This window comes from Pseudoalteromonas sp. HL-AS1 (assembly GCF_031198785.1).
Classification (GTDB): domain Bacteria; phylum Pseudomonadota; class Gammaproteobacteria; order Enterobacterales; family Alteromonadaceae; genus Pseudoalteromonas; species Pseudoalteromonas distincta.
Genome location: NZ_CP133569.1, coordinates 1,787,815 through 2,249,187, shown reverse-complemented (window position 1 = coordinate 2,249,187; position 461,373 = coordinate 1,787,815). Strand labels below are relative to the sequence as shown.

The 461,373-nt window shown below is 39.0% G+C and carries 378 protein-coding genes, 14 tRNA genes, 20 pseudogenes and 1 riboswitch (2 of these 413 cut by a window edge); of the genes and pseudogenes, 248 read left to right on the top strand and 164 right to left on the bottom strand.

Features of this window, described 5'->3' with window-relative positions; all coding sequences use genetic code 11:
- A protein-coding gene (gene adk, locus RB214_RS10415) for an adenylate kinase (RefSeq protein WP_002962321.1) crosses the window boundary here: on the top strand, positions 1 to 540 show its 3' portion. Its footprint begins 105 nt before the window's first position; 540 of the gene's 645 nt are visible here — the last part of the coding sequence; its start codon lies off the left edge, out of view; it ends in the stop codon at positions 538 to 540.
- Positions 541 to 627: 87 nt separating this feature from the next.
- Here adk and tpx read toward each other — a convergent pair whose 3' ends face one another.
- Positions 628 to 1,209: a thiol peroxidase gene (gene tpx, locus RB214_RS10410; RefSeq protein ID WP_309166670.1), complete on the bottom strand. Its 582-nt coding sequence runs from the start codon at positions 1,207 to 1,209 to the stop codon at positions 628 to 630.
- Between the two features lie 233 nt (positions 1,210 to 1,442).
- On the opposite strand from tpx, the gene RB214_RS10405 reads away from it, so the two are divergent.
- Both RB214_RS10405 and RB214_RS10400 read left to right on the top strand, forming a co-directional pair.
- Positions 1,443 to 2,447 (top strand): response regulator, encoded by a 1,005-nt coding sequence (locus RB214_RS10405; RefSeq protein WP_010553397.1) that lies wholly within the window; start codon positions 1,443 to 1,445, stop codon positions 2,445 to 2,447.
- A gap of 3 nt (positions 2,448 to 2,450) precedes the next feature.
- Positions 2,451 to 3,422, top strand: a complete 972-nt coding sequence (locus tag RB214_RS10400; protein WP_309166669.1) for a diguanylate cyclase — start codon at positions 2,451 to 2,453, stop codon at positions 3,420 to 3,422.
- Between the two features lie 98 nt (positions 3,423 to 3,520).
- Here the strand turns inward: RB214_RS10400 and RB214_RS10395 are convergent, their stop codons facing one another.
- Genes RB214_RS10395 through RB214_RS10385 form a run of 3 tightly spaced genes read right to left on the bottom strand, consistent with a single transcriptional unit; the run spans position 3,521 to position 8,292 of the window.
- The gene (locus RB214_RS10395; RefSeq protein ID WP_309166668.1) at positions 3,521 to 5,035 is read right to left on the bottom strand and encodes a SpoVR family protein; all 1,515 of its coding nucleotides are present in this window, start codon (positions 5,033 to 5,035) and stop codon (positions 3,521 to 3,523) included.
- A gap of 19 nt (positions 5,036 to 5,054) precedes the next feature.
- Positions 5,055 to 6,338: a YeaH/YhbH family protein gene (locus RB214_RS10390; protein WP_007375849.1), complete on the bottom strand. Its 1,284-nt coding sequence runs from the start codon at positions 6,336 to 6,338 to the stop codon at positions 5,055 to 5,057.
- 31 nt (positions 6,339 to 6,369) lie between these two features.
- Positions 6,370 to 8,292 carry a PrkA family serine protein kinase gene (locus RB214_RS10385; protein WP_165742776.1) on the bottom strand — a complete coding sequence of 641 codons (1,923 nt, stop codon included), beginning with the start codon at positions 8,290 to 8,292 and terminating at the stop codon, positions 6,370 to 6,372.
- Between the two features lie 272 nt (positions 8,293 to 8,564).
- On the opposite strand from RB214_RS10385, the gene RB214_RS10380 reads away from it, so the two are divergent.
- On the top strand, positions 8,565 to 9,893 hold the full coding sequence (locus tag RB214_RS10380; RefSeq protein ID WP_375144322.1) for an IS4 family transposase: 1,329 nt from the start codon (positions 8,565 to 8,567) through the stop codon (positions 9,891 to 9,893).
- A 47-nt stretch (positions 9,894 to 9,940) separates the two neighbouring features.
- On the opposite strand, the gene RB214_RS10375 is transcribed toward RB214_RS10380, so the two are convergent.
- Positions 9,941 to 10,522 (bottom strand): superoxide dismutase, encoded by a 582-nt coding sequence (locus RB214_RS10375; RefSeq protein ID WP_002960323.1) that lies wholly within the window; start codon positions 10,520 to 10,522, stop codon positions 9,941 to 9,943.
- Positions 10,523 to 10,788: 266 nt separating this feature from the next.
- Between RB214_RS10375 and RB214_RS10370 the strand changes: the two genes are divergently transcribed.
- On the top strand, positions 10,789 to 11,127 hold the full coding sequence (locus tag RB214_RS10370; RefSeq protein ID WP_165742777.1) for a Grx4 family monothiol glutaredoxin: 339 nt from the start codon (positions 10,789 to 10,791) through the stop codon (positions 11,125 to 11,127).
- Between the two features lie 200 nt (positions 11,128 to 11,327).
- Here the strand turns inward: RB214_RS10370 and RB214_RS10365 are convergent, their stop codons facing one another.
- On the bottom strand, positions 11,328 to 12,614 hold the full coding sequence (locus RB214_RS10365; RefSeq protein ID WP_309166655.1) for an ATP-binding protein: 1,287 nt from the start codon (positions 12,612 to 12,614) through the stop codon (positions 11,328 to 11,330).
- 699 nt (positions 12,615 to 13,313) lie between these two features.
- Here RB214_RS10365 and gltB point away from each other — a divergent pair.
- A complete protein-coding gene (gltB, locus tag RB214_RS10360; protein WP_004335377.1) occupies positions 13,314 to 17,771 on the top strand; it encodes a glutamate synthase large subunit in 4,458 nt (1,485 codons plus the stop codon).
- Between the two features lie 9 nt (positions 17,772 to 17,780).
- Entirely contained in the window at positions 17,781 to 19,196 is a 1,416-nt protein-coding gene (locus RB214_RS10355) for an FAD-dependent oxidoreductase (protein ID WP_004335378.1), read from the top strand.
- Between the two features lie 59 nt (positions 19,197 to 19,255).
- Here the strand turns inward: RB214_RS10355 and RB214_RS10350 are convergent, their stop codons facing one another.
- From RB214_RS10350 to RB214_RS10340, 3 genes are all read right to left on the bottom strand, one after another.
- On the bottom strand, positions 19,256 to 19,486 hold the full coding sequence (locus RB214_RS10350; RefSeq protein ID WP_309166651.1) for a transposase: 231 nt from the start codon (positions 19,484 to 19,486) through the stop codon (positions 19,256 to 19,258).
- 70 nt (positions 19,487 to 19,556) lie between these two features.
- Positions 19,557 to 19,910 carry an IS66 family insertion sequence element accessory protein TnpB gene (tnpB, locus tag RB214_RS10345; RefSeq protein ID WP_024596033.1) on the bottom strand — a complete coding sequence of 118 codons (354 nt, stop codon included), beginning with the start codon at positions 19,908 to 19,910 and terminating at the stop codon, positions 19,557 to 19,559.
- Positions 19,907 to 20,203: a hypothetical protein gene (locus RB214_RS10340; RefSeq protein ID WP_179808287.1), complete on the bottom strand. Its 297-nt coding sequence runs from the start codon at positions 20,201 to 20,203 to the stop codon at positions 19,907 to 19,909. Before RB214_RS10340 ends, tnpB (RB214_RS10345) begins: the two co-directional genes overlap by 4 nt.
- A 524-nt stretch (positions 20,204 to 20,727) precedes the next feature.
- On the opposite strand from RB214_RS10340, the gene RB214_RS10335 reads away from it, so the two are divergent.
- From RB214_RS10335 to ihfA, 5 genes are all read left to right on the top strand, one after another.
- The gene (locus tag RB214_RS10335; RefSeq protein ID WP_309166650.1) at positions 20,728 to 21,783 is read left to right on the top strand and encodes a DUF2066 domain-containing protein; all 1,056 of its coding nucleotides are present in this window, start codon (positions 20,728 to 20,730) and stop codon (positions 21,781 to 21,783) included.
- On the top strand, positions 21,783 to 22,493 hold the full coding sequence (gene hda / locus RB214_RS10330; RefSeq protein WP_002960693.1) for a DnaA regulatory inactivator Hda: 711 nt from the start codon (positions 21,783 to 21,785) through the stop codon (positions 22,491 to 22,493). Before RB214_RS10335 ends, hda begins: the two co-directional genes overlap by 1 nt.
- A 344-nt stretch (positions 22,494 to 22,837) precedes the next feature.
- The gene (gene pheS, locus RB214_RS10325) at positions 22,838 to 23,818 is read left to right on the top strand and encodes a phenylalanine--tRNA ligase subunit alpha (RefSeq protein ID WP_039486289.1); all 981 of its coding nucleotides are present in this window, start codon (positions 22,838 to 22,840) and stop codon (positions 23,816 to 23,818) included.
- Positions 23,819 to 23,833: 15 nt separating this feature from the next.
- Positions 23,834 to 26,221: a phenylalanine--tRNA ligase subunit beta gene (pheT, locus tag RB214_RS10320; protein ID WP_309166647.1), complete on the top strand. Its 2,388-nt coding sequence runs from the start codon at positions 23,834 to 23,836 to the stop codon at positions 26,219 to 26,221.
- 2 nt (positions 26,222 to 26,223) lie between these two features.
- Positions 26,224 to 26,523, top strand: coding sequence for an integration host factor subunit alpha (gene ihfA, locus RB214_RS10315; protein ID WP_002960690.1), 300 nt, complete (start codon positions 26,224 to 26,226; stop codon positions 26,521 to 26,523).
- 86 nt (positions 26,524 to 26,609) lie between these two features.
- Here ihfA and RB214_RS10310 read toward each other — a convergent pair whose 3' ends face one another.
- On the bottom strand, positions 26,610 to 27,410 hold the full coding sequence (locus RB214_RS10310; RefSeq protein ID WP_024605015.1) for a DUF2989 domain-containing protein: 801 nt from the start codon (positions 27,408 to 27,410) through the stop codon (positions 26,610 to 26,612).
- Between the two features lie 174 nt (positions 27,411 to 27,584).
- On the opposite strand from RB214_RS10310, the gene RB214_RS10305 reads away from it, so the two are divergent.
- The 10 genes from RB214_RS10305 (at position 27,585) to ccoG (ending at position 40,974) form a co-directional block, all read left to right on the top strand.
- Entirely contained in the window at positions 27,585 to 29,027 is a 1,443-nt protein-coding gene (locus RB214_RS10305) for a glyceraldehyde-3-phosphate dehydrogenase (RefSeq protein ID WP_024600455.1), read from the top strand.
- A gap of 183 nt (positions 29,028 to 29,210) precedes the next feature.
- A complete protein-coding gene (locus RB214_RS10300) occupies positions 29,211 to 30,338 on the top strand; it encodes a M14-type cytosolic carboxypeptidase (RefSeq protein ID WP_024600456.1) in 1,128 nt (375 codons plus the stop codon).
- A 379-nt stretch (positions 30,339 to 30,717) separates the two neighbouring features.
- Positions 30,718 to 32,220: a sodium:alanine symporter family protein gene (locus tag RB214_RS10295; protein WP_024600457.1), complete on the top strand. Its 1,503-nt coding sequence runs from the start codon at positions 30,718 to 30,720 to the stop codon at positions 32,218 to 32,220.
- Positions 32,221 to 32,359: 139 nt separating this feature from the next.
- A complete protein-coding gene (locus tag RB214_RS10290; protein WP_007580349.1) occupies positions 32,360 to 32,686 on the top strand; it encodes a hypothetical protein in 327 nt (108 codons plus the stop codon).
- A 1-nt stretch (position 32,687) separates the two neighbouring features.
- Positions 32,688 to 32,969, top strand: coding sequence for a YeaC family protein (locus tag RB214_RS10285; RefSeq protein WP_007378333.1), 282 nt, complete (start codon positions 32,688 to 32,690; stop codon positions 32,967 to 32,969).
- Complete coding sequence (locus RB214_RS10280; RefSeq protein ID WP_309166611.1) at positions 32,959 to 35,640, top strand: DUF349 domain-containing protein; 2,682 nt, start codon at positions 32,959 to 32,961, stop codon at positions 35,638 to 35,640. The genes RB214_RS10285 and RB214_RS10280 overlap by 11 nt, the downstream gene beginning before the upstream one ends.
- A gap of 366 nt (positions 35,641 to 36,006) precedes the next feature.
- On the top strand, positions 36,007 to 36,561 hold the full coding sequence (locus tag RB214_RS10275) for a DUF1439 domain-containing protein (protein WP_002960677.1): 555 nt from the start codon (positions 36,007 to 36,009) through the stop codon (positions 36,559 to 36,561).
- Between the two features lie 68 nt (positions 36,562 to 36,629).
- Positions 36,630 to 37,934 (top strand): AarF/ABC1/UbiB kinase family protein, encoded by a 1,305-nt coding sequence (locus tag RB214_RS10270; RefSeq protein WP_309166601.1) that lies wholly within the window; start codon positions 36,630 to 36,632, stop codon positions 37,932 to 37,934.
- A gap of 93 nt (positions 37,935 to 38,027) precedes the next feature.
- The gene (locus RB214_RS10265) at positions 38,028 to 39,446 is read left to right on the top strand and encodes a sigma-54-dependent Fis family transcriptional regulator (protein ID WP_182195888.1); all 1,419 of its coding nucleotides are present in this window, start codon (positions 38,028 to 38,030) and stop codon (positions 39,444 to 39,446) included.
- A gap of 145 nt (positions 39,447 to 39,591) precedes the next feature.
- Positions 39,592 to 40,974 (top strand): cytochrome c oxidase accessory protein CcoG, encoded by a 1,383-nt coding sequence (gene ccoG / locus RB214_RS10260; RefSeq protein ID WP_309166597.1) that lies wholly within the window; start codon positions 39,592 to 39,594, stop codon positions 40,972 to 40,974.
- Between the two features lie 25 nt (positions 40,975 to 40,999).
- Here ccoG and RB214_RS10255 read toward each other — a convergent pair whose 3' ends face one another.
- The 3 genes from RB214_RS10255 to RB214_RS10245 form a co-directional block, all read right to left on the bottom strand.
- The gene (locus RB214_RS10255) at positions 41,000 to 41,419 is read right to left on the bottom strand and encodes a hypothetical protein (protein ID WP_309166596.1); all 420 of its coding nucleotides are present in this window, start codon (positions 41,417 to 41,419) and stop codon (positions 41,000 to 41,002) included.
- Between the two features lie 145 nt (positions 41,420 to 41,564).
- Positions 41,565 to 42,488: a M14 family metallocarboxypeptidase gene (locus RB214_RS10250; RefSeq protein WP_309166595.1), complete on the bottom strand. Its 924-nt coding sequence runs from the start codon at positions 42,486 to 42,488 to the stop codon at positions 41,565 to 41,567.
- 114 nt (positions 42,489 to 42,602) lie between these two features.
- Positions 42,603 to 43,340: a hypothetical protein gene (locus RB214_RS10245; protein ID WP_309166593.1), complete on the bottom strand. Its 738-nt coding sequence runs from the start codon at positions 43,338 to 43,340 to the stop codon at positions 42,603 to 42,605.
- A gap of 282 nt (positions 43,341 to 43,622) precedes the next feature.
- Here RB214_RS10245 and RB214_RS10240 point away from each other — a divergent pair, with 282 nt between their 5' ends.
- Both RB214_RS10240 and RB214_RS10235 read left to right on the top strand, forming a co-directional pair.
- Positions 43,623 to 46,472 (top strand): UvrD-helicase domain-containing protein, encoded by a 2,850-nt coding sequence (locus tag RB214_RS10240; RefSeq protein WP_309166591.1) that lies wholly within the window; start codon positions 43,623 to 43,625, stop codon positions 46,470 to 46,472.
- Positions 46,473 to 46,598: 126 nt separating this feature from the next.
- Positions 46,599 to 48,869, top strand: a complete 2,271-nt coding sequence (locus tag RB214_RS10235) for an EAL domain-containing protein (protein WP_309166590.1) — start codon at positions 46,599 to 46,601, stop codon at positions 48,867 to 48,869.
- A 23-nt stretch (positions 48,870 to 48,892) separates the two neighbouring features.
- Here the strand turns inward: RB214_RS10235 and RB214_RS10230 are convergent, their stop codons facing one another.
- From RB214_RS10230 to RB214_RS10220, 3 genes are all read right to left on the bottom strand, one after another.
- On the bottom strand, positions 48,893 to 49,291 hold the full coding sequence (locus RB214_RS10230) for a hypothetical protein (protein ID WP_002960664.1): 399 nt from the start codon (positions 49,289 to 49,291) through the stop codon (positions 48,893 to 48,895).
- A 1-nt stretch (position 49,292) separates the two neighbouring features.
- Positions 49,293 to 50,207 (bottom strand): zinc dependent phospholipase C family protein, encoded by a 915-nt coding sequence (locus tag RB214_RS10225; RefSeq protein ID WP_309166586.1) that lies wholly within the window; start codon positions 50,205 to 50,207, stop codon positions 49,293 to 49,295.
- 98 nt (positions 50,208 to 50,305) lie between these two features.
- Positions 50,306 to 50,893: a hypothetical protein gene (locus RB214_RS10220; protein WP_024590532.1), complete on the bottom strand. Its 588-nt coding sequence runs from the start codon at positions 50,891 to 50,893 to the stop codon at positions 50,306 to 50,308.
- A 262-nt stretch (positions 50,894 to 51,155) separates the two neighbouring features.
- Between RB214_RS10220 and RB214_RS10215 the strand changes: the two genes are divergently transcribed.
- Together RB214_RS10215 and RB214_RS10210 are read left to right on the top strand one after the other, a co-directional pair.
- A complete protein-coding gene (locus RB214_RS10215; protein WP_309166583.1) occupies positions 51,156 to 52,793 on the top strand; it encodes a cyanophycinase in 1,638 nt (545 codons plus the stop codon).
- 92 nt (positions 52,794 to 52,885) lie between these two features.
- On the top strand, positions 52,886 to 53,134 hold the full coding sequence (locus RB214_RS10210) for a hypothetical protein (protein ID WP_309166582.1): 249 nt from the start codon (positions 52,886 to 52,888) through the stop codon (positions 53,132 to 53,134).
- Between the two features lie 276 nt (positions 53,135 to 53,410).
- Here RB214_RS10210 and RB214_RS10205 read toward each other — a convergent pair.
- Both RB214_RS10205 and RB214_RS10200 read right to left on the bottom strand, forming a co-directional pair.
- A tRNA-Pro gene (locus tag RB214_RS10205) sits at positions 53,411 to 53,487 on the bottom strand.
- Positions 53,488 to 53,598: 111 nt separating this feature from the next.
- Positions 53,599 to 54,222 carry an arylesterase gene (locus tag RB214_RS10200; RefSeq protein ID WP_039490141.1) on the bottom strand — a complete coding sequence of 208 codons (624 nt, stop codon included), beginning with the start codon at positions 54,220 to 54,222 and terminating at the stop codon, positions 53,599 to 53,601.
- Here RB214_RS10200 and RB214_RS10195 point away from each other — a divergent pair, their 5' ends adjacent.
- From RB214_RS10195 to RB214_RS10095, 21 genes are all read left to right on the top strand, one after another.
- Entirely contained in the window at positions 54,223 to 54,936 is a 714-nt protein-coding gene (locus RB214_RS10195; protein ID WP_008137049.1) for an ABC transporter ATP-binding protein, read from the top strand.
- Positions 54,926 to 57,427: an FtsX-like permease family protein gene (locus RB214_RS10190; RefSeq protein WP_309166581.1), complete on the top strand. Its 2,502-nt coding sequence runs from the start codon at positions 54,926 to 54,928 to the stop codon at positions 57,425 to 57,427. The genes RB214_RS10195 and RB214_RS10190 overlap by 11 nt, the downstream gene beginning before the upstream one ends.
- Before the next feature lie 130 nt (positions 57,428 to 57,557).
- Complete coding sequence (gene ruvC / locus RB214_RS10185; protein ID WP_007378888.1) at positions 57,558 to 58,082, top strand: crossover junction endodeoxyribonuclease RuvC; 525 nt, start codon at positions 57,558 to 57,560, stop codon at positions 58,080 to 58,082.
- Between the two features lie 2 nt (positions 58,083 to 58,084).
- Positions 58,085 to 58,702: a Holliday junction branch migration protein RuvA gene (ruvA, locus tag RB214_RS10180; protein WP_002960647.1), complete on the top strand. Its 618-nt coding sequence runs from the start codon at positions 58,085 to 58,087 to the stop codon at positions 58,700 to 58,702.
- 7 nt (positions 58,703 to 58,709) lie between these two features.
- Entirely contained in the window at positions 58,710 to 59,717 is a 1,008-nt protein-coding gene (gene ruvB / locus RB214_RS10175) for a Holliday junction branch migration DNA helicase RuvB (RefSeq protein WP_002960645.1), read from the top strand.
- A gap of 963 nt (positions 59,718 to 60,680) precedes the next feature.
- The gene (gene tolQ, locus RB214_RS10170) at positions 60,681 to 61,385 is read left to right on the top strand and encodes a protein TolQ (protein ID WP_002960643.1); all 705 of its coding nucleotides are present in this window, start codon (positions 60,681 to 60,683) and stop codon (positions 61,383 to 61,385) included.
- Complete coding sequence (tolR, locus tag RB214_RS10165; protein WP_002960641.1) at positions 61,372 to 61,800, top strand: protein TolR; 429 nt, start codon at positions 61,372 to 61,374, stop codon at positions 61,798 to 61,800. Before tolQ ends, tolR begins: the two co-directional genes overlap by 14 nt.
- A gap of 4 nt (positions 61,801 to 61,804) precedes the next feature.
- On the top strand, positions 61,805 to 62,731 hold the full coding sequence (gene tolA / locus RB214_RS10160; RefSeq protein ID WP_309166574.1) for a cell envelope integrity protein TolA: 927 nt from the start codon (positions 61,805 to 61,807) through the stop codon (positions 62,729 to 62,731).
- A gap of 9 nt (positions 62,732 to 62,740) precedes the next feature.
- Positions 62,741 to 64,099 carry a Tol-Pal system beta propeller repeat protein TolB gene (tolB, locus tag RB214_RS10155; RefSeq protein WP_165743054.1) on the top strand — a complete coding sequence of 453 codons (1,359 nt, stop codon included), beginning with the start codon at positions 62,741 to 62,743 and terminating at the stop codon, positions 64,097 to 64,099.
- Positions 64,100 to 64,133: 34 nt separating this feature from the next.
- A complete protein-coding gene (pal, locus tag RB214_RS10150) occupies positions 64,134 to 64,676 on the top strand; it encodes a peptidoglycan-associated lipoprotein Pal (protein WP_002960636.1) in 543 nt (180 codons plus the stop codon).
- Between the two features lie 13 nt (positions 64,677 to 64,689).
- Positions 64,690 to 65,439, top strand: coding sequence for a tol-pal system protein YbgF (gene ybgF / locus RB214_RS10145; protein WP_193226266.1), 750 nt, complete (start codon positions 64,690 to 64,692; stop codon positions 65,437 to 65,439).
- Positions 65,440 to 65,665: 226 nt separating this feature from the next.
- Positions 65,666 to 65,741: transfer RNA gene (locus tag RB214_RS10140), tRNA-Lys, on the top strand.
- Positions 65,742 to 65,811: 70 nt separating this feature from the next.
- Positions 65,812 to 65,887, top strand: a tRNA-Lys gene (locus RB214_RS10135).
- Positions 65,888 to 65,971: 84 nt separating this feature from the next.
- Positions 65,972 to 66,047: transfer RNA gene (locus tag RB214_RS10130), tRNA-Lys, on the top strand.
- Between the two features lie 85 nt (positions 66,048 to 66,132).
- A tRNA-Lys gene (locus RB214_RS10125) sits at positions 66,133 to 66,208 on the top strand.
- Positions 66,209 to 66,291: 83 nt separating this feature from the next.
- Positions 66,292 to 66,367 (top strand) — tRNA-Lys (locus RB214_RS10120).
- Between the two features lie 24 nt (positions 66,368 to 66,391).
- Positions 66,392 to 66,467, top strand: a tRNA-Lys gene (locus RB214_RS10115).
- An 84-nt stretch (positions 66,468 to 66,551) separates the two neighbouring features.
- A tRNA-Lys gene (locus tag RB214_RS10110) sits at positions 66,552 to 66,627 on the top strand.
- A 63-nt stretch (positions 66,628 to 66,690) separates the two neighbouring features.
- Positions 66,691 to 66,766 (top strand) — tRNA-Lys (locus RB214_RS10105).
- 141 nt (positions 66,767 to 66,907) lie between these two features.
- The gene (nadA, locus tag RB214_RS10100) at positions 66,908 to 67,948 is read left to right on the top strand and encodes a quinolinate synthase NadA (RefSeq protein ID WP_002962419.1); all 1,041 of its coding nucleotides are present in this window, start codon (positions 66,908 to 66,910) and stop codon (positions 67,946 to 67,948) included.
- Positions 67,949 to 68,124: 176 nt separating this feature from the next.
- Positions 68,125 to 68,214 (top strand) — tRNA-Ser (locus RB214_RS10095).
- A 70-nt stretch (positions 68,215 to 68,284) separates the two neighbouring features.
- On the opposite strand, the gene RB214_RS10090 is transcribed toward RB214_RS10095, so the two are convergent.
- Complete coding sequence (locus tag RB214_RS10090; protein WP_309166569.1) at positions 68,285 to 70,963, bottom strand: CHASE domain-containing protein; 2,679 nt, start codon at positions 70,961 to 70,963, stop codon at positions 68,285 to 68,287.
- A 623-nt stretch (positions 70,964 to 71,586) separates the two neighbouring features.
- Here RB214_RS10090 and RB214_RS10085 point away from each other — a divergent pair.
- Positions 71,587 to 72,912 (top strand): annotated as a pseudogene (locus RB214_RS10085) (OprD family outer membrane porin).
- Between the two features lie 106 nt (positions 72,913 to 73,018).
- Complete coding sequence (locus RB214_RS10080) at positions 73,019 to 73,888, top strand: alpha/beta hydrolase (protein WP_309166567.1); 870 nt, start codon at positions 73,019 to 73,021, stop codon at positions 73,886 to 73,888.
- Between the two features lie 66 nt (positions 73,889 to 73,954).
- On the opposite strand, the gene RB214_RS10075 is transcribed toward RB214_RS10080, so the two are convergent.
- A complete protein-coding gene (locus RB214_RS10075) occupies positions 73,955 to 74,344 on the bottom strand; it encodes a DUF2750 domain-containing protein (protein ID WP_002962412.1) in 390 nt (129 codons plus the stop codon).
- A 224-nt stretch (positions 74,345 to 74,568) separates the two neighbouring features.
- Between RB214_RS10075 and RB214_RS10070 the strand changes: the two genes are divergently transcribed.
- The 10 genes and pseudogenes from RB214_RS10070 (at position 74,569) to RB214_RS10025 (ending at position 93,857) form a co-directional block, all read left to right on the top strand.
- Positions 74,569 to 75,612, top strand: a complete 1,044-nt coding sequence (locus RB214_RS10070; RefSeq protein ID WP_309166565.1) for an alkene reductase — start codon at positions 74,569 to 74,571, stop codon at positions 75,610 to 75,612.
- 194 nt (positions 75,613 to 75,806) lie between these two features.
- The gene (locus tag RB214_RS10065; RefSeq protein ID WP_309166562.1) at positions 75,807 to 78,080 is read left to right on the top strand and encodes a TonB-dependent receptor domain-containing protein; all 2,274 of its coding nucleotides are present in this window, start codon (positions 75,807 to 75,809) and stop codon (positions 78,078 to 78,080) included.
- A gap of 123 nt (positions 78,081 to 78,203) precedes the next feature.
- Positions 78,204 to 79,331, top strand: coding sequence for an alkaline phosphatase family protein (locus tag RB214_RS10060; protein ID WP_309166561.1), 1,128 nt, complete (start codon positions 78,204 to 78,206; stop codon positions 79,329 to 79,331).
- Positions 79,328 to 80,352, top strand: a pseudogene (locus RB214_RS10055) (alkaline phosphatase D family protein). The gene RB214_RS10060 and the pseudogene RB214_RS10055 overlap by 4 nt, the downstream one beginning before the upstream one ends.
- A 161-nt stretch (positions 80,353 to 80,513) precedes the next feature.
- Positions 80,514 to 83,813: an exodeoxyribonuclease V subunit gamma gene (gene recC / locus RB214_RS10050; protein WP_309166558.1), complete on the top strand. Its 3,300-nt coding sequence runs from the start codon at positions 80,514 to 80,516 to the stop codon at positions 83,811 to 83,813.
- Positions 83,800 to 87,378 (top strand): exodeoxyribonuclease V subunit beta, encoded by a 3,579-nt coding sequence (recB, locus tag RB214_RS10045; protein WP_309166555.1) that lies wholly within the window; start codon positions 83,800 to 83,802, stop codon positions 87,376 to 87,378. Before recC ends, recB begins: the two co-directional genes overlap by 14 nt.
- Positions 87,375 to 89,423: an exodeoxyribonuclease V subunit alpha gene (recD, locus tag RB214_RS10040; RefSeq protein ID WP_309166553.1), complete on the top strand. Its 2,049-nt coding sequence runs from the start codon at positions 87,375 to 87,377 to the stop codon at positions 89,421 to 89,423. The genes recB and recD overlap by 4 nt, the downstream gene beginning before the upstream one ends.
- 431 nt (positions 89,424 to 89,854) lie before the next feature.
- The gene (locus RB214_RS10035) at positions 89,855 to 91,180 is read left to right on the top strand and encodes a PAS domain-containing methyl-accepting chemotaxis protein (protein ID WP_309166551.1); all 1,326 of its coding nucleotides are present in this window, start codon (positions 89,855 to 89,857) and stop codon (positions 91,178 to 91,180) included.
- A 291-nt stretch (positions 91,181 to 91,471) separates the two neighbouring features.
- Complete coding sequence (locus tag RB214_RS10030; RefSeq protein WP_309166550.1) at positions 91,472 to 92,542, top strand: hypothetical protein; 1,071 nt, start codon at positions 91,472 to 91,474, stop codon at positions 92,540 to 92,542.
- Positions 92,543 to 92,795: 253 nt separating this feature from the next.
- Positions 92,796 to 93,857: a hypothetical protein gene (locus tag RB214_RS10025; protein WP_309166549.1), complete on the top strand. Its 1,062-nt coding sequence runs from the start codon at positions 92,796 to 92,798 to the stop codon at positions 93,855 to 93,857.
- Between the two features lie 82 nt (positions 93,858 to 93,939).
- Here the strand turns inward: RB214_RS10025 and ttcA are convergent, their stop codons facing one another.
- The 11 genes from ttcA to ccoN form a co-directional block, all read right to left on the bottom strand.
- Complete coding sequence (gene ttcA / locus RB214_RS10020) at positions 93,940 to 94,854, bottom strand: tRNA 2-thiocytidine(32) synthetase TtcA (protein ID WP_002963067.1); 915 nt, start codon at positions 94,852 to 94,854, stop codon at positions 93,940 to 93,942.
- Positions 94,855 to 95,007: 153 nt separating this feature from the next.
- Positions 95,008 to 95,940 (bottom strand): universal stress protein UspE, encoded by a 933-nt coding sequence (gene uspE / locus RB214_RS10015; RefSeq protein WP_309166548.1) that lies wholly within the window; start codon positions 95,938 to 95,940, stop codon positions 95,008 to 95,010.
- A gap of 103 nt (positions 95,941 to 96,043) precedes the next feature.
- Entirely contained in the window at positions 96,044 to 96,781 is a 738-nt protein-coding gene (locus tag RB214_RS10010; RefSeq protein ID WP_309166547.1) for an FNR family transcription factor, read from the bottom strand.
- Between the two features lie 70 nt (positions 96,782 to 96,851).
- Positions 96,852 to 97,523 (bottom strand): sulfite exporter TauE/SafE family protein, encoded by a 672-nt coding sequence (locus tag RB214_RS10005; protein WP_039490095.1) that lies wholly within the window; start codon positions 97,521 to 97,523, stop codon positions 96,852 to 96,854.
- Complete coding sequence (gene ccoS / locus RB214_RS10000; RefSeq protein WP_002963071.1) at positions 97,516 to 97,683, bottom strand: cbb3-type cytochrome oxidase assembly protein CcoS; 168 nt, start codon at positions 97,681 to 97,683, stop codon at positions 97,516 to 97,518. The genes RB214_RS10005 and ccoS overlap by 8 nt, the downstream gene beginning before the upstream one ends.
- Positions 97,680 to 100,055 carry a heavy metal translocating P-type ATPase gene (locus tag RB214_RS09995; RefSeq protein WP_309166529.1) on the bottom strand — a complete coding sequence of 792 codons (2,376 nt, stop codon included), beginning with the start codon at positions 100,053 to 100,055 and terminating at the stop codon, positions 97,680 to 97,682. The genes ccoS and RB214_RS09995 overlap by 4 nt, the downstream gene beginning before the upstream one ends.
- 8 nt (positions 100,056 to 100,063) lie before the next feature.
- Positions 100,064 to 100,555, bottom strand: coding sequence for a FixH family protein (locus RB214_RS09990; protein ID WP_002963075.1), 492 nt, complete (start codon positions 100,553 to 100,555; stop codon positions 100,064 to 100,066).
- 149 nt (positions 100,556 to 100,704) lie between these two features.
- Positions 100,705 to 101,739, bottom strand: a complete 1,035-nt coding sequence (locus RB214_RS09985; protein ID WP_309166526.1) for a c-type cytochrome — start codon at positions 101,737 to 101,739, stop codon at positions 100,705 to 100,707.
- Entirely contained in the window at positions 101,736 to 101,921 is a 186-nt protein-coding gene (locus RB214_RS09980; RefSeq protein ID WP_024597380.1) for a CcoQ/FixQ family Cbb3-type cytochrome c oxidase assembly chaperone, read from the bottom strand. The genes RB214_RS09985 and RB214_RS09980 overlap by 4 nt, the downstream gene beginning before the upstream one ends.
- A 5-nt stretch (positions 101,922 to 101,926) precedes the next feature.
- Positions 101,927 to 102,601 carry a cytochrome-c oxidase, cbb3-type subunit II gene (gene ccoO / locus RB214_RS09975; protein ID WP_165743090.1) on the bottom strand — a complete coding sequence of 225 codons (675 nt, stop codon included), beginning with the start codon at positions 102,599 to 102,601 and terminating at the stop codon, positions 101,927 to 101,929.
- Positions 102,602 to 102,613: 12 nt separating this feature from the next.
- Positions 102,614 to 104,047: a cytochrome-c oxidase, cbb3-type subunit I gene (gene ccoN / locus RB214_RS09970; protein WP_165743040.1), complete on the bottom strand. Its 1,434-nt coding sequence runs from the start codon at positions 104,045 to 104,047 to the stop codon at positions 102,614 to 102,616.
- Positions 104,048 to 104,388: 341 nt separating this feature from the next.
- Here ccoN and RB214_RS09965 point away from each other — a divergent pair, with 341 nt between their 5' ends.
- The 3 genes from RB214_RS09965 to RB214_RS09955 all read left to right on the top strand — a co-directional run bounded on the left by RB214_RS09965 (position 104,389) and on the right by RB214_RS09955 (position 109,337).
- Entirely contained in the window at positions 104,389 to 104,814 is a 426-nt protein-coding gene (locus RB214_RS09965) for a hypothetical protein (RefSeq protein WP_309166521.1), read from the top strand.
- Between the two features lie 621 nt (positions 104,815 to 105,435).
- Positions 105,436 to 107,880, top strand: a complete 2,445-nt coding sequence (locus RB214_RS09960; RefSeq protein WP_309166520.1) for a TonB-dependent receptor — start codon at positions 105,436 to 105,438, stop codon at positions 107,878 to 107,880.
- Between the two features lie 104 nt (positions 107,881 to 107,984).
- Positions 107,985 to 109,337, top strand: a complete 1,353-nt coding sequence (locus RB214_RS09955) for a hypothetical protein (protein WP_309166519.1) — start codon at positions 107,985 to 107,987, stop codon at positions 109,335 to 109,337.
- A 54-nt stretch (positions 109,338 to 109,391) separates the two neighbouring features.
- Here RB214_RS09955 and RB214_RS09950 read toward each other — a convergent pair whose 3' ends face one another.
- The 8 genes from RB214_RS09950 to RB214_RS09915 all read right to left on the bottom strand — a co-directional run bounded on the left by RB214_RS09950 (position 109,392) and on the right by RB214_RS09915 (position 118,284).
- Positions 109,392 to 109,646, bottom strand: coding sequence for a hypothetical protein (locus tag RB214_RS09950; RefSeq protein WP_002961511.1), 255 nt, complete (start codon positions 109,644 to 109,646; stop codon positions 109,392 to 109,394).
- Between the two features lie 19 nt (positions 109,647 to 109,665).
- Positions 109,666 to 110,502, bottom strand: a complete 837-nt coding sequence (locus tag RB214_RS09945) for a peptidoglycan binding protein CsiV (protein ID WP_309166517.1) — start codon at positions 110,500 to 110,502, stop codon at positions 109,666 to 109,668.
- On the bottom strand, positions 110,502 to 113,975 hold the full coding sequence (mfd, locus tag RB214_RS09940) for a transcription-repair coupling factor (protein ID WP_309166515.1): 3,474 nt from the start codon (positions 113,973 to 113,975) through the stop codon (positions 110,502 to 110,504). The genes RB214_RS09945 and mfd overlap by 1 nt, the downstream gene beginning before the upstream one ends.
- 59 nt (positions 113,976 to 114,034) lie before the next feature.
- Positions 114,035 to 114,928 (bottom strand): carbon-nitrogen hydrolase, encoded by an 894-nt coding sequence (locus tag RB214_RS09935; RefSeq protein ID WP_309166513.1) that lies wholly within the window; start codon positions 114,926 to 114,928, stop codon positions 114,035 to 114,037.
- Positions 114,925 to 115,980 (bottom strand): agmatine deiminase family protein, encoded by a 1,056-nt coding sequence (locus tag RB214_RS09930; RefSeq protein ID WP_309166511.1) that lies wholly within the window; start codon positions 115,978 to 115,980, stop codon positions 114,925 to 114,927. The genes RB214_RS09935 and RB214_RS09930 overlap by 4 nt, the downstream gene beginning before the upstream one ends.
- Before the next feature lie 57 nt (positions 115,981 to 116,037).
- On the bottom strand, positions 116,038 to 116,646 hold the full coding sequence (locus tag RB214_RS09925) for a PilZ domain-containing protein (protein WP_024597238.1): 609 nt from the start codon (positions 116,644 to 116,646) through the stop codon (positions 116,038 to 116,040).
- Between the two features lie 220 nt (positions 116,647 to 116,866).
- Complete coding sequence (locus RB214_RS09920; protein WP_309166509.1) at positions 116,867 to 117,634, bottom strand: haloacid dehalogenase type II; 768 nt, start codon at positions 117,632 to 117,634, stop codon at positions 116,867 to 116,869.
- The gene (locus RB214_RS09915; protein WP_024597236.1) at positions 117,634 to 118,284 is read right to left on the bottom strand and encodes a peroxiredoxin-like family protein; all 651 of its coding nucleotides are present in this window, start codon (positions 118,282 to 118,284) and stop codon (positions 117,634 to 117,636) included. The genes RB214_RS09920 and RB214_RS09915 overlap by 1 nt, the downstream gene beginning before the upstream one ends.
- 122 nt (positions 118,285 to 118,406) lie before the next feature.
- Between RB214_RS09915 and RB214_RS09910 the strand changes: the two genes are divergently transcribed.
- Positions 118,407 to 119,294: a LysR family transcriptional regulator gene (locus RB214_RS09910; protein ID WP_309166505.1), complete on the top strand. Its 888-nt coding sequence runs from the start codon at positions 118,407 to 118,409 to the stop codon at positions 119,292 to 119,294.
- Here RB214_RS09910 and RB214_RS09905 read toward each other — a convergent pair.
- Complete coding sequence (locus RB214_RS09905; RefSeq protein ID WP_309166504.1) at positions 119,274 to 119,789, bottom strand: DUF2937 family protein; 516 nt, start codon at positions 119,787 to 119,789, stop codon at positions 119,274 to 119,276. The genes RB214_RS09910 and RB214_RS09905 overlap by 21 nt on opposite strands.
- A gap of 375 nt (positions 119,790 to 120,164) precedes the next feature.
- Here RB214_RS09905 and RB214_RS09900 point away from each other — a divergent pair, with 375 nt between their 5' ends.
- The 5 genes and pseudogenes from RB214_RS09900 to RB214_RS09880 all read left to right on the top strand — a co-directional run bounded on the left by RB214_RS09900 (position 120,165) and on the right by RB214_RS09880 (position 127,689).
- On the top strand, positions 120,165 to 120,731 hold the full coding sequence (locus RB214_RS09900; protein WP_002961494.1) for an RNA polymerase sigma factor: 567 nt from the start codon (positions 120,165 to 120,167) through the stop codon (positions 120,729 to 120,731).
- Positions 120,728 to 121,807, top strand: coding sequence for a FecR domain-containing protein (locus RB214_RS09895; protein ID WP_309166499.1), 1,080 nt, complete (start codon positions 120,728 to 120,730; stop codon positions 121,805 to 121,807). Before RB214_RS09900 ends, RB214_RS09895 begins: the two co-directional genes overlap by 4 nt.
- Positions 121,808 to 121,816: 9 nt before the next feature.
- Positions 121,817 to 124,852 (top strand): TonB-dependent receptor, encoded by a 3,036-nt coding sequence (locus RB214_RS09890; protein WP_309166498.1) that lies wholly within the window; start codon positions 121,817 to 121,819, stop codon positions 124,850 to 124,852.
- A 306-nt stretch (positions 124,853 to 125,158) separates the two neighbouring features.
- Positions 125,159 to 126,469: pseudogene (locus RB214_RS09885) on the top strand (IS4 family transposase).
- A gap of 41 nt (positions 126,470 to 126,510) precedes the next feature.
- A complete protein-coding gene (locus RB214_RS09880) occupies positions 126,511 to 127,689 on the top strand; it encodes an IS4 family transposase (protein ID WP_309166496.1) in 1,179 nt (392 codons plus the stop codon).
- A gap of 201 nt (positions 127,690 to 127,890) precedes the next feature.
- Here the strand turns inward: RB214_RS09880 and RB214_RS09875 are convergent, their stop codons facing one another.
- From RB214_RS09875 to RB214_RS09865, 3 genes are read right to left on the bottom strand one after another with little or no spacing between them, the layout of a single operon-like run.
- Positions 127,891 to 130,665: an ATPase gene (locus tag RB214_RS09875; protein WP_309166495.1), complete on the bottom strand. Its 2,775-nt coding sequence runs from the start codon at positions 130,663 to 130,665 to the stop codon at positions 127,891 to 127,893.
- A complete protein-coding gene (locus tag RB214_RS09870) occupies positions 130,662 to 131,210 on the bottom strand; it encodes a hypothetical protein (RefSeq protein WP_024605891.1) in 549 nt (182 codons plus the stop codon). Before RB214_RS09870 ends, RB214_RS09875 begins: the two co-directional genes overlap by 4 nt.
- A 3-nt stretch (positions 131,211 to 131,213) precedes the next feature.
- Positions 131,214 to 132,485 (bottom strand): hypothetical protein, encoded by a 1,272-nt coding sequence (locus RB214_RS09865; RefSeq protein ID WP_309166491.1) that lies wholly within the window; start codon positions 132,483 to 132,485, stop codon positions 131,214 to 131,216.
- A gap of 222 nt (positions 132,486 to 132,707) precedes the next feature.
- Here RB214_RS09865 and nhaD point away from each other — a divergent pair, with 222 nt between their 5' ends.
- Both nhaD and lysC read left to right on the top strand, forming a co-directional pair.
- On the top strand, positions 132,708 to 133,955 hold the full coding sequence (gene nhaD, locus RB214_RS09860; RefSeq protein WP_309166489.1) for a sodium:proton antiporter NhaD: 1,248 nt from the start codon (positions 132,708 to 132,710) through the stop codon (positions 133,953 to 133,955).
- Between the two features lie 101 nt (positions 133,956 to 134,056).
- A riboswitch (Lysine riboswitch) is annotated at positions 134,057 to 134,229 on the top strand.
- 75 nt (positions 134,230 to 134,304) lie between these two features.
- Positions 134,305 to 135,708, top strand: coding sequence for a lysine-sensitive aspartokinase 3 (lysC, locus tag RB214_RS09855; RefSeq protein ID WP_309166487.1), 1,404 nt, complete (start codon positions 134,305 to 134,307; stop codon positions 135,706 to 135,708).
- Positions 135,709 to 135,754: 46 nt separating this feature from the next.
- Here the strand turns inward: lysC and RB214_RS09850 are convergent, their stop codons facing one another.
- Positions 135,755 to 136,513: a 4'-phosphopantetheinyl transferase superfamily protein gene (locus tag RB214_RS09850; RefSeq protein WP_309166486.1), complete on the bottom strand. Its 759-nt coding sequence runs from the start codon at positions 136,511 to 136,513 to the stop codon at positions 135,755 to 135,757.
- A 141-nt stretch (positions 136,514 to 136,654) separates the two neighbouring features.
- On the opposite strand from RB214_RS09850, the gene RB214_RS09845 reads away from it, so the two are divergent.
- Positions 136,655 to 137,977, top strand: coding sequence for a sodium-dependent transporter (locus tag RB214_RS09845; RefSeq protein ID WP_309166485.1), 1,323 nt, complete (start codon positions 136,655 to 136,657; stop codon positions 137,975 to 137,977).
- A 94-nt stretch (positions 137,978 to 138,071) separates the two neighbouring features.
- Here RB214_RS09845 and RB214_RS09840 read toward each other — a convergent pair whose 3' ends face one another.
- Both RB214_RS09840 and RB214_RS09835 read right to left on the bottom strand, forming a co-directional pair.
- Positions 138,072 to 139,052: a 2-hydroxyacid dehydrogenase gene (locus tag RB214_RS09840; protein ID WP_309166483.1), complete on the bottom strand. Its 981-nt coding sequence runs from the start codon at positions 139,050 to 139,052 to the stop codon at positions 138,072 to 138,074.
- Positions 139,053 to 139,150: 98 nt separating this feature from the next.
- Complete coding sequence (locus RB214_RS09835; protein WP_309166481.1) at positions 139,151 to 139,711, bottom strand: glutathione peroxidase; 561 nt, start codon at positions 139,709 to 139,711, stop codon at positions 139,151 to 139,153.
- Between the two features lie 121 nt (positions 139,712 to 139,832).
- On the opposite strand from RB214_RS09835, the gene RB214_RS09830 reads away from it, so the two are divergent.
- Positions 139,833 to 140,714, top strand: coding sequence for an NAD(P)-dependent oxidoreductase (locus RB214_RS09830; protein ID WP_309166479.1), 882 nt, complete (start codon positions 139,833 to 139,835; stop codon positions 140,712 to 140,714).
- Positions 140,715 to 141,225: 511 nt separating this feature from the next.
- Here RB214_RS09830 and sbcB read toward each other — a convergent pair.
- Positions 141,226 to 142,671, bottom strand: a complete 1,446-nt coding sequence (sbcB, locus tag RB214_RS09825) for an exodeoxyribonuclease I (RefSeq protein ID WP_309166477.1) — start codon at positions 142,669 to 142,671, stop codon at positions 141,226 to 141,228.
- A 367-nt stretch (positions 142,672 to 143,038) separates the two neighbouring features.
- On the opposite strand from sbcB, the gene RB214_RS09820 reads away from it, so the two are divergent.
- From RB214_RS09820 to RB214_RS09800, 5 genes and pseudogenes are all read left to right on the top strand, one after another.
- Positions 143,039 to 144,313: an ATP-binding protein gene (locus tag RB214_RS09820; RefSeq protein WP_309166476.1), complete on the top strand. Its 1,275-nt coding sequence runs from the start codon at positions 143,039 to 143,041 to the stop codon at positions 144,311 to 144,313.
- A gap of 3 nt (positions 144,314 to 144,316) precedes the next feature.
- Positions 144,317 to 145,018 carry an RloB family protein gene (locus tag RB214_RS09815; RefSeq protein WP_309166475.1) on the top strand — a complete coding sequence of 234 codons (702 nt, stop codon included), beginning with the start codon at positions 144,317 to 144,319 and terminating at the stop codon, positions 145,016 to 145,018.
- 209 nt (positions 145,019 to 145,227) lie between these two features.
- Positions 145,228 to 145,314 (top strand): annotated as a pseudogene (locus RB214_RS09810) (alpha/beta hydrolase); the annotation flags it as partial.
- 347 nt (positions 145,315 to 145,661) lie between these two features.
- Complete coding sequence (locus tag RB214_RS09805) at positions 145,662 to 146,066, top strand: hypothetical protein (protein ID WP_002963246.1); 405 nt, start codon at positions 145,662 to 145,664, stop codon at positions 146,064 to 146,066.
- Positions 146,067 to 146,357: 291 nt separating this feature from the next.
- A complete protein-coding gene (locus RB214_RS09800; protein WP_024590868.1) occupies positions 146,358 to 147,608 on the top strand; it encodes a sodium:proton antiporter in 1,251 nt (416 codons plus the stop codon).
- A 74-nt stretch (positions 147,609 to 147,682) separates the two neighbouring features.
- Here the strand turns inward: RB214_RS09800 and RB214_RS09795 are convergent, their stop codons facing one another.
- Positions 147,683 to 148,231 carry a hypothetical protein gene (locus RB214_RS09795; protein WP_024595220.1) on the bottom strand — a complete coding sequence of 183 codons (549 nt, stop codon included), beginning with the start codon at positions 148,229 to 148,231 and terminating at the stop codon, positions 147,683 to 147,685.
- Between the two features lie 378 nt (positions 148,232 to 148,609).
- On the opposite strand from RB214_RS09795, the gene RB214_RS09790 reads away from it, so the two are divergent.
- From RB214_RS09790 to RB214_RS09760, 7 genes are all read left to right on the top strand, one after another.
- The gene (locus tag RB214_RS09790; protein WP_309166471.1) at positions 148,610 to 149,017 is read left to right on the top strand and encodes a hypothetical protein; all 408 of its coding nucleotides are present in this window, start codon (positions 148,610 to 148,612) and stop codon (positions 149,015 to 149,017) included.
- A 512-nt stretch (positions 149,018 to 149,529) separates the two neighbouring features.
- Positions 149,530 to 149,940, top strand: coding sequence for a hypothetical protein (locus RB214_RS09785; RefSeq protein WP_004336087.1), 411 nt, complete (start codon positions 149,530 to 149,532; stop codon positions 149,938 to 149,940).
- Positions 149,941 to 150,483: 543 nt separating this feature from the next.
- Positions 150,484 to 151,971 carry a hypothetical protein gene (locus RB214_RS09780; RefSeq protein WP_309166467.1) on the top strand — a complete coding sequence of 496 codons (1,488 nt, stop codon included), beginning with the start codon at positions 150,484 to 150,486 and terminating at the stop codon, positions 151,969 to 151,971.
- Positions 151,972 to 152,207: 236 nt separating this feature from the next.
- The gene (locus RB214_RS09775) at positions 152,208 to 152,546 is read left to right on the top strand and encodes a hypothetical protein (protein WP_008137861.1); all 339 of its coding nucleotides are present in this window, start codon (positions 152,208 to 152,210) and stop codon (positions 152,544 to 152,546) included.
- Positions 152,539 to 153,879, top strand: coding sequence for an SPFH domain-containing protein (locus tag RB214_RS09770; protein WP_309166465.1), 1,341 nt, complete (start codon positions 152,539 to 152,541; stop codon positions 153,877 to 153,879). The genes RB214_RS09775 and RB214_RS09770 overlap by 8 nt, the downstream gene beginning before the upstream one ends.
- 152 nt (positions 153,880 to 154,031) lie before the next feature.
- Complete coding sequence (locus RB214_RS09765; protein WP_002961829.1) at positions 154,032 to 154,298, top strand: YrhK family protein; 267 nt, start codon at positions 154,032 to 154,034, stop codon at positions 154,296 to 154,298.
- A gap of 89 nt (positions 154,299 to 154,387) precedes the next feature.
- Complete coding sequence (locus RB214_RS09760; RefSeq protein ID WP_309166463.1) at positions 154,388 to 154,903, top strand: M23 family metallopeptidase; 516 nt, start codon at positions 154,388 to 154,390, stop codon at positions 154,901 to 154,903.
- A gap of 74 nt (positions 154,904 to 154,977) precedes the next feature.
- Here RB214_RS09760 and RB214_RS09755 read toward each other — a convergent pair whose 3' ends face one another.
- Complete coding sequence (locus RB214_RS09755; protein ID WP_309166462.1) at positions 154,978 to 156,147, bottom strand: MFS transporter; 1,170 nt, start codon at positions 156,145 to 156,147, stop codon at positions 154,978 to 154,980.
- Between the two features lie 243 nt (positions 156,148 to 156,390).
- Between RB214_RS09755 and RB214_RS09750 the strand changes: the two are divergent.
- A pseudogene (locus RB214_RS09750) lies at positions 156,391 to 156,525 on the top strand (LysR family transcriptional regulator); the annotation flags it as partial.
- Positions 156,526 to 156,544: 19 nt separating this feature from the next.
- Here RB214_RS09750 and RB214_RS09745 read toward each other — a convergent pair.
- The 3 genes from RB214_RS09745 to RB214_RS09735 form a co-directional block, all read right to left on the bottom strand.
- A complete protein-coding gene (locus RB214_RS09745; protein WP_007583313.1) occupies positions 156,545 to 157,546 on the bottom strand; it encodes a LacI family DNA-binding transcriptional regulator in 1,002 nt (333 codons plus the stop codon).
- A 76-nt stretch (positions 157,547 to 157,622) separates the two neighbouring features.
- Positions 157,623 to 159,149 carry an MFS transporter gene (locus RB214_RS09740; RefSeq protein WP_007583314.1) on the bottom strand — a complete coding sequence of 509 codons (1,527 nt, stop codon included), beginning with the start codon at positions 159,147 to 159,149 and terminating at the stop codon, positions 157,623 to 157,625.
- 32 nt (positions 159,150 to 159,181) lie between these two features.
- A complete protein-coding gene (locus tag RB214_RS09735) occupies positions 159,182 to 160,510 on the bottom strand; it encodes a GH1 family beta-glucosidase (RefSeq protein ID WP_039488175.1) in 1,329 nt (442 codons plus the stop codon).
- Between the two features lie 239 nt (positions 160,511 to 160,749).
- Here RB214_RS09735 and RB214_RS09730 point away from each other — a divergent pair, with 239 nt between their 5' ends.
- A complete protein-coding gene (locus tag RB214_RS09730) occupies positions 160,750 to 163,326 on the top strand; it encodes a glycoside hydrolase family 3 N-terminal domain-containing protein (RefSeq protein ID WP_309166452.1) in 2,577 nt (858 codons plus the stop codon).
- An 82-nt stretch (positions 163,327 to 163,408) separates the two neighbouring features.
- Here the strand turns inward: RB214_RS09730 and RB214_RS09725 are convergent, their stop codons facing one another.
- The 3 genes from RB214_RS09725 to RB214_RS09715 form a co-directional block, all read right to left on the bottom strand.
- The gene (locus RB214_RS09725) at positions 163,409 to 164,896 is read right to left on the bottom strand and encodes a tryptophan 7-halogenase (protein ID WP_309166449.1); all 1,488 of its coding nucleotides are present in this window, start codon (positions 164,894 to 164,896) and stop codon (positions 163,409 to 163,411) included.
- Complete coding sequence (locus tag RB214_RS09720) at positions 164,889 to 166,439, bottom strand: tryptophan 7-halogenase (protein WP_309166446.1); 1,551 nt, start codon at positions 166,437 to 166,439, stop codon at positions 164,889 to 164,891. The genes RB214_RS09725 and RB214_RS09720 overlap by 8 nt, the downstream gene beginning before the upstream one ends.
- Before the next feature lie 102 nt (positions 166,440 to 166,541).
- Positions 166,542 to 169,508, bottom strand: a complete 2,967-nt coding sequence (locus RB214_RS09715; protein ID WP_309166444.1) for a TonB-dependent receptor — start codon at positions 169,506 to 169,508, stop codon at positions 166,542 to 166,544.
- 484 nt (positions 169,509 to 169,992) lie between these two features.
- Between RB214_RS09715 and RB214_RS09710 the strand changes: the two genes are divergently transcribed.
- From RB214_RS09710 to RB214_RS09680, 7 genes and pseudogenes are all read left to right on the top strand, one after another.
- Positions 169,993 to 170,901, top strand: a complete 909-nt coding sequence (locus tag RB214_RS09710) for an MBL fold metallo-hydrolase (protein WP_309166442.1) — start codon at positions 169,993 to 169,995, stop codon at positions 170,899 to 170,901.
- A 75-nt stretch (positions 170,902 to 170,976) separates the two neighbouring features.
- Positions 170,977 to 171,636, top strand: a complete 660-nt coding sequence (locus RB214_RS09705) for a hypothetical protein (RefSeq protein ID WP_262501180.1) — start codon at positions 170,977 to 170,979, stop codon at positions 171,634 to 171,636.
- 3 nt (positions 171,637 to 171,639) lie between these two features.
- Complete coding sequence (locus RB214_RS09700; protein ID WP_309166438.1) at positions 171,640 to 172,314, top strand: Crp/Fnr family transcriptional regulator; 675 nt, start codon at positions 171,640 to 171,642, stop codon at positions 172,312 to 172,314.
- A 71-nt stretch (positions 172,315 to 172,385) separates the two neighbouring features.
- Positions 172,386 to 172,793: a hypothetical protein gene (locus tag RB214_RS09695; RefSeq protein ID WP_309166436.1), complete on the top strand. Its 408-nt coding sequence runs from the start codon at positions 172,386 to 172,388 to the stop codon at positions 172,791 to 172,793.
- An 84-nt stretch (positions 172,794 to 172,877) separates the two neighbouring features.
- Positions 172,878 to 173,381, top strand: a complete 504-nt coding sequence (locus RB214_RS09690) for a DUF962 domain-containing protein (protein ID WP_188161523.1) — start codon at positions 172,878 to 172,880, stop codon at positions 173,379 to 173,381.
- A 59-nt stretch (positions 173,382 to 173,440) separates the two neighbouring features.
- Positions 173,441 to 174,232 (top strand): SDR family oxidoreductase, encoded by a 792-nt coding sequence (locus RB214_RS09685; RefSeq protein ID WP_309166433.1) that lies wholly within the window; start codon positions 173,441 to 173,443, stop codon positions 174,230 to 174,232.
- A 61-nt stretch (positions 174,233 to 174,293) separates the two neighbouring features.
- Positions 174,294 to 174,584, top strand: a pseudogene (locus tag RB214_RS09680) (DUF2238 domain-containing protein); the annotation flags it as partial.
- Positions 174,585 to 174,604: 20 nt separating this feature from the next.
- On the opposite strand, the pseudogene RB214_RS09675 reads toward RB214_RS09680, so the two are convergent.
- From RB214_RS09675 to RB214_RS09665, 3 genes and pseudogenes are all read right to left on the bottom strand, one after another.
- Positions 174,605 to 176,128: pseudogene (locus RB214_RS09675) on the bottom strand (IS66 family transposase).
- A gap of 70 nt (positions 176,129 to 176,198) precedes the next feature.
- Positions 176,199 to 176,552, bottom strand: coding sequence for an IS66 family insertion sequence element accessory protein TnpB (gene tnpB / locus RB214_RS09670; RefSeq protein WP_024596033.1), 354 nt, complete (start codon positions 176,550 to 176,552; stop codon positions 176,199 to 176,201).
- A complete protein-coding gene (locus tag RB214_RS09665; protein WP_024596032.1) occupies positions 176,549 to 176,845 on the bottom strand; it encodes a hypothetical protein in 297 nt (98 codons plus the stop codon). Before RB214_RS09665 ends, tnpB (RB214_RS09670) begins: the two co-directional genes overlap by 4 nt.
- A 78-nt stretch (positions 176,846 to 176,923) precedes the next feature.
- Between RB214_RS09665 and RB214_RS09660 the strand changes: the two are divergent.
- A pseudogene (locus RB214_RS09660) lies at positions 176,924 to 177,235 on the top strand (DUF2238 domain-containing protein); the annotation flags it as partial.
- A 52-nt stretch (positions 177,236 to 177,287) separates the two neighbouring features.
- Entirely contained in the window at positions 177,288 to 177,728 is a 441-nt protein-coding gene (locus tag RB214_RS09655) for a GNAT family N-acetyltransferase (protein WP_309166426.1), read from the top strand.
- A 49-nt stretch (positions 177,729 to 177,777) separates the two neighbouring features.
- Here RB214_RS09655 and RB214_RS09650 read toward each other — a convergent pair whose 3' ends face one another.
- From RB214_RS09650 to RB214_RS09640, 3 genes are all read right to left on the bottom strand, one after another.
- Positions 177,778 to 178,779, bottom strand: a complete 1,002-nt coding sequence (locus RB214_RS09650; protein WP_309166424.1) for a DUF4917 family protein — start codon at positions 178,777 to 178,779, stop codon at positions 177,778 to 177,780.
- Positions 178,780 to 179,341: 562 nt separating this feature from the next.
- Entirely contained in the window at positions 179,342 to 179,521 is a 180-nt protein-coding gene (locus RB214_RS09645; protein WP_007375469.1) for a DUF6435 family protein, read from the bottom strand.
- 151 nt (positions 179,522 to 179,672) lie between these two features.
- Complete coding sequence (locus RB214_RS09640; protein WP_309166415.1) at positions 179,673 to 180,848, bottom strand: PQQ-dependent sugar dehydrogenase; 1,176 nt, start codon at positions 180,846 to 180,848, stop codon at positions 179,673 to 179,675.
- A 265-nt stretch (positions 180,849 to 181,113) separates the two neighbouring features.
- Between RB214_RS09640 and RB214_RS09635 the strand changes: the two genes are divergently transcribed.
- The 3 genes from RB214_RS09635 (at position 181,114) to RB214_RS09625 (ending at position 184,408) form a co-directional block, all read left to right on the top strand.
- On the top strand, positions 181,114 to 182,157 hold the full coding sequence (locus tag RB214_RS09635; protein WP_309166414.1) for an iron-sulfur cluster-binding domain-containing protein: 1,044 nt from the start codon (positions 181,114 to 181,116) through the stop codon (positions 182,155 to 182,157).
- A complete protein-coding gene (locus RB214_RS09630; protein ID WP_309166412.1) occupies positions 182,154 to 183,206 on the top strand; it encodes an acyl-CoA desaturase in 1,053 nt (350 codons plus the stop codon). The genes RB214_RS09635 and RB214_RS09630 overlap by 4 nt, the downstream gene beginning before the upstream one ends.
- A gap of 206 nt (positions 183,207 to 183,412) precedes the next feature.
- A complete protein-coding gene (locus RB214_RS09625) occupies positions 183,413 to 184,408 on the top strand; it encodes a branched-chain amino acid aminotransferase (RefSeq protein ID WP_002959777.1) in 996 nt (331 codons plus the stop codon).
- 81 nt (positions 184,409 to 184,489) lie between these two features.
- On the opposite strand, the gene RB214_RS09620 is transcribed toward RB214_RS09625, so the two are convergent.
- Together RB214_RS09620 and RB214_RS09615 are read right to left on the bottom strand one after the other, a co-directional pair.
- Positions 184,490 to 187,072, bottom strand: coding sequence for a TonB-dependent receptor (locus RB214_RS09620; protein WP_309166410.1), 2,583 nt, complete (start codon positions 187,070 to 187,072; stop codon positions 184,490 to 184,492).
- Between the two features lie 716 nt (positions 187,073 to 187,788).
- Complete coding sequence (locus RB214_RS09615; protein WP_039488198.1) at positions 187,789 to 188,103, bottom strand: DUF962 domain-containing protein; 315 nt, start codon at positions 188,101 to 188,103, stop codon at positions 187,789 to 187,791.
- 163 nt (positions 188,104 to 188,266) lie between these two features.
- Between RB214_RS09615 and RB214_RS09610 the strand changes: the two genes are divergently transcribed.
- The gene (locus tag RB214_RS09610) at positions 188,267 to 190,423 is read left to right on the top strand and encodes a prolyl oligopeptidase family serine peptidase (RefSeq protein WP_309166406.1); all 2,157 of its coding nucleotides are present in this window, start codon (positions 188,267 to 188,269) and stop codon (positions 190,421 to 190,423) included.
- Positions 190,424 to 190,527: 104 nt separating this feature from the next.
- On the opposite strand, the gene RB214_RS09605 is transcribed toward RB214_RS09610, so the two are convergent.
- Positions 190,528 to 191,820: an anti-phage deoxyguanosine triphosphatase gene (locus tag RB214_RS09605; protein WP_309166404.1), complete on the bottom strand. Its 1,293-nt coding sequence runs from the start codon at positions 191,818 to 191,820 to the stop codon at positions 190,528 to 190,530.
- A 248-nt stretch (positions 191,821 to 192,068) separates the two neighbouring features.
- On the opposite strand from RB214_RS09605, the gene RB214_RS09600 reads away from it, so the two are divergent.
- Together RB214_RS09600 and RB214_RS09595 are read left to right on the top strand one after the other, a co-directional pair.
- Positions 192,069 to 192,875, top strand: a complete 807-nt coding sequence (locus RB214_RS09600) for a glucosaminidase domain-containing protein (RefSeq protein ID WP_309166403.1) — start codon at positions 192,069 to 192,071, stop codon at positions 192,873 to 192,875.
- Positions 192,868 to 193,536, top strand: coding sequence for a DUF2987 domain-containing protein (locus tag RB214_RS09595; protein WP_309166402.1), 669 nt, complete (start codon positions 192,868 to 192,870; stop codon positions 193,534 to 193,536). The genes RB214_RS09600 and RB214_RS09595 overlap by 8 nt, the downstream gene beginning before the upstream one ends.
- 64 nt (positions 193,537 to 193,600) lie before the next feature.
- Here RB214_RS09595 and RB214_RS09590 read toward each other — a convergent pair whose 3' ends face one another.
- The 3 genes from RB214_RS09590 to RB214_RS09580 form a co-directional block, all read right to left on the bottom strand.
- A complete protein-coding gene (locus RB214_RS09590; protein ID WP_182755602.1) occupies positions 193,601 to 194,605 on the bottom strand; it encodes a LacI family DNA-binding transcriptional regulator in 1,005 nt (334 codons plus the stop codon).
- Between the two features lie 62 nt (positions 194,606 to 194,667).
- Positions 194,668 to 195,990: an MFS transporter gene (locus tag RB214_RS09585; RefSeq protein WP_309166398.1), complete on the bottom strand. Its 1,323-nt coding sequence runs from the start codon at positions 195,988 to 195,990 to the stop codon at positions 194,668 to 194,670.
- Between the two features lie 46 nt (positions 195,991 to 196,036).
- Positions 196,037 to 197,365: a GH1 family beta-glucosidase gene (locus RB214_RS09580; protein WP_309166397.1), complete on the bottom strand. Its 1,329-nt coding sequence runs from the start codon at positions 197,363 to 197,365 to the stop codon at positions 196,037 to 196,039.
- Positions 197,366 to 197,633: 268 nt separating this feature from the next.
- Between RB214_RS09580 and RB214_RS09575 the strand changes: the two genes are divergently transcribed.
- Positions 197,634 to 198,908, top strand: a complete 1,275-nt coding sequence (locus RB214_RS09575) for a sugar MFS transporter (protein WP_309166394.1) — start codon at positions 197,634 to 197,636, stop codon at positions 198,906 to 198,908.
- On the top strand, positions 198,908 to 201,460 hold the full coding sequence (locus RB214_RS09570) for a glycoside hydrolase family 3 N-terminal domain-containing protein (RefSeq protein WP_309166391.1): 2,553 nt from the start codon (positions 198,908 to 198,910) through the stop codon (positions 201,458 to 201,460). Before RB214_RS09575 ends, RB214_RS09570 begins: the two co-directional genes overlap by 1 nt.
- A 189-nt stretch (positions 201,461 to 201,649) precedes the next feature.
- Here RB214_RS09570 and RB214_RS09565 read toward each other — a convergent pair whose 3' ends face one another.
- Together RB214_RS09565 and RB214_RS09560 are read right to left on the bottom strand one after the other, a co-directional pair.
- Complete coding sequence (locus RB214_RS09565; RefSeq protein WP_002959792.1) at positions 201,650 to 202,603, bottom strand: GGDEF domain-containing protein; 954 nt, start codon at positions 202,601 to 202,603, stop codon at positions 201,650 to 201,652.
- Between the two features lie 354 nt (positions 202,604 to 202,957).
- Complete coding sequence (locus tag RB214_RS09560; protein ID WP_309166388.1) at positions 202,958 to 203,848, bottom strand: TIGR01777 family oxidoreductase; 891 nt, start codon at positions 203,846 to 203,848, stop codon at positions 202,958 to 202,960.
- Between the two features lie 170 nt (positions 203,849 to 204,018).
- On the opposite strand from RB214_RS09560, the pseudogene RB214_RS09555 reads away from it, so the two are divergent.
- Positions 204,019 to 205,056, top strand: a pseudogene (locus RB214_RS09555) (AI-2E family transporter).
- A 69-nt stretch (positions 205,057 to 205,125) separates the two neighbouring features.
- Here RB214_RS09555 and RB214_RS09550 read toward each other — a convergent pair.
- From RB214_RS09550 to RB214_RS09525, 6 genes are all read right to left on the bottom strand, one after another.
- Positions 205,126 to 206,205, bottom strand: coding sequence for an FAD-dependent oxidoreductase (locus RB214_RS09550; protein WP_309166386.1), 1,080 nt, complete (start codon positions 206,203 to 206,205; stop codon positions 205,126 to 205,128).
- A gap of 285 nt (positions 206,206 to 206,490) precedes the next feature.
- Positions 206,491 to 206,901 carry a hypothetical protein gene (locus RB214_RS09545; protein WP_309166384.1) on the bottom strand — a complete coding sequence of 137 codons (411 nt, stop codon included), beginning with the start codon at positions 206,899 to 206,901 and terminating at the stop codon, positions 206,491 to 206,493.
- Positions 206,888 to 208,225 carry an ATP-binding protein gene (locus RB214_RS09540; protein WP_309166382.1) on the bottom strand — a complete coding sequence of 446 codons (1,338 nt, stop codon included), beginning with the start codon at positions 208,223 to 208,225 and terminating at the stop codon, positions 206,888 to 206,890. The genes RB214_RS09545 and RB214_RS09540 overlap by 14 nt, the downstream gene beginning before the upstream one ends.
- A complete protein-coding gene (locus RB214_RS09535; RefSeq protein WP_002959806.1) occupies positions 208,219 to 208,893 on the bottom strand; it encodes a response regulator transcription factor in 675 nt (224 codons plus the stop codon). Before RB214_RS09535 ends, RB214_RS09540 begins: the two co-directional genes overlap by 7 nt.
- A gap of 3 nt (positions 208,894 to 208,896) precedes the next feature.
- The gene (locus RB214_RS09530; protein WP_165744345.1) at positions 208,897 to 209,154 is read right to left on the bottom strand and encodes a PepSY domain-containing protein; all 258 of its coding nucleotides are present in this window, start codon (positions 209,152 to 209,154) and stop codon (positions 208,897 to 208,899) included.
- Between the two features lie 162 nt (positions 209,155 to 209,316).
- The gene (locus RB214_RS09525; protein WP_309166376.1) at positions 209,317 to 209,619 is read right to left on the bottom strand and encodes a YciI family protein; all 303 of its coding nucleotides are present in this window, start codon (positions 209,617 to 209,619) and stop codon (positions 209,317 to 209,319) included.
- Positions 209,620 to 209,808: 189 nt separating this feature from the next.
- Here RB214_RS09525 and RB214_RS09520 point away from each other — a divergent pair, with 189 nt between their 5' ends.
- Both RB214_RS09520 and RB214_RS09515 read left to right on the top strand, forming a co-directional pair.
- Positions 209,809 to 211,233 carry a sodium-dependent transporter gene (locus RB214_RS09520; RefSeq protein WP_165744344.1) on the top strand — a complete coding sequence of 475 codons (1,425 nt, stop codon included), beginning with the start codon at positions 209,809 to 209,811 and terminating at the stop codon, positions 211,231 to 211,233.
- A 110-nt stretch (positions 211,234 to 211,343) separates the two neighbouring features.
- Positions 211,344 to 211,796: a hypothetical protein gene (locus RB214_RS09515; RefSeq protein ID WP_309166372.1), complete on the top strand. Its 453-nt coding sequence runs from the start codon at positions 211,344 to 211,346 to the stop codon at positions 211,794 to 211,796.
- Positions 211,797 to 211,850: 54 nt separating this feature from the next.
- Here the strand turns inward: RB214_RS09515 and glp are convergent, their stop codons facing one another.
- The gene (glp, locus tag RB214_RS09510; protein WP_182672210.1) at positions 211,851 to 213,068 is read right to left on the bottom strand and encodes a gephyrin-like molybdotransferase Glp; all 1,218 of its coding nucleotides are present in this window, start codon (positions 213,066 to 213,068) and stop codon (positions 211,851 to 211,853) included.
- Positions 213,069 to 213,113: 45 nt separating this feature from the next.
- Between glp and modA the strand changes: the two genes are divergently transcribed.
- From modA to RB214_RS09495, 3 genes are read left to right on the top strand one after another with little or no spacing between them, the layout of a single operon-like run.
- Positions 213,114 to 213,866, top strand: a complete 753-nt coding sequence (gene modA / locus RB214_RS09505; RefSeq protein ID WP_182755621.1) for a molybdate ABC transporter substrate-binding protein — start codon at positions 213,114 to 213,116, stop codon at positions 213,864 to 213,866.
- Positions 213,853 to 214,530 (top strand): molybdate ABC transporter permease subunit, encoded by a 678-nt coding sequence (gene modB, locus RB214_RS09500; protein WP_007375247.1) that lies wholly within the window; start codon positions 213,853 to 213,855, stop codon positions 214,528 to 214,530. The genes modA and modB overlap by 14 nt, the downstream gene beginning before the upstream one ends.
- Before the next feature lies 1 nt (position 214,531).
- Complete coding sequence (locus RB214_RS09495) at positions 214,532 to 215,560, top strand: ATP-binding cassette domain-containing protein (RefSeq protein ID WP_309166362.1); 1,029 nt, start codon at positions 214,532 to 214,534, stop codon at positions 215,558 to 215,560.
- On the opposite strand, the gene moeB is transcribed toward RB214_RS09495, so the two are convergent.
- Entirely contained in the window at positions 215,561 to 216,319 is a 759-nt protein-coding gene (gene moeB / locus RB214_RS09490; RefSeq protein WP_309166361.1) for a molybdopterin-synthase adenylyltransferase MoeB, read from the bottom strand.
- Positions 216,320 to 216,607: 288 nt separating this feature from the next.
- On the opposite strand from moeB, the gene RB214_RS09485 reads away from it, so the two are divergent.
- The 13 genes and pseudogenes from RB214_RS09485 to RB214_RS09425 form a co-directional block, all read left to right on the top strand.
- Positions 216,608 to 218,077, top strand: a complete 1,470-nt coding sequence (locus RB214_RS09485; protein WP_149592127.1) for a NarK family nitrate/nitrite MFS transporter — start codon at positions 216,608 to 216,610, stop codon at positions 218,075 to 218,077.
- 13 nt (positions 218,078 to 218,090) lie between these two features.
- The gene (locus tag RB214_RS09480) at positions 218,091 to 219,848 is read left to right on the top strand and encodes a bifunctional protein-serine/threonine kinase/phosphatase (RefSeq protein ID WP_197111388.1); all 1,758 of its coding nucleotides are present in this window, start codon (positions 218,091 to 218,093) and stop codon (positions 219,846 to 219,848) included.
- A gap of 9 nt (positions 219,849 to 219,857) precedes the next feature.
- Positions 219,858 to 221,051: an alginate export family protein gene (locus RB214_RS09475; RefSeq protein ID WP_309166356.1), complete on the top strand. Its 1,194-nt coding sequence runs from the start codon at positions 219,858 to 219,860 to the stop codon at positions 221,049 to 221,051.
- Between the two features lie 227 nt (positions 221,052 to 221,278).
- Positions 221,279 to 222,802 carry an FAD-dependent oxidoreductase gene (locus RB214_RS09470; RefSeq protein WP_309166354.1) on the top strand — a complete coding sequence of 508 codons (1,524 nt, stop codon included), beginning with the start codon at positions 221,279 to 221,281 and terminating at the stop codon, positions 222,800 to 222,802.
- A gap of 40 nt (positions 222,803 to 222,842) precedes the next feature.
- On the top strand, positions 222,843 to 225,539 hold the full coding sequence (locus RB214_RS09465) for a nitrate reductase (RefSeq protein ID WP_309166352.1): 2,697 nt from the start codon (positions 222,843 to 222,845) through the stop codon (positions 225,537 to 225,539).
- 17 nt (positions 225,540 to 225,556) lie between these two features.
- Complete coding sequence (gene moaA / locus RB214_RS09460) at positions 225,557 to 226,528, top strand: GTP 3',8-cyclase MoaA (RefSeq protein ID WP_309166351.1); 972 nt, start codon at positions 225,557 to 225,559, stop codon at positions 226,526 to 226,528.
- Positions 226,529 to 226,553: 25 nt separating this feature from the next.
- Entirely contained in the window at positions 226,554 to 227,228 is a 675-nt protein-coding gene (locus tag RB214_RS09455; RefSeq protein WP_375144345.1) for a molybdenum cofactor guanylyltransferase, read from the top strand.
- A complete protein-coding gene (gene moaB, locus RB214_RS09450) occupies positions 227,225 to 227,764 on the top strand; it encodes a molybdenum cofactor biosynthesis protein B (protein WP_309166348.1) in 540 nt (179 codons plus the stop codon). The genes RB214_RS09455 and moaB overlap by 4 nt, the downstream gene beginning before the upstream one ends.
- 1 nt (position 227,765) lies before the next feature.
- Entirely contained in the window at positions 227,766 to 228,236 is a 471-nt protein-coding gene (gene moaC / locus RB214_RS09445; protein ID WP_182673542.1) for a cyclic pyranopterin monophosphate synthase MoaC, read from the top strand.
- Positions 228,214 to 228,513 carry a MoaD/ThiS family protein gene (locus RB214_RS09440; RefSeq protein WP_039488090.1) on the top strand — a complete coding sequence of 100 codons (300 nt, stop codon included), beginning with the start codon at positions 228,214 to 228,216 and terminating at the stop codon, positions 228,511 to 228,513. Before moaC ends, RB214_RS09440 begins: the two co-directional genes overlap by 23 nt.
- The gene (gene moaE, locus RB214_RS09435; protein WP_182672198.1) at positions 228,513 to 228,971 is read left to right on the top strand and encodes a molybdopterin synthase catalytic subunit MoaE; all 459 of its coding nucleotides are present in this window, start codon (positions 228,513 to 228,515) and stop codon (positions 228,969 to 228,971) included. Before RB214_RS09440 ends, moaE begins: the two co-directional genes overlap by 1 nt.
- The gene (locus tag RB214_RS09430; RefSeq protein WP_182672197.1) at positions 228,971 to 229,630 is read left to right on the top strand and encodes an MOSC domain-containing protein; all 660 of its coding nucleotides are present in this window, start codon (positions 228,971 to 228,973) and stop codon (positions 229,628 to 229,630) included. The genes moaE and RB214_RS09430 overlap by 1 nt, the downstream gene beginning before the upstream one ends.
- A gap of 129 nt (positions 229,631 to 229,759) precedes the next feature.
- Positions 229,760 to 230,087 (top strand): annotated as a pseudogene (locus RB214_RS09425) (sensor histidine kinase); the annotation flags it as partial.
- A gap of 28 nt (positions 230,088 to 230,115) precedes the next feature.
- On the opposite strand, the gene RB214_RS09420 reads toward RB214_RS09425, so the two are convergent.
- The 5 genes from RB214_RS09420 to nirB all read right to left on the bottom strand — a co-directional run bounded on the left by RB214_RS09420 (position 230,116) and on the right by nirB (position 236,116).
- Positions 230,116 to 230,517: a hypothetical protein gene (locus RB214_RS09420; protein WP_309166339.1), complete on the bottom strand. Its 402-nt coding sequence runs from the start codon at positions 230,515 to 230,517 to the stop codon at positions 230,116 to 230,118.
- Positions 230,518 to 230,792: 275 nt separating this feature from the next.
- Entirely contained in the window at positions 230,793 to 232,055 is a 1,263-nt protein-coding gene (locus tag RB214_RS09415; RefSeq protein WP_309166338.1) for a nitrate- and nitrite sensing domain-containing protein, read from the bottom strand.
- A 274-nt stretch (positions 232,056 to 232,329) separates the two neighbouring features.
- Positions 232,330 to 233,193 carry a uroporphyrinogen-III C-methyltransferase gene (gene cobA / locus RB214_RS09410; RefSeq protein WP_182755643.1) on the bottom strand — a complete coding sequence of 288 codons (864 nt, stop codon included), beginning with the start codon at positions 233,191 to 233,193 and terminating at the stop codon, positions 232,330 to 232,332.
- Positions 233,194 to 233,202: 9 nt separating this feature from the next.
- Entirely contained in the window at positions 233,203 to 233,556 is a 354-nt protein-coding gene (nirD, locus tag RB214_RS09405; RefSeq protein WP_002959861.1) for a nitrite reductase small subunit NirD, read from the bottom strand.
- On the bottom strand, positions 233,543 to 236,116 hold the full coding sequence (gene nirB / locus RB214_RS09400; RefSeq protein ID WP_309166332.1) for a nitrite reductase large subunit NirB: 2,574 nt from the start codon (positions 236,114 to 236,116) through the stop codon (positions 233,543 to 233,545). Before nirB ends, nirD begins: the two co-directional genes overlap by 14 nt.
- Before the next feature lie 398 nt (positions 236,117 to 236,514).
- Here nirB and RB214_RS09395 point away from each other — a divergent pair, with 398 nt between their 5' ends.
- Entirely contained in the window at positions 236,515 to 238,671 is a 2,157-nt protein-coding gene (locus RB214_RS09395) for a pyridoxamine 5'-phosphate oxidase family protein (RefSeq protein WP_309166329.1), read from the top strand.
- Positions 238,672 to 238,793: 122 nt separating this feature from the next.
- Here the strand turns inward: RB214_RS09395 and RB214_RS09390 are convergent, their stop codons facing one another.
- The gene (locus tag RB214_RS09390) at positions 238,794 to 240,866 is read right to left on the bottom strand and encodes a TonB-dependent receptor domain-containing protein (RefSeq protein WP_309166326.1); all 2,073 of its coding nucleotides are present in this window, start codon (positions 240,864 to 240,866) and stop codon (positions 238,794 to 238,796) included.
- A gap of 134 nt (positions 240,867 to 241,000) precedes the next feature.
- On the opposite strand from RB214_RS09390, the gene RB214_RS09385 reads away from it, so the two are divergent.
- The 3 genes from RB214_RS09385 (at position 241,001) to RB214_RS09375 (ending at position 243,526) form a co-directional block, all read left to right on the top strand.
- Positions 241,001 to 241,984 carry a LysR family transcriptional regulator gene (locus RB214_RS09385; protein ID WP_309166323.1) on the top strand — a complete coding sequence of 328 codons (984 nt, stop codon included), beginning with the start codon at positions 241,001 to 241,003 and terminating at the stop codon, positions 241,982 to 241,984.
- Between the two features lie 162 nt (positions 241,985 to 242,146).
- A complete protein-coding gene (locus RB214_RS09380) occupies positions 242,147 to 243,091 on the top strand; it encodes an ABC transporter substrate-binding protein (RefSeq protein ID WP_309166319.1) in 945 nt (314 codons plus the stop codon).
- Between the two features lie 222 nt (positions 243,092 to 243,313).
- Entirely contained in the window at positions 243,314 to 243,526 is a 213-nt protein-coding gene (locus RB214_RS09375) for a 2Fe-2S iron-sulfur cluster binding domain-containing protein (protein WP_165743819.1), read from the top strand.
- A 99-nt stretch (positions 243,527 to 243,625) separates the two neighbouring features.
- Here the strand turns inward: RB214_RS09375 and RB214_RS09370 are convergent, their stop codons facing one another.
- The 4 genes and pseudogenes from RB214_RS09370 to RB214_RS09355 form a co-directional block, all read right to left on the bottom strand.
- On the bottom strand, positions 243,626 to 244,069 hold the full coding sequence (locus tag RB214_RS09370) for a hypothetical protein (protein WP_309166316.1): 444 nt from the start codon (positions 244,067 to 244,069) through the stop codon (positions 243,626 to 243,628).
- Positions 244,066 to 244,552, bottom strand: a pseudogene (locus RB214_RS09365) (IS3 family transposase); the annotation flags it as partial. The pseudogene RB214_RS09365 and the gene RB214_RS09370, both read right to left, overlap by 4 nt.
- Positions 244,553 to 244,632: 80 nt before the next feature.
- Positions 244,633 to 246,156: a group II intron reverse transcriptase/maturase gene (ltrA, locus tag RB214_RS09360; protein ID WP_008109360.1), complete on the bottom strand. Its 1,524-nt coding sequence runs from the start codon at positions 246,154 to 246,156 to the stop codon at positions 244,633 to 244,635.
- A 663-nt stretch (positions 246,157 to 246,819) separates the two neighbouring features.
- Positions 246,820 to 247,486 (bottom strand): annotated as a pseudogene (locus RB214_RS09355) (transposase); the annotation flags it as partial.
- A gap of 79 nt (positions 247,487 to 247,565) precedes the next feature.
- Between RB214_RS09355 and RB214_RS09350 the strand changes: the two are divergent.
- Positions 247,566 to 249,290, top strand: coding sequence for a glycoside hydrolase family 9 protein (locus RB214_RS09350; protein ID WP_309166314.1), 1,725 nt, complete (start codon positions 247,566 to 247,568; stop codon positions 249,288 to 249,290).
- A gap of 439 nt (positions 249,291 to 249,729) precedes the next feature.
- Here RB214_RS09350 and RB214_RS09345 read toward each other — a convergent pair.
- The 4 genes from RB214_RS09345 to RB214_RS09330 all read right to left on the bottom strand — a co-directional run bounded on the left by RB214_RS09345 (position 249,730) and on the right by RB214_RS09330 (position 252,420).
- A tRNA-Val gene (locus RB214_RS09345) sits at positions 249,730 to 249,806 on the bottom strand.
- Positions 249,807 to 249,832: 26 nt separating this feature from the next.
- Positions 249,833 to 249,909: transfer RNA gene (locus RB214_RS09340), tRNA-Val, on the bottom strand.
- Positions 249,910 to 250,022: 113 nt separating this feature from the next.
- Positions 250,023 to 251,069, bottom strand: coding sequence for a DUF3080 family protein (locus RB214_RS09335; RefSeq protein WP_309168989.1), 1,047 nt, complete (start codon positions 251,067 to 251,069; stop codon positions 250,023 to 250,025).
- Positions 251,050 to 252,420, bottom strand: a complete 1,371-nt coding sequence (locus RB214_RS09330; protein ID WP_309166312.1) for an MATE family efflux transporter — start codon at positions 252,418 to 252,420, stop codon at positions 251,050 to 251,052. The genes RB214_RS09335 and RB214_RS09330 overlap by 20 nt, the downstream gene beginning before the upstream one ends.
- Positions 252,421 to 252,548: 128 nt before the next feature.
- Between RB214_RS09330 and RB214_RS09325 the strand changes: the two genes are divergently transcribed.
- On the top strand, positions 252,549 to 253,175 hold the full coding sequence (locus tag RB214_RS09325; RefSeq protein ID WP_007585130.1) for a riboflavin synthase: 627 nt from the start codon (positions 252,549 to 252,551) through the stop codon (positions 253,173 to 253,175).
- 1 nt (position 253,176) lies between these two features.
- Here the strand turns inward: RB214_RS09325 and RB214_RS09320 are convergent, their stop codons facing one another.
- Complete coding sequence (locus tag RB214_RS09320; protein ID WP_309166307.1) at positions 253,177 to 253,380, bottom strand: CPXCG motif-containing cysteine-rich protein; 204 nt, start codon at positions 253,378 to 253,380, stop codon at positions 253,177 to 253,179.
- A 103-nt stretch (positions 253,381 to 253,483) separates the two neighbouring features.
- Positions 253,484 to 254,356 (bottom strand): fructosamine kinase family protein, encoded by an 873-nt coding sequence (locus RB214_RS09315; RefSeq protein WP_309166304.1) that lies wholly within the window; start codon positions 254,354 to 254,356, stop codon positions 253,484 to 253,486.
- Positions 254,357 to 254,481: 125 nt separating this feature from the next.
- On the opposite strand from RB214_RS09315, the gene RB214_RS09310 reads away from it, so the two are divergent.
- The 4 genes from RB214_RS09310 to RB214_RS09295 all read left to right on the top strand — a co-directional run bounded on the left by RB214_RS09310 (position 254,482) and on the right by RB214_RS09295 (position 258,929).
- Complete coding sequence (locus tag RB214_RS09310) at positions 254,482 to 255,174, top strand: DUF445 domain-containing protein (protein WP_309166300.1); 693 nt, start codon at positions 254,482 to 254,484, stop codon at positions 255,172 to 255,174.
- 226 nt (positions 255,175 to 255,400) lie between these two features.
- Positions 255,401 to 256,186: a hypothetical protein gene (locus tag RB214_RS09305; RefSeq protein WP_309166297.1), complete on the top strand. Its 786-nt coding sequence runs from the start codon at positions 255,401 to 255,403 to the stop codon at positions 256,184 to 256,186.
- A gap of 100 nt (positions 256,187 to 256,286) precedes the next feature.
- The gene (locus RB214_RS09300; RefSeq protein WP_165743793.1) at positions 256,287 to 257,669 is read left to right on the top strand and encodes an amidohydrolase; all 1,383 of its coding nucleotides are present in this window, start codon (positions 256,287 to 256,289) and stop codon (positions 257,667 to 257,669) included.
- 12 nt (positions 257,670 to 257,681) lie between these two features.
- A complete protein-coding gene (locus RB214_RS09295; protein ID WP_309166293.1) occupies positions 257,682 to 258,929 on the top strand; it encodes an amidohydrolase family protein in 1,248 nt (415 codons plus the stop codon).
- A gap of 289 nt (positions 258,930 to 259,218) precedes the next feature.
- Here the strand turns inward: RB214_RS09295 and RB214_RS09290 are convergent, their stop codons facing one another.
- The gene (locus tag RB214_RS09290) at positions 259,219 to 261,441 is read right to left on the bottom strand and encodes an NADP-dependent isocitrate dehydrogenase (protein WP_182672153.1); all 2,223 of its coding nucleotides are present in this window, start codon (positions 261,439 to 261,441) and stop codon (positions 259,219 to 259,221) included.
- A 511-nt stretch (positions 261,442 to 261,952) separates the two neighbouring features.
- Positions 261,953 to 262,171, bottom strand: coding sequence for a cold shock domain-containing protein CspD (gene cspD / locus RB214_RS09285; RefSeq protein WP_002962500.1), 219 nt, complete (start codon positions 262,169 to 262,171; stop codon positions 261,953 to 261,955).
- A gap of 208 nt (positions 262,172 to 262,379) precedes the next feature.
- Here cspD and clpS point away from each other — a divergent pair, with 208 nt between their 5' ends.
- Together clpS and clpA are read left to right on the top strand one after the other, a co-directional pair.
- Complete coding sequence (gene clpS, locus RB214_RS09280) at positions 262,380 to 262,688, top strand: ATP-dependent Clp protease adapter ClpS (RefSeq protein ID WP_021032429.1); 309 nt, start codon at positions 262,380 to 262,382, stop codon at positions 262,686 to 262,688.
- 93 nt (positions 262,689 to 262,781) lie between these two features.
- A complete protein-coding gene (gene clpA / locus RB214_RS09275) occupies positions 262,782 to 265,043 on the top strand; it encodes an ATP-dependent Clp protease ATP-binding subunit ClpA (RefSeq protein WP_024595509.1) in 2,262 nt (753 codons plus the stop codon).
- Positions 265,044 to 265,257: 214 nt separating this feature from the next.
- Here clpA and infA read toward each other — a convergent pair whose 3' ends face one another.
- The 4 genes from infA to trxB form a co-directional block, all read right to left on the bottom strand.
- The gene (infA, locus tag RB214_RS09270; RefSeq protein ID WP_002962494.1) at positions 265,258 to 265,476 is read right to left on the bottom strand and encodes a translation initiation factor IF-1; all 219 of its coding nucleotides are present in this window, start codon (positions 265,474 to 265,476) and stop codon (positions 265,258 to 265,260) included.
- A gap of 90 nt (positions 265,477 to 265,566) precedes the next feature.
- Complete coding sequence (locus tag RB214_RS09265) at positions 265,567 to 266,271, bottom strand: arginyltransferase (RefSeq protein WP_024606094.1); 705 nt, start codon at positions 266,269 to 266,271, stop codon at positions 265,567 to 265,569.
- Complete coding sequence (gene aat, locus RB214_RS09260) at positions 266,264 to 266,980, bottom strand: leucyl/phenylalanyl-tRNA--protein transferase (RefSeq protein ID WP_024595507.1); 717 nt, start codon at positions 266,978 to 266,980, stop codon at positions 266,264 to 266,266. The genes RB214_RS09265 and aat overlap by 8 nt, the downstream gene beginning before the upstream one ends.
- 97 nt (positions 266,981 to 267,077) lie before the next feature.
- Entirely contained in the window at positions 267,078 to 268,028 is a 951-nt protein-coding gene (gene trxB, locus RB214_RS09255; protein WP_024595506.1) for a thioredoxin-disulfide reductase, read from the bottom strand.
- A 287-nt stretch (positions 268,029 to 268,315) separates the two neighbouring features.
- Between trxB and pssA the strand changes: the two genes are divergently transcribed.
- Entirely contained in the window at positions 268,316 to 269,641 is a 1,326-nt protein-coding gene (gene pssA / locus RB214_RS09250; RefSeq protein WP_165743789.1) for a CDP-diacylglycerol--serine O-phosphatidyltransferase, read from the top strand.
- A 108-nt stretch (positions 269,642 to 269,749) separates the two neighbouring features.
- On the opposite strand, the gene ald is transcribed toward pssA, so the two are convergent.
- On the bottom strand, positions 269,750 to 270,871 hold the full coding sequence (gene ald / locus RB214_RS09245; RefSeq protein WP_002962982.1) for an alanine dehydrogenase: 1,122 nt from the start codon (positions 270,869 to 270,871) through the stop codon (positions 269,750 to 269,752).
- 142 nt (positions 270,872 to 271,013) lie between these two features.
- Between ald and lrp the strand changes: the two genes are divergently transcribed.
- The 8 genes and pseudogenes from lrp (at position 271,014) to RB214_RS09205 (ending at position 279,966) form a co-directional block, all read left to right on the top strand.
- Positions 271,014 to 271,493, top strand: a complete 480-nt coding sequence (lrp, locus tag RB214_RS09240; RefSeq protein WP_007582985.1) for a leucine-responsive transcriptional regulator Lrp — start codon at positions 271,014 to 271,016, stop codon at positions 271,491 to 271,493.
- Positions 271,494 to 271,644: 151 nt separating this feature from the next.
- On the top strand, positions 271,645 to 274,143 hold the full coding sequence (locus RB214_RS09235; protein WP_309166277.1) for a DNA translocase FtsK 4TM domain-containing protein: 2,499 nt from the start codon (positions 271,645 to 271,647) through the stop codon (positions 274,141 to 274,143).
- Positions 274,140 to 274,766: an outer membrane lipoprotein chaperone LolA gene (lolA, locus tag RB214_RS09230; protein ID WP_309166275.1), complete on the top strand. Its 627-nt coding sequence runs from the start codon at positions 274,140 to 274,142 to the stop codon at positions 274,764 to 274,766. The genes RB214_RS09235 and lolA overlap by 4 nt, the downstream gene beginning before the upstream one ends.
- On the top strand, positions 274,759 to 276,102 hold the full coding sequence (locus RB214_RS09225; RefSeq protein ID WP_309166272.1) for a replication-associated recombination protein A: 1,344 nt from the start codon (positions 274,759 to 274,761) through the stop codon (positions 276,100 to 276,102). The genes lolA and RB214_RS09225 overlap by 8 nt, the downstream gene beginning before the upstream one ends.
- Entirely contained in the window at positions 276,095 to 276,475 is a 381-nt protein-coding gene (gene crcB / locus RB214_RS09220) for a fluoride efflux transporter CrcB (protein ID WP_021032117.1), read from the top strand. Before RB214_RS09225 ends, crcB begins: the two co-directional genes overlap by 8 nt.
- Before the next feature lie 9 nt (positions 276,476 to 276,484).
- The gene (serS, locus tag RB214_RS09215) at positions 276,485 to 277,789 is read left to right on the top strand and encodes a serine--tRNA ligase (protein ID WP_182673391.1); all 1,305 of its coding nucleotides are present in this window, start codon (positions 276,485 to 276,487) and stop codon (positions 277,787 to 277,789) included.
- Positions 277,790 to 278,130: 341 nt separating this feature from the next.
- The gene (locus tag RB214_RS09210) at positions 278,131 to 278,877 is read left to right on the top strand and encodes a hypothetical protein (RefSeq protein WP_309166266.1); all 747 of its coding nucleotides are present in this window, start codon (positions 278,131 to 278,133) and stop codon (positions 278,875 to 278,877) included.
- A 60-nt stretch (positions 278,878 to 278,937) separates the two neighbouring features.
- A pseudogene (locus RB214_RS09205) lies at positions 278,938 to 279,966 on the top strand (IS110 family transposase).
- 590 nt (positions 279,967 to 280,556) lie between these two features.
- On the opposite strand, the gene RB214_RS09200 reads toward RB214_RS09205, so the two are convergent.
- The gene (locus RB214_RS09200; RefSeq protein WP_309166263.1) at positions 280,557 to 281,747 is read right to left on the bottom strand and encodes a PQQ-dependent sugar dehydrogenase; all 1,191 of its coding nucleotides are present in this window, start codon (positions 281,745 to 281,747) and stop codon (positions 280,557 to 280,559) included.
- On the opposite strand from RB214_RS09200, the gene RB214_RS09195 reads away from it, so the two are divergent.
- Positions 281,732 to 282,184 carry a hypothetical protein gene (locus tag RB214_RS09195; protein ID WP_309166260.1) on the top strand — a complete coding sequence of 151 codons (453 nt, stop codon included), beginning with the start codon at positions 281,732 to 281,734 and terminating at the stop codon, positions 282,182 to 282,184. The two genes, RB214_RS09200 and RB214_RS09195, sit on opposite strands and share 16 nt — an antisense overlap.
- Before the next feature lie 99 nt (positions 282,185 to 282,283).
- Here RB214_RS09195 and RB214_RS09190 read toward each other — a convergent pair whose 3' ends face one another.
- The 4 genes from RB214_RS09190 to RB214_RS09175 all read right to left on the bottom strand — a co-directional run bounded on the left by RB214_RS09190 (position 282,284) and on the right by RB214_RS09175 (position 288,141).
- Positions 282,284 to 283,483 carry an Nramp family divalent metal transporter gene (locus RB214_RS09190; RefSeq protein ID WP_149602550.1) on the bottom strand — a complete coding sequence of 400 codons (1,200 nt, stop codon included), beginning with the start codon at positions 283,481 to 283,483 and terminating at the stop codon, positions 282,284 to 282,286.
- Positions 283,484 to 283,777: 294 nt separating this feature from the next.
- Positions 283,778 to 285,040 (bottom strand): valine--pyruvate transaminase, encoded by a 1,263-nt coding sequence (locus RB214_RS09185; protein WP_309166257.1) that lies wholly within the window; start codon positions 285,038 to 285,040, stop codon positions 283,778 to 283,780.
- 136 nt (positions 285,041 to 285,176) lie between these two features.
- Complete coding sequence (locus RB214_RS09180) at positions 285,177 to 285,836, bottom strand: glutathione S-transferase (RefSeq protein ID WP_309166256.1); 660 nt, start codon at positions 285,834 to 285,836, stop codon at positions 285,177 to 285,179.
- 10 nt (positions 285,837 to 285,846) lie between these two features.
- On the bottom strand, positions 285,847 to 288,141 hold the full coding sequence (locus tag RB214_RS09175; RefSeq protein ID WP_309166254.1) for a peptidase U32 family protein: 2,295 nt from the start codon (positions 288,139 to 288,141) through the stop codon (positions 285,847 to 285,849).
- Between the two features lie 296 nt (positions 288,142 to 288,437).
- Here RB214_RS09175 and RB214_RS09170 point away from each other — a divergent pair, with 296 nt between their 5' ends.
- From RB214_RS09170 to RB214_RS09150, 5 genes are all read left to right on the top strand, one after another.
- Entirely contained in the window at positions 288,438 to 289,541 is a 1,104-nt protein-coding gene (locus RB214_RS09170; RefSeq protein WP_309168987.1) for an endonuclease/exonuclease/phosphatase family protein, read from the top strand.
- Between the two features lie 389 nt (positions 289,542 to 289,930).
- Positions 289,931 to 290,536, top strand: coding sequence for a hypothetical protein (locus tag RB214_RS09165; RefSeq protein WP_309166253.1), 606 nt, complete (start codon positions 289,931 to 289,933; stop codon positions 290,534 to 290,536).
- A gap of 143 nt (positions 290,537 to 290,679) precedes the next feature.
- Positions 290,680 to 291,897, top strand: coding sequence for a tetratricopeptide repeat-containing diguanylate cyclase (locus RB214_RS09160; RefSeq protein ID WP_309166250.1), 1,218 nt, complete (start codon positions 290,680 to 290,682; stop codon positions 291,895 to 291,897).
- The gene (locus RB214_RS09155; protein WP_309166247.1) at positions 291,809 to 292,111 is read left to right on the top strand and encodes a diguanylate cyclase domain-containing protein; all 303 of its coding nucleotides are present in this window, start codon (positions 291,809 to 291,811) and stop codon (positions 292,109 to 292,111) included. The genes RB214_RS09160 and RB214_RS09155 overlap by 89 nt, the downstream gene beginning before the upstream one ends.
- 189 nt (positions 292,112 to 292,300) lie before the next feature.
- Complete coding sequence (locus tag RB214_RS09150; RefSeq protein ID WP_169060872.1) at positions 292,301 to 292,720, top strand: MAPEG family protein; 420 nt, start codon at positions 292,301 to 292,303, stop codon at positions 292,718 to 292,720.
- Between the two features lie 131 nt (positions 292,721 to 292,851).
- Here the strand turns inward: RB214_RS09150 and RB214_RS09145 are convergent, their stop codons facing one another.
- The 3 genes and pseudogenes from RB214_RS09145 to RB214_RS09135 form a co-directional block, all read right to left on the bottom strand.
- Positions 292,852 to 294,699: an ABC transporter ATP-binding protein gene (locus RB214_RS09145; RefSeq protein WP_309166245.1), complete on the bottom strand. Its 1,848-nt coding sequence runs from the start codon at positions 294,697 to 294,699 to the stop codon at positions 292,852 to 292,854.
- A gap of 204 nt (positions 294,700 to 294,903) precedes the next feature.
- Positions 294,904 to 295,685, bottom strand: a pseudogene (locus RB214_RS09140) (hypothetical protein).
- Positions 295,686 to 296,102: 417 nt separating this feature from the next.
- A complete protein-coding gene (locus RB214_RS09135) occupies positions 296,103 to 297,281 on the bottom strand; it encodes an IS4 family transposase (protein ID WP_165745053.1) in 1,179 nt (392 codons plus the stop codon).
- A 97-nt stretch (positions 297,282 to 297,378) separates the two neighbouring features.
- On the opposite strand from RB214_RS09135, the gene RB214_RS09130 reads away from it, so the two are divergent.
- Positions 297,379 to 297,846 (top strand): GFA family protein, encoded by a 468-nt coding sequence (locus RB214_RS09130; RefSeq protein ID WP_309166243.1) that lies wholly within the window; start codon positions 297,379 to 297,381, stop codon positions 297,844 to 297,846.
- 6 nt (positions 297,847 to 297,852) lie between these two features.
- On the opposite strand, the gene RB214_RS09125 is transcribed toward RB214_RS09130, so the two are convergent.
- Positions 297,853 to 298,650: a hypothetical protein gene (locus tag RB214_RS09125; RefSeq protein ID WP_309166240.1), complete on the bottom strand. Its 798-nt coding sequence runs from the start codon at positions 298,648 to 298,650 to the stop codon at positions 297,853 to 297,855.
- Between the two features lie 14 nt (positions 298,651 to 298,664).
- On the opposite strand from RB214_RS09125, the gene RB214_RS09120 reads away from it, so the two are divergent.
- The 3 genes from RB214_RS09120 to RB214_RS09110 all read left to right on the top strand — a co-directional run bounded on the left by RB214_RS09120 (position 298,665) and on the right by RB214_RS09110 (position 301,355).
- Positions 298,665 to 299,213: a hypothetical protein gene (locus RB214_RS09120; protein WP_309166238.1), complete on the top strand. Its 549-nt coding sequence runs from the start codon at positions 298,665 to 298,667 to the stop codon at positions 299,211 to 299,213.
- Between the two features lie 174 nt (positions 299,214 to 299,387).
- The gene (locus RB214_RS09115) at positions 299,388 to 300,791 is read left to right on the top strand and encodes a M28 family metallopeptidase (RefSeq protein WP_309166235.1); all 1,404 of its coding nucleotides are present in this window, start codon (positions 299,388 to 299,390) and stop codon (positions 300,789 to 300,791) included.
- Between the two features lie 117 nt (positions 300,792 to 300,908).
- A complete protein-coding gene (locus RB214_RS09110; protein ID WP_197188733.1) occupies positions 300,909 to 301,355 on the top strand; it encodes a DUF4826 family protein in 447 nt (148 codons plus the stop codon).
- 62 nt (positions 301,356 to 301,417) lie between these two features.
- On the opposite strand, the gene RB214_RS09105 is transcribed toward RB214_RS09110, so the two are convergent.
- The 5 genes from RB214_RS09105 to mnmA form a co-directional block, all read right to left on the bottom strand.
- Positions 301,418 to 301,876, bottom strand: coding sequence for a GNAT family N-acetyltransferase (locus tag RB214_RS09105; protein ID WP_165743165.1), 459 nt, complete (start codon positions 301,874 to 301,876; stop codon positions 301,418 to 301,420).
- 154 nt (positions 301,877 to 302,030) lie between these two features.
- The gene (locus RB214_RS09100; protein WP_309166232.1) at positions 302,031 to 303,188 is read right to left on the bottom strand and encodes a cupin domain-containing protein; all 1,158 of its coding nucleotides are present in this window, start codon (positions 303,186 to 303,188) and stop codon (positions 302,031 to 302,033) included.
- An 88-nt stretch (positions 303,189 to 303,276) separates the two neighbouring features.
- Positions 303,277 to 304,647 (bottom strand): adenylosuccinate lyase, encoded by a 1,371-nt coding sequence (purB, locus tag RB214_RS09095; RefSeq protein WP_309166231.1) that lies wholly within the window; start codon positions 304,645 to 304,647, stop codon positions 303,277 to 303,279.
- 31 nt (positions 304,648 to 304,678) lie between these two features.
- The gene (hflD, locus tag RB214_RS09090) at positions 304,679 to 305,281 is read right to left on the bottom strand and encodes a high frequency lysogenization protein HflD (protein WP_033028400.1); all 603 of its coding nucleotides are present in this window, start codon (positions 305,279 to 305,281) and stop codon (positions 304,679 to 304,681) included.
- Positions 305,281 to 306,381, bottom strand: a complete 1,101-nt coding sequence (mnmA, locus tag RB214_RS09085) for a tRNA 2-thiouridine(34) synthase MnmA (RefSeq protein WP_309166230.1) — start codon at positions 306,379 to 306,381, stop codon at positions 305,281 to 305,283. The genes hflD and mnmA overlap by 1 nt, the downstream gene beginning before the upstream one ends.
- A gap of 359 nt (positions 306,382 to 306,740) precedes the next feature.
- Between mnmA and RB214_RS09080 the strand changes: the two genes are divergently transcribed.
- Entirely contained in the window at positions 306,741 to 308,012 is a 1,272-nt protein-coding gene (locus RB214_RS09080) for a sensor domain-containing diguanylate cyclase (RefSeq protein ID WP_309166229.1), read from the top strand.
- A 1-nt stretch (position 308,013) separates the two neighbouring features.
- Here RB214_RS09080 and RB214_RS09075 read toward each other — a convergent pair whose 3' ends face one another.
- Genes RB214_RS09075 through RB214_RS09045 form a run of 7 tightly spaced genes read right to left on the bottom strand, consistent with a single transcriptional unit; the run spans position 308,014 to position 311,152 of the window.
- A complete protein-coding gene (locus RB214_RS09075) occupies positions 308,014 to 308,451 on the bottom strand; it encodes an NUDIX hydrolase (protein WP_033028398.1) in 438 nt (145 codons plus the stop codon).
- Positions 308,444 to 309,130: a pseudouridine synthase gene (locus RB214_RS09070; protein ID WP_309166226.1), complete on the bottom strand. Its 687-nt coding sequence runs from the start codon at positions 309,128 to 309,130 to the stop codon at positions 308,444 to 308,446. Before RB214_RS09070 ends, RB214_RS09075 begins: the two co-directional genes overlap by 8 nt.
- Positions 309,130 to 309,459: a TusE/DsrC/DsvC family sulfur relay protein gene (locus tag RB214_RS09065; protein WP_007375712.1), complete on the bottom strand. Its 330-nt coding sequence runs from the start codon at positions 309,457 to 309,459 to the stop codon at positions 309,130 to 309,132. Before RB214_RS09065 ends, RB214_RS09070 begins: the two co-directional genes overlap by 1 nt.
- A 3-nt stretch (positions 309,460 to 309,462) precedes the next feature.
- Positions 309,463 to 309,729: a DsrH/TusB family sulfur metabolism protein gene (locus RB214_RS09060; protein ID WP_008133664.1), complete on the bottom strand. Its 267-nt coding sequence runs from the start codon at positions 309,727 to 309,729 to the stop codon at positions 309,463 to 309,465.
- The gene (gene tusC, locus RB214_RS09055) at positions 309,726 to 310,082 is read right to left on the bottom strand and encodes a sulfurtransferase complex subunit TusC (RefSeq protein WP_002962696.1); all 357 of its coding nucleotides are present in this window, start codon (positions 310,080 to 310,082) and stop codon (positions 309,726 to 309,728) included. The genes RB214_RS09060 and tusC overlap by 4 nt, the downstream gene beginning before the upstream one ends.
- Entirely contained in the window at positions 310,079 to 310,432 is a 354-nt protein-coding gene (gene tusD / locus RB214_RS09050; RefSeq protein WP_309166222.1) for a sulfurtransferase complex subunit TusD, read from the bottom strand. Before tusD ends, tusC begins: the two co-directional genes overlap by 4 nt.
- Positions 310,433 to 310,486: 54 nt before the next feature.
- The gene (locus tag RB214_RS09045) at positions 310,487 to 311,152 is read right to left on the bottom strand and encodes a Bax inhibitor-1/YccA family protein (protein WP_309166220.1); all 666 of its coding nucleotides are present in this window, start codon (positions 311,150 to 311,152) and stop codon (positions 310,487 to 310,489) included.
- Between the two features lie 251 nt (positions 311,153 to 311,403).
- Here RB214_RS09045 and RB214_RS09040 point away from each other — a divergent pair.
- The 4 genes from RB214_RS09040 to RB214_RS09025 all read left to right on the top strand — a co-directional run bounded on the left by RB214_RS09040 (position 311,404) and on the right by RB214_RS09025 (position 313,891).
- Positions 311,404 to 311,494: transfer RNA gene (locus tag RB214_RS09040), tRNA-Ser, on the top strand.
- Positions 311,495 to 311,577: 83 nt separating this feature from the next.
- A tRNA-Ser gene (locus RB214_RS09035) sits at positions 311,578 to 311,668 on the top strand.
- A gap of 488 nt (positions 311,669 to 312,156) precedes the next feature.
- Entirely contained in the window at positions 312,157 to 312,945 is a 789-nt protein-coding gene (locus RB214_RS09030) for a LytTR family transcriptional regulator DNA-binding domain-containing protein (RefSeq protein ID WP_309166219.1), read from the top strand.
- Positions 312,946 to 313,063: 118 nt separating this feature from the next.
- Entirely contained in the window at positions 313,064 to 313,891 is an 828-nt protein-coding gene (locus RB214_RS09025; RefSeq protein ID WP_309166216.1) for a CPBP family intramembrane glutamic endopeptidase, read from the top strand.
- Here the strand turns inward: RB214_RS09025 and RB214_RS09020 are convergent.
- Positions 313,855 to 315,228 carry an IS4 family transposase gene (locus tag RB214_RS09020; RefSeq protein WP_309166214.1) on the bottom strand — a complete coding sequence of 458 codons (1,374 nt, stop codon included), beginning with the start codon at positions 315,226 to 315,228 and terminating at the stop codon, positions 313,855 to 313,857. The genes RB214_RS09025 and RB214_RS09020 overlap by 37 nt on opposite strands.
- A 157-nt stretch (positions 315,229 to 315,385) precedes the next feature.
- Here RB214_RS09020 and RB214_RS09015 point away from each other — a divergent pair, with 157 nt between their 5' ends.
- The 20 genes from RB214_RS09015 (at position 315,386) to RB214_RS08920 (ending at position 344,414) form a co-directional block, all read left to right on the top strand.
- Positions 315,386 to 315,634, top strand: a complete 249-nt coding sequence (locus RB214_RS09015; protein WP_182719810.1) for a hypothetical protein — start codon at positions 315,386 to 315,388, stop codon at positions 315,632 to 315,634.
- Positions 315,635 to 315,807: 173 nt separating this feature from the next.
- Entirely contained in the window at positions 315,808 to 316,188 is a 381-nt protein-coding gene (locus RB214_RS09010; protein ID WP_309166212.1) for a hypothetical protein, read from the top strand.
- 128 nt (positions 316,189 to 316,316) lie between these two features.
- The gene (locus RB214_RS09005) at positions 316,317 to 316,775 is read left to right on the top strand and encodes a GAF domain-containing protein (RefSeq protein WP_182674352.1); all 459 of its coding nucleotides are present in this window, start codon (positions 316,317 to 316,319) and stop codon (positions 316,773 to 316,775) included.
- Positions 316,775 to 317,053 carry a hypothetical protein gene (locus tag RB214_RS09000; RefSeq protein ID WP_002961910.1) on the top strand — a complete coding sequence of 93 codons (279 nt, stop codon included), beginning with the start codon at positions 316,775 to 316,777 and terminating at the stop codon, positions 317,051 to 317,053. The genes RB214_RS09005 and RB214_RS09000 overlap by 1 nt, the downstream gene beginning before the upstream one ends.
- 15 nt (positions 317,054 to 317,068) lie before the next feature.
- Positions 317,069 to 317,719 carry an RNA chaperone ProQ gene (proQ, locus tag RB214_RS08995; protein ID WP_002961909.1) on the top strand — a complete coding sequence of 217 codons (651 nt, stop codon included), beginning with the start codon at positions 317,069 to 317,071 and terminating at the stop codon, positions 317,717 to 317,719.
- 26 nt (positions 317,720 to 317,745) lie between these two features.
- Positions 317,746 to 319,770: a carboxy terminal-processing peptidase gene (prc, locus tag RB214_RS08990; protein ID WP_309166203.1), complete on the top strand. Its 2,025-nt coding sequence runs from the start codon at positions 317,746 to 317,748 to the stop codon at positions 319,768 to 319,770.
- Positions 319,771 to 319,949: 179 nt separating this feature from the next.
- Positions 319,950 to 321,413 carry a Na+/H+ antiporter NhaC gene (gene nhaC / locus RB214_RS08985; RefSeq protein ID WP_309166200.1) on the top strand — a complete coding sequence of 488 codons (1,464 nt, stop codon included), beginning with the start codon at positions 319,950 to 319,952 and terminating at the stop codon, positions 321,411 to 321,413.
- Between the two features lie 47 nt (positions 321,414 to 321,460).
- Positions 321,461 to 324,055: an aminopeptidase N gene (gene pepN / locus RB214_RS08980; protein ID WP_309166197.1), complete on the top strand. Its 2,595-nt coding sequence runs from the start codon at positions 321,461 to 321,463 to the stop codon at positions 324,053 to 324,055.
- Positions 324,056 to 324,277, top strand: a complete 222-nt coding sequence (locus RB214_RS08975; protein WP_033011738.1) for a DUF2835 family protein — start codon at positions 324,056 to 324,058, stop codon at positions 324,275 to 324,277.
- A gap of 253 nt (positions 324,278 to 324,530) precedes the next feature.
- The gene (locus RB214_RS08970) at positions 324,531 to 326,630 is read left to right on the top strand and encodes a DUF1302 domain-containing protein (protein ID WP_309166194.1); all 2,100 of its coding nucleotides are present in this window, start codon (positions 324,531 to 324,533) and stop codon (positions 326,628 to 326,630) included.
- Positions 326,631 to 326,643: 13 nt separating this feature from the next.
- Positions 326,644 to 328,008: a DUF1329 domain-containing protein gene (locus RB214_RS08965; RefSeq protein WP_165743183.1), complete on the top strand. Its 1,365-nt coding sequence runs from the start codon at positions 326,644 to 326,646 to the stop codon at positions 328,006 to 328,008.
- Positions 328,009 to 328,140: 132 nt separating this feature from the next.
- Positions 328,141 to 329,136: a YCF48-related protein gene (locus RB214_RS08960; protein WP_024604808.1), complete on the top strand. Its 996-nt coding sequence runs from the start codon at positions 328,141 to 328,143 to the stop codon at positions 329,134 to 329,136.
- Positions 329,136 to 331,457 carry an MMPL family transporter gene (locus RB214_RS08955; protein WP_309166188.1) on the top strand — a complete coding sequence of 774 codons (2,322 nt, stop codon included), beginning with the start codon at positions 329,136 to 329,138 and terminating at the stop codon, positions 331,455 to 331,457. The genes RB214_RS08960 and RB214_RS08955 overlap by 1 nt, the downstream gene beginning before the upstream one ends.
- 208 nt (positions 331,458 to 331,665) lie before the next feature.
- Entirely contained in the window at positions 331,666 to 336,507 is a 4,842-nt protein-coding gene (locus RB214_RS08950) for an NAD-glutamate dehydrogenase (protein WP_309166185.1), read from the top strand.
- 120 nt (positions 336,508 to 336,627) lie between these two features.
- Positions 336,628 to 337,638, top strand: a complete 1,011-nt coding sequence (gene pyrD, locus RB214_RS08945; RefSeq protein WP_309166183.1) for a quinone-dependent dihydroorotate dehydrogenase — start codon at positions 336,628 to 336,630, stop codon at positions 337,636 to 337,638.
- 117 nt (positions 337,639 to 337,755) lie between these two features.
- A complete protein-coding gene (locus RB214_RS08940) occupies positions 337,756 to 338,286 on the top strand; it encodes a cell division protein ZapC (protein WP_309166180.1) in 531 nt (176 codons plus the stop codon).
- A 92-nt stretch (positions 338,287 to 338,378) separates the two neighbouring features.
- Positions 338,379 to 340,496 carry a bifunctional 23S rRNA (guanine(2069)-N(7))-methyltransferase RlmK/23S rRNA (guanine(2445)-N(2))-methyltransferase RlmL gene (rlmKL, locus tag RB214_RS08935; RefSeq protein WP_138489126.1) on the top strand — a complete coding sequence of 706 codons (2,118 nt, stop codon included), beginning with the start codon at positions 338,379 to 338,381 and terminating at the stop codon, positions 340,494 to 340,496.
- Complete coding sequence (locus RB214_RS08930; protein WP_002961779.1) at positions 340,489 to 340,728, top strand: glutaredoxin family protein; 240 nt, start codon at positions 340,489 to 340,491, stop codon at positions 340,726 to 340,728. Before rlmKL ends, RB214_RS08930 begins: the two co-directional genes overlap by 8 nt.
- 15 nt (positions 340,729 to 340,743) lie before the next feature.
- The gene (locus RB214_RS08925; RefSeq protein WP_002961781.1) at positions 340,744 to 342,657 is read left to right on the top strand and encodes an ABC transporter ATP-binding protein; all 1,914 of its coding nucleotides are present in this window, start codon (positions 340,744 to 340,746) and stop codon (positions 342,655 to 342,657) included.
- A gap of 11 nt (positions 342,658 to 342,668) precedes the next feature.
- Positions 342,669 to 344,414 (top strand): DUF3466 family protein, encoded by a 1,746-nt coding sequence (locus RB214_RS08920; RefSeq protein WP_309166175.1) that lies wholly within the window; start codon positions 342,669 to 342,671, stop codon positions 344,412 to 344,414.
- Between the two features lie 102 nt (positions 344,415 to 344,516).
- Here RB214_RS08920 and RB214_RS08915 read toward each other — a convergent pair whose 3' ends face one another.
- The gene (locus tag RB214_RS08915; protein ID WP_024595571.1) at positions 344,517 to 345,023 is read right to left on the bottom strand and encodes a DUF2062 domain-containing protein; all 507 of its coding nucleotides are present in this window, start codon (positions 345,021 to 345,023) and stop codon (positions 344,517 to 344,519) included.
- On the opposite strand from RB214_RS08915, the gene RB214_RS08910 reads away from it, so the two are divergent.
- Genes RB214_RS08910 through tcdA form a run of 7 tightly spaced genes read left to right on the top strand, consistent with a single transcriptional unit; the run spans position 345,003 to position 352,464 of the window.
- A complete protein-coding gene (locus tag RB214_RS08910) occupies positions 345,003 to 347,270 on the top strand; it encodes a DNA internalization-related competence protein ComEC/Rec2 (protein ID WP_309166172.1) in 2,268 nt (755 codons plus the stop codon). The genes RB214_RS08915 and RB214_RS08910 overlap by 21 nt on opposite strands.
- Positions 347,271 to 347,330: 60 nt before the next feature.
- Complete coding sequence (gene msbA / locus RB214_RS08905) at positions 347,331 to 349,076, top strand: lipid A export permease/ATP-binding protein MsbA (protein ID WP_149602576.1); 1,746 nt, start codon at positions 347,331 to 347,333, stop codon at positions 349,074 to 349,076.
- Entirely contained in the window at positions 349,073 to 350,053 is a 981-nt protein-coding gene (gene lpxK, locus RB214_RS08900) for a tetraacyldisaccharide 4'-kinase (protein WP_309166169.1), read from the top strand. Before msbA ends, lpxK begins: the two co-directional genes overlap by 4 nt.
- Entirely contained in the window at positions 350,043 to 350,240 is a 198-nt protein-coding gene (locus RB214_RS08895) for a Trm112 family protein (RefSeq protein WP_002961789.1), read from the top strand. The genes lpxK and RB214_RS08895 overlap by 11 nt, the downstream gene beginning before the upstream one ends.
- Entirely contained in the window at positions 350,228 to 350,989 is a 762-nt protein-coding gene (gene kdsB, locus RB214_RS08890; RefSeq protein ID WP_002961791.1) for a 3-deoxy-manno-octulosonate cytidylyltransferase, read from the top strand. Before RB214_RS08895 ends, kdsB begins: the two co-directional genes overlap by 13 nt.
- A complete protein-coding gene (locus tag RB214_RS08885) occupies positions 350,986 to 351,666 on the top strand; it encodes a TIGR01621 family pseudouridine synthase (RefSeq protein ID WP_002961792.1) in 681 nt (226 codons plus the stop codon). The genes kdsB and RB214_RS08885 overlap by 4 nt, the downstream gene beginning before the upstream one ends.
- The gene (tcdA, locus tag RB214_RS08880; protein WP_101163776.1) at positions 351,667 to 352,464 is read left to right on the top strand and encodes a tRNA cyclic N6-threonylcarbamoyladenosine(37) synthase TcdA; all 798 of its coding nucleotides are present in this window, start codon (positions 351,667 to 351,669) and stop codon (positions 352,462 to 352,464) included. It begins immediately after the preceding gene.
- Between the two features lie 66 nt (positions 352,465 to 352,530).
- On the opposite strand, the gene RB214_RS08875 is transcribed toward tcdA, so the two are convergent.
- The 3 genes from RB214_RS08875 to RB214_RS08865 form a co-directional block, all read right to left on the bottom strand.
- Positions 352,531 to 352,947 carry a SufE family protein gene (locus RB214_RS08875; protein WP_309166162.1) on the bottom strand — a complete coding sequence of 139 codons (417 nt, stop codon included), beginning with the start codon at positions 352,945 to 352,947 and terminating at the stop codon, positions 352,531 to 352,533.
- A gap of 33 nt (positions 352,948 to 352,980) precedes the next feature.
- Positions 352,981 to 354,207: a SufS family cysteine desulfurase gene (locus RB214_RS08870; protein ID WP_309166159.1), complete on the bottom strand. Its 1,227-nt coding sequence runs from the start codon at positions 354,205 to 354,207 to the stop codon at positions 352,981 to 352,983.
- A gap of 114 nt (positions 354,208 to 354,321) precedes the next feature.
- Positions 354,322 to 355,608 carry a citrate synthase gene (locus tag RB214_RS08865; protein ID WP_002961796.1) on the bottom strand — a complete coding sequence of 429 codons (1,287 nt, stop codon included), beginning with the start codon at positions 355,606 to 355,608 and terminating at the stop codon, positions 354,322 to 354,324.
- Between the two features lie 420 nt (positions 355,609 to 356,028).
- Between RB214_RS08865 and sdhC the strand changes: the two genes are divergently transcribed.
- The 8 genes from sdhC to sucD all read left to right on the top strand — a co-directional run bounded on the left by sdhC (position 356,029) and on the right by sucD (position 365,892).
- Complete coding sequence (gene sdhC / locus RB214_RS08860) at positions 356,029 to 356,406, top strand: succinate dehydrogenase, cytochrome b556 subunit (protein WP_122975019.1); 378 nt, start codon at positions 356,029 to 356,031, stop codon at positions 356,404 to 356,406.
- Positions 356,397 to 356,744: a succinate dehydrogenase, hydrophobic membrane anchor protein gene (gene sdhD / locus RB214_RS08855; RefSeq protein WP_002961798.1), complete on the top strand. Its 348-nt coding sequence runs from the start codon at positions 356,397 to 356,399 to the stop codon at positions 356,742 to 356,744. The genes sdhC and sdhD overlap by 10 nt, the downstream gene beginning before the upstream one ends.
- The gene (gene sdhA, locus RB214_RS08850) at positions 356,745 to 358,517 is read left to right on the top strand and encodes a succinate dehydrogenase flavoprotein subunit (protein ID WP_309166154.1); all 1,773 of its coding nucleotides are present in this window, start codon (positions 356,745 to 356,747) and stop codon (positions 358,515 to 358,517) included.
- Between the two features lie 10 nt (positions 358,518 to 358,527).
- Positions 358,528 to 359,244, top strand: a complete 717-nt coding sequence (locus tag RB214_RS08845) for a succinate dehydrogenase iron-sulfur subunit (RefSeq protein WP_002961804.1) — start codon at positions 358,528 to 358,530, stop codon at positions 359,242 to 359,244.
- A gap of 91 nt (positions 359,245 to 359,335) precedes the next feature.
- A complete protein-coding gene (gene sucA, locus RB214_RS08840; RefSeq protein ID WP_309166150.1) occupies positions 359,336 to 362,155 on the top strand; it encodes a 2-oxoglutarate dehydrogenase E1 component in 2,820 nt (939 codons plus the stop codon).
- 3 nt (positions 362,156 to 362,158) lie between these two features.
- On the top strand, positions 362,159 to 363,676 hold the full coding sequence (odhB, locus tag RB214_RS08835; protein ID WP_165723478.1) for a 2-oxoglutarate dehydrogenase complex dihydrolipoyllysine-residue succinyltransferase: 1,518 nt from the start codon (positions 362,159 to 362,161) through the stop codon (positions 363,674 to 363,676).
- A 177-nt stretch (positions 363,677 to 363,853) separates the two neighbouring features.
- Positions 363,854 to 365,020, top strand: a complete 1,167-nt coding sequence (gene sucC, locus RB214_RS08830; RefSeq protein ID WP_002961809.1) for an ADP-forming succinate--CoA ligase subunit beta — start codon at positions 363,854 to 363,856, stop codon at positions 365,018 to 365,020.
- The gene (sucD, locus tag RB214_RS08825) at positions 365,020 to 365,892 is read left to right on the top strand and encodes a succinate--CoA ligase subunit alpha (protein ID WP_002961811.1); all 873 of its coding nucleotides are present in this window, start codon (positions 365,020 to 365,022) and stop codon (positions 365,890 to 365,892) included. Before sucC ends, sucD begins: the two co-directional genes overlap by 1 nt.
- Positions 365,893 to 365,950: 58 nt before the next feature.
- On the opposite strand, the gene RB214_RS08820 is transcribed toward sucD, so the two are convergent.
- On the bottom strand, positions 365,951 to 367,021 hold the full coding sequence (locus RB214_RS08820; protein ID WP_039487976.1) for a DUF3083 family protein: 1,071 nt from the start codon (positions 367,019 to 367,021) through the stop codon (positions 365,951 to 365,953).
- A 218-nt stretch (positions 367,022 to 367,239) separates the two neighbouring features.
- Between RB214_RS08820 and glnS the strand changes: the two genes are divergently transcribed.
- Positions 367,240 to 368,898, top strand: coding sequence for a glutamine--tRNA ligase (gene glnS / locus RB214_RS08815; protein WP_309166147.1), 1,659 nt, complete (start codon positions 367,240 to 367,242; stop codon positions 368,896 to 368,898).
- 308 nt (positions 368,899 to 369,206) lie between these two features.
- On the opposite strand, the gene fur is transcribed toward glnS, so the two are convergent.
- The 5 genes from fur to RB214_RS08790 all read right to left on the bottom strand — a co-directional run bounded on the left by fur (position 369,207) and on the right by RB214_RS08790 (position 371,744).
- Positions 369,207 to 369,650, bottom strand: coding sequence for a ferric iron uptake transcriptional regulator (fur, locus tag RB214_RS08810; protein ID WP_002962922.1), 444 nt, complete (start codon positions 369,648 to 369,650; stop codon positions 369,207 to 369,209).
- 186 nt (positions 369,651 to 369,836) lie between these two features.
- Positions 369,837 to 370,364: a flavodoxin FldA gene (gene fldA, locus RB214_RS08805; protein WP_007586856.1), complete on the bottom strand. Its 528-nt coding sequence runs from the start codon at positions 370,362 to 370,364 to the stop codon at positions 369,837 to 369,839.
- 14 nt (positions 370,365 to 370,378) lie between these two features.
- Positions 370,379 to 370,657, bottom strand: a complete 279-nt coding sequence (ybfE, locus tag RB214_RS08800) for a LexA regulated protein (protein ID WP_002962928.1) — start codon at positions 370,655 to 370,657, stop codon at positions 370,379 to 370,381.
- Positions 370,658 to 370,659: 2 nt separating this feature from the next.
- Complete coding sequence (locus RB214_RS08795; RefSeq protein WP_002962930.1) at positions 370,660 to 370,881, bottom strand: DUF2788 domain-containing protein; 222 nt, start codon at positions 370,879 to 370,881, stop codon at positions 370,660 to 370,662.
- 95 nt (positions 370,882 to 370,976) lie between these two features.
- Positions 370,977 to 371,744: an alpha/beta fold hydrolase gene (locus tag RB214_RS08790; protein ID WP_138489112.1), complete on the bottom strand. Its 768-nt coding sequence runs from the start codon at positions 371,742 to 371,744 to the stop codon at positions 370,977 to 370,979.
- A gap of 220 nt (positions 371,745 to 371,964) precedes the next feature.
- Between RB214_RS08790 and seqA the strand changes: the two genes are divergently transcribed.
- From seqA to RB214_RS08755, 7 genes are all read left to right on the top strand, one after another.
- Positions 371,965 to 372,561, top strand: a complete 597-nt coding sequence (gene seqA / locus RB214_RS08785) for a replication initiation negative regulator SeqA (RefSeq protein ID WP_039487971.1) — start codon at positions 371,965 to 371,967, stop codon at positions 372,559 to 372,561.
- A 9-nt stretch (positions 372,562 to 372,570) separates the two neighbouring features.
- Positions 372,571 to 374,208 carry a phosphoglucomutase (alpha-D-glucose-1,6-bisphosphate-dependent) gene (gene pgm, locus RB214_RS08780; RefSeq protein WP_309166133.1) on the top strand — a complete coding sequence of 546 codons (1,638 nt, stop codon included), beginning with the start codon at positions 372,571 to 372,573 and terminating at the stop codon, positions 374,206 to 374,208.
- 120 nt (positions 374,209 to 374,328) lie between these two features.
- Complete coding sequence (astE, locus tag RB214_RS08775; protein WP_149602584.1) at positions 374,329 to 375,381, top strand: succinylglutamate desuccinylase; 1,053 nt, start codon at positions 374,329 to 374,331, stop codon at positions 375,379 to 375,381.
- A 265-nt stretch (positions 375,382 to 375,646) separates the two neighbouring features.
- Positions 375,647 to 376,861 carry a thiamine pyrophosphate-dependent dehydrogenase E1 component subunit alpha gene (locus RB214_RS08770; protein ID WP_309166129.1) on the top strand — a complete coding sequence of 405 codons (1,215 nt, stop codon included), beginning with the start codon at positions 375,647 to 375,649 and terminating at the stop codon, positions 376,859 to 376,861.
- Entirely contained in the window at positions 376,861 to 377,838 is a 978-nt protein-coding gene (locus RB214_RS08765; protein ID WP_002962936.1) for an alpha-ketoacid dehydrogenase subunit beta, read from the top strand. The genes RB214_RS08770 and RB214_RS08765 overlap by 1 nt, the downstream gene beginning before the upstream one ends.
- Positions 377,839 to 377,846: 8 nt before the next feature.
- Positions 377,847 to 379,433 (top strand): dihydrolipoyllysine-residue acetyltransferase, encoded by a 1,587-nt coding sequence (locus RB214_RS08760; protein ID WP_309166126.1) that lies wholly within the window; start codon positions 377,847 to 377,849, stop codon positions 379,431 to 379,433.
- A 414-nt stretch (positions 379,434 to 379,847) separates the two neighbouring features.
- Positions 379,848 to 380,213 carry a DUF805 domain-containing protein gene (locus tag RB214_RS08755; RefSeq protein WP_033022375.1) on the top strand — a complete coding sequence of 122 codons (366 nt, stop codon included), beginning with the start codon at positions 379,848 to 379,850 and terminating at the stop codon, positions 380,211 to 380,213.
- A 58-nt stretch (positions 380,214 to 380,271) separates the two neighbouring features.
- On the opposite strand, the gene RB214_RS08750 is transcribed toward RB214_RS08755, so the two are convergent.
- Together RB214_RS08750 and RB214_RS08745 are read right to left on the bottom strand one after the other, a co-directional pair.
- The gene (locus RB214_RS08750; protein ID WP_138489105.1) at positions 380,272 to 381,441 is read right to left on the bottom strand and encodes a putative manganese transporter; all 1,170 of its coding nucleotides are present in this window, start codon (positions 381,439 to 381,441) and stop codon (positions 380,272 to 380,274) included.
- A 120-nt stretch (positions 381,442 to 381,561) separates the two neighbouring features.
- Entirely contained in the window at positions 381,562 to 383,187 is a 1,626-nt protein-coding gene (locus tag RB214_RS08745) for a M28 family metallopeptidase (RefSeq protein WP_138489104.1), read from the bottom strand.
- A 113-nt stretch (positions 383,188 to 383,300) separates the two neighbouring features.
- On the opposite strand from RB214_RS08745, the gene RB214_RS08740 reads away from it, so the two are divergent.
- From RB214_RS08740 to RB214_RS08725, 4 genes are all read left to right on the top strand, one after another.
- Entirely contained in the window at positions 383,301 to 384,113 is an 813-nt protein-coding gene (locus RB214_RS08740; protein WP_309166123.1) for a DUF3025 domain-containing protein, read from the top strand.
- Positions 384,110 to 384,898 (top strand): ATP-binding cassette domain-containing protein, encoded by a 789-nt coding sequence (locus tag RB214_RS08735; protein ID WP_309166122.1) that lies wholly within the window; start codon positions 384,110 to 384,112, stop codon positions 384,896 to 384,898. Before RB214_RS08740 ends, RB214_RS08735 begins: the two co-directional genes overlap by 4 nt.
- Positions 384,891 to 386,099: an ABC transporter permease gene (locus RB214_RS08730; RefSeq protein WP_309168984.1), complete on the top strand. Its 1,209-nt coding sequence runs from the start codon at positions 384,891 to 384,893 to the stop codon at positions 386,097 to 386,099. The genes RB214_RS08735 and RB214_RS08730 overlap by 8 nt, the downstream gene beginning before the upstream one ends.
- 323 nt (positions 386,100 to 386,422) lie before the next feature.
- On the top strand, positions 386,423 to 389,434 hold the full coding sequence (locus RB214_RS08725) for an ATP-binding protein (protein WP_375144344.1): 3,012 nt from the start codon (positions 386,423 to 386,425) through the stop codon (positions 389,432 to 389,434).
- 19 nt (positions 389,435 to 389,453) lie between these two features.
- On the opposite strand, the gene RB214_RS08720 is transcribed toward RB214_RS08725, so the two are convergent.
- The 6 genes from RB214_RS08720 to RB214_RS08695 all read right to left on the bottom strand — a co-directional run bounded on the left by RB214_RS08720 (position 389,454) and on the right by RB214_RS08695 (position 396,338).
- Entirely contained in the window at positions 389,454 to 390,299 is an 846-nt protein-coding gene (locus RB214_RS08720; RefSeq protein ID WP_309166119.1) for a UDP-2,3-diacylglucosamine diphosphatase, read from the bottom strand.
- Positions 390,300 to 390,533: 234 nt separating this feature from the next.
- The gene (locus RB214_RS08715; protein ID WP_309166116.1) at positions 390,534 to 392,258 is read right to left on the bottom strand and encodes a proline--tRNA ligase; all 1,725 of its coding nucleotides are present in this window, start codon (positions 392,256 to 392,258) and stop codon (positions 390,534 to 390,536) included.
- A gap of 89 nt (positions 392,259 to 392,347) precedes the next feature.
- A complete protein-coding gene (gene tsaA / locus RB214_RS08710; protein ID WP_309166113.1) occupies positions 392,348 to 393,052 on the bottom strand; it encodes a tRNA (N6-threonylcarbamoyladenosine(37)-N6)-methyltransferase TrmO in 705 nt (234 codons plus the stop codon).
- Between the two features lie 213 nt (positions 393,053 to 393,265).
- On the bottom strand, positions 393,266 to 393,835 hold the full coding sequence (locus tag RB214_RS08705; protein ID WP_002961225.1) for an outer membrane beta-barrel protein: 570 nt from the start codon (positions 393,833 to 393,835) through the stop codon (positions 393,266 to 393,268).
- Positions 393,836 to 394,094: 259 nt separating this feature from the next.
- Positions 394,095 to 394,559 carry an acyl-CoA thioesterase gene (locus RB214_RS08700; protein WP_002961226.1) on the bottom strand — a complete coding sequence of 155 codons (465 nt, stop codon included), beginning with the start codon at positions 394,557 to 394,559 and terminating at the stop codon, positions 394,095 to 394,097.
- Positions 394,560 to 394,691: 132 nt separating this feature from the next.
- Complete coding sequence (locus RB214_RS08695) at positions 394,692 to 396,338, bottom strand: electron transfer flavoprotein-ubiquinone oxidoreductase (RefSeq protein ID WP_309166107.1); 1,647 nt, start codon at positions 396,336 to 396,338, stop codon at positions 394,692 to 394,694.
- Between the two features lie 221 nt (positions 396,339 to 396,559).
- Here RB214_RS08695 and RB214_RS08690 point away from each other — a divergent pair, with 221 nt between their 5' ends.
- Both RB214_RS08690 and RB214_RS08685 read left to right on the top strand, forming a co-directional pair.
- On the top strand, positions 396,560 to 397,309 hold the full coding sequence (locus RB214_RS08690) for an electron transfer flavoprotein subunit beta/FixA family protein (protein WP_309166106.1): 750 nt from the start codon (positions 396,560 to 396,562) through the stop codon (positions 397,307 to 397,309).
- Complete coding sequence (locus tag RB214_RS08685) at positions 397,310 to 398,236, top strand: FAD-binding protein (protein WP_309166105.1); 927 nt, start codon at positions 397,310 to 397,312, stop codon at positions 398,234 to 398,236.
- Between the two features lie 139 nt (positions 398,237 to 398,375).
- Here the strand turns inward: RB214_RS08685 and asnS are convergent, their stop codons facing one another.
- A complete protein-coding gene (gene asnS, locus RB214_RS08680; RefSeq protein WP_182695677.1) occupies positions 398,376 to 399,773 on the bottom strand; it encodes an asparagine--tRNA ligase in 1,398 nt (465 codons plus the stop codon).
- A 297-nt stretch (positions 399,774 to 400,070) separates the two neighbouring features.
- Here asnS and RB214_RS08675 point away from each other — a divergent pair, with 297 nt between their 5' ends.
- Positions 400,071 to 400,505: an ATP-binding protein gene (locus tag RB214_RS08675; protein ID WP_002961231.1), complete on the top strand. Its 435-nt coding sequence runs from the start codon at positions 400,071 to 400,073 to the stop codon at positions 400,503 to 400,505.
- 89 nt (positions 400,506 to 400,594) lie between these two features.
- Here the strand turns inward: RB214_RS08675 and RB214_RS08670 are convergent, their stop codons facing one another.
- From RB214_RS08670 to bioA, 5 genes are all read right to left on the bottom strand, one after another.
- Entirely contained in the window at positions 400,595 to 401,611 is a 1,017-nt protein-coding gene (locus RB214_RS08670; protein ID WP_309166100.1) for an ABC transporter ATP-binding protein, read from the bottom strand.
- 14 nt (positions 401,612 to 401,625) lie between these two features.
- Positions 401,626 to 403,125, bottom strand: coding sequence for an iron ABC transporter permease (locus RB214_RS08665; RefSeq protein WP_165744418.1), 1,500 nt, complete (start codon positions 403,123 to 403,125; stop codon positions 401,626 to 401,628).
- On the bottom strand, positions 403,125 to 404,165 hold the full coding sequence (locus RB214_RS08660) for an extracellular solute-binding protein (RefSeq protein WP_096793161.1): 1,041 nt from the start codon (positions 404,163 to 404,165) through the stop codon (positions 403,125 to 403,127). The genes RB214_RS08665 and RB214_RS08660 overlap by 1 nt, the downstream gene beginning before the upstream one ends.
- Entirely contained in the window at positions 404,166 to 404,978 is an 813-nt protein-coding gene (locus RB214_RS08655; RefSeq protein WP_154903076.1) for a hypothetical protein, read from the bottom strand.
- Positions 404,979 to 405,149: 171 nt separating this feature from the next.
- Positions 405,150 to 406,451, bottom strand: a complete 1,302-nt coding sequence (bioA, locus tag RB214_RS08650) for an adenosylmethionine--8-amino-7-oxononanoate transaminase (protein WP_309166094.1) — start codon at positions 406,449 to 406,451, stop codon at positions 405,150 to 405,152.
- A gap of 94 nt (positions 406,452 to 406,545) precedes the next feature.
- Here bioA and bioB point away from each other — a divergent pair, with 94 nt between their 5' ends.
- The 8 genes and pseudogenes from bioB (at position 406,546) to RB214_RS08610 (ending at position 414,341) form a co-directional block, all read left to right on the top strand.
- A complete protein-coding gene (gene bioB, locus RB214_RS08645; protein ID WP_002961242.1) occupies positions 406,546 to 407,586 on the top strand; it encodes a biotin synthase BioB in 1,041 nt (346 codons plus the stop codon).
- Between the two features lie 10 nt (positions 407,587 to 407,596).
- On the top strand, positions 407,597 to 408,748 hold the full coding sequence (locus tag RB214_RS08640; RefSeq protein ID WP_309166087.1) for an 8-amino-7-oxononanoate synthase: 1,152 nt from the start codon (positions 407,597 to 407,599) through the stop codon (positions 408,746 to 408,748).
- Positions 408,745 to 409,644: a methyltransferase domain-containing protein gene (locus RB214_RS08635; protein WP_309166084.1), complete on the top strand. Its 900-nt coding sequence runs from the start codon at positions 408,745 to 408,747 to the stop codon at positions 409,642 to 409,644. The genes RB214_RS08640 and RB214_RS08635 overlap by 4 nt, the downstream gene beginning before the upstream one ends.
- 44 nt (positions 409,645 to 409,688) lie before the next feature.
- Positions 409,689 to 410,372, top strand: a complete 684-nt coding sequence (bioD, locus tag RB214_RS08630) for a dethiobiotin synthase (RefSeq protein ID WP_309168924.1) — start codon at positions 409,689 to 409,691, stop codon at positions 410,370 to 410,372.
- Positions 410,373 to 410,493: 121 nt separating this feature from the next.
- Positions 410,494 to 412,078: pseudogene (locus RB214_RS08625) on the top strand (FAD-dependent oxidoreductase).
- A 212-nt stretch (positions 412,079 to 412,290) separates the two neighbouring features.
- A complete protein-coding gene (gene htpX, locus RB214_RS08620) occupies positions 412,291 to 413,154 on the top strand; it encodes a protease HtpX (protein WP_165744411.1) in 864 nt (287 codons plus the stop codon).
- A gap of 198 nt (positions 413,155 to 413,352) precedes the next feature.
- Positions 413,353 to 413,598, top strand: a complete 246-nt coding sequence (locus RB214_RS08615) for a hypothetical protein (protein ID WP_309168923.1) — start codon at positions 413,353 to 413,355, stop codon at positions 413,596 to 413,598.
- 353 nt (positions 413,599 to 413,951) lie between these two features.
- Positions 413,952 to 414,341: a hypothetical protein gene (locus RB214_RS08610; RefSeq protein ID WP_309168921.1), complete on the top strand. Its 390-nt coding sequence runs from the start codon at positions 413,952 to 413,954 to the stop codon at positions 414,339 to 414,341.
- Here RB214_RS08610 and RB214_RS08605 read toward each other — a convergent pair.
- The 3 genes from RB214_RS08605 to gloA form a co-directional block, all read right to left on the bottom strand.
- Positions 414,338 to 415,378, bottom strand: a complete 1,041-nt coding sequence (locus RB214_RS08605; protein ID WP_309168920.1) for a histidine kinase — start codon at positions 415,376 to 415,378, stop codon at positions 414,338 to 414,340. The two genes, RB214_RS08610 and RB214_RS08605, sit on opposite strands and share 4 nt — an antisense overlap.
- The gene (locus tag RB214_RS08600) at positions 415,359 to 415,898 is read right to left on the bottom strand and encodes a response regulator transcription factor (protein ID WP_309168918.1); all 540 of its coding nucleotides are present in this window, start codon (positions 415,896 to 415,898) and stop codon (positions 415,359 to 415,361) included. The genes RB214_RS08605 and RB214_RS08600 overlap by 20 nt, the downstream gene beginning before the upstream one ends.
- A 168-nt stretch (positions 415,899 to 416,066) precedes the next feature.
- Positions 416,067 to 416,594 (bottom strand): lactoylglutathione lyase, encoded by a 528-nt coding sequence (gene gloA, locus RB214_RS08595; RefSeq protein ID WP_024589304.1) that lies wholly within the window; start codon positions 416,592 to 416,594, stop codon positions 416,067 to 416,069.
- Positions 416,595 to 416,715: 121 nt separating this feature from the next.
- Here gloA and RB214_RS08590 point away from each other — a divergent pair, with 121 nt between their 5' ends.
- Complete coding sequence (locus RB214_RS08590; protein WP_309168917.1) at positions 416,716 to 417,156, top strand: GNAT family N-acetyltransferase; 441 nt, start codon at positions 416,716 to 416,718, stop codon at positions 417,154 to 417,156.
- Between the two features lie 91 nt (positions 417,157 to 417,247).
- Positions 417,248 to 417,757, top strand: a complete 510-nt coding sequence (locus tag RB214_RS08585) for a YetF domain-containing protein (RefSeq protein WP_309168915.1) — start codon at positions 417,248 to 417,250, stop codon at positions 417,755 to 417,757.
- 71 nt (positions 417,758 to 417,828) lie between these two features.
- Here the strand turns inward: RB214_RS08585 and RB214_RS08580 are convergent, their stop codons facing one another.
- The gene (locus RB214_RS08580; protein ID WP_007586765.1) at positions 417,829 to 418,449 is read right to left on the bottom strand and encodes a trimeric intracellular cation channel family protein; all 621 of its coding nucleotides are present in this window, start codon (positions 418,447 to 418,449) and stop codon (positions 417,829 to 417,831) included.
- Positions 418,450 to 418,842: 393 nt separating this feature from the next.
- Here RB214_RS08580 and RB214_RS08575 point away from each other — a divergent pair, with 393 nt between their 5' ends.
- Positions 418,843 to 419,457 (top strand): cold shock domain-containing protein, encoded by a 615-nt coding sequence (locus RB214_RS08575; RefSeq protein WP_309168912.1) that lies wholly within the window; start codon positions 418,843 to 418,845, stop codon positions 419,455 to 419,457.
- 305 nt (positions 419,458 to 419,762) lie between these two features.
- Positions 419,763 to 421,256: a serine/threonine-protein kinase gene (locus RB214_RS08570; protein ID WP_007586761.1), complete on the top strand. Its 1,494-nt coding sequence runs from the start codon at positions 419,763 to 419,765 to the stop codon at positions 421,254 to 421,256.
- A 364-nt stretch (positions 421,257 to 421,620) separates the two neighbouring features.
- Here the strand turns inward: RB214_RS08570 and RB214_RS08565 are convergent, their stop codons facing one another.
- Both RB214_RS08565 and RB214_RS08560 read right to left on the bottom strand, forming a co-directional pair.
- On the bottom strand, positions 421,621 to 422,223 hold the full coding sequence (locus RB214_RS08565) for a thiamine biosynthesis protein ThiC (RefSeq protein WP_309168909.1): 603 nt from the start codon (positions 422,221 to 422,223) through the stop codon (positions 421,621 to 421,623).
- A gap of 340 nt (positions 422,224 to 422,563) precedes the next feature.
- Complete coding sequence (locus RB214_RS08560; protein ID WP_309168908.1) at positions 422,564 to 423,265, bottom strand: metal-dependent hydrolase; 702 nt, start codon at positions 423,263 to 423,265, stop codon at positions 422,564 to 422,566.
- 264 nt (positions 423,266 to 423,529) lie between these two features.
- Between RB214_RS08560 and RB214_RS08555 the strand changes: the two genes are divergently transcribed.
- Positions 423,530 to 423,922, top strand: a complete 393-nt coding sequence (locus RB214_RS08555; protein WP_309168906.1) for a hypothetical protein — start codon at positions 423,530 to 423,532, stop codon at positions 423,920 to 423,922.
- Positions 423,923 to 424,230: 308 nt separating this feature from the next.
- Here RB214_RS08555 and RB214_RS08550 read toward each other — a convergent pair whose 3' ends face one another.
- Both RB214_RS08550 and msrA read right to left on the bottom strand, forming a co-directional pair.
- On the bottom strand, positions 424,231 to 425,145 hold the full coding sequence (locus RB214_RS08550) for a 2OG-Fe(II) oxygenase family protein (RefSeq protein ID WP_309168903.1): 915 nt from the start codon (positions 425,143 to 425,145) through the stop codon (positions 424,231 to 424,233).
- A 225-nt stretch (positions 425,146 to 425,370) separates the two neighbouring features.
- A complete protein-coding gene (gene msrA, locus RB214_RS08545) occupies positions 425,371 to 425,970 on the bottom strand; it encodes a peptide-methionine (S)-S-oxide reductase MsrA (protein WP_309168900.1) in 600 nt (199 codons plus the stop codon).
- A gap of 281 nt (positions 425,971 to 426,251) precedes the next feature.
- Between msrA and RB214_RS08540 the strand changes: the two genes are divergently transcribed.
- Positions 426,252 to 426,446 (top strand): CPXCG motif-containing cysteine-rich protein, encoded by a 195-nt coding sequence (locus RB214_RS08540; protein WP_309168897.1) that lies wholly within the window; start codon positions 426,252 to 426,254, stop codon positions 426,444 to 426,446.
- Between the two features lie 58 nt (positions 426,447 to 426,504).
- On the opposite strand, the gene RB214_RS08535 is transcribed toward RB214_RS08540, so the two are convergent.
- Entirely contained in the window at positions 426,505 to 426,705 is a 201-nt protein-coding gene (locus RB214_RS08535) for a hypothetical protein (RefSeq protein WP_007586727.1), read from the bottom strand.
- A 106-nt stretch (positions 426,706 to 426,811) separates the two neighbouring features.
- Here RB214_RS08535 and RB214_RS08530 point away from each other — a divergent pair, with 106 nt between their 5' ends.
- The 4 genes from RB214_RS08530 (at position 426,812) to RB214_RS08515 (ending at position 429,251) form a co-directional block, all read left to right on the top strand.
- The gene (locus RB214_RS08530) at positions 426,812 to 427,294 is read left to right on the top strand and encodes a GNAT family N-acetyltransferase (RefSeq protein ID WP_166379319.1); all 483 of its coding nucleotides are present in this window, start codon (positions 426,812 to 426,814) and stop codon (positions 427,292 to 427,294) included.
- 167 nt (positions 427,295 to 427,461) lie between these two features.
- Positions 427,462 to 427,992 carry a MarC family protein gene (locus RB214_RS08525; RefSeq protein WP_309168893.1) on the top strand — a complete coding sequence of 177 codons (531 nt, stop codon included), beginning with the start codon at positions 427,462 to 427,464 and terminating at the stop codon, positions 427,990 to 427,992.
- 200 nt (positions 427,993 to 428,192) lie between these two features.
- A complete protein-coding gene (locus RB214_RS08520) occupies positions 428,193 to 428,339 on the top strand; it encodes a MarC family protein (RefSeq protein WP_244958523.1) in 147 nt (48 codons plus the stop codon).
- A 30-nt stretch (positions 428,340 to 428,369) separates the two neighbouring features.
- Positions 428,370 to 429,251, top strand: a complete 882-nt coding sequence (locus RB214_RS08515) for an alpha/beta hydrolase-fold protein (RefSeq protein WP_309168891.1) — start codon at positions 428,370 to 428,372, stop codon at positions 429,249 to 429,251.
- 769 nt (positions 429,252 to 430,020) lie between these two features.
- Here the strand turns inward: RB214_RS08515 and RB214_RS08510 are convergent.
- The gene (locus RB214_RS08510; protein ID WP_309168890.1) at positions 430,021 to 431,229 is read right to left on the bottom strand and encodes a porin; all 1,209 of its coding nucleotides are present in this window, start codon (positions 431,227 to 431,229) and stop codon (positions 430,021 to 430,023) included.
- A 637-nt stretch (positions 431,230 to 431,866) separates the two neighbouring features.
- Between RB214_RS08510 and RB214_RS08505 the strand changes: the two genes are divergently transcribed.
- The 5 genes from RB214_RS08505 (at position 431,867) to RB214_RS08485 (ending at position 439,178) form a co-directional block, all read left to right on the top strand.
- The gene (locus RB214_RS08505) at positions 431,867 to 433,456 is read left to right on the top strand and encodes an ABC-F family ATPase (protein ID WP_076914937.1); all 1,590 of its coding nucleotides are present in this window, start codon (positions 431,867 to 431,869) and stop codon (positions 433,454 to 433,456) included.
- A gap of 151 nt (positions 433,457 to 433,607) precedes the next feature.
- A complete protein-coding gene (gene purE / locus RB214_RS08500; RefSeq protein WP_002962540.1) occupies positions 433,608 to 434,090 on the top strand; it encodes a 5-(carboxyamino)imidazole ribonucleotide mutase in 483 nt (160 codons plus the stop codon).
- 2 nt (positions 434,091 to 434,092) lie between these two features.
- Positions 434,093 to 435,241, top strand: coding sequence for a 5-(carboxyamino)imidazole ribonucleotide synthase (locus RB214_RS08495; RefSeq protein ID WP_309168887.1), 1,149 nt, complete (start codon positions 434,093 to 434,095; stop codon positions 435,239 to 435,241).
- Positions 435,242 to 435,365: 124 nt separating this feature from the next.
- Positions 435,366 to 436,541 (top strand): endonuclease/exonuclease/phosphatase family protein, encoded by a 1,176-nt coding sequence (locus RB214_RS08490; protein ID WP_309168885.1) that lies wholly within the window; start codon positions 435,366 to 435,368, stop codon positions 436,539 to 436,541.
- Between the two features lie 132 nt (positions 436,542 to 436,673).
- Complete coding sequence (locus RB214_RS08485; RefSeq protein ID WP_309168883.1) at positions 436,674 to 439,178, top strand: prolyl oligopeptidase family serine peptidase; 2,505 nt, start codon at positions 436,674 to 436,676, stop codon at positions 439,176 to 439,178.
- A gap of 81 nt (positions 439,179 to 439,259) precedes the next feature.
- On the opposite strand, the gene rrtA is transcribed toward RB214_RS08485, so the two are convergent.
- A complete protein-coding gene (gene rrtA / locus RB214_RS08480; protein ID WP_309168881.1) occupies positions 439,260 to 439,844 on the bottom strand; it encodes a rhombosortase in 585 nt (194 codons plus the stop codon).
- Positions 439,845 to 439,941: 97 nt separating this feature from the next.
- Here rrtA and ggt point away from each other — a divergent pair, with 97 nt between their 5' ends.
- The 3 genes from ggt (at position 439,942) to RB214_RS08465 (ending at position 444,437) form a co-directional block, all read left to right on the top strand.
- Positions 439,942 to 441,720, top strand: coding sequence for a gamma-glutamyltransferase (ggt, locus tag RB214_RS08475; protein ID WP_309168879.1), 1,779 nt, complete (start codon positions 439,942 to 439,944; stop codon positions 441,718 to 441,720).
- Positions 441,721 to 441,862: 142 nt separating this feature from the next.
- The gene (locus RB214_RS08470) at positions 441,863 to 443,557 is read left to right on the top strand and encodes an NAD-dependent malic enzyme (protein ID WP_165743844.1); all 1,695 of its coding nucleotides are present in this window, start codon (positions 441,863 to 441,865) and stop codon (positions 443,555 to 443,557) included.
- A gap of 154 nt (positions 443,558 to 443,711) precedes the next feature.
- Positions 443,712 to 444,437 carry an SIMPL domain-containing protein gene (locus RB214_RS08465; RefSeq protein WP_309168876.1) on the top strand — a complete coding sequence of 242 codons (726 nt, stop codon included), beginning with the start codon at positions 443,712 to 443,714 and terminating at the stop codon, positions 444,435 to 444,437.
- A gap of 134 nt (positions 444,438 to 444,571) precedes the next feature.
- Here RB214_RS08465 and RB214_RS08460 read toward each other — a convergent pair whose 3' ends face one another.
- Positions 444,572 to 445,918 carry a DUF2254 domain-containing protein gene (locus RB214_RS08460; RefSeq protein WP_024596617.1) on the bottom strand — a complete coding sequence of 449 codons (1,347 nt, stop codon included), beginning with the start codon at positions 445,916 to 445,918 and terminating at the stop codon, positions 444,572 to 444,574.
- A gap of 152 nt (positions 445,919 to 446,070) precedes the next feature.
- Between RB214_RS08460 and RB214_RS08455 the strand changes: the two genes are divergently transcribed.
- From RB214_RS08455 to RB214_RS08400, 12 genes and pseudogenes are all read left to right on the top strand, one after another.
- Positions 446,071 to 446,442 (top strand): MAPEG family protein, encoded by a 372-nt coding sequence (locus RB214_RS08455; protein ID WP_002962524.1) that lies wholly within the window; start codon positions 446,071 to 446,073, stop codon positions 446,440 to 446,442.
- Positions 446,443 to 446,456: 14 nt separating this feature from the next.
- Complete coding sequence (locus tag RB214_RS08450) at positions 446,457 to 447,089, top strand: sulfotransferase (protein WP_024596618.1); 633 nt, start codon at positions 446,457 to 446,459, stop codon at positions 447,087 to 447,089.
- A gap of 47 nt (positions 447,090 to 447,136) precedes the next feature.
- A complete protein-coding gene (locus RB214_RS08445; protein ID WP_007586685.1) occupies positions 447,137 to 447,709 on the top strand; it encodes a tRNA-(ms[2]io[6]A)-hydroxylase in 573 nt (190 codons plus the stop codon).
- A 213-nt stretch (positions 447,710 to 447,922) separates the two neighbouring features.
- Positions 447,923 to 448,240 (top strand): pilus assembly protein N-terminal domain-containing protein, encoded by a 318-nt coding sequence (locus RB214_RS08440; protein ID WP_024596619.1) that lies wholly within the window; start codon positions 447,923 to 447,925, stop codon positions 448,238 to 448,240.
- Complete coding sequence (locus RB214_RS08435) at positions 448,224 to 448,496, top strand: hypothetical protein (RefSeq protein ID WP_259365569.1); 273 nt, start codon at positions 448,224 to 448,226, stop codon at positions 448,494 to 448,496. The genes RB214_RS08440 and RB214_RS08435 overlap by 17 nt, the downstream gene beginning before the upstream one ends.
- Entirely contained in the window at positions 448,493 to 449,017 is a 525-nt protein-coding gene (locus RB214_RS08430) for a hypothetical protein (RefSeq protein WP_309168872.1), read from the top strand. Before RB214_RS08435 ends, RB214_RS08430 begins: the two co-directional genes overlap by 4 nt.
- A 5-nt stretch (positions 449,018 to 449,022) precedes the next feature.
- Positions 449,023 to 449,715, top strand: a complete 693-nt coding sequence (locus tag RB214_RS08425; protein ID WP_309168871.1) for a hypothetical protein — start codon at positions 449,023 to 449,025, stop codon at positions 449,713 to 449,715.
- A gap of 57 nt (positions 449,716 to 449,772) precedes the next feature.
- Positions 449,773 to 450,201 (top strand): hypothetical protein, encoded by a 429-nt coding sequence (locus RB214_RS08420; protein ID WP_309168869.1) that lies wholly within the window; start codon positions 449,773 to 449,775, stop codon positions 450,199 to 450,201.
- Entirely contained in the window at positions 450,137 to 450,667 is a 531-nt protein-coding gene (locus tag RB214_RS08415) for a histidine kinase dimerization/phospho-acceptor domain-containing protein (protein WP_309168866.1), read from the top strand. The genes RB214_RS08420 and RB214_RS08415 overlap by 65 nt, the downstream gene beginning before the upstream one ends.
- Before the next feature lie 162 nt (positions 450,668 to 450,829).
- On the top strand, positions 450,830 to 451,363 hold the full coding sequence (locus RB214_RS08410; protein ID WP_309168864.1) for a response regulator: 534 nt from the start codon (positions 450,830 to 450,832) through the stop codon (positions 451,361 to 451,363).
- A 96-nt stretch (positions 451,364 to 451,459) separates the two neighbouring features.
- Positions 451,460 to 451,888 (top strand): response regulator, encoded by a 429-nt coding sequence (locus RB214_RS08405; protein WP_024604388.1) that lies wholly within the window; start codon positions 451,460 to 451,462, stop codon positions 451,886 to 451,888.
- A gap of 283 nt (positions 451,889 to 452,171) precedes the next feature.
- A pseudogene (locus tag RB214_RS08400) lies at positions 452,172 to 452,996 on the top strand (alpha/beta fold hydrolase).
- Between the two features lie 430 nt (positions 452,997 to 453,426).
- Here RB214_RS08400 and RB214_RS08395 read toward each other — a convergent pair.
- The 6 genes and pseudogenes from RB214_RS08395 to RB214_RS08370 all read right to left on the bottom strand — a co-directional run bounded on the left by RB214_RS08395 (position 453,427) and on the right by RB214_RS08370 (position 460,276).
- A complete protein-coding gene (locus RB214_RS08395; protein WP_024599101.1) occupies positions 453,427 to 454,386 on the bottom strand; it encodes a sugar-binding transcriptional regulator in 960 nt (319 codons plus the stop codon).
- Between the two features lie 248 nt (positions 454,387 to 454,634).
- Positions 454,635 to 455,636 (bottom strand): annotated as a pseudogene (locus RB214_RS08390) (ABC transporter ATP-binding protein).
- 10 nt (positions 455,637 to 455,646) lie between these two features.
- Positions 455,647 to 456,476: pseudogene (locus RB214_RS08385) on the bottom strand (carbohydrate ABC transporter permease).
- A 2-nt stretch (positions 456,477 to 456,478) separates the two neighbouring features.
- Positions 456,479 to 457,350, bottom strand: a pseudogene (locus RB214_RS08380) (carbohydrate ABC transporter permease).
- A gap of 146 nt (positions 457,351 to 457,496) precedes the next feature.
- Positions 457,497 to 458,801, bottom strand: coding sequence for a sugar ABC transporter substrate-binding protein (locus tag RB214_RS08375; RefSeq protein ID WP_007377152.1), 1,305 nt, complete (start codon positions 458,799 to 458,801; stop codon positions 457,497 to 457,499).
- A 152-nt stretch (positions 458,802 to 458,953) separates the two neighbouring features.
- Positions 458,954 to 460,276 (bottom strand): annotated as a pseudogene (locus RB214_RS08370) (hypothetical protein).
- A 528-nt stretch (positions 460,277 to 460,804) separates the two neighbouring features.
- On the opposite strand from RB214_RS08370, the gene RB214_RS08365 reads away from it, so the two are divergent.
- Positions 460,805 to 461,188 (top strand): response regulator, encoded by a 384-nt coding sequence (locus tag RB214_RS08365; RefSeq protein ID WP_096793086.1) that lies wholly within the window; start codon positions 460,805 to 460,807, stop codon positions 461,186 to 461,188.
- Positions 461,189 to 461,201: 13 nt separating this feature from the next.
- Positions 461,202 to 461,373, top strand: partial view of a MoxR family ATPase gene (locus RB214_RS08360; RefSeq protein ID WP_309168859.1) — the start only. It continues 734 nt past the right edge of the window; 172 of the gene's 906 nt are visible here — the first part of the coding sequence; the start codon lies at positions 461,202 to 461,204; its stop codon lies beyond the right edge, outside the window.

Below are 461,373 nucleotides of genomic sequence, written 5' to 3'. Positions count from 1 at the left end.
CGTGCGGCAATTAAAGAAGGCACGCCACTGGGTCTAGAAGCAAAAAAAGTAATGGATGCTGGTCAACTAATTTCTGACGATATTATTATTGGTTTAGTTAAAGAGCGTATTACTAAAGCGGATTGTGAGAAAGGTTTTTTACTTGATGGCTTCCCGCGTACAATCCCGCAAGCGGATGCAATGAAAGAAAATGGCGTGGTGGTTGATCACGTTATTGAATTTGACGTGGCTGATGAAGTCATTGTTGAGCGCATGGGCGGACGTCGCGTTCATCCTGGTTCTGGCCGTGTTTACCACGTTGTTTATAATCCACCAAAAGTGGAAGGTAAAGACAACGAAACCGGCGAAGACTTAATTGTTCGCGCTGATGATACTGAAGAGACAGTACGTAAACGCTTAGGTATTTATCACGAGCAAACTATGCCATTAGTTGATTACTACCAAGCAGAAGCGGCTGCTGGTAATACTCAATACCATAAACTAGATGGTACACAAGCTGTTGAAACTGTTAGCCAACAACTTGGTGAACTTTTAGGTTAATTATAAAAGCACACTAAAAAACCGCCAATTGGCGGTTTTTGTTTTAAGGCTATTTAGCATTGCTTAATTAGTGCTACTTAATAGACTTTACAGTGTTTTAAGTTTCTCAATTACGCTGTTGTATTCTGGTTCAGTTGAAAGGCTGCTAACTAACTGTTTATAAATGACGTTATGGCTTTCATCTAAAATAAATACCGTTCGCGTTAGTAAGCCCATATCTTTAATAATCAATCCGTATTTTTGGCCAAAATCACGCCAAACAGAATCTGATAACGTAGTAATTTTATCGATATTTTCAGCTTTGCAAAAACGCTTTTGAGCAAATGGTAAATCAGCACTAATTGTTAGCATAACTACACTTGGGAATTGTGAGGCTACTTTTTCATTAAAGTGCTTAGTTTGCAGGCTACAAATGCCGGTATCTAGGCTGGGTACTACACTTATTAATACAGCTTGGCCTTTATAATCCTCAAGTGTCACTGGAATAAAGTTGTCATCAACAACTTTAAAATTTGGTGCACTATCTCCCACTGAGATACCTTGACCTAATAAAGTGACAGGTTTGCCTTGTGCGGATACTTTTCCTGCATCAAGCGTGTTTTCTGGATAGTCGGCTGCAATAGCCACAGAGCAAAATGCACTCAAAGCAAAGGCAAGTGAACGTAACATAAGGTATTTCCTTTTAAATTAACGCAATGGGCGTCAGTGTATTATACTGCGCTATAGTAACCAAGTGATTAAACCTGCTTAATAGAGTAGGTATAAGCTCTGCGATATAAAAATTGTAACTGGGCTAAACTTTGATTAACATGGAGTTACAAAAGATATCTTTAATAATAAAAATAAAAACCTTTATACAATGATTTTAATGCTCATGACGGGTTTAGAAACAGAGAGATAATATGTCAACATCAGTATTAATATGTGATGACTCAAAATTAGCTAGGCGTCAGTTAGCTCGTTCATTACCTGAAGATTGGGACATTAAAGTTGAATTTGCACTTGACGGCGTTGATTGTATAAAGCAAATAAAGTTAATTGAACCAGAGATACTTTTTCTCGATTTAAACATGCCAGAAATGGACGGTTATGAAGTATTAATCGCTATGAAAGAACAGGGGCTTAATATTCTCACTGTTGTTGTCTCTGGTGATATACAACCAAGTGCACACCAAAGAGTGCTTGAGCTTGGTGCTATCGACTTTATTCAAAAACCATGTTCCCCCGAAAAACTAGCCAGCATAATTGAACACCATGGAATTAAAGACAAAGCCATGCGTGAACGTCTCTCTCATTCATTAGGAGAGCAAGTTGACCCTGATGTTCGGGATATATACCAAGAGCTCACTAACGTTGCTATGGGCCAAGCAGGGGATTTACTTGCACGTCTGCTTAATGTGTTTGTAAAGCTTCCAATTCCGAATGTAAATATTTTAGAAGTTAACGAACTCGATATGGCGCTGCGCTCTATTGATAATAACGCAGCTACATCGGGTGTGTGCCAGGGCTTTATTGGCGGTGGTATTTCGGGCGAGGCGCTATTACTTTTAAATGATTCAAGCTTTAAAGAAATAGCTTCTTTGATGAACTATGACGGCGAGTTAAACGATAAAGTTGAACTTGAGCTGCTTATGGATATTAGTAATATTTTGATAGGCGCTATTTTAACGGGTCTTTCAAAACAGCTCGATATGTCATTTAGTCAAGGGCACCCGATTGTACTTGGCCAACACAGAGATGTATCTGAGTTGGTTAAATCAAACAAGTCACGTTGGCAACGCACCCTTGCAATAGAGATTAGTTACGGTATTGAAAACCATGATATAAATTGCGACCTCATGCTGTTATTTACTGAAGATTCACTTAAAACTTTGAAATACAAAGTTGCTTACCTATTAGAAGATTAAGTTATGGCCGCTGATTTAGAAATGAATGAGATCCATTGGTTAATGGATATGTTTAATACCGTAGATGTAGGCCTTGTGGTACTCGATAGGGATTATAAGGTGTGTGTATGGAATGGTTTTATGGAAAACCATTCAGGGCTTCTACCAAGCGCAGTAAAAGATAAAGATCTATTTGATTTATTTCCTGCAATAGACGAAAAATGGTTTAGAAGTAAATCTGAGTCGGTTTTTGTTTTAAAAAACCGCTCTTTTACGATTTGGGAGCAGCAGCCATACATTTTTAGGTTTAAAAATTATCGGCCTATTACTGGTAAAGCTGATTACATGTATCAAAATGCGACATTCATCCCTCTTACCAATACGATGGGCGAAGTGAGCCACATTTGTATTATTTTGTACGATGTGACCGATGTTGCGGTAAATAAAAAAGAGCTTGAAGAGTTAAATAAAAAATTAGAACAAGTTAGTCAAACAGATAGTTTAACGCAGCTTGCAAATCGTGGGCATTGGGAAGGTACGCTACGCCAAGAGTTTTTGAGGGTTAAGCGAAGTGGTAGCTGTAGTACATTATTAATGTTTGATATTGATCACTTTAAAAAAATAAATGATGAATATGGGCATAGTTGCGGCGATGAAGCGCTCCGTCATCTATCAAACTTATTACGTACAACGCTACGCGAAACAGATATAGCTGGCCGTTACGGTGGTGAAGAGTTTGTAGTAACTTTACTTGATACTGATCAAGAGGGGGCGACTATATTTGCTGAACGTTTAAGAGTACATATAGAGTCAAATCCAGTTAAGTATAAACATTTTGAAATAAAAATGACGGTGAGCATCGGCTTTGCTGGCAATAGTAATGATTTTAAAAATCATGAGCGTTGGATAGAAGCTGCCGATAAAGCGTTATATCACTCAAAAAATACAGGCCGAAACAAGGTGACAGCCTATACAGATATAAAAAATGACACTTAAGCGTCATTTTTTATATCCAGAATTTAGGGTTAAATAATACCGTGTTTTTACAATTTGCTGAGCAAACCCAATCAGTATGAAAATTGTATTGCCCTTTATTATTGTGTTGTGTGTCGAGAGTCATCTATTGGGCATTGACCAATCATTGAAACCTCACCAGAATTTGACTCTTGCTCTAGTTTTACTTTAAAGCCCCATAATCTGTAAAGATGCTTAAGCACTTCCTCGTGCGAGTTTGCTAAAGGAATATTGTTATGAGGTACATAGCGTAGGGTTAATGAACGGTCACCTCTAATATCAACATCATACACTTGAATGTTAGGCTCATGATTACTTAAATTGTACTGCGCTGAGATTGCTTCTCTCACTGCCTTATAGCCGTTGTCGTTATGTATTGCGCCAATCTCTAAATGGGGATTATTAGCATGGTCAATAATAGTAAATAATTTAAAATCACGAATTAACTTAGGCGATAAAAACTGGCTAATAAAACTCTCATCCTTAAAGTTTTCCATTGCAAAATGCAGTGTATCTAGCCAGTTACTACCTGCATATTCAGGAAACCAGCGTTTATCTTCTTCAGTTGGGTGTTCACATATTCTGCGAATATCAACCATCATATTAAAGCCTAAAGCATATGGGTTAATGCCTGAATAATATTTACTGTTATAAGGTGGCTGATAAACTACGTTGGTGTGGCTTTGTAGAAACTCTAACATGAAAGAGTCGGTGAGCTTTCCCTCATCATATAAGTGATTAAGGATGGTGTAATGCCAAAAAGTTGCCCAGCCTTCGTTCATTACTTGAGTTTGTTTTTGTGGGTAAAAGTATTGCGAAATTTTACGTACAATACGTATCACTTCACGTTGCCAAGAATCGAGTAATGGGGCATTTTTTTCAATAAAATACAAAATATTTTCTTGAGGTTCAGAAGGGAAATGGCGGACTTTCTTTTTGGTTTCTTGCTGTTGCTCAGGAATAGTTCGCCATAATTCGTTTACTTGCGATTGAAGGTAGTCTTCGCGCTCTTGTTGGCGTTTTTGCTCTTCAAATAGCGATATTTGTTGTGGACGTTTGTAGCGATCGACCCCGTAGTTCATTAATGCATGACATGAGTCGAGCAGGGCTTCTACTTGTGTAATACCGTGCTTTTCTTCACAGCGGCTTATGTAGTTTTTAGCAAATACCAAGTAATCAATAATTGAACCTGCATCGGTCCAGGTTTTAAATAAGTAATTACCTTTAAAAAATGAGTTATGTCCGTAACACGCATGTGCCATTACAAGCGCTTGCATAGGTAGGGTGTTTTCTTCCATTAAGTACGCAATACAAGGGTCTGAATTTATCACTATTTCGTAAGCGAGACCCATTTGTCCGCGCTTATAATTTTGCTCTGTTTGAATGAACTTTTTACCGTACGACCAATGACTGTAGCCAATAGGCATACCAACACTTGAGTAAGCATCCATCATTTGCTCTGCGGTTATCACTTCAATTTGATTAGGGTAGGTGTCTAACCTATAGTGAGCTGCAACACGAGCAATTTCACCTTGGTACTCATCTAATAAATCAAAGGTCCAATCTGGGCCATCACTCAATCGTTTATCATTCATAATGTTACCTCGCTTTTGGCTATGCAGAGTTTTGCTGTTGACGACCTTTTTTAAATAGCTCCCTAAAAATTGGGTAAATATCTTCAACGCTTTGAATATGCTGTATGGCGAAATTATTATGGCTGTGTGTTATAGATTCATATTCGCGCCATAGGCTTTGATGAGCACGAGTGGTTATTTCAATATAAGCAAAATAACGTACAGCGCTTAAGAGCTTATTACGTAATATTTCACCACACTGCGGGGTGTCGTCCGCCCAGTTATCGCCATCAGAGGCTTGTGCGGCGTATACATTCCACTCATTTGCGTGATAACGCTCTTTTATTATTTCGTTCATTAATTTAAGAGCGCTCGAAACAATAGTGCCGCCAGTTTCTTGGGAGTAAAAAAACTCTTGTTCGTCAACTTCTTTAGCCTGTGTGTGGTGGCGAATATAAACAACTTCTATGTCTTTATAGCTGCGTGTTAAAAATTGATAGAGCAAAATATAAAAACGCTTTGCCATGTCTTTTGTTGGCTGATCCATTGAGCCTGACACATCCATAATACAAAACATCACCGCTTTGCTGGTGGGGTGAGGGCGCTTTTCGTAATTACGAAAACGTAAATCGTAGTTATCAATAAACGGAACCGACTTAATTTGCACTTTTAATGCTGCAATTTCTTTTTGTAATAAAGCAATTGCCGCTTTATCGTTATGTGGACCAGCAAGCAGCAGAGCAAGTTGTTCTTCGAGCTCTTTTAAACGACGTTTTTTACCTGCACTCATTGCCACACGGCGTGCAAGCGAGCCTTGAAGAGAGCGGACAATGTCAATATTACTTGGCATGCCGTCGCTACAAAAACCTGCGCGATGGGTTTTCATTTGCACTAACTTATCAAGCTGGTTCTCTTGTAAGTTAGGAAGTTCTAGATCTTCAAACAGTAAATCAAGGTATTCATCTTTTGATATTGAAAATACAAACTCATCTTGTCCCTCGCCCGAATCGCTGGCGTCACCTTCACCGGCACCACCGCCTTGTCCGCCTTTAGGGCGCTCAATTTTATCACCTGTAGAAAACTGATCGTTACCAGGGTGAATTTGTTCTCTATTCCCGCCTTGCCCTTGATGAAATGTAGGTTCGCTGATATCGCGTTGTGGAATAGAAATACTCTCACCAGAGCTTGAATCGGTAACGCTGCGTTTGTTAATCGCATCTGAAACCGCTTCTTTAATTTGTTTTTTATAGCGCCTAATAAAGCGCTGGCGATTAAGCGTACTTTTATTTTTTCCGTTTAAACGCCTATCTATAAAATGCGCCATATTGACCTCCTATATACTACGACTATGAAGGTTATTGCGATTTTCTAACCCGTAAATACCACTCAGAAAGCAAGCGAACTTGTTTTTGTGTATAGCCTTTTTCGACCATACGGTTCACAAAGTCTTCGTGCTTTTGCTGATCCTCTGCAGACGTTTTAGTATTAAACGAAATAACAGGGAGTAAATCTTCGGTATTAGAGAACATTTTTTTCTCAATCACCGTGCGTAGTTTTTCGTAGCTTGTCCATAGTGGGTTTTTACCGTTGTTGTGTGCGCGGGCACGCAGTACAAAGTTCACTATTTCATTACGAAAATCTTTAGGATTAGAAATACCCGCTGGCTTTTCTATTTTTTCAAGTTCAGCGTTTAGCGCTGCGCGGTCAAATAGTTGTCCTGTATCGGGGTCTCTATATTCTTGGTCTTGTATCCAAAAATCTGCATAAATAACATAACGGTCAAAAATATTTTGTCCATATTCCGAATACGATTCTAAATAAGCGGTTTGCAGTTCTTTACCTATAAACTCGACATATTGTGGAATTAAATAGCCTTTTAAAAAGCTTAAATAACGCTCTTCTATTTCACTTGAAAATTGCTCGCGCTCTATCTGTTGCTCAAGCACATAGAACAAATGCACCGGATTTGCAGCAACCTCAGTGGTATCAAAGTTAAACACTCGGGACAAAATTTTAAACGCAAAGCGCGTAGAGAGCCCCGTCATACCTTCATCAACCCCTGCGTAATCACGATACTCTTGATACGATTTTGCTTTAGGGTCGGTATCTTTTAGGGTCTCGCCATCGTATACCCGCATTTTAGAATAGATACTTGAATTTTCTGGCTCTTTTAAACGTGATAGCGTCGTAAATTGCGCCAATGTTTTAAGTGTACCCGGTGCACATGGCGCGTTGTATAGCTCGCTGTGCTCAAGTAATTTGTCGTAAATTTTAATTTCTTCAGTTACACGTAAGCAATAAGGGACTTTTACAATATAAACACGGTCTAAAAATGCTTCGTTGTTTTTATTGTTTTTAAAGGTTTGCCACTCAGACTCATTAGAGTGAGCGAGGATCATGCCATTAAAGGGCAGGGCACTAATGCCTTCTGTGCCGTTATAGTTACCTTCTTGGGTGGCGGTAAGTAAAGGATGCAGCACTTTAATAGGCGCTTTAAACATTTCTACAAATTCCATCAGCCCTTGGTTAGCTAAACATAAAGAGCCAGAGTAGGCGTATGCATCAGGATCGTTTTGGGCAAAGTGCTCAAGCTGGCGAATATCGACCTTACCAACCAGTGCTGAAATATCTTGGTTGTTTTCATCTCCTGGTTCGGTTTTGGCAATGCCTATTTGGTTTAAAATAGAAGGGTAGCGTTTAACCACTCTAAACTGGCTTATATCACCATTGAACTCTTTTAAGCGTTTGCCAGCCCAAGGCGACATAATGGTTTTTAAGTAGCGCGGTTTAATACCGCATTCTTTGCTGAGTACGTCTGCATCTTCGATAGGATCAAACAAAGAGAGGGGGTGGTCGTTTACAGGAGACCCTTTAATTGAATAAATAGGCACTTGTTGCATTAAATACTTTAGTTTTTCAGCAATGGATGATTTACCCCCACCAACAGGTCCAAGTAAATAAAGCACTTGTTTGCATTCTTCTAGCCCCTGAGCCGCATGTTTTAAATAAGAGACTATTTGCTCAATGGCGTCTTCCATACCATAAAAATCAGCAAATGCAGGGTAGCGCGCAACTACTCTATTTGAAAATAATCGACTTAGTCGTGCATCCGTTGCGGTATCTACCATGTGTGGTTCGCCAATTGCCATGAGTAGGCGTTCTGGTGCGCTGGCGTAGGCAGACTTATCGGTTTTACAAATCTCAAGAAATTCAGCGATACTGTATTCTTCTTCCTGTGCCGCTTCGTATCGTGCTTGGTAATGCTCAAAAATCGTCATAATAACCTCCGAAACCCGCTGTAAAAAGGTGCTTACCTTTTAAAGTCTAGTCACGAATGTGTATTTTTGTGCAATAAAATTAAAAATTTAAGTGAAAAAAGATCATGTTACTAAAAGCGCTTTATCAAATGATGAGGCGCTTAGGTGTGATAAACAACAAACAAAAAAAGACGCCTAAGCGTCTAATGCCGATCAGTTAAGAAAATGACCGGTTGACCGATCCAAACGATCATGCAAAATCCGTAGTTAGGAAACTAACTACGGATTTTTTTGTGAATATAGAACAAGCACTGCAAGCAACACTTGAAGAAAGCAGCCGATACCATACCTTTGAAAAATTATCAGAAATTCTTGACCCTGAAATCATTGAACAAGGTTTTCAACAAGCTGGGATTGCAACCGTTCGTAAGCGAAGGTTACCGCTTGAGGCCGTTTTGTGGTCAGTTATTGGCATGGCATTGTTTCGAAAAGAATCGGTTTGGAATATCGCTAATAAGCTAGATATCATGTTACCTGGCAAGAACCCACTCGTTGCTCCAAGTGCGATGGTACAGGCGAGACAAAGGTTAGGTGATGATTCCGTTAAACACGTTTTCAATAAATCTGCTCAATCAATGTATAAGCAACAGTCATTCGAAACATGGAATGGTTTGAACCTATTAGCTGTTGACGGTGTTGTGTGGCGAACAGCCGACACGCCTGATAACCGTAAAGCCTTCTCTTCTGGTAGCAACCAATACGGTGATACAGCCTTTCCTCAAATACGCATGGTCTGTCATATGGAATTGACCAGCCATCAACTGCTCAGTAGCGAGTTTGATAACTATAAAACCAACGAGATGAAATTAGCTGAGCGTTTAATTGAACGTACACCAGATAATTCACTGACTATGTTTGATAAAGGATATTATTCTTTAGGCCTGTTAAATCGTTGGCACCAAACTGGGAAGATGAGGCACTGGCTGATACCAGCAAGGCCCGACTTACAGTATGAAATCATCTCCAGCGCGGGTAAAAATGACCATATCATTGAATTGAAAACAACAAAGCATGCACAAAAAAACTTTCCCGATGTTCCTGAAACGATTAAAGCGAGATTAATCAGTAAAACAATAAAGGGCAAAAGCTACCGTATATTAACCTCGATGACGGATAGATTGCGTTATCCAGGTAATGAAATTGTTGAATTATATTGTCATCGTTGGGAGATAGAACTTGGGTTTAGAGAAATCAAACAAACTATGCTTGATAGCGCATACCATTTAAGAAGTAAGCGTCCAGACATGGTGCGTCAGGAGCTATGGGCCGTGTTACTCGCCTATAATTTAATACGAAGAATAATGACGATGGCGGCGACAGTCACAGGGATATGGCCTAACCAGCTTAGTTTCTCTAGCAGTTCGATGGCTGTCATTCAGTATTTCTCGTCAGTATCTATAATGAGTCCAGGAAACATTCCAATACACTGGCAGCACTTACTCAATACACTGGTCTTATTTAAGCTTCCAGCTAGACGAGAGGATAGAAGATATCCCCGATGGGTTAAGCCAAAACCATCTAAGTATCCCCATAAAAAGAAAGATGCCAGTCAGCTTAACTGACTGGCATTAGCCTAAGCGTCTTTTTTACATTAGCGTTTAAAGGCTAATTAAGCGAAGTTAGCGTTCGCGAATTCCCAGTTAACAAGCGACCAAAAACCTTTAAGGTAATCTGGACGAACGTTACGGTAATCGATGTAGTAAGCGTGTTCCCATAAATCCACTGTAAGGATTGGAGTAACGCCATCATCAGTTAATGGTGTAGCAGCGTTAGATGTATTAACGATGTCTAGTGAACCATCAGCAAGCTTAACTAACCACGTCCAGCTTGAACCAAAGTTATTTACTGCTTTGTCATTTAATGCATCTTTAAACGCATCAAAAGAACCCCATTTAGCGTTGATTGCATCAGCAACTGCGCCAGTAGGCTCGCCGCCGCCGTTTGGAGATAAGCTGTTCCAGTAAAAAGTATGGTTCCAGATTTGTGCTGCGTTGTTAAATACGCCGCCTTCTGATGAACATACGATCTCTTCTAGAGATTTGTTTTCAAACTCAGTACCAGGGATTAAACCATTAAGCTTAACCACGTAAGTGTTGTGGTGTTTGCCATGGTGAAACTCTAGCGTTTCTTTTGAAATATGTGGCTCAAGTGCGTCGATTGCATATGGTAGTGACGGTAGTTCAAATGCCATTTTTTTATCTCCATCTTCTTTGGTTGATAGTCCATTTGGTAATACGTAATGCCTGTTGAAACAGAGCAGTTACCTATACCAAGCGGTAATATAGTGTTACTATAATTGTTGAGTATTTTACTCAAGTTTAAGCAAACAGCAATGCTATTGCGAAAGACTATTTCAATTGCGGCTTTATTTGCCCATTTTAAGTTATATATTTGTGGTCACGATGAGTTATTTTCAAGACCTAAATATATTTAGCTATCGTTACTTTGAGGTTGTAGATGGAAACCATTGATAAAATTAAACAGCAAATTTCAGAAAATCCAATAATCCTTTTCATGAAAGGGTCACCAAAATTACCAAATTGTGGTTTTTCTTCACAAGCATCGCAAGCGTTAATGTCATGTGGTGAACCATTTGCATACGTTGATATTTTACTTAATCCAGACATTCGTGCTGAGCTTCCAGCATACGCAAATTGGCCAACATTCCCACAACTTTGGGTAGATGGCGAATTAGTTGGTGGTTGTGACATTATTATCGAAATGTTTCAACGCGGTGAATTACAACCACTGATTGCAGAAACAGCTGCAAAGCATAAACCTGCAGACGCTGAATAAGTGTTTAGGCTAAAAAAAGCTGCAATTTGCAGCTTTTTTATGTCTATAAATAATTTACGGTTGTTGCTTATACGCTAAAAGTAAGGAGTGATAAGGCAGCTTTACTAGGCTTTTACTTAGCTTTCAAGGCCACAAACTTCAGAGCGCGATTGAATCGCCCCTAAATTGGATAGGCTTTCAGCCTTAAAGTTAAACAACTCTCAAGGTAAACTTACAAAAGCACTGATCCCGCCGACGTCCCGATTGTGTAGACTAATTTGCCCATGATGAGCTTCAACAATTTCTCGACACAGTGCCAACCCTAATCCACTTCCTGCCACCTTGGTAGAATAAAAAGGGATAAGCGCACTGGCCATAACCGTTTCACTCATACCTTTTCCTTGATCGCTCACATTAATATGAGTGCCGAGGCTATCTTGTGTTATTTTTAAACTAATATGCTCTGCTAACGACTCTGATTCATGTGCGTTTTTCAACAGATTAATGAGTAATTGCTCTATTTGGGTTTGATCGGCTCGTGTGGTGATTTCTTTTTGAAGGTCGCAATTAAATTGCCATTGGCTTTGTAATTGATCGAGTAATGAATGCCAATCAACCGTTGTTATTTTAGGTGGTGGTAGTTTAGCAAACTTACCATAGCCTTGAACGAACTCGTTTAAATGCTTTATCCGCTCTTCAATGGTAGTGAAAACGCGTTGTAAACGAGGTTCATCCACTTTCTGCGTTAACAGCTGTGCACTATGTAACATGGATGGCATAGGACCTAGTGAGTTATTGAGTTCATGGCTAATGATCCGAATAACCTTTTTCCAAACTTCAACTTCTTGGCGGCTCAATTCGCGGGTCAATTGTTTAAATACAAACAACCTGTGGTGCTGGTTGTTAAGCAATAAGCGACCCATTGAAAGATGCCATGTTTGCGGTTCTTGTTCTGCTTTATCGAGAATAAATAAACCATCTACGCCTTTATTAACGGCATTAATTATTTGCTGTGGAGCTTTAGATAATAATAATGAGATTTTTTCGCCTTCAAGGGCTGTACTTGCATTAAAAAAATCCCTCGCACTATGATTACTATAAACAATAAAATCATTATCATTCACCAATAATACAGCTTGAGGGGAATTTTGTAATACCTTATCAAGCATCAACTCTCGTTGGTAAACCCATTGTTTTTCTTGTCTTAATTGCTTTGCAGTTTGGTTATAAAGCTGGCACAAATGACCTAATTCATCATTATGGCTATAGGCCAGTAACGCAGCAACAATTTTACCACTGGCGGCAATATCTCGAATGAGCGCTTTAACATGTACTTTTGCAACCTGTACTTTTGAGCGGCTAATAGAGCTTTTAGCGCTATGACTCGTTAAAAAAATATAAGCAACTGTAGAGACCACAATGAAAACAATCGCAGTGATTATCGCGTATTTTTTATAGTTTATAGGTGCCTTTACTTGTACGTCTTGTGCGCTGGTATCTTTAATCATTTAATTCCACCCTACATTGCTTTTATGTATTTTTCGCACAGCAGTAATAAAGCTGCTGTGCAAATGGCGGCAATAGGAGAAAGCAAAAATAAGCTTAGAGTAAACATGGTAATTCCAATTAGCGATTATACGTAAAGCTATACGATTAATATGCCAACTATTATCGCATTGATATTAAAGTGCTTTTTATTTTTTGTTCTTAAAAATGATGTCCGCGGACAGTTTTTATGTCCGCATCGGACACCGCTTTAAATAAAAATTCACTATTAATGTACAAAAAAGGACATGAACTTTCATAACTATACTAATGAGCAGCAATAATCGGGGATGTTAAGCCATTAAAGTAATGAAATAGCATAAAACTATCTAAATGTTAACTGAATAGCCCTTCACGCGTTGAATACTTATTCACTTTAACTCGTCTTTACGTTTACGTAAGCTGCGACTTTTAACGCTTGTGTTTTTTACAATATGTTAAACTTGACACCAGTGTCATGAAAAAATAGTGGTTAAAATAACGCTAAATGTTAAAAATAATGATAAAAAGAAATCTTGCTATGAAGTGAGAAATATTCAAGAATGTGAATATGTATTCAAAGTGCTATTGACTCTATTTAAGATAGAGGCTAGTTTTGTCCGTCTGTTAGCAAATCGTCGAGCAGTTCATCCACGCTGACAGTGCAGCAAGGGGAGGGGTCTATGTTATACGACTCAAAGTTAGAAAAAGAAAATTGTGGCTTTGGCTTAATAGCCCAAGTTAATGGTCAAGCTAGTCATAGGCTTATTCGTACTGCTATTACGGGGCTTGATCGCATGCAGCACCGTGGCGGTATATCTGCCGATGGTAAAACAGGTGATGGCTGTGGTTTATTATTACAAAAACCAGATAGCTTTTTCCGTGCAATTGCCAGTGAACATAATTGGCACTTAGGCAAAAACTATGCAGTGGGTATGATATTTTTAAATTCAGACCCTGTTTTAGCACAAGCTGCAAAACAAATACTTAGCGAAGAATTAGAAAAAGAAACGCTAAATATTTTAGGTTGGCGTGTTGTACCGACCGACCCATCTATGTTGGGTCCTATTGCTGTACAGCAATTACCTGGTTTTGAACAAATTTTTGTTAGCGCGCCAGAAGGTTGGCGTTCTAAAGACTTAGAGCGTCGCTTATATGTAGCACGCCGCCGCGCTGAAAAGCGCATTGTTGATGATGAAGCTTTCTATATCGCAAGTTTATCTGGTTTGGTAACTATCTATAAAGGCTTAATGATGCCTGCGGATTTACCTAATTTTTACCTAGATTTAGCTGATATTCGTATGACGAGTGCGATTTGTGTTTTCCATCAGCGCTTTTCTACTAATACTCAGCCGCGTTGGCCTTTAGCTCAACCTTTCCGCTATTTAGCACACAATGGTGAAATTAATACTATTGAAGGTAACCGCCAGTGGGCACGCGCACGTTCTTATAAATTTGCGTCACCGCTTATTCCTGATTTACAAAGCGCAGCGCCGTTTGTAAACGAAACCGGTTCTGATTCATCAAGCCTAGATAATATGCTTGAGCTATTTTTAGCTGGCGGCATGGATTTATTCCGCGCTATGCGTATGCTCGTGCCGCCTGCATGGCAGAAAAACCGTGCAATGGACGACGATTTACGTGCATTTTACGACTTTAACTCTATGCATATGGAACCATGGGATGGCCCGGCAGGTATTGTTATGTCGGATGGTCGTTTTGCGGCGTGTAACCTTGACCGTAATGGACTTCGCCCAGCACGTTATGTAATTACACAAGATGGTTTTATTACGCTTGCATCAGAAGTGGGTATTTGGGATTACACTGCCGATGAAGTGGTTGAAAAAGGCCGTGTTGGTCCAGGTGAATTATTAGTTATTGATACTAAACTTGGCAAAATCTGGCACTCGGATGAAATCGATCAAGATTTAAAATCTCGCCATCCTTACAAGTCATGGCTTGAAGAAAACGTTAAACGTTTAGTTCCATTTGAAGAACTTACTGAGCAAGACGCTGGTAATCGCTCATTTGATGACGAAACGCTAGCTAAATATCAAAAAATGTTTGGTTATACCAACGAAGAGCTTGATAGCGTTATTCGTGTAATGGGTGAAAACGGCCAAGAAGCGACAGGCTCAATGGGTGATGACACGCCATTTGCTGTGCTTAGTGAAGGGCATCGTTCACTTTATGATTACTTCCGCCAAAAATTTGCGCAAGTAACAAATCCACCTATCGATCCACTACGTGAAAACCATGTAATGTCGCTTGCAACCTGTATTGGTAGTGAGCAAAACGTATTTAACGAAACAACGGGCCACGCTAAGCGCCTACAGTTTGATACACCAATTTTAATGTACGCAGATATGCAGCAGCTATTAAATGCTGATGAAGCGCACTACAGCTACTGTAAAATTGATATTACCTACACAGTTGAAGAGGGTTTAGAAAACGCGGTTACGCGTATTTGTGACCAAGCACAAGAAAAAGCAGCTGCGGGCTGTATCATGCTTATTTTAACTGACCGTAACTTTGATGAAATAAATTTACCAATTCCAGCAGCTATGGCTGTAGGTGCGGTACAAAAACGCTTAGTTGATAACAACTTGCGCTGTGAATCAAATATTATCATTGAAACTGGCAGCGTGCGAGATGCGCACCAATTTGCTGTGCTATTAGGTTTTGGTGCTACGGCAATTTATCCATACCTTGCGTATGAATCGCTAGTTGCGATGAGCGACAGCAAAATTATTGATAAGTCGTATTGCGAAGTGACCCTTGCTTATCGTAAAGCCATTAATAAAGGCTTATACAAAATTATGTCTAAAATGGGCATAAGTACGGTTGCGTCTTATCGTTGTTCAATGTTGTTTGAAGCGGTGGGATTATCTGATGCGATTATTGAAATGTGCTTTAAAGGCGTTGCAAGTCGTATACAAGGTGCATGCTTTACCGACTTTGATGACGATCAGCAAAGTTTGCACAAACTTGCTTTAAGTAAGCGTAAATTATTAAGCCACGGTGGTTTATTTAAGTACGTTCACGGTGGTGAGTATCATGCTTATAATCCAGATGTTATTCAAACTCTGCAAAAAGCGGTTCGATCAGGTGATTATAAAGACTACAGTGCGTACGCTGATTTAGTTAATAATCGTCCAATAGCGACTTTGCGCGATATGTTAGCGCTTAAATTACCTGAGCAAGGTATAAGCATCGATGAAGTAGAGTCTGCAGAAAACCTATACAAGCGTTTTGACTCAGCAGCAATGAGTATTGGTGCGTTATCACCAGAAGCGCATGAAGCGCTAGCAATTGCAATGAACCGCTTAGGTGGTTGTTCAAACTCTGGTGAAGGCGGTGAAGATAAACTGCGTTATGGTACAGAGAAAAACTCGCGTATTAAGCAAGTCGCTTCAGGTCGATTTGGTGTAACGCCTCATTACTTACGCAGTGCTGACGTTATTCAAATTAAAGTAGCACAAGGTGCAAAACCAGGCGAAGGTGGACAATTACCAGGTGAAAAAGTAACGCCGTATATTGCTAAACTTCGTTATTCGGTACCAGGTGTTACGTTAATTTCGCCACCACCGCATCACGATATTTACTCAATTGAAGATTTAGCACAGCTAATTTTCGATTTAAAACAAGTAAACCCTAAAGCACTTATTTCTGTAAAACTTGTTTCAGAGCCAGGTGTGGGAACCATTGCAACAGGTGTTGCTAAAGCCTATGCCGATTTAATTACTATTTCTGGCTACGACGGCGGTACAGGCGCAAGCCCACTTACTTCTGTTAAATATGCGGGTAGCCCATGGGAGCTTGGACTTGCTGAAACACAGCAAGCACTAGTTGAAAATGGCCTTCGTCATCGCATTCGCCTGCAAACAGATGGTGGCTTAAAAACAGGTTTAGATATTATTAAAGCGGCAATTTTAGGTGCTGAAAGCTTTGGCTTTGGTACTGGTCCAATGGTTGCCCTTGGGTGTAAATACTTACGTATTTGTCACTTAAATAACTGTGCGACCGGTGTTGCAACACAAGACGAAACACTTCGTCAAAAGCATTATCACGGTTTACCAGAAATGGCGATGAACTACTTTAAGTTTATAGCGCAAGAAGCGCGTGAAATTATGGCTAGCCTAGGCGTTGCAAATTTAACTGATTTAATTGGCCGTTTAGATTTATTAGAAGAAATTGAAGGCAAAACTGCAAAGCAGAAGAAAATTGATTTATCGTCTGTTATTGCTCAGCCGAACAACCCAACTGGCGAAACGCTGTATTGTAGTGCGCCTAACAGTTCGCATTACCTAGGTAAGTTAAACGAAAGTTTATTAGCTAAAGCGCAAGAGGCAATTGATACGTCAAGCGGTATCTCGCTTGTGAGTCGTATTTGTAATACTGACCGCTCTGTAGGTGCAATGCTTTCGGGTTATATTGCTGATAAACACGGTAATCAAGGTATGGCGGCAGACCCAGTAGCAATTGAATTACACGGTACGGCGGGTCAATCGTTTGGTGTTTGGAATGCCGGTGGTCTTGAAATGACATTGGTTGGCGATGCTAACGATTACGTAGGTAAAGGCATGGCAGGCGGTAAGTTAGTTATTCGTCCACCACTTGGCTCATCTTTTGAAAGCCATAAAGCAACCATTGCCGGAAACACATGTTTGTACGGCGCTACAGGCGGAAAACTTTTTGCAGCGGGTTGTGCCGGTGAGCGCTTTGCAGTTCGTAACTCAGGTGTGCAAGCGGTTGTTGAAGGTGTAGGTGACAACGGTTGTGAATACATGACCGGTGGCGTTGTGTGTGTACTTGGTAATGTAGGTGTTAACTTTGGCGCGGGTATGACTGGTGGTTTTGCTTATATTTTAGATGAGCGAAATGATTTTGAAAAACGCATTAATCCAGAGCTTGTCGAAATAGTAACACTAGACGAATTAACGTCGCATCAAGAACATTTACGCGGCTTAATTGCTGAGCATTTAGAGCTTACGGGTTCGTGCAGAGCAGAAAGCATTTTAGCTAACTTTGAACTGTACTTACCGATGTTCAAATTAGTAAAACCAAAATCAAGCGACGTAAAAAGTTTACTCGGGCATCGCGCTCGTAGTAGTGCCGAACTACGTGTTCAGGCGCAATAAGGGGGCAGTATGAGCGAAAATGTATATCAATTTATAGACGTGCAGCGTGTAGACCCACGCAAAAAACCAATCTCGTCACGTAAAAAATCTTTCGTAGAAATTTACGAACCCTTTTCAGAGAATCAGGTTAACTCACAAGCTGATCGTTGTTTAGATTGTGGTAACCCGTATTGTGAGTGGAAGTGCCCAGTACATAACTACATTCCACAATGGTTAAAGTTAATACGCACAGGTCGTATTATAGAGGCAGCTGAGCTTTCTCATCGTACAAACAGTTTACCAGAAGTGTGTGGTCGCGTTTGCCCACAAGATCGCTTGTGTGAAGGCTCGTGTACATTAGATGAAGAGTTTGGTGCTGTAACAATTGGTAATATTGAGAAGTATATTACCGATGAGGCATTTAAAATGGGCTGGAAGCCTGATATGTCTTATGTAACATGGACCGACAAAAAAGTGGCTATTATTGGTGCGGGCCCAGCTGGTTTAGGGTGTGCTGATATTTTAGTTCGTAACGGCGTAAAACCAGTAGTGTTTGATCGTCACCCAGAAATTGGCGGACTACTCACGTTTGGTATTCCTTCTTTTAAACTTGAAAAAGAAGTGATGCAAAAGCGCCGTGAAATTTTCACTGAAATGGGCGTGGAGTTTAAGTTAAATGTTGAAGTAGGTGTTGATATTACGCTTGATCAAATTTTAGCTGATTACGACGCCGTATTTTTAGGAGTTGGTACGTATCAAAGTATGCGTGCAGGTCTTGAAAATGAAGATGCACCAGGTGTTCACGATGCACTCCCGTTTTTGATTGGTAACACTAACCGTGTAATGGGCTATGACGAGACTAAGCAGCCGTGTATTGATATGGCTAACCAAAAAGTCGTTGTACTTGGTGGTGGTGATACAGCGATGGACTGTGTGCGTACGTCTATTCGTCAAAATGCTGCAAAAGTAACGTGTGCTTATCGTCGTGATAAAGAAAATATGCCTGGTTCTAAACGTGAAGTTAAAAACGCCAAAGAAGAAGGCGTTATATTTACCTATAACGTTCAGCCTAAAGGCATTGTATTGAACGATAAAGGTAAAGTAACTGGCGTTAGAATGGTTAAAACTAAATTAGGCGAACCTGACGCAAATGGCAGAAGTCGTGCTGAAGAAGTACCTGGTTCAGAGCATGTGATAGAAGCTGACCAAGTTATTATGGCATTTGGTTTCCAGCCTCACAAAATGGATTGGTTAGAAAAATACGATGTAGAAATAAACCACTGGGGCGGCATTAATGCACCAGAACAGGGGGAATTTACACATCAAACAACGAACCCTAAAATATTTGCTGGTGGCGATATTGTGCGTGGTTCAGATTTAGTGGTAACCGCTATTTTTGAAGGACGTAATGCTGCAGAAGGTATTATGGATTACTTAAAAGTTTAGTTGTTCGTATTAATAAAATAAATAAGAAGCAAGCCAACTGGCTTGCTTTTTTTATTGTTTTATTCGAATGTAATGTCAACGTAGTTAGCCACAAACGGTATTATATTAATATCACCTGTAGCGTCAAAGACTTCGGCACTTTTACCAAATTGTTTTTGTTGCGCTAGGCGGAATTGTTCCTCTAGATACCGGTTTCTTGCAGTCGCTTGCGCTAATTTTTCAGCGTGCTCTGCCAGCAGCTTTTTAAGCAACGCCGGATCGTCTGGAAGGCAGTTAACATCAATATTCATCCTTCTATTTTATAATGCTTTTTACCGTAAACTAGCTTAATGCGATGGTTAATATTGATCCCGCGACGATCTAAATAATGCTAGCGTTTTCGATGTTGATTTGTTGATGCCCTATGACATCATACCCAGATAATAACCAGTGTAATTGTTGCTCGGTTAAGTTTAGGGTGTCGGCGCTGAGGTTTTTCGGCCATTTAAATTTGTGCTTATCGAGGCGTTTATACCACAGGGCAAAGCCTGTGTTATCCCAATACAATATCTTCAGCTTATCTCGGCTTTTATTACAAAAAACAAACACGGCACCGGATAGCACTGACAGTTCGAGTTCACTTTCAACAATGGCCGCTAAGCCATTAATGGATTTTCTGAAGTCGACAAACTGATTGCAAAGGTACACGTCGGGCACATCAATAAACATGTTCATGCTTGCAGCGCCTTTATTAAATTAGCCACCCATGTAGGCTCAGATGAGGTTGGTATAGTTAAATGAGTTTCACCATGAGATAACGTGATTGAGGCATTCACTTTATGGGAAATGGCTTTGTTTTGCACTTTCACCAATTTAGGTGCTTTTGCAGCGTCTTGTAACTTAGACCGATATTTATAAAAGTTTGAAGTGGGTAACATGTTTTCTTTACAAAATGCGACAATAGATAAGCCGCTGGTTTGTTGCTGCTCAATCAATTTTTGCCAGTCATTAAGGGTTCTTTTTTGCATAATACCTCCAGTAGAAACTGACGGTATTTTCAATTAATTAAATCCACTCTGCTAGGTGTCGTTGCTCGGACGCTCACGAAATAGTCGGGCTTTTTTACGTCTGCAGAAAAGTGAAATGCGCGCAATTAACACACACTCACATCAACCCCCATCACGTAGGTCGACGAGCGTAGCGGCTCCCGACACAAAGATAGTGTAGCATTTCACTGTGGCTCTCCACAGTTGTGGGCATTACGACATTCTACTGCGTAGCGCGCAGGCTACAAATTGTAGAGAGCCCGAGTAAAAATAGTCGGGCTTTTTTTACGTCTGTAGAAAAATGAAATATGCGCAATTAATGTATACCTACAGCAATGCCCATCTCGTAGGTCGGGCGAGCGCAGTGACTCCGGACGTTAATTTAATCTTTTTTACTTTCTATAAAAGCTAATTACTCTCATTTCCTTAGATAACAAATTTAATTTTGCTTTGTTACTGTCTTTGATTTAGGATCAAATCAGTTTAAAACCAAGAACTAACAGCCTGTGTATAGATTATTAATTAGCGCCATATCCATTTTATTTTGTTTTTCTGCGTCGGCAGTTGAAGTAACTGATCTATATCAAGATATTTTAAAAGTGGATGACAAAACACGAGATACTCGACTAGCTGCGAGTCGTAAAGCTTTGCTTAATGTTTTAGTGAAAGTAAGCGGTGATGAAACTGCGGATCAAAATAAATTAGCACAGCAACGTACTAAAGATATTTCTGATTATATGCTTAAGTTTGAATATGACGAGAGAGCAAATGGACAATTGAAACTCGTTGTTAAATTTGAAGCTCGAAAGATCAACGCGCTAATCAAAGAGTTAAACTTACCTTTATGGGGAGTACAACGTCCATTAGTCGCAATATGGTTAGGTATTGAAGACAATTGGCGCAGAGAATTGGTAACACAAGAAAGTTACCCGCAGTTAGAGCAGTTAATTTATGACAAAGCAGGGCGTCGTGGTTTACCTGTCGTTGTTCCATTACTTGATTTACAAGATCGACGTCTAGTAGGTATTCCTGAGGTGTGGGGTAACTTTTCAGAACCAGTAGAAGAGGCCTCTAGACGCTACAGCGCTGAGCGAAGTATTACAGCTAGAATGTATAAAGAAGCAGATAGCGAAAATTGGATTTTAGATTGGCGTTTTACTAATGATGATCAATTTGATTCAAATCGATTAACTGGTGATAAACAGCAAATAGTGAGCCAGATGATTGACACCTTAGCGCGAGGCCTTGCAAGCGAGTATGCAATTGATCCAAATGCTTATTATGAACAAGCAACTGCTACGCTCACGCTAAAGGGTACACAAAGTTTTGTTGACGTAGAATTAGCGAAACGAAGATTATTGAGCCTGAGTGTTGTTACACAAGTCAAAATTGTTCGTAAAACACCGGAATTTGTTGAATTTAAACTAAACCATACTGGTAACTTGAGTGATCTTAAAAAAGGGTTAGGGCTAGACTCTTCATTTAAAGATTATGAGGATCCACGCGCATTTTATCATGTTGTTGATAAAAATAGCTTAGAGTATCAATGGGTAACACCATAATGCTAATGTCTGAGCCGATGCAAATGGCACTACCGGTTACTTTACCGGATGACGAAACATTTGCATCGTATTTTGGGGGAGAAGACTCTTTGGAGGTTAATCACCTAAAAGATAGCTTTTCCAAATTAGCAAAAACGTTTCAGTATACATACCTATGTGGTTTAGGTGATTCGGGCAAGTCTCACCTTTTATATGCAACCTGCATAAAAGCACAAGAGCGTGGCTTATCTAATATGCTGCTGTCTATGCGCGAAGTAATTGACTTTGGACCTATGGTATTAGACGGTTTAGAAGCGCTTGATGTTCTATGTATTGATGACGTGCATTTAGTTGCTGGGAATGATGCGTGGGAAAAAGCACTATTTAACTTTTTTAACCGATTTAACGAACCCGGTAAAATGTTAGTAGTAACTGCTGATTTACTTCCTAGCATGCTCAATATATCTCTGCCTGATTTAGAGTCTCGTTTAACGTGGGGAACAACCTTTCAAATTCGTTCTATGAGTGATGACGATAAAGCACAAGCACTTGTTAAGCGCGCTCACATGCGCGGCCTTGAATTAAGTGATGAGTGTGCACGCTTTTTATTAACCCGTTTAAGCCGTGATATGCGAGCTTTATTAGATGTACTCGACAAATTAGATCATGCATCTATGGCTGCACAGCGAAAATTAACTATTCCTTTTATAAAATCAACGTTAAAGCTGTAGTAGGTCTAGAATCTAGACCCTGCTTTCAGTTATCATAAGCTATTATCAGAGCGTGTTTACCTTTCCTGATTGGAATTTGTTTAACTTAAGGGTGCTTTAATCGCGTCGTGAGGACATTAGCATAGTTTTTATATGCAATACCCGAACAACAAAGAGAGTAGCCACAAGATAAACACTTCGAACAACATGCGTTTGGTCTTTATTTAGGGTTATTGCATGACTTATGTAGGAAACTACAGCCCAATGCTTAACCTTATTTAATAGCCAACCACACAGTTGAAAAGCAATCTTGAAAGGCCAACACGCTCTTAAGCAATCACCTTCTGTGAAAGATCAGGTATCGAATGAACTTAGAAAACATATTAGCGCAAGCACTTGAGGCGGTAGCCAGTGCCAGTGAAATAGCGCAGTTAGAAGATATCAGGGTTAATTACCTTGGTAAAAAAGGCGAAATCACTAGCTTACTTAAAACGTTAGGTAAAATAGCACCTGAAGAACGTAAAGAAGCAGGCCAAGTTATAAACCAAGCTAAACAAGATGTGCAAGTTGCTATTAACGAAAAGCGTGAATTGCTTGCAAGTAAAGCACTTGAAGAAAAGCTAGCTGCTGAAACTATAGATGTAACTCTACCAGGGCGTGTTATGCCTACCGGCGGTTTACACCCAGTTACGCGCACTATTGAGCGTATAGAAAGCTTTTTTGGTGAGTTAGGTTTTGAAGTTAAATCTGGTCCAGAAATCGAAGACGATTTTCATAACTTTGATGCGCTAAATATCCCTGAGCATCATCCAGCACGTGCTGATCACGATACCTTTTATTTCAATCCTAAATTAGTACTACGCACACAAACCAGTGGCGTGCAAATTCGTACTATGGAAACTGAGCAGCCACCACTGCGCATTATTTCACCTGGACGTGTATACCGTAATGATTACGACCAAACACATACACCAATGTTCCACCAGGTTGAAGGTTTAATGGTTGATACCGATGTTAGCTTTACTGAGTTGAAAGGTATTTTGCATGATTTTTTACGTAACTTCTTTGAAGAAGATATGGAAATTCGTTTCCGTCCTTCATTCTTCCCGTTTACAGAACCTTCAGCTGAAGTAGATGTTATGGGTAAAGACGGTAAGTGGTTAGAAGTACTAGGCTGCGGCATGGTACATCCTAATGTACTTAAGTCTGTGGGCATTGACCCAGAAAAATACACCGGCTTTGCCTTTGGCATGGGTGTAGAGCGTTTAACTATGTTGCGCTATGGCGTAAACGATTTGCGTGCATTTTTCGAAAATGACTTAAAATTCCTGAACCAGTTCCGTTAAGAGTGAAACAATAAAATGAAATTTAGTGAAAAGTGGTTAAGAGAGTGGGTTAATCCTGCTATTGATACGCAAGCTCTTTCGGAACAGCTTTCAATGGCTGGTTTAGAAGTTGATGGTGTTGAGCCTGCTGCTGCCAAATTTAATGGCGTAGTTGTTGGTGAAGTTGTTGAATGTGGTCAACACCCTGATGCAGATAAACTTCGTGTTACCAAAATTAACGTAGGTGGCGATGAGCTACTTGATATCGTGTGTGGTGCACCAAATTGTCGTTTAGGTATTAAAGTTGCTGTTGCAACTGTGGGCGCTGTACTTCCTGGTGACTTTAAAATTAAAAAAGCCAAACTACGCGGCCAACCTTCAAACGGAATGCTATGTGCTTTTGTTGAGCTAGGTATTAGCGAAGAAGGCGACGGCATTATGGAATTGCCAAGCGATGCACCAGTAGGCACTGATTTACGTGACTACCTAGGTCTTGATGATAATATTATTGATGTTGATTTAACACCAAACCGTGGTGACTGCTTAGGTATAAAAGGTCTAGCACGCGAAGTAGGTGTTTTAAATAGCATTGACGTAAATGTATTAGATATCCCAGCGGTTACGCCAACAATTGATGACAAAGTATCAATTGAGCTAGTTAACGAAGATGCATGTCCTCGTTACCTTGGCCGTGTGATAAAGGACATTAACCTTGATGCTGAAACACCACTTTGGATGGTTGAAAAATTACGTCGTAGTGGCGTACGTTCTATCGATCCTGTAGTTGATGTTACTAACTATGTATTACTTGAACTTGGTCACCCAATGCACGCGTTTGATTTAAATGCGATTGAAGGTGGTATTAAAGTTCGTAGTGCAAACGCAGGCGAAGAACTTGTTTTATTAGATGGTAACACCGCTAAATTAAACGACACAACACTTGTGATAGCCGATCATAATAAAGCACTTGCAATTGCGGGTATTTTTGGTGGGGAGCAATCAGGTGTTACAGATAAAACATCTGATATATTACTTGAAAGCGCATTTTTTAATCCTGTAGCAATTGCAGGACAAGCACGTAGCTACGGTTTACACACTGATGCTTCACACCGTTATGAACGCGGTGTTGATTTTGCTCTACAACACGATGCAATGGAACGTGCAACAGCACTTCTTCTTGAAATTGTGGGTGGTCAAGCAGGTCCAGTAGTTGAAGCTGTTGCGGCTGATAAACTACCAAAAGTGACTGAAGTACGTCTTCGTCGTGCACGTTTAAACCGTGTTATTGGTCATCATATTGAAGATGCTAAAGTAACAGATATTCTTACGCGTTTAGGTCTTGATGTTAAAGTAGAAAATGAAAGCTGGAGTGCGGACGTACCAAGCTACCGTTTTGATATTCGCATCGAAGAAGATTTAATTGAAGAAGTAGCACGTGTTTACGGTTACAACAGCATTCCAAATGTTGCACCAACTGCAAAACTTAAAATGACGACACATAACGAAGCAACTATTGCGCTTAGCAAGTTCCGCAATACGTTAGTGACTCGTGGTTACCAAGAAGCAATTACGTACAGCTTTGTAGACCCTAAAGTACAAGCTATTTTACACCCAGAGTGTAAAGCAATGGTATTACCGCATCCTATTTCAATTGAAATGTCAGCAATGCGTGTAAGTTTAATGCCGGGTTTATTAGCGTCTGTAGCGTATAACCAAAATCGCCAACAGCCTCGTATTCGTTTATTCGAACATGGTCTTAAATTTATAAGCGACGAAAGTGCAGAAAATGGTGTTTACCAAGTACCGGTTATTGGCGGTGTTATTACGGGTCTTGTAAATGGTGAACATTGGGTTGAAGAAAAACGCAATGTTGATTTTTACGATTTAAAAGGTGATGTTGAAGCCTTACTTGCAATTACCAATGACATTACTCGCTTTGAAATTAAAGCCGAGCAGTCAGATGGACTTCACCCTGGTCAATCAGCAGTAATATATGTTGATGGTAAAAAGGTTGGTTTTTTTGGTGCTTTACATCCTCAAGCTCAAAAGTCGTTAGATATCAACAACGCAACTTTTGTTTTTGAAATTGAAATGTCAGCAATAGAAAAAAGAAATTTACCGCAAGCCGAAGGGGTGTCTAAATTCCCTTCAAATCGCCGCGACATCGCGATTTTAGTGGCAGACAGCGTTAAATCTGGCGACATTTTAAGCGTGATCGAAAAAGTTGGCGGAAATCAATTGGTTGACCTAAACTTATTCGATGTGTATAAGGGCAAAGGTATTGAGCCAAATTATAAGAGTTTGGCGATTGCTCTAACACTGCAAGCGGTTGATAGAACACTCGAAGAGAAAGATATCAATCTAGTAGTTGATAACGTGGTGGCCGAATTGGCCGAACAGTTTAATGCATCGTTGAGGGACTAGATATGGCGCTTACTAAAGCCGACATAGCTGAACACCTATTTGAAAAGCTCGGGATCAATAAAAAAGATGCCAAAGATTTAGTTGAAGCGTTTTTTGAAGAAATCCGCTCAGCGCTAGAAAAAGGCGAGCAGGTTAAGCTCTCTGGATTTGGTAACTTTGATCTTCGAGACAAAAAAGAAAGACCAGGCCGCAATCCGAAAACAGGCGAAGATATTCCTATTTCGGCACGTCGCGTGGTGACTTTTCGACCAGGTCAAAAGCTTAAAACCCGCGTAGAGGTGGGCACAAGCAAAGCAAAATAAAAAAAGGCAGCGTAAGCTGCCTTTTTTATTGTCTAAAATAACTCCGCTCTAGCGGAGTTATTTAGTTGTACCGTTAGAAAACTTTTTTAAAACTCTCGAGGAGATACAAAATCACCTGCCATTATTTGCTGAAATGTTTGCTCTGCAAGTACATCTAGGCTGTCTAAGCTTTTACCATTCGTTATTAATTGCTGCTCAATTTCAAACACGTCAATATTTTCAATCCCCGACATTTGCGCTACTTTAGAAAATATATATGCATGCTTAAATTTATCATGTTTATAAAAAAGACTAATAAGTGATGTATACACTTCAGGATTCGGTACGTTGTCTTTTTTATTGAGTTCTAAAGTCTTATAAAGCAAATCGATGGTTTTTTCATCATCAAATTTAATATAGTATGATGCTAGAAAAAATTGCATTTCGGCACTTTGCGTTACACTTTTGTCATTTTCTATCGCTAATAATTTAGTCAGTGCACTTTGGTTATTATTTCGTGACCATTGGTAGTAGAGCAAACCTGGATGGTTTGTATTTTGGGTATCTTGATATAAGCGAGTCATTTCTTTAATGCTCGTTAATTGACCGTCAATACGTGACGTTTTTTTAGCTTTTAACTTAATATGTTCAATTTTAGCGGCCACAGTTATACATTGGTTATAGGATTCAAAGTCCTTGAGTAATTGGTATTTATTTTCATCAGTAGGGTCTTTGTATTCTATGTAACGTTTGATAATCACATCAGAACGCTCATCCTTGCAGTGGCTGTCTTTGTTTAAGTCGCTACAAAAGCCAGGTGTTTCTTTGCACACTTGTGCGAGTGTCAACGGTTCTTCACACCCTGTCAACGTTAGCAAACCCAATAGTACACTTGCTTTTTTAAGCATCCCTTAACCCCAAATGAATATCTACCTTGCTATTCTAACGCAATCATTTAACGCCTAACAGTAGAGAATAACTTCAGATTAAATTAGAATAGCCCTGCCTGAAGTGCATTACTCTCAAAATATAGTGCATTTTTAAAGGCTATCCGTTCAAAATGATAAACTTAGGTAAATAAAATGACCTCATCTCACGAGTTAGAATACACAAATAGTTGGCAAGAGCGCCAAGATTACGCAGAAAGCATGCAACCAATCATTGGTAAACTTTACCGTAATCGTGGTATCGAAATCGCTGTATATGGCCGTCCTCTCGTAAATGCCAGTACTATTGATATTATCAAATCTCACAAAACCGTTGCTCAGTTTGAAGGCACTAAATTACGTTTGCGCGAAAGCTTTCCATTTTTAGAAGCTATCAGCAAAATGGAATTAAACTCTGCGCGTATTGATATTGGTAAACTTGCATATAGCTATTTGTTCACAGAAGCAGCTAAAGGCCGCTCAGTAGAAGAATTTGTAAAAGATGAACTTGCAGAAATAGCTGACTTACCAGCGAAAGAACCACGCGATGTTGTATTGTATGGTTTTGGTCGTATTGGTCGTTTACTAGCGCGTTTATTAATTGAAAAATCAGGTCCATATGCAGATTTACGTTTGCGCGCTATTGTTGTGCGTGGCGGTAAAGATGGGGATCTTGAAAAGCGCGCAAGCTTACTGCGTCGTGATTCAATTCACGGTCCTTTCAATGGTTCAATCACTATTGATAAAGAGCGTAATGCAATTAAAGCTAACGGTAGCTACATTCAAGTTATTTACGCTAACTCTCCTAGCGAAATTGATTACACTCAATACGGTATCGACGATGCATTAATTGTTGATAACACCGGTATTTGGAAAGACGAAGCGGGCCTTGGCCAGCATCTAGAGTGTAAGGGCGCTGCAAAAGTATTATTAACAGCTCCTGCAAAAGGTAATATCAAAAACATCGTATATGGTGTTAATAACAAAGATATTTTACCTGAAGATAAAATCGTTTGTGCAGCAAGCTGTACAACTAATGCAATTACACCAACGCTTAAAGCACTAAACGATAAGTTTGGTATTAATAATGGTCATGTTGAAACTGTACACTCGTACACGAACGATCAAAACCTTATTGATAACTACCACAAAGCAGAGCGCCGTGGCCGTGCCGCAGCACTTAACATGGTAATTACTGAAACAGGGGCTGCAAAAGCGGTTTCAAAAGCATTACCAGAGCTTGAAGGCAAATTAACAGGTAACGCAATCCGCGTACCTACACCTAATGTGTCGCTAGCTATTTTAAATCTTAACTTAGCAACAAGCACATCAGTTGAAGAGCTAAACGCATTTTTACGCGATACTGCACTTCATTCAGACTTACGTGACCAAATTGATTACACCGCATCAACGGAAATTGTATCTACCGATTTAGTAGGTAGCCGTTACGCAGGTGTTGTTGATTCACAAGCAACGATTGTTGAAGATAACCGTATCGTTTTGTATGTATGGTACGACAATGAGTTTGGTTACAGCTGCCAAGTAGTTCGTTGTATGCGCGATATGGCCGAAGTGTCATTCCCAAGCTTACCTCGCTAATTTATTTGCAGTGACTTAAAAGCCAGCATGTTGCTGGCTTTTTTGGTCGTGTATTATTTTTAAAGTGTATGCCTTGTGATAGGCTTTAATTAAGAAAATGCACATTCGTTTTACTATTTACAAAATAATGTCAGTTCTGTGAATTAATAAACAGATAAACTTATTCAACCTAAAGGTTTTTCCATGAAAATCAGCAGCAATTTCGACAGTGGTAATATCAAAGTTATTGAAGCCACCGATCCTTTAAATATTCAATTAGAAATTAATAAAGATCACCAGTCTGAATTTTATCAGTGGTTTCACTTTCGTCTTGAAACAACACCTTACCAATTGCATAAGTTAAATATTAATGAGCTTGATAAATCAGCTTACCCAGATGGTTGGGAAGGGTATCAAGCTGTTGCATCATATGACCGTCAAACATGGTTTCGCGTACCATCAAGCTATGAAAATGGCACATTAAGCTTTGAAATTGAACCAGAGTGCGGCAGTGTTTATTTTGCTTACTTTGCACCATACAGTTACGACCGCCATTTAGATTTATTGTCTTGGGCACAAAGCCAAGGTGCTTGCCAATTAATAACGCTTGGTGAAACACTCGATGGCCGCGATATGAGTGTGCTTAAAATTGGTGAGCCAAGTGAAGATAAGAAAAACATCTGGATCACAGCACGTCAACATCCAGGTGAAACAATGGCAGAGTGGTATGTTGAAGGTCTACTGCACAAACTTCTTGATGACGAGGATCCACATGCAGCTGCGCTTCTATCAAAAGCAGTGTTTTACGTTGTGCCAAATATGAATCCAGATGGCAGCGCACGCGGACATCTTCGTACTAATGCTAAAGGCGTTAACTTAAACCGTGAATGGCAAACACCAAGTATGGAAAATAGCCCTGAGGTTTACTTAGTGCTTAATAAAATGCGCGAAGCTGGCTTAGATATGCACTTAGACATACACGGTGATGAAGCTATACCTTATAACTTTGTGGCAGGCAGTGAAGGTATTCCAAGTTACGATGCTCGTCTTAAAGGCCTTGAAGATAGCTTTAAAGCTGCGCTTTTGACTATTACTCCAGAGTTTCAAGATGAGCATGGCTATCCAAAAGATGAGCCAGGTCAAGCTAACCTTACGGTAGGTTCATCAGCTACTGCTGAAGAATTCAAAGCATTAACGTACACAATTGAAATGCCATTTAAAGACAACAACGATTTACCTGATCCAGACTATGGCTGGTCAGACCGTCGTTCTTATCAATTTGGTCAAGATACATTAGCGGCTATTGTTAATGTTGTTGATGATTTAAGATAAAACGCTTATCTAAAAGGGTATCAATAGTTTTGATACCCTTTTTGCTTTTAATAAAACCCTTTGTATAAAAAATAATAATCATATAGCAGCTTTATTCTTAAAACGTTTTCAACGCTTCTTCGCTGCGTATCATCACCGTATCGGTACAAATCAATCTACTTTCATTTAAATACTACAGATGTAGTGCCTTTTGCCAAGTGTGTAATTATATATTTTGAAAATTAAGTGTTAACAACCTTGGGGTACTTAAGTTAATATTAATTAAATCATGAGTCGGGGCGGAAGAGGTGAAATCTTATTTCGTAAAGCTTATGTAGCGTAGTAGCTAAAACAGAGTCTCGTAATTAAAAAATAATAAATATAACTATAGAGGATATCCATGGAAGCTTTTGTAAGCGCTGTTAATGATGTTGTTTGGAGTAATGCACTCATCTATTTATGCCTAGGCGCAGGCTTGTTTTATTCAGTACTAACTAGATTTGCTCAAGTTAGACATTTTAAAGAAATGTGTAAGTTATTATTTAGTCCTAACACGTCTGATAAAGGTATTTCATCTTTTCAAGCCCTTGCAGTATCGTTGTCTGGACGCGTAGGCGTTGGTAATATCGCAGGTGTGGCAGCAGCTATCGGTTTTGGTGGGCCAGGTGCTATTTTTTGGATGTGGGTTGTTGCTTTTCTAGGTGCAAGTACTGCTTACGCAGAATCAACTTTAGGCCAAATTTATAAAACAGAAGAAGACGGGCAATATCGTGGTGGCCCAGCCTATTATTTTGACCGTTGTTTAGGACAAAAATGGTTGGCTGTCTTATTTGCTGTTTCGGCAATTATTGCATGTGGTGTTTTTCTGCCTGGTGTACAAGCGAATGCGGTAGGTAATGCGTTTACCCAAGTATTTGGCGATGGCAATATGGTCTCGACTAGTTTTGGTGATGTAGGTAGCTTTAAGTTAGTCGCTTTGGCAATAATCCTTATTGTTTTAGCGTTTATTATTTTTGGCGGTATAAAACGTATTGCGAACTTTACGCAAATAGTAGTGCCATTTATGGCGCTTGGTTACATAGTACTGGCATTAATCGTGGTATTTTTAAATTTAGATAAAGTAGGCGATATATTCTATTTAATTATTAGTGATGCATTTACTGCGCAGGCCGGTTTTGGTGCCGCTATTGGTTGGGGCGTTAAGCGTGGTATATATTCTAATGAAGCAGGGCAAGGTAGTGGGCCTCATGCAGCCGCAGCAGCAGAGGTTGATCACCCTGCTCAACAGGGTTTAGTGCAAGCTTTCTCTGTTTATGTTGATACCATTTTTGTATGTACTGCAACAGCACTCATGATTTTAATAACGCAGCAATACAATGTTGTGGGTGAGTTACCAGCAGGGCAGTTCATTGTACAAAATGTTGATGCAGCGACTGAGGTCGGTTCAGCAGCCTTTACTCAAATGGCTTTATTTAGTGTATTTGGCAGCTTTGGACAAGCATTTGTCGGTATTGCATTATTCTTCTTTGCCTTTACAACAATACTCGCTTATTACTTTATTGCAGAAACTAATATTGCTTACTTAAATCGTTATTTTAAAGGCAATATCCCACTTGTCCTCGTGAAGTTCGTGATTATGTTTATGGTTGCATACGGTATGGTTAATAATTCAGGTTATATCTGGACTATTGGAGATATTGGCGTTGGTTTAATGGCCTGGATTAACATATTGGGTATCTTAGCTATTTTCTTTGTAGCTAAGCCTGCTTTACTATGTTTGAGCGATTACGAAGATCAGAAGAAAAAAGGTGGAAAAATCACATTTGACCCTGTCAAACTAGGTATTAAAAATGCCACTTTCTGGGAAAAACGTTTAGGGAAACAGTCAAAAGACACTGAGTAACTAAACTTAATGAGTAACTTGTTAGATTATCGTCTCTAAATCAGTTATTGGTTTGAATTCAAAAAAGACAACGAGAAATAAAACAAGTACAATAAAGGCGCCGAAAGGCGCTTTTTTTATGCGTAGTATGGAGAGAAGTATGGCGATCATTCGTTGCCCAAAATGTGCAAAATCAATTTCAGATAAACATAAGCAATGTCCGCATTGCGAAAGCAATATTGCAGAGCTAAACGACGAGCAAGTTTTACAACTTCAGCGCGAACAGCGAATTAAAAAAAAGCAGATGTTTATAAATCACTCCTTTTTAGCGCTTATCTTATTTTTAGGTGGTTTTTTCTGTTTGTACTTTTTACAACCGCAAGAAAAAACGCTTCAGTGGTATGCTTATACTGCGGCTATTGGCGTAGGGTGTATTTGGTATCTTATTAACCGTATTGTTTTAGTGACTCTAAAAAAGAAAAAATGACATGAATATCGACAATCTTGTACAAAATATTACTCCCGAATTATTCGAACGCTTGCAATACGGTGCGTCTACTGGAAAATGGCCAGACGGAACTGTTTTATCAGACGAGCAAAAGCAACAAACAGTGCAGTTGGTTATGTTGTATCAAGCAAAAGTGGCTCAATCAAATGAGCAATTTACGATTGGTGCTAATGGTGAAATGATCCAAAAGACAAAAGCTCAACTACAAAAAGAATTTAAATCAGACAACGAAATAGCTAGGTTTAGTGAACATGATCTTTAAGCACCTTTTTACACCGAAATGGAAACACCCTAAGCAACAAGTACGTCTTGATGCTATCGAAAAATTAAACATTGAACGTGATGCAACCATATTAAACACGTTAGCACTTGAAGATAGTTCAGCTGAAATACGCCGCAAAGCACTACAAAAAGTAAACGAGTTACCACTTTGGTGGAAAGCATATAAACAAGATCAAGCATTAAAAGATATCGCAGAGCTTCAAATATCTAATGCTGTTTTAAATAGCGAGAGTGCACTAACACCGCAAATTAAAAACGAATACATAGAGCGTTTTGCACCCGTTAAAACACTCGAAAAGTTAGCGTTTGCAGAAAAAGAACTGCAAGTACGCGTTAAATTATTAAAACGTTTAGCAAATCCAAAACTAGTAGAAAAAGCATTTAAAGAAGGTAGCGAAGAGCTACAAGCTCAATTAGTTGAACTTGTTATTACTCATCAATTAATTAAGCCATTAGTAAAGCATGCAAAGGGTGGTGCAAAAGCAGCACTTGAAACGCATATTGAAAATGAGCGTTTAGCAATTGAAATGCCACTACAGGTTGAAAGTGCAACACGTGTTATTTTAGCTAAGTTAAATGCCTTACGTGAAAAAACAGATTTTGGTGTTGTAAATCCACAAGCCGGCGAATTAATGGCCCAGTGGCAAGCACTTGAGCTTAAATGGCTAAGTGATGAGCGTGTTAAGCTTCTTGACGAAAAATATATTTCGATTACCACTAAGTTAGATGCACACATTGAACAGCTAAAAGCGGTACACGACAAAGAGCAGCAAAAATTAGCGCTACAACAGCGCCAATTGCTAGCGCTTGCAACTGTTGAAGCGTTAAGTGAAGAAATAGAAAACGCCTTACAGCTAGGCCTTGAAACACCAGAGCAAATTCAGCAAGATTGGCTTGATACAAAAGTAGCGCAAGCTAAGCAAGCTATTAGCGAAACAGAACTTGCTAATAATGCGCAATCTAAACTGGCTGTAAGCAAGTTAGAAAAACTATTTACTCAAGTTGCTAAGTTACCTGAGCTAACAACGGCTATTAAAGAGTACAAACTCGCTTTTGCAGCATTATGCGAAATTAAGCCAGCAGAAGATTTAGCACAATACGATGCAATTCTAACTGAATTTAATAATGGTTTTAAAGCAGCGCGTAGTCATTTGAATATTTTAGATAGCGCACTGCAAAGTACCTTTAAAACACAGTTAAATACGTATAAAAAGCAATTTTTAGCACCAATGAATGAGCTAGTTAAGCCACTTGAAAAAAACCAAAGCCAAGCAAAACGCAAAGCTCGTGATGTTAAACGCCTAATTGAAGAAGGTCGATTTAATGTTGCCTTTGGCGTGTTTAAAGGGTTTGAAGAGTTATTTAATACACTTACTGAGCAATATCAACAGCCGCTTGCAAACATAAAAGCGGAACTTGAAGCGCAACTTGCAGATGCTAAAGATTGGCAAAAATACGCTGCAGCACCAAAGCGTGAAGCTTTATTAGAAGAAGTAAGCGCATTAGTAAGTGAAGAGTGTACTGACCCACAACAACGTGCAGAGCAAGTAAAAGTGCTACGCAAACGTTGGAATGAGTTAGGTCGCTTAGATACAGATGAAGAAAAGCAACAAGGCGTACAGTTTGATGAAAAAATCGAGCTGTTATTTGCACCTTGTCGTAGTTACTTTGCAGAGCAAGAAGTACAACGCGAGGCCTCAAAAGCACAACGCGAAAGTATTATTAGCGACATGCACGCGCTTCATTTACAGCCTACGGCTGAGGATGACTTTGATTGGAAGCAATATGAAAGCCAATACAATCGTTTAAACAAAGCGTGGCGCAGTGTAGGTAAAGTTGATCCTAAAACATACCGTACACTAAACGATCGTTATAAAAGCGAGCAACAACAAGTACTGGCTTTATTAAACGCATTTCATAAAAGTAATGCCGTACTTAAAAATGAATTAGTAGAAAAAGCGCAGCAATTATCACAAAGTGATGATTTAGCCGCTGCGTGCCAAGAGTTGAAGCAAATGCAGCAGCAATGGCAAACAATTGGTTTTGCAGGTTTAAAAGCTGAAAATGCGTTATGGCAAAAGTTTCGTCAGTATAACGATGAAACATTTACTAAACGTAGTAGTGAATTTGAGCAGCAAAAACTTGATCAAAATGAGTCAGATAAACAAGCAGTTGCAGAACTTGCTGAGCTTGAAGCAGCACTTAGCGATGTAAATCAAAGAGCACAGTTGCACGACCTAGAAACAAAAGTGAAAGGGTACACGCAATTTAGATCGTTAGCGCCAAAAGTTACTAAGCTACTAGCAGCTATTGACGATAAACTTGCATTGCTTACAAGCAAATCAGAGCAAGCTAATCTAGATGCGTTAATTACAGCACTTGAAAACAATGAAGCGTTACCAAGTCAGTATCAAGCACCACTTAAAACAGCATTAAATACAGATCAACTTATTACGCGCATGGAAATATTAGCGAACGTAAGTTCAACTGATAAGTCACTTAGAATGGCAGAACAAGTAGCCATGTTAGATGACAAACATCGTGGCGAACATGCTGATTTAAACTATTATTTAAAACAGTTATTAGCGCTCAGTAGCGGTTCAGTTGAACCTGACACACTAACGCGACTTAAAGCGACACTTGCAGCTTAATACACTAGGGCGTGTTGACCTTTCGTGGTTGAATTTGCAGCAGACTGTTTGGTATTTAGGCAAGGCAGAGTCTATGTAGTGTGGTTATTTCCCATAAATAGGCGATAACGCAGCATAAATGCCAAACATGCGCTGCCCTTTGGGTTCTTTCTAGGGACGATTAACTCTTTGTTGCTCGGTTTTGACTTAGCCCGCTAGGTTACAAACCTCACGCCGCGATTAAATCGACCCTAGATTGAACAAATTTCAATCCACAAAGGTCAACACGCCCTAGAACCAGCGTAATATATGCTGGTTACTATTTTAATAAGCCGCTTTAATAGCGGCTTTTTTATGTACCACTAATTTATAAACAAAAGGGTTCTCATGAGAATTTTAGTTATTATTGCAGCGTTATTTTTAACTGCCTGTAATACCACGCAAGGCATATCAGTATATTCATTTACTAACTCTGAGGTTGAGTCTGTACTGGGTAAGCAATTACCAAAGTTAAGTGAAAAAGTAAGCTTAATGGGTTTGCCAGTTCAGTTTGATGTAAATGATTTGAGCGTAAATATTGGGCCTGATAACCGCGACGTTGTTGTTCTTGGTGCTGATTCAAGCGCTGAAATTAATGCATTCGCACTTAAATACCCAGTGCGTTTAAAGCTACAAATTGAAGGTAGCCCATTTTACGACAGTGAGAAAAAAGCGGTGTTTTTACGTAATATTAAATTACTTGATTCGAGTGTTGATGCCGGTGGTTTCAAAGGTAATTTAGGTGCACTTGATAGCCAAGCAATGGATGTGATTAATGCTTTTTTAGCGGTTAACCCTGTTTATACTCTAAATATGGATGACCCTAAAATGATGCTACTTAGTAAGCTTCCACTTGATATGAAAGTGGTTGAAGGTGCAATTAAGCTAGTACCTCGTCTATAAGTAGATCTACCTACTTATAATATACGTATTAATTAGCCTGACTTTCAGGCTAATTAGGTTTTAATATTATGGCGGCTCCTCGTACTGTTCCCACTTCTAGGCTTTCTCGCTTTGCAAAATTAGGCTCACTTGCCACAGGTGTTGCTACCAACATGTTAGTTGATGGCGCTAAGAGCGCGCTAACAGGTAAAGGTTGGGACAATAAAAGCTTACTGCTACAACCTAAAAACATTGAAAAACTAGCTATACAGCTATCTCATTTACGTGGCGCCGCAATGAAGCTCGGGCAATTGCTTTCAATGGATGCCGGTGATTTACTTAGTCCTGAATTGTCTCAGTTACTTGCTTTACTGCGCTCAGACGCGAATCCAATGCCTCATAAGCAGCTTGTTGAAGTGTTAAAAGAGCAATGGGGGGATGAGTGGCTAGCGCGTTTTTCTCATATTGAATTAAGACCTTTTGCAGCGGCTTCTATAGGGCAAGTTCATTTAGCTTACAAGGAGAATGGTGAGCAACTGGCTGTTAAAATTCAATACCCTGGTATTGCAAAAAGTGTAGTAAGTGATGTCGATAACGTTATTTCTTTATTAACGATTTCTCGATTATTGCCAAAAGATCTTAATATTAAACCACTTATTAGTGAGGCTAAAGCGCAGTTATTAGCCGAGGCTGATTATAAGCGGGAGGCTCAGTACTTAATACGTTATAAAAATGCACTAGCAACTAATCCCCACTTTAAAGTGCCTAACGTATATCCAGAGCACAGCACACAACAAGTACTTACTATGGAATATATAAAAGCAGAGCCCATTGAGAGCATTACACAGCTACCTGATAGTCAAAAAAGCTTTGTTGCAGAGCAACTTATTGATTTGTTTTTTAAAGAAATGTTTGAATTTAAATTAATTCAAACCGACCCTAACTTTGCCAATTTTCATTATCAGCTTGATACACAAAAAATTGTTTTATTTGATTTTGGTGCAACCCGAGAAATATCAACAGAGCTTAGTTTAGCGTATTTAGCTTTATTTAAAGCGGGTAGTGAAAACAACAGAGAAGGTGTACTTAAAGCGGCTTCACATATTGGTTATTTTAAAAATGACTTAGTTGATGAGTATAAAAACAACGTCATTGATTTATTCTTAATGGCGTGCGAGCCACTAAGAGCAGAAGGAAAATTTGATTTTAAAAACAGCGAACTCGCGCTCAAAATTAAAAATGCAGGGCTTGCTCTTAGTGCACAATCTCAGCAATGGCACACACCGCCCGTTGATGCCCTATTTATTCACCGAAAACTTGCAGGGCTTTATTTAATAGCCGCAAGGCTAGGTGCAAAAATAGATGTGAAAACGCTATTTCAGCACTATTTATAGCGTTTTAATGGGCACGTGAGTGCATTTTAAGTAATGAGTGCACTTAGTGTGTAAAATTGCCATAATGCTCGCGATATTTCGCGAGGTGTATTTATGATAAAACAATTTTTAAATGATCCTAAATTATTGCTAAACGCAGTAGGTGAGGGCATATACGGTTTTGACCTATCGGGTAATGCGGTGTTTGTTAATCCTGCCGCTGAGCGCATGACCGGCTGGCGGGCTGAGGAGCTATTAGGTAAAAAAATACACCAATATCATCACCATACTCATGCTGATGGCACACCTTATCCCGCAGATGAATGCCAAATTTACTGCACCATGTTTGACGGCAAACGTCGTGAAGTTAAAAATGAAGTTTTTTGGCGTAAAGACGGTAGCTCATTTGCAGTGGAATACACCTCAACACCGGTTTATCAAAATGATGAGTTAATTGGTGCTGTAGCGGTATTTCGCGATATATCACTGCAACAGCAAACACAAAATGCACTGCAAGAGGCACTTGAGCAAGTAAAGCATTTAAGTGAGCAGCTAAAAGATGAAAACAACTACTTAATTGCAGAACTTAACGAAGATTGGCAAGACTCAGGGCTAGTTGGACAAAGTCATATATTTCAAACCATGTTAGATCAAATAAAACTGGTAAGTGAAACCGACAGCACAGTGCTTATACTTGGCGAAAATGGCACGGGTAAAGAATTAGTAGCCCGTAATTTGTATCGACTAAGCAAGCGTAGCGAACAAGCCTTTATAAAAGTAAATTGCGCCGCATTTACCCCAAGTTTGCTAGAATCGGAACTTTTTGGCCATGAAAAAGGCGCATTTACAGGTGCAAATGAACCCCGTAAAGGGCGTTTTGAACTTGCTGATAAAGGCACCTTGTTTTTAGATGAAATAGCAGAGCTTCCACTTGAGGCGCAAAGTAAACTGCTTAGAGTCCTCCAAGAACAAGAGTTTGAACGTGTAGGTGGCAGCAATACGCTAAAAGTAAATATTAGAGTAATTGCAGCGACTAATCGCGACCTGTGGGAAATGGTACAAAAAGGCACGTTTAGAATTGATTTGTATTATCGGCTCAATGTATTTCCTATAAAAGTACCCGCCCTTAAAGATCGAAAAGAGGATATTCCTTATTTATGCGCTAATTTAATTGCGCAGCTAAATAAACGACTGGGTAAACATTTAAAAGGGCTAAGTAAAAAAGCAATTACACAACTGCAAGCCTATGATTGGCCAGGCAACATTAGAGAGCTGCAAAATGTACTGGAACGCGAAGCTATTTTATCTAATCAGGCTGTGCTTCAGCTAAGCCAGCCTTTGCAAGCGGGTGGCGAAGTCGTTATTAATCCTTCACTTACGCTTGATGAAGCGCAAAAACAGCATATAACCTCTGTTCTTGCGTTATCGCACTGGCAAATATCGGGCGATAAAGGGGCGGCAGTTAAGTTGGGCTTACCTGAGAGTACACTACGCTCAAAAATGCGAAAGCTGGGAATCACTAAAAAATCGTGATATATCGCGATATGCGCTTTATATCGCGAGCTCGGTTTTTGTTTTTTAAAATAATTTCTTTAATATCAATGAAGTAATTAAAGTTTCAGCTTGGTCTGAAAGTTGCAAGTACTTGCTTAATACCCGTCATTATGAAGCAAGTACTATGAAGTTTGATATAAAAGAAGAAGACATGATCATTAAGCCCTATAACACCGAAGGGCCAATTTATATCCGCGAGCAAAAAGGATTTTTTCAGCGCATACGCCGTAATTTAGGTTGGCTGTTAATGCTAACTTTTATTGCAATACCGTGGATTCAATATAACGGTCAACAAGCTGTGCTGCTTGATGTGGCAACGCAAACCTTTACTATTTTTGGTTTAACACTCCTTCCTCAAGATTTTATGATTTTAGCGCTGCTATTTATGGTGGGGGCTTTTGCATTATTTTTTATAACTAACTGGCTTGGTCGGGTTTGGTGTGGATATACGTGCCCGCAAACAATATGGATGCTCATGTTTTCGTGGGTAGAGCAACGCATAGAAGGCACTCGAAATCAGCGAATTAAATTAGATAAATCACAGTGGACGCTAAGCACTTGGCGAAAAAAAATAACTAAGCACAGTGCGTGGATTGTTATTTCTATTTTAACTGCCACCTCGTTTATGGCGTATTTTATTCCGGCTAAAAGTTTGTATATGGAAATGCTTACGTTTGAATGGTCAGGTATTACGAGCTTTTGGGTGTTTTTATTCGCTTTTTGTACTTATGGCAATGCAGGGTTTTTACGCGAAAAAATGTGCACAATTGCTTGCCCTTATTCTCGTTTTCAAGCTGTTATGTTTGATAAAGATACGTTGCTTGTTACATATGATAACGAGCGAGGTGAAAGCCGAGGACCACGTAAACGCAAAGCTGACCCCAAAGAGCTTAACTTAGGTGACTGTGTAGACTGTAACTTGTGTGTAGAGGTATGCCCTGCAGGAATAGACATTCGAAATGGGTTGCAATATGAATGTATAAACTGTGGCTTATGTATTGATGCCTGCGACGATACCATGGAAAAATTTGGTTACGAAAAAGGCTTAATTAAATACGCTAGCGAAAAACAAATGGAAGGTAAAAAAACCAATCCATTTAGGTTAAAGCTAGTAGGGTACGGCGCATTAACGGCTTTGTTAATCATTTCGATGTTTGCATGGATGCTGCAACGTACACCAATAGAAGCCTCAGTACTACGCGATAGGAATGCGCTTTATAGAGTTAACTACGAGGGCCTTGTAGAAAACCCTTATACACTTACTATTATTAATAAAACGCAGCAAGCACTGCATTACAGTATTGCCATAGAGGGTTTACCAGGAGCAACGCTCTCAAGTCCGAGATCTACGCTTGTACAACCGGGTGCGATGAAAAGAGTCCCCGTTACTGTAACAGCCGATGGTTACAATATTGAGCGTAAAGTGAGTAAGTTACAATTTATTGTAACAGCGCAAGAAAACGGCAGCATTACGATAACCAAAGATAGTCAGTTTTACAAAAACTAAGATTGATAAAGCAAGGTCAATTATTTTATATCAGTTGGCCTTGCTTACTTTTTAAGTTGTGAGAAACAAACTGTTTAGCGCTATCTAAATCGGTAAATATGCACTCACTAAAATTAACGTTTCTTTTTGCACACTCTAAAATGCGCTTCATTTGATTTATAGCGATAGCTGATGTGAGTACAAACGCGCTACTTAGGCAGTTGTTTGCTTTCATTAAATGGCTAATATCTATCATTTCTTTTTCTGCCTCAGGCGTTGCAGCCAAAACATCAAAAGAATCAATAATATAGGCCCAAGGCTGATTTTTGAGTGACTTTATTTTTTCGCATAGTTCAATTTTAAACGCACGAAGAAGCCCTGAGGTGATGTATCCCGAAAAGTGAGCGATAACAACGTTATTTTCAGTATAGAGGCTTACCTGTCCATATTTGTTTTTAAACCCCAATGTATACTCCTTGAATTTGAGGGAAGGCTAACCTTATACCTTTAAATCCAACAAAACCAGTTCTTTTGGGTTGTCTTTTGTTATCAGGTTGTTTCTTTTTTTTGGCGGGTACTTAATTTAATGAGTACCCGCTCTTGAACAGTGGTTAATCTTTTGTAGAGGTTGTAATGTAATTTAGCGCGCTCGTTATAACGGCTACTTGTGCCAAAATACATTCTTCATCGGTGGCTGTTGGGCTATCTGGGTACACTTCTGTAGTAGTTACATAGGGTGCATCAGTAAAGCCCATACATAAACCTAAATCGCGTGCTGCATAGTTAATCACGCCAAATTGCTCTTGAGGTACGCCTATTAGCTGGTTATTTTCATCGCTCGGGGCAATGTGCGTGACCTTTGCCACATCTTCGATAATTACTTTTTGAAATTCAGGCTCAGGCTTATTGGTATCGGCCACTAAATAAAACCCATCAGGTATGTTCCAATTAGTGTTTGTTGTGCCTTCACGGGCAGCAAGTGCGGGTCTAAATTCACTGTTATCGCTGTCGGTTGTTTCGTGTAAATCAATATGAGCAACTAAGTCTACATCGAGTGATTTTACAAACGCCATAATAGCTGCTGACTCTTGTGCTGGGCTGCCTTCGTAAAATGAGCGGTTAGGATCAATAGCATCAGGGTTCCAGCGATTTATTGTTTCATATCCCCAAGGGCTAATGCAGGGCGCAACAACAATATTAAACTGCTCAGAGTGTTGCATAGCAGATGTTTTAGCAAATCTAAGTGCGCCATGTACGCCACTGGTTTCGTAGCCATGTACACCACCGGTGATTAAAACAGTTGGTTTATTGGCATTAAAGTTAGGCGTTTTTAATATATATAATGGGTAAGTACCAGCGGCGTAATTAAGCTCGCCGTATTGCTCTATATCTAAGGTGCTTTTAAGGTCATTAATTAGCGTTACGACTTCGTTTTGGTAACTGCGTTTAATGTTTTGGCGTGCTAACCACTGGGCTTTATCATTGTTATTCCATTTTTTGCCTGGTGTGCCAATAGGGTATGTGCTGTTAGTCATAATAAACCTTTATATCAACTGTTATTTGTTCTCCTATAAATAAGGAGGGCAATTACAATTGGTAAAATTACTTAATAAAGGCGTAGCTTAACACTGAGTAAATTAACGTGCAAATTAAAACGTTAAAGTCATATTTTTAATAGCGCGTGATTGCTGGGCTTTAATATAACTTTGGTTTGCGAACTCACCCGAAATACTACCTAGTCGTTCACGCTTTACACTAACGGTTAAACTACACGTTTTACTTTGATCTACTTGCGAGCTGCTAAACATATCTAAGCTTTGCAAATCTATTTCAAGGCGCGAAGTGCCAAGCGCAAAAAGCATTGATTGTAAAAGTGTTTCATTATTATTGTTAGTGCAGCTACTGCTAAGTTCTACTTGGCTAGTACTATTAGGATCAGTGCCATCTAGCTGAACTGTAAGGGGACTATTAATATCAAAATTTTGATTGTTACTCGGGGTTAAAATAATAAAATTTAAAGGCAACTCCACGCTCGAATTAGCATTTATGCCATCATCCCGTTTAAATTTTATATCAAACTGTTGGTTATCGTCAGTGGCATTTATATACGCTTGGTAATCAACGTCTAAAAAGTCGGTATCTTTTGTAAGTACAATAGCAGTGCTATTAACAACAGCTTGTAATGAGTCGCTATCGCTTAAAACAATGTTAGAGCCATTAGCATCGCCTGCATTTAGTTCTGCGTTAACACGCGTGCGGTTACCGTCAGAAACTAGTTCAAAACCTGCCCAAATACCTTGTGTTTTTACTAAATCCGACTCTGTTTCTGACGTGCAAGCGCATAATGCTAAAATTAAAGCCGTTGTGGTAATGCATTTTTTAAGCATGTTAGCTCCTTTAAACCACTTAATTAGGCTGTAAATAATTGTTTAATTGGGGATATACCTAACAATTATATGAAGTGTAAGTTTGTATATGTGCATTGTTACACAACAAGCTATCTATAAATGTTTAAATTTGTTAATGGTTGTAAATAAAGTATTAACCACCAGGTTTAAAAACTAACTTACCAATGAAATTGTTTACTAAGTAAGCATCGATTTAGCGCTAAATGTATTACAAAAGAGTATGTTACAATTAAGGTAAAGCATATCTTCATATTGAGTATTATGGCGCAGTATATTGCTACTCCAAGTTGGCTAGGCCGTTTTTTTACCCGTATTAAACACGTAGCTATTGAACAAGAGCGCCTTGTTGTGCATTTTAGAGGTGCTCCCGCATGGACATTTTTAATTAAAGACTTTTATAATTACTCAATATTTAAAAACCGTTTATTTAGCGCCAAAATTAATTTGTGCGACAGTAGTAATACATCAATTAGCTTTTTAAACAAATCACAAGCTAAGTCTTTAAATACCGCCCTTAATACGCAATTTTCAGCCCTGCTTGAGCAAAAGGTAAATAACGCAAAGATTTCGCTCAAGCGCTATGCTTTAGATGAGTTTTTACGTGATAGTTCCATAAAAACACTTAATAATGATGTATTTTTGCTTACCAAGCAGTACGCTAAAAGTACAAGTGTGTGGCAACAGCACTTATCGCCAAGTAGTATTAAATTTTTAAATATACTGAGCACTACACCCAATACTCACGATGCAATTGCACAGTTGCGCCATAAATATGAAAAAAAACAACTAACTCTTAAAAATGACTTTTTTAATCAAGTAGAGTCAAATCCATTAACAACAGAGCAGCGCTTAGCGGTAATACGCGATAACGATAAAAATTTAGTATTAGCGGCAGCAGGCACAGGTAAAACATCTGTGATGGTAGCAAAGTCTTTAGATTTAATAGCATGCAATATTGCCAAGCCTGAGCAAATTTTGGTGCTGGCCTATAATAAAACAGCAGCAAAGGAGCTTAAAGAGCGCTTTATTAAACGCGCCACGCATGCAAACTTGCATACCAAAGTACCCACTATTTTAACGTTTCATGCGCTTGGGCTTAAATTATTACAAAGTGCTAAAAAGCCAATCGAGTTGTCAAAATTTGCAACCGACCCAGTTCAATTAAATAGTTGGTTAACTGGGTGGGTAAGTAAAAAAATACAAACCGAGCCACAGTTTTTAAAAGCATTTGTAGATTTACTCCATGAGCCGATTGATATATTTAGCTTTAAAGATAATGCACAGTACGAGCGATACGTACGCGATAACGAATACCGTAGCCTTGCGGGTCATAAAGTAAAAAGTTATCAGGAAGTGCTTATTTCAAACTGGCTACATTTGAATTGCGTGGCGCACAGTTATGAGGTGAATTATCACTTTAATCAAGGCGCAGAGCTAAGTGGGCAATACCAACCAGACTTTTATATACCTCAATACGATATTTACTTAGAGCACTTTGGCATTGATAGGCAAGGGAATACTCGTGCCGATATAGATAAAAAACACTATAACGAGCAAATTGCATTTAAGCGTAAGTTACATAAAAAAAATGGCACCACTTTACTCGAAACCTTTCATTACAACTGGGTTGAAGGAAAGCTAGAGCAAACTCTCGCAAAGCAATTAAAGCAGCATAATGTTGAATTAACACCTATGAGTAACGACGAAATATTTCATACTTTAAATAACTCAGGGCAGTTACAGCAAGGCATTGATAAGTACATAAAATGCTTACAAGCTATTCGAGTGGAGCAACTAAGTAATAAGCAAATAGCGCAGCGCATCAAGCAAAGTGGTATTAAAAACTATCAACAATATGCAAACTTGTTAGTGCAAATTCATGACGCCTATATAAATGAACTAAGCACGCAAAATGCCATTGATTTTGACGACATGATTATTCAAGCGACAAAGGCGATAGTAAGCGGAGACTTTAATACTCCGTGGAGCCACATTTTAGTTGATGAGTTTCAAGATATATCAAGTGCGCGTATGGGCTTTTTAAATGCGATATTAAAATATGGTAACGGAATACGCTTTACTGCGGTAGGTGATGACTGGCAAGCAATTTATCGGTTCTCGGGTGGTAATTTAGCGCTTACTACACGCTTTAATGAATTAGTGGGCAGCCACTCACTTACTATGTTGCAAAAAACATTTAGATATAACAATAGTATTAGTGATGTAGCGGGGCGCTTTGTAATGCAAAACCCTGAGCAATATAAAAAGCAGATCAGCACACATACGCAAGTAACCACACCACAAGTTATTTTGTTAGACGATTTATACCAAGGCACTAAATCGATAGAAATAAAAGTACAGCAGAGCATAAGCACTATTCAAAAAAACGATGCATCAGCGAGTATTGCCATACTTAGTCGATACCGATACATGTTAAATAGCGTGCAGCAGCATTTAAAAGATAAAAAGCATACAAACCCTCTTTATTTTTGGACATTGCATAGCGCTAAGGGGCTTGAAGCCGATTACTGTATTATTATTGGTTTTGAACAAGGTAAATTAGGGTTTCCTAGCGATAATCAAAATAACGTGCTGGTGGAGTCGTTATTACCAGAGCAAGATAAATTCACTCACTCAGAAGAAAGGCGTTTGCTTTATGTAGGTATTACGCGCGCAAAACATAAAGCGTATTTAATTGCAGACCCTTATGCATGCTCAGCGTTTGTAAAAGAACTAGTAAATGACGATTATCCTATTCAAATCGGCTCCACGTTGTTTAACAAGTCGCAACTAAAGCAAAGAGAGTGTAATACGTGCAGCGACGGATTAATTGTGCCAAAAACGGGTCAGTATGGTGATTATTATAGCTGTACTAATACGCAGATTTGCGAAACTAAACTACGAGTGTGTAAAAGCTGTAGTAGCCCATCGGTTGATAAAAGCACGTATTCACAATGTGTGAATACAGAGTGTAAAACGCAGCATCCAATTTGTGAAAAGTGTGGTCGCGAAATGCGTAAACGAAAATCTAAGCACGGTGAATTTTTAGGATGCAGTGGTTTCGCGCTTAAAGAGGATAACTGTAAAAACACTCGAAAAATGAATATTTAACGGCTAACGAGCAGGTTTACACCTGTCTATTTTATAGAACAATGTAAATAGAAATTATATTCATTTGATTGATTTTAACAAGTTATCAATGTCTAATAGAAGAATGAGCTTTAACTGTTGTTTATTATGCATTTTTTCAATAGGTTCTTTTTATTAAACGATCACTATTCAGCCCCTGATCAGGTTGCTAATTGGCGAGTAAGTGCACTGCGCATTATTCTATCATTAGTAATGGTGTTATGTTTTGCTGTGGTGTGCCACACGTACGCAAGCGCTATTGAGTTTAACTTAATTTATATTGTTGTATTAACAAGCAGTTTTTTTGCGACTGTATGCGGTTTGCTTATAGCAAGTAAGCTTTTTTATCACTTCAGCGCTCATGTACTTTTAATAGCCATTGTAGCTGCTAGCGTGTCAATGAACTTATTTTTAACAGACCTAGAGCTTGCTAAAGTGGGCTCTATGTATATGTATTCCTGCCCAATAATCGCACTTATGCTCCTTGGTTATAGAACAGCCCTTGCTTATGGCGTATTAAATATTGTACCGTTTTATATGATTATCAATAACGTTGATGTATCGGGCTTAACTGGCATTGCTCAACAACTTCCCGATGCCAGCTTATACATTACAGGGCTTATATTCTTATTTTTTAACATTTGTATTCCCCTTGCTGTGGCACGCACAATTGTGGCTGCTAAGCGTTTAAACAAAACAATGATAAGCGCTAATACACACCTTAAAGATAAAAATGAGCTTTATCGAAGCTTGTTCACCGAATCAAATAAAGCCAAAATTATTGTTGACGAAAACCTTGTCATTACTGATTTTAATCAACACGCTATTGATATGTTTGGTATAAAAAAAGAATTAAAAGAAGAATGCGTTAACCTTTCTCATTTATTTCCTACTTTAGTTTTTGACGCCCCTAATGCTCAAAATAAAATTGTGAAGTACAAAAAAAGCTATTTTAAAGCCTGCTACCAGCAAATAACAATGAGTACAAACTACCGTGTATACGACTTTTACGATTGCACGCAAGAGCAGCTCATTAAACAAAACTTATCGATGATGGAACAAGAAAATAAACGTTTACGCTTTAGAGACTCGCAAACAAAACTCCCCAATAGAGAATGGTTTGAGCTGCAATGCAACAGATTAACAAGCAAATACCAAAAAGGTTTTTTTATCGTTGTTACCCAAAGTGCAAATAGTGAATACTTAAATTTAAAGCTCACTAAAGCCGACTCTCAAGCATTACTTATTAACGCGTATAAGCGTTTAAAGGCGATGGCAGATGGGCCGTTGTTGTGTGCCCATATAGGAGAAGGAAAGCTTGCTTTTATAATTGGCGCAAACTCGCAAAACGAGCTTGAAGATAAGCTATTAATGCAAATAAAAAATACATTAGATAAAACTTATAATGTGTTTGGCACTAAGTGTCAGCAATCATTTTTATTTGGTTTTGCAAAGTATCCTGATCACGGAAAAAACAGCACAACAGTACTTAGTAATGCGTGCGAAGCACTTAAAGTTGCAAACTGTAATATGCCTCTAAGTGGTTATAACGAAAAGCAATCACAAGCTTTTATCGAAAAATACGAAATTTCGATGTTATTAGACGAAGCGCTTCAGCAGGGCGATTTGTCGGTACACTATCAACCTAAAGTAGATGCAACGGGTAAATGTATAGGGCTTGAAGCTTTAGCGCGTTGGAACAGTCCTATACTAGGTAATGTGTCGCCAGTGGTATTTATTCCTATTGCTGAAGAATACAGAATGGTCAGTAGGTTAACCGATCTGATTATTCAAAAAGTCTGCGCTCAAATTGCCAATTGGACTAAGGCGGGTTTACCGAGTGTGCCGGTGGCAATAAATATATCTCTAATTGATTTTAGCCAAAACGATTTTATGTCAAAACTGGTTAAATACCTTGCCGACTTCAACGTAAAGCCACCTCAAATAGAGTTAGAACTGACTGAAACCTCTCTTGAGGCAAACCAAGCGCATTCGCTAAAGCTTATGCAAACACTGCAATCGTGGGGTTTTACTATTTCGGTTGATGATTTTGGAGTGGGGTATTCTAATATTGCACGCCTTGCCGATTACCCTATTAACAAACTTAAGTTAGATCGCTCATTAATCAGCCAAGTAACAAGTTCTACGCGTCAAAAAAGTTTAGTTAAAGCGGTGCACGTTATGTGTGAAGAGCTTGATATTAAGTGTGTAGCTGAAGGAGTAGAAACCCAAGAGCAAGTAGCAATAATGGCGCAAATGGGGTGTAAAGAATTTCAGGGCTTTTACTTTGCGAAACCAATGTCAGCCGAAAATTTTGCAGAGCATGTTAGCCGCCATGGCTTAGTGTTTAACCCCAAAGAGATGACGGCTCAACTTTAAATGTATAGCAGGTATTTTATTACCTAGTTACAGAGCTGTTGGGCGTTTATAGTTATTTCGCACTGATGAATAACTCCTGCTCCCCAATGCTGTATATCTGATTGAGCAGTACAGCCTGCATCTTCAATTAAAGCTGTATTGGCATCACATAAAAGTAGCACTGCGTTATCATCTTGTACGTTTACAATAAGCGTGTATTCCCCAAAAGGTGCAAGTTTGCTTAAATCGTTATTAACAGCGGCTTTTAATAACTCATCAGTTGTTGAATAGGATGTTTCACTAAATTTTAGTGTGCCATCAACGGCTGTAGCAATATCTTTTAATTGTGAGGCTAAGTCGGCCATCACTTCTGGATTGTTTTTTTTAGGAGTGTAGCAACCGCTAAGTAATACTATGAGGCTTATATAAAGTAAGTGTTTCATTTTATTTGCTCCATACCGTCATCGTGTTGTGTTCATCGTAGCCTGTATCTAGGTTCCAATTTTTAATTGCACTGTAATCAGTATCTAAAAATACGGCATTGGCAATAATGGTTATGTAGTGCTGAATATTGCTAACAGCAAAGTCAAAAATATCGTTGTAATGCATAGGCTCGTGCGGCGTTTTTAGTTGTTCAATAAAAGTGGGGGCTACTTCGTTTGGGCGAGGATAAAACAAGCCTAAATCAGCAGCAACATGGCGTGCACAGGCAAATAATCGATAGCTTTCTTCAACATTATTTACTACAAGCTGAAAACCGTTATGCCATGAATTAAAGTTAGGAGCGTGTTGTGCTGCGTAGCTTGGGTGAACCGTTAATAAAGCATGTCGCCAAATTTTTGCAATATCGGTATCAAAATTATCGTCTTTGTTAGTACAAGATCCAATATTTTGTTGCACGCGGTCAGCATAACCTAACTCACCTAAGTTTAAACGTTGCCAAATAAACGCGTCTTGATTCATTTCGCAGGTACGGTGCGCCGTTTGGTTTTGCGCGTAAGGGCCTACTTTTAATTCAACAACCGGATGCACTGTTATATCTGCAGCAACATGGGCCATATAACCGCATAACCAGGCAAAACACTTTTCAAATGCTTCACCTTCAAGTGTTTTACAGTATTTAATCATGGCTTTAAGTAAATCGCCTGTGTGCTCATAGTGCATTAGGTCGGCCCACGCATTTTGGCTAGGCTGCGCTACAGCTAAGTAAGGATAATCGGGGGCTACACAGCCTAGTTCAAGGTATGCTTGGCGTTGGCTTAAAATAAGCTTTGCTTTTTTAGGCATATCCATTTTAGCGAGTGACTTTGTTTGCGTTGCAATATTAACAGCAGTGATGTGCGCAAAAGCACCTGGCATTGTCATATCCTTATGATTTATTAATAAGGGTACAGATTAACATTGAGAGGGGGTTAAATAAAGCCAACTAAATGCAAGTATAGCGGGGTAAACACCTATTAAATTAGCTGCTCAACTAATTGGCCATTCTCGTATAATTTAGCATGTTGACGTTTATGCTCTTCAAATAGGTAAGCTCTTAGTTGCTCTTGACCGCTATGAATTTGCGTTATTTTAGCGGCTATACCTTGCGTGCTTTGCCTTACGGGTTCTATTTCCATCGAAATACTTTGTTTGTTAGGCAAAATAAATTCCATGTGCTGCGATTTATTTAAATGGTTACCTTTTCTGAGGGGTTTTAAAAACATCCCCGTGTTTGATATTGATTCAATTTTAAACCCTTGGCTTTTAATATTTAGCTCACTCCAGCGCCAACTGCGCAGTGTGCCTTGTGTGTCTATTACTTCGGGGGCGTTTAAAATAGGTTTGATTATACCGGCGCTATCAATTTTTAAGTCCAACGGAAACCATAACTGATAGTGTGCAACTTCTGCGAGCAGGGTTAAATTAGCGCTACTAAGTAAGTGAGCAATATTGGCTGGTACTGAACTTTGTAACGTTAAAACGTGACTGTTGTGAGCATGTGACTTTTTATTAGGCTTAAATAACTCAGCAAAAAAATTTATCTCTTCATTAGAAAAGTCCATATTTCACCCCAGTTACATAAAATGATTCACCACCGTAATTTAAACAATGAAATTGGTCAATAAATGCTCCGTTTGAATTTGTTTAGATAATATTTACAAAGACAGAGGGGTAAACTAAACAATGTATTTAAATGCAGTGCTCAACCCGAACGTTTTTCAGAGACTTGAATTATTTAACATTTATAAAAATATATTTAGGCGCAAGTGGCTAGCTGTTAAACTACAGCACATTAGTTTTATTATTTATATTAGAGTTTACATTATGATATGTGCATTTTTACGTGATCAAGAGCCGAAGTTACTGGGTATGGTAGTGGCATTGGTCGGTGCAGGATTTTCAATAAATGCAGTGGCTCAAGAGCAAAGCCAAACTTTAATTTTAGTGGGGTCAGAGCTTACTACCTGTACTAGCGCCAAGCTTAATAATTGCCAAAAAGAGGCTGTTATTGATGGTAAGTCACATAATTTATATACACTTAGCAGCTCTCAAATAAAAAACATCGCGCAGCATTGGCCTAATAATAATGTTGAGGCAAAAACGGCTGTATTAAAAACACTTAAAACCATACAAAGTAAATCGTCAAATAGCTTATCAAAAACAGATTTACTCTGGCAGTGGCGCGATATAAATAATCAGCAATTAGAAAGTCTAACTCAGCAAGAGTACAACTTTGTATTTGATATGCTAGAAGTACCGCTACTTAATAAAAACGGTGAGCGTTTAAAAGAGCAAGTAAATACCGATTTTAATAATGAGGTTGCGACTAATAATATTTTACAATTTGTGTCGGGCAGTTTAAAAGTTAATAACGCAAAACCAACCATGCTTGCTATTACGGCTTCGAGCCGCGACCCTTATGAGTCGGCAGATGTAGCGCAAAGTCTTTTGGCACAATCAAATATAAACACTCAATGGTTAGCACTAACGCCAGCGCTTGCTAAAGCGATTACAAGTAACTCGTGCGATGAATTACCTGCGCTTAGAAATACATTAATGAATGTGTATAACCGTGAAGTGATTTATCCAGAGTACACAAAGGCCGAATACGCTTTATGTAAAAATGGCACTAATGCACTTGTATCACTTATTAAAAATAGTACCGGTGTGATGTTTAATAGCGGTAATACAGCATTAACTCACAAGGTATTATTTGATCAAAACAATAACCCATACCCGTGGACGCAAGCATTGCAAACTCGCCCAGTAATTGTAGGTGAAGGAGCCGGTGCTGCAATCCAAAGTAAAGTGACGGGCATGCTTACAAATACGACAAGCCTTGAGGCACTTCGTAAAAGTGAAAATAACACTAATGCTGGTGGGCTGGGCAGTTTTAACTCTGGTGTACTAGATACTCAATTTAGCGAACAAAATCGTACATTTAGGCTTGCAGCAGCGCTAAATAAAAACGAAGTGAAAAATACTAAAACAGAGATTCAACATGGATTTGGTATTGATGAAAATACAGCCTTAGTTGTTATTAAATCGCCAGAAGGTAGTTTAATAACCGTAATAGGCAAAAGTGGTGTAGTGCATTTGGCTAACCAAGGTAAAGCCCAACCTGGGAGTAAGGGCTATAGCTATTCGTACTGGCCTACAAGCAGTGTAATTGAAATTACCAATAATACGTTTACCTTAAGCGCACGCACAATAGATGAAGCGTTACCCGCTATAAAAATACCTCCATTGCCAGTGCAGCGTTTTGGCTCAATTTTAACAAATTCAAAACTGCGTTCACTTACTCAAGCTATGTGTTTAAGCCAAGAGCAAAGTGCGGTAGCCCAACAAGACGAGTTTATAATTAGCCTTACAGCAACGAGTGACACACAGTATCATCGCATCAATGCAAAAGAGTTTGGTTGTGCGCTAAGCAATTTAGAGTTAGCTATAAAGTCGATTTAGTGACTAACCTGAGCCAAGGGTTTAAGTTTTTGGCTCTTCTCTATAAAATAGCCACCATAATGATTTAAAAGCCTTACTAAAAGAGTGTTAAAATGAATAAAGATAATGATGTAATTTCTAGTCTAGCCGAATTAGAAAGCTTTTTATTAAATGTAGAAAACGGCGGTCTTGGCCTTAAGGGTGTTTCGGGCGTTGGTATGGCAACAAACAATAGTGATGGTAGTCGTTTTGTAGCCGTGTTTGACGATAATCAAAAATTACTTTTAGCGCGCGGTATTACAGAAGATGTATTCCAAACCGGGCAAGATATGGTACGTAATGGTGTAGGGCGCAAGCACTAGTACTTTAATAAAAAAGCGCTTAGAGCGCTTTTTTATTTTAATTTCAATAAATTGAAATAAAATGCCTTCATATAGATTCCACAAAGGCCACTTCAAGTTAATAACAATTAAATACAACCCCCCTCAAAAACCACAAAACTAGCCAGCTAAACTCAGTTTTATTAAGTGCGCTTAGATAAATAAGATAGTGCTACGGATAAATTGTAGAATCAAAACAGATGAATTTTGGCTATATTTTGAAGAGAAGTTTAACTTATTGATATAGGTTTAGTTAATTGGTCGGTATGGAGAGATTCGAACTCTCGACCCCTGCCACCCCATGACAGTGCGCTACCAGGCTGCGCTACATACCGACGTTGAGTGCAATAGTACGTGTATTTTTTTAAAAATCAATAAGCGATTGTTTGTTTGGGTATTTATTACGCAAGAGGCCTAAAAAGGCGCCCTTGCGGTGTATTAATTAGCTAGTCTTTATTTAACCACTTTTTGATCGAGTCATACATCTCATCTCGTATTAATGGCTGAGCTTTTTTGTTAGGGTGTAAACTATCGTTTTGCATTAGCTCAGGTTGGCTGGCAATATCGAGCATAAAAAAGTTCATTAAATGCGCATTTGTTTCTTCGCTAACGCGCGAAAAAGTGTCAGTAAACATTTTACTGTAACGCGGGCCGTAATTAGGGGGAATGTAAATCTCCATTAAGGCGGTCATCGCATTAGCTGCTTGGCTTTTTTGAATAAGAGACGTTAAGTTAGTTTGCATTTTTTTGACTGGAAAACCACGTAAACCGTCATTAGCACCTAGCTCAATAAGTACATGAGTGGGTTCGTATTGCTCAAGCAATGCATCTAAACGGCGTAGGGCTCCACCAGATGTTTCGCCACTAATACTGGCGTTGATAAGTTCAATGTCGGCTTGTTCGTCATCGTATTTATCTTGTAACAATTTTACCCAGCCTTCTTCTTGTTGAAGTCCGTAGGCTGCGCTTAAACTGTCACCGAGTATTAAAATCGTGTTGTCGGCTGCTGCGCTCAGCGGTTTGATAACTAAAAATAAAATGAATACTAAACGAAGGATTGAATGAGTCATATGTCAGCGCTTTCTCAATTAAATATAATTCAGGTTAATGGTTTGTCTAAAGTAGTCTCTACCTTTGAAGGTGAGCTGCCCATCCTCAGCGACATCAGCTTTAATGTCAAGCATGGCGAGTCTGTTGCTATAGTTGGCACGTCGGGCTCTGGTAAATCAACGTTACTCAGTTTATTAGCAGGGCTGGATACCGCAAGCAGCGGCGAAATATTTTTAGATGGCGAGCCATTACACAATTTAGATGAAGAAGAGCGTGCTGCACTGCGCGCGGCTAAAATTGGATTTGTGTTTCAATCGTTCATGTTAGTACAAAGCTTAACTGCACTAGAAAACGTTATGCTGCCAGCAGAGCTTGCTGGTGAAAGTGACGCAAAAGAGCAAGCAATTGCATTACTTGAAAAAGTAGGCTTGAGCCATCGAATTGACCATTACCCGTCGCAACTCTCTGGCGGTGAACAACAGCGTGTTGCTATTGCGCGAGCATTTATTGGTACGCCTAAAATATTGTTTGCTGATGAGCCTTCGGCTAATTTAGACAGCAAAAACGGTAAAATGATTGAGTCGTTATTATTTGATTTAAACACGCAACACGGCACTACGCTTATTTTGGTTACTCACGATGAAGGGCTTGCACAAAAATGTGAGCACATTATTCAAATAGAAGCGGGCTTACTGGTAAAAAGCCAAGTAGAGGACGTTGCTAATGTGGGTTAAGTTAGCGCTTAAGTTATTTTCGCGAGAATTTCGCCGTGGTGAGCTAACAGTTATAAGCGCAGCTATCGCCCTTGCTGTTTTAACCGTGCTTACACTGTCTATGGTTACTGAGCGAATAGGGCAAAGTATTGCGCAAAAAAGCAGTGCTTTTATTGCAGCAGACCGTGTACTTGCAAGCGATCATGTTCTCGACACTGCTTTTATTACTAAAGCACAGAGCCAAAATTTAAAAACGGCGCAAATGGTGTACTTCGACACTATGTTGTTTGCCGATGATGAAATGCAGTTTAGCTCAGTAAAAGCGGCATCTAATGCGTACCCGTTAAAAGGGCAGTTAAAAGTTAAGGATACCTTAACAGGTGAAACTAAGGTTGCTAATAGCGGACCAACGCCTGGTAATGTGTGGCTAAGTGAATCAGTATTTTACAGTTTAAATATTGATATAGGCGCGCAAGTAGAGCTTGGCGCTGCATTATTTAATGTTTCAAAAGTTATTGTAGAAGAGCCCGATGCGCCATTTAATGTATTTTCGAGCAGCCGTCGCGTGCTTATTAATATTGACGATGTGGCAAAAACCGAAGTTGTGCAGCCAGGTAGTCGTGTTTATTATCGCCAACTTTATGCAGGTAGTGAGGCTGACATAAATAGCTTTTACGAGTGGCTTAAACCACAAATGAAAGAAAACCAACAATGGTACGGCGTTAAAGACCGTCAATCACCTATTTCAAATAGTTTAAACCGTGCAGAGAGCTTTTTATTACTTGCCGGCCTATTAGGTATTATTTTAGCCGCAGTGGCTATAGCCGTTTCAGCAAAACGTTATTGTGAACGACAATACGACCCAGTAGCGATGATGAAAACGCTAGGCGGTAGCCGTTCAATGATCCGCAAAATATACATGCTCCATTTATTGCTTGTATGTGCAATGGCGGTAAGTATTGGGCTGTTAATTGGTTATGGCTTGCAAGAAATAGCAACAAGTTACTTATCGAAAAGTATGGGCACAGAGCTACCTTTAGGTGGTTTTAAACCTTGGCTGGTGGCTATAAGCACTGGCGTAATTTGTGCTGTTATGTTTTCTATTAAACCGTTATTTGATTTATTTGATATTCCACCGCTTAGAGTGCTGCGCCGTAACTTAGGTGACAAGTTGGCAGTAAGTCGTGTGCATTTAGGCATGAGTGCGCTAACTGTTTTTTTATTAATGTGGTTATTTAGTAACAACATAAAAATAACGCTTATTTTGTTTGCCTCAACGCTTGCGCTAATTGGTGTGTTGTTTTTGATATCTAAATTAATATTTGGTGGCGGTCGAAAATTAGGGCTTAAGCCAGGTAACAGTTGGTCGCTTGCAATTGCATCTATTCAAAAGCGTGCAAATGTGAACGCGGTACAGTTAATTAGTTTTTCGTTAGCGATTAAATTACTGCTGTTTTTAGTGGTACTTAAAAACGACATGATATCTGATTGGCAGTCGCAACTTCCTGCCGATGCGCCTAATGCGTTTTTAGTTAATATTACGCAAAATGAGCTTGAGCCAATTAATGAATATTTAGCTCAAAAAGATATTCAAGTATCAGAGTTTTATCCCACTATTCGTGGGCGCGTAAATGCGGTGAATGGCGAGTTGGTAGCACGTTCAGTATCGCTGCAAGACAACGAGAAAAAAGACGAAGAAGCACGTGCAGGTATTGGCCGCGAGCTAAATCTTACATGGCTTAAAGATGTGCCTGACCAAAATGAAGTAACACAAGGCACGTGGTTTGGTGAAAATGCGATGGCTGAAGCCTCAGTAGAGGAGTCGATGCTTGAGCGTTTAGATGTTGAGATAGGCGATACGCTTACATTTTTAATTGGTTCGCAGTCGTTCGACGCTAAAATCACCAGTGTGCGCAAAGTAAATTGGGCCACGCTTAAACCTAACTTTTTTATTATTTTAAGTCCTGATGTACTTGCAGATTTTCCCGCAACGTATATTTCGTCGGTACGTATAAATCCAGATCAAAAACGTGACTTTAGCCAGTTATTACGTACTTACCCTACTATTACAGCGATTGATATTGATAACTTTGTTAAGCAAATACAAACAACTATTTCGCAAGTATCGCTCGCCATTGGCTTTGTACTTGCAATTGTTGTGCTGTGTGGCGCGCTTGTACTTATATCGCAAGTGCAAGCTAGTTTAGGTGAGCGTATGCAAGAAATTGTAATACTTAGAACGCTTGGCGCTAAAAGCCGATTAATTAAAAACGCGACCCTGTATGAGTTTTTATTACTAGGCGGTTTAGCTGGCTTAGTTGCCGCATTTTTTAGTGATATAGCGCTTTTAATTGTGCAGCAACAAATGTTTGATTTAGCAGGTAAGTTACACCCACATATATGGATTATTGGGCCGGTAGCTGGCGGCGTATTTGTGGCAGGTTTAGGTTATTTAATGATTGCCCGAAAACTTAAACAAAACACCCAAGGATTAGTGCGTGCCCTAGGGTAAGCTTAAACTAACATGCTCCTGTAAATGCCCACCTAGTACGTGGGCATTTTTGTTTTTCTTTGTACTGGTAATTTATACAGTGCTCTGGCATTATTGGCGTAATTTAAAAATAATAACAATGGAGCGCTGTTTGGCCATCATTTTAGGGATCGATCCTGGTTCACGTTTGACCGGATATGGTGTTGTTGCCCATCAAGGTTCTAAATTTACATACTTAGGCAGTGGCTGTATTAAGCTAGCCGATCATCCTTTTCCGATTAGGCTTAAAATGATCTACCAAGGCATTACACAGCTTATTGAGCAGTTTTCGCCAGAAACTTTTGCCATTGAAAAAGTATTTATGGCGCACAACCCCGATTCAGCTTTAAAACTAGGTCAAGCTAGAGGCGCTGCGATTGTTGGCGCTGCGATGGCCGACTTACCCGTATTTGAATACTCAGCTAGGCAAATTAAGCAAGCAGTAGTAGGTAACGGTGGCGCAGATAAAACACAAGTGCAGCACATGGTAAAAAATATTTTAAAACTACCCGGTACGCCACAGGCCGATGCAGCGGATGCACTCGCTATTGCGATTTGCCACGCCCACTCAGAACAAAATTTAATTAAACTAGCGGGCAGCGCAAGCAAAACCGTTAGAGGACGTTTAAGGAAATAATTATGATAGGCCGCTTAAATGGTATTTTAGTCGAAAAACAGCCACCAGAAATATTACTCGAAGTAAGTGGTGTAGGTTACGAAGTACAAATGCCGATGACCTGTTTTTACGATTTACCAAAAATTGGTGAAAATGCGATTGTTTACACTCACTTTGTAGTGCGTGAAGATGCTCAACTATTGTTTGGTTTTAACAATAAAGTTGAACGTGCCTTGTTTAGAGAGCTATTAAAAGCAAATGGCGTAGGGCCAAAACTTGGCTTAGCTATTTTATCGGGCATGTCGGCAAAACAATTTGTAAGTTGTGTAAATAACGAAGACTCAACATCGCTTGTTAAATTACCCGGTGTAGGTAAAAAAACAGCCGAGCGTTTAGTACTCGAAATGAAAGACAGGCTAAAAGATTGGGGTAATGATTTATTTACGCCATTTAGCGACAGCGCAGTAATAGAGCCAATGAGCGATGCGACAATTGCTAATAATGCAGCGGATGATGCCGTATCGGCACTGCTTGCATTAGGTTATAAATTGCCACAAGCTCAAAAAGCAGTAAAATCGATAAGTAAACCCGATATGTCTACTGAGGTTCTTATTAGAGAATCTTTAAAATCTATGTTGTGAGTAACCCATGATTGAAGCGGATCGCTTAATTGATGCGACTGAAAAAACAAATGAAGACTCTATAGATCGTGCAATCAGACCAAAACTTTTAGCCGACTACAGAGGCCAGCCTCATGTTAAGCAGCAAATGGAAATTTTTATTGAAGCTGCCCGAACCCGTGGTGAAGCGCTCGATCATTTATTAATATTTGGCCCACCTGGGCTTGGTAAAACCACGCTTGCAAATATTGTAGCCAATGAATTACACGTAAGTATTAAAACAACATCAGGCCCTGTACTTGAAAAAGCAGGCGATTTAGCTGCTCTACTTACTAATTTAGAAGAGGGCGACGTACTTTTTATCGATGAAATACACAGGCTAAGCCCGCAAGTTGAAGAAATACTGTATCCCGCAATGGAAGACTACCAGCTTGATATAATGATTGGTGAAGGCCCAGCTGCGCGTTCTATTAAATTAGACTTACCTGCATTTACACTCATTGGTGCGACCACACGAGCAGGCTCGCTTACATCGCCACTGCGTGACCGTTTTGGAATTGTGCAGCGATTAGAGTTTTATTCTGTAGAAGATTTATCGCACATAGTAGGGCGTTCAGCACATTATCTTGGTTTAGAAATGTGTGACGATGGCGCTACCGAAATCGCGCAGCGCTCGCGCGGCACACCACGTATTGCAAACCGCTTATTGCGCCGTGTACGCGATTACACTCAAGTAAAATCTGACGGCACAGTAAACGCCGATGTAGCTAAGCAAGCCCTTGATATGATTGACGTAGATAAAAGTGGTTTTGATTATATGGACCGCAAATATTTACTCGCCATAATCGAAAAATTTATGGGCGGACCAGTAGGGCTCGACAATGTAGCGGCTGCTATTGGTGAAGAGCGCGAAACAATAGAAGATGTAATAGAGCCATTTTTAATCCAGCAAGGATTTATTCAGCGTACACCACGTGGGCGCATAGTGTCTGACAGTGCATACCATCACTTTGGTTTACTTCCTAAAAAAGACTAGCCTATATACTTTACTTGCTGTGGTTTATTGCGCAGCAGGTAATTTCCTCAGTATCCCTTTGTTTCAAATTATTATACCCAAAACCTCAACACTCTGTTGCAAATGTTATTTCAAAATACAAATGCGCTTTATAGTTAACTGTTAATTCACAGGGCGTTAAGACTCGCGAAGCTATCCTGCGTACCATTCAAACTAGTAAGCGAATTACTTATTGTAAATTAGGTAGGGCAATTATTAGTTTATAAATAAAATATGTAGCGCACTAAATTGCAGGCAAAAAAAAGCCCGCAAAAAATGCGGGCAAACAACAAGTTGAAGGAAGTAATCCAGGGGAACTACGTTTTACTAAATTTGGTTTTATCCAGAAAGAGTAAAACAATGTAATACGATAAAATATCCTATTACTAAGAACTTGGCTTAATGAAACAATCTCATTCAGTGCGCTAGCTCGGTATGGGAGAATAATACGTAAGTTTACTTTTTTGTTCAAACTAGAAAATTTGTATTTTCAGATTAGAAAAACTAATTTAGTGAATTTTATTGTTGTTTGAATCTTGTGCGTTAATTAATCGTTAAATTTATAAGTTTATGAAATTTATAACTTAAGTAATTTATTTCGTTATAGCTCGGTATTAGTTTTACTATTACGTACAGGTGAGGCTTATAGGTTTTGAGTGTTTATGCTCTTATTTTGAATAAACTGCGCATTTTATGACGTTTCATGTATATATTTACGCATATTTACAGTTAGCGAGTTTGTTTAAAAGTTTAAATAAAATACTGAGGCAAAGGGAAATGCCAACTAAAGCTGTTTTTTAACGTTTTTTGTTGCCTATTCATAGCAATACCGTTGTCAGCTTGAAATGGACTAGATACACTAGATGCAACTTTTGGCCGTGTAAGCGGTCATATTTACACAAATTAACCAATTTGCCGTATTTTGAAATTATTTAGGAGTTTAACGTGGGATCAGGGCTTAATTTTTTAGATCTAATTTTAGAAGCAAGTTTGCTTGTTCAATTAGTAATGTTAGGGCTAGTTGCCATGTCTGTAATGTCGTGGACAATTATATTTCAACGTAAAAAAGCAATATCGGATGCGCTAATAAATGCTAAGAAATTTGAGCAAAAGTTTTGGTCGGGTATTGATTTAAGCAAATTATATAACGAGATATCGTCACGCAGCGGTCAGTCTCAAGGCATTGAAGCTTTGTTTACTTCGGGCTTTAAAGAGTTTGCTCGTCATAAAAAGAATACATTTCAAAGTGCGAGTATTGTTATGGAAGGAACGCACCGCTCTATGCGTGTTGCGCTTTCTCGTGAAATTGAAAAAATGGAATCGAGTCTATCGTTTTTAGCAACAGTAGGTTCTATAAGTCCGTACATCGGTTTGTTTGGTACAGTGTGGGGTATAATGAATGCCTTTATTGCACTAGGTGAAGTTAAGCAAGCTACATTACAAATGGTAGCACCTGGTATTGCAGAGGCACTTATTGCCACTGCTATGGGTTTATTTGCGGCGATCCCTGCTGTTATTGCTTATAACCGTTTTTCAAACAGTGTTGAAAAGCTTGAGTCTCACTATATTAACTTTATGGAAGAGTTTGCTAATATTTTACACCGTCAAGCAGCTACACAAATAGAGGCACAAGCGAATGTATCAGCGTAAAAAGCGCCGTCCGGTCGCAGAGATTAATGTAGTACCTTACATTGATGTAATGTTGGTACTACTTATAATATTTATGGCTACAGCACCGCTTATAACGCATGGTGTAAAAGTTGATTTACCTAAAATGGAAGAGTCTGATTTAGTTGATACTAAAGATACTCCGCCTATTATTGCCTCAATAGATGCACAAGGTAAATATTACGTGAGTGTAGGTACAGATCCAGAAGAGCCTATGGAAGCACTTGATGTAGCTGCGGTTATAAAATTACAGCTAATGAAAAACCCTGACGTGCCGGTAATGATTAAAGGCTCGGGTAAGGTGTCGTATCAAGAAGTATTATTACTAATGGATTTTTTGAAAAATGCAGGCGTACCATCAGTAGGATTAATGACTGAATCCTTTGAGGGGAAGTAGCTGTATGAATAGTTCAGTAGTAAAATCAATAGTACTTCATTTAGGGATTGGTGGGTTTTTGTATGCTTCTGCAAATATTCATCCGCCAACACCTAAAGTAATGGAAGTAACGCTTAATTCGGCTATACCTACGCCAGATAAAGCGGTATCAGCCGTTACAGTTGATCAAAAACAAGTTGAGCAAAAAATTGCTGAACTTCAAAAGAAAGAAAAAGATAAAAAAAGTGCTGAAGATAAACGCATCCGTGATTTAGAACGCAGAGCGGCCAATGCACGCAAACAACGCGAATCAGAAGCACGTAATATTAAAAAGTTAGAGCAACAGCGAAAGGCGAAAGAGAAAGAAAAAGCGCAAGCCGAGGCAGAAGCTAAAAAAGCACGTGCCATTGAGCAAAAAGAGCGTGCGAAAGCTAAGCAAGCCGAAAAGCAAAAGCAAGAAGCTGAAAACGCAGCAAAAGCAGCAGCTGACAAACGCAAAGCTGAAGAAGAAGCGCTTAAAAAAGCTGAGGCTGAGCGCAAAAAGCGTGAAGAGGAAGCAAAAGAGCGTGCTGCTGAGGCCGAACGTAAACGCCAGCAAGCAGTGCAAGAGCAAATGTTACAAGAGCAACTTGCCAAAGAGCAGGCTGCCCGTAGTAAAATACGTCAGCAACAAGTGGTGAGCGAAGTTGATAAGTACCGTGCATTAATTATGGCGCGTATTCAGCAAAACTTACTGATTGATGAAAAAATGAAAAACCAACAGTGCCGAGTTAATATTCGTTTGGGCTTTAATGGTTTAGTAACGCAAGTTAAATCATTAGGTGGCGACAAGTTAGTATGTGAAGCTGCATTAAGAGCAGTGCGCATGGCTGACACATTACCGGTATCTAAAGATAAAGACGTATTCGAAAAACTTAAGAATATTAATTTAACAATCAAGCCAGAATTTTAAAGGAATGATATGTTCAACAAAATAAAAATAGCCTGTTTAGTTTTACTGTTTGGGTTTACGGGTGTTGCCAATGCAGCGCTTGAAATTGTAATAACAGAAGGTGTAGACGGTGCAAGGCCTATAGCCATTGTACCTTTTAAATACCAAGGTGTTGGTCCAATCCCTGAAAAGCTAAGTGGTGTTATTGCTGCCGATTTAATGCGCAGTGGTAAGTTTAAACCTGTTGATGTGGCGCAAATGCCGCAACAGCCAAGTAAAGATGGCGAAATTGATTATGCGTCTTGGGTTAATAAAGGTGTTGAAGCTGTTCTTGTTGGTGAGGTTGAACAACAAACTGATGGGCGTTATTTAGTCCGTTATGAATTAGTTGATGTGATTCGTGGCCAAATTACTGGTGGCAATACGCAAATGATGAGTAACGGTAAGTTAGTTAAAAGCCAAGATCATATTTTAGAAGCGCGTGAAAGTGTTATTGGCGAGAGTGGTTTTCGTCGTTATTCACACCGCATTAGTGATGTAATTTATGAAAAGCTAACGGGTGAAAAGGGCGCGTTTTTAACTAAAATTGCATATGTAATAGTACGTGATAACGATCCTAAACCTTATCAGTTAGTTGTTGCCGATTACGATGGTTTTAACGAACAGGTGTTACTTCGTTCAAAAGAACCATTAATGTCGCCAGCATGGTCACCAAATGGTACTAAATTAGCGTATGTAACGTTTGAAAACCGTCAAAGCCAAATTTACATTCAAGATATATACACAGGTAAGCGTGAAATAATAGCAAGCTACCGTGGTATTAATGGTGCACCGCAGTTTTCGCCAGATGGTAAAAAGCTATTATTAGTGCTTTCTAAGGATAAGACGGGTGCGACAGAAGTTTACATGCTTGACCTTGCTACACGTAAAGAAACACGCTTAACAAATCATCGTAGCATAGATACTGAGCCATCTTGGCACCCTAATGGCCAAGATATTGTGTTTACATCTGAAAGGGGTGGTAATGCTCAGATTTATAAGTTAAATTTAAAAACAGGTAGGTCACAACGACTCACCTTTGATGGTGATATGAACCTTGCTGGTTCTATAACACCAGATGGAAAAGAATTAGTGATGGTTAACCGTACCAACGGGCAGTACCATCTTGCTAAGAAAGAGCTGGCTACAGGCGCGTTTCAAGTATTAACGAGAACACGCCTAGATGAATCACCGAGCATAGCGCCAAATGGTTCGATGATTATATACAGCACGCTCCATAATAATAAACAGGTACTTGCGCTAGTATCGATGGACGGCCGCTTTAAAGCACGGTTACCTGTGCTAGACGGACAAGTAAAGGCGCCAGCTTGGTCGCCATACTTACAGTAATATTACTGGTTTACTCAAAATAGGAATCTACTCAATGCAACTTAACAAAATACTTAAAGGCCTGCTAATCGCTGTGCCAGTAATGACATTAGCAGCTTGTAGCTCATCTTCTGATATTGATGAAGGTGCTGCAAACCAATCAAATCAAGGCGTTGTTGAGCAATCAACTAACACTGATACAGTTGAAGTAGCTACAATCTCTCCTGAGCAACAAGCAGAAGAGCAACTTCGTCAAAAGTACGAAGCGCTTCGTCAAGAGCAAGTAATTTACTTTGACTTTGATAAAGCAACTGTTGAAGGTAAGTACGCAGATTTACTTCGTGCACATGCTGAGTTTTTAGTTCAAAACCCATCAGTTAAAGTACTAATTGAAGGCCACGCAGATGAGCGCGGTACTCCAGAGTACAACATTGCACTAGGTGAGCACCGTGGCCAAGCAGTTGAAAAATACCTATTAAGCTTAGGTGTTTCAGCTAGCCAAATGTCAGTGGTAAGCTACGGTGAAGAGAAGCCAATGGTTAAATCTCGCACTGAATCAGCTTTCGCTAAAAACCGCCGTGCGGTACTAGTTTACTAAGATAAGAGATATTATGAAGCCGAAAATTATTTTGGCAGCCATGATATTGAGCGGGAGCACCCAGTTAATGGCTGCTCCCGCTCCTGTTTCAGAAGCTGCAAATTCACAATCAAGTATTGAGAAGCGATTAGCGTCGCTTGAGAATATGATGCAGTCGCGTAACTTTTTACAAGTAGAGTTACAGCAACAACTTAACTTGTTACAAGACGAAGTAAGTCAAATTCGCGGTGTAACTGAAGAGCAAAGCTACAAACTTGAAAAAGTACTGCAGCGTCAGCGTGAGTTGTATCAAGAGATTGAAAACCGCGTGAGCCAGGCTTATACACAGCCAACAGCAGCTCCAGTAGTCGATCAGGCGCAGCCAAGCGATGCACAGAGCTACAGCAGTGACTTATCTGAAAATGAAGCGTACGAGCGTGCTGTTGCGTTAATAATGAAAGATAAACGTTATGATCAAGCGATTCCTGAATTTCAAACGTTTTTAACTACCTATCCAAACTCTGTATATGCGTCTAACGCGCATTATTGGTTAGGGCAGTTGCTTACTATTAAAAATGATGGCGTAAAAGCGGTAGAGCATTTTAAAGTGGTTGTTAACGAATTTCCAAATTCTAATAAACGTCCAGATGCAATGCTAAAGTTAGGCACACTTTTACAAGATCAAGGTTCAGCGGCGCAAGCACAAAAAATATTGAGCGATCTTATCAATCAATACCCAAGTACTACCGCTGCAAAACTAGCAACTGATCGTTTGGGAAACTAAAGTTCACCAGCGATTAAATTTCTAGTTAAGGCGAGCAAACTACATGGAAACTCTCGAAGAATCTTGGATTTGCATGTAGTTTGAGCACAAACGGTTTAATTTTGTGCATCTAGACATAAAAACTTAAAAAAAGAGACAATTTCGGTTGCACTCATTTTATAAATAAGTATTATAAGCGCCCGCAGCAAACGAATGGTTACCCCACTCGAAATGCGACAAAAAGAGCGGGTTATTAGCTCAGTTGGTAGAGCAGTTGACTTTTAATCAATTGGTCGATGGTTCAAATCCATCATAACCCACCATTATTTGAATGGTCTTTTATCGGCGGATATACGTACAATACTAAGTTGTTATAAAACGCAACGTCAGAGCGGGTCATTAGCTCAGTTGGTAGAGCAGTTGACTTTTAATCAATTGGTCGATGGTTCAAATCCATCATGACCCACCATTCTTTATTCCTTGTGAATACGGTTTGGCATCAATCGGCGGATTTACGTAAGCTTTAACTTAGTAATAAGTTAGCAACTGGAATGGGTTATTAGCTCAGTTGGTAGAGCAGTTGACTTTTAATCAATTGGTCGATGGTTCAAATCCATCATAACCCACCATTCTTTATTCCTTGTGAATAATGACTGGTTCAAATCGGCGGATTTACGCAAAGTAGTAAGTTGCATTTAAACGCAACAATAGAGCGGGTCATTAGCTCAGTTGGTAGAGCAGTTGACTTTTAATCAATTGGTCGATGGTTCAAATCCATCATGACCCACCATTCTTTATTCCTTGTGAATACGGTTTGGAATCAATCGGCGGATTTACGTAAGCTTCATTCATAATTGAATAAGTGCATAGAGCGGGTTATTAGCTCAGTTGGTAGAGCAGTTGACTTTTAATCAATTGGTCGATGGTTCAAATCCATCATAACCCACCATTCTATGAAAAGTTATATAAGAGCGGGTCATTAGCTCAGTTGGTAGAGCAGTTGACTTTTAATCAATTGGTCGATGGTTCAAATCCATCATGACCCACCATTCTTTTATTCCTTGTGAATAGTGTTTGGTATCAATCGGCGGATATACGTAAGCTTCACTCTTAATTGAATAAGCGCATAGATTGGGTTATTAGCTCAGTTGGTAGAGCAGTTGACTTTTAATCAATTGGTCGATGGTTCAAATCCATCATAACCCACCATTCTATGACAGTTTAATCGGCGGATTTACGCAAGCTTTTTACAAAGCAGATTTATATTAGAGCGGGTCATTAGCTCAGTTGGTAGAGCAGTTGACTTTTAATCAATTGGTCGATGGTTCAAATCCATCATGACCCACCACTCTCTAATACTTTCCTTTATATTCTTTTTTAATTTCCCACTTTATTTTTTATAAACAGCCTTACTAGTTTGCTGTTATTTGCTTTCATATTCTCGTATAATTCGCCCTAATTAATGCACTGTAGATAAGTGGTCGAGAACATGAGTCTAGCTCAAACTATTATGCCTGAAGGTTATATTTTTCCCCCTAAGCCAGCACCGTTAACACAAGACGAGCAAGGCGAATATAAAGCGCGTATAAAACAATTACTAAAAGATAAAAATGCAGTACTTGTTGCCCATTATTATACCGATCCTGAAATTCAAGCACTTGCTGAAGAAACCGGCGGCTGCGTTGCCGACTCGCTAGAAATGGCGCGTTTTGGCGCACGTCACGATGCAGATATGATTATTGTTGCGGGCGTAAAATTTATGGGCGAAACAGCCAAAATTTTAACGCCAAATAAAACGGTTGTTATGCCAACGCTTGAAGCAACATGTTCGTTAGACATTGGTTGCCCGATAGACGAGTTCTCTGCGTTTTGCGATCAGCACCCTGATCGTAAAGTAGTTGTATATGCAAACACCTCTACGGCTGTTAAAGCACGTGCAGATTGGATTGTAACTTCATCCTGTGCACTTGAAATAGTAGAGCACCTCGATGAGCAAGGCGAAAAAATCATTTGGGGCCCAGATAAGCACCTTGGTAGTTATATTCAAAAAAATACCGGTGCTGATATGCTTATGTGGAATGGCGCATGTATTGTACATGACGAGTTTAAAACAAAAGCACTTAAAGACATGAAAGCGCTACACCCAGATGCAGGCGTTTTAGTTCATCCTGAGTCACCAGCAGAAATAGTTGCTCTTGCCGATTCGGTTGGATCTACGAGCCAATTAATCAAAGCAGCGCAAACAATGGACAATAAAAAGTTTATTGTAGCAACTGATCGCGGCATCTTTTATAAAATGCAGCAACTATGTCCAGATAAAGAGTTTTTTGCGGCTCCTACGGCAGGTGAGGGCGCTTCATGTAAAAGTTGCGCACATTGCCCTTGGATGGCAATGAATGGCTTAAAAGCGATTGAAGAAGCCCTCATAAGTCCTAAAGGCAAAGAAGTATTCGTTGATATGGATTTACGCGAAGGCGCTCTTAAATCCTTAAATCGCATGCTTGAGTTTACTGCGAGCATGGCTAAGTAACTTTTAAAGTATAAATTAAAAACGGTTAAGTCTTAGATTTAGCCGTTTTTTTGTGCCTATAGGTAAGTGTTGCTTGATTAGTAAGCATTTAAAGGCCCAAATTTAAAAATGCCTTGCACCTTAAGGGTCTATTTCATACTATAGCGCGCTGTTGCATTACACAATTGCAGCACCGTGGAGGGATGGCTGAGTGGCTGAAGGCGCACGCCTGGAAAGTGTGTTTAGGTTTATCCCTAACGAGGGTTCGAATCCCTCTCCCTCCACCATTATTCTTAGAGCCCAGTTATTAATATCGAAAGGTAACAATAACTGGGTTTTTTAATGCCCTCAGAATGACTAATTATTTACTAAGCAAAGTGTCGATAACATGCCGACAAGTTCATGTTTTTCGATTGGTTTTGAAACGTAACCATCAAATAACTGCCTGTATATTTCTTTTTGTTCTGTAAAAACATTAGCAGTTAATGCAATAACAATTTGTTCGCTATTAAGCGCTTTAATTTTTTTACATGCCTGAAGACCATCCATTTTTGGCATTTGAATGTCCATAAAAATAATGTCTGGTTTGTGTAACTCGTATAATGAAATCGCTTCTAAACCATTGTTGGCAATAATAATGGTGGCTTTAGTTGGTTCAAGCATCGCAGCTGCAACAAGCTGATTTATTTTATTATCTTCAGCTAATAAAATAATTTCTCCAGATAGGTCAGGAAACTCAATATTTTTGGTTGTTAATGTACTGTCATCCACCTGTGCTTGTTTTAATGGTAGGTACACATAAAACTGACTCCCTGAACCTAACTGGCTTGTTACTTTAATTTCGCCATTCATAAGGCTTATTAATGATTTAGTGATGGGTAAGCCAAGGCCCGTACCACCATATTCACGCGTGGTTGATTGCTCAGCTTGTTCAAAGCGTTCAAACAATCGATCAATTGCTTGCTCAGAAATTCCAATTCCGGTGTCTGATATACAACAACATATTTTTTTTTCGTCGGTTAGCCTAAACGTTACTGTAACGCCACCTTGAGATGTAAACTTAATCGCGTTAGATATTAAGTTTAAAAATACCTGTCTGAGTCTAACTGGGTCGCCCACCCAATGCTTGTACTCAATATCAATCACAAATTTAAGGTAAATGTTTTTATCTGTTGCTTGCACACCTAAGTCTGACTCTAAGTGATGAATAAGTTCAAAAAAATCAAAAGGCTTATGCTCTAATGAAAGCTTGCCGGCCTCTATTTTAGAAAAATCAAGAATATCGTTAATAATGGTGGTGAGAGCTCGAGTTGAATACAGTGATTTTTTTAAATACTCTTTTGATTTTTCATTAAGCGGTTGTTCTTGTAATAGTTGTAATGTGCCAAGTATACCGTTCATCGGGGTTCGTATTTCGTGGCTCATATTTGCTAAAAACTCAGACTTAGCCTGCGATGCTTGCTCAGCAAGTTCTTTTGAGTGACCAAGGGCTTGCTCGTGGTCAATTTGTTCTGTTAAATCGTAAGCAATACCTAAGTAGCCAACGGTGTCTCCTTCGTTATTTAACAACGAAGTGACACTTAAATTAACTTGTATTTTCTCGCCTGTAGAAGAAATGTATGTCCATTGATTAATATCTGGCTCTGTTGCTGTTGCTTTTAGGATAAATACTTCAAATCCAGGGGGTACAGGTTTATTTAATTCAGCACTAAGTAGTTTAGCTTTTTTTATAATTTCTTCTTTTAAATGAAATATGCCAGGGTTTTTAATGCCAATAACATCTTGCGCTTTGTAGCCTAATAACTTTTCAGAGGCGGGATTAAATAGAGTGATTAAGCCGTTTGTGTCGGTCGCAATAATTGAATAACTAGCACTGTTTAAAATACTTTGTTGGAGCATGTTCATATCGGCTATTTCTTGAGTACGTTGTTTAACTTCGCTTTCTAGTTTTAAATTTGCTTGCTGCAATGCGAGTTTATTTTTTTTAGCCTGAAGTGTTTTTCTCTTAATTCTTTGGTTTCTTCTAAAAATAAACAATTGCATTAAAAAAACTACAAACATACAGCCAATAGTGGCGAAAGAGCCATTAACAATGGCTTGATACCGACTAGGAAGATGAAGGTTATAAATAAAGGCGTCTGAGGCATCAATGGTAATTTTCCACGTTCTACCCATTAATTTTATAATTTTAGTTAATTGATAATCGTTAGTTTTGCTTTTTATGCCATAACTAAAAAAATCAGTCTCAGTATTGTTATTGATATCACTTATCGTTAGTTGATTTTCGTCAAGGTGTGAAAGTGAGTCTAAAATTTTATCAATTAACAACGGCGAATATGCCCAACCTAAAAGCTCATTAAGGCGCTGTTTTTTATTATCAGAAATAGTAATGGTTTTATATATTGGCACTAATATTAAAAAGCCTTGTTGCGAGAGTTTATTCGCTTGTACTAAAGTCAGTGGCGCCGTTAATTGGGTTGTATTATTTATGGCAGCATTCAGTGCTGCCTGTTTGCGCATGCTCTCAGATCCAATATCTAATCCAATTGCTTGTAAGTTTTTTTGCTCAGGAAAAATATATTGAATTATAAAATGCTCATCACTAGTCGCTACGAGTGTATTCAAATTAAATGTCTGATCGGGTCTATCGTTTTTTGCATCATTCAAAAATTTATTTAATTGCTCAACGCCAACTTTTTTTATATAGCCAATACCATTAGCTCCAGGAGATTCTTTAGCGTAGTTACGGCTCCCAGAGTAGTTAGTTATGGCTTGATAGTTTAAGTTATTTGCACCTATCCCATGTACAAAGCCCTTTAAACCAAATAGCCCATATTGATACAAATCGAGCCTACTGTTAATACCTGTAGAAAGCGAGGATAGGCGGTTATCAAGCGCATTGTTTATTTTATTTTTTATGGCTTCTTGGTGTTTAATATGAGCAAAGTAGGTAAGTATAATGCCCGCAACTAATAAAATGACGTGAGGAAGCAGTGAGATTAATAACCCTTTATTAACCGGTCGTGCTTGAATCATTAATTAATCCTTTTTCATGAGCCGCAGTAAGTGTGTTTCTATTTTAATAACGTGATAAATATAGCACCTATTATTCAAGACACAACTTTGTTATTAATTGGAATGTATATATTTTATAGAGGTTTAGAGTAGGGGGAGTCTAAAAAGTTGATTTTAAGCCTCAAGATAAAATTAAAGTGCATATAAATATAATAATTTATAAATTTTGCATCACTTTATAGATACCAACAAAAGTAGTAGCAAAAGGTGCTGGTTTTTGTGCTTATTGATTTTTAGAAGAAATCAGCTGCTCATAACTTTACTTAGGTAAGTTTAAATCAAGTAAAATTAAATTAATATTATGATGTTTTTTAAATAAAATTAGCGACTTAGATACGAGTGAGTAAGAGGTAATCTTTACCAGTTTTTACAATTCATCCGTAATAAAACAAACTCTTAATATTTTATAATATAAAAATTAAAACATTATAAATTTATATTGTTCTATATTTACTAGCATGAAAAAAATGTAATTACTTGAAATGTAATCACCTTATGACATGTTTGCCGTGTAGGTCAAAAGCATACATATTCCTATGTGCTGCACAGTAAAAACTTAAAAAAACAAGGTAACGGAGATAACTATGGCTCACCGAGTATCTAAATTACTTGCGGCAACAGGCGCAGTATTAACATGTATTTCTATTCCTTCGTATGCTGCTGTTAATGGGCTGACAGAACAAGATGAATTTAATATAAAACTTAGATCAATTTATTTTGACCGTGACTACGATAACGACGCAAGTGACGATTCAACTTTTGCTCAAGGTATAGAGCTCAATTACACATCGGGTTATATAAATGATTTATTGAGTGTGGGTGTATCGACTTACACCGTAATGAATATTAACTCTACAGGTTCAGCCGCAGGTAATATTTTACCAGCAGGTAATGAGAGTGGCGGAGTAGACGATAGCTTTTCTAAATTTGGTCAATATTTTTTAGATTTTAAATTGGGCAACAACGGTCACGTTAAAGTAGGTGGGCAAAAAACCAAAAGTATGCTTTTAAAAAGCTCAGGCAGCCGTGCTATTCCTAATACTTTTAGAGGCGTTTTTGGCGATTACAAAATTGGCAACACTAAATTATATGGTTACGTATACGATAAATGGAGCCGTCGACATGATGATAGATGGGAAGATTTTTCTATCGACCAATCGGCACCTGGCGCCATTAGCGTAATTTGGGGCGTAGGTGCTACGCATAAAAAAGACGACATAACATTAGAGGCTGAATATTTAAATTCCCACAATTATCTAAGTAAAATGGGATTAAAAATCAGTTACGACATTAAATTTGAGCAAAGTAAGTTAACCCTTTCAACTGGCATATTTACCTAACAAGATGATGGTGATTTATTTGTAACAGGCGCAGAGGGCGGCGATTTAGATGATGAAGATGCACCTGGTGCATTAACAGGTTTAACTAAAAGTAAAAACGATGGATTTGCCTATTACTTAGATGCTGATTGGAAAAAAGATATTTGGAGTGTAGGTGCGGCATTTACTAAGGTAAGTGATGCTTGGATTGAAGATAACTTTAGTGGCGATCATGGTACAAACCCATTTCCAACTCGCTCATTGATTGGTGCCGATTTAACAAATCAAAACGAGGCAACGTGGCAGGCACGTTTTGGCATTGATTTAAAAGCAGTATCGCCAGGTTTAACAACAAAGTTTTACTACACAAGCGGTAGCGATGCTGAAAACTCTGCGTTGGGTAAGTTAGCTGGCACAGCTGACGAAAAATATTGGGCTGTAGATACGCGCTATAAAGTTGAGAAAATAAAAGGCTTAAGTTTGCGCTGGTTATTTGTAGATTATACAACCGAAAAATCAGGCAGCGTTGATGGTGTTAAAGGCGGCAGAGCCGACCACCGAGTTTATGTAGATTACACTATTAAATTTTAAAATAACGTTTAATAAGCCAATGCAAATTTATACATTGGTTTTATTTCCTTTATTAATTACCACTATGATAAAACTAACAAATAGATAATAAAAATAAAGCTAATATATGTTTTCTCTTCAACAGTGGCAATCGCAGGGCCAATTCACTCATATTTCTGGCCATCAAATATTTACAAAAATAGCTGGTGATATAACTAAGCCTGCGCTGCTTTTAATACATGGCTTTCCAAGTGCTAGCTGGGATTGGGAAGGTATGTGGCAAACGCTTAGTGAACATTATTTTGTAATTACGCTCGATATGCTAGGTTTTGGTTTGTCAGATAAACCAATAAACGCTACTTATAAAATTACCGAACAAGCCGACTTATATACCCAATTTTTAAAAACGTTAAATATTAATGATGTACATATTTTAGCTCATGACTATGGCGATACTGTGGCTCAAGAGTTATTAGCAAGGCAAGTGGTTAGCCAAAGTGACTTTAAAATAAACAGCGTGTGTTTTTTAAATGGTGGGTTATTTCCTGAGGTGTATAAACCATTATTTATACAAAAGCTTTTACTTTCAAAGCTAGGTTGGATAGTGCCAAAATTAATGAATAAACAAAAATTTGCCAATAATTTAGTGACTATTTTTAGTAAAAGTACACCGCCTTCAAAACAAGTGGTAGACACACTTTGGGAGTTGCTAATTTATAAAGATGGTTTAGCCGTTATGCCTAAACTCATTAGTTATATAAAGCAGAGGCAGCAAAACCGAGAACGTTGGGTTGGTGCCATCATAAATAGCAATATACCACTTACGTTTATAGCAGGCGCAGAAGATCCCATCTCTGGTAAGCACATGATTGAACATTATAAAAAGCTTATTCCGAATGCGCGCGTACAAGAGCTTGTAGAGCTTGGGCATTATCCGCAAGTAGAAAATCCAGATGCTATTACGCAGGCTTATTTGGATTTTAGAAATTGCCAATAAAAACGCGGCACTAAATTAAGTGCCGCGTTTATAAATTAATAACTCTGAGTATTTAGGCTTTGAACCTTAATATTTTTTCTTTGGTGCTTTTAATTGTTTTTCAAACTCATCTGAAAACAATATCGTGCCGTCGTCTTCCTCTGTAGGGAAGGCTGCAATAAGTAGGTCATCTTCTTCAAGGCCTGGTGTCCAGCGACTAAACCAGTCAGCAAGTGGAATTGCTTTAGCGCTGCAGCCAGCCCATTCGCCAGTTGCCCATGCTTCTGCAAATTCGCGAGTTGGCCAAACTGGCACACAGTCGTCATCTTCGTTGGCAAGCATAACGCAGCCATCATCATCGTTTAAAATCCATACTTGTTTAAATTGTTGTACGGTTTCGAACATATAGGCTAGGCGTTTTTTTGCCCCAAGCCCTAAAATTACTGCTTGTTCTTCGCTTAAATTTGGCGTTGTCATAATTAGCTCACTCTTAATTACTATATCTAAATTATATGCACACAAGTATATCGAGTTATATGACAGAGTGTTGAAAAGTTGCTATTTAATTTCAGCAATGCAGATCTAATTTGTATATTGAGCAGTATAGGTCACAACTAATTTGAGCGAACATTCAAAATAAGCTTGAATGTTTGTAAAAAGGCCACATTGTAGTAAGCATATACTTAATGAAGGATTGAAAAATGACTACGGATTTACTTGCTCCGTTTAAACTAAATAATACGATTGAGCTTAAAAACCGCGTACTTATGGCGCCATTAACGCGTTGTATGGCTGACGATAACTTAGTGCCAACACAAGATATGGTTGAATATTATGCTCGCCGTGCCGAAACCGGTTTAATTATTAGCGAAGGAACTATTATTCGTCCAGACGCGCAAGGTTACCCAAATACACCAGGTTTATTTACCAGTGAGCAAATTCAAGGTTGGAAAAAAGTAACAGACGCAGTGCACGCTAATGGCGGCAAAATGTTTGCACAGCTTTGGCATGTTGGCCGTGTTGCACATCCTCACTTTTTTGATGGCGATGTACTGGCACCATCAGAAATTGGCGTTGAAGGCTCTGTACCTCGTATGCGTGAGCTTACATATATCACACCAAAAGCAGCGACTATAGATGACATTAAGGGCCTAGTAGCTGATTACGCAAAAGCGGCAGAAAATGCGATTGAAGCGGGTTTTGACGGGGTAGAAATTCACGGTGCTAACGGGTATTTGATTGACCAGTTTTTACATTACGCTGCAAATACACGCAGCGACGAATACGGTCAAACGCCTGAAAATATGTCGCGTTTTGCACTAGAAGTAACCGATGCAGTTATCGCTGCTGTAGGTAATGAGCGTACTGCTTTACGTGTTACACCGGGTGCTTATTTTAATATGAGCGAAGATAACCGTGATAAAGCGGTATTTGATTACTTATTACCAGAGCTTGAGAAGAGAGATTTAGCATATTTACACGGCGGTATTTTTGACGACAGTACAACGTTTGATTCGCTTGAAGGTAAAACGACGTCTGAATTTTTACGTGCAGGCTACAAAGGTACATTAGTAGGCGTAGGCAGCTATATTTTTGAGTCAGCAAAAGAGGCAATTAACGATGCTAAGTTTGATTTAATCGCTATCGGTCGCCCACTTATCGCAAACCCAGATTACATTAGCAAAATTGCAAACGGTGAAGAGTTAGTACCTTACAGCGATGAAATGCTAGCTGAATTGAAGTAACAGCTAAATATTATATTTAGTTATTAAGGCACCCAAAGTTAAACCTTTGAGTGTCTTTTTTTGTACATATTCCCGCCATAAATCTTCCATATTTGTTTAACCTTTATGTAAATAAAGTTCATCCTCGTTGTCATATTTAAAATTCATACTGTGCTCGTTTTCATATTTCATAATTAAAACTAAACGGGACAACAATGTACGCTTTAAAAAACAAATCGCTATTGAGCATGGCTATTGCCATGGCGGTATCAACATCTACTTATGCTAACGACAACACCATAGAAGAAGTAACCGTTGTAGCTAAACCAACGAGCTACGCTAACAATGTTATTGAGCCTGCAATGCTTGAGCAGCAAAGTTCGGTATCGAGCATATTATCGGTTATTGATAACTTACCAGGGATTAGCATAAACGAAGGTGATGCATTTGGTGGCGACGATTGGTCTACTACAATCACTATGCGTGGTTTTAGTATTGATGGAAACCAACAACAATTAGGTATGACCGTTGATGGCATTCCCAATGGTGGCTCTAATTACGGCGGTGGTGCTAAAGCTAACCGTTACTTGGAGAGTGAAAATTTAGCAACGGTAGAAGTAGGTCAAGGTACGTCTGATATTAAGTCGGCTTCACTTGAAGCACTAGGCGGGACATTTAACTTTGTAAGTAAAGACCCAAGCCTTGAAAAAGGCACTACCTTTGCTTATACATCAGGCAGTCACGATGCCACGCGTTATTATATTAAACACGAAACAGGCACTGTTTTTAATAACACACAAGCGTACGTAAGTTACTCGCAAACCGATACAAGCCGCTGGATTGGTTCAGGCAGTAATGGGGGCAAAGACAACCAACACGCAGAGCTTAAGTTTGTATCTAATTTTGACGATTTAACACTTACTGGTCGTTTATCTTACGATGATGTAAGCGAGACAAACTATAACAGCGTAAGCCTTGAGCAGTTTGAACAAACACCCGATTGGGATCAGCTAACATGGAATTGGACAGGAGTTCCGCATTTTGACCAAATGTTTGCCGAAGGTTGGGGGACGCTACGTGAAAATACCTTAGGTTATTTAAAGTTTGAATACGCTATTTCGCCAACTTCATTATTAACTGTTAGCCCTTATTATCATAAAAATTCAGGTCGCGGAGATTGGATCCCACCTTATTTAACAACGCCGGTTGATGAAAATGGCAACCCAACAACCGAGGGTGGCACTAATGCAGGCTCTTATGGTTTTGCTGATAGTGAAGGCAACCCGCTTGCACCCAATGCCGATTGTACGCAAAGTTTGAGCTGGCCATGGGAGTCGGGTCCTGGTTTAAATCCTGCGTGTTACGACGATACAGCAACACCTGTTATGTCGTATCGCCATACGCATTACAAAAAAGACCGCCTTGGTTTAACGGCAAACTACCAAGCCACTTTTGGTATGCATGATATAGAAGCAGGTTTATGGTATGAACAAAGTGACCGTGAAGAATCTCGTGATTGGCACAAGGTAATTGATGCGCGTATTTATCATCACTTTGATAGCACTCCATACTGGACACAATACAAAAACACTTTTGAAACTGACACTCTAAAATGGTATGCGCAAGATTCAATGGCGCTTGGTGATTTTACACTTAACTTAGGTGTTAAAAAGTACCTTGTTGATATTGAAAAGTATGATCATTATCAAAATGCAACCACAGCAAAAATAAATAGTGATTCAGACATATTGTTCAGTGGCGGTATTTTGTATCAGTTAAATGACTCTACAGAGTTATTTACCAGTTACAGCGAAAATTTTGCGGCTATTAAAGACGGTGTACTAGAACGTGATAGCTCGGATTTATCAGCCATCGAGCCTGAAACCGCTGAGAATATTGACCTTGGTGTGCGCTATCAAAATAATGCGTTAAAACTAACAGCAACAGCGTATTCAATAGAGTTTGATAACCGTATTACCTTTATTGCACCTGGTAGCGATACAGGCGGTATTGATTACACAATAGGCACTAATGGCTCTTACTTAAATGTAGGTGGTATTGAGTCTAAAGGTTTAGAGCTTTCTGCAAGTTATATGCTTAATTCAGAGTGGAATATATATAGCTCGTATACAAATAACGACTCAGAGTACAAGGGCGACGCGCCAGGCTTTGAAGCAGGTGACAAAGTAATTGACTCAGTCGATGACTTATTCGTGCTATCGACAGACTACTACAGTGGGGATTTTCGTTTTGGGTTGTCGGCTAAATACACCGGCGAACGTGGTGAGGTTGACGGCTACACTGTACTGGATTTAAATGCAGGTTACTCAGCAGAAGTAAATGCAGGCCCATTTAAAGCACTAGATATTGCATTTGTAGTTTATAACGTGACAGATAAAAGCTATCTAGCTGGCGGTACAGGCAATGGTACCACTTACTTTATAGGTGCTCCGCGTACAGCGGCAGTGACTTTAAGTGCTACTTTTTAATACTCAAAGTACGCAACTTATTATTCAATTATGTTAGTAAACTCTTAACCAGAGTTCAGGTTAAATAGTAAATATTTTAAAGCCCATCACTGATGGGCTTTTTTTAAAAGGTACACACATATTATGAACTCAATAATAAAAGTAGTGGTATTTAGCTTAACTGTATTATTAAGCAATGCGGTTAATGCGGCGCAAAATGTAGTGCTGATAACGCTTGATGGAGTACGCTGGCAAGAAGTATTTAATGGGGCTGATAATAGCTTAATTAATAATACTGACTTTGTTAAAAAGCCAGAGCAATTAAAGAGACAATTTTGGGCAAAAACAGCAAATGAGCGCCAGCAATTACTTATGCCTTTTTTAACGCAAGTAGTGGCTAAACAAGGCGTAATTATTGGCGATAGAGCTAACGGCTCTACTATGTCGGTAAGTAACCCGTGGTATTTTTCATACCCTGGTTATAACGAAATACTCACCGGTGAAGTTGACGAAAATATAAATAGTAATAACAAAGTGCTCAACCCAAATAAAACTATTTTAGAGCGTTTAGATAAGTTACCGGAGTTTAAAGATAGCACTGCCTTATTTGGCAGTTGGGATGTATTCCCATACATTGTAAATACTAAGCGCAGTAACGTGTATGTAAATGCAGGTTTTATGTCAATTGAAGAGAATTTATTCACCGATGCGCCGCTGTTAAATGCGTTACAAAATGAAATCCCCAGTCCTTGGCATAACGTACGACTAGACAGTTTTACATATCGCTTTGCTAAAGCGTATATGTTGGCTAAAAAGCCTAAGTTGTTAGTGATAAGTTTAGGCGAAACCGATGACTTTGCGCATGATGGACATTACGATCAATACCTTAAATCGGCAAGGCAAAGTGACGCGTTTATAAAAGACTTATGGGCAACCATTCAAACTACAGCAGGTTATAAAAATAACACCACACTAATTATTACTACTGATCACGGCCGTGGCAATAATGCCAACGATTGGCAACATCACAGCTCTAAACGTGCACTTGCTGAGCTAGAGTTAGGTGAAAATACCTACCTAGAAGGAATTGTCGGCTCTGAACATATTTGGCTTGCAGCCATTGGCCCCGCAATAAAAGGTAGTGGCTTAATTAAAACTAAAAATGAGCTTAAACAAGCGCAAATAGCGGCGACCGTTTTAAAGGCGCTTGGGCAGAATCCAAATGAAATAAATTCAAATATGGCGCCTGCTATTAGCGAGATTTTAAAATGAAGAACCTATTAAAAACATTAACCCTAACTGCCTTGGCGTTGAGTTTGGTTATTAGCGCAAGTATTACTGCCGCGCCATCTAAAATTCTGTTTGGTTCGTGTGGGCATCAAGATAAAAACATACCCATATTTAATGCAATTAACAAAGAGCAGGGGGATTTGTTTATATTTTTGGGTGACAATATCTACGGCGATACCAACGCTATGGATGTACTTGCCGATAAGTACCAACGCTTAGGGGCAAAGCCTGGTTTTAAAACGTTAAAAGCGCAAACGCCTATTATTGCTATGTGGGATGACCACGATTATGGCCAAAACGATGCAGGTAAAGAGTATCCGCATAAAGAGCTATCACGTCAAATTATGCTTAGTTTTTGGGATGAACCTGCGAACTCAGCGCGTCGCACTCGCCCTGATGGAATTTATACCTCGTACATGTATGGTGAAAATGAGCAAACCATACAAGTAATAATGCCTGATTTACGTTGGAATCGTGATGCGCTAAACCATGTAGGTGAGCTTGAATACTACACTAAACGTAAGTTAAATAACCAAGGCCCGTATAGTCCCAGTGGCAATGGCTTGAACAAGAGCTTAAAAAGCCTGCTGCAATAAAATTGATTGCCTCAAGCTTACAGCTTTTACCCGATTTTACAGGTTGGGAGTCATGGGCAAACTTTCCTGAAGATAGAAACCGTTTATTTGCATTGATTAAAAAGCATAAAGTAAATGGGGTAGTGATCATCAGCGGCGATACGCACTGGGGTGAAATATCAAAGTATCAGCAAAACCTTGATTGCCCATTAATTGAGATGACCAGCTCTGGCTTAACTGAAAAATGGAAAGACGTAAGCCCTAATAAACACCGAGTAGGGGATTTTACTCATAACGTAAATTACGGTGATTTAAGCATAGACTGGCAGCAAATTGATCCCACTATTTCACTTAAATTAAAAGGCATTGATGGCGAAGTAATAATGCAAAGTGACTTTAGTTTATCAAGTATTAGCCCTTATAAATAAACTCACTACTACGCACAGTATATAAAATAGATGCTGTGCGTATAAAAATCTGTAAATTAGTTCTTAACTCTCTGATTTATTAAAGCCAATTACCCGTTTGCGCTACCCCTAATATTGAAAATATCTTACACTGGTTTTATCTCAAGCAAGGTCAGTGTTATATGCTAAATATTATTCAATCAAACCGGATGGAAGCCCTGCAAGCGCAGTTCCACAAGCTGTTAAAAATAAACCCGTTGCAAAGCCCGTTCGACAAAGAAGTGGTGCTAGTGCAATCGCCGGGTATGTCGCAGTGGTTAAAAATAGGTTTGAGCGAAAACTTAGGGGTTGCGGCGCAGGTAGATTTTCCGCTGCCGTCGAGCTTTATTTGGCAGTTGTATCAGCAATTACTGCCAAATGTCCCTAAAGAGTCGGCATTTAATAAGCCCAACCTTGCTTGGAAGCTGTTCGCAATTTTACCAACCTGTATTGACGAGCCATTATATTTGCCGCTAAAAACTTATTTAGAGGGCGATATCGACGGGCAAAAAACCTTTGCGCTGTGCGAAAAAATAGCCGATGTGTACGACCAATATTTAATGTACCGACCGCACTGGATAGCCACATGGGATAGCGGCAAAGATGAACTTGATGATGTAGATGTAACCATTGCCCCATGGCAGCCTGACTTATGGCGACGCATTGTAAAGCTAAGCCAAGACCTTGGGCAAAGCCAATTTCATCGCGCTAATATGCAAGGGCAGTTACTAGCAGCACTTGAGACTATGGACAATAGCATACTGCCACAACGCATTAGCTTATTTGGTATATCGGCGATTGCCAGCTCCCAGCTAGAGGTGTTTGAAGCGCTGAGTAAAAAAACCGAGGTTATATTATTCTTTTTTAACCCGAGTGAGCATTACTGGGGCGATATTATAGATGAAAAAACAGCAGCTAAAATAAGCGCTAAATACGCCAAAATGCCGCTGGTGGAAGCACAACAAAAAAAACAAACCAATCCAGATGAAGAATACTACTTTATTGGTAATCCGTTGTTATCGTCGTGGGGTAAATTAGGTCGCGACTATTTTGAGCAACTCGTACAGTTAGATGCCCGTTGGATTGACGGTTTTATTGATGTGTTTGACGACACCTTACTAGGGCAAGTACAAAGCGAGATTTATCAGCTTGCGTTTAAAGGCGAATCGCTGAGCGATAACAAAGAGTGGTTTATAAACGACGAAGGTAAGTTACCAATCAGTGCAACCGACACCAGTATTACGCTAAGCGATTGCCATACACCGCTCAGAGAAGTTGAGCGCTTGCACGACTACTTACTTAACTTATTTAATCAAAACCCAACGCTTACCCCCAAAGATATAATTGTCATGATGCCCGATGTAGGCACTTACAGCCCTTACATTGAAGCCGTATTTGGCGGGGCACAAGGCAGCCGCTTTATTCCTTACGCATTGGCCGATTTAGCCATAGAGCAAGAAAAGCCTGTCCTTAGTTCATTTGCGAGTTTAGCTAACTTACCGTTTTCGCGCTTTGGTGTGTCGGATATTCTCGATTTATTACAAGTGACGCAAATAGCCGAAAAATTTGGGCTTGAAGCACACGAATACGAGCAAATTCAATACTGGCTTGAACGTGTAGGTGTTAAATGGGGTATAAACGCAGCGCATAAAAGCAGTTTTGATTTACCTGCTATCGATTTAAATACCTGGCAACACGGGCTCAACCGTTTACTGCTTGGCATTGCCATGCGCGACGAACAATGCCCGTTTAACGGTATTTACAGCGCTGATGAAGTAGAAGGCATGGCGCTTGATACACTCAATAAGCTCGTACACTTTATTGATGTACTGCAAAGCTTTAAAGAGCAGCTAACGCCGGATGACACGCTCACTAATAAAGCGCATATTTTAAGCGAGCTATTAAACGCCATATACGAAAGTGAAAGTGACGACAGCTGGGATTTATTAGTACTTCAAAACGTGCTCGAAGAGTTACAAAAGCACCACGACAACGGCGATTACAGCAAAGCGGTTTCGCAGCGTATTGTTAGTTACTTAGTTAAACAAGGCATTCAAGAAAAAGGCGTAGGGCAGCGGTTTTTGGTCGGGCAAGTAAATTTTTGTACGCTAATGCCCATGCGCGCCGTGCCATTTAAAGTGGTATGTATGCTGGGTTTAAACGATGCTGACTACCCGCGTAACGTACAGCCCATTGGTTTTGACTTAGTGCCTTATTCTAAAAAGCAAAAAGGTGACCGATCACGTAAATTAGATGACCGCTACTTATTTTTAGAAGCACTACTGAGTGCCCGCGACAACTTATACATGAGTTACATTGGTCGCTCGTGTTTTGATAACCAACCGCGCATGCCATCAACGCTTGTAAGTGAGCTTTTAGAGTATATTGGGCGTAGTTTTGTATTAAACGAAAAGAGTGAAAAAACACTGCCAGCATGTTTAATCAATCAGCAGCATTTACAGCCCTTTAATAGCCATTATTACTTAGCCGATGAGCAAGCCAATACTGTGCTGAGCAACCACAGTTACAATCCAATTTGGCTGCCAAGTGAGTCAATTAAACCAGAGCCAGTTATTGCACTTGATGTGACTGTGCCAGAGCAGCTAGATCTTGATGTGTTTATTAGAAGTGTGTGCAGTGCACAAGAGAGCTTTTATCAACAAACATTAGGCTTACGCCTGCCACAATTTAACGAAGTAGCAAAAGACGAAGAACCCTTTAGCCTAGATGCGCTGCGCCGTTATTTTTACCTTGATGAAATACTTAAAGCCAATATAAACGAGCGACCACTGAGTACCGAGCAAATACTGCAACGAGGTGAGTTACCTCAAGCCAATGTAGGCAGCCTCATATTTGAGAGTATGGAGCACCGAGTTGATGCGCTTGCAGGGCAAGTAAAAGAGCAGATTAAAGGCGGAAAAAGTGAGCCAATAGAAGTTGTGCTTACCATTGAAGGCACCAAAATAGAGGGCTGGCTCAATCATGTGTATTTGCAAAAACAAGTGTTTTACCGCAGTGCAAGTATTAAAGCGAAAGATTTAATTAAAGGCTTTATTTATCACCTCGCAGCGCAAAGTATGGATCAACAAGTAGAAACATTGTTACTTGGGCTCGATAAGCAAATTACCTTTGCGCCAATTAATAAAGCTGATGCCGATGCAATATTAGCCGATTGGTTTGAGTTATACAAAGCGCTGCGCGCAGAGCCTGTGCCGTTCTTTCCGGTAAGTGGTTATGAATACGTTAAAAGCGGCGGCGATATAACAAAAGCAATGAGCAAATTTAGCCCGCAATACATAGGGCGAGGCGAGGGCGAAAATCCGTATATTCGATTAACGGTGCAATCGCTAAACGACTGCCAAGAAGAATTTATAAAATGGAGTGATAAATTGCTCACGCCTTTATTTGAACACGCAAAGGAAAGTGACCATGCAAGCGCTTAATCCTCTTACTATGCCGCTCATTGGTCAAAGTTTAATAGAAGCCAGTGCGGGTACTGGTAAAACTTATACCATTACGGGGCTGTATTTACGTTACTTACTAGGTATGCAAATAGAAGGTGAGTTAAGTACGCCGCTCAGTGTTGAGCAAATTTTGGTTGTAACCTTTACCGACGCCGCCACCCAAGAAATTAAAGACCGCGTACGCAGCCGAATTATTGCTGCGCGCGACGCATTGCTTGGGCAAGACCCAAACGACGAACTCATTGAAGGCGTAATTGCCAAAATTGATGATAAGCACCGCGCGTTTGATTTGCTCGATGCAGCTGCTAAATCAATGGACGAAGCCGCTATTTTTACTATTCATGGCTTTTGTCAGCGGATGCTAAAACAACATGCGTTTGAGTCGGGAGTGGCGTTTAATCTCGAATTTATTTTAGATGAGCGCGACATACTGCTCGAAACCATTAAAGATTTTTGGCGTGCGTTTGTATACCCACTTAATAAAGAACGCACCGATGCTATTTTAGATGTATTTGCCGCACCAGAGTCTTTATTCGCTCAAGTGGCGAGCATTTTAAACAAAGCTAATGCGCACATTACGCCACAAATAAATTTAGATGATGTATGGAAAGCCCGTGACGAGTACATAACCCGTGTGCCTGCATTTAAAAAAGCGGTGTTAGAGCAAGAGTTTATCGGTGCTATTAAAAGCTCGGGTTTAAGCGGGTCTAAAACGCCAGCACGAAAAGGCAGCCTTGGTGCGCTTGAGGCATTTTGTTTAGGCGGCGATTTGTTTTTTGAATTTGGCACTAACAAGTATTCGTTTGAAGTGTGGAGTACAGAAAGCTTAAGCGATGTGAGCAATTATAAAAAAAATCAGCCATTATTTGTGCATCCATTACTGAGTCAGTTTGACGAGCTTGCCGCACTTAATAACACCATAAACCAAGGGCTCAAAATAGCAGTTGTACAACATGCAGCACGCTGGGTAAAAGCCGCAATAGTTAAGCGCAAGCAAGAGCAAAGCGTTATCACCCCAGATGACTTATTGACTAATTTACACAGTGCGCTTAATAACGAGCAAGGCGACGTACTAGCGCAAAAAATTGCGCAGTTGTTTCCGGTTGCCATGATTGATGAATTCCAAGATACCGATCCGATTCAGTACGGTATTTTTAGTAAAATTTATGGGCAACAAAATACCACGCTTGCCATGATAGGCGACCCCAAGCAGGCTATTTATGGCTTTAGGGGCGCGGATATTTTTACATATATTGGCGCAAAAGAAGCTGTACAGGCTGATCAGCAATTTACGCTGGGGACTAACTTTCGCTCAAGCACCGATATAGTAAATAGCGTTAATAGTTTATTTGGCAAACACGCTAACAGCTTTATTTATAACGACGCTATACCCTTTAACGCAGTAGCTGCTAAAGGTAAAAAAGCGGATGACTCTTTTTTAATTGATGGCAAACCCGCGACCGCATTCGAATTTAATGTATTTGTAGATGAAGCCGCCGATGAAAAAAACAAACCAACCAACAAAGGTGTAGGGCAAGCACATTTAGCCACTCACTTTGCTAATAAAATAGTGACCCTGCTTGAAAAAGCAAAACAAGGGGATGCGTGTATTGGCAGTAACCCTGTTAGCGCTGCCGATATTTGTATATTAGTGCGCGACCGTGTTGAAGCACAAATAATGAAAAAAGCACTAGGTGATGCCAAAATAGCCAGTGTGTATTTATCGCGCGAGAGCGTTTTTAGCCAAGAGCTTAGCCATCACCTACTTAACTTTTTAACAGCGCTGCATGGTCAATATGACGAGTCATTGCTGCGCGGTGTTTTAGCTGGCCCGTTATTTTGTTTAAGTTATAACGAAATACATGCACTCGCTGATGATGAAAATAAATGGCAAGAGCATTTAAACTTTTTTGCACAACTTAGCCACATTTGGAACAAGCAAGGCGCTATGGCAATGCTTGAGCGCTTAATGAGCCATAACCAGCTTAGCGCTAAATGGCAAGGGTTAGGATATAACGTTGAGCGTTGGCTGACGGACTTTAGGCACTTGGGCGAAATACTTCAGCAAAAACAAATAGAGCTTGAAGGCACGCTGCGTTTACTGCGATGGTTTGCACAAAAGGTAAGCCAACAAGACGGTGAAACAGTACAAGTACGCCTAGAAAGTGACGCCAATTTGGTTAAAATTGTCACTATGCATGCCTCAAAGGGGCTTGAATACCCACTGGTATTTATGCCGTTTGCCAGTGGCTATCGCGAAACAAAAGAAGCGCTTTATCATAATAATGGCAAGCTAGTTTACGATTTAAGTAAAGACGAAGATGCCCTTCAAAAAGCAGAACAAGAACGCCTAGCTGAAGATTTACGCCTGCTTTATGTAGCACTTACTCGCGCCGTACATTTTTGTGCGCTTGGTGTTTATAACATTGGGCAAGGACAAAGTAGCCGCTTGGCTATGCAAAGTAGTGCACTTGGGCATGTTTTATTTGCAGGGCTTGAACTTGCCAGTAGCCAAACATGGCGCTCGCATTTAAGTGAGTTTTGCGACGCTAACAGCGCGATGAGCTATCAGCAATTTACCTCACAAACATTATTAGAGCAGGGAACACTTTGTTTTAATAACAGTGAAAGTGCGCAGCAAACGTTAAGTGTTAATAAAGTAACGGCAAATATTGAGCGTAACTGGCGAGCAACCAGCTTTAGTGCGTTGAGCTTTAAAAAGCACAGCGACCAATTAGCACCAGGGCGAAGTGATGAAGATCACGAAAAAGACGAGTTTGCAGTGCAAGAGGACGAAATACCATCACCTTATAGTTTTCCTAAAGGGGCAAAGCCTGGTAGCTGTTTACACGAAATATTTGAACAAATAGATTTTACTAGCCCAATAGTTCATCCAACTAATACTGAGCAAAACTTATCTGAAGTAGTTAAGCGCAGCCTTGAAAAATACCACATAGGTGAGCAATGGCGAGAAGTGGCTGAAAAGTGGGTACTTGATGTTCTTGCGTGTCCCCTAGATAACAGCTCTTTAGAAAACAGCCTTCTTTCATTAGGTGTGCTCACACCCAATGATTGCCTAGTCGAAATGGAATTTAATTTACCTCTTGATAGTTTAAGTGCACCTAAGCTAAACGAAATGCTGGTTAAACATTTTGGCTTTACGCAAAGTAAGCTTGAATTTTCACAAGTAAAAGGCCTGTTAAAAGGCTTTGTCGATTTAATATTTTGCTACCAAGGTAAATATTATATTTTAGATTATAAGTCTAATTATTTAGGTAGCACGCCAGCTGATTACGAGAGCGACATGCTTGAGCAAGCGATGAGCAGTCATCAGTATCATTTACAGTATTTAATCTATACCGTAGCACTGCATCGTTTATTAAAGCAACGCATAGTTGATTACTCAATAGAAACCCATTTAGGCGGTGTGTATTATACTTTTTTACGTGGGATGCCGGCAGGGCAAGGCGTGTACTTTAAAAAGCTAACTGTAGAACAAGTGATTATTTTAGATGGCTTATTTAGCCAAGGAGCTATGCTATGAGCGATTTAAATGAACAACCTGGCTTGTTTGACGATATAGACGAGTCACTTAATAATGAAGCAGCAGAGCCTCTTACTTCAAAAAATGTAGCACAAGATGCCCCATTAGAGGACATTGTGTTAAATAATACGATTATCGAAGTCCCGTTACTTGAGTATTTATTAGCGCAAAATCGACTACGTGTAGTTGATGTTAAACTCGCAGAATTACTGTGTGCTAATAACAAAGAGCAAACACATAATGAGCTGTTTTATATTATTTTATTACTGTGCTTATCGCAGCAAAGTCAGCATAGCTGCCTAACTTTAAATGAGGTTGATTGGAGTAATCCTTTTAACTTGCGCAATAGTGACTTTAATAAACTCGATGGCAATGTGCCCAGTACGCTAAGCCCGTTTAGTGATGATTTTAATGTACACTCAGCGCTTAGTTATTTACAAAGCCATGAAAGCGTAGGCGAAAATAAACCACTACAACTGTTTAACGAGCGACTTTATTTTGCGCGCCTTGCCGATTATGAGCAAACACTTGCAGATAGATTACTAAGTATGAGCGAGCGAAAGCTCAATATTAACAACGAAATATTGGCTGAACTTTTAAATACCTATTTTCCTGCAGATTCTGCAATTGAAACTGATTGGCAAAAAGTGGCATGTGCGATTGCCGCCACCAAAGGCTTTAGCGTGATCACGGGTGGTCCTGGGACAGGTAAAACTACCACAGTGACTAAGTTACTGGCTATTTTACAGTCACTTTATAAAACCGCGCCGCTTAGCATTAAGCTGGTGGCACCGACTGGTAAAGCCGCTGCACGTTTAAGTGAGTCTATTTTGGGCGCTAAAAATAAGCTCACAACGATTCCTGATGATATAAAAACGCTGCTCCCGCAAAGCGCCCAAACTATTCATCGCTTATTGGGCGTAAAACCGTTTACTAATAAATTCAGACATAACAAAAGCAATCCGCTGCATTTAGATGTACTAATTATTGACGAAGCCAGTATGGTCGATTTATCGCTGATGGCTAAATTAATAGAAGCACTCCCTGCGCACGCGAGATTAATACTCCTAGGAGATAAAGATCAGCTTGCCTCGGTTGATACCGGCAGCGTAATGAGCGATTTATGCCAAGGTTTAATACTTGGGCAAACGCCAAGCTACTCGCAAGCACGTTGTGATGAGCTAAATAGCTTATGTTTTAATAATGAGCCTAAGCTCGTAGCGCAAAGCGTGAGTGAATTTAAACTCGCAGATTGCGTTGCCTTTTTACAGCACAGTTATCGATTTGATGCACAAAGCGGCATTGGTCAACTCGCACTTGCGGTAAACACCAACAACACCGGTATTTTAAATTATGTTGAGCAAGAAAGTACTGAAGGGCGTTTTAACGATGTGATTTTAGATTACGACTTTGTAGCAAAACCGATTGAAAAGCTTGTTAAAAGTGCAGCAAGTCATTATGCAAAGTATCTTAACTTAATTGCCCAAGGTGCAGATGTTGTACAGGTGCATGCTGCTTTTGCTAGTTATCAGCTTTTAGCTGCGGTACGAGAGGGCGATTACGGCGTGCATAGCTTAAATCAGCGAATAGAGCGCGTATTGCAACAGCAAGGTTTAATAACAGTTAGCCCTAATACTCATCATTATACAGGCATGCCCATTATGGTGAGCCAAAACGATTACCAGCTTAAGTTATTTAACGGCGATATTGGTATTTTAATGCCCGATGAAAGTAATCAGCTCAAAGCAATATTTATTGATGAGCAAGGTAATCAACGAGCATTTTCACCTGCACGACTCCCTGCACACGATAAAGTATACGTAATGACTATTCATAAATCACAAGGTTCAGAGTTTAGTTACACCGCTATGGTACTGCCACCGCTAAAACAAGCGCGCATGGGTATTAACAGGCAATTAGTGTATACGGGAATAACCCGTGCTAAAAATACCTTTGAGCTGGTGGCAGACAAAAAAGTACTGCAACTAGCAATGAATAAAAGCGTATCAAGAGCATCTGGTTTGTATGAAAGGTTACAATTTTAAGCTTAGTTTGAATTTTTTATTAATAATTTAGCTTCAAACTGCTTGTTATTTATCGCGTTATTATAAATGTCTTCTATACTAAAGTTAATTTTATATTGAATGTATTTGGGCGTGTTGATTTTTGGTGGCTGAATTTGCAGTAGTGTGTTTGGTTTTTAGGCAAGGCAGAGCCTATGTAGTGTGGTATTCCCCATAAATAGGCGATAACGTAGTATAAATACCAAACATACGCTGCCCTTTGGGTTCTTTCTAGGGACGATTAACTCTTTGTTGCCTACATGGATGTAGGTAAGGGGCGTGAGCAGGACGCGGAAGCTTTGCTCGGTTTTTACTTAGCCCACTAGGTTACAAACCTCGCGCCGTGATTTAATCGCCCCTAGATTGAACAAATTTCAATCCACAAAGGTCAACACGCCCTAGTAAGGATATTAATGTTTTTTTCTAAAAATAAGCAAAATGAAATAGCCTCTTTAAAAGCTGAACTCTATCCGTTACAACAAGTGTGGGAAGGACTTTACCGAGAGATGTTAGTACTGAACATTCTCTATGATGGCAGAATTTCGCACGCCAATGATAGGTTTTTAGAAAACTTAGGCTACAACGAAGACGATCTTACTAATAACTCTTTTGATGATTTTATTACTGAGTCATCTCGTCAATCTTCAGAATTTAAAAGCCTACAGCAAGCTATAAAAAAAGAAGGACATTGGGGCGGTGCATTACAAATTGCGCGCGGTGATGGTAAAGCTGAATGGTTACGTTTAATAGTACATCCTGTAAAAGGGGAGCAAGATCAGTTGCTCTATTTTTCTATATTCGGGAGTGTGCTTACAAAAACAATTACGGCTTCCCGCGAGCAAAGCGACACTATCAAAGCGATATATCGCTCTATGGCAGTAATTGAATTTGATTTAGAAGGCCATGTTTTAAAAGCAAATGAGCAGTTTTTATCAGTAATGGGTTATCAAGAAAGTGAATTAATAGGAAAACACCATCGCACATTTTGTGAAGCTTCAGAGTATAATTCCCAAGAGTATCAACAGTTTTGGGCTAAATTAAGAGAAGGACAGTTTATAGCGGAGCGCTTTAAGCGTGTTGATAAATACGGCAATGTTGTATGGTTAGAAGCGTCATATAACCCAATCTCAAATGACATGAATGAGCTTTATAAAGTAATGAAGTTTGCAACAGTTATTACAGAGCAAGTAAATCAAGAAATTGCGATATCTCAGGCTGCCGAAATTGCTTATAGCACCTCAACCCAAACTGATAAAAAAGCAGAGCAAGGCGCGAGCGTTATACAAGATACGGTTACAGTAATGACCGAGCTTGCTATTAACATGGAGCAAGCTGCAAGTGAAATTTCAGCGCTTGATCAGCAGTCGCAACAAATATCGAGTATTGTACAAAGTATTAGTAGTATTGCAGAGCAAACCAATTTATTAGCACTAAATGCCGCAATTGAAGCGGCTAGAGCTGGCGAGCAAGGCCGAGGCTTTGCTGTGGTTGCAGACGAGGTTCGATTACTTGCATCGCGCACATCAAAAGCAACAGAAGAAATAGTGGAAGTAGTACAGCGTAACCAATCACAAACCCAAAATACGGTGGCTGTAATAGAAAAAGGTAAAGAAAAAGCAGAGCAAGGTTTAGCACTATCTAAAGAGTCGGGTGATGTGATGCAGGAAATTCAGCAAGGCGCACAAGAAGTTGTAAATGCGATTGGGCAATTTACCAGTGAACTCAAAGCTAACGGCTAGATTAGTTACGTCCTCTCCTTATTCTAAAGCGGGCACCTTTACCGGTACCCGCTCAACCTAACCCCCCTCAATATTACTCTCGAAACACCCCTGATAATTTTAAATTTAACAACTATTCTTTATTAACCCATTAAATAACAAGTAATAAGTTTCTTCATTCCTATAAATGATAATAAATTGTTGCATTTTTGTTCTTTGTTCCTAATACTGATGAACGCCAAGGCTGACAAGCCCTAGTATGAATACCTTAAATGATAATAAAATATTACGCACACAACATTAAGGAATTGTATGAACAACACTAAGCGCACACACACATTAATTAAACCAAGTCACCTAATTGGTGCTGGGCTTGCTATGCTAATGAGCTTTTCTGCTGCGAGTAAAGACTACAAAATTATATTAATTCACGGGTTACAAACTTCGCAAATAACCAATAAGTCGGGTAGTGATGTAATTAATGACGGTGAAACATATTGGCAATCGTACTGGAATAATCGTGCAGATGAGCGAATTGATTGGCCTGCTTATGAGCGAATTGAAGATAAAATTGCTACCGATTGGGTGTGGCCAAAGTTAAAGCAAATTTCACGCTCTAATTTATGCAGTGATGGCTGTGTATTTGTAACACATTCAACAGGCGACTTAGTTGCACGCCATATTATTGATAACCAAGAAAACTGGTTAGAAAACGCAGGCTTACAGCCGCTTAATATTGTTGCGACGTTTGATTTAGCAGGCGCGGGTGGTGGAAGTGAGCTTGCAGATGTAGCAGTTAGTGCTTTAACTGGTGCATCATGGAACTTTGCGGTCGATGCAGCACTCAAATGGTGGCTAGGGAGCGATGTAACCGAAGCTTTTGGTGTATTACACGATTTAAAAGTGAATAATGCCCGTAAAATATCGCCATTTCCTGATGCACGTACACCTCGTTTACGCTTTGTGGCAGATGGTAATGCGTATTTAGGTTTAACAGGTGGATTTTTAAAAGGTAATGATGATTCGGTTGTAGCATCGCACTCTTCATGTGGTGCAAGTTCGGCTGGCTCGTTTGGAAGTTGTAGCAGCAGTATTGATACAGATGGCCATTTAAAATCGCAAGGTGATGCTGTTAGTAGCTTTATGCCAAATCATTATCCAATGATGATGAGTGACAGTTATAGCCATAACGAAATACATAACGCGCAGCGTAAAGGTAATGTCACAATAGCCATGAATAACGTAAATGTTGAAGGTAATAACGTAGGGTTTAATACGTTTGATAAAACTACAGGTAGTTGGTTTTGGAAAAAACAATATCGTTATATTAAGGATTCAAATAATTTAAGTGCATCAGCACTTATTTATAATGTGATTCCATAACATAGAAGGCGTGTAGTTATACCAATCTGCATAAATCTTTGATCAATTTAACGAATTAAATTCCACTATAACGTCGTTAAAAATTTTTTATTTACGACTGCATGGATGCAGGAGGTAGAGCAATGCAGGGAGCAATTGCCGAGAACAACTAGATACAAAAATTTTTGCCTAGTTCTAGCGTAATTTTCTTAACGTTAAATAAAGCAGGTTGGTATTAAAAACTATACGCCTTATAAAAGATTGAAATATAAAAATGAAAAAATTTTATGTCGTTGCTTTAATTATTAGCACTATTTTATTCTCGCTATGGTTGACTGGTAAAAATGATGCTCATAAAGTTGCTGAGCCAATAAAACCACAGATTAAACACAGCGCGAACGCACCTGACTTATCGCCTGTAAAAGTGATCCCTATAGATGTGCCTAAAGCTAAAAAACCACAATCAAAAAAGCAAATTGCGTTTAATGAAGACCTTACAAAAGCAGCGCAGCAAGTGGTGATGCAATACGAAAGTGCACTTAAGTTTCCTCCTTATTCCCAACCTTTAAGTACTTTAGATGAAGATCGATTAAAGCCAAATCAATTTTATCCTGTGTCGAGCCCCATAGGTGAAAGCGGCGATGCTTTAACGGTAAACCTCAAACAATATCGTTTTGTATACCCAGAAGAAATAACAATAAAGGTAAGCGCTCAAGGGCTTGGTAAAGTGGTCGTTGAACTTGCAAATACTGATACAAAGGAGGTATTAAATACCCATACGGGCAATGCGCGTGAAGGTGAGGCAATTATTACATTTAAAGAAGAAGAAGATTACCCTCGTAGTTTGCAAGTGTATGTGCAGGGCGATGTTGACGGTAAAAAAGTACCCGTAGTTGCGCAAATTCAATATATGCCGCCAAGTGCTACTTTAACAGGTTTTGAAACTGCTTATGCTCAAAATGAAAACATGGTTATGCCGGCTAATTTAACGGTGATAAAAAGTGGTTTGTATCGTGTTAGGGCGAATTTATATAGTGGCGATACACCACTTGCTCATTTAGTATCTAAGGAACGCTTAACACAAGGGAGCCAAACCGTAGACTTAAAAGCTCATTGGTCAGTACTACCTAAGGGCGTTACCGATATGCGCTTAAGTGACTTTATAATAGAAAGAATGTCGCCAAGCCCAGGTGAGCGTAACAGCTTTGGGAATAGTGAAATAAGCCATTTTGATATAAACGATTTCTCGTACGACAGTTTACAGCAGTTGCCGTATCAGACTAATGCACAAGAAAAGTTAAGTTTAGAGTTTTTACAAGGCCTAGCTGAGAGTTAAAAATAGAACGCAAGGCTGAATTGGTAAATTTAAGGGGGTTGTACATAAATACAACCCCCTTAAATTTGTTAGCCTAGATATGTTAGCTTAGATTTATAGTAACTACACTTGGCGCTTCTTGTTCATCAAGCTCATTAGTAACAGGCACTTTAGGAATGTCTGGCTTATCAAGAGCTATATCGCCACCATCAATGACTTCACCGGTTTGTAAGTTTTTAAAATCAAACAAATCAGCATCAGCTAAGTGTGAAGGCACGACGTTTTGCATTGCTGTAAAAATACTCTCAATACGACCTGGATGCTCAGCATCCCATTTAGCGAGCATTGCTTTTGTATGTTTACGCTGTAGGTTTTCTTGCGAACCACATAGGTTACACGGAATAATTGGATAACCTTGTGCAAATGCGTATTGGCTTATATCGCTTTCTTTACAGTATGCAAGTGGGCGAATAACCATGTGCTCGCCGTTATCACTCATTAATTTAGCCGGCATACTTTTTAGTTTTCCACCGTAAAACATATTTAAAAACAACGTTTCAATCATGTCGTCACGATGGTGGCCAAGGGCTATTTTAGTTGCGCCTAACTCATTTGCTGTGCGGTATAAAATACCACGACGCAGTCGTGAGCAAAGTGAACAGGTTGTTTTACCTTCAGGAATAATGTCAGTAACAATGCTGTAGGTATCTTCTTCTACAATTTTGTATTCTACATTTAATTTATCAAGATACTGGGGTAAAACGTGCTCAGGAAATCCTGGTTGTTTTTGATCTAGGTTTACAACAACGAGATCAAACTTTATAGGTGCTACACGTTTTAAATGTTGAAGCATTTCAAGCATTGTGTAGCTGTCTTTGCCACCTGATAAACACACCATTATACGGTCACCTTCTTCAATCATATTGAAGTCCATAACGGCTTGACCAGTTTGGCGACGTAAACGCTTTTGTAGCTTATTTAAGTTAAATTGAGCTTTAGCTTGATCTGAGTGTGACAATTACGCCCCCTAGTAAAACAATACAGCAAAGTTATTTGCTAAAAATAAAGGGGCGTATTATACCCAAACCACCTGAATATGCGAGTTTAGGATGTAATTAAACACGGTATTTTTAGCAAGTAATATCCAGTTTGTTACTAGCTAAATTTTTAATTAATCTAGTTTCTTTGCCATCGGGCTTACGTAACCATCGGGCTTAAGTGCTAGTACATCGCAGTCAAGGCTATCAATTACATGCTCTGCTGTATTACCTACTAAAGCGGCACTTAAGCCTCTACGACCAACGGTACCAATAACAACTAATTCGCTATTTAACCGCTTAGCTACATCAGGGATTACATCCTCTGGTAGGCCTTCTTCAATAAAACATTGCTCTTGGCTTAAATTAAACTCAGCAGCAAGTGCATTGGTTGATTCAATGTGGTGTTTTTTAACTGATTCGTTATAAAGTCCAGGGTTAAACTCAGGAATTTCGATTGCTATATTTATGGGCGTTGCAGGATAAGCATTAACTAAATTAAGTTTTGCGTTGGCAAGTTCACATAAAAATTGTGCGTCTTTAATTACCCGTTTATTAAGTGCTACATGTTCTTCGTTTTCACTAACCGCATTCACAGCAGCTAAAATATTACCGTTTTCTGGCCATGCCATTTCTTTAACAAACAACACCGGGGCAGGGCATTTTCGTACTAAATGCCAGTCGGTAGGGGTGAAAATAACGGATTTAAGTGCACCATGTTGATGTGTGCCTTTAATTACTAAATCGTACTTTTGATCAATTACAGTATCGATTATGGCTTCATAAGGACGGTTATGCCAAACCACTTGGGTGTCAATATTTATATCTTTGTAAGGTGAAACCAAATCGTTAAGCCATAGCTGGCGATCTTTTAGTACGGCATCACGCATTGCTTCGCGTTCATCGCCAGATAGCATCGTTGTCATTTCATAAGAGAAGTCGTAAACCGTCATAAAGGCGGTAATACTTGCGCCAGATTTTTTGGCTAGGTCTATTGAACGTGATAAACCGTGTTGATCGTCTTTGGTAGGGTCAATAACCGCAATTATGCGTTTAATAGTGTTCATATGCTACTCCATTTGCCTAACGGGTGTACAATTAGTGTAACGCAAATATAAAACAGTTAAAGGGGTAGCATATAAATTGTTGTTCTAAATCAAACTATTTAATTTAGCGAGGCCTAACGATTGCTGCCGTTTTAGCTAAGGCATCATTATCTAAGATTGTAATAAATTTACCTTCAACTTTAATTAAGTCGGCTTTTTGAAAACGACTTAATAAACGACTAATCGTTTCCACAGTTAGGCCTAAGTAGTTACCTATTTCACCACGCGTCATAGTAAATCTAAATTCTTTACGTGAAAAACCACGCTCGCCAAAACGCTCAGATAAGTTATAAATAAAACTAGCTAAGCGTTCTTCTGCTGATTTTTTATTAAGTAATAACAGCATTTCTTGATCGTATGTAATTTCGCTGCTCATCAAGCGCATTATTTGTTGACGAAGTTTTGGTAATTTACCAGCAAGTTCGTCAAGGGTATCGAATGGTATTTCGCACACCATTGACGTTTCGAGTGCTTGCGAAAAACTCTGGTGCGCCATTTTGCTTATCGCGTCAAAGCCTACTAAGTCACCCGCTAAATGAAACCCGGTTATTTGCTCATCACCTTGCTCTGATAATGTGTACGATTTAAATGAACCTGAACGTACTGCATAAATAGCTTGTAAAGGGGCGCCTGATTCAAATAAGTAGTCGCCTTTATGGAGTGGTTTTTTTCGCTCAATAATTTCGTCTAGCTTATCCATTTCTTGGCCATTGAGAGAAAATGGCAAGCACAATTGACTAATACTGCAGTTATTACAGCTAATAGCACAATTACCTTTAGCGCGACTTTGAGAGAAATCCATAATTTAATCCGTTTAAATTTTTATACACACGACTGCAAAATAACCATAAAAGGTTAATACTGCGAATAGGTTACTGTATCAGCTTGTCAGTTGCAATTATCAATAAGTAGATACCATACCAGATTATAACACTGCCCAATACAATTCGGGTCCAAGGGTGGTTAATAATACTATTTAGTTTTTGTGCGGTAACGCCTAACGTGATCATTGCGGGGAAAGTACCCAAAGCAAAACAAAGCATCACTAAAGCACCGTCTAGGGCACTTGGGCTAGTCATCGCCCATGTAAGTGCTGAGTAAACAAGTCCACATGGAAGCCATCCCCACAAAGCACCGTAACCTAGAGCTTTAAAAGGGGAGTTAATAGGCATTAAGTATTTATTTAGCTTAACAATGTGTTGCCACACTAAGGTTTTACCAATTTTTTCTAACCATTGCAACGTAGGACCCAGGCGCATTATATACACGCCGACTAGGAGCATAAAAATAGCTGCAATGAATGAAAGTGCTAAAGAAAAAGATGTGTTTTGCCTAGCAAATTGGCTGCTAATACCAGCAACAAGTGCACCTGCTGCCATGTAGCTCAGTGCACGCCCGGTATTATAGGCAAATGAATAGGTAAATGTTTTGCGTTTATCACTTGCCAGTTGTAATGAGCTTGCAATACCGCCGCACATGGCAATGCAATGACCGCTACCTATTAGCCCCATTAAAAATGCGCTGGTATAAAGAGGGTCAATCATTACTTTTGTTATGTTGCTCTTTGTCGTCTTCAAACAAAATACTATGACCTTGCTTATTTAAATCAGAAAACTGCTCACTTTTTACGGCCCAAAAGAAAACGCCTATAGCAATAATGACAAACAAAATGGCAATGGGGATCAAAATGTAAATTATGCTCATAACTTTAATAGCCTTAGTGAATTACTAATCACAATAATTGAGCTGGCAGACATGCCAATAACAGCCATCCACGGAGCGACTAAGCCCAGCGCTGCCAATGGTAATATGGACGCATTATACAATAAAGACAGCGCAAGGTTTTGCTTAATAATTCGTCTGGTTTGTTTTGCCACATTGAGTAAATGATCAATTGAAGCTAAATCGCTATTAAGGAGCACTACATCGGCGCTATTTTTTGATATGTCAGCACCGGTTTCCATAGCAATAGATAAATGTGCACTGGCAAATACAGGACTGTCATTTACGCCATCGCCCACCATTGCAACTACTTCGTTTTGTGACGCCCATTGTTCAACGGCTGTTTGTTTATCTTGTGGCGAACATCCAGATTGCACACTTCCAAGGTTGAGCTGTTTAGCTACTTTTTGCCCTGCATCTGATGCGTCACCAGTTAACATATGACACGTTAAATTTTGCGATTGAAGTGAGTCTATAAGCTTTTTAGCATCGTTTTTTACTTTATCAATAAAGTAAAAACGTGCAACAACCTGCTTATTTATATACAAGCTTGCTTGTGCATTTGATTTTTTGCTATCAAACCAACCACTTTTACCAATCGCATAATGATTGTTTGCATCTTGTGCGCTAATTCCCAGACCTGGATGCACTTCAACGTTATTAAGATTGTGGTGAGCGGGAGTAATTTCATCAAATGCGCTGGCGATAGGGTGCTCAGAATAACGCTCTAACATAGCTGCCATATCTAGCACTTGCGCTTTTGTATATTGCTTATCGAGTATATCTACTTCATCAAGGCTAAATTTACCTTGGGTGAGTGTGCCTGTTTTATCAAAGGCAAATAACGTAATTTGTGAGAGTGTTTCGAGCACATGCGCTTGTTTTATTAATACGCCTTTACGGGTCAATGTTGCAACCGCGCATGTAAGTGCGGTTGGTATGGCTAAACTCAGGGCACATGGGCAGGTAGCAACTAAAACCGAAATGGTGATCCAAAATGCGTGTTCAGGGTCAATTTGGTACCAGCCAATAGCTGTAAGTGAAGCAAATATAAGCAGGCACGCTATAAACCATTGCGCAACTTTATCTGTAATTTCAACCAGTTTAGGGCGTTTAGTTAATGCGTTGTGTTGCAAGCGGATAATTTGATTTAAAAGGGTATTTTGGCCAATTTTATTAATTTTTATTTCAATAACGCCGTCGTGGTTAACGCAACCGGCGTAGACATTGTGGCCGATAAATTTTGTAACGGGTTGGTGTTCGCCCGTCATCATTGATTCATCAACCGTAGTTTTACCCTTTATAAGCTCGCCGTCGGCAGGGATTGTTTCACCCGCTTTAATGAGTACTACGTCATTAAGTTTTAGTTTTTTGGCTGCAATTATAAGTTCTTCACCACTGTCGTTAATGGTGCGGGCTGTTAATGGCAATAATTTTTGTAAGTTAGCAGTAAATTCGCTCGCTTTTAAACGCGCTCTAAATTCAAGATACTTACCTAATAAAAGTAAAAAGGTAAACATGCATACAGATTCAAAATATACTTCGCCGACTTGCATAAATGTGGCGTAACAACTTGCGCCAAACGCACCAAAAATAGCCAGCGATACGGGTAAATCCATATTGAGCTGTTTTGCTTTTAAGCCATTTATGGCGTTGGTTAAAAAGGGCAGTGCGCTATATAAAATAACCGGAGAGGCAAGTACTAAGCTGATCCATCTAAAATACTGCTCAAAATTGCTGTCCATACCTGAAAACATGCCAAAGTACATGGCAAACGCAAACATCATAACTTGCATGGTCATTAAGCCTGCAACACCTAAGCGGCGAATATAGGCTTTGGCAGTTTGTTGCTTTTGTTGAGCTTCAATATCTGATTGAAATGGGTAGGCTTTATAACCAATTTTGGCTAAGGAAGTAATAATTTCACTCAATGGGGTGCTGGTTTTATCCCATTGGATCATCGCGCGGTTGGTGGAAGTATTTACATCAACCCGTTTTACAGTCTTTAAGTTTAAGAGTTGTTTTTCGATAAGCCACGCACACGCTGCGCAGGTTATACTTTCAACACTCAACAATACCTCTGAGATATTATCGTTAGTAGCTATAAATTCGTCTTGAATGTCTTCGTTGTCATAACTTTTTATAAATGCGAGTTGCTCAGGTACCAGTTGCTCAACTTTGCCTGCGCGAACAGTTCGGTATTTATAATAATCAGTCATACCTTGATCAACAATATTTTGCGCAACTGCTTGGCAGCCAATGCAACACATTGGCTGGGCTATATCGTCAATTATAACGTTTGCGCTAAATCCGTTTGGCACACTTTCAAGGCAATGAAAGCAAGAGTGAGACATAGTAATGATTACTTATAGTTAGGAGTAACTAAAACGGTTTCAGCCGTCGGTAGAACAATGTTTTCTTTTAGTTTCCAGCTGCCATCAATTGGCTCAATAAATACAGAATATGCACCTGGCGTATACTTATCAAGTAATGCAGTAAATTCTTGATTGGCATTAGGTGTAAGTGTGGCCTCAAAGTCATGCGCTTTAATAGTACGGTGGTAAAACGATAGTTTTAAAACATGCACGTTGCTACTGTCACCTTTTGTAAACTTAAAGCTTACACGCTCGTTGGTTACATTTAATTCGCCATGTAAGTAAAGTGCTTTTGCTTTTTCAAACTTAGTCAGTTCTAAGTTTATTGCTTTGCCTTTTTTGTAGTAGTCGTCAACAACCATATCTGGGCCGTTACCTATTGCCGTAATAAATAAGCTAATACAGCCAATAATGGCAACTAACGGAAAAAAGATTAAAAACCAAGGCCAAAAATTTTTATACCACGGAGTAGGTTGCATAGTGTCTCTAAAATTAGTTTAGGAAGCGTTATTTTATAGGAATTATACGTAAAAGACTAAAAAAAAGCCTCACACTGGAGGCTTTTTTGATCTGGATTAATCTATTGAATTAAATAAATTAATTTATAAACATTTTATTAACCGCGTGCTTATTTATCTTGCGATAAACTGTAAACATAAGCTGTTAATAAGTGAATTTTATCTTCACCTAAAATGTCTTTCCAAGCAGGCATTACACCGGCACGACCGTGGTTAAGTGTTTCTTCAACAGCACGTTGAGAGCCACCGTATAACCAAATGTTATCAGTCAGGTTAGGCGCGCCAAATGGTAGGTTATGTGCAACTGACCCTTTACCGTCAGCACCATGACATGCGGCGCACATAGCAAACTTAGCTTTACCTGCAGCTGCATCTTTTTGATTAACAGTACGACCAGAAAGGCTTAGCACGTGTGCTGTCATTTCTTTAACGCCTTGTTCACCTAATGCTGCGCCCCAAGGTGGCATAGCTGCTATACGACCATTAAGCAGAGTTTCTCTAATTTTGTCTGGTGTACCGCCATATAACCAATCTTTATCAGTTAGGTTAGGGAAGCCTGTTCCACCACGTGCATCAGAGCCGTGACATTGCGTACAGTTTTGTGAGAATAAACGCTGACCAATTTCGATGGCTAATTGACCATCTGTTTGTTCATGTTTGTCACCATTTTCAAGAGCAAATTGCTGCGCTGCGTCACCTTCAAACTTAGAATTAACTAAATCTAAAACCGGCACTTGTGCAAGTCGATTAAAAATAGGACCAAAGCGTTCTTGTGCAGCTTCGTACTCTTTATCAAGTTTTACAAAGCGACCTTCTTCTTTTGCTTTAATTATCGCTTCTTTAGATTCTGCTAAAGTAGTAATGCCTTGATTAGAACTAGTCCATTTACCTAAACCTTCCCAGTTACCTAAACCTGGGTAAGCTGCAAGGTAATATACTGACCAAATAAAAGTTGCGAAAAACATGTAAGTCCACCACTTTGGTAGTGGATTATTTAGCTCTTCAATGCCATCATATTCATGTCCGCAGCTTTCACCTTCAGGTACACCAGCGTAGTTTTTTAAATTCCACACGAGTAAACCAAACAAAATGAACAAACATGATAGGGTTAATACAATAACCCAAATACTCCAAAAGCTAGTCATTTCTCAGACTCCTTTTCCTCGTTAGAGAGTGTGTTGTTATGTTTTTTTTCATCTTCAAAAATGGCATTAGCAGCGCTGTCAAAACGATTTTTGCTACGTTTGCTATATGCCCATACAACAATCACAATAAACAATACTAAAATTACCAGAGTTAAAATGCCTCTGTATGTTCCGTAATCCATAATAGTTACTTCAAGTGGGTACCAAGTTGCTGTAAATACGCGATTAGAGCTTGCATCTCTGTTGCGCCTTCGCCGTTATTCATAGCGTTAACTTTTTCAACATCAGCTTTAAGTTCTTCGTCGCTGCCATAACCTAGGCCCGGGTGTTTTGGGTTTTCTGGGTTGATAGCAAAAGTATCACGGAAAATTTGTAGTTTTTTCAGAGTAAGGCTGGTATCAACCGTATTCTCTGCTAACCAAGGAAAGCCTGGCATGTTTGATTCAGGAACTACTGCACGTGGATCTACTAAGTGCGCATAGTGCCAATCGTCAGAGTAGCGCTTACCAACACGGGCTAAATCAGGACCAGTACGTTTAGAACCCCATAAAAATGGGTGATCCCATACCGACTCACCCGCTACAGAGTAATGACCGTAACGCTCAACTTCATCACGGAAAGGGCGGACCATTTGTGAATGACAGTTAGAACAGCCTTCACGCACGTAAAGGTCGCGGCCTTCCATTTCTAAAGCATTAAGAGGGCGTAAGCCTTCTACTGGTTTAGTTGTGTCGTCTTGGAACATTAGCGGAGTAATCTCAACTAATGCACCAAAGCTGATAGCGAAAACAGTCAGAATAGCCATAAGGCCAACGTTCTTTTCTACTATCTCATGTTTATTTTGTGAATTTTTATTGCTCATCATCTCACTCCGTTATGCTAATTGTGCTTGCGCGTCTAACTTCAGCGATTCTTTCTCAGCTGAAATTGTACGGAAAACGTTATAAGCCATAACTAACATGCCTGCTACGATGAATACACCGCCTACAAAACGCATGATGTAGAAAGGATGCGACGCTTCTAAAGACTGCACAAAGCTGTACATTAATGTACCGTCGGCATTTACTGCACGCCACATTAGACCTTGCATTACACCAGAGATCCACATTGCAACAATGTATAAAACAACGCCAACAGTGTGTAACCAAAAATGGGTGTTAACCAATTTAACGCTGTACATACGACCTTGTGCAAATAACGCAGGAATTAAGTGGTAAATAGCACCAATTGAGATCATAGCAACCCAACCTAGTGCACCTGAGTGTACGTGGCCGATTGTCCAATCTGTGTAGTGAGATAACGCATTTACAGATTTAATTGCCATCATAGGGCCTTCGAACGTAGACATACCGTAGAAAGACAATGAAACAACTAAGAAGCGTAGTACTGGATCAGTACGCAGTTTATGCCATGCGCCTGATAGGGTCATAATACCGTTAATCATACCACCCCAAGACGGTACGAATAGGATAATAGACATAACCATACCTAAACTTTGCGTCCAATCAGGAAGCGCAGTGTAGTGAAGGTGGTGAGGACCTGCCCAGATGTATAATGAAATTAATGCCCAAAAGTGAACTACCGATAAACGGTATGAGTAAACTGGGCGACCTGCTTGTTTTGGTACAAAGTAATACATCATACCTAAGAAACCAGCAGTTAATAGAAAACCTACAGCGTTATGACCGTACCACCACTGAACCATAGCATCTACCGCACCTGCGTAGATTGAGTATGATTTAGTTAACGACACAGGCACTGCCATGCTGTTTACAATGTGTAGTACTGCAACAGTAATAATAAAGCCAGCATAGAACCAGTTAGCAACATAAATGTGCGACACTTTACGCTTGATTAAAGTACCAAAGAATACAATAGCGTAAACAATCCAAACCACAGCGATTAAAATATCGATTGGCCATTCAAGTTCTGCGTATTCTTTTGAGCTAGTAATACCAAGTGGTAATGTAATTACTGCTAATACAATAACTAGCTGCCAGCCCCAAAATGAAAAGGCGGCGAGTTTGTCTGAGAAAAGACGCGTTTGACAAGTACGTTGTACGACGTAATAAGACGTCGCAAACAGTGCACTAGTACCAAATGCGAAAATTACTGCGTTCGTGTGTAACGGACGTAGTCGAGAGTAAGTTAACCATGGTGTATCAAAGTTAAGTGCTGGCCAAGCTAATTGGGCAGCAATCAGAACCCCAATACTCATGCCAACGATGCCCCAAATCACTGTCATAATAGCGAATTGGCGTACAACCTTATAGTTATACTCAGTTTGTGATGCTACTGTTTGGCTCATTTTCTGGCTTCCGCTGCAATAAATGCGTTTAGAAATGAATTACCCACCTTTAAAAGTGGGGCCTACTATTTTCCCCAAGCGTGTTATCTAAAACTTTCAATACATGAAAACTTCAGAAAAAAAACTTGAGAAACCCTTATTTTTTTGCGGGTGAAATGATAAATTTTTTGGCCTAAAAAAGATAGGTCAATTACATAAAATTATGACATCAATCAAACTTTGTGAGCTTGTTGTTTATTTTTTGATACAGTTTGTGCCTAATTTGGCCTAATAGTAACACTCGCACTTGTTATTTACAGTCACGATTATTAGTATTTGCTTTTCTTTAGTGCGAAATTGTTATGTTTATATATAGATTAAGTTTATTTACGGCGGTGTTTTTTTTATTAACAGCGTGTGATTTCTCTAAAAATACAGATGAAAAATTTCTTAAAAGCACTACATGTGTAGCTAATTTACCTTGCACTTTTTCAAATGGTGTTAAAGTATGGTTAAGCGAGAAAATCCTTTCCCCCGAAACCCCATTTACTATTTTTAGTGATTTACCAACAAACATTACAATTGAAGATGCCAAGCTAAAAGGTATTACTATGTACATGGGTTACATTCCTCAGCAGTTTAAAAAACATAATGATTTGTGGCAAAGTAATACTATGGTAGGTATTTGTTCTGAGCAAAATATGCTTTGGAATTTAGAATTAACCGTTAAAGATAATGCCACCTCTGTAATACAAACACACAATTACTCTTTTTACGTAACGTATTAAAGTTGCGACTACAAACTCTTGTATACAGCTTACATTTTTGATGTGAGTTCGTTTTCTTATACATACGATTATTTGAGTGACAAGATCAATAAAATTGCCTTTTTAGGTTTTGAAAAAGATAAAACTTCTAGAGTGAATGAGTGCCCTCAAAAAGTTCAACTTTAATTACAACTGAATAAAAAATCTAATCAAAAAATCTTCCCAAATGGCTAAATAAGACTGTTTAAGCACCAAGCATGCATAAATATGGTTATCAATTAACATTTAGTTTTACGGTTTTAATAATGTGCTGTGATTAAGTTGTTAATTTATCTATTTTTGGTACGCAGCTCAGTTAATTACATTTGATTACAAAGTGAATCACTTTGGTTTCAGGTGTGTTTCGAATGTTTCGGTTTTTTGTTAGGTTACTGTTTTTAAATTGTATTTATTAATTAATACTGAAACATAATGTAACCTATGTACCTAAAGTAGTTATTCCATTTTATTGCATGATATAAATTGAGCTGCCATTAAGTTTTCGTTCAGTTAAAGACGCCTAAGTTGCCCACCTGACTCACTATTCTAATAAAAAGTGAGCATTACCAATAAAGGTAAATTTCCAACAAGTAGGGTTCTTTCATGAAAAAATCAACTCTTGGTTTAGCTGTAATTGCAGCGATCCCAATGTTCTCAAGTGTGCAAGTTTTAGCGGCAGACGAAGCTGCAAAATCAATCGAAAAAATTCAAGTGACGGGTTCTCGTATTAATCGCACTGATATGGAGACGTCAAGCCCTATTACCGTCATTGGCGATGATTTTATTACCAAAAGTGGTTATACATCAGTTGCTGATGTACTTTCAAATCAACCTTCAGTTGCAGGTACAAGCTTAGGTGGTACTAGTAATAACGGTTCAGGTGGTTCTGCAACAGTAAACTTACGTGGCATGAGCTCTCAACGTACCTTGGTTCTATTGAATGGCCGCAGAATGGTGTCATCTGGTACTGGCGCTGATTCTTCTGTCGATTTAAATACTATTCCAGTTGCAATGATTAAGTCTATTGAAATATTAAAAGATGGTGCGTCTGCAGTATATGGTTCTGATGCCATAGCTGGTGTTGTAAATATAATCACTAAGAAAGATTTTGAAGGCACGGAACTTAATATTGACGGAAGTAGAACAACAAAGAATGACGGGAATAATTACGGTTTTAGTATACTCCACGGTATGCAGGTAGCGGATGGTAATTTTGTCGTTGGCGCTCAGTACTCTGGTCGCGGAGAAATAATTCAATCTGATCGACGCTTTGTGGATGCAGGGCAATCATCTTGGATACCACAAGGTACATTAGGCGGTAAAACCTCCGTTGGTAATGGTGATTTTAAAGATAGAACGACTTCTTATGATTTCACTACATCTAGCTATGCACAAACACCCAATGATTTGTATAGTATTTTTACAAGCTATGATACTGAACTGGATTCAGATACAACTTTAAATATCGATTTAATGTATACGCGTCGTGAATCATCACAACAATTAGCACCGCAACCGATAACTATCGATTTAAAAACCGATAGACTAAATGCTAAATATACTAATTCATTTTCTAAAAATGGTACGCTAGCTGATACATTAGAATATAAAAGAAGGATGGCTGATGTTGGTCCTCGTCTCTATGAACAAGAAACTGACACCTACAGAGCCTCAGTGTCTTTACAGGGACTTTTAGATAATGATGCTAGCTGGGATATAAGTGCTACTTATGGGCGAAACGACTCAAAGGATAGCGTAAAAAATTCAATTAACGCTGTAAGAGTAGAAGAAAGTATTTATGCTAATCAGGATATTTGGTTTAGTGGCGAGCCTCTAGAACGCGACTTCTTAACAGCTAATAATTCAATATTTATGGAGAATAATGAAGGGGGCAATGAGCAGTTCGTTCTTTCTGCTGGATACAGCAATGTAACAGAAAGTGATATTGGTTATGCTATAGGTATTGAAAACCGTTTTGAAAGTGGTTTTTATACCCCTGATTTAATTACTCAATTAGGCGAAAGTTCTTCAGCACAGCAGGATTCTACAGATGGCGACTATTCTGTACAGTCGGTCTATTTTGAGACATCAATGCCAGTCTTGGAGTCTGTATCATTAGAAGGTGCGGCTCGTTACGATAATTATTCTACCTTTGGTGGTGAAATTACCTGGAAACTAGGTGCCACTTGGAATGTAACTGATGAATTTATGGTGCGCTCTGTATTAGCTACTGGCTTTAGAGCACCAAACGTTGCTGAATTATTTGGCGGAAATTCAGGTTCTTATGATTACTTATCCGATCCATGGGAAAATGCTACAGATGCTCAAATACTTGTAAACCGTGCAAGTGATGATGACCTACAAGCTGAAGAAAGCCGTTCATTCACTTTTGGTATGGTTTGGGAAGTTACTGATGGCTTATCAAGTACTTTAGATTACTGGAAGTTTGATATTACTAATGCAATTACTCGCTTGGATGTTCAGAATGAATTGAATTCTTGTTTTGCAGGCGATACAGATTCATGTTCATCAATTAAAGTGACTCAAGCTGGTGATTTATCTGACTTAACCTCTGTACTAACTAATGTTGGCTCTAAAAAAACATCTGGGGTTGATTGGAATATTAGTTACACTGGTGATAGATACAAGATCAATCTTGATACAACTTATCTAATTAAGTTTGAAGAAGATGACATTAATTATACAGGTACTATCGATGGCAACTTTGGTGGCTATTCTAAAATAAAGTCTAACCTTTCAGTTAATTACGATCTTACTGATTCATTAAACATCCTCTATAACGCACGATTCATTCGTGGAATGGATGGTGAATACTACGGCGAAAATTTTAGTACTGACAACATTATTTACCACGATGTTTCAATGAGCTATAACTTGAATGATGCATTGAGATTTACTGGTGGTATGAACAACATCTTCGATAAAGAGCCTGAGAAAGTATTAGGTGGTAACGATATGGGTACAGTTCCTGAGGTTTACGATGTAATTGGTTCACGTATTTTTGCAAGTGTAAACTACAAGTTTTAACTAGCACATTAATCGTATTAAGGCTCAGTATTTACTGGGCCTTTTTTATTGAACAAAATAAAGGAGACAAGTAGACTAAAACGATATTTTAGAAGGAGAACTGATTGTTAAAACAAGATGAGAACTTATCTTTTGTCATTGAACCAGAACTAACTCCTCGTTCTGAACAGCGCATAGATCTGTATTTTTCTATCCCTAATGAAATGGGGATCAACCCGCAAACACTTACCGAAGAATCTTACTTTAATAACCACTTTAAATCACACTTAGCGTATAACGCTAACAATATACACTTGCCTTTAGTGCGAAGCCGTTTTGTTAGTAAAAACAAAGGTGAGCAACAAGATTACCGGCAAAACCTTAATTTATTTTGTTATCAAGTACGTTTAGCCCTTGATGCCGACATTAAAGACGCGTTAAAAATTGATGAAGCCGATGACTTTTATAAACGTGCTAACGAGGTATATGAGCAAAGCGAAGGGCTTTTAAAAAAGCTACGTCGCTACACACCAGATGACGAAAAACTACTGCCATTTTTTACCAATGCCGATAACTATTTAAGTTGGCATGTTGAGCAATCTTTTTTAAAGCTTTTAGATGAAGGCCCACGTAGTAGCGATTATGCAAAAGAGCGTAACGATTTACTGCAGTTTTGTAAAAGCGAAAATACGTATCGAGCAGAAAAAAGCTACAACTCTGAAACAACCATGCAAGACGCAAATCGAATAACAAATAAAATGCGCTTGTTACAACGCTTAATTGAGCACGGCGTAATATTACAGCGTCAAACGCGGTTTCTTAACAGCTACCTTAAGCGATTAGTTAAAGGCACTGTTACAGCCGTTATTATGGCATTTGTGATGGTTGTAATACTCAATGCTCGCTCAACGTTTACGGAAGTCACCGCGACGCTTATTTTAATTTTAGGGGTTATTTACGGGCTACGTGAAATATTTAAAGAGGATATTACACGTATGATTTGGCGAGCCATTGTACAAGGGCGACCTAAGTGGCGATTTAGTTTTAAAAATAGTATTACCAAAGACAAAGTAGCGAGTCAGTTAATTTGGCTTGAATACATGCGCTTTAAAAAAATACCTAAAGAAGTGAAATCTATTTTTTCAAAACGTCGTCAACAAAATAAACAAGCTGCGCAGTGGTTACACTTTGCAAGTGAGACACGTGTTAGTGCGAAAGAATTTTTGCCCGGCTACGATACACTACAGCACACGCTACAATTTAATCTTGCACCATTTGCACGTTATTTAAAACGTGGTGAAGGGAAGCTATATCATTTAGACAGTAATAAAATTTCTAAGCAGGCTGTAGAAAGGCGTTATCAATTAAACATGGTACTTGTGCTAACTGAGGAAGATAAAACACTTTATCAACGCTATAAAATAACGTTAAATCGCAGTAAAATCGTTAATATTGAGCTTATCTACTCCAAAAAATGAGTTTAATTAATTTTAAAAGGGGCTGATACAATCAGCCCCTAATATTTGGTCACTTTATTTATTAGCTAAGCCATGTTTGCTATATAAAGTTACTTTGTCTGATACTAGTGTGATCTCGATATTTTTTGCTTCATCGCCCCATATACAGTTAGTATGCAGTGTTTTTTCAACACAGTTATCAGCACTGCCTAAAATAGTTTCAACTTCAGTCTTATCCATGCCTACTTTAATTTTTTCATAATTTTCAAGACTTACCTTAGAACAAGCCGCAAGGCTTAATGTAGCTGCGATGATAAGGAGTTTTTTCATTGTTATATCCTACTTAATATTAATGTTTGAATTTTCTGATCTGGACAATCATGCCCATTCGTGGATGGTCAAAGTAATGTACTTCACCACTAATTACACGTCTAAACTGAGAGAAACGGGCAGACTCTATATCGCCGTTTTCTAGCTTTTGGCTAATATCAAAATTAGCTGTAATGTATAAATAATGTCGTAAATGTATTTTAAATAAACCGTCTAGTTCCCACTCTGCTTTTGGTTGTTCTGGGTCGTTAAATAGCGCCGGTTGTGAATTCAATAAACTTACAAAATCAGGGTTTGAATAGCTAGGTGTTACATTGGGTTCATTTTTAAGATGCTTACCCGCTATTAAATGCATGCTTGGGGCGCGTGACTTGCTTGCGCCTTCAAAGCGCCAGCCAGTATGTAGAATAGGTGTTAAGCCTTTGCGGTCTAGTTGCCTATATTGCGCTTTAAATTGCAGCTGTTGCGGCGCTAATAAATAAATTTGCTGCATATCATCTTTAGCGGGTGCTAAAGGCGTTACAGGTAGCTCATCGTAGCTTTGTAGGTAGTCAATACTGTTGTCACATACACCCGATTGCGGGTTTGAATTAACTAATGAATCAGTAAAAGTGCGTTTTTGAAAACGCTCATCGCCATCTATGCAGGCCTGCATTGCTTGTTCAGTGTAAAGAGGGGTCAGTAAGTCTAGCGTATTTTTATCTTCAATAGCTTTGTGCTTAAGGCTAAAGTCTTCTTGTAAATACGGGGCAGGGCGCTGTTTAAATACAAGCACCTCAACCTCAAACCAGCGTTCTGCAAATGCAGTGCTGCTAAATAAGCAGCATAAAACAATAAGCGATTTTTTTAGCAACATTAATGGCTAACCTTTTTTTCGAAATCTGCAATCATTGCAGTGACCATTTTTAAGCGTTCGCGGGCATTTGCCTCACTAATTGCAAAGCGCAGTTTATTTGCGCCATCCATTTTGTACACCTTCGGTGCACTTTGTATCAAGCCAATGATGAAGCTAGGGTTAACCTTGGTATCTTGGCTAAACTCAAAGTAACCACCTTTTGGGTTTGCCTCAATTTTAGTTATACCTAAACTACTAGCTTTCATTTTTAATAATTGTAGGCTAAATAGGTTTTTAGCAGCATCAGGTAGTAAACCAAAGCGGTCTATTAGTTCTACCTGAAGTTCATCCATATCATCAAGGTTAGCACAACTTGCAATGCGCTTATACATACCCAAGCGTGCATTAACATCGTGTATGTAGTCATCAGGTAATAATGCAGCCAGCTTTAAATCTACTTCGGTTTGTTTTTGAAGTAGGTTTTCAAGCGTTGGTTCTTTACCTTCGCGCAGCGCATTTACTGCTTGTTCGAGCATTTCCATATACAAACTAAAGCCGATGGTTTGCATTTGGCCTGATTGATCATCGCCAAGTAGCTCACCCGCACCACGAATTTCTAAATCGTGTGTAGCGAGGGCAAAGCCTGCACCTAAATCCTCTAATGATTCAATTGCTTGTAAGCGTTTACTCGCATCTTTAGAAAGCGCTTTAGGATCACCTGTTAGTAAGTAGGCATACGCTTGATGGTGGCTTCGCCCAACTCGTCCACGTAATTGGTGTAACTGGGCAAGGCCGAGTTTATCTGCTCTGTCCATGATAATGGTATTAGCCGTAGGCACATCAATACCGGTTTCGATAATCGTGGTACATACCAGCACGTTGTATTTTTGATGATAAAAGTCAGTCATTATCTGCTCAAGCTCTTGCTCGCGCATTTGGCCATGAGCTGTGGTCACACTTGCTTCAGGTACCCATTCACTAATTTCTTGTGCAACACGCTCAATAGTTTCTACGTTGTTATGTAAAAAGTAAACTTGGCCACCGCGTTTAATTTCTCGCAGTACTGCTTCGCGTATAAGTTCTACATCGCGTTGGCGTACAAAGGTTTTTACCGCTAAACGTTTCGCCGGTGGCGTTGCGATTATCGATAAATCGCGCATGCCGCTCATGGCCATGTTGAGTGTACGAGGTATTGGCGTTGCAGTCAGTGTGAGTATGTCTACATCGGCGCGCAGTGCTTTAATTTTCTCTTTTTGGCGAACACCAAAGCGATGTTCTTCATCAACAATTAACAAGCCTAAATCGTTAAATTTAATGTCTTGTTGAATAAGTTTATGCGTGCCAATAACTATATCGAGCTTACCGTTGGCCATTTTTTCAAGTGTGTCTTTTTGCTCTTTAGTGGAGTTAAAGCGCGAAAGCACACCTACTTCAATAGGAAAATCAGCAAAACGGTCTTTAAAGTTTTCATAGTGTTGTTGAGCCAGTAGGGTAGTTGGTACTAAAATGGCTACCTGTTTATCATCGTTAACCGCTACAAAAGCAGCGCGCATGGCCACTTCTGTTTTACCAAAGCCTACGTCACCACACACTAAACGATCCATCGCTTGTTTTGATTGCATATCACCTAATACGGCTTCTATGGCGTTACGCTGATCGTCTGTTTCTTCAAACGGAAAGCTATCGCTAAATTGACGATATGCGGGGGCATCTAGAGTAAATTTATTACCAGGTTTTGCTTGGCGCTGAGCATAAATGTCGAGTAATTCAGCGGCGACATCGCGAACTTTTTCAGCCGCACGTTTTTTTGCTTTTTCCCATGCATCTGAGCCAAGCTTATGCAGCGGGGCGCTGGCTTCTTCACTGCCAGAGTATCGACTCAGCATATGCAATGCAGATACTGGCACGTACAATTTAGCTTCACTTGCGTAAGTAATTGTTACAAATTCAGTAACTACACCTGCAGCATCAATTGTTTGCAAACCCTGATAACGGCCAACACCATGATCAAGATGCACAACAGGTTGACCTTCTTTAAGCTCGGCTAAATTACGGATTAGCGCATCTTGGCTGGCTTCGTACTTGTGCTTGCGGCGTCTGCGCTGAGATACTTTTATGCCAAGTAGTTCTTGCTCGGTAATAATAGAAAGGCTTGGTTTAGTGCCAAGTACTACACTTTGCTCGAGCGGGCTTACTACTAAGCCTACATCACTTGCACTTTTTATAAATTGTTCGAGTGTTTCAAATTCTTTAAATTTTAAACCGCTTGGTTTTAAAATGCTCAGCAATGATTCGCGACGACCGTCCGATTCAACACTGAGTAATATGCGGCCTTTTTTCTTTTTTTGCTCTGCTACATAATTTATAAACGCGCCATAAGGTTCATGCTGTTTATGCTCAATACGAATGGCTGGCAGCTCGCTAACGCTTAAGTTTTTATTACCCGCTTTAGTGCCAAGCTTTGCAAGGGATAATCTAATACGTGCAAAATTGCCTAAATTAGAAAACAGCTCTTCAATTGGCTGATAAAGCGCATTAGGTTCAAGTAATGGACGAAGTGGGTCAACTCTGCGGTTTTCATAGCGTACATTTACATCGTGCCAAAAGTTATCTGCCGCATGCTCTAAATCACCCAGCTGCATAACGGTTGTTGTATCTGGCAGGTAGTCAAAAATAGTCGCGAGCTTTTCAAAAAATAATGGCATGTAGTATTCAATACCAGCAGGCCAGTTACCTTTGCTTACTTGCATGTATACTGAATCTTGCTGCGAGCTTGCGCCAAACTTTTCACGGTAGCTTATTCTAAAGCGTTCAATATCAGCGTCGTTAGTAGGAAATTCATGCGCTGGAAGTAGCTCAATTTTATCTACTTTTTCATCAGAGCGCTGTGTTTCTACATCAAATAAGCGAATGCTATCGAGTTCGTCATCAAAAAAGTCGAGTCTAAATGGGTGTGGGCTACCCATTGGGTATAAGTCAACGATAGAGCCGCGTATAGCGTATTCGCCGTGCTCCATTACTTGTTGAACATTTAAATAACCAGCTTGCTCTAAATTGTCACGAAAGTTATGTGTGTCTAGTTTGTCGCCTACTTTAAAGTTTATTGTTGAACCGTAAATAAATGAGGCCGGGGCTGTGCGCAACATTAAAGTAGATACAGGCACAATTAACACACTTTGTTGTTCTTTTTTTAAGGTGTTTAAAGTGGCCAAACGGGCTGAAATAATATCTTGATGGGGAGAAAAATGATCGTATGGCAGAGTTTCCCAATCAGGAAATACCATGACTGGGTTATTGGGTAATAAATATTCTAACTCTGTTTCAAGGCGCAGTGCACTTGGTGTATCAGGCGTAACAATTAAGACTAAGTTATCTTGTTGTTTAACGCCTTCAGCAATAGCAATACTTAAACCACTTCCGCTTAGCTGGCCCCATTGAATTTTATCTTTATGAGATTTTACCCAAGGCAATGCTGCCCATTGCTCAAACGCCATTTATTACTCCATTTATAGTTGGCTCTTAGCAAGTAAGAGCCATCTTGAGTTAAGGTTACTTAGTCTCGGTATATTTTTGTTAGGTCTTTATAGTGATCAATTCTTCGGTCACGTAAGAAAGGCCAAATACGTCTTACGTTTTCTGAGCGTTTTTGATCAATTTCTACTACTAAAATTTGCTCATCAGTATTATTAGCCTCTGCTAATAGTTCACCTTGTGGGCCTGCAATAAACGAATTGCCCCAAAACGAAATACCATCACTTTGTCCGCTTGGGTCACTTTCATGGCCAACGCGGTTACAGCTAATTACCGGCACGCCATTGGCAACAGCATGGGCACGCTGGCTAATAACCCACGCATCTTTTTGACGAGTTTGCTCAGCAATGTCGTCGTTAGGATCCCAACCGATAGCGGTTGGGTAAATTAATACCTCAGCGCCAGCCATTGCCATTAAACGTGCAGCTTCCGGAAACCATTGATCCCAACATACTAGCACGCCTAATTTACCCACCGAGGTTTGAATAGGCTCAAAACCGATATCACCTGGGGTAAAGTAAAATTTTTCGTAAAAACCTGGATCATCAGGAATATGCATTTTGCGGTATTTACCTGCAATACTGCCGTCTTGCTCTAATACAACTGCAGTATTGTGATAAAGGCCCGTAGCGCGCTTTTCAAATAAAGACGCGACAATAACAATGCTTAGCTCTTTAGCAAGCTCACCTAAGGCATTACTGCTAGGGCCTGGAATGGTTTCGGCTAAATCAAATACGTCAACATTTTCGGTTTGGCAAAAATAGAGGCTTCGGTGTAGCTCTTGGAGTACAACCAGTTTTGCACCTTTTTGAGCGGCTTCACGAATGGCACTTATTGATTTTGCCATATTGTCCTGAGCGTTATCGGTATTGCTTTGTTGCACTAACGCAACGGTTAATTTTGCAGGGCTTGTCATTGTGCTGCTCCAGCTAAAAATCCACGAGGTAATTGCATTGTAATACAGTGCAGGCTGCCAAATTGTTCAATAATTGGTTGGCAATTTACGCCAATAATAGTGTGTTGTGGGTATGCTTTTTGAACTTGCGCAAGAGCACGCTCATCATTGGCATCATTATACGTTGGCACAAGCACAGCATTATTAATAATTAAGTAGTTAGCGTAGGTAGCCGGTAAGCGTGTTTGCTCATCGTCATAAGCGGCTTTTGGCCACGGTAACTCAATTAAGTTATATGGGGTGTTATCGGCAGTTTTAAAGGTTTTTAGTTGTTTTTCCATCGCATCAAGTGCGCTAAAGTGCTCATCAGTTTTATCGTCACACTGCACATATACAAGGGTATTATTTGGTGCAAAACGCACTAAGGTATCAATGTGGCTGTCGGTGTCATCGCCCGCTAAATAGCCATGTTCAACCCACAAAAAACTGGTCGCGCCTAAGTGCTCTTTTAAAAGTGCTTCAATATCATTTGGGTTTAAATCAGGGTTACGGTTTTTATTAAGCAAACACTCACTGGTTGTTAGCAACACACCGTGCTCATTTATTTCAATACCGCCACCTTCAAGTACCATATCGAGCGCTTGATATTGGTTGTTTGTGCTACTTAGCTCTTTTACCAAAGTACGATTAATTTGATTGTCCAATGCGCTTTCAAATTTATTGCCCCAACCATTGAAAGTAAAATCATATACTTTTAATTGCTCTGGTGAATCAATAGCGGCGCAAGTAAGCGGACCATGATCGCGCGCCCATGTATCGTTAGTAGGCGTTACTACAAAATCAACACGATTAAGAGAGACGTTAGCACTATTTAGTAAAGCTGTAATATGCACTTTTAAGGCACTGTTATGCGCCACAATAACAAGCTGTTGCTGCGTTGTTATGTGTTTAGCAAGTTCAATATATACAGGTTCTACACGTGCTAAGTTGTCGGCCCAATCGGTGTCTTTATGAGGCCACGTAAGCATAACGGCGTCTTGCTCGGCCCATTCTGGTAAAAGTCTAAAGTTCATGAATTTTATATACTAATTAAGATGACGCTAGTTTAGCATTTTACATAAAGATGTCAGCTAATTATCACTGTTTAGGTCGCCTCGGTTTTGATCAAGTTCTTGACGTTTTTTAAGTTGGCGGGTTTGAGCATGTAAACTCGCTCTAACAATAAGTTCTTGGTCAGTAGTTCTAATTGCGGTAAAGAGCATAGTGTATTGGTAGTGTTCGCTATCTTGTTTTTCTACTGCTACAACTTCGGTGTAACAATAAACCGCAGAGGCCTCGTGGTGCAAAAACAGTTTGGTTCTAAATGCTTGGCCAATTGAGTGTACTTCAGGTGATGTAAAACGAATACCGCCACCGCCGTAGCTATCACATTGTATTGCGTTATCTTGGGCTTGTTCTGAGGCCAAAATATGGCTCATTATTAAATCTATTTTACGTGACTGCGCTTGTAAAAAAGTAGCTAGCTCTTGTGCTATATCGCCTAAGTTACGCAGTGGGCGTAATGAGCTTTGCTCAAGCTCACTTACTTCATTTGCTAATCTAAATAGTGGGGGAATGTCGTCTTCAAGCTCAAGCTGCGATTTAGGAACTTGTCCGGTTGATACGGGGAATAAATTTACTCTTATACTTTCATTAATTTGAAAGTACTGCTCAAACTCACCTAATCTTTCACTATTCATTATGTTCTCCACCACGTATTTATTTAATAGTAGCGTTGTGAGTACTAAATTGCTAGCAGATAAAATAACGCATAGCGGGCTAAATGCTTTGTTTACATTCAATTTTTAACATACAGATTATGAAAATAAATACACTAAGACATATTTAGGGTTAGTTATAAAAAAGCGGCCAATGTCATCCTAACATTGGCCGCTTGGGTATTGATTCATCAGCGTGTACTTATTTAAGTAGAGCGGCTAATTCATGTAAATCTTTCACAACGTGATCTGGTTTTTTAGCTAATGGGTAAAGTGCTTTACCTGGGCGTGCTATAAAAGTGGTTTGTAAGCCAGCTTCTTTTGCACCAGCAACATCCCAGCCATGGGCTGCAACCATCATTGCTTCATTTGGTGCTACGTTTAGCTTTTTAAGTACCCACTCATACGCACGTAAGTCTGGTTTGTAAATTTTAATATCTTCAATGCTGTAACGCGCATCAAAGTAAGACATTAAATCAGCGCTTTCAAACTGTGCCTTTACACCTTTGTTTGAAGAATTTGTAAGGCTTACTAACTTATAGCCCTGTGCTTTGAGTTTTGCCAGTCCTTCTTTAACATCGCTGTGTGGAGGAAGCGTTAAAAGAGGCGTAACAATAGCTGTTTTAGCTTGTTCACTTGTAATATCAATGTTGTTATTTTGAGCAACCATAAGAAGTGACGCCACACCGATTTGCCCAAAGTCGTGATAACTACCGCTTACAGTATCTACTAATGAATGATGCAGCATAGTTGAAAACCACAGTGGTAATAAATCTTCACGTCCGCCTAGCGCTTTACCAATAGAGGTACGCATTGACGTTAAATCAAGTAGGGTTTCGTTTACATCAAAAATAAGCACTTTAGGTTTTGCTTGTTCTTTTGGTTCATCAGCGACTGCATAACCAGATACAAGGCTTGTGCCCACAAGTAGTGAAATAGTAAGTGTTTTTAACGATTTTAAAATAGACATTAATTATTCTCCGATTCAAGTGCTGTCATAACATCAATAGGTTCTGCGCGTAGGGTGTAATCTTCGCTTAAAAATGCGTATGTAATAACACCTTCTTGGTTTATCACATAGGTGGCCGGTAGCGGTAATTTAAAGCTTTTATCGCCGTAGTAGTGCTCAAAATCAATACCAAATTGTGTATATAACGCTTGAATACGCTCATCAAGTGTAAACAACAAACCAAATTGCTCAGCTACTTTATTGCTCACATCGCAAAGCACGTCAAATTCAAGGTCGTTTTTTTGTGCAGTTGAGAGAGTTTCATCAGGTAGTTGTGGTGATATTGCGATTAACTGAGCACTTTGAGTTTTAAATTGTGGTAAGTAGTCGTTAAGTGCTTTTAGTTCTAAATTACAATATGGGCACCAGCCACCACGGTAAAAGCTAATGATTACCGGGCCTTTTTTTAATAAATCTGCAAGCTCAATGTTTTCGCCGTTATGGTTGGCTAAGCTAAAGTTTTCTACTTTTTGACCAATTTGCAATGCATTGTCTTTAATATGCTGTGCAATTAGCTCTTCGTTTGTAGTGTTCATTAGTGCCAAAACGTCAGCCGGTAATTTGGCATCTTTTTGTACGTTATAGGCATCTATTTGCGCTTTTAAACTCATGATTGAACCTCAATAATTAGACTATTTGCAATTATAGTGTTTTAGATATTTAAATAAACATTGCAATACTGAAAGCTTCATTCGAAAATATTAAACATTGAAAAGTGCACAATGGCATCTTTATGTATAATTTAAGCGACCTAGAAACATTTATAGCTGTAGTTGAAAATAAGGGCGTACTTGCTGCTGCCCGCGAGCAACGTTTATCGCCTGCAACGGTGAGCCATCGCTTAAGTAAACTAGAGCGTGAGCTTGCTACAGTACTGGTTTTTAGAGATAGCAGGCGAGTACGGTTATCTCCCGCAGGTGAAATATTTTATACGCGTGTGGGGGCTATAATAGAAGCTCTACACGATGCTGAACATAGTATTGGCGCGCGTAGCTCATCGGTGAGTGGTTTACTACGCGTGACCATGCCGCCTTGGGTTTTTTCAAAATACGTAATGCCTAAACTCAATGAGTTTGAGCAAGCTTACCCTGAACTAAAGCTTAATTTTTTAATAACGGATCATTTTGTAAATGTGGTTGATGACGCCCAAGATGTTGCAATTAGGGTGGGAAAATTAAATGACTCAGGATTACTTTCTCGTAAAATCGTAAACAATAGTCGCATACTGTGTGCAGCCCCTAGCTACATAGAAAAGTACGGCATGCCTGAAAATTTAACGCAATTGAGTGAGCATTATTGGGTTTGCCTGCCGTGGCAACGCCAGTTAAAGCTTTTTGACGAACACAAAAAAATACATACCTTTAATGCTAAAACTCGTTTTACTATTTCAAACTCCGATAATATGACACAAGCTGCTATTGCAGGTCATGGTATTGCTATTAAGTCAAAAATAGCGATTAATGAAGATCTTAAAAACGGTATTTTGGTTGAAGTTATGCCAGGGGTAATGGCACAAGATGATGCACCGGTTTGGTTTTTACGTCCGCAAAATAGTTTAACAACCCGCAAAACCGATGTATTTTATGATTTTATGAAATCACTATTTTTGAGCTGCGAATAAGTGTTTAAATGAGCGTTTTACTCCAGTTAAAAACAAATAACCAGTAAGCTCTGCAAGCAAGGCAACAATTATGGCTGCAACAATGGCGGCTATAATAGAGTCTTTTTTCAAAATGATTTGACCTTCAAAGCGTTGCCATACTTGTTGTTTTATATCGCTCATGCCACTGATCAGAGTAAATATATACGGAGATTTCTCAAACCTATTTACGGCTATCTGTAAATCTTGCTGTCGCTCGTAAAGAGTACTGATATTACTTGCCCCTTTGTTCACAATTTCATCATCAATATTTTGATAGTGTTTTATTAGCTTATTTAAATCATTATTGAAATACTTAGCTGCATCGCTTTTAAAAGGCGCAACGGCATTATTAGCTTCAATTAATTGGGCTGATAATGCTTGGCCAAAATCGCTTACAAATGCAGGTATTTGCACTCCAAGTAGTAAACCGAATGCAAAGAAACTAAGTCGTATATAATCTAAAAGTTTACTCATTTATCTTCCTATGCATTTAAATAACCCAGAATTAACATTTGAGCTTGTTTTTATGTCAAAAACTCGTAATCTATTGGGGCGTGTTAACCTTTGTGGATTGAAATTTATTCAATCTAGGTACGATTTAATCGCGGCGCGAGGTTTGTAACCTAGCGGGCTAAGTCAAAACCGAGCAACAAAGAGTTAATCGTCCCTAGATCGAGCTCAAAGGGCAGCGCATGTTTGGCATTTATACTGCGTTATGCACCTATTTATGGGGAATAACCACACTACATAGGCTCTGCCTTGCCTAAATACCAAACGTACTGCTGTAAATTCAACCACGAAAGGCCAACACGCCCTAATAATAAAAATAACAACAGGTGGATGTTAAGGATGACGAAAAAAGTAAAGTTCACGTCAACATTTGTTGATATTTCTAAACAGCTCAAACGTTTTGTATCGCGCATTGTTCAACCCGACGATGTAGAAGATATTGTGCAAGAAACTTTTGTAAAAAGCTATGAAGCTGATTTAAAACAAGACATCCAGTTTACCCGCAGTTATATGCTAAAAACAGCAAAACATCTAGCACTCAACCATATAGCTAAATGGGACAACAAATTTAATGATTCGTTAGAAAATGATAACGAATTACCCGTATTACTCAAATCAATGAAGCTCGAAGACGAATACACATCTAAAGAGCGTTTTTTACTTTTTTGTAGAGCTACTGAGCAACTAAGCTCATCGATTCGTAAATGCTTTATATTAAAAAAAGTTTACGGTATGAGCCAAAAAGAGATAGCAGACCAAATGCAGTTAAGCCAAAGCACTGTTGAAAAACACATTGCCAAAGGATTGTTACAAACCATGTTGTATATGCGTGAACATGAGCAAAGCCCTCAAACGAACCCTAAAGCTCAGGCACATCCTATATCAGTTAAGAGGGTCGCAGAATGAGTAATGTTCATCAATTTAATTCAAAAGATTTAATCTTAGAAAAGTCATGTGATTGGATAAGCGCGATTGATCGTGGTTTAACTGATGATGAAAAAGAGCAATTTAAATTATGGATGATGCAAAGCACTGCACATCAAGACTCTATATACGAGCTTGCTCAGCTTTGGGATGAGCTTTCAGTATTAAACGAATTAAGTCATTTATTTCCTCAGCGCAACAATACTAAAACATCAAAAAACAAGTGGATGTTTTCTTACTCAATTGCAGCGAGTTTGTTTGCAGCGTTAATGGTATGCAGCTACTTATTAATTAACTTAGAAAATGGCTACAACCAAGAGCTTGCTAAAGTTAATTACACTAAAATTTACAAAACAAAAGTAGGCGAGCAAGCAACGTATGTGCTGCCAGACGGCACCATAATGCAGCTTAATACTAATAGCTTACTAGAAGTTGCTTATAGCAAAGGTCGCAGACAGTTATTACTTAGTCGTGGGGAAGGGCGCTTTAATGTAGCAAAAGATGCCACGCGTCCGTTTAGTGTTATGGCTGGTGATAAAAGTTTTACCGCGTTAGGCACGGTATTTAATGTACAACGCAATACATCATCAGATTTAGAACTGGTGGTTACTGAGGGCAAAGTGATGATCACCGATCCAAGTATAGCGGTTGATGCAAATGACTTTAAAGATTATCAACTTGCAGATAATAGCACGAAAAAAATTCGTCAAATTAATGCCAATATTGTTACCTCAGGCGAAAAAGCAGTTATTGAGCAAAGTGTTACAAAACCAATTACGCAGCTTTCAATGAACGACGTACAACGCGATTTGGCATGGCAAAACGGGATGCTTATTTTTAATGGAGAAGAGCTAAGCGATGCTTTAAATGAAGTAAGCCGCTATACAGCCACACGTTTTGAGCTTTCATCAGCTGAGCTTGCCAGTATTAAAGTGGCTGGAGTATTTAAAGCCGGTGACGTTGAAGGTTTACTAGAAAGTTTACAAACTAACTTTTCGATTGATCATGAGCGTTTAGGTGAGCATGTAGTAACGCTAAAACACCATACAGAATCATAAGTAGGCGTTATGCAAATCAAACTAATGTTAGGTAAAGTTGCATCAATAAAGATTGAACGTAAAAAAAACATTAAAAAAAAGAAACAAAACCATAGAGGATTTTTGTTTGTCAGCTGTTTATATAAGTTGCGCAGTAACCAAACGCATTTATTGAGTGGATTTAGTGTGCTTGCACCGGCTATTTTTAGTTTAAGTGTACAAGCAGCAACTCAAACCACTGGGCAAATGGTGCAATTTGATATAAAAGCGCAGCGAGCAGACAAAGCCTTAATTGAATATGCTAAACAAACAGAGCAAACCGTGGTGTTTTCTTATGAGTTGGCAAAGCAGTATGACGCAAATTCAGTTTATGGATTTTACACTCAGCTAGATGCTCTAGAGGCATTATTAGGTGGGACTGAGCTCGATGCGGTTGTTGATCAAAATGGTTTACTGAGTATAAAACTCAAACAAATCAACAGGAATGATAACAACATGATGAAGCTTTCAGCGGTCAGTGCAGCAGTATTACCAGCTTTACTTGCAGTAAATTCGCAAGGTGTAAACGCAGCAGAAGAAGTCGCTCAAGAAAAAATTGAAAAAATCGCTATTGTCGGTAGCCGTGTAGCAGGACGTTCAGTTGAAGATTTACCCGTTCCAGTAGATATCCTAAGTGCAGAAGCGCTTGAAAATACGGGCCAAACAGAAGTTGGTCGTATGCTACAGTCTATCGCCCCTTCATTTAACTTTTCAAGCTCTGCAATTAGTGATGGTACTGATGCTTTAAGACCTGCGACACTTCGCGGTTTGGGCCCCGATCAAACATTGGTGTTAATTAACGGCAAACGTCGTCACCAAGCAAGTATCATTCATATTAATGGCTCTGTTGGGCGTGGTACCGCAGGTACTGACATGAATGCAATTCCAGCTTCTGCAATTAAACGCATTGAAGTATTACGTGATGGCGCTGCTGCTCAGTATGGTTCTGATGCAATTGCTGGTGTTATTAATATTGTACTTAAAGATGGTAGCGAAGGTGGCAAAGCGGCTATTAACTACGGTCAATATTCTGAAGGCGATGGCGAAACCATTAACCTTGATTTTAATAAAGGCTTTGCGCTAGGTGATGACGGTTATTTAAATACAACTATCAATTACCGTGACCGTGCACCGACTAACCGTGCCGGTTTACATGGCTCTTGTCAGTTTTATGGTTGTACAGAACTAAGTGACGGCACTTTACTTGCTGGCGATCCGCGTGAGCTGACAGCCGATCGTGATACATTCAGAATTGGTGATGCTGATTCTCAGCAGTTTGGTTTAACAATTAATACCGGTTACGAGTTAGGTGATGGCGAGCTTTACGGCTTTATTACTTACTCAACACGTGAAAATGAGTCGGCTGCATTTTTCCGTCATAATGCAAATGCAGGTGGTAACCCAGTACTACAAGATAATGATGCAACGATTCCGCTAGGTTTCTTACCAAAAATTAATACAACTATCGACGATATCTCGTACAACTTTGGTTATAAAACTGAGTTTGATAACGATACAAGCCTTGATTTATCTTACACCTATGGTGAAAACAGCATTGATTACACGACAAGTGACACTATCAATGCCTCATACGCTAACTTTTTACGTTATGACCAAGGTTTAAGTGCTGCTGATATTCGTACAACTATCCCACGTGAAGCGTACGCTTACGGCATGGAATTATCACTGCAAACAATCAATATTGATTTTACGCAAAACTTTGATGATTATTCTTTAGCAATGGGTGCAGAAATCCGTACTGACGAATATCGCATTTTAGAAGGTAATAAGTACGCATACCGCGATTACGATACAACCAACGGTGTAAGTATTTACAACGGCTTAAGTGGTGGTGTTGGTTCTGAAGATGCATCAGGTGGTTCACAAGGTTTTGGTGGTTCAGCTCCTGCGTCATCAGTTGATGAATCGCGTGATGTAATTTCATTTTACATAGATGCAGAAGCTTATGTGATTGAAGATGTAATTTTATCTGGTGCACTTCGCTACGATAACTACAAAGGCTTTGGTGATACAGTAAACTTTAAGCTTGCTGGTAACTGGTCTGTAACCGACGATATTTCATTACGTGGTGCATTAAGCTCAGGATTTAGAGCGCCTTCAATGCAGCAGCTTTACTTTAATAACGTAAGTACGCAATTTGTTGTTGGTACTAATGGTAATTTAGTTGCAGAAGAAGTTGGTACATTTAGAAATGATTCAACACTTGCGCAAAGTTTAGGAATTCCTAAACTTAAAGAAGAAAAATCACAAAACCGTAGTTTAGGTATTGTGTATAACGTTACCGATAATATTGATGTAACCGTTGATTACTACTCGATTGATATTGACGACCGTATTGTAATTAGTGATCGCTTAGGTAAAGGGTTATCTACAAGCCTTGATGCAGCACTAAACAGTGCTGATGCTGGCGTAGGGCAGTTTTTCTTAAATGGTGCTGATACAGAAACTCGTGGTGTTGATTTTGTAGCAACGTGGAACACCGAAGGTTTAGGCGGCACGCTTGATTTTACACTTGCAGCTAACTTTACCAAAACAGATGTTGTATCGTTGTTCTCTCCTGCTGGCTCAAGCCTTGAGACAGTAAAAGTAGAAGATATATTCTCAGCTGAAGATATCTCTATTATAGAAGAGTGGCAACCAGAGGACCGTATTAACTTAAGTGCGCTTTATCAACGTGATGATTGGACTGTTAACCTCTCACTTAATCGTTTTGGTGAATACACAGTAGAAGATGGCGGTCGTCAAACGTATGGTGCAGAAATTTTAACTGACGTTAAAGTTAACTACTTCGTTACTGAAGACTTATCAGTAAATATTGGTGCAAATAACTTGTTCGATGTTTACCCAGATAAAAATGAAATAGGTAACTCTCGCTCAGGTACTATTGTGGATGCTAGTGGCAACACAGTAATAAGTAGCTCAGGTGTGTTTGACTACTCACGTCGTTCGGCTCCGTTTGGATTTAACGGTGCTTACTACTACGTAGGTGCAGAATATCGTTTTTAATTACTAACCTAAACTCTGGTTAAGATATTTAAACTTTGATTTCTCTTGCCAGAGGTTTTCAGTGAAAACAAGGCGAATTTATGCGTCAATAGCTGGCCTATTGCAATTAAATTCAACGCAGTTAACGCTGAAAATAGCTGTTAGAGATAGATTTATTAGCCAGAATTTAGGTTAAGCAACTCTCCCTTTTGTTATTTAACTCAAAGGGCCGTAAGGCTAATGCCGATCAGTTAAGAAAATGACCGGTTGACCGATCCAAACGATCATGCAAAATCCGTAGTTAGGAAACTAACTACGGATTTTTTTGTGAATATAGAACAAGCACTGCAAGCAACACTTGAAGAAAGCAGCCGATACCATACCTTTGAAAAATTATCAGAAATTCTTGACCCTGAAATCATTGAACAAGGTTTTCAACAAGCAGGGATTGCAACCGTTCGTAAGCGAAGATTACCGCTTGAAGCCGTTTTGTGGTCAGTTATTGGCATGGCATTGTTTCGAAAAGAACCAGTTTGAAATATCGCTAATAAGCTAGATATCATGTTACCTGGCAAGAACCCACTCGTTGCTCCAAGTGCGATGGTACAGGCGAGACAAAGGTTAGGTGATGATTCCGTTAAACACGTTTTCAATAAATCTGCTCAATCAATGTATAAGCAACAGTCATTCGAAACATGGAATGGTTTGAACCTATTAGCTGTTGACGGTGTTGTGTGGCGAACAGCCGACACGCCTGATAATCGTAAAGCCTTCTCTTCAGGTAGCAACCAATACGGTGATACAGCCTTTCCTCAAATACGCATGGTCTGTCATATGGAATTGACCAGCCATCAACTGCTCAGTAGCGAGTTTGATAACTATAAAACCAACGAGATGAAATTAGCTGAGCGTTTAATTGAACGTACACCAGATAATTCACTGACTATGTTTGATAAAGGATATTATTCTTTAGGCCTGTTAAACCGTTGGCACCAAACTGGGAAGATGAGGCACTGGCTGATACCAGCAAGGCCCGACTTACAGTATGAAATCATCTCCAGCGCGGGTAAAAATGACCATATCATTGAATTGAAAACAACAAAGCATGCACAAAAAAACTTTCCCGATGTTCCTGAAACGATTAAAGCGAGATTAATCAGTAAAACAATAAAGGGCAAAAGCTACCGTATATTAACCTCGATGACGGATAGATTGCGTTATCCAGGTAATGAAATTGTTGAATTATATTGTCATCGTTGGGAGATAGAACTTGGGTTTAGAGAAATCAAACAAACCATGCTTGATAGCGCATACCATTTAAGAAGTAAGCGCCCAGACATGGTGCGTCAGGAGCTATGGGCCGTGTTACTCGCCTATAATTTAATACGAAGAATAATGACGATGGCGGCGACAGTTACAGGGATATGGCCTAACCAGCTTAGTTTCTCTAGCAGTTCGATGGCTGTCATTCAGTATTTCTCGTCAGTATCTATAATGAGTCCAGGAAACATTCCAATACACTGGCAGCACTTACTCAATACACTGGTCTTATTTAAGCTTCCAGCTAGACGAGAGGATAGAAGATATCCCCGATGGGCTGACGAATCCCCAAAACGTGACAGGCACAGCAATTTATGATCTTATGTAAATCACCACAACCCACATAAGTCACAACTGCTATGCCTGAGACATCAGTTTGCCATAAGTACTTTAAACATGCATTAGCGCCATTCAATAATGCCAGAGTAAAAACATTACTAAGCTGCAGTAATGCATTAATTTCGGGCAATAAACTTACCTTAACTGAAATCGGCAGAAATTTGTCTGGCGCTGTGGATGTAAAACATAAAATAAAACGCGTTGATCGCTTCTTAAAAAATACTCACCTCTACAATGAAAGGGTCGCTATCTATGAAACATTAGCTCATCCTATTATTGACTCTTTACCCATGCTTGCAATTGCCGTTGACTGGAGCGGTGCCTGTGGTCACGACTATCACTTACTGCGAGCAAGCTTACTTGTGGATGGGCGCTCTATCGTGATTTATAACATGATTGTTGAGCAGAAGGATTTTGATAGCCCAGCAACCAACAGCCTGTTTTTAGATGAACTTTATGAAGTGCTTGGACGACATCCTAGTGTCTATATTGTAACAGACGGCGGCTTTCTTACGCCTTGGTATAGTAAAGTACGCGAACTTGGTTGGCATATGATAGGTCGATTAAGAGGCTCAATGAAGTGTAAACTAGCCATGCAATCACAATGGCATACATTAAAACAACTTAGGGCTGGTGCCAGCGATATACCTAAGGCGTTAGGTCAAGCACGACTAACTCAGTCCAGCCCGACAGCATGCGATGCATTTTTACACGTATATCATGGAAAAAATAAAGGAAGAAAAGGAAAAAGCAGATTTACGAAAGATACAAAAATGTATCAAAACTTAGCTAAAGAGCCATGGTTACTCGCGACATCAGACAATACAATGACGAGTAAGCGAGTAGTTGGTTTATATAGTAAAAGAATGCAAATAGAGCAAAATTTCCGCGATGACAAAAGTTTGAGATATGGTTTTTCGTGGCGTTTTAGTAAAAGCACCGGCATAAATAGAATAGGAATATTATGCTTGATAGCCACAATAGCGAGCACTGCGTTATGGTTTATAGGGTGTGAAGCAGAAAAAAGAAAGTGGCATATAAAATTTCAAGCAAATAGCGTTAAGAATCGCCGAGTTCTTTCATTTTTAACCTTAGCCAAGCAAGTCATAAAGCTATGTAAGAGACGTATTACACAAAGCTATATAGAAAAAAGTTTAAAAAACTTTATTTTGAATTACGAAAAAGAGGCCGCTGGATAAAGTGGGGATCCCTCAGCCCGAAGGGTTCTGCCTAGGGGCAATTAACTCTTTGTTGCTCGGTTTTTACTTAGCCCACTAGGTTACAAACCTCACGCCGCGATTAAATTGCCCCTAAATTGAACAAATTTCAATCCACAAAGGTCAACACGCCCTAAGGCTGAACGACTAATTAACCTCTGTTAATTAGTCATCAGTAAAAGTTTAATGTTCAACTTCAATCCAATCTTTTTCATCTACCCAGTTTTGTGCACCGTCTTTTACCGAGCGAATAGGCACAATGTAGTCACAACTTATTTGCGGCTTAACTGAGGCAAATATAGGCACAAAACCAAAGCTTAGTGCGGTTTCTATAATTGCTTTTTGATTTTGTGGGTCAATGTCGGCCGCTTCATCTATGTAAATAGGTATACGGTATAGGTTTTGTTCTTGATCGCTTAATAAGTAACGAATAAACAACATGCCACACAATAACTTAATCGTAATACGTGTGCCGTTTGAACCCGCCGAATCTATTTTTTCAAAGTGCTCTGTTTCACCTGCGCGGTTAACCACTTCAAATCGAATATCAAATAAATCGGTAAGTGTTAAACCCGCTTTATCTGAGGCAAGTTTAATTAAGTGATCTTTCGCTTCGTTTACTGCACTTTCGCTGTACGGTTCTTGGCTCAGTAAATCAAGCGTGTCGCCTTGTTCAAACTGATGCGACGTGCTGATAATGGTATCTATACTATCAACCAGCATTTTGCGCGGTATTACGTTAATTTTAAACGCTTGCAGATTTGAAATACGGTGCTGGCTTATGCCTTTATTAAAGCTGTTCATTTCGCGGCGAAGGCGGTCTAAATCTTCTCGCAAGCCTTTAATAGTTGCAGCCACTTCGGTAAGCGCAACGCGTGCTTGGCGTTCAACAGCATCGCGTTCGTTATCAATATTATGAAAGGCGCTTATTAGCTTTTGGTATTTAGTATATTCGTCGTTTTCGTTGTCGAATTTAGTAATACCCGCGTTATATACATGCAAATAGGTATTACGTACGTTTATGTCAAAATTACGCAGCTCTTGGCAGTCTTTATTAAAGTGATGAACAAGGTCGCTTAAGTTATCAAAGTCGACTGTAATATCAATCATATACGGGGTTACTTTACCGCTGTATAAATCAAGCGTGTGGTCAATTCGCTCGCTCTTAACTTGGCGTAAGCGCTCAGTTTGGCGATTAATTTGCTCTTGTTTCGATTTAATTAACGAGCGGCGATCGGCAATTGAGCCACTATTTTTTTGAATATCTTGCAGGTAGTCGTCAACTTGTTCGCGCTCAGCTAATAACTGCTCTTTTAGCATGGCTTGCGCTTCAACCGATTGCTGCATTACATCAAACTGCTCTAAGCGTTTTAGGGCGCCCTCGAGGCTCATAAGCTCATCGTATAACGCGTCTTTTTCTTTTTGCTTGTCGGCAACGTTTGCAGCAACATCGCGCTGTTGCTTAAACTCTTTAAGTGAATGCTCAAGTGCATTTAACTGAGCGGTTAATTGCTCTTTGTTTTCGCCGCTTTGCATTTGCACAGGCGAGAGCTTTTTAAGCTTAATGCTCGCACCTGGTAGCGTTAATACGCCGCCTTTAACTTTTTCACTTAATAGCGATAAAAATTCCCCAAACGCGTCTTCGTCATCAATGGTTATATCGCCATTAGTGGTGGTTGCAAACGAGAGAATATCTGGGTTTAAAATGCGCGATATTTCTTCTACTTCTTTTAACGAGAGGTCTTCGCGCATGCGGGTAAACAAATTAAATTCAAGATTTTTAAGTTGCAGCTTTAAGCTCTTAATTTGTTTTTGTGTTTCGCTGATGCGGTAGTCAAGCGTGTGTAGGCTTTGCCCTTGTGCGCTGGTTATAGAGTGCGAAAGCGACTCGTAATCTTGCTTTAACTGAGTCAGGCTGGTTTTAAGGGTGGCTTTATTTACCAGTTCAAACTCGCTTTTAAGCGCATCGTAATCTAAAAACCACTGCTCAATTTGAGTTTGTCTGCGCTCTATATCACGCGATTGCTGTACGTATAGGCTTTGCTTTTGCTCAAACTCGTGTTTTTCGTGCTCTATATCTTCAAGGGCTATGGCAAGCTCAGAGAGTTGCGACTCTTGATAGGTATCAAAATCAATCAGTGCTTGGTCAATTTTAGGCGCGTATGCCGCTAATTTACCTTTAAGCACGGTTTGGTTTTCAAGCATTGATTCAAGCGCGGCTATTGGCTCTTGCATTGACTCAAGGGCTTTTAATTCGCGTTTTGAGCGATTTACTTTATCAAACGAGCGACGCCATACTTCATAAAAGTCGACTTTAGAGTTCGACATATGGCGTTCAAACACGCGTAGCATAAAGCGTTTTACGTCGCTTGCGCCTAATTTGTGTAAGTTAAGAATACGTCTAAATATTTCTTTATAAATAGAGGAGTCTTGCACATTATTAAGCGGGATCATTTTTAAGTTAATGTCGCCGTCAAAAGGCGTTGCGCCGCCAGTCAATAGCGCGTTGAGCTCTTGTGCTTTAAGCTCAATAGGGTTGTAGTTAAGCGATTTTAAATGGTTGAACAGCTTGGTAAATTTAATAATAGTTTTACCTTGCGTGTACTGCTCTAAATCAAGCTTTCCTTGATAACAAAAGTACTGATGCGCGTAACCGGCAATTTTACCAAGGCCTGCCACGCCTATTACTACCGAGCCATGAGGCAAGTTAGCTTCTAGTAAAATGTATGACTGATCGGATGAAAAATAAAACTTACGGGTTTCATCTAAATCGTGTCCGTCCCATTCTGTTAAGCGTAAATCGTTAATAAGCGGAAACTGCAGGGCGTTAATAACCGAGCTTTTACCGGTGTTATTGGGCGCGCAAATAGAGCTGCTTTTATCAAGCGGGATCACACATTTTGCATAGCCTGCGGTGTTAAGTAGGGCGAGTTTGCTTAGTCCGTATAGATTTTTCATTCCTCGTCCTCTGTAATGTAGGTTTCTTCGTTTACTTCCATGAGTGCATCTATGTAGCGGTGAATTGGTGCTTGTAGCATAAAGCCGCCTTCTACTTCACGGGCTAAACCTAAGCGCACCATGCGCAGGTAAACGTCTTTACGCAAATCCGATCCCGAAAATATCTCAAGCTGATCAAACAAATGTTTGTTAATTTGCACCAGCGTTTGCATAAGCTCTAAATCGTTTACGTCGTCAAACAATGCGCGCATTGGGTCTTTACCCGTATTGGCGTAGTGCTCAATTAAAATGTAAATGGTGAGCGCGATAGCGCGAGATATTTTGCCCATATTTGGCGTACTTTCGTCGCTACCAAAATAATAAAAGCCACGGCTGTCGTGTTTTAAATCGTTACCTAGGGCGGTAAATAGGGCGGTGTAGTCTTCTATGTGTTGGTCAAGCTCTTGCCACATTACGTTGTCTTGCTCGCAAATGTGATAACCCGCTACTAATTTTTTATTAATGGCTTGTAGATGGGTTAGCTCGTCTAAGTTTATGTGTGTCATGGTTTATTTACCTGCCTTTGAATCTGGCTGAGGCTCTGAATTAAATGGATATAAAGAAAAGTGCTGACCGGCAATTTTTACGCGGGCTTTTTCATCGCTTTGAATTATTTTAATATCGCTGTCGCTGACTAATTTTTGATACAAAAATAGCATTTCGTCGGCATCGAGATCTGGATAGCTTTCGTCTAAAAATTGCAGCAAGGGCTGCGGCTTTTTGCGTTTTTTATTAAAGCGCTTAGCAAAGTTGGTTTTAACATCGTTGTAGTCAGGAATATTAGGCGTAACAAATGCAGGCACGTCTTGCTGGTCAGGCAATTGGTATTCTTCGTGTTCAAATTCAACCAAGCTTGCCATGTAAGCCACAATATGGCGTTGCTGACCAAGCGAATATCGCTGCGCGTCGCTTACAAAATTTGGCTGCACAGCACTTAGCATATTGTCTACGCCATTTTTACGTACAAGCCCAAGTACTTTGGCTGCTTGGCGAGTAATTAAGTTATTACGACGTAACTCTTCGCGTAGCGGCATAAGCATATCGGCACTTTTACGTAAGCTTTCTCGGCCCATTAAATGCATTTCGAGTATACGGGTACGTAATTGCTCCAGCATACGTTTGTCGTTATACGCTTTACCTGAGCGCTCAATGTGCAGTATTTGCTTACTTATTTGCTCTTCAATGAGGATAAAACACGCATGAAATTCACCACGAATATCAACCATTTCAAGCATTGGCTCTATGTATTCGTCAAAGGCTTCTATTACCGCTTTATAACGCTTTTGCAGCGATTGCACTGCATTATTTGATTTGGCTTGTTCAACAATGTTTAAAATAGCGTTTTCGTTGTGCGTATAAAGCTTCATTATTTTACGCACCCGATCATCCATAATGCGGCTGTAGCGGCGTAAGTCGTCAAAGTCTTCTATTTCGCCAGCGTTATCTAGGCGGTTACCTAAACGAGCCAGGTCCTCTACTAATACGCTAATTTCTTGTGCTAAACCTAAATGCTCTTCTTGCAGTAAAAAAGTAGCAAAATCGGCAATGGCACGATTTATTTCAAGTTGAGAGGATTTAGCCAGTGGAATTAAAATATCTTGGTTTAACAAACGATTTGTTTCTTTATAAATGCGTTCGTTTGACCACGTAGGCTGCTTTTGCTTAATCGCGTTTTGTACGTCTTTTAGGCTAAAGTCAGCCATTTTAAAACGTTTAAATAATAGCTCTAATACACCCCAATGTTCGGTTATGGTGTTTAGCAGCTTTTTAGCTGGGATCATAAGGGGTTACAACATCCTAGTATTTTATTATTGAGTTCTTTTAGAAGACTCATTATTACGTATTTTTAATTAACCTTGTCTGTATATAGTATTCGTTTTTAAGACCATTTAATAATAGTTTTTGCATAGAGGCAGTGCTAAAATTCGCGCCGAAAATAGGCACATGAAATGGAATGTTATTTGTGTGTTCTTTAAAACTATATCAAAGGTTGTTTAACTACCATGGTTTCCTCGATTATTCTAACCCTGATAGCGATTGCATTTTTACTGATCGTTATAGAAGATATAATCCATGTAAATAAAGCTAAAACCACGCTGTTTTTTGGTACGCTTTGCTGGATTCTTCTTTTTATATACCCCCTACACGGGCAAAGCCCCGATACGATTCAGCATCTTTTAAACGAAAATATTTTAGAAATTGCCTCATTATGGCTATTTTTAATGGCTGCAATGACCTTTGTAGCGTATTTAAATTCAAAGGGGTTTATAGAAAACATTGTGCACCGTGTTATGCCAAAAAGTATTAGCGAAAAAAAGCTCATGTTTTTGGTGGGTGGTTTTGCGTTTTTGTTTTCGTCGATTTCAGATAACGTAACAGCGACGCTTATATCGCTTGCGGTTGTTATGTCGTTAAAGCTTGAACCTAAAAAGCTCGTTAAATACGCCACGCTTATTGTGTTTGGAGTGAACTCAGGTGGGGTATCGCTAATAACAGGTGACGTAACCACACTAATGATATTTTTAGATGGCAAAGTAACCATTGCTCATTTATTACTACTTATAGCGCCAGCACTTGCAAGCGTTATGCTGCTTGCTGCGTTACTGTCTATAGGTATGAAAGGGCGTGTTGAGTTTGCTAGTGCAGGTAAAACCCGCATTGAAAAAACCGACATAACCATTGCTGTTATATTTTTATCTACCGTAGTGAGCACACTTATGTTGAGTGTAATTTACAGCGTACCGCCTTTATTAACCTTTTTGTTTGGCTTATCAGTGATGTTTTTAGTGGCGCAATTTTTAATGCGCAAAAAAGACATAAACAAAGACATAATCGATTTTGTTCGCGATATAGAATACGACACATTATTGTTTTTTGTAGGTGTACTTTTACTTGTAGGCGCACTTAAAGAAATTGGTATGTTGAGTAAATTTACCGACCTATACACGGTAATGGCACCAGAATACGCAAACTACTTAATGGGCATATTATCAGCAGGGGTCGATAACGTACCGCTTACCGCTGCATTATTAAAAGCCAATATAGTAATGAGCCAACAACACTGGTTGTCGTTTACGTATGCAACGGGCGTGGGCGGTTCAATGCTTATTATTGGTTCGGCTGCGGGCATTATTGCCATGAGTAAAGTTAAAGCGCTTACCTTTATGAGCTACTTGCGTTTATCGCTGCATTTATTAATTTGTTACACGGTTGGATATGCGGGCTCGTATTACATGGGCAGTTTTATTTAACTCATAAATTATTAAATGCTTGACAGCTAGACGTCTAAACGATAACTTTCAAAGCCCCGCTACTTAGTGGGGTTTTGTTTTATTAGCCACTGGTTAATAAAGCATTCAGAAGAGGTGCGATACTTAGGTACTTAATGTTAGGCGACGAAAGCCAATGATCATTAAGGAGGGAAGTACTCGCCGAGGAAAATAATGGTACGTCGTCATTGTTTTTCGGTTTATGGGGCTGAATCCTCAAAACTGTCACCAATATAGGTGGAGAGCTTCTGGCAGTGGACTTATCTTCAAGCATTCCTTTGCCAAGTTCTTCTTGTTTTATTGCGGTTTGGATACCGCGAAAGGAGACTAAATGACTACCGTATCAGCGCCACAAACAGTGCCTCAAACAGAGTTAAGCGCAAAATCAGATTACATCGTTGCCAAATTTGGCGGAACCAGTGTTGCAAACTTCGAAGCGATGAGTCGCTGTAGCGAAATTATTGTTGCAGATAAAAGCGTACGTATTGTTGCCGTGAGCGCCAGTGCTGGCGTAACTAACCATTTAGTTGCACTGTGTAAATCAAGTATTACCCCAAGTGAGCGCCAAGAACACATAAACGGCGTGCTTGCTATTCAACAAACTATTTTAGATGAGTTATCGCTAGATGCCGATTTAGCGGTTGGCTTTAACGAAACCCTAAAAGCATTTCAAACATTGGCTCAAGAGTCACTAACTACCGATCAGCAACACGACGAGCTACTTAGCTTTGGTGAGCGTTTATCGTCGTATTTGTTTGCTCAGGTGCTGCGTTTACAAGGTTTAAATGCCGATCGCTTTGATGTGCGCAAGGTGCTTAAAACCGACAGCCAATTTGGTAAAGCAACGCCTAATGTTGCAGCCACAGCGCAAGCCGCTAAAGAATTTTTAATTCCGTTATTAGATGAGCAAGTAATTGTTACTCAGGGCTTTATTGGCAGTGACGAATACGGCCAAACAACAACGCTTGGACGTGGTGGTTCAGATTACAGCGCTGCACTTTTAGCTGAAGCAATTAACGCTAAAAGCGTGCATATTTGGACCGACGTAGTGGGCATTTTTAGCACCGACCCGCGTTTATGCGCAAAAGCGACGCCTATTGCACGTTTAAGCTTTGACGAAGCCGCCGAAATGGCAACCTTTGGCGCAAAAGTATTACACCCAGCGACTATTTTACCAGCAAGCCGCAGCCACATTAACGTGTTTGTAGGTTCTAGCCGCGAGCCAGAGCGTGGCGGTACGTGGATTGAGCGTGAAAAATCGCAGCAACCAGGTATACGAGCAGTAACGCAACGTAAAAACCAAATATTGCTTACGCTTAAAAGCCCAGAAATGCTACTAGCAAGCGGCTTTTTAGCACGCGTATTTACACTATTAAGTGAATACAATATATCGGTAGATTTGGTAACCACATCAGAAATCAGCGTAGCTATAACGCTTGATAACGCGCAAAACGCCTCGCGTCCAGAGCTCGATCAAGAATGCCTAGATAAGCTTGCAGAGTTTTGCCATGTGTCGGTAGAAAACAATTTAACACTGGTAGCACTTATTGGCTCCGAGATTCAATTACGCCAACACGAAATGAACTTAATGAGTGTACTAAAAGACTTTAACATTCGATTAATTTGTCACGGTGCTAGTAAGCACAACCTGTGCTTTTTAGTAGAGCAAACTGAGTCAGATAACGTAGTACAATCTATTCATAGCCGTTTATTAGAAAACGATTTTGCTGCGTAAATCGCGCTTATTCAGCAAAGCGATTTATTAAAGTCACTTAACAAAATCAGTTAATAAAATCAGTTAATAAAAAGCATCGCCAGTCGATGCTTTTTTTATGCACCACACTTACATCAAAACAAACATTACTGTCACTGCTATTAACTACAGTAACGCGATTACTGCTAGCACTTAGCTTTGCACTATGTAATTCGTCAAACACATTGGGGCTAAGTAGTTTTGCAATAGGGCGGCTGGTGGCTTTAGCAAGTGACTCTTTTAATGTCCAAATTCTAAAAAACGTATCCGCTTGGGCTTGGGTATTAGTGGGCTTTGTAATAAGTGTAATTTCATCATTATGATAAAAATGCTTAGCGAGCTTTTCAAACGGGCGCTTGAGGCTTACTTTTTCAATATCAAAACCAAATTCACTTTTACCAAGGTTAAGCGCAACCCCAACTAAACCATGCGAGTGCGAAATACAGGTATTAATAACATCATCACTTACATGTACTTGCAGCTTTGAGCTTGCCTCGTCAAATTCTGTACTCATTTTATTAAGGGCTACGTGCGCATGTTGCGGCTGCGTTATTTTAATAAGGTGCTTTAACAATAACCGCGTAGCTAAATACTCTTGCTTAGCTTGCGGGCTTTTGCGGCGGTTTATAATGGCTAACTCAACCGGGCTTAAGCAATCGGGCAAATTAAAGTCACTAAGCTCAAGTGTTTTAGCATTAAATAATAAAATACTGTTACTAGCTAAAGACAAGTTTACTAATTGAGTTGAAGTAATACTCAAGGCGTTTTTAAAATAGTGTTCAGTCATAAAAGCCCTAAAGCAAAAGAAGTCGCTGATATTGTGAGCGGTTAACGCCCCTAATAAAGGCTGGGTACAATTTTATTACTCAGCTGGCATGAAATATGGTTTAATTCACAATAATCAAAATAATAACAGATTTGTAGATGTATGGCACAAGTGCGTGATGGGTTTCAAAGCCGACTTGGTTTTGTTTTAGCCGCTGCTGGCGCAGCAGTGGGTTTAGGTAATATTTGGGGTTTTCCTACGCAAGCGGCCAACCATGGCGGCGGCGCTTTTTTACTGGTTTATTTTATTGTTATATTTTTACTTGCGCTCCCCGCATTGTATACAGAACTTTATTTAGGTCACAAAGCACAAGCTAACCCGGTAAAAGCATTGGGCGATGCATGGCAAAGCACTAACCGTAAAGTGGGTGCGGCAGCAGGTTATATAGGACTTGCGGGCGCAGTTGTTATGCTAAGTTTTTACTCAATAGTAGCAGGGTGGATGCTCACGTACGCTATTGAACCCATAACAACCTTTTTGGGTTTCACAGGCGCAAGCGAATTTTTACATAGCGACTCAGTGCTGCGTAATTTTGTATTTACGCCACTTATGCTTATTTTAACTGCCAGTATTATTTTAAAAGGTGTTAAATCGGGAATCGAAACCTGGTCGCGCCGTTTAATGCCACTGCTACTCGTATTGCTTGTTGGTTTAATTGCCTACATCGCAACACTCGATGGCGCAAGCGAAGGTTTTGCCGCGTATTTAATTCCTGATTTTAGCCAAATACTCGACCCTAACTTAATTATTGCCGCAATGGGGCAAGCGTTCTTTTCGCTCTCGTTAGGTGTGGGTTGTATGATGATTTACGGATCGTACTTACAGCCAGATGCTAATTTACCAAAGCTCACTGCAGGTGTTGCCTTACTCGATACCAGTGTCGCGTTTTTAGCGGGTTTACTTATTATCCCCGCGATTTATGTAGCGCAGCACAACGGTGTAGAAGTATTTAGTGGTGGTAAACTGATTGGCGAAGGGCAGCTTATTTTTGCTATTTTACCTGCGCTATTTAGCACCATGGGCGAAATTGGTTTATTAGTTGGTTTATTGTTTTTTGTATTAATGTCTATCGCATCGGTTACGTCAACTATATCGACGACTGAAATTCCGGTAGCGTTTTTAGTCGAAAATCACAACGTTAGCCGCACCAAAGCAACATGGGCGGTAAGCGCCGTTGTACTTGTGTGTGCAAGTGCGATTATACTAAATTTTGATTGGTTATTTGGTTTGGTAATTATGCTATTTACCCAATACCAATTACCGCTTATGGGCTTGTTTTACTTTATTACAGTAGGGTGGATGTGGCAGCGTGGTAATAAATTACACCAAGCAACAACCGGCGTACATTACTGGTTTGCTCAGTATATTCGTTTTGTTTGCCCAATATTAATGACCTTGGTATTTGCAAATGTTGCGTTTGGTTAAGCTCTATTTAAAGTGAATTTTTAAACAAAAAAAGCGAATAGGGCTCACCTTATTCGCTTTTTTTGTGCCTGTTATCTAGGTATAGCTTAGGTCTTTATAAAACCTCATTAGTTAGAGGCCTACCTTCACTTACTTCAAGCGCGTTAAATACGGTTGTGTTTGCTATTTCGGTAAGTGCTTCTTGCGTAAAAAATCCCTGATGCCCCGTTACTAATACGTTTTTAAAGCTCACTAAGCGCGAGAATATATCGTCTTGGTTTATTTCGTCGCTGTGGTTTTTAAAAAATAGCTCCGACTCTTGCTCGTAAACGTCGAGCCCTAAATACCCTAATTTTTTAGTTTTAAGCGCATTAATGCACGCTTTGCTGTTAAGCAGTGCCCCGCGAGAGGTGTTAATAAGCATAACGCCGGTTTTCATTTTACTAAATGCCTCATCATCTATTAAATGATGAGTTTGCTCCGTTAAAGGGCAATGCAAAGAAATCACATCGCTTTGGTTAAGTAAGGTGTCTATATCGGTAATTGTATAATTGCCAGATTGTGCGTAGGGGTCGCACACTAATACTTTAGCGCCAAAGCCATTTAAAATGTTGCACAGCGCAAGGCCAATTTTACCGCAACCTACAATACCCACGGTTTTATTGTGCAAGTTAAAACCAAGCAATCCGTTTAAATCAAAGTTGTCTTCGCGTACGCGGTTATACGCTTTATGGGTTTTACGGCTAAGCGTTAGCATAAGTGCAATACAATGCTCGGCTACGGCCTCAGGGCTGTAAGCCGGTACGCGTAATACTTTAATTTTATGTGCTTTTGCAGCAGGTAAATCTACATTATTAAATCCTGCACAACGCAGCAAAATAGTATTTATGCCTTGGCTTGCCAGTTGTTCAATAACCGTGGCGTTTACGGTGTCGTTTACAAATACGCATATGGCATCAAACCCGTTTGCTAAAATAGCCGTTTGTTCGCTCAAGGATTGCTCAAAATACGTTATTTTTATATCACGGTGATCGTGTGTACTTTGTTCAAAAAAAGGCAGCTCGTACTTTTGAGTACTAAAAAAAGCAATGTTCATGGTAATAGCCTCGACGCTTAAGGAGTATTATTTATTACTAATACAATAAACTACTTTATAAACCTGTGCTTTAGTAACGCGCATTTTATTGATTTAAATTAAGCCTTAGCTGGCGTAAACAAAGGTATTTTTGATGCTACCTTTTTACCACCTCTTGCTGCGCTTAACTTTGCGGCTTGCAGTAGGTTGCTTTCTATTACTTGTTTAAGTGTTTCGGGCTTAGTACGTGGTGCATAGCGTGCAACAAGTTGCCCTTGTGAGTTAATTAAAAACTTAGTGAAATTCCACTTAATTGCACGGTTTTGCGAAATACCTCGCGTATGCGACTTTAAATAATTAAACAACGGATGTGTTTCTGGCCCGTTTACCATTACCTTACCAAATACCTCAAACGAGGTATTAAATTGCTCTTGGTAAAAGTCTTTAATGGCTAAATTATCAAGCGGCTCATTTTGGCCAAACTGGTTACACGGAAACGCAAGCACAGTAAAACCATTGCTTTTGTATTGCTGGTAGAGCTTTTCGAGTGCGTTTAATTGCACCGAAAAATTACACTTACTCGCTGTATTAACAATAAGGACGGTTTTGCCCTGTAACTGGCTAAGAGGAAAATTTTCGCTGTTATAAAGTGGTGCATTAAATTGATAAATACTGTCCATAGGTTACCTACTTACCTTTCCCGTTAAGGAAATTTTATAAAGACTTTCATTCGCTTTTTTATCGACCGGTTGACATAATCGAGGTCTAGTTTCTAAGTTATCAGTTAAATAGGTCATTTTTATGTCAATGAAAGTCGCATTTATAGGTTTAGGCGTAATGGGTTACCCAATGGCGGGGCATTTAGCAAAAGCAGGGCACAGCGTATGCGTTTATAACCGTACTCAAGCTAAAGCACAAACGTGGACTGCAGAACATTCAGGAAGCTTTGCATCAACCCCGCGCGAAGCTGCCAGCAATGCCGACATTGTATTTATGTGTGTTGGTAACGATGACGATTTACGCTCAGTAGTGTATGGCGATGACGGCGTGTTAGCGGGCATGTTACCGCACACTGTTTTGGTTGATCACACCACAACCTCAGCTGAAGTAGCACGTGAAGTGGCTGCAAAAGCGGCTCTGCAAAATATCGACTTTATAGATGCGCCTGTATCGGGCGGACAAGCTGGCGCCGAAAACGGCGTATTAACGGTTATGGCGGGTGGCAATGAAGCCGTATTTGCTAAAGTGCAGCCAGTAATGGCGGCGTTTAGTCGCTTTAGCCAATTACTAGGCGGCGTTGGCTCGGGACAACTTTGTAAAATGGTTAATCAAATTTGTATTGCTGGCGCAGTGCAAGGTTTAGCCGAAGGCTTACATTTTGCCAAGCAAGCTGGGCTTGATGGCGAAAAAGTAATAGAAACAATATCTAAAGGCGCAGCCGGTTCGTGGCAAATGGAAAACCGCTACAAAACAATGTGGGCGGGTGAATATGAGTTTGGTTTTGCCGTAGATTGGATGCGTAAAGATTTAGGCATTGCACTCGATGAAGCTAAAAACAACGGCGCTACTTTACCAATGACCGCAACGGTCGATCAATATTACGCCGATGTACAAGCACTCGGCGGTGGCAGATACGACACCTCAAGCTTACTAGCACGCATTGAAGCGCTGCATAAAAAGTAACGCTGTAAACGCGAAGCTTGCTTGCGTAACGGGCAAAGCCCGTAAAGTGACTTATTCACGAAGAGGTTATGAAGCGCTGCGCTTTTAGAGGCAGCGATAGATAAAAAAGATTGTTGTTGGTCTTTATGTTTTCTCATTTACTCCTCATTCTCTTCTCTTTGGTAATAGTATTTTATTTAAGTAATTAAAAGCGGTGCTTTTTACGTGAGTAAGCTCGACTCTTACCGGCAAAGTGTAGCGGTGTGTTTAACTTGTAGACGCGAAGCTTGCTTGCGTGACGGGCAAAGCCCGTAAAGTAATTTACTCACAAAGAGGTTTAGAGGCGCTGCGCTTTTAGAGGAAGTAATAGATCTAAAAAATTATTGTTTTTATGTCTTCTCATTTACTCCTCATTCGCTTCTCTTTGTGAAATAGATTTTGCTTTGTTTGAAGTGGTACAGATATTTATATACAAAAAACGCGACACTTTATTGCTAAAGTGTCGCGTTTTTAATGCGTTATACAAACAAAATTACATGCTTTGTGCGTAGTTATACAACGCCTTTAAAATTGTAAGGTTTTTTTCGCTGTCGTCATGTTCATGCGCTAGGTTTTCAAGTGTGATCATAAAATCTTGCGCGTTAATCGATGGTTGATCCTCCCCGTGCATTAACTTGTTTTGGCAATACTGGCGCCATTGGTCAAGCTCTTGCTGGTTTAGCGTTTCAGGCCAGTTACGGGCGCGGTATCTAAACAACAACGTATTAAACTTTTTATCTTCAAAGTCTAACTTCAACCCAGCCAATTCATCTGGTTTTGCATCACGAATAATCGCAAATTTAGCTTTATCAGCATGGCTTGTAAACCCATCGTAAAGTAAGTAGTCAACGTTAGTGGTTGCGCTGTAATCGCCTTGCTCGTTAAACACTTCGGTTACTTTATCGCGAAGGTCGGTATTGGCTTTTAAAATAGCTAAATTAGCTAAGCACTGCTCGCGGTCAATCCCAAGGCGGGCGGCGTTTTCAGGCAATAATGTTTTAGCTGGGGCTAAAATAGGGCACTTGTTTAAATGCACTAGTTTTAAGCCAACAGGTAAATCGTCCTCGGCTAAATCTACACGTTTGGTGTATAAACGTTTGCGTAACTCTTCTACGTTTAAATCAATGAGTACTTGCGGATTTTGGGTTAAATCAAAACAAATAACCGCGTTTTTATTAATAGGATGAAAGCTCATTGGTGCAACCCAGCTTGTACAGCCTTGTGTTGCAGGTATGCGCGACGTGGTATGCACCAGCGGCGTCATGTTAAATACATCAACCAATTCAGCAAGGGCTTTTTTGCCACGCAGCCCAAAAAAGAAGTTATATAGCTTTGGCTGTTTTTCTTTTATTAGCTTAGCCAGTGCAATAGTGGCGGTTACATCGCTTAGTGCATCATGCGCAGCGGCGTGTTCAATACCATTAGCTACCGTTAAATGCTCTAGCTTAAAGCTTGGGCTGCCGTCTTCTTTTAATGGCCATTCAATCCCTTCAGGGCGCAGCGCATAACAAGCACGTACTAAATCAATAATATCCCATCGGCTGTTATTGTTTTTGTATTCGCGCTCGTATGGGTCGTAAAAATTACGGTAAAAGCTATAACGGCTTACTTCGTCATCAAACCGAATACTGTTATAACCGGCAACACAGGTGTTTGGCACGCTAAATTCAGCATGAATCTTTGCTATAAACTCAGCTTCCACCAAGCCTTTTTTCATCGCCACTTGTGGCGTAATACCCGTAATTAAACACGCCTCAGGGTGGGGCAAGTAATCCGCTTGCGGCTTACAATATTCAATAAGCGGCTCGCCAATAATGTTTAAATCAAGATCGGTACGAATACCCGCAAACTGGCTCGGCTTATCCTTTTGAGGGCTTGCTCCCCAAGTCTCGTAGTCGTGCCAGTAGATTGTTGCTTGATTTTGCTCTTGATATGCCATGCTGATAACCCTGAGTAGTTAACTTAAAAACGCCTAAATGCGCGCCAAGTTACTAAAATAATGAATTATTTAGATTATGGCATATGGGCGAGGGAGTTTATAGGTTTGGGTGAGAAATGATGTACAGGTTGATCTTTTTCAAGTATGTAAGACAAGAATTTATTCTTTTGTTTCTACTTTTATATATTAACTAATTAACTTTAAAGTCTGATTGAGGAGCAAAATTATTTATAAATAACTGAATCAAAGTATGAGTAAAACTTTACTTGCATAAATGTTAGAACAATGTATAAGTAAGCTTAAATAGCAATAATTCCGTCTAATATGGCATTTATAGCCAAAAAAAGACTTTTAATTGGGTTTGTATATGATTATTGAGCTAGTAGTTGAAAATTTTCGTTCAATTAAAGAAAAACAACGTTTAAGTCTTGTAAAATCTAACTTTGGAGATGCAGATAACAATTCATTTAATCCACTAGCCCCTGGGACATCGGATTTACTTAAAAGTGCTGCAATTTATGGAGCAAATGCTGCGGGAAAATCTAATTTCATCCTTGCATTATCAACAATGCAAGAAATAGTTATTATGTCTGCTAAAGATAGACAAAGGGGCTATAATTTACCCGTCCAGCCTTTTAAACTTTGTGACTCAACTATAGATGAGCCAACTGAGTTTGAGGTTACTTTTATTGCTGATAGTGTTAAATATCAATATGGCTTTTCTACAAACTCAACACAAATCACAGCAGAGTGGTTATACGCTTTTCCAAACGGAAAGCCCCAAAGATGGTTTATTCGTGTATTAGATCCAGAAACTAGTGAATATGTTTGGGATTTTGGGTCTTATCTAATGGGGAAGAAACAACTCTGGAAAGAAGCAACTAGATCAAATTCATTGTTTCTATCTACTGCAATTATGTTGAATAGTGAGCAATTAAAACCAGTTTACGATTGGTTTTATAAAACACTTAAGCTATCTGGTATTAGTGGATGGAATATGGAATATACAGCTAAACTTTGTCAAAAAAATGAGAGCAAAGAGCATGTATTAAATTTTTTAAAAGCTGCTGATTTAGATATTGATGATATTAGGGTTGATACAAAGAAAATGGACAAAACATATTTTCCTGATGAACTACCTGCTTCTATCAAAGAAAAAATGTTAGAAGAATTAGAAGGCGAAGAGTTCCACGAAATTAAGACAATACATAAAACTTCTTCAGGTAAAAACATGTCATTTGATTTAAGTGACGAATCTGATGGAACTCAAAAGATCTTCGCGTTTGCGGGACCTTGGATTGATAGTTTAAACAAAGGTAAAGTGCTCTTTATTGATGAGTTACATGATAGTTTACATCCGAGCATTGTTAAATTTTTAGTTAGCTTGTTTCATGATAAAAAAACAAATCCTAATAACGCTCAGCTAATTTTTACTACACATGAAACATCAATTTTAGATCAAAATATCTTTAGAAGAGATCAAGTATGGTTTTGTAATAAAGAAAAGAATCAATCTACATCGCTTTATCCATTAACAGATTTCAGTCCTAGAAAAGGTGTTGAAAATTTAGAAAAAGCATATTTGACAGGTAGATATGGTGCTTTGCCTTTAATCTCAGCATTAGAATATATTGGAGAATAAATTTTGGGTAGTGAGGATTTATTTCATAAACATAAAGCTAAAAGACAGAAAGATTTAGAACGTAAGGTTTCATCAAGAAAGCCTTACGATCGTATTTTAATAGTCTGCGAAGGTAGTAAAACTGAACCAATATATCTTGAAGAAGCTCGAATTGAACTAGAGCTTGACTCTGCGAATATTATGATCGATGGAACTTGTGGTTCGAGTCCTATATCAGTAGTGAAGCATGCAGAATCTATATTCAAAAAGGAAGTTCTTAGTGGAGGGCTATACAATCAAGTGTTTTGTGTGTTTGACAGGGATAATCACACTACTTATTTAGAAGCAATAAAATATGTAGATGTGCTTAATAATAACCTTATTCAAGAAAATATAAGTAATGAGCCTATATTTAATGCAATTCATTCAGATCCATCTTTTGAATTTTGGTTGTTGTTGCATTTCAATTATTCAACGAAACCGTATCAACCCAAACAGGGTAAAAGTGTAGGAGATCAAGTAATAGATGACTTGAAGGTTTATATGCCAAAGTATAAAAAAACTCAAAAAGGTATTTTTAAAACATCACTTGATAATGGTTCATTAAATACAGCACTAAATTATTCTCAGCAGATATATGATAGAGCAAAAGGGTCAAATAATATGAACCCAAGTACAAATATGCATGAGTTGATAACATACCTTCAAGAAGTTAAAGGGTCATAAATCAGGAATATCCATTTAGATAACTTTTTTAACTCAATATATTAACTACTTCTGAATTAAGAAAATTAATTACAAAAGTATAAGTTCGTATTTATTGACATTGAGTCTAGGCTAATCACTAATATCAATAAAGCTACCCTGTTTATTAGTATTAGTGCCTTTCCTTCTGAAAATCATGTCGCTTCATCTTTGATTATGAATAATTTACCACAAATAAGAGCTATCACTATCCGCAAAATGATGAGCCAGAAATGGTTGTAGCCCAAGTAGTTAAGTTGCTTGAACGTACTAAATAGGTGTTGGTTTGGTTGCTGATTGTATAAATACCAATTGCCGTAAATTAGTAATTTGGCATTAGACTAAAGTCTATAGGTTAGATTTATTCACTTATTAGGTTTGTTTTAATCGTTTGTCGGTTTTGTGTTAATTCTCTAAAGTTCAGTTGTCGGCAACAAGCACGGCTAACTAATACCAATTTTATTAAAACATGATCATTTTAGCGAATTAAATAACTCACTAACTGCGTTAAAAATTACTTATATAGAACGACTATATTTCATAATTTTTGCCTTGTTATTAAGCTATTTTCTTGACGCTAAAAAAGCTCACTAATTTAAACAATTGGCATAACAGGACTACGACCATGAAAACACTTATCAAAACTATCGCTCTTAGCTCACTACTTACATGTTCAGCTGCTGCAATGGCTGAGCAAAGTGATTACAAATTAATGGTTATTGAAACTGCAACAGCGCCACAGCCACTTGAGCAATCATTTAATAGCTGCGCACTGAATGTTAAGTCAAAAAATTACGCTGAGGCTGAAGCAATTTGTACTAAAGCAATTGCGCTTTTAAAAGACGCAGATGGCCCTAAATTTAAAGTTCGCCAACTTACATCGTTTGCATTAAGTAACCGTGGTGTTGCACGTTTAAAAGCGAACAACGACACTGCTGGCCTTGCTGATTTATACGAAGCAAACCAAATGTCGACAAGTACAATGGTATCGCACAACTTAACTCGCGCTAAAGAAGAGCTTTCTTTATAAGCACTTTATAAACGCTTTTATAAAGTGCTTACCAAAAGCATGTTATAAAATAGCGAGAGTAAAAAAGCCCATGTTAGGTTAATTCCTAACATGGGTTTTTTTGTTTTATTTAACGCGTGAGTTAATACTTTAAATACGTTAACAGAGTAGGGTGTATTTATAATTAATATTTTGGGTATGCTTGTTTAGGCTACGCGAATATAATGCGAGATAACCGTATAAAAAATAATAACCCTTCTGCTTTGCTTGTTTTGAGCAAGGCATCATTAAATAAATATTGAGATTTAAACCATGGCACCAGGAACCAGCCTAAGCGTACTTGAAATAAGTGCGATATTTTTATCAATTACCGCGTTACTCACCTATGTAAACCATCGCTTTATTGGCTTGCCAACAACCATTGGCGTTATGGTTATTTCGATGCTTTTATCTATCGGCGCTATATTTTTGGGCTTTTTAGGGTTTGATGATCTTATAGATTACGAAGTGAGCTTGCTCGATCAGTTAGATTTTACTGAAGTTTTGCTTGATGGCATGCTCTCTATGCTGCTGTTTGCTGGGGCGCTGCATGTAAATGTTAGCGATTTAAGGCGCTATAAATTGCCAATAGGTATTTTGGCCTGTGTGGGTACGTTGCTATCTACGGTTATTATTGCTGGTGCGCTTTATTTAGTACTCCCTTTGCTCGGTTTTGATTTAGCGTTTATTTGGTGTTTACTATTTGGTGCATTAATTTCGCCAACCGATCCTATTGCGGTAATGGGTATTTTACAATCTGCGGGGGCGCCTAAAAGTATTGAAACCGTGATTGCGGGTGAATCGTTGTTTAACGATGGTATTGGCGTGGTTATTTTTGTGCTTTTATTGGGTGTTTTATCAAGTGGTGATATTCCTACAACTTATTATGTAGCGCACACGCTGGCGGTTGAAGCCGGTGGCGGTATTGTTTTTGGTTTGGTATTAGGTGGTATTTTATATTACTTACTTAAAAGTATTGATAGTTACCAAGAAGAAGTACTCCTTACTTTAGCGGGCGTTATTGGTGGTTATGCACTGGCTAGCCATTGGCATTTGTCGGGCCCTCTTGCAATGGTAATGATGGGGTTAATGGTGGGCAATCATGGTCGTAGTATGGCTATGAGCGACAAAACACGCCATTACGTTGATTTATTTTGGGAGCTGATTGACGAAATTTTAAATGCCATTTTATTTGTACTCATAGGGCTTGAGGTCGTCATGATTGCATTTTCGAGTAATTTGTTTATTGCTGGTGGCTTAACAATTTTAATAGCGTTACTCGCACGTTTAATTGTTGTGGGTATAACAACCACTACATTTAATAAGCAATTAGAGTTGCCATCTGGTGCGTGGAAAGTTTTAACCTGGGGTGGCTTGCGTGGTGGTATTTCGGTTGCATTGGTATTGCAACTACCTGATGGGAACGAGCGCGATATTTTATTGGCTCTCACTTATGCGGTTGTGGTGTTTTCTATTTTAATTCAGGGTTTGAGTATTGGTAAAGTAGCCAAAACTATCCGTTAAATATAATTTTTTAAAAAGCGTGTGAAATAGCTGTATTTCACACGCTTTTTATTTTTCTTATAAAAAAAGGGCAATTAAAACGTAAAGCTGAGCTGCACACCGCTGTAAATATGTTCTTGTGCTTCCCAGTAGTCGCCATCTATTTGGCGTGCTCGGGTAAATACTTCTATTTTAAATGGCTTAAAGTGATAACCCGCACCTATACCTGCGTAACCGTCTATGTCGTTGTTCGATTTTTCTATTTGGTAGGTGTTATCGCCTCTATCGTTTTTAAAGGCAAGTTCGAACAGATCTAAGCCAAGCTCGGCGTATATAAAAAAGTCATTAAAATAACCAAGCTTCATGCCGTTGTCCCACGTTATAAACTCTTCTTGCTCGCCTTGTTTATTATCGATTACTGCCGCGCCAATTGCGCTGGTAAAAACAACACCAAAGTTACTGTAATTTTGCTTAACCATCATTTCTACACCTGCAGATGTAATGCTGCTATCGCCATTAAATTCTGATTTTATAAACATACCGGTGTTAGGCATGTCATTACCGAGCAAAAGCCTTGCGTTAACATTTTGGCTAAATGATAAAAGCGTGCTTAATAAAACAAAAAGAGAAAGTATGTGTTTCAAAAAAGTTAACCCATTAATGATGAAAAGTTACCAGAGCCGTAATTATAAATACATAACTTAGTATTGCATGTAATTAAATGTATAAATTTGTTTGATAGTTACTCAGCTATGCCAAAGTAAGGTGTTTAAAATAAAACCAACTAAAAAAAAGCATAAATAATTATATACATTTTAAAACGTAAAGTAGCGATTTTAGGCACGATTGTTGGTGCGTAAGTTGTTTAAATATATAGAAAAAATTTAAGCGTATTAGACTAAGGTCTATAGGTTAATTTTCTTCACTTATTAGGTTTGTTTTAATCGTTTGTCGGAGTTGTGTTAATTCTCTAAAGTTCAGTTGTCGGCAACAAGTACGACTTAACTTACAGGAAATTAATCATGAAATTTACACTTATCAAAACTATCGCTCTTAGCTCACTATTAACATGTTCAGCTGCTGCAATGGCTGATCAAAGTGATTACAAATTAATGGTTATTGAAACTGCAACAGCGCCACAGCCACTTGAGCAATCATTTAATAGCTGCGCACTGAATGTTAAGTCAAAAAATTATGCGCAAGCGGAAGCAATTTGTACTAAAGCAATCGCACTTTTAAAAGACGCAGATGGCCCTAAATTTAAAGTACGCCAACTTACATCATTCGCATTAAGCAACCGTGGTGTTGCACGTTTAAAAGCGCATAACGATACAGCTGCACTTGCTGATTTATACGAAGCATCAAAATTGTCTAACAGCTCAATGGTATCGCACAACTTAACTCGCGCTAAAGAAGAATTATCGTTATAAAAAACCTTTATAACGTGTTTTATAGAGTGCTTACTAAAGCATGATATAAAATTGCGAGAGTAAAAAAGCCGATGTTGGATTAAACCCCAACATCGGCTTTTTTGTGTTTATTAACTTTGTATTGTGTTATACCAATCCGCAATAATACATAATCATTTTGCGGGGCTAAACGTGTCGCTACCTGCGTTAAAAAATTATCATTTAGAACAACCAAATAGCGAATTTTTTGCCTAGCTATCAACACGTTTTTCCATCCTCAAAATAGACCACTTAATTAAGCGAATTGGTATTATTAAAAATAAAAATATGTATTTTGCTATTTATTGTTTAGTGATTTTCATGGTTTTTAACTAATTGTAATTACTAAGTATTTTTACAGGTGTTAGACTAAAGTCTATAGGTTAGATTTATTCACTTATTAGGTTTGTTTTTATCGTTTGTGGTAATTGAGCTAACACTCTAAAGTTTAGTTGTCGGCAACAAGTACGACTTAATTAATTAGGAATATAATCATGAAATTTACACTTTTAAAAACCATCGCTCTTGGCTCATTATTAACTTGCTCAGCTGCTGCAATGGCTAATCAAGGTGATTATAAATTAATGGTTATTGAAGACTCTGTAACTGCAGCACCCGCATTTGAAAAATCATTTAATAGCTGTGCTTTAAATGTTGAAGCAAGAAACTACGAAGAAGCAGAAGCTATTTGTACACAAGCAATTGCATTGCTTAAGCAAAGCCATGGTCCGCGTTTAAAAGTACGTGAACTTACATCGTTTGCATTAAGTAACCGTGGTGTAGCACGTATTAAGGCTCAAAAAGACACTGCTGGTATTTCTGATTTATATGAAGCAGTTCAAATTTCTAAAAACTCACTTGTAACGCATAACTTAACTCGCGCTAAAAAAGAGTTATCTCTTTGAGATTAACTTTATAGCTTGAATTAGCTGTAAAATTTGCGAGTAGCAAAACCCCACGTTAGGTAAAGTTTAACGTGGGGTTTTTGTATTTGTATTAAAAACACATTTGCTTACAAAAAACTCTCTACCACCAACCCCCTTTAAACTTGGTACATATAGCTTATATTAGTGAATAAAAGTGAATAGTGTGTTTATTTAATTAACAAATGTAAGAGCTAAATATAACATGCTGTGTCACTATATAGGTACAGGGCATGTTAACTTGTTGCCATCCCCCCATAAAAATTCAATAAATTTCTGTTGTTTAAATTTATACCAACCTGCATAAATCTTTGAGTAACTTAACAAATTAAATTGCACTATAACGTCGTTAAAATTTTATTTAGAACAACTAGATATAAAAATTTTTGCCTCGTTCTAGCGTAATTTTTTAACGTTAACTAGGTCCCATAGATAAGCAGGTTGGCATTACTTATTTTGTATTAAAGTAACTTATAACAATATGATTTTTAATAATAATTAAAGTGCAAAAAAGGAAGTCTTAGTATGTTTTTTAAAAAAAGTCAGTTAGCTATTTCATTAGCGTTTACGCTAGGCCTTTTTGGATGTGGTGGCGGTGATAAGGCGGCCGTTGTAGAGCCAGTTGTAGCTAAGCCAGATCCCGTAAAAGTAGATCCCGTAGAAGTTAACACTATCTCTCTTACTGGAAAGGTCATTGATGGTTATGTATCTGGTGCAATAGTATGGCTGGATATTGATGGCGATGGTACTTTTAATGAGCAAACAGAACCTTCTGTAGTATCTGAAGAATCGGGTAATTATAGTTTTAATTTTACAGAAGAGCAGGCGCTGTGTGTGCCGTATTCAACTATGTACGTTGATGTACCGGTTGGCGCAATTGACGAGGACTTAGGAGAGGTAACACAAGCGTATCAAATGTCATTTCCACCCTCAATTGAGGCTTTGACTGATGAAGATATTCGAAATATATCGCCTTTAACAACCGTTATTTGGGAACAGTTGAGCCTTCAATTACAAAAAAGTGGTAACAATAATTTAAGTTGTGATGCACTTAAAGAAAATACTGAGCTACTTGCAAACCTTCAAAGCGAAATAACAAATGTTATGCAAAACTTGGTTGCGCATTATAATTTGTCGACAGAGCAAATTTACTCAGATTTTATCGCTACTAACGACAGCGACGCTTACGACAGAGCACAAGCAATTGTTAAGGGACTAAAAGCGGCCTATAAATTCAAGCAAGAGCTAGATGCTCAGTATCCTGATGCAGAAGAAGTAAGAGCAGTGATTTACCAAGACACAGCAAAAGATGCAGAGTATGGATTTGAAAATGCATGGTACCGCGATAAAGTTATTTTTGCAGGCGCTGAACTTATTTATGAGCAAGTAAAGCTTCAAAATACAGACGAACTCGACAAAATTGACGTTATTTTATCTCGATTGGATTCAATAGATACGCCTTGGGGCGAAGAATCGTTAAATGGAACATTAACAGTTAGAGACGATGTTTACATTAACGCCGATCGTACTTACCGATGCTCTAGCATTGAGAACGTTAGTTTTGAGCAAAGCAATGTGCTTTATGGCGTTGATAATACAAGCCCATCGGTTAACTTTTCTACAGCTGATGAATGCGTTAGTGCTAATTTAGATACACCGTTCGAGCGAGGTTTTAGCATTAGCTATACTGAGTCAGGATCGTTTTACCAAACTGACTTTGCCTTTAGAGAGGAAAATGCCGACTTTCAAACATTATCTAATTGGGTAAATGTTAAAGACAAAGCTGCTGACTTAGAAACTCAAGATTTAGTGACCGTACTCGCTGCTATGCCCTATAAGTTTGATGACGAAACATCTATTGATGCTAGCTTTTGGCGTAAATACAAAACCACAGACAACGTACGTATTATTAAAACAATTGAAGGGAAATGGTTTAGAGATACCCGCCGAGAAGATGGAACAATGCTGCATGAGTGCGGTGAAAATGGTGTTGACTGGGTGCAATGCGAATAATTTAAAAAGCACTTTAATAAATATTAGCTTAGTGCCAGTCAGTTAATAACTGACTGGCATTTTTTTGTTTGAAAAAGCTTACTTTTATGTGCGGTTATAACTGTATACCTGATGAACTTTATTTTTAATCTGTTTTTTACTCGGGTTTACTGTAAAATTACTGGGTTAACATTTGTTAAGCGATGCTTACAATTGTTATTGCTCATTAAGTATTTAAACTAATTTAAGTAGAGCTTATGATTTTTTATATTATAGGGTTAAGTTTACTTGTTATTATTTTATGCGTTGCACTTTATGTAATTTACAGCAACGTACATAAAAGTCGGGTAAGAAAATCCAAGGAATACAACGTACTGTTTGATAAAGACACGATAGTTGATGATTTAATCACTCAACTAACAGAAAAAAATCAAACACAAGAAAACCAAGATAAAACAGCTAAAGGTAAAGAAGAAATCCTTGCAACATTCGTTGAGTTACATCGCTCTGGTAGCTTTTGCGCACATTTGAGTGAACAGGAAATTATTTACTTTGTTAAAAAGAAATTAAACATGGAGAGTAATAAAAATGGATAGCGAAAAAGCAGTCCCAGCAGTAAAAAGTGACTCATTTATGAGTCGATTTGGTCGTCGTAATGTAATTATAGTGTCATCAATTGCTGTTGTATTGGTCGTGATAGCAACCCTTACATCGCAAGTTGTTTCGTGGAATGAAGCAGATGAGCGTTTAGTGCATCAATCGGCTTTTACAGGTAACTTAACCGTAATAAATCAAGCCGGCCCTTACTTAAAAGCATTTGGTAGTACATCCGCTTATAAAAAAGTAATTTCGATTAACTTTACTGGCGATGCCGGTGCAACAGCAAGCGCAATTGTGCCATTAATTCCGATTCGATTTTTAGATACCACAACAGGTGGAGCACGAGGTGTTTCTCGTTTTAGATTACCAGGCAATGTACCTGCAGCAGAGTCGGGTGCTCTACGTGGTTTACTTAAAATACACGAAGAGTTTGGTTCACAAGAAACATTAATATCTAATTTATTAATGCGTGCGACCACTGAAAATGTAAAAGCGTCGGCGCGTATGATGTCGGTAGAGCAACATTACTCTGGTGGTAATGGTCAATTAAGCCAAGATTTTGCTGATCAATTAACAAACGGTATTTTTGTTACTGAACAAATTATTAGTACGGGTGAGCGCGATAAATCTGACGATTTAGGTAATTTAAGTAAACAGCAACGTGTCACTATTAATATTAAAATGGATGATGAGGGTAATACACTGCGTAATGCACCTATTTTAGGCGCTTACGGTATTACAGTAGTTGATGCCAGCATTATTGATATTGACTACGAAAGCAAAGTAAATGCTCGCCTTGAAGCCCAAAAGCAGGCTGCTGCTGATGAAGCGCTAGCGCGTCAAAACCTTAAAAAAGCAGAGCAACAAGCGCGTACTGAAGTGGCTTTAGGTGAACAAGCAATTGCTAAGCAACGTGCTGAATCTGAAAAGCTAAAAATCAAAGAGCAAATTGATGCTGAACGAATTAAGGCAAATGCTATTATTTCTGCCCAGCAACGAGTGGCTGTAAAAGCGGAGCTTGCAAAAGAGCAAGAAGAGATTTTAAAGCAACAACGTTTAGAAGCATTAGGTATGGACGTTTTAGCTGAGGCTCGTTTAAGAGCTAAGTCTGCTGCACTTGATCCAAAGTATGTATTTGATGAAACGCTAAAAGCAGAAGTTAAAATTCAAACCGCTTTATTTACAAGCCTAGGTAATAGCCGTTTAGTGCCTGAAATTGTAATAGGCGCAGGCCAAGGCGAGCAAAGTAATGGCTCTGAATTTATGCGTTTATTAGCCGCCGATGCTGCATTGAGTCTTAAAAAGCGTTTAGAAAAAGAGAAAAAATAAACGATTAGTTAAGTATTTCACAAACAATAAAAACGTTGGCTGATTCGCATTGGCCAGCGTTTTTTATTGCGTAAATTTTGTTATTGTATGGTGCGGCTTAACTTGTGAAAACAAGCTTTTTAAATTATGAAATAAAAGAGTGAGCAGTACTTATGGACCCCAGTAATCAGTTTATTTTAGATTTAGGGCAAGAGCATATTACCATTCAGCGACGATATGAAGCGCTGGGAGCGTTTAACGATTTTTTGATTGCTGTGTGGTTTTTAATTGGCAGTTTTTTCTTTTTAAATGACTCACTAATAGAAAGTGGCACATGGTTGTTTATAGCGGGCAGTGCTCAATTACTTATAAAACCTGTTTTGAAATTGATCAGCTTAGTACATGTTAGTCGGGTATTTCATTCAAATAAAACTTCATAAATAAAACCATAAATACGACTCATGATGAGTTCAGTTATTATGGCTAATAATTTACCAGTATAAGTTATTTAAATATCAAGGATAGAAAAGTGAAAGTACTTAAGTGGATTGCAATTGGAATAGCTACTTTACTAATTATAGGCTTACTAATTCCCGAAAAAATAATGATTCCGGTACAAGGTGCCACAAGTAAAGATTGGAACCATAACACGTTTTGGTACGAGCCTTGGGGTAGGTCGGGTGTGCACAAAGGAATTGATATTTTTGGCACAAAAAATACTCCCGTAGTTGCCTCAACAAGCGGTATTGTTATATTTGCAGGTGAGTTAACCCGTGGTGGTAAGGTGGTTGCGGTGCTTGGGCCTAAATGGCGCGTGCATTATTTTGCACATTTAAATGACTACTCGGTAAGTACAGGTGATGTAGTAAGTATAAACAGTCAAATTGGCTTACTGGGCGATACCGGAAATGCCGCAGGAAAACAGTCTCATGTGCATTATTCTATTTTATCGTTAGTGCCTATGCCGTGGCTTTTTACAACGCAAAACCAAGGGTGGAAAAAGATGTTTTTTTTGAGCCCACATAAAAAACTCACTGCTAAATAATAGTTTTAGCTGTTAAATCAAGATGTTTAACAGCTAAAATCCGTTAATAAACAAGTGTGTATTTAAGCTAAAAATTAGCCTGCAACTGGGGTTTTACCCGCGCGTATATTTTTAATGCTTTTAATAAACATATAAATACAGGTAGTGATTAAACAGCCTGCTAAATAAAACACAATACCGTTGGGTGCATCAGATAAATTTGCGGCGAGCATAGGGCCAAATACCGAACCAATACTATAACTGAGCAGCATAACCTCAGTTGCCGATACTATTTTTGCCATTGGCAATGAGTCGCACGCAAGTGTTATAGCAATCGGGTAAAGTGCAAAGCTGCACGCGCCTAGTATTAAGTAGCTCACTATTAATCCTGCTAAAGTGTTTGCTTGTAATATACCCACAGCACCGGCTGCGCCTACTAAACAAAACATACCCATCAATAAGCTTTTTTCAAGCCGAGTAGATAAGTAACTCACAAGCGGCTGCACGACCATGCCGCCTAAAATAATAACCGCCATAAGTGTTCCTGTGTACTGAGCTTGATCAGCTTGTGCTGAAATATACACCGGCATTAAGCCGTAAATAGGGCCCAGTAATAAGCCCGATGCTAAGCATCCGAGCATAGCTGGGTGGCTTAATGTTTTTATTTCTTTTAGTGGTAGTTTTTCAAGGTGCTGTTTTTCGGGCTGACCTTTGGTTATTAATAAAGGGGCTAAAATAGCTAAAAATAATAACGAGGCTACAAATAAATAAGGCGTTGAACCTTCGGTGCCAAGCGGCCCTATAGCAAGCTGACCAACGGCGCTGCCCCCATAAAGTGAGGTCATGTATAAACCCAAACGTTTAGCACGCGACTTTGCTGTGTTGGTCATTAATAACCAAGACTCAACAACGACAAACACACCGGCAACAGCAACACCTGCTACAAATCGTGCAATTAACCAGTTAACGGTATTTGGTAGTGCAAGTTGTGCAAGCACGCTTGCTATTAATAAGCTTAAAAATAATATAAAGGCGAAGCGATGACCAATTTTTACCACAATGCGCTCTATTGTGGTGGCGCCAATAAGTAAGCCAAAGTAAAAAATGCTCGCAAGCCAAGGCGCTAGGTTTTCATCAAGTTTAAATGCAGGTAACGACAGCGGAATAAGGCTCATTAAAAAGCCTGATGCAATAGCAAAAAATGACAGCCCGATAACGGGTGCTAAAGGGTTATTAGAGGTGCTTGTGGCGGCTGATTCGGCCATGTGTGTTTATCGACTCATCAAGGTAAATAACCACTGTTTTAGAGTTTTAGAGGTTACTTTAATAATAAAATTTGCGCGAATTTAGAGCCAAATTAAAAATAAGTAAAGTGATTTTTTATTAAACAATATAAATAAACTTTAAAACGATCACTTTGGTAAATTATCGGATCTATTATGCTTTTTATTGTAGTTTTTTCATGTAGATATTGTTTTATATTTGTGAGCATTTATGTCTGAATAGAGTTTTTTGTAATGCAAGCAGATAGGCGCATCTCGCATGCTGCACGTCACTTTTTAAAGTTTTCGCAGCAGCACGTAGAGCAATATTTGGATACGCAGTGGGTGCGTAACGAGTTACATAATTTAGATTTAAACTAGATTTAAATTCGGTTTAAAGTTAATTAATGTCGGGTGTTGAGTCTCTTAAAATAAGCTTTGGCTGAAACACGTGCTTTACTGTTATGCCGCTTTTTTTATAAATGTCTTTAAGTACTAAGTTAGCCGCAGCTCGGCCCATTTCGGGAACTGGGTTATCTATAGTAGTCAGTGTTGGGTAGAGGTAATTGGTAAAAATTACGTTATCGAACCCAATAATGGCTAAATCTTTTGGTAGGTTAAAACCGTGTTCGCGGGCGTATTTCATAGCACCCGATGCCATTTCGTCATTGGCACATACAAGGGCGGTTATTTGCGCTTTATTTTGAATAAAATGCCTTAAGCCGTCGCTGCCGCCGGTTTCTTTAAAGTCGCCTATGTAAAATAAGTTTTCGTCAAAGGTTAGGTTGTACTCTGCTAGGGCTTGTTTGTGACCTTTTAAACGATTTGACGCGTCTTCTTTAAACTGCGGGCCTGCTATGTAAGCAATGTTTTTATGACCTTTGTTGATCATGGCTTTAGTGGCTAAGTAGCCGCCCATTACGTTATCGAGGCTAATGCAGTTTTCTTCAATTTCTTTAACGTAGCGGCTCATTAAGTAAATAGGGGTTTTGCCTTTACTTAACTCAATTAGGTACTCGTTTGATACCGCTTCTACGTGGGCAATAATAGCGTCGCAATTACGGCCTATTAAAAATTCAAAGCCGCTTTTTTCTTTTTTCTCGTCACTGTGCCCAGGGGTAATAATAACGTGTTTACCCGCAATACGAAGGTGCTCTTCAATGGCTGACATCATTTGACCAAAAAACGGACCATCCAACTCAGAAACTAAAATACCGACGCTGTTTGTAGTGCTTGACGCCAAAGAGCGAGCAATAGAACTTGGCTGATAGCCTAGCTCTTTCATTGCTTCTAATACCTTTTTTTTAGTTTTTTTGCTTACGTAGTCGTTGTCGTTAAGTACCCTTGAAACAGTTGATAAAGACACACCTGCCATTTCTGATACTTGATAAATTGTCGCCATTGATGTCCTAGCTTATATGTATTTTTACTCGCGCTTTATAAAAAATATAAAATGCGAAGGGTCATTAAAAGTTAATTTACACATTACTGCGTCTAATTGCTAAGTCTTCTGTTATTTTTTGCGTCATCGCTGAAGTAAGCGGATAAATAAGCATCAATGCGGCGCCTAAAAAAGCAAATGCGGCAGGTATCCAGCTCATAAGTAGCTGCATACCAGGTAAGGCTTGTGTAATTGTTAGCTCATCCATACCGTTATAGCCGTAGCCTGCAAGTACCACCAATACTAATGCACCGGCAAATCCACCACCGGTTTTTTGTACAAATGTACCCGCAGAATAAATTAAGCCTGTAGCGCGGCGTTTGTTTTTCCACTCTGAATAATCGGCTGAATCACCAAGCATACTAAAAAATAATGTTGGCATCATCGCGGCAAAAAATTCAGCAGCGCAACCAAAGGTAAATACAGCAATAAGGTTATCACTAGGTACCCAGTAAAATGCAGTAGTGAGTATGCCGCTAAGCATTAATGATGCAATAAATAGGTTTCGTTTACCCATGATTTCGGCCAATTTGCCTGTGGCAAGTGCGCCTAATATAGATACAACCAATAAAGCGATAAAGTATTGCCCAGCCATGAGTTCATTAGCTACGTGGTACTTAAAGTAGTACGCAATTACACCGTATTTTATGCCATTAAACATCATGGTTAAAAAACCAATGCCGAGTAATACCAGCCAAGGTTTGTTGGTCAGAAGATCAACCATATCGCGCTGTGATCCCGTTAAGCTTTGTTTATCTTTATTGAGCAATTTTTTAATAACGAATGTCATTGCGGCCATAACAAGGGCAAAAAATACGCCGCTGTATAAATCGCGGTAATAAAAAAACAGGGTGGTAGCAAGCAAAGGTAGGATTATAAATGGCAGGCTTTTGGTTAAATCAAACAACTCTGATTTTAAATTGCCTTCATTTGAGGCGTGCGGTGTTACACGCTCTTTGGTGGTCGCAAACGTTATAATCATTAAAATAATAAGTAAGCTGGCAAATAGGTACATAGTAAGCTGATAGCCTTTGGCATCGTCGCCGCCACCAAAAAAAGCTACTAGCTCAGGTAAAAAACCCATAACCAATAAGCCACCCGTAAACGCACCTGCAAACCTAAAACCAGAGAGCTTTGTGCGCTCTGTATCGTCTGGTGTCATTACGCCCATAAGTGCCGAGTAGGGCACGTTACTTACGGTGTAAGCAAGCGTTAAACCTATATAAGTTACGTAGGCATAAATAAGTTTGTTGGTGGTGCTAAAGTCGGGTGTAGTAAAACACAACACCATAAACAAGCCCAAAAATGGTGCCGAGTAGAGTATCCACGGGCGAAATTTACCAAAGCGCGACTGCGTTCTATCGGCAATCATACCCATAATAATATCGGTTACGCCATCAGATAGCCTTACCACCAAAAACAACATGGCAGCGGCGGCTGCCGATATGCCAAATGTATCGGTGTAAAACACCGCTAAATAAGCAAGCGCGCCGCGCCATACTAAGTTAGCGCCGGCATCGCCCATGGCGTAACCGACTTTTTCGTATAAAGGGAGTTTGTTCACAGTGTGTGTTCTTATTGTTATAAGCCGATAAATTATCGGCTAGTTATTAGGTTACTGTACGCTTTACCGCTGGCTTTAACAGTTCGTTTTTGTGTGTTGTAGTCTACGTGTACTATTCCAAAGCGCTTTAAATATCCCTCTGCCCATTCAAAGTTATCCATTAGGCTCCACGCAAAGTAACCATGTACTTTTACGCCTTGCTCAGTTGCGTTATGTAGGGCATTTAAATGCTCGTGGTAATATTCAATACGGTCGTTGTCTTTGATTTCACCGTCTTTAAATTCGTCAGCCATGGCTGCGCCGTTTTCGGTAATATAAATAGGCGGTAGGGTGTATTTTTCGTTTAACGATACAAGTAATTCTGTCAGCGCTTTAGGGTAAATTTCCCAGCCTATATCGGTCATTGGCGCTTTATGTGGCAGCTCATGGTAAAAGTCGGTTTCGCTTGCTTGATAATGCATGCGGGTGTAAAAGTTAACCCCTAGGTAATCTAGCGGTTGAGCAATTATTTCCATGTCGCCATCTAAAATATCTGGGCGGTGGGCTTTAGGTAATTGCTTAATAATATCAGGGTATTTACCTTGCATTACAGGCTGCATGTACCATTGGTTTATATAGTCATCAGCAAATGCGGTGGCTTTTAAATCGTCTTCACTTTGGGTAACTGAGTAACAAGGCGTAAAGTTAAGTACAATACCGTTTAGCGTATTTGGGCTATTTTTAGCAAGTACTTGCATAGCCAAACCGTGACCCAGTAATAAGTGGTGCGCGGCTTTACGACCAAATTCGCGACCTACTATGCCAGGTGCATGTACGCCTATTTCGTAACCTAAGTAAGAGCTGCAAAAAGGCTCGTTTAAGGTAGCGTAAGAGTGCACACGTTCCCCAAAAGCTTTGGTAATTAAATCTGTGTAATGTGCAAATTCGTAAGCGGTGTTACGGTTAAGCCAGCCACCTTCGTCTTCAATATGTTGTGGTAAATCCCAGTGGTACAGCGTTACAAAAGCTTTAATGTTACGACGTTTTAATTCATCTAAAATGTCGGTATAAAACTTAACGCCTGTCGGGTTTAAGTGACCGCTTTTAGTCATTACGCGCGGCCACGAAATCGAAAGTCTGTAAGCGTCTACACCTAATGATTCAATTAAGTTTATATCGTCTTTCCAGCGAGTGTAGTGCTCGCAGGCTACATCGCCATTTGAATTGTCGACTATTTTGCCTTCTTTACTGCAAAAGGTATCCCAAATACATGGCAGGCGATCAGCTGCGCCGCCTTCAATTTGAAATGAGGCCGTAGCTACACCATAAGTAAAATTTTTGGCTAAAAGTGGTGAGCCACTAGGTAAAGATAATTGTTTCATTAAGAGAAAACCTCTGCTTCTTTTTTGGTAAAGTTTGCTTTGTATAGAGCGTATATTAAATTCATTATTGGAAGCGCTTCCATATTTAATTTGATTAATCACTAAGTATGGTATTTAATAACTTTAAGGAAGCGCTTCCATATTTAGGTTAGTGGCTATTGTTAAACAGGTCAATAGTTAAATTTAAATAACAAATGGGCGCTCACAAGATCACACTGACACAACACAGGGCTATAAAAATGAAAAAAAGCTTAAACACTAACAGGTTACACATGCTCCCCATTTTAATTGGAGGATTGTGCGTTTTAAGTGGGTGTAATAAACAAGAGATTAACGCAAATAATAGCCAAAGCGCCGTAGCCAAAAAGGCTGAACATGAGCAAGGTGATTTATCACTTTGGCCAACGCTTAAAAGCAAAGTTGTTAAAACCCCTGAAATTGAAAATACAATTGCACAGTATTTAAAAACAATGACGCTTGAGCAAAAAGTAGCGCAAATGATCCAACCTGAAATTCGCGATATTAGTGTTGAAGATATGCGCAAATACGGTTTTGGTTCGTATTTAAATGGCGGTGGCTCGTTCCCGAATGCTAATAAGCATGCAACGCCTGCAGATTGGATAACACTTGCTGAGAGCATGTACCAAGCCTCGGTTGATGACTCAATTGATGGCAGTAAAATTCCGACCATGTGGGGCACCGATGCCGTACATGGCCATAATAATGTGATTGGGGCGACGTTATTTCCGCACAATATTGGTTTAGGTGCAGCAAATAATCCTGCATTAATTGAGCAAATTGCAGCAGCTACGGCAATAGAAGTAATGGCAACAGGCATAGATTGGGTGTTTGCACCAACTGTTGCGGTTGTGCGCGACGACCGATGGGGCAGAACGTACGAAGGCTACTCAGAAGACCCTGCAATTGTACGTGAGTATTCAGCCGCAATTGTAAACGGATTGCAAGGCAGAGCCGATGAAGACTTTTTAAGTGATAAACGCGTAATTAGTACCGTTAAGCACTTTTTAGGCGATGGCGGCACAGTAGATGGTGACGATCAAGGCGATAACATTGATAGCGAAGAGGTGTTATATAACATTCATGCGCAAGGTTATATAGGTGGCTTAACCGCAGGTAGTCAGTCGGTTATGGCATCGTTTAATAGCTGGAATGGTAAAAAAAATCACGGCAACAAATACTTACTTACCGATGTATTAAAAACAAAAATGGGTTTTGATGGCTTTGTTGTAGGAGATTGGAACGGACACGGACAAGTTGCAGGCTGTACAAATGAAAGTTGCCCGCAAGCTGTTAATGCGGGGCTTGATATTTTTATGGTGCCAACGGGTGCTTGGAAGCCACTTTATGAAAATACAATTAAACAAGTAAAAGCGGGCACAATAACAATGGCGCGAATAGATGACGCCGTAGCACGTATTTTACGCGTTAAATTACGTGCAGGTTTATTTGATAAACCAAGCCCCGCAAATCGAAAATATTCAGGTAAATTAAAACTAATAGGTGCGCCAGCACATCGCGATATTGCCCGCCAAGCGGTACAAGAGTCGTTAGTACTGCTTAAAAACAACAACCATTTATTACCGCTTAACCCATCAAGCAACATACTCATAGCAGGCGATGCGGCCGATAACATAGGCAAGCAATCGGGTGGTTGGAGTATTACGTGGCAGGGAACTAATAATCAAAATGCAGATTTCCCTGGGGCAACGTCTATTTATGCGGGGTTAAAAGCGCAAATAGAGGCTGCTGGCGGTAACGCTATTTTAAGCCCAACGGGTGAATTTAATACCAAACCCGATGTAGCCATTGTTGTATTTGGTGAAGAACCATACGCAGAGGGACATGGCGATAAAGACAACCTTGAGTTTGAACGTAACAATAAACGCTCTCTTAAAATATTAAAAACATTAAAGCAGCAAGGTATTGCGGTGGTGTCGGTGTTTATATCGGGCAGACCAATGTGGGTTAACAGCGAGCTTAACGCGTCAGATGCATTTGTAGCAGCATGGCTTCCTGGCACTGAAGGGCAAGGCATTGCTGATGTTTTATTATCGGATGAAAATGGGCAAGTACAGTATGACTTTAAAGGTAAGTTGTCGTTTTCGTGGCCTAAATCGCCACTACAAACCGCAGTAAATAAGGGCGATGCTGATTACTCACCATTATTACCCTATGGCTTTGGCTTAACGTATAAAGATGAAAGTACGCTTGCCAATAATCTAAATGAAGACTCAGGTGTTGATATTAGTAACCTTGCGCCGCTATCTATATTTAATGGCAGTTTTAAAACACCGTGGCGTTTGTTTTTAAATTCAAACAGCGAGCAGCACCAAGTAGCAAGTAACAGTGTAAAACTTGGCGGCATTACTTATCGCACTGAAGACAAAGCGATTCAAGAAGATGCGATGCAATTTAATTTTGATGGCACTGCAGCCAGCTATATCGAAATTAATAGCAACTTTACCGAAGACAAAGTGGCCTACATTGAAGCAAATTCAGCCCTAAGCTTTAGCTATAAAGTAAACCAAATACCTAGCTCACAAACATACCTTGCAATGAAGTGCGAACTAGGCTGTGGCGGCGAGCTTGATATTACCCGTGATCTTGAAAATGCGGATTTAAATAAATGGCAAACCATGAGTATAGATTTAACGTGTTTTGCTAAAAAGGGCGTTGATTTTGCCAGAGTAACCAGCCCTTTTATTATTAAAACGGCAGGAGAACTTAGCGTTTCAGTTGCAGATATTAGCTTTGAACCACAAGGCGCTGAAAGCGCCGTAGTTAAGTGTGAGTAGTAGAGTGCTTATAAGTTAAGTTTATTGTGTTGTCTCAAAGCCCTTTTTTAAGGGCTTTTTTAAGGGCTTTTTTAAGGTTTTTTTATGCTGGGCAATACTGCTTTAAAAACTCATGGTGAGGCGGTAATTGGCTGACGCGTTGCTCTATTTGTTGTTTAATACCGTGTAAAAAACGGGTGAGTTCTTCATCGCTCATCATGCTGGCTATTAAGTGATGTTGATTAGGCTCAATACCTTGACCAAGTATAACTTGTACCCACGAATCGACTCTAAAAATGTCGCCATCATCTAAAAATACACGGCCGGTTTGTTTAAACAAATCAATTTTATGCTGAAGTGTTTTTGGCACTTCCATGGCGCTACAATGTTGCCAAAACTCACTGTCATCGCGATTAGTTACTTTGTAGTGCAGCACAATAAAGTCGCGAATATTTTCAATTTCGCTTTTAAGTTGTTTGTTGTATTCGTCAATGGCGTGATTGGTAATGCCATTAAACGGAAATAAACGCATAAAGCGGATAATACCCGACATAATTAAGTGAATGCTGGTGGACTCAAGTGGCTCTACAAAACCGCTAGCAAGGCCAAGCGCTAAGCAGTTTTTGTTCCAGCCTTTTAAGCGGCGCCCTGTTTTAAATTTAATAATACGTGGCTCTGTAAGCGGCTCGCCCTCAATGTTACTTAATAATAGCGCTTTGGCTTGTTCGTCATCCATATATTGGCTGCAATAAACTAATCCGTTGCCTACACGGTTTTGCAGCGGTATACGCCATTGCCAGCCGCTTTTGTGGGCAATAGATCGGGTAAGTGGCAATACGGTCTCGCTGGTTGATTTTGTTTGCACCGCAATGGCGCTGTTACACGGTAGTAAATGCGACCAGTCTTCGTAGCCAGTATGCAATGCTTGCTCTATTAATAAACCTCTAAAGCCAGTGCAATCAATAAAAAAGTCGCCGTTAATGTGCTCGCCATTATTTAAAATCAATGATTCTATATGGCCCATTTTAGTGTTTTTTACTACTTTTTGTATTTTACCTTCAATGCGTTTTACACCTAATGGCTCTGAAAATTCACGTAAAAACTGTGCGTAACGCGTGGCATCCATATGGTAGGCATAGTTAATAGGGTTTTGCTGATTAAACGCAAATTTACCGGCTTTAGCCGCTTGCAGTTCGTAGCAGTAATCGCCAAATGGGTTGTTTATTCCGAGTGCTTTACCTTGCAGCCAAAAGTGATGAAATTCACCCGCCCAACATTCTTTGCCCGTTGCGCCAAATGAGTGAATATAATGCGTGTTTTCATCGCCCCAGTTTTCAAAGCTAATACCTAATTTAAAGCTTGCTTGAGTGGCTTTCATAAATGTTTGCTCGTTTATACCCAGCAATTTATGAAATGTACGAATAGGCGGAATTGTTGCTTCGCCAACACCCACAGTGCCAATATCGTCAGATTCAACAAGGGTTATGTTTATATTGTTGCCAACTAGTTTAGCAAGTGCTGCTGCGGCCATCCAACCAGCGGTGCCGCCTCCAGCAATTACTACGTTTTTAACAGCGTTTGTTTTAGTCATTATGTGGCTGCCCATTGTTTGATAAAAGGTGATTTAAAAGCGCGCGATTACTTGGCAGTCCATTTAAACACTGCGCTATTTTATCGCGATTTTGCTGATAATAGTAATCCCCAGCACGTGGGTCGTTAAATGTATTTTGTGCAGAGATTGTTTGTGTATTAAAGCCCATGCCATATAAAACGTATTGGTAACTGCTTGATGAAAACACTTCTTCGTTTTCAATAAAATCAAAGCGGCTAGGGGGCTGAAATTGCCAAAGTTTAAGTAAGTTTTGCAGGCGCTCGGGTGCGGTATTTAAATTACTAATATCTTGCCAATACGGAGTGTCGTCGCGCTCGCTTAGCACATAATGAAGTTTTAAAAACTCAATAACGCGCTGCCAACGAGTGCTAAAACGCTCATTAAAACGCGTTTCAAGCTGGCTCATGTGGGCGCGGTTTTGCGGGAGTTGCTCGCTTATCATGCTAATTGAAAGCTCAACCATGGCAAGTGCTGACGCTTCAAGAGGCTCTAAAAAGCCAGCAGACATACCAACGGCAACACAGTTTTTAATCCAAAATTTTTGCCTGTAACCAGGGCTGAATTTTAATACGCGGTAGTTAAGTTGCTCAGCTTGTTGCTCACTGGTGCTTTTGGCTATGTAGCTTTTAAGTGTACTTGTTGCGCTTTTATCGCTTTGATATTTAGTACTAAATACATAACCTGTACCACGGCGCGTTGGCAGGGCTATATCCCAAATCCAACCGTTACTTTGCGCTGTAGATAGCGTAGCAGAGGCAACTGGTTGATTGATGTGTGCATTAGGTATTTGCGCCGCAACAGCGCTGTTATTAAATAAAATATGATCTTGCGCTATAAACTCACTATTAAAATGCTCACCAATTAAACGAGCGCAAGAGCCTGAGCAATCTATAAATAAATCACCTGTTATATCGCCATTATTATTTGTTTTTAATGAGGCAATATAGCCATGATCGTCGTTAATAACCTCAGTTACATCGTCAATAATATGCGTAACGTTTAGGTTTTTAACACAGTGATTTTTTAAAAATTCAGCAAATTTACCCGCATCTAAATGATAACCATAGTTGGTAACTGCTGCATATTCAGGTGTTTGTAATTGCTTTGGTGCAAGTGCTGCTTGGCATACAAAGCTTTGCATATTAACAACGTCGGCAAATTTTTGGTTAGGTGCAATACGTTGCCAGCTGGCGTGTAAATTAGTGTGCTCGTAGCCTTGTGGATTCATAAAAGGGTGGTAGTAGTTTTCTCCCTCGCTGAGGTTGCGCCAATTTATAAATTTAGAACCTTGCTTAAATGACGCGTCGCACTGGGTTAGAAAATCACTTTCTTTAATGCCAATGCGCTGTAGGGTGTTGCGCATTGACGGCCATGTGCCTTCGCCGACGCCCAATATAGGCACGTTTGCCGACTCCACTAACGTTACATCAAGGTGCGGGTGTTCGGCAGCTAATAAGCCTGCGCTTAGCCAGCCGGCAGTACCACCACCTAAAACGACTATTTTTGTTATTGGTTTGGTCATGAGTTAACACCCTAAAGTTGATAACAATTAAACTAGCATTAATACTGTTTTAAATACAAAAAAGCCGCTAGTAAAAACTAACGGCTTTACTTTGTATTACCTTTAGAAGTTGTAACGCATACCAATATTGTAACGTGCACCTAGCTGTTGTAGGTTCCACAATTGTACTGACGTACGGCCATGTTCGCGGCTGTTTTGTTCAGTAATGTTAAGGCCTTCAACAAAAAACGATAGTTGCTCGCTGTAGTTGTACGCAACATTAAAGTCGATTTGATAATATTCTTCAGTAAAGCCTGGCTCGTTTACGTATCGAGCTGCGCTATTTAAAAACTTATCACGCCAGTTGTAAGCAATACGTGCTTGAAAATCATCGTTTTCGTACATTGCAATAAAGTTAGCTGTATCGCTTAAACCCACTAGTGCAAATTGTGTAGTAGTAGGGTCAGCGTTTACATCAAAGTCTATGTCGCCATTAACTGTGGTGTAGTTTGCTTGCACACCAAAACCGCTTTCACCAAAAAAGTGCTGAAAGGCAATTTCAAAACCATCAATAGTGGCATTTTTATTGTTGGTAGGTACTTGCGCTGTAAATTCTAGTAATGGGTCGTCGCTGTTAGCAATTACATCGTAAGCGGCTTCAAACTCTTCGTAGGTCATAGAGTCAAAATCAACGCCATTTTCTGTTGCGGCAACCATTTGAAATAAGTTTGAATCGGTTAGGGCAAGTCCGCGAGATTCTAGCTCAGCAATGGCAGCTTGAGCGCGAGGGCCCGCTGTTGCATCGCGTAATCCGTAGTAGTTTTGCGTCATGGGGGTTAAACCAATAAAGTTTTCGATGTCTTTAGTGTAATAACCTACCGACACATAACTTGTTTCTGCAAAGTACCACTCAGCCGATACATCAATATTATCAGATTCTAGCGGCACTAAACCAGGGTTACCTGTTGACGCAGTAGCCGGTGAAGAACCCGCTAAAAGAGTCGGGGCACCTGGTACACCAACAGTCGCTGCTGAACTTAAGTTATCGTAAGTTGGGCGAGCAATTGTAGTGCTATAAGAAAAACGCGCTTTTACGTTTTCGATTACTTCTATATCAAAGTCAAAGCTTGGTAAAAAGTGATCGTAGCTAGATTTAAGCGTGAAATCTTCTTTAGCCGAGCCAAAACGAACATTAAAGTCGTTATTACCTTCCCACGCTACTGCGTTAGGTAAGTCGATATTAGCCGTTGAGGTAATGTCGGTAGACTCTTGGCGCGCGCCAATCACAATGTTGTATGGCATATCGCCAATGTAACCATTGTAAGTAAATTGCACAAACGCTGCGGTTATGTCTTCTTCAATGGTGCGGTTTGTTGCAAATGCGCCATCTGCTGCAAAGTTAAAGCCGTATTCTTCACCTGCCCAGTAACCAATTTGCGATGCGCTGCCGGTATAACCTTGGTTGAACGAGCCTGATGTATCGTAGTCGTCAAACTCAGCTAAAAAGTTTGTTGGGTTTAGGTAGCCATCAGGTAGTTCGCCTGGGTTTTCTATACCCCAGTTACCCATTGTATTACGTGTAAGTGATTGCAGTGAATGGCTTTCCATAGAGCGAGACTCTATACCAAAGTCAATTGCGCCGTTTTCAATTTCGTATTTACCATGGATTCTAAATTCTGTAATTTCAGATTCTTGGCGAGCAAAGTTAGAATCTAAAATAGACGTACCCACATCAGAGGCATCTAATGTGTTATTACAATTTAGGTTGTCTCGGCGGCAATCATCAAAATCGATACTCATTGATGGAAGTTCGCGGCTAAAATCAACTTCTTGTGCGTTAACTACGTTTGCGCCCAAGCCTGCGTTTACCCAGCTGCCGTAAGGTGCATCTGGTTTGCTAGTGGCTTTTGAATTGTGCGCATCAAACATAAAGCTCAATTCTGAATTGAAATAGTATTCAACGTTTAAACCAATAGAGTCGTTTTGGTTAACTTGGTTTAGCTCTTGAAACGCTAAACCTAAATCGCGTGTTTGCTGATCGCGACGTTCTTCTCGGTAATAAATAGGAGTTTTTACCGTGTTGTCGTCAAATGTTAGCGCGCTTTTGTAGTTATCCATCCATATTGATTGCTCAGCACGGGCTTCGAATAAATCTTGTTTAGAATACGTGTAATCAAGCGTGGCTGTTAAATCGTCAATAGGGCTGTATTGCAGCGTTAATTGCGCGTTTGTACGAGTACGTTCTCTGTCAGCAATGGTGTAGCGCAAATCTGATGGCATTGAATAAAGCTGGCCAACGGCGGGTGCATTAGTTAAAACAATATCGTCTGCAGCTTGTGGGATTGTGCCGTCAAAAGCTGATGTGTTCCATTGATTTACAAACGCACCTGTTGATGAGCTATCGCGCTGTTGCATGCTTGCAGTTAACGAGGCACCAAATTTAGCTTCACTGTCGGTCCAGCTAATTAAGCCCGAAAGCTCAGGTGTTATGTCATCACCAACGCGGTTTGTTGAGTCGTGTAATGCTTTTAAGCCAATGCTTGAAACAAAGCCTGGATTGTCGAGCGGGCGAGCCGTATTAATATTAATTGTTGCGCCAATACCACCTGATGCAATGCTAGCTTTACCCGTTTTATATACTTCAACCGATTTAACGCTATCAGACGCTAAGTTTGCAAAGTCAAATGCTCGAGAGCTGGGTGTACCACCGCCTGCAGGCAAAGATGCCGCCGGCATTGTACGCCCGTTTAGGGTTACCATATTGTAGTCGGGGCCAAAACCACGAACCGTTACTTTAGAGCCTTCACCATTTGAGCGATCAATCGACACACCCGTAATACGCTGTAGCGACTCGGCTAAGTTGGTATCTGGGAATTTACCAATATCTTCAGCTGATATAGCATCTACAACACCGGCGGCGTCGCGTTTTAAACGAGTCGACTCTTTAATACTGCTTTTAAAACCAGTAACTTGGATTACTTCAACATCTGTATTTGCTTCTTGTGCATATACAGGCAAAGAGATTGATGCACCTAAAATCAGAGATAGGCTGGTCGCTATCTTTGTTTTTCTTACAATATGGTTGGACATTCGGTTTCCCTCGCGCTTTTATCATTATTATTAACAGCTTGTATGGGGCTGTTATTGTGTAGTTATAAATATTGTCAAATGTGTGGAAGCGCTTCCAGAAAAGCCTGTTTGACCATGGTTTGTGGAAGCGCTTCCAGAAATGCTAGTTTATATTTTGAATAGGGTCAACTATTGTTTTAATAAAATGAGACTAAATTGTTTTTAAAATGTATTTTTTTTAGATTTAATTTTATTTAAATTATAAATTACAGTCGGTTATAAAAAATCGTTTTAAATAGTTGTGTAACAACATTTTACTATAAGAAAACCGGTTATTGATTCATTTAGTTATTTACACACATTTATAAGGTGTTTAAATCAGCTTTTAGTAAGGGCTAAAATTAATAAGTAGGCCGTTGGTCACTCAACTAGGACAAAACTTAAATTAGTTATTACACTCAGCCATAGGCTCAACTTAAAACACTATTTATAGGTATTAATAATTATGAGCAATGTAAAACAAGGGTTAGCTGCAACCGCTTTAATTATGGCGTCGTTTAGTAGTATTGGCGCGCAGCAATGTAGTGATGTAAGTTTGCAAATTTTAGGCTCGGGCGGCCCTGAGCTTGACGATGGTCGCGCATCAACAAGTTACCTTATTTGGCACGAAAATAAAGCCAGAGTGTTAGTTGACGTAGGCTCTGGTGCCAGTATTGGGTTTGATAAAGCTGGTGCAAAATTTAGTGATGTTGATGCCATATTATTAAGCCATTTACACACTGATCATGCTGGCGATTTACCTAGTTTTATAAAAGGCAGTTACTTTACATCACGCGATAAAATACTTGCGATATTTGGCCCCCAGGGCAACCGTGTAATGGCTTCTACTAACGAATATGCACAAGCGTTACTAGGTAAGCAGGGCGCATTTAGATACTTAAGTGATTACATAGAAGGTAATGAAAACTACAAATTAGATATTCGTTCTGTTGCACCAACAAAACAAAATGAATTTAAACAATCACTACAAAGTGATTTGGCTGTTAATGCAATGACAGTTAACCATGGACCTATTCCGGCTTTAGCGTGGAAAGTGAGTATAGCAGGATGCGAACTTGTGTTTGCAGGCGACATGACCAATAAGTTAGGCATATTTACTGACTTTGCTAAAAATGCCGATGTAGTGGTTATGCACAACGCAATTGATGAAAACGCATCGGGCGGGGCTAAAAATTTACACATTACCCCAAGTCAAATCACTAAGGTATTAATTGAGGCTGCACCTAAAACGGCGGTTCTATCTCATTTTATGAATCGGTCATTAAAAAATCAGCAATTATTTAAAAAATCGTTAATTAAATCACTAAAAAGTAACGTAGTTTTTGCAGAAGATGGTTTAAAAATAAACTTATAAAGTATTGCGCATAAGGTGTTGCGAGTCGCTAGTTTTATCGCTATTTTAAAGGCTCTCTCATAGATGGATTTTATTATGCGCATTAAATTTTTAGCGAGCTTTTATTCTTTCTTCTTGTTTGCTCTGTTTGGTTGTGAAGATCAAAGTATGGCAATTCAAGGCAGTCCTCAGCTAAATAATAATGTAAGTAACTCACCCTCTAATCTCAAAGTAAACACACCTCCAGCAGCTCAAACAAACGAACCCGCTTTAGTACTCGGTATGCTAGCAACACATTGTAATAGTAATGAAGCAGCCTACATTAACGCAAAAATGCATAAAGTTGTGCGTAACCCAGATGAAAATACAGCCTATAAGTTAGAGCCTACCGATAAAGTGCTTTCTATTTGTGTTGCAAAAGATGACTCATCGCTTAGTTATCGATTTGGTAGAGTAAATGACATAGGGCTTGAAAAAGAAGCTACACCAAATGCACCATTTGGCAGTTACTACAGGCAAGTAGGGCGTATTGGCGAGAGTATTTTATTTTTTAGTAACGGCGAATATCACTACTATATTATTAACTCAGGCGGTATGGGCAGTGGTGTAACCGTTAATGTTTATAAAAACGATGCATTAATAACTGAGCTGTTTTCGGGTAATGATCCTTACGATGATTTTGTTATAGCAACCGATTTAAATTTCCCTAAAAAATTGGTTAGCGAAAAACAGCCATTTAATAAGCAAATGCAGTAAATAATGACTCCACAGCAGCAAAACGTAATAGAGCAAGGGCATTGGTTTAAAAACCGTAGCGCTTATTTAAAAAGCTTTTTATTAATGCAGGGCAAAACGCTCTCGCTAAAGGCTCAGCAATCATTATTTTTGCGAGGTGATAAGCACGATGGAATTTATGCAGTGCTTAGCGGCGTGGTGCGTATTAGTGGCGTAAGTAACGAAGGCAAAGAAGCCGTATTGAGCTTTATTGATTCATCACCGTGGTTTGGCGAAGTTACCTTGTTTGATGGTGGCCTGCGCACTCATGATGTATATGCACAAACTGATGTTGTGCTTTTTTACGTGCCCCAACGCGAGCTTGAACAGCTATTAAACGAACAGCCACAATATTGGCAAGAGTTTGGTTTATTGTTGGCACAAAAATTACGCCTAATGTTTACCTCAATGGAAGATCACGCATTACTAAGCGCTGAGCAAAAAGTATGCAATCGACTTTTAATGCTTAGCGAACATACAGAGCACTTAACACCGCTTGTTTTATCTCAGCAGCAACTTGCTGATATGATCTACCTAACGCGCCAAACTATTAATCAAATACTGCAACAGCTTGTTAGCCTACAAGCCATTAGTTTGGGGTATCAACGCATAACTGTTTTAGATAAACAAAAGTTACAGGCGCGTGCTACACAAGCTTAAATAGAGACTTTTTTATTTAGTTGGAACCAAAATTGCTACAGATAATGTAACGCAACAATGGATTTGAGCTAATGACTACAATAACCTTTAAAAATCAATATAGTAACTATAACTCTCCTGCATTAAATAAAGCGGCAGGACTAAGCGAAGTTGCGGCAACTAATACCCTCCCTAACGAAAAAACAAATGATGTTAAAGGCATAACCTCAGCTCCTAAAGAACCAACGTTTTTAGAAAGTGCTCAAGAAGCGCTGGTTTATCAGCGCTTAGGTGTAAACAAAAACAAAATAGACGAGCTAAAAGCGACAATAGAAGAACTCACTAAAGAGCTACAAGGAGAGGGCGCAGACCCTAGCGCAATTGCTGATAAAATTGATGAGCTTCAAAAAATGCTTGAGCAAGAGTATCAAAAAGGGCGCGAGCGAACGGATATGCAAGGTGAGCATGAGCCGGGTAAAATAATTTCTGCATTTGTTTAATTTACAAAATGTCGGATACCTGACATTGTTGTTGTGTCTACTTTTGCTAAAGTAAGTTTTATATATAAAAATAAAGGCAAAACAATGAAAACACTTCAACAGCAACTTGGTAAATATGGTTTGTATCATCGTTCTAAGCGCAATGTACTAACGCACTTTTTTGGTATTCCGCTCATTGTATTTGCGGCGTTGTGTTTACTTGCGCGTATTCAAATACCCCTTGGTAGCGTAGTAATTGATGGCGCACAACTTTTTGTATTAGCGTCGGTTGTTTATTATTTTATGCTGAGCTTTTCGCTTGGCTTTATTATGGCCGTAATATTCACTTTACTCCTTGTTGGTGCTCAGCCTATTGCGGCATTGGCGTTTTGGCCGTGGTTGAGTATTGGCGTAGGTGTGTTTGTATTTGGCTGGGTACTGCAGTTTATTGGGCACTATTACGAAGGTAAAAAACCGGCGTTTGTAGATGACCTAATTGGTTTAATTATTGGCCCTTTGTACGTAACCGTTGAACTACTATTTTTAATGGGCTTTTACAAAACATTAGAAGATGAAGTAAACGCAATAGCAGGCCCTACAAAGGCGTAAAATACATTACTAAGTACTTTAATAAAACCTAATAAATAACAATAAAAGGCAGATAACGCATGCAATATAATAATAAAACCGTGTGGATCACCGGGGCATCATCAGGTATTGGTAAAGAGCTTGCTATACAATTTGCTGAGCTTGGAGCGCGCGTTATTTTATCGGCGCGCAATGTAGATAAACTAAACGATTTAAAAGCAACGCTTAAAGGTGAAGGGCACTTAGTTGTGCCGCTGGACTTAGCCGAGCCAGAGCAGGTACTGAGTACAGTAACAGCAAAAATGAGCGAGCTTCCTGCAATAGATATTTTAATTAATAACGGCGGCGTATCGCAGCGTAGCTTATTTTTAGAAAACGACTTTAACGTGTATCGCCAATTAATGGAGGTTAATTATTTTGGCTTAATTGCACTTACTAAAGCAGTTTTGCCTACTATGGTGGCAAGGCGCAGTGGCTCAATTGTGTCTATTAGTAGTGTGGCGGGTAAAGTTGGTTCAAAATTTAGAACAGGTTACTCGGGTTCTAAATATGCGGTTGTTGGTTTTATGGATTGCCTACGTGCAGAAGTAGCACAACATAATATTCATTGTTTAACAATTTGCCCAGGATCTATTAAAACAGCAATTGCGCATAACTCATTAAACGAGCAAGGCATAGCGCAAAATAAACCAGAAGAGTCGATAGAAAATGGCATGGATGTAAGTGTAGCGGCTTCAAAAATGATTCGTGCCATTAGCGATAAAAAAGACGAAGTGATTATTGGCAAAGGTTTAAGTGGTTGGGCGCCCACAATTAAGCGCTTTTTTCCTACTTTGTTTAATAGGCTAAGCGCAAAAACAAACTATAGGTAGCGTCGTTTATTTCAAAGGCGTAAAATGCCGTAAATTTGATCAAATTAGAAAAGGATTCTAAATGAAGTATTTATGGCTGAGCCTGTTTTTTATTGTATTAATTTGGTCTGGTATTAACCCAAAAGATCAATTTACATGGCTGCTTGAAGTTATCCCCGCAATTATTGGTTTAGTGCTGCTAGCAAGTACCTATAGCCACTTTAAACTTACCCCTATTTTGTATACATTTATTTTAGCGCATTGCATAGTGCTGATGATTGGCGGGCATTACACCTACGCCGAAGTCCCTTTTTTCGACAACCTATTTGGTAGCGAGCGTAATAACTACGACAAAGTAGGGCACTTTTTTCGTAAACGTCCGGTGATCATCACCTAGATATTGATATTCCAAGGCAATAATTGTTCTATGTCTGGCTCAGGCTGACAAAGCTCATCGAGGCAATGCATGATGTAATCAAATGGCGTTAAGCCGTTGGATCTTGCAGTTTCGATGATGCTGTATAGGTGAGCGCTTGCTATTGCGCCGCGTGAGGTTTGGCTAAACATCCAGTTCTTACGGCCAATAACAAATGGTTTGATAGCGCGCTCGGCGCGGTTATTGTCGATATTAAGCTGACCATTTTCAAGGTAAACTATAAGTTTATGCCATTGATTAGCGAGATAGGTTGCTGCCTCTGCTAACTTGGTTTTCCCGACTAAACGTGGCTGGTTTTGCTCTAGCCATTTATGCAGTTTATCGATAATAGGTTTCGCTTGCTCTTGCCTTATTTCATGCTTTTGTTCTGGTGTTTTATCGTTGAGTTTTGATTCAATGCCGTACAGTTTTTGAATAAGACTCAAGACTACGTCGGCTTTGCCTGTCTTGTTTTAACCCTGCACGTGTTTTGCTTCTATAAATTTACGACGTGCATGGGCCCAGCAACCAACGAGTGTTGATTGCGTTTGTGCATACGCTTGATAACCATCAACCTGTAAATAGCCCGAATAGCCATCCAGATAATTAACCACACAGGAAGCTGCCCGACTGTTTTGATAGTCGTAAAGCACAATGTTTGGTATTGGGTTGTGTTTATTTATAGCCGATGGCGAATCCGTGCCGGTACAATATAGCCACATGTAACTTTTTACTTTGTCGGCGTTGACCACATTGACCGTCGTTTCATCGGCATGTATCGCAGGCTGTTTAAGTAACGCGTGTTTCAGTCGTTGTATCAGCGGTTCAAACAAGGTAGCGGATGCGAGTACCCAGTCACTCATGGTTTTACGGCTAAGCTCAATGCCGTATTGCTTGAACATCGACTCTTGTCTGTGCAGTGGCAGTGCATATTGATATTTGCTGGTGATGATTTGACTTAATAAACTGGACGTGGCCATGCCTTTGTTGATGGCCATGTTTGGCATCTTGGCTTGTTTAATACTGTTATTCGACCCTGACTTATCACATTCACGACACGCGTACTTTGGGCGAATATGCTCAATGACTTTTATCTTTGCGGGGACGAAGTCGAGCTTTTCGCTGACGTCTTCACCCATTTTATGCAACTCATTACCACAGCAGTTACACACCTTGTCTTCTTCGGCAATGTCATGAATCACTTGCTCACGGGGTAAGTCTTTGGGTAATGGTTTGCGCTTTGGTGTTTTGCGTGTGTAGCTAATCTCTTGCGTAGCAAGCTCATCAGGTTGCTCAATGATGTCTTCGGCTTCATTAAACAATTCACCTTGTGCGTCAAAGCCTTCGGTACTTTTACCAAATTGTTTTTGTTGCGCTAGGCGGAATTGCTCCTCTAGATACCGGTTTCTCGCAGTCGCTTGCGCTAACTTTTCAGCGTGCTCTACCAACAGCTTTTTAAGCAACGCCGGATCGTTTGGAAGGCGGTTAACATCAATATTCATCCTTCTATTTTATAATGTTTTTTACCGTAAACTAGCTTAATGCGATGGTTAATATTGATCCCGCGACGATCTAAATAATGCTAGCGTTTTCGATGTTGATTTGTTGATGCCCTATGACATCATACCCAGATAATAACCAGTGTAATTGTTGCTCGGTTAAGTTTAGGGTGTCGGCGCTGAGGTTTTTCGGCCATTTAAATTTGTGCTTATCGAGGCGTTTATACCACAGGGCAAAGCCTGTGTTATCCCAATACAATATCTTCAGCTTATCTCGGCTTTTATTACAAAAAACAAACACGGCACCGGATAGCACTGACAGTTCGAGTTCACTTTCAACAATGGCCGCTAAGCCATTAATGGATTTTCTGAAGTCGACAAACTGATTGCAAAGGTACACGTCGGGCACATCAATAAACATGTTCATGCTTGCAGCGCCTTTATTAAATTAGCCACCCATGTAGGCTCAGATGAGGTTGGTATAGTTAAATGAGTTTCACCATGAGATAACGTGATTGAGGCATTCACTTTATGGGGAATGGCTTTGTTTTGCACTTTCACCAATTTAGGTGCTTTTGCAGCGTCTTGTAACTTAGACCGATATTTATAAAAGTTTGAAGTGGGTAACATGTTTTCTTTACAAAATGCGACAATAGATAAGCCGCTGGTTTGTTGCTGCTCAATCAATTTTTGCCAGTCATTAAGGGTTCTTTTTTGCATAATACCTCCAGTAGAAACTGACGATATTTTCTATTAATTAAATCCACTCTGCTAGGTGTCGTTGCTCGGACGCTTACCTTTTTTCAAGGGTTTGTACCTGCACTACTAGCACGCGAAATTTTACTGCGCAAAAAAGTAGTAAATGGTCGAGGCTGGTTAATCACATTTGTTATTTCGGTATGTTTAGCATTTAGCGCCTTTTACGAATTAATAGAGTGGTGGGTTGCAGTGTTAAGCGGCGAAAACGCAGAAGCGTTTTTAGGCACTCAAGGTTACGTATGGGATACCCAATCAGATATGGGACTGGCGTTATTTGGGGCTATTTGCTCATTGTTATTGCTTTCAAAAGTACACGACAAACAGCTAAAAAACGTTAAAGATTATTTATAGAAAAAGTTATATAAACGCTTATAAAAGCATTGGTAAAAAAGACTACTAACGTATGACCGCAAACACTAGTGATTACTCAATTAGCACAGACAAAAGCAAACTTAACTTTAACCTTATTTATAACTTTATTGCTAATAGCTATTGGGCCAAAGGCATTCCTAAAAGCGTGATGCAATCAGCTATTGATAACTCAATGTGCTTTGGTGTTTACAGCGCTCATAACGAGCAAGTTGGCTTTGCCCGAGTAGTGACCGATAAAGCAACCTTTGCCTATTTAGCCGATGTATTTATTACTCCGCACTCGCAAGGTAATGGGCTGAGTAAGTTACTTATTAAAACGATAGTAGAGCACCCTGAGCTGCAAGGGCTCAGGCGCTTTTTATTAGCAACTTCTGATGCGCATAGCCTTTATACACAATACGGGTTTAAGCCAATAGATAACCCCGCACTACTAATGCAAATAAATCCTGATAATGTGTATGGTAAAAAATAATCGTGATACCTATTAAATGGGGAAGAGCAAATTCCGTCTAATGTTCTTGTTAAGCGGCGTTGTTCCAAGCGCCCGGACTCATACAGTCAAAAAAGACTACTTCAACATCGTTACCTATGTGATCTAGAATCATTTGATGGACGCGAGTGCAATAACCTTGGTCAGCACCAAAAACCGATATAGCTACACTAGTAACACCAGACTCAGCCAAACGACGTAATATATGAATATCGTGCTCACCAAAACCCCATCCATAGATTGTCAGGTTATTACCTACTTTGGGTAACACCTCACGATAAACTGTATTCAAATAGTGACTATTATGAATTGCTTTTACCTTTTGACTTGAAGTACCTTCACTAACGAACAAAGGTATGTATTCTCCAGACTCCCATTGGCGCAATATTGCACGCAATAAATCACCACCTCCTGCTTCTAACTTCTCCTCTTGCTCAACAACATTTCTAGCGAGTATTAGACTGCCATGCGGATAAAATATTAATGTGTTACGTCTGTCCCATCGGCTTATTGATTCACGAAATCTCTGCCAATCTTCATCAAACTCACCATGAAGGAAACAGTCTTTGAAGCAATGACCATTGAAGTCACGGTTTGCATGCATAATCACCCAATACAGAGATAAGTCATAGTTAAGTGAAAGTACTGTTTTAAAAGAGCTTAAAAATAAGGCGATATCTGTAAATTGCTCTTCAACTTCGCAATACTCCGGATGAATACTACGTACAGCTTGGATCAAACAGTCACGAACATGCTCATATGCATTTTGGGTCTCGTTGTCAGTAATCTCTAATGCTAGGTTAACCCTGTTTGCTTGCCAAACAAGACGCAAAATCAACTCGAAATCATTAGTATCAAAGTGAGAAAAAAGGCGCTGAACATGATGAGTTAGCAAGCCATTATCGATTGCGTGTTGCTGTAACGAAGGATATGAAAAGCTTCTATCAATACCAATTGAAGCTCCATTTCCTAGTAATACCGAATCATTAAAGCTTTCAGATATATCAGCCCACTGTTCAATTACATATGGCATTGTTGACTTTCTCCTAACCGTTTAACAACTTTGTATACGACATTTGTCGTTTTATAAACCGACAAATGTCAATATATTACATTGCACCTATTTTTGCCACGAGATGACTTCCATGTAAATAAATAGATAACACCTAGCCAGTTTTTATTAGTGTAGGAATACACCAAAATGGTGGAGATCAGTAATATTGGACAAAATAACAATTACTGTTCGTATGTAGAGCAGTTATTAACCACTGATTTAATATTAGTATTAACAAAGGTAAAGTAATTATATTTTTTAATTTATAAAAGTGGGTGGCAGTTTAATTACGGTGTTTGAAATATTTAGGCTTAGCCCGTGCGCCAGCAACCTGTGTGTTTACGGTTTGAAAGTCGAGTCATGTTTAATTTCTACTGAGTTTTTTGCGTAATTTATCATTTATAATAAATTACGCTTTACACTGTTTTTATTGGTTTTTTCAGTAAAAATTAGGATGGGTGCTATCCTAATTCTTTGCGGTGGGGGAAATCAATAAATACTGGGTCTGCATAAATAGGTGCAATACGAATTTACGATTTATTCACTTGGCTTTTTTAGCCTCTAGAGTTTCTATTTCACTCCAGATTTTTTCGGCTTCTGCACTTAACATGGCAAAGCTTTTAATGTCGCCTTTTCTTTGTGCCTGCATGCCTTGCTCTAGTTTTACGTCGTATTCTTTACGCAGTTTTTTTACGGGATCAGGCTTTAAAAATGAAAACATTAGTATTCTCTTAATTTATTAAATTATATGTAATTAGTGTACGCATTAATGGGCTTAATAGTTCTTTGTTTGGTGAAAATGTTTACTTTGCGCTTTAAAAGCGCAAAGTAAACACGGTGTAATTTTGCGTACTGTGTGCTAGTTCTAGTGCTTACGTTTCTGGCTCTAGGCGTTTAATACCTTGCCCATCAATACCTAAATAAATAAAACCATCACTGCCTTGGGCTAAGCTGCGTACTCTGCCAATTCCATCGAGTATTTTATATTGCTTAACAACCTTACCTTTTGAGAGCTCTAGTGCGCTAATGAATGCAAATTTCATTGATGCTAGTAATAGCTTACCTTTAAGCTTTGGGTATTTATCACTCGTTACATACAACATATCGGAAGGGGCAATTGAAGGGGTCCAATGTAATACGGGCGATTGCATGCCGTCTTTTTCTTTAAGGTCGGTAAACTTGGTACCGCTGTAGTTAACGCCATAGCTTACTAAAGGCCATCCGTAGTTAGCGCCTTTTTTTATTATATTAAGTTCATCGCCGCCGCGTGGTCCGTGCTCGTGAGACCATAAAATATTGTTTTGATTATTAAACCACATGCCTTGTGGGTTACGATGTCCATAAGACCATACCGCATGTTTTGCATCTTTTTGTTTAACAAACGGATTATCACTTAGGATATTACCATTTTCGTGTAAGCGATAAATTTTACCGCCATCACGCGTGAGATCTTGCGGGTTTATGTCGCGGGAGCCGCGATCGCCAATTGAAAAATAAACATAACCTTCATCATCAAACACAATACGGCTGCCGTAGTGCTGGCCTTTGGTACTATTATGCTCGCCTTTGTATAGCAATTGCTGATCAGACAACTGCGTATGATCGCTATTTAGCTTGGCGCGCATTAGGGCGGTGTTACTTCCGCTTTCTTTGCCCTCACTACTTGAGTAACTAAAGTACAGCCATTGGTTTTGCTTGCTATCGGTGTGTAGTGCTAAATCAAGTAATCCACCTTGGCCATTAGCGTCAATGTCAGGCAATCCAGAGACCTTAGTTAATTTAGTGGTATTTTTAGGTAATAAAAATAACGCTCCACTGCGCTCAGATATTAGTAAATCACCATTAGCTAAAGGCTCAATAGCCCAAGGTATAACTACACCTTCTGCCGCTGTTACTGCGTTAACGCTAAGCGATAAAGTATCGAGCTGTTTATAGTTTTTTACGTAATCGCTTTTTGCATGCGCGGGTGCGTTAGTAGCAAATATAGCAACGGCTAAGCCCGTAATTATTAGTTTAGGGAGTGTGTTATGTGACCTTAAATTTATCATTATGGCTTCCAAAATTAATCCAATCTTACATAACCTTATCATGGCATAAATAAATTTGTTAAGTGTTGAGTTGAATGAAAAATGCACACTTACATATTTTAAAATTATCTCCTAACAGAAATTGTTTAAGCAAATTGCGCTAATAAAAATTGAATAATTACTCTATTGGGGTTGAAAACTTAAAATTTGAGCGTACATTTGTGCGCTGAAGTTTGGGCGTACACGTGTAAGTTCAAAATAATTAAGATTTGATAGAGATTTAACCATGATGACTCAAGTATTAAACCAATTTTCAAAATGGTTTTTACACCATCAAAGTTTTGCAGGCTACATAGAGCCCGTAATGCAGGTGTTTAAACCTACGTGGCGTGCAGGGCAGTTTAGGGCGCAAGTAGTTAGTACAGCTGTGCTTGATGGCGGTTTTGTAAGTGTGCTACTTAAGCCAAGCAAACAATGGCAGGCGCATACGTCAGGGCAGCATATAAGTTTAACGGTTGAAATTAATGGGCGATTATTAACACGCGTTTTTACCGTGGCTTCAAGCGCTCAGCAATTTAAAAATACAGGTTTAGTGCGCTTACTAATCAAAACAAATGCGCAAGGGCGCTTTACTGGCTTACTCAGCAGCGCATTAAAAGCGGGTTTGTGGTGTAATATTTCTGCGCCAAGTGGCGACTTTGTATTCAAAAATACACACACGCCAGTCACTTTTATTGCAGGCGGCTCGGGTATAACACCTATGCTAGCTATGCTTGATGATTACTTAAGCCAAACAACGCAAAAAGTCTCGTTAGTGTATTACGCAAAAGCCACTGAGCATCAATGTATTGATGAGCTAAGTGAGTTGGCAGCGCAGTTTGAGCATTTTTCGTTTTTATTATTAACGCGTGAGCAATCAAGCGACATAACCAGCAATATTAAGCCGTGGGAAAACCCAGATATTTACTGCTGTGGTCCTGCAGCATTTATGCAAACGGTGAGCGATTTTGCTAAAACGCATAAGCTAAATTACTACCAAGAAGCCTTTGGTTTAGCGCTGCCTAGCTTAAACGACGATAGCCAATTTAATGTAAAAATTAACGCCAGTGCCCATGTTATATCGGGCAACGATGTTTTACTGACTCAGTTTGAAGAAAAAAAGCTACCCGTTAAACGCGGTTGCGGTATTGGTATTTGCCATCAATGCCAATGTATTAAAAAGTCTGGCGTGGTACGTAATTTAAAAACAGGTGAATTGAGTGACAACGGCGAGCAATTAATACAACTTTGCGTAAGCCAACCTGTTAGTGATTTGGAGTTACAATTATGAAAAACATTAACTACGACATGCTCGCAAACGAGCTAGATGCCATTAAAATGGACACCCTTGGCAAAGTTGGCCAACAAGATGCTGACTATATTCGCTCTGTTGTACGCAAACAGCGAGTGTGTGAATGGAGCGGGCGAATTTTGCTAATGCTTGGTTTTATTCAGCCATTATTATGGGTTGCAGGCGTGTTGTTATTAGCACTTGCTAAAATTTTAGACAATATGGAAATTGGCCACAATGTAATGCATGGTCAATACGATTGGATGAACGACAAGCAACTTAACTCACAGCATTATGAATGGGACATAGCGTGCGATGGACAAAGTTGGCACCGCGTTCATAACTTTGAGCACCATACTTATACTAATATTATTGGTAAAGACAGAGACTTTGGTTATGGCTTGTTGCGTTTAAGCGATGATTTTAAGTGGCGCTTTAAAAATGTATGGCAGTTTTTTACGTATATTAATTTAAGTGTGTTATTTCAGTGGGGCGTGTCGTATCACGAGTTGGCTGCAGAGCGTGTTTTTATTGGTAAAAAGAAAGAAAACCGCGAAGGGCTTGTATCACACTCTACATTAAAGCAGCGCTTTTTTAGTAAAGGCGCTCGCCAGTTAATTAAAGATTATGCGATATTTCCGTTACTTGCAGGCCCTTTATTTTTATGGGTATTGGCGGGTAATTTAGTGGCAAACTTAATCCGTAATTTATGGACGTCGACCATAATATTTTGTGGTCACTTTACTGAAGAAACGCAAACTTTTAAGCAAGAAGACTGCGTAAACGAAACGCAAGGGCAGTGGTATTATCGCCAAGTCCTGGGCTCGTCTAATATTAAAGGGTCGCATTGGTTTCATGTTTTAACGGGGCATTTGAGCTGCCAAATAGAGCATCACTTATTTCCTGATATGCCGTCTTCGCGATATCAAGAAGTAGCGCCTCAAGTAAAAGCTGTTTTGAAAAAACACGGTATTGATTACCATACGGGTGGTTTTTTTAGGCAGTATACGTCGGTGTTAAAACGTATTATTAAATATTCGTTTAAATAAACATGTTTTAATTAACGAATGAAAAAATCGGTCTGTGTAACTACACTGACCGATTTTTTTGTTTATTGCACTCAATACGGTTGATTAGTAAACAGCACTTGCAAAAATTTCTCATAGTTAATTAAAAAAGCCTTACTTTAGCTATGGTTAAATAGCGTGTGATTGTCATACAATGGAGGAAAATAGACCACACAAGAGAGATTAAAATGGCCGCATTTGGTACCGTGTTTATGCCGCAGATGATTCAAGCTCGTTTTTCTGATAATAAATGGAGCGAGAGCTCAATTGTCCCTTCCGATAAACTTGAACTTCATGCTGGTGCGCACGTTCTTCATTATTCAAGTACATGTTTTGAAGGCTTAAAAGCCTTTCGCCATGAAGATGGTTCTGTTTATCTTTTTAGAATGGATGCAAACATTGCACGCATGCAACAAAGCTCAGCGCTATTAAGCTTACCGAGTTTTGACAGCGATATGCTAAAAACGATGATTATCGATATTATGCGTGAATACGCAGATGAAACGCCATTACCACCAGGCTCTATGTATATTCGCCCAACGCACATTGGTACTGAGGCGGCAATTGGTAAAGCAGCTGCGCCATCAATGAGCTCGCTTTTATACACGTTACTATCGCCAGTAGGTGATTACTTTGCAGGTGGTGCAACAGCACTGCGCGTATTGCTTGAAGAAGATGGCATGCGCTGCGCTCCGCACATGGGTATGGTAAAAAGTGGTGGTAACTACGCCAGTGCTCTAGCACCTATAAGTGCTGCACGAACTAAGTATCAAGCAGATCAAATTTTATTTTGCCCTGGTGGCGACGTACAAGAAACCGGTGCTGCTAACTTTATACTTATTGATGGCAACGAAATTATTACTAAAGCGCTTGATAGCACGTTTTTACATGGTGTAACGCGTAATAGTATTTTAACCATAGCCAAAGATTTAGGTATGACGGTAAGCGAGCGTAACTTTAGCGTTACTGAGCTACTAGAGCGTGCTGCTAAACCAGGTACTGAAGCGGCGCTTTCGGGCACTGCAGCTGTACTAACTGCTGTGGGTACGTTTATTCATAACGATAAAGAATACAAAGTAGGTACTGGCGAGCCAGGCCCAACGACTGCGCGCCTTCGCCAAGCATTGAACGATATTCAATGGGGTAAAAGTGAAGACAAGCACGGCTGGTTAACTAAAATCTAATTATAGATTTAATAGCAACTCGCATTAAAAAGCCACCTAATCGGTGGCTTTTGTGTATTTGGTTACTTTAAGCTGTGCTTTTTAGAACTTCATTTCTATTTTACCGTACACGTAGCGTCCGTTAAATCCATACGGCGAGAAGCTAGAGTAAGCAAATAAACGTGAGAAGGTGGTTACATCGTCAACATTTTCACGGGTTGCATCTGGGTAAACATCAAAAATGTTATTAGCACCTAAGCTCAGCGATACGTTTTCACTAAGCGAGTAGGCTACATCTAAGTCGGTTATCCATTTAGGCTTAAGCACTTCGTTACGTTCTGGGATATCTGAAGGGTCTTGAGTTTCACCGTAACGCGTTGTTCTAAGCGTTGTACGTATGTCGTCGTTTGTCCATGTTGCGCTTAAGTTGTACTTATTACGCGGTGTGCTTACTTCAAAACGACGCAGCTCAGTGCCTGAGAACAAGTTGTCTTGATCAAACCCTGCACCTTGAAGCTCTGCTGGTGGGTCGATAATATTTGTTACTTCATTTTTGCCGTAGTTATAACCTAGGTTAAAGGCTAAATCGCCGTAACCATCAGTTGCTACATTATAAGAGGCAACCACATCAACACCACGGGTTTTACTGTCAATTGCATTTAAGAAGAAACGACCTTGGTTAGCGCCTGTGCCTTGAAGTAAATCGGCAATAGCAGCACCCGATAAGTTGTTTGATAACACAATGCGGTCATCAATTAATATTTGGTAGTAATCAACCGACAAGCTGAAATTAAAGTCGGTAGACCATGTAAAACCAACGCCGTAGTTTGTTGCTTCCTCGGCATCAAGACCCGGTGAGCCCAGTGCTTTTGCTACATCGCTGCTTGGTGCAAAGGTACCTGTTTCGGTTGGTTCGCCATCAACAAATACAGTGGCTACTGAGGTAAAGTATTGCTGCTGCAAAGAAGGTGCTCTAAAACCAGTAGATACAGAGGCGCGTAGTGCTAGGTCTTCAGTTAATGAATAACGAGTCGCAATTTTACCGTTAAGTGTATCGCCAAAGTCCGAGTAATCTTCATAACGGGCGGCAACCGCTAAATTCCAATCGTCGGTTAGGTAGGTTTCAAGGTCTATATATAAGCTCACGTTGTGGCGGCTATTATCGCCCTCTGATTCGGGTGTAAACCCCGGGAATACTTGTGCGCCCGCTGCGCCAAATGGGCCATCAACTGGGTCGGTTACTGCGCCTCCTGGGCCAAATGTGCCTTGTGCGTATGAAGCTTCTTCGCCTGCATCTATTTGGTATCCTTCGCGGCGATACTCAGCACCTACAGCTACGTTTACAGAGCTTTCTAAAAAGCTGACGTCTACCTCGCGGCTAAAATCAACGTTTAAAGTAAGTTGATCGTAGGTAAGTGTTCCTGCATCAAAGCTTGTTTGGCTAGTAGGGCCATATGAGGTATTTAAGCTATTTATAACACCAAACTCAAATGCATCTTGACCATATACGGCCGATACATCGTAATTCCATTCACTTAAAAAACCTTTAGCGCCAAGTGCCAGTGAAAAGTCATCTATGTCTGAGGTAATAACAGGTAAAAAGCCATCAGGGTACACTTCTTCTATATTACGGTTATCGCTTGCACGGCGATAAAACCCGCCGCCTTCGCCTTCACGTTTGCTGTAAGAGCCAAACGAATATAAATCGACTTCGTTTGTTAACTGGTAACCTGCGTTATAAAACATTGAAAAATCTTCAACATCGCCATTACCAAAGTTATGGTTATACCGATTTACGGTAAGTTCACGTGGGTCAAGCGCGCCATCTACTGAACCGTCATCTATGCGTGCGTAGTTTTCACGGTTATCGTAGTCTGAGCGGTTAGTTGAATGGCGGTCGCGGTATTCTGTTGAGATGTTTAAAAAGCCATTATCACCAAGCTCAAACCCTATATTACCTTGCAGCGTTAATGTTTGACCATCGGTTAAAGAGCGATCGCCCCCTTCGGTAAAGGCTAAATTACCATCACTGCCTTCAGATACTGATTTAAGCTGTGGTACACCGTCCATTTCGGTTACGTTAGCACCATATATAGCCGCAACTGAACCACCGCTGCTGGCACTTTTAAGTACAATATTAATAACACCAGCTATAGCATCAGAGCCATATTGCGCTGCTGCACCATCGCGTAGTACTTCTATACGGGCAATAGCATTTGCTGGTATCGCATTTAAGTCAACCGATGATGAACCACGACCCGTTGAGCCATTTAAGTTAAGTAATGCGTTGCTGTGGCGGCGCTTACCATTAACAAGCACTAAGGTGTGATCGGGTGCTAAGCCACGAAGCTGAGCGGGGCGTACATGGTCGCTGCCATCAGTAAGTGATGCTTGTGGGAAGTTAAAGCTGGGTAATAAACTGCTAAGCAGGGCATTCGTTTCAGTAAAGCCTGAATTTTTAAGTGCATCTGCACCAATTATATCGATGGGTACTGCGCTGTCTTCTACTGTACGGCCTAATCGGCGAGAGCCAATTACGCTTATTTGTTCGATGTTTTCTTCTGCTTTGGTGTCTTGCTCTGCAGCATTTACTGAGAGCGAACCAAGTAGCGCAGCTGATGCACTCATGGCGAGTAATATTTGTGGTACCGACTGCTGTAATTTAAATAACGGTTTTCTATTCATGCTGTATTTCCCCATACCCATTGAATTATTTTAGTTTTGAACAATAAGATTAATACCAACCCGCAATAATACTTAATCATTTTTAGGGGCTAAACGTGCCGTTACCTGCGTTAAAAAACTCTCATTTACGACTGCATGGATGCAGAAGGTAGAGCAATGCAGGAGCAATTGCCGAGAGCAACTAAATAGCGAATTTTTTGCCTAGCTATCAACACGTTTTTCCATCCTCAAAATAGATCACTTAATTAAGCGGATTGGTATAAACTTTTTTGTTACCTTGAACATATACTTAATTAACAAAGCCAGTCAATTGAATAACATTCAATTAATTTAAGGGTTTTTATAATTACATTTGGCTGTTTTTTATAATGACCATTGTTTTAGTTATATAGCGAAGGTAATTGCTAAGTAATTGATGAATAGTGAATTATATTTAAAAATTAAATTTAACGTTTAGTTAACTGGTAAGATGAGGTTGGTAGGTTTAACTAATCATGAGTAGGAAGCCGTTTTTATTGGGCTGGCAATAAACAACTGTTGAGCTATAAATATTTTTGAAAATATAAAACAAAAACACACCCATTAAATGTTAACTGAATTAACATTTAATGGGTGTGTTATAAATTATGTACTACTTATTAGAACCTATACTTTAAAGCATGAAGCAATTTTGTTTTTATAAGTAATTGGTATAAAAAAGAATGCTAAAAATAGTGTTAAAATTTAATTTTTCCAACAAGCATATCTTTAAACATTACCCAATCTCCCCACAAACTGTAAAAAGGGTGTTTAAAAGTAGCAGGGCGGTTTTTTTCAAAAAAGAAATGTCCGACCCACGCAAACCCATATCCAATAACAGGTAATAGCCACAATAAACTGTAGTGTTGTTTTAATAATGCTATTGCGATTACAGCAAGAACGAGGGTGCTTCCTATAAAATGTAAGCGGCGGCAAGTCACGTTGCTGTGCTCTTTTAAATAATAAGGATAGAAAGCTTTAAAGCTTTTAAACGTGGGGTTTGTACTTTGCATAGTGTGCTCTTTTATTGTTTTTTATTTTATGAGGGTAGTGCTATTAAAGCGTAAGTTTACATTTGTTTACAGCGATAAATGGCGCTTAACGCATCTAAATAGACAAAAGGGCTAAAAGTTAATAACTTAGTCGCACTATTAATAAATAAGAATGGAACTCAGGATGTTTAAACATACTCTAGCGTGTGCTGTAATTGTAGCGCTTAGCGGCTGTTCAGAGCCAACTAATACGGTAACTCAAGAAGAAGTAAAAGCACCTATGAAGCAAGTTAACGCAGTTATATACCCAGAAACAAAAAAAGGCGATGTAGTAGATACCTACTTTGAAGAAGCGGTTAGCGACCCATATCGTTGGCTTGAAGATGATATGAGCGATGAAACTGCCGATTGGGTTAAAACGCAAAACAATTTAACGTTTTCTTATTTAGAACAAATCCCTTATCGCGATAAGTTAAAGCAGCGCCTTGAAAAACTAATGAATTACGAAAAAATAGGCCCTCCTTTTACTGAAGGTGATTACACCTATTTTTATAAAAACGATGGTCTGCAAAATCAATATGTTTTGTACCGCAGTAAAGATGGCGGCGACGTTGAAGTATTTTTAGATCCAAACAAGTTTAGTGAAGATGGTACGACGTCTATGTCGGGTTTATCGTTTTCAAAAGATGGTTCATTGCTCGCATATCAAATATCTGAAGGTGGCAGCGATTGGCGTAAAATTATAGTTATTGATGCACATACTAAAGAGCAAGTTGAAGAAGCGCTTGTTGACGTTAAATTTAGTGGCATAGAGTGGCTTGGCAACGAAGGTTTTTATTATTCAAGTTACGAAAAACCTAAAGGCAGTGAACTTTCGGCTAAAACAGATCAGCATAAAGCGTATTACCATAAGTTAGGTACTGCACAATCTGAAGATAGTGTTGTATTTGGTGAAACTGATGAGCAAAAACATCGCTATGTAGGCGCTGATGTAACTCATGACGGCCGCTACCTACTTATTTCAGCTAGTACGTCTACTTCAGGCAATAAGCTGTTTATAAAGGACTTAACAAAGAAAAACAGTGAGTTTGTAACGGTTGTTGGAAATACTGATTCAGATACATCAGTGATTGATAACGAAGGCAGCAAGCTGTTTTTAGTTACTAATCTTAATGCACCGAACAAAAAAGTAGTGACGGTTGATGCAAGCAACCCGAGCCCAGAAAATTGGGTTGATTTAATTCCTGAAACCAAAAACGTACTAAACCTTACAAAAGGCGGCGATACCTTTTTTGCAAACTACATGGTTGATGCGATTTCGCAGGTAAAACAGTACAACAAAAAAGGCGAGCTAATTCGCGAAATTACATTGCCAGGCGTAGGTACAGCACGTGGTTTTGGCGGCAAAAAAGATCAAACAACGCTTTATTATTCGTTCACTAACTACAAAACACCAGGTACTACTTATACGTTTGACGTAACTACGGGTGAATCGGGTGTTTATCGTAAGTCGGCTATTGATTTTAATAGTGATGATTACACGTCTGAGCAGGTGTTTTACACATCAAAAGACGGTACTAAAATACCGATGGTAATTACCTATAAAACAGGCATTAAGCTTGATGGTTCAAACCCTACAATTTTATACGGTTACGGTGGTTTTAATATTAGTTTAACGCCAAGCTTTAGCCCCGTTAATGCAGTATGGCTTGAGCAAGGTGGTGTATACGCCGTTGCTAATATTCGCGGTGGCGGTGAGTACGGTAAAGACTGGCATAATGCAGGCACTAAATTGCAAAAGCAAAATGTGTTTGACGACTTTATAGCGGCGGCTGAGTACTTAAAAGATAAAAAGTACACCTCTAAAAAACGCTTAGCACTTCGCGGTGGCTCTAATGGTGGTTTGTTAGTTGGCGCAGTGATGACGCAGCGCCCAGACTTATTTCAAGTGGCTCTACCTGCTGTAGGCGTACTTGATATGCTGCGCTACCATACATTTACTGCGGGCGCTGGTTGGGCATACGACTACGGTACCAGTGAGCAAAGCAAAGAAATGTTTGAATACATTAAAGGTTATTCACCACTTCATAATGTAAAAGCAGGTGTTGAGTATCCAGCTACTATGATCACAACTGGCGATCATGATGACCGCGTTGTCCCTTCGCATTCGTTTAAGTTTGCCGCTGAGCTTCAAGCAAAGCAAACGGGTAATAATCCAACGCTTATTCGTATAGAAACAAATGCGGGGCATGGCGCAGGTACACCAACGAGTAAAACAATTGAGCAGTACGCTGATATATTTGGTTTTACGCTATATAACATGGGCGTAGAGTCGTTATAAAAGCGCTTTAACAAAATAGCTAACTTTAATAGCTGAGCAAAAAGGCCGAGTAAATTAAATTTACTCGGCCTTTTCAATGTTAGCAGTTAGCAGTTAGCAGTTAGCTACTGCATAGGTGAAAACAATCGTTGATACGTTTTATAAGCGTATTCGTCGGTCATTCCGCTCAAATAATCGCAAATTATACGCATCCCTTGGTTTTGCTTTTGCGCTTCTATGTATTGTGCTTGTGTTGTTTCGGGCAATAAACGCAGCGGATCGCTAGCAAAAGCGGTAAATAACTCTATTAGCAAATTTTGACCTTTAAATTCTATTTGCTGCATTTCGGGGTCGCGTATTAAACGTTGAAACACAAAATGCTTAAGTATTTGCAATACACTGTCGTATTGGGCATCTAATTTAGCGGTGTACTTTAAAATAGGGCATTCAAAGTCATCGTTTTGTATATCTAAATGTATATGAATAATAAAGGTATTAACCAGCTCACCTATGGCATCTTTTCGCTCATAATCATTTTTTGAAAACAAACGCTTCGTGAGCGACTCAAGCATGGTGTTTAACCAGTCAAAATTTAGTGCTTTTAAATGAGGTAGAGCATGAGTTTGCCAATCGTCTAGCGTAAGTACATGGGTTGCAATGGCATCTTCTAAGTCGTGTACCGCGTATGCTATATCGTCGGCATGTTCCATTATGGCGCTGTCGAGCGATTTATACGTTGTTTTAGCGCGGTACTTATCAATAGCAGCGTGGTTACCTAACAATGTTTTATCGTTTTGACGAAGTGGTTCTACTATCCAATTGAATATGGCTGCATCGTCGTTGTATAACCCTTTGGCAGGTCGCCAATCATCCGCTTTTATAAATGCACGACCGGTTGTGGCATCGGGAATGGTATGCCAAAGCGTATTAATAAACGCGGGGTATTTTATAAAACCTAATAAAGTACGACGAGTTAGGTTCATACCGTGCCCATTACTATAGGGCTCAAGTTTTGCAACTATGCGCAGTGTTTGTGCGTTACCTTCAAAACCACCGTGATCGCGCATCATGTAATTTAGCGCTATTTCGCCACCATGGCCAAAGGGTGGATGGCCAATATCGTGCGCTAAACACAGTGTTTCTAGCAGCCCAGTTGATGGAAAGTGCGTAAAGTCGCTATGTTGCGCTTTTAAATGGCGCAATATGCCGGTACCAATTTGCGATACTTCTAAAGAGTGGGTAAGGCGAGTGCGGTAAAAGTCGTTTAGGCCAATACCCATAATTTGGGTTTTAGCTTGCAAACGTCTAAATGCAGCGGCATGAATAATGCGCGAACGATCGACCTGCCACGGCGAGCGGTTATCGTTAGGGCGATGTTTATATTGCTCTATTATTCGGCTTTGCCATTGTTTATCCATACTGCTTACTCACACATAGTTAATATTATTAAACTTTGCTCAGTATACCCATGGACTTATAAATTGCGAATGAACAAATGCACTACATAGGCTCTGTTTTATCTAAAACCCAAATACATTGCTGAAAATTCAACCGTAAAAGGTCATCAAACCCCAGTTATTCGCGTTTATAAAGTGGCTTAGGTATAATGCGCCTTCGTATGCTTGTGTATTAACCATGCATAGTTGTTGTTTCAAAGAGAGAATACATGTTAAAAACGATTTTTAAGCTTTTACTAACCGTGTTTTTTGTATGGGCGCTTGCTTACCCGTTTATACAAAGTGACGATGTTGAGCCAGATGAACAAACGTCAGAACAACCAAAAAAAGTGAAGAAAAAAGAAAAACCATTACATAATGTAAAACTGCCAAAGTTTTCAGAATTTAGTGATGTTAAAGAAAAAAAACATGCATTTTTTAGCTTTATTCGTCCGCACGTTGAAGCCGAAAACAAAAAAATATTACAGCAACGCGCTAAGCTTGAAATAGCACGCATGATGCTACAAAACGAATTACCTTTAGAAAAAAAGCAAAGCAAAGATATTGCAGCAATATTAAAGTCGTACGGCTTACCAACCACCATTGATACGCTAATACTTACGCAAGCACTACGCCGTGTTGATATAATTCCTAAAGAATTAGCGCTTATGCAAGCTGCGAATGAATCTGCGTGGGGCACATCGCGTTTTGCACGTATTGGCCTTAACTTTTTTGGTCAGTGGTGTTACACAAAAGGTTGTGGCATGGTACCAAAACGCCGTAATACTGGAGCGGCACACGAAGTTGCTGCGTTTAAATCGGTAAGAGCTGCTATTAACTCTTACTTTAAAAACATAAATACGCATCCTGCTTATAAAGATTTGCGCGCAATACGTGAAAACTTACGTCTTGAGCAAAAACCAATTTTAGCGACTGAACTTACACATGGTTTAATGTCTTACTCTGAGCGCGGTGAAGCGTATATAGAAGAGCTAAACACGATGATTAGCCAAAATAGAGCCTACTTTGATGAATAAATACATTTTTAATTGCACCATCGCCATTGCGTTAGTGCTGCTGGGCATAAGTGCATTTAATGTTAATGCTAGAGAATTTGTGATGTCGTATGACGGTTTTTATGACCGATTAAAAGTTGTTAACAAAGGCGACTTTCAATATGCGCGAGTTAATTTTTATATAAGTGATATAGCAACTAACGAAGCATGTGCCATTAAAAGCGGCACTATTTTAACTGAAAGAAACGAGTACCCACTTAACTTTACCGATAAAGCACAGCTACTATTACCGTTCGATAAGCAACTTGATACAGATAAAGCTGTTATTGTGGTGCAGCCACAAAATCCAGATCATGATTGCCAATTAAAACTTCAAATAGAAGCAAACGAACTTGAAGATTTAACGTTTTCAAAGCAGTCGTTATATACCATTAACGAAGAACTTGATGAGCTATTAACTGATTTGTCGGGCTTTTTTGTAAGTAAATTAATGTGGTTTTTATTACCAGAGCAAAAGGGCGTAGCAGTTACATTTAAAAGCCCAATGCAATTTGACGATAAGAGCATAACGTGCGAAAAGTCTGTGTGTTATTTTGCGGTTGAAGATAACTGGGAAGATGATACCGCGTCACTTGGCGATATATCGCAGGTTATTAAAGTAACGCCTTGGATTGTTAAGTAGCCCACATATAAAAAGCGGCATTTAGCCGCTTTTTTGTACCAAAATTAGTATTCGCTTTTAGTCTTTACTTGATAAGTGGTGCAGATGAATCGCGCTGCATTAAAGTAGGTTCAAAAAAGCGATTTATAACAAGGTTTTTATTTTGATAAACATCTTTAAGCACTAATTTAGCAGCCATTTCGCCCATTTTTCCGATCGGATTATCAATCGTCGTGAGTGTAGGGTACAGGTAGTTTGCAAAAATAACGTTATCAAATCCAACAATCGATAAATCGTTTGGTAAATTATAACCGTGCTCTCGAGCATATTTCATAGCACCGGAAGCCATTTCGTCATTGGCGCACACTAGTGCAGTAAAGCTGAGCTTTTCATCAATAAAATGTTTTAAGCCTTTACTACCACCGGTTTCGTTAAAGTCCCCAATGTAATAAAGCGCAGGATCAAATTTAATACCAGCCTCTGTGAGTGCTTGTTTATGACCCTCTAAGCGGTTAAAAGCATCGGCTTTGAACTGCGGACCTGCAATGTACGCTATTTGTGTATGGCCTTGATTTAATATCGATTTAGTGGCCAGGTAGCCACCTAATTGATTATCTAAACTGATACAGTTATCTTTTAATTGCTCTACGTAACGGCTCATTAAATAAACGGGCGTAGAGCCTTTACTTAGTTTTATTAGGTAGTCGTCTGAGACGGCTTCTACGTGCAAAATAATGGCATCGCAGCGTCTGCTAATTAAAAACTCAATGCCTTCTTGTTCTTTGTCTTCTTCACTGTGTCCGGTGGTAATAATAACGTGTTTACCCGCAGCGCGAAGCTCTGACTCAATACCTGCCATCATTTGGGCAAAGAAAGGACCATGTAACTCAGACACTAAAATACCGACACTGTTAGTACAGTTAGAGGCTAAAGATTGCGCTATTGAATTAGGCTTGTAGCCAAGCTGCGCCATAGCATCAAGCACTTTTTGTTTAGTTTTATCGCTTACACGGGTATTTTTGTTCATCACGCGAGAAACGGTGGCTAACGATACGCCCGCAAGCTCTGAGACTTGATAAATTGTTGCCATGTTATTTGTTCACTCGCTTATCCTTAACTACTTCGGCTAAATAATACCTTAGAGTATATATCTTAACTAGCTGTTAGTTTAGATTGAATATTTTCAACAACCTGATTAGTCAGTGTATATTTTTTCATTATGTAGGCAACAAATAATGAGCCAAAAGCAGGTAGTACAGTGAATGACAGTAAAATACCGTGTTGGGTATCAAGAGTTTGTACTGCATCGGCCTGATAACTGTAAAAAGATAACAACCAGCCTGCAATTGCGCCGCCTACAGCCACGCCCATCTTAATAAAAAATATAACGCCTGAATAAACCAAACCCGTAATGCGTACACCTGTTTTTTCATGCCCGTAATCTATGGTGTCGGCCATTTTTGCCCACAACAACGGGGTTGCCATATCTAAAAAGAATTTCCATAAAATAAAGGCAGTAAATGCGAGTACTAATTGATCTTTACTAATAAAGTAACTAAAACCACAAATAGCGGCGGCAATAACTTGTAAGCTTATATAGGCCTTTATTTTACAAAAGCGCTTTGCAAGTGGTTGAGCTAAAGCACAACCTACCATGCTGGCTGCAACACCTAGCGTCATAAATAAAGTGATTAAATCGTCTCGACCTAAATAGTATTTTACGTAGTAAACAGCAAGCGTAAGCCTTAATACTTGCCCGGTAAGTAAAAAGAATGCAGCTAAGCAAAGTGTTCGCCATTGATCGTTTTTAATTAATGCTTTAACACTTTGGGCAAAAGGAATGTTTTGCTCTTTAGGCTGTTGTATACGCTCTTTTGTGCCTAAAAAACAAAGTAAAAACAGTACAAAGCCTAAAATGCTCATTGCAGTCATGGTGTATTGATAGCCCTTAGCTGCATCGCCTTGGCCAAAGTACTCAACCATTGGCATAGTACAACCCGCTACTATTACGCCGCCTAACATACCAAATACAAACCGGTAAGACTGAATAGTCACGCGCTCTTTTACATCTGCTGTAAGTACACCGCCCAGTGCACAATAAGGAATATTGATAGCGGTGTAAGCCACCATAAGAAGTGTGTAAGTAGTAAAGGCGTAAATTATTTTATCGGTGCCTTCTAAATCAGGCGTAGTAAACGCTAAAATACTAATAATGGCAAAAGGAAGCGAAAGCCAAAGTAGGTAGGGGCGAAAGTGCCCCCAGCGCGTATGTGTTTTGTCAGCAAGGTTGCCCATTAATGGGTCGGTTACGGCATCAAAAATACGTACTGCTAAAAACATAGTACCGACAACAGCGGGTGATAAACCCACTACGTCTGTGTAGTACAGCATTAAAAACATCATAACTGTTTGAAAAATAATATTACTGGCGGTGTCGCCTAAGCCATACGCTATTTTTTCTTTTACACTGACCATGATTATTTATCCCGCTTTATACTTGTTTTTAGTTATGGGTATGCTCTTATCTTTTAGAGATGAGTTCTTTATAAGCTAAGCCACTGTTTTTAATAGTGCGTTGCTGGGTTTTATAATCTACATACACAATACCAAAACGTTTTAAATAGCCTTCTGCCCATTCAAAGTTATCCATTAGGCTCCAAGCAAAGTAGCCATGTATAACAACACCTTGTTCAATTGCATTATGAACCGCGTTTAAATGAGTATTATAATAACTTAAACGGTCTAAGTCGTTAACTTCACCATTATTATACGTATCGGGCATTGCTGCACCATTTTCGGTTATATAAATAGGCGGTAAGGTGTATGTTTTATTAAGCGATACGAGCAAGTCAGTGAACGATTGCGGGTAAATTTCCCACCCCATATCAGTTAGCGGGCCCGTAGGTGCAATAGGCTCATAAATGTCAGTAGGGTGCGCTTTATAAACTTGGCGGGTATAAAAATTAATACCTAAGTAATCAATAGATTGAGAAATTAGTTCCATATCGCCCTCAAGAATATCAGGCTGATGGTTTAATGGTAATTGATTAATTATATCAGGATATTGGGCATCAATTATTGGTTTGATATACCACTGATTAAGGTAGTCGTCTGCAAATGCAGTGGCTTTTAAGTCTTCATCACTTTGAGTAAGGCTATAACACGGCGTAAAGTTAAGCACTATGCCATTTAATGTATTAGGCGAGTTTTGCTTTAATACGCTCATAGCGAGTCCGTGGGCTAATAATAAATGGTGCGCTGCTTTACGGCCATATTCTTTACCCACTTTACCTGGGGCATGAATACCAATTTCGTAACCTAAAAACGCACTACAAAATGGTTCATTCAATGTGGCATAAGAGTGAACGCGATCGCCAAAGGCTTTAGTAATTAAATTTACGTAATGCTCAAAAGCGTAAGCTGTTTGTCTGTTAAGCCATCCACCTTCATCTTCAAGATGTTGCGGTAAATCCCAGTGGTACAAAGTAACAAAGGCTTTAATATTGCGACGTTTTAGCTCATCTAAAATATCAGTATAAAACTTCACGCCTACAGGATTTAACTTTGCGTCTTGGGTCATCACGCGCGGCCATGAAATAGAAAGTCTGTAAGCATCTACGCCAAGTGACTCAATAAGGTCTATATCATCACGCCAAAGGTTATAGTGATCGCACGCGGTATGACCGTCTGAGCTATCGACTATTTTATTGGGCGTATCGCAAAAAGAGTCCCAAATACATGGGAGGCGATCTTGTGATCCGCCTTCTATTTGAAAAGAAGCCGTGGCCACACCGTATACAAAGTTTTTAGATAAAAGCGGTGAATGGGGTGGTAGTGATAATTTTGTCATTAATAACAAACCTTTTGTTAGTCATTTACAGAGAAATCAGCTCTGTGTTTTTGCTTAATTAATGCTGTATGCGTGGTACAAAAAATAAAAAGTGTTGAAATATACAGCTTGTTCGTATTTAATTGCATATGAAAGCGCTTACATTTAAGGTTAGTGTTTATTAATTCTTAGGTCAACTCTTTAATGCTTCTGGATGGTTTAAAGACAGCTGAAAACTAAAACAGGGCAGCTTAAGAATAGATTTATAATAATAAAATACGGAGAACACATGGCAAGTTCAGCACCAGTGACAACACACACACAGTCGCAAAACTATCAGGATAAAAATTACAGTTTTGCATTAACTTCTTTAACAACATTGTTTTTTATGTGGGGATTTATAACCTGCTTAAATGATATTTTAATCCCACACTTAAAAGCCGTATTTAACTTAACGTATGTACAAGCCATGTTGGTTCAGTTTTGCTTTTTTGGCGCTTACTTTTTAATGTCACTTCCAAGTGGTTATATAGTTAAAAAGGTGGGATATAAAAAAGGCATCGTGATTGGATTATTAATTGCAGCAGTCGGGTGTATATTATTTTACCCAGCGGCGTCTTTACATAGTTACCCTGTATTTTTATTCGCTTTATTTGTACTTGCAAGCGGCATAACGTTATTGCAAGTATCTGCTAATCCTTACGTAAGTTTGTTGGGCTCACCAAAAACTGCGTCGTCTCGACTTACGCTTACCCAAGCTTTTAATGCATTAGGTACCACTGTTGCGCCATCATTTGGTGCTCTGTTAATTCTAGACTCAGCGTCAGAAGCCTTTTTAACACCGGCTCAAAATGCAGAGTCAGTTCAACTTCCTTACCTCCTTTTAGCTGCAATGCTTATTTTACTAGCCGGTATTTTTGCTTGGCTTAAATTACCAGACATTATGAGCGAGCAAAAAGCAGAAGCCGAAAAATCAGAGGTAATTGAAGGCAGTGCTTGGCAGTATCGCCATCTTGTATTAGGTGCTGTGGGTATATTTATGTATGTAGGCGCCGAAGTGGCAATTGGTAGCTTTTTAGTAAGCTTTTTAGCACAAGAAAATATAGCAGGGCTAAAAGAGAATGTTGCAGCTCATTACATCACTTATTATTTTGGTGGTGCTATGGTTGGGCGTTTTATTGGTGCTGCTGTAATGCAAAAACTACCCGCAGGTAAAGTACTTGGCTTTAACGCAACCATGGCTATTATTTTAGTCATTATTGCCATGAGCACGTCGGGTCAATTAGCAATGTGGTCAATACTATTGGTTGGTTTATTCAATTCTATTATGTTCCCAACTATTTTTAGTTTAGCGTTAAATGGACTTGGTAAGCATACCGCTCAAGGCTCTGGTATTTTGTGTTTGGCGATTGTAGGTGGTGCAATAGTGCCACTTTTACAAGGTGCGCTTGCTGATAGTGTGGGTGTTCAACTTTCGTATGTTTTACCTATTTTATGTTACATATTCATTGTTTTTTACGGCCTACGAGGCAGCAAACCAGTATTAGTGAAGGAGCCATCATAATGAAAACGACTTTTAAACTTAATGCATTAGCAATTGCAACGTTAGTAGGAAGTGTTACTGCACTAAGCGGATGTACTAACGAAAGCAATGTTGAAAAAGTAAATGTTGAAGCGCAATCAGAGCTTGAGAAAATTTGGCCAAAGCTTTCAATTGCAGTGAAAAAAGACCCAGCTATTGAAGCTCAAATTGTCACGTTTTTAGAAAATATGACGCTTGAGCAAAAAGTAGCGCAAATGATTCAACCAGAAATTCGTGATATTACCGTTGAAGACATGCGCAAATATGGTTTTGGCTCTTACCTTAATGGCGGTGGTGCTTTTCCTAATGGCGATAAGCATGCAACGCCAGAGGATTGGGTTGCACTTGCAGAAAAAATGTATCAAGCGTCTATTGATGACTCAGTTGATGGCAGTAAAATTCCAACTATGTGGGGCACCGATGCAGTACATGGTCATAATAACGTAATTGGCGCGACACTTTTTCCACATAATATTGGTTTAGGCGCAGCTAATAACCCAGATTTAATAGAGCAAATAGCGTCTATTACGGCAGTAGAAGTAATGGCTACGGGGATAGATTGGGTATTTGCACCCACTGTAGCAGTAGTACGAGACGACCGATGGGGCAGAACGTACGAAGGCTATTCTGAGGATCCAAAAATTGTTCACGATTACTCAGCAGCGATTGTAAATGGATTGCAAGGTAAAGCCGATGGCGACTTTTTAAGTGATAAGCGCGTTATTAGCACGGTTAAGCATTTTATTGGCGATGGCGGCACCGTTGATGGGGATGATCAGGGAAATAATATAGACAGCGAGCAATCGCTATTTGATATTCATGCTCAAGGTTACGTAGGTGGTTTGTCGGCGGGTAGTCAATCTGTTATGGCGTCTTTTAATAGCTGGAATGGCGTTAAAAATCACGGCAATAAATACTTACTTACAGATGTATTAAAAACACGTATGGGTTTTGATGGTTTTGTAGTGGGAGATTGGAACGGCCATGGGCAAATTAAAGGCTGTACTAACGAAAGCTGCCCAGAAGCGGTAAATGCTGGCCTTGATATTTTTATGGTGCCAACAGGCGCGTGGAAGCCGCTATATGAAAATACAATTGCACAAGTAAATGCAGGTAAAATAAGTATGAGCCGCATTGATGATGCGGTTGCACGTATTTTACGCGTAAAGTTACGCGCTGGGTTATTTGATAAACCAAGTCCGGCTAAGCGTCTTTACTCGGGTAAAACAGAGCTTATTGGCGCGCAAGCGCATCGCGAAGTAGCACGCCAAGCTGTGCGCGAATCGCTTGTATTACTTAAAAATAAAAATAACCTATTACCTATCGCAGCTAATCAACGCGTGCTTGTTGCAGGTGATGGTGCCAATAACATAGGCAAACAGTCGGGTGGTTGGAGTATTACGTGGCAGGGAACCAATAACAAAAATGCAGATTTCCCAGGAGCAACGTCAATTTACAAAGGGCTTGAAGAGCAAATATCTGCAGCAGGTGGAAGTGTTACTTTAAGTGCTGATGGTTCATTTGAACAACGTCCTGATGTTGCCATTGTCGTATTTGGTGAGGAACCTTACGCAGAAGGGCACGGCGATAAAGATAACCTTGAATTTGAGCGCGGAAATAAAAAGTCATTAGCACTTTTAAGCTCGCTAAAAGAGCAAGGCATTCCTGTTGTATCTGTGTTTATTTCAGGTCGACCTATGTGGGTGAACAGCGAACTTAACGCATCTGATGCGTTTGTGGCTGCTTGGTTACCAGGTACAGAAGGTGCGGGTATTGCTGATGTGTTATTAAAAGCGGCAGACGGCACCATCCAAAATAACTTTAAAGGTAAGCTATCGTTTTCTTGGCCTAAATCGGCGGTACAAACTGCGGTTAATAAAGGCGATGAAAATTACGATCCATTACTTCCTTATGGTTTTGGTTTAACGTATGGCGATAAAAATGTGCTAGCTGACGACCTTGATGAAGACTCTAAACTTGATAACTCAGGGCTTACAAGTATGGATATACTTGTTGGTGCACCTGTAGCACCATGGCGCTTATTGTTAAAATCGGGCGATGAGCTTTTAGATGTATCGAGTAGTACCCATGAATTTGGTGCAATTAAATACCGTACTGAGGACAAAACAGTACAAGAAGACGCGCGCCAATTTAACTTCAGCGGTGCAGAAAAAGCCAGTGCTGAAATAGTAACAAGCTTTGCAGAAGATACCATTGCCTACGTTGAAGCAAACAGTGTGATTAGCTTTGATATTAAATTAAACGAGGCACTAACGAACGATGTAGCCCTTGCTATGACTTGTTCTGGTGAGTGTGGTGCAAGCATTGATTTAGCAAACGTCGTGGATAAAACTATTGAAAATAAATGGCAGTCAGTATCAATCGATTTAGGTTGTTTTGCTGATAAGGGTGTTAATTTTGCAAACCTAACAAGCCCATTTAGCTTACACAGCAATGGTAAAGCATCAATTTCTGTGGCTAATATTCAGTTTGTGCCAAATAAAGCAGGCGAAGCTACACTTTCATGTAAGTAGTTTATTAACTCTATTGTGTGTATACCAAAGCCCTTCGAATGAAGGGCTTTTTTTATGTAGAGGTTTAATACTAACCTGCATAAATACTTGAGCTAATTGATATAACTAAAAAGGAACAAGTCACTATAAATACAAAGGGTTACCACGTTTTTATAGGAAGAACCTTTTTTATAATAGCTTGTAAAATAATTAACACTGCATTAAGAGGTTTTTTTCGTCAAAGCTAACTACTTTATCTCTGCCGGTTTCTTTAGCAAGATAAAGGCGTTTATCAGCCAACGACAGTAAGTCTTTTACACTCATTTTACCATTTACAGAGTGACTCACTCCCGCGCTCACAGATAGTTTTATATGCGCGTTTTGATAATAAAACGGATGCTTAGAAATATTTTCACGTAAGTGCTCTGCATATTCTTTAGCTGCTCGTAGGGAATAGTCTGGTAGTAATATTGCAAATTCTTCACCGCCTATTCTGGCGCAAATACCCTCATCAATAAATTGCTCTTTTATGTGCTGCGCAATCCATTTAATTGCTTGATCGCCCGTGTCGTGGCCGTACTTATCGTTTACATGCTTAAAAAAGTCGATATCTAAAATAATTATAGATACATTTATATCATTGTTATTAGGCTGTTTAAGGACTGCTTTGGCGTTGTTAAAAAAACCTCTGCGATTAAATAACTGTGTAAGAGAGTCGGTATTGGCAAGGTTCGATAGCGTGTATTCACTATTAGAAAATAACAAAAATGGCAGTATAAGAGCACTCAGTGTGGCTAATAGTAAATGACTAATAAGCACAATTTGCAAAGGGGTTGCTACATCTTGAATACTCGAACTAAGTACCGGTATTGATAGAAATATAGCATTTAAAAACATAACTCCACTGTGCACTAAAAAGCAGGTAATTAACGCCTTTTTCTGGGCTTTAGCAACAAAGCTCATGCTTTTGATTAAATAAGCTGTGTAAATAAATAATCCGGCAATTACTAAACTCGTTAGCATTTTTGCTGCACCGAAAGGATAAATTGCCAATAACAATAAGCTAGAAAAACCAAATATGCAGTAAAGAGGCATTAAGCTAATATTTTGTACGTTTTTGTATTTATATAGTCCAACAATAATTAAAAGTGGGCTAGTAATCATTGAAACACTAGCTAAATAGTGGGTTATTAAAGGAAGATCTATGAATAAGCGCAAACATGCTAGTATTTCGGCTAATGCGAATGTGGCACAGGCTAAACCAAATAATAAAAAAGATGTTTGTTTTTTATATTTATAAATTGAGAGAAAAAATAAGCTTATGAATAAGTTAAGGATAAAAGAGAAGAAGATCACAGTAGGCAAATGAAACATGATTTATTCTCTTTATTATAAAATGATGAAATATATATTTAACTAACTGTTGTAATTATTATGTATTAATAAGAAAAGGTCAATTCAGTTAAAAGGATTGCTTTTTCAATTTTTATATTTTACCTCAAGAATTATTAACGCCCGCTAAACCAAACTCTCTAAAGCTGATTTAATATCAGGATGATGAAAACGATAATTATGAACGAGCGCCTTTTTAGGGACTACAAATTGTCCCGTTGTTAGTAAGTCTGACATTTCACCCATTAATAGGTTAAGTACTGGGGTTGGCATAGTGATAAATGCAGGTCGAGAGAGCGCCTCGCCTAAGCTTTTACTAAATTGAGCATTGCTTACAGGGTTGGGGGCTGTTGCGTTAACAGGGCCTGATATTTCTGGGTGTTTAATAATAAAGAGTATTAGCTGAATCATATCGTCTATGTGTATCCACGACATGCCTTGCTCGCCATTACCAATCGGGCCGCCTAAACACAATTTAAAAGCAGGCAACATTTTTCCAAGTGCACCTCCTTTTTTAGCTAAAACAATACCCGTTCGCAAAAGGCATACTCTGGTTTGTTCTGATTGGGCGAGTAGTGCTGCATTTTCCCAGTCTTTACAAAGCTGGTGGCTAAATTCATCGTGTGGGCTTTCAAAAGTTTCATCAATAGGATTACTATTTTGTCGACCATAAAAACCAATTGCACTGCCAGATATAAAAGTATGCGGAGCAGTACTACAGGCTTTAATAGCTTCACTAATTTGCTGTGTAATATCAATACGACTGTTTCGTATTATTTGCTTTTGTTTGTCGCTCCAGCGTTTATTTACAATCGGCTCGCCAGCGAGATTAATAACGATATCAACAGTGTTAAAGTCAACATCACTAATGTCACTTACGGCTTTAACTTTGTGGCCTAATAATACGTTTGCTTTAGTCGGATTTCGGCTAAGTACAGTAACAGTATTATGATGAAGTAAAAAAGGGCATAAGTGCTTACCAATTAATCCGGTCGCGCCAGTTATAAATATATGCATTATTCATCCTTACAATAAAATAGAAGCAAGTGATTAAAAAACATACTCGCTAGCAAACAGCTTTGCAAATTTATACGTAAAACAGGCTTTTATGATCACTTCGTAATTATTTCATTTAATTACCTTTTGCCTTACACTGGGGCGATATAGTTAATAAAAGGATTAATAAATTGGCAAGTTTAACTGGAGTAAATAAAAGCTTAATAGTTTTTGCTTCCTTGGTAGTGGTCCTCGCTGGAATAAAAGCCGCGAGTGTAATTATTATTCCGTTTATTTTGGCGGCATTTATTGCCATTATTTGTAATCCGCTTATCAAGTTTTTTGCGCGCTACAAGATTCCTAAAGGCATTGCTGTTATGCTGGTCGTGCTGATTATAGTTGGCTTAGGTGTAAGCCTTGGTGGGCTTGTGGGGTAATCTATCAACGACTTTTCTCAGCAGCTTCCTGAGTATAAAACACAACTAAAAGAAGAATTTGTATGGCTGGTCGATTTAGCATCTCAATACAACATACTGATCAATAAAGATCAGTTAATTAATATGTTCGACCCTGGCAAAATGGTTGATGTGGCCACTAATATGCTCACTGGGTTAGGTGGCGTAATGGCAAACATGTTTTTAATTATTTTAACGGTTGTTTTTATGCTGTTTGAAGGGCCAATGCTGAGCAAGAAAATACATATGGCACTTGAAGACCCTGATAGTAAAATGAAGCAAATTGACCGCTTTTTAGAATCTATTAATTCATACTTGGCAATTAAAACGCTAGTAAGTTTAGGGACGGGTATTATTGCTGCGTTTTACTTATGGATTTTAGACGTTGACTACTTTGTGCTTTGGGGCGTGTTGGCATTTATGTTCAATTACATTCCAAATATAGGTTCAATTATTGCGGCTGTACCAGCTGTATTACTTGCCCTTATTACTCAAGGCCCATTAGTGGCAGGACTTGTTGCTGCAGGATATTTAACAATAAATACGGTAATGGGTAATATTGTAGAGCCTAAATTTTTGGGCAAAGGGCTGGGTCTTTCAACGTTAGTGGTGTTTTTATCATTAATATTTTGGGGCTGGTTATTAGGTACTGTGGGTATGCTTTTATCTGTTCCATTAACAATGATTGTAAAAATAGCCCTAGAAGCCAGTGCAGAAGGTAAGTGGGTTGCCACTTTACTGGGCAGTGGTGAAGACGTTACTAAAAACAACTAACATTTATAACCATCAAGGGCTGTAAAATTAAAACCCTTGATGGTTAAGTTATCAGTAAATACAGGGCTATTAATTAACAAACGATTTAATAGCGTCATCCACTGCGTATATTGCGCCTTCTAAATATCCTGCTTCTTGTTTTGCAAACTCACTCGCTACAAAATGAATGTTGAGGTTACTTAATTGCTCTTCCAAGTTTGAAAAATCAAATTCTGGGTGCCGTGAAGGCTGAGTTTGATCGTCTCTATTAGCTACAAATTTATCCTCTGCCCAGTCTTTAATAAAGTATCCGGTTGCCTTTTCAGCATCCTTACCATAAAAGTAGCTGAGCTGTTGGGCACAGGCTTGAATTAATTGCTCTTGAGTTACTTGGTTTCGTGATAAGTAGGGGACACCTATAAAGCCAAATAATGCGGCGTAATTACTATCCTCAGCACTGGCATCGTGAATTTCGACCATAGGGCCTACGCGGCTAAAGCATTGCCCAGATAAGTTTTTATCACGCCAAAATGCATGTTCAAAAGTAGCTATAAACTTGGCTTGTCCTGCCATCCATGTAGGTACACTACTAAGGCGGTTTATGAGCGTTGGAGTCGCCCATAGTTCAGGTGTTAAATGCGTTGTAACCATACGAGGAGGAATTGCTGAAATTAATTTGCCAGTAGTAAAGTGCTTTATATTGCCTAAGTGATTAACAGTAACTTGCCAGCTATTATCACCTTTTTTAAGCTCAGTGACATTGTGTTCTAATAACACTGAATCAGGATTAAGTTGCTCACATAAGGCAGTTATTAAGGTATTCATGCCGTGTTTGAGTCTAAATAGTTGCATATCTCCAGCACCTGCAATTTGTTGAGGTTGCTTAGAATTAGGTGCTTGATATAACACATCACCTTTATTGTATTGCTCAAATATACTTAAGTTGAGTGACTTTATTAGCGCTTGAATTTTTGGTTGGTGGGGAAATATCCACGTAGGACCCAAATCAAAACGAACATCGTTATTTTTTGGTGATTGCGCGGCAAAAATTCGGCCACCTAATTGCGATTTAGCTTCTAATAATAAGTACTCAATATTAAGTAGTTGTAATTTATACGCACTGTATAAACCAGCAAGTCCGCCACCTATAATAATTACTGGTTTAGTCATCTGTTTATCCATTAGTTTTTAGCAATCTACTAGTAGGTAGTTTGTTTTGATATGAATAAATTGTCAAGTAGACTAAAGGGAACTAGTAGTGAAACGTAATACCAATCTGCTTATATACGAGGTCTATTTAACGTTAAGAAAATTACGCTAGAACTAGGCAAAAATTTTTGTATCTAGTTGTTCTAAATAAAAAATTTTTAACGACGTTATAGTGCAATTTAATTCGTTAAATTGATCAAAGATTTATGCAGGTTGGTATAACTAGTTTAGTGTGCTTAAGTTACGTCAAAATGGGTGTTTTAGTGATTCTGTAAATTGATTTATAAGCTCAATTTCACACTGTTTATAGCTAATGGCTGCGGTTGTCGCATTAGGAAGTTTTATTAAGTAACGCCATTGGCAGGCGCTCTCAAGGTACTTTTCGTTATTTTTAATGCTGCGCATGAATAACGGCAGTACTTGCGTATTGCCTGTGCTTTCTTGTGATTTAGTTAGCTCATATTTACGCTTTTGTATCCAACTACCTTGTGCTTGTTTTGCTTTATCAATTTGGCTATCTAGGCATTGAATATATCGCTTAGCTTCATCGGTTGTTGCTTTAGCGGCTAAAGTACATGCTTCATCTGCAAAGCTATATTGGCTTGAAGCAAGTAACACAATGGCAGTTAGTTTTAATAAATAGTTACTTTTTGTCATTGTAATTAAACTCTAAAATAAATTGAGCGCCGCCTAAGTTATCAGCTTCTGTAATGGTAAGTGTACCGCGATAGGACTTAACCAAGTCAGATACAATTGCCATCCCTACGCCGTGTCCACTTTCGTATGTATCCAGACGAGTACCCCGTGTAAGTAGAGATTCACGTTTGTCCTCTGGTACGCCAGGGCCATCATCGCTAATTCCAATACACAAAGTTTTGCTTTGAATAACTTGTATTGCTACTTGTGATCGACACGCTTTACAGGCGTTATCAATCAGGTTGCCAAGTAATTCCATTAAATCTGTTTGGTCACCTAAAAAGTAATCTTTTTCGGTTACGGTGCAGGTAAAAATAATATCTTTATCACGGTACACTTTTGCCATAGCACTGAGTATTGAATCGAGTACTGGCTTAATAGGTGTTTGTTTTTTCCAGGTGTCTGATGCACCGGTTGCAGCACGCTTTAATTGGTGCTCGATCATCACATTAATTCGGTCGAGTTGTTCTTGTGCATCGGCATCGTTTGCCAATGGACTTGATTTTAGCACCGCAAGCGGTGTTTTAAGTGCATGAGCAAGGTCGCTTAATGAGGCTCTGTAACGCTCTTTTTGGCGTTGTTGAGACTCAAGTAGCAAGTTCAGGTCTGCTTTTATTGTTTGCAGTTCTACAGGGTAGAGGCCTTTAATTTCTTGAATATCACCCGATTCAATTGCTTTTATTTCTTTATCGAGTCTTTGGAGTGGGCGAGCGCTCCAAATAAAACCAATCGCCATCAGGCCTGCAATTGCAATGCCCATTATAAACATCCAATCTACAAGGGTTTGCTTAAAGCCATCCATTAAACGAAGTAGAGCGTCATTACGTTTAACTAATATAAAGCGAGCTTGTTCTGATTGATCTATGTTATTTAAAATTACAGTCAGGCTAAGTTGCCAGTACGCGGTGTTATTATGCTCCACGCGCCTGAAATCGGCAGCACCGGCTTTGGTTTCTATTTGCTCTGGTACATAGTTTAAGTTTACAGCCGATTCTGAGTTCCAAACAGGATCATCATCGCGGTAAATCATTGCGTAGGTATCTGAATTTAATCTGTTTAACTCAGGCGCTAAAATAGTGCTGGGCATAATAATACCATGCTCAGTAAAGTCGACTTCAGATATTAGCGAGTAAAGCTGTGCTTCGAGAGTTTTTTCAGTCGCATCAACAAGTGAAGCGTAATACGCTTTGCCAATTGAATAAAATAAGATAGGGAGCGCGACTAATAAAACAAAGACAAGGATAAATCCTTGCCTTATTTTTAACGATATTTGCGGTATTACCACTGGCTTTTAAGCCTGTAACCACGCCCACGTAGTGTCTCTACTGGGTTTAGCACACCATCAGGGTCAAGCTTTTTACGCAAACGTAGTACAAATACTTCAATTACGTTTGAATCAAGATCGAAATCTTGGTCGTAAATATGCTCAGTAAGTTCTGATTTAGAAATTACTTTCTGCGGATTTACCATTAAGTATTCAAGTACTTTATATTCGTAAGCTGTAAGGCTAAGCTCTTTATCATCAACCCATACTTGTTGTGAACGTGTATGAATTTTAATTGGGCCCGCAGTCATTTCTGGATTTGCTTTACCAGCACTGCGACGAATTAATGCATTACAACGTGCAATAAGTTCTTCAACATGAAATGGTTTGGTAAGGTAGTCATCAGCACCTGCATCTAAACCTTCTACTTTGTCCTGCCAGCGATCGCGCGCTGTTAAGATTAAAATAGGAATAGTAATGCCTTGTGCTCGTGCTTTATTGATTAGCTCAATACCGTCTATTTTAGGTAAACCTAAATCAACTACGGCCATATCAAGCGGGTATTCTGTAATGTGGAAAAGACCTGCTTCACCGTCGTGGCATAAATCCACGCTGTAACGTTCTTTTTCTAAAGCATTACGTAGGTTATCTGCTAAATGTAAATCGTCTTCAATAACTAAAATTCGCATTTGTTAATCCTTTTTCACTTCGCCGGTTTTTTTATTTATATGTAAATCAACGACGTGGCCGTCAGATTTGAGTATTCGTACGGTATAAAAATCTGTTTTTTCGGTAATTTTTAAGGTCTTACCGCCTATTGTTTTCTTTGCAAGTATTACGGCTTTCTTTTTGTCCACCTCAGCATGAGATGCTTGGGTGGCCGTCGCTGCTTGAGCAATGTTAGCTAAGCTAACACAAGCAATAAAACCGAGGCTTAATAATACGCGCATAATGGAAAACTCCTAGACCAGACCCACTTAGTTTAATTAACTAAGTTACTAAAATTCAAGTAAAAACGCTAAATTCGCTTTTATCTTAGTAATTTTAATTAAAATCTTGTGAACAAACCCTGAATTACAGTGCAACGCACGCTCTTAGGGTTTAATACACTTTTAAGCAGGGAACACTTTTTTGAAAGGTTTAACAACTGTATTTTCATAGATGCCAGCGGCAACGTAAGGGTCAGCTGCTGCCCATTCTCGAGCGGCTTCAATTGACTCAAACTCAGCAACAACTAATGAACCGGTAAAACCTGCTTCTTGAGGAGCTTCACTATCGACTGCCGGAAACGGACCTGCGGTAAGTAAACGATTTTGAGAATCAAGCTCACTAAGGCGCGCTAAATGTGCAGGGCGTGCTGCTTTTCTAAGCTCTAAGCTATTTTCAACGTCTGTTGAATGAATCATGTACAACATAAGTAATCTCATAAAAATTGTTAAATTTGATTAACGCAATACTACCACAGCGTTGAAAATTGGTGAATTAAAAGCGTATTTACACAGGTTTACACATCGATTTTATTTTTACACTGTAATTGCTTGAAAATCTCTGTGTAACACTGGTAGAGTCGCTGAAATATACAAAATAATAAAAAGGTTTCAAGCATGAGCGAAAATAGAGAACGATTTAGTTCCCGTCTCGGATTCATATTAGCGGCGGCAGGTTCGGCTGTAGGTATTGGTAATTTAGTTGGCTTTCCGGTTTCTGCTACTAAAAATGGCGGCGGCGCATTTTTATTAATTTACGCTTTATTTGTCGTATTCATTTGTTTACCAGTCATGATGGCTGAAATGGCAATGGGTCGTAACGCTCAAAAAGATCCACTTGGTTCGTATAAGCTATTATCAAATAACGATAAAAAATGGAAGTTTGCAGGCTTTTTAGCCGTGCTTACACCATTTATGATTGCTGTATTTTATATGGTAATTACGGTTTGGATTTTTGGCTATTTAACGCAAACAGGCCTAGGTAATTTAGATTTATTAGCTGATCCCGGCCACTTTGGTGTTTTTATCAATAGTTACACTGTGTTTGGTTATATGGCCGTTGTGGTTATTATGGTGAACTTAATTTTATTAGGCGGTGTTAAGCAGGGCATAGAAAAAGCCGCTAAGTTTTTAATGCCCGCTTTATTGGTTATGCTGCTTGCCCTCGTTATTTATGTATTAACGCTTGATAACGCAATGGCTGGGGTTAAATACTATATTATTCCTGATTTTTCTAAAATGAATGCAAGTGTCTTAAATGGCGCATTAAGCCAAGCGTTTTTCTCGCTATCTTTGGGCATGGGTATCTTAATGACTTACGCGTCGTATATTTCTAAAAAGGATGACATTGTAAGTAGCGCTAAAATGGTTGCTATTACGGACTCACTTGTTGCGTTTGTAGCGGGCCTAATGGTGTTGCCCGCTATATTTAGTTTTGATCCAAATACAGACCCTGCTGCACTTTCTGACTCGTCTGTATCGATGATTTTTGTATACCTACCTAAAATCTTATTAGCACTGCAAAATGATATTGGCTATGTAGGTGCATCTATTGTTGCATTCTCATTCTTTTTATTAGTATTTTTTGCAGCAATTACCTCACTTGTTTCAATAGTAGAAGTCCCGACTGCAACCCTAAGTGACCGTAAAGGTATTAGCCGTAAAAAAGCATTGGGCATCCTTACACTTTCAACCGGTGTACTTACTATTTTATGTACAATGTCGTTTGGTATGATTGACAGCCTTACTTCGTTCACCAGTTATGGCGGCGTTAATAAGAGCTTTTTTGATATTATTGTTGATGTATTTTACGACACAATTTTACCGCTTAATGGCTTAATGGTGTGTTTATTTGTAATGTATCGCTGGAAAAAAGCACGCTTAACACAAGAGCTAAGCTTAGGTTCGCCTAATTATGCGGGAAGCTTTATGGAAAAATACGTTAACTTTTCACTTTCAACGTTTATTCCTGTTATTTTAGCTGTGATATTTATTAATACAGTGGCGACTAAGTTTTTCCACTTAAAAATATTTGGCTTTTAAATAGACCTCTTTAAAGCTTATTGAATAATATAATGCCGCTCAGCTAAGCTCTGCGGCATTTTTTATGAGCGTTTTTTTCAGGTATCTGGTAACTATTAAAAGGATTTAAAATGAATAAAATTATTATTGGGTTTGCTTTTGCTATTTCATCATTTGGCGCATTTACGCAAAGCGCTGATGGTTGGCCTGAAGGCGGTGCAATGCACACCGGCAATACTTATAATTTAGAGGGTAATAGATACAAAACTAAAATCAGTAAAATGATGGATGAAATTTACCCGCAACTAACTGATGATTACCAAGTTGATGCAGTTAAAGCACAAATAAAAGCATGGGAGCAGTATATAGACGCTACATGTAACGTTGTTGGCATAGCAACGGGGGCAGGTGGCTCTTGGCCCTCAACGTATAGTGTTAAATGCGAAAGAAGCCTAAGTTATGATAGATACTTTGCGACTAAAAACGCGCTGAAGTGCGTTAATAGATTAAGTAAGGAAGAGTTTGTAGGGCGTAGCGAAAAGTTAAATTGTTTAATTCAAACATTAAATATAAAAATATTTTAAGGTTTGCAGCAGCGCTACAGCTAAATTATACAGTTAGCTGTAGCATTTTAGGCTTTATAGCAACTCAATACTTACTGTTGCGCCTTTTTCGATATTGCCGCTTTGCGCCGGAACTACAATTAAACAGTTAGCTTTACTAAGCGACGAAAGTACACCCGAGCCCTGTTTATTAAACGGGGCAACTACCAAGTCACCTTGTTCGTTAATTGTTGCAGTACCGCGCTGAAAGTCAGCTCTGCCAGGGCGCTTTTTAATGACGGATGTAGTAACAGCGTTAAAGCGCATTTTAGGGTTTACGTCACCAAGACCCGACAGCTTTTGCAGTGCAGGCTCTACTAACTGATTAAACGTAACAGCAGCCGACACAGGGTTACCTGGCAAGCCAAAAAAGTAACTGTTACTTAATTTACCAAAGGCAAAAGGTTTGCCTGGTTTCATGGCTATTTTCCAAAAGTGGATATTGCCAATTTCGTTGAGCACTTCTTTGGTAAAGTCGGCTTCACCAACCGATACACCGCCTGAGCTTATTACGGCATCGGCAAGTTCGTTCGCTTTTAAAAATGCATTAGTGATGAGTTCTTTGTCATCAGGGATTATTCCTAAATCAAGCACATCGATATTTTTTTGTTGCAGCGCACTAATAATAACAGCGCGGTTGCTTTCAAAAATAGCGCCTTGCTTAAGAGGCTGACCAGGTTCTATTAGCTCATCGCCTGTAGAAAGCACGGCTATTTTTAGGGTTCTTACCACATCTATATTGGCAATTCCTAAAGATGCCAGTAATCCCACATCAACGGCTTTTAATTTATCGCCTGCTTTTAAAATAACGTCGTCTATAGCAATATCTTCGCCAGCAAAACGCACGTTTTCATTTAGCTCAGGTTGCGCAGTAAACGTAATTTTATCGCCATCAACCGAGGCGTTTTCTTGCATTACAACGCCGTTAGCGCCAGGTGCAATGGCGGCGCCGGTCATTATTCTTACGCATTGCCCTGGCGTAAGTGTTCCTTCAAAAACTTGACCTGCAAACACGCTGCCTACTTGTGTGTAGGTTAAGCTTTTATCTGAAATACACAGCGCATAGCCATCCATTGCTGAGTTGTTATGAGCGGGTACGTTTATAGTTGACTTAACATCGCTTGCTAAAACGCGATCAACACTTTGCATTATAGAAATGGTTTCAACGTCTTTAACAGGCGTTATTGTGCCAAGTATATTTTGTATTGCAGTTTCAATTGGTAATAAACCGGGTGCATTGCAAACATCGTTCATATATATTGCTTACTTAAATCATTTTATTTTGAAACAATACTTATAATGTCAAAGCTTTACAATACATGGTTGGGTTATTTTTTGTGTGTGATATGCATGCTTTCATGCAGCGTAAACGCAAAAGAAACGCTGCATGTAGCCGTAGCGAGTAATTTTAAAACTGTATTGGAAACCCTACTAAAAAAATCCCCATTACCTAATGTTGACGTGAAAATATCAGCCGCTTCTAGCGGAGTTTTATATTCGCAAATAGTGCATGGCGCGCCATTTGATGTGTTTTTATCGGCTGATGATTTTCGACCGCAATCACTTATTAAAGAAGGCTATGCCGAGCAAAGTAGTTTGATCACTTACGCGTTAGGCGAACTTGCTTTGTGGCAACCCAAAGCTGAAAAAGTAAATGATAAAGTAGCCATTGCTAATCCGCGTTTTTCACCATACGGACGTGCCTCAGAGCACTACGCGAATAACCATTTTAAAAAACCAATAAATTATGTGTACGGGAATAACATTACGCATGCGTTTCAGTTTGTGCAAAGTGGTAATGTAGGAGTAGGGCTGGTGGCTGTTTCATCCCTAAAGGCGGCTTACCGTAACACGCAAGATCAAAAATATTTAGATTATACCGTGCTGCCTACCAATCAATATCCCGATATAATTCAACAAGGCGTTATTATTAGCTCGACTAAAAAACATGCTAGCGCTAAGCAACTTATGCAATTTTTAATGATGGACGCTACGCAGCAGCAATTAATTGAATTAGGTTACAGAATAAAGGACAACAATGCTTCAAAGTGATTTAACCGCGCTGTGGTTAACTATAAAACTTGCCTTTATAACCGCAGTACTTCTTCTTATTTTTTGTATTCCACTGGCTTACAAGCTCGCTGGCTATAACGGTAAATTTAAACCATTTTTAGAGGCATTAATTGCAATGCCTTTAGTGCTACCGCCTACGTTGTTAGGGTTTTATTTACTTGTTTTGTTTTCGCCTGATCACGCTTTTGGGCAGTTTTGGTTTTGGCTAACGGGTACGCAGCTTGCGTTTAGTTTTCAGGGCGTGGTTATTGGCTCGCTTTTTTATTCGCTGCCTTTTGTAATGCAGCCGCTTGTGGCTGGGTTTAAGCATATTAATCAAACCTATAACGAAGCTGCCATTGCGCTTGGATTAAGCCCATTTAAACGCTTTGTGCATTTAATTATTCCGCTTTTAAAACCCAGTATTGGTAGCGCATTTGCTTTAGGTTTTGCGCATACATTGGGTGAATTTGGTTTGGTATTAATGATTGGCGGTAATATTCAGGGGCAAACACAGGTGGTGTCTATTGCGCTTTATGACCATGTTGAATCGTTAAATTATACGGCGGCGCATCAGCTTTCACTTATTTTACTGGCAATTTCGTTTGCCTGTTTAGTGCTGTTATTTAAGTTTAATAAAAGCATTGTAGGGGTTAAGCAATAAAATGATTAAGTTAAGCCTTTTTAAAGCACTCAATAATTTTGATTTAGATATAAACCTTGAGCTTGAGTCGTTTAATGTATTGGGTGTTTACGGGCCTTCAGGCTCTGGTAAGTCAACATTACTGCGTTGTATTAGTGGTTTAGAGCCTGCAAAAAGTGTTCATATTAATAATCAGCCAGTGCATGAGTTGCCAAGCGATAAACGCGGTATAACGCTTCAGTTGCAATCGTGCCCGTTGTTTCCTCATTTAGATGTGGCAGGTAATTTAGCGTTTACACAACAACACTGCGGGAACAAACAAACCAGCTTAACGCTTCAATACGTTGTTAAAGCGCTTGAATTACAAGATTTACTAAATCGTGATGTACAAAGCTTATCGGGTGGCGAGCGCCAACGTGTAGTATTTGCGCGCACTTTGCTTGCCGGTCAAAAATTTATAATGCTTGATGAGCCTTTTAGTGCGCTTGATTGGTCATTGCGTTTTAAAACGCTCACTAAACTTAGCGAGTTTGCAGTTAAGTTTAATATTAAATTTATAATAGTAAGCCACTCATTAAAAGAGCTGCTATTTTGCTGCGATATCCTTATTCAGCTTGATAAAGGAAAGGTGATAAACCAAGGTACAAGTGCGCACGTTGCAAAAGCTATTTACGCAAACGACAGGCAAACACCGCTGAGCTTAATTAATTACAATGTGGTTAAATTTGATGAAGACTACGGGCTATATCAACTGCAATTACAGCAAAGTGAGCAGCCGCTTTTTGTGCTTCCTGCACTTGTAGATAGCAGTAATAAGCTAATTATAGAAAGTGAGCAAATGTCGTTTAGTGCGTTAAAGCCTGAGCAAACAACGCACAGTAATGTTTTAAAGTCGGTATTAACTCAGGCTGAGCTTATTAATAATAAGTGGCAGCTAACGCTTAATGTAGATGGGCAAACATTGTATTGCTTGGCATCAAGACGAGTGTGGGACAAAAACGACTTTAAAGTGGGCGATGTGCTTTATACAACAATCAGTAATCTAGAATAACTAAATGCTGCACACCGCACATTGACTGTTTTTAGCTATTTTAAAACGATTAAACTCCATGCTTAAACCATCCACCAGTAATAAGTGTTCGCTTAAGCCACTTGGCAAACCAGCAAGCATTTTTAGCGTTTCAGTAGCCTGAATACTGCCTATTAGCCCTACAATAGGTGAAAGCACACCGGATTCTGAGCAGCTTTGTGTTTGTTCACTAAAAAATTGTGATAAACAACCATAACAGTGGCTGTTTTCATCCATAGTAAAACACGCGACTTGTCCTTCCATACGTATTGCAGAGCCTGACACCAGTGGAACTTTAGCTTTAAAACAGGCGCTATTAAGTGCATTGCGCGTTGCTAGGTTATCTGAGCAATCAATCACTATATCAATGTTATTAAATAATTGTTCTGTAAAGGTATTTACATCAAAAAATGCCTCAATGGTGTTTATATCTATTTCACTATTAAGTTCGCTGAGCTGTTTTTTAGCAGCACTGCATTTTGAGCTACCAATATCACTTTCTTTATACAGTATTTGCCTTTGCAGGTTGGTCACGTCTATTTCATCGTTATCAACTAGGGTAAGCGTGCCAACGCCAGATGCCGCTAAGTATTGACCTACCGCACACCCAAGCCCACCCACACCAACAACTAAAGCATGCGATTGCCATAGTTTCTCTTGTCCGTCTATATCAAGCTGCGGCAGCATAATATGCCGAGAATAGCGTAGTTGCTGTTGGTACGTTAACGGTGCTTTTTGCATTTTTAAACATCTCATACTTTTTTTGAACAATACCAATTTGTTAAATCCTAGAGCAAGTAGTAACGCTTTTTATTTGCACTGTAACAGTCCATAGCCCTTCACTCATATAGTGCAACTATAACGCATTAAAATAATAAATACATATAACCAACTGAAATTGATGGCTTTTAATTAGTGGCTCAGTAATTGCTGTAGTAGGTTAACTAAAATTTAACAAACATTGGGCTGCTACTCATCTAAAAGAGTGGGGCATTAGTAAAACAATAATACGTTTACGAGGAAATAAACATGCAACCGAGTTCTGGATTTAACTTAATATCCTTTAAAGGAAAAATGAAAGTATTACATCTGAGTTGGATGGTCTTTTTTGTGTCATTTTTTGTATGGTTTAACCATGCTCCTTTATTAGGTGCAATTGCGGGCTCGCTTGGTATTACCATGGCACAAGTTAAAACATTACTAATTTTAAATGTAGCATTAACTATTCCTGCCCGTGTTGTGGTGGGTATGCTGACCGATAAATTTGGTCCCCGGATTGTTTATGCCGCGCTACTTATTACCTGTAGTATTCCGTGTTTTATGTTTGCTATGGCAACCACATTTGAACAAGCCGCTATAGCGCGTTTTGCGCTAGGCTTTATTGGTGCTGGCTTTGTTGTGGGCATTCGTATGGTGAGTGAATGGTTTCCTGCTAACGAGCTGGGCATAGCAGAAGGTATTTATGGCGGCTGGGGTAACTTTGGTTCAGCAGCAGCGGCTATGTTATTGCCAATTATTGCACTTATGTTTGGTGGCGAAGATGGTTGGCGCTACGCAGTAGGTTTAACGGGTGTATTAAGCGTTATATTTGGTATTATTTGGTACTTAAATGTAACCGATACACCAAAAGGCGGTACATACTTTAAGCCTAAAAAAGTAGGCGCAATGGAAGTAACCAGTAAAGGCGACTTTGTATTACTGCTTATTATGAAAATCCCTATGTATGGTGCATTAGCATTACTTACTTGGAAGCTTTCACCAACCGGTGCTAACCTAATTTCGGCTAATTTTGTACTTGCCGTGTATGCTTTTTTAGTTCTGCTTTATATTTACGAAGTGTATAAAACCTTTGACGTAAATGGTCATATTTTTAAAGAGCCAGTACCCGAGTCGCATCGTTATGAATTTAAGCAAGTAGCTGTTTTAAATATTTTATATTTTACAACCTTTGGTTCTGAGCTTGCGGTTGTATCTATGTTACCGCTGTTTTTTATGGATGTGTTTGGCCTTGATATGGTGTACGCGGGTATTTTAGCCTCTGCTTACGCATTTATGAACTTAGCTTCTCGCCCTGGTGGCGGTTGGATTTCAGATAAATTAGGTCGTCGTATAACACTTATTGTACTTACAACGGGTCTTGCTGTTGGTTATTTTGTTATGGGCTTGGTTGATGCATCTTGGCCTTTATGGCTTGCTGTTGTTGCGGCTATGGCATGTTCGTTCTTTGTGCAAGCAGGTGAAGGCGCTGTATTTGCTGCAGTACCGCTAATTAAGCGTCGTTTAACTGGGCAAATTGCAGGTATGACTGGCGCTTACGGTAATGTTGGTGCAGTAGTTTACTTAACGGCATTGTCACTTGTTGATTATCAAACCTTCTTTTTCATTATTGCGGGTAGTGCATTACTTGGCCTAGCTGCACTGTTTTTTATGAAAGAACCAGATGGACATATTACCGAAGTAAATGAAGACGGCACCGTTGAACTTATTTCAGTGACTTAAGGCATTATTGACTATGTTTGATGAAACACACCACGCTAAAGCGCTTGAAAATGAACTCAACGTTTCATTTGGCGGACACAGCGCAAAAGGGTTAAAAGCAGAAAACCAAGATGCGTTTGCAGCTCTCAATACTAAAGCACAAGAAAAAGAGTCTAAAGGCGTTATTGCCTGCTTAGCCGATGGGTGTTCATCAGCAAAAAATGCTAAACAAGCGTCTCAACTTTCGGTTACTCATTTTATAAATGAGTATTTAAATACCCCCGAAAGTTGGGCGGTTAAAAAGTCAGTGTCGAAGGTGTTAGCAAGTTTAAATCAGTGGCTTTATTCGCAATCAGTTAATTACAATCACTTAGGTCAGCGCCAAGCCGATTGGATGACGACTTTTACAGCACTTATTTTAAAGTCGGCAACGGGTTATATATTTCACTTAGGTGATACGCGTATTACTCGCTTGCGAGGAAATAAAATAGAGGCAATAACACGGGATCACAAAGTAAACGATACCCTAACGCGTGCACTTGGCGCACAACTTCATCAAGAAATAGATGTATACGAAGTTGACCTAAAAGCAGACGATATTTATATATTAACCTGCGATGGCGTACACGATGTGCTCCCAAACAGCGATATAGCAAAACTAATTAATGAACACGTTAATTTAGATCACACTAATTTAGAAAATGCAGCTAAAGCAATTACCGAACTTGCATTAGCGCGAGGCAGTGACGACAACGTAAGTTGTTTACTGGTAAAAGTAGAAAATATTGCCGAGCAAAAGTTAGATGAACTTTACCATTCGCTAACACGACGAAAAATTCCACCTGCGCTTAATGTTGGGCAAAAAATTGATGATTACACGGTTATTCGTAAATTACATGCCAGTAGTCGCTCGCACATTTACCTAGTGCAACAAGCGCCCGATATACCGCCAGTGGTTTTAAAAGCACCTTCGGTTAATTTTGAAGACGATGTGCACTACCTTCAAGGCTTTATAAGAGAAGGCTGGGTAGGGCAACGCATAAACCACCTTAACGTGATGAAAGTACTAAGCACGCAATCGCAGAGTCGTTTTTTGTATCATATTTGTGAGTACATGGACGGACAAACACTTAGTGATTGGAAGCACGACGTGCCGCACCCAGAAATAACCCAAGTGCGCAGTATTATTGAACAAATAGTACATGCACTAAGGGCGTTTCAGCGACTCGATATGGTACATCGTGATTTAAAACTCGATAACGTAATGATAGATGCGCACGGAAAAGTAACGCTCATTGATTACGGCACTGTAAGTGTTGCGGCTATGGACGAGTCGGTTAAGCAAATTGCGGATGATTGCCCACAAGGCACTGCCGACTACACCGCACCCGAAACACTTATTACTATGCACGCCGATTTTAAAAGTGATTTGTTTTCACTTGGCGTTATTGCATACGAGTTATTGTGCTCAAAATTACCTTACAAACCACTGCCACTTAACCACGTAGCGCCAAAAGATTACAGCCATTGGCACTACACAAGTATTCGTAAATACAGAGCCGATATCCCGTTTTGGTTAGATCAAGCCCTTATGAAAGCGCTTGCCCCTAAACCTGAGCTCAGATACCAAGCTTTTTCTGAGTTTATAAACGATATCAACAAACCTAATCCTTATTTAGAAAGTACCGCTAATAAAAGCTCAATAATGAAACGCGATCCAGTTATGGTGTGGAAATGTATTTCGCTGTGTTTATTTATTGCTTTGGTATGTGTATTAATAATTAAAACTTAGAGAACCAAAATGCTTAACTATAAGAACAACTTACCTATTATTTTTATACTGGGTTGCTTCACTGCGCCTTCAATAAGCCAAGCTGCGCAAACTGCTCTTGATTTTAGACTGCGTTTTGAAAGCGTTGATCAAGAAAATGCCTTAAAAGATGCAAGCGGCTTAACACTTAGAACCCGCTTAACGCACCAAACAGACGAGGTGAATGGTTTTTCAGCCGTTATTGAAGTAGAAGACACTCGCAGCTTATTGGGCGTAGACGATTACAATAATACGGTGGGGAAAAACACTAATTACTCTGTTATTGCAGACCCAGAAAGCACTGAGATAGACCAAGGTTTTGTTAAATATGCCCGCGATGGTCTATCGCTAAAAGTAGGGCGCCAAGTAATAGCCCTTGATGGGCAGCGTTTTGTTGGGCACGTAGGTTGGCGCCAAGACAGACAAACCTTTGATGCAGCAACCATTAATTACGCATTTAACAACATAGATTTACAGTACAGTTATTTGAATAAGCGTAACCGCATATTTGCTGACGATAAAGACATTAAATCGTCCGATCATTTAATTAATGCAAGCTTTAAAACAGACTACGGTAAAGTGGTTTTATACAGTTACTTATTAAGTGACGATGCACTACAAGACGACAGTTTAGATACTTATGGCGTTTATTTTAACGGTAATAAAACCCTAAACGATATAAATTTTTATTACAAAGCGGAGTATGCAACGCAGTCTGCCTCAACAAGCGTGAGTGATTTTGATGCTGATTACTATGCACTTGAAGGCGCTGTGGATTTAAATGGGTTGGGCATAAAAACAGTAACTTTAAAAGTCGGCATAGAGTCACTTGGCTCTGACAATGGCGATTACGGGTTTGCAACACCGCTTGCCACGTTACATAAATTTAATGGTTGGACAGATACGTTTTTAAATACACCCGCACAAGGCTTGGACGACACTTACATAAGCTTAAACGGTAAAGCGTTTGACGGAAAATGGCTGGTGGCTTATCACAGTTTTGATGCTAATGAGCAATCAAATGGGGTTGACGATTTAGGCAGTGAACTAAACGTACAATACGTTAAACCTATTAATAAACAATACGCAGTGGGTGTTAAATACGCTGATTACTCAGCGGGCGATACTGCTGCTAATAAAGTCGATACTCAAAAATTGTGGGTATGGATGAGCGCTAAATTTTAATCCTCTTTATCTTCTAATATTCACTTGTAATTTATAGCGACACAAGATGGTGCAGTTGCACCATCTTGTGTCGCTTTATGCTTTTCACCTCTGCACCAATATAGGCAACTTGCTGATTTTAAATGCTTATATATTTGGCTTACATATTGCTATAACAATCCTATAACAAATTATTCGATGTTAGCTTTAGTCAATCACTAAAGTAGATATCATTTTAAGGTGAGTAAATGCTAAGCAAGCAGCGTGTTGTAGTGGTAGGAAACGGAATGGTGGGGCACCATTTTGTGCAGCAGCTAGTTTCTCAAAATCAAGCTGATGAGCAATTTGAAATTACGGTACTTAGCGGTGAAGACCGTTTAGCGTATGACCGCGTGCAGCTATCGTCTTTTTTTAAAGGCAAAACCGCAGACGACCTCGCACTTACATGCAATAAAACCTATGACGATTGGCAAGTACGCTTTCATACTCATTCTAAAGTGGTTGATATAAATCGTGATACGCAAACTGTAACGACCGCTAAAGGGGAGTTGTTTGAATACGACAAACTTGTGCTTGCTACAGGTTCATTCCCATTTGTACCGCCTATACCGGGTAAAGATCGCGAGCATTGCCTTGTTTATCGCACCATTAACGATTTACACGGAATAAAAAATTCAGCCCACGGCAGCAAAGTAGGCGTGGTTATTGGTGGCGGTTTACTGGGGCTTGAAGCTGCAAACGCATTAAAGCAATTGGGTTTACAGACTCACGTAATAGAATTTGCACCGCAACTTATGGGTGTACAAGTTGATGCGGGGGGCGGTCGGTTACTAAAAAACAAAATTACAGATTTGGGCGTTACTGTACATACATCGGTAGCAACTGAGGAAATAGTAGAAGGTGAAAGTTGCCGTTATAAAATGTGTTTTAAAGGCGGCAAAACCCTTGAAACCGACATGATTGTATTTTCGGCAGGTATTCGCCCTTATGATAATTTGGCACGCGAGTTTAATTTAGAGTTAGGCGAGCGCGGCGGTATTGTAATTAATAACCACTGCCAAACGAGTGATAAAAACATATACGCTATTGGTGAATGTGCACTGTGGAATAACTTTATTTTTGGCTTAGTGGCACCTGGTTATGCCATGGCTAAAATAGCAGTTGGGCATATTTTACAAGATACTCAGCAAGGCACTTTACAAAGTACTGGCTTAGACAATAAAGCCGATGAATTTAGTGGTGCCGATATGAGCACCAAGCTTAAATTAATGGGCGTTGAAGTAGGCTCTATTGGCGATGCACATGCACGCAGCGAAGGCGCAATAAGCTATTATTTTGAAGATCAAGCCAATGGCATTTATAAAAAAATAGTCACTAATTCACAAAGCAATAAGCTAATTGGCGCGGTACTTGTTGGCGATACCAGCGATTACGATAATTTACTGCAATATCATTTAAACGACATTGAACTAACCACCGCCCCTGAAGCGCTCATTATGCCTCTTGCAGGCGAAATAGCAGAGCTAAGCGCCGACGACTTGCCTGATGACGCTATTATTTGCGCTTGTCATAAAGTAACTAAACACACCATTGAACAATCAGTTTCTAACGGCTGCATAGATTTGGCAGGTGTGCAGCAAAGCACCAAAGCCAGTACAGGCTGTGGAGGGTGTGAAAAGCTCGTTCAAAACGTAATAAACAGCGCGCTCGCTAAAGCAAGTAACACTATTAACGTAGTTACGCTTAATGAGCCTGTAAAACAGCCCGCATAAATTAAAGCACACTAATTAAAGCACATTAAAAGAGAGCAGTATGGCAACCGTAAATACGTCACCAACTATAAATAAAACGAGTTTAAAACAAACAACATGTGCTTACTGTGGTGTAGGGTGCGGTGTTGATATTTCACTTTTTAATAATGTGCCAACCAAGCTTGAAGGCATGCGAGAGCACCCCGCAAACTTTGGTCGTTTATGTGTAAAAGGCACCCATTTGCTCGACACCACAGGCAGTGATAATCGCTTAACGTCGCCCCTTATTAATAACCAAGCCGTTACGTGGGATGAAGCAACCGACCACGTTGCCAATAAATTTAACGACGTAATACAAAAGCACGGACCCGATGCGGTGGCATTTTATGTGTCAGGGCAGTTACTCACTGAAGATTACTACATCGCGAATAAATTAATGAAAGGCTACATAGGCTCAGGCAATATTGATACAAATTCGCGCCTGTGTATGTCATCTGCTGTGGCAGGTTACAAACGCGCTTTTGGTGAAGACGTAGTGCCGTGTACCTATGAGGATTTAGAGCAAACTGAGCTACTTATTTTAATTGGCTCAAATGCAGCGTGGACTCATCCGGTTTTGTATCAGCGAATGGAGCGTGCAAAGCAGCTTAACCCAAATATGAAAGTGGTGGTTATTGATCCGCGTAAAACCGACACAGCTGAGCTTGCCGACACATTTTTAAATATAAAACCAGGCAGTGACGCCGCGCTTTATAACGGCTTGCTTAATTATTTAAATGAGCATAACCACCTCGACACGCAATTTATTGCTCAGCACACAAACGGCTTTGAAAGCGCACTGCAAGAGGCAACAAAATGGAGCTGTGAGGCTGTTAGCGACTTTTGCGATATAGCAATTGAGCAAGTAATTGAGTTTTACGCGCTATTTGCTAACAGCCCAAGCGCGATTAGCTTTTATTCAATGGGTATAAATCAATCAAGCTCGGGTGTAGATAAATGCAACGCCATTATTAATGCACATTTAGCCTCAGGTAAATTACTTAAACCAGGCAACGGTCCGTTTTCGATTACTGGGCAACCCAATGCGATGGGCGGGCGCGAAGTAGGTGGTTTGGCTAATCAGTTAGCGGCGCACTTAGATATTGAAAACAAAGCGCATCAATCACTTGTACAACGCTTTTGGCTCTCGCCAACGATCGCTAAAAAAGCAGGTAGTAATGCTATTGATATGTTTGATGAAATAGCCGCAGGCAAAATAAAAGCAGTGTGGATAATGGCAACAAACCCAATGGTGAGTTTGCCCAATAACGCCGCTATTAAAAAAGCATTAGAGACCTACGAGCTGGTGGTTGTATCTGACTGTATTGCAAAAAGTGATACGTTAAAATTTGCCGATGTTGCTTTTCCATCAACCGGATGGGGCGAAAAAAACGGCACAGTAACTAACTCAGAGCGCAGAATATCAAGGCAGCGCCCGTTGGTTGTACCTTACTCTGGTGCTAAAAACGATTGGCAAATTATGTGCGAAGTTGCTAAAAAAATGGGCTTTGAAGGGTTTGATTTTGCAGATCCCAGTGGCATTTTTGAAGAATGGGCACAATTAACCGACTTTGAAAATAACGGCAGCCGATTATTAAACCTCTCTGGTTTAGTTGGGCTCACAAAAAGCCAGTACGATAACTTAAAACCCATTATGTGGCCTGTTGTTAAAAAGCAGCCTTATAAAAACGGCCAGGTTTTTACAGATAACCAATTTAGCACCGCTGATAAAAAGGCGCGTTTTATACCCATAACCCCGCAATTACCTGTGCAAAAAACATCAAGCGATTATCCGTTTGTAATGAACTCAGGGCGTATACGCGACCAATGGCATACCATGAGCCGCACGGGTAAAAGTACCGCGCTTTCATCGCATATTACACGGCCGTACATTGAAATTAATCCGCTTGATGCCAGTAAGTTAGCAATTAAACAAAACGATTTAATAAGTGCGATTGCCCAAACAGGGCATGTTACCGCGCATGCAAAAGTGACCGATGCCGTGCGAAAAGGTGAATGCTTTATGCCTATTCATTGGAACAAGCAATTTGCGTCATCAGCAACAGTAAGTGGGTTGTATCAATCGGTAGTTGACCCTCTATCTGGTCAGGCTGAGTGTAAACATGGCGCCGTTAATATAGTTAAAGCACCGTTTGAGCAATATATGCAGCTGTTTACTAAAAACGAGCTTATTGTAAACAGTGATTTTTGGCTCAAAGTTAATGCAAGTAATTGCTTTAATTACCAATTGGCTCTTAATGAGGCACAAAGTGATTTACTGTATTTCTGCCAAACCTTAACCGGTTTACAAGGGCAGTGGTCGGCTATGAATACGGCAAAAGCCATGCATGTGCAGTGTATTCAAAACGATCAATTAGCGTTTGTTGGTGTTATTTCTAATGAGCAAAAAGAAATATCACTCGAATGGATAAACCATTTATTTGCAGAGCCATTACTGACCTTTACAAAGTTACAGTCTTTGCTTTATGCAACCCCCGATGAAGAATTTACCCAAGGCATGCAAGTGTGTAGCTGCTTTAAAGTAAGAGAGCAGCCAATTATAAACGCCATTAAAAACGGTGCAAACACCGTCGAGCAACTGGGGTCTGAACTTAAATGTGGAACGAACTGTGGTTCGTGTAAAACACAATTAAGCCAATTAATAAAACAACATTACAAAGCAGGCTCTAGCAGCATTGATGTTGCGGTTGTAATGTAAAGAAAAAAAGGAAGCATATGCTTAATGATCAATTTGGTCGGCAGTTTAACTATTTGCGCCTCTCAATAACCGATGTATGTAATTTTAGTTGTAGTTATTGTTTACCAAACGGGTATCAGTGCGATACGCCGCGTAATTTTTTAAATAAAAGCGAAATAAACACCTTAGTAAATGCGTTTGCAGAGCTAGGTACTAAAAAAGTGCGCATTACAGGTGGCGAACCGTGCTTGCGAAACGACGTAACCGATATTATAAAACTCTGTAAAAATACGCCTGGTATAGAAAAAGTAGCCATTACTACCAACGGATTTAATTTATTAAAGAAAATTGATGAATTTGCTGAAGCCGGGCTTGATGCGCTTAATGTCAGTATTGATAGTTTAAATCCGAGTATGTTTAAACTCATAACAGGTCACGACAAACTTAACCTTATTTTAAAAGGGATTGAACGCTCGGTAGAGCTGGGCATAAAAGATATAAAAATAAATGCGGTGCTTGCCAAGCAGTTTAATAAAAACCAATTGAAGGATTTTTTAGCGTGGGTAAAGCACCACAAAGTTACGGTGCGCTTTATAGAATTAATGGAAACAGGTGACGGCGCAAGCTTTTTTGAAGAAAACCACTTAAGTGGGCAAACGGTTAAAGCCCAATTACTCGACCAAGGTTGGTTACAAGTAGTTAGGGGAAAATTAAACGGACCCGCTGAGGAATTTTGTCATCCTGATTACGATGGTCGTATTGGTTTAATAATGCCTTACAGTAAAGACTTTTGTAAAAGTTGTAATCGCTTGAGGGTGTCGGCTCTGGGTAAATTACACTTATGTTTATTTGCAGAGCAAGGTATAGATTTACGCGAACTACTAAACGAGGACGATACTGCAGCGACCGTAAAGGCAATTCAAGCCGCTATGGGCAATAAAGAAATAAGCCATGAGCTGGATAAACGCTTAACAGGTGCTACAACTCACTTAGCCATGTTAGGCGGCTAATATGAAAGCTAATATAAAATCTAATATGAAAGTTAAGCGAGATTTTACAGGCGTTGTACTTGCTGGTGGTAAGTCATCAAGAATGGGCTCAGACAAAGCCGATTTAGTTTTAAAAAATAAAACGCTATTGCACAATGCGTGTGATTTATTAAAAGACGCAGGCGCTAAAAATATACTAATAAGCCGCAACGTTACAAATCCAGTTAAATCATCGAGCCAATATTCTTCGAGCGATTATCCCTCAGAGAAGTACGTTAAAGATATATACCCAAATAGTGGACCCCTTGGCGGTATTTACTCAACATTAATAGCCACCGAGCATGACTTACTTATTACTGCGGTAGATATGCCTCTACTTACGAGTAATTTGTTAAGCACAATTGTGCTGGCTTCTCAGTCAAATAAAGTACAAAGTGTGAGCAATCAATTAAATCAGTCACAAATAAAGGCTTGGCACTTTGAAAATGAACCACTACCGCTGTATATTCGTAATACAAGCAGTGTAAAAAATCATTTAAAACACATACTCACAAACGCAAACAGTCATAAGTCAATAAAACAGTTTACCCAAAGTATTGGTGTGCAAACGCTTTTATGTAATAAAACGCACGCATTAATAAACACCAATACGCCGGCGCAATTTAAAGCTGTAAATGAGCATTTTGACCAAAGCATTAATCAATTAAGAAGAACATTATGAGTCACACAACTGAGTCACAAATAGCATTAAACATTGCCGTAATGACGGTAAGCGATACACGCGATGCGATTACCGATACTTCTGGTCATTACTTAATTAAAGCGCTAACTGAGGCGGGTCATCACTTAGCCGATAAAGACATAGTTAAAGACGACGTTTACCAGATGCGTGCAGTGGCATCGCAGTGGATAGCCGATGACACCATTCATGCTATTTTAGTGACTGGCGGTACAGGCTTTACTGAGCGCGATTCAACACCAGAGGCATTTGCGCCGCTGTTTGATAAAAGCGTAGACGGTTTTGGTGAGCTATTTAGACATATATCGTTCGGCGAAATTGGTAACTCAACTATTCAGTCTCGTGCATTGGCAGGACTTGCTAACAACACCGTTATTTTTTGTATGCCAGGCTCTACAGGCGCATGCAAAACAGCATGGACAGGCATTATAAAAGATCAACTTAACTCAATGCATAAACCGTGTAACTTTGTACCGCACATTACCATTGGTAAAAAGTGTGAATCGCGTGAGCAATAGTATGTTAAGCCACGTAGACGAAAACGGCCAAGCTAATATGGTTGATGTATCGCTCAAAGACGTAACCTTACGCGATGCCTCAGCTGAAGCATTTATTAGCATGAGCAAGCTTGCCTTTGAACAAGTAATGCTTAATCAAAACAAAAAGGGCGATGTGTTGGGAGTGGCACGTATTGCGGGTATTCAAGGCGCTAAAAAGTGCGCCGATTTAATTCCGCTTTGTCATCCGCTTGCACTTACTAAAGTAGCTGTTGATTTTGAACTTGATGAAGCAAACAGCCAAATTAAAGTAACCAGCTACTGCAAACTTGCCGGTAAAACCGGGGTCGAAATGGAAGCGTTAACAGCGGTATCTATTGCTGCGCTTACTTTGTTTGATATGTGTAAAGCAGCCGACCCACTTATGGAAATTAGTGGCATGCGCGTTACTCAAAAAGCAGGGGGCAAAAATGGTAGTTGGCAACGCGATTAATCCAAACGATGCAATATCTAGCGCCGGGAAAGTAGAGTTATTGTTTTTTGGGCAACTAAAAGAGCGGTTAAAGTGCAGTAAATTAAGTCTTGAGATTACGCAGCCGCTTACTATTTCAGAGCTTAAATTAAGATTAGTGAGTCAATACCCGCACTGGCAACCGTGGCTGGAAGAGCGTGAGTTACTTGCAGCGCTTAACCAAACTATGTCATCAAGCGACGAAATAGTGAAAGCAGGGGATGAGCTTGCCTTTTTCCCGCCGGTTACAGGTGGCTAATGAGCATACATATTCAAGTACAAACCGATGATTTTAATGTAGGTGACGAGCACAATACGCTTTGTAGTAATAATAAAAGCGATGGCGCTGTTGTTACCTTCACAGGTTTGGTAAGAGAGTTCAGCAGTGGCGATAACGTTATTGCACTTGAGCTTGAACACTACCCTGGTATGACCGAGCAACTGCTTCAATCTATTGCAGAGCAAGCACAAACTCGCTGGCAACTGGCGAGAATATGCATTATTCACCGCGTTGGTTACTTAGCACTTGGCGAGCAAATTGTATTTGTAGGCGTAACTTGCCGCCATCGCCAAGCCGCGTTCGAAGGCGCACAATTTATAATGGATTATTTAAAAAACCACGCCACGTTTTGGAAAAAAGAGCACTTTAAAGACTCATCAAACTGGGTTGAGTTTAAACAAAGTGACAAACAAGCGATGGGTAGGTGGGAGTCTTAATGAAAATAATCTCTACTAATATCTCTAAAATAAAAACGGTAGTGTATAACGGCAAAGAGGTTAAAACCGGTATTTTTAAAACGGCAACTAACGAACCTGTTGTTATTGAAAAGCTAAATATTATAGGGGATGAGCAAGCTGATTTAGTTAATCACGGCGGGGTTGATAAAGCGGTTTACGCGTTTTCGCACAATCATTATGATTATTGGAAACAAACCCTCGAGAATGATGATTTGGCAGTAGGTGCCTTTGGCGAAAACTTCACGATTTCTGACCTTGATGAAGCGAATATACACATAGGTGACCATATTCGAATTGGTACTGCATTACTTGAAGTAAGCCAGCCTCGTGTGCCTTGTTTTAAATTAGCTATCGCCCTTAATAATAAAAACAGCCTTAAACTGTTTACGCAGCATTACTGCACTGGCGTGTATTTTAGGGTACTAGAGCAGGGCGTTGCAAAAACGGGTGATAGTGTTGTTATCGAGAAGAAAGCCTCGCACGACATATCAGTAAAAAAACTGTTCCAGGCTTTTTTTGATAAAAAATATCCAGATTATGAAAGTGTATTATTAGCAGCACTCGAATTGCCGGAGCTTGCTCTTGAGTGGCAAACTAAAATTAAAAAGAAGCTTTGTATTAAAAATGAACTAAGTTAAGCGTAAATTGTTATTTATAGAGGAGCTAGTAAAAAAGATAAAACCTGCTATACCTAATGTGATAAATACTATAATTATTATAGTGTTATTAAAAAACTGTTGGGTTAGTAGCTAAAATAGGTGTCGTATATGAATATCTCCAGAAAAACTGATGCTTATTGTGATTTTAACAGCTGCAGAGGTAAGTATTACTGTTTACTCAGCTTTTGAAATAGCTAAAGGGGCCAAGTTTCACCAACTTAATTTTCTTCACTTAAAATATTCTCATCAACTTACTAAGTCAGTTAAAAAAATAGAAAATGATCTCCCCATAGATATAAATACCATTGAGTCAGATATATTGTTAATTAGGCAGCAACCAATTGACTGTATTGAAGAAATAAATCCATTAAATTATGCTGTTATGAAATTTATTAACACAGAGAAAACTTTAACAATTTGTGAAAAAGATATAGAAAATGAATTTTTACGTTGGACTAACTGATTTACAAAGTTTTTTGTAAACTATTTAAAATTGATTTTTCTTTTTCTGTAAGTAGTGAATCACTTGCTCGCTCGAATATCAACCATCCAAACTTAAGACCTGAGGGCAAAATAATAAGCGATATAACTCTAAATATTTTAGGATCATGCTCAATAATCGATTCATTAAAAATATCATCAGATAGTTGCTCTTTAGCTACTGCTATTTCTGAACCTGATTTATATAGCTCGACAGCACGTTGAGGCAGATTAGCAACAATAGAAAATGAGCTCGCATCAAAAATGTTTAAAATTAGCTCAGCAATGTTTTCTATGTTTGTTTGAATGTCATTATCAAGAGAAGTTGTTAATTGCTGCTCATCTATAAATGATACACCTTCTATATAACTCTCTACATTGGGCATTCAAACTCCTACAACAGTATTAAATATGCCTCATTAAAATGAGATGCAACAAATGATTAACTTATTGTAGTTGATTATTTTGAATGCGTTGAATAATTTGCATTATAAATAGACTTCAAATTAGGGTTTTACCTTATTATAGTCAGCAGGTTATGAATCAATTTTAAAATAAGGCAAAACTCAATCTGGGTGTGAAATTTGTAACTTAATAAATAACTATTATTTAGGGTAGTGGTATTACTAAAGATCAACATGCCCAAGTAAAAACAGCATATTTAATCGCTCATTTGTACAATTGTTTGCGCTACGCTAAATAAGGTTTTATGCGTATCCATTGCTTGTTTTTGTAGCTGTTTATGGGCTTGCTCTTCGGTGAGCTTTAACTGCTCAATAAGTATGTACTTGGCTTGGTGAATGACCTTTTGCTCACTAATAACTTTTTTAGCGTCAAGTAACGCTTGGTTTATTTGTTTTATATGCTGGCTTTGCTCGATAATTAAATCATACATAGTTTTATTACTGTTGAGCTTATCGGCCGCTATATTTTGGTTTACTTCTGGCTCTGGTTGCTTAATGGCTAATTGGCCAAAAGTAGGGGCTATGTGTTGCTCTGCCATATTGTTAAGTACTTGCTTATTTGTATTTAAACTACGTTGAGCACAGGCTATTTGCATTGCTGCGGTATCAATTAATTGATCTGCTATATTTTGCTCAATCTTGTGCATTATATCTATGCGCGTAGTGGTTACTTCGTACCATACTTCGCTTAGTTGCGAGAGCGGTTGAGCATTCTCGTCATCGAGTTTTTGCAGTAAACTTCTAAGTTGCTCTACCTGATTATTAACCTGATGTGTTGTTAGTGTTGCAAAGCATTTTAAAAGGTGCGCATCGGCGTACTCATTAAAAAAGTCAAAGCTGTGGTTTTGCTCTTGTTCAAAATGCGCGAGTTGTTGTTTTTGCTCAGTGGTAAATTTACTCGCTGCAAATGCTTGTGCACCACAGGCGCGCTCTTGTCCTGCGTACTCTTTACCTTGCATAAAATTGAAAAATGCGACTAACAATCGCGTTATTTTAGGATCGCTTGCGCCATCTGCTGCCTCTAAAATAATATTGAGCAAACTAGCAATTAACTGAGTGAATGACTGCGTAGCATGTACCGCACTAATGTTTTGTTGTGCTATTTGCTTGCGTAATACCGGTAATGCATCGAGTGCTTGTAAGCTGTAGGTAATTAAATTAAATAACCGAGTATGGCCAGTATCGGCGTTGTCGTTTATAAATGTTTGTTTAAGAGAATCATAAAATGCAGTTTGTGCGCTGCTGCTTAAAGGGATTTGTTCTTGTAATTGGGTTTTAAATCGCTCGCGATTTGAGGCCAAAAAGATATTACTCATTGCACGTTCTTTTTGTAACTGATGTACAAAATCGCCTAACTTAGTAAGCGAGGCACAACTGTTTTGTAATTGCTTTAGTGCGTGTATTTCTTGATACTTAGCCGCTAATAAAAACTGTTTTGTGAGAGGATTGCTTGTCGCCATTGGTATTATTCCACACTTTTTTGTTTTTAAAGTGCAACCACTGTTCCAATCATTAATAAATTTCATCATTGAATTTAAAATCAAGCTAATACAATTGCTTAAAGTGTTATTTTTATTTGTCACTGTGTTTCTATAATTTAAATTACCATTACTTTTAACTTATTTGGTGCATTTAAGTATGTTATTGCACACAATTTGAACCCAAATTAAAAACAAAAAAAGCGCCTACTCCTGGGGAGGTAGTAAGCGCGAAAAGTGCATTATTCATTTTACGTCATGCGTTAACATTTACACTGTTTAGTAACTCAGGACTAATAGCCATTTTATGATTTATTACTTCGCCAATCATAATTAGGGTAGGGCCTTGAAGGTTGTGTTTAGCATGCTCATTTACAATCAGTTCAAGCGTACTAGTAATTACCTTTTGCTTAGTGGTGGTGGCATTCTCTATTAGTGCAATGGGTGTATTACTTGGCCAGCCCACTGATTGCAAACCGCAGCTTAGCGTTTGTAAGCGCGAAAGCCCCATATAAACCACTAAAGTGGGGTTGTTGTTTGCAGGCATAAACGCGTAATTTTGCCAATGAGGTTGCTTATTAGGATCGGCAAACTGCGCAGTTAAAAATGTAACACTGCGTGCTACGTCCCTTGCAGTGAGCGGAATACCCGTATAAGCGGACGTAGCACAAGCCGTTGTCACACCCGGAACAATAGCAAAATTAATATTATGCTCACTAAGCGCATCGGCTTCTTCGTTAATACGTGCAAATATACTCGGATCGCCGCCTTTTAAACGCACTACGTTTAAGCCTTGTTGTGCGTATTTAACCAGTAGTTCGCAAATGTTAGCTTGGGTCATCGAATGTTTACCCGCACGTTTACCTACAAATACTCGCTGTGCTTTTTTAGGAAGCGTTTTTAATAAATCATCGCTTACTAACCAATCGTATAAAACAACATCGGCGGTATTAATTAAACGCTGCGCTTTAACCGTAATTAGCTCTGCGTCTCCTGGGCCCGCACCAATTATATAAACGTTGCCGCTTTTGACGCTGCGACTATTTGAACTTGTTAGCTTAGTAACAAGCTTATTTAGCCACACGTTTTCAATACCCGAAAAATAAGACAGTACACTCATACTATTCCCTTAAGCCACTGCTGTTGTAACTTTTGGTTCAGAGCTTATAAATACACTGCCGTCTTCAATTTTTGCATTAAAAACCGGTAAGTGTATTGCTTCTGCTTCTAAACATTCGCCTGTTTCTAGGCAAAAGTGTTGCTTATATAAAGGCGATGCGACAACTAATTTATTGTCGATTGAGCCAATAATGCCACGCGATAATACATTGGCTTTGCCAATAGGGTCGTAGTTGCTAATGGCAAACACAGCCGTTGGATTTTGTGGAATGTAAAAAATAGCTACTTGCTGATTATTAACTAATGCGCATACGCCGCTATTAGCCACTAGGTTGTCGATTGTTCCAATATTATGCCAAGACATCAGCTTGCTCCTCTTCAACTTCCATTACTGGAATACGGTTTTGTGTATTACGTTGCTCACGTTTTTCGGCTTCTGTAGCAGGGCGAATTTGGTTACGCTCTTGCACAAATAAAATGTTGTCGTCGGTTTCGGGGCTATTAACAAACTGGCGGAATCGTTTGGCAGCATCTGGGCTTTCAATCGCTTTTTTCCACTCACAGGCATAGGTTTGCGTAATTAATTCCATTTGCGCTTCTAGCTCGTCGCAAATGCCTAAGCTGTCGTCAATGACTACGCTTTTAAGGTAGTCTAAACCACCTTCAAGATTTTCCATCCATACCGACGTACGCTGTAATTTGTCAGCCGTTTTAATGTAAAACATAATTACGCGGTCAATGTATTTAATAAGAGTAGGTGTGTCTAAATCGGTCGCAAATAAATCAGCATGGCGAGGGCGCATACCGCCATTACCACACACGTATAAGTTCCAGCCGTTTTCGGTGGCTATAATGCCAATATCTTTACTTTGTGCTTCGGCGCATTCGCGGGTACAACCCGATACCGCCATTTTAAATTTATGCGGTGCGCGTAACCCTTTGTAGCGGTTTTCAATTTTTATTGCGTGTCCAACGCTGTCTTGCACACCATAACGACACCACGTACTACCCACACACGATTTAACAGTTCTAAGAGACTTACCATAGGCATGACCGGTCTCAAATCCGGCTTCTATAAGTCGCTCCCAAATAACAGGAAGCTCTTCTAAGCGCGCACCAAATAAATCAATACGTTGACCGCCAGTGACTTTGCAGTACAGGTTAAAATCTTTGGCTACTTGTCCAATTACAATGAGTTTGTCGGGTGTTATTTCGCCGCCAGCAATACGCGGTACTACAGAGTACGAACCATCTTTTTGCATGTTTGCTAGGTACGTATCGTTAGTGTCTTGTAAGCCAACATGGGCGGGCTCTAAGATAAAGTCGTTCCATGTTGAGGCTAAAATAGAGCCAATGGCAGGTTTACATATTTCACAGCCATGACCGCTGCCGTGTTTAGTTAGTAAGTCATCAAAGCTTTTAATGCTTTCTACTTTTACCATATGCAGTAATTCTTGGCGTGAATACGCAAAGTGCTCACATACATGGTTGTTAACTTCAACACCACGGCTCGCTAATTCGTTATCAACAACTGATTTTAGTAACGCAGCACAACCGCCACAGCCGCTTGCTGCTTTAGTGCATGATTTTACCGAGGCTAAATCGCATGAGCCACCATCAATCGCGCCTACAATGTCGCCTTTACTCACATTGTGACACGAACAAATAGTGGCTGTATCGGGTAGGGCACTGCCAGATAACGACGGCGCGCCGCCGCTGTCTGGTAAAATTAAACACTCAGGGTTTTCTGGTAAGTCCATGTCGTTAAGCATGTACTGCAGTAAAGTATCGTAATCGCTGGTGTCGCCAACAAGTACAGCGCCCAGTAATTTATCGCCTTTTTCACTTAGTATGATTTTTTTATAACAGCCGCGAATAGCGTCTTGGTATATAAGTTCTTTACAGTCTGGCGTTTTTGCATGAGCGTCGCCAATTGAGCCTACTTCTACGCCTAACAGCTTAAGTTTGGTGCTCATATCGGCACCTAAAAACTCAAGCTCGCCGCCACTTAATTGGCTCGCTGCAACGCGCGCCATGTTGTAACCCGGTGCAACTAAACCAAATAGTTTTTTGTCCCACAAAGCACATTCGCCGATGGCTAAAATATCCGGATCTGATGTTTGGCATTGGTTATTAATAATAATACCGCCGCGCTCACCGAGTTCTAAGTCGGCAATTTTGCCAAGTTGGTCGTACGGGCGAATACCGGCAGAGAACAAAATCAGATCTGTTTCTAAAAATGACTCGTCCGAAAAGTTTAATCTAAAGCGACTGGTTTCGCCTTTTACTATTTCGCTGGTCGCTTTTGATGTATGTACTGTTACGCCAAGTTTTTCTATTTTATTTTTTAGTAGCGTACCGCCTTGTCCATCAAGCTGAACAGCCATAAGTTGTGGCGCAAATTCAACTACGTGGGTATCAAGCCCTAGTTGCTTAATGGCGTTTGCGGCTTCAAGCCCTAACAAACCACCACCAATAACAACACCGCTTTTACTTACAGCGGCACTGGCTTTTATTTGTTCTAAATCTTCTAATGTGCGATACACCAAACAATGGGGTTGGTCGTTACCTTTTATAGGTGGCACAAACGGAAATGAACCTGTCGCGAGTATAAGTTTGTCGTATGGGTATTGCTCACCGGTTAATGTGGTCACTATTTTTGCCGTTCTATCAATGCCTTCAACCCACTGGCTGGTATGCACATTAATATTAAGCTGTTTGTAGTTGTCGTGAGTGGTAAGTGCTAAATCGGCGGCTGTTTTGCCATCAAATACACTTGATAAGTACACGCGATCGTATGCAAGATTTGCTTCTCCGCAAAGTACAGTAATGTCTGCGTTGGCATCGCTTTGGCGCATTTGCTCAACAAAGTAGTGTCCGATCATACCATTACCAATAATGAGTATTTTTTGCGAGGTTTGCATATGGCATTCCTTAAAGTGACGGTTTAAATACAAATAACAAAAAAGCCCGCCACAAATACGCATTATGCATAATTGTGTGCGGGCTTCTTTGCCGATGGTTGCTAATAGCTATAGTGCCAACAACCTAAATTTGTTGCCGTAAGTAAAACGGGCTTGTTAATAGAGTGTTTGCAAAAACATAGCCAGTTTTTTAAGTTATTGTTTAAATACTATTTAATATGTTTTTAGAGTGAATGAAAAACTCGTTTTGACATATGTTGGTGCGCGCCTGGCACTAAGAGGGTGCAAGTATTGTCATTGTTTTGTGCATTATCAGTCAATAAAAAACCCATTATCATTGATTGTATATTGAGTTAAATTTAGCCCATAAAATACGTACACGTACTCTCACGGGCAAAATGATAAACACAAACTCAATAGATGCTTCACCTTTTCACGAAGGCGAGCTGGCAATACAAGACAAGCTCGGTAAACGAGAAATAATGGCAACATTTGGCAAACGTGCCGTGCGCTCATTTATGCCAGAGCAGCATCAGGCCTTTTTTGAGCAGTTACCATTTGTGGTTGCAGGCAGTGTTGATGAAAATGCCGATGTGTGGGTATCTATTGTTTCAGGGCAGTCAGGCTTTTTAAGCGCCCCCACACCTAGGTCGTTATTAATGACGCACGCGGTTGATAAAAACGACCCCTTACATGGCACGTTAAATATTGCCGGCTCGCCAATTGGTTTATTAGGCATTGAGCTAAGCACGCGTAGGCGTAACCGTTTAAATGTGCGCGTAGGTGAGGCAATTAGTGATAATCAGGTGAGTTTTAATGTTGATCAATCTTTTGGAAATTGCCCGCAATATATTCAAACGCGCGACTTAACGTTTAATAGAGAGCCTTTAGTTAAAAGTAGTGCAGTACAAAAAGTTGAATTTAATACAATTGATAACGCAGCCAGTGCGTTAATTGACACCACCGATACATTTTTTGTATCGAGTTTTATAACCGCAAAAAACAATCCAAAAATTGAAGGGGTTGATGTTTCTCACCGTGGTGGGTTGCCGGGTTTTGTAAAGCGCGAAGGCAACACATTAACGATTCCTGATTACGCAGGTAACAATTTTTTTAATACCTTGGGTAACTTTTTATTAAACCCAAAAGCAGGTTTGTTATTTCCTGATTTTGACACGGGTAATGTATTAATGCTTACTGGCAGCGTTGAAATTTTATGGGACGGGCATCCAGAGTTAGAGGGCTTTATTGGCGCAGACCGAGGCTGGAAATTTACCCTCACTAAAGGAATGTGGCTTAAAAATTTACTCCCGTTTAGTGCTAAATTTGATGCTTATTCCCCTAACACTAAAATGACGGGCACGTGGCTTGAGGCTGATAAAAACAAACAAGCCGAAAAACTAAAACATACTTGGCAGCCTTTAAAAGTAACTAAAATAATTAAAGAGAGTAATGTAATTACCTCCTTTTATTTAGAAGGGCATAACAATACAACCTTGTTACCGTTTAAAGCTGGGCAGCATTTAACTGTACAATTACCAAGTAAAAATAGTCGCAATAGCAAAAACAGTAATAGCAAACCTGTTATTAGAACCTACACCGTGTCATCGAGCCCGCATGAACTATTTTATCGGTTATCGATTAAAAAAGAGCTAAATGGCGAGGTGTCTAACTACTTTCATAATAACGTAAAAGTAGGTGACGTTATTTTAGCTAAATACCCACAAGGGCAATTTTTTATTGACTCAATCAATACTAAACCAGCGGTACTCATTGGTGGCGGAATAGGCATTACACCCATGGTTTCAATGGCTAAACACATTGCCAATGAAGGGTTGAGAACCCGCTATACACGCCCTTTGCATATTTTTCACAGTGCTAAAAATAAACAGCAGCGTGCGTTTTATAACGAGCTAAAAACGCTTGCTGATACGAGTGGTGGCGCAATTGATTACTACTCACTTTTATCTCAGCCTGAGCTTGATGAAAAACAAGGCAATGGCTTTAACGTAAAAGGTGAGGGCCCTAATTTAAAAGACGAAAGCTTTGATTTAAAAGGGCGAATAAATGCGGATGTGTTTAGATACTATTTACCACTTGATGATTACGAGTTCTTTTTATGCGGACCAGAAGCGTTTATGCAGCACGTCTATAACGAGCTGTTATTGCTCGGTGTGCAGGATAAAAATATATTTGCTGAAGCATTTGGACCTTCCGCTATTAACCGCAATGTGCTTAACACAAGCGAAGCGCCTAATAAAAACATAGAGATGAGTGTTGAAGAGGCTGACAACACCATCATTAAATTTAGCAAATCGGGCTTTGAACAGCGCTGGAACAAAGGCGATAACATTATACTTAATGTAGCCGAATCCCATGGTTTAGAACCTGAATTTGGCTGTCGAAACGGTAGCTGCGGCAGTTGCGCCGTAAGAATAAATGCAGGCGCTGTGGTTTATCGCAATAACGTAAGTTACCCAGCAGAAACAGGCCAGGCGCTTATTTGCTGCGCCGTACCTGCTAAAGGCATTGAGGAGCTTGATTTAGAGCTGTAGTTGTTAATATAGCGTTTTTAAATACAGCGCTTTTAAATACAAAACTATGCGCTAAAACTAAAACAACTGTTTTTTGTTAAACAAACGGAGCGTTTTAAAAACGCTCCGTTGAATTACTTTTATTAAAACTCAAAATTAAAACTGACCGTAAGCCTTCTTCCGTCTAGCACAACGCCGTAGGTTTCATTGGTCACTACACGGTCTGTAACATTGTATAAACCAGCCATTACTTTCAGATTATCAGTCATCCAATATTGTGCGCCTATGTCCATCATGGTGTAGCCGGGTGTACCATCACTTAAGCTTGTACGGCTTAAATAGTCAGTAGTTTCACCACGGTAGTTTACACGACTCCATAAATTTATCGTGTCACTCGCATCCCAGTTTAAGGTAGCATTAGCCATACTCTTGGGTATTTTATTTAAAGGCTCGCCTGCAAAGTCTCCAGATTTTTGCTCAGAGTCTGTAAAAGAGTAGTCAGCTTTAAAGCGAAGGTTGTCGGCAATACGGTAGTTTACAGTCGCTTCTACCCCTTGCATTTCTGCCTCAGAAATATTTTTTTGCGTACTCAAAAATTGATAAGTGTTCCCACTGAATTCACATTGATAGTTTTCAAAATCATTTCTATCAATATTTTCACTAATACAGTAGCGATCTTCTGCTATTTTATCATCAAAATCAGTATGATAAAACGTTAAGCTGGTCGATAGTCCAATTTTAGGATCGTTATAAATAAAACTAACTTCGTAGTTAACGCTAGTTTCTGGATCTAAGTCAGGGTTACCTATTATCAGGGCACGTGAAATGGATGTTCCAGTGGAAGATAGGTTAGGAGATCCGCCCCCGCCTGTGCCTCGACCAAAGCCTGCAGTAGCTTGAGATAATGAAGGCTGAGTATATCCTGTAGAAACCCCTCCTTTAACAGTAAAGCGGTTATTTGCATGCCAGTTAGCATAAATCCTAGGTGACCAATGAGAACCAAATTGCTCATCGTTATCGTATCTTAAACCGGTAGTTATGGATAAGTCTTTTATAAAGTTCCATTCAACCTCAGTAAATAAAGCCCCAATCCATCGGTCAACTGTATCACTGGCAATAGCCACGTTGGCATCTAGTAAACCATTCGTTTCGTCAACAAGTTCTTCGGTTTTATATCGTGCACCCACAGTATAAATATGTTGCTCTGCTGCATAAGTTGCAGATGTATTAAACGTAATTATTTCTTCTTTTTTATCTTCATCTTGCACGCGTTCAGATAAATCTTGCTGAAGATAAGTGTTTGTTGTTAATTTTCCGTAATTACCCATATGGGTGAGGGAGTACATTTGTTTTTCAAATTCGTACTGTGAGCCTTCTGCATCAATAGCTATTGAGTTACCTGGTGTATGCTCAAAATCAATATTTGATGTATCGTAGGCTAGACTCACCTTGTTTTTATCATCAACGGCCCAGTTAAATTTAACCCCAAATTGGGTTGTATCTGAGTCTGGGCGGCTAGCAGTAGCGTCGCCACCGCCAGAGTAATCACTTTCATCTGTATGTTGTATTGAGCCTGTAAGCTCCATGCCTAATACATCTTTAATTAACGCACCGCCAGCGTAAAAGTCGGTATTGTATTGATCATTACTTACATCATTCATAGATGAAGTATAGCTTGCGGCTAAGCTTGCGGCCCATTGTTGTGGAGCCGTACGAGTAATAATGTTAATCACTCCGCCCATTGCTTCAGAGCCGTAAAGTGATGACATAGGACCACGAATAACTTCCACACGTTCAATCATTGCAAGTGGTGGAATACCTATTTGTTTACCCCCATCCGAGCCATTAGTATTTACTGAGCGACCCGCCGAAAGAGGACGACCATCGACAAGGTATAATGTGTATTGATCATCCATACCACGGATACTAATATCTTGCATATTACCGCCACCAGTTACATATACGCCTGGTATATCGCGAACAGCATCAACAACAGTGGTATAAGATTGTTTACGTAGCTCTTCTTGTAATATGACCGAAATAGATGCAGGAGCATCTATAATTTTCTGCTGATAACCGGTTGCTGTTACAACCATTGTTTCCATTTCATTTGTTTTTTCTGCCGCTGAAGCGCTCATGGCTATAGGGATAAAAATAGCGAGAGGTAACTTCTTACAGGTCAATGGTACTAACTTCGACATTGATCGTTTGGACATTAAAATGTTCTCCTTTACATGTAGGCCTAAATTCAAGAGTGCAAATGATAATACTTATTGTTATCATGTAAAGTAAATTAAATGGAACAATGTGTTGCCAAAGTTGCAACACATGTTGATCGTTTGCTCGTGTAATGGCTAATTTATTAGCATGTAAATTAGCCGTCACTGAGCGTATTAAACGCAGTAGGGATGTTGCAATGCCTCAATTTAAAGAATTACGTAGTTTTGTCTCTGTGGTTAGTTCAGGAAGCTTATCAAATTCGGCAAAAACACTGCAGTTGTCTAAATCAACTATTAGCCGACATCTTAAAAACTTAGAGCAAGATGTGGGGAGTATTTTACTTAAAAGAATGTCTAACAGCTTGGTGCCTACAGAGGCGGGGCTGTGTTTTTACGATTATTGTGAGCAAATACTAGGTATAGCGAAAGAAGCTAAACAAGAATTAGATACCTTAGATGAAAAAATACAGGGTGAAGTCGTTATCTATGTTGATACTGGCTTATTAAGAGGATGGCTAGGTGATGTTGTTACTCAGTTTTTAACGCGCTTTCCAGGTGTTAGCGTGACTCTTAAAACAGATATAAAAGCTGACTCAAACCAATGGCAAGACAATATTTTGCTTTGCATGGGGCAGTTACCTGAATCCAGCCAACGCCAAGAAAAACTCTGTATTCTTTGGCAGGGGGTATTTGGTAGTAAAGATTACTTTAAGTGTAATGGCTATCCTAACTCACCGGAAGATTTAATAAATACTCACTGGTTACAATTAATTGGCAATAAAAATGAGCAGTTAGTTATGACAAACCAAGGAGGAGAAACATTAAGTGTACCAGTTCCTTCGTCACGAATTCAGTCAGATCAATTGGTGTTACAAGGAGATGCAATAAGCCAAGGACATGGGCTTGGTTTATTACCTCTATGGCAAGCAAACATGCGTCTTAATGCCCACCCCGAATGCTTTGAGCGTTGTTTAAAAGACTGGGTAGGTCATCCTGTTCCTATTTGGTTATGTTATCCTTTTGGCAAATTAGCCAAAAAGCAGCGTGCTTTTATAGAGCATATAAAAAGCAATTTACCGCAGGAATGGGATAATGAGCTTTGCCAAGAAATGTAAATTTTATTTAGTATTACTTAGGCAATTTATTTTAAGTGTTTTAGAAACTGCAACGTAAAAAACCGCTTTTTAATCAATAAAAGTAAATGCTACTCATTATCATTTGATGTGTGACATGCTAGCATATCCTTAATATGTTCATAAATTAAAAAGGAAATATAAATGTACGGCATACTAATAAAAATGTTTTTTATAGCTGGTTGTAGTTTTTTCTCAGTAGCTAGCTTTGCTAATTACCCAATAACAATTAACCAAGGGAATACCCAAGTTGTTATAAAACAAAAGCCTATAAAAGTAGTTGTATATGATTTAGGTGTACTTGATACATTAACAGCACTTGATGTTGATGTAACAGCGGTTGCTAAGGGAGTGTTTCCTGAGTATTTAGCCCATTATAACTCCCCAAAAAAAGCAATAGCGGGTAGCTTATTTAAGCCAGACTTTGAGGCACTTAAAAAAATCAAACCTGATTTAATTATAGTCGGACCACGCAGCCGTAGAGCGTTAGATAAATTAACTGCAATTGCACCTACCATCGATTTAACATTAAGTTCCGATGATTTTGTCTCTAATATTAAAAGAAATATTATACTACTGGGTGATGTTTTTGAAAAACAACAGCAAGCAAAGTTATTGTGGAACAATCTAAATAATAAAATTAATGCTTTGCAGGCTAAAGCAGTGGGTAAAGGGCCAGGGCTTGTTTTATTTACAGTAAAAGATATGTTTATTGCGCACTTACCTGGAGACAGATTTGGTATGGTGTATGAACTACTTGGTATAAAAAGCCCAAATAAAATTAATAAACCGCAGCTAAAAGATAACGATAAAAGCCAAACTAAAGTGCAAAAAGCCAAACAAGCTGCAGTATTAACAAAGGATTATATGGCAACAAAACCAAATTGGCTGTTTATACTCGACAGAGGTTTAGCAACTGGTGGGCAAAGCAATATTGAGCAAGCTTTAGCAAAAGCACCGTTTATAGAAAACTCTCAAGCGTGGCAACAAAAACATGTTTACTACTTAAACCCAACGCAATGGTATGTAATAACAGGCGGCTATGCGAGTGTTCTTAATACCGTTAACGAGTTAAATACTATTTGGTAAACATTTTTATTAAAGGTGAGCTGATTATGAATATTTGCTCACCAATTCACTTTAGTTAGATACAAAACTGATAGCGAAAAATTGAAATGAGCGGCATATCTGGTGCTCATAAATAGAATTTAGCTCAGAACTTTTAAAATCTGCAATACATAGCTAACTCCACTTGTACTGGTCAACCCACACTAAACATTTAGAGCTGAGAATTTTTAAACTCCACAGGTAATAATTAATTATTTACTTAATGTAGCCCAATCCCATGGTTTAGAACCTGAATTTGGCTGTCGAAACGGTAGCTGCGGCAGTTGCGCCGTAAGAATAAATGCAGGCGCTGTGGTTTATCGCAATAACGTAAGTTACCCAGCAGAAACAGGCCAGGCGCTTATTTGCTGCGCCGTACCTGCTAAAGGCATTGAGGAGCTTGATTTAGAGCTGTAGTTTTTTTCAAAATATAAATCTTCAGCTTTTATCATTGTAGGGCAATAAAGGCTCACTATTGATACAAAATAAACGTGTGATTGCAGTACATTCTTGCCTCTAACGAATACTATAACTTCTTAACTTTTTCGGGGTATCAACAATGATTACACCATGTAGTCTATGGTTTTTCTGTTTGTGTGTAATGTATGCATTACCAGTGTATTTAGCTTCTAATTTCGGATTTTCTAGCAAGGTTTGCACGTATTCATCTAGGCTCCTTATTTGCCTGTCTGCAGAGTTTTTAGCAGTAAAATAGTTCGATAGTTTAGTTGTGTACTCTTTATGTATTTCGTAAAGATTTTCATTCCGCGCTAGAACAAGATATGTTCTTAGTTTAGATGACACATCATTAAACACTGATTCTGAAACAGGTAAAGTAATTGCTTGATTTAGTTTGGTATCAAGTTTAAATTCATTTTTATCGCAGTTCACAACTAACTGATTAAATGTATAAGAAATAATTTTGAGGAAGTCACTATCAGATATACCTGTAGTGGTCAACTAATTTTGGCCACAGTTTTAGAATCTTGGTATCTAACCTCAGATTCATTTGGTGCTAAACCTGCATTATAATGATGTGGTCTAACATTGTTGTAATATCCGTTGATATAATCACTCACACTATATTTAGCTTCTTCAAAGTTTTCATATCCAACTTTTGGCCATCCACTCCGTTTTAAAGCTTCTAAAAAATCGTTCCATTGGCGCATTATCCCAACAATTTCCGCGCCGACTCATGCTTTGTGTGATTTTATAGCGCCATAAACGTTGGCGATACTTCAAGCTTGTATAGTGGCTTCCTTGGCCTGAGTGAAACATCAGTCCTGTCGGTTTTCCTCTGCTTTCATACGCGAGTTCAAGCGCTTTTAGCGTTAAGTTAGTATCTGGCGACAATGACATTGCCCAACCAACGACTTTGCGTGCAAATAAATCAACAACGACCGCTAAATAAGCCCAGCGATTACCTGTCCAAAGTAGAGTAAGAGGCAGAACGTAGTCGAACTATTTTTCTGCCTCTCCTCTCCGAACCGTACGTGCACCTTTCAGCGCATACAGCTCTCCGCTTAATTGTGGCTTACAGCCATTACAACATCGCTGTAGCGAGATGTGACAGTATTTCTCATTTCATCTCTAAGATAAGGGTTTGATTCAGGTAATCGCCAACGGAAGGGCAACTTAGGACTGCTCACCAGTCGATATAGTGAAGCGCTACATAAATTACCTCGATTGCTTTTACCAAATAATACCCAAGTCTTGGCCTGATTTGGCGTCGGTCGTTTTATCCACTTCATCATTAATGACTTAACGGAGCAACGATATTTCCGCGCTAGCCATTTTGCTAATTTCCAGAAAACTATACGATCAATTTTACTGTAAACTTTAGCGGTATAATCAGTATGACGATAAAATTGCGCCCAGCCTTTAAGCTTGCGGCTGAGTTGTTCAACTTTGTCTATCTTGCTACAACTGTGATCACTGGATAAAGCTTGGCTCAAGGAATGAGAAAATGCTTTAGCCTTACCATGTGGAATACCAGACACCACACGCATATTCCCTTTAGGACCACGTTTCCTTATGATCCTATGACCAAGGAAGATAAATCCATCATTCACATGCGTAATATGGGTTTTCTCCATGTTAAGTGTGAGTTTAAGTTTACCTTCAAGAAAATTTCGACACTGATCACGAATGGCTTCTGCTTGTTGTTTGTTACCTTTGACAATCACAAGAAAGTCATCGGCATAACGACAATAAGCAACCCCAGGTTTCCATTGTCTATTTTCCTCTAGTGCAATGGTACGCTTATCTTGGATTGTACGATTCCAGTACCAGCGATCTTTACGTGCTTTCTTGCTCAAGTAGCATTTATCCAAATACTGATCAAATTCGTTGAGCATGATATTTGACAATAATGGAGAAATGACACCACCTTGTGGTACGCCTTCGCTTGTTGCACAGAATAGATTACGTTCAATATGTCCTGCTTTGATGAACCGCCAGAGCAATTCATTAAATCGTCGACAATTGATACGCTTACGCACACATGTCATCAGTAATTGATGGTGGACTGTATCAAAATAACTTGATAAATCCCCTTCAATTACCCAGCGCCCACGTGGTTCACTTGAGCCTGTCATTTGTAACTTAACAGTTCTAATGGCGTGATGGACACTGCGTTCAGGTCTAAAACCATAGGATAGTGAATGAAAATCATTTTCCCATATCGGCTCCATTGCCATGAGCATGGCACGTTGCACTATTCTGTCTCTTAAGGTGGGTATGCCTAAAGGGCGTTGCTTTCCATTCGCTTTAGGAATATAAATTCGTCTGGCAGGCATTGGTTGATAATTACCCGAGAGTAAATCATTTCTGATCCCATCTAAGTAATCAGTCAGCTTATCCTGTAAGTGAATTTTAGTTATTCCATCAACGCCAGGTGTTTTGGCACCTTTTGAAGAAAGCGTTACTTCAGCCGCTTGGCAAAGCCATTGTGGGTGACTGATAAGGCGCAGTAATCGATTAACGCGACGCGCTTTATCTGTTGCTGTCCATGTTGCTAATTTACGTTGCAGTTCGCTGATTATCACAGGTCTTCACCTCATTAAGGTCAGGTAATTTGCTTGCGCAAATCAATTAAACTGCGCCCCTTCGCCATGTAATGGGCTTTCCCCATCTCAGACTACTACGAACGCTCCGCCAGCTTGTTTGTCATCGGGGTCGTGCTCCCTTAGCATTCAAACAAACCTTCCCCGGTTTACCTATCTGAACTCGAACATATTGGGGTGGATGCCGATCGCAGTCTTTAACCTTATCGTGCTGTAAGGTGATAATACTTAAACGCTGAATTGTGATTTAGCGTTTATCCATTGATAAATACCTACGTGTGATTTATCAAGTCGGCAATAATACTCATACATTTAGTATTATTGCAGCATCATATTGCCTGTTAATTCGTGTAGGCAATGGCGACGTTTCAGCCCATAGATGCGGGTTAATCGGTTCATGTACTTCATCCGTCCAATACTTAGTCTAGAAGAGCATCTTGGCGTAACGAATTCGCCTCACTCCCCGTTGTCAGCGAGTTCCATCACCTTATCAGCATACGATAAGTCACTGCCGCTCAGACTCAACTATCTGCACAACCAGATAGTGCCATAAACAATTTGGCTCCTACCGTATTGCTCATGTATTTCAGATAGACTCGTGGTTCATTAAAGCATTCCTTGCTAGTGCTGAACTCCGGGCACACTATACGTCACATCACCGCACCACACCGTATCCGGCTCAACAACATCAAACTGCCTATCTAGAAAATTCGGGATTGCAAGGTGCTCATTACCACCGCGTTTATATTGATGTTGTGGTACTTGGCAGCTCTCTAGTTTTAGTTTAACCATCAGCTTAGCGGCGCGATAACGGCTTAATTCAAAACCGTTATTCCGCCACTCATTGCATGTATAACTTTAACTTCCGCTTCTAACCTTACTTGCTCTGGTGTCGATGTTGTATCCCGTATGGCCCAATATTTATAGCTGCTGCGATGCACATTGAATACGCTACACAACACGCTGATTGGGTAACGCTCTCGTTGATTTAATTTCTCAATTAACGAGAATTGCTCAGGGAGTCGGACATCAAGAGAGCGGTAGCCTTTTTTAATATATCCTTTTCTAATTCAATGCGTTGGATTTGCTTTTTAAGTTCGCGGATTTCAATTTGTTCAGGCGTCATTGGTGAAGCCAATGGGGACTGGCCATTCCGTTCTTGCTTTAATTGAGTTACCCACTTACTTACAGTTGATTTACCAACCCCCATAGCTTTAGCTGCATCTTCTTGCGTATAGCCTTGATCAACTACAAGCTGAGCTGTTTCTAATTTGATTGCAGTAGAATACGTTGCCCGTTTTAATTTCGTCATTTTTTCACCTAAATTTGTATGCTTATTAGCATAACATTTCTTTCTTAATGGGTGGCCAAATTAACTATGCCACTACATTATGAAAAATGTTGTTTTAAAATTAACGTTAATCGCTGTGCTTTTCTTGAGTGCATGCACGGCGGTAGTACAAGATGATTTTAGTAAACTGAGCACAGAGTCATCTAATCAAAAAATAGCAGTTAATCAGCTTGGTTATTTAGTTAATAGCGAAAAAATAGCAATAGTGCCAAATGTAACCGCGACTACTTATGATTTAGTGGATGTAAATACTAATAAAATAATACGTAGCGGCCAGTTATCACACGCTAAAATGTGGGACAACTCAGGAAATGACACCTTTAAACGCGCTGAATTTACAGATATTGTAACACCAGGAGATTACCTTTTACGTGTAAAAGGAGTGAGAGATTCTGCCGTATTCTCAATTAATAATCATGTATATGACTCGATTCATACAGCGGCGTTAAAATACTATTACTTAAATCGTTCAAGTATTGTAATAGAGAAAAAGTATGCAGGTATTTATGCGCGGCCTTTAGGGCATAAAGACGACGACGTGCTTTATCACTCATCAGCAGAGCAAGGCGATGACTTTAAAGCGAAAGAGGTGCAATCTCAAAAAGGCTGGTACGATGCGGGCGATTATGGTAAGTATGTTGTTAATTCTGGTATTACCACGTACACATTACTTGCGGCGTTTGAGCACTACCCTGAAGTGTATCAAAAGCAAATATTAAACATCCCTGAATCGTCAGATGACGTCCCCGATATTATAAACGAAGCACTATGGAACCTTGAATGGCTGATCACTATGCAAAGCGATGATGGGGGTGTTTATCATAAACTCACAACGCGTGAATGGCCAGGCTATGAAATGCCGCATGAAGATAAAAGAGCGCGCTACATGATAGGAAAAAGCACAGCGGCTAGCCTTGACTTTGCCGCGACGTTATCGGTGGCCAGTAGAGTACTTGCTCCCTATTATCCCAATAAAAGTAAGCAATATTTAGCGGCTGCAATTAACGCATGGAAGTACTCGCTTGAAAATCAAACCCAATATTATGAGCAACCTGATGATATTAAAAGTGGAGAGTATGGTGATAATCAGCTAAAAGATGAGTTTGCTTGGGCCGCTGCAGAGTTATTTATAACAACTAGAGATAAAGGTTTTTATAATACTTACAAAGAGATAAATATTCATTATTCAGCTCCTTCATGGAGAAATGTATCGTATCTTTCTTTAAGCAGTTTACTGTTTAAGGCAAAAAATTTATTGAGTGAACAAGAATACGAAGATCTTAAAATAAAGCAAAAACACTTAGCTGATGTGTATTTAAAACAACATAAAAATAGCCCATATATTGTTGCGATGGAAAAGTCTGACTTTGTGTGGGGTAGTAATTCAGCAGCGTTAAATAAAGCGATAGTTTTGCTACAAGCCGCTGAGTTAAATAATAATTCGCAGTACTTAAAGGCTGCGCAAGGGCTTGTTGATTACATTTTAGGACGCAACCCAACAGGGTATTCGTTTGTTACTGGTTTTGGTGATAAAACACCACAACACCCGCATCATCGAATTTCACAAAGTGATGGCATTACAGCTCCAGTACCAGGTATGTTAGTTGGCGGTCCCCAAGCTGGGCAGCAGGATGAGTGTAACTATGATTCCAACGAACCTGCAAAATCATACAGCGATAGCTGGTGTAGTTACTCAACGAACGAAGTGGCAATTAATTGGAATGCGCCTCTTGTATATGTGCTAGGAGCGTTTGTTAGCCGGTGATACTTACTTGAATCTTTTTATTATAGTTATAAATCACTGGTATAAAGCTTTAGCTTACCAGTTGTGTTCAATAGTATGCGGTGTGTTTCCTTACTTTACGCTAGTAGAAGTAGAGCAGATAGCCTAGAGCTGTCATTCCCTGTTGTGCTGTATTTATACATTGCCATTCAATCTTATAATTTGACTTGTAATTATCAGGGGTAGGGGTCTAATTTTGAGGTGGATTAAAGAGCTAAAAATGTGCTTTGGGCGCTTGGGCACAAGTTTGGGCACAAATCGATAAAAACTGGAATTTTTAAGATGATCTTTTGAGGCTTGGCTCTCATTATTTTAAAACTTTGAATACAAAATAATAAAAAACTAAGAATTTAATTTTCAACAAAAAATCAAACGAGTAAATTGAATAGGTTTTTTAACTGTTTGAAATATAAAATTTAATTGGTACGACCGAGTGGATTCGAACCACCGACCTCTACCATGTCAAGGTAGCGCTCTAACCAGCTGAGCTACGGTCGTACAATTTTTTTAGGGTTCTTAAATTTTGGTACGACTGAGTGGATTCGAACCACCGACCCCTACCATGTCAAGGTAGTGCTCTAACCAGCTGAGCTACAGTCGTATTACTTTATTTAAGTAAGTGTTAATTGCTTAACAACGGCGGCTAATATATAGCGTGGCGGTTGGTGAATCAAGCAAGTTTGTTGTTTTTGAGTTTATTTGCCGTTTTTTTATTCATATTGGGCTTATTTTACACGTTTTATAAAAACCTTGCCACCAAACCACATGTTTTTTAGCTGAGCTTTTAAGTAAGTTCAGTAAGTTACTTGTCGAGCCCGTTTTGACTAAGTTATTAATTTGAGGACTTGAGATACTTTCGTTAAACCAAAGTTCGTTATAAAGCGGTTGTAGTACCTCTAGATAACCAGTTAATTGCGCTTGATAGGGCTGAATTTCTTTTAGGTAAAACTTTTGAAATACGTTGCTTATGATTTTTGCGTTTTCATTATTTTTACCCTCTGGGCAAAGGGCATTAAAATTGAGTGTTTTTAAAAGCTGTGTGGCGTTGTTGTTTAACACTACCTGCATGCGGGCTGATTGAATGAGTGCTTGGTTAAATTGATATTTATTAAGCTGTTCGAGTGCACTAAAAATAGAATCGCTATTAATTTTACTAAATTGCTTAAAGTTAATTTGCTGCTTAATGAGTACAAGTTGTTTTAGCGCCTGCAAGGTATCACTAAAGCCAGCGGGTTCAGTAGTGAGCTCGTTTGAAGTCAGTTGCCAGGTACGATTTAACTCAGGTTCTTTGAATAACATGGTATTAAAAAAGTACATTAGATGTGTTTCTTTGTAGTTTTTGGCAGCGAGTATTTTTGTGTAACTAGGGCTATTTTTATCAAGTGTATTTAAACAAACCTGCGCACTTTTAATAAAGTTTATTTGATATTTTAATTGCCCAGCAGCGCTGGCGGTTTTTCCTAATTGGTTGTTGTGCTCACTTATAAGCACGTTAAGCTTACATTGACTAATGCCTGCAAGCTCAACAATACTCAGTGTTAAGTCGCTTTGTGCTATTGGGGGAGGCTGCAGTAAAGGGAGTTGCTTGAGCGGCGCAGGTTGTGTTGGGCTTGTATTAACTGTGCTACTTAAGCGTTCAATATAAGTAGCGTTTACCGTACTTTGTGGTTTGTTGCAGCCAGTAAGTATTAAAAAACACATTACCAGCAAAGTAGCTGGTAATGTTTTAAGGCTGAGCTTATTAGTTTTGATTGAGTGCATCACTGTTAACAAATTCATATTTTAGACGTTTTTTTACCGTTAGCATTAATAAAATAGCAGCGACACTAAGGCCTACTATTATTCCAACCCAAAAGCCATGTGGCCCCATAGCTGGCACAATTATGTCTGTTCTTGCCAATACGTAACCTAAACAAAAGCCGATTAACCAATACGATATAAACGTAATATACGATATAGGCGTGGTGTATTTTAAACCACGGAGTATGCCATTTGCAGCAACCTGTAATGCATCGGGTAATTGGTAGACACACGCTAATATCATAATTGATGAAGCCAGAGCCATAACAGCAGGGCTGTCGGTATACAGTTGGCTAATTAAATCACGACCTGTAAAAGTAATAAGTGCCAAAAATAGTGCAATTACAATAGCTAATATATAACTAGTCGATACGGCAACTTTTAACTGCTGTAAATTATTTTGACCATATAGATTACCAATACGAATACTTATAGCGATAGAGAGGCTCAGCGGCATCATAAACAGCAATGTAGTTACACTCGCTGCTATTTGATGCCCCGATACAGCCACTGCACCTAAATGCGCAATAAATAGCGGTATACACGCAAATAAAGTGACTTCAAAAAAGGTAGCAAGTGAAATTGGTATACCTAGCTTAGTAATAATACCAATAGTAGTGAAATTAGGTTTTTCGAATGATGAAAGCAGGCCTTTAGCATCTACCTTTTTACTCATTTGGCAGTAAGTGACTTGTGCTATTGCCATAACAGTTAAAACAATTGCTGTGGCAATGCCACAGCCTGCGCCGCCATAAGCGGGAAAACCAAATAAGCCATTTATGAAAATATAATTTACTGGAATATTAACGGCTAAACCTAATAGGCTTATGTAAAAGGCGGGTTTGGTCATCCCCATGCCTTCGGTAACGTTTCTGTATACTGTAAAAATTAAAAACCCAAACACACCCCATTTCACAAAATGGATGTAGTCAATGGCAAGGTTTGCAATAGCAGGCGTTGTATCGAGCTTTAAAATAATGGCATCTGCTAAATGGGCAATACCAAAACCTGTAAAGCTTAAAATAGCGGTTAAATAAAGTGATTGTTGAAAATAGTGACTAATACCTTTGCGGTCATCGCTGCCCGAAAACTGCGCAATAATACCAGTGAGCGCTAATAAAATACCTTGCAGAGCCAGTAATAATGGGTTCCATATCCCTGTTGCAATAGAAAGTGCAGCTAAGTCAGTAGGGCTAACTTGGCCAGCCATAATTGTGTCGACTACCGACATTAAAATAAGTGTAACTTGTGCTAAAAAAACAGGTAAGGCTAGGGAAAGTAAACGCTTGGCTTCCCAATTGCAAAAGGTCATAAAAAAAGCTACTAAATAAAACAGGCGACAATTGTAATCCATTGCGTTTCAAATAAAAATCATAGTAGTGAATGATTTTATGAGTTGATACGTTAAACTAGCACTTTGTAATAATTTTAAGTGATTTTATGTTTACAGGAATAGTGCAAACACAAGCAACAGTGGTCTCTAAAACTCAAACTGATGGTGTGTTACGCTTAGTTGTATCGGTGAGCGATGAGTACGTTAAGCATTTAGATTTAGGCGCAAGCATTGCTATTAATGGCTGTTGTTTAACTGTTGTGCAAGTTGAGCTAAGTAATCATGATGTGGTGGCGCAAGTGCATTTTGATGTGATTGATGAAACGCTAAAGTTAACCAATTTAGGCCTGCTTGAGCTAGGTAGTTTAGTAAATTACGAACGCTCTGTTACGTTTGGTACTGAGCTTGGTGGGCATATAGTGTCTGGGCATATTCATTGTACGTCACAAATCTCTCAAATAGTGAAGCTTGAGAACAATTGTAAAATTCAGTTAAGTCTGCCAAAAGAGTGGCAAAAGTATGTGTTATATAAAGGTTTTGTTGCGATAAATGGCGCAAGCTTAACCGTAGGCGAAGTTGATGAACAAGGTTTTTGGTTACACCTAATTCCGGAAACGCTCGCCATTACAAACATTGGTGCAGCGCAAGTGGGTGACAAGTTTAATATTGAAGTTGATCAGCAAACTTACACTATTGTAAATACGGTAGAGAACTACTTGCGCCATCAGGCTTAAGTTAAAATATTTGTTCGTCGTCACTGTCTACCTGTAGCTCCAATTTATTGTTAGCATGGTCTATATGCATATTTAAATGAATTGGGTTACAGCAGGCAGTGCAATCTTCTATATAATCTTGATCGCCGCTGCTTGCGTCTAGGTCTAGATGTATGTGGTGACCGCAGTGTGGGCACGTTATTCGTTGTGATAAAAAATCTTTCATAATCACTCCAGTTATAAATAATTAAGTTAGGTTCAACTTAATCGCTTACAGATGAACCCCTACTTACTCATTAAATATAGTGTTGAAATGCAGCTTATGACACTTATTTTATACCTTCAAATACCAGCTTTTCTATATGTTTTTTAGCTTCAGTAAGATAGTGACCTGCAAAGATATTGGCGTGATTTAAAATGGGGTATAGCTGATATATTAACTTACGTTTTTCGTAATTTTGAGAAAGCGGGTAGTGCGCGTTATAGGCGCTATAAAAGTCTTTAGGCAGGGGGGCAAATAGTTCGCTCATTGCAATATCCACTTCCCGATCACCATAATAACAAGCGGGGTTAAATGCCGTTGGCTCTGCTTTTAAAAAGCCCATATTGCCTCGCCAAAAATCGCCATGCAGTAATGAGGGCTCAACTTGATGACTATGTAGCTGCTCTTTTACGGCATTAATTAAGCGCTCGGGTTCAATAAAGTTAATGCCTTTTTCAGCGAGTAACTGTAATTGCCACCCTATACGTTCTTCGGCGTAAAATACATCCCATTTTTTATGCCAGCGATTAGGTTGTATGGTAGTGGCTATGTAGTTGTCTACATCAAAACCAAACATAGCTTGGTCGTGTTTTTGATGCATTTTAGCGAGGCTGCTTCCCATAGTTGCCCACGTGTTGTGGGGTTGTTTATCTAAAAAAAGCCACTGTAAAACAATAAACGAAAACTCTATATTTGCACCGGTTGTAATACATTCAGGGACTTTAAAATTACTATTTTGCGCTAAAAGCTTTAAGCCAATAAATTCACTTTCTAAACGCTCGAGTTCGCTTTTTAATGCTATTTTAACGAAGAAGTTATGCGTACCATTGGTAATATGAAATAGTTTGTCGGTATTTGTACTTTGTAATTGGCGTTTATAGGTGTGTTTAAAGTCAAAATTAATGGCTTGGCTGATGTGCTCATTTACTGTTTTCCACATAACAATTGCTCGCCTTTTAAGCAGATACTTAAACTATGGCAAAAAGGTATTAATTTAACAATCTAAACGTTGTAAAATTAACGACTATATTGCATAAAAATTACACTTACTGTAATGGAGTAAAAATGAACAAAAGTTTAATAACCAATTTGCTAGCGGGTTTATGTGTTGTTGTAGGTTTTATGTTTAACCAAGCAATTGTGTTATCAGTTGGTTTATTTGCACTTTCTGGCGCGGTAACTAATTTATTAGCTATTCATATGTTATTCGAAAAAGTCCCGTTTTTATATGGTTCAGGTGTTATAGCGCTTAAGTTTGAAAGCTTTAAAGTCGCTATACGAAACTTAATATTAACGGAGTTTTTTTCAGAGCAAAAAATTAATAATTTACTCAATAAAGCACAGCCCAATATCGACTTTGAGCCAATAATTAGCAATGTTGATTTAAACCCTGCATTCGACAATTTGTTAGAGGTAATAGAGCAGTCTCAGTTTGGTAGTATGCTAGGAATGTTTGGCGGTACAGCGGCAGTAGAGCCGATGCGTGAAAAGTTTATTGAAAAAATGCAGTTGTCGGTTAGTGAGATTTCTCAAACTGACGACTTTAAAGCATTAGTAAGCCAAACACTTTCACAAGGTAATAGCGCAGAAAGCCTACATAAAACGGTGCTTAAACTAGTTGATGAGCGCTTAGATGAGCTTACTCCTAAAATGGTTAAAGAGATTATTCAGACCATGATCCGCGAGCACCTAGGTTGGCTTGTAGTATGGGGCGGTGTGTTTGGTGGTTTATTTGGTTTAATAGCGGCCGTTATTTAAATCTAGCGACTAATAAAAAACATAATCATTCTATTGCATTAAATAGTGTACTTACTGCGTTAAAAATTATTTGTATAGAATAACTACACGTTGTTATTTGTGCCTGTTATTGCACTATTTTCTTAGCAAAATAATAGAGCACTAATTTAATGCAATTGGTATAACTTATTTTTTCAGGCTGTTATTATCGCCCCCATAATTTAGTCGTGTTTTTTTAGGAGCAACGGTGAGCAAAACGTTAGCCAGTTATTATCAGCAAGCATACGCGTGCGATCAGCAGCATTTTAATCAGTGTTTTTATTGTGGCTGTGAAGCGACAGAGCGCGATCATTGTCCGCCACTGCATATGCTACAAAGTATTGTTGATTTAGGTGAAGAGGCTGACTTTATCTCTATCCCTGCGTGTTATGAGTGCCATGCACTTTTACATAACGAAAGACTGATGACGATTGATGAGCGCTTTACCAAGCTTAAAAAAAAGCTCTCAAATAAATATGCTAAACCATTGCGCGTTTATAACATGTGGGAAGAAAGCGAACTTGGCGACATGAGCGACGAGTTTGCCCATAGTATTCAAGCGGGTATAAAATTAGGCAAAGAAGCCGCTGAGCGTTTAGCCTTTACGGGCTTTAGCTATGCCACAGAAGATGCCAAAGTAGCAGTGCGCGAAAAAACAAAAGAGTTTGATGTAGAAGGCATGATATTTACCGACTTTAAAGAGGCGCTAAATTACTGCATTAACGATTTAAATGTTCAAAAAAGCGACTTTTATAAAATTTTGGTTGAAGACTATCAAGGCGATTTTAATAAAGCATTGAGCCAGTATCGTCATCGTCATGACAAAGTTACTGCGGCTAAAGATGGTAATACACTTATTAAAGATTTTTCAAAGCTACATAAGCAAAACTCTGATTTTGTAACGCGTACGGTTAAGCACTTTATTAGTAAAGATCCCTCGCTTACCACCGAAGGTGCGCTTGAAAAGCTGTATAACAATTATATAAAGAAATAATTACAGAAATTCATCTTAATTAACTGCGTTTTCACCTGTTTTTTTGGCTTTATCCTTTAGGTTTCGCTAAAGTAGCAAAAAAACAGGAGATCCAAACAACATGCAAAAATTTGCACCTTCTTTATTAGCGGTTGGCTTAGCTGCTGCACTTGTAGGCTGCCAAGAAAACGGCCCACAAGACGATAAAATAACAATTAACAAAAATCCTTACCCAAGTACTTATCAGCCAATTTCTACATCAAGCACTCTTATTACAAATGCAACAGTACTGACAGGTACTGGTGAGCGTTTAGATGAGGCAGATGTATTACTTGTTGATGGTAAAGTACAACAAGTCGGTAAAGACTTAACAGCCACTGCTGATATTACAATTGATGCACAAGGGAAATGGGTAACACCGGGTATTATTGACGTACATTCACATTTAGGCGCATATCCAAGTCCGTCGGTCGAGTCGCATCAAGATGGTAACGAAATGACCAGCCCTAACACTGCAGAAGTGTGGGTTGAGCATTCTGTTTGGCCACAAGACCCAGGCTTTAATCGTGCACGCGAAGGCGGCATTACTTCTCTACAAATTTTACCAGGCTCAGCTAACTTATTTGGTGGACGCGGCGTTACGCTTAAAAACGTACCAGCACACACTATGCAAGGGATGAAATTTCCAGAGGCGCCGTATGGTTTAAAAATGGCGTGTGGTGAAAACCCTAAACGTGTTTATGGTCGTCAAGGTGTATTGCCTTCAACCCGTATGGGTAATATGGCTGGTTACCGTATGGCGTGGGCTGAAGCCGCTGAGTACAAACGTGCATGGGATAAGTACGATGCTGATTACGCGGCAGGTTTAAACCCAGAAGCACCAGTACGTGATATTAAACACGATACGCTTCGCGGTGTGCTTGAAGGCGAAGTACGTATTCATAATCATTGTTATAAAGCTGAAGAAATGGCAATGATGATTGACCTGTCAAAAGAATTTGGTTACCACGCGGGTACTTTTCACCACGGTGTAGAAGCATATAAAATTGCTGACTTACTTGCGCAAAATGGTTCGTGTGCTGCACTTTGGCCAGACTGGTGGGGCTTTAAAATGGAAGCCTACGACATGGTTCAAGAAAATGTGGCTATTGTTGATGCGGTTAAAAACTCGTGTGCAGTTGTTCACTCAGATTCAGATACTACTATTCAGCGTTTAAACCAAGAAGCGGGCAAGGTTATGTACCGAGCTAACGAAAATGGTTTTGATATTTCTGAGCAACACGCTATTAAATGGATCACGTCTAACGCTGCTAAATCGTTAGGTATTGATGACAAAACAGGTTCACTAGAAGCGGGTAAGCAGGGCGATGTTGTTATTTGGAATCAAAGCCCATTTAGTGTCTATGCTAAAGCTGAACAAGTGTTTGTTGATGGTGCAAAGGTTTACGATAGAAACGACAGCGCGTACCAAGCAACAAGTGATTTTATGTTAGGTCAACAATAAGGAGCACCCAGAATGAAAAATTTATCACGTTCGTTTTCGCTTTCTCTGGTTGCTGCAGGATTATTAGCATCTGGTGCTGTAAGCGCACAATCGCTAGCAATTATTAATGCAACATTGCATACGTCTTCTGATCAAGGTGTATTAGAAGCGGCAAGCATTGTAATGACAGATGGTAAAATCACAGCGATTAACCCAGCTGAAATTAAAGTAGATCAAATTATTGATGCAAAGGGGCAAATTGTAACCCCTGGCTTTATAGCAAGTATTAATCAACTTGGTTTGGTTGAAGTAAGTGCAGTTGCAGGCTCTCGCGATGCAGGTGAAGAAAAAGCTGGTATTGATTTTGATGTAAGCCTTGCTTACAACGCACATTCAAGCTTAATTCCTTACGCTCGTAAAGGCGGCGTAACACGCGATGTAATTACTCCTCATGGCGGCGATAGCATTTTTTCAGGCCTTGCGAGTGTTGTTGATTTAAGTGGTAGTTTTGACAGCGACATGCAAAAACAAGCGGCTTTAATTGTTTACTTAGGTGAGCGTAGTAAAGGCTCACGTGCTTTTACTTTGCAAACACTGATTAATAAGCTTGATGAGCACAAAACTAAAGCCGGTAAAAAAGCGAAAAAAGATGACGACAAGCCAAGTACTGAAGATAAAGTAATGGCTAAAGTACTCAGTGGTGAAATGCCATTAGTGGTTGGCGTTTCGCGTGCGGCTGATATTATTGAGCTAATTAAAGTAAAAGAGCAATTTGGCATTAATTTAGTACTTAACGGCGCACAAGACGCTGTTGTAGTAAAAGAGCGCGTTGCTAAAGCAAATATTCCAGTGATTATTAGTGCAATGGATAGCTTACCAGGAAGCTTTGATTCGCTTCATGCAAGTTTAGATAATGCAAGTGTGCTTGAAAAAGCAGGCGTTAAAGTATTATTAACGGTAGGTGGTGATGCAAGTCACAATATTTATCAGCTGCGTTTTGATGCTGGTAATGCTGTGTCGTACGGTATGAGCCAAGAAGGTGCGTTAAAAGCGGTTACATCAAACGTTGCTGATGTATTTGGCATTAATGCAGGTAGCCTTGAAGTTGGCAAAGCTGCTGATGTAGTAATATGGAGTAATGACCCGTTTGAGCTAAGCAGCCATGTGAGCAAAATGTTTATTAATGGCGTTGAGGTTTCTACACAATCTCGTCAAGATAAACTGCGTGACCGTTATACGACAGATTCAAAAGTGCCACGGGCTTATACCAACCCGCAATAATACTTAATCAATTTGAGGGATTAAATCTGACGGTAACTGCGTTAAAAATTTCTGATATAGAGCAACTAAATAACGAAATTTTTGCCTTGTTATCGACAAGATTTTCTTGCCTCAAAGTTGATCACTTAATTAAGCGAATTGGTATGATACTAAATAATTAATTAATTAAATAAATTTAATTATTCAAAGGCCGCTATTTTATAAATAGCGGCCTTTTTGTTTGTAAAATTTAGACATAAAAAAGCCGCTTACTTTTACAAGTAAGCGGCTTTTAAATTTAAACCGATATTTATACTAATTTAGCAAGAATATCGTTAAATGTAGTGCTTGGACGCATTGCTTTAAAGGCTGCATCATCGTTAGGCTGGAAGTAACCGCCTAAATCAACTGCAGGGCCTTGCGCATCGTTAAGTTCACTTACGATTTGCTCTTTATTAGACTCAAGGTCGCTAGCGATTTGAGTAAACTGTGCTTTAAGTTCACTGTCATCATTTTGCTTAGCAAGTTCTTGTGCCCAGAATAAAGATAGGAAGAAATGAGAACCACGGTTATCAATTTCTTTCACTTTACGTGAAGGCGATTTGTTTTCAGCAAGGAACGTACCTGTTGCTTTATCTAGGGTATCAGCAAGTACTTGTGCCTTGTTGTTACCAGCAGTTACGCTTAAGTGCTCAAGTGATGCAGCAAGTGCTAGAAATTCACCTAAAGAATCCCAACGTAAGTGGTTTTCTTTTTCGAACTGTTGAACGTGCTTAGGTGCAGAACCACCCGCGCCAGTTTCAAATAAGCCACCACCGTTCATAAGTGGAACAATTGAAAGCATTTTAGCACTCGTACCCAACTCTAAAATTGGGAATAAATCTGTTAGGTAATCACGTAGTACGTTACCTGTTACAGAAATAGTGTCTTTACCTTCTTTAATACGCGCTAGTGAGAACAATGTTGCTTCAAGCGGTGCTAAAATTTGAATATCTAGACCCGCTGTATCGTGATCTGGTAGGTATTTATTTACTTTTTTGATTAGCTGCGCATCATGTGCACGGTTTTCGTCTAACCAGAAAATAGCTGGAACGCCTGTTGCGCGTGCACGATTTACTGCAAGCTTAACCCAATCTTGAATTGGTGCGTCTTTAACCTGACACATACGCCAGATATCGCCTTGCTCAACACTGTGCTCAAGTAATGTATTACCATTTGCATCAACAACACGGATAGAACCATCTGCTTTAGCTTCAAATGTTTTGTCGTGTGAACCGTATTCTTCAGCTTTTTGAGCCATAAGGCCAACGTTTGGAACGCTACCCATTGTTGTTGGATCAAACGCGCCATTTTCTTTACAAAAATCGATAGTTGCTTGGTAAACACTTGAGTAACAACGATCAGGAATTACAAAGCTAGTGTCTTGTAATTTACCATCGTTATTCCACATTTGACCGCTTGAACGGATTGCTGCAGGCATAGATGCATCGATGATCACGTCACTTGGTACGTGTAAGTTTGTAATACCACGGTCAGAATCAACCATAGCAATAGCAGGGCGGTTAGCGTAAACAGCTTGAATATCTGCTTCAATTTCTTCGCGCTTAGCATCGTCTAATGTTTGAATTTTAGAATATACGTCGCCTAAACCATTATTTACATCAACACCTAGCTCTTCAAAAAGCTCACCGTGTTTAGCAAATACATCTTTGTAGAATACTTTAACAGCGTGACCGAAGATGATTGGATCAGATACTTTCATCATTGTCGCTTTCATGTGAAGCGAGAACAAAACACCTTTCTCTTTAGCAGCGTCAATTTCTGCAGCTAAGAAAGCTTGAAGCTTAGAAGCGCTAATGCTTGATGCATCAATAACTTCGCCAGCTAAAAGAGGTGTGCTTTGTTTAAGAACAGTAACGTCACCGTTAGTTGCAACATGTTCAATACGCACATCAGTTGCTGTATCAACAGTTACTGATTTTTCTGAACCGAAGAAATCGCCTTCGCTCATACTTGCAACGTAAGACTGAGAATCTTTGCTCCACGCACCCATTGAATGTGGGTTGTTACGTGCATATTCTTTTACAGAGCCTGGCGCGCGACGATCTGAGTTACCTTCACGTAGGACAGGGTTTACTGCACTGCCTTTAATTTTGTCGTAAGCCGCTTGAATTGCTTTTTCTTCATCATTTTTAGGTTCAACAGGGTATTCTGGAAGAGCGTAACCTTTTGCTTGAAGCTCTTTAATTACAGCGCGAAGCTGTGGTACAGATGCACTGATGTTTGGTAATTTGATGATGTTTGCTTCTGGTGTTTTAGCAAGCTCGCCAAGTTCAGCAAGTGCATCACCGATGCGTTGTTCTTCTGTTAAATAATCAGGGAAGCTAGCAATTACACGACCTGCTAATGAAATGTCGCGAGTTTCAACTTCAACACCGGCCGCATTTGTATATGCTTGGATGATCGGTAGCAACGAATAAGTTGCTAGTGCCGGAGCTTCGTCCGTTTTTGTATAGATAATTTTTGATGTCATCATCATTCCTAGATAGTCGACCGATAAGGTCTTATTCAACAATGCAAAGAAAATCATTACTTATGAGTGAGTACATATTATTAAACAAGTTAATGAACACTTACGCTCGTAATGAATAGTTTGTTAGGTGTTGGTACTCAGCGTTGCTCTTTTATAAAAGCAGAATAGTCACACCTGACGAACTGGAATCGTATTTATAGCTAAAAAATTAACAAAAATAAATCAGCCTTTAGCCTAGTACATATAAAAGAGGCGATAAGGTGTTATGCGCAATTTTTAGCACAAAGAGTGTAACAAGCTTAAATAAAAAGGGCTAGAGTTTGAGCATGCCCAATAAGCAGTTAAACAATCAACTCTTAGAACATTGGGGTATATAAAATAAATTCAAGGAAAAGGGTTGAATTTGAATGAAAAGAGGCAATAAATAAGGGAAGAAGAGATAAGTTAGTATGCTTAAGGAATTAAGCGAGGATCTTAAAAGGTCGCTCGCTTTAGTCGAACAAAACAATCGTCACTCAATAATGTCACCATCTGGGGCAATATTTTTAGCGTGTAGGCCTTTAGGCCCTTGTTCTAATTCGAATGTTACATCTTGACCAGCTTTAAGCGTTTTATAGCCGTCCATTACAATTGTTGAGTAATGAGCGAAGATATCATTCTCGCAGCCGTCTTCTACGATGAAACCAAAACCTTTGGCGTTGTTGAACCATTTAACTTTACCACAAGCCATACTTCTACATCCTTCAATAAGTTGACTAATTTAGTTATTCTAAACCGTATAATTTGCTAGACTGACTAAGGTTTAATCAATCTATGTTTGACTGTAGTTTATTTAGCCAACCAGTCAAGTGTTTTGAGTTATTTTTTAACATTTTATTTATTTTTTATTCAAGTTTGCTTGAGTTACAAAGACAAGACTATATTTAATTATGAGTGGTATGAAAGATTCAGGTGTTATCGACACTGTTCGCGACAGTGAAAAGCAAAAGCTACAGCCGCCGCGAAAATATAAAGTTGTTTTAAATAACGACGACTACACGCCGATGGACTTCGTAATTGAAGTTTTAACGACGTTTTTTAATATGGATAGCGATAGAGCAACCGATGTGATGCTTCAGGTTCATGAAAAAGGTAAGGGTATTTGCGGTGTTTACAGCGCCGATGTTGCCTACACCAAAGTTGAACAAGTTAACCGTTACTCACGGGATAACGAGCATCCACTGCTTTGTAGTTGTGAGCAGGAATAATACCAATTTAATACAATTGGTATAAATACCAATTAGGGTGATCAAACATCCGATTGTTGTGGTATAAATTATTATCTCAGTAAGGGGTTGCCAATGCTAAACAAAGACTTAGAACTCACTTTAAATGCCGCGTTTCGTGAAGCGCGCACTCGCCGTCATGAGTTTATGACCGTAGAGCACCTTTTACTTGCGCTATTAGATAATCCTTCTGCAGGAGAAGCTTTAAACGCGTGTGGTGTTAATCTTTCAGGCTTAAAAACCGAATTATTAGAATTTATTGACGAAACAACACCCGTCATCCCAGATTTAGAAGAAGAACGTGAAACTCAGCCAACGCTTGGTTTCCAGCGTGTATTACAACGTGCTGTGTTTCATGTGCAATCGTCAGGAAAAAACGAAGTGACGGGTGTCAATGTCCTGGTTGCTATTTTTTCTGAGCAAGAGAGCCAAGCTGTTTATTTACTTAAAAAGCATGATGTATCGCGCTTAGATATTGTTAACTTTATTTCGCACGGCATTTCAAAAGCTGATGATGAACTAGGCGACGACAGCGATGATATACATGAAGAAGTGCAAGAAGTTCAAAACGAAGAAGCAAGTAAGCTAGACAGCTTTACAACTAACTTAAACGCTCAGGCTCGTGAAGGTAATATTGACCCACTGATTGGGCGCGACAGCGAAGTAGAGCGTACGGTACAAGTATTGTGTCGTCGTAAAAAGAATAACCCATTACTTGTTGGTGAAGCGGGCGTTGGTAAAACAGCTATTGCTGAAGGTTTAGCGTACCGTATTGTGAACGAGCAAGTACCAGAAGTAATTGCAGATGCAGTTGTGTACTCACTAGATATGGGGGCATTGCTTGCAGGTACTAAATACCGTGGCGATTTTGAAAAGCGCTTTAAAAGCTTATTAAAAGAGCTTCAGGCACAACCCGGGTCTATTTTATTTATCGATGAAATACATACCATAATAGGTGCTGGCGCAGCGTCTGGTGGCGTTATGGATGCTTCAAACTTACTTAAACCACTTCTTTCAAGTGGTAAGTTACGTTGTATGGGTTCAACCACTTACAATGAGTATAAAAATATCTTTGAGAAAGACCGTGCATTAGTACGCCGTTTTCAAAAAATTGATGTACTTGAACCAAGTGTTGCCGATACCACTAAAATTTTAAATGGATTAAAAGAGCGTTACGAAGAGCACCATGGTATTCGCTACACTCAAAAAGCATTAAAAGCAGCTGCTGAACTTAGTGCTAAATACATTAATGAGCGCCACTTGCCAGATAAAGCAATTGATGTAATTGATGAAGCGGGCGCTAACCAACGTTTACAACCTAGTTCTAAACGTAAAAAAACCATTGGTGTGGCTGATATAGAGTTAATAATATCGAAGATGGCACGTATTCCACCACAAAATGTGTCTTCAACAGATAAAGAGACGCTTAAAAATCTAGACCGTAATCTTAAAATGCTGGTGTTTGGACAAGATCAATCTATTGATGCACTTACATCGGCTATTCGTTTATCTCGCTCAGGTTTATCAAGCGAAGAAAAACCAGTGGGTTCGTTCTTGTTTGCAGGCCCAACAGGTGTTGGTAAAACAGAAGTAACTAAGCAACTTGCTAAATGTATGGGTGTTGAGTTTATTCGTTTTGATATGTCTGAGTATGTAGAGCGCCACGCAATCAGCCGACTAATTGGTGCTCCACCAGGATATGTTGGTTTTGAGCAAGGCGGTTTATTAACCGAGGCGGTTATTAAAAACCCACATGCGGTTGTACTTTTAGATGAGATTGAAAAAGCGCATCCAGATATTTACAATATTTTACTACAAGTTATGGATCACGGTACGTTAACCGATAATAACGGTCGTAAAGCTGATTTCAGAAATGTAGTGGTTGTAATGACTACCAATGCGGGCGTACAAGAAACTACGCGTAAGTCGATTGGTTTTACAGAGCAAGATCATACGCACGATGCAATGGGCGAAATTAATAAAGTTTTCTCGCCAGAATTTAGAAACCGTTTAGATAACATTATTTGGTTTAATCACCTAGAACGTGAAGTTATTTTACTGGTGGTTGATAAATTTATTGTGGAACTGCAAGCTCAGCTTGATAAAAAATCGGTTAATCTTGAGCTTACGCCTAAAGCGCGTGAATGGCTCGCAGATAAAGGTTATGACAAGGCTATGGGCGCACGACCAATGGCACGTGTTATTCAAGAAGAGCTTAAAAAGCAATTAGCTAATGAAATACTGTTTGGTGAACTTGTTGATGGCGGTACAGTTAAAGTATCGGTTAAAGACAAGAAGATCCGCTTTGATTACGAGAGCAATTTAACGCCAGCGTAAAACGTTAATTACACAACTAAGTTAAATAAAAATGGCCCGCTAAATAATAGCGGGCCATTTTTTTGCCATTTTTATAGGCAACAAAAAACCCAGTAAAAACTGGGTTTTTTGTTTATTAAATGTAATTGCTAGTCAATGTCTATCAATTACATTTAATAAACGCTTAAAGCTAGTAAAACACTAGCCAAAAACTAAATCTCGTTTACGCACTTACTTAGCGAGCACGGAATACGATACGACCCTTTGATAAATCGTAAGGAGTCATTTCTACCGTTACTTTATCGCCGGTTAAAATACGGATATAGTTTTTGCGCATTTTGCCTGAAATGTGAGCCACAACTACGTGACCATTTTCTAGCTCAACTCGGAACATTGTATTTGGTAAAGTATCAAGGACTGTCCCTTGCATTTCGATTACGTCTTCTTTCGCCATGTTTAGCGTAACACCTCTTTAATAGTTAAACGCTGCAGATTTTGCCCAAAATACACCAATAAGTAAAGGCGCAGGGGCTATATTTGCAAATTAAATAGCCACCCACTCATCATTGAGCTGTTTTTGAGCTGGTAAAAACTGAGTTTTGTACTTCATTTTATCGCATTCATCAATTTGATAGCCTAAGTACACGTATTGCTTATTTTGCTCTTTTGCAAATTTAAGCTGCTCTAATATCATCACAGAGCCTAAACTATAGTGTTCAAAGTCGGGGTCAAAAAAAGTATAAATTGCAGAAATAGAGCTGTTCATACAATCAGTTACGGCAACTGCGGCTAAAGTATCTTGGTGCCATAGTTCAATAAATGTGATTTTGAGCCAACTGCAAAGTAAAAAGCTTTGAAATTGTTCTTTTTCAGGAGGATACATACTTCCATCCTGATGGCGCATCGTTATGTATTTACTATAGAGCGGATAATACTCAGGGCGTTCTTGCGTCGAGTATTTCACTTCAAACTGGTTTTTTGCTTTGTTTAGTTTACGTTTTTGCGATTTTGAAGGGATAAAGTCTTGTGCTAATACACGTACAGAATTACATGCACTGCATATTGGGCAGTGTGGACGATATATTTGGTTACCACTGCGACGAAACCCTAAGCCTAATAATGACTCAAATTTGTCTGTACTGTAGCAACTAGGATCTAGAATAACTAAAAGTTGCTCTTGTCTGTTGGGTAAATAACTACAGTCAAATTCTTGGGTTAAACCAACACGTGCAGGAAGTTGCTCATTCATAGATTGCGTCAAGTTCTTGTGGCTCCCACATAATAGGATTAATAATATAGTTATGTGCAGCTTTTAGTTTAGTCAAAAATGTTGAGCGGGGGATTACTTGTGCACCTAAGGTCATTAAATAAGGGTTTTCTAACTGGCAATCAATAAAATGCGCATTATGACGTTTAAGCCAATTTACCAGTGCCCACATAGCAAGCTTTGAGCAATTGGTTTGATGATGAAACATTGATTCACCACAAAAAACACCATTTTGCATAATACCGTATAAGCCACCTGCAAGCTCTCCGTTGCTCCACACTTCTAAGCTATGGGCAATGCCAGCATTATGTGCATTAACGTAAGCGTTGAGCATGTCAGAGGTGATCCAAGTGCCATCGGTATCAAGGCGTTGATCGCGACAAGCTTCTATTACCTCCTCAAAGGCATTATTAATGGTTACTTTTACAGGGTGCTTTTTTAAATGTTTACGCAGGCTCTTACTTATATGAAAATCATCCAGTTCAAAAATCCCGCGTTCGCTCGGTGACCACCACATAATAGGCTCATCTTCGCTAAACCAAGGGAATATTCCGCTTTTGTAGGCATTACTTAGGCGAGGTAAACTTAAATCTCCGCCAATTGCTAACAAGCCATCAGGGGATTCTAATGCGTATTCCGGATTGGGGAATGCTATATCGGTTTCACTTAATTGGTATAGCTGATTTCTCATACAGTACTTATTTTATAATTGATCGTAAAAGTGTAACTATATTTTAGACATAAAAAAAGGGCTGAATAATCAGCCCTATTATAATTTATTTAATTGCTTATAAATTATCTAAGAAACGTTCTGCATCAAGGGCAGCCATACAGCCTGTACCCGCTGATGTGATTGCTTGACGGTAAATGTGGTCAGACACATCACCTGCAGCAAAAACGCCCTCTACACTTGTTTGAGTTGCGTTACCATTCAATCCAGACTCTACAACTAAGTAGCCGTCTTTCATTTCTAGTTGACCAACAAACATATCTGTATTTGGCTTATGACCAATAGCAATAAATACACCGGCTAAATCTAGCTCTTCTGTTGCATCAGACTGTGCATCTTTAATACGAATGCCAGTTACGCCCATTTGGTCGCCTAATACTTCGTCAAGCGTACGGTTGTAATGTAAAACAACGTTACCGTTAGCTGCTTTTTCAGCTAGGCGATCTGCAAGTATTTTTTCACTACGGAAACTATCACGGCGGTGAATAACATGTACTTCGTCAGCAATGTTAGATAAGTATAGCGCTTCTTCAACCGCTGTATTACCACCACCAACAACCGCTACTTTCTGACCTTTATAGAAAAAGCCATCACATGTAGCACAGGCTGAAACGCCACGGCCTTGGAAATTAGTTTCAGACTCTAAGCCTAAGTATTTAGCAGAAGCACCTGTTGCAATGATTAACGCATCACATGTGTAAGTACCTTGGTCGCCAGTTAGTGTGAAAGGGCGCTTAGATACATCTACTTTATTGATGTGATCGAATATGATTTCAGTTTCAAAGCGCTCAGCGTGCTCTTTCATACGATCCATTAATGCAGGGCCCGTTAAGCCGTGTGCATCACCAGGCCAGTTTTCAACTTCAGTCGTGGTTGTTAATTGACCACCTTGTTGAATGCCTGTAATTAAAACAGGGTTTAAATTTGCACGTGCGGCATATACTGCGGCAGTATAACCAGCTGGGCCAGAGCCTAAAATTAGTAGCTTACAATGTTTTGCTTCAGTCATTATTTTTTCCTAAACGTTTAATACGGTCTTTAATGCGCTCGATTCTAAGAAAATCAAGGCGGATGTAAACAAAATCCGCGATTATTTTTTTTCGCAAATCGAAAAGCTGTGCAGTATTGTGTACTAGAGCTCAGTACTTTTACAGTTAAAACACCTAAGTAGCTCAATAAATAGACTAACAGGCAACAAAACAGCGTTAATTCATGACCCCTTTGATTTTTTTTGTTATGTTTTACCTAATTTTATTTGTCACTGATAGATTATGTGACCTAAGCAAATAGGCAACTATGTTATTTTGGCAGGAAAAACCCGCATTCGGGTTGACTTCAAAAGACGTTAACGTCTTAACCAATGCGCAAGATTACCGAACGCAATTGCTACGTTTGATCGCTAATGCAAAAAAACGAATTTATATCACAGCGCTTTATTTACAGGATGACGAAGCAGGCCGCGAGATTTTAGAAGCCCTGCATCGAGTATCATTAGAGAACCCTGCGCTTGATGTAAAAGTGCTGGTGGATTTTCATCGTGCGCAACGTGGTTTAATTGGTGCAGAGAAGTCTGATGGTAACGCAAGTTTATACTGTGACGATTTAGAAAAGTTTAAATCGAACGTACAAGTTTATGGCGTACCTGTAAAAGCTAAAGAATTATTCGGCGTATTACATTTAAAGGGTTTTGTCATTGACGATACCTTACTTTACAGCGGCGCAAGCTTAAACAACGTGTATTTGCAGTATAACGAGCGTTACAGACTCGATCGTTACTTTTTAATAACGCAGAGCGAACTGTGTGACTCAGTGGTTGATTTTATTGAGACAAAGCTGATTAGCTCCGTTGCTGTGCCACGCATAGACACACGACCGCTTAAGCGTTTACACGACTTCAAGCTTGATCAAAAGCAATTAATGCGTGATTTAAAAGTTGCAAGTTACAACGCAGCAGAGCAACTGAATACGCAAGCATTAGGTATTCGTTTGTTTTTAGGACTTGGTCGTCGTAATAACGAATTAAATCGTTTAATAAAAGCGTTATTTGATACCACAGAGCAAGAGCTTGTGTTGTATACGCCATACTTTAATTTTCCGGCGCCACTTATGCGATCACTGCGCCGATTATTAAAGCAAGGCAAGCAAGTGACTATTGTGGTAGGGGATAAAACAGCAAATGACTTTTATTTACCGCCAAGCGAGCCGTTTAGTAAAATAGGGGCATTACCTTATTTATACGAAACTATTTTGCATAAGTTTGTAAAAACGCAAAAACGCCACATCGATAACGGTAATTTAAATGTGTATCTGTGGAAAGATGAAAGTAATTCGTTTCATTTAAAAGGTATTTGTTCAGATAGAACAAAACATTTACTGAGTGGGCATAACTTAAATCCGCGTGCATGGGGTCTTGATATCGAAAACGGTATTTTAATAGAAGATCCAGAGCAAACAATTATGGATGCTATTGATAACGAAAAGCAGGAAATTTTACATCACTGCCGCCGTTTAAAAGGCCCAGATGATTTAGAAACAATGGATGATTACCCGCAGCCAGTTAAAAAACTACTTGGCCAAGCTAAGCGCGTAAAAGTAGATTTTATAATTAAGCGTTTCATATAAATTTACTTTAAATCAGACATAAAAAAAGCAGCTAATTAGCTGCTTTTTTTATGTGTTGTAGTTAAGTTACTATATTATTTAATACCAACCTAACTACGAAACGCTAAATTATGCGTTTTCTACCGCTGTGCGTGGGTCAACATATTCCATGTTGAACGCTTCAGCTACTTCTTTGTAAGTTACTTGGCCTTTAATTACGTTTAAGCCTTTTAAGAAGTGAGCGTCATCTAGTAGCGCCTTTTTATAACCTTTGTTTGCAAGGTTAATGATGAAAGGCAATGTTGCATTGTTAAGTGCAAACGTAGATGTGCGTGGAACAGCACCTGGCATGTTAGCAACACAGTAGTGAACAACTTCATCAACGATGAAAGTTGGATCAGCATGCGTCGTTGCTTTAGAAGTAGCAATACAGCCACCTTGGTCGATTGCAACGTCAACAATTGCAGAACCAGGTTTCATTGCTTTAATGTGCTCAGCAGTTACTAGTTTAGGTGCAGCTGCACCAGGGATTAGTACACCACCGATTACTAAATCAGCTTCTAGTACGTGTTTTTCTAGTGCATCAGCAGTTGAGTAAATAGCTTTAACTTTATTACCAAATTGCGCGTCTAGTGCACGTAATACGTCGATGTTACGATCAAGAACGACAACTTCAGCACCAAGGCCAACAGCCATTTGAGCTGCGCTACGACCAACCATGCCGCCGCCAATTACAACAACTTTAGCAGCTTCAACGCCTGGTACGCCACCTAGTAGCATGCCACGACCGTGGTTAGATTTTTCTAGCGCTTGTGCACCAGCTTGAATAGACATACGACCAGCAACTTCGCTCATAGGAGCAAGAAGCGGTAAACCACCGCGTGAGTCAGTTACAGTTTCGTATGCAATACAAATAGCTTTGCTTTTTACAAGGTCTTCAGTTTGTGGAAGATCAGGTGCAAGGTGTAAGTAAGTGAAAAGAATTTGGTCTTCACGTAGCATTGCACGTTCAACAGCTTGCGGCTCTTTTACTTTTACAATCATGTCTGCTTTAGCAAAAACATCAGCAGCAGTTGCTAAAATTTCAGCACCCGCTTGTGTGTAATCTTCGTTAGTAAAACCAATGCCCATGCCTGCATCAGTTTCTACAATCACTTGGTGACCGTGGTTTACTAATTCACGAACACTTGCAGGAACCATACCTACACGGTATTCATGGTTTTTAATTTCTTTAGGAACACCAATAATCATATCATTTGCCTTATTAAGAACGGATTAACATTTTCCACTATTATATTCATCATAAGCCCGTGTGTCTCACCTTTTTTAAACTCAAATCTAGTGTTATCATCTAGATAATAAAAATAAACAGCATAAAAAACTTGTTGGTACTATGCATCAATTATTAGATAGAATTGACCGTAAAATTTTAATGGAATTACAACACGATGGACGCTTGTCGAATGTAGAACTGGCCAGACGAGTTGGCCTAAGCGCCACGCCCTGCTTGGAGCGAGTAAAAAAGCTAGAACGAGAAGGTTACATACTTGGCTATAAAGCGGTGGTCGATCCCGCTAAACTTGGGCAAGGTTTATCTGTGTATGTAGAAGTAACGATTACTAAAACATCTCCCGACGTATTTGATGAGTTTAGTGCTGCGGTTAAAAAGCACGAAGAAATTATCGAATGTCATTTAGTATCGGGTAATTTTGATTTTTTACTTAAAACGCGCGTAAATGATATGTCAGAATACCGTGGCGTATTAGGCGACATACTATTGAAACTGCCAAATGTAAGTGAAAGCCGAACTTATGTAGTAATGGAAGAAGTAAAAGGTGAAGAAGGCGTAATTATTCGCCCTTATATTACTTAAGGTTATTTATATAAGCTCAAATTATAAAAACTTGTTCATAATCAGGCCATCAAGGTTAAGATAAAGTGCAACAAATTGCATTTCCTGCTAAGGTATTTCACTGCTAAGTAAGTGTGAATAAAAATAGAATAATAAAGAGGAATAGGGAACTATGCGCCTAAATGGTGTGCAAAGACTATTAGAAACAGGGCTGATTATCAGTACCTTTACGGCAATATTTATTTTATGTGCCTTGATCAGCTTTGATCCAGCAGATGCTGCATGGTCGCAAACTAGTTTTAGCGAAGTAAGCAACATCACAGGAGCAGCCGGTGCATGGATAGCCGACATTTTATTACTCACCTTTGGTTGGTTGGCTTACTTAGTGCCTGCGGCCATTCAGCTATTTGGCTACTTGCTATTTAAACAACCTCACCGCATTTTACAGCTTGATTACACTACCTTAGCGCTGCGTGTTATTGGTTTTGCTTTATTTATTACCTCAGCTACCGCCATTAGTAGTATTAATTTCGACGATATTTATAACTTTTCATCGGGTGGAGTAGTGGGCGATGTTATTGCATCAGCCATGATGCCTGCGTTTAACTTTACCGGTACATCTATATTATTGCTGTGTTTCTTTTTTGCAGGGCTTACCTTATTGACGGGAGTATCGTGGGTTGATTTTGTAGATTACCTTGGCGATTTAATGGTTAGGCTTTATCGCTATGTTGTATCGTATGCAAAAGGCTGGATGCACCGAGAACACACTGCAGGTAAAGTAAATAATAACGATGAAGCAGACGCCCATTTTGAAGACGATATAAAAGAGCAAATAGAGCTGCCTACATCAGCTAAAAAAGCAGATAAACAAAAAGCAATAGATAAGCCTCAAACACCATTTAGTGAACCACAAATTAGTGATGACTTTATGCCGTTTGATGAACTTGACGATATACTCGATCAAGAAATTGGCTTTAGCGCAATAGATGACGAACCAATGGACACGGCTGCTGCATTAAATGCGCTTGATCAAAGCCCAGTTGTGGAGCCTGAAAAACCAGTTACAACGGTGGTATCGCCAGCAAGACCAATGCCTAAACCAAAAGCGCAATATCAACCACCACTAACGGCAAAAGAAAAGTTTGAGCAATTATTAACGCAAGAGCCACCACCTGGGCCATTACCATCGCTCGATTTACTCGACAGACCGGATAAAGCTAAAAACCCAATTTCGCAAGAAGAGCTTGATAGCGTATCGCGCCTAGTAGAAACAAAACTTCTCGACTTTAATGTACAAGCAACCGTAGTAGCGGTATACCCAGGGCCAGTTGTAACGCGCTTTGAGCTAGATTTGGCACCCGGTATAAAGGTGTCTAAAATTACCGGTTTAGCAAAAGATTTAGCCCGTTCGCTTTCGGCAATTAGTGTACGTGTGGTTGAGGTTATTCCGGGTAAAACCTATGTAGGCATTGAGCTGCCTAACAAGTATCGCGAAATAGTGCGTTTATCAGAAGTAATAAACGCCCCTAAATTTGAGCAAAACCCATCACCACTCACCATGGTATTAGGTAAAGATATTGCCGGGGAGCCGGTATGTGCCGACCTTGGTAAAATGCCACATTTATTGGTAGCCGGTACTACAGGCTCGGGTAAATCAGTGGGCGTTAATGTCATGATAGTAAGCTTACTGTACAAATCGGGGCCTGATGATGTACGTATGATCATGATTGACCCTAAAATGCTTGAACTTTCGGTATACGAAGGTATTCCGCATTTATTGTGTGAAGTAGTTACCGATATGAAAGAAGCTGCCAACGCACTGCGTTGGTGTGTAGGCGAAATGGAACGTCGTTATAAATTAATGTCAGCATTGGGTGTGCGTAACTTAAAAGGTTACAACCAAAAAGTGCTTGAAGCCAATGAAGCGGGTTACCCAATTCTTGATCCATTATTTAAAGACACCGATGGCATGAAAGAAGGCCCCGACGAGCTAGGTAAATTACCAAGTATTGTTGTAGTAATAGACGAATTTGCCGACATGATGATGATTGTAGGTAAAAAAGTAGAAGAACTTATTGCACGTATTGCTCAAAAAGCACGTGCGGCAGGGATTCACTTAGTGCTTGCTACGCAGCGCCCGTCAGTTGATGTAATTACCGGCTTAATTAAAGCTAATATTCCAACACGTATGGCGTTTCAGGTATCGAGTAAAATAGATTCGCGCACTATACTTGACCAACAAGGTGCAGAAAACTTACTAGGTATGGGCGACATGCTTTATTTACCGCCAGGTACTAGCGTACCAGAGCGTGTGCATGGCGCGTTTGTAGACGACCATGAAGTACACGCCGTAGTAAACGATTGGAAAGCACGTGCTAAACCAAATTACATTGACGAAATACTCAATGGCGATGCCACTGAAGATATTTTACTACCAGGTGAAGCTAGCGAAAACGCAGATGAAGAATCTGATCCGTTATACGACGAAGCTGTGTCGTTTGTAATTGAAACCGGCAAAGTATCGGTATCGTCAGTGCAACGTAAATTACGTGTTGGCTATAACCGCGCAGCACGTTTAGTAGAACAAATGGAAACATCGGGTATCGTGAGTTCACCAGGTCATAACGGTGCTCGCGATGTATTAGTACCTAATGGAGCAAATTCATGAAAAAAGTTAACGCCTTATTATTAGTGTTAGGCAGCGTACTTGCCGCACCAAGCTTTGCTGACGACAGCCAAGCATTACAAGACAGACTTGCCACTTTAAAAAGCTTTAAAGCGCAGTTTGCACAACAAGTAACAGACAAAGAAGGCCAAGCAGTTATGCAAGGCGAGGGCACAATAGCGCTTCAACAGCCTATGATGATTCGCTGGCAGCAAACTAATCCAGACGATACGTTATTTGTATCAAACGGCGATAAAACCTATTACTTCGACAGCTTCGCTGAGCAAGTAACAATTATGAAAACCAGCAGCCTAATCGACTCGACACCGTTTGTGCTACTTACATCAAAAGACCCAGCACAGTGGGAAAAATACAGCGTACTTGCAACAAGTACAGGTTTTAGCGTAACGCCAAATAAAGGCGTAGAGAGCCAAGTAGAGCAACTTGATATTACCTTTGCAGATAACCAGCAAGGCCTAGCTAAATTAATAGTGACAGACAACTCAGGGCAGCTATCGTCATTTACGTTTAACAATGCCCAAGTTAATACGCCGCTTGATAAAAGCACTTTTGAATTTACGCCTCCTGAGGGTGTTGAAATAGACGATCAGAGTAACGGTGAGTAATTTAGGTTTTAACTTTGGGCCCGATGTACGGCCGCTTGCTGCGCGTATGCGCCCTACAACACTTGATGAATACATTGGTCAGCAGCACTTATTAAGCGCTGATAAACCACTGCATCAAGCCATTGTCGCGGGGCGATGCCATAGTTTAATTTTATGGGGTCCGCCTGGTGTGGGTAAAACAACACTTGCGCAAATAATTGCCAACCATGCTGATGCCTCACTTATTCAAATGTCGGCGGTAACCGCAGGCGTAAAAGATATACGCGACAGCGTAACGCAAGCGCGGGACAACCTAGAAAGCCGTGGCCAACGCACCCTTATGTTTGTTGACGAAGTTCATCGCTTTAATAAATCCCAACAAGATGCCTTTTTACCGCACATAGAAGACGGCACCTTTATATTTGTAGGTGCAACCACCGAAAACCCATCGTTTGCCCTTAACAACGCTATATTGTCGCGTGCACGCGTGTATGTTTTAAAATCGCTTGCCGATACCGACTTATACACCGTAATAGAGCGCGCACTTAAACAAGACGAGCAGCTAAGTCAAAAACACATCACTATTGCCGATAACGCTAAAAAGGCACTATGCCAAGCAAGTGGCGGCGATGCGCGTAAAGTACTTAATTTACTTGAACAAGCAGTTGATTTAACAACCGAGCAAAACGGTCAATACAACGTAGACGAGCACGTACTTAGCCAAGTGTTACCAACGCATTTAGCCAAATACGATAAAGGCGGCGATGAATTTTACGATTTAATATCAGCCTTTCACAAATCAGTACGTGGTAGCTCACCCGATGGTGCGCTGTATTGGTATTGCCGAATTTTAGCCGGTGGCGGCGACCCTTTGTATGTGGCAAGGCGTTTACTTGCCATAGCTACAGAAGACATTGGTAACGCCGATCCGCGTGCGATGGAAGTGGCTTTAAACGCGTGGGATATATTTCAACGTGTTGGCCCAAGTGAGGGCGAACGTGCAATAGCACAAGCCACACTGTATTTAGCCAGCGCACCTAAAAGTAATGCGGTGTATATGGCGTTTAATCAAGCCAAAGCAGATGCCAAAAACGAGCCAAGTTACCCAGTACCAGAGCATTTACGCAATGCGCCAACCAACTTAATGAAAGACTTAGGGTATGGCGCTGAGTATCGTTATGCGCATAACGAAGAAGGCGCATTTGCCGCAGGTGAAAAATATTTACCACCAGAAATGGACGGCAAAGAATATTACTTACCGAGCGAGCGCGGACTTGAGCAAAAAATAAAACAAAAACTCGATTACCTAAAAGAGCGCGATGCGCAAAGCCCACTTAGACGATACGAAAATGATTAAACTTTATATGATGATCGCCCTTGGCGGAGCCTCAGGTGCGTGTTTACGGTTTTTTATTAGCGAAAGCATGCTAAAACTCCTCGGTAGGGGATTCCCTTTTGGCACGTTGACGGTTAATATTCTGGGTTCATTGTTAATGGGCATTTTGTACGGTTTGATAGATAAAGAAATTATCACCGCAAGCCCCGCCAAAACCCTTATCGGTATTGGCTTTTTAGGTGCATTAACCACCTTTTCAACATTCTCAATGGACTCGTTGTTGTTATTACAACAAGGTCACTTTATTAAGATGGCCCTCAATATCATCTTAAATGTGATGGTGTGTATTTTTATGGCTTGGCTGGGCCTTCAGCTAGTAATGCAAAAAGGTTAAAAAACTAACATGTTAGATTCTAAATTTTTACGTCAAGACATCGAACAAACTGCAGCACGTTTAGCGGCGCGCGGTTACGAACTCGATGTAGCGACGGTAACGGCACTTGAAGAAAAACGCAAAACATTACAAGTAAAAACGCAAGAACTTCAAAGTCAACGTAATGCAAGCGCAAAAGCAATTGGTCAAGCCAAAGCTAAAGGCGAAGACGCACAGCCATTACTTGATGCAGTGGCTAACTTAGGCAGTGAGCTAGACGCCGCTAAAACAGAGCAAGATGAAGTATTAGCCGCGATTAACGACATTGCGTTAGCAATTCCAAACTTGCCAGACGAGTCAGTACCTGAAGGTAAAGACGAAGACGACAACGTTGAAATTTTAACGTGGGGCACACCTAAAAAATTCGATTTTGAGGTTAAAGACCACGTAGATGTAGGCCAAGACCTAAACGGTTTAGACTTTGAAATGGGTGTTAAAATTAGTGGTGCACGCTTTACCGTAATGCGCGGCCAAGTTGCGCGTATGCACCGTGCACTAACGCAATTTATGCTAGATACACACGCTGATAAAAACGGCTACACAGAAATGTATGTACCGTACCTAGTAAATAGCGCAAGCCTTTATGGCACCAGCCAACTACCTAAATTTGCGGGCGATTTATTCCACACATTAGGCCTTGTAAATGACGACGGCGAACAACAAGCCGGCTTTAGCTTAATTCCTACAGCTGAAGTACCACTTACAAACAGCGCCCGTGACGAAATTTACGACGAAAGCGATTTACCAATTCGCTTAGTTGCCCACACTCCGTGTTTCAGAAGTGAAGCAGGCAGTTATGGTCGCGATACACGTGGCTTAATTCGTCAACACCAGTTTGATAAAGTTGAACTTGTACAGCTTGTAAAACCAGAAGACTCAATGGCAACGCTTGAAGAGTTAACAGGTCACGCAGAGCAAATACTACAGGCATTAGAACTTCCGTACCGTAAAGTAATTTTATGTATGGGCGACATGGGCTTTGGTTCAGCTAAAACATACGATTTAGAAGTATGGTTACCTGCGCAAGACACGTACCGCGAAATTTCATCATGTTCAAACATGGCTGACTTTCAGGCGCGTCGTATGCAAGCACGTTTTCGCCGTGAAGGTGTTAAAAAGCCAGAGTTACTACATACACTAAATGGTTCAGGCTTAGCCGTTGGCCGTACACTAGTAGCTATACTAGAAAACTACCAACAAGCCGATGGTTCAGTTGTAGTACCAGAAGTTTTACGCCCATACATGGGTGGACTTGAAGTGATTGGTAAACAATAAAAATCAAGTTTAAGTTAAGCGAGCTTTAAGCTTGTAAGTCTTAATACGAAAGCCGCTATTTGTAATGAATAGCGGCTTTTTTTAGTTTAAAGGTAACAGCTAAAAGGCGAAGGAAAAAGTCTATGTTTTGTTATTTATTAGTGTATTACTTTTTTGTCTAATATTACTGCTCTCCACCATTTTGGTGTTTTTCTGCATCAAGGAAACTTAAATATCGGCTAACTAGTTGTTTACAAGTGCTTATTAGCTGGTTAAATTAGAGCCTTTGTAATATTTGGACATTTGTCGGTTTATAAAGCGAAAAATGTCGGATACAAAGTTGTTATACAAATGGAGAAGGCATGGAGTTATCTCAACTCAAAAGTAATTATGAAGGAGTTCTGTCTTCAATAACCTCATCAGAATTTATTTTGGGAAAAGATTTGTATTCAGGAGTTTTTTTGGCTCAACCTTTCGATGAATATTGGCTTTCAGATAAAAGGGTTATGATTGTTGGCCGAGAAACAGCTGGCTGGAATACAAAAAATAAACTAAACACTATATCTAGAATTGTCGAAGCAAATGCTTCAAATAGCTTGTCTTCAGTGATAAGTGAATCTTTTGAACGCTACTCTTGGCATTTACTTGATAAGAAAGGCGGAATTATAAGGAAAAAGTCTTCTAGTTGGTTTCAGCGTTTTTACGCAGATGTCGCAAAGCGCCTTGATTTAGACCCTCGTGCTCTTATATATCAAAATTTATTTGCATGGGACTTTAACGGAAAATCACCTGTAAATAGAGGAATGTCAGAATTTAATACTATTCAGAACTTATCTATTCGACTTATCAGTGAAAGTATTAAGTACAGTAAACCTGATATTATAATTTTTGCTGCTGGCTGTAACAAAAATAATGATCAAACAATTAAAAATATGTGTAACGATTACTTTAATGGTTACAACTCATTAGAAGTCATAAGTGGTAAATATTGGCGATTTGAGTTTAACGGGATTGAGTGCATAAGAATTGCTCACCCAAGAGCTCAAAGCTATGAACATCCTTTATATAGAGAAAAAGCCATGCAAGCTGTGGTTGAAAAATTTGTATAACAAGATAATTGGACTCCCAACTTCTACACTTAAGTAGAAATTATTTTTCGGAGTTCAATTATGAATAAGTTAAGAATTGGTGTCGATTTAGCTCATAAATTAATACAAGTTTGTAGTTCTACAAATAATAAAGTGCACTCAAATAATGAGATGACACTGCAACAATTTAGTGAGTACTTGGTATCGCTTAGTCCTTCAACGATTATTTTTGAGGCCTGTGCGAGTGCTAATTATTGGCATCAATTTGCAACTTCACTTGGTCATAATTCCTTACTAATATCTGCGCGATTAGTTATGTCTGTTCGTCAAAGTCAAAAAACAGATAAAAATGATGCTTTAGTTGTTTTACAAGCATCGCTGTTACCAGATGTTCACTTTATTACTGCAAAATCAATTAATGAACAGCAAGCTTAATCAATGCTCAAATTGAGAGAGCACAGTGTTAAACAAAAAGTAGCGCTTAAAAATCAACTCACAGGTTTACTTCATGAATTTAATATAAGCAGTGGTCGCTCAATAAGTCAGTTTGTAGGTACAATCCAAGATACATTGGAAGATGCCGAAAATGGTTTTTGTGATGCATTTAGAAAAATGCTTAAAGTATCATTGGATTTATATTTAACGTTAACTGAAGCAATCGCGACCTATGATTTAGCATTGGCTAAATGGGTTGATGAAACACCAAGCTGTAAAAAACTAATGCGCCTAGAAGGGGGTGGGATTTTAAATGCCATTCATCTTTTTATTAATTTGTCGTCGGGTGAATTAGCCAGGTTTAAAGCGGGCAAAGATGCCGCTGCTTGTATAGGTTTGACACCGACTCAGCACAGCTCTGGTGGTAAAGTAAGTTTAGGTAGAATAAGTCGGCGTCGAAATACAACATTACGTAGTTTACTGATTACAGGTGCAATGGCTGTCATCCAACAAGTTGTTAAGCGAGAGCCAAAAACAAGTAAAGAGCGCTGGCTTAAAGCGTTAATAGAACGACGAGGAAAAAAGTGTGCAGCAGTCGCATTAGCCAATAAAACGGTTAGAACCGCTTTTTCTTTAATCAATAATAAAACAGAATATAAAGCTGTTTTATTATAAAAAAATCAAACATCAGCTTTAGCTAAATTAACAACATGTTAGACGACACAGTATAGTCACAAGAGCGGAAAGCTCGTTAACAAGAAGAGTGCTCTAACACGCGAAATTATCTTGGAGTCGGGGTAGCGCCTCATTTAGAACTCGTACATAAGAAAGCGAATTTATTTAGTTAAAATAGTTGTTGATAAATGGGAGTCCACATAAGTGACTATGGTGTCAATTCCTAATTTCAAACCATTTTAGGATCCCACATGACACTATCTCGCACCATTGAATTTATGATCACTACCAGCTTTCGTTGGACTTCCTAGCTTTCACTAGACGTTTTAAAATTTGAATTGGCATGCCAGTTGTATGAAAGTACACAGTTTTTATCACTAAACCGAGACCATGTACAGGCTGCTGGTGGTGGCAATACAATATATGGATTATTAGGCTCTCCATTTTTTAGAAAATACCAAGCTATATTAAATTTTGGTACTCATACACTCACAATTAGTGAGCCATTGTCTGATTGTGAGTGATTAAAGCGGCTTCTTCAAGCCGCCATTCCCCCCCAAAAGCGAAGTGCCTATAATACTCTTTGTGAATTAATATGCTTTAAACAACATTAGCTTTGCCTCTTTACTGTCTGTTAATACCGCGACGTTACCCTTATCAGTTATAAACACATCTCTTAACCTGCCTGCGGCCTTAGGAAGTACGTGAAACTGGGTAAATTCACCACTTGCCAGATTAACGCTGTAGAGTTTTTTATCAACAAGGGTAGTGATAAGCACATGTTGCTGTAACGAGGGAAAAGCTGCATGTTTAGAGCCGTAATACGCCATGCCTGATGGCGCTATTGATGGCGTCCAATTAACACTTGGTTTTTGCATGCCTTTATATTTGGTAAAGGGTGAAATACGCGCTTGCGAGTAATCTTTGCCATAGGTGATTACCGGCCAGCCGTAATTAGTGCCAGCGGTTAAATAGTTTAGCTCGTCGCCGCCTGCAGGGCCGTGTTCGTTGCTAACAATTTGCTGCGTATCGTAATCATAAACTAAGCCTTGAGGGTTACGGTGACCAAGTGAGTAGACAGCATGTGCATTTAGGTTTTTATGATTAATAAATGGGTTATCTGTTGGAATGGTGCCATCTAGGTTTATACGTAATATTTTACCAAGTTGGCTGGTGATAACTTGTGCTTGCTCTCTAAAGTCAAACCCATCGCCCGTTGAAACTAATAATGTATTGTCGGGTAGCACAAGGGCGCGTCCTGCGTAATGTTGCGGTGTGTTTTTATCAGTCGCTACTTTATAAATAACGTTAGGCTTTGAAAAGTCAGTGCCATTAAACGTGGCTTTGGCAACAACAAGCCTGTTTGCGCTTGCATCACCTTGGGCATAAGTAAAAATAATTTCTTTGGAGTTGTTATAATCTGGCGATAATACAATGTCGAGTAAACCACCTTGGCCTGCAACGTATAAACCTGTTAGGTTTAATTTTACTCTTGATTGCGCATTGTTTTTAACTATAACTACGTGACCATCACGCTCTGTAATTAGCCATGTGCCGTTTGGTAGTTCAACCATGCTCCACGGAGACTGTAATTGTGTAGCAAGGGTTTTTGTACTGTATTGCTTTTTTGGTAACGTAGCATCTGCATTAACAGAAAACGAAAAAAGCGAAAGCAGAGTAAAAAAAGAGATACATTGTTTACGGGGCAAGCCTTTGCTAGCATGGCTAGTATAAGAAAAAAGCTTTATTTTAAGTTGAGATAACCATGTCGTTTTTAACACGTATATTGCCTTCATTTTTAGTTTCTTGGTTACTTACATTCACACTTGCTAGCTTGTTTCATAGCCAATACGTTGTCAATCAATTAGTTAATGTAGGTGTAGTGGTGGGCTTTAGTGATCGTACTAGTTTAACATTTGATGATTGGTTAGGCCTATTACCTACCTACGGCGCTATTATTGCCCTAGCACTTGCCATCGCTTTTTTTGTTACCGTAAAGCTTAATAAAAAGGTTCAAAAATACAGTACTCAGCTATTTGTGATTGCTGGCATTGTGGCATTTGCTATTGTGTTAATTGCCATTGAATCAATTATGAATATTCATATTATAGCGGGCGCAAGAGGCTGGGGTTTTTATGCTCAACTGCTTGCAGGCGCGGTAGGTGGTTTTACATTTTCGCAATTATTTAAAGCAACTAAAAACCAAAAAGCGTGTTAGATGTTTGAATATAAGTACCGCTTATACGTTATTTGGTGATTAATAAAGGCCGCTGTTTATTGTAAACAGCGGCCTTTAAATATGGTTTTTAGAGTTAAATTAAAAAATTAAACTAATTAGTTTGTAGCTACTTAACCCAAAAATTAGGATTAAAACGGGCAGGGTCACCAGGTTTAACACCAAAGAATTTGTGTAGTTTCCCATAACCCCTTTTTGATTAACCAGCCATACAAGGTAGGTGCTAACAATAGGGAGTAATAACCCGTTAGCCGCTTGCGCGAATATAATTACCGCGACAGGGTCTAAACCGAGTGACGCCACAGCAGCACCAAACAATAAAATAACAATAGCGACGCCTTTAAAGCGCGTGTTGCTCATATCGTTAGACCAACCTAACATGCCACACACGGCATAAGCACCGGCAAGTGGCGCTGTAATCGCGCTTGTTAAACCTGCAGCAAATAAGCCAATAGCAAAAAAGTAATGAGCGGCATCGCCAAGCAATGGCTCTAGCTGCACGGCCATGTTAGCCGCACTAATTTGCCCCGCATCGGTGCCATAAAATGCAACTGAAGCTGTAGATAAAATAGCTAAAGTGATCACACCGCCTAAAGTGATTGATAGGCCTGTATCAACATTTGTTTGTTTAATCACTTTTTGCATGTCGCTGTTACTGTCGTGTCTAGCAGCGAGTACGCCGGAGTGCAAAAATAAGTTATACGGCACAATGGTAGTACCAACTAAAGCTAGTATGGTTGTAATAGAGCCTTCAGGCATACTAGGAATAAAGCCAGCAAATACATCACCCAGTGAAGGCGCTGCCATTACAAGTGTTGAGATAAACACTAAGCTCATTAAAATAACGAGTAAAATTAGCGCGTTTTCAACCACTTTATGTTTGCCGCTATACAGTAAAGCTGCACTAAAAAAAGCAATAAGTGGTGTCCATAGTTGAGGACTAACTTGAGGGAATATTTCAATTAACCCCATGCTAGCGCCACTTAAGTTACCCGCTTCATAAGCTGCACTGCCCACACCAATGGCGCTGATGACTAAAAATATAGCTAAAGATTTAAATAAAGGCGTTTGAATATGTGCTCTGAGCGCTTGAGCTAAATCTTGCCCGGTGGCAACGCCAAGGCGCGCCGCCATAGATTGTAATAATATAGTGGCAACTACTGAAAACAGTAATGTCCATATAAGTGCAAAACCAAAGTTTGCACCTGCCACGCTGGCGGTAGTAATGGTCCCTGGTCCAATGAAGGCAGCGGTGACGAGTAGTCCTGGTCCTAATCGCATAATTGACCTTAATAGTGCTAATGCATGTTGCTATTTAAAGTTACATCTTACGTTTAAAATCAATAATTATACGCGATGCCTGTTGTGTTAAAGCTGTCACTTACAGTAAGTGCCTTGCAGCAGTAGTCGCTCCTTGACGAGTTCTTTTTTATAAGCATATGTTAAAAAAGGGCGCGTAGGATACCAACTTGTATATAAATTTAAAGGGGGATACAGTGCGTTTGCATGAATTTCAAACGAATATATAAGCGAATTAAATGAATGATGCCGATATTTATATCGGCATCAGTATATTTACTTTATTAGGTTTTTAATCGCTTCTAAGCCTTTTTTTAGGGTATCTGCATCGGTAGCATAGTTAATACGAATACACTCGTGCTTGTGCGCCCAATCATCGTCAATGCCGATAAAAAAGTTATGACCTGGGATCACATACACGTCTTGCTCTTTAAGTTGTTGATACAACACCTCGCTTGTTATTTTTGCATCTTTAAACCACAGCCACATAAAAAATGCACCTTCAACTTTGTGCAAATAAACAGGCAGTTCGGCAAATACTTCGTCAAACAACTCAATCGCGATTTGTGCTTTATTACGATAAAAAGGCAGTACAACATTACGGCACAGTGGCAGTAGTTCGTTGTCGTTAATTAAGCGTGTCACTAAGCTTGGACCAATACTATTTGGCGATAACACCATGCTGCCATTTACCCGGCCAATTGCTTTAATAATCTCATTATTGGCAACCACAATACCGCTGCGTAAACCCGGTAGGCCCAGCTTTGAAAGTGACATACATAAAATAATGTTTGAGTTCCACGTTAGGTTTGCATCGGTGTAAATACAACCTGGAAACGGATCGCCGTATGCGTTATCAATAATGAGTGGAATACCATATTGCTTAGCAAGCAAATCAAGGTGTTTTACTTCATCGTCAGTAATTACATTACCTGTTGGGTTGGTAGGGCGTGATACGCACAGCGCGCTTATGCTGCTGTCGTTTGCTAGTGTGTTTTCAACTGCTTTAAAATCAATGACGTATTTAAACTGTTTTGATGTGCTGCCTGTATTTAAAATTTCGATATCAGGCTTTATGGCAACAAACATATCAGCCGATAAACCTTGATCGGCATAACCTATATACTCTGGCGCAAGGGGAAATAAAATCTTTTTGTGGCTGCCATCAGGCATTTCTCCTGCCAACATATTAAACAACACAAAAAAGTTAGCTTGACTGCCATTACCAAGTGCTACGTTATCGGCGTTAATATCCCATGCGTACTCTTTACTTAGCTGGCCAGCTAATGCCCCCCTAAACTCGTCGTTACCGGTTGGGCCATCGTAAAGGCCAAATACTTGCGATACTTTATTGCTGGCAACAAGATTTTGTAATTCACTTAATAAAACCTCATTTACTTGTGGTACTAATGCGGGGTTACCGCCACCCAGCATAACAATATTAGGATTATTACTGTTTTTAGCCCCGCCTAAATCTTCCATTAACTGAGTAATGCCGTTGGGTTGTGTAAATTTAGTGCCAAAGTTTGAGTAGTTCATAATGCATAGCGTTTGTTAGTAATGGGGAGGGCAGTATAGCGTAAAAAAAGGGCTTAAATTCGATGATGAGAATAATTCAATGCTAAGATTTACAGCTAGTTAAAGTAATGTAATTCCTTATAAAACAAAGGCTAAGTTAAGGCTTTTTAACGCCGTATAAAAACTCTTCGCCGCAGTCCATATACAAATCAAATTTGGCCATAACTTTGGTAAACATGGGGGCGTGTAAAAACTCGTTTAACCATGCGCGAACATGCGTATATTCACTTTGTAAGTACCAATGTTTATCTACACGGGCAAACTGTCTAATAAATGGCAGCAGGGCATAATCGGCTAGACTTTTTTCATCGCCTATTGAGTATTTATGCGTGGTTAGTTTTACTTCAAATTGCTTAATAAACTCTTCGCAGGCTTTTTGGTAATAAATTTGTGCCATGTCTTTTGTACGAGCATAAAATTTGTACTTTTCGAGTACGGGTTTAAATTGCGTATCGTTTAGCTTAATTAACTCAAGCATGCGCTCAAGTGCTAATGGGTCTTGAGTATGCAGTAAATTATGCGGATCGTTTTGCTTTAAAGCCCACAGCATTATATCGAGGCTTTCATCTATAACTTGGTTATTAGGCAGTAATAAAACAGGCACAGTGCCTTTAGGCGATATTTGCAATAGATGCGGCGGTTTATTTTTAGTTTTTATAGCGCGTAGAAGTACTTGTTGCTCTGCCATTAAAATACCCATTCGTGCACGCATTGCGTATGGGCAGTGTTGTAATGAATATAATAATGGCAATGTCATGTTAGTTACCTTAGCTGTTTAGGCCTTCAACATACTGCTGACGGGTTTGTACTTTAACCAAGCTATTTAAGTGTTCAACCGCTTGTGTTTCCCCGTTAATTAAATCTTGAAAATGCGTAAGTAACACGGCTTTATCCAGTTTTTCTTTATCGCCTGAACCAATGTCGGTTAAATCAATCATAAACTCGTCAAATTTGTCGGCAAAGTCACTCACAATATCCATGTTTAAAAATTGCTCATGGTTATAAATACTTGGGTAGCCGCCTTTTTGCTTATCAATAGCAAAGCTAATACCTTTAACATTGGTAACGGTGGTTTCTTTTTTACAGCTCAGCATACAGCTGGCATCAATACGTGGTTTTTTACAGCCAACGGTTTGCTGGAAAAAACACTGGCGGCTGGTCATCATTAGTATTGGGTGATAAATGCTGTACATCATTTTAAAGTTGTTAGGGCGTTTAATACTGCGCATTTGTGGTTTGTTTATTTCGTTTGAAATAAACGCGCCTTTTGCGTTTAAATCTTCTTGTAGTGTTAGTAACGCATAAGAGTTTGTGGTGTTTAACAACGGGCCTGCAATCCAGTCAATACCCATTTGTACTGCTTTAAATGCAACGCCGGTGTTATTACTAATAATAAGTTTAGGTTTCGCTACTTCTAATAAACGCACGGCTTCGTCAAAGTCTTTACCAATTAACACGGCTGGAAACCACGGAATTAACTGTGGGTGCTCTAAAAATACATTTATGTATTTATCGTTATCGGTTCTAAAGCTTTCAGGTAATTTAAAGTAAACATCGCCATTTGTTAAATCACATAGGTGAACGTCTTTTATGTCCGATATTAAAATAGAGAGTGTTGTTTTGTTTTTATCTGCTTTTTCGTGGTTTACTAGTTTTGGTAATTCAACAGGGGCGAGTACGTCTTTGCCTTCGTTTAATAAAAACGCGACTTGCTTTTTAATACGGGCAAGCTCTTTAAACGGAATGCTTAAGTTGTTGCCTAAGTTTGAGTAATCCATATTTTTAATTTCAAAATTGGCATTACTAAAGGTTTTAAAGCGTTTATCAATAGCTGCAATATCAACAACCGATTTATCGGCGGTTTGCATAGGCATTTGCGATTGAACTTCAAAGCGTAGAGGTTGAAGGGCGCTTTGCTCTGCTAGGGTGTTGTTGTGTTTATCGTTTATTGTCAGTGTTACTGTAAATGGCTGGTTTAATTGACCGCCAAACTCAAAGTGTAGTTCTCGTTTTGAAATATCTAAAAACTCAATCTTCTTTTTAACTAACGTATCAATGTCATTTTTTTCTGCGGCGAGTTCTTGTTGTGCATCGTAAATTTGCACAACCGAAATCGCGTTACTCTTTTCGTTAGCGTGATCAAAGCTATGGTCGCGCGGGTTGTCGGTAAACATGTTTTTTGTCATGTCACCTTGCAAAAACTTATTAGTAAAATTACGGTTAAATACTTTGTATAAGCTTGAATCGTCTTCAATTAAATTACCTGTTTGTACAAAGGTATCTATTTGTTTGCGCCAGCTATCAATAACGGTATGAACGTAGTTAGCACCTTTAATGCGGCCTTCTACTTTTAACGAGTCAACACCTGCGGCTACCAGCTCTGGTAAATCAAAATAGGCTGAATTGTCTTTTAAGTTTAACGGATGTTTGTTACCCATAGCCGTTGGCTCGTATTCATCACGACATGCCTGTGAGCAACGACCACGGTTACCTGAGTTACCCACACTTACTGAGCTTGAATAACATTGTCCCGAAAACGCAATACACAATGCACCATGTACAAACACCTCGGTTAATACATCGCATTTGTGCGCTACGTCGGTCAGTATTTTAATTTCAGTTAAGTTAAGCTCGCGCGATAAATTTACACGTGTAGCGCCAATGCGCGCTAAAAACTCAACCTGTGATTCGTTATGCGTAGTTAACTGAGTTGATGCGTGAATATGCAACGTAGGAAAGTGCTTTTTAACAATGTTGAACAACCCTAAATCTTGCACAATAATGCCATCGAGCGTGGTATTTACGAGTTGGTTAAGTAGCTTAAATAGCGCGCCCATTTCGTGCTCTAATATAACTACATTTAGCGTTAAAAATATTTCACAGCCGTATTCATGGGCTAGGCGAAGTGCGCCGTTAAGCTCATCAAACGAAAGATTAGACGCTCGGTTACGTGCATTAAAGGTATCTAATCCACAATAAACCGCATTAGCACCGGCTACAATGGCTGCTTTTACCGCGTTAACATCACCGCCTGGGGCTAATAGTTCAATCTTTCTACTCATTACAATGTCGCTTCGCTCATATTTAATTGCCGCGAATTTTATATGGTTAAGCACGTTAATGCTATTTATTGAGGGATATAATAAAGACTAAAATAAAAGAGTGTATAAAATTACAATTAAGCTGGCTGATTTATTACGTAAACATGTAATAAAATGATAGTTTATAAGCCAGCAACACTTTCAACTTTACTTAGGCGAACCCCATCAGCAATCAAGATCTTAAACAGTTAGATACAGGTTTAAACAGTGATGAATCTGGAATTATTAACACCCAACTAAAAATAGCCACATTTAATCTGTTTAACTATCTTGAGCCGCCCAATGCATACTATGAGTTTGAGAAAATTTATACTGCGCAGCAGTGGGCTAAAAAGCAGCGTTGGGTTGTTGATTACTTAACAGAACATGCCCCTGATGTGATTGGTTTTCAGGAAGTGTTTAGCACTGACTCATTAAAAGAGCTAGTAGGCGAGCAAGGTTATAATTACTTTGCTGTAGTTGATACGCCAGAGGTGATTGATGACTTTATTTATAAACGCCCCGTAGTGGCAATCGCCTCTAAATACCCCATAGTTGAAGTAGCAGCGGTTGAGCACGATAGTGAGCTTGCAATTGCGCTTGGCCTTAATAGTGAGTTTACTTTTAGTCGCAAAGTACTAAGAGCAACTATAACGCTGCCGCATATAGGCAATACTGATTGTTACGTGGTGCATTTTAAATCTAAGCGCCCAATGATTAATGTTGATGAGCATAATAAAGAGCTTACACCCGAGCAAAACATAATTGAAATTTTAAAAGCGAATGTAGCGGGTGGGTGGGGCTCAACTATTCAGCGTGGCAGTGAAGCTACATTACTAATGATACAAATGATTGCTCGTCGCGAAGCTATGCAACAACCCATGCTATTAATGGGGGACTTTAATAATGAACTAGCGGATGGCGTATTAAGCCATTTACTGACAAGTACGCTACGCTTTGCGCCTGCATTGGATGCTAAAACCTACCTCGCTAAATATTGTTTAAATGATTCATGGGATTTGTTTGTTAAGTCGCAGCTAAGCGAAGATGAACTGTCTAATTGTGAGGCAATGACTAGCGATGAAATAAGCGATAGTGAAAGCAATAGCATTTTTGATTTAGCTGATGAAAACGAAGCAAAAAATGTTAATGCAACTAAGCTTATGCCTTTAAGAGCACCAACACATTATTATGGCGCGAGCAGCTCCGTGCTTGATTATATTTTATTATCTTGTGAGTTTGATGCCAGCTACCTTGGCAGTTTTTTTGAGGTGATTGAGTATAATACTTATGATCGTCACTTAATTAATCCCGAATTTGAGCGCGATGATTTAAGTACCGATCATGGTATTGTGTTAGTTACACTAAAACTAAGAAGCTAGGCTTGCTCTATGCATAATTATGCTAAAATTATAAATTAAAAGTATTCATATAGCAGCAATACTTGATGTATTGCGCCGGTTTGTATATTTTATCATCAGCCTTTTGAATTGTATTAATAATAAATTACTAAAATGGTAAATATGGAATTTTATACCTACTTGAATCATAAGCGAAATATGGATTTACCTTCGCAAATACATAGTTTCATTGTAAAGCGAATTTATAATTTTACATTTTTAGTGAAAGCTTTGTTAGCTTAAACAGCGCTTACGCACAAGAAACCACCTCATACAATTTAACTAATGAATCTAATGCAGGGCTGCTAAAAAGAGCTGAATTACTTATAGATACTGACGTTATAACAAGTATTGAACTAAGTAAGGCGTTGTTGTCACAAGCGCAAAGTGCTGATGACACGTTACTCAGCGCAAAGCTACATAACTTGCTAGGTAGGGCGAATAAAAAAAATAACAATATTAATGAATCGCTCGAGCACTTTTTACAATCCTCTGTTTACTACAGCAAATTAAGTGATTCACGAAACCAAATAAAGGCGTCTATTAATTATATAAATATATTATTAGAAGAAAAACGTTATGACGAACTTACTACCCGCATTGAAACTTTATTACCAACAACCCTTGTGTATGGCGATGACTTTTTTATAGCGCAAGTGCTCCTTACTAAGGGGGATTTGTTTTATGAACAAAAAAAGTACAATAACGCGAACGCGCAATACACATCTGCTTTAAAATACCTTGTTGATGAAGACGAATTAATACAAAGACAGTTAGGTGAAACGTATAAAAAATTGGCTCAGTCGTACAAACGCCTCAAAAATAGAGAGCAAACGGCTCACTTTTATACAAAAGCTTTAGAGGTATATTCTAATTTAGGTGATTTAAAGCTAATGGCGCGTACTTTAAATACACTAGCAGAAGCACACCGTTATTTAGATAACTTAGTTTTAGCTCTTACTCCACTCGCGCATTAGAAATACATAAAGACATTGACGACCCTGTTGGCTTTGCTAAGGCATTACTAGGGGCGGGTATTATTTATCGTCATATTAATCTTTATGAAAAATCACTTGAACATATAAATGAGGCATATTTATATTATAAAAAAGTAAATAACATGCTTGGGATTGCTAAAACATCAAATCAAATGGGACTGGTATATACACGATTAAGGCAGTTTGATCAGGCCGAATTTTTCTATCAAATAGCTATCGATTTGCCAAAAGGTATGGTCGAGGAAAAAACGCTCGCTTCAGCTTTAAGAGAAATGGCTGTTATTAACCTCGAATCTGGCGACTTAGCATCAGCAATGCAATATGCTAAAAAAGCTTATATCACTTATAAAAACAAAAACCTTACATCGTACATTTCTACAACAGCACGTATTATTGGTAATATTTATCGTGCCCAAGGAAATAACAACAAGGCTATAGAGTATTACAAAGAGTCATTGTCGTTTGCCAGAGAAACAGGTGGTAAACTTTATGAGATAAAGTCGCTTACTGCGCTTGCGGGCATTTTAATTGGTATTGATACAAATGAGGCGATTTCTTTACTGAAAAGGTCACTCGCTTTATCAACCGAAATAGATGATAAATTACATATGCTATATGCCTATCGTGAAATTCGAATAGCAGAAAAATTGCGTGGTCGTATAGAAGAGTCACTTCGTTATGCAGAAGAAGAAATAGCCCTAACCGATATTATTCAAAATGAAAGAAGTGAAGATAAGTTGGCGCTTGAAAAAGCACATTTGCATTCGTACAAAATGGAAATAGAGCTTGAGACGTTAAGAGAAAAAGAAAAACGCCATCAGCTTGAGCTTGAAAAGAAAAATAATCAAATTGAAATCGCCGCCCAAGCTAGAGTTATATCAGAGCTAGAGCTTTCAAAGAATAAATACGCCAGTATTGCGCTCGCATTTTTATTAGCCGCTTGTTTAGCTATTGTATTACTGGTTTATAGAAGTTTTATTGCCTCTAAAAAACGTAATGAAGAGTTAGACTATTTGGCAGCAAGAGACCCTTTAACCAATTGTTATAACCGTCGTATTTTATTTGAGGTTATGAATCGCGACTTTTTGGATTTACCTCAGATTGAAGAGTACTGTATTTTAATGGTCGATATTGATCATTTTAAAAGCGTTAACGACACCTATGGGCATAGCGTTGGCGACACAGTGCTTTGTGGCGTAGCCGAACTTTTACAAGCTAATATACGTAAAAGTGATAGCGTGGCCTGTTTTGGTGGCGAAGAATTTTGTATTATTTTGCCCAACACAACACAACACAACACAACACAACACAACTCAAGAGCAAGCAATACGTATAGCTGAGGCTATTCGTATTAAAGTTGAAAAAGCGACATTTGATGATATTCCTGTTAAGTGTAGCTTTGGGGTTACGTCTATTAAATTTAAAGCCAGAACACCTTCTGAGTTGATTGAACAGGCTGATTTAGCTCTTTATGAGGCTAAGTCCTTGGGGCGTAATCAGGTAGCGTTATGGGATGCTTCGCTTGAAGAGTTTAAACTTTTTAGATCGGAGTAAACTCAGCAGTATACAGTTTAGTTTTGATGTTATTTTTTAAAATTATAACAAGTAAATTTTATACAATGCTGTGTGTTACTTACATATGTAATTAGGCTTATTAGATTAACCCTTTGAATATCAGTGTATTAACTTAGGCTTTAAAATTGCAATCAATACTAAGTTAAAAACAAAACAAGGGATTTAATAATGACTGAAGTTGCACTTTCGGCCTATTTGGCATTTTACCTCTATTTAATTATGTTGCTTGTACAGTGGGCTGTGGCTACGTTTAGCAAAGCTAAAGAACCAAATGCTGTACCAGGTAAAATTGACGAGGATTTATCGCACGACAGCTTTATATTTAGAGCACATCGTACGTTTCATAATACGCTTGAAAACAGCGCATTATTTATAGGTACGGTGTTATTTGCGTTTGTAATTAATTATCAAAGCCCGATTTTTGCTATGTGTATTTGGGTGTACTTAATTGCGCGTTTGATTCACATGGTGCTGTACTACGCTATAGCAACAGAGAGAAACCCAAGCCCACGTAGTTACTTCTTTTTAATCGGTGTGCTTGCTAATGTGGTTATGCTGATAATGATAGGGTTAAGACTAATCTCTTAATTTATAAAAAAAGTTATAAGCTATATTTATAACTTTAAACAAAAAAGCGAAGAGCCTTTAAGGCATCTTCGCTTTTTTGTTTAGGTAGCAGCAGAATATAAACCACGTCTACAGTAAGGTAATATTATTGGCTAATCGACGCCTATAAACCCACCTGTTTGGTGTGTCCACAGGGCTGCGTAAATCCCGCCTTTAGCGATTAGTTCTTCATGAGTGCCTTGCTCAACTACGCCGCCGACATCAAGTACAATTAATCTATCCATTTGTGCAATGGTTGAGAGCCTATGCGCTATGGCGATTACTGTTTTGCCTGTCATTAAATCATCAAGGCTTGCCTGAATTGCCGCTTCTACTTCTGAGTCGAGTGCGCTGGTGGCTTCGTCGAGTATAAGTATGGGGGCATTTTTAAGTAGCACACGTGCAATAGCAATACGTTGGCGCTGACCGCCCGAAAGAGTAACACCGCGTTCGCCCACTTGAGCATCAAAGCCTTTGTTGCCTTTGCTATCTACCAAGTCGTTTATAAACTCAAGTGCTTTAGCTTGTTTGGTGGCGTTGATCATCTCGTCTTGTGTTGCATCGGGGCGACCATACAAAATGTTGTCTTTTACTGAGCGATGAAGCAGGGAAGTGTCTTGCGTAACCATCGCTATGTAGCGGCGTAGGCTTTCTTGGCTTACATCTGTGATGTTTTGCCCATCAATTTTTATTGTTCCTGAGTCGGTATCGTAAAAACGCAGTAATAAGTTAACAAGCGTTGATTTACCTGCACCAGAGCGGCCGACTAAACCAATTTTTTCGCCAGGCTTAATGTTTAAGTTTAAACCGTTCATTACTGGGCTTCGATTAGTCTCGTTTGCTGCTTTGCCGTAGTTAAAGTGTACGTTGTTAAACTCAATGGCACCTTGGCTTACGTTAAGCGTATCGGCATTTGGTTTATCGGCAACTTCAATAGGGTTAGAAAGTGTTTTCATACCATCGGCTACGGTGCCAATGTTTTCGAACAAGCTGCTTATTTCCCACATGATCCACTGCGCCATACCGTTTAATCTGAGCGCTAAGCTAACAGCAACTGCAATGGCGCCGGCGCTAATTGCACTAAGTGACCATAAATAAAGTGATACAGCGGCAACCGAAAATACTAATAGGTAATTTAAGCTTTGAATAACAAAGTTTAAGCTGGTTACTAAGCGCATTTGCTTGTACACAGGCTGTAAAAATACATCCATGCTTTGTTTTGCGTATTGCTCTTCACGCTGGGTATACGAAAACAATTTAATAGTAGAAATATTTGTGTAGCTATCAACAATTCGACCGGTCATTTCTGAGCGCGCATCGGCTTGTGAGCTGGCAATTTTTTTAAGGCGCGGTACAAAATAAAGCTGTACGCAAATGTATAAAACTAACCAAACCAGTAAAGGGATCATTAAGCGCCAATCAGCTTCGGCAACTAAAAATACCATTGAGCCAAAATAAACCACTATGTACATTAATACATCGAGTAGTTTGGTCACTGTTTCGCGAACGGCTAAAGAGGTTTGCAATACTTTGGTGGCTATTCTTCCTGCAAACTCATTTTGATAAAAGCTCACACTTTGGCGCAGTAAATAACGATGCGCTAACCAGCGAATCGACATAGGGTAATTGCCCAGCAATGCTTGGTGCAAAATAGCAGAATGAAAAAATACGACTACGGGCAATACCAGTAAGAGCATGACAGCCATTTTGATAAGTTCTGATTTTTGCTCTACAAACAAGGTTTCGGGTGTGTAGGCCGTTAACCAATCAACAAGCTGCCCCATATAGCTAAATAAAGAAACCTCTAAAATAGCGAGCATGGCGGCGCTGATTGACATTAGCACCAACGACAGTTCCATTCCTTTGGTGTAGTGACGACAAAAAGCAAATAAAGTCGAAGGCGGCTGAGTAGGTTGATCCTCAGGAAATGCTTTTGTCATTTTTTCAAATAATCGATACATTTTAAAAACTTAAATGGCAAATAATGGTCGCTATTATACCATTTAAGTATTTTTAAATGCAGGTTTGTAAGGTATTAATTGTGAATATGCTAGAACGTTATTAATATAAACTTATGTATAAAAGAACACCTAAAAACACTTCACTTACTTTTATAGCATTGAGTTATTTAGGTTTGTACCTTTGCTCATGTATAAATCGTCATATCAGAGGCCACCATTTCCGTAAGGCTTTTTAATTGGGCCTGTATTACAGTTTGCTAAAAAATACATAAGAGGTTGTTCGCGCTTCATTCTAAATTGTGCATTTTTATACACCAGTGTTTGCTTGCTAAATTCACCGCCTTTTACGTAAACATCATATTGCTGACCTTGCTCTGAGACTGCTGCGTTATTAACAACATACCATACGTCGTACCAGGTATTTGTTTGCAGAGGTTTAGCTGACTGTTTGGTAGTGTAGTTTTGAATGTTGCTATCCCGCTGTCGGTTTTAACCATTAATGTGCCATCGTTTACAAGCCCGTTTGATTCTGTTTTATCAGTTACGCGAAGTGTTGGCTCAAACGCATCGTACGTATGTTTATTTATTAGTGCTGGAGTAAGGTTACTCAATCCAAAAGCATGATTATTAGGAAACGCAGCGACGTTTATACGTATATAAAATGTGTAGGTTTGACCAACTTCAACCGCTTGTGGAAGCTTTGTATAAGAAAGTGCTTTACGATTGCCAACAATACCATCGCGTGCGGGCTTTTTTAGTAAATAATGATTTGTTGATGAGTTTGCTTGTTCTGATTGTATAACTGTTATTTGTGGGTTTTTAACCTGTGGCTTAGTTTCATTTTGCGTATCGACACTTTGCCACTTGCTAAGTGAATTTTCAAAGTCATCAATAAGTAGCCAATCGCTTGACGTGTTTTTTTGAATAGTTGAACATGCTGATAGCGTGCTGAATAAGCAAAGAATTAGAATATGTTTGGAAGACATAATTGGCTCTCGTAATATTATTGATATTTGGTTAACCAATTTATTTTTTTTATGTCAATCATTAAAGTAATAGCTAATGGCGTGGGAACTGCGAAGATACAAAAATTATTATTCCATTCAAAAAATTAACCAGTAAACTTATCCATTAAATCAACTCAGCAAATTTCAGCTGAGTTTAAAATAATTTAATAGTTAGGATGTTATATGTATACGGGTTCGTGTTTGTGTGGTGAAGTAAACGTTGAAGTGTCGGGCAGTATAACTAGGGCGTGTTGATCTTTATGGATTGAAATTTGTTCAATCTAGGGGCGATTTAATCGCGGCGCAAGGTTTGTAACCTAGTGGGCTAAGTAAAAACCGAGCAACAAAGAGTCAATCGTCCCTAGCAAGAACCCAAAGGGCTGAGGGATCCCCACTTTATCCAGCGGCCTCTTTTTCGTAATTCAAAATAAAGTTTTTTAAACTTTTTTCTATATAGCTTTGTGTAATACGTCTCTTACATAGCTTTATGACTTGCTTGGCTAAGGTTAAAAATGAAAGAACTCGGCGATTCTTAACGCTATTTGCTTGAAATTTTATATGCCACTTTCTTTTTTCTGCTTCACACCCTATAAACCATAACGCAGTGCTCGCTATTGTCGCTATCAAGCATAATATTCCTATTCTATTTATGCCGGTGCTTTTACTAAAACGCCACGAAAAACCATATCTCAAACTTTTGTCATCGCGGAAATTTTGCTCTATTTGCATTCTTTTACTATATAAACCAACTACTCGCTTACTCGTCATTGTATTGTCTGATGTCGCGAGTAACCATGGCTCTTTAGCTAAGTTTTGATACATTTTTGTATCTTTCGTAAATCTGCTTTTTCCTTTTCTTCCTTTATTTTTTCCATGATATACGTGTAAAAATGCATCGCATGCTGTCGGGCTGGACTGAGTTAGTCGTGCTTGACCTAACGCCTTAGGTATATCGCTGGCACCAGCCCTAAGTTGTTTTAATGTATGCCATTGTGATTGCATGGCTAGTTTACACTTCATTGAGCCTCTTAATCGACCTATCATATGCCAACCAAGTTCGCGTACTTTACTATACCAAGGCGTAAGAAAGCCGCCGTCTGTTACAATATAGACACTAGGATGTCGTCCAAGCACTTCATAAAGTTCATCTAAAAACAGGCTGTTGGTTGCTGGGCTATCAAAATCCTTCTGCTCAACAATCATGTTATAAATCACGATAGAGCGCCCATCCACAAGTAAGCTTGCTCGCAGTAAGTGATAGTCGTGACCACAGGCACCGCTCCAGTCAACGGCAATTGCAAGCATGGGTAAAGAGTCAATAATAGGATGAGCTAATGCTTCATAGATAGCGACCCTTTCATTGTAGAGGTGAGTATTTTTTAAGAAGCGATCAACGCGTTTTATTTTATGTTTTACATCCACAGCGCCAGACAAATTTCTGCCGATTTCAGTTAAGGTAAGTTTATTGCCCGAAATTAATGCATTACTGCAGCTTAGTAATGTTTTTACTCTGGCATTATTGAATGGCGCTAATGCATGTTTAAAGTACTTATGGCAAACTGATGTCTCAGGCATAGCAGTTGTGACTTATGTGGGTTGTGGTGATTTACATAAGATCATAAATTGCTGTGCCTGTCACGTTTTGGGGATTCGTCAGCCCAAAGGGCAGCGCATGTTTGGTCTTTATGCTACGTTATCGCCTATGTATGGGGAACAACCACATATCATAGGCTCTGCCTTGCCTAAATACCAAACACACTGCTGCAAATTCAACCACCAAAGAACAACACGCCCTACTATTATTCATTGTCATTGTTCACTGTGCAGAAAAAACAGCGGGACTGCATTTGCAACCAATGGCTTTGTAAATACAAGTGACTTTACAATAACAAAAGGGCAAGAACTACTCAGTGAATATAGTTTTAAAGTAGGGCGCACGCGTTATTTTTGTAGATGTTGTGGCTCGCCTGTTTACAGTAGCAATAATGATGACAAAAGCAGAATACGAATTCGGTTAGGAATATTCGATACCGATATTACTGAGCAGGTATTATCGCATAATTTTGTTACGTCTAAAGCTAACTGGGAGCAGCTCGAAACAAGCTTACCGTGCTATGAAAAACATGAACCTGGTCGGTAAAGCGTTTTATTCAATATGATAAATGCTGTTAATACTTTTATAAAGGTCTGGCGCAAAGTTTATAAACACCGGTGAGTTTTGTATTTCATCAACGTTTATATGCATTAATGTTTGCTGGCTTAGTATGATCACTATATTTTTGTATTCGTTAAACTCTATTATCGCTAAGCACTTAAAATGTTGCCTTAAAAGTACTAAAAGCATTTGCAGCTCTTGGCCTGTTTGTGGGTTTAAATTAATGATTACTTGCGTATTTTGCTCACTGCAGCGATTTATATTTTGCCAAAAGCTATCGCTAGTTAAAAAAGGCTGATGATATTCACCACTAAAAATATCGATAGTGATTACGTTAAAGTGATCAGAGCATTGGGTAATATATTGCTCGGCGCATTGTAAATAGCTGCTGTGCTTAATAGGTAACTTAAAGTGCTGGGCGGCGATTAAGGCAATGTTTGGGTTTATTTCTACCGTGTTAAATGTATTGATGGTGTTTATGTAATGCGTATTACTTTGTAAGTGATACATAATTCGCTCAAACCCTGCCGTGCCTAAACCTAAATTTAATATATTTAGTGTATCTACCGGTTTAAGTAAAAATAACATCATACACTGGTTTACAGGTACTATTACTTGCTCTGGGTGCGTAAGGTTCATAACGCCTTGAATTGTTATGTCTTCATTGGTTTTTTGTGCAAGCGTTAACCAACGGTATTCTTTATTTTGATACACGCATACGGGGCCGTATGCACTTTGCTGCGACTCAATAAGGTTACTTTTAATTGTATCTTCTTTTAGCTGACGCATAACTTAAACTATTAATGTATACACAATTACAGTGTGCCACGAAAATCACATTTTTTTGTAGATTATTGTGTAACAAGGTTTGTAATTTAACCTCTAAATATAATATTGTATTAGCAATTAATTACTTAGACGTTATTCAAGGATTGGAAATGGGGTTGATTCTAGGGCCTGCTGTTTTAGCGTGGTTTGCGCTATTTATCTATTCTTTACGATTAGGGTATGTGCTTATTTATAAAAATATGAGCGTGTTAACCACAGTGTCTACTTTTGCAATTAGTATTGTTGGTATGTTGGCTTTTATGACGTATGGACATAGGCAGTTTGTAAACAATACCTCTGTTTGGGCATTTGAGATCCCGAGTTACTTTTTATTTAGCAAAATAGCTTTTATAGGTGTATTGAGTGGTTTTTTACTTAACTACTATATTAATCCTGAAAATAGTTCGGAGTTTTTGAGCTGTTTAGCATTTGTATTAATATTTATGTTTTCTGCTGGTGTGCTTGCAAGCTTAGGAGGACATGAGGCCTTTTTGAAAGAATTTGATATTAAAACTACTCATTAAAAATATGCATAATAAATTTTGGCCCAGTACCTATAAAAGGTAGTGGGCTTTCTACTATCCTAATAACCTCTTGTCAATGCGCTTTAGCGTGATCCTTTCTACATCTACCTCAAATGTATTGCCATAAAACCTTAGCTAAGTAATGGTTACACTATAATAATTAGGAGCTAATAGATGCTTAAAACACCTTTGAAAATCACAACAACGTTACTTAAATTTACTGCAATTGCAGGCGCCTGCACACTTGCATTATCAGCACATGGGAAAACACAACTTCAATACACAGAACAGCAAAAATTACATGATATAGCAGCTCAAGTATCACCCGAACGTATTGGTAGTGACATTCAAACGCTGGTGGATTTTGGTACTCGCCATACGCTTTCAGAAACTAAATCGGATACTCGAGGCATTGGTGCGGCTAGGCGCTGGATAAAAAATGAATTTGAAAAAATATCCGCGCAGTGTGGCGGTTGTTTGGAAATCATTGAAGTAAAGGACACTATATCGGGCGAAAAGCGCATTCCTAATCCTGTTGAAGTGGTTAATATTGTGGCTATTCAACGAGGGTCAAGCGAGCCTAATCGCATGGTGATTATGTCGGGTGATATAGATTCTCGTGTAAGTGATGTTATGGACTTTACGAGTGATTCACCGGGTGCTAACGATAATGCATCGGGCGTGGCAGGAGTAATAGAAGCAGCTCGTGTTTTAAGTAAATACAAATTTAATGGTTCGGTAGTTTACGCGGCGCTTTCGGGCGAAGAGCAAGGTTTGTTTGGCGGTAAAATATTAACGGCTTATGCACAAAAGCATAACTGGCAAGTTCATGGCGTTTTAAACAACGATATGATTGGCAATATTACCGGTATTAATGGGGTAACTAATAACACGACTGCACGTATATTTTCAGAAGGTACCCGTGTTGAAGAAACAAAAGAGCAAGCTAATACTCGGCGCTTTACAGGTGGTGAAGTCGATTCTGCGAGTCGTAATTTAGCTCGCTACATAGATACTATTGCTGACAGATACATTCCTAATTTAGATACAATGCTTGTATATCGATTAGATAGATTTGGCCGTGGTGGGCATCATCGTCCATTTAATGATGCAGGTTTTGCAGCGGTGCGTATTATGGAAACTAACGAGCACTACGATCGTCAGCATCAAGATTTACGCACTCAAAATGGTGTTGAGTATGGCGATACCATTGAAGGTGTTGATTTTGATTATACGGCTAAGTTAACTTCACTTAATGCGGTAACGATGGCGTCTATGGCGTGGGCACCCGCACCGCCAAAAGAAGTTAAAATAAAGGGCGCTGTTACAGCTGATACGTCGTTTTCATGGCAACAAAGCAGTGATGAAAATATTGCTGGCTATAAAATTTATTGGCGTTACACGAGCGAGCCGCAATGGCAGTTTAGTAAATACGTTGGTAAGGTTTCACAGTACACACTTAAAAACGTAGTGATTGATAATTATTACTTTGGTGTAGCCTCTGTTAGTAAAGACGGTATTGAGTCTCCAGTAGTTTTTCCGGGTGATGTAGGTTCGTTTGATCACAATATAAAATAATAGTTTGGCTAAAAACACAGCAAACAGAGCGCTTTAAGGTGCAAATGACCGTTTTATACTTGCACCTTATTTACTAAGCCCTTAGAGTGTTAAAAAAGAAGTAAAAGGTTATTAAAAATGCAACAACAAGAAAAAAAGCCGTTAACAGCAAAAGAGCAAGTTATAACTGATGAGCAAAGAATGCAGTGGCAACGCGAATGTTTTCAAGCAGCGCAAAAACATTTAGCCGAAAAGGGCATTATGCCAAAATCAGTAGTTGATAAAGACAGCCGATTTTTAGCACCACTTTGTGCAATGTGGAAATTTAAAGCGCAAAACGGTAAAACATATTGGGTAGTAACAGGGCGCTTACCTACAGATCATGCTGAAGTAAGTGCAGCTACAGATGCTCGCGATGCAATGCGTTATTTTTCTTTGCAGTGGCAATTAAAAGCGGATCAAATTATGAGTACAGGCGCGCGTGATAAAACGCAGGTAGATTTTGCTAACTTACTTATAAATAGAGCACATGGCTTGTACGAAATGTATGATAATGAACCGCTGTGGGCAAATGAGGCAAAGTAACGACAGTTTGGGTTAAGTAACAATGTAGAGGGTGATAGCTTATTTATTGCCCTTTTCTTTATCTAATGGACAAGTGTGAAGGGAGTTGTATTAAACGCCGAAACAGAGCATTGCATACGTTGCCTAGGAATTCCCGCCTCCATAAAAACATTTCCTTGCTGAATAAAGCCATTTCGCTTAAAACGCTCTACCTCATTTAAAATACAATTAATGCTTACTTCTTCAATACCTTGGTTTGAGGCTAATTCGACAATAAAGTTGAGAAGAGATGTATATACTTTGCGATTACGGTGCTCAGGTAATACAGCTATTCTGCCGATTAAGCCATCTTTACATAATCTACCCGTTGCTATTGGGCAGTTTGCATCGTCTGTAACAAGTACATGTAATGCAATTTTATCTAGGCTATCAAATTCGATATGCTTGGGGATATGTAACTCGTAAACAAAAACTCGCTCTCGAATTTTTTGTAGCAAATCTTTTTTTATATCCCATTCAACCTTATCAACCAGATAGCCCATTGCAAACTCCTATTGATACCAAATTAAAATGAGTAAGCAATCACAGCAAAGTTATTTAAGCCAATATCAGATGAAAATTAAAAATTTTAACTGACCTGTATACATAGTATCTTGCGCTGTAAAATGCTCATCATTATTAATATAATTGGTATTATTACTCGTGGTCTATATTAAACCAGATCCCCTCATTAACAAGTGTAGTAAAAGTTTGAGTAAAAACTAAACTTGGCTTTGTTAAATTTAATGCTGAACTTTCAAACTCAGTATGATCGGTAAGTAGTTTTACCGCCGCTAAGTCGGTTAACGGCATGGCGTAATTTTCGCCATTAACACTTAGTAAAACTTCTGTATCGAGTTGCTGATAAATAGCGCGTGTGCCACCTAAACGCTCAAACACTGCTTCTTCATTACTTAAATCATCGCTTATTTGCTCTGACGTAAATGGAGGCTCTACTGGCGCTAAATCCATTTCATGTTTGGGCTGACTAAGCGTTGAGCCTAACCATTGTTTAAATAAATCGTCATTTTCTAAAAGTGCCGCCATCAATGTTTTAACTTTATCAACTTCAAGGTTTGTAAGTTCACCTTTTGATTTTCTGAGCATGATGTTGTGATCGGTATAACGTTTTTGGCCGCTTTCGGTATCAATAATATGATCGGCAAAGCTTGATAATAAATCTTGTTGATTTGGCGCTCTAAAACCAACTGAATAATTGAGCGCGTTTTCGATAGCGTAACCTTCGTGAGGGCACCCTGGTGGAATATATAAAATATCGCCAGGCTCTAATATGCAATCAATTACGGCTTCAAATGCTTCTACTTGCAGTAATTTTTTGTTTTGAGCAAACTGCTTAAGTGTTGGATCGGGTAGGCCTACGCGCCAATGACGTTTACCTTCGCCTTGAATAATAAACACGTCATATTGGTCTAAGTGTGGGCCAACACCACCATTAGGCGTTGAATAGCTGATCATTAAATCATCTATGCGCCAGTTTGGAATAAATCTAAATGGCTCTAGTAGTTGCGCAGCTTCGCTATGCCAGTGATCAACTGCTTGCACGAGCAATGTAGAATGATCGTCTGTTAACTGCTCAAAGTCTTCAAATGGACCTTGGTAGGTTTGCCAATCATTTTTATGATTGGTAATAATACGTGACTCTATGCTTTCTTCCATTGCGAGGCCGGCAAGTTCATTAGCATCAAGTGGGTCTTGAAAATCTGCAAAACCTTGTTTGATTAAAAGCGGCTTTTTTTGCCAAAAATGGCTTAAAAACTCTTGCTCAGACAAATTATTTATTTTTAATTGATACATACATTATACCTACTAGTTTGTGCAATGGGGTTAAAACAAAAAAAGCGAAAGGATGAGCCTTTCGCTTTTTAAAAGAGTAATTTAGTTTTTAAACTAAATCATCAATAAACTCAACAGCACGACCAATGTAATTAGCAGGTGTTAGTTTTTTCATTTCTACTTTAGCCTGCTCTGGAAGGTCAAGACCATCGATAAAGTCAGCCATTATTTCTAGATTTACACGTTTACCGCGTGTTAAATCTTTAAGTTTTTCGTATGGCTTTTCAATACCATATTTACGCATAACTGTTTGAATCGGCTCGGCTAGCAATTCCCAGTTTTGATCAAGCTCGTCAGCTAAACGTTGCTCGTTTACTTCAAGCTTGCTCACACCTTTAAGTGTTGATTGGTATGCAATGATCGCATAGCCCATACCTACACCTAAGTTACGTAATACCGTTGAATCGGTAAGGTCACGTTGCCAACGAGAAACTGGTAATTTTTGTGCAAGGTGAGCAAAAATAGCGTTTGCTAAACCTAAGTTACCTTCTGAGTTTTCAAAATCAATTGGGTTAACTTTATGCGGCATTGTAGATGAGCCAATTTCGCCCGCAATTGTTTTTTGCTTAAAGTGATTAAGTGCGATGTAACCCCACATGTCACGGTCAAAATCGAGCAAAATAGTGTTAAAGCGTGCAATTGCGTCAAACAACTCTGCAATATAGTCATGCGGTTCAATTTGTGTGGTAAATGGGTTAAGTGTTAAACCTAAGCTTGATACAAATTTATCTGCGTGAGTATGCCAGTCGTAATCTGGGTATGCGCTAAGGTGAGCGTTGTAGTTACCAACAGCACCGTTAACTTTACCAAGCATTTCTACTTGTGCAATTTGGTCGCGTTGACGCTTTAAACGCATGTATACGTTAGCAAACTCTTTACCCATCGTTGATGGTGTAGCCGGTTGCCCGTGCGTACGAGTCATCATTGGGATTGCTTTGTACTCAATCGCTTTTTCTTTAATTGCGCTTAAAAGTTCATCGCAATAAGGAAGTAAAACCTTGTTACGTGCTTCGCTAAGCATTAAACCATGAGATAGATTGTTAATATCTTCTGAAGTACAAGCGAAGTGAATAAATTCATTGATTGCATGAAGCTCACTGTTATCGGCTACTTTTTCTTTTAATAAGTATTCAACCGCTTTAACATCGTGGTTTGTAGTGCGTTCAATATCTTTAACGCGCTGTGCATCAGCTTCACTGAAGTTATCTACAATAGCGTTAAGTAGTGCATTTGCTTGTTCGCTAAATGCAGGTACTTCTTTTATATCGCTTGCTGCAGCTAACGCTTGCAACCAACGCACTTCAACAATTACGCGGTATTTAATTAAGCCAAATTCGCTGAAAATACTGCGTAGTTCAGTGGTTTTGCTGCCGTAGCGACCATCCACTGGAGAGATAGCCGTTAACGCTGAAAGCTCCATAATAACTCCTAAATTTTAGTTTGAACGATAGTTAAATTTTTGATTTAGCAATGGCGAGTATTTTTCTTTTTGAAAAGAAAAAGTGACGGCGTTTACCGCCCATTTGTCGCCATAATACTGCACTTCTAACACCGGCTAGTAATAGCGCACGGATTTTATTTTGAGTGAGCTGCTGTTTTAATAACTCGGGTTTACCATAAACCTGTATTCGGTGCCCAAGGGGGCTCAGCACCGACGAGTATATATCTGCTAAGCCGGCAACAACGCTCTCGTCGGTAATAGCAAAATGATCTAAACGACGATGAATATCATCAATTCGTTTGCCTAATTCGTTTAAGCTCTTGTCGTTTGCATTTAGTGCACGTTCAAGCTGCATTAAACCACCTACGTACTTTACTATTTCAACATCTTTTTGAGCGCCTGCAGTAAGCTGCGCCATTAATGTTTTATAGCCATCACGCAGGTTATCTGTACCTTGATAAACGTCCTCTGGAGATTCAGGAGATGTTTGAATAATACTTGAAAGTAAGATTTCTAAATCGTGTTCGTTGTTGCTGCCGTATTGGGCAATTTTTTGAACTTGTTTAGCAACCTGGCACATGGCGGCAAGCGCCATGACTTGGTATTCATTCATTACTTAATCACCGAGTCAATAATACCACCACCTAAACACACATCTTCTGCGTAAAATACGGCAGATTGACCTGGCGTAACTGCTTTTTGTGGTTCGTCGAATAATACACGAGCCATGCCGTCTTCACCTACAAGTAGGGTACAGCTTAAGTCTTCTTGGCGGTAACGTGTTTTAACTGTGCAGCGAGTGGTACCTTTAGGGCCAACGCGGTCTACCCAATGTAATTGGTTTGCATTAAGACCATTACTGTATAGACGGGGGTGATCTTTACCTTGACCAACAACAAGTACGTTACGTTCTAAATCTTTATCAACTACGTACCATGGTTCGCCAGAACCTTCCTTCATACCACCAATTAACAAGCCTTTGCGTTGTCCAAGTGTGTGGTACATTAAGCCTTCATGCTCGCCTACGTTGTTACCGTCAGTGTCTTCGATAACACCAGGTTGCGCTGGTAAGAACTTTTGTAAAAAGTCTTTAAATTTCCGCTCACCGATAAAGCAAATTCCGGTGCTGTCTTTTTTATCGTGAGTGATTAGGTTTTGTTCTTCTGCTATGCGGCGTACTTCTGGTTTTTCGATATCGCCTACAGGGAATAACGTTTGGCCAATATGTTCATGGCTTAGGGTATATAAGAAGTAGCTTTGATCTTTATTGTTATCAAGTCCGCGACACATTACGTATTTGTCATCGCGAAGTTCACGGCGAACGTAGTGTCCGGTTGCAATAAAGTCAGCACCGAGTGCTTGAGCCGCAAATTCTAAAAAGGCTTTAAATTTAATTTCTTTATTACACATTATGTCTGGGTTTGGTGTACGGCCGGCTTTGTACTCTGCTAAAAAGTATTCGAATACATTATCCCAGTATTCAGCAGCAAAGTTTACTGTGTGAAGCTCAATGCCTAATTTGTCGCATACGGCTTGTGCATCTTTTAAGTCATCAGCGGCAGCACAGTATTCATCATTGTCGTCTTCTTCCCAGTTCTTCATAAACAGGCCTTCTACTTGGTAGCCCTGTTGTTGTAATAAATATGCAGATACAGAAGAATCAACACCGCCGGACATGCCAACAATGACTTTAATGTGACTATTTTCGCTCATGAATAATTTCGCTTATACAGATTGCTGTTAACTTGGAAAGGCCGCGATTATAGCATGTATTTTGTTTGAGCTTAAAGAGCGTAGGGCGGCAAAGGACATAATTTGTCGCTATTTTATTTGTATAACAAATAGCAAACTAGACTTAAGCGCATTATCAGGCTGTAACTTTAGTAATATTAAAGTGATCTTTACTAATAAATTAAGACTATAGAATAATTCATGTAGTTATTGAGTTTTAATAGTATTTTCTTTTAAAACTACTAGAGTAAATATACACTTAATAAAAATAAAAATAGTGGTGAGTATATGAATGTTAACCACTTTAAAGCCGCTTGAAATATAGTCAATGGAATGAATATATGAATTATGCCTATCAAATAAACAAGATAAATTCTTTAGTTGAGCATTACACACGAAAACCGGATTTTGTGGATAGCGAATTACTTTCTCGCAAAACGACAGAGTTTAAAAAATCAGCCTATCATCTTTTTTATGAGTTAATAAAACTCAAAAACCCTCATATATACCAAGAGCCTAACCATGTACATGAGTTATTTAGCTTAATAAAAGGTTCAACAGTTAAAAAGAACGTTGAGTTAAAGGTGCTTGAGCATGTAGAGCACTGGTGGCTTGAATGGTATTTCGCCTTAGAAATGGACGAAAAGCTTAGTATAGAAAAAAATGATATGCCAATGAGTTACTTGCCCCAAAGTACACCCAACCCTATGCGCAAACATGAGATAAGCCACTACGCTAGGTTATTTACCGTTTTGCCAATGCCAGTATGTAATGTATGTGCTAAGACGGGTGATATTTTGAAAGTTAATCAACGTTTTGTAGATGTTTTTGGTTATACAGTAGAAGATGTGCCGAATCTTAAATCATGGTGGGAAAAAGCGTATCCAGATCCCCAATACAGAGCACTTGCAAAAGAGCTGTGGCAAGACTCTCTTGAAAAGGCACTAAATAACAATAACGACATACCCGCAAATAACTATCGAGTTTCTTGTCGTGATGGCTCGCAAGTGATGATGGAAATTTCAGGGATTGATATAGGTGAAGAGTTTTTAGCTGTTTTTAATGATGCAACAGAGCGTTTAGAAGCAGAAGATATACTCAGGGATATGGCCTTTTTGGATGCATTAACCAAAATTGCTAATAGGCGTCGGTTTGATGAAAAGCTAACGCATGAGTTTGAACGAGCAAAAGAATGCGAAGGCATGCTATCGATGATTATTATTGATATTGACCATTTTAAGCAATTTAATGACCGGTATGGGCATGTAGCGGGCGATACGTGCTTATATGACGTGGCTCAAAAAATTGCTTCAACGGTTAGTCGCCCAGAAGATTTTGTGGCTCGCTATGGTAGAGAAGAATTTGTTGTTTTACTTCCACAAACGGATAGGCAAGGAGCGTTGTTTATAGCTGAGCAAATACAAAAAGCTGTAGAAAGCTTAGCTATTGCTCACCAGGATAGCTTTACCGGATTTTTATCTATAAGTATGGGTGTTAATACCATCAGCAACTATACAAATAGTAATGAAGTCAGCTTTGTTAAAGCTGCTGATAACGCCCTGTATTATGCTAAAAAACAAGGGCGTAATTGTATAGCGCTAAGCTCTGAGTAAATCAATTATAAATAGTTTCTAAGCTTAACGCTGGTCGATTCAGGCTGTCGTTAATACACTTGAGCACTAAAGGGCTCCTAAGCGGTAATGATTTTATTTGCTCTAATGTATGCCAGTTAGCGCTGATAATGTCAGAATCTATTGGTGTTGGTGCTTTTATATTATTAGGCGCTTCAAATAAAAAGCAGAATCGCAAATAGTGCACTGCGTTATCGGCATGCAAATTATAAACACCTAAAAACCCAATAGGCGCAAGCGCTAAGCCTGTTTCTTCTAGTAGCTCTCTGCTTGCAGCTTGTGCAAGTGTCTCATTTTGCTCTAAATGACCCGCAGGTTGATTGTAACAAATTTGCTTTGTAAATTTATCGCGCTCTTTTACAAGTAAAAACTCATTTTGCTTTTTTACTATTGCTGCAACCGTGACATGCGGTTTATGCATCAACTACGCCCTTAATTACTTTGTATTCACCACAATTAATATCATCCAACGTATAGTTGCCAATGCTATAGCGGATGAGGCGAAGTGTAGGGTGTCCAATATGCGCGGTCATTCGACGAACTTGTCTGTTTCTACCTTCATTAATAGTAATACTTAGCCAAGTGGTAGGGATTGCTTTTCGCTCGCGTACAGGGGGATTACGCGCCCAAATTGTTGGCTCATCAATTACTTTAACGTTAGCGGGGAGTGTAAGCCCGTCTTTAAGTTCTACGCCATTACATAAATCATTAATTGATTCACTCGTTGGTTTACCCTCAACTTGTGCCCAGTAGGTTTTATTCGTTTTTTTATCAGGAGCAGTTAAGGTGTTTTGTAGTTTCCCACAGTTTGTTAAAAGCAATAAACCTTCACTGTCTCTGTCTAACCTTCCTGCTGCGTAAACTTCTTTAATAGGGATAAATTCTGCAAGCGTTTTTCTGTCTGCGTCATCTGTAAATTGGCATAGCACATCAAACGGCTTGTTGAATAACACAATTTTTCTGTCTTTAGATGCTATTTGCAGCTTTATTTCTCTTTTACCAGATGGCGTTCTGTTAAGTGCACTGCGTGAATAAGTACGCCCAGTACTTCTTTTTGGCTTGGCTTGTGTTGCTTGATTATTGCCTGATTTAGCTCTCATTATATGCACCTAGCTGGTTTTGGTAATCCGGCAATTTTTGTTGCTTGCTTGGCTGGGCCTTTAGGAAATAATTTATATAAATAAAGGCTATTTCCTTTATCTTCACCGAGTGCTTTAGCCATTGCTTTTACAAGCATTCTAATCGCTGGGCTGGTGTTATATTCAATGTAAAAATCACGAACAAAATTAATAACTTCCCAGTGCTGCTCACTAAGTGTGATGTTTTCTTGAGTAGCAATTACAGGCGCCAGCTCCTTTGACCATAAAGTATGGTCGAGCAAGTAGCCTTGTTTGTCGGTTTCAATCTGTTGGTTGTTAAATTCAAGCATGAGTTACCACGTAATTGATTGATTAGTTGATAAAGTGAGTGCCACAAAGTCTTCATAGCTAATTGCTTTATCGTTATCTGCTAATTTTATTGCACGTACTTGCGCGTCTTGTTCAAGTATTAACAGTGTATCTGCAAATTGTCTAAATTGTTTTTTTGCAAAGCAGGCATCACCAACAAGTAGTACCTTATCGCCTGATAAAATTAAGTTCTCTAGCTGATTTGCCGAGTAATAGTTAAGCGGCTTTGAAAATATATGTAACGTACTCATAGGTTCACCACATGTTGCTGCGCTTTAATTAGTGTTTGTTGTTGACTAAAGTTAAGAGCTTTTGCCTCTATGAGTAAATCATGTTTATTTAAACCATAATCAAGCAATGATTTTTCACACACGAAAATATTTTCAACATCATATATTTCGAGTGTTTTAATATTTTTAAAAAAGTCTTTTAAGCCAATATTGTTTGGTTGTTGGTGCTTTTTTAAAGCTAAAACGGCGGGGCCGCTAAACAACCAACTTACATTTTGATCAACAGCAGCAAATATCAATGTCATATCAAGTGCATCACGAATATTTAAATCGTCAAATGGGCTGCACTGACTCATTACTAATACGTTTATCATTTAAATTGCACCCATTTATCTGCGTCGCTTGCAAGCATTGCAAATTCAGCTAATCCTGCGACTTTAAATACACCTGTGTTTTTAATATCTAACCCGCGCTTTTGCGCAGCGGTAACACACAGCATTAAATTTAGTTTTTGATCAGCGAGTTGCTGCCAAAGTGCTGAAATTTGAAGTTCGTCTGAGGATAAATCAAAGTGGGTAGATGCATGATAAACACCTTGCTGGTATAAAAAAATAGCATCAATGGTGTGCCCTTGGGCTAAACATGCATTCGCAAATTTAACTATGCGTTGCGTGGTATCGTGATCGGATGGTGGTGTATGTAATGAAAGAACAAAGCGTGCCAAAACAATTCCAATAAAAAGCCCCAATAAAGGGGCTATTTTAACAGAACTATTTAATTAGTCATCACTTGCGCCAAGTAGAGCAAGCAAAGAAGTAAATAAGTTATATACGCTTAGGTATAAAGACACAGTTGCACGAATGTAGTTAGTTTCACCACCGTTTATGATTCGGCTTGTATCAAATAAAATCAAACCAGACATAATCAGTACAACTGCTGCATTAAGCACCATAAACATCAATGAATTGCCAATAAAAATATTAACTATGCTTGCTACAATCACAACGATTAAGCCAACAGTTAAAAAGCCACCCATGAATGAGAAGTCTTTTTTAGTATTTAGTGCATAAGCAGATAAACCAAAAAAGATAAGCGCTGTAGAACCTAAGGCTTGCATAATAAGCATTGGGCCATTTGGTAATGCAGCATAATGGTTAAGCAATGGACCTAAGCCAGCCCCCATTAAACCTGTGAAAGCAAACACCCAAAATACACCAGATGCTGTATCTGCTTTTTTATTTACAACAAATAATAAACCGAACGAAACGAGTGTAAACACAATTCCCATAAAGTAAGGTAATTGTAGTGCCATTGAAATACCGGCTGTAACTGCACTAAATGCAAGTGTCATAGCTAGTAAAAAGTAGGTGTTTTTAAGTACCTTGTTTGTTTCAATGGTAGACATTACCGGTTTCGCGGTATTGTACGATTGATTAAACGCCATTGTAGAGCTCCTTTAAGTGAAACGTGTGTGTTTCGATAATTTAACTAAAATTAGATTACCAACTCTTATATGTTTGGGCAAACCTTTGTAGATCAATAGAGTTAAATATTTAAATAAAAGTATATTGACGGCTAAATTAAAAACACTTTGTTTTATCTTTAAACAAATTAATTGTTTTTTAAGCACTTAAACAATTAATTTAAAAAAAAGCTTCACAAAAGGGATGGGTTTCCCTATTATGCAGGCCGTGCGGAGAGATGGCAGAGTGGTCGAATGCACCGGTCTTGAAAACCGGCATGGGTTTATAGCCCATCTAGGGTTCAAATCCCTATCTCTCCACCACTTATTTAATAAGTGTGTGGTAATTAAAATATCATTCATTTAAATAGTTATTAGTACACTCTTACTTTTAACTTAGCAGTATCGGAGAGATGGCAGAGTGGTCGAATGCACCGGTCTTGAAAACCGGCATGGGTTTATAGCCCATCTAGGGTTCAAATCCCTATCTCTCCACCATATAACAGAATAGCCCGCTAATTTAGCGGGCTTTTTTGTGTTTGGAACACAATTAGTACACTTATACAAACCCGCAATAATACTTAATCATTTTGCGGGGCTAAACGTGTCGCTCCATGCGTTAAAAAATTCTCATTTTGAACAACTAAATAGCGAATTTATTGCCTAGCTATCAACACGTTTTTCCACCCTCAAAATAGATCACTTAATTAAGCGAATTGGTATTACATCTCTTATCTCTTATTAGTAAAATCTTAAAAGCAGATAGAATTGCTCACACATCATCTTCTGATGTTAAATAACGTTGATGCTCTCTTCCTTTTTTTGTTTTTAATAAAACTACCATCACAAAAAATTTTAAATGAGTTGGAATGCACATATTAATGTGTGCTATTTTTAAACATTGGTGGATTAAAGGTATGAAAAATAGGATGTTGTGACTCAGAGATGATCTAGATTCGAGAAAGTTAGTTTTATATCGTGCCGTCATGTTTTCGTTTATAGCGCTTTTTGTACTTTTTGTACTTTTTGTATTTCAACCTTTTGGCACTTCAAGCGATACCGGGTCTTACAAGTTTCTGCGGCTTTTTGGCTATGGGTTAGTAACCTTTTGTGCTTTGCTATTGTCAGGTTTTATAGAAATAGTGTTACTTAAGTTTAAGCTAAGTAAATTAAGCCGTTTAATTATTATTCCTATCACATATATTTTAATTACTACGATTTTCAATCATGGGTATTTTGTGGTTGCTGTACTTGGGTCTTGGCATTGGCAGAATCAATTACTTTTTGTAGGGTATATTTTTTGTATTGGTGTATTTCCTCTTATTTTTTTACTTGTGGTAAATAGGCATGTAATAGATTTAACTAAGCCAAGTAAGGTTAGCGTTGCTCAAGAGCAGTTGAGAGAAGTTGAATTCAAGACAATTACTCTCAAAGGCGATAACAAAAACGACGAAATTAATGCGGCTCCTCATCATATTTTATTTATTAAATCTTCAGACAACTATTGTGAAATAACAATACAAGAAGGAGCTTCAACTTCACGTAAACTATTACGTGTATCTCTTAGCGGTTTATTAAAGCAGCTTCCAGAAAAAACAATTATATTACGATGCCACCGTTCTTATGCGGTTAACCTGCAAAACATTCAACACTACAGTGGTAATGCTGGAGGGTTGCAATTATCGCTACATACAATTGATATTAAAATTCCTGTGTCTCGTTCTTATGTAAAAGTAATCAAAGATGCTTTGTCATTAATCCCAAAATCATGTTAACCCCCCCTAAAACATGGGCTTTATACCTCATCTTGTAATTGATACCTAATAGGTCGCTTTGTATTTTTACTATTGCCAAGATTAAGTTGAAATTTACAACTTAACGAGAAAAGTAGATATGAAATACGCTATCAAGGCACTTGCAATAATTTCTATATTTGTATTTTGCCACTATGTAATGAGGCAGTTTTGGGGAGAAGGTTGGTCTAGCTGGTTGTCTGAACTTGATAATCTAACTGGCATTTTATTTACCCCCGCTAAATATATTTTTTTATATGGACCGTTAGTTATTGCGGCTATTATTTTGTTTAAACAAAGTAAGCCTTTTGAATCTATAGGGCTTAATTCCTCAGGTTTTATTAACTATGCACTCGCAGTAATTATTTGTTGTACTCCAATGGCAATAGGTTATGGATTTTTGAGTGATGAACTTAACCTATCAATACCAGCAATAATAACTGGCTCAGTTTATGCGGGGTTTTTTGAAGAGCTAATTTTTAGGGCTGCATTGTTTGGTGTTTTATTTAAATATTGTAGATGGGGCTTTGTGCCTGCGGCATTAATTAGTTCAGTAATATTTGGTCTGGGCCATATTTATCAAGGCAATGATGCGATTTCTGCATTGATGGCGGTTGCAATCACTACTGTAGCAGGTACATGGTTTGCGTGGCTATATTGTGAATGTGGTTATCGTATTTGGTTTCCTATGTGGATGCATATTTTTATGAATGCAGCTTACGGAATATTTGGTATGTCGGGTGGCGCAGTAGGTGATCTACAAGGTAACTTATTTAAAGCAACAGCCATTGTGTTAAGTATTGTGTATGTTGAGATGCTAATTCGACGAGGAAAACAGCGCGAAGTTACATTATCAAAATTATTTCAATGCACTAAAAATCTGTCTCTTGATCACAAGTCTGACTCAAGAGATTTTGCTAAATCGTAGCCTTCCAGGATGGCTTGTAACTTAAGCCATCCTTTCCATAACACTTTCACAGATGCACGCCCTGTGCGCTTGGTATCTTTCCAGCCTCCTAACTTTGCCAGTTCCTGATACGCCCATGACATATTTGGAGCAGTTTCAGGCAATGGTGTTTTTATTCTCTTTAACCACAATAACTTCCATGCTTTGGGAGATAACAGTTGTTCACAACTTGGAGAATCAGGCTGCTCATTGGTGAACTTTAGTTGCAATATTCGCGTCGCAATAAAGCCATTAATCGTCACCAATCTTTCCATGTTATCTTGGTTTTGAAGGCGTAAACTTTCGATATCCGTACCATCACTTTTCCAGACTTTATGGTATTCCTCTACAAGCCAACGGTGCTCATAGTAGGTGATGATAGCTAAGGCGTCTTCTTTGCTGGTGACTGGTTCACTGGTTAATAGGTGCCAGCTTAAGCCGTTCTTAGCGTTTCCTCGCTCTGTACAGCCGACATAGTAAACTGGGAGGGAGTGTCCTTTCTTATTGTAAGGCGCTTTGAGTGTCACTGGCGCATAGGTGATATCCAGTGTTGCGCTTCGGGCTTTTCTTCCTCCTTTTTGTGCAATGTGGATGTGTTTGGTGCCTGCACTCATCAGCTCGCTTGCAAACGCATAGAGCTTATCCTCACCTTCTTCAATATGACGACTTTGCATCGAGCGTACGACGAATCGTTGCTGCTCGGTCAGTTTATACTGCAAGTATTCGTAGATGTCCGCTTCGCGGTCACACACCGATATCACGTTCGCCATTTGTCCTTGCAGCCGCTCTGCCATCGCTCGTGACGCTGACTCCCACTTGTAACTTTCTTTTTCTTCGTAAGAAGTCGTCGCGTGTTTTTCTCTTTTTCCAATCGTGTTGATATCACGACTCCAGCGAGACTGTTCAATTAATCCCACAACTTGCTTTGTGTCTGGCGCAAACAGTAATACGCTATGAGCTAACAAGCCTCGTTGTTTTGCTCCTCGTCCGACATGACCCAAATCATCTCGAATGGAGGAATGCTTATAAATTAGTGTGGTCGTGTCTTCTAATGCGAGCAATAAGTTATGACTTTTTGCTTGTTCAACCGTGGCTTTAAAGCCTGACTCTGCTATAGCCGTTGCGTCAATATTCTCGTTGCGAATAAAGCGGTAGGCACCTTCCATATCGGCGGGGGATTGAGTGATGTTCACAAGTGGTTTTCCTGGTTCATTTGCAAGCGTTGATGCTAACTTTACCAGACGCGCTGTTCTTCTTGGATCACCTAAGTCCGATTTACCGAATTGTTGTTTTGCCCAATGAGTATGTTCGTTAATCATAATGTGCCCTCAAACAAGATTTGAAGATCTGATCATGACATTGAGATTTAGTTCAAAAAAATCCCCGCTAATTTCTTAGCAGGGATTTGTGTATAAGAGACAGCTAAAAATGGCCTTTACACGCAACAAGCTAACTTAAATTGATTGGGAAACGACCATGCTAGAATTATTTATTGTAATAATTATATTTAGCTCACCCTTTTTGATTCTTACTATTACTAAACGTTATTTCACCTATAAAACTACAATAATGGCAGCGCACGCAAAATTTAAAGGACTAAATAATAATAACAAGATAACAAAATTAGAGGAACAAACAGCGATGTTGAGCAAAAGGGTGGCAGTGCTTGAGGAAATAGTAACATCTAGCCATTTTGAGTTATCAAATAAAATAGCTAAGTTATAAGCATTTTGATAAGTGTGACCCAAACTTATGAGCCTATTAATAAAGTAATAGGCTCATACTGCAATAAGGTTTATTTTTAATCATAAATTACGACCATAGTCTCTGTTTCTAACCTTTAGATCTTGGTGCATGCTTTATACATAGAATTTAGATTTGTGTATTAAGGATTTTAAATGAAACATCAGCTAGCAAAAAGCGTAGGGCTCTCGTTATTATCGCCTGTTATTGTAGGCAGTTTACTTGGTGTTTATTACTCACTTACGCTTGAAGGCGAGTTTGTATCAATATTTCTTACCTTATTAATGACTGCTATAAAAAATGCACACATAGTAGGCTTAACAATGGCTGCTTTTGTTGTGCCTGGGTATTTACTCATGTTTAAGTATTCTAAAGTTAATTATTCAGGGGTATTAACTCTTGGACTACTAGGCGGAGCGATATTTAGTTACTTATTAAGTGCCACAACTGGCGAGATATTTTTGATCAATAGTGTAATGTCAGCATTCGCTGCAGGGCTGTTTTTGTTTGGTCTTCGTAAAACGGCAAAAAAATAATCGCAGCATTATTAACCAAGCGCACTGATAAACGGTGTGATTTCCTTTTTTTTACCTCCAAAAGGTTCCAATTTTTCACGACAAAGAGTACCTTTAGCTACTGTATGTTTAATAAGAAGTAGTTTGGTATGCAAAAGCACGATTTTTACCAGTCATTAGTTAAGCAAACTGAATCGCTGATAGCTGGTGAATCCAATGTAATTGCCAATATGGCAAACATAAGCGCGCTGTTATTTACCTCTTTAGAGGATGTGAATTGGGCGGGCTTTTACTTTATGGATTCTCCTACTGAATTAGTACTTGGTCCGTTTCAAGGTAACCCTGCATGCATTCGTATTCCAGTAGGAAAGGGTGTATGCGGAACTGCTGCGGCAACCGAAGAAACACAATTAATTGAAGATGTTCACGCTTTTGACGGCCACATAGCCTGTGATGCAGCGTCTAATTCTGAAGTAGTTGTACCTATCATGAAACATGGTAAAGTATTTGCTGTACTAGACATTGATAGTCCGAGTATTGGTCGATTTGATGCTGACGATAAAGTCGGTCTAGAAGCATTAGTAAAATGCTTAGAGGCGAGCTTGTAATGAAAGATTTGCTAAATGTTCAAGACTACCTATTTGCTGTACAAGATGTTGGCGATTGGGAAGGCGAAGAAGAACATGTAGCGGAAACGCTCAATGATTTGATTCATATTGCATGGGATCGTCTTCCAGATGATTCAGAATGTGAATTTATTGATGAAACGATAAATGGTATTTGGGAACACCTTCGAGGTGATATGGCTGTTATAGAAGCCGATTTCGAAGAGTTGGTCGACTGGGTAACACACTACGTCGATTCGTCCCTTGATGAAAAGATGTGAAAAATAGGTTCTAAAATGGAAACCACAAACAAGCTAAAAGATATTAATGAAGTGTTGGAATTTTTATATCAAGAATTCCCACAATGTTTTAAACAAAAAGATGGCATCAAGCCGCTTAAAGTAGGTATTTTTAAAGATATTGCTGAGCGTATTGAAGGGTCTGAAAAAGTAAGTAAGACTCAAGTTCGTCAAGCGCTTAGAAAATACACGTCTAACTGGCGTTATTTAGAAGCTGTGACCAAGTCAGAGTTTCGTATTGATCTTGATGGTAATCAAGGTGAAAAAGTTGAGCAAGAGCATATCGACCATGCGCAAAAAGCATTGGAAGAAAGCCGCGCTAAAATGGCTAAACGCAAAAAACAACAGCGTCCTCGCCAAGATTCTGATTCTAAATCTTTCAAGAAAAAACCAGCTCATGCTAGCAAACCAGGCGATAAAAACGCTCCTGCAGCTAACAAACCTGCTAAAGCAGCGCCGGCTAAGCGTTCAGGAAAAATTGAACCTTTGCCAGCAACTGAGGTCAAGGTTAATAATAAGGTTAAGGTTAAACTTGGCCAAGCACTTGTAAATGCAGTAATAACTGAAGTGAACAAAGATGATGTTCATGTTGAGTTAGTAACAGGTATGCAAGTTAAAACCAAAGCTGACAGCTTATACATTGTTTAAGTTGTAAATAAATTAAGGAGTTGTGTATGAGTAAAAAGTTTACGCTCATTCCGTTAGTTGCTGCCCTGTTTTCAGGTTCATTATTTGCTGCTGTAGAAGCCGTCACTATTGACGATTTACCCCAGCTCAAGCAAGAGAGTCAACATGGTACTGCTAGCAAACGAGTGGCTAGCTTATTTGCTCGTTCACACTATACACCGGTTCGATTTAACGATGAGCTTTCTAGTAAAGTGTACGATCGTTATATCGAATCCCTTGATTTTAATAAAAGCGTTTTCTTAGCCAGCGATATCGCCTCATTTGAGCAATATCGTGATGACTTTGATAACGCTATTACTACCGGTAAATTAGACTTTACGTTTGATATTTTTAACTTAAGTCTTAAACGCCGTTTTGAACGTTACGAGTATTCACTTACTCTGCTTGAAAAAGAGATGACGTTTGATAAAGAAGATGAATACTTTTTTGACCGTGAAGATTCAGCATGGCCTGCGTCACAAGCTGAGCTTGATGAAATTTGGCGTGAGCGTGTAAAGTACGACGCACTGCGTTTAAAAATGACGGGTAAAGATTGGGAAGGCATTAAAGAGGTGCTGACCAAACGCTATAAAAATGCAGAAAAACGTTTAGTACAATCAAATTCAGAAGATGCTTTTCAAATTGTTATGAATTCGCTAGCACGCAGTATTGAGGCGCATACGTCTTATTTATCGCCACGTCGTGCAGAGCAATTCAAAATGGATATGGACTTAGAGCTTGAGGGTATTGGTGCCGTATTAAGCCCTGATGAAGATTACACTGTTATTCGTAGTTTAGTGCCTGGTGGTCCTGCGGATAAAACAGATCAGATCAAAGCTGATGATCGCATTATCGGTGTTGCCCAAGATGGCGAAGAATTTGTAGATGTAATTGGCTGGCGTTTAGATGACGTAGTTGATTTAATTAAAGGTCCTAAAGGGACTAAAGTACGTTTGCAGTATTTAAAGGGTGTTGACGCTCATGGTGCGCCTAAAGTTGTTGAAATCACGCGTGATAAAATCCGACTTGAAGATAGAGCGGCTAAATCAGAAGTATTTGAAGCAAAGTACTCTGATTTAACAAGCAAAGTAGGCGTGATTGAAATTCCTGGCTTTTACAATAACCTTTCGAAAGATGTAAAAGTTGAGTTAGCCAAACTTAAAGAAGAAAAGGTAGATGGTATCATCATCGACTTACGCCAAAATGGTGGTGGTTCTTTATACGAAGCAACACAACTGTCAGGCTTGTTTTTTGACCAAGGCCCGGTTGTTCAAATTCATACTTTAAATAATCGTATTGAAGAGCAAAAAGATCGTGATGGCATTACTTATTACGACGGTCCATTAACTGTATTAGTTGATCGTTACAGTGCATCTGCTTCTGAAATATTTGCAGCTGCAATGCAAGACTATGGCCGTGCAGTTATTATAGGTGAGCAAACGTTTGGTAAAGGTACTGTACAGCAGCACAAAGGCTTAGGCCGCGCTTACGACCTATACGATAATGCGCTGGGTAGCGTACAATATACAATTGCTAAGTTCTACCGTATTAACGGTGGTAGTACGCAACATAAAGGTGTTATTCCTGATATTTCGTTTCCATCTGCAATCGATCCTGCACAGTGGGGCGAAAGTAAGCAAGATAATGCACTTCCATGGGATAGCATCGTTAAAGCGAAATACAAAAAACTAGGTAATTTAACACCTATTATTACGTACCTAGAGAAACAGCACGAAGTACGAATTAAATCAGAGCCAGAATTTGGTTATGTATTTAGCGATATTACTTTATATAACGAAGAGAAAGACCGTAAAACTATCTCTTTAGTTGAAGCAGACCGCATTAAAGAAAAGGACGAAGGTGAAGCACGTGCACTTGTACGTACTAACGAACGTCTTAAGCGCTTAGGTAAAGAGCCGGTAGAAAACTTAGACGATTTACCACAAGTAATTGAAGAGCTTGACCCATTTTTGGAAGAAGCTGCATTAATTACTCAAGATTATATTAATTATGGTCGTATAGCTAAGAAGTAACAACTGGTTTTACCTCTATAAAAAAGGCGCTTTAGCGCCTTTTTTACTACCTAAAATTTACTAAATTGTTATAATCTCTGATTACATAAAGTTGAGCTAGATCAATCATGCTCAATTAATGCGCTTTACGTGCTAAAAATAATAATTAAACACACAGCAAGTGTGCAGGAGTCTCTACTTTGAAGTTATTGGATGATAAACCAATCAAGCCCGCCTCGTTTTTTGATGCATTAATTCCTATCACTGTATTAATTTGTTTGCTTGGTGCAGCCGTATACTTATTTGGTGATAACTCTTCTTCAGGTCCTAACCAAATTGCACTTTTATTTGCTACTTTTGCAGCAGCATTAATAGGTCTAAAAAATGGCTACAATTGGAAAAAACTAGAAGATGCGATGATTGAAGGGATCACCTTGTCGTTAGGTGCTATCTTAATTTTACTTATGGTAGGTGCGTTAATAGGCACTTGGTTGCTTTCGGGCACAGTACCTACGCTAATTTACTATGGCTTACAGGTTATTAATCCGAGTTGGTTTTATGCAGCGAGTTGTTTAATTTGTGGCATTGTAGCAATGAGCATTGGTAGTTCGTGGACCACAGCGGCTACAATAGGTGTGGCTTTATTAGGCGTTGCAACGGGTCTTGGACTTGAACAAACAGTTACAGCAGGCGCTGTTATATCTGGCGCGTACTTTGGTGATAAGTTAAGCCCGCTGTCAGAAACAACAAATCTAGCGCCAGCAGTTGTAGGCGCTGATTTATTTGAGCATATTCAACATATGCTGTGGACGACAGTACCAAGTTTTGTAATTGCACTGATTATATTTATATTCATGGGCTTTAACGCAACTGCTTCAAGCGAAGCGGGGCGTATTGATGAAATAACGGCTATTTTACAGCAAAACTTTAATATTGGTTTTGAAATGCTAATCCCGCTAATTGTACTTTTAGTTTTAGCGATTAAAAAAATGCCTGCTTTTCCTGCTATATCGATAGGCGCGGTACTTGGCGCTGTGTGGGCTGTGTTGTTTCAATCTGATTTAATTGCCAGCCAAATAGACATAAGCCAAGGCCAGCTAATAGGCTACTTTAAATTAATTTGGACCACTTTTTTTGATGGTTTTAGTATAAGCACAGGTGATGATAAAATGAACTCGCTGCTTAGTGGTGGCGGTATGTCAGGAATGCTTACAACTACGTGGTTGATTATGACTGCACTGATGTTTGGTGCCATCATGGAAAAAACGGGTCTTCTGAACATTTTTGTTAAAAGCATACTTAAAATAGCTAAAAGTACGGGGTCGTTAATTGCGGCGACAATAGCTACGTGTATAGGAACTAACGTAATAGCGGCCGATCAATATATAGCGATTGTTGTACCTGGACGTATGTTTAAAGATGAATACGAAAAACGTGGTTTGAAGCCTGTTAACTTATCTCGTACATTGGAAGATGGCGGTACAATTACTAGCCCACTAATTCCATGGAATACGTGTGGCGCATACATGCAAAGCGTTTTACTTATAAACCCTTTTGATTATGCACTCTACGCTTTCTTTAACTTAATTAACCCTGTTTTAGCGGTTGTTTATGCCTACTTAGGCATTAAAATTTTACGTATTAAGCCAAAACAATCTGCCTAATTTTAAGCAGCTCCTTTTAACTTAAAAGGAGCTGCTTTGGAGTATCTATGACTGAATCAAGTAAACCTCAAGCACAATACCTTAAAGACTATAAAGCTCCTGACTTTCTAATTGACCACACAGAGCTAACATTTGACTTACAGCCTTTATCAACCAAAGTAAGCTCTTTACTAACACTTACCCGAGTTGGTGATAAAAAAGCACCTTTAGTGCTTGATGGTATTGATTTGCGTTTACTGTCTTTATCTGTTGATACAGTTGATATAACCGATTATGAAATTGTTGGTGAGCAGCTAATAATTAATAACCTACCGGATAGTTGCCAATTAAGTATTGTGACCGAGATATCACCTGAGACGAATACTTCTTTAGAAGGTTTATATTTATCGGGCGGTGCGTATTGCACACAGTGCGAAGCGCAGGGGTTTAGAAAAATCACTTATTACATGGATCGCCCTGATGTACTTGCCACGTTTGATGTAACTATTATTGCAGATAAAAAATACCCGCAATTACTTTCTAACGGTAATCAAGTCGATAGCGGTGAAACACAAGATGGTCGTCATTTTGTAAAATGGCAAGACCCATTCAAAAAGCCAAGTTATTTGTTCGCACTTGTAGCAGGCGATTTTGATGTTTTAAAAGATACCTACATAACTAAAAGCGGCAGAGATGTAGAATTAGCATTGTTTGTTGATAAAGGTAATTTATCTAAAACACCCCATGCTATTGCTTCACTTAAAAAAGCAATGCAGTGGGATGAAGAACGTTTTAATTTAGAGTATGACCTTGATATTTATATGATTGTAGCTGTTGATTTTTTCAACATGGGTGCGATGGAGAATAAAGGGCTGAATGTATTTAACAGTAAATGCGTATTAGCCAATCAAGAAACAGCTACAGACAAAGACTATCATACGATTGAATCCATTGTAGGGCATGAGTACTTTCATAACTGGACTGGTAATCGAGTTACTTGCAGAGATTGGTTTCAGTTATCGCTAAAAGAAGGCTTAACGGTATTTAGAGATCAAGAGTTTAGTAGTGACTTAGGTTCACGGGCTTTGAATAGAATTGATGCAGTAAAAGTAATGCGCACTCACCAGTTTAGCGAAGATGCAGGCCCTATGGCTCACCCAATTCGCCCTGAAAAAGTTATCGAAATGAATAACTTTTATACAGTAACTGTATACGATAAAGGTGCTGAAGTTATCCGTATGATGCACACATTACTGGGTGAAACTAACTTTCAAAAAGGCATGACGCTTTACTTTGAGCGCCATGATGGGCAAGCAGTTACATGTGATGACTTTGTCAGTGCGATGAGCGATGCATCAGGCGTTAATTTAGAGCAATTTAAGCAATGGTACAGCCAATCAGGTACACCGCGTTTAAATGCAATTCAAGAATTTGATAGCAGCTCAAATACATACACTTTGACAATCGAGCAAACAGCGCCAGCTAATCAGCCAGAGAATAAAAAGCTTCATATACCTTTTGCTATTGAACTACTTGATGCCAATGGACAAAGTATAGCTCTGCAATATAAAGGTAAAAAGCTAGATCATGTACTTGATGTAACAAGTACGACTCAAACATTTAGCTTTGATAATATTTTAGAAAAGCCTGTTGCGGTTTTACTGGAAGATTTTTCTGCGCCTTGTATTTTAAATCAGCAAACAACAGAGCCCGAACTATTGCATATTATGCGTTTTGCACGTAGTGATTTTTCACGTTGGGATGCACAACAGCAGCTATTTATTAAAGCGATTAAATCTCAGATTACCGATACGACTAATAGCGAGTTAAGCAGCGAAATTATAAATGCGCTACGTGTACTTATAAACACAAAAGAGGGCGATTTAGCCTTAATTGCAGAGCTGTTTAAACTGCCAAGTTTTGATACATTAGCCGCTGAATTTGAAGTAATACTTGTTGATGAGATTATTGAAATAACAGAAAAGTTCGAGCAACAAATTGCTGACGAACTTGCTGATGAACTGCTTAGTTGTTACGAATCTCTTGAAGATGATGGCAGTATAAGTGCTAGCGCCGTTGCTAAGCGCGCTTTAAAACAAATATGCTTGCATTATTTGGCTAAAACTCAAAAGCCAGAGGCTGTAAGCTTTATTAAAGAAGCCGCAAGTTCTACTAATATGACCAATGTACTTGGTGCACTAAGCGCAGTGGTAAAAGCATCCCACCCTTTACAAGAAGAGCTTTTGAGTCATTTTGATAGTCAATGGCGCCATGATGTTTTAGTGATGGATAAGTGGTTTGCACTGCAAGCTATGCAATCAGGCAATAATGCTATAGACAATATTAAGGCACTTTACGAACATCCGTGTTTTGATTTTTCAAACCCGAATCGTGTACGTGCACTTGTAGGAAGCTTTAGTCACTTTAATACAGCACAATTTCATCGTTCAGACGCCCAAGGTTATACGTTGTTAGGTGACTTATTAATAAAACTTAATGCAATTAATCCACAAAATGCGTCTCGTATGTTAACACCGTTCATGTCATGGAAACGTTACGATGATGTTCGCTCTCAAGCAATGAAACTGCAATTACAACGCTTAGCTAATCTAGATGGGCTAAGTGCTGATTTGTATGAAAAGGTTGAAAAAGCGCTCGTATAAATGATTGAGTATTATTTTACCTTAAGATTGAGCTATAACGAGTGCATGGATTACTACCATGGCCGTTTTAGCTCTTTACAAGTTGTAGAAGATGGCGGGAAAACGGTACGTTTTTCTGCTAATCATTTAAGACCTTTTATTACCAGCCTAGGTATAAGAGGGCGTTTTAGAATATTATTAACCCCCGAAAATAAATTCATTCGTATTGAGCGCGTGGCTTAGCTCCCTGTTTTCATGTTATAAAAGCATAAAAATATTGTCTTTTTGTTAATTTCAATTTGTCCTATTGTTAAATAACGTGTATAAATTATCTGGTACGACGTCTTACCAATACGTAAGCGTCAACCAGAATAAGAAATATATGACAGATTGAATGCGACTATTTGTAATTTCAATGATTCGCTTCTATCGTTACGATGACACTAAAAACAATAACTTGATCACACAAAATGACCCGCGACAGGGGGGAACCAAAATGATAAGAAGATCGCTTTTTGTTAAAAATAAAATCGCTATAGGTTTAGCAGCCGCTAGTTTAGGTTTATCTGCAGCCAGTACTCAAGCTGTAACATTTGAAGCTGGGGGTTTTGATATTACCTTCGACTCAACCTTTTCATATGGGCAAAGCGTCCGTGTAGAAGACAGGGACTTTAACTTAATTGGTAAAAGTAATAATCCAGCTTTTGACTGGACAGGTTACAACCCTGCACTAAGTAACACTATTTACTCATCACAAGATGTATGGGCACAACCCGGCTCTTACTCAAACAATGGTGATGCGGGTAATTTAAATTTTGACAGTGGTGACTCATTCTCAAAACTATTGAAGGGAACACACGACCTTTCAATAAATAAAGATAATTATGGTTTGTTTACACGTTTTATGTACTTTTATGATTTTGCGTTGATGGATGGCGATCGCGCTTATTCAAACCCAACTTCTGGTGAAGGTGTTGACCCGTGTGACGATAAAGATACAAAAGAGCAAAGCTGTGCAGATATCCGTTTACTAGATGCATACGTTTGGGCTAATTTTGATTTAAACGACGGGAATAACCCATTATCAATTCGCTTAGGTCAGCAAGTAGTTAACTGGGGTGAAAGTACGCTTATATCTCATGGTATTAACGTAAACCCAGTTGATATTGACCGATTAAAAGCACCAGGCGCTGAGCTTAAAGAAGCATTTATACCTGTAGGTATGCTTTGGGCATCGCTTGGTATTACTGAAAATATTACCCTTGAAGGTTTCTACCAATATCAATGGCAAGAAACGCGTCTACCAGCAGCTGGCACGTATTTTTCTACTAATGACTTTGCTGCAGAAAATGGTTACCAACAAAATGTTCAGTTAGGCTTTACGTCTAATCCTGATATTGATGTTGCTTTTTTAACGGATAGTTTAAATAACTTAAAATCTGACTTTGCACTAGCAACAGCTGCTCAAGGAATTGATCCTTCAAGTGCCGAAGGGAGTGCTTTATTAACTCAAATGTACCTTGCATATCCAACTAAGGTCGCGCTTAAAGGTAAAGGAGATAATGGTAAAACAGAACCTGAAGATGGCGGTCAGTACGGTCTTCGTTTAGGGGTGTTTTTACCTGAGTTTAATGATACTGAAATTGCGTTATACCATGTGAACTACCACAGTCGTCGTCCGCTTATCTCTGGTCGCGTATCAAACTTTTCAAACGAAGCAATTGCGCAAGATTTAGCGATGATTATGACGACAGAAATTACCTCTGATAATGTTGCTGATTTAACTGCCTTTTCTAAAGCTGAAAACGACTACCCAGAAGATATTAAACTATACGGTTTGAGCTTTAACACCACTATTGGTGAAACAGCTTTTGCGGGTGAATTTGCTTTTCGTCAAGACGAGCCTCTGCAAATTGATGATGTTGAGCTTTTGTATGCAGCGATGCCTGAGCAATTAGCGGTTGCTGGTATCCGTCCTGATTTTGCGGGTATTTCACAAATGAGTTTAGGCGACGACATCAGTGTTGTAGGACCTGGTCAAGTTGCTCAAGGGTATATTGAACGTAATACATCACAATTACAGTTTACTGCAACACATTTATTTGGCCCTTCATTAGGGGCTGATAGTTGGGCTGTTGTTGGTGAAGTGGGTGCTGTAAAAATTCATAACATGCCTGAATACGACGAGATGCGTTTAAACGTATCGGGTACTGGGCGAAGTGGCGTTATTACTGGGCCTGGCACAACTGATTACACTACATTGCAACTTGGTCTTTCAAATGGTGCAGAGCAAAAATCATTTGCTACTGCATCTTCTTGGGGATATCGCTTAATTGCTAAAGGTGATTATTATGACCTTTACGATGGTATTAATTTCTCTCCTCGTTTTGTATTTTCTCATGACGTAAATGGTAATACACCAGATCCTATGTTCTTATTTATTGAAGACCGTAAATCTTTAGGTGCGACCATGAACTTTAACTACCAAAATGCGTGGTCACTTGACGTGAGCTACAACTCGTTTTGGGGCGGCGGCGATATTAATACTTTCTCAGACCGCGATTACGTTTCTTTTAACTTAAAATATTCTATTTAGGGGTAACATTACTATGATTAAAAAACCTACCCTCATTGCTACTGCTTTTTGTAGCTTATTTGCAAGCAGTGCTGCTTTGGCAAAAATGAGCGCAGTTGAGGTAGCTCAATTAGGTCAAAACTTAACGCCATTAGGCGCAGAAAAAGCGGCGAATGCTGATGGCTCTATTCCAGCATGGAATAATGGCATTATATCTGCTCCAGCAGGCTATGAACCGGGTATGCATCACCTTGACCCATTTTCAACTGATAAAGTGCTATTCACTATTGATAAAAATAATATTGAAAAGTACAAAGCAAATTTAAGTCCGGGTCAAATTGCTTTATTTGAAGCATATCCAGATACATTTAAAATGCCAGTGTATGAAACACGTCGCTCTGCGTCTTATCCACAGTTTGTGTACGACGCAACTAAAAAGTTTGCACCAACAGCTGAACTAGTTGAAGACGGGAATGGGATCAAAAATACGGCAATTGGTATTCCTTTCCCTATTCCTAAAACGGGTTTAGAAGCTATTTGGAATCATTTGTTACGTTACCGTGGACAGTCTATTGAGCGTTTTGCCGGTCAAGCAGCGCCAACAGCATCGGGTTCTTATAACTATGTTGGCTTTGATGAGCAGTTATTGGTTAAATATTCAGATCCGAGTGCAACACCCGCAGAGCTGCAAGACTCAAACATTTTGTTTAAGTTTAAACAAAGTGTTACAGAGCCTGCACGCTTAGCAGGTACAGCACTGCTTGTTCATGAAACGATGGACCAAATATTAACGCCACGCCAAGCATGGACTTACAATTCGGGACAACGCCGCGTTCGTCGTGCACCTAATGTTGCATATGATGCACCAGGAACAGCAGCGGATAGCTTACGTACTACTGATGATTTTGACATGTTCAATGGCTCACCTAATCGTTACAACTGGACGTTGAAAGGTAAGCAAGAGTTATACATTCCTTATAACAGCTATAAGCTTCATAGTGATAAGTTAGAATACGATGACATTTTAATGCCTGGCCACATAAACCCAGAGCATACACGTTACGAAAAACACCGTGTTTGGGTTGTTGAAGCTAACTTAAAAGACGATACACGCCATATCTATAAAAAACGTGTGTTTTACATTGACGAAGATAGCTGGCAAGTGCAGGTTACGGATATTTATGATAACCGCGACCAGCTTTATCGTGTAGCAATGGCTTATGGCCTTAACTACTACGAGGTACCTACACAATGGAGTACGCTTGAGGTTTACCATGATTTGAATTCTCGTCGTTATTTAGCCATTGGTTTAGATAACCAAGAAAAAATGTACGATTTTTCACAATCGTTTAACGATAACGAGTTTACGTCAAGCGCATTACGTCGCGCAGGTAGATAGTTAGAAGTTAGGCACTTAACGCATGTTAAGTGCCTTTTCCTTTCACATCGCGTTTGTCTTATACCAAATCGCGCAACGCTTTCCTCAGTATATAAAGACAAACAATTCTCTCGTTCAAGGCGATTAAAATTTATGAAGTATTTAGTATATGCCAGCCTGATCATAAGTGGTGCGAGTGTTGCTCAGGATGTCCCTGAAAATGCAATCAGTGCAATTAAAGCAGATAAAACCCTACTTACTGATATAACAAACACAGGTAACGGGCTAATTGCAGTAGGCAAGCATGGTACCGTTATTAAAAGTGACACTGGTAATAAATGGCAACAAGCTGAACTTGTACCAACTCAAGTGCTATTAACAGCTGTTGACTTTAGCGATGAAAATAATGGCTGGGCATGTGGACACGATGCCACCATTATCAATACTACCGATGGTGGTATTAATTGGCAGTTACAACAAGTTAAACCAGAACTAGATAAACCCTGCCTTGATATCCTATTTGAAGATGATTTAAAAGGTTTTGCAGTGGGGGCCTATGGCATGTTTTATCAAACCACCGACGGTGGTAAACATTGGCAAAAGCGCTTTTTAGATTCGTTACTGTTTAGTGATGACAGAGATTACTTAAACGATTTAAAAGAAAATGATCCCGAAGGGTACGAAGCAGAAACAGCTTCAATTTTACCGCACTTTAATCGAATCGAAAAAACAGATAACGGATTAATGCTCGTTGGTGAGATGGGTTTAATGGCCAGAAGCATTGATGATGGTCAAACTTGGCAAAGGATTGAGGAGATTTACCCAGGTTCATTCTTTGCAGTTGCATCAGATAGTACGCAAGAAATTGTAGCAGGGCTTCGCGGTAACGTGTTTGCAAAGAAAAATAATGAGCAAGAGTGGCTACATTTTGAAAATATTAAAACAGCGACAATTAACAACATCATTAATTACAATGATAAGCAATGGCTCATGCTCGCCAATAGTGGTGTTATTTTTCACCTTCAAGATGGATTACTTACCCATGAGCAGTTAGCCGATGGTAAAGCAATTTTGGATGGCGTGATTTTAAATAACAAACTAATCATGGCGACAGAAGATGGCATTAAAGTGAAGGAGTTAACCCCTTAATGCATAAGTTACTCGATTTTATAGAAAAGGCGATTTTTAGACATCGCTTAATTATGCTTATAAGTTTTGCGCTTATAACCTGTTTACTCGTATTCAAAGCAACTCAAATTCAATTAGATGCATCGTTTAATAAAAACATTCCGTTAAATCACGACTATATGAAAGTATACACCAAGCACGAAAAACAATTTGGTGGTGCAAATAGTATTTTAATTTCAGTGTGTGATGACAGCGGCAATATATTTAATCCAGAGTTTTTCACTCAATTAAAAGCGGTTCACGATCAGCTTTATTTTATTCCTGGCGTAAATCGTCCATTAGTTAACTCTATATTTTCACCAAGTGCTCGTTTTGTTGAAGTAGTCGAGGATGGCTTTGCAGGCGGTCCAATTATTCCTGCTAACTTTAAAGCGGATACGCGTGGTTTAGGTGTTGTAAAAGAAAACATCGAAAAAGCAAAAGTGGTAGGACGTATGATTGCCAGCGATTACTCGTGTGCAATGGTAACGGCCCAGCTTTTAGAAACAGATCCACAAACACAACAAAAGTTAGACACATTAGCTTTTGCACAAAAGCTAGAAAGTGATTTAAGAGAACCTTTGAGTACAGATAAAGTAAGTATTCATATTATTGGTTTTGCAAAAATGGCAGGCGATATAGCTGAAGGCGCAAAAGGTGTGGTCGTATTTTTTGCCATTGCTATCGCCTTTACTTTCGTTATGGTTTGGCTATTTTGTGGCAGTTTGAAGTTAACCATTTTACCTATTGCCTGTTCTATTATTGCTGTTATTTGGCAATTAGGCCTGCTTTCAAGTTTAGGATTTGGTCTTGATCCGATGTCTATTTTGGTGCCGTTTTTAGTATTTGCTATTGGTGTAAGTCATGGTGTGCAGATGATCAATGCGATTGGTAAAAAAGTAGGTGAAGGAAAAAGTACCCGTATCTGTTGTCAGTCAAGTTTTAGGGCTCTATTAATACCCGGTGGTATTGCACTACTTTCAGACACCGTTGGCTTTTTAACATTACTTACCATTGATATTGGTATTATCCGTGAACTTGCTATTACAGCGAGTTTAGGTGTAGCCGTCATTATATTTACTAATTTAATATTATTGCCGGTCTGGGCTTCGTACATGAATTTTGAAAACAGTGTACATATTCAATCTGGTGACGCTGCAAAGCCTAACATGCTTGATAAAATCCGCGACTTACTTGTAAAAGCAACAGACCCTAAAGTAGCTAAAATGATTATTGGTTTTACCCTTGTTTTATTTGCTCTAGGTTACTGGCAAGCAGATAAAATGCGTATAGGCGACTTACACGCAGGCGCACCGTCTCTGCATCAAGATGCGCGTTATAACCAAGATACATTTTTAATATCAGACAAGTACACTATTTCGTCAGATATCTTAAAAGTAATAGTAGAGGCATATCCTGCAGCATGTACTGAACATGATGTTATGGAGCGCATAAGCCGTTTTCAATATAAAGTAGAAAATGTGACCGGTGTGCAGTCTGCTGTTAGTTTGAGCTCTGTAGCTCAATCGGTTAACGCAGGGTACAACGAAGGCAATCTGAAATGGCAGAGTTTGCCACGAAATTCAGCAAGCTTAGTACAATCAACATCTCGAGTTGAAACAAGTACAGGTTTACTTAACGGTAACTGCTCCGTTATGCCTGTGATAATATTTTTAGATGATCACAAAGCACAAACTATCGATACTGTGATTAAAAGTGTTAAGCAATTTGCTAAAGAAGAGGGCACTGATGAATTAGCATTTAAATTAGCGTCTGGGCCTGTTGGTGTAATGGCAACGACTAATGAGTCAGTTGCAGAGGCGCAAATACCAATGATGCTTTACGTTTATGGTGCCGTTATTATTTTATGTTTAATGAGCTTTAGAAGCGTAAAAGCAACAGTAGCCGTGGTATTACCGCTTTATATTGTATCAACCCTTGCCCAAGCACTTATGGTACAGCTGGAAATAGGCTTAACTGTTTCTACTTTACCTGTAATTGCATTAGGTGTAGGTATTGGTGTTGATTACGGTATTTATATACTGTCGTCGATGATGGGGCAGCTTAAGCAAAACGTACCGCTTAGTGTTGCTTATCGAAATGCGCTTGTTGAGCGTGGCAGTGCGGTTCTATTTACTGGTATTACATTAGCTATTGGTGTGAGCACTTGGATATTCTCAGATCTTAAATTCCAAGTTGATATGGGTATACTATTAACCTTCATGTTTTTAGTGAATATGTTAGGTGCAGTGTTGTTATTACCTGCAATTGGTAGCCTTCTCTGGACTGACCAGAAAAAATAATGTGAATAATTTTGCTCCTAAATGGCCTGTAAAGGCCATTTATATCTACAATTTGTGAATAGATGACCAAATAGCTGAAATGCTTAAAATGTTTTCATCGAAAAGGCTGTTTATTAGCTGTAAAAGGGTTAGAATTTAATTGACTCCACGCTAATGAATAGCTGTACAAATTCCTGCTCCTGAGCAGTAATAGATTAAGGAACATACAATGACACGAAATGAAGGCCAAGCCTCGGTTATCCTAGATAATGTCTGTAAGCTGATCCAGAAAAAAGTTCGCGCTGATAATGTGTTACTCGTTGAGAAATTCGCCAAAGCCTTGTACAGCAATATGTCTAAAGAGGATTTGGCAAACCGCAACGATAGTGACCTATATGGCGCAGCATTAAGCCTTTGGAACTCGCTAGAAAAAAATACTACCGACGACGCTGTTATCCGCGTTTTCAACCCTGAAGTGGCAAAAGATGGCTGGCAGTCATCACATACAATCGTAGAGATTATTACTAAAGACATGCCGTTTTTAGTTGATTCTGTTCGTATGGCCATGACTCGTGAAAATATCGCCTCTCACTTATTACTTCACTGCCCATTAAAAATTAAGCGCGATGAAAACGCTAAAATTTCTGGATTATCAAATTTAAAAGCAGAGCAAGAATCCTCATCTACTAAAACAGTATTTTTTATTGAAATTGACCGTCAAACAGATTCTTCTGTGATTGAGTCTTTCAAGAAAGAGTTAGAGTCTGTGCTTGTTGATGTATCAGTTGCTGTTGATGATTGGCAGCCAATTCGTAAAAAATTGATTGCAGTAACCAAAGAGTTACCTAAACGTCATCATAATAAAACGACAGAAGAAGTTTCAGAAACAACTGAGTTTTTAGATTGGTTAGCGAAAGATAACTTTACCCTAATGGGTTACCGTGAATATGAGCTAAGCCCAGTTCAAGGTGATTACCAATTAAAAGGTAAAATGGAATCAAGCCTTGGCTTGATGAAAAACTCTACTGAAGAACACACACGATTATTATCAGAATTACCAGAAGTTGCTCGCCAAGAAGCACGCAGTAGCAACCTACTGATCTTAACAAAAACAAACTCTGTTTCTCGCGTTCACCGTCCAGCCTACATTGATTACGTAGGTATTAAGCGTTTTGACGATGAAGGCAATGTAATTGGTGAAGACCGCTTTATTGGTTTGTTCTCATCAAGCTTTTACAATAATAGTGCTACTGATGTGCCTGTTTTAAAAAGTAAAATTAACCGCATTATGGAAATGTGTGATTTTGCTAAAGGTACACACGCTTACAAAGCTGTTTTAAATATTTTAGAAACCTACCCACGTGACGAGCTAGTTCAAGCGCGCGAAAGTGAGCTACTTGAAGTTGCTATGGGTGTTTTACAAGTACAAGAGCGCGATATGTGTCGCTTGTTTGTACGTAAAGATGCGTATGGTCGCTTTTTATCTTGCATGGTTTATGTTCCTCGCGAACGCTATAACACGGCTCTTCGCCGTGAAACGCAAGATATATTAGCTAATGCATTTAATTCTGACGATAAAGTCGAATTTACTACTTATTTCTCTGAGTCAACACTGGCGCGTACTCATTACACCGTTCGTGTGACCGACAACAAGATCGAATATAACGTGAAAGACATCGAAAACAATTTAGTAGAAGCTGCACGTACGTGGGAAGATAAACTTCAATCTGCACTTTTAGAGTCTGCGGGTGAAGCACGTGGTAACGATTTAAATCGTAAATACTGTAATGCGTTTGCACGCTCATACAAAGACGAAGTGCTTCCAAGTGCTGCGGTTGTTGATATCGAAAAGTTAGAACTACTTAGCGATGAAAACAAGCTAGAAATGCTGTTTTACCGTCCTCAAGAAGAAGCAAACAGTAATATTGTACGATTAAGCTTATTCCATAAAGATGAGCCAATTCACTTATCTGATGTTATGCCAATGCTTGAAAACTTTGGTCTGCGCGTTGTTGGTGAAACACCATATTCAGTTAAAACTAGCGATGGTCGTATTAACTGGATCATGGATTTCTCGATGCTTATTGACAGCAAAGGGATGGCAGACTTTGATAAAATTTCAGCACGTTTTCGCGCTGCATTAACAAATGTGTGGGGCAACCGCCTTGAAAATGATGGTTTTAACCGTTTAGTGTTAATGGGTGGCCTAACTGGCCGCGAAGCCTCTATTTTACGTGCTTACGCTAAGTACATGCGTCAAATTGGTGTAACGTTCTCACAAAGTTACATTGAAAGCACATTTGCAAATTATCCAAACATTGCAGCGCAAATTGTTAATTTATTTGCTAAAAAGTTCTCAGTTAAGAGCCCAGCAAGTGCTAAAACACTTGAAAAGTTAAGTACGCAAATTTACTTAGAACTTGAAAATGTAGCAAACCTTGATGATGACCGCATTATACGTTTATACGTAGATATGATTGTTGCGACGCTACGTACCAACTATTTCCAAAAAGATGATGCAGGTCAGTTTAAATCTTATGTTTCGTTTAAAATACAGCCTAGTTTAATTCCTGATGTACCACTTCCACTTCCTGCGTTTGAAATTTTTGTTTATTCTCCGCGCGTTGAAGGTGTGCATTTACGTTACGGTAAAGTAGCGCGTGGTGGTCTGCGTTGGTCTGACCGTCGTGAAGACTTCCGTACTGAAGTACTTGGCTTAGTTAAAGCGCAACAAGTTAAAAATACAGTAATTGTACCTGTTGGCTCTAAAGGTGGTTTTGTATGTAAACAATTACCTAGTGAGCGCGAAGCGTTTATAAAAGAAGGCCAAGAGTGTTACAAAATTTTTATCCGTGGTCTTCTAGATATTACAGATAACATAGAGCGCGGTGAAGTAGTGCCAGCTCGAGATGTTGTTCGCCACGATGAAGATGATGCATACCTGGTGGTTGCAGCGGATAAAGGTACAGCTACGTTCTCTGATATCGCAAACGGCATAGCTAATGAATACAATTTCTGGCTAGGCGATGCATTCGCATCAGGTGGCTCGGTTGGTTACGATCATAAGAAAATGGGTATTACAGCTAAAGGCGCATGGGAGTCAGTTAAACGACATTTCCGTGAAATGGATATCGATTGTCAAACGACTGACTTTACAGTGGTAGCTATAGGCGATATGGCTGGTGATGTATTTGGTAATGGTATGTTGTTATCTAAGCATATTCGGTTACAAGTTGCCTTTAACCATATGCACATTTTTGTTGATCCAAACCCAGATGCTGCTACTTCTTACCCTGAGCGCGAACGTTTATTCAATATGCCGCGTTCATCGTGGGATGATTATAACAAAGAGTTAATTTCTGCCGGTGGTGGTGTTTTCTCTCGTGCAGCTAAATCAATTACGCTTAGCCCAGAAATGAAAAAAATGTTGGGCACTAAAAAAGCGAGTATGACGCCAAACGAATTAATAAAAGCATCGTTAATGATGGAGTTTGATTTACTGTGGAATGGCGGTATCGGAACGTATATCAAAAACTCTAAAGAAACTGATGCAGATGTAGGGGATCGTGCAAACGATGCGTTACGTATTAATGGTAGAGATTTAGGCGCTAAAATTTTAGGTGAGGGGGGTAACTTAGGTACTACTCAACTTGGCAGAATTGAATTTGCAGCTAAAGGCGGGCGCGTAAACACGGACTTTATTGATAATGTTGGTGGTGTTGCGTGTTCAGATAACGAAGTAAATATAAAGATTTTACTTAATGGCCTAGTAGCTGAAGGTGACCTAACACGTAAACAACGTGATGAGCTACTTTACTCAATGACAGATGAAGTTTCTGAATTAGTATTAAAAGACTGTTACCGTCAAACACATACTATTTCAATTACGCAGTCTAAAGGAACTTCAACGCTCAAAGAAAAGATTCGCTTTATTCATGCGCTTGAAAAAGAAGGCAAGTTAAACCGTGCTATCGAATTTATTCCAAGTGATGAAGAATTGGCAGAACGCGCCGCTGCAGGTAAAGACTTAACTCGTCCTGAGCTTTCAGTGCTAGTGTCTTACGCAAAAATGGTATTAAAAGAGTCTTTAGTAAGTGATGAAATTACTGAAAACCCTTACTATCGCCAATTGCTTGTTAAGTCATTCCCACGTCCTCTACGTGAGAAGTTTAACGATGCGATGAACAACCACCCACTTCGTAAAGAAATTATTGCAACTAAACTTGCTAACAGTATCGTTAACGATATGGGTTTAAACTTCATGGTACGTATGCATGAAGAAACTGGTGCTAATGAAGCTGAGATAGCAATGTGTTACTCAATTGCTAGCGAAATATTTGAAATGCGTGAAACATGGTCTTCTATTAGTGCACTTGATAATAAAATACCAGCAGCAGTTCAAACTGAAATGCTTTACCAACTTCGTCGTACTGTGCGCCGAGCAACGCGTTGGTTCTTACGTCATCGTAATAAGTCACAAACTATTGAACAAGGAATTGAATTCTTTGCGCCAACATTCAAAGATTTAAGCGATAACTTAAATACGTATATGATTGAAAAAGAAAATGATCGTATTGTAATTGAGGCCAATAAGTTAATTGACGCGGGTGTTCCAACAGATATAGCTAATCGTATTGTTTCTTTATCAAGCTTATTCTCTGTGATGGATTTAGCAGAAGTTGCGAATAGTTCAGGTAAGAGTATTTCGATGGTGTCCAATACTTACTTTAAACTAGGTGCAAGAATGGGTCTGCATTGGTTCTTAGAGCAAATAACTAAGCAACCAGTAGCAAATCATTGGCAAGCACTTGCTCGCTCGTCTTATCGAGAAGAGCTTGATTGGCAGCAACGTACGTTATCTGAAGTTGTATTAAATAGCTTTGAAGGTGATGAGAGCGATGTTGATAGTCAAATAGACGAGTGGATGGATAGCCAAGATTTATTACTTCAACGCTGGAAACAAATGCTGGCTGAGTTTAAAACATCACAAAGCCACGACTTTGCTAAGTTCTCGGTTGCACTTCGTGAACTTATGTTGTTAAGCCACAATTGTGATACGTCAGGAAAATAATTTAGCTTTAATCAGTTAATTGTTTAGTAAATAAATAACTGATTGTTAAAATTGTTATACAATACCTCAGCCTTGTCTGAGGTATTTTTTTGTCTAAAATTTAAAAAGAGAATTATATTGATGTTTTATGATTTAGCTCGCCGTTTTATGTTTACCCGTGATGCGGAGTGGGCGCATGAGTTTGCACTTAATAATCTTCGTCGTTTTACCAATACACCTTTAAATTTAGCTTGGTCGCAAAATATTTCTGATAAGCCAGTCGATTTTTTGGGTCTGAAATTTAAAAACCCTGTAGGGCTAGCAGCTGGCCTTGATAAAAATGCGGAATGTATTGATGCATTCAGCCAAATGGGCTTTGGTTTTATTGAAGTTGGCACTATTACGCCGCGTGCTCAAGCTGGTAATGATAAACCTCGTATTTTTAGGTTGCCAGAATCAAACGCTATTATTAACCGTATGGGTTTTAATAATAAAGGCGTTGATAACTTAGTTGCAAATGTAAAAGCAGCAAAATACAGCGGCATACTCGGTATTAATATTGGTAAAAATAAAGATACGCCAAATGAACAAGGTAAAGATGACTATATTCATTGTATGCGTAAAGTATTTGAACATGCCTCATATATTACGGTAAATATTTCATCACCAAATACACCTGGCTTGCGTGATTTGCAATATGGCGCTGCACTTGATGATTTACTGCAAAGTCTTAAAAACGAACAGTTAGATTTAGTTGCAAAGCACAATAAACAAGTGCCTATGCTTGTAAAAATTGCACCGGATCTAGATCAAATTCAAATAGAGCAAGTAAGTGAGTCACTTTTAAATAATAAAATCGATGGTGTAATTGCCACCAACACCACGCTTGAGCGAGCTGCAGTTATGGGCCAGCTATATGCAGAAGAAGCCGGCGGCTTATCAGGTCACCCAGTTAGAATGCGTTCTACAGAGGTAGTGAGTGAATTGAAACGCTTAACACAAGGTAAGTTACCAATCATCGGAGTAGGCGGAATAGATGATGCGCAATCTGCAAAAGAAAAGCTCGATGCAGGCGCAAATTTAGTCCAGGTTTATACTGGGTTCATCTACAAAGGTCCACAATTGGTAAAGTCGATCGTTAACGGCTTATAAGGATCAGTTATCTAAGCTTTTGATCGTTCGATAAATGTTCTAAGCAAGCATTTTAAAAGTGGTCAAAAGCGGTTATACTGTGAGCAATAATTATTCAACATACCCAAGGAGGAGTAAATGTTACAAGCATCAAAGCAATGGCAGTGGATTACTTGTCCTAATAAAAATCGTTTGTTACTTGATTTAAATGACGACATGCAATTATGTACGCCCTATAAGTTAAGACAACTCACCGATTCTGTTTTTAAAAATCCACGTTTTAGTCTCGAAGATGCTGCATTTTATGAACAAGTTTATAACTATTTAGATGGGTTTGAATTGTGGTCTGCTGCTCAAATTTGTCAAATATCGCTAAATGCAACCGCTGTTAAGTATTATTTAAAACCCGTTTTATCAAAAAGCTGGTTTTTTGAAGAGTACACTGGAACAGAGCCTAGTGTCGAAGCAATAGTTAAATTAATATCTAAAGCGCAGACTGGCGATTTTTTAATTGTAGAGCATTGCCCTGATGCATCTATTTGCTTAAATTTAAGCGAAACCTTTAAATTAGACGAAAATTTATCTTTAGCACAATTTGAAGTAATCCGTATTTTGAATAATCGAGTTCACCCCATCCTAAATCAGCAATATCAAAGTCAAACCGCCTAACCAAATTTAAGTTTTTAAGCGTGTCTTTATGGCGTGTTTGTCGCCCAACCTATGTTATAATCCTGCGCAATTAGCTATTAAGGGTTATTACTTTGCAATTTATCGCACTTACTTCTATCGGAATCGAAAATTTATTGGTTGATGAACTAACAGAACTTGGCGCAACTGTGTCTAAGCAAACTGTTGGTTCTGTTCGTTTTGAGGCTGACTCATTACTGGCGCAAAAGGTTTGTTTATCAAGTCGTTTTGCAACGCGTGTGCTTATGCTTATTGAAGAAAAAGAAGGCGTAGATGACAAGAATAGCCTGTATAATTTTGCTCGCTCGCAACCTTGGCAAGAGTGGTTTGGACCAACTCAAACATTCGCTGTCGACTTCAACGGTACCAATGACTCATTAAAAAACACACAATTTTCGGGTCTTGTAATAAAAGATGCGATTGTTGACTACTTTAATGATTTATACGAGCAGCGTCCTAACGTTGATAAGCAAGATGCAAATGTGCGTGTTGTTGCACGATTAAATCGTTACGGCGTTTCTATGTATATTGATTATTCGGGCCCTCGTTTGTCTGAACGTGGTTACCGTCAAGGTCAAGGTAAAGCACCAATTAAAGAACATTTAGCTGCTGCATTAATTAAACGAAGTGGTTGGCTTGATAATGTAAAACAACCTTTATTCGATCCATGTTGTGGTGCAGGGACTATTTTAATCGAAGCTGCCGGCATGGCACGAAACGAAGCACCGGGATTATTTCGTGAAGGCTTTGCTTTTGAGCGTTTACCTAGTTTTAGAGCCGCTAAGTTTAAAGAACTTAAAGAAGAGTTACTTGCTAACATTACCGATCCTAAATTGTGGTTAATTGGCCACGATTACGATGAACAAGTTTTAAATAAAGCGATTGATAATGCCAAACGTGCTGAGCTTGATGATGTTATTAAGTTTAAGCAAAGTGATGCCACTAAACTTACTGCTGTTGCAAAATTACCGGGTGTTGTAATTTCAAACTTACCTTACGGTGAGCGTATTGGTTCTATGGCTGAGCTTGTTGATTTACACCGTAATTTAGGTGTTGGCTTTAAAAAGCACTTTAATCATTGGAAACTTGCCTTACTAGGTATGGACGAGAGCTTATTTAAACTTTTAAAACTTGTGCGCCTTAAGCGTTATAAGTTTAAAAATGGCCCACTTGATGTTGAACTTAACTTATATCAATTAGATGATAAGCAAGTAAGTTTGACCACCGATGATAAAAAAGCGCTTAACTTTGAAGGTTCTACGTCATTCGCAAATAGATTGAAAAAGAATAAGCAAGGCTTAAAAAACTGGCTTAAACAAAATAAAGTAGACGCTTATCGTGTTTATGAAGCGGATATCCCTGAGTACAATGTTGCTGTAGATATTTACGGTGATTCTGCGGTTATTTTTGAATATGCAGCGCCTAAAGAAATTGATGAAAAAACATCAGAAAAACGCCTGCAAGACGTAATAACGTTGACTTCGCAACAACTTGATATCTCACCTGAAAATATTGCTGTAAAAGTGCGTAAAAAGCAAAAGGGCGAAGAGCAGTATACGGCCATGTCTAAACAAAACCGAACTATGGTAGTTGAAGAGTTTGGTGCTAAGTTTAAAGTTAATTTATTTGACTACTTAGACACAGGTTTGTTTTTAGATCACCGTTTAATGCGTCGTTATATTCAAGAAAATGCGAAAGATAAACGCTTTTTAAACTTGTTTGCATACACAGGTACTGCCTCTGTGCATGCTGCACTTGGTGGCGCTAAAGCAATTACAACAGTTGATTTATCAAAAACCTATTTAAAATGGGGCCAAGATAACTTCGATTTAAACAATATCAGTAATACACGTTACCGTTTTGAACAAGCAGATTGTTTAAAGTGGTTAGAGCATGCGACAGCACAATATGATTTGATATTTTTAGACCCTCCAACGTTCTCAAACTCAAAACGTATGAAAGACGCGTTTGATGTGCAAAGCGATCATATTAAATTATTAACGTGGGTTAAAAAGATCTTAAGTCCATCAGGTACTTTGATTTTCTCTAATAACAAACGTGGTTTTGTAATGGATGAAGTTGGCCTGATTGGTTTAGGTTTAAAAGCCGTTAATATCTCAGATAAAACGCTATCACCAGACTTCAAACGTAATAAAAAAATCCATAATAGCTGGCTAATTACGCATGGCTAAATGGATTTTATATCATACTGATGGTTGCCACTTGTGCGAACAGGCTGAGCAACTTATCACTGATGTACTAAATGACAACAGTGAGTTATTACTAATCGATATTATGACTGATGAGCAGCTTATTGCTGAGTATCAAATTACTATTCCTGTATTAAAAAGTGAAAAAGGCGAGAAATTATATTGGCCTTTTACTTTACACTCTGTGCGCGAATTTTTAGCACAAGCAGAATAAGAGCAAATAAGAACTATGGATTTAATAAGAATTTTAAAAGCACAACTTGCTTTTGGTACACATGCTTTGCTTAACAAAGCAGACGCCGTTATAGAAAGTGGCGAAAGAGTGTGTGTAGTTGGTCGAAATGGCGCGGGCAAGTCAACGTTATTAAAAGTACTCGATGGACAAGTTGTTTTAGATGATGGTGAAATAAATCAGCTTGGTGGTATTCGAATTTCTCGTTTAGAGCAAGATCCACCAAAAGGTGCAAGCGGAACTGTATTTGATTACGTGGCACAGGGTATGCCAGAAATCGCTAACCTACTCATTGATTTTCATCATGTTAGCAACGAACTGCAAACACAATGTACTGATAAGTTATTAAATAAACTTGAACGTTTATCAAACCAACTTGAAGCCGCTGATGGTTGGCGTTTTGATAGCCGAATTCAATTAGTTTTGACACAATTAGAATTAACACCAGAGGCTAAGCTTGAGTCTCTTTCTGGTGGCTGGTTACGTAAAGTAGCACTTGCGCGTGCACTTGTAAGTGAGCCTGACTTATTATTACTAGATGAGCCAACAAACCATTTAGATATGGCAAGTGTAATGTGGCTTGAACAGTTTTTAAAAGAATTTAAAGGCGGCATTGTATTTATATCGCATGACCGTGCGTTTATTCGCGCTGTCGCTACGCGTATTTTAGATTTAGATCGCGGTAAACTTATTTCGTACCCAGGTGATTACGCGACTTATCTAGAGCAAAAAGCGCATGATTTAAAAGTAGAAGAAGCGCAAAATGCATTGTTTGATAAGCGTTTAGCTGAAGAAGAAACGTGGATTCGCCAGGGTGTTAAAGCGCGAAGAACGCGTAACGAAGGGCGTGTTCGAGAGCTAAAACAGCTACGTAATGAGCGCAAGCAACGTGTTGATCAAGTTGGAAAAACTGACTTTAATATTGAAACAGCTGATCGCTCAGGTAAGTTGGTATTTGAAGCTAAGAACCTTTGCCATGCATTTAAAGACAAAGTTATTGCTGATGATTTTTCGACACTTGTAATGCGTGGCGACAGAATTGGCTTAGTAGGGCCAAATGGTATTGGCAAAACAACACTATTAAAACTAATGTTTGGTGATTTAGAACCTGATAGTGGTATTACTAAGCAAGGTGTTAATTTAGAGTTTGCTTACTTTGACCAATACCGTGAAAAACTTGACGAAGAAGCAACTGTTCAAGATAACGTTGCCGAAGGTAAACAAGAAGTGATGATGGGCGGTCGTTCACGCCATGTCTTAGGTTACCTGCAAGACTTTTTATTCCCTCCAGCTCGCGCTCGAACCCCGGTTAAAGCACTCTCTGGTGGTGAAAAAAATAGACTGCTATTAGCTAAACTGTTTTTAAAACCATCTAATATACTTGTTCTCGATGAGCCAACGAATGACTTGGACATTGAAACGTTAGAGTTATTAGAGGACATTATTAATCAATATCAAGGTACAGTGCTGATTGTAAGCCATGACCGAGAATTTATTGATAATACATGTTCTAGTGTATGGGCATTTGAAGGCAATGGTAAAGTAACAGATATCGTCGGTGGTTATAGCGACTATGAAGCTTATGTAGGTTACTTAGCTGAACAAGAAAAAAAAATTCAGCAACAACCAGTAAAAAAAGTTGAAAAAGTAGCCGCTCCAGCTGCAAAACCAGCAGCTAAGACAAATAAACTCTCTTACAAATTAAAACTTGAATTAGAGCAACTACCGAATAAAATGGAAAAACTAGAAGCTGAAATTGAAGCTCAACAAGCTGTAGTGAGTGACGCAAACTTTTTTAAACAAGAGAGTGATGTAACAACTAAAGCATTGAACCATTTAGCACAACTTGAGTCTGACCTTGAAGCTGCCCTTGAGCGCTGGGAAGAACTTGAAGAATTACAGAATCAGTAGTAAGGACTAAAATGAAATATAAATTACTCGCTGCCAGTATTTTAGCGACATTAAGCACTTCAGCAACAAGTGCGACGTACCAGTTAAGTGAATTAGGGACTCTTGAAGACGCTAAATATTCTTATGTAACAGATGTAAGCGAAAGCGGGCATATTATTGGTTTCGCAAATGGTTTATACAATTTACCTATTGATACAAGCTATATAGATTTTACTGAAAACCTTATTGAAAATAGCTATGACAATACTGAGGCAGCATTTGAATTAAGTGATAAAGAGATTACCTTCACACTTGATGACATTGAAAATAATGATGCAGTACTGACTAATGCTGATGCACACACTTTCATGGTTAGTTTTTTATCTTCAATTTCTACAAATTTTGAATATCAAAAATTAAGCTCATTAGTAGGCATAAAATATAATGATACACAAATAACTGAGCAACCATTATTTGATATTGCATCTGTTGATTATGACGGACTAACACGTTCAACTACTAACCTTTTTAATGCTGTAACTGAAGATGGTGTTACAGTCGGTTGGGGAAGCGCCCCATACGATAAAGTATCTTTTACACCTGATGGTGAGGATGATGCAGAAACATGGTTTACTCATGAATTTATAGAGCGTGGGATTGTAATAAGCGCTGATGGCAGTGTAAGTGTTGAGTTAGAGCCTGAGTTTAATGAATATGGTGGTACAAGTCGTGCCAACGATATTATTAAAACTAACAGTGGTTATACCGTTGTAGGTAACATGTCTACAAGCATTCCAGATGACAGACAAGATAATATTGATGATAACTGTGATAATGAAGACGAACCAACGTCAGTATGTATCAATTTGTTAAATTCAAATATTTCACGAGGCTTATTTAATAAGCGCGCTGTTAAATGGGAACTTGATGAATCACTTAATATCACATCTGTTGAAGAGCTTGGTATGGCACTGACACCTGACGAAGGTGAAGCGGAAGATGACGCATTTACAAGTACTGCTCTAGCAGTGAACAACAACGGTACAATTGTAGGTTCATCAAATACGCGTTATTACAAAAATGATGATACGATTCTTACAATGCCAGTTTATTTTAAAGACGGTGCGGTTGTTGATTTTATTAATCAAGAAGATGACTGGCAGTCTGGTAAATCAATTGCTATTAATGATAACGATGTAATTACAGGTTATGCGACTAAACGTATTGAAGGTACTCTTCGTAATAAATTCTTTTACCATAATATAGCAACGGGTAGTACGGTTTTCCCTACTGATTACTTTTCAAGCTCAAGTTCTTACGGTAACGATATAAACAACCAAGGTTATATTGTAGGTGAAGGGGAAGTGGGTGTTTCTGATAGCTCGCGACTCAAAGAGGCCTTTATTTACAAAATTGGTGAAGACAAAATCACTAATCTAAACGATTTACTGCCTTGTTATGACACCGACGGTGAAACTGATTACGCTTATACTATGGTTGAAGCGACTGCTATCAACGAAAATAATGAAATATTTGGTACTGCGACTAAAACAGTTGAAAAGCTAGATTCATTGGGCGGTGTAGTAACTGATATTAATGGTGAAATTGAATATGAGAGTATTGCAATAGCAGTTAAACTAACGCCCATTGCAAATGGTGAAGTAGAAAGCTGTGCTCCAGTAGAAGCTGAAGTTTATGAGCGTAACTCTGCTAGCTTCCCTTGGTATACATTATTGTTATTACCACTGGTTGGCTTAAGGCGTGTATTTCGCTTTTAAAGTTTATTGATTATAAAAAAACCAACTTGATAAAGTTGGTTTTTTTTCGTCTATAATATTTTATTAGATTAGGATTGCAGCGATTATTTAGCTTTAACGCCACTAATTATTTCGTGATAACCATGCTTTTTTCACAGAGCGGCGCCAAATAATATCGATACCAAAATATCCTATAATTGATGCAATAGAAGCACATACTAGTGAACCTAATAAAAATGCAGGACCAATTGTTTCTATACTTTCTAAAAACCAAGACCAACTTGCTTCAAATACAAAGTGTTGTTCTGGCTGATTAAGTATTAACGTACCCACTAAGTATGAGCCATAAAAGATAGGTGGCATGGTTAATGGGTTTGTCAGCCATACTAAAGCAACTGATATGGGTAAATTAACCCTAAATAATATAGCACCTGCTGCGGCTAAAACCATTTGAAAAGGAACAGGGATGAAAGCAAAAAATAACCCGACCGCGAAGGCCCCTCGAGCTGAACGTCTATTTAAATGCCAAAGATTTGCGTCTTGCAAAAGTCGTCCAAATATTTTTAGTGATTTATGATGTCTAATTTTATTTGGATCAGGTAAAAATCTTTGGATAGTTTTTTTAGCCATTTAAAGCAACCATTTACATCAGTGTGGATAAGTCTTGGGTTTGTAATTGGCTGTGTAGCAACCGTGTTTTATTATCAAACTCTCGAATTTACAGTCTTCACAATTTTCATTGTAATAGTGAGCGCTTATTTTAAGCCGTTTTTAAACGTATTGTTAGGCTTTATTTGTGCAATTTGCTTTGTTGGTATGCATTTTTACCTTTTTTATAGTTTTGAAATACCAAAACCGAACGAAAAGTATGCACTTGATTCTACATTAGTTGTTGAAGAGATTATTTCTGATAAAAAACCTCAGTATATCAAAGCCAAAATAGTGGCATTAGACGGGAGTAGCTTTTCGAATTTTAGAGCACCCAAAGCAATGCTCAGTGTTAATTCTCCACAGCCTTTTACAGTCGGGGATGAATTCTCTGCATTAATCCATTTGAAATATTTTCGCAGTAATAAAAATTTTAATGTGTTTGATACTGAACGTTATGCATTTGTAAATAGAATATTATTTAAAGGCAAAGTGCTCAATAAAGAGCTTAATATAATACACAGCGATAAACAAAGCATCGTGCTAGATTATCAAAAATTCATCAAAAATACCTATACAAATACAAGATTGCAGTGGCTCTATTATGCATTACTCAGTGGTGATAAATCGTTAATGAGCTATACAGATAAACAATTAATGCAATCACTTGGGTTAAGTCATTTACTGGCTATATCGGGCTTACACATTGGTTTGATTTTTAGCTTTGGTTATTTATTCATTCGATTTATCTGTACGAAAATAAACTTTTCAATTGGTCAATCATTTAACCTTACACTTTACTACAGTTCGTTCGGTTTTATAGCTGCATTAGTTTACGTATATTTAAGTGACTTTTTAGTATCAGCAACGCGAGCGCTAATTATGCTGGGTTGTTATTTGTTACTTTATTTTCTTGCTAAGCAGCCGCTGCGATGGCGTAGTATTTTATTTGCCTTGGTTATAGTGCTTGCTGTTAACCCATTTAATTTACTTAATCCAGGTCTGTATTTTTCATTTTTAGCGGTCGCTATAATTTTTACTGTTATTAATAAATTACCAATATTAAATACACGAATAAAAAACAAAATTATTGCGTTATTTGTTATTCAAGTAGCATTGTTTATCGGTTTATTACCACTTTCACTTTATTTTTTTAATGGCGTGAGTATTGCGGGCCTAGTCATTAACTTAATTGCGATACCGTTTCTTTCCATCATTATTTTACCATTTTTGATTGTTTTTACATTACTGAGTACTTTTATAGATATAGGTAATTTAATACATTTGTTTGATACAGGGTTATATGCGTTATTTAAATTACTTTATGAAATACCCGAGTCGTTAAGATGGCTGACAACAGGAAGAATCGAGTTAATATTCGTCATTTTTACCTATATTACTATGTTGATGATTTACTTCCTCCCCTATAAATTGCTCTGTTTCATTCCTTTAACAGTACTTTTATTGAATAATCTTCTAAAAGAAAAGCCTAACTGGCAACTTCATGTGTTTGATGTTGGGCATGGTCTCATGGCATTAATTGAAAAAGATAACCAAGTGCTTATCTATGATTTTGGTCCAAGTTATTTTAATCGTTTTAGCCGTACGCGAAGTATTTTATTGCCTTATATAAAAGCAAATAATTTCACAGTAAAAACAGCGATTCTAAGTCATGAAGACAGCGATCACGCTGGAGGAATACAGCATTTTATTGAAGCTGGATTTGGGGAAACATTAAAGCAATTTCATCCTGAAAATACACTTAATGTGTGTGAAGTTCAAAATGTTGATTTTTTCGGTTTAAGAGTAGAAAGCTTTAGCACTAGAGGGTATGGAAATGAAAACGACGATTCATGCGTTGTTAGAGTATCGAGTAATACTCATAGTGTGTTATTTACAGGTGATATATCAAAATCCCGTGAAGCCTCTTTATTAGCGAATAATACACCGTTGAAAAGTACAGTCATGTTAAGCCCGCATCATGGCAGTGATACATCCTCAAGTGTTAATTTTATTAGTTATGTAGCCCCTAAAGTTGTGATTCATTCAAGTGCTTATAAAGGACAGTGGGAATTTCCCAAGCCCGTTGTTGTCGAGCGTTACAAAGCAATAAGCGCCGAGCAATTTACAACAGGCGTTGAAGGACAAATTAGTATTAAATTCTACTCAAACAATTTGGTCATAGAAACAGCAAGAGGGCAGGAAAGTTATTGGTTTATCAAAGATTGACGTTTAGTTTTATCTCATCGAAGGATACAATACAGGGAGTTACTGTATTTAGAGAGTGTTATGGATCAAAGTACTGCACAAATTTATAAACGTCTTGTCTCGTATGTTGGCGCATACAAAAGCGTCGCTTTTATCGCAATTGTTGGGATGATAGGCTATTCAGCAATGGATGCTTTATTCATTCAATTAATGAAGCCGTTTATTGATCAAGGTTTAAACCAGCGAAATACAGAAGTTTTAAAGTACGCTCCTTTTGTCGTTATCGCGTTAGTACTGGGGCGTGGTGTTTTTAACTTTATGTCTTCGTACTGTTTAAGTTATGTGGGCTCTCAAGTTGTACGCTCTTTACGCCAAGAGTTATTTGAGCACATATTGCATTTACCCGTTTCTTTTCATGACAAAAACTCTACAGGCGATTTAATTTCAAAAATCACTTTTGATACAGAGCAAGTTCAACAAGCAATTACTAAAGCGTTACTTATTGTTGTACGTGAAGGGGCCTTTGTTGTCTTTTTACTTGGTGTAATGTTTTATACCAGTTGGAAGCTCTCACTTATATTTTTAGTCATCATCCCTCTCGTTGCCATTATTGTAGCGGTTGTATCGAAACGTTTTCGCCATATTTCTAAAAGTATTCAATCAGCTATGGGGCAGGTTACACGTAGCTCTGAACAAATGCTTAGCGGACATAAAGTTATTCATGGATTTGGCGGACAAGACCAAGAAATAAACCATTTCTCAAAGATTAATAATCATAATCGCCAGCAGCGCATTAAAATGGATGCGACAAAAGCTTTAAGTGTATCAATTATTCAAATATTAGCAGCAAGTGCTATGGCTGTTATTTTATGGGCTGTATCTCTTCCATCAATGATTGATACGATTACCTCAGGTGACTTCATGGCATTAATTGCCTCAATGATGATGTTATTGCGACCGCTAAAACAACTCGCCAATGTTAATAGTGATATGCAGCGTGGTATATCTGCCGCGCAAAGTATTTTTTTAGTTTTAGATGAAGAAATGGAAAAAGATACTGGCACCGTTTCAGTCGATAAAGTTAAAGGGTTAATTGAAGTTAAAAATGTAACCTTTAAGTACCCAACAAAAGATGAAGCCGTATTAAATGATTTGTCGCTAACGATTAAAGCGGGTGAAAGTATTGCCTTAGTAGGGCGCTCAGGCTCGGGTAAATCAACAATTTCTAATTTATTACCACGCTACTATGACTTAGAGTTACCGAGTGAAATATTACTTGATGGTATAGCCCTGCAGGATTATAAATTAACAGATTTGCGTCGCCAATTTGCTTTAGTGTCTCAACAAGTCGTGTTATTTAACGATACGATTGCTAATAATATTTGTTATGGCATAAAGCATGATGTGTCTGAGGAAGAATTAGAGCAAGTTGCTAAACAAGCGCATGTTTGGGAGTTTGTTAAAGACTTGCCAGAGCAATTAAACACCATGGTAGGTGAAAATGGCGTAATGCTCTCCGGCGGTCAACGCCAGCGTATAGCGATAGCACGTGCAATATTAAAAGACGCACCTATTTTGATTTTAGACGAAGCAACATCAGCACTTGATACCGAATCTGAAAAGCTTATTCAGCAAGCATTAGAAACGCTAATGAAAGATAAAACCTCAATTGTTATTGCGCATCGCTTATCTACAATCGAAAACAGTGACCGAATCTATGTTATTGATAATGGTCGTGTAATAGAAAGTGGCGATCACAATAGCTTATTAGCAAATGACGGTACTTATTCAGCCCTTTGCAAAATGCAGTTTGGTGATCAGGCGTGAGTAAAATAGAACAAAGCTGGTATAAACCATTTGGTCTAATTACTTTACTGTTATTACCATTAAGTGCTTTGTTTTGGGTTTTATCGTCATTTCGAAAATACTTATACAGCGCTAAAATACTTAAACCTTTTGAGTGCAAAACGCCTGTAATTGTAGTTGGCAATATAAGTGTTGGCGGTAATGGTAAAACGCCTTTTGTTTTGTGGCTGTATGGTCATTTAACACAGCAAGGTTTATCAGTAGGAATTATTAGTAGAGGATATGGCGGGCAATCAGAAAATTACCCACTGTTAGTTACTGAGCTTGTAGATGCTCAGCAGGCTGGAGATGAGCCCGTACTTTTATACCATCGTTTAAAGTGCCCAATAGCGGTTGGGCCTAATAGACAGCACAATATCGATTTATTAGAAAATAATTATACACTCGATGTTATTATTTCTGATGATGGAATGCAGCATTATAAAATGCCTCGTAGCATTGAGTGTTGTATTGTTGATAGTGAGCGTCGTTTTGGTAATGGCTTTGTTATGCCAGCAGGGCCACTTCGTGAAACAACTAAACGATTGCAAAGTGTTGATATAGTAATTGAAAATGGTGGTGAGGCTAATAGTAGCTACACATTACAAGTAAGTAATCTTCGCTTGGTTAATTCAAGCGATTATGCAAAAAGTAACGTAAGTGAAGCACATGCAATAAGTGCAATTGGGAACCCTAGACGGTTTGAAAACTCATTAGAAGCACAAGATATTACGTTATTATCGACTCATCATTTTAGAGATCATTATGCTTATACAGTAGATGATTTTGCCCAATTTGGTGATGATTGCATTATAATGACCGAAAAAGATGCCGTTAAATGTAAGTCCTTTGCAAAGCCTAATTGGTATTATTTACCAGTAGATGCACAACCTACCGATAGCGTAATAAACACATTAAATTCAATATTAAAAGAAAAAGGAATACTCAATGGCCTTTGATACAAAATTACTCGAGATAATTGCGTGCCCTGTTTGTAAGGGAAAATTACGCTTTGACAGAGAAAACAACGAACTAATTAGCACAGCAGCTAAGCTTGCTTATCCTGTTCAAGACGATATTCCAGTATTACTTGAAAATGAAGCACGTGAGTTATCTTTAGAAGAGGTTGAAAAGTGGAATTCGTAGTTGTAATTCCTGCTCGTTTTGCATCGACCCGACTACCAGGTAAACCGCTTGCTGATATTTGTGGCAAGCCAATGGTTCAACACGTTTACGAAAAAGCATGTTTATCAGGTGCTAGTAAAGTAGTTATAGCAACCGATCATCAAAAAGTATTTGATGCAGTAAGTATGTTTACTAATGATGTAGTAATGACGCGTGAAGATCACCAGTCGGGTACTGAACGATTAGCTGAAGTGGTTGATTTGCTTAAACTTGATAGCAATACAATTGTGGTTAATGTACAAGGCGATGAGCCATTACTTGCACCAGAAAACGTATCTCAAGTTGCTGCACTATTAAGTGATTCAACAGCACCAATGGCAACGTTAAGTGTTGCTATTGAAGAACGTGATGAAGTATTTAATCCTAATGCCGTTAAAGTGGTTAGCGATATAAATAAAAATGCCCTGTATTTCTCTCGTGCAAGTATACCGTTTGATAGAAATACGATGATGGGTGATAGCACTGCCCTTAATTTAGCCCCGTTTCAACGCCATGTAGGTATTTATGCGTACAGAGCGGGTTTTATTAAACAATACATAGAGCTGAGTGTATCACCACTAGAATTACTTGAATCACTTGAGCAGTTACGTGTTTTGTATCACGGTTATAAAATTAAAATAGAACAAGCTCAAATAGCCCCTCATGCAGGTGTAGATACGCCTGATGACTTAGCTAAAGTGATAGCGCATATTAAAAGTAAAAACGTGTGAGTGAGCAAGTAAGTAAGATATTAAAAGTTGTTTATACACATAACGACTTTTATATTTTAGAAAAGCCAGCGGGTCTTAATTTTCATTCTGAAGAGGGACCCGGCTTTGTTGTTTTAGCCGAACAACAATTATCACAAAAGCTTTATGCCGTTCATCGTTTAGATAAAGTGACATCAGGGCTGATTATTTTAGCGCGAAACAAAGCCGCTGCGGCCACCTTTACTGTTATGTTTACTGAGCATGCAATTGCTAAATTTTATTTAGCGATTAGTGATGCTAAACCAAAAAAGAAGCAGGGGTGGATAAAAGGCGATATGGCTAAGTCTCGCCGTGGCTCGTTTAAGTTACTAACGAGTACACTTAACCCTGCAATCACCCGATTCTATTCTCTGAGTTATAAGCCAGGGTTTAGAGGGTATATTTTAAAGCCTTACTCTGGTAAAACACATCAACTAAGAGTGGCACTAAAAAGTGTGGGTGCAGCTATTTTAGGCGATGCAATGTATTCAGGCTCGCTATCAAATCGTACCTATTTACATGCATATGCATTGAGCTTTTTATGGCAAAGTGAACAAATACAGCTAACTTTATTACCCGATAATGGTGATGAGTATTTGGCGTTAATTAAACATCAAGATTTTCAAGCATGGCAATCACCATGGCAACTGGATTGGTAAATGAGCGAAAAAGTTACAGATATACGTTTTGGTGGTATTAAACGTTTATATGGTCATCAACAGTTTGATTGGCTTCAAGAAGCACATTTTTGTGTAGTAGGTATTGGTGGTGTAGGAAGTTGGACAGCAGAAGCACTTGCACGTACTGGTGTTGGTAAAATAACATTGATTGATTTGGATGATATTTGCGCCACTAACGTCAATAGACAAATTCACGCGTTAACGGGCACTATTGGTCAAGCTAAAGTCGATGCAATGAAAGCGCGCTGCGAGCTCATTAATCCACAGTGCCAAATTAATGTAATAGATGACTTTATTACGCTTGATAATATTCAAGAGCATATTCAAGGTTTTGATTATGTAATTGATTGTATTGATGCAGTTAAAGAAAAAGCAGCATTAATTGCTCACTGTAAACGTAATAAACTACCTATAATTACAACTGGTGGTGCTGGCGGGCAAACAGATCCTAGCCAAATAACTTTTGGTGATGTAGCTAAAACTACGCAAGACCCATTACTTGCAAAGGTGCGCTATATTTTGCGCAAGCAATATAATTTTAGTAATAATCCTAAACGTAAGTTTAATATTGATTGTGTTTACTCAACAGAGCAATTGGTTTACCCAGGAAGCGATGGCAGCGTATGTCATGCTAAGCAAAGTGCTGATGGCACGATGAATATGGACTGTAATAATGGTTTTGGCTCTGTGACTATGATCACAGGAAGCTTTGGATTTTTTGTTGCTGCTAAAGCTGTACGTAAATACTTAGATAAAAAACAACGCTCACAAGCCTAGGCTCTGCCTTGCCTAAATACCAAACAGACTGCTGCAATTTAACCTTGAAAGATCAACAGACCTCGGTTATTTAAGCTTGTGTTGTGCCATGGTTTGAATTTTTTCAACCATGGCTTTAATACCATTACCACGTGATGCGCTTAAGTGGCTAATAAGGCCTAGCTTTTCAAATTCTTCATACGCATTTTTATTCACTACCTGTTCTGGTGTAAGCCCGTTATAAAGCGCTAAAATAATAGCTAATAATCCTTTTACTATACGAGTATCAGAGTCACCTATTACAACAAGTGTATTTTCGGTTAAGTCAAATTCAACGAACATCCATACTTTGCTTTCACAACCAGAGACAAGGGCGTCATCAGTTTTTAAAACATCAGCTAAAGCCGGTAACGTTTTTCCTAAAAGCATTATTTCACGATATTTTTGCTGCCAAGCAGGTGCATTTTTTATAGATTCTGTGACTTTGTTAAACGTATTTGTCATGAGTTATCCTAATTAATTCTATTAAACTGGTGTTCAATCTAATAAAGCGATACATTTTTTAAGTGAATCAATGAATATATCTACATCTTTGTAGGTATTATAAAAAGAAAAACTCGCTCTTAACGTTCCATTAAGCCCTAAATGTGTCATTAACGGTTGTGTACAATGGTGTCCGCTTCTGACTGCAACCCCATATCCGTCAAGTAAAGTTGCCAAATCATAAGGATGTTCATCTTTAAAATTAAAACAGAGTGTACCAATATTGTCAGATAGGTTGCTGAATATGGTAATGCCATCCACCTTTACCAATTTTTGCGCCGCGTAACTAAACAATTCTTGTTCATATTGCTGTATTTGCACGTGATCTAATTCATTTAAATAGTCTAATGCGGCACCAAAGCCTAAAACTCCAGAAATATTTGGTGTGCCAGTTTCAAATTTTGCAGGCGCAGGGCGATAAGTGCTATGAGTTAAGTAAACTTTATCGATCATTTCACCGCCGGATTGGTAAATATCTAGCGTATTTAGCTCTTCATATTGGCCATAAAGTACACCTAAGCCTGTTGGACCGAGCATTTTATGGCTTGAGCAAACATAAAAGTCACAGTTTAATTCACGTAAATCGGGTTTTAAATGCAGTGCACCTTGGGCTCCGTCCACTAAAACAAGCGAATTCACCTCTTTTGCAGCTACAATTAGTGGCTTTAAATCAGTGATATTACCCAGTGTGTTCGATGCTTGTGTAATAGCTAATAAGGCAGGTTTTGTTTCTTTTATAAATTTACAGCATTGTTGTATGTTTAGCGTGCCGTTATTATTAAGCGGCAGAGAGACTAATTTAGCTCCCGTCTGTTGGCTTACTAGTTGCCAAGGCACTATGTTTGCGTGATGCTCAAGCGGAGATATCATTATGGTATGACTTTCATCTAAACGCTTTTTTAAGCCGTTAGCGACCAAATTTATGGCTTCTGTAGCACCTTTAGTCCATACAATCTCTTTACTTAAGACATTAAAAAACCTTGCAGTTTTATCCCGGACTTGTTCATAAGAATAAGTGGCCTGTTCGCTAAGTGTATGGCGTCCACGGTGTACATTTGCATTTTGAGACGTATAAAACTCAGTAATTGTATCTATAACTGATTGAGGCTTTTGTGAGGTTGCTGCTGAGTCTAAATAAACAAGCGGGCAGCCGTTTATTGTTTGATTTAATGTCGGGAAGTCTTTTCTAATTTTATTTATATCAAACTTTAAAGTAGGCATAGCTCATCTACATAGTGTTTTTAAGGCAGGGATTGTAATCGGTTTATGATAATTCTCAAGTGCTGTTAATAAAAAAGGCCGCTAAATGCGGCCTTTTAAACTAACCAGCGTCAATTAACGCTTGTCAGTTGATACGTAATCACGTTGAGTGTAACCAGTATACATTTGGCGAGGACGGCTGATCTTATGACCAGGTTGAGATAGCATCTCATCCCAGTGAGTGATCCAACCAACAGTACGTGCCATTGCAAAAATTACAGTGAACATGCTTGTTGGAATACCAATCGCTTTTAAGATAATACCAGAGTAGAAATCTACGTTAGGGTATAGTTTCTTCTCTACAAAGTAAGGGTCTTCAAGGGCAATTTGCTCAAGCTTCATAGCAATATCAAGAAGTGGATCTTGGATATTAAGCTCAGCTAAAACTTCATGACACGTTTGACGCATTACTGTAGCACGTGGGTCGAAGTTTTTGTAAACGCGGTGACCAAAGCCCATAAGGCGGAATGGGTCAGCTTTGTCTTTAGCTTTAGCAACGTATTCATCAATACGGTCCACAGAGCCAATCTCTTCTAACATGTTTAAACATGCTTCGTTAGCGCCGCCGTGAGCAGGTCCCCATAAAGAAGCAATACCAGCTGCAATACATGCATACGGGTTAGCACCTGATGAACCAGCAAGACGAACTGTTGAAGTCGATGCATTTTGCTCATGATCTGCATGAAGCATAAAGATTTTATCCATAGCTTTAGCAGTTACAGGGTTAACTTTATATTCTTCAGCAGGTACAGAGAACATCATGTGTAAGAAGTTTTCTGCGTAGCTTAAATCGTTACGTGGGTATACAAACGGTTGGCCGATGTTTGTTTTATAAGCCATTGCAGCAATAGTTGGTAACTTAGCAACTAGCTTAACTGCGCTTGTTTTACGTTGTTCTGCATCAGTAATATCAAGGTCTTCATGATAAAAAGATGATAACGCACCCACTACGCCACAAAGCATTGCCATTGGGTGAGCGTCAAAGCGGAAACCTTGGAAAAAGTTAGCAATCTTCTCGTCAAGCATAGTGCTTGTAGTGATTTCATTCTTAAAAACTTCATATTGTTCTTTAGAAGGTAACTCACCATTTAAAAGTAAGTAGCAAAGCTCAATATAGTTAGAATCTTCAGCTAATTGCTCAATTGGGTAACCACGGTGAAGTAGTACACCTTTACCACCATCAATATAGGTGATTGCAGATTCACAAGAACCAGTCGACATGAAACCTGGGTCATAAGTAAAGTGACCATGTGAACCTAACGTACGTACGTCGATTACATCTTGGCCAGCAGTGCCTTGATAAATTGGAAGTTCGATTGGATCTAGTCCATCAATATGGACTGTGGCTTTTTTATCTGCCATCGCTATGTATCTCCTATTAAGATATCTATTCTGATTTTTAGATTTTAAAGTTCTGAAATCTGTTTTAAGCACATCTTCGCATTTTAACGTGAAAGAGGGGGTTAAAGTCAATTTTTATAAACATTATGCATATATGTATAATAAATATTCGGTATTAATTAAATATAATACTATTGGCTAATTCGCAAACATCTCTAAATAAACAAGAATTGTAAAAAGTCCTGTGGGTATATATACTAACAGTGGTTTTAAACCGTATTGTATTTGGGTAAACATATTCTTAACAGCTTAAAATTTACTGTTTTGTGAACTTTAACTATTTTGATACGTTTATTCTGATAGTTCCATCAGTAATATTTGGTGGGTTTTTAGAAAAACAAGTAGATGAGCTCCACTGTGAGCAAAGATGGGCAAGTAACTGTGAAAAAGCAAAGACCTGTAAATCTAGATCTAACAACTATATCTATGCCGGCAACGGCTAAAGCTTCAATTTTTCACCGCGTCACCGGTGTTGCATTGTTTTTTGCTTTAACGTTTGTCATTTGGGCTTGGTCTGAGTCTCTCTCTTCAGCTGAAGGTTTTGAATTCGTCAAGGGTCTGTTTAACGGATTCATTGCCAAATTTATAGCTTGGGGCACTGTTTCTGTATTAGGTTATCACCTTATTGGTGGCATCCGTCATATGATTATGGATATGGGACATTGGGAAGAACTTGAATCAGGTAACCTCAGCGCTAAAGTATCAATGGCTCTTGGTGTTGTGTTTGCCGTATTGGCAGGGGTGTGGATATGGTTTTAAATCAAGCAACTCTAAAACGTGATGGTGTACAAGATTTCGTATCTTTACGTACCACGGCATTAATAATCAGCGCGTACGCGATTTTTATTATCGGCTATTTTTTAGCGACGCCAGAAGTCACTTTCGAAGCCTGGACAGGCCTCTTCTCTAACCTAGCAATGAAAGGGTTTACTTTAATTACCCTTATTTGCATTATGGTTCATACCCGCATTGGCCTTTGGCAAGTTCTTACAGACTATGTTAAGTGTTCGAAGTTGCGTGCTGTTTTAGGTTTTGTTTTAAACCTAATGGCCGTTGCTTACGTAGCTATTGGTCTAATCGTTTTATGGGGTGTTTAAGTGAAATATTCTGTTCGTGAATTTGACGCCGTAGTAATTGGTGCAGGTGGTGCTGGTATGCGCGCTGCTTTAGCAATTACAGAATCTGGCAAAACGTGTGCATTAATATCTAAAGTATTTCCAACGCGCTCACACACTGTATCTGCTCAAGGTGGTATTACAGTAGCGCTAGGTAATTCACACGAAGACAACTGGGAATGGCATATGTACGATACCGTTAAGGGTTCCGATTTTATCGGCGACCAAGACGCTATTGAATACATGTGTCAAACTGGCCCAGAAGCTATTACTGAATTAGAAAACATGGGACTACCATTTTCTCGTTTTGAAAATGGCCGTGTTTACCAACGTCCTTTCGGTGGTCAATCGAAAAACTTTGGTGGTGAACAAGCTGCACGTACTGCCGCTGCTGCTGACCGTACTGGTCATGCTTTACTTCATCTTCTATATCAACAAAACGTTAAAAACAAAACAAATGTATTCTCTGAGTGGTATGCACTTGACTTAGTTAAAAACGACAATGGCGATGTAGTAGGGTGTACAGCAATTGAGATTGAAACAGGTGAAATCACTTTCTTCAAATCTAAAGCAGTTGTATTAGCCACTGGTGGTGCAGGTCGTATATTCGCATCAACAACAAATGCTCACATTAACACCGGCGACGGTGTTGGTATGGCAACACGCGCTGGTATTTCTATGCAAGACATGGAAATGTGGCAGTTCCACCCAACGGGTATTGCAGGTGCTGGTACGCTAGTAACTGAAGGTTGTCGTGGTGAAGGCGGTTATCTTTTAAATAAAGATGGCGAGCGCTTCATGGAACGTTACGCACCAAACGCAAAAGACTTAGCGTCTCGCGATGTTGTTGCGCGTTCAATGATGACTGAAATCCGTGAAGGTCGTGGTTGTGATGGTCCTTGGGGTCCTCATATCAAGCTGAAACTTGACCATTTAGGTGAAGAAACGCTTAACCTACGTCTTCCTGGCGTATGTGACCTAGCTAAAACTTTCGCTCACGTTGATCCAGCTAAAGAACCAATTCCAGTAATTCCTACTTGTCATTATATGATGGGTGGTGTTCCTACTAACGTAAATGGACAAGCACTACAAATCGATGCTCAAGGCAACGAAAAAGTAGTTGAAGGTTTATTTGCTGTTGGTGAGATTGCATGTGTATCTGTACACGGTGCAAACCGCTTAGGTGGTAACTCATTACTAGATTTAGTTGTATTTGGCCGTGCTGCTGGTAACTTCTTAGGTAAATACCTTAAAGATGTTGAAGTGTCAAAAGCGGCTTCAGAGTCAGATTTAGAAGCGTCTCTTGCACGTTACAACCGTTGGGAAAATTCAACGGCTGGCCAAGGTGAAGATCCAGTTCAAATCAAAAAAGATCTACAGCAATGTATGCAGCTTAACTTCTCGGTATTCCGTGAAGGCGATTCAATGGCTTCAGGTCTTCAAGAACTTAAAGAAATTCGTGAACGTCTGCAACATGCTCGTCTTGATGATAAATCATCAGACTTCAATACGCAGCGTATCGAATGTCTTGAACTAGGTAACTTAATGGAAACAGCTTACTCAACTGCAGTAGCTGCAAACTTCCGTACAGAAAGCCGTGGTGCACATTCTCGCTTTGACTACCCAGATCGTGATGACGAAAACTGGTTATGTCACTCAGTATTCAATCCTGTAACGGATGAAATGAGTAAGCGTGATGTAAACTATGCGCCTAAAACGCGTGAAGCTTTCCCACCTAAAGCACGTGTTTACTAGGAGATAGACGATGGCACAAGTACAATTTTCAGTTTATCGTTATAATCCAGATGTTGACAACGCTCCTCGTATGCAAGAATACACCTTGCAAACAGAGGAAGGTCACGACATGATGGTGTTAGATGCACTTATTCTTTTAAAAGAACAAGATCCTACACTATCTTTTCGTCGTTCATGCCGTGAAGGTGTGTGTGGATCTGATGGTGTTAACATGAATGGTAAAAATGGTTTAGCATGTATTACTCCTTTATCTACGCTACAAAAAAATGGCAAAGGTAAAATTGTAGTACGTCCGTTACCAGGCTTACCTGTGGTTCGTGACCTTGTTATTGACATGAGTCAGTTCTACACTCAGTACGAAAAAGTTAAACCTTATTTAATTAATGATCAGCCTGCAGCAGGCGAGCGTCTTCAATCTATTGAAGAGCGTGATAAATTAGATGGGCTATATGAGTGTATTTTGTGTGCATGTTGTTCGACATCGTGTCCTTCGTTCTGGTGGAATCCAGACAAGTTCATTGGTCCAGCAGGCCTTCTTCACGCTTACCGTTTCTTAGCTGATAGCCGAGATACAGCAACTGAAGAACGTTTAGCGGATTTAGACGATGCGTTCAGTGTGTTCCGTTGCCACAGTATCATGAACTGTGTTAGCGTTTGTCCTAAGGGTCTTAACCCGACTAAAGCAATTGGGCAAATCAAATCTATGTTATTAAACCGAGCGGTTTGATTACTTAGTAAACGTAAGATGGCTAATACAGATTATTAGCCATCTTGTTATGATAACTATTAATTTCTGCGCTAAAGAAAAGGGCTTATAAATGCACGAAGGTGTGATGAAGGCATGGCTAGAATCTTCACATTTAAACGGCGGCAACGTTGCTTATGTAGAAGAGCTTTATGAAGCGTATTTAGACGATGCGACTTCTGTGCCAGATGAATGGCGAGAAGTGTTCGAACAATTACCTAAAGTTGATGGTGTGGATGTTGAAGTAAAACATTCAGAAGTTCGAACGCAGTTTGCACAGCTTGCAAAAAACAAGCATAGAGAAGTAGTGGTAGCAGAGGGTAGTGGCGGTGACCTTAAACAGGTTAAAGTTCTACAACTTATTAATGCTTTCCGTTTTCGTGGACACCAAAATGCAAACCTAGATCCATTAGGTATTTGGCAACGAGAGCGTGTACGAGATTTAGAGCTAGAGTACCACGACTTATCTTCAAGTGATTTTGACCGCGAGTTTAACGTAGGATCGTTTGCCGTAGGCCGCGATACTATGCCTTTAGGTGAACTATACCAAGCACTAAAAACTACATATTGTGGTTCAATTGGCGCTGAGTATATGCACATCACATCAACAGAGGAAAAGCGTTGGTTACAACAGCGTTTAGAATCTGTCCAGTCTAGGCCAAAATTCGAAAAAGACGAAAAGCTGCGTATCCTAAAAGGATTAACTGCTGCTGACGGACTTGAAAAATATTTAGGGGCTAAGTTCCCAGGTGCTAAGCGTTTCTCACTTGAAGGTGGCGATGCGTTAGTTCCAATGTTAAAAGAGCTTATTCACCGCGCTGGTGAAAGCGGCCAACAAGAAGCTGTTATTGGTATGGCTCACCGTGGTCGTTTAAATGTTCTTGTAAATGTACTTGGTAAAAATCCATCAGAATTATTTGATGAGTTTGCTGGTAAACATAAAGAAACATTAAGTTCTGGCGATGTTAAATACCACATGGGTTATTCATCTGACTTTGCTACTAAAGGTGGCAATGTTCATATGGCGCTTGCATTTAACCCGTCTCATCTTGAAATTGTAAACCCAGTTGTTATGGGCTCAGTACGTGCTCGTCTTGACCGCTTAGGTGACAGTTCTGGTATTAAAGCTTTACCAATTACAATTCATGGTGATTCTGCGGTTACAGGCCAAGGTGTTGTACAAGAAACGTTTAACTTATCACAAACTAACGCGTTTAGTTGTGGTGGTAGTATTCGTATTGTTGTAAATAACCAAGTTGGTTTTACTACATCAAAACAAGACGATGTACGCTCTACTGATTACTGTACTGACATTGCTAAAATGGTTCAGTCACCTATCTTCCATGTTAACTCTGATGACCCTGAAGCAGTTGCATTTGTTACTCAAATTGCACTTGATTTCAGAAACCAGTTTAAACGTGACGTAGTAATCGATTTAGTATGTTACCGTCGCCATGGTCACAATGAAGCTGATGAGCCTAATGCAACTCAGCCTGTTATGTACCAAAAAATTAAAAAACACCCAGTTCCACGTTTAATATACGCAGACCAACTTATAGCTGAAGGCTCTTTTTCTGAACAAGAAATAAAAGCACTTGCTGATGAGTACCGTAATGCATTAGACGAAGGCAACTGTGTTGTTTCAGAAATTCAACCAGAGACATCGCATTCTTCAGATTGGGCAAAGTATGTTGGCCATGAATGGGATGTTGCTTACGATGCCAGCGTACCTGTTGAAGAGCTCAAAGCACTCGGTGAGAAAATCGCTTCTTACCCAGAGCAATATAAAGCACAGTCACGCGTTAAAAAGATTTACGATGATCGTAAATTAATGGCTTCTGGTGAGAAACCTCTAGATTGGGGGATGGCAGAAACACTTGCTTATGCAACAATCGCAACTGAAGGCACTGACATTCGTTTAACTGGTCAGGATTCAGGGCGTGGCACATTCTTCCATCGTCATGCTGTTGTTCACAGTCAATCAGACGGCGCTACTTATACACCTCTACAGCACTTAAGCGAAGATCAAGGTACTTTTGAAGTATTTGATTCTGTTTTATCTGAAGAAGCTGTTGTTGCTTTTGAATACGGTTATGCAACTGCAGAGCCTACTTCATTAGTGCTTTGGGAAGCACAGTTTGGTGATTTCGCCAACGGTGCACAGGTTGTATTTGACCAATTCCTAAGTTCTGGTGAGCAAAAATGGGGCCGTTTATGTGGTCTTACAATTTTGTTACCACATGGCTACGAAGGACAAGGTCCAGAACATAGTTCAGCTCGTTTAGAGCGTTTCCTACAACTATGTGCTGATCACAACATGCAAGTATGTGTTCCATCTACTCCTGCACAAGTTTACGCTATGCTTCGTCGTCAATCAGTTCGACCACTACGTCGTCCGTTGATTGTTATGACGCCTAAGTCGTTGCTTCGTCATCCTCTTGCAACTTCATCGCTTGAAGAGCTATCGCATGGTGTTTTCCATAATATGATCGACGAAGTTGATGATATTAACCCTGAGAAAGTCGAACGCGTTGTATTTTGTAGTGGTAAAGTTTATTACGAACTATTACAAGAGCGTCGTAAGCTTGAGCAAGATAATATTGCTATTGTTCGTGTTGAGCAGTTATATCCGTTCCCACATGACGAAATGCAAACAATTATGGAACGTTACCAACACGTAACTGATTTTGTATGGTGTCAAGAAGAGCCACAAAACCAAGGTGCATGGTACTGTTCACAACATCACTTTATTGATGCAATCCCACAAGGTGCTAAATTAAAATATGCAGGACGTAAAGCGTCTGCATCACCAGCGTGTGGTTACATGTCAGTACATACTAAAGAACAACAAGCGCTCGTTGCCGACGCGCTTACTATAGAAAATAAAGGATAAGCAATGAGCACAGAAATTAAAGTTCCTGTTCTTCCTGAGTCGGTTGCAGATGCTACCGTTGCTACATGGCATGTAAGTGTTGGCGACAAAGTAACTCGCGATCAAAACTTAGTAGACATTGAAACAGATAAAGTGGTTTTAGAAGTTGTTGCACAGCATGACGGTGTAATTACAGAAATATCACAAGAAGAAGGTGCAACCGTACTTGGCGATCAAGTTATGGGTTTACTTGGTGATGCTGATGCAGCGCCAGCAAGTGAAGGTTCATCTAAAGAAGAATCAGCACCAGCTAAATCAGATGACGCGCCAGCGGCGCAATCAGCACCAGCATCAGAAGGTAAAGAAGTGGACATTAAAGTACCTGTACTTCCAGAATCAGTTGCAGACGCAACAATTGCTACATGGCATGTACAACCAGGTGACGCAGTAACACGCGACCAAAACTTGGTAGATATTGAAACAGATAAAGTTGTTCTTGAAGTAGTAGCTCAAGAAGATGGCATCATGGGTGATATCATTCACAACGAAGGCGATACTGTACTAGGCGAGCAAGTAATTGGTTCGGTTAAAGCAGGCGGTGCACCAGCGGCTCCAGCTGCAAAAGCAGACGAAACGCCAGCGGCAGATTCTAGCGAAAGTTCAGATGTGTTAACACCATCAGTTCGTCGTTTAATTGCTGAGAAAGGCTTAGACGCTTCTAAAATTAACGGCACGGGTAAAAATGGCCGTGTAACTAAAGAAGACGTTGATACGTTCTTAAAAGCACCAGCGCCAGCGGCTAAAAAAGCAGAAGCTTCTGCTCCTGCAGCACCGATGGGCGATCGTACTCAAAAACGTGTTCCTATGACTCGCCTACGTAAAACGATTGCTACACGTCTTCTTGAAGCTAAAAATTCAACTGCAATGTTAACAACATTCAACGAAGTGAACATGGAACCAATCATGAGCCTTCGTAAGCAGTACCAAGAAGTATTTGAAAAGCGTCATGGTATTCGTTTAGGTTTCATGTCTTTCTACGTGAAAGCGGTAACTGAAGCACTTAAACGCTTCCCAGATGTTAATGCATCAATTGATGGTGACGATATTGTTTACCATAACTATTTTGATATCAGCATTGCAGTATCTACTCCACGTGGTCTAGTTACTCCAGTACTTAAAGATTGTGACAAACTATCTGTTGCTGAAATCGAAAAGGGTATTCGTGAATTAGCACTTAAAGGTCGTGATGGTAAGCTAACGCTTGCAGATATGACCGGTGGTAATTTCACTATTACTAATGGCGGCGTATTTGGTTCATTACTATCTACACCTATCATTAACTTGCCACAGTCTTCAATTTTGGGTATGCATAAAATCCAAGACCGTCCGATGGCTGTAAATGGTAAAGTAGAAATACTTCCTATGATGTATTTAGCTCTTTCTTATGACCACCGTATCATTGATGGTAAAGAATCAGTTGGTTTCTTAGTGACTATTAAAGAGTTACTTGAAGATCCAACTCGCTTATTGCTAGATGTTTAATCTAGTTGTATGAAATGTAAGCTGTGAATGAACATTCACAGCTTTTTTTTTGCGCCTTTGGTCTTACTGGGGTTTTCATGTTAAGCCTTGGGATCTATACTAGGTGCGCAATTTGGGATAGTTGTTTATTTGAAAAAATATTCAGCTCTTTTAGTATAAAAAATTGGATAAAGCATCATGAATTTGCATGAGTATCAGGCAAAACAACTTTTTGCCGAATATGGTTTACCAGTTTCTCAGGGTTTCGCTTGCGATACACCTGAAGAAGCTGCAGCAGCTGCTGAAAAAATCGGCGGTGATATGTGGGTTGTTAAAACTCAGGTTCACGCAGGTGGACGTGGTAAAGCTGGCGGTGTAAAGCTAGTAAAAACTATCGACGAAGTAAAAGCGTTTGCAGCTAACTGGTTGGGTAAAAACCTAGTTACTTACCAAACAGACGAGAAAGGCCAGCCAGTAGCTAAAATTTTAGTTGAAAGCTGTACTGACATTGCTAACGAATTGTACCTAGGTGCAGTAGTTGACCGTGCATCTCGCAAAGTAGTTTTCATGGCGTCTACTGAAGGCGGCGTTGAAATTGAAACTGTTGCAGAAGAAACACCAGAGCTTATCCACAAAGCTGAAATTGATCCATTAGTGGGTCCTCAAGCTTACCAAGCACGTGAACTAGGCTTCAAATTGGGTCTTAACCCAGTACAAATGAAGCAGTTTGTTAAGATCTTTATGGGTCTTGGTAACATGTTTACTGATTTTGATTTCGCACTACTTGAGATCAACCCGTTAGTAATTACAGACGAAGGTAACCTTCACTGTCTTGACGGAAAAATCGGTATTGATGGTAATGCACTTTACCGTCAACCTAAAATCCGTGAGTTCCACGATCCATCTCAAGAAGATGCACGTGAAGCACACGCAGCAAGCTTCGAGCTTAACTACGTTGCTCTAGATGGCAATGTTGGTTGTATGGTTAACGGTGCAGGCCTAGCAATGGGTACTATGGACATCGTAAACCTACACGGCGGCAAACCGGCTAACTTCCTAGATGTTGGCGGCGGCGCGACTAAAGAACGTGTTTCTGAAGCATTCAAAATCATCCTTTCTGACGATAATGTTAAAGCTGTTTTAGTAAACATCTTTGGCGGTATTGTACGTTGTGACATGATTGCTGAAGGTATCATTGGCGCAGTTAAAGAAGTTGGCGTAAATGTACCTGTAGTTGTACGTTTAGAAGGTACTAATGCTGAATTAGGTCGTGAAGTTCTTAAGAACTCAGGTCTAGATATCATTGCTGCTGAATCACTAACAGACGCTGCTGAGAAAGTTGTTGCTGCTGCGGAGGGCAAATAATGTCTGTATTAATCAATAAAGATACAAAAGTTATCTGTCAAGGTTTCACTGGTGGCCAAGGTACTTTCCACTCAGAGCAAGCGCTTGAGTACGGTACACAAATGGTTGGTGGTGTAAGCCCAGGTAAAGGCGGTCAAACGCACCTTGGTCTTCCTGTATTCAACACAGTTCGTGATGCTGTTCAAGAAACTGGCGCAACTGCTTCAGTTATCTACGTACCAGCTCCTTTCTGTAAAGATGCAATCTTAGAAGCTATCGATGCTGGCATCGAGCTGATTGTTTGTATCACTGAAGGTATCCCTACGCTTGATATGGTTGACGTTAAAGTTAAACTAGATCAAACAGGTACTCGTATGATCGGTCCTAACTGTCCAGGTGTTATTACTCCTGGTGAGACTAAGATTGGTATCATGCCTGGTCACATCCACAAACCTGGTAAAGTAGGTATTGTTTCTCGCTCTGGTACTTTAACGTACGAAGCGGTTAAGCAAACTACTGATGCTGGTTTTGGTCAGTCTACGTGTGTTGGTATTGGTGGTGATCCAATCCCAGGTACTAACTTTATCGACGTTCTAGAAATGTTCGAAAAAGATCCACAAACTGAAGCAATCGTAATGATTGGTGAAATTGGTGGTACTGCAGAAGAAGAAGCTGCAGAGTACATCAAAGCTAACGTAACTAAACCTGTAGTATCTTACATTGCTGGTGTTACTGCACCAGAAGGTAAGCGTATGGGTCACGCTGGCGCAATCATCGCAGGCGGTAAAGGTACTGCTGATGAGAAATTTGCTGCATTAGAAGCTGCGGGCGTAAAAACTGTACGTTCACTTGCTGAAATCGGTAAAGCACTTAAAGAGAAAACAGGCTGGTAATTGCTTGTTTCCTTTGAAAAGGCCCGCTTATGCGGGCCTTTTTGTTATTGAGGTAAATTTAGAACGGATAACTAATATGCTGAAAAAAGCGTACAGACAAATCTTGTCGTTGTTTATTTATGGCCAGCTCGTTACATAATGCATGAATTGTTTTCTCTACTTGGTTCATAAAGCGGCCATAACCAATTTCATGTTTATCCTGCTGCGTTGCTACAATAACAAAATGTAGTGTTTCTACTAATTTTGTTGCTTCATAAAAATATTTAATTTGATTTTCATTTGATTCAACATCAAAGCTCAACTTTTGTAACTCTGCATTACCTTCATTTTTATCTATTTTACTGTTTCGGACAATGGGTATTGCGCCATTAGCTACCATTGCACCGTGTGTTAGTTTGTTTTGTTCACATGCGCGTTTAAAACTATCTGCAAAGTAATCATAAAACTTTTCCACATCGTTATTGTTCACTATTGTTTGAAACTGTGTTTTGATGGCCCGAGAAACCGCAATGGTAAATGTTGCGTAAGTCATTTCAGCATAGTCACTAGGGATATTACATTGCCTTGATTGATAACGAGGGTAGAGGCTTCTGAGTTTATATCCATAACTCTCTTTATTTCCCTTATCTTTAGCAAATAAATCGTAAGTTAGATGTTGGTGATCGCGAAGTTTAAATTGGGGCTGATTTATAAATAACTGTTCTTGGAGTAAGTTTAATACTTTTTGCACTCTATTGTGAAACAAAGCTGAGTTTGCACGTAAGTCTTCACCCGTGGCTAAAAACAAGAAACGTATTTTCTTGCTTTTTATATCTGGTGAGTAATAAATTTTATGTGCCTCGTGATAACGAGGGTTATAAAAAAACAACATCTGCTTGTCGGTTTCTAATTGATATGACTCATCATGAAAGCGTACAACCGGTAGTTTATCGTTTGCTAATAAATGTACATTATGCAGTTCATACTCATCACAACATGCAAATAATTGACGCGCAATACGCTCATAGCAACAGTTTATAGTGCTAAAGCTATTATAAAATGCTTCATTAGGTATTATTTCAGCCAATAAATAGTGGTTAGCGCGTGCATTAGTTGGAATATATACACGGTGTTGATTAAGTGTCGCCATCTTAGAATCCTTATAAAGTAGGTTATTTAGCTACTATAATTGGCTTTGATGACCTAAATGTTGCGTTAAAACAAATTTTATTCATAAACAATTGAACAAGTGGATTAAAGTTAATCAATATCTAAAATAAACCTTAATCTATTGCTGTATGTTATTGTATGTTTTTGTAATAATGCATTAGTTTTGTTATTACGTAATATTTAGAGGATCACACTCCTATGGCGGAAATTGAGAATCGCCCAAGTAACTTTATTAGAACCCGAATTGATGAAGACTTAGCAAGTGGCAAACATGCGACAACGCATACACGTTTTCCACCTGAGCCAAATGGTTTTTTACATATTGGCCATGCCAAATCAATTTGTTTGAATTTTGGTATCGCAAAAGACTACAACGGTTTATGTAACCTACGTTTTGACGATACAAACCCTGAAAAAGAAGACATTAACTACGTTAACTCTATTAAAGAGGATGTACAGTGGTTAGGCTTTAATTGGGATGGCGACATAAAGTATTCTTCTAACTATTTTGATACTTTATATGGTTACGCAGTAGGGCTTATTGAAAAAGGCTTAGCGTACGTTTGTTTTTTAACTGCAGACGAAGCACGACAGTACCGCGGTACATTAAAAGAGCCAGGTAAAAACAGTCCTTATAGAGATACTTCAGTTGAAGAAAACCTAGCGTTATTTGAAAAAATGCGCGCTGGCGAATTCAAAGAAGGTGAATGTGTATTGCGTGCTAAAATTGATATGGCAAGCTCATTTATGGTGCTTCGCGATCCAATTATTTACCGTGTACGTTTTGCTCATCATCACCAAACAGCAGACAAGTGGTGCATTTACCCAATGTATGACTTCACTCACTGTATTTCTGATGCGCTTGAAGGTATTACACATTCATTATGTACATTAGAGTTTCAAGATAACCGTCGTTTATACGACTGGGTACTTGATAACATTAGTTTAGAGTGTCACCCACAGCAAATTGAGTTTTCGCGCTTAAATCTTGAATACACTATTATGTCAAAGCGTAAGCTAAATGATTTAGTAGTAAATAACTATGTAGAAGGGTGGGATGACCCTCGTATGCCTACTATTGCAGGTTTACGTCGTCGTGGTTATACACCAGGTTCAATTCGTGAATTTTGTTTGCGTATTGGTGTAACAAAACAAGAGAATATGGTTGAAATGGGCATGCTTGAAGCCTGTATCCGTGAAGACTTAAACGAAAATGCACCACGTGCAATGGCTGTACTCGATCCTGTTAAAATCGTTATTGAAAACTACGATGCAGATAAAGTTGAAACTTTATCAGTGGCTAATCACCCAAATAAAGAAGAAATGGGGCGTCGTGATGTTCCATTTACTCGTGAAATCTATATTGAACGAGAAGACTTTAAAGAAGAAGCGAATAACAAATTCAAACGTTTAGTACTTGATAAAGAAGTACGCTTACGTGGTGCTTATGTTATTAAAGCGCAGCGTGTTGAAAAAGACGAAAATGGCGAAATCACAACTATCTTCTGTACTTACGACAGCGAAACACTTGGTAAAAACCCAAGTGATGGTCGTAAAGTAAAAGGTGTTATTCATTGGGTTTCAGCACCAGAGTCTATTAGTGCAGAAGTTCGTTTATACGACCGCTTGTTTAGCGTACCAAATCCAGCAGCTGCAGAGGAATTTGAAACTACGCTAAACCCGGAGTCACTGGTTGTTTTACCTAATGCTAAATTAGAACCATCGCTTGCTAATTCACAAGCAGAGCAGGGCTTTCAGTTTGAGCGTACAGGTTATTTCTCTCGTGATTCTAAATCAGAGAACGTTGTATTTAATCAAACCGTGGGTCTTCGCGATTCATGGTCTAAAACTCAATAAGTAATATCTAAAAAACCTGAACTCTGGATAATAAATCTATCTCGAGCAGCTATTTTCAGCGCTAACTGCGTTGAATTTACTTGCAATAGGCCAGCTATTGACGCGTGAATTCGCCTTGTTTTCACTTAAAATCTCTGGCTAGAGAAAATAAATTTGAATATCACCATGATTCAATACGTTGGTAAATCTCTTAACCAGAGTTCAGGTTTAGTATCCCCAGGATTTACTGGGTATATTTATTACTATTGTCTTTTAGGCACAAAAAAACCTGCACTTAGCAGGTTTTTTTATTGCTTTTAAAAGCGATATTAGCTGTTAGCGTCGCTAAATTCTTTACACGCTGCTTTATCATTACACTCACCGTATAAATACAAAGAATGGTTTGTAAGAGTAATACCATTTTCTTCAGCAATTTCTAGTTGACGACGCTCAATCATGTCATCTTCAAACTCTACCACTTTGCCACATTTCAAACATACTAAATGATCGTGGTGAGTGCTTCCAGAAAGTTCAAATACTGATTTTCCGCCTTCAAAGTGATGACGGCTTACAATACCCGCATCATCAAATTGGTTAAGTACGCGGTATACAGTTGCAAGACCAATTTCTTCACCTAGATCCAAAAGAATTTTGTAAACATCTTCAGCACTGATGTGTTGGTTATCTGGAGATTGTAAAATCTCTAATATTTTAATACGCGGTAAAGTTACTTTTAAACCGGCTTTTTTAAGTTCCAAGTTATGATCAGTCATTAAATCTGTCTCAATTTTATTTGGTTATACTAGACATCTTGCAAAGATGTACACGACACATTAGCAACAAACAGGATAACGTGCCTAAGCGTTAAGTGCAAAGAACAATTGATTTATATTGCCTCTAAAGCTTAAAACGCTAACTGTTTGATAATTATTTAAACAGCTAGCGATATATGCAGTAAATTAGTCAGCTAATTCACTTAAACACATTTCTTCATATACTTGAGCAGACCATGCTTTAACACGTTGTTCTGTAAGCTCTGGTTGACGGTCTTCGTCGATACCCAAACCTACAAAGTGCTTATCATCAGCCATTCCTTTAGATGCTTCAAAGTCATAGCTTTCACTTGGCCAATGGCCCACAACAATAGCGCCACGTTCAGTAACAATATCGTTGATCATGCCCATTGCATCTAAAAAGTACTCAGCGTAATCTTCTTGGTCACCACAACCAAAAATAGCAACAAGTTTACCTTCAAAGTCTACTTCCTCTAGTTCTGGAAAAAAGTCATCCCAGTCACATTGAGCTTCACCGTAGTACCAAGTAGGGATACCGAATAAGATTAAATCAAATTCAGCAATCTCTTCTTTAGAGCTTTTTGCAATATCATGAACAGCCACTAGCTTTTTACCCAATTCTTTTTGGATCATTTTTGCTACGTGTTCTGTGTTACCTGTGTCACTTCCGAAAAAAATGCCTACACTTGCCATGGATTTAAAACCTTTTATGTATCAATAGCCAATCTTTCTTGTAAAATCGTTTCAATCAGCGCACTGCGGCTAATATTTTGTGCATCTGCCATATCACTCAATGCTTGATATAACTGCGATGAAACTTTAAATTCAACACGCTTTAAACCACGTGCTTTATCTCTTTTTATTTGATTACGTTTATTTACCTTTAACTGCATATCCCGAGAAAGGGGATTGGTTTTAGGTCTGCCTGGGCGTTTTTCGTATTCAAATAAATCGAGTGTAGTTCTATCTGTTTCTGACTTCGCCATGCTTAACCTACACCTGCGCCTTGCCAAAATACTTGAATAAGCCCTTTAGCAATAAAGCCTGAACAACCTAAAAAGAGCACACCCCAAACAATGTATTGTCCGAACTTTGGTACATTGCCACTTTTTAGTACGTCTTTAATTGCCATGCCGATGAATATGAAAATACCGGCTAAGCCAAAATACAACCCTAGGGTATCAAATTCGTTAATTAACTGACTGACCATCAACGTATAACCTTTAAATTAAACGGCGCGTACTATAGCATATAAATATTCATATATTTAGTGCGCTGAATCAAAAACACGCGATTAAAATTGCTTTAAACCGCAGTTAAAAAGTCATTTATCGCTTTATTAACAGCAAGAGGCTTTTGAGCATGAAGCCAATGACCTGCGCCATGAATAATTTTAGCCTTGGTGTTTTTAAAGCGTGCTGTAATTGCAGTACGATGCTCGGGCAATATATAGTCAGAATCATTACCTTTAATGAAAAGAGTATCGCATAAACAAGAATTGTTTTCATTAACATTGGACGTGATTGTCGAATATTTTTCATCAAGCACATTTAGGTTAAATCGCCATGCAAAATGACCTTCTTCATTTTTGGCGAGGCTTTTAAGTAAAAATTGTCGAACTCCAAGCTCTTCGATAAAAGGCTGCATAATTGCATCAGCTTGCTTTCTATCATCTATTGACTGCGTTGAAACTGCTTTTAGTGCTTGTAATATTTTTGTGTGGCGAGCAGGGTAACTAACAGGTGCGATATCAAGTACAACCAATTTATTTACCAGTTCAGGGTGTGTTAGTGCTAATTCCATTGCGACTTTCCCACCCATAGAATGTCCAACTAAATGAGCTTTATCTATGTTTAAATGTGCTAATAACTCGACAATATCTTGAGCCATTGCAGGGTAGTTCATTTCATCACTATGAGGAGAAAGCCCGTGGTTGCGTAAATCAACGTTAATAACATTAAAGTGTTCACTTAATGGTTTTGCGATTACATTTAGGTTTTCTAATGATCCAAAAAGTCCGTGGATCAAAATAACATTAGGGCCTTGCCCTTGTTGCTTGTAATTTAACTGCATACACGCCTCCTGAAAATTTCGCCATAGTTTGCCGAGCATTGCTCTAAAAAGCAAAAAATACAGCGACTATTTATTAAATTGGGCTTTTGTTCGTTAAATCAACAACAATCAAGTAAATATTAATATGTTTACGGGAGTGCTTGTTGTAACTCGCATTTCTGATTGGTTTGGGTATAATCACACGGGAGAAAAAAATGTGACCCGTAATGACAGGAAGAACATGAAACAAATCGACATAGACGACGAGTTATATCAGTATATTGCAAGCAATACGCAAAGTATTGGTGAAAGTGCATCCACTATTTTACGTCGTTTATTAAATCTGAGCGGCGAAAAAATTCAAACCGCAAACGTAGAACTAACTCAAAATAATCAAACTGCGACTACGTCTACCGCCACATTAAAAAGCTCAGAGCCACCTGCTGCTGAGACTTCAAAAAAACAAACGCCTGTAGCTCACGCACCCGTGAAGCAAAAAAGCGATAATGTTTTTAATGTATTAAATAAAGAAGAGCTGGCAATGCAAAAGGGTGTTGTTGGGCGCTTTTTGTTTATTTTAAGTGCATTTTACCGCACACATAAAACTGATTTTTCGGCTGTACTAGATATAAAAGGGCGTGACCGTGTTTACTTTGCTACTAGTAAAGAAGCCTTAGTAAATAGCGGTAGTAGTATGAACCCTAAAAACATAACTGATAGTGAATATTGGGTTATGACAAATTCTAATACAACGCGTAAAAAAATGATGCTTCATGAAGTTGCTCTTTGCCTTGGATATAGTGCAGAGCAAGCTGAAAAAATTCGCGATTACCTGTAAGGAAATATAATGGCTATTCACTCAGGCGCAGGCAAAACTGCTCCACAATCAGCACTGGTTAACGTACCTAAATTAGTATCTGCGTATTACTTAAACGAACCTGATCTTGAACAAAATCCAGAGCATTGTGTTGCTTTTGGTACATCAGGCCACCGTGGTTGTTCTTACGATGTTAAATTTAACGAGTCACACATTTTAGCGATTACTCAGGCTATTTGTGATTATAGAAAACAAAATGATATTTTTGGTCCGTTATTTTTAGGTAAAGACACACACGCACTGAGTGAGGCTGCATTTAATTCAGCTATTGAAGTTTTAGTTGCTAACGAAGTGCAAGTGATAACGCAAGAAAACGGTGACTTTACACCAACGCCAGTTATCAGCCACGCCATAGTTAGCCATAACAAGCTACACCCAAATGAGCTTGCAGACGGGATTGTTGTTACGCCTTCGCATAACCCTCCTGAAGATGGTGGCTTTAAATATAACCCACCTAATGGCGGACCTGCTGACACCGACGTTACTAAATGGATTGAAGACAGAGCAAATCAACTTTTATTAGAAGACTTGGTCGAAGTTGAGTTATTCCCATTCGCTAAAGCTTCACGTTCAGGCTTTATTCGCTACGAAGATTTAATGACTCCTTATATTGATGATTTAGCAAATATCGTTAATTTAAAAGTCATTAGCGATGCAGGTATCAAAATTGGTATCGATCCACTAGGTGGTTCAGGTATTAATTTTTGGCCTGTTATTGCTAAAACATATAATTTAGATTTAACCGTTGTTAATGATGTTGTTGACCCACGTTTTGCTTTTATGCCACTTGATAAAGATGGCAAAATTCGTATGGATTGTTCATCACCTTATTCAATGGCGAACCTTATTGCATTAAAAGATGATTTTGATGTGTCTATTGGTAACGACCCTGACTACGATCGCCACGGTATTGTAACGCCAGATGGTTTAATGAATCCAAACCACTTTTTAGCAGTGGCAATTGATTACTTACTTAAACACCGTGATTGGAATGAAACAGTAGAGATTGGTAAAACACTGGTTTCTAGCTCTATGATCGATAAAGTAGCAGCGCGCAATAATCGAAAAGTAAAAGAAGTACCCGTAGGCTTTAAATGGTTTGTTGAAGGCTTAAGCAAAGGCAAGCTTGCCTTTGGTGGCGAAGAAAGCGCAGGTGCTGCATTCTTACGTTTTGATGGTTCTGTATGGTGTACAGATAAAGACGGCTTTATTATGGGACTACTCGCTGCAGAAATACTTGCAGTAACAGGTAAAACACCATCAGCGCTTTATAAAGAACTAGAACAAGAGTTTGGTTCTCCAATTTACAAACGTCTTGATGCACCGGCCTCAAGCGGCCAAAAGTCACGTTTAAAAGCATTGAGTGCTTCTGATGTTAAAGCAGATACACTTGCTGGCGAACCTATTTTGCAAAAACTGACTCATGCACCAGGTAACGATGCGGCAATTGGTGGTTTAAAAGTGGTCACTGAAAATGGCTGGTTTGCAGCGCGTCCATCAGGTACTGAAGATATTTATAAAATATACCTTGAATCATTTAAAGGTGAAGAGCATTTAGCGTTACTTGAAAAAGAAGCTAAAAAGTTAGTCGATTCTGTGATCAGCTAACACTGCTTAAACTATTTTAAAACGGCTGATTTATTCAGCCGTTTTTGTTTCTATACCTTTATCTTGTGCATATGTATGCATAAGAGTTTACTCTCACATTATTTTTAAAGGGCTTATTACATGTCAGCCAATCCATCTTACTTAAATGAATTAAAACAAACAGGCGATTTTTTAACGCTTAGCCGTAATAACGAATGGCATTTAGATGCAGGTGAATTTGTTTTAGATAATGGAACTTGTGTAAATATACACGATACCGGTGTAATTGAGTTTCAACCTGCTGTCAAAACAAGCAAAGATGTAATTTATTCAAGCGCTGTACACGGTAACGAAACTGCGCCAATTGAAATTTGTGATGCGCTCATTAAACAAATTATAAAAGGTGAGCTAGTCCTTAAACAGCGTGTTTTATTTATTTATGGTAATCCACAATCAATTAATATTGGCCTGCGTTTTGTAGAAGAAAACTTAAATAGATTATTTAATGGTCACCATACAGTTGAAGGTGTACCAATGAATAATGAACGAAACCGCGCTGCAAAGCTTGAGCAATACGTAAGTGACTTTTATGCACGTGGCCAGCAAGGCAGTAGCCGATGTCATTACGACTTACACACTGCAATTAGAGGCTCTAAAAACGAAAAATTTGCTGTGTATCCATTTTTACATGGTAAGCCATGGAAAAAGTCACAGTTACAATTTTTATTGAGCTGTGGTGTAAATACCGTACTTATGATGAAATCACCCGCAACAACGTTTAGCTATTATTCGTCGTTTGTTCATGGTGCGGACTCGTTTACGGTAGAGCTGGGTCAGGTTAAGCCATTTGGCCAAAATGATATGGCCCGCTTTGAAAAAACAAAGCAAACATTAACTGCATTAATTAGCCAAAATGAAGTTAAATACCCTGATTTTAATGCAAGTGAGTTTGAGTTATTTGCAGTGCACCGCACAATTAATAGAACGCAGGATGATTTTAGTTTCCCTTTTTCTGATGATGCTGAGAACTTTACTGGCTTTGCGAAAGGTGAACTACTTGCAACCGACGGTGATACAGCGATTTACGCTGACGTTGAAGGTGAGGCTATTATATTTCCAAATGCGAGCGTAGCATTAGGCCAAAGAGCACTGCTTACCGTTATTCCAATGGATATTGATAGCAATTTCGTCTAATTAAACTCATCAGACCACTGATGACTTCAAGTTAACTATATGATTACTATTAATTAAAGTAACCGTATCGTTAACTTGCCACTTATTTAACCTGTATTTGCTTTTGTTTCGTCCCAGATGTGTTGAATAACACTTTACGTTAACGTAAAGTGTTGGCAGCTTTAATTAAAGATAGTGCAGATGTTGCAAAGTTTAACCAGCAACAATCACCCACAATAATAATTTAAAGGGGCACTGTTTTACCGACAACAAAAGAAGGTAGGTTATGAGTAATCCAAATAACGTATCGCTGAATATTAACCACGCGCTTGAATTTATTGATGGCCAAGCACTTAATATTCCAACCCTTAGTATTTTAACTGAGGACGGCGACATTCATCCTAGTGCAACCGCACCTAATATTTCAAAACATACCGCTATTAAGTTATATGAAACAATGCGTTTTATACGTTTGTTAGATGAACGTATGCAAGGCGCGCAGCGCCAAGGTCGTGTTAGTTTTTATATGCAATGCCTAGGCGAAGAAGCCGCAGTTACAGCCTCTGCTGCTGCACTTGATCAAGACGATATGATCATGGCCCAATATCGTGAACAAGCAGCACTGCATTATCGTGGTTTTACGCTCGATCAATTTATGAACCAAATGTTCTCAAATGAATTGGATTTAGGTAAAGGTCGCCAAATGCCAATCCATTATGGCTCTAAAGCGCTAAACTACATGACGATTTCATCGCCACTGGGTACGCAAATACCACAGGCCACAGGTTATGCATATGGTCAAAAAATAAAGCATATCGACGCTAAAACAGGTGAGCTTGCAAGCACAATTGATAACGTGACTATTTGTTACTTTGGTGAAGGTGCTGCATCAGAAGGTGACTTTCATGCGGGCTTAAATATGGCGGCTGTTCACAAAGCGCCGGTTATATTTTTTGCACGTAATAACGGCTATGCCATATCTACCCCTGCTGATGAGCAGTTTAAAGGCGATGGTATTGCGTCGCGTGGTGTAGGTTATGGTATTAAAACAATTCGTGTTGATGGCACAGATGCACTTGCAGTGTATGCAGCGACTAAAAAAGCACGGGAAATAGCCTCAACACAAGGTGAGCCTGTGCTTATTGAATCGATTGCTTATCGATTAGGCGCGCATTCTACATCAGACGATCCCAGTGGTTATCGCTCTAAAGATGAAGAGGCAAATAATCAAATCTGTCCTATTGATAAATTTAGAAAATGGTTGGTTAAGCAAGATTGGTTAAACGAAGAGGACGACATAAAAGCAAAAGAGTCGATTCGTGAAGAAATTTTAGCAGCGCTTAAGCGTGCTGAAGTTGTTGCCAAGCCTGCTTTAGAAGAATTGGTATCTGACGTTTACGATACTCCAATTCCCTTATTGCAACGCCAGTACGAGCAATTAAAAGATCATATAAAACAGCATCCAGATGCTTACCCAGTAACCGCAGGGAGAATTAAGTAATGGCTAAAATGAACATGCTCCACGCAATTAACTCTGCCCTCGATATTACGATGAACGAACACCCTCAAGCCTGTATTTTTGGCGAAGATGTTGGTTACTTCGGCGGTGTATTTAGAGCAACATCAGGTTTGCAAGAAAAGTACGGTAAGCATCGCGTTTTTAATACGCCTTTAACCGAACAAGGTATTTTAGGCTTTGCTAATGGCTTAGCGGCTTTTGGTGCGCCTGCATTGGCAGAAATTCAATTTGCTGATTATATATTCCCAGCGTTCGATCAAATAGTAAATGAAGCCGCTAAATTTCGTTATCGCAGTGGTAATGAATTTAATGTGGGTAACTTAACTATTCGTACGCCTTATGGCGGTGGTATTGCTGGTGGCTTATACCACTCGCAATCACCCGAAGCTTATTTTGCACATACACCGGGCTTGAAAGTGGTTGTACCGCGTAACCCTTATCAAGCTAAGGGGTTATTACGTGCCTCTATTAAAGATGATAACCCTGTCATATTTTTTGAGCCTAAGCGTTTATATCGTGCATCAACAGGCGAAGTGCCAGAAGAAGATTATAGTATTGAATTAGGCACGGCTGAAGTAGTACAAGAGGGTACCGATATTACGCTTTTAGCGTGGGGTGCTCAAATGGAGATTATTGAAGAGGCAGCACAGCAAGCAAGCGAGCAAGGTATAAGCTGTGAAGTTATTGACCTTCGTAGTATTTTACCATGGGATGTTGAAACGATTGCTAAATCGGTTATTAAAACCGGTCGTTTAATCGTGAGCCATGAAGCGCCTATAACTAATGGCTTTGGTGCCGAAATAGCAGCAACAATACAACAAGCGTGTTTCTTGCATTTAGAGTCGCCAATTTTACGTGTATGTGGTCTAGATACACCATACCCGTTGGCACTTGAAAAAGAATACGTACCGGATGCACTAAAAGTGTTGGCTGCAATTAAACAATCAATGGATTTTTAGGGGTTACCATGGCGAAAGATTTTATATTACCCGATATTGGTGAAGGCATTGTTGAATGCGAAGTAGTTGAATGGCTAGTACAAGAAGGCGATACCGTATCTGAGGATCAGCCAATTTGTGATGTGATGACAGACAAAGCATTAGTACAAATTCCGGCAGTGCATGATGGCATTATTTCAAAGCTATATTATCAAAAAGGTGAAATTGCTAAAGTACATGCTCCTTTATTTGCTATGGATGTAACTGGTGATAGTACTAGTAATGAAGTAGTAGAAGAGCCAGTTCAAGCTGAAAATCAAACTAATAACAATGCATCTGATGTAGTTGAGGACTTTATACTACCTGATATTGGTGAAGGTATTGTCGAATGTGAGATTGTTGATTGGTTAGTCGCAGAAGGCGATGAAATAGAAGAAGACCAAGCGGTTTGTGACGTAATGACCGACAAAGCATTAGTACAAATTCCGGCAAAATATACAGGCACAGTAAAAAAACTATATTACCAAAAAGGTGAAATAGCAAAAGTACACAGCCCGTTGTTTCAAATGACAATTGCAGGCAGTGCAGTAAAGCCAAATGTTGATATAAACCAAGCGGTCGTAAAGGCTCAAACTAATGCCGTCGCTGAAAAAGTTGCCCCAGTTGAAACGCAGCAAGCTGCAAAGGTTATCAATCAAAAAGCGGTTGCATCCCCTGCAGTTCGTCGTAAAGCACGTGAGCTAGATGTTGATTTAACCTGTGTACCAGGTAGTGGAAAAAATGGCCGTATTTACAAGCAAGATATTGAAGAGTTTGTAAAAGGCGAAGTGCCAAATACTATTGATACTTCACCGCTTAATAGCGATGCTTCTCAAAGTGCAGTAAAAAACCAAACACAGAATCAAAGCGGTGGCGTACGAGTAGAGCAAATTCAAGGCATTAAAGCGGCCATGGCCAAGCAAATGGTAGCTTCGGTTTCAACTATTCCGCACTTTACGTTTAGTGATGAAATAGACTTAACACAGCTTATAGCTTTGCGCAGCTCCTTAAAAGAGCAGTACAAAGCACAAGGCGTAAAGCTCACCATGATGCCATTTTTTGTAAAAGCACTCTCGCTAGCAATGAAAGAGTACCCTGTACTGAATTCAAAAGTGAATGATGATTGCTCAGAGCTTACCTATTATAACGATCATAATATTGGTATAGCAGTTGATTCAAAAATTGGCTTGTTAGTGCCTAATATTAAGTCGTGCCAGAGTAAGAGCATTGTCGATGTGGCTAATGATTTAACCCGCTTAACTCACTCAGCGCGAGAAGGGCGTGTTGCACCTGATGATTTAAAAGGTGGGACAATTAGTATCTCTAACATTGGTGCGATTGGTGGCACTATTGCGACCCCTATAATTAATAAACCAGAAGTAGCTATTGTTGCATTGGGTAAACTGCAGCACTTACCGCGTTTTGATGAAAGTGGCCAAGTTGTGAGTAAAGCGATAATGCAAGTGAGTTGGTCTGGCGATCATCGTGTTATTGATGGCGGCACTATTGCACGCTTTAATAACCTATGGAAATCGTACTTAGAAAATCCTTCGGCAATGATGATGGCAATGAGTTAATAATATAATTGTTTAAACCTAGGGCGTGTTGATCTTTGGTGATTGAATTTGCAGCAGTATGTTTGGTTTTTAGGCAAGGCAGAGCCTATGAAGTGTGGTTACTCCCCATAAGTAGGCGATAACGCAGCATAAATGCCAAACATGCGCTGCCCTTCGGGTTCTGCCTATGGGCGATAAACTCTTTGTTGCTCGGTTTTTACTTAGCCCACTAGGTTACAAACCTCGCGCCGCGATTAAATCGCCCCTAGATTGAACAAATTTCAATCCGCAAAGGTCAACACGCCCTAATAAAAAACCAGCAATTTGCTGGTTTTTTGTTTTAAATGAGTTTGTTTTTATTTAAGATACAAGTGTTACTAAAAAGTAATAAAATTAACCCCGTTAGGGAATATAAAAAAACACTAAGGAACTGTTATGGAACATTATATGAACGCGCTGCGCAGCTACGCTGATTTCTCAGGGCGTAACCGCCGTAAAGCATTTTGGATGTTTTACTTAATCAACTTTTTAATTGCTTTAGTATTGGGTGTGGTTGATGAGCTGACGGGTATAGCTGTGATTGGAACAATTTATAGTTTAGCACTGTTAATACCTCAATTAAGTGCTGGCGCACGTCGCCTTCATGATACTGGTCGTTCAGGCTGGTGGCAGCTGCTATGGTTAGTACCAATTATTGGTTGGATTGTTTTAATTGTATTTCTTGCACAAGATTCACATGAAGGTGAGAATGATTTTGGTCCAAATCCAAAAGAGCTAGCTGTAGAGCCAGCTTCTGTATAAGAAAAATAACTTAATTAAAAAGCTCAGCAATTGCTGAGCTTTTTTGTTTATGGCAATTTTAACTTAAAAAGTAAAGGCCGTAGCCTACGGCCAAAGCAGGAATAGATGTATACACAGTCGCAATTACAGCCGCTTTAGGTGCCATTGCAATTGCAGGAAATAACGCATCACCATCATTAGATATTGCATTAGCAGTTAATGCACTAAATGGAATAATACCTTGAATATATAACGTAGTAACAATTATTTGCGGACCACAACCTGGTAAAAAACCAATCACTACAGCAATAAGTGGCGCTAAATAAGCATAATGTGCAAACCAGTTTTTTAAATCAAGCCCTGCAATATTTACTAAAATCTCAAACAACATAAATGATGCCACTACCCATGCGGTCACAAAGTGTGTGTCTTGAAGTACTTTAATAATTTTAGAAGGTGGATTACATTCATCGTCTTCTGAGGTTACTTCTTTATAGCTTTCACCTTTAGAAGAATACGCCCATATAGTTACAGTAAATAACGCCATTGCAGCACCAAAAATACTAATACTTGTGCCTGTGTATTTTCCAAATTGATCAAAGTCGACATTAAATGCAATTAAAAAAGCAATAATGAGGCTTGGAATAATAGCGAACATCCAAACGGGTTTGCTTATTTTAATTATACGAGTTGGCAATACTTTAACTTGGTGTTTTTGTTCTTGCTTTGTTGGGCGTAAAAAGTCTTTTGCATGTAGGGCATTTACTATAACACCACAAAGCGTGCCTACGACTAAGCCAATGGCCATTATGGTTAAACCTTCAGTAGGGCGAGTGGCAAGGAGTAAAAATGCGGCATCTCCCATTGTAGCTGTTAAAACAGCAACAATAGCCCCAAAACTTGCTTGGCCTTTTGTAAACTGGGTAACCACTATTATTGCACCACCACATCCAGGAAGGGCACCTAAAACGGCAGCAAAAAATATTTCTAATACCGGCGATTTAGCACTTAAATAACTAAGCTCTAATTGAGGTAAATGCTCTATGGCGTAGTAATAAATTAATAATGTAGCAGCAACAAATACGCTAACTTGAAAAAAAGCATCACTTAGTGCTGTTATTGTAATTTCACGAAGTGATGGCACAGCTAAGCATACCAGCAAAAAAAGTGGTAATAATAAACGTTTATTTTGGCTAACAAAGCGTTTAGAAGCGGGCGTAATAAATCCTATTTGAGAGAGTAAAATCATACAGTGTTACCAATTAAATAAACTTAGTAACACTGTATATTTTAATTAAATGATAATCAATATCATTTGCATCTATTTAAATCGATTACTCTCTTTGAGTTTTTCGATGTTAAACCAATGCTACTTACGTTGAAATTCTGAGTTTGCATTCCACGTTGGCCATTGCTCTTGCTCCGAAATATCAAAGCCTACTTTATAAAACAATTGTAAGTCTTGAACAGCACCCGATAAATCCCATTCGTCACGGTAACGATCACATGGTTGATGATAACAACCGCGAAGTACTAAACTCATGCGTTTACGGTAATTAGCTGTCTCTTCGTCAGCTGCGACTGTGCCGCCACCTGCGTACATGGCTGGAATGCCCATATTAGCAAATGCAAAGTGATCAGAGCGGTAATAGCCACCAGATGATGGTTTAGGATCGCCTGATATTGTTCTGCCTTGCTCTTTAGCTGCAGTTGCTAAAAACTCATCCATTTGTGACTTACCAATACCAACCACATTCATGTCTTTTACTTTGCCTAATAAATTTAAGCTATCCATGTTTATGTTAGCGACTGTTTTATTAGCTGCAATCACTGGGTTAGCTGCATAGTATTTAGAACCTAGTAAGCCTTGTTCTTCAGCCGTAACTGCTAAAAATGTCATTGAACGGCTAGGGTGCTTAGGTAACTTAGTAAAGGCTTCAGCTACTTCAATAAGCCCAGCGGTACCCGTTGCGTTGTCGTGAGCACCGTTGTAAATTTGATCGCCTTTACGTGTTTTATCTGTACCTAAGTGATCCCAATGCGCTGAGTAAATAACATGCTCATCTGGTTGCTCGCTTCCTGGTAACGTAGCGATAAAGTTATACGACACTGATTTTTTAATTGTATTTTTAACATTAACAGAAGCAGTTAAATCGCCCATATCAACATGGTAAGCACCTTTAGCTGCGTTTTCTTTCGCAGTCTCAAAATCTAATCCTGCTTTAGTAAAAAGCTCTTTTGCTACGTCAGTTGTAACCCAGCCTTCAACGGCTACGCGGTCCATATTGTTGTTTTCTTTTTGAAAACCAAACTGCTCGCCACTCCACGAATTTTCAACAACCGACCATGGGTATGACGCAGGTGCTGTTTCATGAATAATAATTGCGCCAGCTGCACCTTGTCGACTTGCTTCTTCATATTTGTATGTCCAACGACCGTAATAGGTCATTGCATCGCCAGTAAATAAAGCAGGGTCTTTTGTTGCAAAGCCCGGATCGTTAACCAGCATTACAACCGTTTTGCCCTTAACGTCTAAGCCTTCGTAATCATTCCAATTGTATTCAGGGGCATTAACGCCGTAGCCCACAAATACAAGTTCAGAATTTTCTATGCCTTCTTGTGCGCTAATGCGGCTGCTACCCATAACCATGTCTTTTTTATATTGATAGTCTTTACCACCAATACTAAGCACCATATTCGAATCAGCTTCTAAAGAAACCAATGGGACTTCTTGTAAGTAACTGTCGCCATTACCTGGTTTTAAACCTAAAGCTTTAAACTGCGCAGTTAAATAATCAAGCGTTAGCTTTTCGCCAGGTGATGAAGGAGCACGGCCACCAAATTCGTCCGATGCGAGTACTTTTACATGTTTAGCCAGTTCATCAGCTTGAATACTGTTATAACCATTTGTTACATCAGTCGGGGTAATACTTGTTGTTGCGCAACCTGCTAAAACAGCAGTAGCGAGGAGTGTGAGAGAGAAATAATGTTTCATGTCAGCTCTTTTTTTGTTTTAAGTTGTGATTAGTATATTAACTTCTATTAAGCAGAACCAGTTTTTGCGGTAAACTTCTCGTAAATTATAGGCATAAATTGTTAAAGGTTTAAATGAAGCGTTTTACTCCCCCCGAGCAGTGGCAAATCAGTAGTTTAGAAACAGGTGCATTTGCGCATTTACGTGAGCTATTTAAAGTTAACGAACTAACAGATTGGCCATCGCCGCAGTGGTTTTCTCCATTTTTAACTGCTATTAATGAGAATAATATTCCTATTACTTTTGAAGATGATGCAAAGGTAGACTTTGGCGAGCGGTATTATGAGCAAGTAATTTTTGAAACAGGTGTTGTACCTACACGCAGTGAAAACTGGCATGACTTATTTGGTGGGTTTATATGGTGTTTATTTCCAAAAACCAAAGCGTTAATAAACCATAGACATGTGCAAGATATAGCTGAGCATGGACTGCAACAGCGTACTAAGCATCGTAATGCACTAACGCTTTTTGATGAGTGTGGTGTTGTATTAGCTATAAGTGAGAGTAAATGGCAGCAGTGGCTTTGCGATCACCAATGGAAAACTGCATTCGTTGAACACAAACATGAGTGGGATAAAACAATAAAACCTTTTATGTTTGGTCATGCTAATTATGAAATGCTAACAAAGCCTTATATAGGTTTAACGGGTAAAGCGTTATTTGTTTGTGTACCTAATGAAATATTTTGTAAAGATTTAGTAACTCAATACCAGTACCTTGACCAAGCCCTTTATGAGATGATTAGTACAGATAACTGCTTAGCCGATAACAAAAAGCTTTCACCACTGCCTTTATTAGGTGTGCCAGGCTGGCATGACGAAAACAAAGACGACTCTTTTTACAACAATACAGATTATTTTAGAGCGAAACGAAGGATGCGAACATGATAGAAGTTGCTGGGCTTAAAAAGAAATTTAAGCTAACTAAAGATCACAAAAAAAATAAAATAGACGACATCGATCCTCGTGAAGATAAAGACTACTTTCACTCAGTACTAGACGTTAGTTTTAGTTGCGCTAAAGGTGAGGTACTTGGATTGCTCGGCCCAAATGGTGCGGGTAAAACAACGACATTGAGAATGATTTCAACCGCGTTAAAGCCAAACGAAGGCTCAATAACGGTTGCCGGAAACAATATCGTAAAAAAACCGCTACTAGGGCGTAAATCAATCGGTTTTTTATCAGGCTCTACGGGGTTGTATGGCCGCTTAACTGTAAAAGAAAACATAGAGTACTTTGCAAAACTTCATGGCATGAACAAAAGCGATATAGCAACGCGTTGTGATGAGCTATTTACATTACTAGATATGCACAAATTTGTAGATAAACGCGCAGAAAACCTATCAACAGGTATGAAGCAAAAAGCAAATATAGCGCGTGCAGTTGTGCATCGCCCAGCAGTTGTTGTGCTTGATGAGCCAACAACGGGTCTCGATATAATGACCACGCAAACCGTTATTAAATTTATTAAGGGTCTAAAGGCGCAAGGGACGCCTGTTATTTTCTCAACCCATCATCTAGATGAAGTTGCTCTTTTGTGCGACCGAGTCGCTGTAATTAACGAAGGTATTAGCTGTTTTGACGGAACAGTAGAAGAGTTTAAACAAGCAGGTAATAGTGATGAGCTTAATCAAGCGTTTATGAATATATTAACGGAGAAGCATGATGTTTGAGGTATTTAAAAAGGAATTAAGAGAGTTATTACGCGATAAAAAAACGCTATTATTTGTAGTCGCGCTCCCTGTTGCTATATTTCCGTTATTGTTTGCCGTAATGGCATTTATAAGCTCGCAAGCTGCAATGGACGCAGAACAAAAAGTAAATACATACGCTATTATTAACGGTGAATACGCACAAGAATTTACTGACAAAGTGTTTTATCACAAAAGTTTTGAGCTTTATAAAGGTGCTAAAACCTTTAATAACATTGAAGAGCTTAAAGCAGGCGTTATAGCTGGCGATATTGATATGGGTATTTATTTACCAAGCCATGCTGAGCAAACTTTAGATAGCGGTGAACAAAGCCAGTGGCAGGTTGTGTTTAACGATTCAAAATCTATCAACTTTTTATTCGAACGCGTTAAAGAGCTCGCAAAAGAATACAGTGACGTGATCCAAACTCAAAAGCTAATCAGTTTTGGTATTGAAGAGTCTGTACAAAAATCTATTCTTAACCCAATTGAAGTAATAAAAGTAGATACAGCCGATAAACGTGAAAACCTAGGCGAAAAAATTGGCGGGCTTTTACCTTACTTACTTATACCACTAGTATTGATGGGGGCAACTTACCCCGCTATTGATTTAGGCGCTGGCGAAAAAGAACGCGGCACGTTAGAAACACTCCTACTTACACCTATTACGCGTACAGAGCTAGTGCTTGGTAAATTTATAACCTTGTTAACTACATCCATTGCCTCCACAACAATAACCGTCTTAAGTATGGGCTGCTGGATAGCACTGGCGCTCGCATTTGCCGATCTTGATTTTATTAAAGCCGCATTTAGTACATTAGCAGTTACCGATTTACTAATGATATTTGTACTATTACTACCTGTTGCAGCTATATTTTCGGCCTTAGCTCTGGCTATATCTATCTATGCTCGCACGTTTAAAGAAGCGCAAAATTATATGGCACCACTTAGTATGGGCGTATTTTTCCCGATTATTATTTCAATAATGCCAAATATGGAACTTACTGCTAAAACAGCATTCATTCCTGTTACAAACGTAGCATTAGCAATTAAAGAAATAGTAAAAGGGACTGTTGATTACACATTTGTAGGCTTAATATTTTTAGCCACTGCAATCATTGCTGCTGGACTATTGGCATTTTGTGTTAAGTGGTTTAACAGAGAAGATGTGCTATTTAGATAATGTACATAAAGGGTTTTAAGAATGTATAAAAGGTAGCAATTGCTACCTTTTATACTTTGAAGCGATTAATAGTAAATACAGCTTATCCGTTAATTTTGTAAGCCAATATTTTCCCACTCATTCATTTAAAATTCACATAAGGTTTGCGCTCTAAATAAAACTAATGATTTAGTCTTTTTATTATAAAAATTATAACGATAACTAATTAGTTAGAGGGTCCAATTCTCCTTTTAATACTCTATACTAATAACAATAAAAATTTATGGTGATGATAAATGTTAAAAAGGAATATTTTTTTGAACGTGACAAAAAATAATAAATTAATGCTCGTTGCAACAATAATATTTGTTCTTATAGCTTTACCATCTCTGTATTTGTTCGATCAAAAAGTAAGAAGTGATGTGTATAATTCAGCTCAAATAGAATTAAAGCGTGAACTTGAAACAAAGAGCTATTCATTAAAAAAACATCTTAAAGACAGTGTTACCGCCATTCGTTTTTTAGATGCTACACCACCAATACAAGGCATTACCCGCGCTAAAGAAAATAAACTAATTGATCCTGTTCTTGGTACGCCAATAGATGTTTGGCAAGAGCGCTTAGCAAGTATTTTTACTGGTTTTATGCAGACCGATGACAGTATTTTGCAAGCTCGCTATATTATGCTCGAAGATGGTGGGCAAGAGATTGTTAGAGTTGACCGAAATCAACTTGGAGAGATTAATCGACTGCAAGGTCTGCAATTACAAAAAAAAGGTCAACGCGATTACATAATCAAAGCAAGCATGCTTGATAAGAAAAGTGTTTATATTTCTCCAATTAACTACAACCGTGAAAATGGACAGATACAAGAACCTTATATAAGCACTTTTCGTGTTGCTAAGCCTGTTTTTGATGAAAATAATAAAATATTTGCAATATTAGTTACTAATTACTTTGCGGATAAATTACTTGAAGATTTAACAGTTGAATCTCCACAAGGGACGCAGGTTTACCTTATGAATAATGAAGGTGAATTTTTATATCATCCAAACCCTCAACTTCGATTCAGTTTTGAATTTAATAAAACTAAAACATGGTCTGAAGAATTCTCTACTGCAACCACCATGACAGAGCAAGGCACTTTACCAATAAGTAATTATCCAGTGGCTTACACTTTAAAAAAACGAATTTCGTTTGAGGGTGATATAGCCATGCTACCTTTAGAGCTTGGTGTAAGTGTTGATACAAAAACATTGTTTGCAAAGGTGAATGAGAGACGTCAAAACTTTATTGCAATGTTAGTGGTATTTTTTAGCATATTTTTAGTTATTGCTTTTTTATACCAACGCTTTATAAACCGTAAGCTGTTAATTAATTCTCTAAAAGAGCAAAACAATAAAGTAATAGAAAATTCTTTGGATGCTATTTTTACAATTGAGCAAAACGGCGAAATTGTTCACTTTAATAATACCGCTAAAGAGGTTTTTGGTAGTTCAATATCAGGCACTAATCCTGATTTTGTCTCGCTGTTTAATTTAAACGACGCAGACACTAATTGTATACAAGAGACTATTACAAACGGTTCAAAAATGCCGTTTGAAGCTATCTACACAGATGGTTATGGCAACAAACAATACTTTTCTATCACGCTTAGTAGTATTTTTGACGTATATAATAACCGTTATCAGGTAGCGGCTATTTTAAGAAATATTAGCTCATTAAAAAATACGCAATCAGAGCTCGAAGCGTTAAACAGTACTCTGGAGCTAAAGGTTTCACAAAGGACCATTGAACTAGAACGTGCAATTGACCAAGCATTAGCAGCAAGCCAAGCAAAAAGTGACTTTGTAGCAAATATCTCTCACGAAATACGCACACCAATGAATGGCGTACTAGGGATGCTTGAAATGCTCAAAGAAGATGGCTTAACCGATCAACAATACCATTATTTAAAACTAGCAAATAGCAGTGCTAATTCATTGATGAATCTGATTAACGATATTCTTGATTTTTCTAAAATAGAAGCAGGTAAGCTTGATATTGATAACCATACATTTGATGTTGTTACTGTATGTAGCGATATGATTAGCTCTTTAGCGTTACAGGGCCAACGCAAAGGTCTTGAAGTATTTTTAGATACTAAAGATGTAGTAGACAGAATGGTTATTGGCGACAGCCATCGACTTAAACAAATTTTAATTAACTTAGTTAATAATGCATTTAAATTTACCCACCGAGGTGAAGTAAGTTTAACTGTCGGTTCTAAGTACATAACTGACTCAAAGTTATTAATGAGCTTTACAATAAAAGATACCGGAATTGGTATAGCGCCTGAAAACATAGACAAACTATTTGAAGTATTTACACAAGAAGACTCAAGCACGACCCGCCATTTTGGTGGTACAGGCTTAGGTTTATCTATATGTAAAAAGCTTGCTCAGTTAATGGGTGGTAATATTACGGTTATTAGTAAAAAGGGTGCTGGTAGTACCTTTACCGCAACGGTTGAGCTACACGTTGCACAAGAGAAAAAATTAAACACAGGTATAGAGCTTGCTACAAGCATTAACGTAGCGGCATTAATAGCGCGCGATAACGTTTATAAAAACGTATGCGACTTATTGTTATTAACCTGCAAAGTAAAAGCAGAAAACATTGTACGACTTGACTACTTTAGTGAGCACAAAGAGTTTGAAGCTGATTTATTATTAATTGATGATGAGCATCCTCAAATTGATGCGTTAATTGATTACTGTAAACAGTTTAATAAAAAGTATGTTTTAATTTTACGAGATATGGTTACAGATAAGCCAATCAAAACGGTATTACCTGAAGGCAGCCATATTTTAAATAAACCACTCACTCAAGATCAATTCAGCTATAAATTGGCCAGCTTATTTGGTGCTAGTAGTGACTGTATTATAGCGCCACCAAAAGGCTTGGAAGAGGAACAAGTAGAGCCTGACCTATCTGCGTATCATGTATTACTAGTTGACGATAATATGATAAACATTGAAGTAGCTAAGGCAATATTAAAACGTACTAAAGTAAAAATCACTTGTGCGTCAGACGGTATAGAAGCCTTAGAAGCACTTAGGCTAAACGAAGAGCAAGCTTTTGATGTTATATTAATGGATTGCCAAATGCCCAATTTAAATGGCTACGATACCACAAGTGAAATTAGAAATAGTAAGGCAGGGGTAGATTATACTCACATACCGATTATCGCTATGACAGCGAGTGCGATGGAAGGTGATAGAGAGCGTTGTTTAGCTGCTGGAATGAACGACTACATTACTAAACCAATTAAACCACAAACTTTAAAAGACAAGCTAATTACTTGGTTAAGTTAATCGTTTTGAAAATCAGCTGCTAGGCAGCTGATTTTTTTGGTTTGGTATTTGTTGACGTATTTAAAGGCGTGTTAAGAATAGCTATGTCTGCGCTATCGAGTATAAATTGTGTATCTGACCAATGTAGTAATTCTATCTTTCCATTTTGCTGCTCTACAAGCGCAGTACAGCTCTCAATCCAATCACCATCGTTACAGTACATAATACCGTCATCCACTTTTATTTTGGGATGGTGAATGTGTCCACAAATAATACCATCTACGTTTTGTTTTTTAGCTTCATGAACTGCAGCATCTTCAAAGGCACTAATCGTTTCTCGTGCTTTGTGTACCCGAGCTTTTATCCATGATGCAAGCGAGTAGTAGTTACCACCAAATATTTTACGTATACGATTGGTCCAGCGATTTAAAAATAATAAAAAGTCGTATCCTGCATCACCCGCAATACTAACAAGTTTGTTATAACGAGTTGCTGAATCAAAGTCGTCGCCGTGTATAAGTAAAAACCGTTTATTAGCTTTAGTGGTGTGAATAAACTGCTGGTGGATTTCAACACCAAATAATGTTTGATTTATATAGTTTCTAAACGCCTCATCATGATTACCGGGAATATAAATGACACGTGTACCGCTAGCTGCTTTTGTCTGTATGCAGTTTAATACTTCATAATGAGAAGGGTGCCAATAAAACTGTCGCTTCATTGACCATAAGTCAATAATATCACCCACTAAATAAAGTGTGTCGGATTCCACCGAGTTTAAAAAATCAAGTAAGTAATCAGCTTTACAATCTTTGTAACCTAAATGAACATCAGATATCCAAATGGCTGGATAATGTTGTTTTTTACGCAGTTGATTGTTTGTCATGCCCGTCATCCATAGTGTAATAATTAAACACTGTAGATAAATCTAATGACACTTATGAGACACTTTAGCGAAGCCTCCATGACAATTTATACCAAGGCACGTAATTAAATGATTTCTACAAAGCTAGGAAAGGTGAGTCATTGAGCAGCTATTATTACGCATTGCTATTAATCGAGCATAAAAAAGGCCGCATTTTAAATGCGGCCTTTTAGTCTATTTTGAGCGTGCGAGTTATTAACCTTTAACAGCCGCTTTAATTGCATCAATTGCAGTGTCAATATCAATCATTAGCTTTTCACCGGTGCGGCGGTTTTTAAGCTCAACTTTATTCTCGTCAAGGTTACGCTCACCAATCACCAGCGTAAATGGTACACCAATTAGCTCCATGTCATTAAACATAACACCAGGGCGCTCTTTACGGTCATCAAATAACACATCAAGACCTGCATCTTTTAAACCCTGGTAAAGGTTATTTGCAATATCAGGAATACGATGCGATTTGTGCATGTTCATTGGAACAATCGCTAAATCGAATGGCGCGATTGATTGTGGCCAAATGATCCCGTATTGATCGTTGTTTTGCTCAATAGCAGCAGCAACAATACGTGAAACACCAATACCGTAACAACCCATGGTCATGGTTTGGTTTTTACCACCTTCGTTTAATACTCCCGCTTTCATTGCTTCTGAGTATTTAGTGCCAAGTTGGAATATATGACCTACTTCAATACCGCGTTTTATTTGTAAAACGCCTTGGCCACATGGGCTCATATCGCCTTCAACAATATTACGAATATCAGCAACTTCGTAATCAGTTACGTCACGATCCCAGTTAATACCGCTGTAGTGCTCGTCGTCTTTATTAGCACCGGCAACAAAATCAGCAAGGATATTAGCGGCTCTATCCACAATAATAGGCATAGATAAGCCCACAGGGCCTAATGAGCCAGGTTTTGCACCAATAGCAGCAATAATATCTACCTCTGTTGCCATTTCAAGCGGAGAGTCTACTAATGGGTGCTTTTCAGCCTTTAATTCATTTAAATCATGATCGCCACGAAGTACAAGCGCCACTAAACCACGTGCATCGTTTTCATCAGGTGCACCGTAAACAATTAAGGTTTTAACACCGCGATGAGGTTTTACACCGTAGTGCTTTTTAAGCTCATTAATTGTTTTAGCGTCAGGAGTAGGGAATGCTTTTAACTCTTTACTTGCTTCTGGGCGTGGAGCGTTTGGCGCTAGTGCTTCTGCTTTTTCAATATTAGCTGCGTAATCACTGCCATCACTAAATGCAATTGCATCTTCGCCTGACTCAGCAAGTACATGAAACTCGTGCGATAAGCTACCACCAATAGACCCAGTATCAGCAAGTACAGGGCGGTAATCAAGGCCTAAACGCTCAAAAATGTTACAGTATGCTTTGTGCATCGCTTGATAAGTCGCATCTAAACACTCTTCACTTAAGTGAAAAGAGTAGGCATCTTTCATTGTAAATTCACGAGCACGCATCACACCAAAGCGAGGGCGGCGTTCGTCACGTACTTTAGTTTGTACTTGATATAAAGTAACTGGTAACTGCTTGTAGCTGCTTATTTCTTTACGTACGAAATCAGTTATTACTTCTTCGTGTGTTGGACCAAGTGCAAACGTACGGTTATGACGGTCTGTGAAGCGCATAAGCTCAGGACCAAATTCATTCCAACGGCCAGACTCTTCCCACAAATCAGCGGGTTGAATAACAGGCATTAGCATTTCAATAGCACCTGCTTTGTCCATCTCTTCGCGTACAATGTTTTCTACTTTACGTAGCACACGTAAACCAGAGGGTAACCAAGTGTATAAACCCGAAGCGACGCGACGGATCATACCGGCTCTAAGCATTAACTGATGCGATACGATTTCAGCATCTGATGGCGTTTCTTTAAGTGTTGCGAGTATATATTGGCTTGTACGCATGTTTTTTCCGAAATAGAGTAATTATGTTCTTTTAATAGAGCTTAAGTTTAACAGCGGATGCTTTTACACTAAAGCGCTAAGTGAGTTATTTAGTTTTTTTCTATGTTTGTTACTACGTTATGCTCGCCATAGACTTGCCAGCGAATATTATAATTGTACAAAGTCATACCATAGCTTTGCTCGCCGTCTTTTTGTTTTTTATAGGCAGGGCGTGGATCTTGTTTTAAAACATTAGCTATAAAATCATGTAAATCTGGGTATTGTGTTTGCGCATTAACAAACTCAATTGCCTGAGGGCTAAATTCAACCGTCATTTGTGTTTCTGGGCGTGTATCTGCAAAGCCAGCACTGGCGTCAAGCATTGCATCTGAATAGGGTAAGTACGGTTTAATATCGATAATGGGTGTGCCATCAAGTAAATCAATGCCAGCGAGTAATAAACTAAGTTGTCCGTTATTATACTCGATACCTTCAAGTTTTACTGCGCTCATACCAATCGCGTTTGGTCTAAATGTAGCGCGGGTAGCAAATACACCTTTTCGCTCATTCCCACCTAAACGAGGTGGGCGCACCATAGCAGAATAACCTTTATCGGCCGTTTCATGAAAACGAAATAACAACCAAATATGAGTAAATTCATCTAAACCACGTACAAACTCTTCGCGATTAAAATCAGGTGCAAAAATAAGTTTTGCCTTGGCTTGTGGCACTAAACGAGGCTGCCTAGGTATAGCAAACTTTTGTTTATAAGGAGATTCAATGTGGCCAATAGCCGAAATGGTATAATCGCTCATAGTACTCGGGTACAAATAAAATAGAGCGCTATTCTACCTGCATTTAGTATTTATGGCATTAGTGTAAGTAAGTTTATTGCTTATAGACCAAGCGGTTCAAAATCATTTATTAGACTGAGTGGTTTATATTTTGTATTAATGTATTTAAAAAGGACCTAAAACAAAAAAGGGCAAGCTCATAAGCTTACCCTTCTCATACATGTTAAAGATTAATTAAAACATGTATTGAACTGATACAGATGCTACATCCATGTCTGGATCAATATCGTCATCAAGTTTGTAGCGTTCGTACTCTAAACGAAACTGTACATTTGTTGTAAGTGCGTATTCAATACCCGCACCGTAAAATGCATCACCACCATCTGTAGAAGCTGTTACACCACCTACTGGTAAATCTTGTGTGTAATCTGCATCCCACTCAAGCCAACCGCCTTTTGCATATACAGAAAAGCTCTCTGTTATTGGGTAGCCCAAACGTGCGGCAAGCGATACGCCATCAATTTCAGCTTTGCTGTCTATATCACTTACTTCATCAAAGTTTTGATAAGCAAGTTCTAAGCTTAGGTATTCGTTAAACTGAGTACCAATATAGCCTTTAAGCATTTGTGCATCGTCGTCAAAGTCAGTGTCGTTGTCACTGTCTTCAAATTCAAAAGAATATTGACCGTAACCGATACCAGTATAAATACGTGGAGAATCGAAATCAGAAATGTCAGCGTGTGCTGCAGAGTTAAAACCCAGTGTTGCTAGTGCAATAGCTGAAAGAGAAAGTGTTTTAATCATTGAATAGCTCCTTTACAAAAAATAATCAAATGCTTGATTTCATTAATCAAACTTCAATTATCTACTTGCAGCGAGCGTGCCAATATTAAAATGGATTAAAAACACGCCATAATTAGTTCTTTTGTATTGGTTTTTACATTTTTTAGCGTGTTTTATAATCAAAGTGAACTTTTGTGTAATCGTGTACTCTAAAACAAGTTGTATGTTTTACATAGTATAATGAGTTTTTTACATTGCCTTACTCTATTTAAATTACTAATTAGACTTCATGAAGCAAGTTTTCTGTTTCAATTGCTATTTCTTTCATTTTTATAGCGTAATTTTCTAATTTAATGTCTTCATCGGTCACTGCTTTAAACGAAGGCACTTCTATTGGGTAGCCCGTTTCATCCATTGCAATAAAGCTGATAACACAATGGTTTGTTTCAACCATATTTTGCGTTTTTGGATCGCCACACCTAACTTGAATAAATATTTGCATGCTACTTCTACCCGTATGGGCAATTTTAGCTTCTACTTCGACTATTTGACCCACTAAAATAGGGCGTCTAAATTTAACACCCGCAACCGAAACAGTTACGCAGTAATGACCACTCCAACCTGCAGCGCACGCATAACCTGCTTGGTCAATCCACTTCATGACGGCCCCACCATGAACTTTACCACCAAAATTCACATCAGTAGGCTCTGCTAAAAAACGAAAAATAACTTTTGACGACGGCATAAATAACACTCTTATTATTAAAACTACTATTAGCATAACGTAAAAAAGGGGCCGAAGCCCCTGCAATTTAGGATATGTTTATAATTTATATGTAAAAAACGTAGTTATATAGCTATACAGCGCATAATTTAGTTACATATTAGGATAATTTGGCCCACCTGCACCTTCAGGTGTTACCCATGTAATGTTTTGGCTTGGGTCTTTAATATCGCAGGTTTTACAGTGCACACAGTTTTGGGCATTAATAACAAACTCTTTATTGCCTGCAATTTCTTGTACTTCGTAAACGCCTGCAGGGCAATAACGTTGTGCGGGTTCATCAAATTTAACTAAATTTACGTTAATAGGAATTGACGCATCTTTAAGCTTTAAATGACACGGCTGTGACTCTTCGTGGTTAGTATTTGATAAAAACACACTTGAGAGTTTATCAAAGCTAAGGTGTCCATCTGGTTTTGGGTATGCAATTTTGTCAGCTGCGTTAGCATCAACAAGGGTAGAGTGATCGGGCGTATTATCTTTAAACGTAAAGGGTAAACCACCATTAAAAATGTTTTGATCAAGAGTATTGTACGCACCACCTAAAAATTTACCGAGTTTGTGCATAGCAGGGCCAAAGTTACGAGATTGATATAACTCTTTATATGCCCATGATTGCTCAAACGCAGTTTGATAATGAGTTAAATTGGTATTTGCTAACTCATTTTGCAATGCTTCAAAAATAACTTCAGCAGCAATCATTCCCGATTTCATTGCAGTGTGATTACCTTTAATTTTTGCAAAATTAAGAGTGCCTGCATCACACCCAACAAGTAAACCACCAGCAAAATGCATTTTTGGTAATGAATGCAAGCCACCTTTAGCAATAGCACGCGCACCGTAAGCAATACGTTCAGCGCCTTCAAGTACGTTTTTAAATACAGGATGGTGCTTCATTCGCTGAAACTCATCAAACGGGCTCAAATGTGGGTTTGAGTAATTTAAATCAACAATTAAACCAACAACAACTTGATTGTTTTCACTGTGATACATAAATGCACCACCATTAGTATCGCCGCTAAGTGGCCAACCTGTACCATGAACTACCTTGCCAAGCTCATGTTTACTTTCATCTATTTGCCAGATTTCTTTAAAGCCTAAACCATAATGCTGCGGTGATGAATCTGCATCAAGTACAAACTCATTGATTAGTTGTTTACCTAAATGACCTCGGCAACCTTCGGCAAAAATAGTGTATTTTGCACGAAGCTCCATGCCTGGCATGTAACCGTCTTTTTCATTACCATCTTTGTCTACACCCATATCGCCAGTAATAATGCCTTTTACTGCTTCATCTTCAATTATTAAAGAGTGTGCGCTAAATCCTGGAAATATCTCTACGCCTAAGCTCTCAGCCTGCTCTGCAAGCCATCGACATACATTGCCCATAGATACAATGTAGTTACCATCATTATGAAATGTTTTTGGTGTAGCAAAGTGGGGGATTGATGTCGCTTTTTGCTCGTTGTTAAACCAATAAATTTCATCGTTAGTTACTTTGGTTGTAACCGGTGCGCCAAGCTCTTGCCAATTAGGTAGTAGTTCATCCAAAGCTTTGGTTTCAAAAACAGCACCAGAGAGTACATGTGCTCCTACTTCAGAACCTTTTTCGACTACGCAAATCATGCACTCTTGTTGTTTTTCTTGTGCTAATTGCGCGAGTTTAATTGCACTTGAAAGCCCAGCAGGGCCTGCACCAACAATTACTACATCAAATTCCATGGTTTCACGTTCGACCATAATAACCTCTTTATCTATGACGGACTTATTTGAATGTTTACTACGCATTTAAATAAGGTGTACAGCCTATTTATAACCTTGCAAATTAAACGTTACAGACTGTGAATAGTTAAAGGTTATTTTAGGTTGACGTTTACGTCAACAGGAAGTAGTCTAATTTCATAAAATAAATAGGTTGACGTGCACGTTACCTTGTAGATTTAAATAATTATGGAGTTCCTATGAAAGTTCTCGTACCAATAAAAAGAGTGATTGATTACAACGTAAAAGCACGCGTTAAAAGTGATAACAGCGACGTTGATTTAACCAACGTTAAAATGGCAATGAACCCGTTTTGTGAGATTGCTATAGAAGAAGCAATTCGCCTTAAAGAAGCCGGTACCGCCACTGAAGTGGTTGCCGTAACTATTGGTCCAAAAGCAGCACAAGAACAATTACGCACAGCATTAGCATTGGGCGCTGACAAAGCCATTCACATCGAAACCGATGAAAAGCTCGAGTCACTTCATATTGCAAAACTACTCGCTAAAATTGTAGAGCAAGAAACGCCTGAACTTGTCATTTTAGGTAAGCAGTCAATTGACTCAGATAATAATCAAACAGGTCAAATGCTTGCTGCATTAACTAATCGCGGGCAGGGTACATTTGCATCAAAAGTAGTTATTGAAAATGGCAAAGTAAACGTAACACGCGAAGTTGATGGCGGGCTGCAAACGGTAGCACTTAATTTACCGGCAGTTGTTACAACTGATTTACGCTTAAATGAGCCTCGCTACGCATCACTGCCAAATATTATGAAAGCCAAACGTAAGCCGCTTGAAGTAATAGCAACAGATTCGCTTGGTGTTGATTTAACACCGCGTATGCAATTAATAAGTGTAGAAGAGCCAGCTAAACGCAACGCAGGAATTATTGTAGAAGACGTAGCGCAGCTTGTAGAAAAATTAAAAACAGAGGCAAAGGTGATTTAAATGAAAACACTCGTAATTGCAGAGCACGACAACGGTGCCTTAAAACCAGAAACCTCAAAAACTATTAACGCCGCAGTAAAAATGGGTTTTCCTATTGATGTACTAATTGCAGGTAACAACTTAAGCGCAATGAGCTCACAAGTGGCCAGCATTGATGGCGTAGCTAATGTTTTGGTTGCCGATAATGTCGTTTATGAACATCAGTTAGCTGAGAGCATGAGCGATTTAGTTTTATCAATTAGCGACAACTACAGCCACATTGTTGCAAGTGCTACTACAACGGGCAAAAACTTTATGCCACGTGTTGCCGCACTATTAGATGTTGCGCAAATTTCTGAAATTATCGCAGTAGTGGACGCCGATACATTTAAACGTCCAATTTACGCAGGTAATGCAATCGCCACGGTTAAATCACTCGACAGTAAAAAAGTAATTACCGTACGTGCCAGTAGCTTCGATTTACAAGGTGAGCAATCAGCTGTTGCTATAACAAGCATTGATACAGTATCAGATTCACAATTAAGCAGCTTTGTAAGTGTTGAGCAAACCGAATCAGAACGCCCTGAGCTTACAGCAGCTAGTGTGGTCATATCGGGTGGTCGCGGTATGCAAAACGGCGAAAACTTTGCATTACTTAATGGTATTGCCGATAAACTAGGTGCAGCTATTGGTGCATCGCGTGCAGCAGTTGATGCAGGCTTTGTACCTAACGACATGCAAGTAGGGCAAACAGGTAAAATTGTAGCACCTAACTTATATATTGCTGTAGGTATCAGCGGTGCTATTCAGCATTTAGCCGGTATGAAAGACTCAAAAGTAATCGTCGCGATAAATAAAGACCCAGACGCACCTATTTTTCAGGTAGCTGACTACGGTTTAGTGGCTGATTTGTTTGAAGTACTGCCACAGTTTGAGAGTGCTTTATAGCCTTTAAATAAACAAACTTATTCTGGTTGAAAGCCGTGGTGCTCTTTGAGTGCTGCGGCTTTTTTATACGGTTAATTCAAGACACAAAAAAACCAGCCAAATGGCTGGTTTTTAGTATTTATAAACGGCTAACTTAGCATTAGTAAGTTGCGCTGCCTTTAGTACGAGGGAAGGCAATAACGTCACGTACGTTGCCCATACCTGTCACATAAGCAACCAAGCGTTCAAAGCCTAAACCAAAGCCTGAATGCGGCACGCTACCGTATTTACGTAAATCGCGGTACCAGCTGTAATCTTCTTTGTTTAAGCCCATTTCTTCTAAGCGTGCATCAAGCACATCAAGGCGTTCTTCACGTTGTGAACCGCCAATGATCTCACCAATACCAGGTGCTACAACGTCCATTGCGGCAACGGTTTTACCGTCTTCGTTTTGGCGCATGTAAAATGCTTTAATGTCACGTGGGTAGTTTTTAATAACTACTGGTGCTTTAAAGTGTTCTTCTGCTAAGTAACGCTCGTGCTCAGACTGTAAATCTACGCCCCATTCAACAGCGTACTCAAACTTTTTACCACATGTTTTAAGAATTTCTACAGCGTCTGTGTAGTCAACTTGTGCAAAGTCTTTATCTACAAATTCTTCTAAACGCGTAATTGCAGTTTTTTCTACACGTTGTGCAAAAAATTCCATGTCATCACGACGCTCTTCAAGTACGGCTTTAAACACATACTTAAGCATATTTTCAGCAAGTTTTGCGATGTCTTCTAAATCAGCAAATGCAACTTCTGGCTCTACCATCCAAAATTCTGCAAGGTGGCGAGATGTATTTGAATTCTCTGCACGGAATGTTGGGCCAAACGTGTAAATTTTTGACATTGCAGACGCGTAAGTTTCGCCATTTAACTGGCCAGATACAGTAAGGAATGCTTCTTTACCAAAGAAATCTTCGCTGTAATCAACTTCGCCTTTATCTGTAAGCGGTAAGTTTTGCATATCAAGCGTAGATACACGGAACATTTCGCCAGCGCCTTCACAGTCACTTGCTGTAATAATTGGCGTGCTGATCCAGTAAAAGCCTTGCTCGTGGTAAAAACGGTGAATAGCTTGTGCTAAACAGTTACGTACACGAGTTACCGCGCCAATCATATTTGTACGAGGGCGAAGGTGAGCGTGCTCACGTAAGTACTCAATGCTGTGGCGCTTTGCCGACATTGGGTATGAATCTGGGTTTTCTACCCAACCTAACACAGTCACTGAGTTAGCTTGAATTTCGTAAGATTGACCTTGGCCAGCAGATTGAACTAAAACACCAGTAACCGACACAGAACAACCGGCTGTTAAGCTAGTAACTTCATCATAATTATTCAGTGAATTAGGAACTACCGCTTGAATAGGATCAAAACACGAACCGTCATGAACGGCTAAAAATGAAATTCCTGCTTTTGAATCGCGGCGAGTACGGATCCAGCCCTTAATTGTTACTTGGCTGTCTACCGCAACATTGCCTTTTAATAGCTCTGAAATCGCTAAATGGCTCATCTTCACTCCAATGATATAAGTTGCCTAACTATTTTATTTTAACTGTGCGCAACACTCGGGCATAAATTGCACATAAACGGCGCTGCACTTGAACCCTGTATCTTACCTAGTAAAGTTAAATAAAAAAACTATTGTGGGCAACTCTTTAAAAGTTTTTATGCATGCGGTTTATTTTTAAACAGTTTTTAGAGTTTAATTGCCACTATTATGATTTGTTGCTCTGAAATTTAATGATTTTGTGGCATTATTAACATCCAAACTAAATTAATATTTATTCACCCTTAAAAAATCGATGCTATGAAACAAGTTTTTATTTTACGAGGACTACCAGGAAGTGGTAAGTCTTACTACGCGCAAAGCCTTGCTGACGAATTAGGTGGAGCCGACGAAAGTCAGTATCTAATTTGCTCAACTGATGATTACTTTAATAATGAGCAGGGCGAATATCATTTTGATAAATTTAAGTTACCACAATTTCATAATTTAAATTTGGCGCGCTTTATAAATGCACTTGCTCAAGGCATTCCATTGGTGATTGTAGATAACACCAATATTAAAAAGTGGGAATTTATAGCTTACTCTCAAGCTGCCGTTGCTTTAGGTTATCAAGTAAAAGAAGTGATAGTGGGTGAAGTAAAAGACAAAGCTATGCAGCACCTATACGCTAAACGAAACTCACATAATGTGCCGCTAAAAACTATAAGCAAAATGGCCTACATGTTTGAGTGGTAGTGCTTCGAGTTTAGTTAGTAACATACATAGCAATACCTATTAAAAAGCCCATATATGGGCTTTTTTGGTTTATGTAAGTTACAAGGTAATTAAGCTTTTTGTTTATAAACCGCTAATGGGTGCGAGGTACTTAGTGATACATGCACTTCGTCGCCAGGGTTTACCACAACTTCATGGCTTACTCGGCTAGTTACAACCGTAGAGCACGCAAGTTTTACAGCGCACAAGCGGCTGCCACCTTCAAAACGTACCCAAATTACTTCGCCGTTATTGCCAACACTGCTTTGTACAAGTAACACATCGTCTGGTCGAAGTAGTACATCAACGTCGCCACTTTCACAGTCAACGCCATGAGCGGGCGCATTACCAATTGAGGTAGTGGCTTGTCCTTGGCTAAATTGGCCGCTAATAAAGCTGGCTTCACCTAAAAAGCGTGCCACAAAGCGATTGTTTGGGGTACTAAAACAGCGCTCGGGTGAATCGATTTGCTGAATTTTGCCGTCTTTAAGCACACCAACGCGGTCGCCAACTGAGAGTGCTTCTTCTTGGTCGTGTGTTACCCAAATCGCCGGTACGCCAGCGGCTTTAAGTGCGTTTCTAATATCCCAACGAAGCATGTCTTTAAGGGCGGCATCTAAGTTTGAAAGCGGCTCATCAAGTAATACAAAGTCAGGTTGGTGGGCAAGGGTACGCGCAAGTGCAACGCGTTGCTTTTGTCCGCCAGAAAGCGTTGCTGGTTTTTTATCTCTAAAATCGCTCAGCCCAAGTAGGTTTATCCAATACTCAGCAGGGGCTGTATCTCTTAATCTAAAGCAAATGTTTTGCTGTACGGTTAAGTGCGGAAATAAAGCAAAATCTTGAAATACCATGCCTACACTGCGTTTTTCAGGAGGTAGTGTTAATTTGGGAGTGGCGCGCCATTTACCCGTGTTTATTTCGCCTTCGCTAATAGGTATAAGGCCAGCAAGGGCTTGTAAAATTGTACTTTTACCACAACCTGTTGGCCCTACAAGCATAAGGATTTCGTTTTCACCCAGCGAAAAGTTTAAATCGCTTACTACGCGGTTACTGCCATAATCTATAGACAACTGACTTACAGATAGCATTGTTTCTTAAATCCTTAATGTTCAAACTGGTTGCGTTTTTCGCCAGACATCATAATAGCTAACCCGCAGGCAGATATCACTACTAACAATAATCCAGGAATAGCGGCGCGACCAAAATAGCCCGCTTCGTATACACGCCATAAATAAGTAGAGAGGGTTTCAAACCCTGTAGGACCAAGTAGTAGCGTGGCTTCGAGTTCGCGCATTGACTCTAAAAACACCAGTGCTGCACCGGCAATAATACCACGCATTGTTAAAGGCAGTGTTATACGAGTAAATACTTCACGTGGGCTTGCCCCTAATACGCGCGCAGACTTTACTAAGCTTGGATCTAAGTGTTCGGTGCTTGTTCTAACAGAGCCTACAGCAAGTGGTAAAAATCGCAGCGTATAAGCAATAATAAGCAATCCCAGTGTTTGATATAAAAACGGCAACTGCAAACCACCGTAAACAAGCGCTGTGCCCATTACTATACCCGGAATACCAAAACCAAAGTAAGTAACACGCTCCATTATACGACCCGCTTTTCCACTCAGTGCGGCATGTGCAACGGGGATCGCAACGATAACGGCTACAATTGCCGCAATACCCGATGCATACGTAGAGTTCCATGCAATATTAAAATCAAATGAGCTAAAACCATCGCGAGCTAACCAAAGCGAAAATATAGCCAAAGGCAAGCCAATAGCGAGTAGTAAAACAGGTGCAAACGTAACAAACATCGCACTTAATTGTAATTTACTTGGAAATAAAATTAACGGGCGACCATGGCGCTCAGGTGCTGTTTTTATTTGTGATTCAACTAAAAGTAAAAAACCGACAATAACCATCAGCTGAAGTGAAAGCATTGCAGCGCGTCCTAATGCAAAGGCATTGTATTCAACGTAAATTACGCGAGTAAAGGTATCTAAGCGCATCATTGCGGGCGTACCAAAGTCAGATAACGTATAAAGCGCGACTAACAATGAGCCTGCTGCAATACCGTTAACTACGCGCGGTAATATAACTTTAAATATACTTTGCGTCATCGACATGCCCAGCGTACGCGCAGCGTTAACCATGCTCGCGTCAAGGCTCAGTAGGGATGAGCGAGTTGTCATCATTACAAACGGGAAGGTATAAAGTGTCATTACAATGGCGGCACCTGTTAGGCCATACATAGATGGTGTTTCTATTCCTGTTAAGGTGTTTATTTCGCCACCGGGGCCAAAAGCAGCATAAAGTGTAAATGCGCCAATATAACTGGGAATTGCCAGTGGGGCTGCAAATACAACCAGCCAGAGCTTTTTAAATGGTAAATGCACATACGCGCTAATAAACGCCAGTGGCACACCAATTAAAATAGATCCGAGTACCGTTAAACCCATTAACGATAACGTGTTACCTAAAATTTGCAGGTTGTGGGTGTCAAACACTGAGCTTGCATCGCTTGCAAGCACAATTAATACATAAACAGGGGTAAGCGCAACAAGCGCTGCAAGCAGCGCCATTGGATAAGAGGCAGGTATTTTCATTACAATACGCCGCTGCTTCGCATCAAATCTATAGTAGGGCGTAAATCAGCTAGCTGTGTTAAATCTACTTTAGGTGGAGAAATATTAGCAAGTGACGGTAAACCCTCAGGTTGGGTAATACCATTTACTAACGGAATTTCGTACGCTTCACTGGCTAAGTAACCTTGTACTTCTTTACTTAGTAAGTAACGCATAAAGTTAGTTGCAAGCGGATCGTCGTTAAGCGCTAATACACCCGATGCATTAACTAAACAGCCCGCATCATTTTGTGTAAATGCTAAATCTAGCTTGGCATCAGGTTTACCTGATTTTAAACGCAAAGTGTAATAGTGATTAGCAAAACCAATATCAACTTCACCGCGTTCAACGCCCATAACAACACCTAGCTCGCCGGCGTATGTTTTAGCACGTTTTTGAATCTTTTTAAGCCACTTAGCGGTTTTGTCATCGCCTTCTAAGATTCGCATTGCGGTTACAAACGATTGAAAAGAAGCGTAGGCGGGCGCCCAGCCAATACTTAAATCGCTGTCGGCAATTTCCATAATACTTGTTGGAATTTGATCTTTAGTCAAACGCGACGTGTTATATGGCAATGTACGAATACGGCCAGTTACAGGTGCCCACTCTTTATATCTAAATTGTGGTTGTAACTGAGCAGATAAATCACCTGGGATAGGTTGTGCAAGGCCAGCATCGGTTACTAAACCAATTGCGCCTGAATCAACTGCCCAAAATAAATCAGCGCGGCGAACGCCAGCTTTAGCTTCTGCAACAATAGTATTTGCTAAAGCAGCAGTAGGACCTCGGCGTATACCGAGTTTAAAGTCTGGATTTTTTTTCTGGATTGCTTGTAATACGTTTTCATACAAACCACCTTCGCCTCGGCCTAAATAAAGCGTTAACTCGCCTTTAAGCTTTGGTAAATCGTCAACAGAAACAGGGTTTGCTATATCAGCGGCTAGCGCACGAGAAAGAGGCAGTGGCAATGAGCCAACCACCCCTAACGCGGCTAGGCCTTGAATAAAGGTCCTACGCTTCACTTAAAATACATCCTTACGTGCTTTTTCGGCTTTTTCTATTAAAACCTTAGCGCGGTCTAATTTTGTTTGCATATCACTGATCACATCGCGTACTTCGTCTACGCTTTTGCTGTTTGTAATGGCTTGTGGCAGTGTTACGTTAAAGTCTTTTTCCAGCACTTCAACTAGTTTTGCATCTTGTTCAATAAGAGTACCTTCAACGCCTTCAAACAGGTGTAGATAAGTATCGTGAACAATTTCAGTTGCTTCGTCTCGTAAACGCTCAGCAAATTTAGCTACTACACGGTCTAATTTGTGCTTAATTTCATCAATTGTGGCACTTTGTGTCATTTGAGTTGTAGCGGTTGCTTTTACAGTGTCTAACAAGCCTTTTTGCTGGAATTTTGCAGCAAGCTTAACAGCCCCAAGGCCTTGCCACAAGGCTATGTTCATCGCTTTTTGCTGTTTGCGAACTTCCTCAGCAGGCTCTTTATTATCAATGGCCATTTTTACGCCATAAAGACCCTGCCAAATAGAAGCGTATACTGGTACAAAGTTAGTTTCTATTGCACTGTGAAACTTAACTGATTCCCAATATTCAATTAAATCATCAGTTTTTACAGATTTTGCGCCTTTAGTATCGTAGTCGCTTACCATGGTATCAACTTTGCCTACCATCCATTCTACTTCTTCTGCGTAACTTTTAAGGTTAGCTTGAAGATGATTAACATGCTCGCCAATAGGGCCGTTAGCTAATACTGGTTGAGCCATAAACGCCGAGGCTAGTAACAGGCTTGCACCTAAAGTTTTGGCTGGTTTAAATAGTAATTTCATAGCAAAGAAGTCCAAAAAGGTAATTGTAAATGATAGACATTATCATATAGCTAATGGTTAACGAGATCAATAACTACAAACTCGCTTAATAGATAAAAACACTAAATGTAGCGGTAGGTTACAGCAAATAGCGCTATAACCTGTATTAGGATTAGTTATTGAGACCGGCTATTAAGCGTAATGCTTGCCTTTAATGGCATTATAAATGGCATCACACAGTGTTTTTATACTGGTGTCATCACTTATATACGGTGGCATAAGGTAAATTAGTTTACCGAATGGGCGTATCCATACACCTTGCTCTACAAAATAAGCCTGAATTTTAGCAACATCAACATTGCAAGCAGCCTCGTTTAGTTCAACAACGCCTATTGCACCTAAGGTACGTACATTGGCAACCGCTTCTAGTTCACTGCATTTATTAAGTTGTTGTAGTTGGGTATTTATTTGCTTTATTCGTTGTTGCCAGTTTTGTTCAAGTAATAAATCAATACTTGCGCAGGCTGCAGCACAGGCAAGCGGATTACCCATAAAAGTGGGGCCGTGCATTAAAACACCTGCTTCACCTTCGCTAATGCCAATGGCTATTTTATCGCTAGTGATAGTGGCCGATAGCGTCATTGAGCCGCCAGTTAATGCTTTACCAATACACATTACATCTGGCTCTATATTGGCGTGCTCTACAGCAAATAATTTACCTGTACGGCCAAAGCCTGTGGCAATTTCGTCGCAAATTAGCAGTACGTTATATTGGGTGCACAATTTACGAACGCAGGCTAAATAATCAGGGTGATAAAAGTTCATACCACCTGCGTTTTGTACAATAGGCTCAATGATAAAGGCGGCTACTTGGCGGTGGTTTGCTTTAAAGTATTCTTCAAGCTCTTGGGCTTCAGTTTGGTTAAACTCGCTCCCAAATTGACTAACCGGTGCAGGCACAAATACGTGTTCAGGTAAAAATCCTGAATACAAACTATGCATTGAGTTAACTGGGTCGCATACGCTCATGGCTGCAAAGGTGTCGCCATGGTAGCCCTTGTAAGGTGTCATTAATTTTTGTTTTGTTGTAATACCTTGGCTTAACCAATATTGCAGCGCCATTTTTATTGCGACTTCAACACTTACCGATCCGCTGTCGGCTAAAAACACTTTAGTTAAACTAGGCGGCGTTATATTTACTATTTTTTTGCACAGCTCTACCGCGCTGTTATGCGTAATACCGCCAAACATAATGTGGCTCATACAGTTGATTTGTTCAATCATGGCGTTATTTATAACAGGGTGGTTATAGCCATGTATTGCGCTCCACCACGAGGCCATGCCATCGATTAATTGCTCGCCAGTTTCGAGGTGAATAATATTGTGATTAGCATGTGTAACGGGGTATACCGGAATTGGCTTGGTCATAGACGTATATGGATGCCAAATGTGCTCACGATCAAAATCAAGGTCAATCGTATTCTTTTTAATCATATGTAAACTTTAACTTGGTGGGCTTCGTTGACAATGGTACTTCAACTCGTAGACTAAGCCAATATCACCGTTATGAAAAAAATAAGAGAGTATTATGGAACTTGCACCTGTTCGTCACGATTGGACCCACGCTGAAGTTAAAGCATTATTTGAAATGCCATTTAACGATTTACTTTTTAAAGCCGCATCGGTTCACCGTGCTAACTTCAACCCAAATGAAGTGCAAATTTCTACGTTGTTATCAATTAAAACGGGCGCTTGCCCAGAAGACTGTAAGTACTGTCCGCAGTCGGGGCATTACCGAACAGATTTAGAACGCGAACGCTTAATAGAAGTAGAAAAAGTAGTAGAGCAAGCACGCCTTGCAAAACAAAAAGGCGCTACCCGTTTTTGTATGGGGGCTGCATGGTCAGATCCAAAAGACAGAGATATGCCATACATTTCGCAAATGGTTAAAGAAGTAAAAGAGCTAGGGCTCGAAACCTGTATGACGCTAGGTAAACTCACAAACGAAAAAGCCCATGAGCTTAGAGACGCAGGGCTTGATTACTACAATCATAACCTTGACACGTCACCTGAGTATTACGAGCAAATTATATCAACCCGTACTTTTCAAGATAGATTAAATACCATTGACCACGTACGCGATGCCGGTATGAAAGTATGCTCAGGCGGAATAGTTGGTATGGGCGAGCAAGCAAGCGACCGCTTTGGACTACTTATGCAACTAGCTAATTTGCCACAACAGCCAGAAAGCGTGCCTATTAATATGCTCGTTAAAGTTAAAGGCACACCGCTTGAAAACGTAGACGATTTAGATCACTTTGAATTTATACGTACCATAGCAACAGCGCGCATTATGATGCCACACAGTTATGTACGTTTATCGGCAGGGCGCAACGCCATGAACGAGCAAATGCAGTCTATGTGCTTTTTTGCAGGCGCTAACTCAATATTTTATGGCGATAAGCTACTTACCACCGAAAACCCAGACGCTGATGCCGATATGAACCTAATTAAAAAATTAGGTATGAACCCAGAAAAACGTCACGACTATTCAGACGAAGCAGTTGAAGCCTCGCTTTCATCGCAAGTAGCCGACAAAGCAACCTCTGAATTGTTTTACGAAGCGTAGGCTTATATCAATGCCTTTTGATTTTATAAACACGCATCTGCAGGCTCGCCTGCAAGATGCGTTACTTCGTAAACGCCACGTAGTACAACATGCAACAGCGCGAACCATAACAGTTAATAACAAAGCCTACATTAATTTTGCCAGTAACGACTACTTAGGCTTTGGTGATGAGGCTGTTAACCTTAATGACTCCCACGCATTAGGGAGTCACAGCTCAGCATTGGTTACGGGTTATCAGTCTCAGCAAAAAGCGCTTGAACAATACTTATGTGAGCAATTTGGTTATGGCGCAGCAATGCTATTTAACTCAGGGTTTAGCGCTAATAGCAGCGTAATTAAAGCGTTGTTTCAGGATAAAATCGCTGCGCAAAACAGCGCTATTTTTCAAGATAAGTTAAATCATGCAAGCTTGATTGACGGTGCTATGCACTCAAACGCGGCATTAGTGCGCTTTAATCACAACGACATGAATCACTTACGTTCACGGCTCGAAAAATCAAAAGCGCAAAACAAGCTAATTATAAGCGAAGGCGTGTTTTCGATGGATGGCGATACCGCGCCTCTTAAAGAATTACTCGCACTTGCAAAACAGCACAACGCATGGCTAATGATTGACGACGCACACGGCTTTGGTGCATTAGGTAAAACCGGTTTGGGTAGTTGCGAAGCGTTTATTACTCAAACGCTGCCAGATATATTAGTTATTACCTTTGGTAAAGCAGTGGCTAGTAGTGGCGCGTGTGTATTAGGCAGTAAACAGTTTATTGACTACATGCTGCAATTTAATCGCGATTACACGTATTCAACTGCTATGTCGCCGCTTCTGGCAAGCCACACACTTGCGCGTATTAAAAACATAAAAACAGCTGATGATAAACGCGATAAGCTAAATGCCAATATTACGTTATTTAAGCAACTCGCTAAAAGCCATAATATTGCTGTAATGGAGTCAAACACAGCCATACAGCCCATTGTATTAGGCTGCGCTGAGCAAACGTTGCAAGCGGCAGATAAACTTAAACAACAGGGTATTTGGCTCACTGCAATTAGACCGCCCACGGTTGCACATAACACCTCACGTTTACGCGTTACTTTAACCGCTGCACATTCCGAGCACGACATAACGCACTTAGTTAAGCATTTAATAGGTGCAATAGTATGACTGCTCAGCCAGTATTAAAAACACACTTAACGCAAACACAACTTGTAAAACCGTGCCTAGTAAGTAGCGATTCAAATCGAGAGCTAAACAAGGAGCCAAATCGAGAGCTAAACAAGGAGCTTAAAAAGTCTACACAAAGTAAATTTTCAAAGGCGGCAGCGCGTTATAACACCCATGCAAATGTACAAAAACATGCTGCGAGCGATCTATTTGCGCTAATAAAACCAGGCATTAATAAAAATAAGCTTTGTGTTGATTTAGGCGCAGGCCCGCTTGTTAATACACAACGTTTACAAAGTATGTTTGCAAGCGTTATTGCCATGGATTTGAGCTTAAACATGCTGCAAAGTAGTGATTTAACCACACCCAAAATATGCGCCGATATGGATAACTTACCGCTACAAGCAAACAGTGTTGATGTTATTTACAGTAACTTTGCAGTGCAGTGGTCTGCTAATTTTTCGGCTTTAATGCAATCACTTTACAACATATTAAAACCAGGCGGGCGGGCGTACATAAGCACTGTGGTAGAGGGCTCACTTAACGAAATAAAAACAGCCTTTGCAGCGCTCGATTCAAACAGCCACATAAATACCTTTAATAGTGAATTGCATATAAACCAATCAGTCCAAAATGCAGGGTTTATTATTAACAGCGCTAAAAAACGTATTTACACCGATGAATACACAACACCTTTAAAAGCTATTGCCTCTATTAAGGCTATTGGTGCAACAACGCAAAATCATACCAATACGCGCCAAGGGTTACTTACCAAATCGGCGCTACAAAAAGTATGCAGTGCGTATCCGCTTATAAATAATAAAGCATGTGTGTCTTATCATGTGGTGCTGTTATCATTAGAAAAAAGCCATTACAAAAAAGCGATTAATTGCTAAGTTAAAACTTAAACCAAAGTTAGATTCAGATCATAAGGCAACGCATGAAAGAATTTTTTATAACAGGCACCGACACCGATGCCGGAAAAACCCACGTTACCAGTTTGCTATTAAAGTTACTTGCCCAACATAAAAAACAAGCTATTGGCTTTAAGCCCCTTGCTGCTGGCTGCGAAATGGCGTTCGATCAACTAGTAAACACCGATGCCCTTATACTAATGGAAAGCGCAACAGTGAGCGCTAAATACGACGTAGTAAATCCGTTTGCGTTTGCACCGCCTATTGCGCCGCACATAGCTGCTGAGCAAGTTGGGGTGAGTATTACTATTGATAAACTAAGTGATGCTTATAACAACGTAAAACAACAGGGCGCTAATTACATACTTACTGAAGGCGCTGGTGGCTGGGCATTACCAATTAATAAAAACGATTATTTATACGACTGGGTTAAAGCAGAGCAACTGCCGGTAATACTCGTTGTTGGTATGAAACTAGGTTGCTTAAATCATGCGTTACTAACCGCTGCGCATATGCAAAGTATGGGTATAAACTGCGTTGGCTGGATTGCAAACCAAGTCGATAAAAACATGGACGAATACCAAGCAAACCTTGATTCACTTAAAGCACGTTTACCGTTTCCAATACTTGCTATAAGCCCATACAGCGAGCAAACTCCTAAGTTACAAATATACAAAAGCTTGCTTAGTGCGTTATCTATTAACACTTAAGTGGTTTTAAAAAAGTTACTTTTTTAGGTAAATCTTGAAATAGTCACCCTTAGTACACATATAAACGTTTATAAATACATAGCTTGCTTAAAGACAATGTTACTAAGGACATAACGACTATATGACGCACCCATTTATTGAAAGCTACGCCCCAGATGCGCACGTAAGCGCTGAGCCAAAAGCACTAAACTATGGCTTACCTAAAAAACGCGTAGGCATAATAGGTGGGGGGCACAGCTGGCGCCACAATAGCCATTAGGCTTGCTGCGTTAGGGTTAGAGACTTATGTACTTGAAAAGAAAAAGTCGTTAATTGATGGCCCACCAATGTGCCATTTGCATGCAGGTGGCAACTTATATCGCGAAATACCCGACGAAGACTGCATAGATTTACTCAAGCAATGTATAGATATTGCGCGCCTTTATCCTCACACCATAGATGTTCGCCCCACAGTATTTGCAGTGCCTAAGCACGATGACGACTCACCGGAGGACTTATTTCCGCGTTTAAATAAATTAACACAAGCCTACAGCGAGCTTGTAGAGCAAGACAGCGCTAATAAAGTATTAGGCGAGCCAGAGCATTATTATCAGTTATATAGTTATGAGCAAATGCTAAAGCTTGCTAAACAAAAACAAGTAGCCAAGCCCACGTCGTTAGATGAGTGGATGATACCCGTTGCTAAGCATTTAGATTTAGATAAGTTAAAGTTTCCGCTTATTGTTGCACAAGAATATGGCTGGAATATATTTCGTTTATCGGCCAGTGCACAACTCGCCCTTGCACAGTACAAACACGCTCATGTTTTAACAAGCACCAGTGTTAAAAACGTATCGCCAGTTATAAATACCAATAATGATAAGCAAACACTTAAATGGCACATTGAATACCAATCAGAGCCAAGCCTTAATGAACAACCTGATACTTCAACCGATACACAAGCCGATTCACAAACCATTGAGGTAGATTTCCTAATTAATGCGTGTGGTTTTCAAACCGGTATTATTGACGACCTGGTTGGGGTAGATGTAAAACGCATGGTTGAATTTAAAGCCTCTTACATTACTCATTGGCAAGGTGCTGGTGGGCAAATACCCGAAATTATTATTTATGGTAACCGTGGCACGCCAGAGGGCATGGCGCAACTAACGCCTTACCCTAACGGGTATTTTCAAATACATGGCATGACTAACAACATTACATTGTTTAATGATGGGTTAGCTGATGCAACGCCAATGAGCGCACAACCTAAACTTCCCAATAAGTACCTTCATTATATTAAAGATGGTTGGGACAAAGCAGCATTGCAAACACGTACCCAAACAGCAATTGATTATGTAGCCGAGTTTGTCCCTGCGTTTAAAACTGCTAGCACACAAAATAATGCCTTGTATGGCGGGCAACAAATTCCAGGTGATGACGACACCTTGCGCGTAGCCGATGTAAGCTTATATTCGCATATTAGTTACGCACGGGCCGAAAATGTAAAAGCATCGTCAACGTTAATAGCGGCAGATCAAATAGTGGGTGAATTTATAAAATTAGGAATAATAAGTAGCGATCCTGCTGTAAATCATCACCGCAGTACCCACCAATGGTCGTACCTTAAACATAATAGCAGCGAAAAAATTGACGAAGTTGCACGCATATTGGCACACGAGCGTGGTTTTCCGATTGATATGGCAAAGCTTAATAACAGCTTGTAATAAGCTGATTTATAAAGAAACTTCATATTTAAATTTGCTGTAAAACTCTTCCTAAAAAAATTATCAATAAACACATAAATAACACTTGTGTTATGACATAGTTTGTCACAGAATAGCGCTAACGTTATGACATAGTGTGTCATAGCGCAGTGATTGCTTTAACCTAATTTAATTTTATGTTCGGTGATCAAACCTATTTTTGTGAGGACAATATGAAACGTATATTTTTGTTTTTATTAACTAACCTAGCGGTTATGTTGGTATTAGGTGTAGTGCTTTCAATAATAATCAGTGCGCTGGGCTTAAGCCATCGTAGCCTAGGCGGAATTTTACTTATAGCCACAGTATTTGGTTTTGGTGGATCGTTTATTTCGTTATTTATGTCGAAATGGATCGCTAAAAAATCAACAGGTGCGCATGTGATTACGCAGCCTCGAAACGAAACCGAACATTGGCTTGTACAAACGGTATCTGCGCAAGCACAAAAAGCAGGTATTAAAATGCCAGAAGTGGCTATTTACGACAGCCCAGAAATGAACGCGTTTGCTACGGGCCCAAGTAAAAACAACTCGTTAGTGGCAGTAAGCACAGGCTTAATGCACAACATGACCAAAGATCAGGCCGAAGCCGTACTTGCCCACGAAGTATCGCACGTGGCTAACGGCGACATGGTAACGCTTACGCTAATACAAGGCGTGGTAAACACCTTTGTAATATTTGCCGCAAAAGTACTGGCAGGCATTGTAGATAACTTTATTAATAGCGATGAAGAAGAGGGCGGTAGTAGCTGGACATACTTCTTATTCGATATGTTATTCCAAGTATTATTTGGTGTACTAGCAAGCATAGTGGTTGCAAGTTACAGCCGTAAACGTGAGTTTGCAGCCGACAGCGGCGCAGCAAAACTAGTTGGTGCTGATAAAATGCGTTCCGCCCTTGAGCGATTAAAGCAAAACCATCCTTCGCAATTAGAAGGCTCAATGATGGCCTTTGGTATTGCAAGTGGTAAAGGCGTTGCTGAGCTGTTTTCATCGCACCCGCCGCTTGATGCGCGAATAGACGCACTACGCAAGTAACTATGTAAGTTAGTAAATATTCTAAGCCAGCTTAACCGCTGGCTTTTTTATGTTTACGTTAAAATGCTAAAATCGCACGTACTGTGTTTATATACAGTTATTTGTGTTGCGTTATAAAATCGTTACTTTTTTAAGCTAGCACAAAAAAACTTAATCGCTAATGTAAGCCAAATTAACACTAAAAATGAAAACGATGCATTGTATGTTGCATGCATAGGGCAGGTAAAAAAAGAATCAAACTTCACCTTTAAAAATATAAAGTTTAAGGTCGACTTTTTAACTGATCAAAACGCACTAGTCGATACGCTATCAATAACCGACGAAGACCTAATTATACTTCCTAATGACTCAACAAACTTTAGAGTAAGAGGTATTGCGCAAAAACAAGCGGCTAGTTATCACAATTGCCAAGTAACAATAACCGATGCCTGGGCTTATAAATAAGCTATAAATCACTTACAAATTAATTATTAGCAGTTAGCTAAACTACTCGCTTTTTTGTATGTAATATTAGTTATTGACTTGCAAGCCACTAAATCCAAAATTTATATAAGCCATTTTCCTAGAGCGATTAAGAATATGGATGATTTATTACTTAAGTAATCGTTTATACACTCCTTGTAACTTGCAAGTGAGGGATCGAAAATGAGCTTGATTGATGAAAGTACAAAGGATTTTGGAAGCATGAGCGTGTTGCTTCACAGCTTAGGAACTGATTGCTACCGCATTGAGTGGAATAGCAGAATGACCGGAGCCTCAATAAGCTTAATTCGTGTTAAAAAAACGAATACATAGTTGTGCGAAAATGGGCTACCGCCCGCAATATAGATGACGTATCAGCAGAGTTTGATCAGGCTAACCAAGCACTAATTCATTTTTTAAATAATGTAGATGTGATTAAAAGTAAAAACGAAAGTATTGTTGCAGCTAAAGAGCATTGCATAAATTTATTTACCTCAGCTGAGGGCTTAAAACCAATTAGCCATCCGAGCTTACCTACGCCACGTTTACAAGAAGCCATAGGCAAAGAAGTGATTGTAAAATCAAGTTTAGGCAACTACCTAATATCAAAAGGAATGCTATTACAGCTATTAGGTAATCAAGCCGAGATCCAAGTTAATCCCGACCACCTTGACGAAGGCCAATTAAGGCAAAAATTTTATACCAAACAAGTTCATGTTTGCTAGTTAATTGCGCCATCAAAACTCAAAGGCAGCTTTACTTTAATGGTAAAGCCATTTTGTTTAAACACCTTAAAAGTGCCGCCTAATGCTGTAGTTCGCTCCTCTATAAACGCTAAACCGTAGTGACCTGAGTTATCTGTTGGGGTTACTAAAGTCCCGTTATCGCTAATTGTTAACTCAATAAATTCGTCGCTGTTTATTATATTTATAATCAGTTTGCTGGCATTGCTGTGCTTCATACAATTGGTTACTGCTTCTTGGCAAATTCGGTAAATAGCTATTTCGTGATCTTTTGAAAGGCTATTATCTAACTTAAATTGTGGCTGATACTTAATATTTTCCTTGTGCAGTAAGCTTTTTAGTCGCCCTTGTGTTATTGCCTTTTCTAAACCGAGTTCATCTAGCTCACGCGGGCGAAGATAATGCATTAATTGATAAACAGAGTCATACATCGAATTAGCATTGTTTTTTAATGTAGTCACAAACGATTGGGTATCTTCGTTACTAAGGTGCGACAAAATAGCTAAATCTGTTTTTAATGCCGTTAGGTTTTGCCCTAATTCGTCATGCAACTCTTGCGAAAGGTGCTTTCGCTCGTTTTCTTGAACCGACACCATTTTGGCAGCCAGCGCCGTGTTTTGAGTTAGCTGCTCTTTAAGCTCGTTATTGGTTTGCTTTAACTTATTGTTTTTACGTTTAAGTTCTGTAATTGCAGCGCCTAAAACCATACTGGTAATTGCGTTTGCTAAAATAAATAACTGGCTAATGTAGGTATTGCTAGGCTCGTGCGTAATGCTAGCTTCAACAATTATTAACGCGTTAATAAGCGCTGCACTGCTTACAGCGCCTAACGAGCCATACTTATACGAAAACCAAATAATAGGTAATAACGATGCAAGCCTTAATAGCGGGTAGGTGTCTGGGCGAACCGCATAGACAAAAAATATAATTAATATAAAACACACTAAAGTGGCTACTAGGCCAAATAACTTAGTGAGCCTGACTGTGTTAAAACTGTATTTAGAATCGTAAATTAACATAAGTTTTAGGCATTATTTCGAGTATTTGCGCAACTTGTTTAGCGTTTAACCCCTTAGAAAATAACGGAAGGGCTTCAAGCTCTCTGTTAGTAAGCACCGTTAATGCTAAATTTTCGCTACTCATCGAAAAATTTACGTCTTCGCTAATGTATCTTTTACCTAAAGCGACCGCTTTAACTGCATCTATTAGCTCATCAGAGGCAGAACGTTTAGACACATAACCCAAAGCACCTAATCGCAAAGCATTGCTTACATAAGGTTCGTGGTCGTGCATGGAGGCAACAATACTTTTAATATGCGGGAAAGACCCTTCAAGGTACGATAAAAAAGAAAGGCCGGTTTCAGTCCCGTTAAGCGATATATCAACAATAAATATATCAGGTTGTTCAAGCTCTACAGCCAGCTTGGCTTCTGTCACGCTGCAGGCTTCAATAATTACTTTCCAATCTGGTTGTAACTCTAAAAGCTTTTTAAAGCTGTCTCTTACTAATTGATGATCTTCTATGATGCCAATGAGCATTTAAATCTCCTTTTATGCTTACAATACAGCGGGGCGGGTAACTAATTACCTAAAACGTTTTAAATGGGTTACCTCGCTTAAAAGCAAGGTAACAAAACCAGTGGTTCTAAATTGGTAATTAGTTGCTGGTGGAGATTACAACTAAGATCTTTTTACAGCAGCTTATTATTACTGAGAAAGAATAATCTCAGTAATTCCTTCGGCAGATAGTATTTCAATCCAGTAGCCGTCAGGGTCTTTAATAAATGCTAAGCCTTTCATTGAGCCATCATCTGGTTTTTTTACAAACTCAACATCGTATTTTGCAAAGCGCTCACAGGCTTCGTAAACATCCGGTACACTAATACCAATATGGCCAAAGCCTTTTGGTTCTTGGTTACCACTGTGGTATCCCTCAAAGCTGTCGTCGCTTTCAGTGCCCCAGTTATGGGTAAGCTCAATTAGCGCAGGGCGACGAAACACCCATTCTGCTTTAGTTTTATCATCACCTTGTGGTAATTCTTGCTCGTAGCCTAAAAAGTAAAGCGTAAACTTCATACCAGGAAAATCATACTTACCTAACAGCTTCATACCTAATACATTTTGGTAAAATTCGAGCGACGGCTTTGGATCTTTAATACGTAACATAGTTTGTTGCATAACAAAGCCTTGAGTGGCCTGTTCAACTTGTTCTGGAGATTCGTTATAGTTAGACATGGTGATCCTTTCAAAAATGATAAAGCGTAAATAAAAATATAATGCTTAAACCATCATAATCAACCGTAGTTTAAATTTAAACTGTCTAGGTCAATTCATATAATAAAAAACAAGGACTTTTATGGCTATAACTATAACCACAGGCACCATTGATGATGTAACCGCAGTAAGTGAATATGTCCCTGAACTACTAACAGCCATTGATAGTGACACTTTACGTAACCGTTTAGAAAACAAAAAAGCATTGATATTAGTAGCACATAAAGAAGATACATTAGTTGGTTTTAAAATTGGCTATGAGCTATCTAATACACAATTTTATAGTTGGCTTGGCGGAGTGCATTTTAACAATCGTCGATTAGGTGTTGCTAAAAAATTACTTGTTCAACAAGAAAAGTGGGCTTATGAACAAGGCTTTACCGATATACACGTTAAATCGATGAACCGGTTTCCTCAAATGCTGACTATGCTAATCACCAATGATTATCATGTTTGTGGCTACGTTGATAAACAAAGCACAGAGCAAAGCAAAATTAAGTTTGTAAAACAACTAACAAAGTAAATGCAGGCACTTTATTCATCGTTATTTAACTTAGCGCCATGTAGGGTTATAAGCAAAAGCTAATTGCCACCTTTAATAGCAAGGAACCACTATGTTTTACGATGATATTCAGGGGTTATTACGTGTACTTACAATAGGTGTACTGGGTTATATCGCACTGGTGTTTTGGCTGCGTATATCGGGTAAACGTACGCTTTCAAAATGGAATGTGTTCGACTTCATAGTCACCATTGCGCTGGGCTCTATATTAGCGTCTGTTATTATTTCAAAAAGTGTCCCTTTAGCTGAGGGCATACTTGCCTTTGTAGTATTAATTGGGCTGCAATATGTTATCACATGGCTTAGTGTGCGCTCGTCAAAATTTGCAGCGCTTATAAAAGCAGAGCCCACGCTTTTACTGAGTGATGGTGAATACTGCACGGCTGCACTTAAATCGCAGCGCGTAACAAAATCAGAAATTCGCGCTGCTATTCGTGGTGCTGGTATATTAGCCATTGAAGATGTAGCAGCCGTAGTGCTAGAAACCGACGGCAGTTTTAGTGTACTTAAGCAAAATAACAGCGGGTTAAAAACCGCGTTAAGCGATGTAAGCGGGCATTAAATTAATACGCTAATAGTTATATTAACTAAGGCAGGTATATTACCTGCCTTATTTTGTATTGAAGGTTATTTTTATTTAGCGTGCTGCTCTAATAAACTAAAGGTAGGTAAGCGCCATTTAAAGCGTATTGATGCCATACGTATTAAATAGCCTGCAACAAGGCTCACAATAATGCTTATGTTGTCGTCTATATTGTAATGGTGTAGCGCTAAGTACAAGCACGCTACAAGTAACGATACACTCGCGTATAGCTCGTTATGTAATACAAGCGGCGCTTGGCGACATATTAAATCACGCAGTAACCCACCAAAAACACCCGTTACAACCGCAGCCACTACACAAATACCGTAATGCAGCCCCATATTTAGCCCCACTTGGCAGCCAATAATACTAAAAGCAGCTAAACCCAGGGCATCTAGGCGCATAAATATACCTTTAAATTTAACCACCCATTTAGCCAGCCACGTAGTGACAATACCGGCAATACAGGTAATTAATAAATACTCTGGGTGTTGTACCCACGTAAGCGGGTAATTGCCAAGTAATATATCTCGTACGCTACCACCGCCAATTGCCGTGGCGCTGGCTACAAGCACTACGCCAAACCAATCCATTTTCATTCGTCCTGCGCTAAGTGCGCCAGTCATGGCTTCTGCGGTAATACCAATAATATAAACAACGGTTAGTAACATGAGATAATCACTTAAAATACGTGCGTAAAAATAAGGTGTGGATTGTATAGATAAATTAAGTAAATAACGAATGAAAAATCGTACTAAAAACGGTTAATTCAGATAGAAATAGCTAATGACAAAACCTAGTGTAAACAAGCTGTTAAGTTGGTAGGTGAGTGCGTAATGGTTGATGTGAATTAAAGGACATTTGGCCGTAAATTATAAATAAAATAAGTTGAGGTTTAGTTGTTTTTAGCACGCTTATTTTTCAGTTAAGTTTAATAGATAAGACGTGAAAATTAACGCAATATGAATAATTGGTTGCATGGTTTTAATTTAGGAACGTATAATAACAAGTGTTAACTAAATGGAATTTGCGTAAAACGCAGCTTAAGCAGAGCAGGTGGATACATGAACAAAGGATTGTTAAAGTCGTGGAAAACCGACAAAGGTTTTGGTTTTATTAAATCAGACACCTTAGAACACGACACGTTTATACACATATCAGCGCTCAAACACATGAGCCGCAAGCCAAAAGTTGGCGACACCATTTACTTTGAAGTGGCAACACAGCCCGACGGTAAAACCAAAGCAATTAACTGCCGCATAGAAGGCGTTGCAGAGCTTAAAGCACCTTATCAAAAACACACACAACAGCCGCATCGCATTGCTAAATCTAACTTTGCCAGTAGCTTTTTAGGTAAAGTTGCCTCAATTGGTCTTACTGTGCTTTGTTTATATGCGTTTACTAAATACAACTCTCACTCAAGCAGCCAAACACCTATTATCACCAATGATTTAGCCACCAACGCCGATTTAGCCACCTTTAATGGAAAATACCCAAAAGTCGTTATTCCTAAAGTCGTTATTCCTAAAAGCACGCAAAATTTTACGTGTGATGGCAGGCAGCACTGTAGCCAAATGACTTCCCGAGCTGAGGCGGTATTTTTTATTAATAACTGCCCGAATACAAAAATGGATGGTGATAGGGATGGTGATCCCTGTGAAAGTGATTCACGGTTTTAAAGCTAGGGTAGTTATAAGCCCTTTAGTTAAAGGTTAGGTTGAAAAAATAGAATTAGTTGCTGTGTATAAATACGGCGATGTAAGTTTTGTCTCATAACATTATTAAAAATCGTTTTGGGGCTAAATTACAAAGGCTACTGAGTAGCAATTGTTATTGTCTGATTATAAACGAGTTGTTTGGTGTAATTATCAAACAAAGTAATAGGTGTCGTTTTGGTGTGTTATAACCCTTCAAAGAGGGGTTCATTAAGCTGTTATATGGCTATTCAGGTTGGATCTCCAATTTATCAATTTAGGAAGTATAAATGTTCAGAATTAAGGATATAGTTGAATTTCAAGGTCAAGAATATGTTATTTCAAAATTTTTAGGGCAAGGCGGTATGGGGCATGTTTTTTCTATTGAAGAAAAGCATGGAGATTCAAAGTTTGCTTTAAAGTCACTTCAACATTTTCTTCCTAATGATAATAATCACCGCTCCCTCATTAACGAATGGGAAAAAGCTCAAAATATCAATCATAAAAATGTAATTTGTTACCGCGGTTTTCATGATGGATTATCTGAACCCAAAACACCTTACCTTATAATGGATTTAGCCGAAGGTGGTTCATTAGAAGATTTTTTACTATCCCAAAATGAGTTTATGGAGGAGAGCATTTGTTTGGAAATATTCCACCAAATAATAGACGGAATGGAAGCTGTTAATAAAATTTTAGTCCACAGGGATATTAAACCAGATAACATTTTTATAGAAAAAGGTATTTTTAAAATAGCCGATTTCGGTTTGGCAAAAATAGCTGAAGAAAAAACACGCTCTAAAACATTTAAAGGTTGGGGAACAGCCCCTTATATTGCTCCTGAAGCCTATAGAGCAGAAAAGAATACAATTCAAATGGACATGTATTCCATAGGACATGTGTTTTATCAAATAGCAGGTATGAAGCATGCTTATGGTACACCTGATGATTGGGAACAAGCTCACTTGACCGCAGTACCTCTAGCTCTAAATACAGTAAATACCAAAATATCTCCCAAAGTATCCTCTGTTATTAATAAACTAATGGCAAAAAGGCCAAATGCTCGTTTTAAAACATGGGATGAGGTTAGGCAAGAGCTAATTAATTCCTCTCAAAATGTCGGTAATCATAAATCAGCAATTGATAATATATTGCAAAAGAAAATATCGAGAGATTTAGAAGCAGAAGAAGTTTTATCTGAGCAGCAAGTTAAAGAAAAAGAACTTAAGAGAAAAAGTGACATTTTAAACTTTCAGTTCAAGAACGAAATCGTTCAGCCAGTAAATGAATTTGTTGATAATTTCAACAAAGTTTCAGGTGCAGCCTCAAAAATGAATATGTCTAAAGTTACTGTTATGGGAGATTTAACGACTGACATTAGATTTGATCGCAAGGCTATAAATATATGGTTTCATAGGATTAATGATGCTGACGTGCTTAGTCACTATGTAAACGATGTGTGGGGTGACCGTAGACTTCATGTAACTAAGCCAACCCTAAATGGTAAACTTGTTTTAGCTTGGGGTGGAATTGAATCTTCTGATGGAACAGGTTTAAATATTGTATTGGTAGCATCTGAAACTGATGAGTACGGTGATTGGTATCTATTGAAAAATACACATTCTGGTTTCGGTCATCGTGATAATAGACCCGAACCTTTTGCCTTTAAAAATGATGAATTAGTCAAAGAGATACGTCATGTAGGTGCTATGCATATTTATAATTTAAATGTTAATCAACTAGATATTAATGATGTAATCGAATTTATTTCCGGTGCTTTATAATTCACTCTAAGTTGTTGTTTATATAGTGGATTAAAGCCATATAACAAGAACTTCAAACGGAAAATGCACCTCACTCGTTTTAGTGGACACTTCCTCATTACTTTGAGGAGACTTAAAAAGTTAAGGGATCAAATCTTGACTTCATATATCAAAACATAAATCGGTTAAAAGCTTTTGATATAAGCTATTTTTACCCTCTAAAAGCGCAACGCCTCATATCCTCTTTGTGAATTAGTCTTAAGAAATAAGATGGCTGTCACTTTAAACGCTTTAAACGTAAAACATCGGCGAATTAGCATCTCTAATACACGCCGATGTTTATACTTTTTTTCAAATGAATAGCTTACTTGTAAGCTAATAAGCCTTAGTCTGCTTTACGGTAAAGGCTTATTAAACAGATTGCTAATAGTAACGTTGCAATCATGCCTGAAGCGCCAGCAACAGCTGATGGCAGAAATCCATCTCGGCCAAAGGTTATTAAAATACCATTGGCAAGCACTGCAACTGCGCCTGCAAGGGCTGTAAGGCCGCCAATGGCTTTGCCGCCTTTAGCGATAAAAGACAGGCCAAAAACAAGTGCTGCTAACCCTAATAGTACCTTGGCTGCGTAGTAAATCATGAATGATAGAGACACCACGCCACCAATTAAAGGCTGTGCGCCTTCTACTGTGCCCGCAACTTTACCAAATGTTGAAAACAACGTAAGCCCAACGCTCACTTGTACTATGTTAAGTACTGCACTAAACGCGATAGCCGACCAGCCTAGTTGAGCATTTTTTGCTTGCATCATAGCTGTGCCTGCAAAGGCAACAAGTAAAGTAAATACCAGTGCTTCTAGCCCCCAAGCCACCTGCCTTGAAAAACTAATTTCAGCACTGTAAAGGGCTGAATAAATACCCTGTGATATCGCCAATACCAACAATAACGATGCTGTAATTAGGGTGGTGCGTTTATGTGTAAATTCCATTATGGAGCTCTTTTGATTTTATATTTGACGCTTTCAACAGCTGTTGCGGATTTGAATGTATCAAACTGCTTAGTATTTGTATTAAATAGCGTTTATCGTTGTAGGTATAAGACAGGTAAAGCGAGTAAATTATTTCATTTAAACCTATAAAAGTATTAATTAATAACAAACAGGCTCAGGCTATGGCTTTTAATTAAACCTAACTTTGCAAAGCCGCTTTGGTTTAGCCATGCATGTCTCTAAAAGCGCAGTGCCTCATACCCTCTTAGTAAATCAACATTTAATTACCAAGAGGGCACACATTTTGAGTATGTGGTTAAACGGCTTATTACTTATGGCGTTAAGATAAAAACGTAAAATGAGACCAGTCACTTAACGCTGTAATAGTTTGTTCTGTGGGAGGGGCAACATAGATCAAACCTGCAATGGCAATAATTGAAGCTAGCGTAATTAGTTTATTATCGAAGTCAGCTATTTTTAAAGCGGTGCCAAAAGAGCGTTTAATGGTGACATTACTTAAATCCACACTGTAAATTTCATCCAGTAATAAATGAATTAACCCGCCAAGTAAAATAAACCCACCCGTTAACCAGGCAAAGACGGCTGCTTGTGTGGTTGATTGGTCATTCAGTTTCCATGTTACTTGAGTTGTTAATAGCGCGCATAACAGTATAAATAGTAAAGAGTGGCAACTACCTCTGTGTACCGTGATCCATTCAAAAATAGGTCTAATAATATATTTCATAAATCCGTAAACCAATAACGGCACTACGATTAACTCGATAAAGCTAATTTCAATAATGAGCTCGGTAGTTATGTAATGCAGTACCAGTAATACAGCGCTGAGTGCGAATAAGTTAAAAATAGTATCGAGTGATGTTGAGTTATCTGAATCTATGTCGGGCAATAAGCCGCCAATTGAGCCTAAAAACCATAACCAAAGTGCGCCTTTTAAATCGATATGTCCTGCAGATAATAAAGTGGCCGAGCCTAAACCTGTGATGATTACGGCAGAATTAAGATGAGTATTGAAGTTTGCCATTGTATCTCTTTATGGGAAAAAGTAGGGCATTCTATCAATTGAAAAGTTTATTGTTCAATGTTCTTTTTAAATAGATTCTTTATTACTTTGATTAATCGCTAATAGTACAATTGTTATTCTGTATTGTGGTTAGTAATACAAGCAAGTTGTAATTTTTTTGATAAAAATCAATAATACGGACAGTTTTTATTGTCTATTGGCCTTTTGTGTTTTTAATAAAAGCCTTGCTATCAACTTATATAAAACGGCTTGACTGGAATCCACATGAACCAAAATAGATATAAAGCATCGTTTCCTGCGCCTAATATTGGTAGTGACTATTTTGTTTCATCAACATGGAGCAGCTACGGTTTCTGGGCTTTATTAGCACTGACTCCGCTTGCTCATTACATGATGTACTATACCGAAGATGGTTTAGCGCATGGGGAAGATTTAAACACTTTAGTGTATGTAATACTTGGGGCTATTACCTTGTTTGTTTTAAATATTGCAACCCAATCTATACGTTGGTTAGGCAGGCTTTTGGCAGTGGTTTGCTTTAGCATTAGTCTGTTTTTTATATTATTGCTTATTTGCCTCAGTGTATATTCACACTTTCCAATTGCTTATTTAGGTGCTATTTCTTATTTTGGGTTAGCGCTTATTTTTATGATATAGATAGTAAAAAGATAGCACAGTTTATTAAATTACCAACTTAAGCACTACAGTGGCTTATCAATTAAATACAAAAAACATGACATCCCCCTAAATTTTGTACTTTGTTAAGCGAAGTACTGGGACATAAGAAAAGCAAGGCGGAAAATTTGTGTTATCTATTGTTATAAGTGGCGACTATATAGATTATGAATAGGGCGGTTTTTTGATGTTACTAAACTTAAAACGTGTTGGTTACTGGATAAGCTTTACTTGTATAAGGCTGCTTAAATTTGGCAGCCTTTTATATTTAAAACGTTAAAAGCGCTTACTTAAAATGGTGCGTAGCCATCATTTGGTTTGTTAGGGTTAGTCCAGCGCTGTTTAGCATCAACAGGAATGCGTGGTGCACCTTGTGCTGGTAATCGACCGCGCTCCCCATACAACCACAATACAAAGTTAGTTCGCTCGCCACTGGTAATAGGCTTGGCTGCGTGTGCAATATTGCCTCGATGTAACATGGCAGTACCAGGCTTAAAGGTAAGTGATTTAATGTCACCTGTGTACGGGTGATAAAAGTCCACTTGTGACCCTGTAAACTCTTCGCTTGGTAAGTTTAAGTTAATGTTAAGCGTTACAGCTGATGCGTCGGTATGTGGGCGAATTGAAGAATCTGTATTTGGCTCATAATAAATTGAAAAACCAAATGTTTGTGTATCGTAGCCAATTATTTCAGGAAACAATAAGCGCGAAATAGGGCGCATATAAGTGTTTAGTATTTCGTTATAAAATGCTTGAAAGCTTGGCGCGGCTAAATAACCTTCTGATCGGCTATCAAGCATGGCACCACGGCGATTTAACACTATGCCGTATGGCGGGCGCATAGGAATTTGCGAATTCCATACTTGTTCTAAATATCCGCGTAATACAGCTAGGCGCTCAGGATCAAAAAATTGAAATTGAAACACATCAGGCGCTACTTCGTGTAATAACGCTTTTACGGCTAGCTCTTTTGATGGATCTTCCCATGCTTGCTTTACTGCTTCGCGTAGGTTTTTATCAAGTAGTGTGTCGTCAAGTGTAAACGTTGAGCTATCTATTGATGTTGCTTCCCATTCGCTCCACGCGTTTGTAATTAGGTCAGTGTTGTTTATCCAAAAGTTTTGTACTGCTGGTTCACGGTAAAGCATGGCTTGTCGTGTTGGTAACTCTAGAGCACGCGCTAGTTGTAATTGGTTGGCAAACATTTTGTGTAACTCCAGTTGTTGAATTTGGTTTATATCAATCTAGGAGTGCAATTTATTGTATTTGATTTAGTAGATAAACAGCCAGCTTTAGGAAACAGAATATACTATTTATTGATAATGAAGGTTCGTATACTTTTTGAAGCAGAGAAAGCTAGCTTTGTAGATAAGCAAAAGGCTGCACAATACGCAGCCTTTTGTTGGTGTAATTTAGTTGCTTAATAAATACTAGTGAGTTGCTCTTTCGCCCCAAATTTCTTCTAGGCGGCTGTCGCGACCACAACGCCAACGATAGGTGTTGTATCGGATTGGATTGTTTTTGTAATAATCTTGATGAAAGCTTTCCCTCCCTTTTATAGGGTAAAAGGTGCTTGCGTTTAGTATAGGTGTAACCACAGTTTGGTTAGGAAACTCGGCAGCTACTGCTGCTTTTGTTTTTTCGGCTAATTTACGTTGTTCGTCGTTTTGTACAAATATAGCGCTTAAGTAACTAGGGCCTTTATCACAAAATTGGCCTTTGGCATCAAAGGGATCAATATTAACCCAGTAATGATCAAGTATGCCCTGATAGCTTACTATGGCCGGATCGTATGTGATTTCTACGGCCTCGTAATGGCCTTTATGATTACCATTGTATGTCGGGTTTATAAGTTTACCGCCAGTAAAGCCCGATATTACAATGGTTACGCCTTCTAGCTTTTCAAAGTCACTTTCCATACACCAAAAACAACCTCCAGCTAGAACGGCTTTTTCGGTTTTAGCTGCATGGGAGAATGTACTAAACAAAATAACGGCAGATGTTAATGCAAGCGTAAGTGATTTTTTCATAAAATTATCCATCTGTACTGTGAGTTTATAAATACTTATAAAGTTAGACCCGCTAAGTGCTAATACAATTTCATTGTAGAGTGCTGACTAATTTATCTATGGTGAAAAATATTGTGCTTTGACAAGTTTTATAGGGATAAGGCTAGTAACAAGATCACTATTTAAGTTAGTAGCATGGTTTAATTGGATTAGCCAAGTATGCGTTATTTAATGGGGTGTTGAATTATGCTGGCTTGTTCATTAAAGTGACAACATTCGAGATTTAAATTAGCAGGTGATAAATGAACCAGTTAACTGAAAAATCAATAAGCTGCCCCTATTGTGGAGAAAGTATAGAAGTATTACTTGATGCAGCAGATATTGATGAGCAATACATAGAAGACTGCCAAGTATGCTGTAAGCCTATTTCGTTTGTAGTATTTGAAGATGATGACGAGCTAAACGTTAATGTTTACAGTGAAGACGATGCATTTTAACTAGTTAATTAGATATTAGGCTGCAAAATTGCAGCCTTTTTATTGTGTATGTGTTTGGTTAGCTATTTTGCTCACGCGCTAATTGGTTAGGAAGAAGTTCTTCTACTATTTCGCGTGCTGGAAGCGTATAGCGTGTGCCGTCAAACATTACTGAGGTAAACTCGTTAATATTAGTAATGCCTGTTAAGGTCCAGCCTTCGCCGCGCTTTGGGCAATATACTGTGGTAGTGGGTTGTATTACTTGAAAATCGTCACTCATTACGTTATCCACTCTTTTTGCTTTAAAGATAATGCTTGTTAATGGGGTATGGTAAGTTAATAATGCCTGCCCATAAAGAGCTAATTTAACTAACCACTTAAATAAAATGTTTAACACCACAAAGCTTGAACGCGTTACGCTGCGTTTAATTACCCACAAACACGCTGCGTGTTTATTTAATATTTTAAACCATCCGCATGTGTCAGAATTTAACGACTACGAAACACCGCTCAGCAAAACACAAATCAAACAATTAATACAAGATGATATTAGTGCCTACTACGAAGGCGAAGTGATTAGAGTTGCAATTGAACATAATATATCTGGAAAGTTAATGGGTACTTGTGGGCTTTATAATTTAACGCCGTGTAAAAGTAGTGCATTTATAGGGTTTGAGCTGCACCCCGACTTTTGGGATAAAGGCGTAATGTTTGAAGTAGTCACCGGTTTTATTGAAACGCTACTTAAGCATGTTCCGCTTAAACATTTATCGGCTGAGGTGAGTGCACATAATGCACGTTCCCATAATTTACTTATTAAGTTAGGTTTTAGTTTAAGAGAAAATTCTATTTGGCATAAATCACTTTAACGAAAGACGGCAATTATAAGTGCTTATCTTTTTTCAATCCTGAAAGGTCAACATCTCCAAGTGCAAATAAAATACAAAAAATAACGGCTTTCTATTATAGTTAAGCGTAAGCAAATGAATTTGTTACCCGTGTTTTATTAAATATTTACGCTTAACAAGGATTTTATATGCTAGAAAAACTATCTCAAGATGCGCTTGTTATTTGGGCAACCATTGACCCAATAGGCACTATGGCGCTGTTTGCTGCGCTTACTTCTCATTTAACAGATCAACAACGTCGTAAAACAGCCTTTAAAACGGTCCTTTATGCTGGTTGCGTACTATTGGGTTCTATTTTAATTGGGCAGCTAATACTTAATGCGATGGGAATTAGGTTGGTGTCGTTTCAGTTAGGGGGCGGAATTATATTGTTTTTGTTTGGCCTGCAAATGATATTTGGAAACGATTCTAACAAAGCTAAACAAGACCCCGATCACGATATTGCTGTGTTTCCGCTAGCTATACCAGCAACTGCGACCCCTGGCGCTATTTTGGCGGTGATACTACTTACCGACAACCACATACACCCAATTACTACTCAAATAGGCACAGCGCTTGTTACAGTTGGTGTGTTGGGTATTACACTAGGGCCTGTTGGCCTTTCAGGATTGAAATTTGTTCAATCTAGGGGCTATTTAATCGCGGCGCGAGGTTTGTAACCTAGCGGGCTAAGTAAAAACCGAGTAACAAAGAGTTAATCGTCCCTAGAATGAACCCAAAGGGCAGCGCATGTTTGGTATTTATGCTGCGTTATCGCCTATTTATGGGGAATAACCACACTGCATAGGCTCTGCCTTGCCTAAATACCAAACATACTGCTGCAAATTCAACCTCGAAAGATAAACAGGCCCTAGTACTGTTGCTGCTTTCGGGTAAAATAATTAAGCTTATTGGTACTGGCGGCGCGTCTATTTTAACGCGTGTGATGGGGATGATTTTAGCCGCATTTTCGGTTGAGCTTATTATGACCGCGCTTGAAATAAAACAATGGGTTAAGCTCGATTAAATAACTTCTAAACATTTAAAGGAATGCCGCATGGCAATAAAAATAACAAAACACTATTTTATTAATTTAAGTTTAGCCGTAGTCATTTTTGCTATTGGTATTTTAGCTATACGCTATTACAACCATTATGTATCGGCCTATACAGATGTAACAATTAACTCAAGCGTGCTTAATGAGTCGCGCAAAGTGTTTTTAAGATTGCCCGCTAATTACAATCCTAAAAAAGCGTATCCGTTAATTATTAAAACAGATGGTAACTTTAATTTAGATACATGGGATAAAGCACTTACAAAACAAGCTAAGAGCGAAAAAGGGGATAAGGCTATATTGGTGTCTATTCCTAATTTGTTTTTTACAGATACACGTCATCGCGATTTAGTGCCTCCTTATGCTCGCCAAGATGTAAATACACAAGCGCGTCCAGAGCATGAAACACTTATTGAACCAAATGGTGAAGCCGACAAGTTTTTAGCGTTTATTGAAACTGAGTTACTCCCTTATCTATCAGCAAAATATAAGCTTAGTAATAACCGTGTATTAAGTGGTTTTTCGGCAGGTGGTAGCTTTGTACTTTATACGCTGCATACAAAGCCTGAATTGTTTAATGGCTATTTTGCTTTTAGCCCTGCGGCTTGGTATGACGATATGACCGTAGTTAATAATGTAGAAGCGTTTTTAAGTGCCCAAGATAACAAAGTGAAGTCGTCTACATATTTATATCTTTCGGTGGGCGGGGCAGAGCATCCGCTAATGTTAAAAGCGTTTAGTAATTTAGAGGCCGCTTTATCAACCAATCCTAACAATAACCTTGTGTGGCAAAGTGATATAAACAAAGGTGCTGAGCATTCAGATAATCCATCAATTAGTGTGGCTAAGGCATTAGCTGGTTATAGTACGTTTATTAAAAAGTAAGATAGATTGGTTTAAATGATAACTGTATATACACACAGTTATCGTTTTTTTATCTATTTATGATAACGAATCAACTTTATAACACTTTACTTAGTTCAATATTATTAACGACTTACAAAGAAAGGTAGGTTTAAATTATTTTTTCACAGCAATCACATGTACTGTTTTTATATACAGTACATGACTATAAAATTAGAATACCGTCAGTACCCATGAGCATATACCACACCTATATGTGACTGCTTTTAAGCAGCCTTAGGTATTTGTGATCAGTAAAAAGCAGTGTCAGTACTTTGCAATTTCAATATAGTTTCACCTTCTTTTTATACTCTTAATGCAGTTAATATAAGTTGGCTGGTGGCTTTACAGTAAAAGAACACATCATACTAAGTATTTCTATAACGTTAAACTTAGCAATAAAGTCAAATTATAAAAAGTAATCAAGGAGGTAGTCAAAATAATAAAGCCTGCGATAACTACATCCACTAAAATTATAAATGCCGAGTGTGGACTATGAGTGATTAATTAAAGTTTTCCTCGCTCATTGTAATGAGCAGCAAAATGGTAAACGTAAAAAATAGGGGCATCGTGAATGGTGCTATTACAAATTAAAAAAGCAGATACCAATGCGGCTGTTAATGCCTTTTTTGAAATAGCCTTAAATGCAAAATCGAGTATTGAAAAAAGTATGGAAAAATAAAAAAAGCCCAGTTAAAAGGGCTAAAAGGGTTGTGCTTAGGGAAGTTGTAGTCGTTTTATAAACTTATATTTAAAACTTATATCTAAAACCAAATGCTATACCGTCATCTTCCGACTGCTCCATTTGTGCTTGTTGCTCTTTGTTATCGCTTTCAAAGTCGCTAAAGTCTTTACGCGCTTCTACGTAGGCAATAGTGTCTTCGTCAATTAAGTAGTGAAGGCCAATAACAGCAAACTGACGTTTAAATACATCGTCTGGGTCGGCGTTAAAGTTTGGCTGAATTACGTAATCATCACCAGCATCAAACACGTTGTAGGCAATAAAAGGGCGAAAATCGTTATCAAAGCGGTAAGATGCAAATGTTTCTACACCGATTGCGTCTTTAATTAAGCGACCAATGTTATCTGTGTCGTGGTTTTTGTTTTTATTTACGTTGGCTGCAACGTATAGGCCGGGCTCATCAATGTTGCCCCACATAATACCTGCACCATAAATTAAATCTTCAACATTGCGAGTAGAACCATCGCCAAACGTTAAATCAAACTCACCACGGTTAACACCTGCTGTAAGTGTTAGCATGTCAGTTGGGGTATAAGTTACAGACGCACCAAATGTGTAATTAAATTCAACTTCTTGGGCTGCACTATCGCCAGAGTTCCAAAGTGCTTCACATTCTTCTTCTGAAATGTCGGTTACGTCACAGGTATAAAATTCGCTGTTTTTAAGCTGTGCTTGTACTGCAAAACTAAAATCGTTATAGCTATTGCGGTACTGCACTAATTTATCTCCACGGCCAGTGCCATTAACAGCGCCATCGTCTTTGTTATAGGTGTAAACACCAGCCGCATTACCATCCCATACAAAGCTATTATTTGTGCCGTAAACTACGTCGTACCATGCACCCCATTGTTTACCAATAGTTAGTTGCCCGTATTTTTCGTGCGAAAGCCCTGCGTAACCTAAACGGTTATACAAAAACTCATCCTGGATAGACTCAAAACGATTGTTATAAATGATATCGCTGCTGCCAACAGGGTTTACACCCCATTCTACGAGTGCGAGTGCAGTCCAGTCTTTCTTAAGCTTTCGGGTAAATCCAAAGTTAATGCGCGAGGTACCGTTAACAACTTCGGTTTCATTTTGTGTATTAATTACACGCACATCAAGATATCCACCAACTTCAACAGTATTTTTGTCATCTTTGTATAATTCTACTGCCGAAACAGCGGGTGCGAATACAATACTTGCGCTAATAAGCGTCGCTAATTTTTTGCTCATCTTGTGTGTTGCCCTGTGTAAATTGGTCAATTTTTTACGTAGGTAAAAATTCAGATTCGAAGACTAACAAAGCAATAAACGGCTCAAAAGTGAAAAATACTCAATAAAATTAACTGTTAAACTTAACGGATATTCACTAAAGGTTAATTTTGTTTTTCAGGTGTTGCAAAAGTTTATGTTTTTAATGATTTGATTGGTAAATAGGATGAGGAATTAGCGATGTGTAAAAATTGTAATTTGAATTAATTTCATCTTGGTTAAAAAGTAGTAACTAGTGTGAAAGCTCTAAAAGTACTTTATTTTCATTAATATAACTTTTTATTATTATAGGGTGAACAAAAATGAGTTAAGTAGACACACAAACACGTTAAAAGTTTTTTTACTCTAATTTGTATCGTAATTTCTAATCTCTTATGCCTGTTTGTAAAACATACTTTATGGATTTTAATTAGAATAAGTTGAATAAAAATTAACGAAACCATTAAATCTAATCCGTTATTTTTACTACTAACTACATAGCCATAATAAATGGCTAAAACGCAGTGGTTTGCTTTTAAACTTTCATAGAAAAACAGGCCATTTTGGTTTAAACTGCGCGCAATTTAAATACATCATTACTCCTTTGGAGGGTAGCGCTATTATTAGTACAGCTAATGTCACCATGCAATTTGGTGCTAAACCATTATTTGAAAATATCTCAGCAAAATTTGGCGATGGTAACCGTTACGGTTTAATCGGTGCAAATGGTTGTGGTAAATCAACATTTATGAAAATTTTAAGTGGTGAGCTTGAAGCGTCTTCAGGTAATGTAAGTACTGATCCTAACGAACGCGTTGCTAAACTTAACCAAGATCAGTTTGCCTACGAAGAATACTCAGTAATCGATACCGTGATTATGGGCCACAAAGAGTTGTGGGAAATCAAACAAGAACGTGACCGTATTTACTCTTTACCTGAAATGAGCGAAGAAGACGGTATGAAAGTAGCCGATCTTGAAACTGAATTTGCTGAAATGGATGGTTACTCTGCGGAATCTAAAGCAGGTGAGCTTTTATTAGGTGTAGGTATTGGCACTGACCAACACTTTGGCCCAATGTCAGAAATTGCACCGGGTTTTAAGCTGCGTGTGCTACTTGCACAGGTATTATTTTCAGACCCAGACATTATGCTACTTGATGAGCCTACTAATAACTTGGATATTTACACCATCAAGTGGTTAGAAGACGTGTTAAATCAGCGCGACTGTACCATGATAATCATCTCGCATGACCGTCACTTTTTAAACTCTGTGTGTACACACATGGCCGACATTGACTACGGCGAGCTTCGTATTTACCCAGGTAATTATGACGAATACATGTTTGCAGCAACGCAAGCACGTGAGCAATTACTTAACGAAAACGCGAAAAAGAAAAACCAAATTGCTGAACTTCAACAGTTTGTATCTCGTTTCTCTGCTAACGCATCTAAAGCTAAGCAAGCAACATCGCGCGCTAAACGTATCGACAAAATCCAATTAGACGAAGTTAAAGCATCTTCACGCCAAACGCCGTTTATTCGTTTTGATCAAGAAAAGCAGTTATTCAGAAACGCACTTGAAATGACAAACCTAACACAAGGTTTTGACGACAATACGTTGTTTTCTGGACTTGAAGGTTTAGTAGAAGTTGGCGAACGTATTGCTATTATTGGTGAAAATGGTGTTGGTAAAACAACATTACTTAATACATTAGCAGGGCGTTTAGCCCCTAAAGCTGGTGAGTTTAAGTTCTCGGAAAATGCTAATATTGGTTACTACGCGCAAGATCACGCTGATGAGTTTGCAACCGACATGAACTTGTTTCAGTGGATGGAGCAATGGCAACAAGAAGGCGACGACGAGCAAGTGGTTCGTAGCTTCTTAGGCCGTATGTTATTCTCTCAAAACGATATTAAAAAATCAGTTAAAGTAATTTCAGGTGGTGAGCAAGGCCGCATGTTGTTTGGTAAAATTATGATGCATAAGCCAAACATATTGTTAATGGATGAGCCAACAAACCACATGGATATGGAATCAATTGAAGCGCTTAACTTAGCCCTTGAAGCTTACGAGGGTACATTGATGTTTGTATCTCACGACCGTCAGTTTGTATCATCGGTTGCAACCCGTATTTGGGAAATTAAAGACGGTAAAGTTATCGACTTTAGAGGCAACTACGCCGAATACCTAGCGAGTAAAGAAGCTTAATTAGCTATTTACCCGTTAACTCTAAAAAGCCATGTTTAAACATGGCTTTTTTTGTTTTTGTGAGTCGCAATTAAACTTGGTTTGGGTATAATACCCGCCTAAAACCGGACATAAGTCCGCTATTTTTAAAATACATTACTGAGGAGTATTTATGACTGTTGGCATTATTATGGGTTCTAAATCAGATTGGCCAACCATGGAACATGCAGCACTTATGCTAGAGCATTTTGGCATTAAGTACGAAACCAAAGTCGTGTCTGCACACCGCACTCCTCAATTACTTGCTGATTACGCAAGTTCAGCCGCAGAACGTGGCATTAAAGTTATTATTGCTGGCGCTGGCGGCGCTGCGCATTTACCAGGTATGGCAGCTGCTTTTACGTCGCTTCCTGTACTTGGCGTACCTGTAAAATCAAAAGCATTAAATGGTGTTGATTCACTTTTATCTATTTGCCAAATGCCTAAAGGTGTTGCGGTAGGTACGCTTGCAATTGGTGAGCCGGGCGCAGCAAACGCGGGTTTATTAGCTGCACAAATTTTAGGATGTCAAAATCCAGAAATTTTTGCAAAAATTGAAGCATTTCGTAAAGCGCAAACCGACACTATATTAGCTAATCCAAACCCTGCAGAGTAATAATGAATATTTTAATATTAGGTGCAGGGCAACTTGCACGTATGATGAGTCTTGCAGGCGCGCCGCTTAATTTAAACGTTGTTGCGTACGATGTAGGCAGTAAACAAATTATGCACCCGCTAACCGGTGACATTTATAACACGTCGCTTGAGCAAGCAATATCAAACGCTGATGCCATTACTGCCGAGTTTGAGCACATTCCTGATGACGTACTAACCCTTTGCTGTAACAGTAATAAGTTTTACCCAGGAAAAGCCGCTATTAAAACCGGTGGCGATCGCTCGCTTGAAAAGGCATTGCTTGATAAAACAAACGTAACTTGTGCGCCGTACCAATTAATTACTGAAAAAGCGCATTTAGAACTTGCCGTTAAAACTCTAGGTAAACCTCTTGTAATTAAAACATGCCAAGCGGGTTACGACGGAAAAGGCCAATGGCGTTTAAAATCGGATGATCAAATAGACGAAATTTGGTCACAAATGGCTGATTTTATTGCATCAGGCACCGAGCTTGCGCCACATACAATTATTGCTGAAAAAATGATCCCGTTTGATCGTGAAGTCTCTATTATTGGTGCGCGCGATAAACACGGTAATGTTGCTATTTATCCGCTAACAGAAAACGAGCACACCAATGGTGTGTTAACGCTTTCTATTGCTGGTAAGAATAATCGCAGCGTTGAAGCGCAAGCAAACGATGCATTTACAAAAATAGCAAATGAGCTTAACTACGTTGGCGTGTTAGCTATTGAGTTTTTTGATGTACAAGGAACGTTACTCGTTAACGAAATTGCACCGCGTGTACATAATTCAGGCCACTGGACGCAACAAGGTTGCCATTGTTCACAGTTTGAAAACCACATGCGCGCTGTTGCAGGCTTACCGCTTGGTAATACTGAGCTTAAACACATTACCGCGATGATAAACGTACTAGGGCAACCTAGTATTCCATCTGATGTACTAAAATACGCAGATGTGACTAGCCATTGGTACGGTAAAACTGCAAAACCAGGTCGTAAAATGGGCCATATAAACGTATCGGCCACTAGCATGAACGACCTAGCAGATAAATTAGGTGAGCTTACTGAATATTTACCTGAGCAAGACTACCCAGGTATTTTAAAAGCGGCAGCTAATTTAATCCTTCATTAAATGGCTAAATACTCGTTTTATTAAATGCCGAGCTTGCTCGGCTTTTTTATGTCTAAAAAAGACGCGTGGATACCCAGTTTGTGAAATAATGATTGAGTCTAAAATTTTACAGTGAAATAATTTAATGAAACTCAAAGCAATTTATAGCGCACTACTTGTTGCCGCTTCTTTTAGTACTTTTTTTAGTCACAGTGCATTTGCATCAGACTCTCTTCGTGTTGCAACTTTTAATGTAAGTATGGATGCAACTAATCACACGCCCAAAGGTGAGCAAGTTAAAAGTGATGCTTTAGTTAATGCACTTAAAGCTAACCACCAGCAAATTAAGAACATAGCGGAAATTATTCAGCGTGTTCGCCCTGATATTATTTTACTTAACGAATTTGATTACATCCCAAAAGAGCAGGGTATTGAATACTTTAATCAGCATTATTTAAATGTAGGTCAGCAAAGACAAGCCGCTATTAACTACCCTTACTCTTATATTGCACCAGTAAATACAGGCCTAGCTACCGAGTTTGATTTAGATAACGATGGCAAAAAAAATGGCGTGATGGGCGATGCACAAGGCTTTGGCTTTTTTGAAGGGCATTATGGTATGGCTATTTTGTCAAAATACCCAATTAATTTTGATAAAGTAAGAACCCTTCAAACCTTTAAATATAAAGACATGCCAAATGCACAAATGCCTGTGATGCCTAAAACAGGTGAAAACTGGTATAACGCACAAGAATGGCAAGCACTTAGACTCAGTTCTAAATCGTTTTGGGATTTACCTATTAGCGTAAATGATAAAACAATTCATGTTATTGCATCTCACCCAACACCGCCTGTATTCGACGGTGAAGAGGATAGAAACGGCAAGCGTAACCACGATGAAGTAAGGTTAATTGCCGATTACGTTTCAAATGCTAAGTATATTTACGACGATAAAGGCGAAAAGGGCGGTTTAAAAACTCACTCTCGTTTTGTTATTTTAGGCGATTTAAATGCAGCCCCTGAGGGGGACAAAGCCCGTACAAATACCACCGAGCAATTACTTAAAAACCCACTTATTAACGCTCAATTTGTTCCAAAAAGTGAAGGTGCTAAAGAGCAATACGATGTACCTTATGCACAAAATTACAGTGCTAATTGGCAAGCCCGTGTTGATTACGTTTTACCGTCAAACTATGGTTTAAAAATTAAGGGTGGTGGTGTGTTTTGGCCTACTAAAGCGAGTAGTGAATATCGTTTAATTAAAGATAGAAACGCATCGAGCGATCACCGACTGGTTTGGCTTGATTTGGTAATTGAATAACGCCTATTAACAAGAGAAGCGCTAGTAAACTGAGCTTTACCCTGTTTAATGGCTATTTATCTTAAAAAATTGCAATAACTTAAGTGCTTCTGCTTAAATACGGCTTAATTATAATAACCGTATAGAAGCACTATGATTTTTAATTTTTCTTCATCTAAAACGTTAGTGGCCTTAGCTGTTGCCTCAAGTGTTATGCTTGCAGGTTGTAGCGCTACCGCTAACACCTCTTCAACACAGCAAAGTGCTTTACCAGCAAGTAAGGTTGCTGCGGTTGTGAACACGCCAGCAGATATCGGCTCACAAAAAATAACGCTAGAACAAGCAATGGCCGATCCTGATTGGATGGGCAATCAGCCAGAGAACGCTTACTGGGCTAGCGATTCGGCTACTATTATTTATGCTCAAAAAGAGCAAGGTAATACACTACGCAATTTATTTAGCCAATCTGTTACTAGCCAAACAGCAGAGCAGGTAGCTCTTAATAAACTTCATACTGTGGGTTCTAATAAAGCCGTTTATTCTAAAAATAAAACAATGGCGGCTTACACGTTTAAAGGCAATGTGTTTGTTAAAAACCTAAAAACCGGTGAACTTAAGCAAATTACAGCGACATCAGCAAACGAGTCTAAACCACAATTTTTAAATAATGGCGATTTAGTTTACCGCCAAGGCAATGTTTTTTTTAAAGTTGATTTAAAAACAGGCTTAACCACTGAGCTTGCTAACTTAAAACTTGCTGATGAGCCAAAAGGGATTGAAGAGCCAAGCACGTATATTGCTAAAGAGCAGCATAAACTGATTAAGTTTGTGGCGCTTCAACAAAAAAATAAAAAAGATCAGCAAGCACGTAATGAGCAAATTAATGAACAAAACGATTCAATTGCTAATACGGCTTACTACTTAGGTGACGGTAATAAAGTTGCAGAGGCTCAGCTTTCGCCAAATGGTGATGCGTTATTAGTCGTTGTACAAAAGCAAACAGATTGGCGTGGTGATGGCGATATTATGCCTAACTACATTACAAATGATGCAACCATTGAGCCTAAAAAAGCACGCCGCCGTGTAGCTGACGCTAAAGAAGAAACCTCAAAGCTTGTGTACATCAATTTAACTAACAAAGAACAAACTTCACTTAGCTTTAATACCTTACCGGGCTTTGACGAAGATGTTTTAGCCGCAGTTAAAAAAGAAAACTATGCACGGAAAGGTAAAACATATAAGTCTAAAAGGGCGCCTCGTGGCATTAACCTTATTATGGACTGGGGTTTTGAGCAAAGCCCAATAGTATGGAACGATGACGGCTCGCAAGTGGCTATCATGCTCGAAGCATGGGACAACAAAGACCGCTGGCTTGCTACTGTTGATTTTGAAAACAACAAACTTGTGTCGCAACATCGCCTGCATGACGACGCATGGATTGCTTATGCGTTTAACGACTTTGGGTGGTTACATAACTCGAACACGCTTTATTACCTATCGGAAGAGTCGGGTTACAGTCAGCTTTATAAAAAACCAGTTAATGGTAGTGCAACCGCGCTAACACAAGGCCAATTTGAGGTTTCTAACTTAACGCTTACCAGTGACAACAGCGCAATTTATTATAAAGCGAATGTTGAACACCCAGGTCTGTACGAAATTTACCGTGTTAACCCGCAAACTGGTAAGAGTGAGCAAGTTACTGACTTAAACGGCATGACCGATTACACGTTAAGCCCAGATGAAACCAAGTTACTCCTTAAGCACTCTACAATTACGATGCCTAATGAGCTTTATGTAGCTGACGCACAAGCCAATGCAAAAGCAACGCGCTTAACTCATACAGTGTCGGATGAGTTTTTAGCTAAAAAGCTAACTGCACCTAAAATTGTTGCTGTGCCATCGAGCCATACCGAACAACCAATATACGCAAAAGTGTACTACCCAGCTGACTACGTAGAAGGTGAAGTAGGTAAAAATCGCAAAGCAGTTATTTTTAACCACGGCGCGGGTTACTTACAAAACTCGCATATGGGATTTTCGGTTTATTTTCGTGAATTTATGTTTCATTCATTGCTCGCTGATGAAGGTTACATAGTAATGGATATGGATTACCGCGCATCTAAAGGTTACGGCCGTGATTGGCGCACCGCGATTTATCGTCAAATGGGCACACCTGAAACACAAGATTTAGCCGATGGCGTTAAATGGATGGCGCAAAATGCCAACGTTGATACCAAAGCAGTCGGCACTTATGGCGGCTCATACGGCGGCTTTATGACCTTTATGGCATTGTTTACCGCGCCTGAGTTGTTTCAATCGGGTGCGGCACTACGACCTGTTACCGACTGGGCACATTACAACACGGGGTACACTGCTAATATATTAAACCATCCTGATGTTGACCCGATTGCATATGAGCGCAGCTCGCCAATTTATTACGCTGAGGGTTTAAACAAACGTTTATTAATTAACGCACCCATGGTTGACGATAACGTGTTTTTTCAAGACTCAGTGCGTTTAGTACAGCGCTTAATAGAGCTTGAAAAACAAAACTTTGAAACAGCTATATTCCCTGTTGAACCGCATGGCTTTGTACAGCCTTCAAGCTGGTTAGACGAATACCGCCGTATTTATAAGTTATTTAAAGAAACGCTTTAATCTTTAATTATAAAAACAAAAACGCCGCATTGGTTTAGTTAACTAATGCGGCGTTTTTATTGGATTGAACAAAATCTAACTTTATTTTTTCTTTTTAAAGAGCTCTATAACCAGTGGTATGGCAAGCAGAGTCCCGCCAATTACACCAATTAAATGTGCATCAATAGCCACAGTGGAGTTAATAAGCTTTCCTATATCAGCATTAGGGCCGCTAAATTGCTCAAACGCTATTTTAATCCATACGCCTATAAATAATAAATAACCTGACTTTAGCCCTACGGTTATATCTTTAACTGCGCCCCAAATAATTACACCATGCAGTAGAGCACTTAATCCGGTGTAAATATGTATGTTTGGGCAAAACCAGTAAACACCGAGTCCACACCACAGTGCTAGCGCACTTGTATTAAAAGCGTAGCGAGTAGGGGGTGTGTATTCGCCATGTAGTAACCATATTAGTAAAACACCACTGGCATTTAATCCCAAATGAGCCCAATTAGCATGAACAAATTGGCTAGAAAAAATTCGCCACAGTTCGCCATCATCAATTAGGCTTCGGTTAAATTCAAGTAAACTATTTAAATCAAATGCAGCAAAAATGGTACTAAAAAGCAGCAAAATAATAGGCGGTAATATATAACGAGGTTGAATAGGTAAATTAAGCATTTTATTATATTTTTTTAGTCAAAATTTTTGCATATTGTGCCCGTTTAACTTTAAGATGCCAAATACAACTACGTAATTAAGTGTTTTTAGTATTTTTATGCATTTTAAACTTAACTCATTATTTGCCATTGGACTGTGCGCAGTATCACTGCCTTCATTTGCACAGCAAACAACTCAAATTGAAACTCGCGAACCTGAAGCTGCTACAGGATTAATCCATAAAAAAGTAGTGCAAGGTGATAAATACATGGTAGCTGCGGCAAATCCATATGCCTCAAAAGCCGGTCAACAAATTTTAGCCCAAGGCGGCAGTGCCGTAGATGCTGCGATTGCTACTCAACTAGTGCTTACTTTAGTTGAGCCGCAATCCTCAGGTATTGGCGGTGGTACATTTATGATGTATTACAACAAGGCTAACAATAAATTAACTAGTTTTGATGGCCGCGAAACCGCACCTGCAAATGCAGACGAAACGCTGTTTTTAGATAAACACGGTAAAGCCGTTAAATGGATTGAAGCCGTAGTAGGTGGACGCTCTGTTGGTGTACCCGGTATTTTACATGCCTTTGCAAGTGCACATAAACAATACGGTACATTACCGTGGGAAGCGCTTTTTAAACCTGCTATTGAACTTGCAGAGCAAGGCTTTGTAGTTTCGCCGCGTTTACACGGCTTATTAGCCCGACAGTTAAACCCAGGCGTATTGAGTATGCCGATTATTAACGAATACTTTTACCCAAATGATAAATTAATTGAAGTGGGTAGTGTTAAAAAGAATCAACCACTTGCTGATTTGTACAAAGACATTGCAAAGCAGGGCATTGATGCATTTTACAAAGGCGAAAATGCAAAACAAATGGTTAATGCTGTACAGCGCTCTAAAATTGCCCCAGGCAAATTAAGCGTACAAGACTTAGCAGATTACAAAAGCAAAGAACGCGATGCGGTATGTATACAATACCGTGCCTATAATGTGTGTTCAATGGCGCCACCAAGCAGTGGCGGTGTTGCGGTACTGCAAATGCTAGGCTTACTTGAACATAAAGATATGAGCGCACTTAAGCCAAACGGCGAAAAGGCGATTCATTACTTTAGCCAAGCTTCGCGCATAGCATTTGCCGATCGCGATATGTACATGGGCGATCCCGATTTCACCCAAGTACCTACAAAAGAGCTCCTAAACAAAGATTACATTGCCTCGCGCGCTAAATTAATTACAGAAACAGATCAAAAAGCCATAGCTGGTAATCCTGTAGGGTACTTAAGTTATGCAATGGATGATTCATACGAATTACCTTCTACCTCACACGTATCTGTTGTAGATAGTAAAGGCAATGCAGTTTCGATGACCAGTTCAATTGAAATGGCGTTTGGCTCTACGGTTATGGTTAATGGCTTTATTTTAAATAACCAACTAACTGACTTTTCGTTATCGCCACGTAAAAACGGCAAGCTTGTAGCAAACCGTGTAGAGGCTGGTAAACGCCCGCGTAGCTCTATGTCACCGGTAATGGTATTTAATAAAGATGGTAGCTTACGCTTAATCGTAGGCTCACCTGGTGGTAGCCGTATCATCGATTACGTTGCACAAGTTGTTGTGGGTGTTATTGACTGGAATTTATCAGCGCAAGACGCCATTAACTTACCGCGTACAACAAATCGTAACGATTACACCAGCCTTGAAAAAGGCACAACCATAGAAGCCATTGCGCCTGCACTTACCAAACGCGGCCACAATGTACGTATTATTGATTTAAACTCAGGCTTACACGCAGTTGAAGTTAAAAATAATACCTTATATGGTGGCGCTGATCCGCGCCGTGAAGGTGTTGCGTTATCTGATTTAACTGATAATAACGCCACTATCAAATTTTAAATTATGTATAATATACATGCGGGCAGTGAAGTCCGCATGTATTTTCTCTCAATGGTCTGACTAGCTTAATTGTCGTTGCAATTAAACCTCTAACACTGATAATGACAGATCATAACTTAAGACTCCGTTAAAGCCTGGAAATATGACAACTAATACTGATCCTAACTACTTATATATTCATCATTCTGGCCCTGGCCTAATTGAAACACCGCTATTAAATAAAGGCAGCGCCTTTAGTAAAAAAGAACGCGAAAATTTCAATCTTGCTGGTTTACTTCCTCCTCGCTTTGAAACAATAGAAGAGCAAGTTGAGCGTTGTTATCAGCAGTATTCTAGCTTTACCGACAACCTTAATAAGCATATTTACTTACGTGCGATTCAAGATAACAACGAAACACTTTACTACCGTTTAGTGCGTGACCACCTTGAAGAAATGATGCCAATCATTTATACACCGACAGTGGGCGATGCTTGTGAAAAATTCTCAGACATTTATCGCAGCGCACGTGGCTTATTTATTTCGTATGAAGATCGCTACCAAATTGACGACATTTTACGCAACGCTACCAAAGGTAAAGTAAAAGTTATTGTTGTAACCGATGGCGAGCGTATTTTAGGCCTAGGCGATCAGGGTATTGGTGGCATGGGTATTCCAATTGGTAAATTGTCACTTTACACAGCGTGTGGTGGTATAAGCCCAGCATACACATTGCCTGTAATGCTTGATGTGGGTACTAATAACGAAAAGCTTTTAAACGATCCTATGTACATGGGTGCACGCCATAAGCGTATTGCTCAAGACGAATACGATGAGTTTTTAGATTTATTCATTAAAGCGGTTAAACGTCGCTGGCCAAATGTGTTACTTCAGTTTGAAGATTTTGCACAGCCAAATGCAATGCCATTACTTAAGCGCTACCGCAATGAAATTTGTAGCTTTAACGATGACATTCAAGGTACTGCGGCTGTAACGGTCGGTTCTTTACTTGCTGCGTGTCGTGTTAAAAATTCAACCCTAAGCCAGCAAAAAGTAGTTTTTGTGGGTGCAGGCTCTGCTGGTTGTGGTATTGCTGAGCAAATTATTAGCCAAATGGTTTTTGAAGGTATTTCAGAAGCTCAAGCGCGTAGCCAAGTATTTATGGTTGACCGTTTTGGTTTGCTTAGTGAGGGTATGGAAGGCTTACGCGATTTCCAACAAGCACTTGCACAACCTAAAGGCTCTTTAAGTGATTGGACTTACAGTGGCGAATACGCATCACTTCTTGATGTTATGCACTGTGCTGAACCTGATATTCTAATTGGTGTTTCTGGTCAACCTGGCTTATTTACAGAACAAGTAATACGCGCTATGCATGCCGGTTGTGAACAGCCAATTATTTTCCCATTAAGTAATCCATCTAAGCAAGTAGAAGCGCATCCTGCTGATGTGATTAAGTGGACTGACGGTAAAGCACTTGTTGCCACAGGTAGCCCATTTGATCCTGTTGAGTACAATGGCGAGACGTTCCCAATCCCACAATGTAACAACAGTTATATTTTCCCGGGTATTGGTTTAGGTGTTATTGCCGCTAAAGCGACACGCATTACTGATGCTATGTTAAGTGTGTCTAGCGAAATGCTTGCAGAGTCGTCGCCGCGTGCAAACACAGGTAAAGGTAGTTTATTACCAGCCTTGACTGAAATTGAAACGCTAAGTAAACGTATTGCATTTGCCATCGCTAAAAAAGCAATCGAAGAGGGCGTTGCTCTTGAGATTACTGATGATGCATTATGGGCAGCAATCGACAAAAATTACTGGTTACCAAAATACCGTAACTATAAACGCAGTAGTATTTAGTAACGTTTATACGTAATTTTAAGTAAATGGTGTAATAGCATTAGTTACAACGCTTAACAAAAAACAGGCAATTGCCTGTTTTTTTGTGCTTGTTCATATTTAATTAACCACGTACGGTGTTTACTTGCTTTTACATAATTAAAGGATCGACTTAATGAAAACACTGACTTTTGTTTTAGGTAGTGCACTGGCTTTAAACGTACTTAGCTTTGATGCACTTGCGGCAGCGACTCCCGATGCTCCTCATATTTATGTTAAGGGCGAAGCGACTCTTACTACAATGCCAGATTACGTACAGCTAAGTGTAGGTATTACCGAAGTTGATAAAGACTTAATTGCTGCTAAAAATAAAACCGACTTAACTATCGCCAAGGCAATTAAGCTCGTAAAAGAGATTGGTGTTAAAGAGGGAGATATAAACGCAGGGCAAATTTCAATAAACCGTGATAGCCAATACAACCGCACTACCGGTAATCAAGAATTTAAAGGCTTTAAGGTTTCTCGTACGTTAACAGTAAAACTCAGCGATATAAATAAATACCCAGAGTTACTACAAAGCTTAGTTAACAACGGTATTAACGAAATTAATCAAACTCAATTTTTCGCAAGCAACTATAACGAGCTGCATAAAAAAGCACAAAAGTTAGCAATTAAAGACGCACGTGACGCAGCAAAAGAGTTTAGTGAAGATTATGACGTTGATTTAAAAGGATTGTACAGCGCATCACTGAGTCCACTCAATGTGCAGTCGCAGCCTTATATGCGCGCAGAAAAAGTAATGATGGCTGATAGCGCACCAAGTAACTATGTACCTGATGCCTACCATGCTGGAGAGATTAAAGTAACAGCGTCAAGCTATGCTGTGTACTACATAGATTAAAATATAGGTTCTTCCTAGGGACGATTAACTCTATGTTGCTCGGTTTTTACTTAGCCCACTAGGTTACAAACCTCGCGCCGCGATTTAATCGCCCCTAGATTGAACAAATTTCAATCCAAATAATTCAACACGCCCTAGTGGTGCTCAAAACGTGCCACCAACTTCTCACCTTGCTCTTGGCTGATACGCGCTATAGAGTTGAGCATATTAGTCACTTCGCGTCTGTCGTATTCATTAGTTACATGCTCATTTATGTCATCAACAATCGCATTTAAATAATTAAATAAACTGTTTCGTGCATCGGTATCTTTATGGGCTACAAACAAAATATTTTTGAATGCCTCAAGCACGTTTGTCATTACGTATGCATCGCCTTTGGCGTAATTACGCAGCGGTGTAAAGTTGTCATGTAATAACTCATCAAAGCTTGTTTCATGAAGGTACAACAATGGGGCATTATCACTGTGCTTAAACGAGTAGTTAATATCGTTAATTGAAAGTCGTTGAATAAGTAAAATACTCAGCATATCAATTGATTTAACCGCAGTACCGGGATCGTTGATACCTGGACTCATTGCCTTAACTGCAATTTCTGATATTTGCGTTAATCCATAACGGTAATGATCGCTAATGTACTCTTCTATATAAAAAATAAAGCAGTCGAGAATTTTATTAATCAGCTCTTCATCGTTTGCTATCTCTTTATTACATTTTAAAAACGGGTAACCTTTAACTGTAAAATAGCCTTGGTTTACAGATATATACACCTTTATATCTTGCTCAGCCAAAATGGCACACAGCTTATCGGTATGTACGCCTTTATAATATCCTTCTGTTTTACTGCTAACCGAATGCCATTTGCTAAAGTCTGGAAAGTCCTCAACTGGGTCCTCTTGTTGTCTTTGTATTATTGTTTTAATTTCGTTTTTAGTTTGGCTAAACAAGCCATTTAACACGTTATCAACTTGAATAGCACGTGAGATTGAGTGTATAAAAAATACAAACAAACCTAATGAAATCAATCCAAAAACAAGTGCAAACAACACACCTATTGAAGGAATTGCCGTACTGCCACCATCAAGCTTATTAATATTTATAAGCATAATAATAGAGTAAATTATGCTGCCTAAATAAAACCCCAAAACCATTTGGTGTGATTTGCGCGTAATAAGCCCTGGCACTACGCGGGGCGATAAACTCGCGCTGGCTGAATTTAAAACCACCATTACCATCGAAAAACTAAACACGGTAAGCGAAATAATACTCCCCGCTAAAGTGCTTAGAATAGTCCGCGCGTTTTCGGCGCTATCTACAAGTACAACCGATATAAACGATTTTAGCTGCTCAACAGGGGCTAAATATTCAACCGACATTGTAATAATGGCAAATAACAAAAAGCCCACTGAAAGCATCGAAGGGTAAAAGCCAATACTGTTAATCATTTCACGGTAACTGTCGGCTACTTTACGAGGTACAAACATAAAATCCTTATGTATTTTCTACTAACTTAATACCTCTAGCTTAGCATAGGCAATTATTAAACTTCTGATAATGCTGCTCAAATTTATGTGTTATTATCACGCCCACAATAATAGAGCGCATATTTATGCGATAAAAATAACAGGAAAACGCCGTGATCATTTCAACTTATGCTGCATTACTCGCATTCTTTTACATTTATTTAAGCTTTAACGTAATAAAAGTGCGCCGTGCGGAGCAAATATCGCTTGGTGATAACGGTAATGCAACGCTACAACGTGCTGTGCGTGCCCACGCAAATTTTATGGAATACGTGCCATTTGCTTTAATTTTGCTTTTTTTAGCAGAGTACCAAGGGCTTGCTAGCCATTACTGCCATATATTAGGTGGTGCGTTATTAGTAGGGCGTGTGTTTCAAAATTTAGGCATAGTAGAAAAAAGCCTTAAATATCGCCAAATTGGTACTATTACTACATTTTTAGTCATGATTATCAGCGCCTTTGTATTACTAGTAACACGCGGCTAATTATAGAAAAGTTAATGAGCAAAATATTTATAATAGGTTTACCACGTACCGGCACAACTAGTGTGTGCCATGCATTTTTAGAACTTGGCATTACAACAGCGCATACCGCGTATACTAATGCCTGTTTTGAAAATGCCAGCGCAATTGCTGACACTCCCATATTTAACGATTTTAAAGCGCTTGATATTCATTATCCTGACTCTAAGTTTATTTATTTAGAGCGCGAACTTGGTGCATGGCTTGTATCAATAAAACAGCTTTTAACGCGTATGCACACTAATTTAACCCGTGCAGACGGGGGCTTTAATATTCATATAAAGCGCTGTTATTTAAATACGTTTAGTGAGCTTTCGCTTAATAATATTAGCGACGATAGTTACTTAGCTCACTGCTACGAAACACATTTTAACGATGCTCACACGTACTTTAAGAATCGTGACAACGATTTTTTATCCATTGATATAGCAAAGCCCGATAGCTACAAAAAACTATGCGATTTTTTAGCATTAAAAAGTGACAAAGCTGATTTTGAAAAAATGAATATGGGCGGTAAAGTCACCGCATGGAACGATATCAAACACCCGCTAAAAGTTGAATCCACCGCTAAAGGGCGCATAGATAAATTGCTGCCTTACAAGATTTTTTAAAACAAATACGTTAAAATCCCCGCATTATTATTTGAGTTGTACAGAACATGTTTGAATTAAAATACCACACCCCATTTGAATGGACCGAAGTTGTCCTTGCTGACTTTAATACTTTTTTACAAGATCATGCCGCTGCAGAAAAAAAAGCATCGGGTATGGCTATGTCTATGCTTTCACATTACCCAGACAAACGTAAATTAGTAAAAGCCATGACCGACTTAGCATTAGAAGAATTAATACACTTTAAACAAGTGCTTAAGTTACTTTTAGAGCGCGATGTAAACTTAGGTGACGACAAAAAAGATCCGTACATAAAACAAATACGTGCACTGTTTAGACATGGTCGTGATGGTTTTTTAATGGACCGATTACTGGTTGGCGGTGTAATTGAAGCACGTGGCCACGAGCGTTTTTCTTTAGTTGCACAAGCACTTCCTGAGGGTAAAGAAAAAGATTTTTATGTTGCTATTGCTAAGTCAGAAGAAAAACATAAAAACCTATTTGTAGAACTAGCTTACGAATACTTTGAAAAAGAAGAAGTTGATGTTCGCCTAGAAGAGCTGCTTATAGCTGAAGCTAAAATCTGTGAAAGCATCCCGTTTACAGCCGCTTTGCATTAATTAAAACTAGCGTAAAGCGTATTTTCACTCGCTTTGCGCCACACACCTCTGCTCTTATTTCTTTGTTAACCTCTTCATGAATTGTTGATTTGCAATTTGCGAATCAAAATAATAAAAAACACGTTTATACATCTTAATCCACTGATTATAAATACAAAAAACCTTGGTCTCATACTTGCTACCTATACAGTAAGCAAATTGAGGGAAAGGCTTATGTTAAAATTTATTTTTATACTATTACTAATATCTTTTACCGCTATGGGCAGTGAAAGTCATTTAGATTATATAGAAAATGCAAATGGTGAGCGGGTACAAAAAGTATCGCACTTAGTTAAATGGACGCATACTCGCTTTGTGTTTACCCGTGATATTTCTCGTATTGCACTTGGCCACGAAACAACGCTTGATGTGAACGTGGTTAATGGTCGCGAGCTACTAATTTTAGCTAAAAAGTTGGGCCGTACATCTATGATGGTGTGGTACGACGATAAAAGCTCGGAAACATTTCACTATTTTGCAAACCACATTTGAGCTGGTCGGTATCGATTTAGTAAATAACCTTATCATTAGTGAAACACTGAGCTTAATAGGGATTGAGCCAGGTATTACATATTGCAAAACATCACTTAATTTAGTTAATGCAGAACAAGTAATTAATATCACCACAGGCGAACCTGCTCTTAGTAGTTTAACGCCACCATTTAAAGTTTTACTGCCAGTACATAGCGGCCAAAACAGTACAACGTGGATACATACTCCCCCAAAAGGGGAAGGAGAACGTCAATGAACGCCTCAAATATATTTACCTCACATGCTAATTTAGCAGATACACCAACTGATGAAATATCAACAGAAATTAAAGAAACGCTAACGCTACTAAAACAGTTTTATGATGTTCCAATTGTTAAATTTATCGATTTTAGAGAGGTTTATTCAGAGCAGTTAATAACCTGCAACGATAAAGAAAGTGTCGAAAATGAGTTATTAAGCTATCAACTACGCTGCACACAAGAAAAACTATATTTATTTGAAGATACCTTTTTTGATGATGTATCAAACAACACGCACAAATTAATTCGTTTTTATGCACAATATCCAATTTATAGTGTCACTAATAAATTCATTGGCGTAGTGCTGATGGCTGATTTAGCACCTAAAACATTAATAGGTTCACAAAAAAATCAGTTTATTTCATTTGCTCAATTATTGCAGACACAGTTAAATAAAAATTCAGATTCAGTAAGTAATCAAAGTACTAATCCTGTGAAAAAAATTATGGGGAAAAGTATATTCATGTATTTAGTTTAGCGCCCGTGGCATTCTTAATTGCATTAGTATTATGCTCATTCACTGCATTACTGCTTTATACTATAGAAAAAAAGGAGCTGCAAAGTAATTACAATGAACAAACTCAGCAATTACGTAAAACGTTATTTAATGCTCTAGAGCGATTTGATAATCAAGGATTATATATATCGCAAAAAGATTTAGTTATCGCAGGCTTTTTACAAAGCCAAAATAGCTATACAAAAGAGCAGCTTAATGATTTAGTACAGAGTCAGGTTTCACAAAGCTTAACTTATAAAGGGTATGTTGTGTTTGATTCTGAGTATAACCAACTTGCACTTTGGTCAAAAAATAATTTTGATTTAGCCGCGTATGGATTTAAAAACTGGTTAGAAAAATTCAATAATAGAGCGAATAAACAAGCAGTAGAAGTATTTACTGTTGCAGATACGGCCTTCTTAATTTCTGAAATAAATATTAAACAAGGCTCTATTTATACACTTACAGCATTTGATTTAAGTAAGTTTTTAAAAGCCGTTATTGGCAAATTAAACACTGAAAATTATAACGTTTTTATAGCAACACCACAGTTTACTTTAGGAAAACAAGGAGAAGTAAACCCCAGTATAATTAAAAATAGTATTAGCGCTTTGAGCAGTCGTTTTCCACCTACTTGGCGTTTACATGTGCAACCAATGAATAAAATAGTACGTCCATAAATAACTAAATATATCCTAATTAGATTAGGACTGATCGCCTTTTGTGTATTCGCATTCGTGTACTATTTTTTACGTTTGCCTAGGCGTTTACACAATGAAATAAAACAAAAAAATCAGTTAATACTTAATAGGGAAGAGCTATTTTCAAGTTCTCTTGATGCATTGCCACATGGGTTTGCTATTTTTAATAGCCACGAATTTCCTGTGATTACTAACAATGCATTTAATCTTTTATTTCCACAGGTGAATAAACAAAACAGTCAGCTATCGTATAGCCAGCTGATAAGTATTGCGCAACAGCATAATATTATAAATCATTACCATGAGCATCATAAGCTTGATGATGATCGTAACCAATTAATAGATATAGGTTTTACAGACGGGAAGTGGATAACTGTATTACAAAGACATACAGATTTTAATGGTTTTGTTTGCTACTTTAGAGATGATACAGAGGCACATCAAAAAGAATGTTTACATCGCTGATGTTCTCGAAAAATCTAAACAGACAAATCAATTAAAAGAAAAATTTGTTTCAAGGCTTAGTCGTCAATTAAAAACGCCTTTATCATCTTTAAAGTCATTAATTGAAATATCAAAAGATCCTATAAGCTTTAACGAATTTAAAAACAATGTAGGGAATATTTCTGATGTGTGCGACCAGCTTGAAAGTGTGATTCAACAGCTCGTAAATATAAATAAATCAGAGATAGGTAAGTTAAAGCTTCAAGCCAAAAACGTAAATCTAAAGAAACTGATCAATAATAACATGTCAATTTTAACGAAAGAGGCTGAAAATAATAAAATAGTTTTGAAAAATAATATTACATCAGAGTTAACGGTAGCAAGCGATGAAAAGTTAATTTCTCAACTGGTTATTCAGTTAGTTACTGAGGTTTTGGATTCATCAAATAATATAACGCTTTCAATTGACGCTCAGATTAAAAAATAAAGTACTCGTAATTACTTAAACCTCGACTTTTCATTAAGTAATTTAATCAACACTAACCATTTTATAACTGAACTTAAAAGCATTTCGGGTGATAATATAACACGCTTTATAGATGATAAAGACTTATTATTAGAGTTAAAGTTTTTTATCTCGATATTTAAAATGCTTGGTGGGAAAGCGATAATTATTAGCAGTAATGCAAATAAAACGACGATATCACTTTCTATGTTGGTAAACCTAGCGAGTAAACAAAACAAAGATGATGAACAAGAAGTATTAAACAGTCCATTAATAACTACCGATTTAGTAAATATTAATCCATTAACTAATGAAGAACAAAACACGCTATTACTGGTTGATGACGATCCACTGGTTGAAATTGTTATTAGGGCAATGCTAAAAAATGAGAGCATTAAAATAGATTACGCGCGCAGTGCTATAGAAGCAATGTTAATGGTATCTCAAAACAGTTACGACATTATTTTAATGGACATAGTAATGCCAGAATTATCAGGAACTGATGCTATGTTAAAAATTAAAAAACACAGTGATAATTCTAAAACTAAAATAATTGCACATACATCGACACCCGATCCAGAATCTAAATATGTAAACCAGGGCTTTGATGACATGCTATTAAAACCTGTAAAACAAGGCATATTAATAAACCAAATAGCACGTATTTTAAAAAGATAGGCCGCTATACCAACCGTCTTAATGTAGATTTTATGTAACGATAAAATATTAATGCCGGTTGGTGTTACATATAGCGTAATATATTCGAGGTAAAAAATGAAAAAAACGATTGAAGATACGATGGAAGTTATCGGATTTAATACAGTAAAACCTATAAATAAAACTACACGACTGCTTTTAGTCGATGATGATTTACTAATAGAAATTGTAATAAGAAAAATGCTTAAAGAAGAAAACATATTAATAGATTTTGCATCCAGTGCAATAGAGGCGCTATTAATGGTTTCTCAAAATATTTACGATATTATTTTAATGGACATAGTCATGCCACAGTTTACGGGCACCGACGCAATGCTAAAAATAAGAAAGCACGCTGATGCATCAGCAACGAAAATTATTGCGCATACATTTAGTGAAAACGAAAATAGTAATAATAAATATATAAAGCTTGGGTTTAATGGTTTGTTATTAAAGCCAGTTAAGCAAGGTGTATTAATTGAAAATATTAGATCTTTCTTAAAGTGATTAATAGCAATAGTAGGGCGGTTGCATATTTAAGAGCAAACGCTTCACACTTCATAAAGTGGTTTAACAATCACAATTATCAAACTCTATAATAATAAAAAACAAATAAACTTACTTAGCCTAGAGCCCAAGTATTACAAGGGTTTGGGTTTGACTTTAAATTATTATAATTTTTGAATAACTAAAAAATACTCATCTTGGGATGGAATTTGCTTTATAAGGTTATATTCTAATTTTATAGTTTATTAAACATTATAATTTTTAAAGTTAACGAGGCAAAATTATGAGCAAAACACAGTACGTTACAGTAGAAGGTCATCAAATTGCTTATCAAGAAATGGGACAAGGCACACCTTTATTATTAATACATGGCATACCAACTAACAAATTTTTATGGCGAAATGTGATGCCCAAACTCGCATCAGAACATCGAGTAATAGCGCCTGATTTACTAAACTTTGGTGAATCAGATATGCCAATTAACACTGATGTATCTATAAATGCGCAATGTAGAATAATGTGTAAGTTTATAGAAGAGCTCGGTATTTCTAAAGTTAATATTGCTGCACATGATATTGGTGGTGGTGTTGCTCAATTAATGGCTGTAAATCATCCGGATAAAGTAAACGGGTTGGTTTTACTTGATAGTGTATGTTTTGATTCTTGGCCAATACCAGAATTTGAACCTTTACTAGAACCAGGCGTAGAAGAAAAAACATCTGTAGATGAATTTGTTGATACATTAAGAGATTTCATGCCCAAAGGTGTTTACGACTCGAACGTAATGACTGAAGAGTTGATGAAAATATACTTAACACCATGGAGTAATGAAAAAGGAAAAGCCGCTTTATTTAGTAACATGCGCAGGCTCAATAAAGAATATACCGAAGCTATTACAGGCGATCTTAAAAGCTTACCTCATGAAACACTCATAATATGGGGTAAAGAAGACAAATTTCAAAAGCCAAAGTATGCACCAATGTTAGAAGAAGCAATTCCAAATTCGTCATTGGTTTGAATAGATAAAGCCGCACATTGGGTTATTGATGAACATCCAGATAAAGTGTCTGAGCTTATTAGTGATTTTATGAATGATAAATTATTCTAGTGAATTACTAGGATAATTTAAAATCTATTTATTTCAATATGTTAAGTTTTATTGCATAAAGTAGCGAATAGGCAATCAGTGTAATACCGCTTGATTATATTAATAACCAAGCGGTATTTTTATATGTTTAAGTAACAAATAGCGAAAAGAGGCAAAACATTAATTTTTAAAATAAGTAGGTTTAAGTAGGTTAATGCTTATTAAATAGTCAAAATATCGCGTTTATACGTTAATTCATGAAGGTGAGTAACTTAGTTATGTATTTATTTACCCTATTTAACATAATATAAATTATAGGTAGTTAATGTATATATAGAAAGAGCGCTTAAATGCGCCCTTACTATGTCCAATACTAGACGGTATCGGACATTAAATGATTTTATTACAATAACAGGTATTACTAATACAGATACTTTATTTATCAATTTGTTTAATCAATACTAAGTAAACGCTCAGCTGTATATTCGTTAGTAATTAATCCACTGATCATGTTTGACCTTACTGCGCCCAAAATGGCTAACACTTTTTCTTCACCAGCAGCTATCGCATAAATCTGTTTGTTAGCATTTGTTTTTAATGGCGTACTTGCTACACGCTGATTAACTGTGCAATCTAAAATCTTACCGTTTTTATCAAACACCCAACTAATCATTTCACCAACAGCACCAAGATCTTGTAACTCTTTAAGTTCTTGCGCATCAATAAAACCATCTATATGTAATGGCGACTTTTCACCTAAGCTACCAATACCCACAAATGTTACATCGGCATCTTTAGCGAGTTTTAAATTACCGGTAATATTTTGTTGTGCGTGCAACTGTTCTTTTTCTTCAATGCTTCTTGGTAAAACTGGCAATGGCATTGGATAATGTTTTGCATTGGTGTGTTCGGCCATTCTTACTACAACATCATAAGGTGAAGCCGATCCATCCAAAGCCATATTACCTAGCATGGCTACAATTTTATGTTGCGGACAATCAACGGTTCTTAGCTCATCCACACATGAACGTAAAACTCGACCGGTTCCCATAGCAAGTACTTTGGGTTGTTCTGATTTTAAATGACGTTCTATTTCTGCCGCGCCAGCTTGAGCCAAACCTAATGTAGATGATGGTTCTGAGGGATCGCTCGGTACAACTTCACACGAATCTAACCCAAAACGGCTTTTTAATTTTTCAGCTAAATCCATGCATTTGGCAATCGGGTGGTCAAGTCTAACTTTAATTAATCCTTGGCTCACAGATAATGCCACCATTCTTTGTGCAGATTGACGAGATATATTTAGCTTTTTAGCAATTTCATCTTGTGTGTTACCGCCAACATAATATAACCACCCTGCTCTGGCTGCATCATCTAGCTTTCTAATTTCTGTATTTGATAGCTTTACCACGTAAACCTCTTAAAATAGAAGGAAAACCAAGTCCTTATTTTCATTACATAATTTCAATTATATGTGCTGCTATATAAATTATTTTATTAATTTTGGAGTATCTATTTATCAATAACGTTTTTGTTATTTATAGTTGTAAATATACCATTCCTTAATAAAAAATACCTAGGTTTCATAGGATTATGTAATTAGAATTTAGTTAATAGCACCTTTATAAAGGTGCTATTTAAGGTAATTAAAGATTGGCTCTAGCGAATTGTTAAACAGTTATTATCAAACTTTATTACTTTACCAGCCGGTGCGCTTAGGTAAATACTATCGCCATATTTTAACGGACAATCACCATCTGCTTTTACTGTTACGGTCCCTTTGCCTTCAATATTTATATGTAAAAAGCTCTCCGATCCTAAATGTTCAATTACACCTACAGTACCAGCCCACGTTCCTTGCTCAGTAGAGAGTGTTATATGCTCTGGTCGTATACCAATACAACTAACATTCGCATCTTCATTTTGTGGAGCATCTATAAAATTCATTTTTGGAGAGCTAATAAAACCAGCTACAAATTTGTTTACTGGGTTTTTATAAAGCTCTAAAGGTGTGCCTACCTGTTCAATAATACCGGCATTAAATACCGCGATTCTATCTGCCATTGTCATAGCTTCAACCTGATCGTGCGTAACATAAATCATTGTTGTAGCTAAACTTTTATGTAATTCAGATATTTCTAAACGCATATTTACACGTAGTGACGCATCAAGATTTGAAAGCGGTTCATCAAATAAAAATGCCGAAGGCTGACGAACAATTGCGCGCCCTATTGCTACGCGCTGACGTTGACCGCCCGATCATTGCCCAGGCTTTCGTTCTAAATAATCGGTCAAATTAAGAATTTTAGCGGCGTTAGCAATTTTACTTTCGATTTCTGCAGGGCTAACTTTGGCTCTTTTTAAAGGAAAAGCAATATTGTTACGCACGGTCATATGCGGATATAACGCGTAGGATTGAAACACCATTGCTAAGCCTCTTTTTGCAGGTGGTGTTTTTGTAGCGTCAATGCCGTCAATTTCTATATTACCACTGGTGGTATCTTCAAGCCCTGCGATCATACGAAGTAATGTAGATTTACCACAGCCTGATGGCCCAACAAATACGATAAACTCACCGTCTTTAATTTCTAAGTCGAGTGGTTTAATTACGTTAACTTCATCAAAGTTTTTAGTGACTTGTTTTAGTGTGATGCTGCCCATGTGTATTCTCCTATTTTACTGCGCCGAAACTTAATCCACGCACTAATTGTTTTTGACTAAACCAACCAAGTATTAAAATTGGCACAATGGCCATAGCAGATGCTGCCGATAACTTACCGTAAAATAACCCCTCAGGGCTTGAGTAACTGGCAATAAATGCCGTTAAAGGTGCAGCATTTGCAGCGGTTAAAATAAGTGTCCAAAAAGCTTCGTTCCATGACAAAATTACATTTAACAATAGCGTTGAGGCTATACCCGGTAAGGCTATTGGTAATAAAACATGAAATATTTCTTCTCCAATTGTTGCGCCATCCATACGTGAAGCTTCAAGTATTTCGTTTGGTATTTCTCTAAAGTAGGTGTACAACATCCATACCATTATTGGTAAGTTAATGAGTGTCATTACAATTACTAAACCTAATTTTGTATCGAGTAATGCGAAGTCTCGAAACAATAAATAAATCGGAATAAGTACCCCTACTGGCGGTAACATTTTGGTGGAAAGCATCCACATTAATAAATGCTTTGTTTTTTTAGTTTGTACAAAAGCCATAGACCAAGCAGCAGGCACAGCAATTAATAAACCCAGCAAACTTGAACCTAGCGGTATAACTACAGAGTTCCAAAAATGGTTAAAGTATGGCGAACGTGACAGTACATCGCTGTAGTTTTCGAGTGTCCAATCGAATGCATATAAGCTTGGACTTGCTGAAATTGCTTCAGCTTCCGTTTTAAAGCTGGTGATTAACGTCCATAAAATTGGAAGAAAATCATGCCACTTATTGTCCATGCAGCTATGGTATAAATTAGTTTGGAACGACGGCTATCTTTTATAGTCATAATTAACCCTCCAAGTTTTTGCCAATTAAGCGCATTAAAAATATAGCGACAATATTTGCAATTATTACTGCAACTATGCCCCCTGCCGAACCGCCACCTACATCAAATTGAAGTAGTGATTGCGTGTAAATTAAGTACATTATATTGGTCGACGAATAACCAGGACCACCGCTGGTTGTAACTAATATTTCGGCAAAGATTGACAATAAAAATATAGTTTCGATTAAAATAACAGCGGTTACCGCACGCGATAAGTGCGGCAAAACGATGTAAAAAAACTTACTATGTGGCCCAGCTCCGTCTAAATCAGCCGCTTATAATTGTTCACGGTCTAATGACTTTATTGCTGTTAGCAGTATTAATGCTGCAAATGGTAACCACTGCCAAGACACAATTATGATGATTGAAAATAACGGCATTTGAGCAAAAAAGTCGATAGGTTCAAAGCCAAGTCAAATCGCGAAATGTGCAAATAAGCCATTAACTGGGTTCATTAGCATGTTTTTCCATACCAATGCCGACACAGTTGGCATTACAAAAAATGGGGCTAGTACCATAATGCGAACGTAATTTCGTCCCCATATTGCTTGGTCTAGTAAAATAGCTAAGCCAATACCACCACAAATAGTGATAAGTAAAACCCCAGTTACTAGGTAAAGCGTGTTAAAAAATGATTCAAAAAAGCCGGATCAGTTAGAAAAAACTCATAGTTTAAAAAGCCTACAAACTCTTTATCCCCTGGAACGAGTAAGTTGTAATCAATAAATGAAAAATACAGTGTCATACACAGCGGAACTATCATCCAAGCAAGTAATAAAATTACACTAGGAAGAAGCATAAACCGAGCAAGCGTGCGCGAGTTAGTTGTTGCCATAAAGGTGACCTTAAAAAAGCCAATTCTATTTACTTGTTAACTATCAAGTGAAAATCAGAAACCCTTGATAGCGTTTATAACTAACAAGTAAATAGAATTGACATAAAATATTGGGTAAGTTTGAGTACTTACCCGCCCATTACATGCTATTTTGGATAGCGAGCTTTACGCATTGTTCGCTCAACAAGGTGCTGAGACGTACTAAGCGCTTGCTTAACGGTCATTTGGCCAGTTAATGCTGCTGAAAATTGTTGCCCAACAGCTGTACCAATTCCTTGAAACTCAGGAATAGCAACAAACTGAATACCTACATAAGGCACCGGTTTAACGGTCGGATTTTTAGGATCTGCAGATTGAATAGAATCTAAAGTAATTTGCGCAAACGGTGCTGCGTCCATGTACTTTTGATTACTGTAAAGTGATTTACGTGTACCTGGCGGTACTTTTGCCCAACCTTTTTTATCGGCTACAAGTTGTGTGTATTCTTTAGATGTTGCCCAGCTAATAAATTTCATTGCGGCATCTGGTTTTTTGCTGCTTGCCGGTACGGCTAAAGTCCAAGACCATAACCAGTTACCGCGTTTACCTAGACCGTTATCTGGCGCAAGTGCAAACCCTACTTTATCGGCAACTTCTGAATCTTTTTTGTTAGTAACAAATGCGCCTGCAACGGTTGCATCAATCCAAATACCACATTTTCCGGTTTGAAAAAGTGCAAGGTTTTCATTAAAACCGTTTGCAGATGAACCAGCAGGACCAGATTCTTTCATCACATCGACATAATACTGAAGGGTATTTTCCCACTCTGGGGTATTAAACTGAGGTTTCCAATTTTCATCAAACCAACGCGCACCAAACGAATTTGCCATGGATGTAATAAGCGCAACGTTTTCGCCCCAACCTGCTTTACCACGTAGACAAAGGCCATAAACACCTTCTTTTTTATCTGTCATCGCTTTAGCAGCTTTGCGTATAAAGTCCCATGTTGGGGCTTTAGGCATTGTCAGCCCTGCTTTTTCCATTAAGTCAGTGCGGTACATAACCATTGAGCTTTCGCCATAAAATGGCGCAGCATAAAGCTTGTCGTTAATCGTTAAACCGCTTCGAATTGCCGGAATTAAATCGTCTAAATCGTAGTTTTCACCTAAATTATCCAGCTCTTTTAGCCAATTTTGCTTGCCCCAAATTGGTACTTCATAAGTACCTATGGTCATAACATCGTATTGGCCGCCCTTTGTTGCAACATCGGTTGTGACACGTTGGCGAAGAATGTTTTCCTCTAGAGTGACCCATTTTAGATCTATATCAGGGTTTTGGCTGGTAAAGTCACTGCTTAATTCTTTCATGGTGATCATGTCACCGTTGTTAACAGTCGCTATTGTGATTGTTTCTTTTGCCGCAGCGCCCATGCTTATAAAGCCACACGCGAGCATAATTAATTTATTTTTCATCGGGTATTCCCCATACACGTTATGTTTTAACAAGTGCTATTAAATTTTAATCTATTGCCAATTCTATTTATGGCAGTTTTAAAACCTAAAACTGCCCGCAAAGTGCCTTTTTAGGTTCTTTGTACAAATAGTTAGACTAGTCGGTTAACGACTTAAAATTTAACAGAGATCTCAGAAGTGAAGCCGTCAAATCCTTTACCGATTTGGCCGCCCGAATTAACACCTTCTTCTTGGTTAACATACTCAACTTTTAAAAGCGTTTTATCGTTAAACCAGTAACCTGCAGCTACTTGCATACGCTCTACTGTGTTGTCTGTTTGTTCAATTAAGTCGGAAGTGTTTTCGGCTTCTGCATAACGAGCCGCTACATATAGTTTTTTAGGGATTAATTATTGTTGTGCTTCAAACACGAAGTACTCAACCGATGAGTCACCTTCTATTACACTGTTTGAATCAAAAGTAGTGCCGTTTTCATCAGCTATGCCGTTTGTACCAAAGTAGGTAATACCGGCAACTGCATTACCAGCTGCATCTGCGAACGTATAATCATCAGATGATTTACCAATCATAAAAATTAAGCTAGTTTCGTCAGAAGGTTGATAAGCTAAATTTAACTGGATAATTGATTGCTCAAGGCCAGGCATGGCGCCAACATGTGTGTCACGCTCGTTTGAAGGTGACGCTGAGAAATTGTAGTTTTCACCATCGCCGAAGCGATAGTTTGTTGTAGTTACACCATCAAGGCTGGCTACACCATTTTCAAAACGTGACTGGTCGCCTTGATTCGCTTTTAATAAATTTAAGCCTGCTTTAAAACCACCTTCAAATTCTAGAGTACCTTGAAGTCGGTAATTGTAACCTCTGTCTTCTTGAAACGCTTCACCGAAACTAGAAGTCGTAATGTGACCTGTAACATTATAAGCACGTACGACACCACTATCGAATGTTTCGCTATAGCTTAACTGTGCGCCGTTTTCTGCGGTTGCGTAATCGGTAATACCATTACCAATAAGTGCATTACTTTGGTTATCTGCGCCGTCTTGAAAACCTTTAAATTGAAAAGGTGAGCCACCAATGTTACCTAAACGCAGTGTTAAATTAGCGTTTTCTTTTGGTGTGCCATAAAGACCTAGTAAATCAAACTCAACACCTGCGAAATCGTTGTGAAATGAAAAGTCACGATCTTCGCCACCAAAGTCATTAGGCTCTTCTGCAATATCTATATCGGCAGTGATAAACTCGTTAATATGAAATTTAAGCATTAGATTAGCTCTAATACGGCCAAAACCTGATTCTTGTTCTTCATCTTCTGGACGAAATGCGCCGTCTTTAGCTTGTATTGACTGAAAGTTTTGCATTAGTAAAAAGTCTACGTCAACGCGATCTAAATATTCAGAAATATCAGCCTGTGCTGATGTAGCCATAGCTGCCGCTATGAGAGAAATTGCAAATTTAGTCTTTTTATTATTCAACATAATAAGCTCTTTATTTAGTGTGGTGTGTGATGCCAACTTTATTAAATTACATATGCATTTAATGAAATTGGTATTAATTCAGTGTGTATAGATGAGGCTATCTGAGCAAAACATTGAATAGTTAATGAAGTTGCATTTGCGAGCATAAGCCCATCTAATGAGCACAATCGCAGAATGAATTTGGAAGGTCAACGATTTTTTATTACAAACCGTTTACAAAAAATCGAATTTATATGTAAATATTTTTGAATCAATAAGTTAAGTAGCAAATTTTTTACATCAAATTTTGAGGAAATAAAGTGTAGGATTAAGGGATTTATCGTAGATACGTCATTATTGTTCAATACTATTAATAAAAATATAAGTTAGTAGAAGACATAAAAGCAGGTAATCCTTTAAAAATAGGCTGTTGGGCAACCTATAAACAGTTTATTTATTGGTGTTTTTTAAGTAACGTTCTTGAGCTTATGATGGGGTTAGCTTAGTATTAAAGCACTTAGATGTATTCAAAATAGAAGTAACCTACATATGGAATTTGTTCGCCCGCTAGAGCCCATCCTCATTATTGATGACGTTAAGGAAATTCGTGATTATCTAAACCAAATTTTAACTGACTTAGGGTTTGAAGATATATTAGAAAGCGCTGATTTTAGCTCTGCTAAACCTATTATGGACAATAAACCGCCAGGCGTAATATTTGTAGATGTCGATTTACCTGACTCTAACGGTGAAGAGATATTGGAATACATTAATAGTGCTTACCCACACACTCATGTTGTTATGTGTTCGGGCCACAATAGTCTCGAAAACGTACAAAACACGTGGGAAATGGGTGCTAAAGGCTTTATTGCAAAACCCTTTAACACAAAAAAAGTCGACACTGTAATGAAGCGTCTTGAAATAATAGAATAATAATAAGGTTAGCATGCATAGTACTGTTACTGCGATTATAGAAGATCTTTCGACTGTTATATTTGGTAAACAACAGCAAATAAAACTTGCACTTACATGCTTATTTAGCGAAGGGCATTTACTCATTGAAGATTTGCCTGGTATGGGAAAAACCACTCTCTCTCATGCATTGTCAGCTGTGTTAG

What these genes read in the sequence shown, in the direction of transcription:
- tpx (WP_309166670.1), bottom strand. Translation starts at nt 1,209, where the DNA reads ATGTTACGTTCACTTGCCTTTGCTTTGAGTGCATTTTGCTCTGTGGCT.
- RB214_RS10405 (WP_010553397.1), top strand. Translation starts at nt 1,443, where the DNA reads ATGTCAACATCAGTATTAATATGTGATGACTCAAAATTAGCTAGGCGT.
- RB214_RS10400 (WP_309166669.1), top strand. Translation starts at nt 2,451, where the DNA reads ATGGCCGCTGATTTAGAAATGAATGAGATCCATTGGTTAATGGATATG.
- RB214_RS10395 (WP_309166668.1), bottom strand. Translation starts at nt 5,035, where the DNA reads ATGAATGATAAACGATTGAGTGATGGCCCAGATTGGACCTTTGATTTA.
- RB214_RS10390 (WP_007375849.1), bottom strand. Translation starts at nt 6,338, where the DNA reads ATGGCGCATTTTATAGATAGGCGTTTAAACGGAAAAAATAAAAGTACG.
- RB214_RS10385 (WP_165742776.1), bottom strand. Translation starts at nt 8,292, where the DNA reads ATGACGATTTTTGAGCATTACCAAGCACGATACGAAGCGGCACAGGAA.
- RB214_RS10375 (WP_002960323.1), bottom strand. Translation starts at nt 10,522, where the DNA reads ATGGCATTTGAACTACCGTCACTACCATATGCAATCGACGCACTTGAG.
- RB214_RS10370 (WP_165742777.1), top strand. Translation starts at nt 10,789, where the DNA reads ATGGAAACCATTGATAAAATTAAACAGCAAATTTCAGAAAATCCAATA.
- RB214_RS10365 (WP_309166655.1), bottom strand. Translation starts at nt 12,614, where the DNA reads ATGATTAAAGATACCAGCGCACAAGACGTACAAGTAAAGGCACCTATA.
- gltB (WP_004335377.1), top strand. Translation starts at nt 13,314, where the DNA reads ATGTTATACGACTCAAAGTTAGAAAAAGAAAATTGTGGCTTTGGCTTA.
- RB214_RS10355 (WP_004335378.1), top strand. Translation starts at nt 17,781, where the DNA reads ATGAGCGAAAATGTATATCAATTTATAGACGTGCAGCGTGTAGACCCA.
- RB214_RS10350 (WP_309166651.1), bottom strand. Translation starts at nt 19,486, where the DNA reads ATGAATATTGATGTTAACTGCCTTCCAGACGATCCGGCGTTGCTTAAA.
- tnpB (WP_024596033.1), bottom strand. Translation starts at nt 19,910, where the DNA reads ATGAACATGTTTATTGATGTGCCCGACGTGTACCTTTGCAATCAGTTT.
- RB214_RS10340 (WP_179808287.1), bottom strand. Translation starts at nt 20,203, where the DNA reads ATGCAAAAAAGAACCCTTAATGACTGGCAAAAATTGATTGAGCAGCAA.
- hda (WP_002960693.1), top strand. Translation starts at nt 21,783, where the DNA reads ATGCTAATGTCTGAGCCGATGCAAATGGCACTACCGGTTACTTTACCG.
- pheS (WP_039486289.1), top strand. Translation starts at nt 22,838, where the DNA reads ATGAACTTAGAAAACATATTAGCGCAAGCACTTGAGGCGGTAGCCAGT.
- pheT (WP_309166647.1), top strand. Translation starts at nt 23,834, where the DNA reads ATGAAATTTAGTGAAAAGTGGTTAAGAGAGTGGGTTAATCCTGCTATT.
- ihfA (WP_002960690.1), top strand. Translation starts at nt 26,224, where the DNA reads ATGGCGCTTACTAAAGCCGACATAGCTGAACACCTATTTGAAAAGCTC.
- RB214_RS10310 (WP_024605015.1), bottom strand. Translation starts at nt 27,410, where the DNA reads ATGCTTAAAAAAGCAAGTGTACTATTGGGTTTGCTAACGTTGACAGGG.
- RB214_RS10305 (WP_024600455.1), top strand. Translation starts at nt 27,585, where the DNA reads ATGACCTCATCTCACGAGTTAGAATACACAAATAGTTGGCAAGAGCGC.
- RB214_RS10300 (WP_024600456.1), top strand. Translation starts at nt 29,211, where the DNA reads ATGAAAATCAGCAGCAATTTCGACAGTGGTAATATCAAAGTTATTGAA.
- RB214_RS10295 (WP_024600457.1), top strand. Translation starts at nt 30,718, where the DNA reads ATGGAAGCTTTTGTAAGCGCTGTTAATGATGTTGTTTGGAGTAATGCA.
- RB214_RS10290 (WP_007580349.1), top strand. Translation starts at nt 32,360, where the DNA reads ATGGCGATCATTCGTTGCCCAAAATGTGCAAAATCAATTTCAGATAAA.
- RB214_RS10285 (WP_007378333.1), top strand. Translation starts at nt 32,688, where the DNA reads ATGAATATCGACAATCTTGTACAAAATATTACTCCCGAATTATTCGAA.
- RB214_RS10280 (WP_309166611.1), top strand. Translation starts at nt 32,959, where the DNA reads ATGATCTTTAAGCACCTTTTTACACCGAAATGGAAACACCCTAAGCAA.
- RB214_RS10275 (WP_002960677.1), top strand. Translation starts at nt 36,007, where the DNA reads ATGAGAATTTTAGTTATTATTGCAGCGTTATTTTTAACTGCCTGTAAT.
- RB214_RS10270 (WP_309166601.1), top strand. Translation starts at nt 36,630, where the DNA reads ATGGCGGCTCCTCGTACTGTTCCCACTTCTAGGCTTTCTCGCTTTGCA.
- RB214_RS10265 (WP_182195888.1), top strand. Translation starts at nt 38,028, where the DNA reads ATGATAAAACAATTTTTAAATGATCCTAAATTATTGCTAAACGCAGTA.
- ccoG (WP_309166597.1), top strand. Translation starts at nt 39,592, where the DNA reads ATGAAGTTTGATATAAAAGAAGAAGACATGATCATTAAGCCCTATAAC.
- RB214_RS10250 (WP_309166595.1), bottom strand. Translation starts at nt 42,488, where the DNA reads ATGACTAACAGCACATACCCTATTGGCACACCAGGCAAAAAATGGAAT.
- RB214_RS10245 (WP_309166593.1), bottom strand. Translation starts at nt 43,340, where the DNA reads ATGCTTAAAAAATGCATTACCACAACGGCTTTAATTTTAGCATTATGC.
- RB214_RS10240 (WP_309166591.1), top strand. Translation starts at nt 43,623, where the DNA reads ATGGCGCAGTATATTGCTACTCCAAGTTGGCTAGGCCGTTTTTTTACC.
- RB214_RS10235 (WP_309166590.1), top strand. Translation starts at nt 46,599, where the DNA reads ATGCATTTTTTCAATAGGTTCTTTTTATTAAACGATCACTATTCAGCC.
- RB214_RS10230 (WP_002960664.1), bottom strand. Translation starts at nt 49,291, where the DNA reads ATGAAACACTTACTTTATATAAGCCTCATAGTATTACTTAGCGGTTGC.
- RB214_RS10225 (WP_309166586.1), bottom strand. Translation starts at nt 50,207, where the DNA reads ATGCCAGGTGCTTTTGCGCACATCACTGCTGTTAATATTGCAACGCAA.
- RB214_RS10220 (WP_024590532.1), bottom strand. Translation starts at nt 50,893, where the DNA reads ATGGACTTTTCTAATGAAGAGATAAATTTTTTTGCTGAGTTATTTAAG.
- RB214_RS10215 (WP_309166583.1), top strand. Translation starts at nt 51,156, where the DNA reads ATGATATGTGCATTTTTACGTGATCAAGAGCCGAAGTTACTGGGTATG.
- RB214_RS10210 (WP_309166582.1), top strand. Translation starts at nt 52,886, where the DNA reads ATGAATAAAGATAATGATGTAATTTCTAGTCTAGCCGAATTAGAAAGC.
- RB214_RS10200 (WP_039490141.1), bottom strand. Translation starts at nt 54,222, where the DNA reads ATGACTCATTCAATCCTTCGTTTAGTATTCATTTTATTTTTAGTTATC.
- RB214_RS10195 (WP_008137049.1), top strand. Translation starts at nt 54,223, where the DNA reads ATGTCAGCGCTTTCTCAATTAAATATAATTCAGGTTAATGGTTTGTCT.
- RB214_RS10190 (WP_309166581.1), top strand. Translation starts at nt 54,926, where the DNA reads ATGTGGGTTAAGTTAGCGCTTAAGTTATTTTCGCGAGAATTTCGCCGT.
- ruvA (WP_002960647.1), top strand. Translation starts at nt 58,085, where the DNA reads ATGATAGGCCGCTTAAATGGTATTTTAGTCGAAAAACAGCCACCAGAA.
- ruvB (WP_002960645.1), top strand. Translation starts at nt 58,710, where the DNA reads ATGATTGAAGCGGATCGCTTAATTGATGCGACTGAAAAAACAAATGAA.
- tolR (WP_002960641.1), top strand. Translation starts at nt 61,372, where the DNA reads ATGTATCAGCGTAAAAAGCGCCGTCCGGTCGCAGAGATTAATGTAGTA.
- tolA (WP_309166574.1), top strand. Translation starts at nt 61,805, where the DNA reads ATGAATAGTTCAGTAGTAAAATCAATAGTACTTCATTTAGGGATTGGT.
- tolB (WP_165743054.1), top strand. Translation starts at nt 62,741, where the DNA reads ATGTTCAACAAAATAAAAATAGCCTGTTTAGTTTTACTGTTTGGGTTT.
- pal (WP_002960636.1), top strand. Translation starts at nt 64,134, where the DNA reads ATGCAACTTAACAAAATACTTAAAGGCCTGCTAATCGCTGTGCCAGTA.
- ybgF (WP_193226266.1), top strand. Translation starts at nt 64,690, where the DNA reads ATGAAGCCGAAAATTATTTTGGCAGCCATGATATTGAGCGGGAGCACC.
- nadA (WP_002962419.1), top strand. Translation starts at nt 66,908, where the DNA reads ATGAGTCTAGCTCAAACTATTATGCCTGAAGGTTATATTTTTCCCCCT.
- RB214_RS10090 (WP_309166569.1), bottom strand. Translation starts at nt 70,963, where the DNA reads ATGATTCAAGCACGACCGGTTAATAAAGGGTTATTAATCTCACTGCTT.
- RB214_RS10080 (WP_309166567.1), top strand. Translation starts at nt 73,019, where the DNA reads ATGTTTTCTCTTCAACAGTGGCAATCGCAGGGCCAATTCACTCATATT.
- RB214_RS10075 (WP_002962412.1), bottom strand. Translation starts at nt 74,344, where the DNA reads ATGACAACGCCAAATTTAAGCGAAGAACAAGCAGTAATTTTAGGGCTT.
- RB214_RS10070 (WP_309166565.1), top strand. Translation starts at nt 74,569, where the DNA reads ATGACTACGGATTTACTTGCTCCGTTTAAACTAAATAATACGATTGAG.
- RB214_RS10065 (WP_309166562.1), top strand. Translation starts at nt 75,807, where the DNA reads ATGTACGCTTTAAAAAACAAATCGCTATTGAGCATGGCTATTGCCATG.
- RB214_RS10060 (WP_309166561.1), top strand. Translation starts at nt 78,204, where the DNA reads ATGAACTCAATAATAAAAGTAGTGGTATTTAGCTTAACTGTATTATTA.
- recC (WP_309166558.1), top strand. Translation starts at nt 80,514, where the DNA reads ATGCTAAATATTATTCAATCAAACCGGATGGAAGCCCTGCAAGCGCAG.
- recB (WP_309166555.1), top strand. Translation starts at nt 83,800, where the DNA reads ATGCAAGCGCTTAATCCTCTTACTATGCCGCTCATTGGTCAAAGTTTA.
- recD (WP_309166553.1), top strand. Translation starts at nt 87,375, where the DNA reads ATGAGCGATTTAAATGAACAACCTGGCTTGTTTGACGATATAGACGAG.
- RB214_RS10035 (WP_309166551.1), top strand. Translation starts at nt 89,855, where the DNA reads ATGTTTTTTTCTAAAAATAAGCAAAATGAAATAGCCTCTTTAAAAGCT.
- RB214_RS10030 (WP_309166550.1), top strand. Translation starts at nt 91,472, where the DNA reads ATGAACAACACTAAGCGCACACACACATTAATTAAACCAAGTCACCTA.
- RB214_RS10025 (WP_309166549.1), top strand. Translation starts at nt 92,796, where the DNA reads ATGAAAAAATTTTATGTCGTTGCTTTAATTATTAGCACTATTTTATTC.
- uspE (WP_309166548.1), bottom strand. Translation starts at nt 95,940, where the DNA reads ATGAACACTATTAAACGCATAATTGCGGTTATTGACCCTACCAAAGAC.
- RB214_RS10010 (WP_309166547.1), bottom strand. Translation starts at nt 96,781, where the DNA reads ATGGATTTCTCTCAAAGTCGCGCTAAAGGTAATTGTGCTATTAGCTGT.
- RB214_RS10005 (WP_039490095.1), bottom strand. Translation starts at nt 97,523, where the DNA reads ATGATTGACCCTCTTTATACCAGCGCATTTTTAATGGGGCTAATAGGT.
- ccoS (WP_002963071.1), bottom strand. Translation starts at nt 97,683, where the DNA reads ATGAGCATAATTTACATTTTGATCCCCATTGCCATTTTGTTTGTCATT.
- RB214_RS09995 (WP_309166529.1), bottom strand. Translation starts at nt 100,055, where the DNA reads ATGTCTCACTCTTGCTTTCATTGCCTTGAAAGTGTGCCAAACGGATTT.
- RB214_RS09990 (WP_002963075.1), bottom strand. Translation starts at nt 100,555, where the DNA reads ATGCAACCTACTCCGTGGTATAAAAATTTTTGGCCTTGGTTTTTAATC.
- RB214_RS09985 (WP_309166526.1), bottom strand. Translation starts at nt 101,739, where the DNA reads ATGACTAGCTTTTGGAGTATTTGGGTTATTGTATTAACCCTATCATGT.
- RB214_RS09980 (WP_024597380.1), bottom strand. Translation starts at nt 101,921, where the DNA reads ATGGATTACGGAACATACAGAGGCATTTTAACTCTGGTAATTTTAGTA.
- ccoO (WP_165743090.1), bottom strand. Translation starts at nt 102,601, where the DNA reads ATGAGCAATAAAAATTCACAAAATAAACATGAGATAGTAGAAAAGAAC.
- ccoN (WP_165743040.1), bottom strand. Translation starts at nt 104,047, where the DNA reads ATGAGCCAAACAGTAGCATCACAAACTGAGTATAACTATAAGGTTGTA.
- RB214_RS09965 (WP_309166521.1), top strand. Translation starts at nt 104,389, where the DNA reads ATGTTTATATATAGATTAAGTTTATTTACGGCGGTGTTTTTTTTATTA.
- RB214_RS09960 (WP_309166520.1), top strand. Translation starts at nt 105,436, where the DNA reads ATGAAAAAATCAACTCTTGGTTTAGCTGTAATTGCAGCGATCCCAATG.
- RB214_RS09950 (WP_002961511.1), bottom strand. Translation starts at nt 109,646, where the DNA reads ATGAAAAAACTCCTTATCATCGCAGCTACATTAAGCCTTGCGGCTTGT.
- RB214_RS09945 (WP_309166517.1), bottom strand. Translation starts at nt 110,502, where the DNA reads ATGTTGCTAAAAAAATCGCTTATTGTTTTATGCTGCTTATTTAGCAGC.
- mfd (WP_309166515.1), bottom strand. Translation starts at nt 113,975, where the DNA reads ATGGCGTTTGAGCAATGGGCAGCATTGCCTTGGGTAAAATCTCATAAA.
- RB214_RS09935 (WP_309166513.1), bottom strand. Translation starts at nt 114,928, where the DNA reads ATGACAAGCCCTGCAAAATTAACCGTTGCGTTAGTGCAACAAAGCAAT.
- RB214_RS09930 (WP_309166511.1), bottom strand. Translation starts at nt 115,980, where the DNA reads ATGAACTTTAGACTTTTACCAGAATGGGCCGAGCAAGACGCCGTTATG.
- RB214_RS09925 (WP_024597238.1), bottom strand. Translation starts at nt 116,646, where the DNA reads ATGAATAGTGAAAGATTAGGTGAGTTTGAGCAGTACTTTCAAATTAAT.
- RB214_RS09920 (WP_309166509.1), bottom strand. Translation starts at nt 117,634, where the DNA reads ATGTCTATTTTAAAATCGTTAAAAACACTTACTATTTCACTACTTGTG.
- RB214_RS09915 (WP_024597236.1), bottom strand. Translation starts at nt 118,284, where the DNA reads ATGAGTTTAAAAGCGCAAATAGATGCCTATAACGTACAAAAAGATGCC.
- RB214_RS09910 (WP_309166505.1), top strand. Translation starts at nt 118,407, where the DNA reads ATGTATAATTTAAGCGACCTAGAAACATTTATAGCTGTAGTTGAAAAT.
- RB214_RS09905 (WP_309166504.1), bottom strand. Translation starts at nt 119,789, where the DNA reads ATGAGTAAACTTTTAGATTATATACGACTTAGTTTCTTTGCATTCGGT.
- RB214_RS09900 (WP_002961494.1), top strand. Translation starts at nt 120,165, where the DNA reads ATGACGAAAAAAGTAAAGTTCACGTCAACATTTGTTGATATTTCTAAA.
- RB214_RS09895 (WP_309166499.1), top strand. Translation starts at nt 120,728, where the DNA reads ATGAGTAATGTTCATCAATTTAATTCAAAAGATTTAATCTTAGAAAAG.
- RB214_RS09890 (WP_309166498.1), top strand. Translation starts at nt 121,817, where the DNA reads ATGCAAATCAAACTAATGTTAGGTAAAGTTGCATCAATAAAGATTGAA.
- RB214_RS09880 (WP_309166496.1), top strand. Translation starts at nt 126,511, where the DNA reads ATGCCTGAGACATCAGTTTGCCATAAGTACTTTAAACATGCATTAGCG.
- RB214_RS09875 (WP_309166495.1), bottom strand. Translation starts at nt 130,665, where the DNA reads ATGAAAAATCTATACGGACTAAGCAAACTCGCCCTACTTAACACCGCA.
- RB214_RS09870 (WP_024605891.1), bottom strand. Translation starts at nt 131,210, where the DNA reads ATGACACACATAAACTTAGACGAGCTAACCCATCTACAAGCCATTAAT.
- RB214_RS09865 (WP_309166491.1), bottom strand. Translation starts at nt 132,485, where the DNA reads ATGATCCCAGCTAAAAAGCTGCTAAACACCATAACCGAACATTGGGGT.
- nhaD (WP_309166489.1), top strand. Translation starts at nt 132,708, where the DNA reads ATGGTTTCCTCGATTATTCTAACCCTGATAGCGATTGCATTTTTACTG.
- lysC (WP_309166487.1), top strand. Translation starts at nt 134,305, where the DNA reads ATGACTACCGTATCAGCGCCACAAACAGTGCCTCAAACAGAGTTAAGC.
- RB214_RS09850 (WP_309166486.1), bottom strand. Translation starts at nt 136,513, where the DNA reads ATGACTGAACACTATTTTAAAAACGCCTTGAGTATTACTTCAACTCAA.
- RB214_RS09845 (WP_309166485.1), top strand. Translation starts at nt 136,655, where the DNA reads ATGGCACAAGTGCGTGATGGGTTTCAAAGCCGACTTGGTTTTGTTTTA.
- RB214_RS09840 (WP_309166483.1), bottom strand. Translation starts at nt 139,052, where the DNA reads ATGAACATTGCTTTTTTTAGTACTCAAAAGTACGAGCTGCCTTTTTTT.
- RB214_RS09835 (WP_309166481.1), bottom strand. Translation starts at nt 139,711, where the DNA reads ATGGACAGTATTTATCAATTTAATGCACCACTTTATAACAGCGAAAAT.
- RB214_RS09830 (WP_309166479.1), top strand. Translation starts at nt 139,833, where the DNA reads ATGTCAATGAAAGTCGCATTTATAGGTTTAGGCGTAATGGGTTACCCA.
- sbcB (WP_309166477.1), bottom strand. Translation starts at nt 142,671, where the DNA reads ATGGCATATCAAGAGCAAAATCAAGCAACAATCTACTGGCACGACTAC.
- RB214_RS09820 (WP_309166476.1), top strand. Translation starts at nt 143,039, where the DNA reads ATGATTATTGAGCTAGTAGTTGAAAATTTTCGTTCAATTAAAGAAAAA.
- RB214_RS09805 (WP_002963246.1), top strand. Translation starts at nt 145,662, where the DNA reads ATGAAAACACTTATCAAAACTATCGCTCTTAGCTCACTACTTACATGT.
- RB214_RS09800 (WP_024590868.1), top strand. Translation starts at nt 146,358, where the DNA reads ATGGCACCAGGAACCAGCCTAAGCGTACTTGAAATAAGTGCGATATTT.
- RB214_RS09790 (WP_309166471.1), top strand. Translation starts at nt 148,610, where the DNA reads ATGAAATTTACACTTATCAAAACTATCGCTCTTAGCTCACTATTAACA.
- RB214_RS09785 (WP_004336087.1), top strand. Translation starts at nt 149,530, where the DNA reads ATGAAATTTACACTTTTAAAAACCATCGCTCTTGGCTCATTATTAACT.
- RB214_RS09780 (WP_309166467.1), top strand. Translation starts at nt 150,484, where the DNA reads ATGTTTTTTAAAAAAAGTCAGTTAGCTATTTCATTAGCGTTTACGCTA.
- RB214_RS09775 (WP_008137861.1), top strand. Translation starts at nt 152,208, where the DNA reads ATGATTTTTTATATTATAGGGTTAAGTTTACTTGTTATTATTTTATGC.
- RB214_RS09770 (WP_309166465.1), top strand. Translation starts at nt 152,539, where the DNA reads ATGGATAGCGAAAAAGCAGTCCCAGCAGTAAAAAGTGACTCATTTATG.
- RB214_RS09765 (WP_002961829.1), top strand. Translation starts at nt 154,032, where the DNA reads ATGGACCCCAGTAATCAGTTTATTTTAGATTTAGGGCAAGAGCATATT.
- RB214_RS09755 (WP_309166462.1), bottom strand. Translation starts at nt 156,147, where the DNA reads ATGGCCGAATCAGCCGCCACAAGCACCTCTAATAACCCTTTAGCACCC.
- RB214_RS09745 (WP_007583313.1), bottom strand. Translation starts at nt 157,546, where the DNA reads ATGGCGACAATTTATCAAGTATCAGAAATGGCAGGTGTGTCTTTATCA.
- RB214_RS09735 (WP_039488175.1), bottom strand. Translation starts at nt 160,510, where the DNA reads ATGAAACAATTATCTTTACCTAGTGGCTCACCACTTTTAGCCAAAAAT.
- RB214_RS09730 (WP_309166452.1), top strand. Translation starts at nt 160,750, where the DNA reads ATGAAAAAAAGCTTAAACACTAACAGGTTACACATGCTCCCCATTTTA.
- RB214_RS09725 (WP_309166449.1), bottom strand. Translation starts at nt 164,896, where the DNA reads ATGACTAAAACAAACGCTGTTAAAAACGTAGTAATTGCTGGAGGCGGC.
- RB214_RS09720 (WP_309166446.1), bottom strand. Translation starts at nt 166,439, where the DNA reads ATGACCAAACCAATAACAAAAATAGTCGTTTTAGGTGGTGGTACTGCC.
- RB214_RS09715 (WP_309166444.1), bottom strand. Translation starts at nt 169,508, where the DNA reads ATGTCCAACCATATTGTAAGAAAAACAAAGATAGCGACCAGCCTATCT.
- RB214_RS09710 (WP_309166442.1), top strand. Translation starts at nt 169,993, where the DNA reads ATGAGCAATGTAAAACAAGGGTTAGCTGCAACCGCTTTAATTATGGCG.
- RB214_RS09705 (WP_262501180.1), top strand. Translation starts at nt 170,977, where the DNA reads ATGCGCATTAAATTTTTAGCGAGCTTTTATTCTTTCTTCTTGTTTGCT.
- RB214_RS09700 (WP_309166438.1), top strand. Translation starts at nt 171,640, where the DNA reads ATGACTCCACAGCAGCAAAACGTAATAGAGCAAGGGCATTGGTTTAAA.
- RB214_RS09695 (WP_309166436.1), top strand. Translation starts at nt 172,386, where the DNA reads ATGACTACAATAACCTTTAAAAATCAATATAGTAACTATAACTCTCCT.
- RB214_RS09690 (WP_188161523.1), top strand. Translation starts at nt 172,878, where the DNA reads ATGAAAACACTTCAACAGCAACTTGGTAAATATGGTTTGTATCATCGT.
- RB214_RS09685 (WP_309166433.1), top strand. Translation starts at nt 173,441, where the DNA reads ATGCAATATAATAATAAAACCGTGTGGATCACCGGGGCATCATCAGGT.
- tnpB (WP_024596033.1), bottom strand. Translation starts at nt 176,552, where the DNA reads ATGAACATGTTTATTGATGTGCCCGACGTGTACCTTTGCAATCAGTTT.
- RB214_RS09665 (WP_024596032.1), bottom strand. Translation starts at nt 176,845, where the DNA reads ATGCAAAAAAGAACCCTTAATGACTGGCAAAAATTGATTGAGCAGCAA.
- RB214_RS09655 (WP_309166426.1), top strand. Translation starts at nt 177,288, where the DNA reads ATGACCGCAAACACTAGTGATTACTCAATTAGCACAGACAAAAGCAAA.
- RB214_RS09650 (WP_309166424.1), bottom strand. Translation starts at nt 178,779, where the DNA reads ATGCCATATGTAATTGAACAGTGGGCTGATATATCTGAAAGCTTTAAT.
- RB214_RS09645 (WP_007375469.1), bottom strand. Translation starts at nt 179,521, where the DNA reads ATGTTTTCATTTTTAAAGCCTGATCCCGTAAAAAAACTGCGTAAAGAA.
- RB214_RS09640 (WP_309166415.1), bottom strand. Translation starts at nt 180,848, where the DNA reads ATGATAAATTTAAGGTCACATAACACACTCCCTAAACTAATAATTACG.
- RB214_RS09635 (WP_309166414.1), top strand. Translation starts at nt 181,114, where the DNA reads ATGATGACTCAAGTATTAAACCAATTTTCAAAATGGTTTTTACACCAT.
- RB214_RS09630 (WP_309166412.1), top strand. Translation starts at nt 182,154, where the DNA reads ATGAAAAACATTAACTACGACATGCTCGCAAACGAGCTAGATGCCATT.
- RB214_RS09625 (WP_002959777.1), top strand. Translation starts at nt 183,413, where the DNA reads ATGGCCGCATTTGGTACCGTGTTTATGCCGCAGATGATTCAAGCTCGT.
- RB214_RS09620 (WP_309166410.1), bottom strand. Translation starts at nt 187,072, where the DNA reads ATGAATAGAAAACCGTTATTTAAATTACAGCAGTCGGTACCACAAATA.
- RB214_RS09615 (WP_039488198.1), bottom strand. Translation starts at nt 188,103, where the DNA reads ATGCAAAGTACAAACCCCACGTTTAAAAGCTTTAAAGCTTTCTATCCT.
- RB214_RS09610 (WP_309166406.1), top strand. Translation starts at nt 188,267, where the DNA reads ATGTTTAAACATACTCTAGCGTGTGCTGTAATTGTAGCGCTTAGCGGC.
- RB214_RS09605 (WP_309166404.1), bottom strand. Translation starts at nt 191,820, where the DNA reads ATGGATAAACAATGGCAAAGCCGAATAATAGAGCAATATAAACATCGC.
- RB214_RS09600 (WP_309166403.1), top strand. Translation starts at nt 192,069, where the DNA reads ATGTTAAAAACGATTTTTAAGCTTTTACTAACCGTGTTTTTTGTATGG.
- RB214_RS09595 (WP_309166402.1), top strand. Translation starts at nt 192,868, where the DNA reads ATGAATAAATACATTTTTAATTGCACCATCGCCATTGCGTTAGTGCTG.
- RB214_RS09590 (WP_182755602.1), bottom strand. Translation starts at nt 194,605, where the DNA reads ATGGCAACAATTTATCAAGTCTCAGAGCTTGCGGGCGTATCGTTAGCC.
- RB214_RS09585 (WP_309166398.1), bottom strand. Translation starts at nt 195,990, where the DNA reads ATGGTCAGTGTAAAAGAAAAAATAGCGTATGGCTTAGGCGACACCGCC.
- RB214_RS09580 (WP_309166397.1), bottom strand. Translation starts at nt 197,365, where the DNA reads ATGACAAAATTATCACTACCACCCCATTCACCGCTTTTATCTAAAAAC.
- RB214_RS09575 (WP_309166394.1), top strand. Translation starts at nt 197,634, where the DNA reads ATGGCAAGTTCAGCACCAGTGACAACACACACACAGTCGCAAAACTAT.
- RB214_RS09570 (WP_309166391.1), top strand. Translation starts at nt 198,908, where the DNA reads ATGAAAACGACTTTTAAACTTAATGCATTAGCAATTGCAACGTTAGTA.
- RB214_RS09565 (WP_002959792.1), bottom strand. Translation starts at nt 202,603, where the DNA reads ATGATTACTAGCCCACTTTTAATTATTGTTGGACTATATAAATACAAA.
- RB214_RS09560 (WP_309166388.1), bottom strand. Translation starts at nt 203,848, where the DNA reads ATGCATATATTTATAACTGGCGCGACCGGATTAATTGGTAAGCACTTA.
- RB214_RS09550 (WP_309166386.1), bottom strand. Translation starts at nt 206,205, where the DNA reads ATGACTAAACCAGTAATTATTATAGGTGGCGGACTTGCTGGTTTATAC.
- RB214_RS09545 (WP_309166384.1), bottom strand. Translation starts at nt 206,901, where the DNA reads ATGACAAAAAGTAACTATTTATTAAAACTAACTGCCATTGTGTTACTT.
- RB214_RS09535 (WP_002959806.1), bottom strand. Translation starts at nt 208,893, where the DNA reads ATGCGAATTTTAGTTATTGAAGACGATTTACATTTAGCAGATAACCTA.
- RB214_RS09530 (WP_165744345.1), bottom strand. Translation starts at nt 209,154, where the DNA reads ATGCGCGTATTATTAAGCCTCGGTTTTATTGCTTGTGTTAGCTTAGCT.
- RB214_RS09525 (WP_309166376.1), bottom strand. Translation starts at nt 209,619, where the DNA reads ATGTTGTACATGATTCATTCAACAGACGTTGAAAATAGCTTAGAGCTT.
- RB214_RS09520 (WP_165744344.1), top strand. Translation starts at nt 209,809, where the DNA reads ATGAGCGAAAATAGAGAACGATTTAGTTCCCGTCTCGGATTCATATTA.
- RB214_RS09515 (WP_309166372.1), top strand. Translation starts at nt 211,344, where the DNA reads ATGAATAAAATTATTATTGGGTTTGCTTTTGCTATTTCATCATTTGGC.
- glp (WP_182672210.1), bottom strand. Translation starts at nt 213,068, where the DNA reads ATGAACGATGTTTGCAATGCACCCGGTTTATTACCAATTGAAACTGCA.
- modA (WP_182755621.1), top strand. Translation starts at nt 213,114, where the DNA reads ATGTCAAAGCTTTACAATACATGGTTGGGTTATTTTTTGTGTGTGATA.
- modB (WP_007375247.1), top strand. Translation starts at nt 213,853, where the DNA reads ATGCTTCAAAGTGATTTAACCGCGCTGTGGTTAACTATAAAACTTGCC.
- RB214_RS09495 (WP_309166362.1), top strand. Translation starts at nt 214,532, where the DNA reads ATGATTAAGTTAAGCCTTTTTAAAGCACTCAATAATTTTGATTTAGAT.
- moeB (WP_309166361.1), bottom strand. Translation starts at nt 216,319, where the DNA reads ATGCAAAAAGCACCGTTAACGTACCAACAGCAACTACGCTATTCTCGG.
- RB214_RS09485 (WP_149592127.1), top strand. Translation starts at nt 216,608, where the DNA reads ATGCAACCGAGTTCTGGATTTAACTTAATATCCTTTAAAGGAAAAATG.
- RB214_RS09480 (WP_197111388.1), top strand. Translation starts at nt 218,091, where the DNA reads ATGTTTGATGAAACACACCACGCTAAAGCGCTTGAAAATGAACTCAAC.
- RB214_RS09475 (WP_309166356.1), top strand. Translation starts at nt 219,858, where the DNA reads ATGCTTAACTATAAGAACAACTTACCTATTATTTTTATACTGGGTTGC.
- RB214_RS09470 (WP_309166354.1), top strand. Translation starts at nt 221,279, where the DNA reads ATGCTAAGCAAGCAGCGTGTTGTAGTGGTAGGAAACGGAATGGTGGGG.
- RB214_RS09465 (WP_309166352.1), top strand. Translation starts at nt 222,843, where the DNA reads ATGGCAACCGTAAATACGTCACCAACTATAAATAAAACGAGTTTAAAA.
- moaA (WP_309166351.1), top strand. Translation starts at nt 225,557, where the DNA reads ATGCTTAATGATCAATTTGGTCGGCAGTTTAACTATTTGCGCCTCTCA.
- RB214_RS09455 (WP_375144345.1), top strand. Translation starts at nt 226,554, where the DNA reads ATGAAAGTTAAGCGAGATTTTACAGGCGTTGTACTTGCTGGTGGTAAG.
- moaB (WP_309166348.1), top strand. Translation starts at nt 227,225, where the DNA reads ATGAGTCACACAACTGAGTCACAAATAGCATTAAACATTGCCGTAATG.
- moaC (WP_182673542.1), top strand. Translation starts at nt 227,766, where the DNA reads ATGTTAAGCCACGTAGACGAAAACGGCCAAGCTAATATGGTTGATGTA.
- RB214_RS09440 (WP_039488090.1), top strand. Translation starts at nt 228,214, where the DNA reads ATGGTAGTTGGCAACGCGATTAATCCAAACGATGCAATATCTAGCGCC.
- moaE (WP_182672198.1), top strand. Translation starts at nt 228,513, where the DNA reads ATGAGCATACATATTCAAGTACAAACCGATGATTTTAATGTAGGTGAC.
- RB214_RS09430 (WP_182672197.1), top strand. Translation starts at nt 228,971, where the DNA reads ATGAAAATAATCTCTACTAATATCTCTAAAATAAAAACGGTAGTGTAT.
- RB214_RS09420 (WP_309166339.1), bottom strand. Translation starts at nt 230,517, where the DNA reads ATGCCCAATGTAGAGAGTTATATAGAAGGTGTATCATTTATAGATGAG.
- RB214_RS09415 (WP_309166338.1), bottom strand. Translation starts at nt 232,055, where the DNA reads ATGGCGACAAGCAATCCTCTCACAAAACAGTTTTTATTAGCGGCTAAG.
- cobA (WP_182755643.1), bottom strand. Translation starts at nt 233,193, where the DNA reads ATGAGTGTACTGTCTTATTTTTCGGGTATTGAAAACGTGTGGCTAAAT.
- nirD (WP_002959861.1), bottom strand. Translation starts at nt 233,556, where the DNA reads ATGTCTTGGCATAATATTGGAACAATCGACAACCTAGTGGCTAATAGC.
- nirB (WP_309166332.1), bottom strand. Translation starts at nt 236,116, where the DNA reads ATGCAAACCTCGCAAAAAATACTCATTATTGGTAATGGTATGATCGGA.
- RB214_RS09395 (WP_309166329.1), top strand. Translation starts at nt 236,515, where the DNA reads ATGATAAACACAAACTCAATAGATGCTTCACCTTTTCACGAAGGCGAG.
- RB214_RS09390 (WP_309166326.1), bottom strand. Translation starts at nt 240,866, where the DNA reads ATGTCCAAACGATCAATGTCGAAGTTAGTACCATTGACCTGTAAGAAG.
- RB214_RS09385 (WP_309166323.1), top strand. Translation starts at nt 241,001, where the DNA reads ATGGCTAATTTATTAGCATGTAAATTAGCCGTCACTGAGCGTATTAAA.
- RB214_RS09380 (WP_309166319.1), top strand. Translation starts at nt 242,147, where the DNA reads ATGTACGGCATACTAATAAAAATGTTTTTTATAGCTGGTTGTAGTTTT.
- RB214_RS09350 (WP_309166314.1), top strand. Translation starts at nt 247,566, where the DNA reads ATGAAAAATGTTGTTTTAAAATTAACGTTAATCGCTGTGCTTTTCTTG.
- RB214_RS09335 (WP_309168989.1), bottom strand. Translation starts at nt 251,069, where the DNA reads ATGCACTCAATCAAAACTAATAAGCTCAGCCTTAAAACATTACCAGCT.
- RB214_RS09330 (WP_309166312.1), bottom strand. Translation starts at nt 252,420, where the DNA reads ATGACCTTTTGCAATTGGGAAGCCAAGCGTTTACTTTCCCTAGCCTTA.
- RB214_RS09325 (WP_007585130.1), top strand. Translation starts at nt 252,549, where the DNA reads ATGTTTACAGGAATAGTGCAAACACAAGCAACAGTGGTCTCTAAAACT.
- RB214_RS09320 (WP_309166307.1), bottom strand. Translation starts at nt 253,380, where the DNA reads ATGAAAGATTTTTTATCACAACGAATAACGTGCCCACACTGCGGTCAC.
- RB214_RS09315 (WP_309166304.1), bottom strand. Translation starts at nt 254,356, where the DNA reads ATGTGGAAAACAGTAAATGAGCACATCAGCCAAGCCATTAATTTTGAC.
- RB214_RS09310 (WP_309166300.1), top strand. Translation starts at nt 254,482, where the DNA reads ATGAACAAAAGTTTAATAACCAATTTGCTAGCGGGTTTATGTGTTGTT.
- RB214_RS09300 (WP_165743793.1), top strand. Translation starts at nt 256,287, where the DNA reads ATGCAAAAATTTGCACCTTCTTTATTAGCGGTTGGCTTAGCTGCTGCA.
- RB214_RS09295 (WP_309166293.1), top strand. Translation starts at nt 257,682, where the DNA reads ATGAAAAATTTATCACGTTCGTTTTCGCTTTCTCTGGTTGCTGCAGGA.
- RB214_RS09290 (WP_182672153.1), bottom strand. Translation starts at nt 261,441, where the DNA reads ATGACATCAAAAATTATCTATACAAAAACGGACGAAGCTCCGGCACTA.
- cspD (WP_002962500.1), bottom strand. Translation starts at nt 262,171, where the DNA reads ATGGCTTGTGGTAAAGTTAAATGGTTCAACAACGCCAAAGGTTTTGGT.
- clpS (WP_021032429.1), top strand. Translation starts at nt 262,380, where the DNA reads ATGAAAGATTCAGGTGTTATCGACACTGTTCGCGACAGTGAAAAGCAA.
- clpA (WP_024595509.1), top strand. Translation starts at nt 262,782, where the DNA reads ATGCTAAACAAAGACTTAGAACTCACTTTAAATGCCGCGTTTCGTGAA.
- infA (WP_002962494.1), bottom strand. Translation starts at nt 265,476, where the DNA reads ATGGCGAAAGAAGACGTAATCGAAATGCAAGGGACAGTCCTTGATACT.
- RB214_RS09265 (WP_024606094.1), bottom strand. Translation starts at nt 266,271, where the DNA reads ATGAATGAGCAACTTCCTGCACGTGTTGGTTTAACCCAAGAATTTGAC.
- aat (WP_024595507.1), bottom strand. Translation starts at nt 266,980, where the DNA reads ATGAGAAATCAGCTATACCAATTAAGTGAAACCGATATAGCATTCCCC.
- trxB (WP_024595506.1), bottom strand. Translation starts at nt 268,028, where the DNA reads ATGACTGAAGCAAAACATTGTAAGCTACTAATTTTAGGCTCTGGCCCA.
- pssA (WP_165743789.1), top strand. Translation starts at nt 268,316, where the DNA reads ATGTTATTTTGGCAGGAAAAACCCGCATTCGGGTTGACTTCAAAAGAC.
- ald (WP_002962982.1), bottom strand. Translation starts at nt 270,871, where the DNA reads ATGATTATTGGTGTTCCTAAAGAAATTAAAAACCATGAATACCGTGTA.
- lrp (WP_007582985.1), top strand. Translation starts at nt 271,014, where the DNA reads ATGCATCAATTATTAGATAGAATTGACCGTAAAATTTTAATGGAATTA.
- RB214_RS09235 (WP_309166277.1), top strand. Translation starts at nt 271,645, where the DNA reads ATGCGCCTAAATGGTGTGCAAAGACTATTAGAAACAGGGCTGATTATC.
- lolA (WP_309166275.1), top strand. Translation starts at nt 274,140, where the DNA reads ATGAAAAAAGTTAACGCCTTATTATTAGTGTTAGGCAGCGTACTTGCC.
- crcB (WP_021032117.1), top strand. Translation starts at nt 276,095, where the DNA reads ATGATTAAACTTTATATGATGATCGCCCTTGGCGGAGCCTCAGGTGCG.
- serS (WP_182673391.1), top strand. Translation starts at nt 276,485, where the DNA reads ATGTTAGATTCTAAATTTTTACGTCAAGACATCGAACAAACTGCAGCA.
- RB214_RS09210 (WP_309166266.1), top strand. Translation starts at nt 278,131, where the DNA reads ATGGAGTTATCTCAACTCAAAAGTAATTATGAAGGAGTTCTGTCTTCA.
- RB214_RS09195 (WP_309166260.1), top strand. Translation starts at nt 281,732, where the DNA reads ATGTCGTTTTTAACACGTATATTGCCTTCATTTTTAGTTTCTTGGTTA.
- RB214_RS09190 (WP_149602550.1), bottom strand. Translation starts at nt 283,483, where the DNA reads ATGCGATTAGGACCAGGACTACTCGTCACCGCTGCCTTCATTGGACCA.
- RB214_RS09185 (WP_309166257.1), bottom strand. Translation starts at nt 285,040, where the DNA reads ATGAACTACTCAAACTTTGGCACTAAATTTACACAACCCAACGGCATT.
- RB214_RS09180 (WP_309166256.1), bottom strand. Translation starts at nt 285,836, where the DNA reads ATGACATTGCCATTATTATATTCATTACAACACTGCCCATACGCAATG.
- RB214_RS09175 (WP_309166254.1), bottom strand. Translation starts at nt 288,141, where the DNA reads ATGAGTAGAAAGATTGAACTATTAGCCCCAGGCGGTGATGTTAACGCG.
- RB214_RS09160 (WP_309166250.1), top strand. Translation starts at nt 290,680, where the DNA reads ATGCTTGGGATTGCTAAAACATCAAATCAAATGGGACTGGTATATACA.
- RB214_RS09150 (WP_169060872.1), top strand. Translation starts at nt 292,301, where the DNA reads ATGACTGAAGTTGCACTTTCGGCCTATTTGGCATTTTACCTCTATTTA.
- RB214_RS09145 (WP_309166245.1), bottom strand. Translation starts at nt 294,699, where the DNA reads ATGTATCGATTATTTGAAAAAATGACAAAAGCATTTCCTGAGGATCAA.
- RB214_RS09135 (WP_165745053.1), bottom strand. Translation starts at nt 297,281, where the DNA reads ATGCCTGAGACATCAGTTTGCCATAAGTACTTTAAACATGCATTAGCG.
- RB214_RS09130 (WP_309166243.1), top strand. Translation starts at nt 297,379, where the DNA reads ATGTTTGGTCTTTATGCTACGTTATCGCCTATGTATGGGGAACAACCA.
- RB214_RS09125 (WP_309166240.1), bottom strand. Translation starts at nt 298,650, where the DNA reads ATGCGTCAGCTAAAAGAAGATACAATTAAAAGTAACCTTATTGAGTCG.
- RB214_RS09120 (WP_309166238.1), top strand. Translation starts at nt 298,665, where the DNA reads ATGTATACACAATTACAGTGTGCCACGAAAATCACATTTTTTTGTAGA.
- RB214_RS09115 (WP_309166235.1), top strand. Translation starts at nt 299,388, where the DNA reads ATGCTTAAAACACCTTTGAAAATCACAACAACGTTACTTAAATTTACT.
- RB214_RS09110 (WP_197188733.1), top strand. Translation starts at nt 300,909, where the DNA reads ATGCAACAACAAGAAAAAAAGCCGTTAACAGCAAAAGAGCAAGTTATA.
- RB214_RS09105 (WP_165743165.1), bottom strand. Translation starts at nt 301,876, where the DNA reads ATGGGCTATCTGGTTGATAAGGTTGAATGGGATATAAAAAAAGATTTG.
- RB214_RS09100 (WP_309166232.1), bottom strand. Translation starts at nt 303,188, where the DNA reads ATGTATCAATTAAAAATAAATAATTTGTCTGAGCAAGAGTTTTTAAGC.
- purB (WP_309166231.1), bottom strand. Translation starts at nt 304,647, where the DNA reads ATGGAGCTTTCAGCGTTAACGGCTATCTCTCCAGTGGATGGTCGCTAC.
- hflD (WP_033028400.1), bottom strand. Translation starts at nt 305,281, where the DNA reads ATGAATGAATACCAAGTCATGGCGCTTGCCGCCATGTGCCAGGTTGCT.
- mnmA (WP_309166230.1), bottom strand. Translation starts at nt 306,381, where the DNA reads ATGAGCGAAAATAGTCACATTAAAGTCATTGTTGGCATGTCCGGCGGT.
- RB214_RS09080 (WP_309166229.1), top strand. Translation starts at nt 306,741, where the DNA reads ATGAATTATGCCTATCAAATAAACAAGATAAATTCTTTAGTTGAGCAT.
- RB214_RS09075 (WP_033028398.1), bottom strand. Translation starts at nt 308,451, where the DNA reads ATGCATAAACCGCATGTCACGGTTGCAGCAATAGTAAAAAAGCAAAAT.
- RB214_RS09070 (WP_309166226.1), bottom strand. Translation starts at nt 309,130, where the DNA reads ATGAGAGCTAAATCAGGCAATAATCAAGCAACACAAGCCAAGCCAAAA.
- RB214_RS09065 (WP_007375712.1), bottom strand. Translation starts at nt 309,459, where the DNA reads ATGCTTGAATTTAACAACCAACAGATTGAAACCGACAAACAAGGCTAC.
- RB214_RS09060 (WP_008133664.1), bottom strand. Translation starts at nt 309,729, where the DNA reads ATGAGTACGTTACATATATTTTCAAAGCCGCTTAACTATTACTCGGCA.
- tusC (WP_002962696.1), bottom strand. Translation starts at nt 310,082, where the DNA reads ATGATAAACGTATTAGTAATGAGTCAGTGCAGCCCATTTGACGATTTA.
- RB214_RS09045 (WP_309166220.1), bottom strand. Translation starts at nt 311,152, where the DNA reads ATGGCGTTTAATCAATCGTACAATACCGCGAAACCGGTAATGTCTACC.
- RB214_RS09030 (WP_309166219.1), top strand. Translation starts at nt 312,157, where the DNA reads ATGTTTTCGTTTATAGCGCTTTTTGTACTTTTTGTACTTTTTGTATTT.
- RB214_RS09025 (WP_309166216.1), top strand. Translation starts at nt 313,064, where the DNA reads ATGAAATACGCTATCAAGGCACTTGCAATAATTTCTATATTTGTATTT.
- RB214_RS09020 (WP_309166214.1), bottom strand. Translation starts at nt 315,228, where the DNA reads ATGATTAACGAACATACTCATTGGGCAAAACAACAATTCGGTAAATCG.
- RB214_RS09015 (WP_182719810.1), top strand. Translation starts at nt 315,386, where the DNA reads ATGCTAGAATTATTTATTGTAATAATTATATTTAGCTCACCCTTTTTG.
- RB214_RS09010 (WP_309166212.1), top strand. Translation starts at nt 315,808, where the DNA reads ATGAAACATCAGCTAGCAAAAAGCGTAGGGCTCTCGTTATTATCGCCT.
- RB214_RS09005 (WP_182674352.1), top strand. Translation starts at nt 316,317, where the DNA reads ATGCAAAAGCACGATTTTTACCAGTCATTAGTTAAGCAAACTGAATCG.
- RB214_RS09000 (WP_002961910.1), top strand. Translation starts at nt 316,775, where the DNA reads ATGAAAGATTTGCTAAATGTTCAAGACTACCTATTTGCTGTACAAGAT.
- proQ (WP_002961909.1), top strand. Translation starts at nt 317,069, where the DNA reads ATGGAAACCACAAACAAGCTAAAAGATATTAATGAAGTGTTGGAATTT.
- prc (WP_309166203.1), top strand. Translation starts at nt 317,746, where the DNA reads ATGAGTAAAAAGTTTACGCTCATTCCGTTAGTTGCTGCCCTGTTTTCA.
- pepN (WP_309166197.1), top strand. Translation starts at nt 321,461, where the DNA reads ATGACTGAATCAAGTAAACCTCAAGCACAATACCTTAAAGACTATAAA.
- RB214_RS08975 (WP_033011738.1), top strand. Translation starts at nt 324,056, where the DNA reads ATGATTGAGTATTATTTTACCTTAAGATTGAGCTATAACGAGTGCATG.
- RB214_RS08970 (WP_309166194.1), top strand. Translation starts at nt 324,531, where the DNA reads ATGATAAGAAGATCGCTTTTTGTTAAAAATAAAATCGCTATAGGTTTA.
- RB214_RS08965 (WP_165743183.1), top strand. Translation starts at nt 326,644, where the DNA reads ATGATTAAAAAACCTACCCTCATTGCTACTGCTTTTTGTAGCTTATTT.
- RB214_RS08960 (WP_024604808.1), top strand. Translation starts at nt 328,141, where the DNA reads ATGAAGTATTTAGTATATGCCAGCCTGATCATAAGTGGTGCGAGTGTT.
- RB214_RS08955 (WP_309166188.1), top strand. Translation starts at nt 329,136, where the DNA reads ATGCATAAGTTACTCGATTTTATAGAAAAGGCGATTTTTAGACATCGC.
- RB214_RS08950 (WP_309166185.1), top strand. Translation starts at nt 331,666, where the DNA reads ATGACACGAAATGAAGGCCAAGCCTCGGTTATCCTAGATAATGTCTGT.
- pyrD (WP_309166183.1), top strand. Translation starts at nt 336,628, where the DNA reads ATGTTTTATGATTTAGCTCGCCGTTTTATGTTTACCCGTGATGCGGAG.
- RB214_RS08940 (WP_309166180.1), top strand. Translation starts at nt 337,756, where the DNA reads ATGTTACAAGCATCAAAGCAATGGCAGTGGATTACTTGTCCTAATAAA.
- RB214_RS08930 (WP_002961779.1), top strand. Translation starts at nt 340,489, where the DNA reads ATGGCTAAATGGATTTTATATCATACTGATGGTTGCCACTTGTGCGAA.
- RB214_RS08925 (WP_002961781.1), top strand. Translation starts at nt 340,744, where the DNA reads ATGGATTTAATAAGAATTTTAAAAGCACAACTTGCTTTTGGTACACAT.
- RB214_RS08920 (WP_309166175.1), top strand. Translation starts at nt 342,669, where the DNA reads ATGAAATATAAATTACTCGCTGCCAGTATTTTAGCGACATTAAGCACT.
- RB214_RS08915 (WP_024595571.1), bottom strand. Translation starts at nt 345,023, where the DNA reads ATGGCTAAAAAAACTATCCAAAGATTTTTACCTGATCCAAATAAAATT.
- msbA (WP_149602576.1), top strand. Translation starts at nt 347,331, where the DNA reads ATGGATCAAAGTACTGCACAAATTTATAAACGTCTTGTCTCGTATGTT.
- RB214_RS08895 (WP_002961789.1), top strand. Translation starts at nt 350,043, where the DNA reads ATGGCCTTTGATACAAAATTACTCGAGATAATTGCGTGCCCTGTTTGT.
- tcdA (WP_101163776.1), top strand. Translation starts at nt 351,667, where the DNA reads ATGAGCGAAAAAGTTACAGATATACGTTTTGGTGGTATTAAACGTTTA.
- RB214_RS08875 (WP_309166162.1), bottom strand. Translation starts at nt 352,947, where the DNA reads ATGACAAATACGTTTAACAAAGTCACAGAATCTATAAAAAATGCACCT.
- RB214_RS08870 (WP_309166159.1), bottom strand. Translation starts at nt 354,207, where the DNA reads ATGCCTACTTTAAAGTTTGATATAAATAAAATTAGAAAAGACTTCCCG.
- RB214_RS08865 (WP_002961796.1), bottom strand. Translation starts at nt 355,608, where the DNA reads ATGGCAGATAAAAAAGCCACAGTCCATATTGATGGACTAGATCCAATC.
- sdhD (WP_002961798.1), top strand. Translation starts at nt 356,397, where the DNA reads ATGGTTTTAAATCAAGCAACTCTAAAACGTGATGGTGTACAAGATTTC.
- RB214_RS08845 (WP_002961804.1), top strand. Translation starts at nt 358,528, where the DNA reads ATGGCACAAGTACAATTTTCAGTTTATCGTTATAATCCAGATGTTGAC.
- sucA (WP_309166150.1), top strand. Translation starts at nt 359,336, where the DNA reads ATGCACGAAGGTGTGATGAAGGCATGGCTAGAATCTTCACATTTAAAC.
- odhB (WP_165723478.1), top strand. Translation starts at nt 362,159, where the DNA reads ATGAGCACAGAAATTAAAGTTCCTGTTCTTCCTGAGTCGGTTGCAGAT.
- sucC (WP_002961809.1), top strand. Translation starts at nt 363,854, where the DNA reads ATGAATTTGCATGAGTATCAGGCAAAACAACTTTTTGCCGAATATGGT.
- sucD (WP_002961811.1), top strand. Translation starts at nt 365,020, where the DNA reads ATGTCTGTATTAATCAATAAAGATACAAAAGTTATCTGTCAAGGTTTC.
- RB214_RS08820 (WP_039487976.1), bottom strand. Translation starts at nt 367,021, where the DNA reads ATGGCGACACTTAATCAACACCGTGTATATATTCCAACTAATGCACGC.
- glnS (WP_309166147.1), top strand. Translation starts at nt 367,240, where the DNA reads ATGGCGGAAATTGAGAATCGCCCAAGTAACTTTATTAGAACCCGAATT.
- fur (WP_002962922.1), bottom strand. Translation starts at nt 369,650, where the DNA reads ATGACTGATCATAACTTGGAACTTAAAAAAGCCGGTTTAAAAGTAACT.
- fldA (WP_007586856.1), bottom strand. Translation starts at nt 370,364, where the DNA reads ATGGCAAGTGTAGGCATTTTTTTCGGAAGTGACACAGGTAACACAGAA.
- ybfE (WP_002962928.1), bottom strand. Translation starts at nt 370,657, where the DNA reads ATGGCGAAGTCAGAAACAGATAGAACTACACTCGATTTATTTGAATAC.
- RB214_RS08795 (WP_002962930.1), bottom strand. Translation starts at nt 370,881, where the DNA reads ATGGTCAGTCAGTTAATTAACGAATTTGATACCCTAGGGTTGTATTTT.
- RB214_RS08790 (WP_138489112.1), bottom strand. Translation starts at nt 371,744, where the DNA reads ATGCAGTTAAATTACAAGCAACAAGGGCAAGGCCCTAATGTTATTTTG.
- seqA (WP_039487971.1), top strand. Translation starts at nt 371,965, where the DNA reads ATGAAACAAATCGACATAGACGACGAGTTATATCAGTATATTGCAAGC.
- pgm (WP_309166133.1), top strand. Translation starts at nt 372,571, where the DNA reads ATGGCTATTCACTCAGGCGCAGGCAAAACTGCTCCACAATCAGCACTG.
- astE (WP_149602584.1), top strand. Translation starts at nt 374,329, where the DNA reads ATGTCAGCCAATCCATCTTACTTAAATGAATTAAAACAAACAGGCGAT.
- RB214_RS08770 (WP_309166129.1), top strand. Translation starts at nt 375,647, where the DNA reads ATGAGTAATCCAAATAACGTATCGCTGAATATTAACCACGCGCTTGAA.
- RB214_RS08765 (WP_002962936.1), top strand. Translation starts at nt 376,861, where the DNA reads ATGGCTAAAATGAACATGCTCCACGCAATTAACTCTGCCCTCGATATT.
- RB214_RS08760 (WP_309166126.1), top strand. Translation starts at nt 377,847, where the DNA reads ATGGCGAAAGATTTTATATTACCCGATATTGGTGAAGGCATTGTTGAA.
- RB214_RS08755 (WP_033022375.1), top strand. Translation starts at nt 379,848, where the DNA reads ATGGAACATTATATGAACGCGCTGCGCAGCTACGCTGATTTCTCAGGG.
- RB214_RS08750 (WP_138489105.1), bottom strand. Translation starts at nt 381,441, where the DNA reads ATGATTTTACTCTCTCAAATAGGATTTATTACGCCCGCTTCTAAACGC.
- RB214_RS08745 (WP_138489104.1), bottom strand. Translation starts at nt 383,187, where the DNA reads ATGAAACATTATTTCTCTCTCACACTCCTCGCTACTGCTGTTTTAGCA.
- RB214_RS08740 (WP_309166123.1), top strand. Translation starts at nt 383,301, where the DNA reads ATGAAGCGTTTTACTCCCCCCGAGCAGTGGCAAATCAGTAGTTTAGAA.
- RB214_RS08735 (WP_309166122.1), top strand. Translation starts at nt 384,110, where the DNA reads ATGATAGAAGTTGCTGGGCTTAAAAAGAAATTTAAGCTAACTAAAGAT.
- RB214_RS08730 (WP_309168984.1), top strand. Translation starts at nt 384,891, where the DNA reads ATGTTTGAGGTATTTAAAAAGGAATTAAGAGAGTTATTACGCGATAAA.
- RB214_RS08725 (WP_375144344.1), top strand. Translation starts at nt 386,423, where the DNA reads ATGCTCGTTGCAACAATAATATTTGTTCTTATAGCTTTACCATCTCTG.
- RB214_RS08720 (WP_309166119.1), bottom strand. Translation starts at nt 390,299, where the DNA reads ATGACAAACAATCAACTGCGTAAAAAACAACATTATCCAGCCATTTGG.
- RB214_RS08715 (WP_309166116.1), bottom strand. Translation starts at nt 392,258, where the DNA reads ATGCGTACAAGCCAATATATACTCGCAACACTTAAAGAAACGCCATCA.
- tsaA (WP_309166113.1), bottom strand. Translation starts at nt 393,052, where the DNA reads ATGAGCGATTATACCATTTCGGCTATTGGCCACATTGAATCTCCTTAT.
- RB214_RS08705 (WP_002961225.1), bottom strand. Translation starts at nt 393,835, where the DNA reads ATGATTAAAACACTTTCTCTTTCAGCTATTGCACTAGCAACACTGGGT.
- RB214_RS08700 (WP_002961226.1), bottom strand. Translation starts at nt 394,559, where the DNA reads ATGCCGTCGTCAAAAGTTATTTTTCGTTTTTTAGCAGAGCCTACTGAT.
- RB214_RS08695 (WP_309166107.1), bottom strand. Translation starts at nt 396,338, where the DNA reads ATGGTCGAACGTGAAACCATGGAATTTGATGTAGTAATTGTTGGTGCA.
- RB214_RS08690 (WP_309166106.1), top strand. Translation starts at nt 396,560, where the DNA reads ATGAAAGTTCTCGTACCAATAAAAAGAGTGATTGATTACAACGTAAAA.
- RB214_RS08685 (WP_309166105.1), top strand. Translation starts at nt 397,310, where the DNA reads ATGAAAACACTCGTAATTGCAGAGCACGACAACGGTGCCTTAAAACCA.
- asnS (WP_182695677.1), bottom strand. Translation starts at nt 399,773, where the DNA reads ATGAGCCATTTAGCGATTTCAGAGCTATTAAAAGGCAATGTTGCGGTA.
- RB214_RS08675 (WP_002961231.1), top strand. Translation starts at nt 400,071, where the DNA reads ATGAAACAAGTTTTTATTTTACGAGGACTACCAGGAAGTGGTAAGTCT.
- RB214_RS08670 (WP_309166100.1), bottom strand. Translation starts at nt 401,611, where the DNA reads ATGCTATCTGTAAGTCAGTTGTCTATAGATTATGGCAGTAACCGCGTA.
- RB214_RS08665 (WP_165744418.1), bottom strand. Translation starts at nt 403,125, where the DNA reads ATGAAAATACCTGCCTCTTATCCAATGGCGCTGCTTGCAGCGCTTGTT.
- RB214_RS08655 (WP_154903076.1), bottom strand. Translation starts at nt 404,978, where the DNA reads ATGAAATTACTATTTAAACCAGCCAAAACTTTAGGTGCAAGCCTGTTA.
- bioA (WP_309166094.1), bottom strand. Translation starts at nt 406,451, where the DNA reads ATGATTAAAAAGAATACGATTGACCTTGATTTTGATCGTGAGCACATT.
- bioB (WP_002961242.1), top strand. Translation starts at nt 406,546, where the DNA reads ATGGAACTTGCACCTGTTCGTCACGATTGGACCCACGCTGAAGTTAAA.
- RB214_RS08640 (WP_309166087.1), top strand. Translation starts at nt 407,597, where the DNA reads ATGCCTTTTGATTTTATAAACACGCATCTGCAGGCTCGCCTGCAAGAT.
- RB214_RS08635 (WP_309166084.1), top strand. Translation starts at nt 408,745, where the DNA reads ATGACTGCTCAGCCAGTATTAAAAACACACTTAACGCAAACACAACTT.
- bioD (WP_309168924.1), top strand. Translation starts at nt 409,689, where the DNA reads ATGAAAGAATTTTTTATAACAGGCACCGACACCGATGCCGGAAAAACC.
- htpX (WP_165744411.1), top strand. Translation starts at nt 412,291, where the DNA reads ATGAAACGTATATTTTTGTTTTTATTAACTAACCTAGCGGTTATGTTG.
- RB214_RS08605 (WP_309168920.1), bottom strand. Translation starts at nt 415,378, where the DNA reads ATGTTAATTTACGATTCTAAATACAGTTTTAACACAGTCAGGCTCACT.
- RB214_RS08600 (WP_309168918.1), bottom strand. Translation starts at nt 415,898, where the DNA reads ATGCTCATTGGCATCATAGAAGATCATCAATTAGTAAGAGACAGCTTT.
- gloA (WP_024589304.1), bottom strand. Translation starts at nt 416,594, where the DNA reads ATGTCTAACTATAACGAATCTCCAGAACAAGTTGAACAGGCCACTCAA.
- RB214_RS08590 (WP_309168917.1), top strand. Translation starts at nt 416,716, where the DNA reads ATGGCTATAACTATAACCACAGGCACCATTGATGATGTAACCGCAGTA.
- RB214_RS08585 (WP_309168915.1), top strand. Translation starts at nt 417,248, where the DNA reads ATGTTTTACGATGATATTCAGGGGTTATTACGTGTACTTACAATAGGT.
- RB214_RS08580 (WP_007586765.1), bottom strand. Translation starts at nt 418,449, where the DNA reads ATGTTACTAACCGTTGTTTATATTATTGGTATTACCGCAGAAGCCATG.
- RB214_RS08575 (WP_309168912.1), top strand. Translation starts at nt 418,843, where the DNA reads ATGAACAAAGGATTGTTAAAGTCGTGGAAAACCGACAAAGGTTTTGGT.
- RB214_RS08570 (WP_007586761.1), top strand. Translation starts at nt 419,763, where the DNA reads ATGTTCAGAATTAAGGATATAGTTGAATTTCAAGGTCAAGAATATGTT.
- RB214_RS08565 (WP_309168909.1), bottom strand. Translation starts at nt 422,223, where the DNA reads ATGGAATTTACACATAAACGCACCACCCTAATTACAGCATCGTTATTG.
- RB214_RS08560 (WP_309168908.1), bottom strand. Translation starts at nt 423,265, where the DNA reads ATGGCAAACTTCAATACTCATCTTAATTCTGCCGTAATCATCACAGGT.
- RB214_RS08555 (WP_309168906.1), top strand. Translation starts at nt 423,530, where the DNA reads ATGAACCAAAATAGATATAAAGCATCGTTTCCTGCGCCTAATATTGGT.
- RB214_RS08550 (WP_309168903.1), bottom strand. Translation starts at nt 425,145, where the DNA reads ATGTTTGCCAACCAATTACAACTAGCGCGTGCTCTAGAGTTACCAACA.
- msrA (WP_309168900.1), bottom strand. Translation starts at nt 425,970, where the DNA reads ATGAAAAAATCACTTACGCTTGCATTAACATCTGCCGTTATTTTGTTT.
- RB214_RS08540 (WP_309168897.1), top strand. Translation starts at nt 426,252, where the DNA reads ATGAACCAGTTAACTGAAAAATCAATAAGCTGCCCCTATTGTGGAGAA.
- RB214_RS08535 (WP_007586727.1), bottom strand. Translation starts at nt 426,705, where the DNA reads ATGAGTGACGATTTTCAAGTAATACAACCCACTACCACAGTATATTGC.
- RB214_RS08530 (WP_166379319.1), top strand. Translation starts at nt 426,812, where the DNA reads ATGTTTAACACCACAAAGCTTGAACGCGTTACGCTGCGTTTAATTACC.
- RB214_RS08525 (WP_309168893.1), top strand. Translation starts at nt 427,462, where the DNA reads ATGCTAGAAAAACTATCTCAAGATGCGCTTGTTATTTGGGCAACCATT.
- RB214_RS08515 (WP_309168891.1), top strand. Translation starts at nt 428,370, where the DNA reads ATGGCAATAAAAATAACAAAACACTATTTTATTAATTTAAGTTTAGCC.
- RB214_RS08510 (WP_309168890.1), bottom strand. Translation starts at nt 431,229, where the DNA reads ATGAGCAAAAAATTAGCGACGCTTATTAGCGCAAGTATTGTATTCGCA.
- purE (WP_002962540.1), top strand. Translation starts at nt 433,608, where the DNA reads ATGACTGTTGGCATTATTATGGGTTCTAAATCAGATTGGCCAACCATG.
- RB214_RS08495 (WP_309168887.1), top strand. Translation starts at nt 434,093, where the DNA reads ATGAATATTTTAATATTAGGTGCAGGGCAACTTGCACGTATGATGAGT.
- RB214_RS08490 (WP_309168885.1), top strand. Translation starts at nt 435,366, where the DNA reads ATGAAACTCAAAGCAATTTATAGCGCACTACTTGTTGCCGCTTCTTTT.
- RB214_RS08485 (WP_309168883.1), top strand. Translation starts at nt 436,674, where the DNA reads ATGATTTTTAATTTTTCTTCATCTAAAACGTTAGTGGCCTTAGCTGTT.
- rrtA (WP_309168881.1), bottom strand. Translation starts at nt 439,844, where the DNA reads ATGCTTAATTTACCTATTCAACCTCGTTATATATTACCGCCTATTATT.
- ggt (WP_309168879.1), top strand. Translation starts at nt 439,942, where the DNA reads ATGCATTTTAAACTTAACTCATTATTTGCCATTGGACTGTGCGCAGTA.
- RB214_RS08470 (WP_165743844.1), top strand. Translation starts at nt 441,863, where the DNA reads ATGACAACTAATACTGATCCTAACTACTTATATATTCATCATTCTGGC.
- RB214_RS08465 (WP_309168876.1), top strand. Translation starts at nt 443,712, where the DNA reads ATGAAAACACTGACTTTTGTTTTAGGTAGTGCACTGGCTTTAAACGTA.
- RB214_RS08460 (WP_024596617.1), bottom strand. Translation starts at nt 445,918, where the DNA reads ATGTTTGTACCTCGTAAAGTAGCCGACAGTTACCGTGAAATGATTAAC.
- RB214_RS08450 (WP_024596618.1), top strand. Translation starts at nt 446,457, where the DNA reads ATGAGCAAAATATTTATAATAGGTTTACCACGTACCGGCACAACTAGT.
- RB214_RS08445 (WP_007586685.1), top strand. Translation starts at nt 447,137, where the DNA reads ATGTTTGAATTAAAATACCACACCCCATTTGAATGGACCGAAGTTGTC.
- RB214_RS08440 (WP_024596619.1), top strand. Translation starts at nt 447,923, where the DNA reads ATGTTAAAATTTATTTTTATACTATTACTAATATCTTTTACCGCTATG.
- RB214_RS08430 (WP_309168872.1), top strand. Translation starts at nt 448,493, where the DNA reads ATGAACGCCTCAAATATATTTACCTCACATGCTAATTTAGCAGATACA.
- RB214_RS08415 (WP_309168866.1), top strand. Translation starts at nt 450,137, where the DNA reads ATGGTTTTGTTTGCTACTTTAGAGATGATACAGAGGCACATCAAAAAG.
- RB214_RS08410 (WP_309168864.1), top strand. Translation starts at nt 450,830, where the DNA reads ATGCTTGGTGGGAAAGCGATAATTATTAGCAGTAATGCAAATAAAACG.
- RB214_RS08405 (WP_024604388.1), top strand. Translation starts at nt 451,460, where the DNA reads ATGAAAAAAACGATTGAAGATACGATGGAAGTTATCGGATTTAATACA.
- RB214_RS08375 (WP_007377152.1), bottom strand. Translation starts at nt 458,801, where the DNA reads ATGAAAAATAAATTAATTATGCTCGCGTGTGGCTTTATAAGCATGGGC.
- RB214_RS08365 (WP_096793086.1), top strand. Translation starts at nt 460,805, where the DNA reads ATGGAATTTGTTCGCCCGCTAGAGCCCATCCTCATTATTGATGACGTT.